Origin of the sequence: Nonomuraea fuscirosea (assembly GCF_035917475.1) — a bacterium.
Lineage (GTDB): Bacteria > Actinomycetota > Actinomycetes > Streptosporangiales > Streptosporangiaceae > Nonomuraea > Nonomuraea fuscirosea.
The window spans coordinates 4,596,120-5,052,721 of sequence record NZ_CP109074.1 but is presented as its reverse complement, the minus strand read 5'-3'; the positions used below and the strand labels follow the sequence as shown (position 1 = coordinate 5,052,721).

Here is a 456,602-nt window from a genome sequence, read left to right as displayed (position 1 = left end):
CGGTGCGAAGGCGACCGAGGAAGTCGTCCACGACCCCCGCCTCGGACGCCTGCTCGGATGGCGGGCCGCCACTGTGGCGCAGGATGCGGCGGGCCGGGACCGCCACGCCGGCCGTTGTGCCGGCTGTTACGCTGACCGTCGCGTCGGTCATGCCGGCGGTCGTGCTCACACCGGCTTCCGGCCGCACGGCGGCCTGGACGTCTCCCTGGCCTACTTCCGCGACTGCCGTCGGCCACACGGGCGGGCCGGCCTCCGGCGTCTCATCCTGCGGGTACCGGGCGGCGACCCGGCGCGCCTCGATCCCGACCGCGGGCAGGTGGTCGTCGCCATCGCCGGCGTCGCAGACGACCGCCGCCCGGGGCGTCGCAGGCCATGGCGCCGGCTGCTCGGCCGAGCGGGCGTTCGGCAGCACGCGCGGCACCGTACGTTCGAACAGTGCCGCCTCGCCCGGCGCTCGCGCGGTGGTGAGTGGCAGGGCGGCGAGACGACCGACGGGCACGAGGCCCACGCTCCGAACGGGCCCCATGGCGGCGACGACGCCGGCCACCAGGCCGTCCCACGTCCACCGCAGCACGCGCGCCACGGCCTGGTCCCACTCGGGCAGGCCGGCGGCCCGGTCGGTGAAGGCGGCGCGCAGCTCGTCGAGCACCCGGCTCACCTCGGCCGCGGTCACCTCCAGCGGCACAGGGACGACCACCCCCTCAGGGGTGACGATCAACGCGGCCCCGGCGGTCTCGGTGACGGCCCAGTACACCAGCGGGCCGCCCAGCCGTTGCGTCGCCGCGGCGATCTCGGGGAAGGATGCCCGGTCCGCGGGACGTCCCGCCGCCTCGGCGAGGAGCGTGGCGGAGGCCTGCTCCAGGTGCACGACGGCCCGTTCAGGATCGCCGGCCCGCGTGGCGGCCAGCGCCGCGACGGCGGCGGTGCCCTGCACGGCGAACCGCGCCCGCTCCTGGTCCGCCAGCCGCGGCCGGCGCGCCGTCAAGGCGCGCGCGGCGTCAAGGGAGAGCGCGAGCGCCTTCTCGCACTTGGCCCAGTCACCGAGCGCGAAGGCGATCTCTCCCAGCCGCTGCCCAGCGAACTGGCTGATGAACGGCTGCTCCGCGGCGAGAGCCTCGTCCCACAGGTCGCACGCGCGCTGCGCCTGCGCCAGGTCCCGCACCCGGATGCCCTCAGGCCCGATGGTCAGCTCCGCCCGCGCCGCGTAGTGCCCGGCCAGCGTGTACGCGATCCGCGCACGAGCCGTCGAGTCCTCCGACGCCCCCGCCAGGGCGCTCTCGTAGCACGCGACGGCCTCGTCCAGATCGTCCTGGGAACCGGTCATCTCGCCCCGCCCCATCAGCCACGACGCCAGGCCCGACCCGTAGATCACCCGGTCCCGCGACTCCCCGGACGCCAGCGACAGCGCCTCGCGGGCATGGCGTACGGCCTGGTCCACATCGGCCCTGGCCATGGCCGTGTTGCCGTCGGCCCGCATGGTCAGCGCCTTCGCGCCGTACAGGGTCGCGGCGATGCCGAGGGCTATGGCGCGGTCCGGCGACGGCGGCATGGAACGGAGCGCAGGAGCGATCGTGGCGATGCCTTCCACCAGGTCCCGCCGGGCGCCGGTGAGCTGGTAGCGCTGGTGCAGCGCGTGGGCGAGGTTGACGCGCAGAGCCCGGACGATGTCGAGGCGCTGGCCTTGCGCCAGCGCCTCCCTGGCCAGCGAGACGGCCAGGTCGAGATCGTCGCGGTCGCCGTCCAGCTCGAAGCGCTCGGTGACGGCCAGGCAGACCTGGTTGGCCAGGATCGCCAGGTCGGACGGGTTCGCGTGGTCGAGGGCCTGCGCCTGCTGGGCGGTGGCGATCGCCGCCTCCAGATGGAGGCGGTCGCCGTTGTGGCTGTAGCAGATGAAGGCGAGCGCCGCCTCGGCGGCGAGCTGGGAGGCCCACTCGGCGGAGCCCGCGGCCAGGCCGGCGCGTGCTCGCGTCAGCGCCGTACCGGCCTGGTCCAGGTGTTCCGCCCGGCCGTCGGCGTCGAACTGCGCCAGCCGTACGCGGGCCGCGGTGTACCACCAGGTCCAGGAATGAGAGGAGTCGTCGCCGTCGGGAATCAGGTCATCGACGATCCGGGCGGCCTCACCCAAGGGGTCGTCCGCGCCGGCCCCCGTGTCGTGGGCGGCCAGCAGGACCGAGGCGAGGTTCATCCTGGCGTCGGCGGTGATGGACGGATCCGGCCCGGTGACGGCGACGCGCAGGGTGCCGATGGCGCGAACCAGGTCCTCGGGGCGGCGGGCGAGGTTGTAGCGGTCGCTGTAGGCGGCGGCCAGGTTCACGTGCAGCATGGCCACCTCGCCGGCCTCCACGACGTCGGAGTTCATGGCGGGGGCCAGCACGTCGGCGTCGGCCACGATGGGTTCGAGCAGCTCGACGGCCTCGTCCAGGTGGTCGGCGCGCTCCCGCACGGTCCACGAGGTGAGCAACGCCCCGGCCAGGTTGACCAGGTCGGGAACCAGCGTCACCAGATCCCCGGCCCGCACACGGGCACGGCCTAGACGGATGGCCAGCTCAAGATCCTCCTCCGGCCCGCCGCGCAGCCGATACCGGCGGACCAGATCGACACTCAGGCAGACCCCGACCTGACGTCGCGCGGCGGCATCGAGAACCGAGCGGGCGTCGGACGTGGCGTCGGCGCAGGACATGGAACGGGTGTCGGATGCGGTGCCGGTTCTGGACGCGGTCTCGCGGCTGGTCGTGGTGTGGGCGTCGGTGTTGGACGGGGGATCGCCGCTCGCCGTGGCGTCGTGATCGGATGCGGGGTCGGTCGTGGCGTGGCCTTCGAACAGGACGTCGCCGTCGGGGGCGGCAGCCAGTAAGGCGCGGCCGAGGTCTACGGCCTCGTCCAGGAGGTCGTCGCGGCCGGCGTCGAGGCCCTGCTGCAGCAGGTCGTACAGGCGGACGAGCGCCCGGATCCGCTCCGCCGGGTCCAGGCCGGCTGCCTCCACCGCGGCCCGAGCCGACGCGAGCCGGTCGTCCGGCGGTACGGCAGGGGTGTCGGCCACGGTGAGAGTCTAAGATGGCGAGTCCCGGGCCGTCGGTTCCCGTTTCCCGGCCCGTCCCGACGTCGTCCTGACCGCGCCGTTCACCGTGAGGGCCGAACCATGAGCGCTCGCCGACCCGCCGCCCGCCTGGCCGACGTCTGGCCGCGGTTGCCCGGGCTCGCCGGGCCGGAGTGGCTGACCTTGCGCCCGCGGCTGCTCGCGGCGGTCGACGACGACGGGCCGGCCGGGCTGCCCGGGCTGCTCGCGGCCCATCCCGCGATCGCCGACCTGCTGGCCACCACGAACGCGTTCACCGACGCCGCCGAGTGGCAGCACCTGCACGGCCTTGATGGACGGTTCGAGCAGGTGATCGGCGCGGTCGTGTCGGCGCTGGACGGGCACGCGGACGAGCGGAAGGTCGTCGACACCGTGCTCGCCGCCGGCGTCGCCGCCGCGCTGGGGGAGGGCGCCGAGGTGTTCACCCGGGAGGAGTTGTTCGCCCCGCGGCCGAGCGCGTTCGGCGGGTCGGTCCCGCCCCTGCTCTCGTGGTCCGATCCGCTGCCGTGGCTGCGTGAGCTGCCCGACGACGTCGCGTGGGCCGCCGACGCGTGGCAGATCGCCGTCACCTGGCAGCCCGGCGTCCGGCTGGCGGTACGGCAGGACGAACGTGACGCCGAGCTCGTCGCGCTGCTCGCCTCCGGCACCGGCGTCGTATCCGTCGTGCACGAGGCCCAGGTGGCCGAGCCGAGGGAGATCCCCCGCTGGAGCTGGCCGCTGCGACTCACTGTGCCTGACGACCCGGTCGCCACGGAGACGGTTCGGGAGCTGCGGGCGGCGATCACGGACCGGGCCGAGCTGGTCACATCTACGACGGCGTCCGGCCGCTGGAACCGGACGTCGCTGTTGCTGCTCACCGGAGAGCCGTGGACACGACCGCTCATGAGCGAGGACCGGGAGCAGCCGGTCACCGGCGAGCAGGGGGAGCGACTCCTCACCGGCGAGCAACGGGGGCAGCCGCTTTTCGGTGATGACCAGGAGCGACTGCTCTCCGGTGAGGAGCGAGCGCGGCCGCTCGTCGGCGAGGTCAGCTCCCCTGTCCGCGCCACCGCCGTGGTCGCCCTGACCGGTGCTCCCTGGTCGCCGCAGGACCTGCGCGAGCTCGGCCGGCGGCACCGCGCCGCCGTCGCGGCGGCGCTCGACCCCGGGCCCCGGCCGCGGCAGTGGCTGGAGGCGTTGCTCGCGTTGCTGTCCCAGGACGCCCCGCTCGACGTCGCACTTCATCAGGCCGCCGGTGCCTGTGACGCCCCGGCGCCCCTCGTGGTGGCCGATCCCCGCTACCTCGACAGCACCCGCATCCGCCCCTTGCTGGCCGCCGCCCCGTACGAGACGCTTTCGCGGGACGACGCGTCCCGGGTCCGGCGCGCGCTCAGAGGCGGGCCCGGCGGCGATGCCGGCACCGTCGTCCACGGCACCGCCGCGGAGCTGCGGGCCGCTGCTCACCGCGGACGCCGGCTTTCCGCGCGCCACCTGCGTGCCGACGTCGTCGAGCACGATGGCGAGACGCCTGCCGAGAGGATCACCCCTGACAGCCCGTTCCACGTCAGGGTACGCATCGCGGCCGGTCAGGCCCGCCCCGACGAGCAGCCCTTCCCCTCCGACGCCCTGCCGCCGGGCCCGGTGCACCGCCTGACCGTCCTGGCCACGGACCTGGCGCCCCCGCCCGGCGGCGAGCGGGTCGTCCGGCACGCCGAGATCGATCTGCCCGCCGAGGGCTCCAGCGGCACCGCCGTGCTGACCTTCCAGGCGGGCCCGCCGGGCGCCGCCGTGGAGATCGCGATCATGGTGCTGCACAGGTCTCGGTTCCTGCAGACCGGCGTGCTGTCCGGCCGGGCAGGAGCGGCGGAGCCGCCCGAGTTCCGCGCCGACGCGGTGGTCCGCGCGAGCCTTGATGACCTCGACCTGGCCCGCGCGCACGATGCGGCGCTCTCCCACGGCACCGACAGCGCCGGGACCGAGACCGTCACGACCCAGGCGGGCGCGTACGTCCAGGTGCACGAACCGCTCAATCCCACCGAGACGGTGGAGACGCTCCTCAGCGGCCTCAGGCTGCTCGTCACCGACGCCTACCAGCCCGCCGGCTACCAGGATGAACGGTTCGCCGAGCTGCTGATCCGCCTTGCCCGCCTCGGCCGGCGGCTGCGCAAGAACCTGTTCCCCGAACGCGAATGGAACACCTCCGGCACCATCCAGGCGCTGCGCGCGGCCCGCAGCGTGTCGGTATTCTCGGCCAGGCCGGGCGCGTTCCTGCCGCTGGAGCTGGTCTACGACCGGCCGGTGGACTCCGGGCCCGGCCGCTCGCTGAGCCTGTGCCCCCATGCCCCCGCCCTGCTGGAGCGGCCCGGTTGCGCCGGCTGCCCGGAGCGGGAGCGGCCCGGCGTCGTGTGCCCGTTCGGCTTTTGGGGCGCCTCGAAGGTGATCGAACGGCACGTACGTTCCGACCTCGCCGACGCCCGCTACGCCGTCGGCATCAGTCCTGACGTCGACCGGCACGCGTGCGCGCTCGACCCGATCTGCGCGGCCGCCTCCGACCGGGCCGACCACAACGACGCCGCCGCCTGGAGCGCCGCCGCCGCCTCGCTCGAACGCGAGCTGCCCGGCGCCGTGCGCTTCGCGTCCTCATGGGAGAGCCTGGACGAGCTGGTACGCGATGCGCGGGCCGGCGGCGCGGCAACGGCGATGGTGCTGCTCGTGCCGCACTCCGAGGTGGACGGCGACGGCATCGGTGTGCTCAGCCTCGGAGACGAGGACAAGGTGGAGATCACCGACGGGCTGGAGTTCCTGTTCGCCGGTGACGGCGGCCCGGAACCGGTGGTCCTCGTCCTCGGCTGCACAACCGCGGGCGGGCCGACCCTCTTCTCCGACACCGCGGCCCTGCTGCTGCACGACGGCGCTCCGGGGGTCATCGCCACCCTGGTCCCCGTGCTGGGCCGGCACATCGTCCCGGTGGGTGTCCATCTCGTACGGGAGCTGCGCCTGGCGGCGGCCCGGCCAGGAGGGTCGTCGCTGGGCGAGGCCCTGCTGCGCGCCCGCAGACGGCTGCTGACGAGCGGCGACGCCTGCGTTCTGGCCCTAGCAGGCTTCGGCGACACCGACTGGGAGCTGAGGAGGCCGTCATGATCCGGGTGGAGGCCCTGCCGGCGGGTGAAGGCGATTGCCTGTGGGTGGAGTGGGACGACAGCGGGCGGCGCAGGCGCATGCTGATCGACGGTGGCACGCCGGCGGCACGGCAGGCGCTGACCGCCCGCTTCGCCCGCCAGCCGTCCGGCGAGCGCGATTTCGAGCTGGTGGTGTGCACCCACATCGACGACGACCACATCGGCGGGCTGCTCGACCTGCTGGACTCGCCCCCAGACGGCTTCACCACCCGTGACCTGTGGTTCAACGGTTACGACCAGCTGGTCCCGCCGGACCTGCTGGGCAAGCCCAGGGCCGAGCGGTTCGCCGCGCTGCTGGCCGCGACCGGGATCCCGTGGAACGCCGCAGCGGGGGGCCGCGCGATCGCCGTGCCGGCGAGTGACAGCCCGCCGCCGGTCTTCCGCCTGCCCGGGCTCACGCTGACCCTGCTGTCACCGACCTGGGAGCGGCTCGAACGGCTGCGTACGAACTGGGACAAATGGCGAGCGGAACAGCGGGCCCGGCAGGCACCCGAGCCGCCGGCCGACCTCCTGGGCAGCCGGGCCCGCATCCCCTGGCGGGAGCTCGCCCGCGACTACACGGCCGACACCAGCCCCGCCAATGGCGCCAGCATCGCCTTCTGCGCCGAGCACGCCGGCGGTGGCCGGGTGCTGTTCGGCGCCGACGCGCACGCCGAGGTGCTCGTCGAGTCGCTGCGCCGGCTGCGGCCCGGTGGCCGTCACCGGATCGACCTGTGCAAGGTGCCGCACCACGGCAGCGCCCACAACCTCAGCCCCGCCCTGCTCGCGGCGATCGAGTGCGACCAGTGGCTCATCGCCACCGACGGCTGGCGCCAAGTGCGGGGCAAGGAGGCCCGCTACCGGCCGGGTGAGGGCTGCCACCCCAGCCTGCCGACGATGGCCCGGCTCATCCTGGCCGCACCGCGCCCCACCTTCTGGTTCAACTACCGGGTGGCGAGCACCGAACGGTACGCCGACGCGTACCTCGCGCTCCAGCTGGGTTTCCGGGCCGAGCATCCTCCTCCCGGCAGCGCGGGGATCGCCGTCATGGTCGGCCCCGGCACGGTGACCAGGGCGGATCAGCCCAGGTGAACCAGGCCCGGCCAGACCACCACGTCGTGCTCGCCGGTCGCCTCGCGCTGCACGGCCGCCAACGCCGCCGCGGGATCCTCGCCCGCCGCCAGCCTCCGGTGATAGCGGCCCATGAAGGCGGCGGCCAGCTCGTCGTCGAGCGGCCACAGGGAGGCCACGACGGAACGGGCCCCGGCCGTCAGCAGCACCGTGCCGAGACCGATCACCTCGTCGGGCAGTTGGACGCCGCTCAGTCCCGTGTCGCACGCGCTCAGGACGAGGTGCGGCGAGCCGGGAAAACGCCGTTCGAGCAGCCGGGCCACCGTGACGCCTGCGCCGAGGCGGACGACGGAGTCGAGCGGCTGGTCGGGGTCCAGGTCGTAGTGGCAGATGAGATGTGCCAGATCCGCCGATCCCACCACGTCGATCCACCCGCCGTCTCCGCTAGCGGCGTCGTTTCCGCCGGTCGATCCGTCCGCGCCCGCGGTGCCGTCCCGCTCGGTGGCGGCGCCGCCGACGTGCGGCACCGTGCCCTGCGCGCGCAGGGCACGCCGGCCTGCCGGTACGGGCATACCGGGCATGTCGTCGTCGCCGGGCACCACGACCGGCCGTACGCCGGGATGGCACGCGGCCACCAGTTCGGCCTCCGCGAAGGCGTGCGGCAGGCGGCGGGAGCCGTGGCCCGGATCGCAGAGCAGCGCCACCCGCGGCGCCGCGGGCCACGGCTCTCGCGCGACCACCGCGCCGCTGCCCGGCAGAAGCCGTGGCACGGTACGCCACGACAACGGCCGTCCCCCTTCGGGCGCCGCCGTGGCCAGCGGCAGTGAGGCCAGCGGCAGTGAGGCCAGCCGTCCGATCGGCACGAGGCCGGCGGCCGGGAACCCGTCCAGCTCGGCCACGACCGGCTCCACAGCGCTCGTCCACACCCAGCCGAGCAGTTCGCGCACCGCGCCGGCCCACTCGTCCAGCACCGTCTCGCCCTCCTGGCGGGTGAAGACGGCACGCAGCGCGGCCAGCCGGTTCTCCACCTCCGTGGTGGTGAGCAACGGCAGGTCGGCCGGGACGACCCGCCCGTCCGGGCGTACGACGATCGCGAAGCCGCCCGCCAGCGTCGCCGCCCAGTACACCAGCGGCCCCGAGAGGGCCCGCGCGGCCGCGACGACGTCGTCGAACTCCACCCGCTCGGCCTGCCGGGCGGCGGCCCGCGCCAGCAGGGTCGCCGAGCCCTGTTCCAGACAGAGCACCGCGTCGTGCGGCGAGCCGGCCTGCAACGCGGACAGCGCCGCCGCCGCGGCCACCCCCTGCACGGGGAAGCGGGCCAACATCTGGTCGGCGGCCAGCGTGCGCCGCTCCGCCAGCGCGTCGGCGGCCCCCAGCGCCGCCCGGTAGCCGAGCGCGGCCCCCTCCCAGCTGCGCAGGGCGAAGGCAGCGTTCCCGAGCTGCTGACCGGCCTCGATGGTGACGAACGGCTCGTCGAGCAGGACGGCGTCGCGCCAGAGCCCCATGGCCGCGCGCAGGTCGGCCGCCCGCTCCTCGCCGAGCGTGATTCCCTCGGGGCCGGCGTGGTAGAGACCGGCGCGCTCGGCACGGCGGTACCCGAGCTGGTACGCCGCCCTGGCCCGCACGGCCGAGTCCGCTGGCGACGTGTGCCAGGCCTGCTCCAGCAGCTCGATCAGCGGCCCGAGCGCGACCTCGGCGCCGGTGGCCTCCGCCCGCGATCCGACCAGGTCGGCCTTGTTGAGCAGCGCCGCGGCCCGCTCCGACGAGGACGCGGGCGTCAGCTCGATCTCCTCCTCGACGCAGGCGATGGCCTCGTCGAAGTCCGCGGCCCGGCCGGACGCCAAGGCCTTGTCGCCGAGCAGCACCGCCAGGGTGTGCAGCGCCGTCGCCCGCTCCACGGCGCGGCGGGCGCGGGCGCGCACCCATCGCATCGTACGGATGCCGTCGTGCAGATCCTTGACCTGCCGGTACGACTCGTAACGGCGATGCAGGGCGTTGGCCAGGTTGGTCCGTACGCCCAGCTCCATGCTCAGCGGCAGCCGGTGCGCCAGGGCCTGGCGGGCCAGGTCGATCGCCCGGTCGACGTCCGCCCGGACGCCGTCCAGCGTGAACCGCTCGGTGAGCAGCAGGCAGATCTGGTTGACCAGGACGGCCTCGTCCTGCGCGTCCAGGGCCTGCGTGGCCAGGGCCTCCTCGGTCAGCTCGATCGCCTCGCCGAGCAGGGCCCGCTCGTGGTGGGCGAGATAGCGGCAGTACGCCACGGAGGAGGCGGTGCTCACCCAGGCCGCCCGCGCGTCCGGATGCGCGTCGAGCAGCGCGGTGATCGTCGCCTGCGCCTCCTCCAGCAGGCCCGCGTCGCCCTCATGCTGGTAGCGGTCGCGCAGGATGCGGACGAGCAGTTCCCGCCAGTGCGGCGAGGGGTGCGCGAGCGCCGCCCTGATGTGCCGCTCCGCCCGTACCAGATCCTCTCCGTCGCCGCTCTCCTCGTGGTAGCGCCGCGTCAGCGCGGCGGCGAGCGAGGCTTGCGCCCGCGCGGCGACGAGCGGATCGGGCGAGCGGGCGGCCGCCGCGAACGCCTCGACGGCCAGCCGGAGGTCGCCGGGTTCGCGGCGCAGGTCGTAGCGGTGCAGGTGGACGTTGCCCAGGGCGCCGTGGACGACGGCCCGCTCCTCCGGGGTGGCGGCCTGGCCGAGCGCCGTGTCCAGCGTCTGCCCGGCCTCGTCGAGATCGGGCACGGAACCGGTGCGCTCCGCCGAGACCAGCAGCGCGCCGGCCAGGTTGACCCGGGCCGCGCAGCCCCAGGCCGAGTCCGTACGCGCCGCCTCCGCGCGTCTCAGGCGGACCGCCTCGGCCAGGTCCGCGTCGTCGCCCAGCCGGGCGAACCGGGCGAGCAGCACACAGGATGCGAAGTCGGACACCAGCGCCCGGTCATCCGCGTCGAGGGCCAGGCCCAGCAGGAGGGCCGCCACGGGCAGGCTCTCCTCGCACAGCAGCGTGTGCTCCTCCTCGGGCAGCTCCCAGGCCTCCGCGTGCAGCAGCTCCACGAGCCCCAGGGCGGCGGGGACCCAGGCGCTCGCCGCCGGATCGGCGGCGAGCAGGCGGCGGACGTCGGCGACCGACGGTGTCGTCATACGCACTCCTCAGCTCACTCCCGGCCGGGCGCCCCGAGCTTCATGATGCCGTACGTCATGGCGACGCGCCGAAGCCTGGCCCGGCCGGTCGTCGCCTCACAGGCGCGCCGTGAACGTGTGGGTGCCCGCCCCCACCTCCCGCGGCTCCGCGCCCGGCAGCTCCACCAGCGCCGACGTGCCGGGCGGCACGGTGGCCTCGACGGTCAGCGTGCCGCCGTCCGTGGTCCAGGAGACCGCGGCCGGCCCGTACGGCGTGTCGAGCCGGGCCGAGGCGTGCGTCAGCCCGCCGCCGGGACGGGGCGCGATGCGCAGCCGCCGGTAGCCGGGCTCGGCCGGGGCCAGGCCGGCCACCGTGCGGTGCAGGAAGTCGGCCACGGCCCCTAGGGCGTAGTGGTTGAAGGAGGTCATCTCGCCCGGGTTGATCCGGCCGTCGGGCAGCATGCTGTCCCAGCGCTCCCAGACGGTGGTCGCGCCCATCGTCACCGGATACAGCCACGACGGGCACTCGCGCTGCGTGAGCAGGGCGTACGCGGTGTCGTACGCGCCGACCGAGCACAGGGCGTCGCAGACGAGCGGGGTGCCGACGAAACCGGTGCCGATGCGGTGGTCGTCGGCGGCGACCAGCTCGACCAGCCGACGCCCGGCCCGTTCCCGCTGCTCGGGCCCGTCGAGCAGGTCCAGGTGCAGGGCGAGGGCGTAGGCGGTCTGGGTGTCGCAGGCCAGCCGGCCCGACGGGGTGACGAACTCGCGGCGGAAGGCCGCCCGCACCTCGCCCGCGAGTGCCGCGTAGCGGGCGGCGTCGCCGGAGTGGCCGAGCAGCGCCGCCGCGTCGGCGAGGACGCGGGCCGACCAGGCGTGACAGGCGGTGGCGACGAGGGCGTGATCGGTACGCGCCCGGCCTGGGTGCTCAGGGGGAGCGGCGGGGTCGAGCCAGTCGCCGAACTGGAAGCCCTCGTCCCACAGATGGTCGTGGGTGAGGGCGGCGACCTGGTCCACCCACGCGGTCATGCTCGCGTACTGGGCGGCCAGCACGCCCAGGTCGCCGGTGCGCTCGTAGAGCACCCACGGGACGAGCACGGCCGCGTCACCCCAGGCGGCGGTGGGCGTGGGGGCGGACTTCAGCTCGACCCACGGCACGTAGGGCGGCACGGTGCCCGCCTGCGCCTGGTCGGCCGCCAGGTCGGCGAGCCACGACGTCAGCGGCCCCGCGCAGGCGTACAGGAACGCGGCGGTGGGGGCGAAGACCTGGATGTCGCCGGTCCAGCCGAGCCGCTCGTCGCGTTGCGGGCAGTCGGTGGGCAGGCCGACGTAGTTGCCGCGCATGCTCCACCGCACGTTGTCGTGCAGCCGGTTGAGCAGCGGGTCGGAACAGGTGAAGTCGCCGGCCGCGCGCATGTCGGTGTGGCAGACGACGGCCTCGATGGCGGCCTCGACGGCGGCCTCGACGGCGGCGGGATCCAGCTCGCCCGGCCAGTCGTCGATCTGGGCGTAGCGGAAGCCGTGCGTGGTGAAGCGCGGCTCGTAGGTCTCCGGGCCGGCGTCGCCGCGCAGCGTGTACCGGTCGAGGGCGGCGGCGCCGCGCAGCGGCCGCACCCCGAGCGCGCCGTCCTCCAGGACCTCGGCGTGGCGCAGCGTGATCGTGTGCCCGGCCGGTCCCTGGACGCGGACGCGCAGGCGGCCGGCGATGTTCTGGCCGAAGTCGAGGATCGTCTCGCCTGACGGGCCGGTCAGGATCGCGGCCGGGCGCAGCGTCTCCGTCCTGCGGATGGGCGGGCCGGTGGGGGCGGCGAGCAGGGCGGCGTCGTGGGGGAGCGGGTCGGCGGGCAGCCAGGAGGAGTCGTCGAAGCCGGGCTCCGACCAGCCGGCCGGGAGCAGGCGGGCGTCGTGGTGCTCGCCGTCGTACAGGCTCGCCGCGGTGACGGGGCCGCTCGCGCAGCGCCAGGAGCCGTCGGTGGTCACCACGTCGGTGCCGCCACCGGCGTAGGTGATCTCCAGCTGGGCGATGAGCGCCGTGCGGTCGCCGTAGACGCCGGTCCTGCCGCCGGCGAAGCCGATGCGGCCGCGATACCAGCCGTCGGCCAGGGTGGCGCCGAGCGCGTTGCCGCCCTCGCGCAGCAGGCCGGTCACGTCGTGGGTGCGGTAGAGCAGCCGGTGGCCGTAGCTGCTCCAGCCGGGCGCGAGCACGTCGTCGCCGACCACGCGGCCGTTGAGCTCGATCTCGTACGTGCCGTGCGCGCTCACGTACAGGCGGGCCCGCTCGACCGGGGCGCGGGCGGTGAACTCGCGGCGCAGCAGCGGCGCGGGCCCGTCGGGCGCGTCCAGCAGTTCCAGCGGCGGCGCGGCCGCGTCCGCCCGCCAGTCGGCCGGGTCCAGCAGGCCGGCCTCGGCGTAGGACCAGTCGCTCCACGCGCCGGCCGAGCCGTCGGCGCCGTGCACGCGCACCCGCGCGCCGCGCCGCTCGCGCGACCGCAGCGGCGTGCCCGGCCAGGGCACGAGCACCGAGTCCCGTGACTCGACCCGGCCGGTGGCGGTGCCGTCGCTCAGCTCGATCTCGTACGCCGCCTGCTGCCACCCGGGCAGGTCGGTGGTCACGGTCCAGGACAGACGGGGCGAGGCTTCGCCGATGCCGAGAAGGTCGTCGTGGTGTTCGAAGGCAGGCGTGCTGACGTGTAGCAAGGCGCTCCTTAGCCCTTGACGGCGCCGGCGGTCATACCGGCGACGATCTTGCGGTTGAAGAAGATGAACAGCAGCAGCGGCGGGATCGTGATGAGCACGATGTCCATGAACAGCAGGTTCCACTGGGTGTTGTACTGGCTCTGGAAGTTGTAGAGGGTGACCTGCACGGTGGCGTTCTCGTCGCCGGGCAGCAGGTAGAGCGGGTTGACGAAGTCGTTGAAGATGTTCACCGAGCTGACCAGGATGACGGTGATGGTGACCGGCCGCAGCAGCGGGAAGATGACGCGGAAGAACAGCCGGAAGCCGCCGCAGCCGTCGATCTGCGCGGCCTCGTCCAGCTCGCGCGGGATCGCCGCGATGAACGCCCGGAACAGCAGCATCGCGAACGACAGGTGGAAGGACACCTCGGCCAGGATCATCCCCGGCAGGGTCTTGAACAGGCCGAGCGCCTGCAGCAGCCAGATGGTCGGCACGACCGCCGGCGGGATGATCAGCCCCGACAGCACGAGGAAGCCGGCCAGCCTGGACACCCGGCCGGGACGGCGCTGCAGCACGAACGCGGCCATCGACGCGAAGACGACCAGCAGCGCCACGGAGGCGACCGTGATGACGGTGCTGTTGACGTAGGCGCGCAGCAGCACGTAGTCGCGCGCCTCGACCACGGCGACGAAGTTCGCCACGATCGGCCAGTTGGTCGGCCAGGCGAAGTCGAGGTCGGTGGCCTGCGTCTGGTCCTTGACCGCCGTCAGCAGCATGAACGCGAACGGAACCAGGAAGATCACGGTGGCCAGCACCAGCGTGACCGATTCCGCGCCGAGCCTGCGCACAGCCCTCATACGGCGACCTGCCTCTTGCCGAGGAAATGGTTGAGCGGCACGGCGATGACCGTGACGATGAGGAAGAGCAGCACGTTGCCCGCGGTCGACAGGCCGAAGAAACCGGCCTGATACTGCTTGTAGATGATCGAGGCGATGGTGTCGCTGGTGAAGCCGGGCCCGCCGCGGGTCATCGTCCAGATGAGGTCGAACGAGCGCAGCCCGCCGATGAACGACAGGATGATCACCGAGTACGTCGCCGGCCAGCTCAGCGGCAGCGTGATGTGCCGGAACCGGTGCCAGGCGCCGCCCCCGTCCACGGCCACGGCCTGGTAGTACTCCGTCGGGATCGACATGATGCCGGCGATGTAGATGACGGTGGCCAGCCCCACGCCCTTCCACACGTCCACCAGCGCCACCGACAACAGCGCCGTGGCGGCGTCGCCGAGCCAGTCGCGCCCGTCCACCCCCACCACCGCCAGCGCCTCGTTCACCAGGCCCGTGTCCGGCTTGAGGAGCATGCTGAAGGTGATGCCGACGGCGACCGTGGAGACCAGCGTCGGGAAGAACACCACCGAGCGCAGGAAGCCGCGCAGCCGCAGCCGCGAGGTGAGCAGCACGCCCAGCAGCAGCCCGAGCACGACCTTGAGCCCGCTGGTGAGCAGCGCGTAGAACAGGGTGTTGCCGAAGCCGATGCTGAGGTTCTGCTCGGCCAGGAAGTCGCGGAAGTTGTCCAGGCCGACGAACGTGCTGTCGAACAGCGTCCACCGGGTGAGCGCGAAGTAGAAGGCCATGGCCGTCGGCACCAGGAAGATGACCCCGAAGACGACGGCGGCGGGCAGGTACAGCGCGTACGGGTAGGCCGCGTCGCGCCGGCGGCGGGAGGCACGGCCGGGGCCGGGGGCCGGGCCGGGCCCCGTGCGGGGCCCGGCGTGCTGCCTGGTCACCACCCCGCGAGACCCAGCTGCTTGGCCTGCTTGTCCACGTCCTTGTCGTACTGGGCGGCCCCCTCGGCGGGCGGCGTCAGGCCGGAGCCGACCGCGACCGTGATCTGCTCCAGCGACGGGCCCTTGACCGGGGAGACGAACTCCAGCGCCGGGGCCGTGGCGCCCTCGTCGACGTAGGCCTGCAGGTCCTTCGCGGCCTGGATGGCGTCCTCGGGCAGCTCGGCGCCCTTGATCCGGTACGGCCCCGTCGGCGGGACGGCCGCGGTGACCGCCTCGGCGGCCGGCGGCGAGGCGACGAACGCCAGGAACTTCTTGGCCGCCGCCACGTTCTCGCTCGTCTTGGCGATGTAGACGGCGGCCGGCTCCCAGACGGTGGCGCCGTTGCGTGACGCGTCGGGGCCCGGGATGCCGAAGAAGCCGACGTCCGTGGCCGCCTGCGGCAGCGTGGCGATCACCGGCGGCAGGGCGGAGCTGAGCATCGCGTAGTGGGCGCCCTTGCCCTCGGCCAGCATCTTGACGCCCTGGTCGTTGGTCGCCGAGCCGAAGCCCTCGTTCAGGTAGCCCTTGGCGTGCACCTCGGCCAGGTGCTCGAACCCGGCCCGGGCGGCCGGGGTGCCGGCGAACTTGACCTTGTTGGCGGTGTAGTCGCGGGCGAAGGCCGGCACCGCCGCCCGCACGTTGAAGAAGTCGCCGAGCACGAACAGCTGCGAGGTCCAGCTGTCCTTGAACGTGCCGATCACGGGGGTGATCCCGGCCGCCTTGATCGTGTCGTTGTTGGCCATGAACTCGGCCCAGGTTTTGGGGATCTTCAGCTTCAGGCGTTCGTAGATCTTGCGGTTGTAGAGGATGCCGCCGCCGGTCAGCGTGCCGGCGGGCACGCCGTACGCCTTGCCGTCCTGGCTCACCACCGGCAGGTAGTCCTGCTGCACGCCGGCCAGCACCGGGTCGCCGGTGAGGTCGACCATGGTCTGCGCGGGGTTGAGCGCCTGGAGCAGCGAGCCCGAGTTGTACCAGAACACATCCGACATGTCGCCCGTCGACAGGCGGGTCTTGACGATGTTGTCGCCCTCGCTGCCTCCCGGCCGCGTCTCCGTCTCGATCTTGATCGTGGGATTGGCCCGCATGAAGGCGTCCGTGAGCGCCTTGGCGGTGGCGGTGGTGCCCATGCTGTTGTCGACGAGGAACTTCAGCGTGACCGAGCCGTCGGCGGCCGGCCCCGAACCGGCGCCCGAGCCGGAGCCGCACGAGGTCAGGGCCGCCGTCGTGAGAACGGCCAGGGCCGCTCCCGCCATGCGGTGCGAGGTCTTCACAACGCCCCTCCGGGTTCGTTGAAACGTTTTAACCGTCCCCCGATGGGAGTTAACGTAAGCGTTACCTGGCAGGGCGTCAAGACTCAGATGGGGAACGGTCCCCGATCGACATCCTTGTCATCCCGGCTTTGTGGACGGCTTTCCTCGGCTGGATGGGTAACGTTACCCACGCCTGATGGCCGTGCTGCGAGGCTCGTACAATCGAGCGGCGTCCGGTCGAACGAGAGGCGGCACATGGCCATACGGCAGCGCAGGGTGACGATCACCGATGTGGCCAGGCACGCCCAGGTGTCCACCACGGCGGTGTCGAAGGTGCTGCGCGACGCCTACGGCGTCAGCGAGGCGATGCGCGTCAAGGTACGGGCCGCCATCGACGATCTCGGCTACCGCCCGCACAACGCGGCCCGCGCCATGCGCGGGCGCACCTTCACCATCGGCGTGCTGCTGCCGCACATCAGGAACCCGTTCTTCGCCGACATCATCGACGGCCTGACGGACGAGATCTCCGCCGGCGGCTACCAGGCCATCATGGTGCAGAGCGGCGGCCGCGACCCCGCCGCCGAGCGGCGCGCGAGCGACGCGCTGGTGGACCGGCAGGTGGACGGCGTCTTCTGGGTCGCCCCCGCCTGCGCCAGGGCCCAGCTCGAACGACTGGCCGAGGACACCCCGCTCGTGGTGCTCGGCCGGCACGACCGCTCCTCCCGCTACGACTGCGTCCTCGACGACGACGAGGTCGGGGCCGAGCTGGCGGTCGAGCACCTCATCGGGCTCGGCCACCGCCGCATCGCGCACATCGCCGACTCCCTCGTGAGCCGCTCGACCGCCCTGCTGCAGACCATCAGGGCCGCCACGTACGAACGGGTGATGACCGAGCACGGCCTGGCCGGGCACATCGCCGTGGCCCGCACCTCCTACACCGAGGAGGGCGGCTACGCGGGCACCCGCGAACTGCTGTCCCGCGACCCGCGCCCCACCGCCATCTTCGCCGGCTCCGACCAGGCCGCCTTCGGCGCCCTCGCGGCCGTGCACGAGGCCGGCCTGACCGTGCCCGGCGACATCTCCGTGGCCGGATACGACAACGCCCGCGTGACCGGGCTCGCGCACATCGCGCTGACCAGCGTCGACCAGGACGGCGCGCTCATGGGCCGGACGGCGGGCCGGCTGCTGCTCGAACGCATCGGCGGGCGCACCGCCGCGGTGCGTTTCTCGGTCACCCCCACCCTCGTCACCCGCCGTTCCACGGCGCCCCCGGGGCCGGGATGATCACGTGGCCCCCGGGGGCGCACGCCGGACAAAGGGCCATATTCCTGCAAGTCCGTCGCCAAGATGTGGCAACGGCGGGTCTCGTCCCGGACACCGCTCCCTACGATTGAACCCATGACAGCTCCAACGGGTACGGCAGCGCAGGACGGATCGAGGTAGAGCGTGCGGAGCCGCGCTGACGAGCGGATCCGGCCGTACACGGCGGGGCTGGACGAGGCCTTGGCCCGGGTCGTCCGCGACACCACGGCGCACATCGGCGCTATCTACCTGCTCGGCCCGCGCGGCGACGCGACGGACGACGGGGAGCAGATCCTGCTGATGGAGGCGGAGATCGGCATGCCCGGCCAGATCGTCAAGCCGTGGACCAGGATCAGGACGAACGCGAGCGCGCCGGTGGCCGCGGCGGTCCGCCGGCGCCGGCTGATCTGGGTGCCCGACCGCCAGGAGATGGCCGCCAGGTTCCCCGGGGCGGCGCTGGCGCTGCCGTACCGGTTCGCGTGCGTCGCCGTTCCCCTGTGGGACGGGTCCCGGCTGTGGGGGGCGCTGGTCCTGCTCTGGCCGGCCTCGCGGCCGGCCGAGCTGACCGCCGTCGAGCGGAAGACCGTCGAGGCCGCCGCGCACAACATGGCCACCCTGCTGGCGCAGGCGGCCGACAGCGGGCACGCGCTGGAGCCCGCCGGCGAGCCGCGCGTGCTGCCGCAGGGGCGGGCCCTGATGCCGGAGCCGCACGCCGCCATGGCCGGCTACCTCGACCGGCTCAGGGGCGCCTGCGTCGCGCTCAACCTCGACGGCGTCATCACCTTCGCCGACGCGACCGCGGCCGCCCTGCTCGGCGCCGACGTGGCCGACCTGCGCGGGAAACCGCTGTGGGAGGTGGCCGCGTGGCTGAAGGACCCGGTCTTCGAGGACCGCTGCCGGGCCGCGGTGGTCAGCCAGGAGCTCACCTGGTGCACCGCCCGCCATCCCGACGGCCGCGAGCTGCGGTTCTGGCTCTATCCCGACCCGTCGGGCATCAGCCTGCGCATCACTCCCGCCGCGCAGGACGACCCGGCCAACGCCTACCCGCGCGATCCCTCCGCCGGCGCGGCGGGCATGCACCGGGTGGACGTCTACTACAACTTCCTGCACATGGTGGCGGGCCTGACCAGAGCCCTGAACGTCCGGGAGGCGGTCGACCTGATCGCCGACCACGTCATGCCGGTGTTCCGGGCCGCGGCCATGGCGATCGTGATCGCCGAGGGCGGCCGGATGCGGATCGTCGGCTCCCACGGCTACCCGGCCGACGTGCTCGACAGGTTCGACGGGCTGCCCCTGAACGCGCCCACGCCCGTGGCGCAGGTCCTGCGCACCGGCGAGCCGGTGTTCGCGGGCAGCTGGAGCGAGCTCGGCGAGCTCTATCCCGAGCTGACCCGCGACGATCCGATGCAGGCGTGGGCGCTCCTGCCGCTGGCCGTCTCCGACGACATCTTCGGCACCTGCGTGCTCGCCTTCGACCAGCCCCACCCCTTCACCGCCGAGCAGCGCGCCACGCTCACCGCCCTGGCCGGGATGATGGGCCCGGCGCTCGACCGCGCCCTCGTCTACGACACCAAGGACCGGCTCTCCCACACCCTGCAGACCTCCCTGCTGCCCGGCAGCCTGCCCGAGATCGCCGGGCTGGAGGTGGCCGCCCGCTACGTGCCGGCCACGCGGGGCGTCGGCGTCGGCGGCGACTTCTACGACCTCATCAAACTCGACGACACCACCGTCGCGGCCGTCATCGCGGACGTCCAGGGACACAACATGACCGCCGCCGCGCTCATGGGCCAGGTCCGCACGGCCATCCACGCCCACGCCGCGACCGGCGCCGGCCCCGGCGACGTGCTCATGCACACCAACCGCCTGCTCATCGACCTGCGCGCCGACCTGTTCACCAGCTGCCTGCTCGTCTACATCAACCTGCGGCTGCGCACGCTCTGCGCGGCCAACGCCGGGCACCTCCCGCCGCTGCTGCGCCCGCCGAGCATGCCCGCCGAGGTCATCGACGTGCCACCAGGCGTCCTGCTCGGCATCGACTTCGACGCCGACTATCCCACCGTGCAGACGCCGTTCCCGCCCGGCGCCGTGCTGGCCCTCTACACCGACGGCCTGGTCGAGTCGCCGGGGACCGACCTCGACGAGGCCATCGGCGGGCTCGCCGCGCACCTCACCCGCGCCTGCGACGAGCCCCTCGAACACCTCACCGACAGCCTGCTCGACCACGCGCCCCACACCAGGCACCGCGCCGACGACATCGCGCTCCTGCTGCTCCAGCACCGCGCGGCGTGCGGCTGACCGCCGCAAAACGTGCACGAAACGCAATGATGCGCGCTATGTATGTTCGGTACGCTTGCGCCTTCGCCGGACGGGCCGCCCGGAAGCGGCTCGCCCCCCGGCACCACGCCTCACAATCTATCGCACGATCAGCTAAGCCTCGTGTGTGTGTTCTATACGGCGGTCCGCCTGGCGGCGAATCGCCTTCCCCTGCCCTGCCCTAGCCGGCGTCGCGGGAGGGCCGGCGATGAGTTTCCGCCGCCGCGGACGTCGGTACGGGTGACACATCGGCCCAGCACACGGATGAGGACCTGAAAGTGGATCTCTTCGCCGGTATCCCCGTGACCGACTACGCGGCGGCGCAGCCCTGGTACGAGCGGTTCTTCGGGCGGCCGCCGTCGTTCCTGCCCAACGACATCGAGGCGGTGTGGGAGACGGCCGAGCACCGCTACGTCTACATCGTCCAGGACCCGCGGCGGGCGGGGAACGCCCTGGTGCTGCTGTACGTAGGCGACCTGGACGAGCGGGTCGCCGAGATCGCGGGGCGGGGGATCGGGCCCGCGGAGCGGGAGACGTTCGACGGGGGCGCGACCAAGGTGATCTACCGCGACCCCGACGGCAACGAGATCAGCCTGGGCGGCGGCCCTGCCTGACCCGTCGGGTCCGGCGGCGCTACGACGCGGCCAGTCCCGCGGCGCTCCGCCGCGGCCGGCTCGGCGAGGTCAGGGGTTCGGCCCGGCCGGGTGGCGGGGCGCGGTCAGCGGCAGCAGGACGTCGTCGACGACGGCGACGACGTCCTCCTCGCTCACGTGCCCCTTCTGCATCGTCTCGGTCAGGATCAGGCGCGGCCCGACGGACGCGATCAGCGGCGTCACCGCCGCCGGGTCCGCCTCGCCGCGCTCGGCGGCGGCGCGCAGCCGTCCGATGAGGATGTCCTGGTGGGGGACGATGACCAGGGTACGGACGGCGTCGTGCAGCTGCGGCGGGCGGCCCCGGTCGGTCAGCAGCGGGATGATGGCCCGGCCGCGCGGCTCGTCGAGCACCCGGGCCAGGCCGCCCAGCAGGGCGAGCAGGTCGCCGCGCAGAGTGCCGGTGTCGGGCACGGGGCTGTCGGCGAACCCCTCGACCGGATCGTTCATGGCGTCCAGCAGCAGCTCGGCGGGGCCCGGCCAGCGGCGGTAGAGCACCGACTTGCCGGTCCCCGCGCGGGGGGCGAGCTTGTCGAAGGCGAGCGCGTCGTACCCGTGCCGGGCCAGCTCCTCGAACGCGGCCCGGTAGATCGCCCTGGTCAGCGCCTCACCCCGCCTGCGGGTGGACCTGCCCGCCGAATCGGCGGCGGGGCGAGGTGGGGAGTCGGCGGAGTCGGCGGGATGCGGCAGCACGTCTCCGGTTATAGCCGACCCGGGCACGCGGCCGCGTTGGACATGCCAGCTCCACGGGGGCTAGCCTCACTCCATTAGAGGACAAATCTGTCCCTTATATGGAGGAGGGCTCCATCATGAACGCATTCGCCCTGGTCAACGCGCGGGTCTTCGACGGGTGGCGGCTGACGGAGCCGACCACCGTCGTCGTCGAGAACGGGCTCATCGCCTCCGGGGCGGCGCGCGGCGAGCGGATCGACGCCCGTGGGGCCGTCCTGCTGCCCGGGCTGATCGACGGCCACGTCCACGTCCGCGACGCCCGCAGCCGGGACGCGCTGGCCCGCCACGGGGTGACCACCGGCCTGGACATGGCCTCCTGGCCGCCGGAGCTGATCCCCTCGCTGCGCGGCGCCACGGGCACCGCCGATCTGCGCAGCGCCGGCCTGCCCGCCATCGGGCCCGATGGGTTGCACGCCCGCATGCTGGTCAAGGACCCCGAGGCCGTGGTCACCGACGCCCGCCAGGCCGAGGGCTGGGTCGCGGACCGGATCGCGGAGGGCGCGGACTACGTGAAGATCGTCATGGAGGAGCCCGGCGGAGGCGGCCCGGAGGCCGACGTGGCCAAGGCGATCGTGGACGCCGCCCACGCCCGAGGCCGGCGGGTGGTCGCGCACGCGGCCTCGGCCGGGGCGTACACGATGGCTCTCGACTCCGGCGCCGACGTCATCACCCACTGCCCGATCGGCGCCCCCGCCGACCCCGCCGACGTGACCCGCATGCGCACCGAGGAACGCGTGGCCGTCCCCACCCTGGTCATGATGAAGGCCGTGGCACGCTTCATCGGTGCCGGCGGTGCCGGCGGTGCGGGTGCTGCTCGCGGTGTCGGCGCCGCTGGTGGTGCTTCTGACGGCTTCGCCGGGAGTATGGCGACCGTGGCCGCTCTGCACGCGGCCGGGGTGCCCGTTCTGGCCGGGACCGACGCCAACGCGGAACCCGGCGCCCCCTTCCAGGTCGAGCACGGCGTGAGCCTGCACCAGGAGCTGCGACTGCTGGTCGAGGCCGGGCTGAGTCCCGCCGAGGCGTTGCGCGCGGCGACGTCCCTGCCCGCCCGGCACTTCTCCCTCGCCGACCGGGGCAGCGTCGAGCCCGGCCGCCGCGCCGACCTCCTCCTCGTCGACGGCGACCCGCTGGCCGACATCGCCGCGACCGGGTACGTCCTGCGCGTGTGGTGCGCCGGCGTCGAACACCTCCCCGCCTGAGCCGCCACCCGCCCCCGACCCGGTCACGGGGCCTCCCGGGACCTCCCGGGGCACGGAGTATACATAAGCAGGTGATATAAGTTGCTTATGGATGTCGAACCCCCTGCTCAGCCCGTGGACGAGCTGGAGCTGGCGGTCGGGCTGGCCCGGATCAGGACGATGATGCGCCTGCTCGACGTCCCCAGGGACCTGTCGATCACGGCGCTGTCCACCCTCGCGAGCCTGGAACGCCTGGGCCCGCGCCGGCTCACCGACCTGGCCGTCATGGAGGGCGTCACGCAGCCCGCGATGACCCAGCTCGTCTCCCGGCTCGAACGGGAGGCGCTGGCCGAGCGCCAGCCCGACCCCTCCGACCGGCGTGTCGTCGTGGTCGCCATCACCCCGCACGGCCGCGCCGAGCTGGCCCGCCGCCGCGCGGTCCAGGCCAAGCGGCTGGCCGAGCTGCTAGCGGAGCTGCCCGGGGAAGACCGGGCCGCCATCGCCGCCGCGCTGCCGGCCCTCGAACGGCTCACCGCCCGGGCCTTCGGCCTCGCCGGACCCGCCGACCCCGCTGTCCCCTCCCCTGAGGTGAGTGAATGACCAGCCCCGCTCCCAGCCCGTTCCGTCAGCCCAAAGCCGTCTGGGCGGTCGCGTTCGCGTGCGTGATCTCCTTCATGGGGATCGGCCTCGTCGACCCGATCCTGCCCGCGATCTCCGCCGACCTGCACGCCTCGCCCAGCCAGGTGACGCTGCTGTTCACGAGTTACCTGGTCGTCATGGCCGTCGCGATGCTGGTCACCGGCTGGGTGTCGAGCCGCATCGGCGCCAAGTGGACGCTGATCGCCGGGCTCGTGCTGATCGTCGTGTTCAGCGCGCTGGCCGGCACCTCCGACAGCGTCGGCGGCATCATCGGCTTCCGCGCGGGCTGGGGGCTGGGCAACGCCCTGTTCGTGGCGACCTCCCTGGCCGTCATCGTGGCCGCCGCCAGCGGCGGCTTCAGCGGCGCGATCATCCTGTACGAGGCCGCGCTCGGCCTGGGCATCGCCATCGGCCCGCTGCTCGGCGGCGCGCTCGGCCATATCAGCTGGCGCGGCCCCTTCTACGGCGTCGCCGTGCTGATGACCGTCGCCCTGCTCGCCACGGTCATGCTGGTCCGCCCGCAGCCGAAACCCGCGCGCAAGACCTCCCTGCTCGACCCGCTCAAGGCCCTGCGCCACCGCGGCCTGCTGATCATGAGCCTGACGGCCCTCTGCTACAACTGGGGCTTCTTCACCGTGCTCGGCTACGCGCCCTTCCCCATGGAGCTGGACGCCATCCAGCTGGGCCTCGTCTTCACCGGCTGGGGCCTGATGGTGGCGATCTTCTCGGTGGCCGGCGCGCCCTGGCTGCAGCGCCGGCTGGGCCTGGCCCGCACGCTCTACGGCAACCTCGCCCTGTTCGCGGTGGTCATCTTCGTCATCGCCGTCTTCGTCGACAACCGGCCGGTGCTGATCGCCGCCGTGATCGTGGCGGGCGTCTTCATCGGCGTGAACAACACGCTGACCACGCAGGCCGTGATGATGGTCGCGCCGGTGGAACGGCCGGTGGCCTCGGCGGCGTACGGGTTCGTGCGCTTCATCGGCGGCGGCCTGGCGCCGTTCGCGGCCGGGCAGCTCGCCGAGCACTTCAACGTGCACGTGCCCTTCGTCATCGGCGCCTGCGCGATCCTCGTCGGCATCGCCATCCTCGCCACCGGCCACCGCGACCTGGTGCGCGCCGAGAACAACCAGGCCCAGCTGGACGCCCACGCGGGCCGGGGCGAGCGCGACGCCGAGCTGTCCGAGGCCACCGAGGCCGCCACCGGCACCCCGAGCTGAGCCGGCCGCGGCGGCACCGATACCCCCGCGCTGAGCGGATCGCGCCCGCCGGGATCACCGTCGTGCGGCTCGTTCCTGGTTGGCGGGCTGTTCTCCGGCCGAGTAGGTTTCAATCCGAAACTCGGACAGATGTGAAGGAGAGCCCCCCTCGTCCCAGCGGGACCGGACGAGGGCGGGGCTCGCCACGGAGGAACAGCGCATGGCAGCACACGTCACCGCACTGACGTACTACCCGATCAAAGGATGCGCCGGAGTGACGGCGGAAGAGGTGACGCTCACGCCCGCCGGCCTCGCGCACGACCGCAGCTTCATGGTGGTCGACGAGGAGGGCGTCTTCATGAGCCAGCGCCGCGATCCGCGGATGGCGCTGATCCGCCCCGAGGCCGGCGACGGCGGCGCGCGGCTGCGGCTGCGGGCTCCCGGCATCGAGGACCTGGACCTCGACGTGGACGTGAGCGGCGCTCGGGAGCGCGTGGAGCTGTTCGGGACCCCCTATCTGGGCATCGACCAGGGCCCGGCGGCCGGGCGCTGGCTCACGCACGTGCTCGGGCAGCCGAGCAGGCTCGTCCGGGTGCCGCCCGAGCATCACCGGGTGACCAGCGGCAGGACGCCCGGCACCGCCGGATTCTCCGACAGCGGCGCCGTGCTCGTCGTCTCGTGCGCCAGCCTCGACCTGCTCAACCGCAGGCTGGCCGATCGCGGCGAGGACCCGCTGCCCGTCAGCCGTTTCCGTCCCAACATCGTCGTCGACGGCTGGGACGAGCCGCACACCGAGGACCGCGCGTACGCCGTCACGATCGGCGCGGCCGAGCTGGGCTACGCGAAGATCGCCATCCGCTGCGTGGTCACCACGATCGACCAGGAGAGCGGGACGAAGGCGGGCCACGAGCCGCTGCGCACCCTGGCCGGCTACCGCAGGGCCGCCAAGGGCGGTGTCGCCTTCGGGGCCAAGTACTCCGTGGTCACGACCGGCGCCGTCGCGGTCGGGGACACGGTCCGGGTCACCGCCTGGGGTGCGTCCGAGCTCTGAGCCACGGGCGCCCCGGCGCGCCGCACGCACCTTCGCATCGAAATAATGCGATATGTTGATGCGAAAGCAGGCGACTGAGGAGCGGCGCGATGAGCGGCATGCCCGGCATCGATCTCGGCACGTTCGGGATCTACACCTTCGACTTCGAGCACCAGCCGGCGGCGCTGGTGCGTGAGTCGGTCCAGGAGCTGGAGGAGCTGGGCTGGCCCGCGGTGTGGGTGCCCGAGCTGCTCGGCCGCGAGGCGCTGACGCACGCCGGCTACCTGCTCGCGTCCACCCGGGGGCTGCGCGTGGTCAACGGCGTCGCGCGGATCTGGTCGCGCGGGGCGCGGTGGACGTACGGCGCCGCGGCGCTGCTCGCCGACGCCTACCCGGACCGGCACGTGCTCGGGCTCGGGTTCGGCGGCCAGCCGCAGCCGGGCACCAAGCCGCTCGCGGCCATGGCCGGCTACCTCGACGAGATGGACGCGGTGGACCCGGTCAACCCGGCGCCACGGGCGCCGATGCGGCGCATCCTGGCCGCGTACGGGCCCAAGATGCTGGAGCTGGCCCGCGACCGGGCCGCCGGCGCGCAGACCTATCACGTCAACGTGGCGCACACCGAGCAGGCGCGGCGGATCCTCGGCCCGGAGCCCTTCCTCGCCGTCGAGCACCCTGTGCTGTTCGAGAGCGACCCGGCCAAGGCACGGGCGGTCGCGCGCGAGCACCTGCACCGTTACCTGTCCACGCCGTACAACCTGGCCAAGTTCCGCCGGCTGGGCTACTCGGAGGAGGAGATCTCCGGCGGCGGCGGTGACCGGCTCGTGGACGACTTCGTGTTCTGGGGCGATCTGGACACGATCGCGCGCAAGCTGCACGGGCATCTCGACGCGGGCGCCGACCACGTCACCGTGCAGGTGATCGGGGTGCGGCCGGGCGAGTCGGCGATGCCCTACTGGCGCCGGCTGGCCGGCGCGCTCCTGCCCCGACGCGCCGGCGGCTGACCCGGCGCCGCCTCCGCCAGCGCGGCGCCGAGCCGCAGGGCCGCCTCGACCGCGGACGGGATGTCGGCGATCGGGTAGACGACGTGCTGGATCGTCCGCTGGGCGTCGGCGATGAGGACGGCCCGCTTGAGCCGCAGGTTCTGCCCGGCGCGGAACGTGGGCAGCCGCAGGGCCGCGCACAGGGTCAGGTCCACGTCCGACAGCAAGGGGAACGGGAGGTCCTCGGCGTCGGCGAAGGCCTGCTGCTCGTCCGGGCGCTGGGTGCTCACGCCGCGCAGGGCCACGCCGGCCCGCGCGAAGTCGGCGGCCGAGGCGCGGAACAGGCGGTTCTCCAGGGTGCAGCCGGCCGCTCCCGGGATCGGCGGCCCGTCCTCCGGCGGGAGGCCGGGAGCGCCGGTGGCCGGATAGGTGAAGATCACGGTGACGGGCGCGCCGGCGGCCACGACGTCCCGTTCGCCCCCGCCGGTCGCGGGCAGGCTGAGGGGGTGCGGCACGGAGGTCCCGGTCAGCGCGCGCAGCCGGACGGCCTCCGGGCCGGTGGGGGAGGCGACGGCGGTGAGCGTGCCGTCGCCCAGGACGAAGCGGTCGGCCCAGTCCTGCAGCCCGATCAGCACCGGGGTCAGCGCCCGGCCGGCGTCGGTCAGGTGGTACTCGTACCGGATCGGCCGCCGCTGGTACGGGCGGCGCTCCAGCACGGCGTGATCGAGCAGGTGCCTGAGCCGCTCGGCCAGCACGCGCCGCGAGATGGCCAGCTCCGCCTGGAGGTCGTCGAAGCGGTGCCGGCCCCGGCTGACCTCCCGGACGATGAGCAGGCTCCACCACTCGCCGACCACCGCCGCGGCCTGCGCGATGGCGCAGACGGCGTCCAGCTCGCGCACCTCTCGTGCCACCGCTCGCCTCCTCGCCGTCCGCCGCGAGACCAGGCCAGTGTAGCGAGTGGGTTTCAGATGGGAATCCACCTGCCGCGGCGAACGGCGCGGGCGGGGCGGGTGACGGGAGCGGTGGCGGCCCGTGCCGCGGCTGGCCGCGGGTCCACCGGAGCCTGCTCGGCGCGGAGATCCTCATCGTCGCCACCCCGACCTGGGTGGGCCACCCGTCGTCGCCGGCGCAGCGGGTGATCGAACGCATGGACGCCATGTTGTCGGAGACCGACGACGACGAGCGGCCGGTGGCCTGCAACCGGGTCGCCGGGGTGCTGGTCACCGGCAACGAGGACGGGGCCCACCACGTGATCAGCGAGATCGCCGGCGCCCTCGGCGACATCGGGTACACGATCCCCGGGCAGCGTGGACGTACTGGCGTCTCGGCCCCGGCGCCGGGCCCGACTACCTGGACTCGGAGCAGGGGCGCGAGTGGTCGCACAGGAGCGGCCGCGCGATGGCGTCGAACCTGTACGCCGTGGCCGAGGCCCTGGCCGCCCGCCCGATCCCGGCGCCACCCCAGTGATCAGTGCAGGCCGCGGACGGTGCCGCCGTCCACCCGAAGCGTGGTGCCGGTGACGTAGTCGGCGAGCGGGCCGCTGAGGTAGAGCACCGCGGCGGCGATCTCCTCGGGACGGCCCAGCCGGCCGACGTCGTTCGGCGCCAGCTCCTCGATCGCGTGGCGTTCGATCTCCGGCCACGTCTCTCCCCAGCCGCGATCGGGCGCGAGGCCGGTGATGAACCGCCGGACGCCGTCGACCAGGATGGCGCCGGGGGAGACGGTGTTGGACGTCACCCCGGTCCCCTTCAGCTCGCGGGCCAGCGACACCGCGAGGTTGTGCCGGGCCGCCAGCGTGGCGCTGTAGTGCGGCAGCTCGGCGCCCGGCTGCAGGGCGAGCCCGCCGCCGATCTGGATGACCCGGCCCCAGCCGCGCTCCCGCATCCCGGGGACCACCCGCCGGATCATGCGGACCCCGGAGATGACGTTGACCTCGTACGCCTCGCGCCAGTCATCGGCCGTGGCGTCCCGCCACGAGCGGTGCGGGTAGGCGCCGGCGTTGTTGACCAGGATGTCGATCGGCCCCGCCGCCAGCGCGGCCCCGGCCACGGCGTCGGCGCCCGCGTCGGTGGCCAGGTCGCCGACGGCTGCCACGGCGCCGCCGCCGGCCGCCCTGATGGCGCCGGCGACGGACTCGGTACGGGCCAGGTCGCGGCCGTGCACGACGACCTCGGCCCCCTCGGCGGCCAGGGCGGTGGCGATGGCCGCACCGAGGCCGGAACTGGCCCCGGTGACCAGCGCCCGTCTGCCCGTCAGTTGCGCGTTCATGTCGTTCCTCGTGTCGTCACGCTCTTATCCACGTTTGCAGACTTACGACAAAAGTATACGAGTGTAGACATAGTGCCGCCGACGAGGCCGGGGTCGTGCGCACGACCGGGCTCAGGGGTTCTTGCCCATGGCCTTGCGGATGGTGTCGCGGACCCGGTCCATCATCGCGATCGGCGTGCCGACCAGCAGGTTCTTGGTGGCGGACTCGGTGCCGGGATGAGGATGGGTGGGCGCCATCGCCTCGGCCGCCTTGACGCCGGCGGCCATGCTGCGCCGCTGCGCCTCACTGGTGTGGGCGCGGAGCTGGGCGAACTCGTAGCGTTCCTCGCTGCGGGCGTGCGCCTCGACGGCGGCGCGCAGCATGAGCAGGTTCGGCATGAAATCGGGGGCATCGGGCCCGGCCTCGTCCATGCGGGACAGCAGCTCCTTGGCCTCGTTCTCCTCGGCGAGGCGGTCGTCGACCACGCCGTCCCCGCCGTCGATGGCGTGCCGGGCGAAGGGATGGACGATCTCCTCCTCGGCCGTCTCGTGCACGGCGAGCAGCCGTACCAGGCGGGTGAACGCCTCGCCGCGCTCGTCCGCGGGCGCCTGCTCGACCTCGTCGAACAGGTTCCTGATCATGCCGTGCTGGGTCTGCAGCAGGTCGATGACGTCCGTCTCGTCCATCGTCTCCGGGGCTGTTCTGGTCATATCCGTACCTCCTTGTTCGGGTACGCGGCGGCTACCCGGACAAGGGGCGGCCACGCCACGAACGAGGACCGGAGGCGTGATCCTTACCGAACGCGGAGCTTCCGGCGAGAGATCCGCACGCCGCCGCTCAGCCGGAGAAGCACTCGCGTGCCGTGGTGAGGCGCGCGGACATGTTGCGCTCCATCATCCGCAGCGCCGCCTCGCCCAGGTCGTCGTGGATGGCCGCGACACAGTCGGTCGGCACCGTGAGGTCGTATTTGCGCACGTACGCGTCCAGTGCGCTGTAGAGGACGCACTGCTCGGTCACCTGCCCGGCCAGCACGACCGTCCGCACCCCCAGCCGCGACAGCAGGTACTCGAGGGGCGTGCCGAAGAAGACGCTGTGCCGCACCTTGGGCAGGAACGCGCAGCCGGGCGGCGGCAGCACCGGCCGCACCAGGTCCGGCCGCCTGCCCTTCAGCGCCCGTTCCTCGATCTCGCGCCGATCGGCGGCGAAGTCGCCGTAGTTGTCGTTGACGTACACCAGCTCGACGTCGTCGCGCTCCTCGGCGGAGGCGATGAGCTCCGCCAGCGGGTCGACGATCGCCGCCGCCTTCTCCGCGAGCGGCTCGGCGTCCTGGTGGTCGTACGGGTTCAGCATGTCGATGACGACCAGGGCGAACGTAGTCATAGCCACTGTCCTGTCCAGCCGGTCGCCTTTTATCCCAGCTCAGGCATCGGGCCGGGGCCTCTATGAGCCGGAAAGAGCGGTCAGGTCGTGTCGCTCATGTGCACCCGCAGGCGCGGATGCCCGTCCGGATGGTCGACGGTGACCACGTCGCAGAGGCGCCGGATGATCCACAGCCCGAACCCGCGCACGGCGCTGGCCGGCGGATCGGACGGCGGCAGATGGTCGGCGGTCAGCGTGCCGCCGGGCTCGACGATCTCGACCCAGATGCCGTGGGCGTCCCTGCGGGCGGTGAGGACGCCGGAGCCGGTGCCGTGCTCCAGGATGTTGGCGGCGGCCTCGTTGATCGCGATGATCAGATCGTTCGCGCGCTCACCCGAGAACCCGGAGCTGAGGGCGAAGGCGTGCAGCCGCGACCGCAGCAGGGAGAGATCCGCGGTGATCGCGCATCGAAGCGGCACGCTGTCACCCCTAACCCTGCATCTCGGACGGTCAATTGTCGCGCTTCGCGGCAACAGTGTCACATGAGGGTCTTCGCCGGGGGTCATGGGGGTGGACACGCTCCAGGCCGGCGATCTTCCCAGGGGCCCGGAGGCGTTGCGATAATCGCGGCGTGACGGCGACGGCGGACGGACCGCCGGAGCCGGTCCGCGGGCAGTGTGTGTGGGCAGTGTGTGGGCAGGGCGAACGTCTCCCGTTCAGGTCAGGGCGGCGAGTGCTTCGTCGAGGTCGTCGTAGAGGGGCAGAACTTTGGCCAGGCCGGTGATCCACATGATTTTCGCGCGGCGGTAGTCGACGCCGATGAGGGCGAACTTGCCGCCTGCGGCCTGGCTGGCCTGCCAGTGGTGGATGATCAGGCCGAGGGCGCGGGAGTCCATGAAGACGGCGCCGGCGAGGTCGAGGATGATGGAGGTGCCGGCCTGGTCGAGGTGGTCGGCGAACTGCTGGCGGGTGGTGGCGTCCAGCACTCCCTCCACGGCGATCACGGCGATGTCGCCGGCCGTGGACGACGTCAGGCGCAGCGGTGCGGGGGCGGGAGTCTCGCCCGCGGGCATCATCACGACGTCATCGTACGTGTGGCCGGACGGATGCGCGGGCGCGCGGCACCGTCTTTCCTCCTCCGCCCTCCTCGCGTCCCGGCGACCACGATGGCTGTTTCAGGAAAAAGATTTCGGTAATATGGCTTCAGCTATTGTCTGATCCGACGCTCTCGCCGACAAGGAGGTCAGCAGTGGAACATGCGGGTCAGCCGCAGACGGGCAGGCCGTGGACGTTCCTGACCAACCATGCCCGGGTCCTCATCGAGATCACCAGGCATCCGAACGCGCGGCTCCGCGAGATCGCGGCCGTCACCGGCATCACCGAGCGCGCCGTCCAGGCCATCGTCACCGACCTGGAGAACGCCGGTTACATAACCCGCACACGCCTGGGCAGACGTACACACTACAGCGTCGACGCCAGCCGGCCCTTCCGCCACCCAGCCGACGCCGGCCGCGACATCGAAGGACTGATCGCCCTGTTCACCGAGCACGACGCCCCCGCAGCCAGCAGTCCTGAGAGAGAGCTCACCCCATGAACACCGCGGAGCTCCGCACCATCCTCGTCGTCGAGGACGACCCCGCCGACCAGGTCCTCATCCAGGAGGCCTTCGAAGAGCACGCGGAAACCCGGCGAACCCGCCCCAACCTGCTCCTGGCATGGGACGGGGAGCAGGCCCTCGACATCCTGTTCCGCCGCGGCGCGCACGCCGAGGCCACCCGCCCCGACCTGGTGATCCTGGACCTCAACCTGCCCAAGTACGACGGCCGCGCGGTCCTGGAGCAGATCAAGTCCGACCTCGAACTGCGCACCATCCCGGTCGTGGTCTTCAGCACCTCTTCGCAGGACGAGGACATCATCGGCACCTACCGGCTGCACGCCAACGCCTTCGTCACCAAGCCGACCGGCTTCGACGACTTCACCGCCGTCGTGCACCAGATCCAGGAGTTCTTCACCCGCACCGCCCGCCTTCCCGCCCCCGCAGCCTGACCCGGCCGCTCCCAACCCCGCCGGCCGCTCCCACCAGGGCCGGATTCGGCCCTTCCGACGCCGCGCCGAGGACTTTTGTCCGCTTTTGCCAGCGAACGTGCAGGTCATGCTGCCATCATGGGACCACGGTGCGTGATTGCGGGCAGGAGGGGCCGATGTTCACGCCTCTGCCAGACAGTCTCGCCGGCCACGGCGTGACCTGGCCGATCAGCCTCGACCTCGCGGCACTGCGAGATCTGGTGTGCCACCACGCACGGCAGGCCGGGCTCAGCCAGCAGCGTGCCGGAGATCTGGCGCTGGCGGCCAACGAGGCGGTCACCAACGTGCTGGACCACGCCGGCGGACGGGGCTGGGTGCGGATCTGGGCCGACGACGGCTTCCTCACCGTGGAGGTCGTCGACCTGGCGGGCCGGCTCGGCCCCGGCGCCCGCCTGGAGGAGCCGCCGCAGGCCGGCCCGCGCGGATACGGGCTGTGGGTCATGCGCCGCCTGTGCGACGAATTCGCCATCACCCAGCAGAGCGGCTCCTCCCGGGTACGGTTGCGCATGAGGCGTCCCACGACGCGAAGGAGCTGATCGTCACGATGGACGACCCGAGGAGATGGTCTGCGTCGTCAGCGTGTCCGTCGACGGCCGGGCCTGGATCGTCCAGGTCCACGGCTTCACGGACCGCCGGCCGAACGTGACGGACGCCCTCCCCGCCGTGGCCGGCTGACCTCAGCCTCTGGTGCCGGGGAACAGGCTCTCGCGCCAGGGAAAGCTGAGTTCGGTCGGCCGCACCGGGGAAGGCCGAAATCGGCCTTTCGCACCGGGAAAGGCCGGACACGCCGAGGCCGTGGGGCGCGGGCGGCCCCGCCCGCCGCCCCGCGGTGGCTCAGACGTTGAAGATGCTCACACCACCGGGTCCGACGAGCAGCCCGACAACGATGAGGACGATGCCCCACAGGATGTCGCGGCGGGCCAGCAGCACGTAGATGCCGGCGATGACGAGGATGACGGCGATGATCCAAAGAAGGGTAGCCATGCGCCTCGACTGCCCTCAGCGGAGGGTGGGAAACGGCCGCGCCCGGGACATCAGGTAACACTTCGGTTTCGCCCGGCCCGGATGTGCCCGGAATTGGACGTGTCCGGAACGGCACACGCTCTGCGGCGTAAATCTTGGAGTGGGACATGTGCCGACATATAGACTTCCGCCCTGCCCCCGAGTGCTGCTCGCACAGGAATGAGTGCCGATGCTGACCGAGTTCCTCCGCGACCAGTTCTTCACCACCGCGTGGTTCGGGTTGATGGCCTTCGTCTGGTTCGGCTGGTCGCAGGAGAGCCCCGACCGGCGCTGGCGGGTCTGGCTGGGGGCCGGTTCGGTCCTGGGCATCGGGATCGCCGTGGCGTTCGGGGTGCTGACCGCGACGAACTGGGACCAGCCGACCGCGCTGGACGGGAAGTACGCCTGGTTCGGCGTCCTGGTCGCGGCCGAGGTCGTCGCGGCGGGAGCCGGCTGCCTGCTGCTGTCGAGGCGCGGTGCGTCCCGGTGGATGGCCTGGTGGGTCGCGCTCGTCGTGGCGGCGCACTTCCTCCCCCTGGCGCTGCTGCTGAACGACCTCGGCGTGGCGGTCGTCGGGCTCGTCCAGCTGGCCGCGCTCGGCCTGGTGGCCCGGCCCCTGCGGGTCACCAGCACACCCAGCAGCCGCTCGGCCGGCCCGATCATGGGCGCGACCCTGCTGCTCAGCGCGGCGATCGGCGCCCTGATCGCCGTGTCGGGAGCCTGACGACCCCGCAACCGGCGTCCCGGGCGGTCGCGCCCGGTCAGCTCACCGCGGACGAGGGCGCGGACGAGGGCGGGGACGAGGGCGGGGACGAGGGCGGGGACGAGGGCGGGGACGGGTCGGCGTCGCCGGAGAGCAGGGCGCTCAGGCCGCCCCGGGCGTCCTCTATCACGATGGCCTCGGCCGCCGCCGAGTCGCCCGCGCGCAGCGCGCGGACCAGCGCGCGGTGGCTGGCGTAGCGGTCGAGACCGAAGTTCGGGTCCTCGGCGACGCGCTCCAGCCGCCGGGCCCGGCTCTCGGAGCGGGAGAACACCCGGGTCTGGTCGAGCAGGCGCACCAGGACCGGATTGTCGGCGCAGGCGCTGACCGCGTCGTTGAAGCGCTGCATCGTGTCGAGGAGCTGGGTGAGGTGCCTGGTCGTGGGGTCGCCGTCGCGATGGCGCTGCTTGATCAGGATGAGCAGGTCGTCGGCCTCGTCGAGGATGGCGTCGAGGTGGTCGAGCTGCTCGGCCGTCACGTGCCGGGCGGCGAACCTGGCCACCATCCCGCGCAGCGCGACCTCCACCTCGGCCAGCTCCTGCAGCGCGATGTCGCCGATGGTGGAGACCTTCACCGTGCGCGGGCCCGTGCGTTCGAGCAGGCCGTCCTGCTCCAGCCGCCGGATCGCCTCGCGCACCGGCGTCGGGCTCACCGCCAGCCGCTCGGCCAGCCCGCGCTCCGTCACCTTCTGGCCCGGCCTGAGCTCGCCCGTGACGATGGCGGCGCGTACCGACTGATAGGCCCGGTCGGCGAGGGTGTCGCTGCTGAGTGATCCGAGGGATTCGATGGCCACGGCCGTAGCATACCGCCCGCAATGGCAGAAGAATAAGCAACTCTTGACGGTGATGCTATAGCAAATATACGGTCACGGCGTCCCCACCGCCGATCCGGCCCCTCGTCCGAGAAAGAAGCGAAGCATGGACAACAGACCCGACTCCGTCCGGATCATGACGCCCGTCGGCATGCTCGGCGCAGGCTGGGACGAGGCCACGATCGAGCGCGGCCTGGCCCTCGGCGTGGACGTGATCACCGTGGACGGCGGGTCCACCGACTCGGGCCCGTACTATCTCGGCTCCGGAACGGCGAAGACCGCCGCGCAGGCCGTCGCCCGCGACCTGCGCAGCCTGCTGAAGGCGGCGGCCCGCGCGGACGCGCCGCTGATCATCGGCTCCTGCGGCACCAGTGGCACCGACAGCGGCGTCGACTGGGTCGCCGGCATGGTGAGCGAGATCATGGCGGAGGAGGGCCTGGACCTCAGGGTGGCGCGCATCTACAGCGAGCAGGACGCCGCCGGCCTCAAGGAGCACCTCGACGCGGGACGGATCCACCCGCTGCCGCCCCTGGGGGAGATCCGGGCCGAGACGCTGGAGGGCTGCACCCACATCGTCGGCATGATGGGTCACGAGCCGATCGTGCGGGCGCTGGAGGCGGGCGCCCAGGTCGTGCTCGCGGGGCGGGCCACCGACACGGCGGTGGCGGCGGCGTACCCGCTGATGAAGGGGATGCCGGCCGGGCCGAGCTGGCACGCCGCCAAGATCGTCGAGTGCGGCGGGCAGTGCACCGTCGACCCGCGCGCGGGCGGGGTGCACACCACGATCGACGCGGACGGGTTCACCATCGAGCCGCTCGACGCGGCCAACGCGTGCACGCCGTACACGGTCGCCGCCCACATGTTGTACGAGACGGTGGACCCGTTCGAGATGCGTGAGCCCGCGGGAACCCTCGACGTGCGCGAGGCCACCTACGTCGCCGTGGACGAGCGCACCGTGCGGGTCGAGGGATCGCGCTTCCACACCGCCGCCCAGCACACCGTCAAGCTGGAGGGCGCCCGGATCACCGGCTACGAGACGATCTCCTTCAGCGCGATCCGCGACGCGCTCGTCCTCGGCGACCTGGAGACCTGGGCGGACCTGCTGCGCACGCACCTGCGCCGGCGGGTGAGCCAGACGCTCGGGCTCGCGGACGACGACTACGCCTTCGACCTGCGCCTCTACGGCCACAACGCGGTGCTGGACGACCTGGAGTTCGAGACCGGGACGCCGCGCGAGGTGGCCGTGATGCTCCTCGTCAGCGCCCCCGACCAGGCCACCGCGACGGCGGTGGCCAAGGTCGCCAACCCGTTGATGCTGCACATGCCGGTGCCCAGCATGAACTACCTGCCCAGCCTGGCCTTCGCCTCCTCGCCGGCGGAGGTCGAGCGGGGCCCCGCCTACGAATTCGTGCTCAACCACGTCGTCGACACCATCACCCCGACCGCTATGTTCCGGATTGAACACGACAGCACAGACGGAGCACACCACCATGACTGACACACCCCCCGGATCGCCTCCGGTCACCGTCGGCGACCTCGCGCTGGAGGTCCGGTCCAAGAACGCCGGCCCCTTCTGGGTGACGATGGAGCTGTTCATGCGGGACGCGGACGGCTACCGCGTCGTGGCGGACGAGACGTTCATCGACGAGCACGTCATCGCCCGCCTCTACCGCGTCGACGCCGGCACGGTCCGGATGTTCCGCATCCCGTCGCTCAACGTCGTCAAGATCTCCTTCCCGCGGCCGGTCTCCCAGGGGTCGCTGCGCGACCGCGACATGCACGCGGGCCAGCACCACGTCCCCCTGGCCGCCCTCCCCGTCCCGGCGGGCGCCCCGAGCACCGCTGGAGCGGGCCGTGGCTGACGCGGACATCGTCGTCGTCGGGGCGGGCCTGGCCGGCCTGGTGGCCGCCGCCGAGGCGGCCGACGCCGGCCGGTCGGTCGTGCTGGTCGAGCAGGAGGGGGAGCGGTCGCTGGGCGGCCAGGCGTTCTGGAGCCTGGGCGGGCTGTTCCTGGTCGACAGCCCCGAGCAGCGCCGGATGGGCATCAGGGACTCGCGCGAGCTGGCCTGGCAGGACTGGCTCGGCAGCGCGCAGTTCGACCGGGAAGAGGACCGCTGGCCCCGGGCATGGGCGGAGGCGTACCTCGACTTCGCGGCGGGGGAGAAGCGGGCCTGGCTGCGCGCGATGGGGCACCGGATCTTCCCGCTGGTGGGCTGGGCCGAGCGCGGCGACGGCCGCGCCGAGGGTCACGGCAACTCGGTCCCGCGTTTCCACATCACCTGGGGGACGGGTCCCGGCGTGGTCGCGCCGTTCGAGCGCCGCGTACGCGCCCACGCCGAGTCGGGACGGATCCGCTTCGCCTTCCGCCACCGCGTGGACGACCTCATCGTCGAGGACGGCGCGGCCACCGGCGTCCGCGGGCAGGTGCTGGAGCCGGACGACGCGGAGCGGGGCCGCCCGACCTCGCGCGTCGCGGCCGGCGACTTCGAACTGCGCGCCCAGGCCGTCATCGTCACCAGCGGCGGCATCGGCGGGAACCACGACCTGGTCCGCAAGGCCTGGCCGGCCCGGCTGGGGGAGCCGCCCAGGACGATGGTCGCCGGGGTGCCGGCGTACGTGGACGGCCGGATGCTCGGCATCGCCGAGGCGGCCGGCGCGCGGGTCGTCAACCCGGACCGGATGTGGCACTACGTCGAGGGCCTGCGCAACTGGGACCCGATCTGGGACAACCACGGCATCCGCATCCTGCCCGGCCCCTCGTCGCTCTGGCTCGACGCCACCGGCGCACGCCTGCCCGCACCCTGCTTCCCCGGCTTCGACACGCTGAGCACCCTGCGGCACCTGCGGGGGACGGGCTACGACTACTCGTGGTTCGTGCTCACCCAGAAGATCATCGAGAAGGAGTTCGCACTCTCGGGGTCGGAGCAGAATCCCGACCTCACCGGCAAGGACGTCAAGCTCGTCCTGTCGCGGGTCAAGAGCGGGGCGCCGGGCCCGGTGGAGGCGTTCAAGCGGCACGGCGCCGACTTCGTCGTCGCCGACAGCCTGACCGAGCTGGTCGCGGGCATGAACAAGCTGGCCGATCCGGACGCTCCCGAGCTCGCCGAGCCGGCGCTGCGCGCGCTCATCGAGGCGCGTGACCGCGAGATCGACAACGCGTTCACCAAGGACGCGCAGCTGACCGCGATCAGGGGCGCGCGCAACTACCGCGGCGACCGGCTGAGCCGGGTGGCGGCCCCGCACAAGCTGCTCGACCCGAAGGCCGGGCCGCTGATCGCCGTGCGGCTGCACATCCTGTCGCGCAAGACGCTCGGCGGGCTCGAATCCGACCTCGACGGCCGCTGCCTGCGCGCCGACGGCAGTCCGCTGCCGGGCCTGTACGCCGCGGGCGAGGTCAACGGGTTCGGCGGCGGCGGGATGATGGGCTACAACGCCCTGGAGGGCACGTTCCTCGGCGGCTGCCTCTTCTCCGGCCGCGTGGCCGGCCGGGCCGCTGCCCAGGCGGTCGGCTGACCCGTCACCTGGCCCAGGCGGTCCGCCTGATTCGTCACCTGGCCCAAGCGGTCGGCTGACCCGTCACGCACTCGTTGCCGCGCACGTCACGGGCGCGGCGACGAGCGACCTGTCATGCCCGGATTTCACCCCGAAGATCCCATGGCAAAAGCCGTCTGCAACTATTGACAGTTTTGCCATAGCATTCACAAGATGGCGAGTGTCACAGTGAGCCGACCGTGATCCAGCCGCCGCACGGTCCGCCGCGTCCGGTCCCGGCGCCGTCGCCGTCGAAGAACCCGAGGAACATCATGAGAAGGACCGCATTCCTGCCCCTCGCGCTCGCCGCCGCCCTCACCTCGGCCTGCGGCAGCCCGGCCGGTGACGCCCCCGCCGCCGAGCCCACCGCCACGGCGGACGTCGGGAAGGCCTCCGCGGTCACCCCCGTCGACGACGCCACGCTCAAGGCGGCGCAGGCCGAGGGCGAGGTCCTGCTCTACACCAACAGCGAGGACCAGCAGATGGCGCCGCTGGTCAAAGCCTTCGAGCAGGCGTTCCCCGGCATCAAACTGCGCAGTCTCACCCTCGGCAACCAGGAGATGTTCCAGCGCTACGAGACCGAGGCCGCCTCCGGGGCGGCCTCGGCGGACGTGGTCATGAGCAGCGACGCGGTCGGCTGGCTGTCGTTCATCGCGAACGGCGACGTCGAGGACTACAAGGACCCGAACACGCCGAACCTGCCCGAGCACGCCGTGCTCGGCCCCGGCGTCTACTCCATGTCCGTGGACCCGGTCGTCGCGGTGTTCAACAAGGCGCTGGTCCCCGAGGCCACGCAGCCCGACACGATGGTGAAGCTGGCCGCGATGGCGCAGAAGCTGGACAAGAAGATCGCCACCACCGACATCAGCAACGTCATCCAGTACGGAGCCACCAGCGCCTACCTCGGCAAGTACGGCGAGGAAGGCTGGGCCACGCTGGAGAAGATCGGCCCCCACGCCGCGGTGGAGTCGAGCAACGGCCCCCTGGTGACCAAACTCGCCCAGGGCCAGTACGCCGCCGAGTTCTTCGTCTCCGGCACCGTCCGCGCGTTCATCACCGACGACGTCGCCAAGGTGGTCAACTACAGCTACCTCAAGGACGGCACGCCGCTGCTGCCGCGCGGCGTCGGGGTGACCGCCAAGGCGAAACACCCCAACGCGGCCAAGGTCTTCGTCAACTGGCTGCTGTCGGTCGCCGGGCAGGAGGCCGCCTGCCAGGGCGGGTTCACGCCCTACCGCGACGGCGTGACCTGCGACTTCGGCCTGCCGCAGGTCAAGGCCATCGTCGGTGAGGACAACCTGATCATCGGCACGTACGGCAAGCAGCTCGCCGACCAGCGCGACCAGATCATCGCCCGCTTCAACAAGGCCTTCGGCCGGTGACCGTCACGGCCGGCGCCAGGCCGGAGACGGCGGCCCCCGCGCAGGACCGGGGGCCCCGGCGCCCGTCCGTGCCGACGACCGCCAGTCACTACCTGATCTGGGCCCTGACCCTGCTCGTCGTCGTCGGCCCCGTGGTGCCGATCGTGCTGGCCTCGCTGTGGTCGACGCCGCTCTACCGCTCCGGCGGCGGGCTCACGCTCGGGAACTTCCGCGACCTGCTGACCGACCCGGCCTGGTGGACCGCGGTCGGCGACAGCGCCGCCTTCGCCGCCCTCACCACGGTCACGTCCGTGCTGCTGGGGGTGGGCGCGGCGGTGCTGCTGTCGAGGACCGACGTGCCGCTGCGCCGCCTCTTCGCCGCCTTCCTCATCCTGCCGATCATGCTCCCCGGCCTCGTGCTCATCGTCGGCTGGATGGCGATGTGGGCGCCGTCGGGGTACGTCAGCTCCTGGCTGGAGATCAACACGTTCCTCCGGTTCCCGGTCGACCTCTACACCTTGCCGGGCATGGTGCTGGTGGCGACCTCCGTGGCCGCGCCGACCGTGTTCCTCTTCTGCCGCACCACCGTGCTCGCCATCGACCCCGCCCTGGAGGACGCGGCACGCAGCGCCGGCGCGAGCCCCCTGCGGGCGCTGCTGACGGTGACCGTGCCGCTGCTGCGTCCCGCCGTGCTCAACTCGGCGCTGCTCGTCTTCGCGATCTCCTTCGAGGCGCTCGGCCTGCCGCTGATCCTGGGCTTCTCCAACAACATCAGGTTCGTCTCCACGTACCTGTACGACCATTGGATCAACGCCGCTCCGCCGAACCAGGGCCTGGTGTCGGCCGGCGCGGTCTTCCTCCTCCTCTGCGTCTCCGGGCTCCTCGTCCTGCGCAACCGGCTCGTCGGGGACGCCGCCCGGTACACGACCGTCACCGGCAAGGCCACCGCCACCCGGGTGGTGGGCCTCGGACCGGCCCGGTGGCTGCCGGCCGCCCTGCTCGCTGTCGTGCTGGCGGTCTTCGTCGTCGTGCCGCTGGCCGGGGTGGTGATGTCGGCCTTCACCACCATCCTCACCCCGTACGTCACCCCGTGGTCCGTGCTGACCACCGAGAACTTCCAGGCCATCGCCGAGCACCCCATCTGGTCGGAGTCGATCGTGAACAGCCTGCTCATCGCCGGCGCCGGCGGGCTGCTGACCACGGTGGCCATCGCGGTCGTCTCGGTGGTGGCCCACCGCTCCTCCTTCCGCTTCCGCGGCTCGCTGCAGCAGGCGGTGGTGTGGCCCAGGATGATGCCGGGGCTCGTCACGGGCATGGCGTTCTTCTGGTCGTTCGCCATCCTCGACCCGGGCGGCGCCGTCCGCGGCAGCCTGTGGGGGATCGGGCTCGCGTTCGCCGTGCGCAGCCTCGCGCTCGGCTACGGCGTGTTCTACCCGGCGCTGGCCGCGATCGGCGAGGACCTCGTCCGCGCCGCCCGCACGTCTGGGGCCACCTGGTGGCAGGCCGCGGTGAGCGTCGTGCTGCGCCTGTGCGCCCCGGCCATGGCCGCCTGCTTCGTGCTGCTGTTCGTCTCGATCCTGAACGACGCCGACCCCGCCGTCTTCCTGGTCACCGACCGGACGCCGGTCATGGGCCTGACCATGCTGCAACTCGCGGCGACGAGCACAGGCGGCGCGGTCGCCGCCTTCGGGGTGATCCAGATGGTCATCACCCTCGCGGTGCTCGGCGCCGGACGACTCTTCCTGGGGGTACGGGCCCATGCCTGATCTCACGCTGACCAAGGTGGCCAAGAGCTTCGGCGGCAACGCCGTCCTGCACGGGCTCAGTCTGCACGTACGGGACGGCGAGTTGTTCACGCTGCTCGGCCCCAGCGGCTGCGGCAAGTCCACGACGTTGTGGTCGATCGCCGGGCTGCACTCCCCCGACCGGGGCACCATCGCCTTCGGCGACCGGGTGGTGTTCGACGGCGGCCGGATCGACGTGACACCCGAGCGGCGCAACTGCGGCGTCGTGTTCCAGTCGTACGCGGTCTGGCCGCACCTGTCCGTGCACGACAACGTCGCGTACCCGCTCAAACTGCGCCGGGTGAAACGCCCGGTCAGGGCCGCCCGTGTCCGCGAGGTGCTCGAACTCGTGGAGCTGGGCCACCTGGAGCGACGCTACCCGCACGAGCTCAGCGGCGGGCAGCAGCAGCGCGTGGCGCTGGCCCGCGCGCTGGCAAACCCGCCCGACCTGCTGCTGCTGGACGAGCCGTTCTCCAACCTGGACGCCAAGCTGCGCGAACGGGCCAGGGAGTGGCTGCGCGCCCTGCAGCAGCGGATCGGCGTCACCACCGTCTTCGTCACGCACGACCAGGACGAGGCGCTGTCCATGAGCGACCGGGTGATGGTCATGGACCAGGGCCGGGTCCGGCAGGTCGGCACCCCGGAGGAGATCTATCACGAGCCCGCGGACGAGTTCGTCGCCGACTTCGTGGGCAGCGTGAACGTGCTCTCCGGCCGGGCGGTGCCGGGCGCGGACGGGACCGCGCAGGTGTCGCTCGACGGCCTGGGCCGCCCGCTCACGGTCCCTGCCGGTGCCGACCTCGCCGGCGACGTGCGGCTCGCCGTCCGTCCCGAGCGCATCGTGGTGCATCCGCCGGGCGGCGTACCGGCGGACGCGGTCAACGTGGTCACGGTCAAGGTGGCCTCGCGGGCCTTCCTCGGCGATCACTACCGGTACGTGGCGGAGCTGGGGGAGCGGGAGCTGGTGGTGCGGACGCTGACGCCGGTCGACCACGGATCCGAGCTGATCGTCGAGCTGCCGCCCGAGGCGATCCGGGTCTTCGGTCCCGCCTGACCCGGCCGCCCGCCTCGCCTGACCCGGCCACGGCGCCGGATCGGGCGTGTGCCGACCGGCCGCCGGGGGAGTGGAAAAGATCCACCCGTGTGTCGACATAGGATCTTTTCAACTCGTCTGCCCCCGACTGCCGGAAGGCCTTCATGACCCACCCCCTCAGTCGTCGGTCCGCCCTGCTCGGCGCCACGGCCGCGACCGGTCTCGCCCTCTGGGACCAGCCGGCGGGGGCCGCGGGGACCGGGACCTGGACAGGTACCGGGGCAGGGGCCGGCACGGGGGCCGACGCGGCGGCGTTCGACGCCGCGCGTGAGCGGTGGGTGAGCCTGCTGGCCGGGGCGACGTACGACCCCGCCTACGCCGACAAGACGCGGGCGGTCGAGGGCTCGGCCAAAGCCGTCCTGCGCAAGATGAAGCCCGACCCGGGCCGCCCCAGCCTCTGGCCGGACCTGCCCCTGAGCGACCCCCGTACGGGCGACTTCAACCGTTCCTACAACCGCATGCGCACCCTGGCGCTCGGCTGGGCCACGCCGGGCACCGCCATGCACGGCGACAGGCAGGTCGCCGAGACCGCCGTCAGGGCGCTCGACTTCCTGTACGAGCACGCCTACAACGAGCGACTCGACCGGCGGGGCAGCAACTGGTTCTGGTGGGAGATCGGCGTCCCCCGCGCGCTCACCGACACCTGCGCCCTGCTCTACGACGGCCTGCCCCGCGACCGCATCACCCGCTGGCTGCGCCCGCTGCGCCGCTGGTGCCCCGACCCCGAGCGGCGGGTCAGCCACCCCGGCGTGGTCGAGACCGGCGCCAACCGGGCCGGCAAGGCCATGGCGGTGGCCATGCGCGGGCTGCTCACCCATGACGAACGCCTGGTCAGGCGGGCCAGGGCCGCGGTCTCCGCGCTGCTGCGCCCGACCAGGGGGCCGGGCGACGGCCTCTACCGCGACGGGTCGTTCATCCAGCACGACGTGTACCCGTACACCGGCAGCTACGGCGTGGACTACCTGGAGAGCATGGCCAAGCTGATCGCGATGCTGGCGCGCTCACCCTGGGAGCTCACCGGCGTCGGCGGCGTCTACGACATCGTGGACCGCTCCTTCACGCCGTTCGTCTTCGACGGGCTGATGATGGACTGCGTCCGCGGCCGGCAGATCTCCGTGCAGGGCCACCGCGACTACCACTCGGGCCAGAAGACGATCGAGGCCGTCCTCACTCTGCTGGAGTCGGCGCCCGAGCGGTACGCCGCGCGCTGGCGGCCGCTGGTGAAAGGCTGGCTCACCCGCAACACGGCCGTCCCCTACGTCACGCTGGCGCCGCCGGCCAGCATCGCCAAGGCCGCGGCGCTGCTGGACGACCCGTCGGTGCCGGTCGGAGCGCGGACGACGGGCACGTACATGTTCGCCGACATGGACCGGGTCGTGCACCGCCGCCCCACCTGGGCGTACGCGATCGCGATGAGCTCGCAGCGGATCGGCGCGGCCGAGGCGATGAACCGGGAGAACCTGCACGGCTGGTACACCGGCGACGGCATGACCTACCTCTACACCGGCGACCTCACCCACTGGAACGACGACCTGTGGCCCACGATCGACCCCTACCGGCTGCCCGGCACGACCGTCGACCGCCGCCGGCGCGCCGATCTCACCCACGGCCACCGCCGCCTGCCGCCCACCCCGTGGGCGGGCGGCGTGGCCCTCGACGGCGAGTACGGCGTGGCCGCCATGCGGCTGATCGCCGGCGGCTCCTCGCTGCGGGCCAGAAAAGCCTGGTTCCTGCTCGACGACGCGGTGATCGCGCTCGGCGCCGGCATCACCGCCTCCGACGGCCGCCGCGTCGAGACCGTCGTCGAGAACCGCAACACCCACGACTGCCACCCTCCGCTGGACAAGGGCGACGACTGGGTGCACCTGCCGGGCGTGGCCGGATACGCGCTGCTCGACGGCCCCGGCCCGAAGGTGATCCGCGAGAAGCGCACGGGACGCTGGCGGGACATCGACAAGGGCGCCACCACCGGCGGCGACGGGACCCCCGTCACCCGCCACTACACCACGATCCTCCTCGACCACGGCGTCGACCCGCGCAAGGCGCGTTACGCCTACGCCGTCCTGCCCGGCGCCACCGCCGCGCAGACCGCCGGCTACCGCCTGCGGGTCAGGATCCTCGCCAACTCCGGCACGGCGCAGGCCATCTCCCGCGGCGACGTGCTCGCCGCCGTCTTCTGGCGCGCCGGGACCGTCGAGACCATGGACGGGCCGCTGCGCGCCGACGGCCCGTGCACGCTGCTGATCCGCCGCGACGACAAGCGGGTCCGGCTTGCGGTCGCCGACCCGTCGAGGACCGCCGACGAGGTGAAGATCACGCTGCCCTGGCCGGTGCGCTCGATCGAGCGGGGCGACCGCAGCGTGCGCAGGTCCAAGCGGGCGCTCAAGGTGGAGGTCGGCGGCAGCCGGGGGCACGCCCACACCGCGGTCGTACGCGTCTGACACGAGCGCTCCCCCTCGGGTCGTGTCCCGCTGAACGAGGCGGACCCCCTTCTTTTGTCCAAGCGACGCCCTGGACAATGCTTGGACAATTCTCCGACGTACATTCGTTGCCGCCGGACGAATGGCCGGGCATAGTCGGAATCGTCACCGCCGGATCGCGACCCGGGAGCGGTAGCCGATCGGCGGACATCTGGGGGGAATCACCCGGCCGGCGCCTTTCATTCGCTGCGCCGTACCGCGAAAGCCGGAAATGCCTTCCTTTCCCACGGACATTTCTCCCGAACGAAAGGACGCGACCATGACCGACAGAAAGCTGACCGCGGCCCTGGTGACCTGCGGCGCCGCCGCGGCGCTGCTGGGCGCACCCGCCTCCGCCACGGCCGCGACGGCGGGCACGACCACCACCGCGACAAGCCGCACCCAGGCGGTGGAGCGCGACAGCGTCCGCTGCATCAAGCCCAGCGGAAAGAAGACGAACTACTCGTGGTCGGACGGAAACTCGTCCACGACGGTCTACTTCAACAATCACTGCTCCCATCGCGTGTACGCCCAGCTGCATTTCAAGGGCCCGGCCGGAACGCGGAAGGAATGCCTTGCCACGAACGGCGGGACGAAAGGCAAGAAGAAATTCCACAAGGGGCTGGCCGAGAATCTCACGAACATCACCAGGGACTGCTGACCACGCGGGGGCCAGGACCCCCGCCTTCCGGTAAGGAGCCGGTTCGACATGAAGATGCACGTAGCCGCCATCGCGGTCTCCGCGGCGGCCATCTCCACACTTCTGCTCAGTACGGGGCCGGCCAGCGCGCACCCGTACGACGGGAAGGACCCGTACAAGAGCGGGTGCGCGAACAGCAAGGTCTTCACCGGCAAGAAGGCCTCACTCGAGAACGAGATCGGTGACAGCCTGGGCTCGATCCGGCTGTACTACTCGCGGCGCTGCGGCACCAACTGGGGCGAGGCCCAGGTGCCGAAGAACGCGACCGGCACGATCACGGTCTTCACCAGCTCCAGGAGGGTGTCGTTCACCTACCGCGCCGGCAACGGCGGGCACCACTGGGGCGACATGGTCTACGCGCCCAGCGGCGTCTGCGCCAAGGCGTCGGGCACCGTGGCCGCCGGCACCGGCCGGGTCAACCGGGGCAGCGGCACCACCGGCGCGGCCTGCGGCTGAGCTTCCTCAAACCGGGGCGGCGTGCCACGGCACGCCGCCCTTCGCGTGCGCTCATGTCATGTTTCGGTTGCGAATATGTCCGCCACCAGCGCGTACCAGCTCGTCGTGGAGCCGGTCTCCGGGGTGCCCGCCCACCAGCAGCGTTGCGAGGCGGAGAACGCCTCGGTCTCACCGTGCCGGCCGCGCGCGCGTACACGATGACGATCGGCTACGCGAACGGGACGGGCGCCACCGCCACCCAGGGGCTGGCCTGCAACGGCGGCGCGTGGGCCACGGTCGCCTACCCGCCGACGGCGGGCTGGGGCGGTTCGGCACGACGAGCGGCGATGACCACCGTGCCGGAGCCCCGCGCGGCGCGCGGCACGGTGGTCTCGCCGTGACGTCCGGGGTGGTCACCGCCGGCGTCAGTTGTTGAGCGCGCTGAACAGGGTCATTCCCGCGCTGACGATGAGGGCCAGCAGCACCACCCGGCGGAACCGGTCCGGGTCGATGCGGCTGAACACCGCGTCGCCGATGAAGTAGCCGAGCTGCACCACCGGCACCCCCACCAGCCCGATCCAGAGCGACTGGCTGTTCACCTGGCCGGCCACGGCGAAGCCGATCAGGCTGAACACGCTGGTGCCGGCGAACACCGCGGCGAGGGTGGCGCGGAACTTGCGCGGGTCGTAGCCCATGCCCTGGAAGGCGGCGACCATCGGCGGCCCGTTCGTGCCGGTGGACGTGGACAGCGCGCCGGACAGGAGACCGACCCCCACCAGCACGGGAACGTTGCCCGGCACCTTCACCCGGCGCCACACCATCAGGGTGCAGCCCAGGACGCCGACGCCGATGAGCGCGGTGAGGACCCGCTCGGACGTGGCCCCGTAGACCCACAGGCCCAGGGGCATGCCGAGCAGGATGCCGGCCATGGCGATCATGGCCACCTTCCATTCGGCGTGATGGCGCTGGCGTACGCCGATCGTGATGGTCATGGCCAGGGCGGACAGGGTGGTGGCGACGACCGCCGTGTGCGGGTCGACGGTGAGGGCGAGGAGGGGAGTGGCGACGAGGGCGTATCCGAATCCGGTCACCGCGTGCACCGTAGAGGCGAGCAGGATGATCACTGCGGCGACGAGCAGCGTGGTCACCTGCCACACTTTGCCATAAATCCAGGGAAATGATCCAGTATTCTCGGCAGAAAAATCGGCGATAATTACATCGGCAGGCGAAGGCCGTTCCTGAAATCGGGAACGGAGTCGCGGCGAATGGTCTCTACGTTGTTTTCCAGGATTTGTCAACGGGTGCGCCGAGGAGTGATTTGACGTGAACGCTCAGGAACCTGCGAATTACGTGGTCAGCCCGCCGCTCGACGGCGGCGAGGCGGTCGTCTTCGTCCCCGGGCTGGGCGGCCGGACGAAATTCGTCGACCGCTGGAACGAGCCCGGCCGGGGCCCCGTCATCCGCCGGGCCGTCTGGAGCGAGCCCATGAACGTGCCTGCCGTCGACGAGCGCGGCGCGGCCCTCGCGGCCCTCATCGACCGCGCGGACGCCTCCGACGTCGTGCTCGTCGGCCACAGCATGGGCGCGCTGGTCTGCCTGGAGGCGGCCGGGCGGCTGGACCGGCGGGTGCGTGGCGTCGTCGTCATGTGCCAATATCCACCGCACCGCACGCCCGTCTCGCCGCTCGCGGAACTGCCGGACCGGGCGCTGGCGGCGGAACTCGACGCGCCGCCGCACATCGCGGACACGGCGGCCCTGCCCGAATACGCCCGCCTCTGGCGCTCCGAATACCGCCTTCTCAATCGTTACCTGGAATCGGATCCGCGCCCGATGGTGAACGCGCCGATCGTCGCCGTCGGGGCCAAGGACGACGCCAGTTCGTGGAGCTCGGAAAACCTCGACGAGTGGCATTCTTACACGACGAAACGGCTCTCCGTCCATATGGTCGCGGGCGGCCATCAGATGGTCGAAGAGCTGCCTTCCGAGACGCTTCGAGAATGGCTCAGCACGTTTGCCGGCTGACCCTCCCGCGCGTCGATGACGTCGTTCTCCCCGGGCCTCCTCTCACCCGCTCAACCGGCGCAGTTCGGCGGCCAGCTCGGCCACCGTCGGATGGTCGAAGATCACCGCGATGCCCACGTCCACGGTGAAGGCCCGGCGGATCTCCTCGACCAGGCCGACGGCGGCGAAGGAGTCACCGCCCAGGTCGAAGAAGTTCTCGTCCAGGCCGACCTCCTCCAGGCCGAACTCGCCACACCACATCTCCACCAGCCTGTCCTCAACCGCCACCTGCCCCTGCGCCGCCCCGCCCGAGAGCCCTTGGGGCACGGCGGCCGGGGCACCGGCTGCGGTGGGCTGCGCATCGGCTGCGATGGGCTGTGTGCCGGTTGCGGTGGGCCGTGTATCGGCTGCAGCGGACCGCGTGCCGGCCGCGCTGGGCCGCGTGTCGACCGAGGCCGACGCTCCCGACACACTGCCCGGCCGCCCGCCTGACGCACCGGCTCCGCCCCGGTCACTCATGGCCGCGTTCTTCATCACGGCGTCGTGCCCCGGCATAGTGATAGCCACCTGCCGATGCCCGGGCCGGGCCAGAAGCCGCAGCAGCAGACCGATCCCGGTCGCGGGCGTGATCGCGTCACCAGGCGAAAGCTGCGGTCCGGCGGCGGCGTCCCGTCCGAGGCTGATGTCCGGCGTGATGGCGGCGCCTCGCTCCTCACGACGACTGTCAGAAGCGACCATGGATTCGTCGACGCGACGCATGGTGAAGCCCCTGACCTCGACGGCCACCTCGCCGTCAGCCGTCAGTACGTCGATGTCCGCCACGATCGTGTCGGGACCGCTCGGCCGCCGGCGGATGTGGCTGTACGCGCGGCCCGGGATCGGCCGGTGCACCACGATCGACTGGTAGGCGAACGGCGCGTGCGGCGGCTCCAGGTCGGGATCGCGCGCCAGCGACACCGCCGCGTCCAGCAGCGTGGGGTGCAGCGCATGCTCGCCGAGCTCATGATTGAAGGCGTCGGAAAAGGTGAGCGCGGCCAGCTTCGTGCCGGGATCGTCCCCTGACGTCCAGATCTCCTCACCCGGCCATCGCGGTCCGATGGTGAACAGCCGATTGGCCGGATCGTTCACGGGCGTGCGCCGGTCGGTCAGCGACGCGCGCAACCCGTCCAGGTCCACGGTGCCCGCCGTGGCATCCACCAGCCCGATCTCACCCGTCGTGTGCACGCGATGGTCGCCGGGCGAGCCGGGGGACGATGACAGCGGCGCGGTGCGTACGGTGAAGCGCCAGACATCCTCGTGCGGCTCGAAGCCGACCTCCAGCGAGACGGGCTCAGGAGTGGTGATCGGCTGCCGGAACACCATGTGACGCACCCGCTCGGGCCGCCCGTTCACGTTGTCGACCGCCTCACGGAACGCGCGCAGAACGAAGTCGACCTGGGCCGTGCCCGGCAGCACCGGGACTCCTTCCATGCGGTGCTCGTCGAGAATCGGATAACTCTCGGCCGACAACGAGACCGACCACCGACGCACAGCCACCCCGGCCTCCGGTCCCGAGCCTGGCGCTACCTCTGTAGCCACACTCGGGCCTGTCCCCGCGCTTTGCCCTGGGCGGCCGGTGCGCGGGTGTCGTTCCTGGCGGGCGGCCATGCCGACCTCGGTCCACGACGGCCAGTTGACGCTCACCGAGGCGCAGCCCGCCAGCGGCTGCCGGCGTACCACCGCGTCGAGGAAGGCGTTAGCGGCGGCGTAGTCGGCGCCGCCCACCAGGCCCCTGAGCGCGGCCCGGCTGGAGAACGCCACGAAGAAGTCGAGACCGGCCTGGTCCCGCAGCACCTCGATCAGCGCCAGCGTGCCGTGCACCTTCGGCGCCAGCGTCGCCATCATCTGCTCCCGCGTCCGGAACGGGATCATGCCGTCCCCCGCCACCCCGGCGAGATGGAACACCCCGTTGACGCCACCGAAGGAGTCCGACGCCCGGCCGATCACACGGCGCAACGCCTCCACATCGGCCACGTCGCACGCCTCGACCCGGCACTCGGCCCCGAGCCCGTTGATCTCAGCCAGCTCCGCCTCGTGCCCACCTGTACGGCGCCCCAGCAGCAGCAACCGCGGCCGCATTCCCGTCTCCGCCAGCCCACGCGCCACAGCCAGCCCCAGCCCGCCGAGCCCTCCGGTGATCACATACACACCCCCACGCCGCAACCCGACCGACCCCGCACCACCAGCGTCCGCACCGTTGGAAGCCGCGCCGTGCAGGGGCGCGGCCTCAGGAGCCGTGTCGTCGAGGGGGAGCGGCAGTTCTTCGGGGATCCAGCGTCGGTCGCCGCGCAGGGCGACGATCTCCGAGTGGTCGAAGCCGCGCAGTTCCGCGAGTAGCCTGTTGGCGCCCACCCCGTCCTGGACGTCGATGAGCTTGCAGCGGGAACGAGGGTTCTCCAGCATGTAGCTGCGCAGGAGGCCGAGCAGCATGGCCCGGACCGGGTGCACGCGCTCGCCGCCTGTCACGTCCGCCGACAGTTCGGTGATGACCAGGACATCGCGGCCGCGCTTGTCGGGTGCCCGCCGCGCCGCCTCCTGCAGCAGGTCCACGAACCGGTGGAATCCGGCGTCGAGCTGGTCGTCGATGGTGCTCAGGTCGGGTTCCGCCAGGGCACCGAGCTGGGTGGCGTCCACGACGAGCTCCGGGTAGCGGCGCGACTCCCTCAGCTCGTCCAACAGCCGGACGACGTCGTCCGAATGTCCCGGCCGGATCGTGAAGTCGTTTTCCGAGCCTCCGGGTCGGTCCATGGAGTCGGTCGCCGAGCTCGCGTACGCGGGGGCGTGCCGGACTCTTGTCGCGTCCCATCCGGCTCGGTCGAGTAAGGCGGTCAGTTCGGCCGCGCGGTGTGGGTCGTCAGGCAGGAACACCAGTGGGCGCGACCCGTTCCCGATGCCGGACCCATGGCGGCGGGCTGGTGCGGCCTCCACCCACGTGGGCAGCCGCAAGGCCGCCCCGCCCGCCTCGCGCGCGTGCGCCTCGCTCGTCTCGTGCGCGGACTGGCCGGTCGGCTGGTGTGCGGGTGCGCCGTTCGGCTGGTGCGCCGGCGTGCGGCCGGCCGGGCCGTGCGGGGCTTCCAGGTCGATCCAGTGCCGGTCGCGCTGGTACGGGTAACCGGGCAGGGGCACGCGTTCACGAGGACCCGACGCCGACAGGGGCGACCAGTTCACCTCCGCGCCCAGCGTCCACATCCGGCCCAGCGCGTACAGGAACGAGGCCCGTTCCGTAGCGTCCTTCGACGGCCCGGCCGGCAGGACCGGCACCACCAGATGACGCCCGGCCCGCACCTGGGGATGTGCCCGGGCCAGCGTGGCGAGCGACCGACCCGGGCCCATCTCGACCAGCACCCGGTCTCCATCGGACAGCACGGCGTCGAGCGCCCGCTCGAACGGGGCGGGCTCGTCGAGGAGCCGCAGCCAGAAGTCCGCGCTCCCCGCCTGCGCCGGCTCCACCAGGCCGCCGGCGGCGGTGGAGCAGATTTTCGCCCGGGGACGCCGTGGCCGGATGCCGTCGAAGGCCGTGCGGAACCGTTCGGCGGCGTCGTCCGTGGACGATCCGCCCGTCGCCTTGGCGCTGACCAGCCGTACCGCCTCCTGGAGGGTGAACACCCCGGCGAGCGTGGCGGCGGCGAACTCCCCGACGCCCAGGCCGAGCAGCACGTCGGGCTCGATGCCCAGCGCCTGCCAGAGCCGTCCCAGCGCGTACTCGACGCTGAAGACCGCCGCCTGCCTGACATCGGCGCCGTCCGGGACCGGCGGGTCCTGCGCGGGTTCCCGCGTCCCCTCCCAGAGCGGCCGCAGTGGTAGACCGTGGCCCTCGAAGAGATCTATGCACTCGTCCAGCGCCGCCCTGAACACCGGTTCCGTACGGCGAAGCTCCGCCGCCATGCCGGCGTGCCACGCCCTCTCGCCCGGAAACAGGAACACGGTGCTCCGCTCCGCCTGCTCCGGCGGGGTGACGATCCGCCTCCCCTCGTCGAGTACGGCGGCCGCCGCGTCGGCCAGGCTCTCCACCACCACCGCGCCCCGTACCGGATGCGGCGTGCGCCCCTCCCGCAGCGTGAACGCGACACCGGCGAGCGGCTCAGCGCTTCCCGCGAAGGCTCGGGCGAGCCGCTCCGGCCAGGCCGCGGCCGCCGCCGGCGTCCGCGCCGACCACACGATCAGCTCCGCCGGTTCACGACGCGTCGGTTCCGGACGGGCACCGGTGTGGCCGCCGCCTTGCCGGGTCCGCCCAGGGACAGCCGGGCGGGCCGGTGCCTCTTCGAGGATCGCATGCGCGTTCGTGCCGCCGATCCCGAACGAGCTGACCCCCGCCAGCCGCCGCCACCCGGCCGCCCGGGGCCAGGGCCGGAGCGTGTCGTTGACCAGGAACGGTGAGCTGTCGAGGTCGAGCAGCGGGTTCACCTCGTCCAGGTTGACGGTCGCCGGGATCCGCTCGTGGCTCAGCGACAGCGCGGTCTTGATCAACGATGTGATCCCCGCCGCATGCCCCAGATGCCCCACGTTGCCCTTGATCGAGCCGATGGGACACCGTTCGGCCCGCGACGCCGCCCGGGCGCCGAACGCCATCCGCAGCCCCGCGATCTCGATGGCGTCACCCAGCCGGGTCGCGGTGGCGTGCGCCTCCACGTACCCGATGTCCGCGGGCCCCACGCCGGCCAGTTCCATGGCCCGTACCACGACCTCCGCCTGCCGGTCGGCGCTGGGCGCGGTGAAGCCGACCTTGTGCGCGCCGTCGTTGTTGACCGCCACCGACCGGATCACCGCGGAGATCCGGTCGCCGTCGCCCAGGGCGTCGGCGAGCCGCTTGAGCACCACGACGCCGGCCCCGCTGCCGAAGACCGTGCCGGTGGCCGCCGCGGCGAAGGGCCGGCAGTGACCGTCCCGGCTGAGCGGGCCGTCCTGGGCCCACCGGTAGCCGTGACCGACGGGGAACTCGACGTCCGCGCCGCCGGCCAGCGCGACGTCACACTCGCGCAGCCGCAGCGCGTTCACGGCGAGGTGCACCGCCACCAGCGAGCTCGAACACGCGGTCTGCACGGTCAGGCTCGGGCCGTTCAGATTCAGCTTGTACGACACCAGCGTCGACGCGCTGTCGGGGTTGTTCCACATGCCGGCCCCCATGCCGGTCGCACTCCTGAGCGCCTCCAGGTTCGCGAGAATCCGGCCGATCCCGTACCGGTTCGCGGCGACCGACGAGAACACGCCCGCCCTGCCGAGCCGCGTCGCGTCATATCCGGCGTTCTCCACGGCGGCGTGCGCGGTCTCCAGGTAGAGCCGCAGCTGCGGATCGCACACGTCGGCCTCGCGCCGGGTCAGGCCGAAGAACCCGGCGTCGAACAGGTCGACGCCCTCCGGCTCCGCCACCGCCCGCACGTACGCCGGGTCGGCCAGCGCCTCCGGTGACACGCCCCTCGACCGCAGCTCGTCCTCGGCGGGGAAACGCACCGCCTCCTCGCCGGCCACGAGCAGCTCCCACAGTTGCCGGGTGCCGGCCGCCCCGGGGAAACGGCCGGCCATCCCGATGATCGCGATCGGCTCGACGAGGTCGCTCATGTCGTCCGTGCTCCAATCAGCTTGCCGCGTACAGGGAACGAGCCGTCGCGGAGACCAGGGCGCCCGCCACCGGCGAGGGACGCCTCAGGCCAGGTCGTCGTCCAGGGTCTCTCGTAAGTGATCGGCGAAGGCCCGCAGAGTGGGATATCGGAAGACCAGCACCGGAGAGATCTCCCTGCCCAGGCGGATGGAGACCTCGGACACGAAACGCATCAGGGACATCGAGGTGAAACCGGTCTCGAAGAAGCCGCCGTCAGGGTCGATCCCGGTCCGGCCGAGCACGGACCGCGCACTCTCGTCCAGCACCGCCCACAGCTTTCCGGCCTGGTCCTCGGCCGGCTCGTCACCCCACGCATCAGCCTGATCCCCGCCCAGCCCGCCGTCCCGCGCCTCGCCCAGCCCGCCGTCCCGCGCCCCGTTCCGGCCGCTGTCCGGGGCGCTGTCCGGGGCGCTGTCCTGCGGGGAGTCCCGCACCTCGATGCTCGACGGCAGGACCGCCGGGTCCAGCCGATCGCGGAGCACCGCCCGGATCTCCTCGCCGTCCACAGCCGCCCCTGGAGTCCGTACGACGGTCAGGCGCACGGTTCCGACACCCGCGCCGTCCTCGACGAACGTCGCCACCGAGCCGGCCACACCCGGGACCAGGGCGGCCGCGCCCTCGATCTCGTCCAGCTCCACCCGCGTGCCGTTGACCTGGACCTGCCGGTCCGCCCGCCGCAGGAAACACAGGTCGCCGTCCGGCAGCAGGCGGACGACGTCGCCCGTGTCGTACCAGCGCCGGCCGTCCTGGTCGGTGGTCAGCAGTGCGGCGCCGCCGGTGTAGCCGAGCGCGCACGCGGAGGACTCCACCTGCAACCGGCCCTCCAGATTCGCACCGCCGCTCACCCCGGGCTCCGGGACGATCCTGATCGTGGCGTGGCCGAGTGCGCGCCCGATGGGGACCGGGTCCTCGCCGGCGACCCTCTGACCAGGCGGAACCCGGTACATGCACACCACCTGCGGCGTCTCCGACGCGCCGTAACAGTTGACGACGGTGGCACGCGGCGCGAACCGGGCCGTCGCCCGCAGCGCCGCCGCCGTGAGCCGCGCCCCCACCGAGCAGACCAGCCGCAGACTCTGCACGGGACGCGGGGACGCGCCCGCCATGAGCTGGAGCAGGACCGGCGCGCCCTGGAGCACGGTGATGGAGTGCGCGGCGAGCCAGTCCGCCGCCAGCCGCGGATCGGCGGCCGCGCGCGGGCCGGGGACGAACAGCGTCGCACCCGTCACCCAGGGCGCGATCAGCTCCCGCAGGCTCGGGTCGTGGCCGGGCCTGCTGAGGAAGGCGACCCGGTCGGACTCGTCCATGGGCAGCTCTTCGAAGAACGCCGCGCAGGCGGCCGCGAAGGCCGCCCGTCCGACGACGATCCCCTTGGGCCGGCCCGTCGTCCCGGACGTGAAGAGCACATGACTGACGTCGTCCCCGACGTGGCCGCCGCCGTTCCCGGAGGCGTCCAGCGGTTCCAGGCCGGCGGCCGGGGCGGACGACGGCGCGAAGACCGCGGCTGCGCCGGTGGCCGCCAGTGCCCCGCGTACCCGTTCCCGGCCCCAGTCCCCGAGGATCGCCGGAACGGCTCCCGCGCCCCACAGCCCCAGGAGCCGCGCGACGAACGCCGGGCCGCGCTCGGCGGGCACGCCCACCACGCGGCGCTCCAGCCGGTGACGCCGTACGACCTCGCCGACGTCCGCGCCGAGCGCGGCGAGATCGCCGAAGGTGAGCCGGCGATCCTCGTGCACCAGCGCGACCCGGCCCGGGTCACGCGGCGCCCGCCCGAGCACGTCGAACAGTCCCAGCCCCGGGTCGCCGACTGCGGTGCCCTTGGGGGTGGTGTAGGTAACGGTGCCGATGGTGTCACGGGCGGGGCCGGTCGGCTGGTCCCGTCGGCTCACGCTGGCCTCCCTCGCGGGCACGACTCCCGCTCGTCCGATCGTTGTCGCGTCACAGCAGCTCGTCCCACACCGGGTGGAAGTACCTGGGGTGAGCGGCGCGGAGGTCGCGCCAGTGTTTCCTGCGGCTCTCCGCCGGCGCCGCTCCGGCCCGGTCGTCCCCCGGCTCGCCGGTCGCCGGCCATGCCACGTGCACCAGCGGGAGCACGGCGGAACCGCGCCGGGCCTTGCCCAGCTCCGCCCCCGCGCCGGTGACGACTTTGGACAGCCCCATGGCGTACGCGTGCCTGATGGGTTCGTAGATGGCCGCGTTGAAGTACACGAACGGGTCGGGCCCCTCGTCGTCCACCCGCCCGAAGTCCGTCACGTACAGCCGGTCGTGCCACCGGCACAGCACCCCGGCGCCGACGACCCGGCCGCGCACCCGGCACAGCACGGCCAGCGCCGCGGTGTCGCCCAGCGCGGACGCGTACGCCGAGAGCCGCCCCGTGACCGCGTCCACGCTGTAGGCCATCCCGTGCCTGGCCCGCACGTTCCCGATCATCGGCGCGATGGCCGGGACGGCCTCGCGCAGCGGGACGGTCTCGGCCGCGCAGACCTCGGCGAAGCGCCCGGTCTCCCTGCGGACGCTGGTACGCGTGTTGCGCGGCAGCGTCGCCAGGTAGTCCGCGAAGCACGTGCCGGGCAGCTCCAGCTCGGTCTGGGCGACGCCGGCCAGCCGGTGCCGGCCGCCGTCGCCCGTGACCGGCGCGAGGTCCCGCCACGCGGCGGCGTCGAGGAAGAGGAAGAAGGTGTACGGAAGCCCGCGCTCGGCCGCGACGGCGCCGGCGGCGTCCCTGAGCGCGCGCAGGACCACGGCCCTGGCCGGCCCCGTCAGGGTGGGGTCGAGGACGAGCCGGGTGCCGAAGCCGGCCCGGGACCCGGCCAGCAGCCCCAGCCGCCCGCCGGCCGGGCTCGCGGCCCGCAGCAGGTCCTGGAAGTGCAGCTCGGGCCAGTAGAGGTAGTCGCCGCGGCTGGGCAGCGAGTCGTAGAGGGGGAGCGCGCCGAGGATGCGGCAGTGCCCGGGCCGGCGGGCGATGAGGTACATGACGGGCGCCTCACCGGTCCGTTCGAGAGCCCGCAGCCACGCACGGCTCTGGAACAGGTCCTGAGGGTCGGCGACGTCGTCCCACGCGCGCCCGGCGACGTCGCTCAGCGAGAGAACGCGTTCGACCGTCACGGGCCCGGGCACTTCTGGCGTCATTTTGCGTATTTCCTGGTGCGTTATCCGAACAGGGTGGTCACGTGATCAACCAGCCCCGTGATGGAGCCATTCGAGCAGGTCCGGCTCGGCGAGGCCGGACACCCGGCGCTCGTAGTGCGCCCGATCCTCGTCGGTGAGGAACTGCTGCCATTCGCCGGACTTACCGCTGCGGAAAAAGCGTCTGCTGTCGCGGATGTAACCCAGTTGCTCATCGGGCGCGAGTTCGTCCGCGCGATCGCGCATCTGCTGGAACGTGGCGGCCTCGACGAGCCCGGGCCACCTGCTCTCGTCGATCTCGATGCCGAGCCGCCCGGCCAGCCGCCGCATCTGGCCGGCCAGGTCGCGGGACAGGTCGGCGTAGTGCAGCAGGACGACGTTCGGCTCCGTACGGCGGATCCAGGCGCGGCTCTGCGTCCAGATCAGCGCGCGCAGCGAGTCGAGGTTGGCGTGCGGCGGGTCGTCGTTGTCCACCCAGCGCATCAGGTACGTGCGTTCGTCGAGGAGGTCTCTGTCGTCATGGCCGTCGACCGGGGCGTCGTCCGCGCCGCCGCCGGGGTGGGCGGCCTGGTGGATCAGCCGGCGGATCACGTCGCGTTTGAGGTTCTTGCCGTGGCTGCGCAGGGAGATGGCCACGTCGCGCGGGTCGCGTCCCACTGTGATGTAGGTGACCTGGGGATCGATCGGGATGCCGTCGAGCGGGATGTGGGTCTTGATGAAACGGCGGTGCCGCTGCGCGGACAGGTGGTCCCAGACCTCCTGTTTTGGGCGTACGAGCATGTCGATCCACGGGGAGAGGCTCGACAGCTTGGCGGGCAGCCGGGGCGTCTGGAAGATGAGGAGTGCGCAGATCGTCTGGGTCCAGGTGGTGCCGCACTTCGCCGGAGAATTGATGACGATGTCGCCGGGACGGAATTCGAAACCGTCCCACCTGGAGCTGTCCTCCATCGGAGTGAGGTAACGAGCCAGTTGTGTCGTCACGAATGCGAGTTTAAACACAGTATGCGAGTTGAGAAAATACATCTTTGCCGGTATTTATTGCGGATCGCGGCCATCGCCCGGTTTTCTGGTGGCGAATAGTGAATTTACGGCATGCGTTATCGCCGAGGCGCTGAATTGCGCGCCTCGGCCGCCGTCACCGGCCGCTCATCCGCTGCGCAGGGAGTAGGCGGTCACCTCCTCGGGCAGCTGGGTGAGGCGTGACAGCGCGCCGGTCCCGATGTTCCAGCCGAGCAGCCTGTCCCCGCTTTCGACGATCACCGTGTCGTGCCCGTACCAGCCGCGCACGGCGCAGCCGGCCTTACCGCAGCGCGCGCCGGGCGGATCGCCCCAGGGCAGGAGCAGCGTCCTGACCACCCGTCCCGTGGCGGACTCGGCCACCACGACCACGTCCGCCCGGCCCCGACGGTCGTCGTGCGCGGGCGCGGACCTGGCCACGAGGCCGTCACGCTGCCACCCGTGGTCACCTGGGCCGCGCACGGGCATCCGGCCCTGGCCGGTGATGCCCCGCACGTCCAGCCGCAGCTCCCGGTCACCCTGCCGGATCAGCGTCCTGCGGCCCTGACCCGGCGAGACGATCCTGAGGTCGCCGTAGCCCGCGGCACTCGCGAACCCCTTGAACGGCTGCCGCACGGCTGCCCCCGTGGCCAGGTCGAGCAGGTAGTTCGCCGCCTGCTGCTCGACGAGCAGCCGATCCCCGCGCCACAGCACCGCCTGGTTGAACCCCGGCACCCGGTACCGCCTGGCCTGGCCGATCACCAGGTCGACGACCACCACCTCGTCCCGCTGCGGGAAGGCGGCCATCGTCCCGTCGGGGGCGAGCGAGTTGGGGACCAGCGCCGGGCTGGGGGAGCCGGTCGCGTCCACGGCCGCGTCCAGCTTCACGTCCAGCCGGACGCGGCCGCCGGCCTTCATCGCGTAGATCCGCCCGTCGCCGTACGCGGCCAGCGCCAGCACGGGCCCGGCGATCGAGGGCATGACGGGGACGCCGGCCCACCGCTCCGGCAGCGCGGTCGCCAGCGCCGGCAGCGCCGCCTCGCCGGCGGGCGGTGGGGCGACGTCCGCGGGGGGAGCGGACGGCGTCATGGGCACGGGCGTGCCGCCCGGATGGACGGCGACGCCGCGTTCGACCGGCTCCGGCGTCATGACGATCCCCGCCACGACGACCGCGGCGACCGTCGCCACCGCCGCGGCCGCCGTCAACCGGCGGCGGGCACGCCTCCGCGTGCCCAGCCGCCACAACTCTCCCGCGCTGGACGAACCCTCCGGCAGGGTCTCGGCGAGCTCGCCGAACAGCTCGCGCAACCGCTGGTCCGTCATATCAGCACCTCCTCCAGCTCGGGAGCGACCTCGCGCAGGCGCTTCAGCGCCGCGTGCGTCTGGCTCTTCACCGTCCCGTGGGAGACCCGCAGGATCGCGGCGACCTCCCCGACGGGCAGGTCCTCGTAGAAACGCAGCACGAGCACGGCCCGCTGCTTCACCGGCAGCCTGGCCAGCGCGCGGGCGAAGACCAGCTTCAGGTCCGACTCACCGGAGGTGTCCTGGTCCTGCTGTTCCGGCGGCTCCTCGTAGACGAACTCCCGCCGCCGGCGCCGCCTGGACGCGACGTCCCTGTACAAGGTGGTACGTACGTAGTTGACCGGATCTGTGTGCACCTTCGACCAGCGGCGCGCCAGTTTGATCAGGGCTTCCTGGAGTACGTCCTCGGCCAGATGCCGGTCACCGCTGATGAGGATGGCGGCACGCAGCAGCCGCGGGCGCCAGGCGGCGACGAAGGCCTCGAACGCCTCGGAATCCCTCATGTAGACAAGACGCTCCGGAGGGCGCGATCGGTTGGGGCCCGCGCCGAAATCCACCGAATCCGGCGTCACCGAGGCAACCCTGCCCTGCTATCGGGGCCCTGACCGCGGGGGGTGGAGCTGCGGGCGGCACCAGGACACGGAACCGGCCGCCGCCTACGCTGGAGGCCATGACCAAGACCGACGACGGAGACCGTCCCGCCCGCGTCGAGGACGTACACGAACTGGCCCTGTCCATGCCGCACGTGACCGTCTATCCCGGGACCGGCGACAACCCGGTCTACCAGGTGGGCGGAAAGTCGTTCGTGTTCTTCCGCAACCCGCGCCCGGACGCGGTGGACCCCGACACCGGCGAGCGCTACCCGGACGTGATCGTCTTCTGGGTCGAGTCCCAGGCGGACAAGCTGGCGCTGGTCCAGGACGAGACGTCGCCGTTCTTCACCACCCCGCACTTCGACGGTCACGCGTCGGTGCTGCTGCGCGCCGCCAGGATCGGTGAGCTCACCCGCGCCGAACTGGCCGAGGTGGTCCAGGACGCGTGGCTGTCGCGGGCCTCGGCCCGCAGGGCGGCCGACTGGCTCCGCGCCCACCCGCCCGCCCGGGGATGACGGCGGAGCACGCGAGGACGACCGTCCCTTACTCGAACAGGGACGGGTCTCCCGTGCCCCGGCGCAGGATCTCGGGCTCGTCCTGCGACAGATCGACCACGGTCGTCGGGGTCGCGCCGCACTCGCCGGCGTCGATGACGGCGTCCAGCGAGTGGTCCAGGGTCTCCTTGATCTCCCACCCCTGCGTCATGGGCTCCGCCTCGTCGGGCAGCAGCAGGGTGCTCGACAGCAGCGGCTCGCCCAGCTCCGCCAGCAGCGCCTGCGTCACGACGTGGTCGGGGATCCGGACGCCGACCGTCTTCTTCCTGGGATGCAGCAGGCGCCGGGGCACCTCCTTGGTCGCGGGCAGGATGAACGTGTAGCCGCCCGGGGTCGCCGTCTTGACCAGCCGGAACACCGCGTTGCTCACATGCACGAACTGCCCGAACTGGGCGAAGTCCCGGCAGACCAGGGTGAAGTGATGGTCGTCGCTCAGGCGGCGGATCTCCTTGATCCGGTCGATGCCCTCCTTGTTGCCCAGCCGGCACCCGAGGGCGTAGGACGAGTCCGTCGGGTACGCGATCAGCCCGTCGCCGCGCAACAGGTCGACGACCTGGCCGATCAGGCGGGGCTGGGGATTGTCCGGATGCAGATCGATGTACTTGGCCACACCTCGGATCTTAGAAGCGAACCCGCCATGGCCGGGCACGCGGGTCGCGTCTCCTCAGCGGGGGACCCCTCCGGCCACCCACCGCCCGATCTCCTCGCCGGCCCGATCGGCGACCGGATGCCCGGCGGGCCGGGTGACCAGGTCGCTGAGGGCGAACATGTCGAGCACGTGCCCCAGATAGGCCCAGTCGTCGTCAGGCGGCAGGTGCGCGCCGAACCCCTCCCGGAAACCCTCGGTGAAACCGGCCGGATAGTCGGCTCCGAACCGCAGCATGTTGGCGGCGTCGGCGTACGGGCAGCCGGAGAAGGAGAACTCCCAGTCGAGCACGGCGTCCACCCGCCAGCCGTCCGCCGCCCGCGTGACCAGGACGTTCTTGGGATTCATGTCGGCGTGCACGAGCATGGCCCACCCGTCCACGCGGGTGAGCGCCGGAGCGTGCGCCGCGCACAACCCGGCCCACGCCGCCCGTACCGCCGGATCGAGACGAGAGGCCGGCACCTTGCTCATGCAGGTCTCGGCGAACGCGGGCAGTTGCCCGGACCACGGCGGACCGGCGGCGACCGCGAGATCAGACCCACCGAAGAACCCCGGCCGATCAAACCCCGCACCCCCGATCCCCGCCACCACCCGCCCCACCTCAACCCCCAACGCCCGCAACTCACCCGCGTAGCGGCCGGGCTCGGGTCCGGACAACCCGACCTCGGGCCCGGACCCCACAATGCCGGGCCCGGACATCAGGACCTCGGGGTCGGCCAGCACGCTGCCGGGGTCGGCCAGCACGATGTCGAGCGGCGTGCCCGCCACGTGCTCCAGCACCATGGCCGGACGCCCGCCCGCCACGGACGGCAGGACGAGCAACACCTCAGGCACCGGCACGTGACGGCGGCCCGACTCCATGACCGCGGCCTCCACGGCGGGGTCGGGCCCACCGAGCCGAGAAACCACGGCACCTCCGCCGGCCAGCTCCAGCAGGGTCGTCTCGTGAGAGAACCCGCCGGCCAGCATCCGGGTAGCGACCACCTCGACGCCCAGCGCCGCCGCGATCGCTTTCATCTCTTCCGCCCGCATCCGCCCCAGTCTGGCACGTACGACCCCCGTACCGCCGAAGCCACCTTCCCCACCAGCCGTACGCCCCCCCGCACCACCGATCCCACCGGACCCACCGCCCTGCCAGCCCGGCCACCCCAGCGACCCGTCACACGCCCTTCCACAACCCGCCCTCCACGACCGGCGGGACGACTGACCGCATAACTGACCTCACGACTGACCTTTGCGATCGGCCGGACGACTGACTCCTACGGACTGACCGGCGCTTACACCCGTCAGTACTGACCAAGGCATGGGTGAGGGCTTACAACAATCGGTCGAGGAGGCTGGGAAGGGCCGCTCCGTGAGAAGATCAAGCTCATGACTGAACTGCCTGGCTCAGGCTGCCGCGACTCCCGCAGCCGCCCGATGGACACCGACCCCTCCGCGCCGTCCATGACGCGGCCGGTCAGGCTGGTGAGGGCGGGTACGGTCGAGTGCTGAGCATGCCCCGAACCCATGACGCCTCCACTCCCGGCACCACGCCGGAGGAAGCGCTCACCATGGCAGGCGGGCCAAGCGAGCAGTCAAAGCCGACCCCAGCGCAGCCGACCGGCTTCGATCCGGCCGGACAACTCGCCGAGGCAGGGCAGATGACCGGCCTCGGTTCGGCCGGGCAAGCGGCTGAACTTGGGCAAACAGGGCAGTCGGCCAAGCATGGCCAGGCTGGGCGAGCGGCCGGCCTTGGGCACGCAGCGCATGTGACCGGTCCAGGCCAAGAAGGGCAAGTGGCTGGGCCGGAGGAGGCCGGGCTTGGGTCGGCCGGACCGGCGGTGGCCGGGTGGAAGGCGGCAGGGCGGACGATGACCGGTGACGAGATCGCGGGCCACGAAGCGGAACAAACCGGTGCAGACGAGCCCGGCTCCGGAGGCCGCAAGCCCGAGTTCAGCGGGCAGGGGCCCGAGTTCGGAAGCCGCCGGCCCGATTCAAGTGGGTACAGGCCCGAATTGGGCGGTTACGGGACCGACCCCAGCGAGGTCGGGCCGGAGCGTGGGGTGACCGCGCCGGGGCTGGAGGTGACCGCTTCCGGGCTCGGCGTGACCGCGTCCAGACTCAACGCGGCCGGCCTCGGCGTATCCGGCCCCGGTGCCGCTGGGCTCGGTGCGGCAGGGCTCGATGCATCTAGAGCCGGTACGTCCGGACTTGGTGGGTCTGAGAGCGGTACGTCCAACCTTGCTGTGCCTGGAACTGGTGCGCCTGGAATCGGCGCCTCCGGACCAGGCATGCCAGGGCTCGTCGGTGCGGCTGGACTGGGTGCGTCCGGTCGTGGTGGGGCCGGGGCGGGGCTCGGGATGGGGTGGCCGGAAACGGGCGGTCAGCCGCGTGGCGCCGGATTAGCGGACGTCGAAGGACTGCGACCCCGGCGCGAACCCGGCGACGGAGGTCAGGTGCCCGGCGCCGATGTCGACCTGGTGGACGGGCTGCCCCCGGAGACCCGCCGCACCGCGATCGCCTGGCTGAGCGAGAACGTCTCCCTGGCCGCGCGGCAGACGCGACTGCAGGTGCTGGCCTCGTTCCTGCGCTGGCTGGGTGCCGCCGAGCCGGACGTCGAAGCGGCGGACGTCACCACGACCCACCTGGACGCCTACTGCGAGGCCGCGCTCGCCGGCGGCCTCACCGTCGGCGTGCGCCACCCCGGCAGGCCCCTCGCCCGGGCGACCGTGGCCAGGAAACGGGCGGTGCTGTCGTCGTTCTACACCTTCGCCTGGCGAACCGGCGCGGCGCGGCACGAATGGCCCCCGCGAACGGACGCGACCCGCGACCCCCGCCTGCTGAGCAAGGACGACCGGCGAAGGCTGCGTGAGGGCGCCGCCCGCCTGGCCGCCGGCGGCCGTACCGCCGAGGCCGTCGCCGTCGCGCTGCTGGACGCCACCGGTGCGACCGCCGCCGCCCTGGCCGGGCTGACCCTGCAGGACCTGCGGGCGGTCGCCTCGGGCGAGCCCGCCATCGTCACCATGCACGACGCACGGGGCGACCTCGTCGCCTTCCCGATCCCGACACCGGCCCGCCCCCTGCTGTGCGACCTGTCGTCGGAGCGGAAGGCGGGGGAGCCGCTGCTCACGCGCGCCGACGGCCGGCCCGTGGACGTGCGCTGGCTCAGGAACGCGCTCACCGACGCCGCCCTCGCCGGCGGCATCCCCCGGCGCCGCGCCGAACTGCTCGACCCTCACATGCTCCGCGCCACCACGGTGACCGAGTACCTACGCGACCGTACAACCTGACAAGGCGGGGGCACCGATACCCCCGCCACCTCACCCCGAACCCTCAACCCCCGCATCCCCGGACTCCTGGACCCCGGACTCCTGGACCCCGGATCCTCCAACCCCAGGTCCTCGAACCCCGGATCCTCCAACCCCGGGTCCCGGACTCCTGGGTCTCCGGGCTTTCCGGACCGGCTTGCGGAGCTCCCCGGTTACCTGGGTCGGGAGTGTTTGTGCGGGTGGGTGTCACACTTGTGGGGCGGCTCGGGTCAAGGCGGTGGAATCATTCGGACCCGCCGTTCCGGGGCACGTCACCGCGTCGGCGGGCGCCCCGGAAGGAGCGTCTGATGCTCACTGTCGTCGTCACCGTCCTGACCGCCCTCTGGGTCGGGTTCTCGGCCCTGTCCGTCTTCAGGCGTGCCCAGTGGGTCGTGGGGCCGCTGGCCGAGTACGGCGTCGCCCGTAGGTGGTGGCCGTGGCTGGGGGCCGCCAAGGCCGCGGGGGCGGCCGGGCTGGTGGTCGGTCTGGTCGTGCCCGTCATCGGGGTCGCGGCCGGGATCGGGCTGGTGCTGTACTTCACCGGAGCCGTGATCACCGTGCTCAGGGCGCGCTCGTACGCCCACGTCCCGTTCCCGCTGCTGTATCTCGCGCCGGTGGTGGCCGTGCTGGTGATGGGCCCGATCGCCTGAAGCCGTACGGAGAACTGGACGATCAACTACAACCTTTCGCCCCGTCCCGGCGTAGAGAACGGGCGAGAGGAGTCGAATTGAACGATCATGACGGCTTCCGTGAGTTCGTGCTCGTCCGCCAGCAAGCGCTGATGCGGACGGCGTACCTGCTCACGGGAGACGCGCACCTCGCCGAGGACCTGCTGCAGAGCGTGCTGGTCAAGGTGCTCGGGCGGTGGGGCAAGCTGTCCAAGGGCGGCGACCCGGTCGCGTACACGCGTAAGGCGCTGGTGAACCAGTACATCTCGTGGCGGCGCCGCCCCCGCGTCGAGTTGCCCAGCGCCTCGGTGCCGGAGCACGGCGTCTCGAGCGACGACAGGACGCTGGACCGGATCGTGCTGCGCGAGGCGCTGGCCCGGCTGGCCCCCAAGCAGCGCGCCGTGATCGTGCTGCGCTTCTGGGAGGACCTGACCGAGGCGCAGGCGGCCGACGTGCTCGGCTGCTCCGTCGGCAACGTCAAGAGCCAGACCCATCACGCGCTGGCCCGGCTCCGGACGATCGCCCCGGAGCTGGCGCACCTGCTGTCCGAGCACGAGATCGAGGAGGTGGCCCGGTGACGAGGCTGCGTGAGGCGCTGGGCGACATCGCCGCCGACGCCCCCATGGTGAACCTGGCGGACCTGGCGATCGCCGGGCACCGTCGCAGGAGGATGCGGACGGCTCTGGCCATGACGTCCGTGGTGGCGCTCGCGGTGGCGGGGGCGACGAGCGCGGCCCTGGTGGTGCCGTGGCACCGGCTGGCCGGCGGCGCCACGCCGCAGAACGCCGTGATGGTGCCCGAACTGCCCGGGGGCAAGGTCAGGGCGCTCAGCCACGCCTACCGGACGGAGTGCGCCGTCGACCGGACCACCCGCGAGGTGGACTGCGACTCCGCGGAGTGGCGGGTGGTCACCGCCGGCGGCAGGACGTACCGGGTGCCACAGGCGCTCGCCTTCACCGCGGAGCGGGTACACGTCCCCCTCGCGCTCAGCCGGGACGGCCGCAAGCTCGCCTACTACAGCGAAGAGGCGGCGGCCTACGTGGTGCGCGATCTCATGACCGGGCGTGAGGCGACCTCGCCGATCAAGGTCCGGCAGGAGGAGATCCAGGCCGGCGCCATCCTCGTGCTCTCCGACGACGGCCGCTACCTGGCCTTCGACCCGCTGGTCGGCAAGAAGCGCCCCACGACGCTGATCGATCTGCGCACCGGCAAGGCGAAGCGGCTGAACAGCCGGTACGAGCCGATCACCATCAAGGGGGGAGTGATCGAACTGGTCCGGTACGTCAAGACCGACCTGTGGCGCATGCCCGTCGAAGGCGGCGGGAAGCCGGTCCGCTTCACGGGGGCGTGGATCGGCTTCAGCGAGCCGCATCCGGACGGCCGCACGGTGGTCGCGATCGACCACGCGGACCACAGGAAGGGGGCACGCACCACGTTCGGCGTGCTCGACGCCCAGACCGGGCGGATCGTACGGAAGGTTCGGGTGACCGGGGTGCCGGCGAATACGACCATCGACGAGATGTCCGTGTGGCGGAGCTCGAAGCACGTCACGGTGGCGACCAGCACCGGGTCGGACCGGCGCCTCTACGAGGTGAACGTCACCACCGGCGAGGCCAAACTGCTGACCGACCTCGGCACCGAGGTCAGGGATCTGGCTCTCCCAGGCGCGGCATCGGGCAAGTGAGAAGTGACAAGTAGCAAGTAACAGGAACGTGGCGCCCACCGGGCTCGGCCACCGCAGCCCAGGCCCGTGCCGGTCACGCCCGGCGCCTGACCGACACGGGCCGACACGGGCCGATGCCGGACCGGGGCCGGACCGGTGCCGGGCTGGGCCGGCACCGGCCCAGCCGTCGATGGGTGTCGGTGATGTGGCTAGCTCAGGCGGGCGAGTTCCTCCGCGCTCAGCTCCAGAGCGGCGGCGCGGGCGGAGTCGACGATGGACTCCGGCCGGCTGGCGCCCGGGATCGGGATGACGACCGGGCTGCGGGCCAGCTCCCAGGCCAGGCAGACCTGCTGCGGCGAGACGCCGTGCGCCTGCGCGATCTCGGTGAAGGCGGCGTTGCGCTCGCGCAACTCGCCGGTGCGGCCGATGCCGCCGAGCGGCGACCACGGCAGGAAGGCCAGGCCGAGCTCCTCGCACACGTCGATCTCGGGCTCGCTGGAACGGAACCGCGGCGAGTACTCGTTCTGGACGCTCACCAGGCGCTCACCGAGGATGTCGTGGGCGAGCCTGATCTGCGCCGGATCGGCGTTCGAGATGCCGGCCATCTGGATCTTGCCGGCGTCGTGCAGGTCCTTCAGCGCGCCGATGGTCTCCTCGTACGGCACCTTCGGATCGGGCCGGTGGTGCTGGTAGAGCCCGATGCTGTCCACGCCGAGGGCCTTCAGCGACCGGTCGCAGGCCTCCCGCAGGTACGACGGGCGCCCGTCCACGTCCCAGCCGTCCGGCGTACGGGTGTGGCCGCCCTTGGTGGCGACGAGCACGGAGCCCGTGTCACCGCCCCAGCGCGCCAGCGCCCTGGACACCAGGCGCTCGTTGTGGCCGACGTCCTCGTGCGAGGGCGTGTAGGCGTCGGCCGTGTCGATCAAGGTGATGCCGGCGTCCAGGGCGGCGAGGATCGTCCGGATCGACTGCTCCTCGTCCGGCATGTGGCCGGCCACCGACATGGGCATGGCCCCGAGCCCGATGGCCCCGACCTGGCGGTTTCCGATGGCACGCGTTCTCATGGCGTTCTGCATGAGAACACCCTGTCGCCTGGAGCGCGCTCCAGGTCAAACAGGCCGCCGCCGAAAGCGACCGCGTGTCGCCGAAGAGGCGACTCGCCCGCACCGTATCGCTCAGGGCCGGCGCCGGCGGCGGCGTGCCGTCCGGGGGACGGCTCGCCCGTGCCGGGTCGCGCGGGTCAGGGGCGGCGGCCGACTCCCGCCAGGACGCCGCCCTTCGCCAGCCCCGGCGCCGGGTACGGGTCGTCGTCGCGCCACTCCTGGACCGGTACGACCCCCGGCTCCAGCAGCTCCAGCCCCGCGAAGTAACCGCGCATGGTCTCCCGGTCGCGCCAGGCGATCGTCCCCGCGCCCGAGCGCCGGTAGACGCCCCTGGCCTCGTCCATCTTGTCGGCCCGCCCCTCCTCGGGCTCGACGTAGCTGTGGGAGATCACCAGATGGCCGCCGGGCACCAGGGCCTCGCGCAGGGTGGCGACGATCGCGGCCACCTCGTCGTCGTCGGGGAAGAAGTGGAAGACGGCCGCCACGATGATCGCGACCGGCTGGGAGAGGTCGAGGTGGGCGGCGGCGGCCTTCAGGATGGCGTCGGGCCGGTGCAGGTCGCCCTCTACCACGGCGGTGTGCGGGTTGTCGGCGAGCAGGGCCTGGGCGTGCACGAGCACGATCGGGTCGTTGTCGACGTAGACCACCTTCGAGCCGGGCGCCTCCCGCTGCACCACCTGGTGCACGTTGTCCTGCGTGGGCAGGCCCGTGCCGATGTCGAGGAACTGCCGCACGCCCGAGCGGGCGATGTGGCGGACGGCGCGGACGAGGAAGCCGCGGTTGGCCAGGGCCATCTCCCGCACGTCGGCGCCGCTCTCGCGGGCTATGGCGACGATCTGCTCCGCCGCCACCCGGTCGGCGTGGAAGTTGTCCTTGCCGCCCAGGTAGTAGTCGTACATGCGCGCGACGCTGGGAACCGTCGGATCGACCCCTTGGGGAGCCCGCTCGTCCGGTAAGCCCTGCGCGTCCTGCTCCCGATCTCCGGCCATGTCCCCGCCTTCCTCGCCCTGATCGGATCATACGAGATAACTGGGCCCGTTGTGATCTTCGTCACCCGGCTTCTTCGCGCACCCAGCCGAGAACCCGCGCCGCCACCCCCGCGGCCGACTCGCCACCGCCCGTGCCGAAGACGTGGGGGATCAGCTCGCGCCCCTCGGCGGCGTCCGCCAGCGCCCCGCCGATCCACTCGGCCGGACCGCCCCGCGCCCGCAGCCTGCGTACCCGCTCGTCGTCCGGGCAGTCCAGCAACGCCCAGCGGGCCGGCTCCGCTTACCGCGCTCCCGGCGCGGCAGCAGGGTGGTCTTGCCCGCGCCCGGCGCGCCCGTGAGCAGGAACAGCGGCGCCAACGCGTGATCTTCCCTCAGAGGATGGTGGCGAACGGTTCTGTACCTACTAGTATGTACGGCATGGACACGAGGGAACGGCTCATCCAGAGCACCCGTGAGCTGCTGTGGGAGCGCGGCTACGTGGGCACGAGCCCGAAGGCGATCCAGGCGCGGGCCGGCGCCGGTCAGGGCAGCATGTACCACCACTTCCGCGGCAAGCCGGACCTGGCGCGCGCCGCGATCGAGCGCAGCGCCACGGAGCTGAGGGACAGGGCGCAGGCCGCGTTCACCGGCCCCGGCACCGCCCTGGAGCAGGTCGCCGCCTACCTGCGCCGCGAACGCGACGCGCTCAAGGGCTGCCCGGTCGGCCGTCTCACCCAGGACCCCGACGTGATGAAGGACCCCGAGCTGCGTGAGCCGATCGAGCGGACCTTCGCCTGGCTCACCGACCGGCTGACGGCCCTGCTGACCCGCGCCCGCGACGACGGCGACCTCGCCGCGGGCCTCGACCCGGAAGCCACGGCCGCGGCGCTGGTCGCGGTGGTGCAGGGCGGCTACGTGCTGGCCCGCGCCACCGGCTCGGCCGCCGGCTACGCCCAGGCCGTCGAGGGCGCCCTCGCCCTGCTCACCCGTCAAGGAGAGGACTGACATGCCCTTCGTCCGCATCGACGCGCTCAGGGCCGGCCCCGACCGGCTCGCCGCGCTCGGCCGCGCCGTGCACGACGCCCTGGCCGAGACCATCGGCATCCCGTACGACGACCGCTTCCAGGTCCTGACCAGCCACGACGGCACGAGCGGCACCCTGCGCTACGACGGCTTCCCCGGCATCAGGCGCGACGACGACCTCGTGTACGTGGCGATCACGCTCCGCTCAGGGCGCACCCCCGAGCAGAAGAAGGCCCTCTACCGGCGCATCGCCGAACTCGCCCGCGAGTACGCGGCGACCGAGCCGCGCAACGTGTTCGTCACCCTGACCGAGAACGAGCCGATCGACTGGTCGTTCGGGGACGGGATCGCGCAGTACGCCACGGACTGACGGGCCTCGCCGCTCAATCCGGCACGGGCGCGGCGTCGCGGCGGAACCGGGCCCTGACCAGGCCGATGACGGACGGCCCGCCCGCGAAGCACCACAGCGCGATCACCGGATCACAGATGGCGCAGCCGAACGACGACACCGCGGCGAAGGGCAGCAGCGGGCTGCCGTTCAGGTGGTGGATCACGTCCCACGCCGTGTGCAGCAGCCAGCCGACGCCGATCCAGGCCCAGCTCTCCAGCCCCCGGTAGGCGACGTAGCTCATCACGACCGGCAGCACGAACTCCCACGGGCCGAGCCCGCCCCCGCTCAGGTAGGCGGCGCCCGCCCCGGCCACGACGACGGCGTTGAGCGGGCGCCGGTGCCGCTCGGGGACCAGGGAGATCAGGGTGACGGCGACGACGCCGATGAGGATCGGCATGACGATGGACATGGGGCGTGATCATCCGTTTCTGGGTGGTCGCGGCAGGTGCGCAGGCAACGCTAGGCCGCCCGGCACCATCGCCCCAGTGGCTCGATCGACAACTTCCCACGGGATACCGCCAGTGCCCGCGGCCGGCGCGCGTGGGTGAGGGTGACTGCTCGCGACCGGCGCCGATCAGCTCAAGGAACGGCCCGCCGGCGACACGGGAGAGGGCTCGCCGGGTCATCTGTCGGCCCGCTCCTTGGGCGGCTCAGGAACCCGGCGTCTCGGTCGGCGTCTCGGTGGGGGTTTCGGTAGGCGGGTCGGTCGGAGGCGGTGTCGCGGTGTCCGACGGGATCGGTGTGGCGGTCGGCGTGGGGCACGGGGCCGGAGTCTGCCACGTCGGCACGACGCCCCTCCACCACTGCTTGGCCCGCTTCCACTCGCGGTCGTTCCACTCGCGCTTGTTCCACGGGTGCAGCCGCACGGGCCGCGACAGGTCGAGGACGTTCAGCGCCCTGGCCGTCGTGCCGTCCGTGGTGGCCGTCACCGACACCCAGCCGCCCTGCTCGATCTGGGTCTCCTGGTCACGGAGGCGCACCGGCCGGCGGGTGGACTCGTCGATCGCGTACGTCTGCTCGAACCCGTCCTGGCTGCGTACCGTGATGGAGTCCGTCGCGAGGGCGGACACCTGCCCGGTCTGGGCGAGCACCGTGATCGTGCCGCACCCGTCCTTCGTCGGGACGACGAACTCGCCGTGTATCGCGCCCAGGAAGCTCCAGGGGTTGACCGACGGCACCTCGGTCGCGGTGGGCGCCGGCGCCGGGGTCTCCGTCGGGACAGGGGTGTCCGTCGGCGTCTCGGTCGGGGTTTCCGTGGGGGTCTCGGTGATCGTCGGGGTCGGGGCCGGCGGCGTCAGGGTGGCCGCCGAGGCCGTCATGGTCACACCGAGCCCGCCCGCCGTGACGACCGCGACGGCGGCGACCTTGAGCAACTGCCGGGAGACGCGCCGTCTCGGGCGCGGTCGGTCGAACCTCATACGCGTCCTCCATGGGGATCGGAGTCATCTGTGCCCTCCACCCGGGGCGAACCGGCGCATGGCGACGCCGCCGCGGCGGTCCGCCGTGACGTGGAGGGAGGGGCTGAACTCGCGTCATTGTCGAAGGCGAACAGGCCGGACTACGGCGCCGGCACCACCCCACCGGGTACGGATGCCGGACGCGAACGCTAGCTCTGGTTGGACGTACGGCCGGACTCAGTAGGTTCCCGCCGTTTTCTCGGTAGTAGTCCGATTAGTCGGTACGCCCGCCGATCCGGAGATCCGGCATCAGCACGATCGAGGCCAGCGCCAGCAGCCCGCCCAGGCCGCCGACCCAGCTCAGGACCGTGGCCACACCCGCGGTGACCTGGACCGCGTCCGCGCCGCCGGCGGTGAGATGGTGGCCGAGCAGGGACTGGCCGCAGGCGAGGCTCACCGCGCCGCCGATCTGCTTGGTGAGCATGGACCCGGCGGTGGCGGCGCCGATGTCCGTACGGGGGACGCTGTTCTGGGCCACGATCGAGGCCCCGCCCATGGCCGGACCGGTGCCCAGGCCGACGAGCGCCAGGCAGCAGGCGATCAGTAAGGCGGGGGTGCCGGCGTTCAGGGTGAGGAAGGGCAGGCTGCCCGCGGTCAGCAGCGCCGCGCCCAGCAGCAGCGCGGGCCTGGGCCGCGCGGTGCGCAGGATGAAGGAGGCGGTCAGCCGGTTGGACAGCACCATCCCGCCCAGCATCGGCAGCAGGAGCAGCCCGGAGGCGGTCGCGGAGTAGCCGCGCACCTGCTGCAGGTACAGGACCAGGAAGACGCCCGCGGGCAGGCTCGCCGCCTGGAAGAAGAAGCCGGCCGCGATGATCGCGGCGTAGGCGCGGCGGCCGAACAGGCGCAGCGGCACGATCGGCACCTCGGCCCGCCGCTCGGCCACGGCCAGCCCGGCCAGCAGCACCGCGCCCAGCAGCAGGGGAGCGCCCACGGTGAGGTCGCTCCAGCTCCGCTCGCCGTGCCCCTTGAGGGTCAGCCCGAGCAGCACGAGGGACAACCCGCCGGTGAGCAGGGCGATGCCGGCCACGTCCAGCCGTCCGGAGACGGAGGCTGCCGGGCGGGTGCGGGGGAGCAGGGCGGCCAGCAGCGCCGCGGCGACCGCGCCCGCGGGCAGGTTGAGCAGGAACGCCCACCGCCAGCTCGCGTAGTCGGCCAGCACCCCGCCGGCCAGCGGGCCGCCCACCATGCCGGCGACGAGCATGACCGCCATGACGCTCTGCATGCGGACCATGCCTCCCATGCGGCTGGGCGGATACAGGTCGCGTACGACCGCCATGCCGACCGTGAGCAGCGCGCCCGCGCCCAGGCCCTGCACGGCGCGGGCGGCGATGAGCAGGGTGATGGAGGAGGCGAGGCCGCAGGCGAGCGACCCGGCCAGGAAGATCCCCAGGCCGGTGAGCAGCGGGCCGCGCCGCCCGCGCAGGTCGGAGAAGCGGCCGTAGAGCGGGACGGTGACGGTGGAGGTCAGCAGGTAGGCGGTGACCACCCAGACGTACCAGGTCTCGGCGCCGCCGAGCTGGGCGACGATCCTGGGCATCGCCGTGCCGGTCACGGTGCCGTCCAGCATGCTCAGGAAGACGCAGGTGAGGGTGGCCGCGGTGATCAGCCGGCGGTTGCGGGCGGGGAGCAGCTCGTACGGCGTCGGAGCGGCGGGCGGTGGCAGGCGCGGCGGGTTCGTCATATCGAGGACAGTACGGAGTGAGCACTCACTCCGTCAAGTCTGGAGTGAGTGATCACTCCGATAGGATGGGACGGTACGGGCCGATAAAGTTGCCGTGGCTCACCGCGAGGAAGGAAGGCGTGTCATGCCGACAGGAGTGGCCATGCGCGACGCGCGCCGGCAGCTGTTCGACGCCGCCGAACGGGTCCTGCTCCGCGACGGGCCCCGCGCCCTGACCAGCCGCGCCGTCACCACCGAGGCGGGCTGCGCCAAGGGGGTTCTGCACCGGCACTTCGCCGACTTCGACGAGTTCCTGGCCGAGCTGGTCCGCGAGCGCGTCGCCGGGGTCGAGCGGCAGGCGGGCGTCCTGCGCGCCGCCGCGGGCACCGGCACCGTGGCCGGCAACCTCGCGGGCGCGCTCATCGAATTGTTCGACGCGGTCGCGGTGGCCGTCGTCGGCCTGCTCGTCTTCCGCGACGACCTGCGTGCGCTGCTCCGTGTCACCGCGCCCGCCGGAGTCCCGATCCTCACCGAGGCGGCCGGCATGATCGCCGTCTATCTGGCCGAGGAGCGCGCCATGGGCCGCATCGCCGCCGACGCCGACGTCGACACGCTGGCGCTCATGCTGATCGGGTCCGGGCACCTGCTGTTCGCCGGGTGGCAGGGCGCCCCGCCGGACGCCGCCGAGGTGGACCGGCTCGTGTCCACGGCCCTCGCCGACGTCCTCCAGCGCCGCCTGCTGTGACGGCGCCCGCTGTGTGACGGCGCCCGCTGTGTGACGGCGCCCGCTGTGTGACGGCCGTACCGCGCCGCCTGCCGGTCTCAGGCGGTGATCTTGGTGAGGAAGGCGTCCAGGTTGGCGTGCAGACGGGCGATCTTGCCCTCCAGGGGCAGCGTCTCCTCCAGGTCGCCCCCGGACATCGACTCCTTCCTGCCCCGCAGGTACAACGAGCAGTCCAGGTCGTTGCAGAGGTACTGCCCGACGGTGTTGCCCAGCCGCCCCGCCTCACCCGTGCGCCGCGCCGACATCAGCACCACGCCGCCGCCGGTCCGCGTGGTCAGGCAGAGCGAGCACATGCTGCGCGAGGTGAAGCCGCGCCCGCCGCCGGACGTCACCCGCAACGCGATCCCGGTCAGGCGCTCGTCACGTTCGGCCACCAGGTAGGTGCGCTCGGGCGCGCCGGGATCGCGCCAGCCCAGGAAGTCGAGGTCGTCCCATGGCTGGTCGTCGAGATCCTTGGGCAGGCCGAGCCGCTTGGCCTCACCCTTGGAACAGTTGACGAAGGACGCACGGATGTCACGTTCGGTGATGGCTCTCATGAGTGGCGACGCTAGACAAGCTGGAACTATTATGCAAATGGATAAACTCTTTAGGTTTCTGGGGGGACACGCATGCCACGCGCGGGGGTGACCGTCGACCGCCTCACCGAGGTGGCGGCGGATCTGGCCGACGAGCTCGGCTTCGACAACGTGACGATCACGGCGCTGGCGCGCAGTTTCGGGGTCAAGGAGGGCAGCCTCTACTCCCACATCAGGAACATGCGCGACCTGCGGGTCAAGGTGGCGCTGTTCGCCCTGGCGGAGCTGGCCGACGAGGTGAGCGACGCGCTGGCCGGGCGTTCGGGCAAGGACGCGCTGGTGGCCTTCGCCGACGCCTACCGCGACTACGCCATGCGGCATCCGGGACGCTACGCCGCCACCCGTTTCCCGCTCGACCCGGAGACCGCGGCGGCCAGCGCGGGCGTCCGCCACGCCGAGATGACGCGGGCCATCCTGCGCGGCTACCGGGTGCCCGAATCAGACCAGATCGACGCGATCCGGCTGCTCGGCAGCACCTTCCACGGGTTCGTGAGCCTGGAGGCGTCCCAGTCCTTCAGCCATTCGAGCGGGATACGCGACACGGACAGCTCGTGGTCCGCGATCCTCGACGTCCTGCACGCCGCCCTGTCGAACTGGCCCGGCACAGCGTCCAGACCGGCGGCGTCCTGACCGGCGGCCTAGCCGGCGGCCGTGAGCGCGCTCTCGTAGCGGCTCGCCGTACGCGTGATCGCGGCGACGTAGTCGGGCCACAGGTGACGCTCCAGCCAGTGACCCATGCCCGGATAGACGTGCAGCTCGGAGCCGGGGATCGCCTCGGCCATGTCCGCGGAGGCGTGCCAGTGCAGCAGCGGGTCGTCGCGTCCGTGCACCAGCACCGTCGGCGCCTCGACCGCGCGCAGCCGTTCCAGCCGCTCGGGGGCGCGCATGAGCGCCGCCCACTGGCGGGCCATGCCGTCGGGGGCGTAACAACGGTCGTACGCCTCCGCGGCACGGTCGCGGGCCCACGCCACCTCCGACTCCGGATGGTCGGGACGTGCCTCCCGGTGGGCGGCCGCCGCGTACGCGATCACCTCGTCGCGGCCGTAGCGCGGCTGCACCGTCAGGCGCTCGGGGTGCTCGCCGTGCAGCACGTACCGCGGCGACCGCCCGGGGATCGAGTAGAACAGCGCGAGGCCGCGGACCCGCCGCGGATGCTCGATCGCCAGCGTCTGCGCGATCATCCCGCCCATCGACCGGCCCGCCACGTGGGCGCTCTCCAGGCCCAGCGCGTCGAGCACCCTGACCACGTCGTCCGCCATGTCCGACAGCCCGTAGCCGCCGTCGACGTCCTCGGGGCCGCCGAACTTCTGCGACAGCCCGACGTCGCGGTTGTCCAGCCGGATGAGGTGGAAACCCGCGTCGGAGAGGAGCGCGCAGAACTCCTCGTGCCAGCCGATGAGCTGCCCGCCGAAGCCCTCGATCAGCACCAGCGGCTCGCCGGACGGGTCTCCGGCCGTCTCGTAGTAGATCTCGACGTCGCTGGTGAAGGGCATGTGCGGCGCTCCCGGGGGTGTCGCGGGGGGATGCTCAGAGGCTACGAAGAGCGGGCGAGACGCGGCAATGTGCCGGAAGCCCAGAGAATCCGGCCGTACTGTGCCGGAAACCCAGCAGGTCGCCCGTCCTGGGCGAGTCTTCGCCGCCCGTACGATGGCCGGATGCTGATCCGAGAGGCCACCGAAGAGGACTGGGCGGCCGTGTGGCCGTTCTTCCGCAAGATCGTCGCCGCCGGCGAGACGTTCACCTATCCCGTCGGCATGGGCGCGGAGCAGGGCCATGACTGGTGGATGCTGCCGCCGCCCAACCGCACGGTCGTCGCCGTCGACGACGCCGGCGAGGTCCTGGGCACGGCCAAGATGAACAACAACCAGGCGGGCAACGGCGCCCACGTCGCGAGCGCCAGCTACATGGTCGATCCGGCCCGCACCGGCCGCGGCGTCGGGCGGGCGCTGTGCGCGTACACGCTGGACTGGGCACGGGCGGAGGGCTTTCGCGCCATGCAGTTCAACGGCGTCGTCGAGACGAACACGCACGCGGTGTCGCTCTACCGGTCGCTCGGCTTCGAGATCATCGGGACGGTGCCCGAGGGCTTCCGGCATCCGGAACGGGGATACGTGGGCCTGCACATCATGCACCGTCCGCTCTGACCCGGGCCCGCCGACCGCGCTGACCTGCCGGACGGGCGGGCGGCGGTGCGGGCGGACGGCGGCGCGGCCGGGCGCCCGCATGGACCGGCGGCCGCGCGGGAATAGCCCTCCCCGTGACCGCCACCCCAGCAACGATGTCCGTGGCCGAGGCCGGCCGCTCGCTGGCCGCGCCCGCCACCTACGCCGACGAGGCCCGCCTGCACGCCGCGCTCACGCTCCTGCGCACGCAGGCTCCCGTGCACCACGTCGAGGCTCCCGGCTACACGCCCTTCTGGGCCGTCACCCGGCACGCCGACATCATCGACATCGAACGCGACCACGCCCTGTGGCTCAACGCCCCGCGTCCCGTCCTGCGCACCGCCGCGCTCGACGCCGCGCTCGAAGCCCGCCGCGCCCGGGGCGGCGCCCTGGCGACCCTCGTGCACCTGGACGGCCGGCGCCACCGCGAGCTGCGCGCCGTCGCGGCCGACTGGTTCCGCCCCAAGGCGATGCGCGACCTGCGGGCGCGCGTGCGGGAGCTGGCCGAGCGGTACGTCGCCGTCATGGCCGGGCACGGCGGCGCCTGCGACTTCGCCCGCGACGTCGCCGCCCACTACCCGCTCTACGTCATCCTCTCGCTGCTCGGCCTGCCCGAGTCCGACTTCCCCCGCATGCTGCGGCTGACCCAGCAGCTGTTCGGCCAGGACGACGCCGACACCGGGCGCGGCTCGGGCACGCCCGTCGACCACACCTCGGTGCTGGAGGACCTGTTCGCCTACTTCCGCGACCTGACAGCCCGCCGCCGCGCCACCCCCACCGGCGACCTGGCCTCCGAGATCGCCAACGCCCGCGTCGACGGCCGCCGGCTGGACGACAACACCGCCGCCTCGTACTACATCATCATCGCCACCGCCGGCCACGACACCACCAGCTCCACCATCGCCGGCGGCCTGGACGCGCTCATCCGCCATCCGGCCGAGCTGCGCCGGCTGCGCGCGGACCCCGGCCTGCTGGCCCCGGCCGCCGAGGAGATGATCCGCTGGGTCAGCCCGGTCAAGTCGTTCATGCGCACGGCGTCCGCCGACACCCAAATCCGCGGCACGCCGATCCGCGAGGGGGAGTCGGTGCTGCTGGCCTACCCGTCGGCCAACCGGGACGAGGAGGTCTTTCCGGACCCCTTCCGCTTCGACGCCGGGCGCGACCCCAACCGGCACCTGGCGTTCGGCTCGGGCGTGCACTACTGCCTGGGCGCCGCGCTGGCCCGGATGGAGATCCAGGAGCTGTTCGCCGTTCTGCTGCCCCGCCTGGCCCGCGTCGAGCCGGACGGCGAGCCCGCGTGGACGGCGACCACGTTCGTGGGCGGGCTCAAACGGCTGCCGATCCGCTACTCGCTCTCCTGACGGCGGCCGCCGGTCGCGGCGGTCAGCTTGGCCGGGTTCATCATCCACAGCACCTGGTCGATGCCCTGCTCGGAGGCGTGCACGGTGACGACCGTGAACACCTCGCCGTCGCGGCTCAGCAGGGCCGAGGCCTGCCCGTTCGCCGTCCCCCACGTCACCTCGACCCCGGTCCAGAAGCGCGGCGCGAACGCCCTGATGTACTTCGCCACCCGCGTCGCGCCGACCACGGGAATGCGGCTGGCGCGCGCGGCGCCGCCGCCGTCGGAGTAGCTGACCACGTCCGCGGCGAAGAGCTGCTCCAGCGTGGCCAGGTCGCCGGCGCGGGCGGCGGCGACGAAGGCCGTCAGCAGCTTGCGCTGCGCGCCCGGGGTCACGGGGGCGCGGCGCTCGACGAGCACGCGTTTGCGGGCCCGGCTGACGAGCTGGCGCACCGCCGGCTCGCTGAGCCCCACGATCTCGGCGATCTGCGGGTAGGGGTAGTCGAACGCCTCCCGCAGCACGTACGCGGCCCGTTCCGTCGGCGAGAGCCGCTCCAGGAGCAGCAGCACCGCCAGGCTCAGCGCCTCGCCGCGCTCCGCGCCCAGATAGGGGTCGGCGCCGGTGTCGACCGGCTCGGGCAGCCACGGGCCGACATAGGTCTCGCGGCGCACACGCGCGGACTGCAGCTCGTTGATCGCGAGACGGGTGATCGTCGTGGCCAGGAACGCGGCCGGATTGTCCACCGTCGCGCGGTCGTAGGCCTGCCAGCGCATCCAGACCTCCTGCACCAGGTCCTCGGCCTCGGTGGCGCTGCCCAGCATCCGGTACGCGATCCCGAACAGGCGCCCGCGCACCTCCGCGAACACCTGCGCGGCCCGTTCGAGCTTCTCCGGATCGCCCGGCCCGTTGTCCGCCACCGCCATCGCCCCCTGTCGCCCCGGCGTCCATCTTCCCCGCCGGTCCCCTGATGAGCGGTGAGGCCGGGCCGGACGGCGAGTCCGTCCGTCCGGCGCTCTCCACCGCGTCCGGCGGGAGATCGACACCGAACGCATCATAGGCGTCGCGCTCGGCAGCCTCCGACACGCCTGCCTCGGACCCGGCTGCCCGGGGTCCGGTCAGCGCGGTTCGAGGGAGGCGGTGAGGCGGGAGACGAGCGTCGCGACCGCGGCACGCAGCTCCGGCCCGCCCTCGACGCGGAACGGGAAGGGGATCGTCGGCAGCCACTCCTGCGCGTACATCGCCGGATTGCTCGTGCTGCCGACCAGCACGCACCCCTCGCCCGGCGCGCCGCCCCGAGGTTCGAGCCGTCCCATGGGCGGCCGGATCCACGGCGCGACCTCCTCCTGCGGCGCGTCGAACACGACCCGCGTGGCGAACTCCCACCCGGTGCCCAGGTTCTCCTCCAGCGCCGCCACGGGGTCGAGGCCGTCAGGAGGCTCGAACGCCCGCGTCGTCCGCCGGACCTCGCGCACGCGGTCGACCCGGTACGTGCGCACGGCCCGCGCGTGGTGGGAATGGCAGAGCAGGTACCAGCGGCCGTGGCGGACGACGACCGCCCACGGGTCCACCTCCGCCTCCCACTCCCTGCCCGACTCGCTCCGGTAGGCGACCACCACCCGCCGCCGGTCCGCGCCGGCCGCCACGAGCGCGCTGGTGATGGCCGGATCCGGCCGGGCCGAGGACCGGTCGGGCGCCGCCGAGGCATGCTCGCGCAGCGCCGCCGCCTGCCGTCCGACGCTCTCCGGCAGCGCCCTGATGACCTTGCCGAGCGCTGCGCCGACGACGTCGCCCGCGTCGGTGGCGGCCGGTTGCCCGTCCAGCACCGCCATGACCAGGCCGAGCGCCTCCGGCTCGGTGAAGGCGACCGGAGGCAGCCGCGTGCCGCGCCCGAGCCGGTACCCGCCGTAGGGGCCGCGGGTGGACTCGACCGGGATGCCCGCCTCGCGCAGGATCCCGACGTAACGGCGCGCGGCCCGTTCGGTGACGTGCAGGTGCTCGGCGAGCTCACCGGCCGTCACGCCGGGGCGGTTCCTGAGGAGCTCCATCGTGCGCAGGGCCCGCGCGGTCGGGCTGAGGTCGGTCGGCACATCTGAAGGTTAGGAGGTCACGTCCAGAACAGGAAGCAGAACGTCCGGAACCGGTCCTAGCCTGGCGTGGCTACCGGGTCCCGCGGGCCTGCGCTCGCCGGGGCGTACCGAGGAGAAAGAACGGATCATGGACATTCTGCTGATCGGCGGCCTCTGGCTCGACGCCTCCACCTGGGACGACGTCGTCCCCGCCCTGGAGGCGCACGGCCACCGCGCCGTGCCGGTCGCCCTGCCGGGACAGGGGGACGGCTCCCGCTCGGCCACGCTCGGCGACCAGGTGGCGGCGGTGCTCGCGGCCGTGGACGCGGCGCGCGGCGAGGTCATGGTGGCGGGACACTCCGCCGCCTGCACCCTGGCCTGGCTGGCCGCCGACGCGCGCCCGGAACGGGTCGCCAAGGTCGCGCTCATCGGGGGTTTCCCGTCCGGCGACGGGGCGACGTACGCCGACTTCTTCGAGGTGGAGGACGGTGTCATGCCGTTCCCCGGCTGGGGCCCGTTCGAGGGCGCCGACTCCGCCGATCTCGACGAGGCGGCCAGGCGGGACTTCGCGAGCGCGGCCGTGCCGGTGCCCGAGGGGGTGGCGAAGGGTGTGGTGCGGCTGACGGACGAGCGGCGGTTCGGCGTGCCCGTGCTGGTCGTGTGCCCCGAGTTCAGCCCCGATGAGGCGCGCGGGTGGGTCGCCGCCGGTGACGTGCCTGAGCTGGCCAAGGCCGAGCGGGTCGAGTACGCGGACCTCGACTCCGGGCACTGGCCCATGCTCACCCGTCCGAGCGAGCTGGCCGGCCTGCTGGTCGCCGCCGCCAAGGCCTGACGCGTTCTCTTCGCCCGCCCGTCTGTTCCCTGGCGGACGTCAGGGGACGCGGCCGACGGCGCAGAGGATGTCGGCGCCGCCCGGGCCGGCCAGCGAGGGGTCGAGGGCTACCTCGGGACGCCAGTCGGTCGTCGACACCAGGCCGGGCTCCATCAGCTCCAGCCCCTCGAAGAAGCCGGCGATCTGCTCGCGCGTGCGCGGGGTCACGTTGCCCGCGGTGGTCCTGCGGTAGACGTCGTTGCCCTCGCCGACCACGTCGCTGCCCAGCTCGCCCGCGGTCACGTGCGAGATGATCAGGTGGCTGCCGGACGGGAGGGACTCGCGCACGGTGCGCACGATGGACTGGGCCTGGTCGTCGTCGGGGATGAAGTGCAGCACCGCGACCATGATCACCGTCAGGGGCTGCCGGAAGTCCAGGTGGCCGGTGACGTCGGGGTGGCCCAGGATGGCCTTGGGCTCGCGCATGTCGCCCTCGACCACGACGACGTCGTCGGTCTCCGCCAGCAGGGCGCGGGCGTGCACGAGCACGATCGGGTCGTTGTCGACGTAGACCACCCGCGAGCCGGGGGAGAACCTGGCCGCGACCTGGTGCACGTTGTCCTGGGTCGGCAGCCCGGTGCCGATGTCGAGGAACTGGTGGATGCCGCCTTCCGCGACCGCGCGTACGGCCCGGCCGAGGAACGCCCGGTTGGCCTGCGCGACCTCCTTCGCGTTGGGCGAGAGCTGGATGATCTGCGCGGCGGCCTCGCGGTCGGCGCGGAAGTTGTCCTTGCCACCCAGGAGATAGTCGTACATCCGAGCCACGCTCGGCACGGTCGCGTCCACGCCCGCAGGTGCCCGCTCCTGCTCCGTCATTCCTTCTCCTCAGTCACTCGGTAAAACGATCGTAGTAGGAGGATCGGGGGACGATGTGCGGGATTGCCGGAATCTACGACGTAAAGGCGCTGGCCGGTGGTGCGTAACTGAGCCGCCGCACAGCCGCGACGCTCACACGCTGCGCAGCACCGACACGACGATGCCGAGCACCACGGCCCGGTCGCCGTCGATGACGTCGTACGCGGGATTGCGCGGTTCGAGCAGGACGTGCCCGCCGCGCCGCCGGTAGACCTTCACGGTGGCCTCGTCGTCGATCATCGCCGCGACGATCTGACCCGAGTGGGCCTCGGGCTGCTGGCGTACCACGACGAGGTCGCCGTCGCAGATCGCGGCGTCGATCATCGAGTCGCCGCGGACGCGCAGGCCGAAGACGTTGCCGCGGCCGGTCAGGTCGCGGGGCAGGGTCAGGGCGCCGTCCAGGTGCTCGTCCGCGGCGATGGGGACGCCGGCCGCGATGTCGCCGACCACCGGCACGCTCACCAGGTCGCCGGACGTCCCCGCCGCCGGGCCGCGCAGGAACAGGCGGACGTCGATGGGCCGGGTCATCGACGCGCCCCTTCGCAGGAAGCCCTTGTCCTCCAGGTCTCTCAGGTGCTTCGACACCGACGACGGCGAGCGCAGCCCGACCGCCTGGCCGAGCTCGCGCGTGCTCGGGGAGTAGCCGTACCTGGTCACCCAGTCCTGAATGGCGGCCAGGATGCGCTGCTGGCGTGGCGGCAGGGCGGCGGCGTCGAGATGGTCGAACGGGTCGGCGTCGTAGGCGGTCACGGTTGAGATGGTAGAGGTGGTCCGGCGGGTCCGCCGTGAGCGCCGCCGACTGCCTGTCGGCGGGCGGTTGTATATTCCTTGCATGACTGCGGAAGACCTGGCCGACCTGGTCCGGCTGCGGCGGGTGCGTGATCTGATCGACCGCGACTACGCGCGGCCGCTCGACGTGGCGGCGATGGCCCGCCACGCGCTCATGTCGCCGGCGCACTTCTCGCGGCGGTTCCGCGCGGCCTACGGCGAGACCCCCTACAGCTATCTCATGACCCGCCGCATCGAGCGGGCGATGTCCCTGCTGCGCGCGGGCATGAGCGTGACCGACGCGTGCATGGCGGTGGGATGTACGTCGCTGGGCTCGTTCAGTTCACGGTTCACCGAGCTGGTGGGGGAGACGCCGAGCGCCTACCGCGCCCGCGAGCACCGCGCCGAGACGGCCATGCCCCCGTGCGTGGCGAAGGTGCGCACCCGCCCGGTCAGGCAAGCCGAGCTCCGGAGGGAGGCGGGACGCGAAGCCGCCGCTTAGCGTCGACCTCATGTCCATCGCACTGCAGTACTGTCACGTCACCGTCAACGACGTGGAGGAGTCGCTCGCCTTCTATCGCGACGGGCTCGGGCTCGACGTGACCAACGACGTCTCCTCGGGCGGGTTCCGCTGGGTCACCCTCGGCAGCCCGGCCCAGCCTGGCCTCGAGATCGTCCTGTCCGAGCCGCACGCCGGCCGGTCAGAAGCCGACGGCGACGCCTTGCGCGAGCTGCTCGCCAAGGGTGTCATGCCGATGCTCATCTTCCGTACCGACGACCTCGACGCGACCTTCGAGAAGGTGCGGGCGTGCGGCGCCGAGGTGCTGGAAGAGCCGGCCGACCAGCCGTGGGGTCCCCGCGACTGCGCCGTCCGCGACCCCTCCGGCACCATGATCCGCATCGCCCAGGAGCCGAAGGCGTAACCGCCCGCGCCGGGCGGCCTGGTTTGGCTGTCGTGGCGGGATCGCATTACGTTGCCGGGGTGGATCTCTTCTCGCGCTCCTGGGACGCGTTGCTCGCGGCGGTCGGCGAGCTTCGTGAGGAGGACTTCGCGCGGCCGTCCGGGTGCCGGGGATGGCTCGTCCGGGATCTGGTGTGTCACCTGGTCATCGACGCGCAGGACGTTCTGATCACGCTGGCCACCCCGGCCGAGGCGGAGCCGACCCGTGACGCTGTGACGTACTGGGAGATTTCGGATACGCCGCCGAGCGGTGACGATCCGCTGGACGCGCTCACCGTCCGGCTGGCCGCCGCGTACGAGGAGCCCCGGCTGCTCATGTTCCACCTCGACGACGTCGGGTCCGCCGCCGGCCGGGCCGCCCGTCTCGCCGATCCGGCGCTGCGGGTCGAAACGCGGGACGTGGTGCTCACGGCGGGCGACTACCTCGGCGCGTACGTGCTGGAGTGGACGCTGCATCACCTCGACCTCGGCGCGCACGTCCCGCACCTGCCTGGACCGCCGGCGGAGGGCGCGGCCCGTTCCCGCGAGATGCTGGAGAAGATCGCCGGGACGCCGTTCCCCGCGTCGTTCTCGGACGAGGACGCGCTGCTGGTCGGCACCGGACGGCGCGCCCCGACCGACGCGGAGCGGGCCGAGCTGGGCGACCTGGCCGGCAGGCTGCCGTTCGTGCTCGGATGACGTGCCGCGCCACCCTGACCGACGGGATGATCACATGACGGTGCGGAACGGCAAGCGGTGGAACCACAACATCCACTACCACCCGCGCATCCTGCGCGCGGTCCCCGACGGCGCGAAGAGCGCCCTCGACGTGGGCTGCGGCGAGGGCACGCTGGCCCGCGAGTTACGGCGGGTCGTGCCGCACGTCACCGGCATCGACCCCGACGCGGCCGTCCTCGGGCTGGCCCGCAGCACCATGCCCGGGGACCTGCCGCGCGAGCTGGCCGCCGTCGCCGCCAACGGGCTGCACCGGGCGACGAAGGAGCACTGGGAGCATCCGTCACCGACGGTGTGGCCGCCGCCGGTGACGTACCCGGAGATGCGGGCGCTGGCCGCCGAGGCCCTGCCCGGCTCCGCGTACCGCCGCCACCTCCTGTGGCGTTACAGCATCGTGTGGCGCAAGCCGCGGGACTGAACGGGTCCCCGTCAGAGCCAGACGGTGGCCAGCCAGGCGGCCACCACCGCGGCGGCCAGCAGGACGACGTTGAGCCCGATCAGCCGCGCTTCGCCCCGGCTCAGGTGCAGCGTGATGCCGCCGATCTGGAGCAGCACGAAACCGATCGCCGCGGCGAGGGCGAGCCACGGCGCGATCCCGGTCAGCGGCGGCAGGACGAGCCCGGCCGCGCCGAGCAGTTCCAGGGTGCCGATCCCGCGGACGTACGGCATCGGAACGGTGTCGACCCAGCCCATCATCGGCCGCAGCCGCTCCTTGTCCTGGGCGACCTTCTTGCCTCCGGAGTAGAGGTACATGAGGGCCAGGAGCGCGGCGACGACCCAATAGGAAATCTCCATGTAAGGCACACCTCGGGGGTTGCTGATGTGGCGTCGGCCACGACGGTTACCTCTGGTGGGGCAGCCCCATGATGCGTCACTATCGAAGGCCTTACAAAAGGCACACACGTGTGCGTTACCCACAAGAGGCTGTCGTGTCGGAGTACGAGCACACCTGCATGATCCGGGGAGACGGCGGCCGGACGCTCCGCGCCGTCCTCGACCGTATCTGCAACAAGTGGACGCTGCTGATCGTGGCCACCCTCGACCGGGGCAGCCTCCGCTTCACCGACCTGCACCAGCAGGTTCCCGGCATCTCCCAGCGCATGCTGACCCTGACCCTGCGCAACCTCGAACGCGACGGCCTGGTCTCCCGTACGGTGCACGCCGAGGTGCCGCCGCGGGTGGAGTACGCCCTGACGCCGACCGGCAAGAGCCTCATCCCGCCCGCGCTGGCGCTGGCCGGCTGGGCCATCGAGCACGTCTCGCACATGGAGGCCAGCCGGGCGGCGTACGAGGCCCGTACCTGAGTCAGGAGGTAGCGTGCCCGCCATGACATCACCGGGTGCGCGGTCATGACGGGCCGCGCCGGCGGAGGGGCGCCGCGAGAGCCGAAGGAGGGGACCGGTGCGCAGCAGTGAACTGGCCGCGCTGGCCGGCGTCACGATCAGGACCGTGCGGCACTACCTGCAGATCGGGCTGCTGGATGAGCCCGAGCGCTCGGTCAACGGCTACCGCGACTACGACGTACGCCATCTGGTCCGGTTGCTGCGGATCGGCCGCCTGACCGAGCTCGGCCTGCCGCTCGCCGAGCTGCCCCGCGTTCTGGACGATCCTCAGGTGGCCGAGGAGGTGCTGGACGAGCTGGACCGGCAGGCGGTCGCCGAGATCGAGCGGCTCACCAGCCGGCGGGCGGCCATCGCCCGGCTCCGCCACCAGGGCGCGACGCCCGACCTGCCGCCGGAGATGGCCGACTACGGATCCGTCATCGAGGCCGGCGTCGCCCCCGACGTGGCGCGCCACGAGTACGAGCAGCTCCTGCTGATCTCGCACCTGATCGGTGAGAACGAGACCGCCGCCCTCGCCGGCGCCATGGCCGAGCAGGCGCTCTTCACCCCGGCCACGGCGGACCTGGTCCGGCGCTTCGGCGAACTCGGCCCGGACACGCCGCAGGAGACCGTCGAGCGGCTGGCCGACGACATGGTGACGCGGTATCTGCCCCTGCTGCGGAACTGGCCCGACGTCGAGTTCGGCGCCGACGTCTCCTCGATGCTCGCCGCGTACGGGGAGCGCAACCTCAACGACCAGCAGCACCGCGTGAACCAGCTGTTCGTGGAGCGGGTGATGAGCCGGCTCACGTCGCCGTCGGATGAGAGGCCGCGATCCCGGTGAGGATGCTCCGCAAACCGGACGCGAACTGTTCGGCCGGGCTCAGATCGGCGGTCGCGGTGAGGGCGGCGACCCGGGGATAGGCGCCGCTTTCCATGATCTTGATCATGTACGGGGCCACGTCGGCGCGCCACTCGTCCTCGGTCTGGCCGGTGCGCTGCCGGGTCTGCTTCTCGGCGAGCTCACGCATGACCGCACCCCGTACGTAATCCCTGATCAGCCCGACGACCGAGCCGGCGGCGGCGACGTCCGCGGTCAGCGGGGCGGCCGCGGTCAGGGCGCGCTCCAGGCCGCGCAGCCAGTTGGGGCCGAGCGAGGGCCGGGTCGCCAGCAGCGGGGCGAGCCACGGGTGCCGCAGCCACAGCTCGCGCTCGTGGTGCGCGTACGCCTCCAGGTCGGCGCGCCAGTCGCCGGTCAGCGGCACCTGGTCGTCCTGCACCGCGTCGGCCATGAGGTCGAGCAGGTCGTCGCGGCTGTCCACGTAGCGGTAGAGCGATGTCGTGCCCGTCGACAGCTCGGCGGCGACGCGGCGCATCGACAGCGCGTCGAGCCCCTCGGCGTCGGCGATGGCGACGGACACGACGACGATGCGCTCCACGCTCAGGGCCTGCCTCTTCGGCCGGTACGGCTCACGCTCCCAGACAAGCGGCATGGACACGACTCTACCGGAGTGGATACAGTGTTCCCATGAACGGGCACACTGTATCCACTGATGTTCTGATCGCCGGTGGCGGATCCGTCGGGCTGATGCTCGCGGTGCTGCTGCGCCACCACGGCGTCAAACCCCTGGTCGTCGAGGAGAAACCCGAGCTGTCCCACCACCCCAGGGCCAACGGCATCGGGCTGCGCACGGTGGAGATCCTGCGCGAGGTCGGCTTGGCGGAAGCGGTCAACGAGGCCGCGATCGACCTGCGGGCGGGCAAGATCAAGGGGCGTACGCTGGCCGAGGCCGACTTCACCGAAGGCGTGGCGTGGAAGGCGAGAGGCGAGACCGAGTTCACCTACACCCCGGCCAGGATCCGCGGCACCTGCGCGCAGAACCGGTTCGACCGCGTACTGATCACCAAAGCCGGCGACGTGGAGTTCGGCGTGGCGCTCGACTCGTTCGAGCAGGACCCCGACGGCGTCACGGCCACCCTGTCCGACGGGCGGGTGGTGCGGGCGCGCTATCTCGTGGCGGCCGACGGCGTGCGCAGCCGGGTCCGGCATCTCCTCGGCCTCGGCGTCACCGGTCCCGGCGTGATGGGCAGGGAGACGACGAGCGTGCTGTTCCGCGCCGAGCTGCGGCCGGAGCAGCCGTTCGCGATGTGCAACATCGAGCATCCTGACGCGCCCGGCCTGCTGGTGACGGTCGACGGCGAACGCGAGTGGGTCTTCCTCACCACCCTCGACACCGAGCCGACCCCCGACCTCATCCGCACGGCGCTCGGCGACCCGTCGGTCGAGGTGGAGATCCGCAGCGTGCTGAGGTTCCGCGGGCGCGGTCAGGTGGCCGACCGCCTCTCCGCCGGGCGGGTCTTCCTGGTGGGCGACGCGGCGCACGCCATCCCGCCGCTGGGCGCGTTCGGGCTGAACACCGGCGTCGCCGACGCGCACAACCTGGCCTGGAAACTCGCGCACGTGCTGCGCGGCGAGGCCGGGCCCGAACTGCTGGAGACCTACCACGAGGAGCGCCACCCGGTGGCGCTGATGACGATGGAGCAGGCGCGCCTGCGGTTCAACGACCCGTCCCTGCACTGGGGGCAGGACATGGCGCGAGCGCGCGAGGCGGTGGGGGCGATGAACGCGCCGGTGGTGCACATGGGGTACCGGTACGGCGGAGCGGAGCTCCCCTCCACCGAGGACGTCGCCCTCGACTTCGACGGGTCGCCCGGGTCCCGCCTGCCGCACCTGTGGGTGGCCGACGGGGTGTCCACGCTGGACCTGGTCGGATCGCGGTGGTGCGTCGTCACGGCCGATCCTGGGGTGGAGGCCGATGTTCCGGTGCATGTCGTGGACGGCTGGCCGTACGGGACGGTGCTGGTCCGCCCTGACGGGTTCATCAGCCGTTCGTACGAGTGACGCGCCGGCGTCGCTCGTACGACTGACATCGTCTCGGGGTGGACTCGGGCCTGCCTCCGGGCGGACGCGGACGCACCTCCGGGCTGCCGCGGACCCGTCACCTTCTCGCGGGACCCGAGGCGATCGAGACGCGAGACGATCGAGACCAGGCGACCGAAACGTGAGGCGGCCGAGACGCGAGACGGCCGAAACGTGAGGCGATCGAGGCCCGGCGCTCAGCAGGCCGACTTGCTCAACAGGCCGAATTGCTCAGTGGGCCCGACATATCACCTCTCGCGGCGAAAAATCCGGTTTCGCGGGGACGGCGTCGGCTGCTAGAACGCTTTAATGACGGATCGTGGAATCGTGGTGGTCGGAGCCGGCATCGTCGGGGCGTCCCTGGCGTACCACCTGTCCGGAGGCGGCCGGCCCGTCACGCTGATCGACGCGGGCCTGCCCGCTTCGGGCGCCACCCGCGCCTCCTTCGCCTGGATCGGCCGGCCGGCCGTCAGCGACCTGCCCTCGGCGCCGCTGCGTTACCTCGCGCTGGAGGAGTACCGGCGGCTGGAGAAGGAGCTTCCCGAGCTGTCGATCCGCTGGACGGGCTCCATCACCTGGGACGGCTTCGACGGAACGGGGCCACGCATCGACGACGTCGGAGCGCTCGAACCGCACCTGCTCGACCCTCCGGCCGCGGCCGTCCACCACCCGGAGGACGCCGCGTTCGACCCGGTCGCGACGACCGAGCTGCTGGTCGCCGCCGCGCGTGACCGGGGCGTACGGGTGCTGACGGGAGTGCCGGCCACCGCCCTCGACCATCGCGCGGGCACGGTGAGCGGCGTCCGTACCACCGCCGGGCTCCTGCCCGCCGAGACCGTCGTCCTGGCCGCCGGCACCGGCACGGTCGCCCTGTGCTCCGGAATCGGCGTCCCCCTGCCCGTCGCACCGTCGCCCGCCGTACTCGTCCGGCTGAGTGCGGCGCCGGGCCTGGTCCGGACGATCGTCGCGACGTCGTCGCTGGAGGCCCGGCAACTCGACGACGGTACGGTGCTCATGCCCGTGGCGTACAACGGCGAGACCGACCAGGCGGCGCTCCTCGCCACCGCCCAGCGGGTCCGCAGCCGCTTCGCCGCCTCCTTCGCCGGAGCGGACGACACGAAGGTCCTCTCCGCCGAGATCGGCTGGCGGCCGATGCCCGCCGACGAGGAACCGATCATCGGCCGCCCCGCCGGCACACATGGCCTGTACGTCGCCGTCATGCACTCGGCGATCACCTTGGCCGCCGCAGCCGGCCGCCTGGCCGGCACCGAAATCCTCACCGGGGCACAGGCTCCCGAACTCGCCGGCTGCCGCCCGGACCGCTTCCACTGACCCCTCCGGCGACGACCCCGGCCGACCCTCGACACGTCCGCCGTTCTCCCCGATACGCCCGCCGATCCGTTCGCTGATACGTCCGCCGCTTCGTTCGTCGGTGCGGCCGCTGCTTCGTCTGCGGACCGTCGGTTCGTTCGTCGGTTTGTCGGCTGCTTCGTCCGCCGATTCGTTGTCTGATACGTCCGCCGTTTCGTTAGTCGGCGCGACCGTTGCTTCGTCCGTGGACCATCGGTTCGCCGGCTGCTTCGTCCGTGGATCGTCGGTTCGTCGGCCGATTCATGGGCTGATTCGTCCGCCGATTCGTTCGCCGGTTCGTTCGCCGGTTCGTTCGCCGACGGACAGCTTGTGTTGCCTGCCGCCTGACGCGCGTTGACTTGGACGCGACGTCATGGTTTTGGCTGTACCCAAGCCGACGCCGAGTCCGACGCGGGTTCGCCCCCGAGATCGACGCAGGGGCGTGCGGTTCGGGGAGGCGTACGACCTCGCCGTTCCGTCGCGAGCGCGCCGGCCGGCTGTCCGTGGCCGAGCAGCTCGGAACGGCCACGAGCCCACCGGACATGTCCGGACTCGTCAGGACTCGTCCCCGTCGGCCATCATCCTCCGGCAACAGGAGAAAACGCATGCCATATCGCAGGAAACCGGCTGCCGCCCTGGGCACCGCAGCGCTGACGCTGCTCCTCGGCGCCTACGCCACCCCGGCGTCCGGTCAGAGCACGCCGAACGGCCGGCAGGCCGTGGCTATGGACGGGCTCACCGTCCCAGCCATCGCCGCTCAGACCGGCCAAGTCAGTCAGGCTGCCCAAGTCGTCCAGACCGGCCAAGTCGGGCAGGCTGCGCAAGCCGCCCAGACCGGCCAAGTCAGTCAGGTCGGCCAGGCCAATATCGTCGGGCAAGTCGCTCTGGCCGGACGAGTCAGTCGGGCCAGCCAGGCTGGTGAAGTCGTTCAGTCCAGGCAGGCTGATCAAGGCGTGCAGTCCAGCCAAGCTGGTCGAGTCGTTCAGTCCAGGCAGGCCGGCCAGCGGGATGTGGCCCGGAGCGCTGGCCTGGCGCGGTTCTACCAACAGAAACTGGTCTTCAAGCCGTGCGATCCGCCCAAGCTGCCACCTGGAGCGCCGGTCGTGAAAACCGAGTGCGCGCGACTCAAGGTGCCGCTCGACTACCGGAAACCGAAGGGCCGGCAGGCGGAGATCGCGCTCCTGCGTGTGCCCGCGCGTGGCGGGGATCGGATCGGGTCGCTCGTGCTGAACCCCGGCGGTCCCGGCTTCCCCGGCACCACGCACGCCGCCCTGACCGCCGCCATATGGGCGAAATCGCCGATCACCGAGCGTTTCGACCTGGTCGGGTTCGACCCGCGCGGCGTCGGCGGCTCCAAGCCGGCGCTCGACTGCTACACCGACGCCCAGCGCGACCACGGCGCGAAGCTCTCTTCGACCCCGGCCGGCCTGGACGACTGGACCGAGCGGGAGACACGCCGGCTGGTCGAGCAGTGCGCCGCACGTTCCGGCGGCAAGCAGGTGATCGCGCGCGTCGGCACCCGCGACGTCGCCCGTGACATGGACGTGCTGCGCCAGGCCCTGGGCGACGCGAAGCTCTCCTTCGCGGGCACCAGTTACGGCACCCGGCTCGGCGCCGTGTACGCGGAGATGTTCCCGCGCAACGTCCGCGCGCTGGTGCTCGACGGGGCGATGGACCCGCTGGCGGGCACGTACGAGCGGCGCGTCCAGCAGGCCACCGGCCTGCAGCGTTCGTTCGAGCGCATGGCCGCGTCGTGCGCCACCCGGCCGGACTGCCCGCTCGGCACCGACCCGAAGCGCGCCACCGAGGCGTTCCAGCGACTCGTCCGGCCGCTGATCGACAAGCCGGCGCGGACGTCCGACGGGCGCGGGCTGACGTTCGAGCAGGCGGTCGAGGGGATGACGGCGGCGATGTACGGCCCGGCCGCCTGGCCCGCCGCGATCGCCGGCATGGCGGAACTCAAGGCCGGCAAGGGCGACACCCTGCAGAAACTGCGCGACGGCTACCACGAGCGTGGCGCCGACGGCCACTACAGCGGCTCGCTGGAGGCCACCCTGGTGATCAACTGCCTGGACGAGGAACGCCACACGCCGGAGCAGGAGACAGCGATGAACGGGGCATGGTTCAAGGCGGCCCCGTTCACCGACCACGGCCGTACGATCAAGCAGGCACGTGACGGCTGCGAGCACTGGCCCGTCAAGCCGACGCTCGGCTACCCGTACGCCACGAACATCAAGGGCCTGCCCGGAACACTGACGGTCTCCGTCACGAACGACCCCATCACGCCCCACCGGGGCGGCGTCAACCTGGCCAAGGCGCTGGGCGGCGGCCTGCTCACGGTCGAGGGCGACCAGCACGGCGCCCTCCTGGCCGGCAACGCCTGCGTGGGCAAGGTCGTGGCCAAGTACCTCATCGACCTCGAAGTCCCGGCCGCAGGGACCCGCTGCAAGCTCTGAACAAGCAACGCCCCGGACCGAAGCTCCGCCGGACAACACCACCCGCCCCTCAGCCGGGGCGCCTCACGGCTCCGTCCACACCAACGGCGAGACCGCACCCGGAGACGGAACCGGCGAGCCGGCGAGGGTCCGGCTCTGGCGTCGGGTGGGTTCAGTCGGGCTGGCGGCGGGTCTGTTCCAGCGTCGGTTGGGTCTGGCCGCACTGGCGGCGGGATCGGTCGCATCGGCGGCGGAACCGGCTGAGCAAGCGAGGGTTTGGCTCCGGCGTCGGTCGGGCTGGCGCTGGGTCTGGCTCCACCGTGGGCGAGGCCGGCGGTGGATCCGGCCTTAATCGGAGGTGGGATCTGCCGGATTGGTGGTGGGTCCGGTCGTACCAGTGAGGTGGGTTTCGGCGCTGCGGCGGAAGGCCGCCACCAGGCGGCTGCGGTCGCCGGCGCGGGTGGCCAGCACCACCTGGCTGGGCTCCACTCCCTCCAGCGGCACTGTGGTGAGGTCGGAACGCAGGCCGCTCACGACGGCGCCGCCCGGGACGATGAGCACGGCCTGCCCGCCGGCGACGAGTTCCAGCTTGTCCTCGTCCTGCTGGATGAGCGGACCGTCGGGAGCCGCGCTCCCGTCCGGCCGGGGGTCGGCGCGCCAGAAGGCGTTCCAGGCGGGGTCGAAGTCAGGTGCCCGGGGGATGGGCTCGTCGGCGATGTCGTCGAGGGTGACCGCCTCCTTGCCCGCCAGTCGGTGATCCGCGGGTACGAGCAGCACCCTGGGCTCGTCGTAGAGCACCGTGACGTGCAGCCCGTCGGTGGAGAACGGCAGGCGGGCGAGCGCCACGTCGACCCGGTGGTCGAGCAGCGCGGCGCGGGGCTCCTTGCAGTGCAGGTGGAGGATGCGCACCTCGGCGTCGGGATGCCGGTGGCGCAGGTCGCGCACCGCCGGGGCGACCGTCAGGTTGCCGATGTAGCCGACGACGATCCGGCTGGGCCGCGCGGCGGCCCGCGCGGACGCCGTGGCCCGCTCGGCGGAACGCAGCAGCGCGGCCGCGAGCGGCAGGAACACCTCTCCGGCCTCGGTGAGCCGGGTGCCCTGCGGGGTGCGGTCGAGCAGCCGGGCGCCCACCTGCTGTTCGAGACGGCCGATCTGCCGGCTCAGCGAGGACTGGGTGAGATGCAGGTCGGCGGCGGCCCGGCCGAAGTGCCGGTGCCCGGCGACGACGGTGAAGGCCCGCACCAGCCGCAGATCGAGGTCCTCAGGGGGCCGCGGCGCGTCGGGCATGAGATCAGCGTATCCCTGCCCGCCACCTTCTGCGGCTCCCGCTGGCTGCGGTGATGCACGAATCGGGATGCCCCTTGCGGAACGTTCATTGGACCGGAAGCACCATTCGGCCACAAGCTGGAAACACCAGCGGACACCGCCGGACGGCCCCCTCGGGCCGTCCTCTCCGCACGCGTCGAACAGGGCACGTCGTACGGGGTGCGTCGTACGGAGTGTGTCGTACGGGGCACGTCGTAACGGTGTGTCGAACGGGGCACGTCCAACGGGTGCGTCGAGCGGGGCACGTCGAACGAGGTACGTCCAACGGGGCACGTCGAACGGGGTGCGCCGAACGGAGTGCGTCCAACGGGGTGGGCCGAACGAGGTGCGTCCAACGGGATGCGTTTTTCGGGATGTGTTCAACGGCGGTGCGCTGGCCGGGACGTACACGCTGAGCAGTTCGGAGGATTTTCATGGGGAACAACGCTGTCGTCGACGCGGCCCGCCGGGCCCTGGGGCCGGTCGGCATCGCTCTGCCGGCCTCGCTCACCAGCCCGATCGACATTGACGGGCAGCGCGCGGCCGTCGTCCGGCTGGAATCCGTCGGCTACCGCACCGTCTGGACCAACGAGACCGTCGGCGGCAAGGACGCCCTCGTGCAACTCGCCGTGCTGCTGGCCGCCACCCGGCGGACGGTGTTCGGCACCGGCATCGCCAACGTCTGGGCCAGGGAGCCGGAGACCCTGCACGGCGCGGCCTCCGTGCTGGCTCAGGCCTATCCCGGCCGGTTCGTGCTGGGCATCGGCGGCGGCTACCCGCAGCAGGCCACCGCCACCGGGCGCGAATTCGGCAGCCCGCTGAGCAAGATGCGCGACTATCTCGACCGGATGGATGGACCCACCATGCCGCCCGCGCCGGACGCGCCGTACCCGCGGATCATCGCCGCGAACGGCCCGAAGATGCTCGCGCTGGCCGGCGAACTCGCCGACGGCGCCCTGCCCGCTGGGGGACCGCCCGCGTTCACCGCGCAGGCCCGGCAGGTGCTCGGCCCGGACAAGCTGCTCGTGGTCGGGCTCACCATGGTGCCCGACAGTGACCCGGCCCGGGCCAGGGAGGGCGCACGGGAGCGGGTGTCGGCCGGCCTCGCCCAGCCGTGGTTCGCGGCCGCCGTGGCCCGGCTCGGCTTCTCCGAGCAGGAGATCGCCGAGGTGAGCGATCGGCTGGTGGACACGATGATCGCGCACGGCGAACCGGCGGCGATCGCAGCCAAGGCAGGCGAGCACCTGGCCGCCGGCGCGGACCACGTGGCGCTCCTGCCACCGATCGGCACCGACTTCGCGACCGGCGTCGACCAGGCCGAATGGCTCGCCCCGGCCCTGCGCGACCTCCACTGACCGGCCCTGCCAATCGCGACACCGACATGCCCTACAACGCCGGCGCGACTCTGAGAACCCGGCGCCACGATCGGCGACATGGCTCGGCGGATTGGGTTCTGTGACGCTGGCGCGCTCGGAGTGGGCGGGCCAGGATGTCTCCGCCCGGCTCGTGGAGGGCTCACCCCGGCCGCTCGTCTACGGCGCGTTCCACCACGAAGGCGCCGTCGAACGGCTCCAACTGGTGCCTGCTGGGTCACCACACCGAGCTTGCTGGGTTACGGCGCCGGACCTGCTGGGTAACCACACCGGGCCTGCTAGGGCATCGTGCCGAGCTTGCCGGGTCATCGCGCCGTCATGTCGGCTCACCGCGGCGGACAGGTCCGGCTAACTGCGGCGTGCTGTCGCTGCCGCCCGCGCCCGCCCAGGCGCGGTGGTCGCCCAGGCGGGAGCGGTCTGGGCGACCACCGCCTGGGCGGGCGCCGTGTGGTCCGCGCCCGCCTGGACGGTGTGGGATCAGGCGGCGCGGCCTGCTTTGAGGCGGGCTGTGGTGTCGACGACGCGGCGGGCCTGGTGGCGGGCTGCCTGGAGGGTGACCTCGCTGGGCATCCCGTTCCCGGCCACGTGCGAGGTCCCGTACGGATTGCCCGTTTCGAACTGGACGGGATCGGTGTAGCCGGGTGGCACGATGACGCCGCCCCAGTGGTAGAACGTGTTCCCCAGCGCCAGGATGGTCGACTCGTGCCCGCCGTGGGCGGTGTTGGCGGCGGTGAAGGCCGAGTACACCTTGTCGGCGAGCTTGCCCTGGAACCACAGGGGCCCCGTGGTCTCGATGAAGGCCCTCAGCTGGCTGGCCGGGTTGCCGAAGCGGGTGGGCGTGCCGAACAGCACCGCGTCGGCCCAGAGCAGGTCGTCGTGACCGGCCTCGGCCACGTCCGCGGTCTCCCGCAGGTGCGCCGCCCACTCGGGGCTGGAGCCGACCGCCTCCGGCGGGGCCGACTCCGCGACCTTGCGCAGCCGTACGTTCGCACCGGCCTTCTCGGCGCCCTCGGCGACGGCCTGGGCCAGGGCGTGCACGCGACCTGTGGCACTGTAGTAGATGACCGCGACGTTCACGGGTTCCATGATGATGTGTCCTTCCTTCAGCGATTCCCGCCGGTACGACGACACAGCCCCGCGCGATGTGAGGTGACCCGCCGGCCTCACATTCCGGCGCGACGCGTCGTCGTACGAGGGTGAGAGAGAAGGAATCCGGCGACACCATGACCCATCCATCCGCACCACCGGACGACGGCCGGCCCGACCCGGACCTGAGCGCGCTCATGAGCGAGCGCCGCCAGCTGATCGGACTCGGCTACCGGTTGCTGGGCTCGCTGGCCGACGCCGAGGACGTCGTGCAGGAGACGTACGCCCGCTGGTACGCCATGTCGCCGCGGCAGCGGGAGGCCATCGACTCGCCGGCCGCCTGGCTGACCCGGGTGGCCGGCCGGATCTGTCTGGACGTGCTCGGCTCGGCCCGGGCGCGGCGCGAACGGTACGTGGGGGAGTGGATCCCCGAGCCGCTGCCCGACCACGGCGAACTGGTCGGCGGACGGCCCGGCGGCGTCCCGCCCGATCCGGCCGATCGGGTCACCCTCGACGAGTCGATCACCATGGCCTTCCTCGTCGTGCTCGAATCGATGACCCCGGCGGAACGGGTCGCGTTCGTGCTGCACGACGTCTTCGGCTACCCCTTCGCCGAGGTGGCCGAGATCGTCGGTCGCACTCCGGCCGCCTGCCGTCAGCTGGCCACCTCCGCCCGACGCCGCGTCCGCCACGCGCAGACCCCCGCGCCGCCCGCCGACCGGCACGCCGGCCTCGTCCGAGCCTTCAAGGAGGCATGGGAGAGCAAGGACATCGCCGCCCTCATCGGCGTGCTCGCCCCCGACGTCACGGCCACGGGCGACGGCGGCGGGCTCGTCACCGCGGCCCCGCATCCGGTCCGCGGCGCCGAGCCGGTCGCCCGCTTCTTCGCCGACCGGGCCGGCGCGCTGCCCGACCTGGTGATCTCGGAGTGCACGGTCAACGGCCGGCCGGGGCTGGTGGCCGAGCAGGACGGCCTCGCCGTGTCGGTGATGGCGTTCGACGTCGCCGACGACCGGATCACCCACATCTGGGCCGTGCTCAACCCGGACAAACTGCGGCCGTGGACGGCGAGCTGACGCACGTGCCACCGATCGGCGGATTGACGCGGGTGCCGCCGAGCGGCGGGTTGACGCGGGTGCCGCCGATCGGAGGGCTGATGCGGGCCGCCGATCCTCGCCGTCTCCCCGTCCTCTCCTCGGCGGGATCTCGGCGGGATCTCGGCGGGATCGCCGGCGGTCAGCGCAGGGGGTTCTCGCGCCGGTGGTCAGCGCACGCCGGACGACTCCTCCAGATAGGCCATCGCCCCCACCGGCTCCTCGGCGAAGAAGACCAGGTCGGTGAGGGGGCGCGGCAGGAAGCCCTCGTCCTCCATCCGCCGGAACTGCTGCTTGAGCCCGTCGTAGAAACCCGCCGTGTTCAGCAGCACGACCGGCTTGTCCGTGCGCCCGTGCTTCTTCAGCTCCAGGATCTCGGTGGCCTCGTCCAGCGTGCCCGTCCCGCCCACCATGATCACCACGGCGTCGGCCTTCTCCAGCAGCAGCCGCTTGCGCTCGCCGAGATCGGCCGCGATCACCATGTCGTCCACGCCGCGGCGCGCCTTGGCGGCCAGGAAGTCCACCGACACGCCCATCAGCAGCCCGCCCGCCGCGTGCACGCCGTCCGCCATCACCTTCATCAGGCCCACGTCCGAACCACCCCACACCAGCGTGTGCCCGCCCCTGCCGATCAGCTCGGCGAACTCGCGGGCGGGGCGGGTGTAGGTCTCGGACAGGTCGGCGGCGGAAAGGAAGACACAGATGTTCATGCGCTCCACCGTACGAGGTGCGTTCCCGGCCTGAGTAGGGCGTACCTACTCATGCCCTGACCGGGGTCGCCGCCTTATCACTGGAGGACGTTCATCCCCAGTCAAGGAGATCGCGGTGAATCGCACCCTCAGCCTTCTCGGCGCCGCCGGCGTCGTCGCCCTGGGCGTCCTGCCGGCCTTGAGCACGCCCGCCGTCGCGGCGCCCAACTGCGCCGCCGCGTCGGCGTACTACGACAGCGCCCCCACCAGCGCCAACCTCGCCATGCTCCAGCAGGCGGTGCACTGCCTGATCGACGCCGAGCGCGCCGCGGTCGGGCTCGGCCCGCTGACCGTCAACACCCCGCTCACCAACGCGGCGGTCTCGCACGCCGCTGCCGCCGCCTCGATCAAGTGGTGGGGGCCGGGCGCCGACTCGCACCGGAACCCGCAGACCGGCTCCACGCCGGGCAGCCGCATCACGGCCGCGGGCTACTGCCCGAACCCCGTCTCCTGGGCCTACGCCGAGACCACCTACACCGGCTGGGGCACCGGAGCGGGCACGCCGCGGGCCGCCGTGCGCTGGTGGGTGCACGTCAGCACGTACGGGCACCGGCAGATCGTGCTCAGCCCGACCCTGAAGGACCTCGGCGTGGGTGTCGCGGCCGGATCGGCGGACCCGGCGGGCGCGGGCTCGCCTGGCGGCGGCACGTACGTGGTCGACTTCGGCCGCTGCCAGCGCTGAGGACTTCGCCAGCGCTGAGGACTCCGCTGGCACCGACAGTTCGCCGACGCTGAGAACCCGGCCGGCGTAGATGATCCGGCCGGCGTTGATGATCCCGCCGGCCCGCGAGTCCGGGCCGGCGGAAAGCGGATGGCAAGCACGGCGCAAACCCCTGTCGCCTCGATGCAAGCGGTCCGAGTTACACATAGTGATGTCGCCACTACGAAAGGATCAATCCGATGTCGCGCTCCCGTGCCTTCCTCGGCCTCCTCACCGCTCTCGGAACGGCGGCCACGGCCGTCGCCGTCACCGCCGCTCCGGCAAGCGCCACGGCCTGTGACCCCGCCCTGATCGCGCCCGCCGGCAGCCTCGTCGGTGACCTGTGGCGCTCCAACGGCGGCGAGCGCAGCGTCTACGGCTGCCCGACCACCAAGGAGTACGGCTACGCCGGCAAGCGCGGCTCGTACCAGGCCTTCCGCAACGGCAAGATCGTCTGGTCGCCCAACCTGGGCGGCGGCACCCTGGTCCGCGCCTACTACGCGGGCGGCAAGGCCGTCTTCCGCTGGAGCGGTCTCGGCCGCGACTGGGACTTCTTCAACGTCCGCTGGAGCATCAACGGCGGCAAGGCCACGCAGGTGAAGGTCGGCAGGCTGACCCCGTGGAGCGGCGTGTACTCGGTGAACCCCAGCTGCCAGGACGGCGTCTGCATGACCTCCAACGGTCACGGCGGAGTCCTCAGGGCCGCCTTCATCGTGCAGGGCTGCGACCGCGGCACCTTCAGCTCCGACTGCGGCCCCTGGAGCATCGCCACCTCCGTCAAGGCCCCCTACTGATGACCCCCTCGGGCCCGCCCCTCCCGGGCCCGTCCGGTAAGAGCGCGAGCCAAGGACCGCCACCCGCCCGGGACCCTCACGTATCCCCCAGCAGCCCGACGTCGGACACCGGCCCGATGTGGCCGAGCTTGTCGGGGTTGGCCACCGAATGGATGGCCTGCACCACGCCGTCGGCGACGTCGAGCTCGACCACGGCCGCCACCCGTCCGTCCCCGTCGTACAGCACCGCGCCCGGCCGCCCGTTGACCCAGGCCAGCCGGGGCAGGACGCCGAGCTTCCTGGCCCGGCGCAGCCCCCCGACCAGCATCCGCGCGGCGCGCACCGACCCCGCCGCCGGGTTCCCGATCGACGGCGCCTTGCCGCCCCCGTCGCCGTGCAGCACCACGTCCGGCGCTAGCAGGCCGAGCAGCGCGTCCATGTCGCCGCCCGCGGCCGCCTCGAAGAACCTGCGGGCCAGTTCCTCGCCCGCAGCCCGCTGCGCGGGACCGCCGCGCACCTTGCGCCCGGCGGAGATGTGCTGCCTGGCGCGGGCGAAGATCTGGCGGCAGTTCACCTCGGTCTTGCCGGTGATCCTGGCCACGTCCTCGTAGCCGTACCCGAACACCTCGCGCAACATGAACACCGCCCGCTCCACCGGCGACAGCGACTCCAGCAGCACGAGGAACGCCATCGACAGCGAGTCGGCCAGCTCGGCGCGCTCGGCCGGCCCCTGGCCGTCGGCGGGCACGACGACCGGTTCTGGCAGCCAGTCACCCACGTACGTCTCCCGCCGCACCCGCGCCGACCGCAGATGATCGATGCCCAGCCGTGTCACCGCCGTCGTCAGGTACGCCTTCAGGTCCGCGATCACGGTGCCCGCCCGGCGCGCCCGGGTCAGGCCGAGGAACGCGTCCTGCACGATGTCCTCCGCGTCGCCCACCGACCCGGTCATCCCGTAGGCGATGGAGAACAGCAGCGGCCGGTACGCGGTCGTGCCCGTCTCGTCCGCCGGCTCGGGCAGGGGTTCCCGTGCGCCGGCCGGTCTACCGCCGCTCATCTCCATGGCCTTCTCGTTTCCGTACGACGTCAAGCAGGGTATCCGGGGCGGCGTTCACCAGGCGACGGGGCCGAGGCGGTCGATGAAGATCCCGCTCGGCCCGTCGGGGCCGAGGGTGGCGAGCTTGACGATCGGGTCGCTGCCCTCGGTGACCGTCAGCTGGCCGGTGTGATGGTTCATGTCGGTCGCGGTGTACTTGCGGTTCGCGACCTCTCCCGGGGTGAGCAGGTTGAACTTGATCTCCGGGAGGGCCTGGGCGTACCGGACGGTGATCATGTTCAGCGCCGCTTTGGACGAGCTGTAGGCGAGCTCGTGCATCTTCGAGACGGGCTGGTCGGGATCCGTCACGACAGCGAAGGAGCCGCCGCCGCTGGACACCATCACGACCCGCGGGTTGGCCGCCGCCCTGAGCAGGGGGAGGAACGCGTGCGTGACCCTGACCGGGCCGTACACGTTGGTGTCGTAGACGCCGTGCAGCTCGTCGGCCGTGGCGTCGGCGGGGGTGACCACGTTCCCCGGCGCGCCGGCGTTGTTGACCAGCACGTCCAGCCGGTCGGTGTGCTCGCGGACGCGCCGTACGGCCTCGGCCACGGACTCGTCCGAGGTCACGTCCAGCGGCACCATGACCACGTTCGCGCCGTCCGCGGCCAGTTTGGCGGCGGCCGTCCTGCCGCGCTCCTCGTCGCGCGAGCCGAGGAAGATCGTCCAGCCCAGCTCGCCGAGCCGCCTGGCCGTCTCGAGACCGAGTCCCTTGTTGCCGCCGGTGATCAGCGCCGTGGTGTGTTCTGTGGTCTGTTCGGTGTTCGTCATGCCCTCTAAGACGGGCTCCGCGTCCTGCTGTGACGCTGTGTGAGCGAGCTCACATGGGCGGGCGCGGCATGGCCGGCCGCCGGCAAGGTCATCGGATGTGGAACGCAGCTGACTTTACGTAGTGAATTCCCCGTCAAGCTAAGCGAAATAAGTGGATATATCCCTGTTTGATGCGATTTGCGGGGATATTGTCCTATTTGGAAAGTGGTAACCGGGGGGAGGACTACGATGGCTGGATCGAGCGGCTTCCACGAAGGAGGCGGCTGCGGGCGGCGCCGCTGGCGTCGTCGTCGTTGCCGCCGTCGCAGGCGCTGGTGGGGCGGCTGGGGCGGCCCTTGGGGCGGACCCTGGGACAGAGGCTGGGGCGGCGGCTGGAACTGGTGGTAAACCGGCCGGCCTGATGAGGCCGCGGGCCGCGGCGGTTTCCGCACCGCGTATGAAACCAGTCCCCGTTGGCGGTGCCTGACGGATTCCGCCGCGAGCCCGCACTCGCCCCGCGCGTCGTCACCAGAAGGAGTGTGGTGGAGAATTCACCGGACGCGCGGGGCGCGACGACGAGCGCAACGGATGACAACACGATCCACGCCGCGCTTCCGCCCGCCACGGGTGGCCGCAGAATCGCGTGGTCGGCGGTGCCCTGGCAGGTGGCCGCCGGAATAGAACGGCTGCTCGGCAGCAGGGTGACCGGCGCGGTCAGCCAGCCGGGAGGCTTCTCCGAGGGGCTGGCCGCGCGGGTGCGGCTGGCGGACGGGGGCCGCGCCTTCGTCAAGGCGGCCAGTTCCCGTACGGCGCCCGCGGTGGCGGGCTTCCACCGCAGGGAGATCGCGATCTCGCGGACGCTGCCCCGGACGGTGCCGGCGCCTCGGTTGCTGGACGCGTACGACGACGGCGACTGGGTGGCGCTGGTCTTCGAGGACATCCCCGGACGATTGCCCGCACAGCCGTGGCAGCCCGACGAACTGGAACACGTCCTGGCAGCCGTGACCGACCTGACCCAAGCCTTGACGCCGTCCCCGATGGACGAACGACTGCTCGGCCGGCCACGTTTGGGAGGCTGGACGACCCTGGCGAACGCCACCGCAACAGCCGCGACGAGCGCCGCCTCGGAACGGGCCGCCGCCGGGCGGGAAAAGCTTGCGGTGATCTCCCCGTGGGCGGCTCGGCATCTCGACGAGCTGGCCGCGCTGGAGGAACGCGGCGCGCCCGCCCTCACCGGCCGCACTCTCCTGCACGGCGACCTGTACCCGTTCAACATCATGTTGTACGGACGGCGCGTCTTCGTCGTCGATTGGCCGCACGCCTGGGTCGGCGCCGCGCACGGTGACCTGGTGACGCTGCTGTCGGGCGTGTCGCTCAGTGGCCTGGATCCGCAGCCCATCGCCGAGCGTCACCCGCTGATCCGCGGCCTGGACGCCGCTCAGATCGACGCGGTGCTGGTGGCGTACTCCGGCTTTCTCCTTCGCACCGCCACCTCGGCGGGACCGAAAACTGATCACCGCCTGGTGGACATGATGGTCGCCCTGGGTCTCGCCTCCCTGCGCTGGCTCAGAACCCGCCATGGGAGGAGCCTCCTCGGCTAAGGTCTCGGCGCATGGACGACTGGCTGACCGACACCCGGACCTCCTACGACACGGTCGCATCCAGTTACGCCGACCAGTTGCGCGGGGCGGTGGGTGAGCGGCCGTACGTTCGCGCGGCGCTGGCCCTGTTCGCCGACCTGGTCCGCGCCGCCGGGGACGGCCCGGTGGCCGACGTCGGGTGCGGGCCCGGGCACGTCACCGCCCAGCTGCGGGAGCTGGGCGCCGACGCGTTCGGCATCGACCTCTCGCCCGGCATGATCGACGTGGCCCGGCGCGACCACCCCGGCCTGCGGTTCGAGGTCGGGTCGATGACCGAGCTCGACCTCCCCGACGCCTCGCTCACCGGCCTGCTCGCGTTCTGGTCGCTGATCCACGTGCCCGACGCCGACATCCCCGCCGTCTTCGGGCACTTCCACCGGGTGCTGCGGCCGGGCGGGGTGCTGCTGGCGGGCTTTCACGTCGGTGACGGGTCGGTGCTGAAGACGAGCGGGTACGGCGGGCATCCGATGAAGGTGCACGTGCACCGGCGCCGCCCCGAGCGGGTGGCTGACCTGCTGCGCGACGCCGGGTTCACGGTGGAGGCGCAGCTGCTGGTCCACCTCGACGAGAAGGTCCCCGGGGCGATGCTGTTCGCGCGTCCCGGTCATGCCTGAGCCGGGACGCGTCACATTCCGGGGCGCTGGTTCGTCGGAGTGGTGAGACATCGTTGAGGGAGAAGGCAGATGACCCAGTCAGACAGCAACAGAGCGACGTTCCAGCGCTTTCACGAGGTCGTCAACGGCGGTGACGCGGAGCTCATCGCGAAGGCGATCGACGACCTCGTCCGGCCGGACGTGCTGTTCCACGCGCCGGTGCCGATGGGGACGACGGGCCCGCAGGCGATGAAACAGGTGTGGGAGGTGCTCCTTCGCGCGTTCCCCGACATCCGCGTCACGGTCGAGGACGTGATCGCCGAGGGTGACAAGGTCGTCTCCAGGAACACGGTCACCGGAACCCACCTGGGCGAGTTCAGGGGCATGGAGCCGACGGGCCGGTCCGTCACGTACGGCGAGATCTTCATCGCCCGCTTCGAGGACGGCAGGATCGCCGAGCTGTGGGGGGTCGTCGACGTCTTCTCCCAGTTGAAGCAGCTCGGCGCCATACCGGCCTGATAAGGCCGCGCGCCGCGAGCGATGCGGCGGTCAGCCCGCGGTGACGATCAGTTTGCCGTTCTTGGGGGTGCCGTGGCGTTCGAGCTCGGTGAGCACCGGGATCGCGTCGGCGAGCGGCACGGTACGGGCGATCGGAATCCGCAGCCCTCCCTGCGCGGCCAGGTGGGTCACCACGTCGAGGTCGTTCGTGCTGGGATTGGCGATCAGCACCTTGTACGGCCCGGGCAGGGCGCTGCGCGCGAACTTCACCGGCGTGGGGACGATGTCCAGGATGCGGCCGCCGGGCTTCAGCAGCAGCCGGGCCGCCGTGGCGGAGAGCGTGCCGGCGGTGTCGAAGACCAGGTCGAAGCGCCCTTCGAGCGGTGCGGGGTCGAAGCCGAACTCGACGGTCGGGTCGATACCGAGCTCGCGGGCCTCCTTCGCGGCGGTGGCCCGGCAGCTGCCGGGCCACCGAGGCGCCGGACATCAGCGCGATCTGGGCGGCGGCCCGGCCGACGCCGCCCAGGCAGCCGTTGATGAAGACGGTCTGCCCGGGTCGCAGTTTTCCCTTCCCGAGGATGGCCTGGTACGCGGTGACCCCGACGACCGGGAGTGCCGCGGCCTGCTCGTACGACAGCTCCGCCGGCTTCCGCACCACCGTCCGCTCCGAGGCGAGGACCAGCTCGGCGAACGCGCCCGCCCCTTTGAGACTCGTTCCGCCGAGCACCTCGTCGCCGGGCTTCAGCCTGGTGACGTCCGCGCCGACCGCCTCGACGACGCCCGCGAAGTCGTTGCCGACCCCGCGCGGGAAGGCGCGGCCGGTCATGAGGCGCATCTCGCCGTTGCGCATCTTCCAGTCCATCGCGTTGGCGGCCGCCGCCTTCACCCGGACGAGGACCTCGCCGCGGCCTGGTCGCGGCGGCTCGAAGTCCTCCAGCCGCAGGACCTCGGGGCCGCCGAAGCGGTGATATTGGATGCGCCGCACCGTGGGCATCCTCGTTCCGCTCGGGCTGCCGGTCATGGCGACCCCCTCCTTCTGTTGTCTCGATGCGACATCACTCTAACAGTGATGTCGCGTCGTGACATCAGCTGGTGCCGTGTGACATCGGACACGTCCGTCCGGGTCGGACCCGACCGCGATGCCGTGACCGGCGCGGATGTGGTGTCACGTCGCGTCATCAAGACGGGTATCTTGGCGCCCATGCCTCGGTGGGAGCACGGCAGCGAAGAGCGGCTGAAGCAGGCCGCCCTGGAGCTGTTCCAGGAGCAGGGGTTCGAGGACACCAGCGCGGTCCAGATCGCGGAACGCGCCCGCGTCACCACCCGGACCTTCTTCCGATACTTCCGGGACAAGGAGGAGGTCCTCTTCGCCGACGCCGACGCGCTCAAGGAGACGCTCGTCCACGACCTCCTCCAGGCCGCCGACGTCTCGGAGCCGCTCCGGGCGGTGACCCGGACCCTGGCCGGTTTCGACTGGGGACGGCTCGGCTCGCGAGAGAGCCAGCACCGGCGCAACGCGATGATCGCGGCCAACCCGCGCCTGCTGGAACGCGAGCTGGTGAAACAGCACCAGGTGGCCGCCGGGCTCGGCGACGCGCTCCGCCGGCGCGGGATCGACCCCGACGTGGCGGAGCTCGCGGCCGGCGCGGGGGTCCAGGTCTTCCGTACGGCCTACCAGCGGTGGCTGGCAGGCGACGACGACACCGACCTGACGACGGTGATCGAAACCGTGCTGTCCAGCCTCGCGGTGCTGGTGCCCGGAGCCCGGTCACAACCTCGCTGACGCCGGGCGGGTGCTTCGTACCAGTGTGATCACCATGGCGAGGCCCGCCCCCACGGCCACGACATGCTCGGCCAGCGCCAGCCAGCGGTACTCGGCCGGCTGGTAGACCCCGGGTGGCAGCAGCCAGAGCAGCTTCCACGCGCCCCACGCGAACAACGACCCCGACGCGACGAACCCCAGCGCCATGGGCAGCCACGACGGGGTCCGCGCGCCGCCCCGCCCGTTCAGCGCCCACAGGCTCCAGACGCCGCACACCGCGCACAGCGCGCTGTCGGCGAGGAGGAGCCTGGCGTCGGCGCCCTCCGTCCGCGGCGCCGACGGGTCGAGGCCGGCGGTTCCGCCCGCGGCCCAGTAGGTCCACAGCACGGCGAGCGCCGCGGGCGCCACCGTGGTCCACCGGGTACGGGCCCCCGCCCCGGCCCCGACGGCTGCCCGGTCGGCTGCCCCGTCGGATGCCCGGCCGGAAGCCCGGTCGGCTGCCCGGCCGGCGAAGGCCCACGGCCATCGATCGCGCAGGTAGAGCGGCAGGCCGACGACCAGCGCCAGCGCCATGCCGAGGAATCCGGCGCCGATGAACACCGTCTCCCAGGCGGGCAGGCCCGGCTCGCCCGCCGGCTCGGGCGTGCTCGGTGCCAGCAGGCTGCTGACGATCAGGTATGGGAGCATGGACACCAGGAAGCCACCCGAGATCCACACGACGGGAACCACCAGCCAGGCCGGCAACCGCATCCCCCACGGCTGCGCCAGCGCCAGCCCGAGCCCGATCCCGGCCAGGGCCATCACCACCGTGACCGCGTTGAGCAGTACCCAGTCGGCCGTGCCGTGCCGCACCGCCAGAGCGATCCAGACGACCTTGACCAGCAGGTAGAGGGACATCGCCCCGGCCGCGGCGTACCCGGCGGCGCGGCGTGGCAGCGTGGGGGCGCCGCTCGCGGCACGTACTCTCATGATCGCGAGTCTCGCGGCCACGGCCGGTCCCGCCATCCCCCGCACGCGCCAGGACGGTTCCCCCGCACGGGGGAGTGGCACTCACTCCCGCCCCGCGCGACCGCTCGTGCGCGGATGCTCCACGCCTCGCGCGACGTGCGCGGGTCGGTCACGCCTTGAGCAGTTGCTCGCTCAGTTCCCACAGGCGTCGCGCCGACGCGGGGTCTATGGCGTGCGGTGCGACGTCGGTCACGACCACCTGCTCGTCGCCGACGAGGGTGGTGACCGACGTCGTGTCGTTCAGCGGTGCGATGTCGCTGTTCTTCAGGTAGACCCCGCCGATCCCGGCGAGCTGCGGGCCGGCCGCCGCGAACACGATGGTGGCGGCCCCCTGCTGCGGGGTCTTCTTCTCCCGGTCGGGGTCGATGATCGGCCGGCCGGCGTCGTCGATGAGCCGCTGCGCCCGCAACTGGTCCTCGTCGAACAGGCCGGGGACGCTCTTCCGGCCGCCCCCGGCGGGCTCGGGCGACAGGTGGGCCAGGGTCGTGGCGACCACGATGCCCGGGTGCAGGGCGTAACCGCGGATCCCGTCGCCGGACCAGCGCCGGTCCAGTTCCACGGCGAAGAGCACGTTGGCGGTCTTGGACTGGCCGTACGCCATGTGACCCTCGAAGCCGGTGGTGAAGTGCGGGTCGTCCCAGCGGATGTCGCAGAGCCGGTGGGCGCCGGAGGACACGTTCACGACCCGGGCCCCGTGCGCGGCACGCAGCGCGGGCCGCAGGCCGAGGGCCAGCTGGAAGTGCCCGAGATGGTTGGTCGCGAACGTCGACTCGTAACCGCGCGCGTCCACGACCCGGCCGCCCGTACTGCCGCCGGCGTTGTTGATCAGGACGTGCAGCGGCCGGCCGGAATCGAGGTAGCGGGCGGCGAAGGCGTCGATCGAGGCCGGGTCGAGCAGGTCCAGCCGGTCGATCTCGACGCGTTCGATCCCCGCCAGCGCGGCGGCGGCGCGGCCGGGGTCGCGCGCCCCCACGGTGACGGACGCCCCCGCGCCGCTGAGCGCACGGGTGGTCTCCAGGCCGAGCCCGGCGCTCCCGCCGGTGATGACCACGTTCGTGCCGGACAGGTCGATGCCCTTGAGCACCTCGTCGGCCGTCGACGCGGCGGTGAATCCCGTACCGAGGGGATGTTGCCGATGAGTCATGAGATAGCCCTTCGTGTGGCGGCTGTCAGGCGGCGGCGCGCTCGGCGGCGGGCCGGCGGCGCAGGCCCGGCCGCAGGACGGCGGGCGTGTCGTAGGCCATGTCGAGCCGGCCGATGTCGGTGCCGGGCGGCACGATCTCGTCGATCCGGTCGAGGACGTCGTCGGTGAGCGTGACGTCGAGCCCGGCGAGCGAGCTGTCCAGGTGCTCCATGGTGCGCGGCCCGATGATCGCCGATGTGACGCCGGGGTGGGCGATGACGAAGGCCATGGCCAGGTGGTTCAGCGGCATCCCGGCCTCCTCGGCGAGTGGGATGAGCCGTTCGACGGCGTCCAGGCGGCGCTCGTCCTGCAGGTGCCGGAAGCCGAACTGGGCGCGATGCGCGGTGCTCTGCTGGTTCTTGCGGTAGCGGCCGGTGAGCAGGCCGCCGGCGAGCGGGCTCCAGACCAGGGTGCCCATGCCGAACTCCTGCACGGCGGGCAGGACCTCGCGCTCGATGCCGCGGTTGAGGATCGAGTACGGCGGCTGCTCGGTGCGCGGACGGAGGAGGCCGCGCCGTTCGGCGGTCCAGTGGGCCCGCACGATGTCGGAGGCCGGCATGGACGAGGTGCCGAAGGCCCGCACCTTGCCGGCCCGCACCAGGTCGGTGAGGGCCGACAGGGTCTCCTCCATGTCGGTGTCGGGGTCGGGCTGGTGGATCTGGTAGAGGTCGATGTAGTCGGTGCCCAGGCGGCGCAACGAGTCCTCCAGGGCGCGGATCAGCCAGCGGCGGGAGGCGCCCGACCGGTTGGGGACGAAGGCCGTGCCGCCGCGGGGGTTGAAGTTCACCGGGAAGCGGGCCTTGGTGGCCAGCACGACCTCGTCGCGGCGGCCTTTGAGCGCCTTGCCGACGATCTCCTCGGACTCGCCGTTCGAGTACATGTCGGCGGTGTCGACGAAGTTGATCCCCGCGTCCAGGGCCCGGTGGATGATCTTGATCGAGTCGTCGTGGTCGGGGTTGCCGACGCCACCGAACATCATCGCGCCGAGCGCGTAGGGGCTGACCTGGATGCCGGTTCCGCCGAGAGTGCGGTACTGCATGCGGATGTCTCCTGAGGTGAGAGGGAAATACCGGGCGGACCGCATGGATGCCGTACGCTGGAACCCGAAACGGAACGCCTCTCCGGAACTATACGGAATGCTGTTCCGCTTAAGCAAGTCCGAGGGAGAGACGTGACGGAGCACACCCCGGGCATGACGAAGAGCGGGCGCGCGTTTTCGCGCCCGCCGTGCGGCGTGGGAACTCGGGCGAGCCCGGTGTCAGCGGAAGTCGGAGATGCGCAGCACCGCCAGCATGTCCGAGGCCCGGGAACCGGTAGAGAAGGACGCCTCCGCGCCGACCCAGCCGCGGAAGGCGCCCGAGTCGTCGATGATCTGCATGAGCGGCTTGACGTGCGAGTTGCCCGTGTAGCAGAACTGGCCGCGCTCCATCGCCAGGCAGGTGCACCAGTGCCAGAGCGTGTCGCGGCGGTCGGTCTTGGAGATCATCGTCAGGTAGTACTGGATCGAGCTGACGTTGGCGCGCGTCCCGCCACCGTACTTGGGGCAGCCGCCCGACTTCTGGCACGCGCCGCGCGAGGACGGCTGCAGGTACGTCAGGCACGACGTGGTGGCGGCGCAGGCGCGGAAGGCGGAGTGGCCGAACGGCTGGTTACGTGAGCTGACCATCTTGCCGCTGGCCCAGCTCGTCAGGTCCTGCCGCAGCGAGCCGGGGAACGCCTTGACCGAGGTCATCGCGCGCCGGGTGCCGAGCGCGGCGTTGCTGCCGTAGCCGTACCCGTGCGTGGCCAGGGTGCTGCTCCTGAGGTCGAGGCGGGCCAGCTTGCCGTCCGGCGAGCGCCGCACGTTCCACTGCTCCGTCCACTTCTGGGCGATCTTCCACCGGATCGTGAGCACGTCGCCCGCCACGCTGTACGTGCCGGTACGGCTCTCGTCGGGAGCGCCGGTGAAGCCGCCGGCGGTCAGCACCTCGCAGGCCCGGGGCTTGGAGGCGACACCGCCGGCCTTGGTGGTGCAGCTCGGGTCGGGCCTGGTGCCGGTGCGCTGCCTGGCCTTCGGGTTGCGCTGCCACCACAGGTACAGGGAGGCGCTCACCGTGCCGTTCGCGGCGAAGCGGTAGCTGCCCAGCCGCAGCCAGTTCTGCCGCGACGAGGCCTTCAGATGCCCTTGCGAGACGACGAACGTGGACTTCCCGCCCGGCAACCCGGCCAGGGAGCCGGAGACGGACGCGGATGCGGCGGCCGGCGCGGGGATCGCGGCGGGGGCGGCGCCGGCCGGGACGGCGGGTGGCAGGGTGAGGGCGAGGACGAAGGAGAGGATCGCGGCTGCGGTACGCAAGAGCAGACTCCCGGGGGGCTGGCGGGCTGTGGCCGATCGTCAACGACACACCGTATTCGGTCCGGCCGGATATGTCACCGAAACCGCGGGGCCGATGACTCCCCGAGGGCTTGAACGCGCCCAGCCCGGCTGTTTAGTCTCCTTCTGACCGGAACGCCCGGATGCCGTCCGCGCACGCGTCCGGCGCCCGCACGGGAGGTACGGTGACACCGGACGCGAGCCCCGCCTTCGACCACATCCGCGCCGGCTACGACCCCGACCCCGCGCTGTCGATGTCGCTGCACGCCGACGCCTACACGGATCCGGCCTGGTTCGGCGTCGACCGGCGGGCGATCTTCGCCCGCACGTGGCAGTGGCTGTGCCACGGGGAACTGCTGCGGGAGGCGGGCGCCTACGTGACGGGCACGGTGGCCGGCCTGCCGATCGTGGCCGTCCGCGACGAGGCCGGCACGCTGCGGGCCTTCTACAACGTGTGCAAGCATCGGGCGCACGAGCTGCTGTCCGGCTCGGGGGTGCGGCGCAGCATCGTGTGCCCGTACCACGCCTGGAACTTCGACCTGACCGGCCGGTTGCGGCGGGCCAGGAACACCGGCGGCATGCCGGGCTTCGACGTCTCGGGCGTCTGCCTGGACCGGATCCAGGTCACCGAGTTCGGCGGCATGGTGTACGTCAACCTCGACGCTGAGGCGGCCCCGCTGGGCGCGCAGGCCGCGGGGCTGGAGGCGGAGATCACGGCGCGGGCGCCGGACGTGGCCAAGCTGACCCTCGCCCGGCGGCTCACCTACGACATCGCCTCCAACTGGAAGAACGTCGTGGACAACTTCCTGGAGTGCTACCACTGCCACGTGGCGCACAAGGACTTCGTCTCGCTGGTGGACATGAGCACCTACCGGGTCACCACGCACGGGATCTGGTCCAGCCACATGGCCCAGGCCGGACAGGCGGCGAACTCCGCCTACGACGTGTCGGGCGCGACGGTCACCGAGCACGCCGTGTGGTGGCTGTGGCCCAACACCTGCCTGCTGCGCTATCCGGGCCGCGGCAACTTCATGGTGCTGCAGATCATCCCCGACGGTCCTGCACGCACCCGCGAGACCTGGGACTTCTACCTGGAGACCGCGGAGCCGGACGCGGCCGAGCTGGACAGCATCCGCTACATCGACGAGGTGCTGCAGGTGGAGGACATCGCCCTGGTGGAGAGCGTGCAGCGCGGGATGCGCACCCCCGCCTTCACCCAGGGGAAGATCGTGTACGACCCCGGCGGCTCGGGCCTGTCCGAGCACGCCGTCCACCACTTCCACGGCCTCGTCCTGGACGCCTACGGGCGTGAACTCGGGCGGCCGTCCTGACCGACACGGGCCCACGACGGCCGAGGCGGGTCAGCCGGACGCCGGGGTGAGGTCAGCCGGACGCCGGCGGGGCCGCGAGCACGGCGACGGCCTCGACCTCGACGAGCTGGTCGCTGTAGCCGAGCACGGTCACGCCGAGCAGGGTGCTGGGCACGTCGTGCTCGCCCATGTACTCCCGATACACCTCCCAGGCCTTGACCAGGTCGCTCTGCTGGGAGGAGGCCACGTACACGGTGGTCTTGACGACGTCGGTCAGCGCCGCGCCCGCCTCCTCCAGCGCGGTCACCAGGTTGCGCATCACCTGGTGCGTCTGACCGGCGTAGTCGCCGACCGCGACGGTCTCGCCCTTGAGGTCGAGGGGGCAGGCCCCGGCCACCCAGATGGAGCGCACCGGCGCGTCGGCGACGGCGGCGTAGGCGTACTCGACCTCCGCGAGCCGCTCGTTCCTGATCAATGTGACGCCACTGCTCATATGCGCTCCATTCCGTCTCGTCCGAAGGCAGCCACAACCTAGCCGATGAGGCGGGGTTTCGGCCCTCCATTTTCGCGCTGGCCGCCGTACCGCCGATCGCCCGGTGATCACCTCTCGCGGATCATGATCCGGTCGGGCATACTGATGCCGCTTGACCATGATCACTGACTTGGGCGAGGGCTGTCGGTGGCGAGGCACCCGTGGGTGAAGTCCCGTACCGCCCCCTGACGCGGGACGAAGGACGGACATGTCCGAGCACGGCATCAACCGGCGCCGCCTGCTGACCTCGGCCGCCGCCGTCGGCGGCCTCACTCTGGGAATGGCGGCCGGTGCGCGGGCCGCCTCCGCCGAGGCGCGCGACGCCGCCAGGGCCCGGGCCGCCTCCCGCGCCGGCCGCGCCGCCGAGACCTGGGAGAACCTCATCGAGAAGTCGTCCTTCAACAGCTGGACGAACTTCACCAAGGAGTGGAACCTGCTCTACCCCTGGGACGGCGACCCCGACACCCACAACGGCGCCGCGCTGATGCAGGCGAGCCAGGTCTCGCTCTCCGGGGGCGTGCTGACCCTCACCGCGACCAGGCTGTCCGCGCCGGCGGGGGAGAGCGCGCACGCGCCCCACGCCCCGCTGTGGTACCGCTCCGGCGCGATCCACGCCAAGGAGCAGATCGTCGTCGACGACGAGTTCCCCGAGTACGACATCGAGGGCGAGTTCAGGACGCAGACCGGGCTGGGCGTCTGGCCGGCGTTCTGGACCACGGGGACCGAGCCGAACTGGCCGCCGGAGAGCGACATCCTGGAGTACGTGGGCGACTCGACCAACCTGTTCAACACCTGGAACAAGACCTCCAGCGGCGACCCGGGCGAGACCCAGGACGGCGACGCCTTCGTCACGCGGGCGCCGGTGCCCGTCGCGGACCCGTACCAGGCGTTCCGCAAGTACCGCGTCTGGCTGTACAAGGACGGCCCGGACGTGATGTGCGACTACTACCTCGGCACCACGGGCGGTCAGCTCGAATGGGTGGCGACGCACCGGGGCAAGGGCTGGGCCGGCGTCCCGCAGTACCTCATCATCAACCTCCAGATGGGCTCATGGGCGTCGGACCTGGACGGCCCCGACGACGAGGACTGGCCGGCACAGCCGGGCCCGGCGGGCGACACGTACTTCCATGCGCGCAATGTCTGGATGGGTCGTACGCGCATCTCCTGAGGTCCTGACCTGCGAGGAGGGTCCGGCGGACAGGCGGCTCAGGGCGCGAATACGGAGAAATAACGCGTCAGAGTGGTAAATGTCTGCCAGAGTTATCCTAGAGACATCTGTTTGGTCTCCTTCGTCCTCGGAACAGGCGACCCGCCGAACCGGTACGGCACCTCGCCACCGGTTCCGGGGGCACGGTCCATTCCGTGAGCCCGGGGCGGCGGCGCCTGACCGGGCCGCGTTCCGCCGCCGAAGACGTCGTGGACCATGTCGCCGGATGATCGAAAAGGACCCGTGAGTTACAGCAGCAACGGCCCGGAGCCGACCGGCCGCCCTCGGGACACCGGAGGGCGGGCCCGCGCGTCGGCTCGACCGGGGAGACGTCAGCGCCCGTCCGAGGGCGGCGCGCCCGGCGAGCCCTTCTCCGCCCATGCCGAGCGGCCGGCTCCCCAGCCGGGCGCTCCATCGGGCGTCCCGTCGGAAGCCCCACCCGACGCGCAGCCGGGTACGCGGCGGCGCAGGAGCGGTCGCAGGAGGCCGGGCGGGTCCGGCGGCGACGGTCCGGCTGGTCACGGTGCTCAGGGCGCTCAGGGTCCCGGTGGTCCAGGTGGCCGCGGTCCTGGTGGGCAGGGCCCTGGCGGTGGCGGCCCTGGCGGCGGTCCCGGCGGTGGTGGTCCCGGCGGTGAAGGTCCCGGTGGGCGGGACGAGCCGGCGGGGCGGCGCGGCTCGCGCCGCAGCGGCTGGAAGCGCTTCGTCCCCAGCTGGAAGATCGTGGTGGTCGGCGTCACCGTCCTGGTGGCGGGCCTGTTCGGCATGATCATGGTCGCGTACGCCAACACGCCGCTGCCCGACGAGACCCAGGACCAGGCCATCGAGCAGGGCAGCATCATCTACTACCGGGACGGCAAGACCGAGATCGCCCGCCTGGGCACGAAGCGCGAGATCGTCGACATCTCCCGGATCCCCCGGCACGTCCAGGACGCCTTCATCGCCGCGGAGAACCGTACGTTCCGGACAGACCCTGGCATCTCGGTGTCGGGCATCACGCGTGCGGTGTGGAGCACGGTGACCGGCCAGCAGGTCCAGGGCGGCTCGACGATCACGCAGGAGATGGCCCGCGGCTACTACGACGGCCTCAGCCAGGAGCGGACGATCCAGCGGAAGGTCAAGGAGATCTTCGTCGCCATCCGCGCGGGCAAGGAGATGTCCAAGGACGAGATCCTGGCCAACTACCTCAACACGATCTACTTCGGCCGCGGCGCGGACGGCATCCAGGCCGCCGCGCAGGCGTTCTTCGACCGGGACGTGGAGAAGCTGACTCCCGCCCAGGCCGCCTACCTGGCGGGCCGGATCCAGAGCCCGGACGCGTTCGACGCGGCGGAGGCGAAGAAGAACTTCGCGCCGACGAAGGAGCGGTTCGCGTACGTCATCGACGGCATGGGCGTCGTCGACCCGGCGAAGTACGGCTCGCTGCGCACCACGGCGAAGTTCCCCAAGCTCGCCAGGCCGGACAAGAAGGAGACGCTCAAGGGCATCAACGGCTACATGGTCGACATCGTCCAGCGCGAGCTGGAGCGGCGGGGGATCACCCGCGAGCGCCTGCGCGCCGAGGGGTACCGCGTGACGACGACGTTCGACAAGAGGTTGATGCGGGCCGCGAAGAAGACGGTCGAGAGCAACCTCGACGCCATCGGCGACAAGAACATCCGCGCGAACATGGCCGCCGTGGACCCGCGCAACGGCCGCGTGATCGCCTTCTACAGTGGCCGTGACTATCTCAAGAGCTTCACCAACAACGCCTTCGACGCCAACAAGCAGGCCGCGTCGGCGTTCAAGCCGTACGTGCTGGCCGCCTGGCTGGAGAGCGGCTACAGCCTCAAGAGCTTCGTGTCGGGCAAGGGCCCGGTCACGCTGCCGGGCACCAAGCCGATCCGCAACTCGCACGACGTCGGCGCGGCCGTGCAGATCGACAAGGCCACTGCCCAGTCGGTGAACACCGCGTTCGCCACGATGGCGCAGGAGGTCGGCCTGGAGGAGGTCGAGAAGATCGCCGAGGGCGCCGGGATCGACAAGAAGGACCTGGCCCTGGCCATCAAGGACCACGCCTACGGCATGTCCATCGGCGCCGGCCTGGTCACCCCGGTCGAGCAGGCCGCCGGGTACGGCATCTTCGCCAACGGCGGCGTCCATCACGACGCCCACGTGGTCATCTCGGTCAAGGCGTACACCGGCAAGACCGTCCTGCAGGAGGCCGGCAAGCCGGCCACGGTCATCAGCCCCGACACCGCCGCCGACGCCACGTACGCGATGCAGCAGGTGGTCAAGAACGGCACCGCGGCCGGCACGGCGCTGCCCGGCGGCCGGCCGATCGCCGGCAAGACCGGCACCAACAACGAGAACAAGGAAGCCTGGTTCGTCGGCTACGCCCCGCAACTGTCCGCGGCCGTCGGGATGTACAAAGAGGTCCCGCAGCGCAACCCGAAGACGAAGAAGATCCTCAAGGACGCCAACGGCTACCCGCTGCCCAAGGAGGTCTCCCTCGGGAACATCCAGGGTGCCGGCACGCCCACCAAGATCTGGCGCGACTTCATGACGCTCGCGATGGAGGGCAAGCCGGTCGAGCCGTTCCCCGCGCCCGCCTTCGCCGGCGAGCCGCACGACCTGGTGAACAAGCCGGAGCCCAAGCCGACCAAGGAACCGGACGAGCCCGGCGGCGACGACTTCGGCACCGATCCGGCCTGCCCCGGCGACCCCTCCTGCGGCGCCGGCGACCCGGGTGACGGCACCGTCGACGACGGCGGTGACGACGGCGGCGACACGGGCACGTCCGACGAGGACCCGCTCGGGGACGACGGCGACCCGACGCTGAACGACAACGGCGATTCCGGCAGTACGGGCGATTCCGGCGGGACCGGCGACTCGGGCGGCACCGGCGATTCCGGCGACACCGGGGACTCAGGCGGCACGGGCGGCACAGGCGACTCAGGCGGGACCGGCACGGCACCGACCTCCGGCCCCCAGGGCGGCTGAAGCCGCCCAGACGGCTGAGGCTGCCCAGGGTGGCTGAGGCTGTCCGGACACGGCGCGCGGAAAGATGACAGGAGGTGTCGGGTTTTCGGTCGAGCATGGACACCGACGCCCGGCCACCAGGGCCGGCCATGACTCGACGAGGACCTCGATGCACGAAACGCCGGAAGAGCTCAAGGAGCTGCAAGCCCTCCTCGACGCCTCTCTCGCCCGCTCCACCCCGCATCTCCGCTCGATCATCGGCGGCGCGAGCACTCTGACCGCCGAGCAGCTCACCCAGGTGCTCACCGGGATGCGGACCCTCGCCCTGTCCACCGTGACGGCGAAGGGCGAGCCGCGGATCAGCGGCGTGGACGGGCACTTCCTGCACGGGAGATGGCATTTCGGCACCGCGCGCGACGCGGCCAAGGCCCGCCATCTCGCGGCCAGGCCCGCCGCCAGCGCCGCGTACCTGCTCGGGGAGGACCTGGGCGTGTTCACCCACGGAGAGGCCGAGATCCTCAACCCCCGTGACGGCGAGCCGGCCGCGGACTGGCCGGACCTGCTCGCCTACTTCAAGGACCACTACGGCCAGGACGCCTTCGACTGGGAGAAGGACGTGGTCTACTTCCGGCTGCGTCCCCACTGGATGACCGTGTACGCCCCCGACTTCGGGAAACTCGTCTCCTGACCCGTCACGGGCGGCCGGCGCGGACCGCCTCGGGGCTCCGGCAGACGAGGCAGAAGCGGTAGAGGTCCACCCGGGTGAGCGTGCCGGCCGGGTTGTAGCGGCGCTTGCAGAAGGCCCGCCAGTTGCCGGTGGCCTCCAGCACCGCGCCCGCCGCCTGGCACTTGAGGCACGCGTTGGGGTTGTTGTACGACGAGTCGAAGTAGTAGTCGCGGGGGATGGAGCCGTCGCTGCAGGCGACCGCCAGCGCGACCGCAGCACTCGTACCCGTACTGGTGCTCGTACTCGCGCTGGCGGCGGCGCTTCCGCCGGTCAGCAGCGTGACGACCGTGCCGAGCACGGCGGCCGCGCCCAGCACGACGACCGGCCGGCGTCCCGTCGATCTTGTGAATGCCATGTCAGCCTCCTCCTGGTGGAATCCCGATTCTCGGTGGAGGCGACAAGGCAGGACAGGGCGGCAGCCGGGCATCGGCCGGACTTATCGCGATTCGCTGCCCCATCCCGGCCGGTCGGCCCCTAGCCTGCCGGGCATGCGCATGCTGCACCTCGGGCTGCGGGTCACCGACCTGGACCGCTCGCTCGCCTTCTACACCGCCGTCGGCTACGCCGAGCTTGGCCGGGTCCCGGAGACGGGGTTCGGCAGCCTGACCATGCTCAAGCTGCCCGGCGACCCGTACGTGAGCCTCGAACTCGTGCACGATCCCGCGAGGCCGGTCAAGGACACCGGCGCCGTCAACCACCTCGTCATCCAGGTGGACGACCTCCACGCCACGATCGCCGGCCTCGCGGCCAAGGGCGTCACGGCCGAGCCGCCGGCGGAGCTGGGCCCGGGGTTCTGGACGTCGTGGCTGACCGACCCCGACGGCTACCGGATCGAGCTGGTCCAGTGGCCGCCCGGCCATCCGCCCGGCATGACGGCGGCGGACTTCGCCTGACGACGCCCGAAGCCGCCGGCCAAGGCCCTCAGGTTGTCGCGTACAAAGGTGCCAGGTCGATGAAGATGCGGTAGTCCGAGATCAGGCCGTCGTCGCGGGTGCGCCAGATCGTCACGGCGGCGGCGCTGACGTCCTTGCCGTCGAGCCGGTGGTAGGTGACCTCGGTCTCGGCGATGCTGTCCGCACCGACCCGCCAGTGCCTGACGATCCGGTGCCGCAGGCCCCCGATGGTGGCGTAGAACGCGCGCAGCCCGTCGGCGACGGCCTCGCGGCCCACCAGCGGCTCGGCGTTGCCGAACACCATCGTGGCGTCCTCGGCCAGCAACTTCGCGAACGCGTCCGGGTCGAACGTGTCGACGGTCTGGAAAAGGTGGCGTACCTCGTCGTCGGACATGCCGATCATCCCCCTGCCGGTAAGGATCGTTGCCTCTACGATGAGCGCCGCCCGGCCGCCGGGCAAGCCATGAATTCGTGCCGGAAAGCGCCTGAACGGGCCTCTTCAAGATCGGTAGAGTGAGCGACTGCCCGCCTCGGACCGGCTCACCGCGAAGGGCACCACGGCACTGTGACGTGACGCGGGCCGTTCGCCGGTGTACACGTTCGTAACTGAGGCGAACTATACACTTGTAGAATGAGCGACCGACCCGCACCCGACCGGCGCAGACGCGACGCCGCCGCCACCCGGCAGGCCATCCTCGACGCGGCGGTCGCCGCCTTCACCCGGCACGGCTACGACGGGGTGGGGGTCCGCGACATCGCCGGGAACGCGGGGGTGACCGCGATGCTCATCAACCGCTACTTCGGGTCGAAGGAGCAACTGTTCGCCGAAGCGGTCGACGTCGCCTTCGCGCCGCGTACCGTCATCACCGGCACGGGCCGGGAACTGGCCGCGAGCACCGCGCGCACGCTGGTGTCACGGACGGCGCCGGCCGCCGAGGAGCTGGGTCCGTTCCTGCTCATGCTCCGGTCGGCCGCCAACCCGCGCGCGGCGGAGATCATGCGCGAGGCGATCGGCCGCCACGCCGGCCGCCACCTCACCGAGGAGCTGTCCGGCGCGGGGGCAGAGGTGCGGGCGGAGCTGATGCTGGCCGTGCAGGCGGGGGTGTGGCTGATGCGCCGCGTCATCGGCACCCCGGCCCTCGCCGAAGCCCACTCCGAAGACCTCGCCCAGCTCGTCACCACCCTCTTCCACTCCCTGAACCCGACCCCGGCCGGCACCGTCCCCCAGGCATGACCGGGCTCAGCCTGACGTCGCGCACCAGGCATGGCTGGTTTGGGACTGACGTCTCCTGCCGGGCGTGGCCGGGCTCGGATGGACGTCGTGCGCCGGACGCGGAGGGGGCGGACTGACGCCGTGTGCCGGGCATGGGCGGACGCGGGCCGGGGTCGCGTGCGGCCTGAACGGTGGGGTTGTCAGGCGGCGGTGATGCCGCCGTCGATCGCGAGGGCGGCGCCGGTGATGAAGCCGGCCTCGTCGCTGAGCAGGAACGCCACGAACGCCGCGACCTCCTCCGGCCGGCCGATCCGCCCGATCGGGTGCATCGCCGCGGCGATCCGCATCGACTCCTCCGGCGTCGGGCCCATGCCCGCCCGCAGCAGCGGGGTGTCGACGCCGCCGGTGACCAGGGCGTTGACCCGTACGCCGGCCGGGGCCGCGTCGAGCGCCGCCGAACGGGTGAGACCGATGACGCCGTGCTTGGCGGCGCTGTAGGAGGCCATCCCAGCCTGCCCGGTCACGCCCAGGATGGAGGCGTTGTTCACGATCGCGCCCCCGCCGCTCGCTCCCAGCGCCGGGATCTGGTGCTTCAGGCCGAAGAAGACGCTGTTGAGGTTGAGCGCGAGGTCCCCCTGCCAGGCGTCGCCGTCGATCTCGGTCACCGCCCCTGCCGCCGTGGCGGCCCCGACGTTGTTGAACACGCCGTCGAGCCGGCCGTACCGTTCGACCGTCTGCCGGACCAGCTCCGCCACCTGCCCTTCCTCGCGTACGTCGGTGGGGACGAAGGTGGCCTCCCGCCCGGCGAGCCGAAGGCCGGCCACCAGCGCCTCTCCCGCTTCCTTGCCACGGGCAGCCAGGACGACCTTGGCCCCCTCATCGGCGAGCCGCTCGGCAGCTGCGCGGCCCATGCCGGAGGTGGCGCCGGTGATCAGGATGACCTTGTCGGTGAAACGCGTGGACATGATGACTCCTCAGTGTTGTCGGGTGACGTCAATGGCCAGGCTCGGGCTCAGAAGATGAGCGCGATGACCGGGATCGGGGTTCAGAAGGTGAGGACGATGCGGCCGCGGACGCCGCCGGCTTCGAGTCGCCGGTGTGCTTCGGCCGCCTCGCTCGCCGGGAGGGTGGCCGCGACACGCGGGGTGAGCACGCCCTGCTCGGCGAGGTCGCGGATCTGGCGCAGTTTGTCCGTCCGGCCCGCGTATTCCGGGACGAACGGCGTCAGCACCGTGACCCGGCCGCCGGCGTTCGGCACCTGGCCGCCGGGCAGCTTCTCGTCACGGAAACGGGCGTAGGTTCCGCCGTCGCGGACGGCGTCGAGCAGACCAGTCCCGACGAGCGCGGTATCGGCGAGGGCGTCCACGCCGTCCGGATACAACGCCCGGATACGAGCGGCAACGCCCGATCCCCCTGGGGCGGGGTCCGTCGCGGGCAGGTCGCGAGCAGCGGCGTCTGTTCTGGTCCGGTCGCGAGGGACGACGTTCGTCGCGCCCAGCTCGCGGACCAGGGCCTCGTCGGCGGGGGCGGCGTCGGCGAGGACCGTCAGGCCCGCGTGTCCGCCGAGTTGCACCAGGTACCCGCCGAGAGCCCCGGCGGCCCCGATCACCGCCAGCACCGAGCCAGGAGCGAGGGCCAGCCGGTCGAGGGCCAGCAGGGCGGTGAGCCCGTTCATCGGCAGGGTCGCCGCCGCCACGTGGTCCAGGCCGGCGGGCGCGGGGACGACCCAGCCGGCCGGCAGCACGACGTGCTCGGCGTAGCCGCCGGCGGCCTGGCCGACCGGGATCACCATCGCCATCATCGGCTCGCCCACGGCGAGGCCGGTCTCGGTTCCCGGGCCGATCTCGTCGATCACGCCGGCGATGTCCATCCCGGGCACGTACGGGCCCGGCACGCCGGCGAGCACGTGAGCGTTAGCGCCGGAGCGCAGCAGCGTGTCCGATGGGTTAACGGCCGCCGCGTGCACCCGCACCCGGACCTCGCCGGGCCCGGCGTGCGGATCCGGCAGATCCATGACCCGAAGCACGTCCGGCCCGCCGAACTCGAAAAGGCCGATGGCTCGCATCATCGCAGCTCCCATACGGTTCTCTTTAGTTACCTGGTACGACATTCGTACCCTCGCACCAAGGGGCAAAAGCGACAAGAGAGCACTTTCAAGTGCGCAGGTATCACCGGGAGAACCGTTCCGGAACGGAACCAGGTACCGTCCGTATACTGGGGGCCATGGCGGAACCGCTCCCGATCCTGGCTGACGACGGCCTGTGCGAAGAAGGCCGCGACCTGATCCGCGGCGTGCTCGAACGCATCGGCGACAAGTGGTCGGTGATCGTCATCTGCCAGCTCGGCGACACCACCCTGCGCTTCAACGAGCTGCGCCGCATGAGCGCCCCCATCACGCAACGCATGCTCAGCGCGACCCTGCGCGGGCTGGAGCGGGACGGCCTGGTGACGCGGACCGTCCACGACACCAAACCCCCGAGGGTCGACTACGCGCTCACCCCGCGCGGAAGCAGCCTGCTCGAAGTCGTCCGCGCCCTGGCCGGCTGGGCGGAGCGCAACGCCACCGGCATCCTGGACTCCAGAACCGCCTTCGACGCCCGGTGACCCGAGGCGACCCGGACGGGTTGTCCGCAGGCCCCAGACGGGAAGGTGGGCCACTACGGGACCGCCATCGCGAACCCGCCGGACATCGGGCCCGGCGCGGGATGAATTCCGGCGGGTATCCCTAGGCGCTGATCGGCATGTCCCCGCGGTTTCGCGGTGGGAGCTCGTGGACAGGAACGACCGGATGGAGAACGTTCCTGCGGTCATGACGGCCGCGTACATCACCGGCCTCGGCCCGGCCGACCGGATCACGATCGGTGAGCTGCCGGTCCCGGCGCCGGGACCGACCGACGTGCTCGTCCGCACGGAAGCGCTGGCCGTCAACCAGGTCGACACGTTCGTCCGCTCGGGCGCCTACCGCACCCACACCCCGTTCCCGTTCGTCATCGGCCGTGACCTGGTCGGCACGGTCGCCGCGCACGGCGCCGGAGTCTCCGCGTTCCGTCCGGGGGAGCGGGTGTGGTGCAACAGCCTCGGCCACGACGGCCGGCAGGGGTCGTTCGCCGAGTACGCGGTGGTGCCCGCCGACAGGCTGTACCGGCTGCCGCCCGACGTGCCGCCGGACCTCGCCGTGAGCACCCTGCACACCGCCGCGACCGCCTGCGTCGGGCTGTTCCGCGAGGGCGGGCTCCGGGCCGGCCGGACCGTCCTCGTCAACGGGGCCGCCGGCGGTGTCGGCAGCGCCGTCGTCCAGGTCGCCGTGGCCGCGGGCGCGAAAGTCGTCGCCACCGCGTCCGCGCGGGACGCCGAATGGTGCCTGGCCCTCGGCGCGAGCGCCGTCGTCGACTACCGCGATCCGCACCTGGCCGAACGGGTCAGGGACGCGGCCCCGGACGGCGTGGACCTCGTCTGGGACAACTCCGGCGTCAACGACCTCGAGAGCACGCTGCCGCTGCTGGTCCAGGGCGGGCGCGTCCTCGTCATGGCGGGGCTGCGCTCGCGGCCGGTGCTGCCGGCGGGCGACCTCTACCCGCGTGACCTGAGCATCCGCGGCTTCGTCATCAGCAACGCCTCGATCGCCGACCTGCGGTCGGCCGCGACGACGATCAACGCCCTGCTCGCCGAAGGGCGGCTCCGGGTCCGGATCGGGGCGAGGCTGCCGCTGTCCGACGCCGCCGAGGCCCACCGCCTCCTGGAGCACCACGGCCCCGACCGGGTCAGGGGACGCGTCGTCGTCCTGCCGTGACGAAGCCGGCGGAAGGGCCTAGACCCGCTGGTCCGGTGGGAAGCCGGTCCAGCGGAGGCCGGCCGGCAGGTGGCCCATGTCGTTGTAGTACAGGACGGAGGCGGGGCGGTCGGGGCTGTAGCGGATGACGGTCAGGGCGGCGTTGGCGTGGTTGAGGCCGAGCCAGCGCCACTCCGGCGCGTCGAGCGCGGCACGGACGAGCCAGCCGATCAGGAAGTTGTGCGTCACGACCAGCTCGTGCCTGGTCCCCTCCGCCACCGGGCCGGTGAACGCGTCCATGGCCCGCGCGGCGAGCTCGTCGCCCCCGTCGGCGGGGAACTGCTCCAGGAAGGCCAGGTAACGGCCGGCGTGCTCCGGCGGCAGCTCGTCCGCGCCGGGACGGTACGGGACGTAGTCCCCGGCGGCCTCGGAAAGCCGCAGCGGCACGTCCGGCAGCTGCTTCCCGATCAGCGCGGCGGTCTCCGCGGCCCGGGGCAGTGGGCCGTGGTGGACGGCGGCGAGGGGGACGTCGCGCAGCCGCTCGCCGAGCAGCGTGGCCTGGCGGCGGCCGTTCTCGGTGAGACCGCTCTCGTCCGGCGTGGCCTCGCCGTGGCGGGTGAGATACAGGTAACGGGTCATGATTGCGTCATTGATAGCAGAAGTCCGGAATCGCTGTCATAGCGGCGGATGAGCGCGCCCGAAAAGCGTTGGCGTCGCCGTCGCCGCGCGGGCTAGCGTGGTCTCGGCCCCCGTGTCAGGAGGGCCGTGACCGGCGGATGGGAGATCCGGGATGACTGCTGAGCTCGTCGCACTCTGCTTCGACGCGAACGACCATGAGGATCTCGCCCGCTTCTGGGCCGGAATGCTGGGCTGGGAGGCGGCCGCCGACCCGCACGACGGCATCACGCTGCTGCCGGCCGACGACACCGGGTTCCGGATCCGGTTCGTGCCGTCCGAGGAGAAGAAGCTCGGCCCGAACCAGATGCACTTCGACCTGACCAGCACGTCCCTGGAGGATCAGGAGCGGAAGGTAGCGAGGGCGCTCGACCTCGGCGGCCGGCACATCGACGTCGGGCAGCGCCCCGACGAGGGCCATGTGGTGCTGGCCGACCCCGAGGGCAACGAGTTCTGCGTCCTCGGCCCGGACAACCAGTTCCTCGCCGACTGCGGCTATGTCGGGGCGCTCGCGAGCGACGGCACGCAGCGGGTCGGCTACTTCTGGAGCGAGGCGCTGGGCTGGCCGCTGGTCTGGGACCAGGACGAGGAGACCGCGATCCGCTCACCGCACGGCGGCCCCAAGATCACCTGGGGCGGTCCGCCGGTGGACCCGAAGCACGGCAAGAACCGGCTGCACTTCGACTTCGTCCCCGCCCCCGGCCAGGACCTTCAGGCCGCAGCCGACCGGCTCGTCGCCCTCGGGGCGACCCGCGTGGACATCGGTCAGGGCGAGGTCGCCTGGGTGGTCATGGCCGACCCCGACGGCAACGAGTTCTGCCTGTACGACCGCCCGCCGGCCTGACCGGCCGGACGCGGCGGCCCGCCGGGCCGTTCCGTCAGCTGGAGCAGCTCCGGGCCCCGGGGACCGGTGCCCTGCCGGGTGAACGCCTCGTATGGGCAGGCGGTCAGCTCGGGGTCGCGCGACTCCCACCCCTGCAGCCACTGGCGCAGGCGCGGGTTGTCCACCTTGAGCGAGCCGTCGGGCAGCAGCCGGCCGACGGTGTTGGCCGGCTCCGACAGCCCCACGGTGCACTTGCCGAGCCGCCCGTCCGCCCGGACCATCAGCGAATTCGCGCGGGCGGCGTAGCACACCTCCTCCGGCTGGAACAGGCTCGCACCCCGCCCGTCCGTCCGGATGATCTCCTCCAGCGCGGCGATCCTCGCGTCCTCGGCGTCGAGCACCTCCATGGACGCGTCGCCGGGGCCGCCGAGCCGCACCACTCGCTTGAGGAACACCAGGAACCGGGGATCGCCGAGGAACGTGTCCCGCACCCGGGTGAGGAACTCCGGCATCACCGCCAGGTTGCCCGGAGTGAGGTGGACCCGCAGCAGCACCCGCACGTCCGCCGAACCGTCGCGGATCGACGACAGGTTCCGCCAGATGCGCTCGAACGTACCCTGGCCGTCAGCCCGTACCCGCGTGTGGTCGTGGTGCTGGGCGGGCCCGTCCAGCGACACCTGGAACCTGCGGATGCCCAGCTCGGCCAGGCGGCGCGCGGCCGGGTCGTCGAGCAGGTAGCCGTTCGTGGTCATGTCGCTGTCGTAACCGAGGCCGGGCCTGCGCCGCCGGGCCTCGCTCGCGTGCGCGGCCACGTCCTCGACGATCGGCCGCGCCAGCATCGGCTCCCCGCCGAACCACGAGATCTGCAGGTGCGCCAGGTCGTCGCGGCGCCGGTCGATGAGGTTCTTCACGCCCTCGACGACCTCGGGACGCATCCGTCCGATGGCGAAGTCCTCGTAACAGTACGTGCACCGGAAGTTGCACTGCTCGGTGGGGAAGAGGATGAGATGGAGCCGGTCGCTGCGGAACGACGCGGCCATCTCCCGATCGAACGCGGAGACGCCCGCCGGCTCGCCCGCGCTCACTTGGGCGCGCAGCCCATCGAGCAGTTGCCGCCGAAGCAGTTGTTGGCGACATGCCCGGGATGTTCCGGATGCGGCGTCAGCTCCGCGTCACCGGCCAGGGCCTGCAGCGCCCGGGCGATCTCCGGATCGGCGATCGTGACCCGGCCCTCGTCGTCGACGCTCACGTCCTTCGCCCGGACGGGCACGGCTGATTCATCGGCCATCGTGCACTCCTGTGTCGTTCCCCGCCGGTCCTGCGCGACGGCTGCGGGGACGGCCGGGTGTGCGTGGTCCGATGGTGGTTGCCTGCGGCTTCGCCGAGCACGTACCCGAAGGGGTCTCCGGCGATAGCAAAGCCACCGCCAAATCGGCGCTCCTGGATAGATCCCGCCCGGCCGGGGTAGCGGGACGGCCGGCGCAGCGGCAGACGGGAGTCACGGATGAGCACCATGGCGGGAGACCGGAAGATGACGATCGTCGACGGATGCATGCCCGGCGACCAGCTCAGCCTGCTCAACGTCAGCGCGGGGATCGCCCGGGTCGAGCTGACGCTCTGCGCGGAGGGCGGGCAGCCGCTGGGGCCGATCCGGCTGGTCATCCCGCCGCAGCGCACCCGCTCCTCCGTCCTGGCCGACCTGGTCGGCGCCGGCGGTCCCGTGCGGGCGCTGCCGCACTCGGTCGTGGTCGTGTCGGACGCCCCCGTCCTCGTCCAGCCGCACCCGGCGGACCGCGATGCCCCGGAGACGGCACAGCAGACGGCACAGCAGACGGCACAGCAGCCGGCGGCCTGACCGCGTCGGCGGCTGAGGGCAGTCTGCAGCAGTTCTTCTGCACAAGGGTTTCGGCACACCACTAGGCTGGGCGGATGTCCACCGACCCGGTCATGCACACGCCTGCGGCGATGAAGGCGCTGGCCAGCCCGCTGCGGCGGGAGATCCTGCGCCAGTTGGCCAACCACGGCCCGGCCACCTCGACCACGCTGGCCAAGGCCATGGGTCAGAACACCGGGACCACCAGCTACCACCTGCGGCTGCTCGCCGACACCGGCTTCGTGACCGAGCTGCGCGAGCGGGCCAAGGGGCGGGAACGCTGGTGGGAGGTGGTCAAGGCCGACCGGCGGCTGCCGGCCCGCGCGGACATGACCGACGCCGAGCAGGACCTCGCCGTGCGGCTGGGCGACTCGCGGCTCGCCGAGGACCTGCGCCTGCTGTCGGCCTTCGTCCGCGACCGGGACGAGGACAGCGACTGGCAGCAGGGCTCGCGCTCCAGCACCTTCATGACCAAGGAGCGGCTGAAGGAGTTCCACGAGGAGTACCTGAAGCTGGTGCGCCGCTTCGGCTCCGACCGCGACAGCGCGCCCGAGGGCGCCCGGATGATCCTGCTGCGCTGGATGGGCTTCCCCGACCCCCGCGGCTCCTGACGACGAGCTGCCGGGTGCGGCGTAAGAGGCGCCGCACCCCCGCTACACCGGCCGGGTCCTCAGGGAGTCTGACGTCATGACTCTCGCATCGGGACGCGTACGCCGGTGTCCTGGGCGACCTCGGCGGCGTGGTCGTAGCCGGCGTCCACGTGCCGGATCACGCCCATGCCCGGGTCGTTGGTGAGCACCCGGCGGATCTTCTCCCCGGCCAGCGCGGTGCCGTCGGCCACGGTCACCTGGCCGGCGTGGATCGAGCGGCCGATGCCGACCCCGCCGCCGTGGTGGATCGACACCCAGGAGGCCCCCGAGGCCACGTTCACCATCGCGTTGAGCAGCGGCCAGTCGGCGATCGCGTCGGAGCCGTCCAGCATGCCCTCGGTCTCCCGGTACGGCGAGGCCACCGACCCGCAGTCCAGGTGGTCGCGGCCGATGACGATCGGAGCCCGCAGCTCACCGCTCGCCACCATGTCGTTGAACCGCTCGCCGGCCCTGTCGCGTTCGCCGTAGCCGAGCCAGCAGATCCGCGCGGGCAGGCCCTGGAAGTGCACCTTCTCGCCGGCCAGGCGGATCCAGCGGGCCAGCTGCTCGTTGCCGGGGAACAGCTCCAGGATCGCTCGGTCGGTGGCGGCGATGTCGGCCGGATCACCCGACAGGGCCGCCCACCGGAACGGGCCCTTGCCCTCGCAGAACAGCGGCCTGATGTACGCGGGCACGAACCCGGGGAAGGCGAAGGCGCGCTCGTACCCCGCCAGCTGAGCCTCGCCCCTGATGGAGTTGCCGTAGTCGAACACCTCCGCCCCCGCGTCCATGAATCCGACCATGGCCTCGACGTGCCGCGCCATCGACGCGCGGGCCCGCTCGGTGAAGCCGGCCGGGTCCTTGTCGCGCTCGAAGGTCATGTCCTCGAACGCCATCCCGGCGGGCAGGTACGCGAGCGGGTCGTGGGCGCTGGTCTGGTCGGTGACGACGTCGATCGGAGCGCCTTCGGCGAGCATGCGCGGCAGCACCTCGGCGGCGTTGCCGAGCAGGCCGATCGACAGCGGGCGCCGGGCGTCCCTGGCCTCGGTGGCCAGCCGCAGCGCGTGCGCCAGGTCGTCGGCGCGCACGTCGAGGTAGCCGTGGTCGAGGCGGCGCTGGATGCGGGACGGGTCGCACTCGACGCAGATCACCACGCCGCCGTTCATCGTGACGGCCAGGGGCTGGGCGCCGCCCATCCCGCCGAGCCCGGCGGTGAGCGTGATCGTCCCGGCCAGCGAGCCGCCGAACCTCTTGGCCGCGACAGCGGCGAACGTCTCGTACGTGCCCTGGAGGATGCCCTGCGTGCCGATGTAGATCCACGAACCGGCCGTCATCTGGCCGTACATGGTCAGCCCGGCGGCCTCGAGGCGCCGGAACTCCTCCCAGTTGGCCCAGTCGCCGACCAGGTTGGAGTTGGCGATCAGCACGCGCGGCGCCCACTCGTGGGTGGTCATGACGCCGACCGGCCGGCCCGACTGCACCAGCATCGTCTCGTCCGCCTTGAGCGTGCGCAGCGTGCGCTCGATCGCGTCGAACGAGCGCCAGTCGCGGGCGGCGCGTCCTGTGCCGCCGTAGACCACCAGCTCGTCGGGATGCTCGGCCACCTCGGGGTCGAGGTTGTTCTGCAGCATCCGCAGCGCGGCCTCCTGCTGCCAGCCGAGAGCCGTCAGCGTGCTGCCGCGGGCGGCTCGGACCGGGCGTGCGCCTTCCATGATGTTCGGTTCCTTTCGTCAGCGGGCCGGTGCGGCCTCGGCGGAGGGGTAGATCATCTCGGCGGGCGGGTTGGCGGTGCGCCTGGCCAAGGGGTAGTAGAGCGCGGCGGTCGCCACCAGCCCGACGATCCACGAGATGTCGGCGCCGCCGAGCAGCTCGGTGACGGGCCCGGTGTAGAGCTTCTGGGCCAGGAACGGGATCTGGATCAGCACGCCGAAGGCGTAGCAGACCAGCGCGGGCACGTTCCAGCGGCCGTAGCGGCCGGACGGGTCGTACAGGGCGGGGATGTCCACCCGCTCCTTGGAGATCCGGTAGTAGTCGGTGAGGTTGATGGCGCTCCACGGCGTGAACACCATGAGCAGCACCAGCACGAAGTTCTTGAAGTTGTTCAGGAAGTCGGCGCTGGCCATGATCGCCACCGCGACCGACACGGCCGTGAAGGCGACGATGTAGAGCGCGCGGGCCACCGGCGAGATGCGCGAGCGGCCGTTGAACGCGGTCACGGTCGTCAGCAGGCACATGAAGCCGCCGTAGGCGTTGAGCGTGTTGACGGTCAGCTTGCCGACCACGATCACGAGGTAGATGAGCAGCGCGACGGCCGCGGGCCCGGCCAGCTCGCCGACGAAACCGACCTGGTCGCCGACGAACGCGTCGCCGGAGACGGCCGCGATCAGCGCGCCCAGCGTCATCGCCCACTGCGAGCCGATCACGCTGCCCGCGAACGTGCTCCAGAACGTGGCCGACTCGGGGGTGCTGCGCGGCAGGTAGCGCGAGTAGTCGGCGACGTACGGGCCGAACGTCAGCTGCCAGGCCGCCCCGAGCCCCACGGCGAGCAGGAACGTCGGCGCCTCGAACGGCTTGACGCCGACGACCGCGCCCACGTCGTACGTGGTGAACACGGCGATCAGCAGGTAGCCGAGGCCGCACACGCCGACCACGGTCGCGATCCTGCCGACGGTGTGGATGAGCCGGTAGCCGGTCACCGCGACGATCACCGTCAGCGCGCCGAAGAGCAGGATGCCGGCGGTCGCGGGCACGTGCAGGATCCGCCCGAGCGCCTGGCCGGCCAGCACGCTGCCGGTCGCGGCGAAGCCCAGGTACATCAGCACGACGAGGACGAGCGGCACGACCGCGCCGAACACGCCGAACTGCGCCCGGCTGGAGATCATCTGGGGCAGGCCGAGCCGCGGGCCCTGGGCGGAGTGCAGCGCCATCACCACGCCGCCCAGCACGTTGCCGATGAGCAGCGCGACGATCGCCCAGAGGGCGTCGGCGCCGAAGACGACGGCGAGCGCGCCGTCCACGATCGCGGTGATCTGCATGTTGGCGCCGAACCAGAGGGTGAACTGGCTGCGCGGCGTGCCGTGCCGTTCGGCGTCGGGGATCACGTCGATCGTCCGGCGCTCCACGGCGGGGGCCGCGCCCGGGGGATGGTCGTGCTGCATGGCGGTCCGCCTCTCGCGCTTCTCGCGCCCTGGGGGATACAGGGGCTGGGGGAAATGTACAGTCCTGTATATACAGCTCGCTACCCTGCGGAGGAAGATAAACTTCCGGCCATCGGCCAGGAGAGCTCCTCCGTCCCGCCGTCCCCGAGCCCGTCCCGCCGTCCCCCGAGCCCTGAGGATCGCCAGGCCATGGTGCCCATCACGGTGGTCGAGTCCGAACTCGCCGCCCAGTTCCAGCAGGTCGGCCCCGCCTCCGCGCCCGCGTACGAACGGGTCAAGACGATCATCGCGACCGGCGTGCGGTCCGGGCGGTGGGCCCACGGCCAGCAGCTCCCGTCGGAGCACCAGCTCGTCGGCGCGCTCGGCCTGTCCCGCATGACGATCAACCGGGCGCTGCGCGAGCTGACCCACGAGGGCCTCGTCGTGCGGCGGGCGGGGGTGGGCACGTTCGTCGCCGCGCCCAAGGCCGCCTCGGCCCTGCTCCAGGTCAGGAACATCGCCGACGACGTACGGCGGCACGGCCACCGGCACCGCACCGAGGTCGTCTACGCACGCGAGGAGCCGTCGGGCGCGGCCGATCCCGAGCTCCGGGCGGCGGCCGGGCCGACCGTGTTCCGCACGCTCATCGTGCACTTCGAGGACGACACCCCCATCCAGCTGGAGGATCGCCTGGTCAACCCGGCCGGCGCGCCCCACTACCTGGAGCGCGACTTCACCCGGCAGACCCCCCACGCCTACTTGAACGAGGTGGCGCCGCTCACCCGTGGCGAGCACATCGTCGAGGCGGTGCTCGCCGACGCCGCCGAGCGCCGGCTGCTGCGCGTCGGCCGCCACGAGCCGTGCCTGCTCGTCCGCCGCCGCACCTGGTCCGGCGACGTGCTGGTGAGCTCGGCCCGTCTCCTCCATCCGGGCTCCCGCCACCGCCTCGAAGGCACCTTCGGCACCGACTGAGCACCCGCCGGGCGGTCAGGGCAGCATGGCCTCGATGAGGTCCGCGGCGCGCGCGGTGCCGCCCTCGGCCTGTGCTTCGGCCCGCAGCCGGGCCGAGCGGCGGGCGACCTCCGGGTCGGTGGTCAGCTCGATCAGCGCGGTCCGCAGCCGCTCGGCCGTGGCGTCCTCGGTGTCGATCCGGCGGGCGATGCCCAGCTCCACCAGCCGGTCGGCGTTCGTGAACTGCTCGGCGCCCTGCGGAACGGCGATCATCGGCACGCCCGCCAGCAGCCCTTCGCCGCACCCGCCCATCCCGGCATGGGTGACGAAGGCGTCGGCCTGCTCCAGGATGGCCCGCTGCGGCACCCAGGGGTGCACCTCGACGTTGGCCGGGATGCCGCCCAGGTCGCCCGCGTCGGTGTACTTCCCGATCTGCAGCACGACGTGCCAGCCGGGCAGGTCGCCGAAGGCCGCCAGGCACCGGCGGTAGAACTCCGGCCGGCGCGTGTACGCCGAGCCCAGCGAGATCAGCAGCACCTTGCCGGCGTCCGCCGGGCGGGTCCAGGAGTCCCCCTCGCCCGACAGGTCGAAACACGGGCCGACGAACGTCACCGTACTGGTGTCGACCTGGTCCGCGTACGGCTGCATCGCCCGGGAGATCAGGGCCAGGGCGCGCTCGGGCCGGCCGGAGAAGGCGTCCACGTCGAGGGTGGTCGCCCCGCAGCCGGCCAGCCAGTCCGCGAACCTCTTCCGGTAGTCGCCGGCGCCCGGCAGCTCCCACAACTGCGCGGCCACGTCCTGCTCGTACCCCTTCCAGGCCACGAACGTCGGGGACAACTGCAGCAGCGGGCGGCCCTGCCGCTCGGCGAGGGCGCGGGCGGCGTAGCCGGCGATGTCGTACAGGTAGAGGTCCGCGGGATCGTCGTCGTAGGCGGCGCGCAACTGCGGCAGGGCCTGGACGGCGTTGTCCAGGAACAGGCTCATCGCGGCGATCGGGTCGTCGGGCCAGAGGTTGTCCGCCACCGGCAGGGTGGAGGTGCAGGTGACCAGCTCGGCGCCGGTGCCGGTGATCAGCTCCGCGACCGCGGGGTCGTTGGCGTAGGTCACCCGGTGGCCGCGGGCCACCAGCTCGCGGATGATCTCCAAGCTGGGCAGGACGTGGCTGACGGCGGGGATGCCGACCATCGAGATGTGGGCACGACGACGTGACACGCGAATCACTCATTTCAGTACTCAAGGTGAAACGTCCATGCTGCACCAGCGCGGACGATCACGCGAAACGCCGGCCGCCGCGTCATGCGGGGTCCTCCGGGGCGCGCGAGCGCCGGATCAGGAAGACGGCGCACCCCACCAGCCCCCAGGCGGCCAGCACCAGGTACGGCAGCACCCGCTGATGGCCGCCGAAGTAGACCGCGGTGTGCTGGGCGTTGACCGAGGCCCCCGGCGGCAGCCAGCGCCCGATGGCCCCCAGCGGCGACGGCAGCAGCGGCCAGGACACCGCCCCGCCCGAGGACGGGTTGCCGAGCAGCACCATCAGCCCCCAGGTGGGCACCATCGCCCAGCGCCCGACGAGGGTGTGGAACATGGCGAACACCATCCCCGAGGCGAACATGGTCAGCGCCAGGATGAACCACGACTCCGGCAGCGGCAGGTTCAGCGCGCCGAGCCCCCAGTCCACGACGGCCACGATGGACAGCGCGCCGAGCGCCGCGTACGCCACGGTGAAGGCGATCTGCTGCCACGCCGACAGTCCCGCGGCGTTGGCGTGGAGCTGAACGGCTCCGATGAACCCGATGACGACCGCCGCGAGCGTGATGTAGAACAGCGCCAGCCCGCGCGGGTCGCCCCGCTGCAGCGGGTTGATGTCGCGCACCGTCAGCCGGACGCCGACCCGGGGCGCGACCTTCGGCGCCGCCTCGGTGAGCAGCAGCGCCACCGACGCGCCCGACGCGCTCGACACGTTCAGCGTGACGTCGTCGCCGCGCACCACGATGATCGCGAAGACGCGCTGCTCCTCGACCGCCTCCCAGGCCTGCTCGTAGGAGCGTTCGAAGGACAGGGCGAGGGAGGCGGCGAGCGCCCGCTCCAGGCCGGCGGCGAAGGCCTTGCCGCGCACGGTCTGATGGCTGACCCCGACCACGGCGACCGGTACGCGGTGCGGGGTCGGGTTGGCCATGGCGTAGGTGTAGGAACCGGCGAAGAGCCCGGCGCCGGCGGAGAGGATCAGCACGATCACGGTCGCGGGCAGGAACGGCGACTCCTTGAAGGCCTCCCATCGGCGGCTGATCCGGTCGTCCATGCGCACACGCTAGGCGCGGGACCACCGGGGCAGCCCGATGACACGCGTCCCTGCCGCAGGCTTGGTCTCGTGATGACGGACAGTTGTTTCATTCGATACCGTATCGAGTGAAAGGATGCTGGTAGGGTGGGTTCATGAGCGCCGACCTACCTTCCGCGGCACCGCCGCGGGCGACCGACCGGCCGGGTGACGCCTCGCCCTTCGCCCTCGGTCTGCTGCTGCGCCAGGCCCACTGGCGGGCGGCCGCGGTGATGACGGAGGCGCTGCGGCCGCTCGGCATCGAGCTGCGCCACTTCGCCGTGCTGATCGTGCTGTCCGATCGTGGGCCGACGGTGCAGCGGGACCTGGCGGCGGCGACGGGGTCGGACAAGGCCGGGATCATGCGGGTCGTGGACGACCTGGAGCGTAAGGGACTGGCCGTGCGCAAGGCCGTGCCGGGAGACCGGCGGGTGCGCGCGGTGGAGATCACGCCGAGCGGCGTCGAGCTGTTCGACGCGGCGCACGTCGCGGCGGAGCCGATGGCCGAGCGCCTGGTGGCGGGCCTCGGGCCCGGAGAGGCCGAGCAGTTGCGGGATCTGCTGACCAGGTTCGCCTATCCCGCGGACGGGTAGGCAGGAAGGATCCGCCGCCCGTCCCCCCGATGAATAGTGCATACCGTCACGGAAGTGCGGGGGAGATGATGATCATGGACGTCTACGAGGCCGTGACCAGCCGGCGGGCTGTGCGCGGATTCACCGGACGGCCTGTTTCGAGAGAGGTGCTGCAGCGGGTGCTGTCCGCCGCGGCCTGGGCGCCGTCCGGGTCGAACCTGCAGCCCTGGCACGTCTACGTGGTGACCGGCGAGCCGCTGGCCGAGATCAAGCGGCGGGCCGGCGCGCGGCTGGCCGCCGGCGAGCCGTGGGACGAGCGCGAGTACGAGATGTATCCGGCCGTGCTGAAGTCCCCGTACCAGGAGCGCCGGGCCGCCTTCGGCCGGGAGCGCTACAGCGCGCTCGGCGTCACCCGCGAGGACTGGGAGGCGCGCCAGCGCGCCGCCTCCGGCAACTGGCAGTGCTTCGGCGCGCCCGCCGCGCTCTTCTGCTACGTCGACCGCGGCCTCGGCCGGCCGCAGTGGTCCGATCTCGGCATGTACCTGCAGACCGTCATGCTGCTGCTGCGCGCCGAAGGGCTGCACAGCTGCCCGCAGATGGCGTGGTCGGTCTACCGGAAGACGGTCGCGGAGATCCTGCGGCCGCCGGAGGAGCTCATCCTGTTCTGCGGCATGTCGATCGGCTCCCAGGACGCCGCGGAGCAGTACATCCGCACGGGCCGGGCGCCGCTCGACGAGACGGTCACGTTCGTCGGAAGCCGATAGCGCCGTCCGCCTGCGTGCCCTCCGAGGCCAGGCGGGCGTGGTGGGCGAGCAGGCGGGCCAGGGCGGCCCGGCGCTCGCTCGCGTTCACGGTCGCCGCCGCCTGCGTGGCGTGCGCCCGGACGAGATGGTGGAAGCGGTAGTGGCCGGGTGCGGGCTCCTCGATGAGGTGCGCGTCGAGCAGCTGCTCCAGCAGCCGCTCGGTCCTGACGGGGTGGGTGTCCATGAGCGCGGCGGCGGCGCCGACGGCGTGGTCGGCGGCGGGATTCAGGCCGAGCAGCCGGTACGCCTGCCGCTGCGGCTCGTCGAGGTTCCGGTAGGACAGGTCGAGGGCCGCCGTGACGCTGCGCTGCCCGGCGCGCAACGGCTGGCGGGGGTCGCCGAGGCGGTCGAGCAGGTGGGTGAGGCGCCAGGTCGGGTGGGAGCGCAGGCGCGCGGCCGTCACCCTGATGGCCAGGGGCAGCCGGCCGCAGTGCTCGACCACGGCGGCCAGGAGGTGCCGGGGCGAGCCGGCCACCCGGCCCGCGCCGGCCGTGCGGGCGAACAGGGTGATCGCGTCGGCGGCGGGCAGCGGGTCCAGCGACAGGGCGTGGGTGACGTCCAGGCCGGACAGGCGGCGCCGGCTGGTGATCAGCACGTGGCAGCCGCCGCCGCCCGGCAGCAGCGGCCGGACTTGGGCCTCGCTGGCGGCGTCGTCCAGGACGACCAGGACCCGTCGCTCGGCCAGCAGGCTGCGGTAGAGCCCGGCACGGTCGTCCAGCCGCTCGGGGACGTGCTCGCCGGGCAGGCCCAGGGCGCGCAGCAGGCGGTCGAGAGCGTCGGCGGGGTCGAGCGGTGGGTCGTCCTGGCTGTGGGCGCGCAAATTCAGGAACAGCTGGCCGCCGGGGTGGTGCGGGGCCAGCAGGTGCGCGGCGCGCACGGCCAGGGCGGTCTTGCCGACGCCCGGCATGCCGTCGATCGCGCTGACCGTCATCGCGGCGTCACCAGTCACCGCAGCGGCACCGGTGATCGCGGCGTCACCAGTCACCGCAGCGGCACCGGTGATCGCCGCGACACCCGTCGCCGCGGCGTCACCCGTGACCGTGGCGGCACCCGTTCCGGCGGTGAGGGCGGTCAGTTCGTCCGCGCGTCCGACGAACGCCGGCACGCCGGCCGGGAGCTGCCTGGGCGGGATGGGCGGGGGCGGATCGCTCAGGTCATCCGGGGTGTCCACCGGTGACTGGGCGAGCATGGCCTGGTGCAGGCGGCGCAGCTCGGCGTTGGGGGTGATGCCGAGCTCGTCCTGCAGCAGCCGGAAGACGGTCCGGTAGGTCTCCAGCGCCTCGGCCTGCCGGCCGGTGCGGTAGAGGGCGGTCATGAGCTGGGCCCAGAGCCGCTCCCTGAAGGGATGCTCGGCGGTCAGGGCCTGCAACTCGGCGACGAGCGAGGCGTGCTCACCGAGGCCGGCGTCCAGCTCGATGCGGCGTTCGAGGGTGTGCACGTGCAGCTCGGCCAGGGGCGGGACGTCGATCTGCTGGAGCGTCTCCGAGGCGACGCCGGCGCACACGGGGCCGCGCCACAGGGCCAGCGCCTCGTGCAGGAGCCGCCGCTCCGTCAGCGGGTCCGCGGCCTGGCCGGCCTCATGGAGCAGGGCGCGGAAGCGGAGCAGGTCGAGCTGGTCGGTCCGCAGCCGGGCCAGGTAGCCGTCCGGCATGGTGACGATCACGTCCCTCAGATCCAGGGTCTGGCGCAGCCGTACGACGTACGTACGCAGGACCTTGCGCGGGTTGGCCGGAGCCCGGCGGCCCCACAGGCGCTCGGCGAGCAGGTCGGCCGGAACGACCTCGTTGGGGCGCAGCAGGAGAGTGGCGAGCAGGACACGTAGCTTGCCGACCGTGACAGGGACAGGAGTCCCGTCCTGGACCGCAGTCAGGGGACCCAGCACCGAGAACCGCACAGTGGTCACCGGCCTCGCTCCTCGCTCTCGTCTCCGCCTTCGGCCGCTTCCGGCACCTCCGTAGTGTGCGCCGGGCCGGAACGCGTGATCGAGGGCATGGAGCGGGCATTGCCCGGACATTGCGCCGCGCGACCCGCGCCCGCGTCCTGTGCCACATCGCCGCCACCCCCGGCCGCACCACCAGCGAACTCTCCCGGCGCACCGGCACCTCGCCGTCCTCGGCCAGCGCGCACGCCCAGGCCCTGCACCGGGCCGGCCTGATCACCAGCACCCGCCACGCCAACATGGTCATCCACCGGGCCACCGGCCTCGGCGCCGCCCTGATCCGGCCGGCCGCCGCCGGCCCTGGTGCCGGTGCGGCTTCTGCGGGAGAGTAGGGCAAAACGGATCATGAGGAGGCGGCAGTGCGGCTCGGATTCAGCCTTGGCACCCTCGGCCCCGTGGCGGCCACCCATGAAGCCCAGCTGACGCTGGCACGCGAGGCGGAGCGGCTCGGATACGACTCGGTGTGGGCCTCCGAGGGCTACGGGGTCGATCCGGCGACCACGCTGGCGTGGCTCGCGGCCGGCACCGAGCGGATCGGGCTGGGCACCGGCGTGATCCAGGTGACGGGCCGCACGGCGATCTCGGCGGCGATGGCCGCCACCACGATCGACCGGGTGTCCGGCGGACGGTTCCTGCTCGGGCTGGGCGCCTCGGGGCCGCAGGTGGCCGAGGGGTGGCACGGTCAGCGGTACGAGCGGCCACTGGCCCACCTGCGCGACTACGTGGCCGTGGTGCGGACGGCGCTGGACGGCCGGCCGGTCGAGCACGACGGTCCCGAGATCGTGCTGCCGCTGCCCGACAGCCGCGGCAAGGCGCTGAGCATGACGGTCGCACCCGTACGCAGGCCGCTGCCCGTCCACCTGGCGGCCATGGGGCCGAAGGCGGTGGCGCTGGCCGGGGAGATCGCCGACGGCTGGCTGCCGATCCACTTCCCGCCCGAGCACGTGGCCGAGACCATGGAACACCTGCGGGCCGGGGCGGCCCTGGCCGGGCGCGACGCGGCCCAGGTGGAGGTCTCGCCGATGGTCATGGCCATGGTGGATGACGACGCCGACTACGCGCGCGACCTGATCCGGCCGATGCTGGCGCTCTACCTGGGCGGCATGGGCACCCGGGGGGTCAACTTCTACAACCGGCTCGCCCACCGGCTCGGTTTCGGCCCGGCGGCGGCGCGGGTGCGGGACGCGTACTTCGACGGCGATCTCGGCGAGGCGATGGAGGAGGTGCCCGACGACCTGGTGGACGCCCTCGCCCTGTGCGGGACGCCCGCGCGGGTGCGCGAGCGGCTGGAGTCCTACCGCAAGGCGGGCGCGACCCGGGTGATCGTCGGACTGAACGCGCCCACCGTCGAGGACCGCGTCGAACAGCTCGGCTGGCTGGCCGAACTCAACGCCTGACCCCGTCGCAGCCCTGGTCGTCGCCTTCCCCGGCGGGCGGGCTTCGCCGGGCCGACCGGGCGAGCCGGTCGGCGAACGCCACGACGAGGTCGCGCAGCTCGTCCGGCCGTTCGATGAGGAACGGGAGGTCCATCGAGGCGAGCACGGCGGGCAGCCAGTCGAGCCGTTCAGCCCGCAACTCGACGCGGGCCCAGGGCACGACGTCCTGACCCGCGCCGCTCACCGGTGACGCTTCCGTCACGATCGCGATGCCGGCGGGGAGCCGGGTGCGGATCTGGTCCGCGCTGCCCTGGACCCGGAGCGTCACCTCGTGCCGGTACGGGGCGGTGGCGAGCCCGGTCAGGACCCGTTCGGCCGGGCCGGGCCCGCTGGGCGGGTCGAACGAGCCGGGCAGGGTCCGGGCGCCGGCGATGCGGTCCAGCCGGAACGTCCGGTCCTCGCCGATCGCCGGATCGGCGCCCGTCACGTACCACCGGCCCGAATGCGCGACGAGCCCGTACGGGTGCAGCGTGCGCTCGCTGCGCCGCCCGCCGGCGTCGGTGTACCGGATCGAGACCGGCCGGTGGTGGCTCACCGCGTCGGCGATCGCGAGCAGCACCGCGGTCTCCGGGACGCTCGGCTCACCGGCCGGCTCACTGGCCGGCTCACCGGCAGGGGCGGTGAAGGCGAGGGAGCCGAGCACGGCGTCGAGCCGGCGGCCGAGCCGCTCGGGCAGCACCCGCCTGATCTTCGCCGCGGCCGTCTCGCTCGCCGTGCCCGCGGCCGTCAGCAGACCGGTCCTGCGCCCCGCGACCAGGCCGAGCAGCACCGCGAGCGCCTCGTCGTCACTCAGCATGAGCGGAGGCAGGCGGTAACCGGGGCCGAGCCGGTAGCCGCCGTAGCGGCCGCGCACCGACTCCACGGGCACGTCGAGGTCGATGAGGTGGCCGGCGTACCGCCGTACCGTGCGCTCGTCCACGCCGAGCCGGTCGGCGAGTTCGGTCACGGTCCGCAGGCCACCCGACTGCAGGAGCTCCAGCAGGGTGAGCACGCGGGCGGTGGGTCGGGCCATAACGGAAAGTCTGCCGCAGATACCGGGCGGGTTTCGCCCGGTATCCGGCGTAGCGTGCGGTCGTACCTCAGGAACGACCAGGGAGAACCACCCGTGAACTTCGTCTCGATCCGCATCATCACCGGCGACGTCGCCCGCCTCGTCGGCTTCTACGAACGCGCCACCGGGGTGCAGGCGAGCTGGGCCAACGACGACTTCGCCGAGCTGCGCACCGCCTCGGCCACCCTCGCCATCGGCAGCACCCGCACCGTCCCGCTGTTCGCCCCCGGCTCGGCGGAGCCGGCGGCCAACCGCAGCGTCATCGTCGAGTTCCTGGTCGACGACGTGGACGGCGTCTACCAGAACCTGACCGACTTCGTGGCGGACTTCGTCAACGAGCCCACCACGATGCCCTGGGGCAACCGGGCGCTGCTGTTCCGCGACCCCGACGGCAACCTGGTGAACTTCTTCACCCCCGTCACCCCCGAGGCCGTCGAACGGTTCGCCCGCTGACCCAGCCCGCTGACCCAGCCCGCTGGCCCAGCCCGCTGACCCGCCAGGGCCGCTCAGGTGGCGGCCGGGGCCTGGGGCATCTCGCGCATCCGGGGGATCGGCGACAGCGCCAGCACGATCATCGGCACCACCGCGCCGATCACCGCCGCGGTCAGGACCACCGGCCACATGCCGACCGCCTCGCCGATCAGCCCGGCCACCAGCGCGCCGATCGGCGCGGGCACCAGCCCCATCGCCCAGATGGTGGCGATGACCCGGCCGACCAGCTCACGCGGTGTCGCCGACTGCAGCACGGTGATGTTGTTCACCACGAACACCTGCGTGCACAGCCCGACCAGCAGCTGCGAGAAGGCCAGCACGCCGATCGCCAGCCAGAGCGGCCCCCCGGCCAGCGGCACCAGGATGAGCGCGCTGTTGCCGATCACTGTGGACCAGAACATGGTGGGCCCGGGGCCCACCCCCTTCATCAGCCGCACCGACAGCCACGCGCCGGCCACGGCGCCGACGCCGCCGACCGCGAGCACGCCCCCGACCCAGCCGGCCGGCACGCCGGCGCCGTCGATCACGTACGGGATGTAGAGGGTCTGCAGGATGCCGATGTCGAAGAAGGAGTAGACGGCGCTGGCGATGGCCAGCGGGCGCACGACCGGGTGGGACATCACCCAGCCGAAGCCCGCCCGGATGGCGCCGATCATGCTGCCGCCGCTGTCGGGCGGCGGCGGGTCCTCCCGCTTGCGGATGGAGATCAGGAACGCCGCCGACAGCACATAGCTGACCGCGTCCACCAGGATGACCAGCGGCGCCGAGCGGGTCGCGATCAGGAACCCGGCCAGGCTCGGCCCGACCGCCTTGGAGACCGAGTCGCTGAGCTGCAGCTTGCTGTTGCCGTCACCGAGGTGCTCGGGGGCCACCAGCACCGGCAGGTACGACCGGTAGGCGATCTCGAACAGCACCCCGGCGACGCCCATCACGAACACGACCGCGTACAGCCACCACAGCGTCAGCAGGTCCATCACGAACAGCAGCGGCACCGTGGCCAGCATGAACGCCCGGATGACGTCGCTCCAGATGAGCACGGGCCGGCGGCGCATCCGGTCCACCCAGACGCCCACCACGAAGAACAGCACCATCGGCAGCCTGGACAGCGCGCCGAGCACGCCCATCTCCGCGACCGAGGCGTTCAGCCACAGGTAGGCGACGATCGGCATGGCGAGCACGGTCACCTGGGAGCCGACCAGCGACAGGCTCTCGCCGCTCCACAGCTTGAGGAAGTCGCGGTTCTTCCACAGCGTGGGCGGCTCCGCCGCGGCGGGGCCGGGCGTGGGGGGCTCAGTCGTCGGAGGTGAGGCCATGGTCGATGCTGCTCCTCAGTTCGGCGGCCGCGAGGGCGACCCGGGGTTCGTACATGACGGTGAAACGCTCGCCGTGGATGGGCGAGATGCGCAGGCGGCCGGTGACGACGTCCCGCCAGCCCATGTCGTCGGGCGGGACGCCCTCGGCGGCGGGCGAGTACAGCAGGACGTCGCCGTCGTACGGGGCGTGCCGGTAGTGGCCGACGGCGTGCGCGTTGGCGCGGAACACGTCCACGAAGCGGCGGGCCTGACGCAGGTCGGCGGTGTCGGGCTGCAGCGTGTCGGCCCTGGCCGCGGCGTCGATCACGGCCAGCAGTCGCTCGTCCGGGCTCATCCGGTGCAGGTCGTCCAGGTTCACCTGGACCTTGCCGCCGGCCAGGGCGTGGGTGAGCAGCACGGCGTCGTCCTCCAGCGAGGCGCGCAGCACCGGCTCGTTCGCGTCGGAGTAGAACAGGACGACGAGCGGCACCTCCTCGCCCAGCTCACGCAGCCGGCGGGCGGTCTCCAGGGCGATGTTGCCGCCGATGCAGTAACCGCCCAGCACGTACGGGCCGTGCGGGCGGACTTCGAGCAGGTGGGCGGTGTAGTCGTCCACCATCTCCGCCAGCGTGGCGTGCGGCCGCTCGCCGGGGGCCAGGCCGGCCGCCTGGACGGCGTACACGGGCTGGTCGGGGCCGAGGTGGCGGGTCAGCGGCAGATAGCGGAAGACCTGGCCGCCGAGCGCGTGGAACAGGAAGACGGGATCGCGGTCGCCGGTCGGCCGCAGCGGCACGATCCGGCGCGGCGCGCCGTCGTTGTCCTGCGGGCGGCGCAGCTCGGCGGCGAGCCCGGCGACGGTCGGCGACGTCAGCACCGACGACAGCGGCACGTCGCGGCCGAGCTCCTTGCGCAGCCGCATGGTGAGGCGCAGGGCCAGCAGGGAGTGGCCGCCGAGGGCGAAGAAGTCGTCGTGCACGCCGATGGCGTCCACGCCGAGCGTCTCCTCCCACAGGGTGGCCAGCCTGGCCTCGAACGGGTCGCGCGGCGGCAGGTACGGCGCGCGGCCGGCGTCGCCGGGGTCGGGCAGGGCGGCCCGGTCGAGCTTGCCGTTGGCGGTGACGGGCAACGCGTCCAGCGGCACCCAGGCGGCGGGGATCATGTACTCGGGCAGCCGCGTCCGCAGCGCCGCGGCCAGATCGGGCAGCCGACCGGCCGGGGCGGCGGGGCCGGCGGCGTCGGTGTTCGGCGTGTCGCTTCCGCCGCCGGCGTCGTTCGCGGTGCCGTTCGCGCTGCCGTTCGCGCTGCCGTTCTCGGGGACGACGTAGGCGACGAGGCGTTCGCCGCGCAGCACGACGACGGCGGCGCGCACGGAGGCTTCGGCGGTCAGCAGGGCCTCGATCTCGCCCAGCTCGACCCGCTGGCCGCGGATCTTGACCTGGAAGTCGGTCCTGCCGAGGTACTGGATCTCGCCGGTCGGGAGCCAGCGGGCCAGGTCGCCGGTGCGGTAGAGCCGGGCGCCGGGCGGCCCGTACGGGTCGGGCACGAACCGCTCGGCGGTGAGCCCGGGCCGGCTGACGTAACCGCGGGCCAGCTGGACGCCGCCCAGGCAGAGCTCGCCCGGGGTGCCGACGGGGACCCGCCGGCCGCCGGCGTCCAGGACCTCCAGGCGGGTGTTGGCCACGGGCCGGCCGATGGGCACGGAGGGCTCGCCCGGCTCGTAAGGGTGCCAGGTGACGTCCACGGCCGCCTCGGTCGGGCCGTACAGGTTGTGCAGCTCGGTGTGCGGAAGGCGGTCGTGGCAGCGGGCGGCCAGCTCGGCGCCCAGCGCCTCGCCCGAGCAGATGACGCGGCGCAGCGCCGGCAGGTCCGGCTCGTCGAGGAAGAGCTCCAGCATGGACGGGACGAAGTGCATGGTGGTGACGTCGTGGGCGGCGGCCAGGGCGGCCAGGCGGGCGCCGTCGCGGTGCGCGTCCGGCTCGGCGACGACCAACCCGGCACCGGTGATCAGCGGCCAGAACAGCTCCCACACCGACACGTCGAACGACAGCGGCGTCTTGTGCAGCACCCGCTCGTCCGGGGCGAGCCCGAACGCCTCCTGCATCCACAGCAGCCGGTTCACGATCGCCCGGTGCGACACGCCGACCCCCTTGGGCCGGCCGGTGGAACCGGAGGTGAAGATCACGTACGCCGGCGAATCGGGATGCACCCGCGCCGGGGAGCCGACGGCGGGATCCGGGGCGAGGCCGGTGGCGGCGACGGGATCCGCTGCGGGGCCGGTGCGGGGGAGGGCGGCGGGGTCCGGTTCGGGGCCGGTGAGGGAGAGGGCGACGCCGGCAGGGAGGACCGTCGTGCTCGCCGCGCCGGTCAGCACCGTGCGCGCCCGCGCGTCCTCGATCATGTACGCCAGCCGCTCCGCCGGCAGCCCCGGCTCAAGAGGCAGGTAGGCGGCCCCGGCCCCGAGCACCCCGAGCAGGGCGGGCAGCAGGTCGGGGCCGCGTTCGAGACAGACCCCGACCACGTCGCCCGGCCGGGTGCCGGCCGCCGTCAGCCGCGCGGCGACGGCCCCGGCCCACTCGGTCAGCTCGCGGTAGCTGAGCCAGGTCCCGTCGTAGCAGACGGCGGGCGCGGCGGGGGTCCGCGCGGCCTGCGCGGCGATCAGCTCGTGCAGGGCCGCGTCCGGGTAGGTCCTGGCGGTGGCGTTCCAGCCGTCGACCGCGGCGGCGTCGCGCTCCAAGTACGGGCCCTCGGACCGCGGATCGTCACCGGGGTCGGCGGCCTGGTGCAGCGCGACGAGATACAGCTCGCCGAACCGCGCGACCTGGCCGGCGCCGAACTGGGCCCGGTCGTACGTGAGCGTCAGGTCGAAGCCGCCGTGCTCGCGCGAGCGGCCGAACGCGGCGGCGAACGGCACGTCGGTCTGCTCGAAGAAGTCCTGATCGACGATCTCGACGCCGGGCAGGCCCCGGTAGACGTGGAAGTCGCGGAAGTCGAACAGCACGTCCAGCAGCGGCGAGCGGCCCGCGGCCCGCTGGATCTCGAACAGCGGATACCGCCGGTGCGGCAGCAGCGCCACCTCCGCCTCGAACACCTCGCGCACCAGCTCCGCCCAGGTGGGGGCGGTCACGGCCAGGCGCAGCGGCACGGTGTTGAGGAACAGGCCGAGCACCTCCTCGCCGGCCTCGCTCTCCGGCCTGCTGTGCGTGACCAGGCCGGTCATCACCTCGCTCTCGCCGGTGACCAGGGCGAGCACGCGCAGGTGGGCGGCCAGCAGCAGGGTCCGCAGCGGCACCGCCAGCCCTCTGGCCGCCGCGCCGAGCCGTTCCAGCAGCTCCGCCGGCAGCGGCAGCCGCAGCACCTCCGCCCCCGGCTCGCCGTGCGGCCCCGGCAGGCGGGGCAGCCGGGTGCCGGGCGCGTCGGCCATCCTGGCCTGCCAGAAGTCGCGCGTCTCCGGCGCGGCCACCGCGGCGCGTTCCGCCGCGACCAGCTCGCGGAAGGCCGCGCCCGGGCGGGTGAGCGGCACCGGTTCGTCGGTCAGGTGGCCGTGGTAGCGCTGTAACAGCTCGGTGACCAGGGCCGCCACGCTCCACCCGTCGAGGATCGCGTGGTGGAAGCTCAGGCTGAACGCGAACAGCTCACCCGGCAGCACGTGCACGTGCGCGCGGGCCAGCGGCGGCGACGCCCAGTCGAACGGCCGCCGCTTCTCCGCCTCCGACCACTCCGCGAGCCGGCGCCCGGCCGCCGGGTCGCCCGCGAGGTCCGTCACCTCCAAAGGCAGCGTCGCCGAGCGATGCACGAGCTGCAGCGGCTCGCTGAACCCGGTCAGATCGATCGAGGTGCGCAGCACGGGATGCCGGGCGGTCACCTCGGCCAGCGCCGCCTCGAACGCCCCCGCGTCGAACACGCCGCGCAGGGTGATCGTGGTCAAGTCGTGGTAGGTGGCCGCGTCCGGCTCGTACGCGCTGTGGTAGAGCATCCCGGCCTGCAGCGCGGCCAGAGGATAGGCGTCCTCCAGGCCACGTGCGGCTCCCGTCGTCACGGTCATTGGGCCTCGCCTTCCAGCAGTCGTGCCAGATCGTCGGGATTGAGCAGGCCGAACGGCGTCGGTGGCGCCTCGGGTGGTTCGGCCGCCGGGGCGGGCAGCAGCCGCTCGGCCAGTTCCCTGACCGTCTGGTGGCGGAAGAGCTGCTCCAGCCGTACCGCGTAACCGGCCTCGCGCAGGCGGGAGACCACCTTGAGGCTGCGGATGGAGTCGCCGCCGGCGGCGAAGAAGTTGTCGTGCGCCGACACCCGCTCCAGCCCCAGCACCCCGCGCCAGGCGGCGGCGACGGCCAGCTCGGCCGCCCCTTCCGGCTCGGCGTGCCCGGTGGCCGCGCGGGCGCGCGGGTCGGGCAGGGCGTTCCGGTCGAGCTTGCCGCTGCGGTTGAGGGGCAGCTCGGGGAGCACGGTCAGGGTGCTGGGGATCAGGTGCTCGGGGAGCGTGTCCCGCAACCTCCGCTCCCACGCTCCCGTCACGTCCGCGCCGGCCGCCGGAGCGTCGGTCGCTGCATCAATGGCCGCTTCGGGATCGGCCGCTTCGGGGCCGGACGGGACCACGTAGCCGGCCAGGCGGAGGCCGGCGCCGTCCTCGATGGCGCGGACGGCCGCGGCGCGGACGCCGGGCAGGGCCGCCAGGGCCGCCTCCACCTCGCCCGGCTCCACCCGCATGCCGCGGATCTTGACCTGGTGGTCGGAGCGGCCCAGGTACTCGATCTCGCCGTCCGGCCGCCACCGGGCCAGGTCGCCGGTGTCGTACAGCCGGCCGCCAGGAGGACCGTAGGGGTCGGGGACGAAACGCTCGGCCGTCAGCGCGGGACGGGACGCGTACCCCTGGGCGAGCTGCACGCCGCCGATCCACAGGTCGCCGGGCACGCCGACGGGGACGCGGTTCATCCTGGCGTCGAGGATCTCCAGGCGGGTGTTCGCGACCGGCCGGCCGATCGGGATCGCGGCCTCGCCGGGCCGGCACGCGTGCCACGACACGTCCACCGCCGCCTCGGTCGGCCCGTACAGGTTGTGCAGGCCCGCCCCTGGCAGGGCGGCGGCGAACCGGGCGGCCGGTTCCGCGCCGAGCGCCTCCCCGGAGCACACCACGGTGCGGAGCGCGCTCAGCCGTTCGCCCAGGCCGGGCTCGGACAGGAAGGCGTCCAGCATGGACGGGACGAAGTGCACGGTGGTGACCGACTCGCGTTCGAGCAGGTCGGCCAGGTAGGCGGGGTCGGCGTGTCCGCCGTGCCGGGCCACGACCAGCCCGGCCCCGGTCATCAGCGGCCAGAACAGCTCCCACACCGACACGTCGAACGAGAACGGCGTCTTGTGCAGGACCCGGTCGTCCCCGGTCAGCCGGAAGGCGTCCTGCATCCAGCGCAGCCGGTTCACGATCGCCCGATGCGAGACGCCGACTCCCTTGGGCCGGCCGGTCGAGCCGGAGGTGAAGATCACGTACGCGAGCGTGTCAGGGTGCGGCTCGACCCCGAGCGGCGCGTCATCCTCAGCGGCCACGGCCGCGGCGTCGCGATCGAGCAGCACCGTCGTCGGGCCGGGCAGGCGGGCGGCGAAAGGGTCGGTCGAGACGGCCAGGCGGGCGCCGGCGTCGGTCATCATGCCTGCCAGGCGCTCGGCCGGGTGGTCGGGTTCCAGGGGCAGGTAGGCCGCGCCCGTGGCGACGACGGCGTGCACGGCGATGACCAGGTCGGCGCCCCGTTCCAGGCACACCCCCACGACCTCGCCGGGCCCGGCTCCGAGCGTGCGCAGCCGTCTGGCCAGGTGGTTCACCCGGGCGCCGAACTCCGCGTAGGTGAGCCAGGCCCGGCTCCCGTCCGCGGCCTCGTGCCCCAGTGCGGGCGCGTCCGGCGTGCGGGCGATCTGCTCGGCCACCAGCGCGTGCAATGTGGCGGCGGGGACCGGCACGGTCGTGTCGCCGGCCCGCAGGATGACGTCCAGCTCGGCCGGGGTGAGCAGCGGCAGGTCGGCCACAGGCCGGTCCGGCTCGGCCGCCGCGGCCGCCAGCAGCGAGCGGAAGTGGTCGGCGAAGCGCTCCATCCGGTCGTGCTCGAACAGATCCCTCGCGTAGTGCAGCACCCCCGTGAGCGTGTCGCCGGACTCCTCGATCACCAGGTGCAGGTCCGCCTGCGTCACCCCCGGGTCGATGTCGAGGGTGCGCAGCGCGATCCCGGCCACCTCCGGCGGGGACGGCGGCACGTTCTGGTAGGCGAGCATCACCTGGAACAGCGGGTTGCGGGCCAGGTCGCGCTCCTCGGCCAGCTCCCGCACCAGCACCTCGAACGGCAGCTCGGCGTGGTCGTGCCCGTCCAGGACGCGTTCGCGGGTACGGGCCAGCAGCTCGGCGAAGGACGGCTCGCCGGACAGGTCGCCGCGCAGGACGAGCGTGTTGAGGAAGAGCCCGGCCATCTCCTCCACATCCGGGTGGGCCCGGCCGGACACCGGGGTGCCGACGGGGATGTCGGTGCCGCCCGTGTACCGGGCCAGCACCGCCTGGAACGCCGCCAGCAGCACCATGAACGGTGTCACCTGCCGTTCCCGGGCGAGCGCGCGCACCGCCGTCACGGTCGCGGCGTCGATGGGGAACGTCAGCCGCCGCCCCTCCATGGTCGCCGGCCCCTGCCGGTGCCGGTCCGCGGGCAGGTCCAGGGCGGGAGGCAGGCCGGCGAGGGCGTCCTTCCAGTACGCCAGGTCGTCCGTCCGCCCGGACACCCGGGCCCGGTGCCAGGCGGCGAAGTCCCGGTACCCGGTGGCGAGCGGGGGCAGCCCGGCCGGGGTGCCGGTGACCCGGGCCCGGTAGAGCTCCATGAGGTCGCGCAGCAGGATCGACAGGCTCCACCGGTCGGTGACGACGTGGTGCAGCGTGAGGTACAGGTCGTGCTCGGCGTCGCCGCGCCGCACCAGAACGGCCCTGACCAGCGGCCCGCCCGCCAGATCGAACCGGTGCCGAGCCTCCGCCGACCCCACGGCCGTTGCCGGGTCCGCGCGGGCCGGTTCGGTGTCCGCCGCGAGATTCGCCCCGGCCGGCGCCGCGGAGTCCGCGTCCGCCCGCACGGTCAGCCGTGGTCGGCGGGGGCCCTCCTGGAGGGCCGGCTCGCCGTCGTCGGTGACGATGACCAGGCGCAGGGCCTCGTGCCGATCCACCAGGTCGTCGAACGCGGCGCTCAGCGCGGTCACGTCGAGCGGCCCGGTCAGCCGTTCCGCCCAGGCCACGTTGTACGCCGGGTTGCCGGGGTCGAGCTGGTCGAGGAACCACAGCCGAGCCTGGGCGTGTGAGGGCCGCGCCGGCCCGTCCGGCAGGGGCGGGATGGGCCGCGCGGCCGCGCTGGGCAGGAGGGGCGCGAGGCCCGCGACGGTCGGGGTCGTGAAGCAGCGGCGCAGGGTCACCTCGGCCCCGTACGTCTCCCTGAGCCTGACCACCAGCCGCATGGCCAGCAGGGAGTGGCCGCCGAGGGCGAAGAAGTCGTCCTCGACCCCGAAGTCGTCCCGTTCGAGCAGCTCGGCCCAGACACCGTGCAGAACACGCTCGGCCGGGGTGCGCGGCGGCACCGGCACGGACGCTCCGGCGGCGGCGCGTGGCGGTGGCAGGGCGGCGCGGTCGAGCTTGCCGCTGGGCAGGACGGGCAGGTCGGTGACGGTGACGAAGGCGGCGGGGATCATCGCCTCCGGCAGCCGGGCGCGCAGGTGGGCGCGCAGGTCGCTCTCCTGGGCGGTGCCGATGGTGTACGCGACCAGGCCGCGCCCGCCGGGTGCGTCGTCGCGTACGGTCACGACCGCCCGCTCAACGGACGGGTGCTCGCCGAGCACGGCGGCGACCTCGTCCGGCTCGATCCGGACGCCGCGCACCTTCACCTGATGGTCGAGGCGGCCGAGGTATTCGAGGGTGCCGTCGGGATGCCACCGGGCCAGGTCGCCGGTGCGGTAGAGACGTCCGCCCGGCGGGCCGAACGGGTCGGGGACGAAGCGTTCGGCGGTCAGGGCGGCCCGGCCGTGGTAGCCGCGGGTGACGCCGGCCCCCCCGATCAGCAGCTCGCCGGGAACGCCCACCGGCACCGGACGCAGGTCGCCGTCCACCACGTAGACCGCCGTGTTGGCGACCGGCCGGCCGATCGAGCCGCCCCGGCCGTCGGTGACGTGCCGCCTGGTGGACCACACGGTGGTCTCCGTGGGCCCGTACAGGTCCCAGAGCTCGTCGGTGACGGCGAGCAGGCGGGCGGCGAGCGGGCCGGGCAGCGCCTCGCCCGTGCTGATCACGCGCGGCACCCGGTGCGCCAGCGCGGGCAGCAGCCCTTCGAGCACGGAGGGGGTGGCCTGGACGGTGCGCAGGTCACCGCTCCTGATGAGGTCGTGCACGCGTTCGACGGCGGAGGCGGAGGCGAGAACGACCGTGCCGCCGGTGACGAGCGGCCCGAAGATCTCGATCATCGCGATGTCGAACGACACCGACGTCAGGAACAGCGACCGCGCGCCGGCCGCCAGCCCCGGGCGTTCACGCACGTCGCAGAGCAGGCTGACCAGGCCACGATGCGGCACCACCACGCCCTTGGCCCGGCCGGTGGAGCCGGAGGTGTAGATCAGGTAGGCGGCCTGGTCCTGGTGGAAGGCGGGCTCAGACACGGGGCCGGCGGCGGTCGGGGGGTCGTCGAGCAGGAAGAGGCCGGCGTCCGCGGGCAGGCGCTCCTTGAGGGGGCCCACGGTGACGACCACGGTGGCGCCGGAGTCGGCGATGATCTGCCTCAGCCGCTCGGCCGGGTAGTCCGGGTCCAGGGGGACGTAGCAGCCGCCGGCCTTCAGCACGGCCAGCAGCGCCGCGATCAGGTCCGGCTGCCGGGGCACGCAGACGGCGACCCTGCTCTCCGCGCCGACCCCGAGGGCGCGCAGCCCGGCGGCCAGGTCGTTCGCGCGTGACTCCAGCGCGGCGTACGTCAGCGACGTGCCGTCCTGACCCTCGACGGCGATCACGCCGGGCGAGCGGGCGGCCTGCTCGGCGACCAGGTGGTGAATGCCGCGGGCCGGGTACGGCAGCGCGGTGTCGTTGCGGGCGCGCAGGGTGTCGCGCAGCTCGGCCGGGTCCATGAGCGGCAGCTCCGACAGCCGCAGCCCCGGGTCGGCGACGGCCGCTTCCAGCAGCGTGCGCAGGTGCGCGGCCAGCCGGTGCACCCGGTCGTCGTCGAACAGGTCGGTCGCGTGGTCCAGCACGCACAGCAGCGACCCGTCCGCGCGCTCCTCGACGATGAGGTCCAGGTCGAACATGGCGGTGCCGGGGCGCACGTCCAGGCGTTCCAGGCGCAGGCCGGGCAGGTCGGCGGGCAGGCCGGGGGTGTTCTGGTAGGCGAGCATGACCTGGAAGAGCGGGTTGCGGGACAGGTCCCGGCCGCTGGACAACTCCTCCACCAGCGTCTCGAACGGCAGCCCCGCGTGGTCGAACGCGGCCAGCGCCCGCTCCCTGGTACGGCGTACCAGCTCGGTGAAGGACGGATCGCCGGACAGGTCGCCGCGCAGCACCACGGTGTTGAGGAACAGGCCGACGGTCTGGTCCAGCGACGGGTGCGGGCGGGCCGACATCGGCGTGCCGATCGGGATGTCGTCCTGGCCGGTGTAGCGGGCGAGCAGCGCCTGGAGCGCGCCGGCCAGCACCATGAAGGGGGTGGCGCGCAGGCCGGCGGCCAGGTCGCGCAGCCCGGCGGCGAGGGCGCCGTCCAGCTCGAACAGCAGGCGGTGGCCCCGGTTCGACTGCATGGGCGGGCGCGGCCGGTCGGCGGGCAGGTCGAGCGTGTCGGGCAGGCCGTCGAGGGCCTTGCGCCAGTAGTCCAGGTCCCGCTCGGGCGACGGGCCCGCCTGCTGCCAGGCCACGTAGTCGGCGTACGCCACCGGCCGGTCGGGCGGCGGCTCGCCGGCGTAGAGCCGGAACAGGTCGCTGAACAGGATGGCCACCGACCAGCGGTCGGCCAGGATGTGGTGCAAAGTCAGGATCAGGCGGTGTTCGGCGGCCTCGTGCGGCCGGCGGTCCTCGACCGGTTCGGGCGTCACCCGGATCAGGCGGGCCCTGGTCAGGGGGCCGGTGGTCAGGTCGAAGGCGTAGCGGGCCTCCTCGCGGGCGGCGGCGTCGGCCTCGCCGGCGGTCATCGTCTCGATCCGCAGCGCGGGACGCACCCGGCCGGGAGCCTGGCGGGGCTCGCCGTCGCGGGTCTCGATCACGTACCCGAGGATCGGATGCCGCTCCACGAGCGCGTCGAAGGCGGCGGCCAGCGCGGCGGCGTCCAGGTCGCCCTCGATCCGGTACGCCCACGACAGGGTGTAGGCGGGATTGCCCGGATCGAGCTGGTCGACCACCCACAGGCGGCGCTGCGCGTCGGACAGCGCCCCGCCGTCCCCGGCCCGGCTCCCGGGGAGAGGCCCAGGTTCGGGTTCGGTCTTCCGCGCGGCCCGGGTGCGCGTGAGGCGGGCCTCCAGCGCGGCGCGTCGTTCCGGGCTGAGCCCGGCCAGTCGCGCGCGTACCCCGTTCGGGTCGCTCACCGCTCCTCCTCCAGCAGGTCCAGCAGGTCGGCATCGGTCAGTCCCTCTTCGAGCACCGCCAGCGCCTGCTCTTCGACGGTCGTGGCGTCGAAGCAGCGCCGCAGCGGCAGCTCGACGCCGAACTCGTCGTCGATCCGGCCGATCAGGCGGACCACCAGCAGCGAGTGGCCGCCGAGGGCGAAGAAGTCGTCGTTCACCCCGACGCGCTCCCGGCCGAGCAGCTCGGCCCAGATGCCGGCCAGGGTCTCCTCCATCGGGGTGCGCGGCGGCACGAAGGCGGCAGCCCGGTCACCGGCGCGCGGCGGCGGCAGGGCGGCGCGGTCGAGCTTGCCGCTGGGCAGGACGGGCAGGTCGGTGACGGTGACGAAGGCGGCGGGGATCATCGCCTCCGGCAGCCGGGCACGCAGATGGGCGCGCAGGGCGGCCTCCTCCGCGTCGCCCACGGTGTACGCGACCAGGCCGCGCCCGCCCGGGGCGTCGTCGCGTACGGTCACGACCGCCCTTCGCACGGACGGGTGCTCACCCAGGACGGCGGCGACCTCGTCCGGCTCGATCCGGACGCCGCGCACCTTCACCTGGTCGTCCAGCCGGCCCAGGCATTCGAGGGTGCCGTCGGGATGCCAGCGGGCCAGATCGCCGGTGCGGTAGAGACGTCCGCCCGGCGGCCCGAACGGGTCGGGGACGAACCGCTCCGCCGTCAGCGCCGCCCGGCCGTGATAGCCGCGGGTGACCCCGTCCCCGCCGATCAGCAGCTCGCCCGGCACGCCCACCGGCACCGGACGCAGACCGCCGTCCACCACGTACACCGTCGTGTTCGCCACCGGCCGGCCGATGCGCATCGTGGCGGGGGAGCCCGGCACCCGGTACGCGGTCGACCAGATCGTCGTTTCGGTGGGCCCGTAGAAGTTCCACAGCTCGTCGGTGACCGTGAGCATGCGGGCGGCGAGATCGAGGGGCAGCGGCTCGCCGCCGAGGATGGCGCGGGGCAGCCCGGCGGGCAGGTGCTCCAGCGCCACGCCCGCCACGGACGGGGTGAGCTGGACCAGGTCCGCGTCCTCCGCGGCTCGGCGGATCTCCTTCGGCGTACGGGCGGCGTCCTCGGGAGCGATCACGAGGGTGCCGCCGGACAGCAGCGGCGTGAAGATCTCCAGCGCCGCGATGTCGAACGAGAGCGAGGTCATGAACAGCGCGCTGCCGCCGCCCAGCCGCCGGATCACGTCGGTGACCAGGTTGACCACCCCGCGATGCGGCACCTGCACCCCCTTGGGGCGGCCGGTGGAGCCGGAGGTGTAGATCAGGTACGCCAGGTTGCCGGGCGTGACCAGCGGCGGCGGCCCCGGTTCACCGCGTATGCCGGAAACGGGCGCGTCGGCCAGGGGCACGTCGGAAACAGGCGCGTCCAGCAGCAGCTCAGCAGGACGCGTCTCAGGCAGCCGATCGAGGCAGGCCGACTCCGTGAGCAGCAGCTCCGCCCCCGAGTCGGCCAGCAGGTAGGCCAGCCGCTCCGCCGGATAAGCCACGTCCAGCGGCAGATAACAGCCGCCCGCCCTGAGCACCCCGAGCAGCGCGACGATCTGGTGCACGCCGCGCGGCAGGCACAGCGCCACGCACGACTCCGCCCCCACACCCCTGGCCGCCAGCCGCGCGGCCAGCGCCGCCGTACGGGCGTCGAGCTCGGCGTACGTGAGCTCCGCGCCGTCCTGCGCGCGCACCGCCACCGCGTCGGGCGTGCGCACCGCCTGCTCGGCGACGAGCTCGTGCAGGGTCCGCTCCGGGTAGGGGGCGGCGGTGTCGTTCCAGCCGGTCAGCAGCTCACGCCGCCGCTCGGAGGTCATCAGCGGCAGCTCCGGCAGCCGGATGCCCGGCTCCGCCGCGACGGCCTCCAGGATCAGCCGGTACGCGCCGGCCAGGCGGGCGATCGTGCCGGCGTCGAACAGGTCGGTGCTGTACTCCAGGTAGACGCCGGCGCCGTCGCCCGTCCTGACGACGTCCACGTTCAGGTCGAGCTGGGCGGTGCCGTTCGGGAACTGCCCGCGTGACGCCATCGGCAGCAGGTTGAACCCCACCTGGAAGAGCGGCGTGCGGCTGGTGTCGCGGACCGGCTGGAGCGCCTCGACCAGCCGGTCGAAGGGCACCTCGGCGTGGTCGAGCGCGTCGAGGACGCTCTCCCGCACCCGTTCCAGCAACTCGGTGAACGCCGGGTCGCCGCCCAGGTCCGTACGGAGTACCAGGGTGTTGATGAACACGCCCAGCAGCGGCTCGAACTCGGGCAGATCGCGCCCGGCCACCGGCGTGCCCACCGCCACGTCCTCGCGGCCCGCGTACCGGGACAGCAGCGCCTTCAGCCCGGCCAGCAGCACCATGAACAGCGTCGCGCCGTGCCGCCTGCCCAGCGCTTCCAGCTCGTCGACCAGGGCGGCGGGCAGCGCCAGATGATGCTCGGCCCCCGCGTGGCCGCGCACGGCCGGCCTGGGCCGGTCGGTGGGCAGCCCGAGGTCGGGCGGCAGGCCCGCCAGCCGCTCCCGCCAGTGGCCGAGCTGGGCGGCGAGCACCCCGCCGGCCAGGTGCTCGCGCTGCCAGGCGGCGTAGTCGGCGTACTGGACGGGCAGGTCGGGCAGCCGCGGCGGGCGGCCCTCGTCGAGCGCCTCGTTCAGCTCCCGCAACTCCTCGGCGAGGTTGACGCCCGAGCGGGCGTCGAACACGGCGTGGTGCACCACGAACACCAGCCGCTGCACCGCCCGGCCCTTCTCCCCGCAAGGCATCCGCACCAGGTGCGCCCGCCACAGCGGGGCCCGGTCCAGCGCGAACGGCTGCCGCGCCGTCGCCAGGGCCAGCTCGCGGAACTCCCGCTCGGCCTGCTCCGGCGGCAGCGCCCGCAGATCCGTCACAGGCAGGGTGACCGGCAGCTCGACCTGGACGACCTGGACGAGCCGCCCGTCCTCGATCGCCAGGGCGGTGCGCAGCGTCTCGTGCCGCCGGACCAGCTCGCCCAGCATCCGCTCGCACCGGCCCCCGTCACCGCTCTCGCCGCCGCTGTCGTCGCCGCTGTCGTCACCGCTGTCCGGCAGGTCCAGCACGGCGTTGACGTGGTACGCGGGCGCGCCGGGGTCCAGCCGGGCCAGGAACCACAGCCGTTCCTGGGCGAACGAGGCGGGAAAGACGTACGTGCCGGTCACCTACGCTCCTCTACTGCCGGGACATGGCCTCGCGCAGGCTGCGCGGGCGCATGTCGGTCCAGACCTGCTCGATGTGGTCGAGGCAGCTCTGCTTGGCCCCTTCGAACCCGGTCTCCCGCCAGCCCGCGGGCACGGGCCGGTCGGCGAACCAGATGGAGTACTGCTCCTCGTCGTTGACCACGACCTTGTACTGACCGTCCCGCATGTCAGCGCCTTTCCTCCCGGGGAAGCCGGGTGATCGTCGTTGCCTGTGCCTGTGGCTGCGCCGGGGCGTCCTGGCCGCGCAGCTCCTCCACCAGCGCGGCCATGCCGGCCACGGTGGGCACCTGGAAGAGGCTGCGCATCGGCAGCCGGACGCCGACCTTCTTCCTGATCAGGGCGATCAGCTGGACCGCCACCAGCGAGTTGCCGCCCAGCTCGAAGAAGTCCTGCTCGACGCTGACCCGGCGGGCGCCGAGCACCTCGCCCCACAGACCGGCGAGCACGCCCTCCAGGTCGTTGCGCGGGGCGACGTGGTCCTCGTCGTCCGGGTCGGCCTGCCCGGCGGCGGTGGCCGCGGCCAGGTCGCCGGCCACGGTGTCCTGGGTCAGCTCACGCACACCGGCCACGAACTCGGGCAGCGCGGTGGCGTTCACCACGACCTGGACGCCCAGGTCGGCGGCGAGCAGGCGGCGGAAGGCCTCGGCGCCGTCCGCGGGCGCGATGCCGCGCCTGGCCCCGTCGAGGTCGAGGGCGACGCCCGCGGTCGCGGACTCCTCCTTCACCACCACCTCCTCCGCGCTCTGCCTGGCCTCCTCGCCGACGGTGCGGGTCATCGCCTCCCGGTCGATGCGCCGCAGCACGAAGTCGGAGATGCTCACCACCGGCTCGCCGGCGTCGTCGTACAGGACGAGGTCGGCGGCCAGCACCTCGCCGCCGCCGGTGTCGCGCAGGCGGGCGTGACTCCACAGCGTGGCGGGCAGCGGAGCGCGCACGGTGACGCGGCCGTAGCCGAGCGGCAGGTAGCTGTGCTCGCCCGAGACGGCGATGAACGCGGTCGCCTCGTCCAGCAGCGCCGGATGCAGCGGCAGCGCGCCCAGCTCGGCGGCCACCAGCGGCCCCGCCTCCAGCTGGGCCAGCTGCTCGTCCTGGCCGAGCCGCACGTCGCGCAGGCTGCTCCACCGGGGTCCGAACGTGACCAGCCCGGACGCCGACGCGAACAGGTCGGCCCGGCCGCCGCCGTGCACGCAGCGGCCCCGCGCTCCGGCCAGCCCGCCGGCGGGGTCGCCCGCGCCCGTCTCCGCGAGCACCCAGGCCGCCGAGCCGCGGGCGTGCTGGGCCGGCTCGCCGCCGGTGACGCTGACCACCTCGAAGTCCACGCCGTCGCCCGCCGGGGTGAGCAGCACCCGCACCTCGGCGCTCGCCCCCTCGGCGACCGGCAGCGGCGCGACGAAGGCGACGTCGCGCAGCTCGATCACGTGCTCGGGACCCGGGCGCGGCACCGCCGCCTCGAACGCGGCGCGAGCGGTCTCCAGGTAGCCGGTGCCGGGCAGCACCGGCACCCCGGCCACCCGGTGCTCGTCCAGCACCCAGTGCGTCGCGGGCGACAGGGTCGCGGCGTACCAGGGGCGGCGGCCGGCGCTCTCGTGCCGGTGGCTGAGCACGGGGTGCTCCAGCCGGGTCACCCGGTCGCCGCGCTGCAGGGCGCGGAAGGCCACCGGGGCGGCGACCTCGGCGGCCATGCCGACCTCCAGCCACGCCCCCCAGTTCACCGACAGGACCCGGCCCGGCCAGACGTGCGCGTACGCGTCCATGAAGGCGTTGGCGCCGCAATAGTCGACCTGGCCGAACCCGCCCGCGACGGCGGTCACCGAGGAGCAGAGCAGCACGAAGTCGAGCGGCAGGTCCCCGAACACCTCGCGCAGCGCCAGCGTGCCGGCGATCTTGGGGGCCATGACGTCGTCGGCCGCGCGGCGCTCCTTGACCTCGGCCATGCCGCCGCCGGGGACCCCGGCCGCGTGCAGGACGCCGTCCACCCGGCCGAACCGGGCCAGCGCCTCCTCCCTGGCCCGGCGCAGCGAGCCTGGGTCGGTCACGTCGGCGGACAGCACGATCACCTCGGCGCCCGCCCGCTCCATCCGGCGCACGGCCGCCACGGCCCGCCGCACCCGTTCCGGGGCGCCGTCGAGCGTGTCCCACTCGTCCCTGGGCGGCAGGCCGGTGCGTCCGAGCAGGACCAGCCTGGCCTGGGCGCGCTGGGCGAGATCCTCGGCCAGGGTGAGGCCGATGCCGCCGAGGCCGCCGGTGATGACGTACACGCCGTGCCGGCGCAGCGGGTCGTCCTGCGGCGGCAGCGGCACCGGCTCGAAGCCGCGCACCCATCGGCGGCCGGCGCGCAGCGCGACGGGCGACGGCGGCACGCCCTCGTCCGGCTCCTCCGGCTCGGTGGCCAGCTCGGCCAGCACCCGGTCCAGGGAGGGGCCGGGCTGGTACGGGCCGGGCTCCAGGTCGAGGTGGCGGGCGGTCAGCCAGCGGGCCTCCAGCGGGACCACGCCGGTGAAGCCGGCGACCGTGGCGTGCTCGGGCCGGTGCACGTCCTGCCCGGTCACGCCCTGCGTGCCGGCGGTCACGACGTCGAGCCGCACCCCCGACTCCCGCTCGGCGCCGGCCAGCGCCTGCACCAGGGCCAGCAGGCTGTGGAAGCCGACCTCCTGGGCGGTCGTGGCCTCCTCGGCCGTGGTCGCCGGGTCGCCGTCCAGCGCCCAGGCGTGGATGACGCGCTCCGGCACGCCGGTCGCGGCCAGCAGCGCCTCGTAGTCGTCGCGGGCGGCCGGGCGGACGGTGATCGTGCCGTCGGGCGCGGTCCCGTACGCGCTGCCCGGGACCACCCGGACGGCGTCGGCCCCCGCCGCGCGCAGCCCGTCCAGCAGCGGCTCGGCGGCGGGCCCGGCGAACACCAGGCAGCGCACGCCGGCCAGCGCGGACCGGCCGGCCGGGGTGACGGGCGCCTGCCGCCAGGCGGGCACCGAGAACCATTCGTCCAGCGGCAGCGCGCCCGCGCGCGGCGGCCGGGTGAAGACGAGCTCGGGGTCGAAGCCGGTGTGCACCCAGTGCTCGGCCCGCTCGTACGGGTAGGCGGGCAGCGGGACCCGGCGGGCCGGCTCGGCCAGCGCCTCGGTGTCCAGCGGCACGCCGGCCGTCCACAGGGCCCCGGCCGTCGCGTACAGGACCTCCAGGTCGGCCTTGCCGTCGGCGGGGCCCGGCAGGCTGGCCAGCGGGCGCGGCGCGGTCCTCGGCAACTGGGTCCTGGCCAGGCCGGCGAGCTGCCGTCCAGGGCCGCACTCCACCAGCCGCCACTCGCCCTCGGCGGCCAGCGTCGCCACGCAGTCGCCGAACCGGACCGCCTCACGCAGGTGGCGGGTCCAGTAGGCGGGGTCCACGGCCTGCTCGGCGGTGATCCAGCCGCCGGTGACGTTGGACAGGAACGGCAGGCTCGGCGCGTGCCTGGCCACCGCGGCGACGGCCGCGTGGAAGTCGCCCAGGATCGGGTCCATCATCGCCGAGTGGAAGGCGTGCGAGGTGCGCAGCGCGGTGTGCTGGACGCCGCTCTCGCTGAGCCGGGCCGCGTAGGCGGCGATCAGCTCGCCGGGGCCGGCGACCACGCAGGTGCCCGGGCCGTTCACGGTGGCGATCGACAGCCCCTCCGGCAGGTCGGCGCGCACCTCCTCGTGGTCGCGGCGCAGGGCCAGCATCGCGCCGGGCGGCATGCTCTGCATCAGCCGGCCCCTGGCGGCCACCAGGCGCAGCGCGTCGGGCAGGGAGAAGACGCCCGCGACGGTCGCGGCCACGTACTCGCCGATGCTGTGCCCGATCATCGCGGCCGGCTCCACGCCCCACGAGCGCCACAGGCGGGCCAGCGCCCACTCCACCGTGAACAGAGCCGGCTGGGTGAGCGCCGTCTGCCGCAGCCGCTCGTCGGCCGCCTCCCGCTCCTCCTCGGACGGGAAGAGCAGGGTGCGCAGGTCCAGACCCAGCTCCTCGCGCAGGATCGCGGCGCACTCGTCGACCGCGGCGGCGAAGACCGGCTCGGTGCGGTAGAGCTCCGCGCCCATGCCCGCGTACTGCGCGCCCTGGCCGGAGAAGAGCCAGGCCACCTTGGGCGTGCCCGCCTTGCCCTTGACCAGCCGGCGCGAGGTGGTCAGCGCCGCGACCGCGTCGGCCGCGTCGGCGGCCACCACGGCGGCCCGGTGCGCGTACGTGCGCCGGCCCGTCCGCAGCGTGTGCGCCACGTCCGCCAGATCGGCCTCGCCGCCCTCCAGGTGCCCGGCCAGCCGGGACACGGCGGCGTCCAGCGCCGACGAGGTCCGGGCCGACAGCAGCAGCAGGTGCGCGTCGCGCGGCTGGGCGGTGGGCAGCGGCGCGGGCGGCGCCTGCTCGACCAGCACGTGCGCGTTGGTGCCGCCGATGCCGAACGAGCTGACGCCCGCACGGCGCGGGAAGCCGTTCGTCTCCCACTTGGTCAGCGACGAGACGACTTTGAACGGGTTCGTACCGAAGTCGATGCGCGGGTTGGGCGACTCGTAGTTGAGGCTCGGCGGGATCATGCCGTGCTCCACCGCGAGCACGGTCTTGATGAACCCCGCGATGCCGGCCGCCGGGCCGAGGTGGCCGATGTTGGTCTTGACCGAGCCGAGGCCGCACCAGCCCGCCTCGTCCGTGCCCGCGCTCAGCACGCTGGACAGGGCCGCCACCTCGATCGGGTCGCCCAGCGAGGTGCCGGTGCCGTGCGCCTCGACGTAGGTGACGGTGCGCGGGTCGATCTGGGCGACGCCCAGCGCCTGCGAGACCGCCGCCGCCTGACCCTCGGCGCTCGGCGCGGAGAAGCCCATCTTGGTGGCGCCGTCGTTGTTGATCGCGTTGCCGATCACCACCGCTCGGATGTGGTCGCCGTCGGCGACGGCGTCCGACAGCCGCTTCAGCACGGCCATGCCGCCGCCCCCGCCCCAGATCGTGCCGGCCGCCGAGGCGTCGAACGCGCGGCAGTGCCCGTCGGGGGAGTAGATGCCGTCCTGGTGGTACTGGTACCCCCACTCGGCGGGCAGCTCCAGCGAGGCGCCGCCGGTCAGCGCCATGTCGCACTCGCCGGTGCGCAGCGCCTCGCACGCCACGTGCAGGGCGACGAGCGAGGAGGAGCAGGCGGTGTGCAGGGTCAGGCTGGGGCCGCGCAGATCGAGCTTGTACGACACCATCGTGGCCAGGTAGTCGGGATGGTTGCCGGTGTAGACGGCGAGGTTCCCCACCGACGCGAACACCTTCTTGTTCGGCCGGATGTACAGCCATTGGTACTCGTCCGACCCGATCGCCCCGTAGACCCCGATCTCGCCGGCGTAGCGCGCGGGATCGTAACCGGCGTCGTCCAGCGCGGTGCTGGCCAGCTCCAGGAACATCCGCTGCTGCGGATCGCGCAACTCCGCCTCACGCGGCGACATGCCGAAGAAGGCCGCGTCGAGAGCGCCGTAGCCGTCCGCGATCGAGCACGCGGGGACGAACGTCGGATCGTCCAGCAGATAATCCGGCACACCGAGCGCCTCCTGCTCCTCCCGCGTGTAGAAGCGCACCGACTCCACGCCCCCGACCAGGTTGCGCCAGAAGGCCGGCACGTCCTCGGCGCCGGGCAGACGGCAGGCCAGGCCGACGACCGCGATCGGCTCGACCCCGGACCCCTCTTCCTCGTGGTTCAGCGCAGCGGTCATTCCTTACTCTCCCGTCTGGCCCGGTGAGGCCGAGTTGAGGGTCGTGCCCGGCGCGCCGCGACCCGCCGGGCGGCGCGCTCCGATCCGGCGGTGCGCCGCTCGCCGTCGAGGTGCGCCGCGAGCGTCCGTACGGTGGGGAAGCGGAACAGGTCCACGATCGGCACCTCGCGCCCGAGCGCGGCGGCCAGGCGGGCCTGGACCTGAGCGGTGGCGAGCGAGTGCCCGCCGATCTCGAAGAAGTTCGCGTCGGCGGAGACCCGCGGCAGGCCGAGCACCTCCCGCCACACCCCCGCTACCAGGCGTTCCGTCGTGGTGGACGGCTCCTGCCCCGGCCCGGCCGCGGCCCGCCGCGGCGGTGGCGGCAGCGCGGCCCGGTCCACCTTGCCGTTCGGCGTCAGCGGCAGCGCGGGAAGGAGCACCAGCTCGGCGGGGACGGCGTAGTCGGGCAGGCGGGCCGCGAGATGACGGCGCAGCTCGCCCGCCTGGACGGCCGCGCTCTCCGGCACCGCGTACGCGTGCAGCACCCGGCCACCTGGCTGCTCGGCGGCCCGCACGGCGGCGGCCAGCACGCCCGGGTGCGCGGCCAGGGTCGCCTCGACCTCGCCGAGCTCGACCCGGTGACCCCGGATCTTCACCTGCCCATCCGCCCGCCCGGCCGGCACCACCCGTCCGTCGGGGTCGTACCGTCCCAGGTCACCGGTGCGGTAACGGCCCGTTACGCCGCCTGTCTCGTCGGTCGGCTCGCGGGTGAAGCGCCGCCGGGTGAGCTCGTCGTCCAGGTACGCCTCCGCCAGGCGCCGGCTCCTGACCACCACCTCGCCCAGTTCCCCCACCGCCGCGGGGGAGCCGCCGGCGTCGAGCACGAGCAGCTCCGCCCCGTCCACGCCGCGGCCGAGCGGGACCGGGTCGCCGGTGGCCGGCACCGGGCCGGTGATCTCGCAGACGGCCTGCGCCTGCGGGGTCTCGGTGGTGCCGTAGGTGTTGACCAGCCGGGCCTTCGGCGCCACCGCCGCGAACCTGGCCGCCTCCGCGTAGGTCAGCCGGTCTCCGCCGAACAGCACCAGCCGCAGGTCAGGCAGCTCCACCCCGGCGGCGGCGATCAGCGTGGCCAATTGCGGGGTCAGATGCGCCACCGTGACGGCCCGCTCACGCAGCCACGCCGCCAGCCGGGCCGGATCCCGCACCCGCTCCTGGTCCGGCACGTGCAGCGTCGCGCCCAGGGTCAGCGGGGTGAACACGTCCCGCAGCAGCGGGTCGTGCGCCAGCCCCGCCAGCAGCGCGAACCGGTCGTCCACGGTCAGCCCGAACTCGGCCGCGTACCAGCTCAGAAAGCGGGCCAGCGGGCGCTCCGCGGCCCGCACCGGCTTCGGCTCACCGGTGGTGCCGGAGGTGAACGACAGATACCCGCGCCGCCCGACCGCCACCGGGAACGCCGTGCCCCCGTCGGGCCCGGCCAGAACCGGCTGTCCGGCTGGTCCGGTGCGTGCGGCGGGTTCCGGGAGCGGGTCCGGCTGGGGGAGCCAGGACAGTTCGGCGGGAACGGGCACGCCGGGGCAGGCGATCAGCGCGCGGGCACCGGCCGAGCGGGCCTGGGCAGCCAGGCGGGCGGCCGGCAAGGCGGAGTCGAGCACGGCCCAGCGGGCCCCGGCACCCAGGACGCCGAGCATCAGGGCGGGTAACTCGCACGTGCGGGCCGCCAGGATCGCCACCGCGTCACCCGGACGCACCGCCGCGGACACGGCCGCACCGGTCGCCCTCGCGAGCCGCACCAGCTCCGCATAACTCAGCCCGCCACCTTCCCCGGCAACCGCCACACGCTCGCCCCGACGCAGCCCGCCACCCTCTCCGGCAACCGCCACGCGCTCGCCGCCGGTCATCGCCGCCCGCTCGCCGCCGGGCGCCGCCGTCCGCTCATCGCCGGTCCGTGCGGGAGCGGCGTGGGCGAGGACGCGTTCCACCACGCCGGGGCCGTCCCAGGTGGGCAGTGGGGTGGTCCCGTCGGGGAGGCTCGATCGGCGGGGGCGCAGGGACGCCTGCATGACCGGTCGTTCGGGGGTGGTGACCAGGTCGCCGAGGATCTGGAGGTAGCCGGCCAGCAGTTCTTCGATCCGCTCCGCCCGGAACAGCCGTGGGTTGTAGACGGCCTGCAGCACGTACCGGCCGTCCCGTTCCCCGACGTACAGGGTCAGGTCGAACAGCGCGCCAGGCAGCCCGGGCGGCAGCGGGACGGCGGTGACGCCGGGCAGGTCCAGGCGCGGCTCGGTGAAGTCGTACATGTTGAACAGCACCTGCACCAGCGGGTTCCTGGACAGGTCGCGGCCGGGGCCGAGCCGGTCGACCAGCCGTTCCAGGTGCACGTCCAGATGCGCCAGCGCGCCGGACAGCGTCTCCTGGCAGCGCGTCACGTGCGCCTCGAAGCTCCCGGCGTCCTCGACGCGCAGCCGTACCGGCAGCACCTGCACCAGGCAGCCGGTCAGCGGATGGAAGGACGGGTCGCGGCGATCGGCGACCGGCGCCCCGACGATCAGGTCGTGCTGCCCGGTCAGCCGCCGCAGTACCTGCCCGAACGCCGCCAGCATCACCGCGTACGGCGTCCCGCCCAGCCGCGCGGCCAGCGCCCGGACCCCGTCGCTGACGGAGGCGCCGGCCTCGGCGGTGGCGCCGGCCCCCTCGAACGTCTGCACGGCCGGGCGCGGATGGTCGCGGGGCAGGTCGAGCACGCTGGGCGCGCCCTCCAGATGGTCCCGCCACCACTCCAGGCTCGCCTCCTGGTCCCGCCCGTCGAGGAAGGCCACGTACCCGCCGAACGACGTGCGCAGCGGCGGGAGCGCCGCCCGGCGGTAGGCTCGCCCGAGGTCGTCGTAGAGCACCCGCTGCGACCAGCCGTCGAACACCAGGTGGTGCGCCGTGACGGCGAGCACGTGCTCCCCGTCGCCGACCCGCAGCAGCCGGGCCCGCCACAGCGGTCCCGCCGCCAGGTCGAAGGGGAGCCGGGCCTCGGCCTCCAGCCGCTCGCCCACCTGCTCCTCGCGTACGTCCTCCACCGGCAGCGGCACCGGGCCGGGCGGCGAGACGGCGACGGACGGCACCCCGTCCGACTGCGGGACCCGCCAGCGCAGCACCTCGTGCCGTTCGGCCACCACCGCGAGCGCGGCGCGCAGGGCTTCGACGTCCAGCGGCCCTGACAGGCGCTGCGCCATCGCGATGTTGTGCGCGGGAGTGCCGGGCGCCAGCCGTTCCACGAACCACATCCGCCGCTGCACCGCCGACAGCGCTGTCGAGGGCGCGACCGGCGGCTCGTCCCGCACCGGCGGGGCGAGGTCGGCCAGGCGGGCGATGCCGGTCACGGTACGGCCCGCGAGCACGTCGCCGACCCCGATCTCCTTGCCCAGCCCGGTGCGCAGCAGCGCGCTCAGGCGCATGGCGACCAGGGAGTGGCCGCCGCAGGCCAGGAAGTCGTCATCCGGTCCCGGCTCGCCGGTGCCGAACGCCTCCGCCCAGGCGGCCGCGACGCCGCGTTCCGTCTCGTTCGCGGCCTGCCGTCGTGGGCGCTCCTGCTGAGGCGCGGCGCGGCGGGCGCGCAGGGCGGTTATGTCGACTTTGCCGGCCGCCGTCAGCGGCAGCACGGGCAGCCGGACCACCCGGGTGGGCACCATGTACGCGGGCATGCTCTCCAGGCAGTGGGCCCGCACGCCGTCGATGCCGGGCGCGTCCTCCGGAGTCAGGTAGGCGGTCAGCTCCTTCAGCCCGGCCGGGCCGTCGGCCACGTCCGCGACCGCCTGCCGCACCCCGGGCAGCGCGCGCAGCACCGCCTCCACCTCGCCGATCTCGACCCGCTGGCCCTGTACCTTGACCTGCCGGTCCAGCCGCCCGATGAAGCCGATGCGGCCGTCGTCCTCCAGCACGACCTGGTCGCCCGTGCGGTACATGCGCGCCCCCGGCTCGCCGTACGGGTCGGGCACGAACCGCTCCGCCGACAATCCCGGCCGGTCCAGGTAGCCGCGCGCCAGTTGCGGGCCGCCGATGCACAGCTCTCCCGGCGTGCCGGGCGGGCAGGGGCGGAGCAGGTCGTCCAGGATGTACGCGCGGCAGCCGGGCAGCGCGAACCCGATCGGCAGCGGCCGGTCCCAGACGCCCTCCAGTTCGGTGCCGACGACGCACACCGTGGTCTCGGTGGGCCCGTACCAGTTGTGGAAGCGCCGCCCGCCCGTCGCCCAGCGCGCCACCTGCTCGGGCCCGGCCGGCTCGCCCGCCGTGAGCAGGTCGCGCAGCCACGGCAGCCGGTCCGGCTCCAGCAGGGGGAGCAGAGCCGGCGGGATCGTCCCCCAGGTCACCTGGTGCCGCTCCAGGAAACGCTGGAGCAGCACGGGATCGACCCTGGCCTCGTCGGGGACGAACATCACCGACCCGCCCCGGGCCAGCGGGGCGAACACGTCCAGCACCGACACGTCGAACCCGAGCGCGGCGAACCCGATGGACCGGCATCCGGCGTCCAGCCCGAACACCTCACCCGCCATCCTCACGAACGCCACCGCCGAGGCGTGACTCACCACGACCCCCTTGGGCCGCCCGGTCGAGCCCGAGGTGTACAGCACATAGGCGGCCGCACCCACCGGCGGTCCCGGCTCGGGCGCTGTGGCGGGTGTCGGTTCGGCGGTCGGGCGGGGCGGGGTTTCGAGGCGGATGGGCAGGCCGGTGAGCAGTTCGGTGCCCGTCTCGTCCGCGACGACCGTGGTGATGCCGGCGTCCTCGATGATCCCGGCGAGCCGCAGGCGCGGGTGCGAGGGGTCCAGCGGCACGTACGCGCCCCCGGACATGAGCACGCCGAGCACGCACACCAGCAGGTCGGGCGTACGGCGATGGCAGATGCCGATCCGGACCTCGGGCCCCGCCCCGAGGCCGCGCAGCCGGTGGGCCAGCTCCGCCGCCGCCGTGACCAGCTCGCGGTAGGTCAGGCCGTGATCCCCCTGCAGCACGGCCGTCGCGTCGGGCGTGCGACCGGCCTGCGCCAGGACGAGGTCATGAAGAAGCGCCCTCTTGGTCACCCTGTGTCCCCCCCGTTACCCTGCCTGCTCCGCTGCCGGCATGTCGAATCTCAGCCGCACCCTGTCGTGCGGTACGGCCACCGCTCCCAGCGCCTCGCCCCGTGAGGTGGGCAGCGGCAGGTGCACGACCTGCCACCGGGCCAGCCGGTCCAGCCCCGGATCGCCCCTCGGATCACCCGGATCGCACTGGGCCCGCCAGGGGCCGGGGTCGGCCAGGTCGGGGAAGCCGACGCGGGTGGGATCGGCGCCGCGGCCGTCGGCGGCCATCAGCGCCCGCTTCGCCGTGACGGCACGCAGTGCCAGCCACCCCCGGTCCTCCTCGGCGGCGTCCTCGATCTGCTCGCGCTCGTCGTCGCTCAGCTCGTCCCGGCTCACCTTGTCCAGCCCGCCGTCCGGCCCGACCTCCAGTCCGCCGTCCAGTCCGAAGGCGTCAAGCGCGCGCAGCAGCGACACCCCGATCCCGCCCCCGTCCGCGGCGCCCACCAAGGTCAGCCCGTCGGCGTGGCTCGTGCCGGTCGCGGCCCGACCGGCATAGCGGCGCAGGACCTCGGCATGGCCGTCGGCCGGGCCCAGCCAGAGGTGAAGTTCGTCCGGCTCAGGCAGAAGGTGCCCGTCCTGTTGCGGCAAGGCATGTCCGTCCGGCTCGGCCCGGTCGTGCTCGTCCGCTTCTCGCCGGGCGTGCCCGTTCGATGAAGGCAGGGCGTGCACGTTCGTCAGGTCGGTGGCGATGAGTTCGGCCAGTTCGGCCGGGCGGTCCTTGACGAACAGGTGGCCGCCGCGCAGCGTGCGCAGGCGGAAGCCGGCGGTGGTGTGGCGGGCCCAGCCGAGCATGTCGGCCGCCCCGACCTCCCCGTCGTCCAGCCCGGTGAAGGCCACGATGGGGCAGTCGATCGCGGGCTCGGGCACGAAGGAGTAGTTCTTGATCCAGGTGAAGTCCGAGCGCAGCACGGGCATCATCAGTTCCCGCAGCTCCGGCAAGTCCCGCAACTCCGGCAGCGCGCCCGATCTGCGGACGAGCTGGTCGATGAAGGCGTCGTCGGGCAGGTCCACGGCGGCGGCCAGCGGCACCCGGCGATCCGGCGGATGCGCCCCGCCGACGTAGAGCCGCGACGGGCCGCGCAGGCCGCGCCGGCGCAGCTCCCTGACCACCTCGAAGGCCAGCCGGGCGCCCATGCTGTGGCCGTACAGGGCGTACGGCTCATCAGTGGCGGGCGCCACCTCGTCGGCGATCTCGGCGATCGTGAAAGCGGGCGGCTCGGCGATGCGGCTCTCCCGGCCGGGAAGCTGAACGGGGACCACGGTGAGTCCGGGGACGGCGGGAAGAGCGGAGAGCGCGCGCAGGAGCCCGGTGTAGGCGCCGGCTCCTCCTCCCGCGTACGGCAGGCAGAACAGGGTGCGGGCGGTGCCGGGATCCATGGGGTGCGGACCCTGCGCCGCCGCGGCTAGCTGGCCGCTAATCGCCCAGCACCTCCCCGCGGGGAGCGACCGTCCGCGACACGCACGGGCCGGATGAGAAGGTCGAAGGGATGATTCGTCGCTGAATACTGAGGTCGTCAACCGCCATGTTACGGCGCTCCTGGACAATGCCTCGAAACAACATCGAAATAGGGAGCATACGAACTGTCCTGACATAGCGTGTGATCTCACGCCGTTGCACGACATTAACTCTTATATCGATGTTGCTGGGTGGAGTCAACGGTGCGATTGGCGGTTCTCGGTATCTGACGGAGGTCAAGGGAATTGAACCCTGACGGCCTCTTGCAGCGCCGGACACCCGATGATAGATGGGCGGTCGGCAGCGTGGCCGTAACCGGGATTCGGGCAACCGAAACCAGCGTGTGGTGGTTCGGCCCGTTGTTTCGCGGGTTTTGTCCATGTTTGTACGTTCGTCGGCAACCGCCCCAGGGGTAGGGCAGTCGCTGCCGAAGTACGGCGCCGCCTGCTGTCGTTCCTTGACAACGACTCGAAACAGGCCCAGAGCAGTGGAGTTAGGGTCTTCTACGGCCGGCCCGCCGCGTGTGGTCGTCCACTCGGCTCTGGACGGCTTTGTCGGCTCGGCTGTCAAGTTGCGGTGAAACTCTTCACATATCGGACAGACCGATTGTCCTGTCTCCCTAACCCGCGCTCGGGTCACCCCGAAACTCCGGCTCGACGTGCGAGGTTGAGGGCATGTGCGGGCCCGCTCGGGTGCCCGTCAGGGGATTATCCGCTTATTCATCCGGAAAAGAATTGCTTAACTCATTTCCTGATGACCCTGCCGGGAGAATGCGCGGAAGAGAAAGAACGCGTGGCGGATCGCGGTACGGGAAATGCGGCGTACCCGTTGAACGGCCCGGATGCCTGCGCCGGATCAGCCGCCCGTGGAAAGGCGTAAGTCGCGCACGCGGTTCCACCGCTGCGCCGTCACGATCTCGGCGGTCAGGTTCTGCTGGTCGTACACGATCGACCACCGGGTGTGGTACTGGGCGACCCGCTCGAGCAACTTCATCGCGTCCGTGCCCTCGCCCTCGGCGAGCAGCCGGTAACGGCGGTCGGTCAGCTTGGCGGCCCGGTCGGCGCCGGTCATCGTGATGTTGGTGAGGTAGCGGTCGTCGATGACGTTCATCCGGCCGCCGGCGTACTCGACGACCGCCGACCTGCCCTCCCGGTCCGCGATCAGATAGTGGAGCTGCGGGCCGCCGGTGAAGTCGAGGTCGTAGCGGCGCATCAGCTCGATCGCCTCGGGCACGGTCGCGGCCCGGTCGAGCATCAGCCGGATGATCCGCACCCCGCTCACGACGGCGCGGCCGGGCGTGCGCGCGGGCAGCTCCGCATCGGGCGCCTGGGCCAGGCCGACGGCGAGCCCCTTCTCGTTCATGCCGTCGAACGGGGTCAGCACCGCGTGCGCCAGCCGCCGCCGGTCCTGGGCGGCGCTCAGATCGGGCTTCGTCCCCGGCGGGAACAGGTAGGAGACGTCGGCCACCGAGAGCGAGGCGTAGCCGTCCGGCGGGTCGGAGTGGATGACCATGGCCGGGTTGGGATCCCAGTCGAAGTTCCGGCCGAACTCGCCGGGGCGGTGGAACAGCGAGCACGCCCAGCCGTCACCGCGCCTGGCCAGCTCGGCGTCCGTGAGCGGCGCCTCGGCGTCGTAGGCGCCGTGGTAGGTCATCTCGTACAGCGGCATGTCGTCCAGCCGGCGCAGGCTCGCCGACGTGCGGGCGATCTGGTCGTCCGTCTGCCTGAGCAGCCCGTTGGGCGACGCCGAGGTGGGGGAGGACGCCGGTGGCGGCGCGGCGGACGGCCCGCACGCCGCGAGCGCCGCCAGGGTCAGAGCCGACAACACCGCCACGGCAGGGGTCCGCATGACAGTAGTCTGCCTGTCCGGCCCCCACGCTGTCACCCCGCCCGAGCGCGGGAACGCCACGCGCCCCGCCACCCGTCCGGCCGTCCGCCACCGGTGGCCGTGCGAGTCCGGGGACGCGATCAGGCGTCGAAGACGGCGAGGCGCCGACAGCGGGGCCTTTGGGCGGTCAGCGGTGGTGGAGCGCTGGGCGGTCGGTGGTGGTGGGCCGCTGGGCGGTCGAGGTGATGGGCCGCTGGGGGTCAGCGGTGGCGGGCCGCCAGGGGTTCCCACCAAGCGCGGTTGTCGCGATACCAGGCCACCGTCTCCGCCAGGCCGGTGGTGAAGTCCTTGGCCGGCCGGTAGCCCAGCTCGGCGGTGATCTTGCTGTGGTCCAGGGAGTAGCGGAGGTCGTGGCCCTTGCGGTCCTCCACGTACGCGACCATGTCCCAGTCGTGCCCGCACGCCTCCAGCAGCAGCCCGGTCAGCTCCGCGTTGGTCAGCTCCCGGCCGCCGCCGATGTGGTAGACCTCGCCGGGCCGCCCGCCGAGCCGCACCAGTTCGATGCCCGCCACATGGTCGTCGATGTGCAGCCAGTCGCGCACATTGGCGCCCGTCCCGTACAGCGGCACCGGAATCCCGTCCAGCAGATTCGTGATGAAAAGCGGGATCAATTTCTCCGGGTAATGATGATGACCGTAGTTGTTGGAACAGCGGGTGATCCGCACGTCCAGCCCGTGCGTACGGTGGAAGGACAGCGCCAGCAGATCGGCGGCGGCCTTGGTGGCCGAGTAAGGCGAATTCGGCCGCAGCGGCTCCGACTCCCGCCATGAGCCAGCCGCGATGGAGCCGTACACCTCGTCCGTGGAGATATGCACGAACGTGCGGATGCCCTGCCGTACGGCGGCGTCCAGAAGGCTGAACGTTCCGGTGACATTGGTGCGGACGAATTCGCCCGCGGCCGCGATCGACCGGTCGACGTGCGATTCGGCGGCGAAGTGCACGATCTGGTCGTGCTCGGCGGCGAGGTCGTCGACCAGGCCGGGGTCGCAGATGTCGCCCTTGACGAAGGTGAAGCGCGGATGGTCGCTCACCTCGTCGAGGTTGGCCGGGTTGCCCGCGTAGGTGAGGGAGTCGAGCACCGTCACCTGCCCCGCCGCGCCGGCGGCGAGCACCGTGCGGGCGTAGTGGGAGCCGATGAACCCGGCGCCACCGGTCACGAGCACTCTCATGGCTGCCTCCTTTCGCTCGATTTTCCGGGGCCCGCGGCCGTGGCGGAAGACGCGGCGAATGAAATAGGGGGCGGCCCGAGAATGGGCCGCCAGGATAGGGGGGAGGCGGGGTTGCCGCCGGACATGGACGGGGTCAGGCTTGCCGATAATGTGTTCACAGGCGAAAGGATTTTCCGGTGAAAGGCATTGTTCTGGCCGGCGGGCACGGCACGCGCCTGTATCCGGTGACACTCGGCATATCCAAACAACTGCTGCCGATCAATGACAAGCCGATGATTTACTATCCGCTGTCGGTGCTGATGCTGGCGGGCATCAGGGAGATCCTGGTGATCTCCACGCCCGCCGATCTGCCCAACCTGCGCCGCCTGCTGGGCGACGGCGGGCATCTCGGCCTCGACATCGGCTACGCCCGGCAGGACGAGCCGGTCGGCCTGGCCGACGCGTTCGTCATCGGCGCCGACCACATCGGGGACGACTCCGTCGCCCTGGTGCTGGGCGACAACGTCTTTCACGGCAACGCCTTCTACGACCTGCTCCAGCGCAACGTCCAGAACGTGGATGGCTGCGTGCTGTTCGGCTACCCCGTCTCCGACCCGCACCGGTACGGCGTCGCCGAGACCGACGCGCAGGGCCGGCTCGTCTCCCTGGAGGAGAAGCCCGCCCGCCCCCGCTCCGACCGCGCGGTCGTGGGCCTCTACCTGTACGACAACGACGTCGTTGACATCGCCAAGAACCTCAGCCCCTCGGCCAGGGGCGAGCTGGAGATCACCGACGTCAACCGCGTCTACCTGGAACGAGGCAAGGCGCGGCTGGTGGACCTGGGGCGGGGATTCGCGTGGATGGACGCAGGGACGCCCGAGTCGATGCTGCAGGCCAGCCAGTACGTGCAGACGCTGGAGAAGCGGCAGGGGGTGCGGATCGCCTGCGTGGAGGAGGTCGCCCTGCGGATGGGCTTCATCGACCCGGCCGCGTGCCACCGGCTGGGGGAGAAGCTGGCCCCCTCCGACTACGGCAAGTACGTCCGCGCGGTGGCGGTGGAGCTCGGACACCGCCCCGGCTGAGCTCGGTTCAGCAGGTGGCCTTGGCGCCCGTCACGCCGGCTCGTCCGGCCACGCGGGCCCGGCCGTCCACGCCGGCCCGTCCCTCCACGCCGGCCCGTCCCTCCACGCCGGCCCGTCCCTCCACGCCGGCTCGTCCGGCAACGCCGGCCCGGCTGTCCACGCCGGCCCGGCCGTCCACGAAGACCTCCAGGCCGTCGAGGAGCCGCCCCAGGCTGAACTCGAACCAGGCGTTGATGTCGGCCACGTCCTCCTGCTCCTCGAACAGGCGGGTCAGCATCGGGAACTGGCCCGAGTCGAGCAGCTCCCTGATGGCGGGCGACTTGTCGTTGCGCCACTGCTGGGTGGTGCGGCCGGTGCGCCGTTTCGTCTCCAGCTCGTTGACCAGCAGCAGCGCGGCTCCCTGCACCTGGGCGCCGACCGCGATCGCCACCCAGTGCATGGTCACGGCGTCGAGCCCGAGCCCGTCCATGGCCCGCATCAGCCGCTCGACGTCGGCCAGCACGTTGGGCCCGACCGGCGGCTGCGGGGTGGCCACGATCCGCAGGACCCACGGATGCCGGGAATAGATCCCCCACTCGCGCCGGGCGGCGAACTCCAACCGGGTGCGCCAGCCCGCGTCCACGGGCACGGCGCCGCCGTTCTCGTCGTGGACCGCGTGCACGGCGTCCACCATCAGGTCGATCAGCGCGTCCTTGCCGGAGACGAACCGGTAGAGCGACATCGTGGCGAGTCCGAGCTGCGTCGCGATCCGGCGCATGGAGACGGCGTCGAGGCCCTCGCGGTCGGCGATCTCGATGGCGGCCCGCACGATCTGCTGCACGCTCATGCCCTCGGGCGGCCGGGCGGGCGGGGTGCGCGGCGGCAGCTCCCCGTTGACGGCGGAGCGCGGCGGAGCGCCCTTCCTGACGGCCGCCCGCGCCCGGTAAGCACGGGCCTGGCACGAGCGGGAGCAATATCGGGGCCGCCGCCCGCGGGGTGGGGCGTCGATGGGCTTACTACATTGCGCGCAGGTCAGCATGGCGTCCTCCGGTCACGAATTCTAACACAGGAGGTGTGTGACGAAAGCGTTCCGGCTCCGTGACGTAATGATGTGACGCGGTGCCTCTGTACGACTACAGGATCACAATCTACCGTGGTGTCAAGGTCCACTCCCGATAGTGTCGGCCGAGTGGCAGCCAGGAACGGGTACGCTGTATACCGTTAATGATGTACGCCGTACATAGGAGCGCCAACGTGAACGGAGCCCCACCCAAGGCCGGGCGGAGGGAATGGCTTGGGCTGGCCGTCCTGGTCCTGCCCGTGCTCCTCGTCTCCATCACCGTGACCGTCCTCTACTTCGCCGTGCCCTTCCTCAGCGTCGACCTGCGGCCGAGCGGCACGGAGCTGCTGTGGATCGTGGACATCTACGCCTTCCTGCTGGCCGGCCTGCTCATCGCCATGGGGTCCCTCGGCGACCGGATCGGCCGCAGGAAGCTGCTCCTGTGGGGCGCGGCGGCGTTCGGGCTGACCTCGGCCGCGGCCGCCTACGCGCCCAGCGCCGAACTGCTCATCGTCGCCCGCGCCCTGCAGGGAGCGGCCGCGGCCACGCTCATGCCGCCCACGCTGGCGCTGATCCGCAACATGTTCCACGACCCGGCCCAGCGACGGACCGCCGTCGCGCTCTGGGCGGCGAGCTTCGCGGGCGGGAGCGTGCTCGGCCCGATCGTCGGCGGCTGGCTGCTCGAACAGGCGTGGTGGGGCGTCGTGTTCCTGATGAACGTGCCGATCATGCTGCTGCTCCTCGCGCTCGGGCCGCTGCTGCTGCCGGAGTACCGCGATCCCCGGCCCGGCCGGTTCGACCTGTGGAGCGCGGTCATGTCGCTGGCCGCCGTGCTTCCCGTCGTGTACGCGATCAAGCAACTGGCCGGAGGAGGCGCGGGGCTGGAGGTCGCCGGGGCCATGGCTCTGGGCCTGCTCTTCGGGCTCGGATTCGTCCGGCGCCAACGCCGGCTGGCCAGCCCGATGCTCGACCTGAGCCTCTTCCGCGACCGCGGGTTCGGCGTCTCCCTGCTGACCGACACCCTGGCGATCTTCGCCCTGGTCGGCGTGTTCTACTTCGTCTCCCAGTACCTGCAGATGGTGCTCGGGCTGCGGCCTTTCGTGGCCGGTCTGCTCACCCTGCCCGCCGCCGGCATGGCGCTGGTCGGCGCGCTGGTGGGGGCGGCGCTGGTGTCCAGATTCCGGCCGGGGCCGACCATCGCGGCGGGCATGCTCGTCGCCTGCGCCGGCTTCGTCGCGCTCGCCCAGGTCGGTCCCGGCAGCGGCGACGCCATCCTCATCACCGGGCTGGCGCTGCTCGGCGGCGGCATCGGCGTCGTCCAGGCGCTCGCCTCCGATCTGGTGGTGGCCGTGGCCCCGCCCGAGCGGGCCGGCTCCGCGTCGGCCGTGCTGGAGGCGGCCACCGAGCTGGGCGGGGCCCTGGGCGTGGCGGTGCTGGGCAGCATGGGGCTGGCGGTGTACCGCTCGGCGTTCGTCGCGCCCGAAGGGCTGGCGCCCGAGGTGGCGCGGGTCGCGGGGGAGACGCTCGGCGGCGCCGCCGGCGTGGCCGTGGACTTGCCGCGCCACCTGGCCGACGCCGTGCTCGGCTCCGCCCGCGCCGCCTTCACCGAGGGCATGCAGCTCTCGGCGGCGGTGGCCGCGGGCATGCTCGGCGCGGCTGCGCTGCTGACCGCCGTCACCCTGCGGCGGCTGGAGGCCGGCGTGGTGTCCGGCGAGGACGGCGGGCGCGTGCACCCATGACATCGAACGGAACCCGCAGCCGGGAAGCCGCGATCCCCCCAACCCGCGACCGGAACCCGCGGCTCGCCACCCGCGACAGGGATTCCGCGATCCTGGACCGGCCGGATTTCCGCTCGTCGCCGCGTGGAAATGCGCGGGGGGCAATTCCACACACTTCCGAGCGGAAATCCGGGCCGGTGGCACCAGGACGCCCTTGTCAAGGATGGCGGGGGGTCGTCAGCGCATCTGCAGGCGGCGGAACTGGTCGGGCAGGTCCCTGCGGCCCTTCACGTCCAGCTTCCGGTAGATGCGGGTGAGATGCTGCTCGACCGTGCTGACCGTGATGTAGATCTTCTTGGAGATCTCCCTGTTCGTGTACCCCAGGGCCGCCAGCGACGCCACCCGCTGCTCGGCGTCGCTCAGCAGGCTCAGCGACTCCTCCTCCCCGCTCCCGGCCGGCTCCTCCACCGGGCCGACCGCCTTGCGCAGCGGCTCCGCCTGGACCTCGCCGGCTATTTTGTCCGCCTGCCGGCCCACCAGCCGCGCCTTGTTCGACTCGCCCAGCTCGTTCAGCGCGTGGGTCAGGTCCACCAGCGCGTACGTCAGCTCCAGCCTGTCCCCGCCGGCCTGGAGCAGGTCCACAGCCTCCCGCAACAGCGCGGGCCGCTGCGGCAGGTCGCTGGCCGCGGCCAGCACCCGGCGCGACATGCCCCTGATGCGCGGCGACTCCTCGCCCGGCAGCGCGTACGAGTGCCCGAGCACCGCACGGGCCTTGCCGCGCTGGCCCAGCCGCAGCAGCGCCGTCGCCACGCCGTGCCGCCACGGCACCAGCCCCGGCGTGTCCAGTCCCCACGACCGCATCAGGCTCCCGCAGGTCGTGAAGTCGCGCAGGGCGGCCTGCGCCTGGCCGGTGGCCAGGTAGTGGTGCGCCCTGGCCTGGAGATAGTGCAGGCCGAACCGGGTCTGCAGCAGCCCCTCCGGCAGCGGGCGGCGCAGGTACTGCGCGGCCTCGTCGAAGCGGCCCATCTCGGTGGAGGCCCTGATCTGCGCCGCCAGCGACAGGCCGACGAAGACGCCGAGCCCGCGTGGCGGCAGCGGGGACAGGGAGGCGTGGGCGTACTTCTCGGCGGCGATCAGGTCACCCTGCCGGATCGCGATGGCCGACCTGACGGCGGCCAGCAGCGTGCTCCAGGTGGGGGAGCGGCGGAGCACCGCCTCCTCGTACAGGCGGTCGCACCAGGGCTCGGCGCGGTCGGCCTGGTCGGAGTAGATCAGCGCCGACAGCGCCGCCTCCATCGTGTCGAGGTTCGCGTCGTCGAGCGTGACCGACTGCAGGGTCCGTACGGCGCCGTCCAGAGTGGCCTCCTCCGGCCCGTCACGCAGCACGGCGGCCAGCAGGCTGGGCCCCTGCGCGGGCCAGACACCCCACGAGCCCGGCCTGCGTCCGCCTTCACCGAGCCCGTCACTCTGCCTCTCACCGCGTCCTCCACTTCGTCCACCGCTCTGACTTCCACTGGGTATCCCGCCACGCCCGTCATGGGGCCTCTCGCCGCGAGCCCGGCCCCGGCGCCCGATGCGAAGCCCGGCGGGGGCCTCACCGCGGGTCTCACCCGGCGCGCCGCCCGGGGCCTCGCTCCCGACTTCGGGAAAGGTGGTGGCCAGCCAGTCCTCGGTGGCCGTGAGCCGCTGCGCCGCCTCGTCGTCGGCCGGATCGCGCAGCCCGCGCAGCGTGTCGCCCGCGGCCTCCAGCGCGCCGTGCCAGAGCTGGTAGCGCAGCAGGGTCGTGGTGTCGTCGAAGGACAGCCGGCCCTCCCGCGCCGCCTCGGCCAGCGGGCCGAGATGCTGCCTGACCACGGCGGGGTTGAACCGCCACTCCGCCCGCGCCAGCGCGGCCACGAGCCTGGTGCGCTCCTCGTCGTCGGCGCACACCTCGATCGCCAGCTTCAGGCACCGTACCGCGAACTCCGGCTGGTCGCCGGGCAGCGCCTGGTCGGCGGCCACCCGCAGCTCTGCCAGCGCCCACGGCTCGCCGGCCCAGCCGGACTCCAGCAGGTGCCGGGCCACGGCGGACGGCACCGCGCCTTCGGCGTGCAGCAGCCGCGCGGCGCCCGCGTGCATCGAGGTGCGCTCCTCCTCGCTCATCCCGTCGAGCACGGCCGTGCGTACGGCGGCGTGCCGGAAGCCGCCCGACTCCAGCAGCCCGATCCCGCGCAGCACGCCCATGGCCTGCCGTACCACGACGGGGCTGAGCCCGAGCAGTTCGGGCAGCAGCTGGGCGGGCGCCGCCTCTCCCAGGAGCGCCAGCCCCCTGGCGGTCCGGAGCACCGTCGGGTCGCCCCGGTGCAGCACCGCGCGGACCGAGCGGGCGAACGCGTAGCCCACCAGCAGTTCGCCCGCGTTCTCGCCGGCGGTCACGTAGTCCTCGATCAATGCTTTGACCAGAAGGGGATTGCCTCCCGTGACCGCGTGACTCGGCGGGCCGAGCACGTGCGCCGCCGGCCCGCCCGCCCGCTGCTCCCACATGCGCCGCACCCCATCGGGCGGCAGCAGGCCGAGCCTGACGCGCTGGTAGTGCGGGTGCCGGGTGAGCGCGATCTCCACCATCGGCTCCATCCCGTGGGTGTCCTCGGTCGTGGTCACCACCAGGAACACGTTGCTGCTCTTCAGCCGCTGGACGAAGTGGAGCAGCAGGTGCCAGGACGGCGGATCGACGTGCTCCACGTCGTCCACCGTGATCAGCAGCGGCGCGCCGTCCGAGAGTTCGAGCACCGCCGACCACAACCGCTGCGTCATGTGCAGCCAAGCCCGGTCGTCGGTGGCGGGCGGCTCGGCGCGCGCCCGGTCGAACGTCATGCTCTCGATCAGCTCGGCCGCCTGCGAGGCCAGTTCCATCGGCAGGGCGGCGCTGTGGAATAGCTGGCTGATCACCCCCAGTGATAAATTGCGGTCGGTACGTGAACAGGTCGCGCTCAGCCATGTGGCGCCCGCTTTGACCGCATCCTGGCCGAAGGCGTAAACGAGCTCAGTTTTGCCCGCGGCAGTGGGCCCAGTGATGGCGACGACACGGCCGCCGGCCTGCGCAGTCAGGTTCAGCTGGCTATTCAGCAGGGACAATTCGCTGGTACGGTCGATCAGTAACATCAGGCTCCCCGGTTGCCTGTGCGTGGCTCAGGTGCAGCGTCGATCCACCCTGTCCCGCACACAGTTACAGTCGCAAATCCGTCTAGACCTCAACATTCTGTACCTATTCCCGCTAACTAAGCAATGCCTTAGTTATTCATCACGCGATGGCCGTAATTCATCATTTCATCACGCCGTACGAGGTCGCATCGTGTGTTTTACCCGGCTAGCGGCGGCCCCCTATCGGAACCGCGCGAACTAGGGGTTTGCGGCCCCGGGCCGCGTCCTCGAATATTAAATAATCGCGCTATCTGAAGTAAGGATGTTATTGGCCTCATGGACGACGACACGACACCCGGCGACTGGATCCGGCGCTTCGCGCGGCGGCCGGGAGACGGACCCGTGCTGCTGTGCCTGCCGCACGCGGGCGGCTCGGCCGGCTTCTTCATGCCCGTCGCGCGCCTGGCCGGCGAGTGGGCCGAGGTGCTGTCCGTGCAATATCCGGGCCGGCAGGACCGGCGGCTCGAACCGTGCGTGGACCGGGTGACCGACATGGCGGACCTGATCGCCGCCGAGGTCGGCCCGTGGACGCGCCGGCCGCTGATCCTTTTCGGGCACAGCATGGGCGCGGTGGTGGCCTACGAGCTGGCGCGGCGCCTGGAGCGGTCCGGCGTCGTCCCGGCCGGCGTGTTCGTGTCCGGCCGGCCGGCGCCCTCGTTCGTGCGTGATCGCGGGCTGCACCGCAAGCCCGACGCCGACCTGCTCGCCGAGGTGCGCGCGCTCGGCGGCACGGCCTCCGTGCTGCTCCAGGACGAGGAGTTCATGCGCGCCGCGCTGCCCGCGATCAGGGCCGACTACCGGGCCGTCGAGACCTACCGGCACGCCGACGGGCCGGCGCTGGGCTGCCCGGTGATCGCGCTGACGGGCGAGGACGACCCCAGGGCCCCGGTCGCGGACGTGGCGGCCTGGCGCGCGCACACCACCGGAGCGTTCCGCCTGCACACCTTCCCCGGCGGCCACTTCTACCTGACCGATCACCTGCCCGGGATCGCCTCCCTGATCCGCGAGCACGCCGCCACGACCGTCCCGTCCTGACCGTCCACCCGCTCGTCCACCCGCTCGTCCACCCGCTCGTCCACCCGCTCGGCCGTCCGCTCGGCCGTCCGCCGGGTCGGCCGCCTGCGGGGCCGCACGGTCAGTCGTCCCTGGGGTGCAGCGCGCGGCGGAGGGCGGCGATCATGTCGGCGTTCATCCGCCGTGTCAGGGCCACGTCCGCGATGATCGCCGCCCCGTGGAACGCGCCGGGATAGAGGTGCAGCTCGGTCGGCACGCCGTCCTGCACGAGCCGCTGCGCGTACGCGATGCCCTCGTCGCGCAGCGGGTCGAACTCGCACACCGCCACGAACGCGGGCGGCAGCCCGCTCAGGTCGGCGGCTCTGATGGGCGCCGCGTACGGCGGCGCGATCCCGTCACCGCCGAGGTAGTAGCGCCAGCTCAGCACGGCGTCGGGGCGGTTCCACATCGGCGTGTCGGTGAAGGCCCGCATCGAGGGTGTGGCCAGCCGGTCGTCGGTCACGGGCACGTCCAGGAACTGGAACCGCAGCGGCGGACCGCCCCGGTCGCGGGTGAGCAGCGCCAGCGCGGTGGCCAGGTTGCCGCCCGCGCTGTCACCGGCGGCGGCGATCCGGTCCGGGTCCACGCCCAGCTCCCCGGCCGCGCCCGCCAGCCACTCCAGGGTGGCGTAGGTGTCGTCGAGCGCCGCCGGGTACGGATGTTCCGGCGCCAGCCGGTAGTCCACCGCCACCACGACCGCCGGGACCAGGTCGGCCAGCCGCAGGCACCGTACGCCGAAGTAGTCGAGCTCGCCCGAGACGAAGCCGCCGCCGTGCAGGTAGACGATCGCGGGCAGCGGCCCCTCCGCCCGCGGCCGGAAGACCCGCACCGGCACCCCGCCGGCCGCACCGCCGGCCGCACCGCCGGCCGCACCGCCGGCCGCACCGCCGGGCGTCTCACGGGGAGCCTCGCCGTGCGGCCCGCCAGACGTCTCAAGAGGCGAGCCGCCGGGCACCCGCCGGTCCTCGACCGTCACCTCGCGCCGCGGCGTGTAGGCCGGCAGCCGCCGCTCGATCTCGGCGAGCAGACCCGGATCGGGCGGCGGGCCGTCCCGCCTGATCACCTCGCTCAACGGCACGGACGGGATCAGCTCGGCGTAGGGGACCAGCTCCGGATCGAAGGCGTACGGCAAGAATCTCTCCTCGTCAGGTGTAGGCGTGGAACCCGCGGCCCGTCTTCCTGCCGAGCAGGCCGCCCTCGACCATGCGCAACAGGATCGGCGGCGGCGCGAGCTGCGGCTGCTTGAGCTCCTGGTACAGGGCCGAGGCGATGGAGGTGACGGTGTCGAGCCCGATCAGGTCGGCCAGCCGCAGCGGCCCCACCGGATGACCGCAGCCCAGCGTCATGCCCTTGTCGACCATCTCGGCGTCGGCGAAGCCCGACTCGACGAGCCGCATGGCCGACAGCAGGTACGGGATCAGCAGCGTGTTGATCAGGAAGCCGGCCCGGTCCTGCGACTCGATCACCTCCTTGCCCAGCACCCCGGAGACGAACGCGGCGGCCCGCTCGCGGGTGTGCTCGGCCGTCAGCAACGAGGCGACCAGCTCGACCAGCGGCAGCAGCGGGACCGGGCTGAAGAAGTGCACCCCGATCACCCGCTCGGGCCGGCTGGTGGCCCTGGCCATGCGGATGATCGGGATGGAGGAGGTGTTGGAGGCCAGGACGGCCAGCGGATCCTCGATGATCTTGTCGAGCTCGCCGAACACGTGCAGCTTCAGCGCCTCGTCCTCGGGGACCGCCTCGACCACGAGCTCCCTGTCGGCCAGCTGGTGCAGGTCCGTGGTGAACGAGACGCGGGCCAGCGCCGCGTCCCGCGCCTCCATGGTGATCGCCCCCTTGCGCACGCCCTGGCCGAGCGAGCGGGTCACCCGCTCCAGCCCGCGCCCGCCCGCGGCGGGGGACTGGACGGCCACGCGGACGTCGAGGCCCGCGCGGGCGCACACGTCGGCGATGCCGGCTCCCATGAGCCCGCAGCCGACCACGCCGATCTTCTCCGGCTGTTTCATCGTTCCTCCTCCTGCGCCGCCCACCGCAGCAGGCCCGCCCCGATCGCCATCCCGCCGCCGAACCCGGCCAGCAGCACCAGATCCCCGTGCCGCACCATTCCGGCCCTGTTCGCCTCGTCCAGGGTCACCGCCACCGAGGCGCTGCCCACGTTCCCGTACCGGTCGACCGTGCGGGGCATGAGCGCGCCTCCCAGCCCCGCACGCTCGGCCAGCTCCGTCACCAGGACGCCGTTGGCCTGGTGGGGGATGAACACGTCCACGTCGGAGAGGCTGTGCCCGTGCCGGGCGGCCAGGGCCGCCAGCGCCGGCGGCACCCGCTCGAGGACGAACTCCTTGACCTGGCGGCCCTCCATCCGGAAGAAGCCGTCCTCCACCCTGATCAGCCCCTGCCGGGAGCCGTCCGAGGCCAGCTCGAAGCCGAGGAAGCCGGACGGCGCCGATCCAGGGGCCGATCCAGGGGCCGATCCAGGGGCCGATCCAGGGGCCGGCCCAGGGACCGGCCCGACCACCGCGGCGCCCGCCCCGTCGCCGAACAGCACGGCCGTGCGCCGGTCGGAGAAGTCCAGGATGCGCGAGTACACGTCCGCGGCCACCACCAGCACCGGCCGGCCGCTCTCGGCCACCAGGTCTTTGGCCACCGCCAGCCCGTACACGAAGCCGCTGCACACGGCGTTGACGTCGAAGCAGGCCGCGCCGGTCGCGCCGACCGCGTGCTGCACGGTGACCGAGACGGGCGGCTGCGGGGTGTCGGCCGTGGAGGTGGAGACGATGACGTGGCCCAGCTCGGCCGGGTCGATCCGGTCCAGGGCCCGCTCCGCGGCGCGCACGGCCAGGTCGGCGGTGCTCTCGCCGGCCGCCGCGAAACGGCGGGACGAGATGCGCGTCCTGGCGAGGATCCACTCCGGTGTGACACCCGCCGCCGCGGCCAGCTCCTCGTTGCCCACCTCTTCCTTGGGCAGGTAGGAGCCGGTGGCGACGATTCCCACGGCACGCACGTTGTCGCTCCCGCCTCAGCCGCGCAGGGCGTGCAGACGATCCTCGCCGACGCGGGCGCGGAAACCGGGATCGGTCACGCCCATGCCCGGCTCGGGAGCCAGGCAGAGCACGCCGACCTTGCCCTGATGCTCGTTCAGCTGCACCAGCCTGGCCGCCTCGGCGACGTCCTCCAGCGGGTACTGCGTGGCCAGCGTCGGCACCAGCACGCCCTTGGCGAACAGCCGCAGGCACTCCCACGTCTCCTGGAGGTTGCCCGCGTGGCTGCCGACGATCCGCTTGAGGTTCATCCACAGGTAACGGTTGTCGTACTCGTGGGCGAAGCCGGTGCTCGATCCGCACGTGACGACCGCGCCGCCACGGCGGACCACGAACGTCGAGATGCCGAACGTGTCGCGGCCCACGTAGTCGAAGACCACGTGCGGATCCTCGCCCGTCGCCGCTCTGATGGCCCGGCCCAGCCGCTTGCCCGCCGCGATCGTCTCGCCCGGCGTGGCCGGCGCCCGGCCGCCCAGCCCGATCTCGTTGCGGTCGATCACGACGTCGCAGCCGAGCCGGCGCAGCAGCGCCGCCTTGCGCTCCGAGCCGACCACGCCGATCGGGACGCCGCCCGCCGCCTTGACCATCTGCACCGCGTACGCGCCGAGCCCGCCCGCCGCGCCCCAGATCAGCACCAGATCGCCCAGCTTGATCGGCGTGCCCCGCTGACTGATCAGCATCCGGTACGCGGTGACCGCGCACAACGTTATGGACGCGGCCTCCTCCCAGGTCAGGTGGGCCGGCTTGGGCGCGAGCTGGCTGGCCCGCGCGACCGTGTAGTGGGCGAGCCCGCCGAAGTTCGTCTCGAAGCCCCACACCCGCTGCTCGGCGCCCATCATGCCGTCGCCGTGCGTGGCCGGCTCCTGGTCGTCCACGTACGACGGGCTGATGACCACGTGGTCACCGGGACGCCAGCGGCGCACGCCGTCGCCGACCCGGACGATCACGCCGGCGCCGTCGGAGCCGAGCACGTGGTACGGCAGGTCGTGGCGCCGGGCGTATCCGCCGGTGGCGGCGAAGCGTTCGAGGAAGCCGAAGGTCGGCAGCGGCTCGAACATCGCCGACCACACCGTGTTGTAGTTGATCGAGCTGGCCATCACCGCGACCAGCACCTCGTCCGGGGCCAGCGCCGGCATCGGCACGCTGCCCACACGCAGCGACTTGCGCACGTCCTTGTCGTCGCCGTCGTTCATGCCGTCGAACATGTGCACGTCCTCGACCCGCAGGTGGGCGGCGAGATAGTCGCCGGGCACCGGGGCCGCGGCCAGTTCGTCCGGGCTCGCACCGCTCAGCACGGCTTCGGTCAGGGCATCCATGACGCTTCGTCCTTCCGGTTCGCTTCCGGCGGGTTCACTTCCGGCGGGTTCGCTCCCGGGCCGGTTCGCCTCCGGCCGGTTCACTGCCGGTTCACAGCGGGATGTTGGCGTGCGGGCCCCGCCTGGAGGGCGCCGCGGCCAGCGCCGCGGACAGTTCACGCCGGGTCGCGGTGTGGTCGATGATCTGGTCGACGACGCCCAGGGACCGCGCCCTGTCCACGCCGCCGCTCTCGCGGTCGAGCCGCTCGGCCAGGATCCGGTGCAACGCGGGGCGCTCCGCCTCGGGCGCCCTGGCCAGCTCCTTGCGGTGCACGATGCCGGCCGCGGCCTCGGCGCTCATCACCCCGATGCTGGTGCCGGGCCAGGCGAAGACGCGGGTGGCGCCGAGCGAGCGGGAGTTCATCGCGATGTACGCACCCCCGTACGCCTTGCGCGTCACCAGCGTCACGCGCGGTACCTCGGCGGCGGCGAAGGCGTGCAGCAGCTTGGCGCCCCGCCTGATCACGCCGTCCCACTCCTGCCGCACGCCCGGCAGGTAGCCGGGCACGTCGGCGAGGACGACGAGCGGCACGCCCAGCGCATCGCACATCCGGACGAAGCGGGCGGCCTTCTCGGCGCTGAGCGAGTCGAGGCAGCCGCCCTTGCGCAGCGGGTTGTTGGCGACGACGCCGACCGCGCCGCCGGTGAGCCGGCCGAGGCCGATCACGATGTTCGGCGCCCAGCGCGGCTGCAGCTCGACGAACGGCTGCCCGGGATCGAGGATCGCCCTGACCAGCGGCCGCACGTCGTAGGCGCGGCGGGGACTCTCCGGCAGCAGATCGGCCAGCCCGTCGCAGTCGCCCGCGGTGCGAGGGGAGAACAACGAGGGGCCGGCCAGCAGATCGGTGAGCTGGCGAGCGGTGGCGTAGGCGGCCTCCTCGGTCGTGGTGACCACGTGGGCGACCCCGGACTTGACGCCGTGCGCGGCGGGGCCACCGAGCTCCTCCATGTCGATCTCCTCGCCGGTGACCTTGCGGACCACGTCGGGTCCCGTCACGAACATCCGTGCGGACTCCGCCATGATCACCACGTCGGTGAGCGCCGGGCCGTAGGCGGCGGCACCGGCGGCCGGGCCCAGGATGACGCTGATCTGCGGCACCCGGCCCGACGCCCGCGTGATGGCGGTGAACACCCGCCCCACGCCGTCCATCGACTCCACGCCGTCGGCCAGCCGCGCGCCGCCCGAGTGCCACAACCCGAGCACCGGGCTGCCCTCGCGGGCCGCCCGGTCGATGGCCGCCACGATCCGGTCGCAACCGCCGGAGCCGAGCGCGCCGCCCATGACGGCCGCGTCGGTGCAGAAGGCGAGCACGGAACGGCCGCCGATCCTGCCCCGCGCGGTCGCCACGCCGGTGGCGTCGCTCTCGGTCAGGTACGTCACCGAGCCCGGGTCGAGCAGCCGGGACAGGCGGACGGCGGGCGCGCGGCCATCCAGCCGGGAATTTTCAGCAATGACCGTCAACGCCGTCATCCGTTCGTCGCGGAGAGGTAAAGGCAAATGCACGCTAACCGCGGGGCGGTGACCGGACCAACCCCTTACCACCCCTATCCCGACACCGGTGTCAGCGTTATCCGCCGGGCCGCGGCTGACTCCACGGCGGCCCGGCCGTAAACGAGCGGGAAATACTCGCCGCGCTGCCACGACGCGGCCAGGTCGCGATAATGCGGGTCGCGCGGGTCACCGGACTGCCCGGGGGCGTTGATCGCGATCGAATTATCCCAGGCGCCCACGTCCAGCACCATTCTGAAAGACGCCCCCGAAACGTGCCGGAAATCGCCGGGAAGGTAGGTCGAGGCGTTCACCGTGTACGCCGACCCGCCGCGCGGGAACGGCCCCACGTCGTCGCCGGCGGCGGAGGTGAACGTCGTGCTCTGCAGGTCGCCCCACCGCCAGGCGGCCGGGTCCGGGCCGAGCCGGGCGGCCACGTCGTCGTAGGCGGCGGACAGGGTGCGCACGATCAGCGCCTCGTGGCCGCCGCGCGCCAGCTCCTCCAGCATCGTGCGCAGGTCGAAGAAGGGCACCTCCGGCGGCAGCCCCGCCTCCGCGACGAACCCGGGGCCGAGGTGGCGGGTCAGCCACGTCTCGAACAGGGCGGCGGGCCCGGAGTCCACCGCGCACACCCCGTCGAACCCCCTGAGCACCACCAGCGCCCGCGCCGCCGACGGGTCCTTCGTGGTCAGGTCGCGCAGCAGCGCCACCAGCGATCTGGCCGGCAGGGACACCACGTCGTTCTGCAGCCGGGCCGAGCTCCGCACGTCGGCGCGCCGGTCGGCGGAGAGCACCGCGTCGATCCGCTGACGCCGGAACGGCTGATCCCACTCGTACCCGACGACCGGCGAGCCGGGCGGCAGGTTGTACTCGTTGGCCGTGGCCACGAACCCGGCCGGCGGATCGAGCAGGCGGGGCAGCTCGCGGCCGTCGCGGAAACCGGCCCACTCGTAGCGGCCGTCGCCGGGCACCGGCAGCAGGCCGTCGTAGCCGGCCCGCTTGGGGGCCAGGCCGCCGGGCACCCAGCCGACGTGGCCGCGGGCGTCGGCGTACACCTGGTTCTCCGGCGGGCCGCCCCAGGTGCGCATGGCCTCGGTGAAGCCGCCGAAGTCGCGGGCGCGCAGGTAACGCATCGAACCGAAGTAGGGCGCGGTGCCGGGCTCCAGCCACGCGGTGCGCAGCGCGTACGCCAGGCCGCGCTCCGGGTCGGTCGCGATGACCGGCCCGTGCCGGGTGAACGTCAGCTTCGCGGGCTGCCCGGCGATCTGCTCGGTGACCTCGCGGAACGGCTCCCACCCGCCCTTGTACGCGTACGAGCCGCCCTTGGTCCGGTAGACGTACAGGTCCTCCTGGTCCATCCCGAAGACGGTCAGGCCGAACGCGATCGTGCCGTTGTGCCCGATCGAGACGCCGGGCAGCGCCGGCTCGCCCGCGCCGATGACGTCCAGCCCGGGGGCCGACAGGTGGGTGAGATACCGCAGCGCCGGCGCGGTGAGCGACCGGTGCGGATCGGAGGCCAGCACCGGCCGGCCCGTCGCGGTGCGGCCGGGCGAGACCGCCCACGCGTTGCTGCCCCCCGAACTGGTACCCGGCACCGCCCGCGGCTCGGCGACCAGCCCGTTCCCCTCGACCCTGACGCCCTGTGTGCCGAGCAGGTAGACGCGCAGCACGTCGGCGGGGATCGCGCACGGGTCGAGCCCGCGCGGCACGCGCGTCTCGTGCGCGGGCTGGAGCCGCCACAACCTGCGGTCGGCCTCGATGCCCGCCTTGCACACGACGGCGGCGCGCAGCACCTCGGTGGTCAGGTTCATCGCCAGGCCGTGACTGCGGACGCGCACCACGTCCTCGGGCCGCCACCGGGACGGGCGGTAGCCGAGGCGGGTGAACTCGGGCGGCATCGCCTCCGGGTTCTCCTCCAGGTGCGCGACATAGGCGTTGATCCCCGCGGTGAAGGCGGCCGCGGCCTGCCGCGCGCCGGGGCCGTAGGCCGCCCACTCGCGGGCCATGTCGCCCCGGTAGAGGAACAGGCGGGCGGCGCGGTCGCGCTCGGCGTGCTCGGGACCGAACACCTCCGACAGCAGCCCGAGCCCGCGCCGCCGCCACAGGTCGAGCTGGAACAGCCGGTCCCGCGCGGCGTTGAAACCCTGCGCCAGGAAAAGGTCCTGATCGTTGCCCGCGTAAATGTGCGGAACTCCCCAGCGGTCCACGATTATCTCCGCGGGCGCGCGTAATCCGGGCACCTGGAATCGTTTCTCCGGAATGAAGTGCAGCGGTACGGCCAGCAGTATGACGGCCAGCAGAATTCTCCCCATGACAGGCATCAAACGGGCGCCGGGGAAGCCGGTCAACGGCATTACCCCCGTTTAGGGGAGCGGCCGCACGATAAGGGTTGGTAGGGGGTTGTTCGGCGGCTCGCGCGCGGCCGACCATGAAACGTCAGCCAGGCCCTTCGAAAGGTCACACCAATGCAGTTGCACCGACTGGACGTGGACGGCGCCTTCCTGGCGGAGCCGGTGATCTACCCCGACGACCGAGGCCACTTCCTGGAGCTGTTCAGCCAGCCCGCCTTCCAGCGGGACGTCGGCCATGAGCTGAACGTGGCGCAGGTCAACTGCTCGCTGTCCCGGCGGGGCACGATCAGGGGCCTGCACGCGGTGGCGCTGCCCAGCCAGGCCCGATATGTCACCTGCCCGCAGGGCGGCATCATCGACATCGTCGTGGACATCCGGCTGGGCTCCCCCACGTACGGCGAGTACGTCGCCGCCGAGCTGACCGAGCACAACCGGCGCGCGCTCTACCTGGCCGAGGGCCTCGCGCACGGCTTCGCCCCGCTCACCGACGAGGCGACCGTCGTCTACCTGTGCTCCAGCACCTGGGCGCCGGGCCGCGAGGTGCAGATCAACGCGCTCGACCCCGAGCTGAACCTGCCCTGGCCCGTCACGCCCGAGCCGCTGATGTCGGACAAGGACCGCGCCGCCCCCACGCTGCGGGAGGCGGCCGAGCGCGGCCTGCTGCCCGCCTACGCCGACTGCCAGGAGCTGTACGCCCGCCTCGACGGCCTCGCCGTGGGCGGTGACCGGCGATGATCCCGCTGTTCAAGGTCGCCATGTCGGCCGAGGCCCCGGCGGCGGCCGCCGAGGTGCTCGGCAGCGGCATGGTCGGCCAGGGTCCCAAGGTCGAGGCGTTCGAACGGGCACTGGCCGCGCGCGTCGGCAACCCGCGCGTCGTCACCGTCAACAGCGGCACCGCCGGCCTGACCCTGGCCCTGCGCCTGGTCACCGGCCACCGGCCGGCGAGCGGCGGCGAGGTGCTGTCCACGCCGCTCACCATGGAGGCCACCAACTGGGCGATCCTGGCCAACGGCCTGCGCATCAAGTGGGTGGACGTCGACCCGGCCACGCTCAACATCGACCTCGACGACCTGGCCAGGAAGATCACCCCCAGCACGCGCGCCATCGTGGTCGTGCACTTCGCCGGCTACCCCGTGGACCTGGCCAGGCTGGAGGCCGTGCTCGACCGGGCCGAGGCGCTGCACGGGTTCCGGCCGCCGGTCGTCGAGGACTGCGCCCACGCCTGGGGCGCCTCCTACGACGGCACGCCGATCGGCGCGCACGGCAACGTCTCCGTCTTCAGCTTCCAGGCCATCAAGCACCTGACCTGCGGCGACGGCGGCGCGCTGGCCCTGCCGACGGCGGAGCTGCACCGGCGCGCCGGGCTGCTGCGCTGGTTCGGCATCGAACGCTCCGCCGACCGGCTGACCAACCCGCCCGACGTCGCCGAGTGGGGCTACAAGTTCCACATGAACGACATCAACGCCGCCGTCGGCCTGGCCAACCTGGGCACGGCCGAGCGGGCGCTGGCCAGGCAGCGGGAGAACGCCGCCTTCTACGACGCCGAACTGGCGGGCGTGCCGGGCGTCGAGCTCACCGAACGGGCCGGCGACCGTACGCACTCGTTCTGGATCTATCCGATGAAGGTCGAGAACCGGGCCGGGTTCGTCAAGCGCATGAACGAGGCCGGAATCATGGCGAGCAACGTGCACGAGCGCAACGACAAGCACTCCGTGGTGCGCGGGTTCGCCGCCGACCTGCCCGGCCTCGACGCCGTCGCCCCGCGCGTCGTGTGCGTCCCGGTGGGGTGGTGGGTGAGCGACGAGCAGCGCCGGCACATCGCCGACACGGTCAAGCGGGGCTGGTGAACGATGTCCCGCGCTCCTTCCGCCAAGGGTCACCTGCCGTTCGGGCCGTACCGGACGTGGTACCGGCGCACCGGCGAGCTGCCCGGCGCCGGTCCCGCCGTCGTCGCGCTGCACGGCGGCCCCGGCAGCACCCACGACTACCTCGTCAGCCTGGCCGCGCTGGCCGGCCACGGCTATCCCGTGATCCACTACGACCAGCTCGGCAACGGCGGCTCCACCCACCTGCCCGACGCGCCCCCCGGCTTCTGGACGCCGCGGCTGTTCCTCGATGAGCTGGACAACCTGCTCGACCGGCTCGGGTTGCGTGACGGCTACGTGGTGGTCGGGCAGTCGTGGGGCGGGATGCTGGGCGCCGCCCACGCCGCCGCCCGGCCGCCGGGCCTGCGCGGGCTGGTGATCGCCAACGCCCCCGCGTCGTACCCGCTATGGCTGAAGGAGATGGCGGTGCTGCGCGGCCGGCTGCCGCCCGGCGTGGACGACGTGCTGCGCGCGCACGAGGAGGCAGGCACCACCGACTCGCGCGAGTACTTCGACGCCATGATGATCTTCTACAACCGGCACGTCTGCCGGCTGACCCCCTGGCCTGGGGAGTTCCAGGCCACCTTCATGGAGATCTACAACGATCCGACCGTCTACTACGCGATGAACGGGCCCAGCGAGTTCCACGTGATCGGGTCGCTGCGCGACTGGGGCGTGGAAGATCTGGTCGCCGACATCGACGTGCCCACCCTGCTCATCTCGGGGCGGCACGACGAGGCCACCCCGGCGACCGTGCGGCCGTACGTCGAGCTCATCCCCGACGTGCGGTGGGAGATCTTCGAGAACTCCAGCCACACCCCCCACCTGGAGGAGCCGGAGCGTTTCACGCGGGTCCTGCTCGATTTTCTGAAGGAGTGCGGATGAGCGGCGGCACCGCTTTCGTCTTCCCCGGCATGGGGCCCACGGACGCCGGGGAGGCGGCCGCCTTCCTGGAACGCGACCCCGTGGCGCGGGAGCTGTTCGGCCGTGCCTCCGACACGGTCGGCTACCCCGTGGCCGAACGGCACGCCGCGGCGGACGACGACTACAGCGAGGCCGCGCAGGTGGCGTTCCTGGTGAACTGCCTGGCGCTGGCCTCCTGGGCCGAACGCGAGCTCGGCCTCACGCCCGAGCTGTGCGTGGGGCCCAGCTTCGGCGGGAAGGCCGCCGCCGCGTACGCGCAGGTGCTCGGCTTCGAGCAGGCCGTGCGCATGACGGCCGAGATCGCCCGGCACACGCGGGAGTACTTCGCCGGCGCCCACCCCGGCGTCGTCACCCACTCCTTCGTCCGCGTGCCGGGACCCGCGCAGGCGGAGATCATGCACGACCTGGAGCGGCGCGGCATCTGGCACGAGCTGTCGTGCCGCGTGGACCACGACTTCGTCATGCTGTCGCTGCCCGGCACCGAGCTGGAGTGGCTGGACGCGCGGATCCGCACGGCCGGCGGCCTGTCGCTCTACACGATGCGCCCGCCCATGCACGCCGCCGCGTTCGCGCCGCTGCGCCGCACGGTCGAGCGGGAGGTCCTTTCGGGGCTGGAGTTCGCCGACCCCAAGCTGCCGGTGCTGGACGACGCCGGTGGCGCGGCGCTCACCACGGGGGAGCAGGTGCGCACGCTGCTGCTGGACGCCTTCGTCCGGGCGCCGTCCTGGCCGTCGGCGGTCGAGTCGATGCTGCGGCGCGGCGTGACCCGGCTCTGCGTGACGGGCCAGGACAGCCTGTTCGGCCGGGTGCCGGTCACCACACGGAACTTCACCGTGGTCGCCGTGAACCCGAGATCGGCCCTGCGGGGCCGGTTCTGAGCGGCCGGTGCTGAGAAGACCCGGTGTTCAAGGGACGTCGGCGGAGCCGTATCGGCCCCGCCCGCGCTCAGCCCGCCAGGGACAGCGCTCGCCACAGCGTGGCGGGCGTCCCGAACGTCTCCCGCGTCAGCGCCTCGGCGGCAAGGCGCACGCCGTAGGCCTGCTCCAGGGACGTCAGCAGCTCGACAATGGCCATCGAGTCGAGGCCGGCGTCCGTCAGATCGGTGTCGGCCCGCAGTTCTTCGCCGGGCCCGAGAAAAGGAAGTGCGCCACGGACGAGCGTCTCGAATTTCTCGTCCCAGGGAGAAGTCATGGTTTCCTCGCTTTCGGTAGGACTCACGTAATCGACGGTATAGGCGGAGCCCGGAGATGTCCATCGCGAAAATCACCGAATCCCTTTATTCGATATTCAGGAAGGGGCTCGCGAAGAATCCCGGCGGGCTCGCTTTCACGGTCGGCGGCGACAGCGCCACGTACGCCGGGACGGACGCGGCGGCACTGCGGCTGGCGGGCGGCCTGACCGGGCGCGGGCACACCGCCGTGGGCGTGCTGGCCCCACGGGGCCGGACGGCCTACGTGGGCATCCTGGCCGGGCTGTACGCGGGGCTGACCGTCGTGCCGCTCAACCCCGCCTTCCCCCGGGCGCGCACGCTGGCGATGGCGCGGGCGGCCGGCGTGTCCGTGCTGGTCGCCGACGGGCCCGCGGACGAGCTGGGCCTGCCCGTGGCGGCCGAAGGGCCCTCGCTGGCGGAGCCGGTGCCCGTACGGGCGGAGGACGTGGCGTACGTGCTGTTCACCTCCGGCTCCACCGGCACGCCCAAAGCGGTGCCGATCACCCATGGCAACCTGAGCTCCTACTTCGCTTGGGCGGAGCGGCGCTTCGGCTTCGCGCCCGACGACGTCTTCTCGCACACGTTCGACCTGACCTTCGACTGCGCCATGTTCGACCTGTTCTGCGCGTGGGGCGCGGGCGCGCACGTGCGCGACGTGCCCCCGCACGCCTACCGCGACCTGCCCGGACACCTCGCCGCCCACGGCGTCACCGTCTGGTTCTCCACGCCCGGCGCGATCGGCGCCGTCCGCAGGGCCGGCGGCCTGACCCCCGGCTCGATGCCGGGCCTGCGCTGGAGTCTGTTCGCGGGAGAGGCGCTGAAGTGCGCCGACGCCGAAGCCTGGCAGGCCGCCGCGCCCGCCGCCACGCTGGAGAACCTCTACGGCCCGACCGAGCTGACCATCACGATCAGCGCGCACCGCTGGACATCCGGCTCGCCCGCCCTCGGCGTGAACGGACTGGCCCCCATCGGCGCCGTCAACGACGGCCACGACCACCTCCTCCTCGACGACCGCGGCCGGCCCGCCGGCGTCGAGGGCGAGCTGTGGATCACCGGCCCTCAGCTCACCCCCGGCTACCTCGACCCGGCGCACGGCCACGGCCGCTTCGTCGAACGCGACGGCCGCACCTGGTACAACACCGGCGACCGGGCCCGCAGGACGGCGAACGGCGAACTGGTCTACCTCGGCCGGGCCGACGCCCAGGTGCAGGTGCGCGGCTGGCGCGTGGAGACCGCCGAGATCGACCACGCCGTACGCGGCCTGCGCGGCGTCGAGGACGCGGTCACCGTCGGCGTCGACAACGGGGCCACCGCCGAACTCGTGGTCTTCTACACCGGTCTTCAGCTGCCCCCAGCTGAAATGGCGCGTGGATTGCGCGAGACGCTTCCCGACGGGATCGTTCCCCGGCATTATCGTCATTTCGCCGCGTTGCCTCTGAACAGCAACAGGAAAACGGACCGGGCTTATCTGAGGGATTTGGCCGGAGCCATGCTAAGGGGCGAGGCATAAGGCTTAGGGGGCTATTAGGGGTGTGGCCGGACAGGCGCCGGGACTACTTTCTCGAAGGGATGAGAGAAGCCGCCCGCGAGGTCCAGACAAGAGATCCGGACGTGGGACCCAGACCTGGATGGAGGAATGCCCATGGCCACGACGCCGTCCCTCCGCTCGGGCCTCGTCCACGACCTGCTGGACGAGGCCGCCGCCCGCCGCCCGCTGGGCCGGGCGGTGCGTGATGCCCGGGGTGCGCTGACGTACCAGGAGGTGGCCGGCCTCAGCGACGCCGTCGCCGGATGGCTGATCGCCGGAGGGGTGCGGCCGGGCGACCGGGTGCTCGTCAGGACCCGCAACCGGCGCGAACTCGTCCCCCTCCTGTACGGCATCTGGCGCGCCGGCGCCGCCGCGGTGCCGATCAACCCCGGCATGAAGCCGTTCCACCTCCGCTCGGTCCTCGCGGACGCCGAACCAGCGCTGCTGATCACCGACGACGGCCGGCTGACCGCCACGAGTGCCGTCCACACGGCCACGCCCGGCGGGAGCGCCCGCCCTGGGACCACGCTCGACGGGAGCGCGGGTCCAGGGGACCCGCTCGACGGGAGCGCCGTCCCCGTCGTCTCGCTGGACGAGCTCTGGCCGGACGTCGAGGTCCTGGCCGGCCTGGCCGCCAAGCCAGAGCCGGTGAAGGTCGGGCCCGACGACGTGGCGCTGCTCATCTACACCTCCGGCAGCACCGCGGCCCCGAAGGGCGTGGTGTGCCCGCACGCGCGGGTGTCCTTCGCGGCCTCCGCGATCAACGCGGTGCTCGGCTACCGCCCCGACGACGTGGTCTACTGCCGGCTGCCGCTCTCCTTCGACTACGGCCTCTACCAGATCATGCTGGCCGCGCTCGGCGGCGCGGAGCTCGTGCTCGCCGACGACGAGCCCGACCTCGGCCTGCTCAAGGCCATCGAGGAATGCGGCGCCACCGTGGTGCCCATCGTGCCGTCCCTGGGCGCCATGATCGCCTCCCTCGCCGGGCGCGGCGCGCACGACCCCGGCGCCGTACGCATGTTCACCAACACCGGCGCCGCCCTGCCCGAGACCACCATCCGCGGCCTGCGCGCCGGCTTCCCCGGCGCCGCGGTCGTGCGCATGTACGGCATCACCGAGTGCAAGCGCGTCACCATCATGGACCCGGACCTCGGCGACGAGCGGCCGGGCTCGTCCGGGCGGGCGCTGCCCGGCACCACCGTCGTCGTCCTCGGCGCGGACGGCCGCCCCACGCCCCCCGGCGTCAGCGGCGAGATCGTCGTCGCCGGACCGAACGTCATGGCCGGCTACTGGCGCGCGCCCGAGCTCACCGCCGCCGTCTACCGCCCCGACCCCGAGACGGGCGAGACCCGCCTGCACACCGGCGACCACGGCCACCTCGACGAGGACGGCTACCTGTACTTCGAGGGCCGCCGCGACGACATGTTCAAGCGCCGCGGCACCCGCATGAGCACCATCGAGATCGAGGCCGCCGCCATGGACGTGCCCGGCGTGCGCGCCGCCGCCGCCCTGCCGCCCGGCGACGACCACGACCTGGTGATCTTCGTCGAGAGCGACCTCCGGCCGCAGGACGTGCTGCGAGGCCTGCGCGAACGACTCGAACCCGCCAAGACCCCCGCCGCCTGCCACGTCCTGCCCGCCTTCCCGCTGACGCTCAACGGCAAGAACGAGCGCCGGCGCCTGGCCCAGCTGCTGAAGGAAACCCTCCGATGAGCCGTTCGATCAGCCGCGACGACCTCGCGGCCCGCTTCGGAAGCCCCCTCTACGTCTACGACCTGGACCGGGTCGCCGCCGCCCATGACGACCTCATGGCGGCGCTGCCCGACGGGGTCACCCGCTACTTCTCGCTCAAGGCCAACCCCCACCCCGAGATCGGCCGTACTCTGCGCGAACGCGGCGCGCGTGCCGAGATCAGCTCGACGGGGGAGCTCGACGCGGCGTTCGCGGCCGGGTTCGACGCCTCGGAGATCCTCTACACGGGTCCTGGCAAGACCCACGACGAGCTCGCCGTCGCCCTCGACGCCGGGGTCCGCACCTTCTCCGTCGAGTCGCCATCTGACCTGCGGCACATCGGCGCCGCCGCCACCGTACGCGGCGTGGTCGCCGACTGCCTGCTGCGCATCAACAGTGTCGAGTCCGGCGGCACCACCAGCATCAGGATGACCGGCGCGCCCTCCCAGTTCGGCATCGACAGCGAGACGCTGCCCGCGCTCATGCCCGAGCTCCGCGCCGTGCCCGGCACCCGGCTGGCCGGGGTGCACCTGTTCTCGCTCAGCAACGCCAAGGACGAGAGCAGCCTCATCGCCGAGTTCCGCCACACCGCCGCCACCGCCGCCCGGCTGCGGAAGGAGACCGGCATGCCCATCGGCCTGCTGGACCTGGGCGGCGGCTTCGCGGCGCCGTACCTCGCCCACGGTGAGCGCACCGTCTACTCCGGGCTGCGGGCCGCGCTGGAGGAGGTGCTCGACGAGCACTTCCCCGGCTGGCGCGACGGGGAGCCGCGGGTGGCCGTCGAGTCCGGCCGCTACCTGGTCGGCGACTGTGGCGAGCTCGTCTGCACCGTGGTGAACGTCAAGGAGAGCCGCGGCCGGCGGTTCGTCATCCTCGACGCCGGCATCAACGTGCTCGGAGGCATGTCCGGGCTCGGCCGCCTGCTGCCCATCACCGTCGGGGTCGACGCCGGCCCGGGCGAACAGGGCGGATCGGGCGAGCCGGTGGAGCCCGCCACGCTCGCCGGCCCCCTCTGCACCCCCGGCGACATCCTCGGCCGGAACGTGGACGTCCCCCGCCTGCGCCCCGGCGACGTCGTGACGATCCCGAACGCCGGCGCGTACGGGATGACCGCCAGCCTGGTCATGTTCCTCGGCCGGCCCGCTCCCGCCGAGGTCGTCGTCCACGGCGGCGAGGTCGTGTCGATCTCCCGCGTCGAGTTCCACCGCAAGTACGAGTAGCGCCCCTTCGGGCCACCCGCCAGACCCACGCGCACGTACGCATGAGCGAGCGACGGAGTACGGAAAAGTGAGCGAGCAGCGTAGCTTCCTGGTCAAGCTGGTACGAGACGTCACCGCCGGCATCCTGCGGACCACGCACCCGGACCCGCCGGACACGGTGGACCCCGCCCGCGGCTTCCGCGAGCTCGGCCTGGACTCGCTCGGCGCGGTGGAGCTGCACGACCGGCTCGCCGAGGCCGTCGGCGCCGACCTGCCCATGACGCTCGCGTTCGACCACCCCACGCCGCAGGCCGTGGCCGACTACCTGCACGCCCACCTGTACGGTGACGCCGCCGGCCACGACGAGGTCAGGGCCGCCTCCGCCGCCGCCTCCGACGAGCCCTTGGCCATCATCGGCATCGGCTGCCGCTACCCCGGCGGCGTCACCACGCCCGACGAGCTATGGCGGTTCGTGGCCGAGGGCCGCGAGAGCGTCACCGGCTTTCCTGTCAACCGCGGCTGGGACCTGGAACGGCTGTTCGACGACAACCCCGAGACGCCCAACACCTCCTACCTGCGCAAGGCGCACTTCCTGCACGACGCCGACGCGTTCGACCCCGCCTTCTTCGGCATCAACCCGCGCGAGGCCCTGGCCATGGACCCGCAGCAGCGGATCGTCCTGGAGACCGCCTGGGAAGCGCTCGAACACGCCGGCATCGACCCGGCCACCCTCCGGGGCAGCGGCACCGGCGTCTTCATCGGCGCCGAACCGCAGGACTACGGACCCCGCCTGGACAAGGCGCCCGCCGACGTCGAGGGCTACCTCGTCACCGGCAACGCCACCAGCGTCGTCTCCGGCCGCGTCGCCTACACCTTCGGCCTGGAGGGTCCCACCTTCACCGTCGACACCGCCTGCTCGGCCTCCCTCGTCGCCCTCCACCTGGCCTGCCGTTCCCTCCGCGACGGCGAGACCGACCTCGCCCTGACCGGCGGCGTCACCGTCATGTCCACCCCCGGCACGTTCACCGCGTTCAGCCGCCAGCGGGTCATGTCGCGCGACGGCCGGTGCAAGGCGTTCGCCGCCGCCGCCGACGGGGCCGCCTTCTCCGAGGGCGCCGGCATCCTCGCCGTCGAACGCCTCTCCGACGCGCTGCGCCACGGCCACCCCGTGCTCGCCGTGATCCGCGGCTCGGCCATCAACCAGGACGGGGCCAGCAGCGGGCTCACCGCGCCCAACGGGCCGTCGCAGGAGCGGGTGATCCGCCAGGCCCTGGCCAACGCCGGACTCACACCCGACCAGGTGGACGCGGTGGAGGCGCACGGGACCGGCACCAAGCTGGGCGACCCGATCGAGGCGCACGCCCTGCTCGCCACGTACGGCCGCGACCGCAGCGGGCGCGGCCCGCTCCGCCTCGGCTCCGTCAAGTCCAACCTCGGCCACACCCAGGCCGCCGCCGGCGTCGCCGGGGTCATCAAGATGGTGATGGCCATGCGGCACTCGACGCTGCCGCGCACCCTGCACGTGGACGAGCCCTCGCCGTACGTGGACTGGTCGTCGGGCGGGGTCGAACTGCTGCTGGAGAACACGCCGTGGCCCGCGAACGGACTGCCCAGACGGGCCGGCGTGTCGTCCTTCGGCGTCTCGGGCACCAACGCCCACGTCGTCATCGAGGAACCTCCCACGGTCGTGGGCCCTTCCGCGTCTGGGACGGGCTCCGCGTCCGGGGATGGATCCGAGGCGGTCACCGTTCACGGAACGGCCGGTGGGCGTACCGCGTCGGTGCTCTACGGCGACGGCACGCCTGACGTGCTGCCGTTCGCCGTGTCGGGCAGAACCGAGGCGGCACTACGCGCACAGGCGGCCGCCCTGGCGAACCACCTCTCCGAACGCCTCACCGACCACCCCGACCGACAGCCCTCCGAGACCGAGTCCTCCGAGACCGAGTCCTCCGAGACCGAGTCCTCCACGACCGAGTCCTCCACGACCGAGCCCTCCACGACCGAGTCCTCCGTGGTCCTGCCCGACGTGGCCCGATCGCTGCTCACCACCCGTACCCCGTGGGAGCACCGCGCCGTCGTCATCGCCGGGGGAGGGGAGCCCGGCGCACTGGCGTCCGCGCTCACGGCCCTGGCCGAGGGGGAGCCCGCGCCCAACCTCGTTCTCGGCACCGCCCACGGCGGCACGGAAGCCCGGGCGCAGGCGGTGTTCATCTTCCCCGGCCAGGGCTCCCAGTGGCCCGGCATGGCCGCAGAACTCCTGGAGACCAGCCCCGTCTTCGCCGCCCGCATGACCGAGGTGGCCGCCGAGATCGACCAGCACGTCGACTGGCATGTCCTCGAAGCCCTGCACGATCCCGCCGCCCTGGACCGGCTGGAGGTGGTGCAGCCGGTGCTGTTCGCGGTGATGGTGTCGCTGGCCGCCCTGTGGGAGTCGATGGGCGTGCGACCGTCCGCCGTCGTGGGTCACTCCCAGGGCGAGGTGGCCGCCGCGTACGTGGCCGGCGGCCTGTCGCTGGAGGATGCCGTACGCGTGATCGTGCTGCGCAGCCGCCTGTTCGCCGAGACGCTCGTCGGCAAGGGCGCCATCGCCGCCATCGCGCTGCCCGCGTCCGACCTGGAACGGCGCCTGACCGCCTGGGACGGCCGCCTGTCGGTGGGCGCGCGGAACGGCCCCTCCCACTCCACCGTCGTCGGCGACGAGGCGGCGCTGGCAGAACTGGTGGCCCAGTGCGAGGCGGAGGGGATCAGGGCCAGGCACCTCGCCAGCACCGTCGCCTCCCACAGCGACCAGGTGGACCCGCTGCACGACCGCCTGCTCGACCTGCTGGCACCCATCCGCCCGCGCACCGGCCACGTGCCCTTCTACTCGACGGTCACCGGCGACGTGCTGGACACGGCCGAGCTGACCCCCGAGTACTGGTTCGGCAACGCCCGCCGTCCCGTCGCCTTCCACGACGTCGTCACCGCGTTGCTGCGGGACGGGCGCGGGGCGTTCATCGAGTGCAGCGCGCACCCTGTGCTCGTCATGAGCGTCCGCGACACCATCGAGGTCGCCGGCGCGGACGCCTACGCCACCGGAACGCTGCGCCGCGACGAGGGCGGGCCCGCGCGCTTCCTCACCTCGGCGGCCGAGGCGTACGCGAACGGCGTCCCCGCCGACCTGACCGCCGCCGTCGGCGACGCCTCGCCGCACCGGGCTCCGCTGCCCACGTACGCGTTCCAGCGGCGCCGCTTCTGGCTCGACGCCTCGGCGGGAGGCGAGGACGTCACCGCCGCCGGGCTGTCAGCGGCGGGACACCCGCTGCTGGGCGCGGCCGTGGTGCTCGCCGAGTCCGGCGGGATCGTGCTGACCGGCCGGTTGGCCCTGCACACGCAGGGGTGGCTGGCCGACCACGCCGCCGCGGGCACGGTGCTGCTGCCCGGCACCGCGTTCGTCGAACTGGCCATCGCGGCCGGCGACCACGTCGGCTGCGGTCACCTGGCCGAGCTGACCCTGGAGGCCCCGCTGCCGCTGCCGGAGCGCGGCGCCGTGCAGGTGCAGATCGCCGTCGGCCCCGAGACGGACGGCGCCCGTACGATCACCGTGCACTCCAGGATCGGCGAAGGCCCCTGGACCCGCCACGCGAGCGGACTGCTCACCCCGCACGGCGCCGCCACCGGCCTCGCCCCCACCGGCCCCGACTCTGCCGCTCTCGACCCCGCCGGTGCCGGTTCCGCCGGCGTCGACCTCACCGCCTGGCCGCCTCCGGGTGCGACCCCCGTCCCGGTGGACGGCCTGTACGAGCGGCTCGCCGCGGCCGGCTACGGGTACGGCCCGACGTTCCAGGGAGTGAAGGCCGCATGGCTGCGCGACGGCGAGGTGTTCGCCGAGGTCGCGCTCCCCGAAGGCGCCGGCGCCGACCGCTACGGCCTGCACCCCGCGCTCCTGGACGCCGCCCTGCACGCCGAAGCCCTCCTCGGCGACGACGAGCAGGGCGTCAGCCTGCCCTTCGCCTGGACCGGCGTCACCCTGCACGCCTCCGGCGCGGCCGCGGCCCGCGTCCGCCTGCGCCGCACGGGCCGCGACACCGTCCAGCTGGTCGCGGCCGACCCCGCGGGGGCGCCGCTGATCACGGTCGAGTCCCTCGTCTCGCGGCCGGTCTCGGCGGGCGGGCTCGCGCCGGCCCGCCACGACTCCCTGTACCGGGTCGAGTGGAGCGCCCTGCCGGACCTCCCCGCCCCGGCCGGCCGCCCCGCCGCCGCCCTGGGCACCGGCGCGGACGCTCTCGTACGGCAGGGCCTGGCCGCTCGCACCTACACGGGCCTGGCCGGCCTGATCGCCGCCGACCAACTCCCCAGCACGGTCTTCGTCACCTTGCGCGACCCCGGAACCAGCGCTCACACGTCTGCAGCCACGCTGCCACCTGGCTCACCGGCCACGCTGCCCGCCTCCGCGACCGCGCTCCGGCCTGAGCTTCCGGCCGCGCTGCCGCCTGTGTCCGCGACCGGGCCGTCGTCAGCGCCTCCTGCCGGCCACCTCGTCGAGGCCGCCGTCGAATCCCCGGCACCCTCCCTGGCGGCGTACCAGGAGGGGAACGTCGCCCGGCTCGGTGGTGAGGTCGCGGAGGAGGCTCTGGCGCTCGTGCAGGCGTGGCTGGCCGAGGAACGGCTGGCCGGCACGCGGCTCGTCATCGTCACGCGGGGCGCCGTGCCCGCCGGGACGGACGGCGACGTTCCCGACCTGGCCGCCGCGCCCGCGTGGGGCCTGATCAGGTCCGCCCAGTCCGAGCATCCGGGCCGGTTCGCGCTGCTCGACCTCGACCCCGCCGGCAGCGCCGTGCCCGCCGGCGCGGTGCTCTCGGCGCTGGCCGACGGTGAATCGCAGCTCGCCGTACGCCCCGCACTCGACGGCACGGGCGCACTCCTCGCCCCCAGGCTGGCCCGCGCCGCCACCACGCCGACCCTCGTCCCTCCGGCGGGGACGGCGGAATGGCGCCTGGACGCCCCCGCCAAGGGCAGCCTCTCCGCCCTGTCGCTGGTCCCCGTCCCCACCCGCTCCCTGGAGGAGGGCGAGGTCCGGGTCGCCGTCCGGGCCGCAGGACTGAACTTCCGCGACCTGGTGGTCGTGCTCGGCATGGTCCCCGAGAACGACGAGCCGATCGGCGGCGAGATCGCCGGGGTGGTGACCGAGGTGGGTCCTGGCGTGACGGGCCTGACCGTGGGCGATCGGGTCCTCGGTCTGATGGACGGCGCGTTCGGCCCCTCAGGGGTCACCGACCAGCGCCTGCTCGCCCCCGTGCCCGAGGGGTGGTCGTTCGCGGAGGCGGCGGCGGTGCCGGTGGCGTTCCTGACCGCGTACTACGGGCTGGTGGACCTGGCCGATCTCCGGCCGGGGGAGAGGGTGCTGATCCACGCGGCGGCGGGCGGCGTGGGGATGGCGGCGGTGCAGATCGCCCGTCATCTGGGAGCGGAGGTCTACGGCACCGCCGGCCCGGCCAAGTGGCCCGCCACCGGCCTGGACGACGACCACCTGGCCAGCTCCCGCACCCTGGAGTTCGCCGGCCGCTTCCCGAAGATGGACGTCGTCCTGAACTCCCTGGCCGGAGACTTCACCGACGCCTCACTCAACCTCCTCAAGCCCGGCGGCCGCTTCCTGGAGCTCGGCAAGACCGACATCAGGACCGGCACCGGCGTCGACTACCTGCTCTACTCCCTCATGGAAGCCGGACCCGACCGGCTCGGCACGATGTTGTCCGAGGTCCTGGCGCTGTTCCGGGACGGGGTGATGGAGCGGTTGCCGGTGCGGGTGTGGGATGTCCGGCGGGCCCCGGAGGCGTTCCGGCTGATGCAGCGGGCGGGGCATGTGGGCAAGATCGTGTTGCGGATGCCGCCGGTGCTGGATCCGGAACGCCCGGTCCTGGTGACAGGCGGGACGGGGACGCTCGGCGGCCTGGTGGCCCGGCATCTGATCTCGGCGTACGGAATGCGGCATCTCGTGCTGGTGAGCCGCCAGGGTGAGGAGGCCGCAGGTGCGCGGGAGCTTCGCGCCGAGCTGGCCGGGCTGGGTGCCGAGGTGGAGATCGTGGCCTGTGACGTGGCCGACCGCCGGGCGCTGGCAGAGGTGATGCGGGGCCGTTCGTGGTCGGCGGTGGTGCACTGCGCGGGCGCGCTCGACGACGGTGTGATCGAGTCCCTGACCCCGGAACGCTTGCACAAGGTGCTGGCCTCGAAGGCCGTCGCCGCCTGGAACCTGCACGAGCTGGCCGGCGACGTGGACGCCTTCATCCTCTACTCCTCAGCGGCAGGCGTACTCGGCGACGCGGGACAGGCCAACTACGCCGCCGCCAACGTCTTCCTCGACGCCCTCGCCGCCCACCGCAAGGCCCGCGGCCTGCCCGCGCAGTCCCTCGCCTGGGGCTTCTGGGAGCAGCGCAGCGCCATGAGCGCCCATCTCGGCGACGCCGACGTGGCCCGGATGGAACGCTCGGGCGCCCGCGGCCTGTCCTCCGGCGAAGGACTCGCCCTGCTCGACGCCGCCATGACCATCGACGAGGCACTGCTGCTGCCCATCCACCTCGACCTGCCGCGCGCCGCCGACGCGCCCCGGCTGCTCGACGGCCTGGTCCGCCGGCCGGCCCGCCGCGGCGCCGCCGCCGGCGCGGCGCCGGGCGGAGCCGCCGCCGCGCTGGAACGTCAGCTCGCCGCGCTGCCGGAGCCCGAACGCGACGAACTGCTGCTCAAACTCGTCAAGGCGCAGGTCGCCGTCGTGCTCGGTCACTCGGGTACGGATTCCGTCTCGGCGCAGCGGGTGTTCACCGAGATCGGGTTCGACTCGCTCACCGCCATCGAACTGCGCAACAAGCTGAACGCCGCCACCGGGCTGCGGCTGCCGTCCACCCTGGTCTTCGACTATCCGACGCCACTCGCGCTGGCCGGCCACCTCAAGGAACGCCTGCTCGGCGCGGCCCCGGCCGCCGCATCCAGCACGCCCGCCACGGCCCAGACCGACGAGCCGATCGCGATCGTCGGCATGGCCTGCCGGCTCCCTGGCGGCGCGAACACGCCCGAGGCGCTGTGGCGCATGCTGATGGACGAGGGCGAAGGCATCTCACCGTTCCCCGCCGACCGGGGCTGGGACCTGGAGCGCCTGTTCGACGCCGACCCGGGCAAGCGGGGCACCAGCTACGTCAAGCACGCCGGCTGGCTGCACGACGCCGGAGACTTCGACGCCGAGTTCTTCGGCATGAGCCCGCGCGAGGCGCTGGCCACGGATCCGCAGCAGCGGCTCATGCTCGAAGTGGCCTGGGAGACGCTGGAACGCGCGGGCATCGACCCCGCCGGCCTCAAGGGCAGCGACACCGGCGTCTTCATCGGCGCCACGGCCACCGGCTACGCCACCGGCCCCGGCCGGCTGCCGGAGGACGTCGAGGGTTACCTGGTCACCGGCACCTCCATCTCGGTCGCCTCAGGACGCATCTCCTACACCCTCGGCCTGCAAGGCCCCGCCGTGACCGTCGACACGGCCTGCTCGTCGTCGTTGGTGGCGTTGCACCTGGCGTGCGAGGCGTTGCGGCGCGGTGAGTGCTCGTCGGCTCTGGCGGGTGGGGTGACGGTGTTGTCCACGCCCGAGGTGTTCGTGGAGTTCTCGCGGCAGCGTGGGCTGGCGGGTGACGGACGGATCAAGGCGTTCGCGGAGGCTGCTGACGGGACGGTCTTCTCAGAGGGCGCGGGCATGGTCCTGGTCGAGCCGTTGTCGCGGGCGCGAAAGCTGGGGCATCCGGTCCTGGCGGTGGTTCGCGGTTCGGCGGTGAACCAGGACGGCGCCTCCAACGGGCTCACGGCCCCCTCGGGCGTGGCCCAGCGCCGCGTACTCGACCGGGCGCTGGAAGCGGCCCGCCTCACCCCCGCCGACGTGGACGTGGTCGAAGGCCACGGCACCGGCACGATGCTGGGCGACCCGATCGAGGTGCAGGCGTTGCTGGGCGTGTACGGGCAGGGGCGTCAGGTGCCGCTCTGGCTCGGCTCGGTCAAGTCGAACTTCGGCCACACGCAGGCCGCGGCCGGTGTGGCCGGTGTGATCAAGATGGTGCTGGCCCTGGAACACGGCGTCATCCCGGCCACCCTGCACGTGGACGAGCCCACCACCCACGTCGACTGGTCCCAGGGTGACGTACGGCTGGCCGACCACACGGCGGACTGGCCGGAGCTGGGCCGGCCGCGCCGGGCCGGCGTGTCGTCGTTCGGCATCAGCGGCACCAACGCCCACGTCATCCTGGAACAGGCCCCCGCTCCAGAGCCCGCCGCCCAGAGGGCCGCCTCGGAGTCCGCTTTCTTGGAGTCCGCCGAACCGCTCGCCTTCCCGGTGCCGGTGGTACTGTCCGGCCGGGGCGAGCCGGGTCTCGCGGCTGTCACCGAGCAGCTGCGCGCGACGCTGTCGGACGCCACGCTGTCCGTCGCGTCACCCGCCGACGTCGGCTACTCGCTCGCCGTCAGCCGCGCGGCCCTGGAACGCCGTGCCGTGATCCTGGCCGCTGATCGTGGGGAGCTGGTGTCGGCTCCGCCGGTGGCGGTGGAGTCGGTGGTGGAGGGGAAGACCGGCTGGTTGTTCGCGGGGCAGGGGAGTCAGCGGCTGGGGATGGGCCGGGAGCTGGCTGAGGTGTTCCCGGTGTTCCGGGACGTGTTCGAGGAGGTGCTGGCGGGGTTCGGTGATGGGTTGGTGCGTGAGGTGATCTGGTCGGATCCGGGCCGGGTGGATCAGACGCGGTTCGCGCAGGCGGGGTTGTTCGCGGTGGAGGTGGCGTCCGCACGGCTGCTGGAGTCGTGGGGGATGTCGGCGGACGTGCTGCTGGGGCACTCGATCGGCGAAGTAGCAGCGGCGCATATCGCTGGAGTGTTGTCACTGCAGGATGCCTGTTCCTTGGTCGCGGCTCGGGGCCGGCTGATGCAGGAGCTTCCCGCCGGTGGGGTGATGGTTCAGGTGTCCGCCGGTCTGGAGGCGGTACGGCCGCTGCTGGGCGCGGGGGTGGAGCTCGCTGCGGTCAACGGCCCGGCGGCGCTGGTGCTGTCCGGCCGCGAGCCCGAGGTGCAGGCCGCTGCCGATCGACTCACCGAGCAAGGAGTGCGGTGCCGTCGTCTGTCGGTGAGCCATGCCTTCCACTCGGCGCTGATGGAGCCGATGCTGGACGAGTTCCGCGCCGTGGCCGAGACGCTGACCTTCCACACACCCCGTATCCCGGTGATCTCCAACCTGGACGGTGAGCCGGCTGGGGAGCGGATGGCCGATCCGGAGTACTGGGTGGCGCAGGTGCGGCAGACGGTTCGCTTCGCCGACGGGATCGCAGCGCTGGAACAGGCCGGAGTGGTGACCTGTCTGGAGCTGGGCCCTGGCCGGGTGCTGTCCGGGCTGGGTCCGCAGATCTCCGGCGACAAGGTCGCATATATCCCGACTTCGGGCCGCCGTGACGATTCCCAGGCGCGCGCGTTGGTGGCGGCGGTCGGTCGGGCTTACGCTCGGGGCACGGACGTGGACTGGGAAGCCTTCTACGCCCCCTTCTACCCGAAGCGCATCGATCTCCCGACCTATCCGTTCCAGCACCGCCGCTACTGGCTGACCCCCGAGCCCACCGACACCGGCGACGTCCTCGGCCTCGGCCAGATGGCCGGCGGCCACGCGCTGACCGGCGCGCTGGTCCCCGTTCCAGACCGGAACGAACTCCTGCTCACCGGCCAGGTGTCACTGAAGACCCATCCCTGGCTGGCCGATCACGCCATCATGGGCACGGCGCTGCTGCCCGGGACCGCGTTCGTCGACCTGGCCCTGCACGCCGGTGCCCGAGCAGGCAGCCCGGCTTTGCGGGAACTGACTCTGCACGCGCCACTTCCCGTCACCCACGAGGGCACGGCCCTGCACGTGTCGGTGGCGGCACCCGGCGAGGACGGCAACCGTTCCCTGGCCGTCCATTCCCGCACCGGTGAGGACGTCTGGACCCGCCACGCGACAGGAATCCTGACCGCAGAAGCCGCACGGCCAACCCCGATCGGCTCCTGGCCACCACCCGAAGCGTCCCCCATCGACCTGGACGGCTTCTACGACCGCCTGGCCGAACAAGGCGTCGCCTACGGCCCCACCTTCCGAGGCGTGACAAGAGCATGGGCCACCCCTGACGGCACCCTCTACACCGAAGTGGATCTCCCCGAGCAAGACGGAGACGGCTTCGGCATCCACCCGGCACTCCTGGACGCCGCCCTGCACGCCATCGACCTCGCCAACCCGAGCACCGATGCCGTCGAGCTGCCGTTCGCCTGGACCGACGTCACCCTGCACGCCACCGGCGCCACCCGGGCCAGAGTGCGCGTGACCACCACCGACGGCGTGACCAGCGTGCTCCTGGCCGACAGCACCGGCGCACCCTTGGCCGAGGTCGGCGGGCTCACCATGCGACCGGTCGCCGGCGCCCCCATGACGGCGCTGCCCACAGCCCCCCGCGACGGCCTCTACCAGGTGACCTGGACCGCGACCCCGCACTCCGCGGAGCCGTCCGCCACCGGCGCGGTGGCCGCGGAAGCCGGCTGGCTGCGGGAGGCGCTCACCGCCGCCGGAGTCACGGTGACGGACGGCCTGGCACACGACCAGACGATCCTGCTCGCCGCACCCCCGCCCACCTACCAGGCCGACGGGGCGCACGCAGGGCCGCCGCACTTCGCTCCGGGTGACGACACGCGGTCCGAGCCGCCGTACACCGACTCGGGTGACAACGCGCGGCCCGAGCTGCCGTACACAGACCCGGGAGATGAGACGCCGACCGCGCCGCATGCCGTGCTCGGCGCGCTCAGAGACCGGCTGGCCGACGAGCACGCGGCCACCACACGCCTGGCCGTCGTGACCAGCCGCGCCGTGGCCGCGCGGCCGGAGGACCCCGCGCCCGACCCGGAGCAGGCGGCGGTCGCCGGCCTCGTCCGCGCCGCCCAGGCGGAGAACCCTGGCCGCGTCCTGCTCATCGACGTGGACGGCAGCGACGCCTCCTACCGCGCGCTCCCGTCCGTCCTCGCGGGAACCGAGCCCGAGCCGGCCGAGCCCGAGCTGGCCCTGCGCGACGGCGTCGCCCTGGCCCCCAGGCTGGCCAAGGCGGAACCGCCGCCCCTCACCGCGACCGCCCCGTGGCGAGTGGACGTGCGGGAGGCGGGCACCATCGACCACCTGATCGCCACCCCGATCGAGAAGAGCCCGCTCGGCCCCGGCGAGGTACGGGTCACGATGCGCGCCTGCGGTCTCAACTTCCGCGACGTGCTGATCGCGCTCGGCATGTACCCGGGCGATGCCGAACTGGGCAGTGAGGGCGCGGGCGTCGTGGCCGAGGTCGGCCCAGGTGTGACGGGGCTGGCCGTGGGCGACCGGGTGATGGGCCTGTTCGACCACGCGCTCGGCACGCACGCCGTCGCCGACCGGCGGCACCTCGTCCCGATCCCGGAGGGCTGGTCGTTCGCCACCGCCGCCTCCGTCCCCGCCGTCTTCGCCACGGCCTGGTACGGGCTGGTGGACCTGGCCGATCTCCGGCCGGGGGAGAGGGTGCTGATCCACGCGGCGGCGGGCGGCGTGGGGATGGCGGCGGTGCAGATCGCCCGTCATCTGGGCGCGGAGGTGTACGGCACCGCCGGCCCGGCCAAGTGGCCCGCCACCGGCCTGGACGAAGACCACCTGGCCAGCTCCCGCACCCTGGAGTTCGCCGGCCGCTTCCCGAAGATGGACGTCGTCCTCAACTCCCTGGCCGGAGACTTCACCGACGCCTCACTCACCCTCCTCCAACCACACGGCCGCTTCATCGAAATGGGCAAAACCGACCTCCGCCCCGACACCCCCGGCTACACCCCCTTCGACCTGGACGAGGCCGGCCCCGCCAGGAGCGCCGAGATCCTGGCCACCCTGCTCGGCCTCTTCCGCACGGGAGCGCTCACCCCCCTCCCCGTCCGCGCCTGGGACCTACGCCGAGCCCCCGAGGCGTTCCGGCACATGCAGCAGGCCCGGCACATCGGCAAGGTCGTCCTCACCGTCCCGGCCCCGCTCGACCCGGACGGCACCGTCCTGATCAGCGGCGGCACCGGCGGGCTGGGCGCGCTGACCGCCAGGCACCTGGCCGGCGCGCACGGCATGCGGCGGCTGCTGCTGGTCAGCAGGCGGGGCGAGGACGCGCCGGGCGCGGCCGGGCTGCGGGCGGAGCTGACCGGCCTGGGCGCGTCCGTGGAGATCGCCGCCGCCGACATCGGCGACCGCAAGGCGCTGGCCGACCTCGTCGCGGGCCGCGAGCTCACCGCCGTCGTGCACACGGCCGGCGTCGTGGACGACGGCGTGATCGGCGCGCTCACCCCCGACCGGCTGGACGCCGTGTGGCGGCCCAAGGCGGAGGCCGCCGCGCACCTGCACGAGCTGACCCGCGAGCACGACCTGGCGGCGTTCGTGCTGTTCTCCTCCTGCGCCGGCACGTTCGACGGCGCGGGCCAGGCCAACTACGCCGCCGCCAACGCCTACCTGGACGCCTTGGCCGCACACCGCACCGCCACGGGAGCGCCCGCCACCTCGATCGCCTGGGGCATGTGGGCGCCGGAGACCGGCGGCATGACGGCCAGGCTCGACGAGGCCGACCTGCGCCGGGTGCGCCGCGACGGCCTGCGGCCCATGCCGCCGGAGCAGGGGCTCGCCCTGCTCGACGCCGCACTCGGCCTGGCCGCCCCGGCCGTCGTCGCCGCGCCGCTGGACCTCGCCGCCGTGCGCGACCGGCAGGACGGACCGCCCGCCATGCTGCGCGGCCTCGTCAGCGGCCTCCTCGGCGGCCTCCTCGGTGGCGGGGTTCGCAAGGCGGCCAACGACGCGGGCGAGCCCGCCGAGTCGCTCACCGAACGCCTGCGCGCCCTGCCCGGCGCGGCACGTACGCGGATGCTGCTCGACCTCGTCAGGACGCACACGGCGAGCGTGCTCGGCCACGCGAGCATGGAAGAAGTCGACCCGCGGCGCGGGTTCACCGACCTGGGCTTCGACTCGCTCACCGCGGTCGAGCTGCGCAACCGGCTCAGTACGCTGACCGGCGCCCGGCTGTCGGCCACGCTCGTCTTCGACCATCCGACCCCGGAGGCCGTGGCCGCCCATATCAGGACCGAGCTGATCGGCGAGGAGCCCCCGCTGGAGGCCGAACTGGCCGAGCTCGAACGCGCCATGGCCGAAGCGGCGCCCGCCCCGGCCGACCGGGAACGGATCGCCGCCCGGCTCCGTGACCTGGCCGCCGCCTGGGCGGGCACGAACGGCGACGACCTCTCCCAGGCCACCGCCGACGAGCTCTACAGCATTATTGACAACAACTCATAAACGAAGTAATGCCAGCAGGTCATTACTTCGGAGGATATGCGAAATGGTCCTGCCGTTCGATTGCGGACGATGCCTCACATCATACGATCGGCCTATGCGTAACGATGGGGAGGCTATCGTCCGACTCGAATCGGTGACCAAGAACTACGGCCCGAAGAAAGCCCTCGACGGCGTAACGCTGCGCTGCCTGAAAAATAATTTCACCGTGATCCTCGGGCCGCCCGGGGCGGGCAAGACCACGCTGCTGAGGTGCGCGGCCGGCCTCGACCGGCCCACCTCCGGCACCGTGGCCGTCGCGGGCGAGAACCTCACCTCCCTCGACGAGGCCGCGCTCGACGTGCTGCGGCGCGAGCGCGTCTCGTACGTGTTCTCCTCCCGCAACCTGCTGCCCTCGCTGACCGTCGCCGAGAACCTGACGCTGCCGCTCCGCCTGGCCAGGAGGTCGGCCCCCCCGTCGCTGGTCATCGGCCTCATCCGGCGGGCCGGCCTGTCGGAGCACCTCGACAGCATGCCCGCCGACCTGGGCCGCGGCCGGCAGCAGATGGTCGCCGTCGCCCGCGCCATGATCACCAGCCCGGCGGTGATCCTGGCCGACGACCCGGCCCGCGGACTCGACCCGCGCAGTGCGGGCGAACTGCTCGGCCTGCTGGCCTCATACGTGCACGACCACGCCGGCAACGTCGTGCTGGCCAGCCACGACCCCATGGCCGCCGCCTACGCCGACCGCGCCGTGCTGCTGAGATCCGGCCGGGTGGAGCGGGAGATGAGCTTCCCCGAGGGCAAGGCGGCCCTGGAACGAGCCGTCCACCTGGCGGTTTGGGAAGCGAGAGACCCGTTCTGATGTGGCTGCTGATCCTGCGCAACCTCCGCCACCGCAGGAACGCCTTCGCCTCCGCGTTCGTCGCGATGGCGGTGGCCGCGGTCGTCGTGTCGGCCTGCGCCGCGCTCGCCGCCTCCGGCGCGCGGGCCGCCGTGCCGCCGCACCGGCTGGCCGGCGCGCCCGTCGTGGTGCTCGGCGACCAGTCGTTCGTCCCGCCGGGAGCCGACCGCGACGACCCCGTGTGGCTGCCGGAGAAGGTCCGCCTGCCCGTCTCCGTTGCGGACACCCTGCGCGGCGTACGGGGCGTGGCCACGGTCATCGAGGACCTCGCCTTCCCGGCCGAGCTGGCCGGCGCCGCCGCCACCGGGCACGACTGGGCCGGGGCCGGGCTGGTCCCGTACCCGCTGAAGAGCGGCGCCGCCCCCACCGGCCCCGGCCAGATCGTGCTCGACGCCGGCCTCGCCGCGCGCGCCGGCCTCGCGCCCGGCGGACAGGCCCAGGTCGAGGTGCACGGCGTCACCGAGCGCTACACCGTGACCGGCCTGGCCACGTCCCACTCCGGCCGGCCCGCCGCACGCCCCGCGATCTTCTTCTCCGCCGCCGACGCCCGCCGCCTGGCCGGCCACCCCGGCACCGCCGACGCCCTCGCCGTGCTGCCCGCGCCCGGCGTGCGGGTCGCCGACCTCGAACGCCGGATCGCCGCGGCGCTGCGCGGCACCCGCGCCGTCACGCTGACGGGCGACGAGCGCGGCCTGGCCGAGTTCCCCAGAGGCCGCGAGCGCGCCGGCGACCTGGCCGTGGTCGCCGCCGCGATCGGCGCCATGACCCTGCTCGCCATGACGCCGGTCGTCGCCGGGGTGGTCGGCTCGATGGCCGCGCGCCGCCGCCCCGAACTGCTGGCCATGCGCGCCATGGGGGTGCCGCGTGCCCGCGTCCGGCTCATGATGCTCGGCGAGATCGCCGTCCTGTCCGCCGCAGCCACGCTGGCCGGCTCGCTCGCCGGGCCGCACCTGGCGTACTGGCTGTTCGAACGGATGGCCGCCGTCGGCGCGGTGCCCGCCCAGCTCGTCTTCGACCCGGCGCCGCTCGCGCTGGGCGCCGCCGCCCTGTCCTGCCTGGCCGGCGGCCTGATCGGCGCCTGCATCCCGGCCCACCGCGCCGGCCGGGCCAGGCGGAGCGAGGACGCGGCCCGACGCTGGTCCCCGATGGCCAAGATCTGCCTGGCCGGAGCGGGCGCGCTGAGCGTCGTCGTCGCCCTGCTCGTCCGCGCCCCGCACGCCGGCGTCGCGGGCCTGGCCGTGGCCGTGCTGGCGCTGGCCGGCGCGCTGACCCTGGGCCGGCTGACCGGCGTGATCGGCAGAGCGCTGGCCGGCCCCGTACGCGCGCTCTCCGCCAGGACCGGCGACCTCGCCCTGCTCAACCTGCGCGGCGGCCGGGCCGGGCGGGCCTCACTGCCGATCATGCTGGCCACCTGCCTGGCCACCACCAACATCTTCCTCCAGGCCGGTGAGACCGACGCCGCCACCCGCGCCTTCGACGAGCACCTGCGGGCCGACGCCGTCATGGAGACCGCCACCGGCGGCATCGCGCCCGCCGCGCTCGCCCGGATCGCGAACCTGCCGGGCGTGAGCGCCGGCGGGCTCGTCACCAGCACCGCCTACCTGGCCGGCGACGGCGGGCGGAGCGAAGCGGGCCGGCCCGCGCACGGCGTCACGAACCCGTCCGGCCTGACCGCGTTCCCCGTGTCGGCCGGATCGCCGGCCGAGCTCGGCGCGCACGGCGTCGCCCTGGGGGAGGAGGAGGCGCGCCGCGCCGGCGCGGCGCTCGGCGACACGATCACCGTGTGGCTCGGCGACGGCACCCCCGTACGCGTCCGAGTGGTGGCCCTGCTGGCCCTGGAGCCCGGCGCGGAGTTCCTGCTCCTGCCCGCCGCGCTGCTCGCTCCGCACACCACGGCCACGCTGCCGGCCCGCGTCCTGATCCGCGGCGGCCCCGGCGTGGACGCGCGCCGGGCCGCCGAGGAGAGCGGGCTGCATCCGGCGGGCACCGCCGACTCGGCCGAGCACCTGCTGCGCGGCTGGGTCGACTACCTGATCACCGCTGTGATCATGGTGTTCACCGCCATCGCCGTCGCCGCCGCGCAGGGCAGCGCCGCCGCCCGGCGCGGCAGGGAGTTCGGGGTGCACCGGGCCGGCGGCGCCACCCGCGCCCAGGTGATGCGCATGCTCGGCGTCGAGGCTCTGCTGGTGGCCGCGATCGGGGTCGTGCTGGGGACCGTCGGGGTCGTCCCCGTGCTGATCCCCTACTCGGTCGTGGTCAGCGGCCTGCCCCTGCCCTCCGGCTCTGCCTGGTTCTACCTGGCCGTCGTGGCCTCCGGCACCGTGTCCGCGCTGGTGGCCACCCTCTATCACGCCTGGTGCACAGGGGGACGAGAGGGGTGGCTTAGGGGTCGGAGGCCGGGCCGCGGCTAGGTAATTTCCGGGTGAACGGAAATGCGGCCTGGAGGAATGGTAAATGCGGGTCCTGCTCACCCAGCACGCGGCGACCGCCCATCTGAATCTGATGGTCCCCATTGCGTGGGCGTTGAAATCGGCCGGGCACGACGTCGTGCTCGCCGGTCAGCCTGACATCGCCGGCGCAATTCGCGAGACCGGAATCACCGGGGTGTCGGTCGGGAAAATGTCCGCGGTGGCGGAGCGGCTCGCCATGATGCCGCCCGAGGAACACATTTACGGCTCCGGATACGACCTGGCCGAGGAACGCCCGGAAATCCTCACCTACGCGTACGTCCGCGACTGCCTGGCCGCCTGGGCCTCGCCCCTCGCCTTCGACCTCATCACCGACGAGAGCATGTACGACGACCTCGTCGCCTTCTGCCGCGCCTGGCGGCCCGACCTGGTCATCTGGGACTCCATCACGTTCCCCGGCGCGGTGGCCGCCCGCGCCTGCGGCGCCGCCCACGTCAGGACCACGTTCGGCCGCGACCACTGGGCGCGGATGCGCGACCTGTTCCTGCGGCTGCGCGGCGACCGCGACGAGGACCCCGTGGCCGACTGGCTGACGGCCAAGCTCGCCCGGTACGGGGCCGGCTACCACGAGGACGTCGTCCTCGGCCAGGCCACCATCGACAGCCTGCCGGGCTGGTCGCGCTTCCCCCTGGAGCGCGGGCCCGCGTACCTGCCGGCCCGCTACGTCCCGCACAACGGCCCCGCCGTCATCCCGCCCTGGCTCGTGCCGCCGCCGCGGCGGCGCCGGGTCTGCTTCACCCTCGGCGTCAGCGGCGGCGAGATGTGGGGCGGCCAGGGCAGCATCGGGGTGGCCGACCTGTTCGACGCGGTCGCCGACCTCGACGTCGAGGTGGTCGCCACCATCGAGCCCGGCGGCCTGCCCGACGGGCGCAAGGCCCCCGACAACGTCAGGCTGGCCGGATTCGTCCCCCTGCAGCCGCTGCTGGCGACGTGCGCCGCGATCGTGCACCACGGCGGCACCGGCACCACCTGCACCGCGCTGGCCGCCGGCGTGCCGCAGCTCATCGTCCCCGCCGCCCTGTACGACGAGCGCGGCCTCGCCCTCGCCCTGGCCCGCCAGGGCGCCTGCGTGAGCGTCCAGCCCGCCGAGCTCACCCCCGAGAGGCTGCGCGCGGGCCTGCTGCGCCTGCTCGACGAGCCCTCCTACGCCGATCGCGCCGCCGCGCTCCGCGACGACGCCGCGACCGCGCCGTCCCCCGCCGACCTCGTCCGCGACCTTGAGGACCTGGTCGCCCGCCACCAGAGGTGACGTCCATGGAAAACGAGGCCAAGCTCCTCGACTACCTCCGCCGCGCGACCACCGACCTGCGCGAGGCCCGCCGACGGCTCGACGAGTACGCAGAACCCATCGCCGTCGTCGGCATGGCCTGCCGCTTCCCCGGCGGGGCCGACACCCCCGAGGCACTGTGGCGGCTGCTGGAGTCGGGCACGGACGCCGTCACCGGCTTCCCCTCCGACCGCGGCTGGGACACCGCGAACCTGTACGACCCCGACCCGGACGCCCCCGGCAGGAGCTACACCCGACACGGCGGCTTCCTGCACGACGCCGCCTGGTTCGACGCCGCGTTCTTCGGCATCAGCCCGCGCGAGGCCGTCGCCATGGACCCGCAGCAGCGGCTGCTCCTGGAGACGTCGTGGGAGGCGTTCGAGGCCGCCGGCATCGACCCCGCCGCCGCCAGGGGCAGCGCCACCGGCGTGTACGCGGGCGTCATCTACCACGACTACGGCACCCGCGTCTCCGCCAGGGAGGACGTCGCCGGCTACCTCAGCAACGGCAGCGACGGGGCCGTCGCCACCGGCCGCGTCGCGTACGTCATGGGCCTCGAAGGCCCGGCGATCACCGTGGACACCGCCTGCTCCTCCTCCCTGGTGGCCCTGCATCTCGGCGTGCAGGCGCTGCGCCGCGGCGAGTGCGCCCTCGCCCTGGCCGGCGGCGTCACCGTCATGTCCACGCCCGCCACGTTCGTCGAGTTCAGCAGGCAGCGCGGCCTGTCGCCGGACGGCCGCTGCAAGACGTTCTCCGCCGACGCCGACGGCACCGGCTGGGCCGAGGGCGCCGGCATGCTGCTGCTGGAGAAGCTCTCCGACGCCCGCCGCAACGGCCGCCGCATCCTCGGCGTCATCCGCGGCAGCGCCGCCAACCAGGACGGCGCCAGCAGCGGCCTCACCGCGCCGAACGGGCCCGCCCAGCAGAAGGTCATCCGCCAGGCGCTGGCCGACGCCGGGCTCACCCCCGCCGACATCGACGCTGTGGAGGCGCACGGCACCGGCACCACGCTCGGCGACCCCATCGAGGCCCAGGCCCTCACAGCCGTGTACGGCTCCGCTCGGGACGGGGGCGCGCCGCTGCGGCTCGGCTCGATCAAGTCGAACCTCGGGCACACGCAGGCGGCGGCCGGGGTGGCGGGCGTGATGAAGATGCTGCTCGCCCTGCGGCACGGCACCCTGCCCAGGACTCTGCACGTCAGCGAGCCGACACCCGAGGTCGACTGGTCCGGCGGCGGGGTCGTACTGGCCACCGCGAACGAACCGTGGCCCGCCGCACCCGGCCGGATCCGCCGCGCCGGCGTCTCAGCCTTCGGCGTCAGCGGCACCAACGCCCACATCATCCTGGAAGAACCCCCGCCCCCGGAACCCGCCGACCCGACCCCCGCGGACGGCGGTGCTCGGGAGGCGGCCGTCCGGGAGCAGACGGTGCTGGCCTGGCCGGTGTCCGGGCGCACACCCCAGGCGCTCGCCGCGCAGGCCGCCAAGCTCGCCGACCACCTGGAAGCCGTGCCCGACCTGCCACCCGACGCGGTGGCGCGGACGCTGGCCGGCGCCAGGACCCGGTTCGAACAGCGCGCCGTCGTGATCGGCCACGATCGAGCCGAACTGCTGACCGGCCTGAGAGCCGTCGCCACCGCCGACCCCGGCACCGCGCCCAGTGCCGCGGTCGGCGTCGCCGCCATCGATCCGCGGGTCGTCTTCGCCTTCCCCGGGCAGACGTCCGTGACCCCCGGCGGGCTGCGCGAGCTGCTGGACACCGCGCCCGCCTTCGCCGCCCGCGTCCAGGAGTGCGAGGCCGCGCTCGCCCCCTACGTCGGGTGGAAGCTCACCGACCTGCTACGCGGCGACCCGGGCGCGCCCGCCCCGGTCAGCATGGACGTCGTCCAGCCGGCCTCCTGGGCGATCATGGTCGCGCTGGCCGAGCTGTGGCGCTCGTACGGCGTCGAACCCGATGCCGTGGTCGGCCACTCGCAGGGTGAGATCGCCGCCGCCGTCGTCTCTGGAGCCCTCTCCCTGGAGGACGGCGCCAAGGTCGTGGCCCTGCGCAGCCGCCTGATCACCGAGCTCCTGGCCGGGACCGGCGGCATGATGGCCGTCAGCCTCCCGGAGACAGAGGCAGCCGAGCAGCTCGAACCCTGGGCCGGCCGCGTCTGGATCGGCGCCGTCAACGCACCCGGCGCCGTCGTCGTCACCGGCGAACCCGGGGCGCTCGACGAGCTCCAGGACCGGCTCAAGGCCCAGAACGTCCGCACCAACCGGATCCAGCCGCTCGACTACGCCTCCCACTGCCCCCTCGTCGAACCGCTGCGCGACCGGCTGGCAGACCTCCTGTCCGGCCTGAGCCCGCGAACGGCGCCCACCCCGTTCTGCTCGACCGTCACCGGCGAGCCGATCGACACCCGCCGCCTCGACGCGACCTACTGGTACACCAACCTGCGCTCCCCGGTGCTGTTCAGGCAGGCCGTCGAGCACCTGGCCGGCACGGGGCACGGCCTGTTCGTGGAGGTCACCGCGCACCCCGTCCTCACGTACGCGGTCGAGGGGAGCGCGGAGGGCGCCACCGTCCTCGGCACGCTGCGCCGCGACGAGGGCACCCTGGCCAAGTTCGCGCTGTCGGCGGCGGAGGCGCAGGTGCACGGGGCCGCCGTGGACTGGTCCCCGCTGCTCGGGGAGGGCCCGTCGGCGCCGCTGCCCACGTACGCGTTCCAGCGAGAGCACTACTGGCTCGACGGCGAGGACCGGCCGAACGTGGAGTCGGCGGGCCTGACCGAGGCCGGCCACCCGCTGCTCGGCGCCGCCGTGCAGGTGGCCGGGACCGGCGACCTGATCCTGACCGGCCGCCTGTCGCTGTCGTCGCACCCCTGGCTGGCCGACCACGCCGTGTCCGGCCGCGTCGTCCTGCCCGGCACCGCGTACGTGGAGCTGGCCGCGTACGCCGGCGGGCGTACCGGTCACGGCCGCGTCGAGGAGCTGACCCTCCGTGCGCCGCTGACGCTTCCTGCCGAGGCCGCCGTGAACCTCCAGGTCGTGCTCGGCGCGCCCACGGACGACGCCACCCGCACCATCGCCGTGTACGCCCGCCACGACGACGCCACCGCCGAGACCCCCTGGACCTGCCACGCCACCGGCACCCTGACCCCCCACGAGCCCCCCGCCCCCTTCACCACCGCACCCACCGCCGAGCCCACCACCGCGCCTGCCGCCGGGTCCTCAGGTGGGGACATCGCCGGGTTCGACGCGGGGCCCGACCTCGCGGTCTGGCCTCCGCCGGGTGCGGAGGCGGTGGATCTGGCGGGCTTCTACGAAGGGCTCGCCGGGCACGGCCTGGAGTACGGTCCTCACTTCCAGGGCGTCATCGCGGCCTGGCTGCTGGACGGCGCCGCGTACGCGGAGGTCGCCCTGCCCGACGGCGCGGGCGCGGCGGGCTACGGTCTGCACCCCGCGCTGCTCGACGCCGCCCTGCACGTGGAGGCGCTGCTGCTGTCCGGCACTCCCGGCCTGCCCTTCTCCTGGTCGGGCGTACGCCTCCAGCCGACGGAGACCACCCGGCTGCGGGTACGGCTGTCCAGGTCCGCGTCCGGCGAGCTGCACGTGCGGCTGGCCGACGCCGACGGGCGCCCCGTGGCCTCGGTGGACTCACTCGTCTCCCGCCCCGCGGACGGCCCGAACCTGGACCACCTCTACCGCCTGGACTGGATCCCGTCCCCCCACCAAGGCCACCGCCCCCGCCGCACCAGGATCACCGGCTACGCCCCTACGGCAGCCCTCCTGTCCGCAGCGGGGCTCGGCACGCACGTCCCCCAGCCGGTGACGGCGGATGCCGGCGGTAGCGCGGAGGTCGAGCTCCTAGCGCTGCCCTCCGAGCGGGACGTGTCGGCGGCGGCCCGTGCCGCGCTCGACGCCGTCGCGGCCAGGCTGGCCGGCGACGCCCCCGGTCTGCTGGTGCTGGTCACCACCGGCGCGGACGAGGACCCAGCGGCCGCGGCCGTTCACGGCCTGGTACGCGGCGCGCAGGCCGAGCACCCAGGCCGCTTCGCCCTCCTGGACCTCGACCCCGCCGGAGGTGACGTGCCGGCCGCCGCCGTGCTGGCCGCTCTGGAGGAGGAGCCGGAGGTCGCCGTACGGAACGGCGCGGTCGTGCTGCCCCGGCTGGCCCGCGCCGCCACCACCCGCGCCCTGCTGCCGCCCGCCGGTAACTGGCGCCTCGACGCCCCCGAGCCCGGCACCCTGGACACCCTCGCCCTGGTGCCCGTCCAGGACCGGCCGCTGGAGGAGGGCGAGGTCCGCGTCGCCGTCCAGGCCGCAGGACTGAACTTCCGCGACCTCGTCGTGGCCCTCGGCATGGTGCCGGAACGCGGCACGCCGATGGGCGGCGAGGGCTCCGGGGTGGTGAGCGAGGTGGGTCCTGGCGTGACGGGCCTGGCCGTGGGCGATCGGGTCCTCGGTCTGATGGACGGCGCGTTCGGCCCCTCCGTCATCACCGACCACCGCCTGCTCGCACCGATCCCCGACGGCTGGTCCTACGTGGACGCGGCCTCCGTCGCAGGCGTCTTCGCCACGGCCTGGTACGGGCTGGTGGACCTGGCCGATCTCCGGCCGGGGGAGAAGGTGCTGATCCACGCGGCGGCGGGCGGCGTGGGGATGGCGGCGGTGCAGATCGCCCGTCATCTGGGCGCGGAGGTGTACGGCACCGCCGGCCCGGCCAAGTGGCCCGCCACCGGCCTGGACGGCGACCACCTGGCCAGCTCCCGCACCCTGGAGTTCGCCGGCCGCTTCCCGAAGATGGACGTCGTCCTCAACTCCCTGGCCGGAGACTTCACCGACGCCTCACTCACCCTCCTCAAACCCGGCGGCCGCTTCATCGAAATGGGCAAAACCGACCTCCGCCCAGACACCCCCGGCTACACCGCCTTCGACCTGATCACCGTGCCCCCCGACCGCCTCCAGGCCATCCTCGCCGAGGTCCTGGCGCTGTTCCGGGACGGGGCGATGGAGCGGTTGCCGGTGCGGGTGTGGGATGTCCGGCGGGCCCCGGAGGCGTTCCGGCTGATGCAGCGGGCGGGGCATGTGGGCAAGATCGTGTTGCGGATGCCGCCGGTGCTGGATCCGGGGCGCCCGGTCCTGGTGACAGGCGGGACGGGAACGCTCGGCGGCCTGGTGGCCCGGCACCTGATCTCGGCGTACGGAATGCGGCATCTCGTGCTGGTGAGCCGCCAGGGTGAGGAGGCCGCAGGTGCGCGGGAGCTTCGCGCCGAGCTGGCCGGGCTGGGTGCCGAGGTGGAGATCGTGGCCTGTGACGTGGCCGACCGCCGGGCGCTGGCAGAGGTGATGCGGGGCCGTTCGTGGTCGGCGGTGGTGCACTGTGCGGGCGCGCTGGACGACGGTGTGATCGAGTCCCTGACCCCGGAACGCTTGCACAAGGTGCTGGCCTCGAAGGCCGTCGCCGCCTGGAACCTGCACGAGCTGGCCGGCGACGTGGACGCCTTCATCCTCTACTCCTCAGCCGCCTCCCTCCTCTCCCCAGCGGGCCAGGCCGCCTACTCGGCCGCCAACGCGGCACTGGACGCCCTCGCCGCCCACCGCCACGCCCGCGGCCTGCCCGCGCAGTCCCTCGCCTGGGGACTGTGGGAGGAGCGCAGCGGCATGACCGCCCACCTGGGAGAGCTCGAGATCGACCGCATCGGCCGCTCCGGTCTCGGCACGCTCACCACCGACAAGGCACTCGCCCTGTTCGACGCCGCCTGGCACGTGGCCGAGCCGTTCCTCGTGGCCACCCCGCTCGACCTGGCCGCCTACCGTTCAGGGCCCGGCCCGCTGCCCACCCTGCTCGCGGGCCTCGTCACCGCCCGCGCCACCCGCGCCGCCACCGCCTCCTCCGCCGTACGCGACCTCACCGCGATGAGCGAGGCGGACCTCATCCGGCTCGTGTGCGAGCAGGCCGCCGGAGTGCTCGGGCACGCGGGCCCCGACGCGGTGCGGCCGGACCGGGCGTTCAACGAGATCGGGTTCGACTCGCTCACCGGCGTGGACCTGCGCAACCGGCTCAACGCCGCCACCGGGCTGCGGTTGCCGTCCACCCTGGTCTTCGACCACCCCACACCGCGCCTGCTCGCGGCCCGCCTGCTCGCGGAGCTCGCCCCGGAGACGCCGGCGGACCCGGCGCAGGACGTACTGGACGAGGTCGACCGCCTGGAGTCGGCCCTGGCCGCGGTGCCCGGCGACGACGCCGCCCGCGTGATCGCGCGGCTGCGGATCCTGCTGCGCCGGTGGAGCGACTCCCGCGAGGACGACGCGGACGACGTACAGGAGTTCGACCCGGACAACGACGAGGAGCTGTTCGGCATCCTCGACGACGAGCTCGGCATCCAACCATGAGGCAGGACAGCATGGCCAACGACGACAAGCTCCGCGACTACCTCAAGCGCGCGACCGCCGACCTGCGCCGCGCCAACCGCCGGCTGCGCGATTGGGAGGACAGGGCGCACGAGCCGATCGCCATCGTGTCCATGAGCTGCCGCCTGCCCGGCGGCGTGCGCGGCCCCGAGGACCTGTGGCGGGTGCTGGAGTCGGAGCGGTCGGTCATCACGCCGTTCCCCGCCGACCGGGGCTGGGACCTGGAGCGCCTGTCCGACCCCGACCCCGACGCCACCGGAACCACGTACGTCACCCGAGGCGGCTTCGTCGAGGACGTCGCAGACTTCGACGCCGAGTTCTTCGGCATGAGCCCGCGCGAGGCGCTCGCCTCCGACCCGCAGCAGCGGCTGCTGCTGGAGAGCGCGTGGGAGCTGTTCGAGCGGGCCGGCATCCGGCCCCGCACGCTGCGCGGCAGCGACACGGGCGTCTTCATCGGCGCGGCCGCCAGCGGCTACGGCCTCGGCGCAGCACCCGCCGGGGTCGAGGGTCACCTGCTCACCGGCGCGTCCACGGCCGTCATGTCCGGACGGCTGGCGTACGCGTTCGGCCTGCGAGGCCCCGCCGTGACCGTCGACACGGCCTGCTCGTCGTCGTTGGTGGCGTTGCACCTGGCGTGCGAGGCGTTGCGGCGCGGTGAGTGCTCGCTGGCGTTGGCGGGTGGGGTGACGGTGTTGTCGACGCCTGAGGTGTTCGTGGAGTTCTCCCGGCAGCGTGGGCTGGCGGGGGATGGGCGGATCAAGGCGTTCGCGGAGGCTGCTGACGGGACGGTCTTCTCAGAGGGCGCGGGCATGGTCCTGGTCGAGCCGTTGTCGCGGGCTCGGGAGCTGGGGCATCGGGTCCTGGCGGTGGTTCGCGGTTCGGCGGTGAACCAGGACGGCGCCTCCAACGGGCTGACCGCCCCCTCCCAGGTGGCGCAGCGGGACGTGCTGACCGGCGCGCTGGCCAAGGCCCGGCTGAGCGCGAGCGAGGTGGACGTGGTCGAAGGCCACGGCACCGGCACGATGCTGGGGGACCCGATCGAGGTGCAGGCGTTGCTGGGCGTGTACGGGCAGGGGCGTCAGGTGCCGCTCTGGCTCGGCTCGGTCAAGTCGAACATCGGTCACACGCAGGCCGCCGCCGGCGTGGCCGGTGTGATCAAGATGGTGCTGGCGCTCCGGCACGGCGTCATCCCCGCGACGCTGGGCATCGACGAGCCCACCACCCACGTGGACTGGACGCGGGGCGACATCCGGCTGCCCGAACACGCCGTGGAATGGCCCCAGCTCGACCGGCCGCGCCGGGCGGGCGTGTCGTCCTTCGGCATCAGCGGCACCAACGCCCACATCATCCTGGAACAGGCACCCGTCGAGACGCCTGCTGAGCAGCCGCAGCCGGTAGGGGACGCGCTCGTGCCGGTGGTGCTGTCCGCTCGCAGCGAGTCCGGTCTCGCGGCCGTCGCCGAGCACCTGCGCGCGGCGCTGTCGGACGGGACGCTGCACGACGCGACACCTGCCGACGTGGGCTATTCGCTGGTGACCAGCCGGGACGCGCTGGAACGGCGCGGGGTGCTGGTGGCCGCTGATCGTGCGGAGTTGGTGTCGGCTCCGTTGGTGGTGGAGTCGGTGGTGGAGGGGAAGACGGGGTGGTTGTTCGCTGGTCAGGGGAGTCAGCGGCTGGGGATGGGGCGGGAGCTGGCGGGGGTGTTTCCGGAGTTTCGGGAGGTGTTCGAGGAGGTGTTGGCGGGGTTTGGTGATGGCTTGGTGCGTGAGGTGATCTGGTCGGATCCTTCGCGGGTGGATCAGACGCGTTTCGCGCAGTGCGGGTTGTTCGCGGTGGAAGTAGCTTCCGCGCGGCTGCTGGAGTCGTGGGGCATGACGGCGGATGTGTTGCTGGGGCATTCGATCGGTGAGGTGGCGGCGGCGCATGTGGCGGGGGTGTTGTCGTTGCGGGATGCGTGTGCGCTGGTGGCGGCGCGGGGCCGGTTGATGCAGGCGCTTCCTGCGGGGGGTGCGATGGTGCAGGTTTCGGCTGGTCTGGAGGTGGTGCGTCCGCTGCTGGGTGCGGGGGTGGAGCTCGCGGCGGTCAACGGGCCGTCCGCGCTGGTGTTGTCCGGCCGCGAACCCGATGTGCTGGCCGCTGCCGATCGGCTTGCCGGGCAGGGGGTGCGGTGTCGTCGGTTGCCGGTGAGTCATGCGTTCCATTCGGCGCTGATGGAGCCGATGCTGGATGAGTTCCGGGCGGTGGTTGAGAGGTTGTCCTTCCAGGCGCCGCGTATTGCGGTGGTCTCCAACCTGGACGGGGCTCTGGCCGGGGAGCGGATGGCTGATCCGGGGTACTGGGTGGCACAGGTGCGGCAGACCGTCCGGTTCGCCGATGGGATCTCGGCGTTGGAGCGGGCCGGGGTCGTGACGTGTCTGGAGTTGGGTCCGGGCCGGGTGTTGTCGGGGCTGGGGTCGCAGATCACGGGCGACAAGATCGGCTATGTTCCGACTTCGGGCCGTCGTGATGATTCTCAGGCGCGCGCGTTCGTGGCTGCGGTGGGGCGGGCGTTCGCGCGGGGTGCGGAGGTGGACTGGGAAGCCTTCTATGCTCCCTTGCGGCCCAGGCGGGTTGATCTGCCGACCTATCCGTTCCAGCACCGTCGTTACTGGCTGACCCCGGAGCCCACCGGCACGGGCGACGTCGTCGGCCTCGGACAAGTGGCCGGCGGCCACGCGCTGACCGGAGCGCTGGTCCCCGTTCCGGACCGGGACGAGCTCCTGCTCACCGGTCAGGTGTCGCTGAAGAGTTATCCGTGGCTGGCCGATCACGCGATCATGGGGACGGCGTTGCTGCCGGGGACCGCGTTCGTCGATCTGGCGTTGCATGCCGGCGTCCAGGCGGGCTGCCCGACCTTGCGGGAGCTGACCTTGCACGCCCCGCTGCCTGTCACGCACGAGGGCACGGCCTTGCACGTGTCGGTGGCGGCACCGGACGAGGACGGCGACCGTTCGCTGACCATTCATTCCCGCGCGGGCGATGACGTCTGGACCCGCCACGCGTCCGGAGTCCTGACCACCGAGGCCGCACCGGCAAGGTCGATCGGGTCCTGGCCACCGCCCGACGCGTCACCCGTCGACCTGGACGGCTTCTATGACCGGCTGGCGGAACAAGGCGTCGCCTACGGCTCTGCCTTCCGAGGCGTGACGAAAGCGTGGACCGCCTCCGACGGCAGCGTCTACGCCGAAGTCACCCTGCCCGGCCAGGACGGAGACGGTTTCGGCATCCACCCGGCGCTCCTGGACGCCGCCCTGCACGCCATCGACCTCGCCAACCCCGATACCGGCGCCGTCGAGCTGCCGTTCGCCTGGACCGATGTCACCCTGCACGCCACCGGCGCCACCAGACTCCTCGTCCACCTCACCCCCGGCCCTCACGCCGTCAACATCGAGGCGGCGGACGAGGCGGGCAACCCCGTGGTGTCGATCGGCTCACTGGCCCTGCGCGAAGTGTCGGCCGACCAGCTCACCCGGCGTCCCACCTCCCTCTACCACCTCGAATGGGTTCCCGTGCTCCCCGCCCAGCCCGGCGGCGGGCGGCACCGCTGGATCGCCGCCGGCGACGGCATCCCCGCCGACCCGGCCGAGAACGAGACGCTCCTCGTCCGAGTGGACGGCGACCTGCCACGGGCGCTCGCCCTGCTCCAGAGCTGGATCGCCGCGGACCGCCCGCAGGGCGCCAGGCTGGCCGTCGTCACCGGCGACACCGCCGATCCGGACATCGCCGCCGTCTGGGGCCTGGTCAGATCGGCCCAGGCCGAGCACCCCGGCCTGTTCCTCCTGGCCGAGCACGACGGGCCCGACGCCGGCCTCAGCGCCGACCTCGGCGATCACCTCGACGCCGAACCGCTGCTGGCCGCGTTCGCCGCAGAAGAGCAGCAGATCCGCGTCCGCGAGGGCAAGGTGCAGGCGGCCCGGCTCGGCCGCGTGCCCGCCGCGCTCACCCCGCCGGCCGACGGGTGGCGGGTGGACAGCGAGGACAAGGGCAGCCTCGAGCGCCTCACCGCCGTACCCGCACCCGAAGCCGCCGCGCCGCTGGTGGACGGCCAGGTACGGATCGCGGTCCGCGCGGCGGGCGTCAACTTCCGCGACGTGCTCAACGCCCTCGGCATGTACCCGGGAGAGGCCGGCCCCATGGGCCTGGAGGGCGCCGGCGTCGTCGCCGAGGTCGGCCCCGGCGTGGCCGGCGTGGCCGTGGGCGAGCGGGTGATGGGCATGTTCGACGGCGGCGCGTTCGGCCCGCTGGCGGTCACCGATCACCGCCAGCTCGCCCCCGTGCCCGAGGGGTGGTCGTTCGCGGAGGCGGCGGCGGTGCCGGTGGCGTTCCTGACCGCGTACTACGGGCTGGTGGACCTGGCCAGGCTTCAGCCGGGGGAGAAGGTGCTGATCCACGCGGCGGCGGGCGGCGTGGGGATGGCGGCGGTGCAGATCGCCCGTCATCTGGGCGCGGAGGTGTACGGCACCGCCGGCCCGGCCAAGTGGCCCGCCACCGGCCTGGACGAGGATCATCTGGCCAGCTCCCGCACCCTGGAGTTCGCCGGCCGCTTCCCGAAGATGGACGTCGTCCTCAACTCCCTGGCCGGAGACTTCACCGACGCCTCACTCAACCTCCTCAAGCCCGGCGGCCGCTTCATCGAAATGGGCAAAACCGACCTCCGCCCAGACACCCCCGGCTACACCCCCTTCGACCTCGGCGAAGCCGGACCGGTCAGGATCGGCGAGATGCTCCGTCACCTGCTGGAACTGTTCGCCGAAGGACGCCTGCACCACCACCCGCGCACCTGCTGGGACGTCCGGCAGGCCAAGGACGCCTTCCGGCACATGCAACAGGCCCGGCACATCGGCAAGGTCGTCCTCACCGTCCCGGCCCCGCTCGACCCCGACGGCACCGTCCTGATCACCGGCGGCACCGGCGGACTCGGCGGCGCCGTGGCCAGGCACCTGGCCCGTACGCACGGCGTCCGGCGGCTGCTGCTCACCAGCCGCTCAGGACCCGACGCGCCGGGCGCGCAGAAGTTGCTCGCCGAGCTGTCGGAGCTGGGCGCCGACGCCGAGATCGCCGCCGCTGACGCCGCCGACCGCGAGGCGCTGGCCGACCTCCTGGACGGCCGCGAACTCACCGCCGTCGTGCACTGCGCGGGCGTACTCGACGACGGCGTGATCGCCGCGCTCACCCCCGACCGCCTCGACCGCGTCCTGCGCCCCAAGGCCACCGCCGCGCGGCACCTCTACGAGCTCACCCGCGACCACGACCTGCGCGCCTTCGTCCTCTTCTCGTCCCTGGCCGGCACGGCGGGCAGCACCGGCCAGGGCAACTACGCCGCGGCCAACGCCTACCTCGACGCGTTCGCCCGCCGCCACCACGCCGCCGGGCTGCCCGTGCGCTCCATGGCCTGGGGGCCGTGGGCGGGCGGCATGCTCGACGGGCTCACCGAGAACGAGCTGGCCATGATGGCGCGCGAAGGGCTCGTACCGCTGACCGTCCAGGACGGGCTCGCCCTCCTCGACGCCGCACTCGCCCGGCCCGAGCCCGTGCTCGTGCCGGCCACGTTCGACGTCAAGGCGCTGGCCGCGCGCGGCGACGCGCTGCCGCCGCTGCTGCGCGGCCTGCCGCCCGGACGCCGCACCCGCAAGGCCGCCGCCGCCCGCCGCGACCAGGCCGGGCTCGCGGACCGGCTGGCCGCACTGGGCGAGGCGGAACGCCGCACGCTCGTCCACGACCTGGTGCTCGGCCAGGTCGCCGTGGTGCTCGGGCACGGCTCGGCCGAGGAGGTGGCCGCGGACCAGACGTTCGAACACCTCGGCGTCGACTCGCTGACCGCCGTCGAACTGCGCAACGGGCTCAGCGCGGCCACCGGCCGGCAACTGCCGTCCACGCTCGTCTTCGACCACGCGACCCCCGCCGCCCTGGCCGAACACCTGCTGGGCGAGCTGGCGCCCGACGCGCCCAAGAGCGAGCAGGTGCTGCGCGAACTGGACCGGGTCGCCGTCCTGCTGGCCGGGCTCGACGCCGACGAGGAGACCCGATCCATCGTCACGGACCGGCTCGACGGACTGCTCACCCGCTGGCGCGGCGAACGGCCCGCCGCCACGGGAACCGGCGCCGGCATCGAGACCGCCAGCGCCGACGAGCTGCTCGCGCTGATCGACAAAGGGCTCTGAACCTCTCGGAAGGTGAGACGACGTGGCGGATGAACAGCGGCTCCTCGACTACCTCAGGCGGGTCACCGCCGACCTCCAGGGCGCCAGGCAGCGGCTGCGCGAGATCGAGCAGGAGAGCCGCGAGCCCATCGCGATCGTGGCGATGAGCTGCCGCTTCCCCGGCGGCGTACAGGACCCTGAGGGGTTGTGGCAGCTCGTCGCGGAGGGGCGGCACGCCATCGGCGCGTTCCCCGAGGACCGCGGCTGGCACCTCGACGCCCTGTACGACCCGGACGGCCGCGCCCCCGGCACCAGCTACACCAGGGAAGGCGGCTTCGTGCACGGCGCGGGCGACTTCGACGCCGGCTTCTTCGGCATCTCGCCGCGCGAGGCGCTGGCCGCCGACCCGCAGCAGCGCATGCTCCTGGAGGTGGCGCACGAGACGTTCGAACGCGCCGGGCTCGACATGGCCGCGCTCAAGGGCGGCCAGGTCGGCGTGTTCGTCGGCGCCTTCGACAGCGGGTACGGCGCCGCCGCCGGCGCCGAGGCCGAGGGTCACCTGCTCACCGGCAACGCCACGTCGGTCATCTCCGGCCGGATCTCGTACGTGTTCGGGCTCAAGGGCCCGGCCATCACCGTCGACACCGCCTGCTCCTCCTCACTCGTGGCGATCCATCTGGCCTGCGAGTCGCTGCGCCGTGGCGAGAGCACGATGGCGCTGGCCGGCGGCGTGACCGTGATGTCCACGCCGGACGTGTTCGTCGAGTTCAGCCGCCAGCGCGGGCTGTCGGCCGACGGCCTGTGCAAGGCGTTCTCCGACGACGCCGACGGCACCGGCTGGGGCGAGGGCGCCGGCCTGGTGCTGCTGGAGCGCCTCTCCGACGCCCGCCGGCACGGCCACCCCGTGCTGGCGCTGGTCAGTGGCACGGCGGTCAACCAGGACGGCGCCAGCAACGGCCTGTCGGCGCCCAGCGGCGTGTCCCAGCAGCGGGTCATCCGTCGCGCCCTGACCAACGCCGGGCTCGGCCCCGCCGACGTGGACCTGGTGGAGGCGCACGGGACCGGCACGACGCTCGGCGACCCGATCGAGGCGCACGCGGTGCTGGCCACGTACGGGCAGGACCGGCCCGAGGACCGGCCGCTCTGGCTCGGCTCGATCAAGTCCAACATCGGCCACACCCAGGCGGCGGCCGGCATCGCCGGGATCATCAAGACCGTCCTCGCGCTGCGCGCCGGGGTACTGCCGCCCACGCTGCACGTCAGCGCGCCGTCGTCACACGTGGACTGGTCGGCGGGGCACGTACGCCTGCTCACCGAGGCCCGGCCGTGGCCCGGCCTGGACCGGCCGCGCCGGGCGGGCGTCTCCTCGTTCGGCGTCAGCGGCACCAACGCCCACATCATCCTCGAACACCCCGTCCCCACCACCCAGGACGGACCCACGACCGGATCCGCTACCGGACCCGTGACTGGATCCGCGACTGGATCCGCGACTGGATCCGTGACCGGACCCGCGCCCGGATCCACGAACGGGCACGCCGGCGAGGTCACGGACGGGCGTTCCACCGGGCACCTCGGCGGGGTCGTAGCCGGGCCCGCCGAGGGGGACGCGGACGAGCTCATGACGGGGCCTGTCGTGTGGATGTTGTCGGGCAAGACCGAGCAGGCGCTGCGCGACCAGGCCGGGCGGCTGGCCGAACACCTCGATCGGCACCCCGGACTCTCTCCCGCCGACGTCGCCCGCACCCTGGCGATCAGAACCCCGTACCGGCACCGCGCCGCCCTCATCGGCCCGGAACCACCCGGCCCCGCGACCGGCCCCGCGACCGGCCCCGCGACCGGCCCCGCGACCGGCCCCGCGACCGGACCCGCGACCGGACCCGCGACCGGACCCGCGACCGGACCCGCGACCGGCCCCGCGACCGGACCCGCGACCGGACCCGCGACCGGCCTCTCGACCGGCCTCGCGACCGGCCTCCCGACCAGCCTTCCCAGCGACCTGCTCGCCGGCCTGCGGACGCTCGCCGAGGGCGGTGAGGCCGGTGTGCGCGGGGTCGCCGAGCCGCGCGGCAAGATCGCGCTCGTCTTCCCCGGCCAGGGATCCCAGTGGACCGGCATGGCCGCCGACCTGCTCGACCGGTCGCCGGCCTTCGCCGAGCGGTTCAAGGCCTGCTCGCGGGCGCTGGAGCCGTACGTGGAGTGGGGCAAGGTCGAGGACGTGCTGGGCGATGAGGAGGCGCTGCGCCGGGTCGACATCGTGCAGCCCGCGCTGTGGGCGGTCATGGTGGCCCTGGCCGGCCTGTGGCGCTCGTACGGCGTGCGGCCCGATGCGGTCGTCGGCCACTCACAGGGCGAGATCGCCGCCGCGGTCGTCGCCGGAGCCCTGTCCCTGGAGGACGGCGCCCGCGTGGCGGCGCTGCGCAGCAAGGCCATCCGCGACGTGCTGGCCGGGCGCGGCGGCATGGTGTCGGTCGCCCTGCCCGCGGCGGAGCTGTCCTCCAGACTCGGCGACCTCTCGCTCGCCGTCGTGAACGGCGCCCGCTCGGCCGTGGTGTCCGGCCCGCCCGAGGCGCTGGACCGGCTCGTCGCCGACCTCACCGCCGACGGCGTCAGGGCCAGGCATGTGCCCGTCGACTACGCCTCCCACTCGGCCCAGGTGGAGGAGCTGCGCGAACGACTGCTGCGCGAGCTCGCCCCCATCCGGCCGCGCGCCACCACCCTGCCGATGCTCTCCACCGTGACGGGCCAGTGGTGCGACGGCGCCGCTCTGGACGCCGCCTACTGGTACGAGAACCTGCGCCGGACCGTACGCTTCCACGACGCCGTCACGACGCTGGCCGGGCAGGGGTACGGCGTGTTCGTCGAGTCCAGCCCTCATCCCGTGCTCACGGGCAGCATCCAGGAGACGCTGCACGAGCTGGGCCAGGACACCGCCGTGGTCACCGGCACCCTGCGCCGCGACGAAGGCGGCCCCCTCCGCGCCCTGACCTCCGCCGCCACCCTCCACACCAACGGCATCCCCACCACCCTCCCACCCACGGGTTCCACCAACGGCCCGACGAGCGGGCTCGCCGGCGGATCCGCCACCCACCCCTCCACCGGCTCCGCCACCGGGCGGGTCGGCGGCCGTCTGGTGGATCTGCCGACGTATGCGTTCCAGCACACCCGCTACTGGCTCACCCCCGCCAAGCCGCAGACGGCGGCCGAGGGGCCGGGTGACGCGGACTTCTGGGCCGCCGCCGAGCGGGGCGATCCCGAGGTCGCCCTTGAGCCGGAGATCGTCGGCAAGGTGCTGCCGGCCCTGACCGACTGGCGGCAACGTCGGCGCGAGGCGGACGTGCTCGGCTCATGGCGTTACCGGACGTCCTGGCGCCTCCTCCAGGACCGGCCGGTCACACCGCTCACCGGGCACTGGCTCGTCATCGTCCCCACCGGCGAGGCATCCGGCCTCGGCGCCAGGCTGGCCGCGACCATGCGCGAACGCGGCGCCACCGTAACCGTCGCGAACACCTCTGGCGAGCACACCCCGGCCGGACCCACTTCTGCTGAGCCCACCTCAGCCGGGCCCACCTCAGCCGGGCCCACCTCAGCCGGGCCCACCTCAGCCGGGCCCACCTCAGCCGAGCCCGCCATGGACGCGCCCGCCCCTGCCGAGCCGACTCCGGACGCGACGGCCGAGCCCGTCCCCGTCGCACTCTCGGACGCGGTGCGCGAGGGCGTCTTCGATGGGGTGTTGTCGCTGGTCGCCATGGACGACCGGCCGCACCCAGCGCATCCCGTGCTCGCCCGTGGCACCGTCGCCACGCTCGCCGTCGCCCAGGCGCTCGCGGACGCCGGCGTCACCGCTCCTGTCTGGGCCGTCACCGGCGGCGCCGTCGCCACCGAACGGCCCGGCGAGGTGACGGCGCCGTACCAGGCCGCCGTCTGGGGACTCGGCACCGTGCTGGCCCTCGATCACCCCGCCACCTGGGGCGGCCTGATCGACCTGCCCGCCGACCCCACCGCCGCCGACCTCGCCGTCCTGGTCACCGCCCTCACCGGCGACGAGGACCAGCTCGCGCTCAGGGACGGCAAGGCGTACGGCCGGCGCCTGATCCGCGCCGGCACCATGGCTCATGCGGGCGACGCCGGTCGCTCCAGCGGCACAGGCTCGGCTGGCGACGCCCGGCACCCGCACGACACAGGCCCGGCGGACGACACCCGGCACTCCCGCAACACCAGCCCGGCGGACGACACCCGGCACCTCCACGGCCCAGGCCAGGCCGGAGCCGCCTGGCGGCCTCACGGTACGGTCGTCGTCACGGGTGGCACCGGTGGTGTCGGCGCTCATGTGGCGCGCCGCCTCGCCGAGAGCGGTGCCGGGCACATCGTGCTCCTGGGCCGACGCGGCCGAGCCGCGCCCGGGGCCACCGAGCTGGAGGCCGAGCTGACCGAACGGGGCGCTCGCGTCACGATCATCGCCTGCGACGTCGCCGACCGCACCGCCCTGGCCGCCGCGCTCGACGGGCCGGCGCCCACCGCGGTGTTCCACGCCGCCGGCGTCGTCCACGACAGCGCCGCGCTCGCCGACCTCACCCCGCGCGCGCTCGCCGCCGTGGCCGAGGCCAAGGTCATGGGTGCGGCCAACCTCGACGCCCTGTTCCCCGGCGACGCCCTCGAACGGTTCGTGCTGTTCTCCTCGGGCGCGGCCGTCTGGGGCCAAGCCGGGCAGGCGGCGTACGCGGCGGCCAACGCCGTGCTGGACGCGCTCGCCGACGCCCGCCGCGCCAGAGGTGGCCACGCGCTGTCGATCGCCTGGGGCGCCTGGGACGGCGGCGGCATGGCGGACGGCGAGATCGGCGCGTGGCTGCGCCGCCTCGGCCTGCGCGGCATGGACCCGAGCCGGGCCGCGTCCGTGCTCGAAGGCGCGCTGGAGAACGACGAGACGCGCCTGGTGGTGGCCGACATCGACTGGGCCAGGTTCGCCCCCGCCTACACGCTGGCCAGGCCCCGCCCCCTGCTGCGCGCGCTGCCCGAGGTCCAGGAGATCCTCACCGCGGAAGCCGGGGACGACGGCCGCGACGGGGACCCCGGGCTCGCCGCGCTGCCCGAGGAGGAGCGGCTGCCCAAGCTGCGCGACCTCGTCAGGACCCACGCGGCCAGGATCCTCGGCCACGCGGATCCCGAGGCGCTCGGCGCCGGTCAGAACTTCCTGGAGGCCGGCTTCGACTCGCTCACCTCCGTGGAGCTGCGCAACGCCCTGAGCAAGGCCATCGGCCTGCGCCTGCCGACCGCCGTCGTCTTCGACCACCCCAGCCCGTCCGCGCTGGCCGCACACCTGTCCGGCCGGCTCGGGCGGACGGGGGAGCAGGGCGGGCTCAGCACGCTGCTGCGCAAGGCCATGCGCGACCATCGCGTCCACGAGAGCCTGGTGCTGCTCGAAGCCGCCGCCGGCCTGCGCGACTCGTTCGGCTCGCCCGCCGACCTGCCCGCGCTCCCGGCCGCGCTCAAGCTGGCGGAGGGCCCCGCCGGACTGCCGCTGTTCTGCATGAGCACCCCCATGGCGCTCGGCGGCGCGGCCCAGTTCGCCCGGCTCGGCGCCGCCTTCCGCGGCATCAGGGACCTGTACGCGCTGCCGGTGCACGGCTACGCCGAGGACGAGGGACTGCCGGCCGACGTAGCGGCCGCCGTCGCCCTGTGGGCCGAGATCGTGGCCGCCTCCGTCCCGCCCGGCGGCCCGTACGCGCTGCTCGGCTACTGCGCCGGCGGCAACTTCGCGCACAAGGTCGCCACCCTCCTGGAGCGGCGCGGCCTGCCGCCCGCGGGGCTCGTGCTGCTGGACACCTTCCTGCCGGACGACGCCCTCATCGACGACCTGGGCGAGGACATGATGCGGGGCATGTTCGACCGGGAGGAGCGGTTCGGCCCGTTCTCGGACGCCCGGCTGTCCGCCATGGGCCGCTACTACCGGCTCTTCAGGGAGACCACGCTGGAGGAGGTGGCGGCGCCGATCCTGTTCATCACCCCGGACACGCCGCTGTCACAGCCCGCTCCCGAACGGTGGCGTTCGTCGTGGCCGGCCGCCCAGTGCGCCAAGGAGGTCAAGGGCGATCACTTCACCATGCTGGAGGAGATGGCCCCGTCCATGACGGAGGCGATCGAGGGATGGCTGGCCACCCTCGACCGCTGAGGGGAATTCGCGCCGGGCAAGATCGCGCACCCGGCGAAACGATGGGTTACTCTCGTTTGTGAGGGGACGCGGTCTTACGGGAGGCGGTCGACGAAGTCCGTCCGGGGCCGGTTCCGCACGGGAGATGACATGAGCGAACCTGTGACGTTGCCCCTGCACATGCGGCGCGACGTGTTCGATCCCGACCCCGAGCTGTCGGCGGCGCGCGACGAGGAGGGCGTGCGGCGGGTGACCACCCCGTTCGGCGTCGACGCCTGGCTCGTCAGCCGCTACGCCGACGTCCGCGAGGTGCTCGGTGACGCCGCGCGCTTCAGCAACGCCCAGAACATGGCGTTCCGGATGGGCGCCGCCGCGCAGTACAGCGAGGAGCAGCTCAACCGGCTGCGGGCGGGCAACCTGCTGGCCTTCGACCCGCCCGAGCACACCCGGCTGCGCCGCTTCCTGACGCCGGAGTTCACCATGCGCCGGATGCGCCGCCTGGAGCCGCGCATCCACGAGATCGTCCAGGAACACCTCGACGCGATGGAGCGCGCGGGCTCGCCGGCCGACCTGGTCACCGCCTTCGCCCTGCCGATCCCCTCGCTGGTCATCTGCGAGCTGCTCGGCGTGCCGTACGCGGACCGGGAGGGGTTCCAGCGGCGTACCGGCAAGGTGCTGGACATCTCGCTCCCGGTCGCGGAGCGGACGGCGGCGAACCTGGAACAGCGCGCCTACATGGGCGAGCTCGTCGCCCGCGCCAAGGCGGAGCCGGGCGACGACATGCTCGGCATGCTCGTCCGCGAGCACGGCGACGACCTGTCCACCGACGAGCTGGTGGGCATCGCCGCGCTGCTGCTGCTGGCCGGCCACGAGACCACCTCCAACATGCTCGGGCTCGGCACCCTGGCCCTGCTGCGTCACCCCGACCAGCTCGACCTGCTCAGGAAGGACCCCGAGCGGATCGGCGCCACGGTGGAGGAACTGCTGCGCTGGCTCAGCATCGTGCACTCCGGCACCGGCAAGGTCACCATGACCGACGTCGAGCTGTCCGGCGTCCGCATCCCGGCCGGCGAGCTGGTGATGTGCGCGCTGCCCGCGGCCAACCGCGACCCGGCCTACATCTCCGAGCCCGACCGCCTCGACATCACCCGCGGCGACCTCGGCCACGTCGCCTTCGGCCACGGCGTGCACCACTGCCTGGGCGCGCCGCTGGCCAGGATGGAGATGCGGATCGCCTTCCCGGCACTGTTCGAGCGCTTCCCCGAGCTGCGCGAGACCGGCACCTCGCCCGAGTTCCGCGCGTTCAACGTCGTCTACGGCCTGACCTCCTTCGAAGTCGCCTGGTGACCGTGCCGGAACAGCGGCAGCGGGCCGACGCGGTACGCAACGCCGACAGGATCGTCCGGGCCGCGATCGAGATCTTCCGCGAACGCGGCCCGGACGCCTCGCTCGACGAGATCGCCCGGCGGGCGGGCATCGGCAGCGCCACCGTCTACCGGCGCTTCGGCGACCGTGACGGCGTGATCAGAGCGGCCTTCCTGACCTACTTCGCCGAGGAGATCGAGCCGCTGGCGCTGAGCGCCCGCGGCGAGGCCGAGGCCGACGCCGGGGCCGCGCTGGCCGGGGCGCTGGCGGGAGCGGTCGACACGCTGGCCGCCCACCAGGGGCTGGTGATGGCGGTCAAGCAGTCGCGGGCGCTGAGCGTCGACATCGCGGAGCGTTTCATGGGGCCGCTCAGCACCGTCCTGACCCGCGCCCAGGAGGCGGGCAAGGTGCGGGACGACGTGTCCGTACGGGACCTGGCGGCGATCGTCATCATGGCGCTGGCCACCGCCCATCCGGGCGACCCCGGCCAGCACGACCCGCGCCGCTACCTGGCCCTGCTGCTGTCGAGCCTGCGGCCGTCCGCCGACCGCCTGCCCGCGCCGTCCGGGCAGCACTTCCTCGACCGCGCCTCCGGAGGCTGCTCGAAGACGTGACGACGGGCCCCTGCCCGGCCTACCCCTGAGGCTCCTCGGCCGGGCAGCGGGCGTCCGGGGCGGGCACGGTCAGCGAGATCAGGTAGGCGTCCATGACGGCCGTCACGCACCCGGTCATGCCGTAGACGCCGTGGCCCCACCCCTCGTACGTGAGCAGCGTGGCCTTGCCGCCGAGCTGGCGGGCCACGTTCGCCGACCACCCGTACGGCGTCTCGGGGTCGTGCAGCGAAGTGGCGACCAGCAGTGGCGCGTCGCCCGTGTACCGCAGCCGATGCGGCGGGTTGCCGGGCAGGCGGCCCTGGCAGATCGGCATGTCGCCCATCGGCATCGGGTTGTAGCGCAGGTCGGGAGCCACCGCGTTCGCGGCGCGCAGCACGTCTGCGTACTCGGCGTAGTCCCGTAGCGACAGGTCGAAGTCCTCGCAGAGGATCGCGGTCGGGAGCTCGGCGAACTCCCCGTACGCCCGCCCGTCGCCCGGCGGATCCGGCAGGTCCCCCGGCACCGGCCCGCCGGCCAGGGCGAGCAGCGTCGCGGCCTGCCGCCGCCAGGCGGGCGCCTCGTTGAGCACCACGCCCAGCCAGAGCAGGTCGTGGGCGCGCACCGTGCGGCCGAACAGGCCGGGCCAGGACAGCTCGCCGCGCTCCGCCCGCTCCAGCAGCCCCCGCCACAGCGCCCGTACGTCCCGCCCGCGCAGCACGCAGCCGGCGTCCCGCTCGCACCAGGCGACGAACTCGTCGAAACCGTCCTGGACCGCGGCCGCCTCGCTCACCTGGAACTCCTTGACGGTCAGGCTGTGGTCCATGTTGCCGTCCAGCACCATGGCCCTGACCCGGCCGGGGAACAGCTCGGCGTACATCTGCTGGGCGAGCGTGCCGTAGGAGACGCCGTACGAGGTCAGCCGCTCCTCGCCGAGCGCGGCGCGGACGGCGTCCATGTCGCGCGCCACGTCGGCCGCGTCGAGATGGTCGTACAGGGGGCCGGTGAGCTCTCGGCAGCCGGCGTGCAGCCTCTTGCCGTACGCGACCCAGGCGCGGAAGGCGGCCTCGCTCGTGATGACCGGGTCGGGCATCTCGTTGTAGACCGAGGCCGGGCAGGTCACCGAGCCGCTGCGGGCGACGCCCCGGGGGTCGTGGCCGACGATGTCGAACCGCCGCCGGATCTCCTCGCTGAAGCCGGACGGGTTGCGCAGGATGTCGTCCACGCCGGAGTTGCCGGGCCCGCCGGGGTTGGCCAGCAGGGACCCGATCCGGGCGGCGGGGTCGGTGGCCCTGCGCCGGGCCAGCGCCAGCCGGACGGCAGGGCCGTTCGGCTTGGACCAGTCGATCGGCACGGCCAGCGTGCCGCAGTCGACGTCGGGCTCCCGCTCGCACGGCCGCCAGGTGATCCCGCGCCCGCCGACCGCGTCCGTGACGTCCGGCCCGGTCACGAACGCCCGCGCCACGTACGCCGCCGGGGCGGTCAGCAGGCCGGCCGTCAGCATGAGGGCGGTGGCGATCAGGGTGACTCTTCGTGGCACGCCGCTCCCGCCGTCGATCGGCCGCCGGAGCTGCTCACACGGCACCCGCCCGGTCCCGCCGCGCCTCAACGCCTTCCTGGATCATGACCAAGGAATCCTACCGGCGGGCCGGGGGAGTGCGGCGACCGCGCCGGTCGCGCGGGCGCCGCGAAGCGGTCAGCCGATCGACCTCCAGAAGGCGCACTTGTGGTCGGCGCCGTAACCGATGGGCTTGACGGCGTCCGGCACCAGGCCGAGCACGGGTCCCTTCCCGGTGAAGCGGGACCAGCGCGGCGCACCCTGCCCGTTGGGGTCGCCGGTCCTGGCGAAGGCGGCCCAGTAGCCGACCATTTGAGCGCCGAGCCGCTGCTGCGGCGGCGCCTTGAGGGCGTAGCGGCCACCCAGGTCGAACACTGACGGCAGGTCGGTGGCGTGGGTCGCGCCCAGGGGGAAGCCGGGGACCTCGACGCCGTTGATGTCAGGCGCGTCGCGGTCGCCGAACTCGAAGGCGTAGACGGGGTTGCGGCGGGCGAGCAGCCGGTCGCCCTCCAGCGCGGGGCAGGCCCAGGACCGGTCGGTGATCACGGTCGCCCACGCCAGCGCCGGTGACGCGTACGCGGAGAGCGGATAGCGGGCCGCCACCGCGTCCGCCCGGTCGCCGAACGCGTTCTTCAGCAGCTCGGGATAGCGCTCGGCGGTGAACTTCTGGCCGGCCATGATCGCGCCGGCGACGAAGGAGCGCATCTCGTCGCGGGCGCCGCCGGAGATCACCGGCACGCGGTGGAACGTTCCCTTGCGCAGCGCGTCGGCGGGGTGGACCGGCAGCAGCGGGGTGCCGTACGTGAGATGGTCGGCGAACGCCTGCGTGTGCGGCACGAGCTCGGCGGCGGGGAGTGCGCGCAGGCAGTCGAGGGTCTCCTCGGCAGAGCCCTTGTCGCACTTCAGCTCGGCGGCGAGTGCGGCACCGTCCTTGCGCGTGGTCGCCAGGGACGCGTACGGCGTGTGCCCGGGAGCGGTGGGGAACAGCCCGCCGTCGGGCCAGTCGATCAGGCACGACCCGGACGAGATGATCGCCCTGTCGAACAGGCCGGCCGCGGCGGGGCTGGTCAGCAGCGCGCACGTGCTCATGCCGCCGGCGGATTGACCGGCGACCGTGACGTTGCGCGGGTCGCCGCCGAGCGCGGCGGCGTTGCGCCGCGTCCAGCGCAGCGCGGCGATCTGGTCGGCCATGGCGAACGTGCCCGAGCCCGCCAGCCCCTCGTGGCCGAAGTAGCCGAACACGCCGAGCCGGTAGTTCACCGTCACCACGATGACACGGCCCTGCGTGGCCAGCCGCTTGGCGTCGTACTGGCTGCCGGCCCCGGTGGTGAACCCGCCGCCGTGGAACCAGACCAGCACGGGCAGCCGCTTGCCGCCGGTGTCACGCGGCATGGTGACGTTGACGGACAGGCAGTCCTCGGAGGTGGGCGGCACGCCGGGGAACTGGGCCTGGGGGCACGCGGCGCCGGGCTTGGTGGCGTCGGCCACCCCGGACCACGGCTCGGCGGTCTCGGGCGGCGCCCAGCGCAGGCGGCCGACCGGTGGCTGCGCGTAACGGACGCCGGAGAACGTACGGACCGCGCCCTGGTCGAGGCCGCGGACCCGGCCCGAGGGCAGGCGCACGACCGGCGAGCCGGTCACCTGCTCGGATGCGCTGGGCGGAGGCGGGGAGACGGGCGGTCCCGTCGTCTGAGCGGGCGTGGCCGTGCCGGCCATGAGCAGGGCGAGGGCGGAGTACACCAGGTGGTGCACGGTGAGCATGAGAACGTCTCTCCTGTCGTAGGGGTTGACCGCCCGGTCACGTGTCCGCGCGAGTGGCCCGCTCGAACAGCGTCACCAGCTCCCGGGCGTAAGCCTGCAGATCGAGCGTCGCGTCGCCGGCGAGCAGGAAGTTCGGCCCCTCGACCGAACGCTGCACGCTCGTCGCCATCACCCGGACGTCGAAGTCGCGGAACTCGCCCGACTCCTGGCCCCAGCGCAGGATCCGCTCCAGCGGCGACACGGCGGTGCGCTCCTTCGGCTCGTCGTAGTCGATGCAGCCGTTGACGAAGATGTCGAGCAACGCCTTCATCTGCGCCGGGTGCGTCGCTGAGAACTCGACGTTCCCCTCGATGTAGGCGCGAAGGGCGGCCGACGCCGTCTTGTGCCCTTCGAGGCGCTGGGTCATGAACGCGGTGATCTCGCCGTAGATCTGCAGCACGGCCTGCTCGAAGAGCTCGGCCTTGCCGGCGAAGTGGTACGAGATCAGGCCCGTGCTGGACAGGCCCGCGCGCTTGGCGATCTGGGCGAACGAGGTACGGGTGTACCCCAGTTCGGCGATCGTCTCGATCGCGGCGGCCACGATCTGCGCCCGGCGCCCGACCTCCGTGAAGGTCCGGCCGGGCTCACGCGGCGGCTCATTTGCTGGCATGAGCAAACAATAGCTCACCCAAGCAAATCGTAGGTCACCGGGCGCCGGTTTCGGCGTTCTCCCACGTGCGCAGGTACGACTCAGCGCCCGCCGCCATATCGCGCACCAGGTCGGGGCCGGCCAGCAGGCGCATGTCCTCGATCCAGTCCGGGACCAGGCCGTAGTTGGCCACGCCGTCCACGTTCACGTCCCACGTGCGCTGCCCGGTCCGCAACCGGTCCAGCACCTGGGAGCCGTCGTGGGAGGTGAACGGGTACGTCACCGGGTTCGCCGCGTTGCCGGGACGCGGGGCGGGCAGCCGGCCCAGGCCGTTGACGTCCAGGCCGTAGCCGTACCCCGGCACCTGGTACTGCTGCCGCAGCGGCACCGTGCGCCGCCACTCCGCGACGAAGTGCTCGGCGTCGTGGCCGTACTGCGTGACCATGCCGCCGAGGGCGTAGATGCGCGCCAGGAACGCCGGGTCGGACCAGCTGTGCGAGGAGACCACGCCCGGATAACCCGCCGCCTCCAGCAGGTCGAGCGTGCGGTCGGCGGCCTTGACGCTCATGTGGTCGACCTCGACGAGCATGCCGCGCCGCATCATGCCGCGCACCATGTACTCGCCCAGCGCGGTCAGCCCCCGGGTGTTGCAGTGCGGCGCCGGGGGATAGAGCGGCAGGGAGACGCCCGGGGGCAGTAGCCGCGCGATCTGCGCGGGCAGCACGCCGGCCGGGTCGATGGTGTTGTCGTGCTCGGGCCCGGTGCAGGTGCGGGCCTGCCAGAACGAGCCGGTGCCGAGCAGGTTGCCGACGTTGACCACGGCGCCCTGGGTGCCGGAGTCGAAGCGGACGCCGCACAGCGCGTTGTCGTACTTGTGGCAGACGAACATGCTGCGCACGCCGAGCGCGCGCATCTCGTCGAGGCCGCGGTCGATCTGGGCCCGCGTGCACGCGGGGATCCCGAGGATCTGGCGGCAGCCGAACGGCTCGGAGGTCTCGACGCCGAGCACGACGGCGAGCTTGCCCGCCCCGATCACCCGCCGGGCCTCGGCCGGATCGGCCACGATGCGGAACCAGCCCAGACCGGGCCCGCCGGCCTCGGCGTCGATGTGGTCCTGCAGCTCGCGGGCGCGCTGGGCCTGCCGCCTGATGGCGGCCATCTCGTCGCAGGCGTACCGGCGCAGCGGGTAGATGGCGCACAACTGCCGGTTGGCCACCAGATGGTTGACCAGCACCCGCAGCCCGCCCCGCCAGGCCCGCTCGACCCAGGTGTGGTACGCCTGCTGGTGGGTCAGCGAGTCGTGCGCCGGCCAGTCGCGGAAGGTCGGCCAGCCCACCGGGTCGTGGGTGCCGGAGGGCGAGCCGGTGTGGGTGAAGTTCTCGAACCAGGCCAGTTCGCCGTTGGGGTAGTGGTCGGGGCAGTCGGTCAGGGCCGCCGCGATGCCGGCGGGGTCGTACGGCTTGCCGCACATGAGCCTGCCGCCGAAGGCCTCGTACGAGAACAGGTGACTGTGACCGTCCACGAAACCGCTCACCGGGGCATTCGCGGGGGCGGCGGTCTGTGCGGCGGCGGGTGGCGCGATCAGCACGCTGGACAGCAGCAGGACGGCCGCGGCCGCCCTTCGGGTGAGGTGGAGGAGCACGGGACGACCTCCCAGCCTGCGGTACCGGGGTTGCCGCCAGCATCCACCGCCCGGCACTCCGCATCAAGACCGAACATGAGCCGATCTCACCTCAGCGGCCCGCCTTCAGGTGAAGCTCAGGGCGGAAGCTCATCTCGGCGCCGAAGAAGCCGCGCCGAGGCCGCCCGTGGGTAGAGTCTCGCCTTGTGGAGGTCTACCTGCTGATCCTCGGCGATCACCTGCCGGATCCACGCACCGGCCACGCGCCCTCCGAGCCCGAGCGCGTCCGCGCCATGGTCGACCAGGCCGTGGTGGCGGAGGAGTCCGGCTTCACCGGCGTGGCCATCGGCGAGCACCACTTCACCCGCTACATCGTCTCCGCGCCCGAACTCCTGCTCGCCACCATCGCGGCCCGCACCACCACCCTGCGCCTGTCCACCGGCGTCACCCTGCTGGCCCACCACGATCCCGTCCGCGTCGCCGAAGAGCTGGCCACCCTCGACGTGCTGTCCGGCGGGCGGGCCGAGCTCATCGTGGCCCGCGGCGTGTCCAAGGAGACCGACGTCGCCTTCGGCATCGCTCCCGCCGACCTGCGGCCGCGCCTGCACGAATACCTGCGCCTGCTGCTGCGGCTGCTGCGGGAGGAGGACGTCACCTGGCGCGGCACGTTCCGCAGCCCGCTGGAGGGCGTGACCACCACGCCGCGCCCGGTCCAGCGCCCGCACCCCACCCTGTGGGTCGGCAGCGGCTCGGCGGCCTCCGCCGACCTCGCCGCCGAGCTGGGGCTGCCGCTCATGCTGCCCAGCACCCTGCGCGACCCCGGCGTCTACCTGGACGTGGTGGCCGGCTACCGGCGGCACGCCCCCGGCCGGGTCGCGCTGCCCAGCCACGTGTTCGTCGCCGAGGACGACGCGCGCGAACGCTGGCGGCCCTACCTCCAGGCGTACGCCACGTTCGCCAGCCCGTGGCGTGGCGACGGCCGGGAGATCGACATCGACGCGCTGATGGAGGGCGCGGCGATCTGCGGCGGCCCCAGCGAGGTGGCCGACCGGCTCAACGCCCAGCAGAAGCTGCTCGGGCTCGACGCGCACCTGGTGCTGATCGACATCGGCGGCCTGCCCCCTGACGAGGTGCTCGCCGCGATCCGGCTGTTCGGCGAGAAGGTCATCCCCCAGCTCACCGGCTGACACCACACGTCGGGCCCCGGCCGGTCACGACCAGGTGACCGGCAGCGAGCGCACGCCGAAGATCAGCATCTCGTCCCGTACCGGCACCTGCCCGGCCGGCACCGCCAGCCGCAGGCCCGGCAGGCGGGAGATCAGCTCGCCCAGCCCGATCCGCAGCTCGATCCTGGCCAGCTGCTGGCCGAGGCACTGGTGCACCCCGTGCCCGAAGGCCAGGTGCGGGACGCGCGGGCGGCGCAGGTCGAGCACGTCGGGATCGGGCCACTGCCGCGGGTCCCGGTTGGCCTCCGGCGTGGCGATCACGACGGTCGCGCCGGCCGGCAGCTCCACCCCGCCCAGCGTCACCGGCTCGGTGGTGACCCGGCTGACGCCGAGCTGGATGATCGACAGGTAGCGCAGCAGCTCCTCCACCGCGCCCTCGATCAGGCCGGGGTCGGCGCGCAGCTCCGCGAGCCGATCCGGGTGCTCCAGCAGCGCGAACGTGCTCAGGCTCAGCATGTTCGCGGTGGTCTCGTGGCCCGCGTTGAGCAGGCCGAGCGCGACGTCGGTCAGCTGCCTGTCCGTCAGGGGCGGGTCGGTGTCGTGGACGAGCCCGGACAGCAGGTCGTCGGCGGGTTCGGCGCGCTTGAGCGCGACGAGGCGGCCCATGAACGCGTACAGCCCGGCCCGTGCCGTGCCCTGCTCCTCCGGGGTCGCGCTCGCGTCGAGCGCCACCGCCGTGCGCTCCTGGAACTCCGCGCGGTCGGCGTAGTCCACGCCCAGCAGCTCGCAGATGACCAGCGACGGCAGCGGCAACGCGAACGCCGGCACCAGGTCGGCCTCCGGGCCCCCCGCCCGCATCGCCTCGATGTGCTCGACCGCGATCTCCCTGACCCGCGCCTCCAGCTGCCGCATCCGCCGCACCGTGAACTGGCCCGTCAGCGGCCGCCGCAGCCGGGTGTGCTCGGGCGGGTCCATGAACACGAAGATCCCGTCTTCACGCTCCGCCGTCTCCTGCCCGGCCGGCCCCGCCGGCCTGGGCGAGGTCGCGTCTTGGTGACGCAGCTTGTCGGCGCTGAAACGCGCGTCCGACAGCACCGTACGGGCCTCGTCGAACCCCGTCACCAGCCAGGCCCGCGCGCCGTTGAGCAGATCCACCGGCCGGATCGCCCCCTGCCCGCGCAGGCCCGGCGGCGGGTCGAACGGACAGCGCCCTCGCTCCACCAGGTCCGTCGGCAGGATCCGCCGCATCGCCATGGTGCTCACGCTCGCCGAGCTGTCGGCTGCCATCAGCATGCCCTGCTTTCCCGAAATAAAGTACGCGACTGTATCTAACGCTGGTCACCGTAGATCACCGCGATAAGATACGCAAGTGAATCTCAAGCCCGCCCGCCCGCCGTCCGAAGGCTCGTCACGGGACGGGGGCGCGACGCGCCGGCGCGGGGCCAAGCTGGAGGACGCCATCCTCGACGCCGCGTGGGACGTGCTGACCGAGCACGGCTACCACGGCTTCACCTACGAGGCGATCGCCGCCCGCGCCGGCACCAGCCGTCCCGTGCTCTACCGTCGCTGGCCCCGGCGCCAGGACCTGCTGCTGGCCACGCTCGCCAAGTTCTGGCGGCTGATCGACGTGCCCGACACCGGCAGCCTGCGCGAGGACGCGATCGGCTTCCTGCGCAACGCCGACGCCGACCGCGCGGGCATGATCACGCTGATGAGCGTGCACCTGGAGGAGTACTTCCGCGACACCGGAACGAGCCTCGGCGACCTGCGCGACACCCTGCTCCCGCCGGGCCTGCCGAGCGCCTTCGAGGCGATCGTCGCCCGCGCGGTCGAACGCGGCGACCTGCCGGACGCGCCGCGCTCGCCCCGGATGCTGAACCTGCCGCTCGACCTGCTGCGCCACGATCTGCTCCTGACGATGCGCCCGGTGCCGGACGAGACGATCACCGAGATCGTGGACGAGATCTGGCTCCCCCTGCTCGGCCAGGCGCCCCCGCCCCGTTCGTCATGACCGGCTCGGGCGGGCCGCGCCGCCCGCCGAGCCGGCCCCGGCGACGGCCGGCGGCTTCCGGCGGCCGAGGCCGAGGACGAATCTGGTGAGGCCCCAGCGCCGCACGATCTCATAGGTGATCAGGCTCAGCGCGAACGACACGGTCATGATCATCACGTACGGCAGGGGCCCGGCGTCGGCGTGCCGCAGAACGTGGAAGCCCGTGGCGACCAGGAACGTCTGATGCAGGACGTACAGGGGGAAGGCCGCCTCGTTGCAGTACGCCACCGCCTTCGACCCGCCGTTGAGGTACCGCCTGCCGTACCCGAGCATGGCCAGCAACGCCGTCCAGCAGGCGAGGTCGCGCACGGCCGTGGCCGGCGGGCTCTCCTGGCCGCCGAGCAGAAGAACCCCCGCGGCCCCGCATACCGCCAGCGCCAGGAACAACGGCCGCCGCCGCTCGACCATGTCCATGATCGAGTCGTCGGTGGCGACGAGGAAGCCCAGCATGAAGTAGGCCGCGAAGACGAAGATGTTCTTCCCACCCACCTCCGGCAGGTACGACAGCGCGGTCAGCGGCGCGACGGGCAGCAGGGCGAGCAGGGGCCGCCGCAGCCACCCCGGCGTGTATCCCCGCCTGGCCAGAGCCAGCATCGGCTGGACGAGCGCGGCCGAGATGAGGAAGAGGAACAGGATGAACCACAGGTGCGCCGGCGAGATCCCGCCCGCGTATTCCGACCAGGAGGAGAAGTCGGTGAAGTACCGCCACAGAAAGCCGGCGTAGGAGCCCTCGTAGCCGCGATGGAACCGCAGGGCGTAGTACGCCTGCGGAGGCACGACCACCAGCACGCCGAACAGCAGCGGCACCAGCAGCCTGGACACCCGCTCGCTGACGTAGCGGCCCGCCGACCTGCGCTTGAGCGCGTGGAAGCTGGCCGAGCCGGCCAGCAGGAACAGCAACGGCATGAACCAGTAGGACAGCTGCACCAGCACGGTGGAGAAGGTGTTCACCTCGCCCTTGACGTAGAACGAGGCATCGCCGTTGAACACCCGCGCCGTGTGGTACGGGAACAGGAACAGGATGCCCAGGTTGCGCAACCAGTCGATGTAGTTCTGGCGCCCACCGCCTCGCCCGGACGTCGTTGTCGTCGTCGTCAAAAGGTCCTCCGCAACCGAAAGGTGATCAAGTCTCGCCACACGATACCGAAAGTATTGAGTACTTTCGGTATGCTAGGTGTCGTGAACGGCGATGAGCAGAGGAATCCGGCCCGGCGCCTGCCGCGCGAGGAGGTGCGCCGCCGGCTGCTGGCCGAGGCGGCGCGGGTGTTCGCCGAACGCGGCTACGCCGACGCCCGTATCGAGGACATCGCGGCCGGCGCCGGCTTCACCAAGGGGGCCGTCTACTCGAACTTCGGTGGCAAGCAGGAACTGTTCGGCGCCATCCTCGGCGACGGCGCCGCGAGCGAACTGGCCGCCGTGCGGGAGGAGATCCGTGACCTCGACGACCTGCCCGCGATGATCGCCCGAGTGGCGTCGCTGGTCACCCGGCACATCGTGCAGGACAGCGGCGACGGCCACCTCGGCCTGGAGTTCGCGGCCCGCGCGGCCAGAGACGAGCAGACCAGGCAGGTGCTCACCCCGATGCGCCGGGCTCAGCGCGAAGGAGCGGCCCGCTCGATCGCCGACGTCGCCGAGCGGACCGGCGTCCGCCCCGCCGTCGATCTGGACCAGGCCGCGCTCATCCTGCACTGTCTGACCAACGGCCTGGTCAACGAGCACATCGCCGATCCCGAGGCGGTCGACGCCGAGACTGTCGAACGGGCGTTGACCACCGTGCTGACCTGCCTGCTGCCCCTTCCCCCGAGCGACGACCCGCCACGCTCCTGACCGTTCCCGGCGAACGAGTCTCGCGGATCTCCTTGTTCGAGGGGCCGAGGCACGCGCTCAGGCCAGCCCGGGGAAGCGCTCGACGGGGAACGTCTCCACCTGCGGGCTGCGCTGCTGCACGAGCACGCCGCCGTCCACCACGAGCGTGGCGCCGGTGACGTAGGCGGACTCGTCCCCGGCGAGGAAGAGGGCCGGTCCGACCAGGTCCTCCGCCACCCCGCCCCGCCCGAGCGGCACCGTCTCGTCGCGCAGCCGCCGGGCCTCCGGCTCGAAGTGGGCCGGCCTGGTCGCGATCAGCCCGGGCACGAGCGCGTTGACGCGGATACCGTACGGGCCGAGATCGAGCGCCATCGACCGGGTGAGTCCCTCCACGCCACCCTTGGAGGCGTCATAGGCGGCCATGCCCCGGTGCGCCCGGGTGGCCCCGCCGCTGGACATGTTGATGATGCTGCCCGACCGCCGGGGCGCCATCACGGCGGCGGCGCGGCGGCCGCACAGGTACTGGCTCTTGAGGTTGGTGTCCAGGAAGTGGTCCCACCACCGCTCGTCGGATTCCAGGAAGTGCCGCTGGACGGTCACGTCGCCGGCGTTGTTGACCAGGATGTCGAGGGTGCCGTGGGCGGAGAGCGTGGCGTCGAAGAGCCGGTCCACGTCCGCCGCGCGGCCGACGTCCGCGCCGAAGCCGACGGCCGAGCCGCCCGCCGAGCCGCCCGCCGCGGCGACCTCGGCGGCGGCCTTCTCCGCGGCGGCGCCGTCGAGGTCCGCGATGACGACGGCGGCCCCCTCGGCGGCGAACCCGCCGGCGATGGCGCGGCCGATCCCGTGCGCGGCGCCGGTGACGATCGCCACCCGGCCCGCGAGCCGGCCCGTTCCGCCACTCATGCGACCTCGCCCTCCGTCACGGTGAAGTGGGCGACCGTCCGCTCGAAGTCCGTCAGGACCGCGCGGGCCGCCGGCTCCACGACCGCGTGATCGAGATCGTCACCGGCGAAGGCGCGGATCGTCTCCAGCGACTCCCAGTGCGTGATCACCTGGATCTCCACCAGCCCTCCCGACTCCCGCGTGAGCAGGTAGGCCGCGCGGCAGCCGCCCTGCCGGCGCAGCTCGGGCAGGACGGCGCCGTCGAAGTGCTCGGCGTAGCGGCGCGCGCCCTCAGGGGTGGCGGACGCCTTCCAGGCTCTGGCGATCATCGACGCTCCTTCTCGCTGGTCAGATCACGAACTTCTCGGGACGTACGGCGCCCGCGCGGAACCGTCCGGCGGTGAACGGGGACAGGTCCAGGCTCACGGGCAGGCCGAGCACCCGTTGCGCCAGATGCTCGCCGACGGCCGGCGACTGCTGGAAGCCGTGGCCGGAGAACCCGGTCGCGTAGTGGAAACCGTCCACCGGGCCGGAGCCGATCATCGCGTTGGAGTCCGGGCTCATGTCGTAGTAGCCCCACCACGACGACTCGATCGGCAGCCCGGCCAGCACGGGCAGCCGCCTGACCGCTGGCTCGCCGAGGTCTTCGAGCTCGCGCTGACGGCCGCCGAAGACCATCCCCGGGCCCTCGCGGTGGAAGTAGAACCCCGACGCGAAGTCCACGGTGAGCGGGGCCGAGCCGGGGACGCCGCCGTCGCGGCCGGTGTAGTGGATCGCGCGGGCCTCGCCGCGTACGGGGAGCTCCATCCCGATGCCGCGGGCGAGCCCGGCCGAGTGCACCCCGGCGGCGCAGACCACGGTGGGGGCCGCGATCGGCCCGCCGTCGGTGTCGACCCCGGTGATCCGGCCGTCCTCGGCGCGGACGGCGGTGACCGCGCGCCCGGTCTCGACGCGGACGCCGAGCCGCCGCGCCGCCGTCGCGTACCCCTGCACCACCGCCTCCGGCGTCGCGTACCCCTCGCTCGGGCAGAACGTGGCCCCCACGAGGTCGTCCGTGGCCAGCTGCGGGACGAACTCGCGCACCGCCGCCACGTCCACCAGCTCGCTGGGGATGCCGAGGCTCTGCTGCACGCCTACCGCCCGGCGGAAGGCGTCGAGGTCGGCGGCTGAGCTGAGCAGGAACAGGTAACCCACCTGTTTGAAGCCGATCGGGACGCCGGTGAGCTCCTCGAAGCGCAGGAACTCCGCCAGCGAGCGGCGGACGAGCAGGGAGTTGAGCGCGTCGGCGTGCTGCAGCCGGATCCCACCGGCGGCCTTGCCGGTCGAGCCCGAGCCCAGCGCGTCCGCTTCGAGCAGGACGACGTCCGTGCAGCCGGCCGCGGCGAGATGGTAGGCCGTACTGGTCCCGACACAACCGCCACCGATGACCACGACCTCGGCTGTCCGCATCCGGCCCTCCTCATCGGATCCGAAAAGGCATGATCGAGCCTAGATCGGCGGCATCACGGCTGTAAAGCGGGAACTCTTGGATCCGAGAAGTCAGAATAGTGACAGCACTCGCGCGGCGACCGGGCCGGGGGGAGGAGAGCCGTAGGCTTGGCCCCGATCGGGGGCGATCACGACCATGGAAGGGGAGCCGCGCGTGACGGCAGACCGGTTGCGGACGGACACCGGCGGCGATCCGGCGGCCACCACGAAGGCCGACCAGATCGCGCAGGCCATCGAGGAAATGATCATCGCCGGCCGCCTCGCTCCCGGCACGGTGCTGCGTCAGGACGAGCTGTCACACCGCTTCGGCGTCAGCCGCACCCCGATCAGGGAGGCGCTGCGGCAGCTCGCGGCCATGGGCCTGGTGTCCTTCACGCCCAACCGAGGCGTACGGGTGCGCGCGCTCGACCGCGACGAATGGGCGCAGACGTTCCTGGCCAGAGCCGCCCTGGAGGGCGCCGCCGCCGAACTGGCCGCCCAGCGCATGACGGACGCGCGCCTGGCCGAACTGGACGCGGCGAACGCGGAGTTCGGCCGGCAGACGGCGCTCCTGCGCGATCCCGGGGTGCCGGCGGCCGAGCGGGAGCGCGCCTCGTTCGCCTGGATCGCCGCCAACGAGGACTTCCACACCACGATCATCAGAGCCGCGGGCGCGCCCCTGTTCGAGCGGCTGATCGCCGGGTTGCGGCGGGTCTTCTCCGGCGAGGCCCTGTGGGCGCCCGGCTCACCCGCTGACCGCCTCTACGAGACCAACGTGCGCCAGCACGAGGCGATCCGCCACGCCCTCGCCGTACGCAACGGCCCGGCCGCCCGCATCCTGGTCCAGGACCACATCATGGACTCCTGGCGACTCCTGCAAGCAGTCCTGGACGAGCCACCCGTCTGACGCCTCCCGCCGGAGAAGCACGTCAAACGGAAGAGATGCGGATCAGACGGGCGAAACGCAGACCGTCAGCTCCCGGTGCGCACGGTTGGCGTCGATGAGCAGGTCGAGCGCTTCGCGAGCCTGCCCGAGCTCCCGCATGTGCCGGTCGATCCGATCGCGCTCCTGGACCAGCCGCTCGAACGCCTCGTCGCTGGTCTTCTCACTGGGCGACTCGACGCACGGCAGCACCTCGGCGATCGTCCGGCTGGACAGCCCGGCCGCGTAGAGACGCTGGATGAACCGTACCCGCTCGACCTCCTTGTCGGTGTAGCGGCGCTGCCCGCTGGCACTGCGCGTGCTGCTCAGCAGACCCTGCTCCTCGTAGTACCGCAGAGACCGCACACTCACCCCGGCCTGCGACGCCAGCTCACCGATCCGCATCGCCCGTCCCTTCCAGAGGGGATCCCCGTCAGACATTCGCGTCTGACGTCAATGTCAGGATCCAGCCTAACCGCCGCTGTCGCCGGCGTCGGTCCGCGCCGAGCTGTCGCGCTGGGGTCCTCTCTGAGACAGGCGGTCACGCAGGGATGCGACGATCTGGAGCTGATGGTCGAGCAGTTCGCCGTGACCGGCACGGGCGGGCTGGAGGTGCTGCTCCTGCACGCCGGGCCCGGCTCACGTTCCGCCCGCGCACTGGAGACGCTGGGCGAGCGCCCTCTTCCGTGAGCGACGCCGGCCCGATGACGCGCGTCACTCCCGGGCGGTGGTCAGGCGCTGGCCGCGGCTCGCCAGCGGTCGAGGATGGCCGCGTCGTCGGTGTCGCCGCGCCAGGCCGCCTCTTCCGGGACGGCGAACGGCAGCCAGTCTCCGTAGTCGGGGGCGCCGGGGGTGATGTCGCGGGTGCAGTCGACGCGGGTGCCGTCGGGCAGGGTGATCGGCTCGATGACGCGAAGAACTCCGCCGGTCAGCATGAGGGCGGTCATGAGGGGCGTCCCTTCCGTCTCGCACGTCACCTTTCCCCGCTCAGCATAGCGCGGGCCCGCGAACGCGGGGGAGTGGCGGGCCATCAGCCGATCCCGTACCGGCCGGCCAGCCAGGTGTAGGCCTGCTGGGCGGCGTGCTCGTCGCCGAACAGGCCGATCAGCCGGCGGGCCCGGCGGGTGAGCACGCAGGCGAAGGCCTCGGCGAAGAGTTCGGCGGCGTCCTCGCGGTAGGGCGGCGGCAGGTGGCGGGCGCGTACGGCGTGCAGCCCGGCCCAGGTGTCGCCCCGCGACGGCATGCCGTCCAGGTGGTCGGTGGCGTGGCCGAGTTCGTGGCCGGCCACGCTGACGGAGGGGGAGGGCGTGCTGCCCACGCCGATGCGGCGCCGGTGCGGGTCGTAGACGCCGGCGCTGCGCTCCCAGCCGCCCTGCTGGACCGGCAGGGGCACCCCGCGCAGCGCCTCGAAGCCGGGCAGGTCCGGTACGGCGCCGGGCCCGACGACGATCCCGCCGTCGAGGTGGGTGGCCAGGCGGGTGCCCAGCGGGCGCGGCACCGCGCTGAACGTCATGATCGCCAGCAGGACGGCGGCCGGCGGGAAGGTGCCGGGGAACCAGGCGCGGGTCAGGCGGTGTTCGAGCGCGCCGACGTGCAGCCAGCCCGGCCGTCCTCTGCTCTGGCTGGGCACACCCGTCTCCCTGATGAGTCGCTGGGACGGCGGCCGGGCCGGCTCTGTCCGCCGCCCGGTCGCATGACGTAAATCTACAAAGTAAAGGCGCTCGATTTCTACGATTTGCCCTTTTTCGCCCCTCAAAAGACCACTCATTTCGTCGACGGCTCCGGATGATCATCTCAATCGGCGAGACCGGTCGCGACGTGAACGCGGCCGGCGGGGGAGCGGCGGGCTTCGCGGGGTGGTGCGGCTCGTGGGTGAGGGACCCGTCACCCCCTTGCCACCTTACTTTACGCGCTCATCAAGTTACGTTCGGTGAGCAAGCTTCGGGGGTTCCGGGGCGGAGGCGAAGGTGAGGTGGCGGGTGCGTCTGACCCCGCACGAACAGGAACGGCTGATGATCCACGTGGCCGCGGACGTGGCCCGCAAGCGGATGGAACGCGGGGTTCTGCTCAATTACCCCGAGGCGGTCGCGATCCTGACGGCGTACGTCCTGGAGGGCGCGCGCGACGGCGTGTCGGTGGCGAAGCTGATGGAGATGCCGGCACCGGTGCTCAAGGGTTCGCAGGTGATGGACGGGGTGGCGGAGATGATCCGCGACCTGCAGATCGAGGCGACCTTTCCCGACGGCACGAAGATGGTCACGTTGCGTGATCCGATTCCGGCGACGACGAGGGAGGCGGGGCGGGTTCGTCCGGGGCGGGTGGATCATCCGGTCGACGCGGGGCCGGTGGCGTTCAACGTGGGTCGTGAGGTGACGACGGTGCGGGTCACCAATACCGATGATCGTCCCGTTCAGGTGGGTTCGCACTTTCACTTCTTCGAGGTGAACGCGGTGCTTCTCATCGAGCCTGGTCGTGATGCCGCGTATGGCAGGCGGCTGCATGTCCCGGCCGGCAGTTCCGTGCGTTTCGAGCCGAATTGTCCGCTCGACGTGCAGCTGGTGCCGCTGGAGGGCCGCCGGGTCGTCGAGGGCCTGAACGGGAAGGTCGGGGGTGAGCTGGATGCTTGACGAGACGGCGCCCGAGCTGCCGGTGCCGGTCGACGAACGGCATCTGCCGCTGAGCCGGGAGCGCTACGCCGACCGGTTCGGCCCGACGACCGGGGATCGGATCCGGCTGGCGGACACCGATCTGCGGATCGAGGTCACCGAGGACTGGTGCGGTGGTCCTGGCCGCAGCGGGAACGAGGCCATCTTCGGCGGGGGGAAGGTGATCAGGGAGTCGATGGGGCAGTCGTGCGCGCCGCGTGATCCGGCGCGGTTCGGTGCTCCGCTGCCGCCGGACACGGTCATCACCGGTGCGGTGGTGCTGGATCACTGGGGCGTGGTGAAGGCGGACGTGGCCGTTCGTGACGGCCGGATCGTGGCGCTGGGCAAGGCGTACAACGACGAGACGATGGATCGGCTGCATGACGGGCATGCGGTGGCGACGGATTTCGTGATCGGCCCGGAGACGGAGGTGATCTCGGGGAACGGCAAGATCCTCACGGCGGGCGGGGTGGACACGCATGTGCACTTCATCTGTCCTGAGCAGGTGAGCGAGGCGCTGGCCTCGGGGGTGACGACGCTGATCGGCGGGGGCACGGGTCCGGCGGAGGGCAGTACGGCGACGACGGTGACGCCGGGGTCCTGGCATGTGGCGCGGTTGTTCGAGGCGCTGGACGCCTTCCCGGTCAACGTGGGGTTGCTGGGCAAGGGCAGCACGATGTCCGTGGAGTCGCTGTTCAACCAGGTGGAGGGGGGTGTGCTGGGGCTCAAGATCCATGAGGACTGGGGTGCGACTCCGGCGGTGCTGCGGCGGTGCCTGGAGGTGTGCCGGGCGACGGGGGTGCAGCTGGCGCTGCACGCCGATTCCCTGAACGAGGCCGGGACCGTGAGCGACACGATCGCGGCCATCGGTGATGATCCGATTCACGTCTTCCATGTGGAGGGCGCGGGTGGTGGTCATGCTCCTGACATGATCAGGATGGCGGGGGTGGCGAACGTGCTGCCGGCTTCGACGAATCCGACGCGGCCGTTCACCGTGAACACGGTGCCCGAGCACATCGACATGGTGATGATCTGTCATCATCTGAATCCGCTGGTGGAGGAGGATCAGCGGTTCGCCGAGTCGCGGATCCGGCCGGCCACGATGGCGGCGGAGGATGTGCTGCACGATCTGGGGGCGATCTCGATCATGTCGTCGGACGCGCAGGCGATGGGCCGGATCGGTGAGATGATCATGCGGACGTGGCAGACCGCGCATGTGATGAAGGCGCGGCGCGGTCCGCTGGAGGGTGACTCGGGGCGGGCCGACAACCTTCGGGCGCGCCGCTATGTCGCGAAGTACACGATCAATCCAGCGATCGCGCACGGCATCGATCACGAGGTGGGGTCGGTGGAGGTGGGCCGGCTCGCCGACCTGGTGTTGTGGGAGCCGAAGTTCTTCGGGGTCAGGCCGCATCGGGTGATCAAGGGCGGGCAGATCGCCTACGCGCAGGTCGGGGACGCCAGTGCCTCCATCACCACGCCGCAGCCGGTGCTGCCGCGCCCGGTGTGGGGCGCCGTGGGCCGCGCGCCCGCGGCGAACTCGGTCAACTTCGTGACGGGGGCCGCGATCGCGGCCGGTCTGCCGGAGCGGGTGGGGGCGGGTAAGCGGTTCGCCGCCATCCGTGACACGCGCAAGGTGTTCAAGAAGGACATGCGGCACAACGACGCCGTTCCGCGGATCGAGGTCGATCCGGACACGTACGAGGTGGTGATCGACGGGGAGGCCGTCGATCACCGGCAGTACGCCACCGTGTTGCCGATGGCGCAGCGGTACTTCCTGTTCTGACTGTTCCGAGCGTGGCTGCCGCGGGGGAGGGGTGCGCCTGATGAGTCGTGCCGCGTTGCTGATGCTGGCCGATGGCCGTTTTCCGGCCGGTGGGCACGCTCATTCGGGTGGCGCCGAGGCGGCGGTGGCGGCCGGGCGGGTGCGCGACGTGGTGGGCCTGCGGGAGTTCTGTCGTGGCCGGTTGCGCACGAGCGGGCTGGTCGCGGCGGGTCTGGCCGCGGCGGCGGCGGCCGGTGCCGATCCGCTCGTGCTGGAGGAGGCGGCGGACGCCCGTACTCCCGCGCCCGCGCTGCGGCGGGTGGCGCGCGTGCTGGGGCGGCAGTTGCTGCGGGCCGTCCGGGTGACATGGCCGTCGGCCGAGCTGGACGCCCTGGCCGTGGCGCGGCCGGGTGGCGCGCACCAGTGCGTGGTGCTCGGGGTGGCCGGCCGGTCGGCGGGGCTGAGTCCGCTGGACGTCGCTCATGTGGCGGCGTACGAGAGCGTCAGCGGGCCGGCCGCGGCGACGGTGCGGCTGCTCGGTCTCGATCCGTTCGAGGCGGCCGGGGTGCTGGCCGGGCTGGCCGCCGAGGTCGATCAGGTCGCGGGCCGGGCCGCCGGCGCCGCGCGGCGGGTGCGGGCCGAGGGGGTGGCGGTGCTGCCCGCCGTCTCCGCGCCGCTGCTGGACATCGCGGCCGAGCGGCATGCCGTCCGGCGGGTGCGGTTGTTCGCCTCGTGATCTGCGCCGTGCTGCCGGGTTTTGCTCTTCGACGAGATGACGGGAGTGTCATGCATCTGCACCATGACAGGGCCGAGGATGGTTCTCCGGGCGATGGTGGTCGCCGGGCGCTGCGGGTGGGGTTGGGCGGGCCGGTCGGTTCCGGGAAGACCGCGACGGTCGCCGGCCTGTGCCGGGCGCTGCGGGCGCGGTGGTCGATCGCGGTGGTCACCAACGACATCTACACCTGTGAGGACGCGGAGTTCCTGCTGCGTGAGGCCGTGCTGCCGGCGGAGCGGATCAGGGCGGTGGAGACGGGCGCCTGCCCGCACACGGCGATCCGCGATGACATCTCGGCGAATCTGGAGGCGGTGGAGGAACTGGAGGAGCGGCTGGGGCCGCTGGATCTGATCCTCATCGAGTCGGGTGGTGACAATCTGACGGCGACCTTCTCCAGGGGGCTGGTCGACGCGCAGATCTTCGTCATCGACGTCGCCGGTGGCGATGACATCCCGCGTAAGGGGGGCCCTGGTGTGACGGCCTCCGATCTGCTCGTCATCAACAAGACGGATCTGGCGCCGTACGTGGGGGCGGATCTGGAGGTGATGGCGCGTGACGCGGCGGCGGCGCGGGGCGGGTTGCCGGTCGCCTTCACCGCGCTCAAGGGCGAGGACGGGGTCAGGCCGGTGGCGGACTGGGTGCTGGGACTGCTGGCCGCCCGCTCGTCCGCTCCGGCATGACCGTCGCGGGCGAGGCCGGGACGGGGGTGCGGGCGACGGCCCGGATCAGGGCGGTCCGTGCGGGTGCGGACACCGTGTTCGCCGTCCTGCACGGTGCGGGGCCGTTCGATCTGCGCCGTAATCGCGCGTACGGGAGGCAGGCGCGGTTGTGCGTGCTCGGCGCGATGTGCGCTCCGCTGGGCGGTGACCGGCTGCGGATCGAGGCGGTCGTCGAGCGGGAGGCGCGGCTGCGGGTGACGACCGCGGGCGCGACCATCGCGCTGCGGGGTCCCACGCGCGGGCCCGCCACCTATGACGTGCGGCTGGTGGTGGGAGAGCGGGGGAGCCTGGACTGGCTGCCCGAGCCGGTGATCTCGGCGGCCGGCAGCCATCTGCGTCAGAGCTGTGTGGCGGACGTGGCGGACACCGCGCGGCTGGTCCTGCGGGAGGAGCAGGTTCTCGGCCGGGCGGGGGAGGGGCCGGGCCGGTTGTCGTCGCGCTTGACGGTCCGGTGCGGCGGGCGGTTGCTGCTGGATCAGCAGTCCGGTTACGGGCCGGACGTGCCCGGCTGGGACGGTCCCGCGGTGCTGGCCGGCCATCGGGCGGCGGGTCAGCTGCTGATCGTCGATCCGGCGTTCGCCGCCGGGCCGGCGCAGGTGCGCTCGTTCGGCGATGAGCCGGCGGGCGGGCTGGCCGTGCTGGTTCCGCTGGCCGGGCCGGCCGTCCTGGTCACCGCGGTGGCGCCGGACTCGCTGCGGTTGCGGCGGCTGCTCGACGAGGCCGGTCGCGTCGGCGGGCAGACACCTGGCATGAGTTGAGCGTTCCAGGGTGCTCGTCACTCTCCGTGCATATACGTTTCCCCAATGGAGTTGTTCACCCCGACGCTGGACTGGAGTTCCGAGGTCTGGGCATCGCTGGTGTGGATCGCCACGGCGTGGGCGATCGCGGCGGTGTGCACGCTGGCGGTCCTGGTGCTGGTCGGGCTCTTCACGACGTGGGGCAGGCAGTTCTGGCGCATCACCGGCGGTTACTTCACCGGTCGCGGGAGCGTCAGGGTGTGGCTCTGGCTGGCCGTCCTGTTGCTGTCGGTGGTCGCCGGGGTCCGGCTGGACGTGCTGTTCAGCTATCAGGGCAATGACATGTTGTCCAGCCTTCAGGTGGCGGTGCAGGGCATGGCCGTGCACGAGCAGGCGGTGAAGGCGTCCGGGGAGCGCGGGTTCTGGACCTCCTTGGCGATCTTCTGCGTCCTGGCGGCGATACACATCGCCCGGTTGCTGCTGGATCTGTTCCTGTTGCAGCGGTTCGTGCTGGCCTGGCGGGTGTGGCTGACCGACCGGCTGACGGGGGACTGGCTGGAGGGCAGGGCGTACTACCGGTCGCGGTTCATCGACGACACGATCGACAATCCGGATCAGCGGATCCAGTCTGACATCGACCTGGTCACCGCCGGGTACGGGCCGCTGCCGAACCTGCCGAGCAACGGGGGGACGGCCAACACGCTGCTGTTCGGGGGGATCTCCGCGGTGACGTCGATGGTGTCGTTCACGGCGATCCTGTGGAATCTGTCGGGCACGCTGTCGATCTTCGGGCTGGACATTCCCCGGGCGATGTTCTGGATCGGCCTGGTCTACGTCATCATCGCGACGGCGGTGGCGTTCTGGATCGGGCGGCCGATCATCTGGCTGGCCTTCCGCAACGAGAAGTTCAACGCGGCGTTCCGGTACGCGCTGGTGCGGCTGCGGGACGCGGCGGAGGCGGTGGCGTTCTACCGTGGCGAGGTGGCCGAGCGTTCGGGGTTGCGGCGGTTGTTCGCGCCTGTGGTGAGCAACTACAAGCGGTATCTGAACCGGACGATCGGCTTCAACGGCTGGAATTACGCGATCAGTCAGAGCATCGTGCCGTTGCCGTATCTGCTGCAGGCGCCGCGGTTGTTCGCGGGGGAGCTGCGGCTGGGGGATCTGACGCAGTCGGCGTCGGCGTTCAACTCGATCCAGGGCGGGCTGTCGTTCTTCCGTAACGCCTATGACGCGTTCGCCGGGTACCGGGCGGCGATCATCCGGTTGCACGGTCTGGTCGTGGCGGATGAGGAGGCGCGGGCGCTGCCGGAGGTGACGACGCTGCCGTGTGCCGACGGGACGGTGGCGCTGAAGGACGTCGAGGTGCGCACCCCTGACGGGCGGCAGCTGATCAAGCCGCTGGATCTGCGGCTGGAGGTGGGGGACACGCTGGTGGTGACGGGGCCGTCCGGCAGCGGCAAGACGACGTTGCTGCGGAGCCTGGCCGAGTTGTGGCCGTTCACCAGCGGCACGCTGACGCGGCCGTGCGGGCCGGAGGAGACGATGTTCCTGTCGCAGTTGCCGTACGTGCCGCTGGGCGATCTGCGTGCGGTGGTCTCCTATCCGGGCAATCCGGACGCCTTCGGCGACGAGATGCTGCGCGGGACGCTGGAGAAGGTGGCGCTGCCGCATCTGGTGGACCGGCTGGACGAGGTGCAGGACTGGGCGAAGGTGCTGTCGCCGGGGGAGCAGCAGCGGATCGCGTTCGCGCGGATCCTGCTGACGCGGCCGAAGGTGGTGTTCCTGGACGAGTCCACGTCGGCGCTGGACGAGGGGCTGGAGTTCGAGCTGTATCGGCTGGTGCGGACGGAGTTGCCGGACACCATCGTGGTCAGCGTCAGTCACCGTTCGACGGTCGAGCAGCATCACACGCACGAGCTGGAGCTGCTCGGGCGGGGTGAGTGGCGGTTCGGGCCGCTGGGGGACGGCGCGCAGGAGCCGGCTCCCGCGTGACGGGCCCTGGCGTGTCGGGGTCGTCGTCCGGTACGAGTGGTGCATGACGTACGAGGTTCGTCCCGTCGCGGTCGTGGAGTCGTCCCTGGCGGATCCGGCGGTGGCGCCGAAGCAGGGGGTGGAGGGTGCGCCCGAGGCCTGGCTGCGGTTCGATCCGGCGGTGGCCGGTGGGATCGGTGATCTGGCGGCGGGTGACGAGGTGTTCGTGCTGACCTGGTTGCATCTCGCCGACCGGTCCGTGCTCGCCGTGCATCCGCGCGACGACGCGCGCAATCCACTGACGGGGGTGTTCAGCACCCGTTCCGCCGACCGGCCGAACCCGATCGGGCTGCACCGCGTGCGGGTGGTGGCGGTCGACGGGCTGCGGGTGCGGGTGGCCGGTCTGGAGGCCGTGGACGGCACGCCGGTCGTCGATGTGAAGCCGGTGCTGGACGCGGCGCGCTGAGCCCCGGTCCCTCAGGGCCCCTGGTCGATGAAGGCGGTGACGCCTTCGTACGCGGCCTGCGCGGCCTGGTCGGGGGAGCCGGGGCCCTGGGTGACGCCGTCGAGCGTGACGAACTGGAGCAGGGCGATCCTCATCGTGCCGCGCTCTCGGCGAGGGCGGCCAGCTGGGCGGTGACGGTGCCCCAGCCGTCGGCGAAGCCGAGCTTGTCGTGGTGGGCGCGCGACTCCGGGTCGCCGTGGCGGACCAGGACGCGGTAGTCGGTGCCGTCGGGGTGGTCGGCGAACATGATCATGGCGGTCATGGCGACCGGGGCGGGGCCGGCGGGGCGCCAGTCGCTGGTGATCGCGTTGGTGAAGACGATCCGTTCGAGCTCGTCCACGGCGAGGAAGCAGGCGTCGAGGTGCGGGACGAACTCCGTGCCGCCCTCGCTCATGCGGGTCACGAAGGCGCCTCCGGGCCTGGGGTCCAGGCGGTCGACCCGGCAGGTGAGCGGGGCGGGGATCCACCACCGTTCCAGCCGGGCGGGGTCGGTCCAGGCGTTCCAGACGGTCGCGCGCGGGGCGCGGATGACGCGCTCAAGAGCGAGGTCGAGGTCGGGGTTCACGGCGTGTTCTCCTGCGGGTCGGTGACGAATCGTTCGAGGCGGTCGGTGTGGTCCTGCCAGAGGCGGCGCTGTTCTTCGAGCCAGTCGTGCAGGAGGGTGAGGCGGTCGCGGTTGAGCACGCAGGTGCGGACGCGGCCGGACTTCGTGGTGTGGATGAGGCCGTTGGCCTCGAGGGTGCGGACGTGCTTCATGAACGAGGGGAGGGTCATCGGGAACTCGCGGGCGAGGTCGCCGACGCTCGTGGGCCCGTGGCCGAGGCGGCGCACGACGGCGCGCCGGGTGGGGTCGGCGAGGGCGACGAAGACGCCGTCCAGCTGCGCCGAATAGTGTGCCATGCGGCTAAGTGTTGCGGATGGGCGATGGTTAGCGCAAGGGCTAAGTGTTGGTCGCGGCCGTGCCACGCGTCGTCGCCGGGCCGTGCTGCCGGGCTGAGCCGGTGAGCTGCGGTGGTGCCTGATGGCGGCCGCGGGCGCTTGCGTAGGGTGGGCGGCGTGAGCGAGACAGTGAACGTGCGGCGTGTCGGCGTCATCGGGGTCGGGGAGATCGGCCGGGCCATCGTGACGGGCCTGTGCGAGGGAGACGGTGATCCGCCCGAGGTGTTCCTGTCGCCCCGCGGTGCCCGTACGGCCGCCGAGTTGTCCGGGCTTTATGACAGCGTGCGGGTGTGCGCCGGCAACCAGGAGGTGGTGGACCGGTCCGAGCTGGTGATCATCGCCGTGCGTCCGCGTGACCGGCACGAGGCGCTGGCGGGACTGCGCGTCGACGACGGCACGATCGTGGTGAACCTGATGGCCGGGGTCGGTGACGACGAGCTGCGCCGGATCCTCGGCACCGGTGCTCCGCTGGTGCGGGCCATCCCGTTGCCCGCCGTCCGTGAACGCGACTCCGTCACGGTGACGTGCCCGGCCCATCCCGCGGTGGAGGCCCTCTTCGCGCGCCTGGGCGGGACCCTGCCGGTCGAGGACGAGGCCGCGTTCAACGTGTTCTCCGCCCTGACGGGGACGCTGACCACCCATTTCGGATATCTGGCCGCGCTCACGTCGTGGGCCGTCGGTCACGGCGTCCCGGCCGAGGTGGCCTCCCGTTATGTGCGCGGCCTGTTCCAGGGCGTCGGGCGTGCGCTGGGTGATGAGAGCCGGTCGCTGCAGCAGCTGGCCGCCGACCACGAGACCCCGAACGGGAGCAACGAACGCGTGCGCACCACCTGGTTCTCCCCGGCCAACAGCGCGGCTCTGGACCGGGTCCTCGACGACCTGCTCGCCGGCCTCTCCCGGCCGGCGGACGGATCCGGCGAGGCTGCGGACGGTCAGGAGAAGCGCCGGCCCTCGTCGCGCCGGTAGGCCCAGGCGGCGGCGGCCGCCATGGCGGCGGTCCAGACGGCCAGCATGACGAGCGACAGCGCGCTCGGCCGGGCATCGGCGATCGCCCACCAGATCAGCTCGGCCGCGCCCCTGGTCGGCACGTACGAGGACACGTCCTGCACGAACCGCGGCAGGACCTGGGGCGGAAGCAGCAGCCCGCCGAGGACGGCCATCGGGAAGAACAGCAGCTGCGACACCGCCATGGCCGCCTTGGAGGCCAGCCTGAAGCCGACGAACAGCCCCATCAGCATGAACGGCACCACGCCCGCGACCAGCGCGCCGAACCCGAGCAGCAGCCGGGCGGGGGTGATCGCCGCCTCCGTGAACAGCGCCGCCACCACCAGCACGGGGATCACCGAGATGAGCATCACGGCGAGCGTGGCGAGGATCCGCCCGGCGAAACGCGGCAGCGGGCCGGCGGGCAGGGTGCGCAGGTACGGGTTCCACGGCAGCTCGCGCTCCTGCGCGACCGAGTTGCCCAGGCCGATGAGCGCGGCCGACATGGCGCCGAAGAACATCAGCGAGCCCGTCGCCGTGGTCGCGGCCACCGGATCGCGGCCCGCGAACGGCACCACGAACGCCACCATCGAGATGGCCGGGAAGAACGCGCTGGCCAGGATGGCGATCGGCACCCTGATCTGCTCGATCAGCAGGTAGCGGGTGTGGGCGAGGACCAGGCTGGGCATCGAGGTCTCCTTCGGGGCGGGGGCGGGGTGGGTTCGCGCGCTCCGGTTCGGGGCGGGGACCGGGCTAGGCATGCGCGGCCGGTTTCGCGGTGAGGGCGAGGAAGGCCTCCTCCAGGGTGGCCGGTCTGATCTCCAGGCCGGAGAACGGCGACCCGCTGCGTACCAGCGCCACGACCAGCCGATCGGGATCGCTCACGACCAGGTCGAACCGGTCGCCCGCGCGTTCCGCGGCGAGCACGCCCGGCAACTCGGGCAGCCGGTCGGCGACGAGGGAGACGCGCCGGGTGCCGACCATGCCGCGCACGGCCCCCACGGTGTCGTCGGCCAGCACGCGGCCGGAGCCGACGACCAGGACCCGCTCGGCCAGCGCCTCGATCTCCTCCAGGTAGTGGCTGGTCAGCAGCACGGTGCCGCCCTCCTCGTGGAAGGACCTGATGCCGTCCCACAGCGCCCGCCTGGCCTCGACGTCCAGGCCGGTGGTCGGCTCGTCGAGGAACACCAGCCGCGGCCGGCCGGCGAACGCCAGCGCCACCGCCAGCCGCCGCCGCTGCCCGCCGGACAGGCCGCCGACCTGCCGCCTGGCCAGGTCACCGAGCCCGAACCTGGCCAGCAGCTCCGGCGTCCCGACCCGGTCGGGGAAGTGCGCGGAGACGAAGCCGGTGATCTCACCGACGCGCAGCGACTCGGGCAGCCCGGTCTCCTGGGGCGTCACGCCGATGCCGCGCCGCCTGACCGGGTCCAGCGGCGAGCCGCCGAACAGCTCGACCGTGCCGGACGTGGGCCGGCGCAGCCCGGCGAACAGGTTGATCAGGGTGGACTTGCCGGCGCCGTTCGGGCCGAGCAGGCCGACCAGCTCGCCCGCCCGGAGGTCGAGCGAGACGTGGTCGAGCGCGAGCACGTCGCCGTAGCGGCGGGTGGCGTCGATCGCTCTGGCGAGGACTGTCATGTCAGCTCTCCTGTCGGGGGTGCTGGGGGCCGGTCTTCCGGGTACGGGGATCGTTCAGCGCCGGGTCAGTCCCAGGACGACGACGGAGCCGACGACCAGGTGCATCAGGAGCAGCACCAGCGTCGCGGCCGAGCCGGTGGCGCTGCCGAGCGGGCCGGTCAGGGACAGGGCGAGCACGGCCAGGGCGGTGATCGTCCAGATCCGGCCGGCCTTGGCGGTGACGCGTTCGAGCACGGCGAGCAGCGCCCAGCCGGCCAGCCCGGCGGCCAGGCTGGCGAGCACGACCGCCACCGGCCCGACCGGCTGCGGGCCGGCGCCCATCCGCACGGTCAGGTCGATCCCGCCCACCGGAACCGCCAGCACCCAGACGGCCACCGCGGCCACGGCCGCGCCCATCACGGCGAACAGCCGCCGGACGCGCGACCGGGCGGGCGACTTCGCGGAGGACCGGGGGGAGGTCTGGGCGGGCGACTGTGCGGGCGACTGGGCGGAGGATCGGGCGGGCGCTTGGGCGGAAGGCTGGTCGGAGGATCGGGCAGGGGCCTGAGCGGAGGTCTGGGCGGAGGATTGGGCGGAGGATTGGGCGGGCGATGGAGTGGAGGGCCGGGTGGGAGTCTGGGCGGAGGGCCGGATGGGGGACTGGGTGGAGGTGTGGGCGGGAGTGTTCCGGGGGTGCGGGGTGGTGTTCATGCCGCCAAGCCTCGCCCGCCGCCCCGGCCCGCCACATCGGGCGCACGGTCGCGCCGTGTCCTTCCCGGGTGGGGTACGCCTCCGACTTTGGTAGGTGATGGGCCCGCCGTACCGGCGGTTAGCCTGGGCCGATGAGCCAGAGCCGACGCCCGCACCCCTTCGCCGTGGCAGGCGTGATCCTCGGCATCGGCGCGCTGACCGCCGTGTCCCTGTGGGGGCAGGCGGGCCGGACCAGCTGGGGGCTGGACGTGGCGGTCGCGGTGGTGAGCCTGGCCGCGGCGGTGGCCCAGCTGTGGTGGCCGGTCCATGGCACGCTGGTCGCGACCGTGCTGGCCACGCTGTCCCCGGTGGCGACGCCGGCGGCGACGATGGGGGCGCTGCAGGTGTCGTTGCGCCGGCGTTTCCCGGTCGCCGCCGCGGTGACCGCCGCGGGCATGGCGGCTCACCTGGTGCAGGGGTGGTGGCGGCCCAACTCCGGCATCTCCCTGTCGTGGTGGCTGCTGCTCATCTGCGCCGCGTACGGCGCGCTGCTCGGCTGGGGCTCACTGGCCCGCTCCCGCCGCGCCCTGCTCATCTCCCTGAGCGAACGCGCCCGCCGCGCCGAGGCCGAGCAGGGCCGGCGGGTGGCCGAGGCGCGCATGGCCGAACGGCGTCGGCTGGCCAGGGAGATGCACGACGTGCTGGCCCACCGGCTGTCCCTGGTCGCCACGCACGCGGGAGCGCTGGAATACCGTCCGGACTCATCCCCCGACCGGCTCGCCGCCGCCGCGGGTGTGGTCCGCGCGGGCGTGCACCAGGCGCTGGAGGAGCTGCGCCAGGTGATCGGCCTGCTCCGCGAGCAGGACGACGAGCCCGACGGGCTCGCCCCCCGGCCGGGCCTGGCCGACCTGCCCGACCTGATCGCCGACGCCCGCCGGGCGGGCCAGCCGGTACGACTGGACGAGCGGGCCGCCGACGCCGCCGCCCTGCCGCCGGCCCTGTCCATGACCGCCTACCGGGTCGTCCAGGAAGGGCTGACGAACGCCCGCAAACACGCCCCCGGCGAACAGGTCGAGGTGACGCTGAGCGGCGCGCCCGGCGGCACCCTGCTGATCGACGTGCGCAACCCGGCGCCCCCCGCGGACGCCGCCCCCGTCGTGCCCGGCAGCGGGCTCGGCCTGGTCGGGCTCACCGAGCGGGTCCGGCTGGCCGGCGGGCAGCTCGACCACCACCACACCGGGGGTGAGTTCCGGCTGCTGGCCCGGCTACCATGGCCCGGGTGATCCGCGTGCTCCTGGTCGACGACGACGCCCTGGTCCGCGCCGGGCTGTCGATGATGCTCGACGGCACCGGCGGCATCACCGTCGTCGCCGAGGCGGCCGACGGCCAGGAGGCCGTCACGGCCACCGACGCCCACGCCCCCGACGTCGTCCTGATGGACCTGCGCATGCCGCGCGTGGACGGCATCACCGCGACCCGCCGGCTGCGCGCCCGCGCCCGGCCGCCCGAGGTGATTGTGCTGACCACGTTCGACACCGACGAGAACGTGCTGCACGCGCTCCGCGCCGGCGCCGCCGGGTTCCTGCTCAAGGACACCTCGCCGGCGCAGATCGTGGAGGCGGTCACCCGGGTCGCTGCGGGCGATCCGATCCTGTCGCCGCGTATCACCCGGCGGCTGATGGAGCGCACCGTCGCCCAGGCCGGCGCCTACGAGCGCGCCCGCGCCGCCCTGGCCACCCTCACCCCGCGCGAGCACGAGGTGGCCCTGGCCATCGGCCAGGGCCGGACGAACGCCGACATCGCCGCCGATCTGACCATGGGCGTCACGACCGTCAAGGCCCACGTCTCCAGCATCCTGACCAAGCTCGCCCTGGACAACCGCACCCAGATCGCCCTCCTGGCCCACGACGCCGGCCTCACATGAAGCCAACCTCACCCGATGCCTGAGCCCGACGCCTGAGCCCGACGCCTGAGCCCGACGCCGGGCTCCCTTTACGCCGGCGCCTCAGCCTCCGACGGGCGGGCCGGCCGCCTCGCCGGTGACGGCCTCGTCCTGCCGCCGCAGGATCTCCCCGAAGTCCTCCAGGTCGTCGTAGTTGCTGAGGACGACACCGGCCCAGCCCGAGCCCAGCCAGACGGTCCAGCTGGCCGAGATGCCGCCGCTGCCGCCGCCGCGGTTGAACTCCCACTCGCCGCCGCTGATGCGGACCGGGCCCGCGTACGAGCCGAAGGACGGGGCGCCGAGCCGGTCGCCGGGGCCGGGCAGTTTGGCGCCGGTGTAGAGGTCGGCGTAGGGCCGCTCCAGCACGGTGCCGCGGCTCAGCGCGTGCGCGAAGCGGGCCAGGTCCGGCGCGGTGGCGAAGACGTTGCTGACGAAGGCGCGGCCCGGGTTCTCGCCCGGTCCCTGCCGGCTCATGCTGTCCTTGTCCAGGCTGCGGACGCCGTCGATCCGGCCGCCGTCCGGCTGGCGCATGTAGGGGTGGGCGATGCGCTCGTCGGTGAGCCACCGGGTCCTGGTGTAGTACGCCGAGCCGCGCATGCCGGCGCGGGCGAAGACGTGCTCGTGCATGTGGTCCCAGAACGTCGTGCCGGTCACGGCCTCCACGATCTGCGCGGCGATGGCGTTGGCGGCGCCGCCGCCGGCGGTGTGTGCGTTGTTGGCGTCGTTCGAGCCGGGGGCCGCCACCAGCGTCGCCTGCCTGGCCCACTGCCGGTGGTAGTCCTGGACCTCCTTCCGGCTGGTGAAGACGCGGTGCACGTCGGGCGCCGGGGCGTCGATCCCGGAGGTGCCGCTGAGCAGGTGGTGCAGGGTCACCTGCGCGGCCAGGTCGGTGGCGAGGCCGTCCAGGTGGGTGCCCACCGGGTCCGACAGCTTCACCTTGCCGCGCTGCACCAGTTGCAGGACGGCCACGGGCAGGAACGGCATGCCCGCCGAGGAGAGGTTGAACGCCACGTCGGCGTGATTGCGGATCCCTCGTTCCTTGTCGGCCATGCCGTACGCGCGCGACAACACCGTCCGGCCCCGGTGCGACAGCAGCACCACGCCGGAGAACCGGTCACGTGCGGCCAGATCCGCCACGAACCGGTCGTAGGCCCCGCCGGGCCGGGTGTCCGGCGGGATCCGGTCCAGCCGGGACGGCCCCGCCGCGGCGGCGGCGTCACCCCCGAGCACGGCCAGCGGCGCGCCGGCCGCCACCGCGCCGGCGGCCAGCCCGCCCCATCCGAGCAGCCGCCGCCGTCCGACGTCGCGTCCCGGATCAGCGTTCATGCCCTTGCCTTCCCGGAGCGAGGCGGGAGGCGAGTGTTCGCAGGGGGACGCGATGATCGCGTGCGCTGTTGGTCATGGCTGCGATGTTGTCCGGCGAATGTCATCGGCTCGTCCGCATGACGCGATCGTTCGTCGACGAACCGGCCGGACCCGCGCGGGCCGGTCGCGGCCGTCTGGAGCGCGGACGCGAGGGTAGGGGCATCGGCCATGAGGAAGACGCGTGCCACCACCCTGCTCGCCACCGGCCTGGCCACCGCGGCCACCGCCGCCGTCGGCGGCCTGGCCACCACGTCGGGTTCCGCCTGGTACCGGCGGCTCAGCAAACCCTCCTGGCAGCCGCCCGCCCAGGCGTTCCCGCTGGTGTGGACGACCCTGTACGGGCTGATCGCCTACGGCGGCGCCAGGGCGCTGTCGCGCGAGGACGAGGAACGCCGCGGCGCGCTCGGCCGGGTGCTGGCGGTCAACCTGGCGCTGAACGCGGCCTGGCCCGCGCTGTTCTTCAAGGCCCGCTCGCCGCGCCTGGCCCTGGCCGAGATCGTGGTGCTCAACGCCTCCAACCTGGCCCTGGTACGCCGGGCCGGGCGGGCCGACCGGGCGGCGGGGGCGATGCTGGTGCCGTACGCGGCCTGGACCGCCTTCGCCACCGCGCTCAACGCCTCCATCGCCCGCCGCAACCCCGGCCACTGACCGGCCACCAGCCCGCTGACCGGCCACCAGCCCGCTGACCGGGCACCAGCCCGCTGACCGGCCCGCGCTCGGACCGCAGGCGGCCGGACGACCGGCCGGCGGGCCGATCGTCCGGGCGAGGAGTCAGCCGGAGGAACGTTCCGAGGCCGCCTGGCGGATCTGGACGGCGCGGACCCGCTCGACGTCGAGCTTGGTCGTGCGGTCGAAGCGGTAGATGCCGTTCTCCTCCTGGAACACGTCGGTCAGCTGCGTGTAGCAGTAGCCGAACATGCCCGGATCGTCCAGCAACGCGTCGGTCAGGCCGGCGAAGCGGGCGTGGAACTCCTCCTCGCTGCGCACCCGCTGCCCGTAGCCCCAGGAGGTCACCCGGGCGGTGTCCTGCGCGGTGCCGGCCAGCTCGGGGTTCCACCAGATGCCGCCGTACTCGCTGACGAAGTACGGCTGGCCGCGGTAGGGGACGGAGATCTCCTGCCCGGACTCGTCGTTGACGTACGGCTCGTCCTTGGCCAGGCCGCTGAGCTGCCCGGCGAACTCGGCCGGCTCCTGCTCGTAGTTGTGGGAGTCGTAGACGTCGGTCTCGGGGACGCGGTGGCTGTAGCCGGAGGCGTCGACGACCGGCCGGGTGGGGTCGGTGAGCTTGGTGGCCAGGAACATGCCGCGGGTGACGTCGTCGAGCTGGGTGAGGCGGTCGTGGATGGGCTGGCGGGTCTCGTTGAGCGGGCACCAGCCGATGATCGACGGGTGGGAGACGTCGCGTTCGAGGACCTCCAGCCACTGGGTGAGGAAGGAGGCGGTGGGCAGCTGCTCGCGGCCGTCGTGCGCGCCCCAGTCGCCGAACTCGCCCCACACCAGGTAGCCGAGCCGGTCGGCGTGGTAGAGGAAGCGCTCCTCGAACACCTTCTGGTGCAGGCGGGCGCCGTTGAAGCCGGCCGCCACCGACAGCTCGATGTCGCGCAGCAGCGCGGCGTCGCTGGGCGCGGTCATGAGCCCGTCGGGGTAGTAGCCCTGGTCCAGCACCAGGCGCTGGAAGACGGGACGGCCGTTGATGAGCACGCGCTTGCCGTCGATCGCGATCGAGCGCAGCCCGGCGTAGCTGTCCACGGCGTCGGTGACGGCGCCGGAGGCGTCGAGCAGCTCGACCTTCACCTCGTACAGGAAGCCCTCGCCGGGCTCCCACAGCCGCACCCGCGCGGCCGGCAGTTCCAGGCGCAGCGACGGCGCGAGGTCCACGTCGGCGAGGACGGTCGCGGTGGCGACGGCGCCCTCGCCGTCGGAGACGGTGACGCGGACCGAGTCGCCGGGGCGGTTGCCGGACAGCGGGGTGACGACGGTGAAGGAGGAGCCGGCGACGTCGGGGGTGATCCGCGGGCGGCGCAGATGCACGTCGGGGACCGGCTCCAGCCACACCGTCTGCCAGATGCCGGTGGTGCGGGTGTAGAGGCACTCGTAGTTGTGGTACCTGGCCGACTGCTTGCCGCGCGCCTGCGGGCCGTGCCGCGAGTCACGGGCGCGGACCACGATCGTGGCCTGCTCGCCGGGGCGGGCCGCCGCCGACAGGTCGGCGGTGAAGGGGGAGAAACCGCCGCGGTGGCGGGCCACCTCGACGCCGTTCACCCAGACCGTCGCGTCGTGGTCCACGGCGCCGAAGTGCAGCAGCGTCCTGCGGCCCGCCCACGCGGCCGGGATCGTCACCGTGCGGCGGTACCACACCGCGTCCATGAAGTCGGTGTGCCCGAGCCCGGACAGCTCCGACTCCGGCGCGAAGGGCACGGTGATGCTGCCGGTGAGCTCGCGTTCGCGCAGGCCGCGCTCCAGGCCGGAGTCCGCGGCGTCGATCTCGAACTGCCAGGGGCCGTTGAGGTTGAGCCAGTCGGGGCGGACCATCTGCGGGCGGGGATATTCCGGGCGTGGCACGTCAGGGGAAACGGCGCTCATCAGACAACCTAACAATTCGTATATCGGGGTAAGTCAAGTCCTTTTGCTACGTAGCAGAGTGTGCCACACTCCCTCCAACCGGAGCCAACATCCGGCTACCCACCGCTGTGCGGGCCGCCGGATCCTCTGCAAGGAACCACAAATGAGCAAGTCGCCCAATATCCGGCTCTCTCGCCGTAGGGTGCTGCAAGCCGCAGGCCTCTCGGCGCTGCTGGCCGGTTGCGGCACGGGGCCCGCGAGCCGAAGTTCGCAGGAGATCACGTTCTGGCATCTGCTCACCGGCGGCGACGGCGAGCGCATGAACGCGATCGTCACCAAGGCCGACGCGGACCTGCCGGACGCCCATATCAAGCAGATCGTCCTGGCCTGGGGCGCCCCCTACTACACCAAGCTCGCCATGTCCGCCGCCGGCGGCCGGGCGCCCGACCTGGGCGTCCTGCACATGTCGCGCCTGGCCGGGTACGCGCCCGGCGGCCTGCTGGACCCCTGGGACCTGAACCGGCTGGCCCGCTACGGCATCACGGAGCAGTCGTTCACCGCCCCGGCCTGGAAGAGCTCCATGGTCGGCGGGAAGACCTTCGCGCTGGCCCTGGACTCGCACACGTTCGTGGCGTTCTTCAACACCGAGCTGGCCGAGAAGGCCGGGCTGCTCGAATCCGGCGGGAAACTGCCGGAGATCAAGAGCCTGGACGACATGAAGAAGCTCGGCCGGGAGTTCAAGCAGGTCACCGGCAAGCCGTACGGCCTGGCCTACGGCTTCCTCGGCGACGGCGCCCAGCTGTGGCGGCTGTTCTGGACCTTCTACACCCAGCACGGCGCCACCTTCGACCTGACCGGCGACAAGTTCGGCTACGACGCCGAGGCGTTCGAGGAGTCGGTCGAGACGATGCGCAGCCTGGTCGACGGCGACGTGGCCTCCAAGAGCGCCGACTACGCCACCGCCAGCTCCTCCTTCCTCAACGGGGACTCCGGCCTGGTCTTCTCCGGCGTCTGGGAGCTGCCGCAGTACCAGGACGCGAAGGTGCCGCTGGGCGCCATGCCGATCCCGAACATGTTCGGCACCGGCGTCAACGCCAACTGGGGCGACTCGCACACGTTCGTGCTGCCGCACCAGGACAATCCGGACGAGCGCCGGCGTGAGCTGGCCTACCAGGCGGTGGCCGGCATCCTGAAGAACTCGCTGCCCTGGGGCCACGCCGGGCACACCCCCGCCTACCAGCCCGTCGTCGACAGCGCGGAGTTCAAGGCGCTGCAGCCGAACCGGGACTACGCGGTCACCGCGACGTACCTGCACTACGACCCGCCGTCCTCCTTCACCGGGGCGGCCTCCAGCTTCATGACCCAGTTCGGCAGCATCGTGCAGAACGTGCTGATCGGCCAGACGGCGGTGAAGGACGCCGTCGCCTCCTTCGCCGAGAGAGTCAACGTCCTCATGTCCAAGGCGGTGCAGCGATGACGTCGGCCACCATCAGCAAGCCGGGCTCCGTGCGGAAGACGGCCACGATCCGCCCGAAGGTGACCAGGAGCCGGGGCGGGCTGCTGTACGTGCTGCCGTTCTTCGTCGCCTTCACGCTCTTCCTGCTGTGGCCCCTGGTGTACGGGCTCTGGATGAGTTTCACCGACCGTGACCTCGCGGCCGGCGCCGAGCCGCGGGTGGTCGGGCTGGCCAACTACGCCGAGGCGCTCACCGACCCGATGGTGTGGACCACGTTCGGCAACACCGTGCTGTTCACCGTGATGACCACGATCCCGCTGGTCGTGCTGGCTCTGGCGGCGGCGTTGCTGGTCAACATGGGGCTGCCGGGGCAGTGGGTGTGGCGGATGGCGTTCTTCCTGCCGTACCTGCTGGCCTCCACCGTGGTCAGCCTGTTCTGGGAGTGGATCTACAACCCTGAGCTCGGCCTGATCAACGCGGTGCTCGGCGTGTTCGGCATCGAGGGGCAGGCCTGGCTGCAGGACCCCGACTTCGCCATGGCGGCCATCGCGGTGGCCACCACCTGGTGGACGCTCGGCTTCAACTTCCTGCTCTACCTGGCCGCGCTGCAGAACATCCCCGCCACGGTCTACGAGGCCGCCGCGATCGACGGGGCGGGCAAGTGGCGGCAGCTGTTCTCGGTCACGCTGCCGCTGCTGCGCAACATCACCATGCTCATCCTCGTGCTGCAGGTGCTGGCCTCGCTCAAGGTGTTCGACCAGATCTACCAGATGACGGCCGGCGGCCCCGACGACTCCACCCGGTCGATCCTGATGTACGTCTACGACACCGGCTTCACCGGCTACCGGCTCGGCTACGCCTCGGCGATCTCGTACGTCTTCTTCGCCATCATCCTGATTCTGTCGCTGCTGCAGCTGCGGTTCGCCCGGAGGTCCGACCAGTCATGAGAACCAGCTACGCCGGGCGTGCCGTGGCTTTCACGGTGCTGGCCCTGTTCAGCCTGCTGATGCTGGCGCCGTTCCTGTGGGCGGTGAACACCTCGTTCAAGACCGAGGCGGACGCCGGCGCGAACCCCGTGACGATCGTGCCCGCGGGCGGCTACACCTGGGACATCTACGCGAACCTGTTCCGGCTGGGCAGCATCCCCACCTGGATGGTCAACAGCGTCCTCGTGGCCGCCGCGGTCACGCTCATCACGCTGGTCATCTCCACGCTGGCCGGGTACGCGTTCTCGCGGCTGGACTTCACCGGGCGCAGGACTCTGCTGGGCCTCACCGTCGCCTCGATCATGATCCCCGGGACGATCTTCATCGTGCCGCTCTTCGACGAGATGCTCGCCTTCAACATGGTGGACACCTACTGGGGGATCATCCTGCCGCAGGTGGTCGCGCCGGTGATGGTGTTCATCCTCAAGCGGTTCTTCGACAGCATCCCGCGTGAGCTGGAGGAGGCCGCGCGGGTGGACGGGGCCGGGTCGCTGCGCATCTTCCTGCGGATCGTGCTGCCGCTGTCGCGGCCGATCATCGCGGCGGTGGCGATCTTCACGTTCGTGGGCGCGTGGAACAACTTCCTGTGGCCGTTCATCGTGACGAACGACCCCGACCTGATGACGCTGCCGGTCGGGCTGGAGACGGTCTCCACCGGCTTCGGCGTCGTCTTCGCCGAGAACATGGCCAAGTCGGTGCTGGCCGCGCTGCCGCTGATCGTGGTGTTCCTGTTCTTCCAGCGTCAGATCATCAAGGGCATCGCGACGACCGGCCTCGGCGGCCAGTGACAGTGACGTGATGAGGCCCTGAGGCCCTGAGGCCCGCTCGCCTGGCCGCACCGGCCGGCCGGGCGGGCCTCACTGGCTCGACTCGCGTATCCGCAGATGGAAGTCGACCGTGAGGTGCGGCTCGCGCCCGCTCGGCTTGCCGGTGATCTGCTCGTGCAGCATCGCGACCGCGTGCGCGGCCATCGCCTCCAGGTCGGGGGAGACGGAGGTCAGCGACGGCGTGGAGTAGCGGGCCTCCTCCACGTCGTCGAACCCCACCAGCGCGACCTCCTGCGGCACGAGGACGCCGCGCTCGCGCAGCGCCCGCAGCGCGCCGAGGGCGAGGGAGTCGTTCATCGCGAAGATGGCGTCAGGCAGCGGACGCCCTGAGTCAATGTGCTCCTCGATCGCCTGCCGGCCGCGCGCCCGGCTCCAGTCGGCCGCGACCATCAGGGCCTCGTCGGCCGGCAGCCCCGCCTCGGCCAGGCCGGCCAGGAAACCGCTCAGCCGCATCCGCGCCGTCTCACTGCCGTGAGGGCCGTGGCCGAGCAGCATCAGCCGCCGCCGGCCCGAGCCGGCCAGATGACGGACCACCGCCAGGGAGGCCTCCCGGTTGGGGATGGCGACGTGGTGCACGCCCTCCAGCACGTGGTCGCCCATGAGCACGAGCGGGTAGCCGGACCGGCGGCGGCGCCCGTCCTGCGGCCGCAGCGACAGCGCCATCATGATCGCGCCGTCGGTCAGCTGGTTGCGGCCGCCCGACAGGACCTGCAGCTCGCGCTCCCGGTCGGAGTCGGTCACCTCGATCAGCACCCGGTGGCCGAGCGCCTCGGCCTCGCGCACGACCAGGCCCGCGAGGTCGGCGAAGATGCGCGCCCTGAAGTCGGGGACGACGAACGCGATGAGCCCCGTACGGGAGCGCCGCAGGCTGCGGGCGGCCGCGTTGGGCACGTACCCGAGCTCCTCCATGGCCTCCAGCACCCGCCGGCGCGTCTCGGGGCGGACGTAGGCGTAGTCGTTGACGACGTTGGACACCGTGCGCTGGGAGACGCCGGCCGCGCGGGCGACGTCGTGCATGCTCACGGCCATGACGGCACGCCCCCCGCCGCGCCCTTTCCGGCGCGGCCGGCGGCGCCCGCCGGCGCGGGCCGCCCCGCCGCGCGGTCGTCACCGGAGTCACCGGGCCCGGCGGCGGCCAGGTGGAAGATCACCACTTCATGGTACTGGCGGGCCGCCGGAGCCCGCCTCCGATTAAACGGCCGCCCCCGGCTACCGGCCGCCCACCAGGGCGCCGCCGTCACCGTCTCCGTTCGGCCCGTCTCCGTTCGGCCCGTCTCCGTTCGGCCCGTCTCCGTTCGGCCCGTCTCCGTTCGGCCCGTCTCCGTTCGGCTCGCCGGCGCGGCGCAGCTCCTCGTCCAGGATGGGCGCGCCCTCGGTCACCGTGTGGATGCCGATGACGCTGACGATGGCGAGCACCTCCATGATCTCCTCCGCGGTGGCGCCGAGGCCGAGGGCGTTGCGCATGTGCAGCTTCAGCCCCGGCTCGTACAGGTGCGTGGCGGAGGCGTCGAAGGCGATGTAGATGAGCTCCTTGACCTTCGGCTCCAGCACGCCGGTCGTCCAGGGCACGCCGGAGAAGTCCAGGTAGGCCTCGAACAGGTCCGGGTCCAGCTCCAGCAGGCCGTCCCAGAAGGTGTGCCAGTAGCCGCGCCGGCGGGTGAAGCCGGCCTTCAGCTCTTGCCTGCGCTCGTCGAGCGGGGCCGGGCCGTCGCGCAGCCCCTCCTCCTCCAGCACCTCCAGCAGCAGCGGCACGCCGATGTTGCAGGCGTGGATGCCGAGGGTGGCGGTCAGCTGCAGCACCTCCATGATCTCCGCGGCGCTCGCGCCGTAGCCGAGGGCGGCGCGGACGTGCTGGCGGATGCCGGGGGTGTAGAGGTGGGTGGCCGCGGCGTCCATCGCGATGTAGACGAACTCCTTGACCTTGGCCGGCAGGCGGTCCCGGTTCCAGGGCACCGCCGACAGGCGCAGGTAGGACTCCAGGAAGCCGGGGTCGAGCCGCAGCATGCTCTCCCACGCCTCGCCCCAGGTGCCGCGCACCCGGACGAACTCGTCCTTGATCTCCTGCTGCCGGGTGGTGAGCGTCATGTCGTGTGTTCTCCTCGCATCGTCGGCCCGCTCGTCGGAGCGCTCGGCCCGCTCGTCGGTTGTCCGGCGTGAGCTGTCCGGCGTCAGTTGTCCGGATTCAGCTGTCCGGCGTCCAGGCGCCCGCGCCGCCGCCGCGGGTCACCGTGTTGACCATGAACGCCCCGCCGTCGGCGGACACGACCTCGCCCGTCACGTACGCGGCGTCGTCGCCGAGCAGGAAGGCGACCACTCCGGCGATCTCCTCGGGCGTGCCCAACCGCCGCATGGGGACGGTGCCGCCGCGCCGCTCCATCGACCTGGCCCGCGAGGCGTCGTCGGAGGAGGCGAACAGCCCGGTCGGGATCAGGCCGGGGGCGACCGCGTTCACCCGCACGCCGCGCGGCCCTCCGTACATGGCGGCGCCGCGCACCAGCCCGAGCACGCCGTGCTTGGAGGTCTGGTACGGCACCTGGTCGTCGGCCCCGCGCAGCGAGGAGATCGAGGCGGTGACGACCACGGCGCCGCCGCTGTCCTGCTCGCGGTAGCGGCGGAAGGCGGCCCGCAGCCCGAGGAAGACCCCGCGCAGGTTGACCGCGATCACGTGGTCGAAGTCGGCCGCGTCGACGTCCGGCAGCGGCGCCAGGGTGCCGAGCACGCCGGCGTTCAGGTGGTGCAGGTCGATCCGGCCGAAGCGGGTCAGCGCCGCCTCGACGTAGGCGTCCACGCCCTTCTCGGTGGAGACGTCGGCGTGCACCGCGAGGGCCGGGCCCGGCAGCGAGGCGGTGACGGCGTCGGCGGAGTCGCCGTCGGCGTCCACGACGACGACGTGCGCGCCGTCGCCCGACAGCCGCCGGGCGCTGGCGGCGCCGATCCCGCTGCCGCCGCCGGTCACCACCGCGACCCGGGGGCCGGAGCCGGGCGGAGAGGGGGGAGGGGTGTGCTCAGCCAACGCGCACCACCTGTTCACCGGCGCCCGGCAGCAGGGGGAAGCGGGTCATCACGTCGGCGTCGTGCCCGGCCACCAGGGCGCTGCCGGGCGCCTGGGTCATCTCGCGCAGCAGGTCGTAGGCGCGGTAGGTGCCGGTGAGGTCGGTGAGGTAGGTGAACGGGCGGTCCAGCTCCACCTCCTCGTAGAAGTGCACGGCGTCGGAGGCGAGCACGGCCTGGCCGGACTCGGTCGCGACCTGGACGACGACCTGCCCCGGCGTGTGGCCGCCGACGGGGATCACCTCGATGCCGGGCGCGATCTGCGTGGCGCCGTCGACCAGGGTGGCGCGGCCCTCGTCGCGCACCTGACGCAGGTGCGCCAGCTCCTCCGGCTCGGTGGTGTAGGAGAACTGGCGGCGGCCGGCGTACGGGCCGGTCCAGAACTCGAACTCGGCCCTGGCCAGGATCACCTCGGAGGAGGGGAAGGCGTGCAGGTTGCCGATGTGGTCGTAGTGGGCGTGGGTGACGATCACCTGGGGGGAGTCCTCGGGCAGCACGCCCAGGGCGGCCAGGGCCTCGACCGGGGCCGACAGGTCCTCACGCGGCGCGCGGTGGCCCTTGGAGGCGGCGCTGTAGCCGGTGTCGACGATCACCGTGCGCTGCTCGTTGCGCGCCACCCAGAGGTAGAAGTCCATGTCGATGGGGGTGTCGGGCTCGCCGTACAGGTGGTGGTTGAGGAACGTCTGGGCGCGGGAGGTGGCGCGAGTGGCGTAGCGGATCGCCAGCACCTCGTACGTCGCGGGGCCGCTCATCGGTTCACCAGCCCGGAGGCGTTGGCGCCGAGCATGCGGCGGATGTCGGCCTCGGGCAGCCCGGCGTCCAGCAGGCCGCGCGCGCCCCGGCGGAACAGGGTGACGGGCAGCGGGTTGTTGCGCTGGCCCGAGTCCGACGACAGCACGGTCCGCTCGGGGCCGACGGCCTTGATGAAGGCGAGCAGCTCGTCGAGTTCGCGGCGGCGCTCGGGCCGGCCGAAGTACATGACCAGGCAGTGCTCGATGTGGGCGCCCTGCCTGGACCACTCGGCGGCCTGCTCGACGGAGGCCCCGACGACGAAGCAGGGGTGGTTGACCAGGATCCGCTCGATGCCGGCGCCGCGCGCGGCGGCGATCAGCTTGGTGGTCTCCTCGACGCCCAGGTGCCCGCAGGTGAGGATCGCCTGCTCGGCCGCGATGATCGACAGGATGTCGTGCACCTCGGGCAGCACCTCGCCGTCGTCGCCGAGGATGCCGAGCACCTCGTTCTGGCGCAGCTCCACCACCGGGGTGGGAAAGCCGGTGTCGTGGCCGCGGTGGTGGTCGATGTGCGCCGCCGAGGACAGGGTGGGGAACCAGACGATCCGCCCGCCCATGCGCAGCGCCAGCTCGACGGCGTACGGGTTCAGGCCGCCGACGCTCTGGTTGAGCGCGATGCCGCCGCGCACCTCCACCGGCAGGTCGTCCAGGCCGGCCGGGCCGAGCGCCAGGATGTCGGTGACCATGCTGTGGTGGTGCGACTTGGCCACGATCACCTCGAACCCGGCGCCGGACGCGTCCCTGGCGGCGTCCAGCAGGGTCATGCGCCGGGGGAACGGGCTCGGCCCCGGGTGCTGGTGCAGGTCGACGCCGCCGACGAGCAGCGCGTCGGCCTCGGCGTCAGGGGTGGCGCGGTCGCCGTCGAGCTCGGGGTCGAGTAGTTCTGAGGGGGCGTGGGTCATGCGTTCTCCTTGATCGTGCGGGGGTCGGGGGCGGCGGAGGCGGGGGCCGCCTCGTCCGGCGGGGTGACCAGCACCTGGTGGGCGGGGTCCCAGTAGGCGGTCACGCGGCCGCCGGCTCTGATGCCGTCGGTGGCGTCGGGGGGCAGCACGGCGCTGCCCGTGCTGCCGTCGCCGTAGTCGAGTTCGGCGCGCTGGTGTGTGCCCTGGAAGGACAGCGTGGTCACGGTCGCCGCGATGCTGTTGGCGCCGTCCGGCACCTCGCCGGGGGTGGCGGCCAGGCGCAGGCGTTCGGGGCGGACGATGAGGTCGCGGCCCGCGGGCGTGCCGTCGGCGTCGGGCACGGCCCACTTGTGGCCCGCCCACTCGTACACGCCGCCGGGCCGCAGCCGGCCGGGGAAGAGGTTGGACTCGCCGAGGAAGCGCGCCACGAACCGGGTGCCGGGGTCGCGGTAGAGGTCGGCGGGGGTGCCGATGCGTTCCACCCGGCCGGCGTTGAAGACCGCGATGCGGTCCGACAGCGACATGGCCTCGTCCTGGTCGTGCGTGACGAACACGAACGTCAGCTTCAGCTCCTGGTGCAGGCGCTTGATCTCCTGCTGCAGGCTCTGGCGCAGCTTGCGGTCCAGCGCGCTGAGCGGCTCGTCGAGCAGCAGCACGCTGGGGGAGAAGACGACGGCCCTGGCCAGGGCGACGCGCTGCTGCTGGCCGCCGGACAGCTCGTCGGGCCGGCGGCCGCCCATGCCCTCCAGGTCCACCAGCCGCAGCGTCTCCTCCACCCGCCTGGCCGTCTCCGCCTTCGGCACCTTGCGCTCGCGCAGGGGGAAGGCGACGTTCTGGGCGACCGTCAGGTGCGGGAAGAGCGCGTAGTTCTGGAACACCATGCCGAACTCGCGCCGGTGCGGAGGCAGCGGCGCGATGTCGCGGCCGCCCAGCTTGATGGAGCCCGACGTGATGTCGGTGAAGCCGGCGATCATGTTGAGCGTGGTGGTCTTGCCCGAGCCGCTCGGCCCGAGCAGGGTGATGAACTCGCCGGGGGCGATGTCGATGCTGACGTGGTCCACCACGAGGGGGCCGGAGCCGTACCTCTTGCACAGGTCCGCCAGCTCGATCCGGCCGCCGCCGGCCGTCGTTGCGCTCATCGTTGCCTACCTGCCTTTCCTCGGCGCGCGCCGATCACCTGCGCCAGCAGGATGGGAACGCTGACCAGCACCACCATCAGGCTCGACGCCGCCGAGATGGTGGGGTCGATCTGCACGGTCACGCTGTTGAACATCTGGACGGGAAGAGTGAGCGCGGACGGCGACTGCAGGAACAGCGCGATCACCACCTCGTCGAAGGAGGAGATGAACGCCAGGACCGCGCCGGACAGCACGCCGGGCAGCGCCAGCGGAAGAGTGATCTTCCGGAAGACGGAGAACGGGTTGGCGCCGAGGCTGCCGCCCGCCTTCTGCAGCGCCGGGTCCATGCCCTGCAGCCGCGCCGTCACCGCGATCACCACGAACGGCAGCGCCATCGCGGTGTGGGCCAGCGCGATGCCGGTCAGGGTGCCGCTGAGGCCGAGCCGCAGGAACGCCGAGAAGATCACCAGCGCGATGAGGATGTGCGGGATGATGATCGGCGACAGCAGGAGCCCGGTGGCCAGGCCCCGCGCCCGCGGGCCGAGCCGCTGCAGGCCCAGCGCGGCGGCGGTGCCCAGCGTGGTGGCCAGCAGCGTCGTCAGCAGCCCCACCTGGAGGGAGTTGACGATGGACGTGCTCCACTCCGGCGCGGTGAACAGCCGCTCGTACCACTCCAGGGACCAGCCCTCGGGCGGGAACCTGAACGTCTTGGACGCCGAGAAGCTCATGGGGATGACGACCAGCGTCGGCACCGTCAGGAACAGCCCGATGAGCACGGACACGATCTTGAGCCAGGGGCGCGCGTTCATCGGCCGCCACCTCCCGCCATGACGTGGGCCGCGCCGCTGGCCGCGCCGGAGCCGGCCAGCCGCCTGCTGACTCCCAGCGAGATCAGCGTCACGACCAGGATGAAGACGCCCAGCGCGCCGGCGCCGCCGAAGTCGAGCAGCTCCCTGGTGCGGACCGCGATGACCTGCGCGATGAGCGCGCCCTGCGGCGAGCCGAGCAGCGCGGGTGTGACGTAGAAGCCGAGCGCCAGCACGAAGACGAGCGAGGCGCCGGAGACGATGCCCGGCAGCGACAGCGGCAGGTACACCTTGCGGAAGGACGACAGCCGGCTCGCGCCCAGGCTCTGCCCGGCCAGCAGCAGCCGGCGGTCGATCTGCTGCATGACGCTGTACATCGGCAGCACCATGAACGGCAGCAGCACCTGGATCATCGACACGGCCACGCCGGTCGTGGTGCCGAGCAGCCTGACGCCGTTCAGCCCGACCAGGGAGAGCAGGCCCTGCACCACCCCGCCGTCCTGCATCAGCACCATCCACGCGAAGTTGCGCGCAAGCATGCTGGTCCAGAACGGCACCAGGACGACCGTCACCATGACGGCCCGCGTGGTCGGCGAGGCCAGCGTCATCATGTACGCGTACGGGTAGGCCAGCAGCACGCTGGCCACGGTGACGATCAGGGCGACCAGCAGTGTGCGGCCCAGCACGCGCAGCGTGTAGCCGTCGGTGAACAGCGACAGGTAGTTGCCCACTCCAGGCTCGGGGTCGGTGAAGCTGCGCATGACGATGTCGAGCAGCGGCAGCACGAAGAAGACGCCGAGCGCCACCAGGGCGGGCAGGAGCAGGAACAGGGCGGCCGCCCGGCGGCGCGCCGCCGGGCGCGGGCGGGCGGGGGCCCGCCCGGCCGGGACCGCGGGTCCGGCGGTCTCAGGAGGTGCGGTGGGAGCCGGCATGACGGTTTCCTAGCTGACCTTCCAGCTCGTCCAGCGCTTGGTGACCATGTCGGTGTTCTTGATCCACCACGGCTTGTCCTGCTCCAGCAGGGTGCCGCGGTCGGGCAGGAACGCGTTGAACGTCTTCTGCACGTCGCTGTAGCCGATCTTGCTGATGTCGACGTCGGCGCGGGCGGGCGCGGTGCCGGTCAGCTCGGCGTACGCCTCGGCCTGGGCCGGCTCGGTGATGAAGGCGAGCGCCTTCTGCGCCAGCGCCTTGTTGGGCGAGCCCTTGGGGATCACCAGGGCGCCGATGTCGGTGGTGGTGAAGTCCCAGACCGGCTTGAGGTTGGCGCCGCTCTGGGAGGTGACGATGGTGCGCGCGGTGACGGTGAGGACCATCGAGCCCTGGCGGTCCACCATCATCTGCTGCACGGCGCCGTAGCTGGGCGCGAACACCAGGGAGGACTTGATGGTGTCGAGCTTGCGCAGCGCGCGCTCCAGGTCGAGCGGGTAGACCTGGTCGGGCGCCACGCCGTCGGCCACGAGCGCGGCTTCGAGCAGGCCGGACTTGGGGTAGTCCTGGACGATCCGCTTGCCCGGGAAGCGCTTGACGTCGAAGAAGTCGGCGATCTTGGTGGGCTGCTCGCCCTTGAAGAGGTCGGCGTTGTAGCTGAAGACGTTGGCGTAGCGGTAGGTCGGCACGAAGCAGTCGTGGGTCGTGCCGGGCGGGAACTTGCCGCGGTCCAGCGCCGGGTCGTCCAGCTTCTCGTACTGCTGCCCGCAGTAGGCGCCGGCGTAGATCCAGCTCATGTTGGCCAGGTCCCACGTGGTCCTGCCCGCCGCGACCATGGCCTTGACCTGGGAGGCGTCGGCGGGGCTGACGTTGGCGAACGTCGTGCCCGTCTTGGCGGTGAACGGCTCCTGCAGCGCCTTCTTCTCATCCTCCTGGAACTGGCCGCCCGTACTGGCCCAGGTGAGGCTCTTGGACGCGCCGGCCGTGGAGTCGGCGCCGGAGCCGCAGGCCGCCGTGGCGGCCACCAGCGTGGCGGTGGCGAGCAGGGGGCGAAGATATCTGTGCCTCATGTGATGTGCCTTTCTTGAGGGGGGAGCCGTGACGGCCGGGGGATGTCGCGGCTCCCGGTTCCACCCCCGTCACTACCGCCGCCGGGCTGAGGCCGGTCGGGGTGCGGAGAGCGGTCGATCACTCTCCCGCGCGCTCGAACGAGGCGCGTAATGCCTGGTTGATCGCCTGCGCGCCCTCGCGCAGGGTCATCACCACGTCGCTGTCGTCCTCCTCGGGGACGAGCTGGGTCACGCCGATCACCGCGATGGCGGCCACGACGCGGTCGGCCGCGTCCCTGACGGGGACCGCCACGGCGCGGACGCCTTCGGAGGCGCTGGAGCGGATGGCGACGCCCGTCCTGCGGACCTCCTCCAGGTTGTCGGCCTCCAGCGAGAGGTCCACCGCCTCCTTGCGGAAGTGGTAGAAGGACTGGTCGTGGAAGGCGCGGAACACGCAGTCCTGCGCCGTTCCCCGCCTCAGGGTGCTGCCGTTCCTTATCGAGACGTGGGCCGTGCGGCTGCTGTCCTCGTGGACCTGGGCCACGACCGCCTGGCGGCCGTTCCAGATCGTCAGCACGGCGGTGTGCCGGACTCTCAAACTGATCTGCTCCAGGATCGGGCGGGCCACGTTCACGACCCCCAGCCGCGACAGCGCCATCGTGCCGAGCTCGGCCAGCAGCGGCCCGAACTCGTAGCGGTTGCGGTCACGGCGCTGGAGCAGGCCGTGGTTCTCCATCGAGGCCAGGTAACGGTGCGCCGTGGATTTGCCCACTCCGAGCTCCTGCGCGGCCGACACCAGGTCGATGGTCCCTGCCTCGCCCAGCAGCCGCAGCAGCTGGACGACGCGAGCGACGACCTGAAGGTCTCCGCTGGGGATCTCGGGGGTGTTGGTGCTCACGTGCGGTCCTCCCGCCTGTAGTCCGGATCTGGCGCGTCCCGCATTGCGGAGCTTGCGTTCACGCATCCGGTACGCCGGACTGTAGAACACGCCCTACCGGGGCCGTCAAGGTTTCTAGGGTATTTCGACTACGAGAAAAGTCCGTGTTCAGAACCGGACTCTTGACGCACAGCACCCGAAAGCCTACCGTCGCCTCATCCCGCTTAACAGAACTCACATCCCGCAATGAGGGACAGGAGGATCCATGCGTATGCTCCAACGGCTACGCGACACGGACACGTGCCTCGTCGGCACCTGGGTCAAGATCCCCGCGCTGGAGACGATCGAGCTTCTGGCCCGGGCCGGCTTCGACTTCGTGGTCGCCGACATGGAGCACAGCCCCATGACCCTGGAGTCGACCTACCGCGCGATCGTCGTCGCCCAGGGGCTCGGGATGCACGCCCTCGTCCGCGTCCCCGACGCGGGCGGCGGCCACCTGCAGCGCGTCCTCGACGCGGGAGCCGACGGCATCCTCGTCCCGCATGTGACCGGTCCGGCCGACGCCGGGCGCGCCATGTCCGGCATGCTCTTCCCCCCGCGCGGCGACCGGGGCCTCGGCACCACCTCCCGCGCCGGCACCTGGGGGCTCGACGCCACCGCCGACTACGTCCGGCGCGGCGACGAGGAGACCCTGCGCATCCCGCAACTCGAAGACCTCAGCGCGCTGGAGCAGGCCGAGGAGATCCTCGACACTCCGGGACTCAACGCCGCCTTCCTCGGCATGGGCGACCTGACCATGTCCACCGGGCTCAGCGCCACCGACCCGCTCCTCCAGCGGCACTCCGACAACCTGCTGAAGGCCGCCCGCGCCAGGAACATCCCGCTCGGCACCGCCTGCCGGGGCGCCGCCGCCGCCCGCGAGGCGGCCGGGCGCGGCTTCTCCTTCGTGATGATCGGCAACGACGCGGGCATCTTCGGCTCCGCCGCCGCCGAGCTCCGCCGCGCCGCCGGCTCACTGCCCCGCATCTGACGGCCGCACCCCCTCGGCCCGTCCCTGAGGCGTTCCTTTCCGACGTACGCGTCACGCCCCCACGAGAGGACCAGCAATGCCCTACGACCCGACCGACGCCCGCTCGGCACTGCCGACGGCGACCGCGCGGAAGCCGGCCGGCGCGCCCACGCCCGCGAGCCACGTCAAGTGGTACGACCTGCCGCCCACCACGACGGACGGCGACACCCGCACCTGGTACGGCCGCAGCCAGCACCTGATCATCGGCTACACCGACCTCGTCACCCCGACCGGCTTCACCGTCCCGGCCACGCACGCCGACGAATGCGCCGTCCTCATGCCCGACCCCGGCACCTCCGCCACCGTCACGATCGACGGCAAGGCGACCGAGATCGGCGGCCAGACGCTCACCTTCATCCCGCCGGGCGCCGCCGACGTGCGCCTGTCCGGCACCGGCCGCGTCGTCACCCTCTTCACCGCCCGCTCCGGCGTGGCCCCCGGCCGGGCCGCCAACGAGGACGCCTACGCCGAGCCCCGCCCCGGCATCGCCCCGCTGGTCAACTGGCCGGACCCGGTCGGCGGATTCCGGCTGCGCACCTACGACCTGGACGTGCCCGGCTTGGCCGACCCGCCGTTCCGCATCTTCCGGTGCACCTCGTTCATGGTGAACTTCACCCACCCGCGCACCGGGCCGCGCGACACCAGGCGCATGTCGCCGCACACCCACGACGACTTCGAGCAGTGCTCGCTCATCATCGACGGCACCTACACCCACCACCTGCGCTACGCCTGGACCACCGACCTGAGCCAGTGGCTCGACGACGAGCACGAGCAGTGCGGCAGCCCGTCGCTCACCATCATCCCGCCCCCCGCCGAGCACACCAGCCAGGCCACCTCGGACGGCGTCAACCACCTGATCGACATCTTCTCCCCGCCACGCGCGGACTTCTCCCGCATGGACGGCTGGGTGCTGAACGCCGCCGACTACCCGATGCCCGAGGACGAGGCCACCGTATGAGCAGGATCGCCCCCATAGGCCCCGACGAGCTCGACGCCCGGCAGTGGCGCATCTACGACGCCCTGGTCAACGGCCGGCGCGCGAGCCGGCCCAGGCCGTTCCCCATCGTGGACGAGCAGGGCGCGCTGACCGGGCCGTGCAACGCCTGGCTGCTCAACTCCGCCATCGGCAGCGCGTTCGAGCAGCTCGGCGCGGCCGTCCGGTTCGAGATCTCGCTGACCGCCCGCGAGCGCGAGATCACCATCCTCAGCGTCGCCCAGCACCGCGACAGCCCCTACGAGCTGTACGCCCACCGGCTGGCCGGCCCCGCGGCGGGACTGTCGGAGCAGCAGGTCGAGGCGCTGTGCGCGGGCGAGGACCCCGGCTTCGCCGACGAGCGCGAACGCGTCGTGCTGGACACCGCCCGCCTCCTGCTGCGCACGGGCGCCCTCGACGACGCCGCCTACCAGCGGGCCGTCGAAACCCTCGGCACGCCCGGCCTGTTCGAGGTCACGGTGATCGTCGGCTGGTACAACCACCTGGCCACACAGCTGGCCGTGTTCGACGTCCGGCCGCCGGCCGAGACCGCCTGAACGGAAGCGAGGGAACAACGCGTGCCCGGAGGAACGCCCAGCGAGGTCGCGATCATCGGTGGCGGCTTCGGCGGCATCGCCGCGGCCGTCAAGCTCCAGCGGGCCGGGATCAACGACTTCACCGTCTTCGAACAGTCGCCCGCCCCCGGCGGCACCTGGTGGGACAACCGCTACCCCGGCTGCGAGGTGGACATCCCCTCACACGCCTACAGCTTCTCCTTCATGCCCTATGACTGGCCGCGCACCCACGCCACCCAGCCGGAGCTGCAGGAGTACGCCGAGGCCGTGGTCGACCGCTTCGGGCTGCGCTCCCGGTTCCGCTTCGGCGTCACGATCAGGTCGGTCGCCTGGGACGAGAGCGCCGCGCTGTACGTGGTCACCACCGATGACGGCGAGCAGCACCGGTTCCGCTTCGTGATCAGCGCCGTCGGGCTGCTGAACGTGCCCCGCTACCCGTCCTGGCCCGGCCTGGACGAGTTCGGCGGCGTCTCCTTCCACACCGCTCGCTGGGACGCCGGCGTGGAGCTGACCGGCAAGCGCGTCGCCATCGTCGGCACCGGCTCCACCGCGGTGCAGATCGTGCCCGCCATCGCCCCGGACGTCGAGCGGCTGGAGGTCTTCCAGCGCGAGCCCGGCTGGGTCGAGCCCAAGGGCGAGCGGGCCTTCACCCCCGCGGAACGGGCCCGCTTCCGGCGGCTGCCCGGCTGGCGCCGCCTCTACCGGCTCAAGCTCTTCCACACCTCGATGCGGCGCTTCAAGGCCTACGACGCCAAGGGCCGCGAACAACGCAGGATGCGCGAGCTGTGCCTGCGCTACATCGAGACCGCCGTCCACGACCCGGCCGTCCGCGCGGCCGTCACCCCCTCCTACCCCTGGGGCTGCAAGCGCCCCATCTACGCCAGCGGCTTCTACCCGGCGCTCAACCGGCCCAACGTCGACCTGGTGCCGCACGCCGTCACCAAGGTCACCGAGAAGGGAGTGGTCGACGACCAGGGCGTCGAGCACCCGGTGGACGTGCTCATCCTCAGCACCGGCTTCCAGCCCACCCGCTTCCTGTCCGGCTTCACCGTCACCGGCCGGCGCGGCGTGGAGATCCAGGAGTTCTGGGGCGAGCGCCCCCGCGCCTTCCTCGGCGTGACCGTCCCCGGCTTCCCCAACTTCTTCATCATGTACGGCCCCAACACCAACGGCGGCTTCTCCATCATCGCCCAGCTCGAACGCCAGGCCGAGATCGCCGTCCGCGCCATCCGCCGGGCCCGCCGCGCCGGCGCCGCCCGGGTCGACACCCGCGAGCGCACCCTGGACCGCTACGTGCGCTGGGTGGACCGCCAGCTCGCCGGCCACGCCTCGGCCATGGACGCCGGCTGCAACAACTACTACCACTCACCCTCGGGCGCGAACGTCACCCAGTGGCCCCGCACCCACTTCGTCTACTACCTGCTGTGCCGCACGCTGCCGGCATTCGGCCTGGTCCACCAGGGCCGGCGCACGGCACCCGGAAGGACATCATGACCAGCAGATTCGACGGCGCCGTCGCCGTCGTCACCGGGGCCGCCTCCGGCATCGGCGCGGCCACCGCCGAGCTGCTGTCGCGCGAAGGCGCGTCGGTCGTCGTGGTGGACGTCGAGCTGGAAGGGGCCGAGCGGGTCGCCGACGGCCTCCCGGGCCCGGCGCTCGCCGTCAAGGCCGACGTGTCCGACCCCGGCGAGACCGACGCCTACCTGGCCGCCGCCGTCGCCCGCTTCGGCCGGGTCGACCTGCACCACCTCAACGCCGGCATCGTCGGCACCTTCGACCGGCTGCCCGAGATCCGCGTCGCCGACTTCGACCGGGTCGTGGCGGTCAACCTGCGCGGCGCCTTCCTCGGCGTGCGCGCCGCCTTCCGCCAGTACGCCGAGCAGGGCGGCGGCGGGGCCATCGTGCTCACCGCCTCCATCGCCGGCCTGCGCGGCAGCCACGACCTGCTGCCGTACGAGTCGTCCAAGCACGGCGTGCTCGGCGTGATGCGCGGCGCCGCCATGTACGGCGGCCCGCAGGGCGTGCGGGTCAACGCCGTGGCCCCCGGGCTCGTCCCCACCGGGCTGTTCACCGGCGCGGCGGGCAAGCCGGGCGCCGGCGACGACATCAGGCGGCGCGGCACCACCGTCCCGCAGCGGCGCACCGGCACGCCGGAGGAGGTCGCCGCCGCGGTGGCCTTCCTGCTCAGCTCCGAGGCCTCCTACATCAACGGCGAGGTGCTGTCCGTGGACGGCGGCTCGGCCTGGGTCAACACCGTCCGCCCCGGCGGCGGCGCCGGCGCGTGGGACCCGTCCGCCGTGGACGAGGCCGCCCGCGTCATCACCGTGAAGGAGAACGGCTCATGATCGGCTTCGTCGGCCTGGGGAACATGGGCGGCCGCATCGCCCGCCGCCTCACCGCCGCCGGGCACTCCGTCCTCGGCCACGACCCCGCGCCCGGCGCGGCGGAGAAGGCGGGCGCGACCCCCGCCGCCACCGTCGCCGAGGTGGGCCGCGACGCCGAGCTGATCCTGCTGTCGCTGCCCGACAGCAAGGTCGTGGAGTCGGTGGTGCTCGGCGACGACGGCCTGCTCGCCCACGCCAGGAAGGGGCAGGTCATCGTCGACCTGAGCACCGCCGCCCCCGGCTCCACCCGCCGCCTGGCCGGCCTGCTGGCCGCGGAAGGAGCCCGCCTCATCGACGCCGGCGTCTCCGGCGGCGCCGCCGCGGCCGAACGCGGCACCCTCACGATCATGGCCGGCGGCGAGCGGGAGGAGATCGAGCGGATCACCCCGATCCTGGAGACGTTCGCCCAGAAGATCTTCCACATGGGCGGCCCCGGCACCGGGCACTCCGCCAAACTGCTCAACAACTTCCTCAACGCGGTCAGCCTGGCCGCCACCAGCGAGGTCATGATCGCCGGGCGCAAGGCGGGGCTCGACCCGCACACCCTGCTCGACGTGCTCAACTCCTCCAGCGGCGCCAACTGGGCCACCGCCAACCGCTTCCCGAGCATCGTCGAGGGCGACTACCTGGAGGGCGGCCTGACCTCCACCCTCATGACCAAGGACATCGTCCTGTACGTCGACCACCTGCGCGCGCTCGGCGTCCCCTCGCTCAACGCGGCCGGACCGCTGGCCAGCTTCGGCCTGGCCGCCAACCTCGGCTACGCCGACCAGATCAGCAACCGCGTGGTCGACGCCCTCGGCGACGTCGCCGGCGGCGTCCGCGTCCACGACCACCAGGAGGACTGACGTGAAGATCGTCAGAGGACGCGCCGCGGACGCCGCCACCTCACTCCGATCCGACACCTTCACCGGCACCGTGTGGGCCGACCCGGTCCTGCCCGCCACCGACGGCACCACCATCAACGTCGTCACCTTCGCCCCCGGCGCCAGAACCCACTGGCACGAGCACACCGGCGGCCAGATCCTCCAGGTCCTGGCCGGCCAGGGCTGGGTGTGCGCCGAGGGCGGGCCCGCCCGCCGCCTGCTGCCCGGCGACACCGTCTGGGTGCCGCCGGGCGAGCGCCACTGGCACGGCGCGAGCGAGACCACCCTGATGACGCACACCGCCATCTCCATCGGCCCCACCCGCTGGCACGACGAGGTCGCCGCGGGTGACTACGCCCGCGCCCACAATGTTGAGGAGTCCGCATGACCGACACCGACGGCAAGGCCCAGGACCGCTTCGAGGCCGGCCTCGCCATGCGCAAGGCGGTGCTGGGCGCGGCCCACGTCGAGCGCTCGCTCGCCGCGGTGAGCGACTTCAGCCGGCCCGTGCAGGAACTGGTCACCGAGTACTGCTGGGGCGCCGTCTGGACCAGGGAGGGCCTGGACCGGCGTACCCGCAGCCTGCTCAACCTGGCCATGCTCACCGCGCTCAACCGCGGGCACGAGCTGTCGGTGCACGTACGCGGCGCGGTCGCCAACGGCGTCACGGAGGCGGAGATCCAGGAGGCGCTGCTGCAGACGGCGATCTACGCCGGCGTGCCCGCGGCGCTGGAGGCGTTCCGCATCGCCGAGCGCACGCTCGGGGAGCTGCGCGCGGATGGGGTGACGATCCCCTGAACGGCACCCCGCTCAAGCCCGGCGCCACGATCGGGTTCGTCGGCCTGGGCAACATGGGCCTGCCCATGGTCCGCAGGCTCCTCGCGGCCGGCTACCGGATCAGAGCCTACGACCGGGCCCGCGCCTCCGTGGACGCCCTCGCCGGCCACCTGGCCGCGTCCGACCTGGATGGTGGGATCGCCGCCGACGCCGCCGCCACCGCGCGAGGGGCCGACGCCGTCGTCCTCATGCTGCCCGACTCCGACGTCGTGGAGGCCGTCATGCACGACGACGGCCTCCTGGCGGCGGCCGCGCCGGGCACGGTCGTCGTCGACATGGGCTCCTCGCGCCCGCTGAGCACCCGCGCGCTCGCCGGGCGGGCCGCCGCCAGAGGGGTGGGCCTGGTGGACGCGCCCGTCTCCGGCGGCGTCAAAGGCGCCGTGGACGGCACCCTCACCGTCATGGCGGGCGGCGAGCCCGGCGACTTCGACCGGGTGCGCCCGATCCTGGAGACGGTCGGCCGCCGGGTGCTGCACCTCGGCCCGGCCGGCGCGGGACACGCCCTCAAGGCGCTGAACAACCTCATGTCGGCCACCCACCTGCTGCTCACCAGCGAGGCCATGCTCGCCGGCCAGCGCTTCGGCCTCGACCCGGCGGTCATGCTGGAGGCCGTCAACGGCTCCAGCGGCCGCAGCGGCTCCACCGAACGCAAATGGCCGGACTACGTGCTGCCCGGGACGTTCGACTCCGGGTTCGGCCTGCGGCTGATGCTCAAGGACATGCGCATCGCGGTCGACCTGGCCGAGGCCACCGGCGTCGAGCCCCGGCTGGGCCGCGCGGCGACCGACCTGTGGGCCGACGCCGCCGACCACCTGCCACCCGCCGCCGACCACACCGAGCTCGTCACCCGGCTACGGCAACTCCTGGAGGACCACCGGGACTGACCACGAGGCCGCCCTCCGACGAGATGAGGGCGGCCTTCCTCGCCCACTCAGGCCAGGACACAGTGGGTACCGGTGAAGATCGTCGGCATGCACTTGTTGCAGTGCACGCACAACGACCGGGTCGCGGGATCGGCCCGCAGCCGGTTGACCAGGTCGGGCTCGCGCAGCAGCGCGCGGGCCATGGCCACGAACTCGAAGCCCTCGGCCATGGCCAGATCCATCGTGGCGCGCTGGCTGATGCCGCCCAGCAGGATCAGCGGCAGCTTGAGCGCGGCCCTGAACCGGCGGGCGCTGTCGAGGAGGTAGGCCTCCTGGTAGGGGTAGGCGCGGATGAACCGGCCGCCGGTGAGCCTGACGCCCAGACGCATCGGCTGCTTGAACGTGGCCGCGAACTCGCGCAGCGGAGCCTCGCCGCGGAAGAGGTACATCGGGTTCAGCAGGGAGCTGCCGCAGGTGAGTTCGAGGGCGTCCAGGCTGCCGTCCCGTTCGAGCCACCGCGCCACCTCAAGGCTCTCCTCGATCCCCAGGCCGCCGCGTACGCCGTCGTCCATGTTCAGCTTGGCCAGCACGGCGACGCGGTCACCGACGGCGTCGCGGACGGCGCGGGCCGCGCCGAGCGCGACCTTGGCCCGGTTGGCCAGCGAGCCGCCGTAGGCGTCGCGGCGCCTGTTGAGCCTGGGGCTGAGGAACGAGCTGGCGAAGTAGTTGTGCCCGAGATGGATCTCCACGGCGTCGAACCCCGCCCGTACGGCGAGCTCGGCGGCGGTGGCGTGCGCGGCGGTGATCCGCTCGATGTCGGCGACGGTGGCCCGGCGGGTCATGGCCATGGCCTGAGGATTCACCCGGGCGGACGGCGCCAGCGCGGGCAGCCGGGTGGACCTGCTGTTGGCGACGGGCCCCGCGTGCCCGAGCTGAGCGGAGACGGCCGCGCCCTCCGCGTGCACGGCGTCGGTGAGGCGGCGCAGGCCGGGCAGGGCTTCCTGCCGCATCCAGAGCTGGTGGCGCTGGGTACGGCCCTCCGGGGCGACGGCGCAGTACGCGACGGTGGTCATGGCGGCGCTGCCGGCGGCGTGGGCGCGGTGGAAGGCGATGAGGTCGTCGCCGACGAGGGCGTTCCTGGCCATGCCTTCGAAGGTGGCGGCCTTGATGATGCGGTTGCGCAGCGTGAGGGGGCCGAGCCGGGCCTGCTGGAACACATCCATGCTCGGGATCCTGTTCCGCCTCCCGCCGCCGGTCAATCGACGATCTCTGGGCGGCCGGCGGCTGGACGGGCGTGTCTGTGATGGCCGCTCTCCCATCATGTGATGAAACGATGACAAGACGGTCGAGGCCACCGTTCGTCTGGTTGCTTGATGGCCATGCATTCGACGAGCAAGTTCTCCAGGATCGCCCGCGGCCGCGCCCGATCGGCCGGCGCCGCCGCCCTGACCGTCGCGCTGGCCGTCCCGCTGGCGGCCTGCGGCGCGCAGGCGGGCGGCCAGGACGGATCGACCGCATCCGCCGCATCGCACGACAAGCCCGCGAAGGCGACCGGCGTCAGGGTGCTGTGGATGGGCGACTCCATCGCGGGCGCGCAGGCTCCCGCCCTGGAGGCCGCGCTGGAGGCCGGAGGCGTGGAATTCATGAACGCCACGTCCGACGGCGGCGGCAACGTCGTCGCCGGTGACCACCCGGTGACGAAGATGGGGGCCAAGAGCACCTGGAAGACGCTCCAGAAGCACCTCACGTCGTTCCGGCCGACCGTGGTCGCCTACCAGATCACCACCTACGACTGGGGGACCGGACGCCAGCAACTGACCGCCTATCGCAAGCTTGCCAGGACGGCCAAGGACGGCGGAGCCCGCCTCGTGCTCGTGCCCGCGCCACCGTTCAAGATCGACGACTTCTTCCGTCCGCACGCGGCCGCGATCAAGAGCGCTCCCAAGATGGCGGCCAGGGCCGCCGAGGCCGAGAACGCCCGCTACCTGGACGCCTCCCAGCTGTGGGGGAACGACTACTCCGCCGAACGGGCACAGCGCGCCAAGGACGGCATCCACTCCTGCCAGCAGGGCTCAGCGGCCTTCGCCACCTGGTTCACCAAGCAACTGGGAGCACTGACCGACTTCACCCCAGCCGCCCCCGCCACCTGGGCCACCGGCTCATGGACCGGCGACGAACGATACGTCAAACTCGGCTGCGCCTGATGACGCCCCCATCCCCATCCCCCTCCCCAACTCCGTCCCCGTCCCCGACCCCGGCTCCACCTCGGGCCTCGATCCCACCTCCACCTCAAGCTTCACTCACGCACTCCCCGGTAGCTCCGCGTGCGCACATCGGGGCGCTTGACGGGCTGCGTGGGCTCGCCGTCACGGCCGTCCTGCTCTTCCATGCCGGGCACCTGAGCGGCGGCTTCCTCGGTGTCGACCTGTTCTTCGTCCTCTCGGGGTTCCTGATCACGGGGCTGCTGCTGGCAGAGCTCGACCGGCGCGGACGCCTCGACCTGGCGGCCTTCTGGGGGCGCAGGGCCCGTCGGCTGCTGCCCGCTCTGGCTGTCCTCGTTCCGGCCACATTGCTGCTGGCCTGGGCGTTCGCCACGTCCGGCATGCTGCGCTCGGCCTTGACGGACGCGCCGTGGGTGGCCGCGCAACTGGTGAACTGGCACTACATCGGCGAGCAGGTCGGATATTGGAACGCCGCAGGCACCCATCTCTTCGCCCATCTGTGGAGCATCGGCGTCGAGTGGCAGTTCTACCTGCTCTGGCCCCTGGTCGTGGCGCTGGCCGGCCGGGGGCCCGGCGGGCACCGGCGGGTGGCCGTGGTCGCGTTCGCCGGCGCGCTCGTCTCGGTGACGCTCATGGCCTGGCTGGGGACCGCGGTGGACACGACCCGCGCCTACGAGGGCACCGACACCCGCGCCTTCTCCCTGCTCCTCGGCGCCGCAGCCGCCACCGCACCCGTCAAGGCCGCCCTCGCGGGCCTGTCGCGCGCGGTCGTGAACCTGCTCTGCGCCCTGCTCCTGTGCGGGCTGTCGGCGTCGTGGCTGCTGGCGGCGGAGGAGAAGGCTCCCGGCCTGTTCCAGGGCGGGATGTTCGCCCACTCCCTGGCCGGCGCCGTACTGATCGCCCTGCTGGCCCGTACACCGGACGGCCTGGCCGGCCGGGTGATCGGCAGCGCGGTGCCGCGCCGCCTGGGGGAAGTGTCCTACGGCCTCTACCTGTGGCACTGGCCCGTCTACCTGCTGCTGCCCCGGCCGCTGGCCGGTCTCGACGGCTGGGCCTGGACGTCGGTCGCGGCCGGGCTGTCGTTGCTGGCTGCGGTAGTGTCGAAGGCCGCCGTGGAGAACCCGGTACGACTGCGCGCCCGCTGGGCCACCGGGCGTCGCGGATGGGCGGCGCTGGCGCTCGCGGGAGCACTCGCGGTGGGAGTGTGGGCGGCACTGCCGCGCCCGGATCTCGGCGCGGGAACGGTTGACGTGAGCAGGCTCGACCACCTGTAGCCGGAGAGAGGGCATGCCGAACAGAAGACTCACCCCCACGCCCACACGCACCGCGTCCACATCGGGAGCGCAAGAAACTGGGGAACCGTTGGACGTGCCGAGCACGGCAGGGGTGCCGGGTGCGTCGGGTACGTCGGACGCGCCAGGGCCGGTAGGAGCGTCGGCGGTGTCGAGGACGGTGCGGGCGCCTGGACAGGTGACAGGCCGGCGGCGCTGTCGGGGAGGCGTCGGCCGGGCGATCGCCGCCGTGATCGCGGGGGCTGCGGCGGCAGGTCGGCGTCACCGTCGAGAAGGTGCCCGGCGCCTGATCGCCGTCGTGAACACCGCCCTCATCGCGGTGGCGGTGTCGGCCGGGTGCGGGATCAGCGACACCGAGGCGCTGCCCGCCGGTCAGCCGGTCCGCGGTGGCCTGACCGCCGACAGCGGCAGCCTGCTGCGGGTGTACTTCGTGACGCCGCAGGGCACGTGGCCGGTGTCCAGACCGGCGGCGGCGGGCGATCGGCTGCAGCAGGCGATGGACGCGCTGCTGTCCGGCCCCACGGCGGAGGAACGGGCCCGCGGGCTGGACACCAAGCTCCCCACGGCGGACCGCGAGCTCCGCGCCACAGCGCGCCGGGACGGGGTCGAGCTGCACCTGCCCTGGCTGGTACGGGACCTGCCGCACGTGGCCGTCAGCCAACTGGTGTGCACCGCCGCCGCCGTCCCCGGCGTGGGCGAAGACGCGGTAGTCCGGGTGTTCGAGCCCGGCATGGGCAACACCCCTTGGCTGGTCGAATGCGACGGCAACGGATCCGCCAAGCCCTCCGCCCAGAAGGGCAGCACGAACAAACCGACCGGTGAAGGAAGCGGTTCGTTGGGCCGGGGAGGTGTTCTGTGACGCGCGTACTGGTCATTGAGGACGATCCGGCTGTGCGCCGTGGAGTGAGTGTGGGGCTGCGGCACCGAGGGCATGAGACCGTGCTCGTGGCGACCGGTGAGGAGGGGCTGGCCGAGTTGGTCGCCAGCGCCCCGGAGGTGGTGCTGCTCGATCTGATGCTGCCCGGCATGAGCGGCCTGGAGACGTGCCGCCGCATCCGCGCGTTCAGTCAGGTGCCCATCGTGATCCTGTCCGCGCGTGACGACGACGTGGACGTCGTCGTCGGGCTGGAGGCGGGCGCCGACGACTACGTGGTCAAGCCGGCCAGCGCCGAGGTCATCGAGGCGCGGATGCGCGCGGTGCTGCGCAGGACCGGCCACGCGGGCCCCACGGGACAGCCACGCGGCCAGTACGGTGACCTGCTCGTGGACCGGATCGCCCTGCGCGTGCTCAAGCACGGCGAACAGGTGGCCATGGCGCCGACCGAGCTGAAACTGCTGCTGTTCCTGTCGGCCGCCCCCGAACAGACCTTCAGCCGCCAGCAACTGCTCGAACAGGTCTGGGAGCACAGCTTCCACGGCGACTACCGGCTGGTCGACGCGTGTGTGATGCGGTTGCGGGCCAAGATCGAGGACGATCCGCGCAGTCCCCGCTACGTGCAGACGGTGCGGGGCTTCGGCTACCGGTTCGGCCCGCTGTGAAGCGGCTGCGCGGTCTGCGGGCCCAGCTGGTGCTGGTGTTCCTGCTGGTCTCGGTGCTGAGCGCGCTGACGGGCGCCATGTTCACCTTCCGTCAGGGCCGCGACGCGATCGTGGACGGCGTACAGGCGGACGCCCTGCGTGAGCTGCGCGGCCACCTCGCCTTCAGGGCGCCCGACCTGCCCGCCGACCCCGCGCGGGCCGATCTGCGTACGCTGGCGGTGCAGCTCGACCTCGCCGGGTCCGGGCGGGGCTGGCGTACCGCGCTGTCCTACCGTGGCGGATCCCTCGTCACGGCGGGGCCGCAGGCGCCGCCGCTGCCCGCGTCGCTACGCGCCCGCGCCGCCACGGCGACCACCGCGCTCGCCCAGCGGTTCCACCGGGACGGGACGCCCTGGCTGGCCGTGGCCCTCCCGGTCACCGCCACCAACGCTGACGGTCCCGCCGCCACCGACGCTGACGACGGCGACACCGCACGCCCGGACGACCCGCCGCCGCTGGTCGTCTACGCCTCGTTCTCGCTGGCCTCCCAGCAGCGGGACGTGGAGGCCCTGGCCACCGCCGTCCGCGCCGGAGCCCTGCCCGTCGCGCTGGTCTCCGTCGTCGCGGCGCTGCTGGCCGCCGGCAGGCTGCTGCGGCCGGTCCGGCGGTTGCGGGCGGCCGCCGAGCAGGTGGCGGGCGGCGCGCTGGACACCCGGGTCACCGTCTCGGGCGATGACGAGCTGGCCGACCTCGGCCGTACGTTCAACGTCATGTCGGCGACGCTCCAGGCGGACGCCGCCGCGCTGCGGGACATGGAGGCGCGGGCGCGCCGCTTCGCCGCCGACGTCTCCCACGAGTTGCGCACGCCGCTGGCGGCCATGGCCGCCGTGACCGGGGTGCTCGACGCCGACGCCGGCTCCGGCCGCCTCGACCCCCTGACCGCCGAGGCGCTGCGGCTGGTGGCCGACGAGACGCGGTCGCTCACCCGGCTGGTCGAGGACCTGATCGAGGTGTCCCGCTTCGACGCCGGCGCGGCCGTGCTGAACCTCGACGAGGTCGACCTGCGCGAGCTGGTCGTCAAGACGCTCGCGGTACGGCACTGGCAGGACCGGGTAGGCGCCGAGGTCCCCGCGGGGCTGCGGGCCCGCCTCGACCCGCGCCGGGTCGACGTCATCCTCGCCAACCTGGTCGGCAACGCGCTACGACACGGCGGCACCCAGGCGAATGCGCCGCGGCACGAAGCCACCCAGGCGTCGGTGCTCGTCCGGGTCACGGCCGACGCCGATCGGGTCGCCGTCATCGTCTCCGACGACGGCCCCGGCATCCCCGCCGCCCTGCTGCCGCACGTCTTCGACCGCTTCACCAAGGGCGACGCGGCCCGTACCAGGAGCGAGGGCAGCGGCCTGGGGCTGGCCATCGCCGCCGAGAACGCCCGCCTGCACGGCGGCACCCTCACCGCCGCCAACGCGCCAGGCGGCGGAGCCGTCCTCACCCTCGTGCTGCCCCGCAACCCGCTCTCATGAGCGGAGCCGTCCTCACCCTGTCCAGGAACGCGCCCTCATGACTCGTCGAGCACCTGGGCCAGCAGTTCCCTGTTGACGGTGCCGGTCCAGGTGAGCTCGCCCTTCTCCAGGCGTTCGACCAGCCGCCTGACCCAGGCCAGCTCGGTCTCGCTCAGCGTCCGCTGATAGTCGAGCTCGATCACCAGCACCTCGGGCAGCCCCTCGTCCTCCAGGGCCTTGAGATGACCGTTCAGACCGGCGAGCGTCCCTTCGAGCGCCGCCGCGCGGCCGCGCAGCGCCTTCAGCGCGTCGGCCACCGGCAGGACGCCGATGAGGGAGATGGCCGCGGTGAACGTACGGCGCTCAGGCCCCGGGTCCTGCAGCAGCGTCCGGAGCCTGGTGGACAGCTCACGGCGGCCTTCGTCGGTGATCTCGTAGACCGTGCGCTCCGGCCGGCGGCCTTCCCTGGTGGTCTCGACGGGCGCGATGAGGTCCTCGCCGGCCAGCTTCTCGACCGCGTGGTAGAGGCTCCTGGGCAGCCCGGTCACGTAGTCCTTGTGCGTGTCGACGATGAAGCGGTGCAGCTCGTAGGGGTGGCTGTTCCGGATGGAGAGCATGGCCAGCACCGTCAGGCCGACCAGATCAGGACGCCGCGCCACGTTTCCCCCTGCCTCTTCGTAGTGCACCACGCACTATAGCGAGCGCACTCCATCAAGCCGTACGCTATAGTGCAACTTGCCATATAGAAGGAGGCACTACATGAAGCTCCTGGTCATCGGCGCGACCGGCAGAACCGGCAAGCACGTCCTCACCCAAGGCGTCGAGCGCGGGCACGAGATCACCGCCTTCGCCCGCCGCCCCGAACTGCTCACCGGCCACACCGGCCTGGCGGACGTGCGCAGGGGAGACGCGCACGACCTCGACGCCGTACGCGAGGCCGTCCAGGGACAGGACGCCGTCGTCGCCGCGGTCGGCGGCAGCCGGATCGCGAGCACCCTCATCACCGCCATGCGGGAGAGCGGCGTACGGCGGGTGGTGATGACCAGCAGCCGCTCGGTGCCCGCCACCCGCCCCCGCCTCGCGGTCACCCTCGCCTGGCTCTTCTTCCGGGCCGCGTACGTGGACCTCGCCCGCGCCGAGGGCATGCTCCAGGCCAGCCTGCTCGACTGGAGCATCGCCCGCGGCACCATGCTCAACGACAAGCCACCGGCCGGGCGCGTGCACATCGACTTCGAGGCCGACGCCACGGGCGGGGCGATGCAACTCTCCCGCGCCGACTACGCCATGGCCCTGCTCGACACCGTCGAGAACCCCGCCCTGATCGGCCAGGCCCTGGGCATCTGCGGCCCGAAATAGTTGCATTTGTGGTGGACAATCCTTTGCCCGGCATGATCACAATATGGCGCTGCTCGCTCCCTCCTCCGCGGGAATCCCCTCGGCAGGAACCCCTCTCGGCAGGAAAGGCCGGACGTGATCAGACGACGTATCACCGGGCTGCTGGCTCCGCTCGCGATCTTCCTCAGCACCGGCGTCCCGGGCGTGGCGGCGCACGACGGGGCCGGTGGGCCCACGCATCCCGGGCCGGTCTACGCGACGGTGACCGACAAGAGCGGGAAGTTGTCCCTGCAGACGTTCGGGCGTCCCGACGGCAAGGACATGGTGTTCCGGATCTCCGGCTCGGTGTACGCCAACGTCGAGGGCAACGCCCTGGACCCGGCGCTGCGCCACGGCCAGAAGCTGTTCAACATCGAGGGGTACAACATCCGGCGCCTCTACCGGGTCCCCGACACCAACCAGCTCTACCAGCTCTCCAGGGAGATCGTCTTCTACACCGACCCGGCCGATCCGCGGCGGGTGCTGCGGGAGTGGAAGAACCCGATCGACGGCAGGACGTACCCGGTCGTGCCGATCAACAACGACCTGGTCAACTTCGGGCCGTTCCCGATCAGCTCCTCGTACGCGGGCCCGCCGCTGCAGCAACTGCACGACGAGACCGTGTGGACGAGCGACATCCCCGTGCGCGCCGACCTGGGCGCCACGCTCGGCGAGCGGTTCGGCCTGGCCGGTGGCGTGTACGCGGCGCAGGAGATGTTCGACTTCTCCGTCGACGAACGCGAGGTCGCCGTCCGCACCGGGCCCGGCGTCCCGCCCGGCGCGATGAAGACGAAGATCAGCTGGGCCAGGACCAGCCCGTGGGCGCCGTTCATGTGCCTGGCCGAGAGCGACGTACGCGGCCAGCTGACCTACCACGCGCGCAGCTGGTCGCTGGATTCGTACAAGCAGGTCGAGCCGTGGCTGCGGGCCGAGGTCGAGGCGAACCACCCGCTCTACAAGGCCGCCCCCGCCGAGCCGGGGCCGAGCGAGAACTCCTGGACGTCGTTCTACAACAAGCAGCTCGGCAAGGGGGCCACCACCTGGACACAGTGGTGCGCCGGCCATGGCCGGGCCTGAGCGCGGCTGAACGGCTCGGCGACCGGCTGAGGGGCGGTCAGGGTACGGGGTGCGGTGTGCTGTGCGGCCGGGCGGCCATCAGCTGGTCGATGAGGGCCAGCAGCACATCGCGCCCCTGCCTCCGCTCCCGGGCGTCGAAGAGCAGCAGCGGCACCTGCGGATCGAGGTCGAGCGCCGCCCTGATCTCCTCCGGCGTCCGGTCGCGGACGCCGTGGAAACAGTTGACGCCGACGACGAACGGGATCCCGCGCCCCTCGAAGAAGTCGATGGAGGCGAAGCTGACCTCCAGCCGCCGGGTGTCGACCACCACCACCGCCCCCAGCGCGCCGTTGACGAGATCGTTCCACATGAACCAGAACCGTTCCTGGCCCGGCGTGCCGAACAGGTAGAGCACGAGCCCGCTGCCGATCGAGATGCGGCCGAAGTCGAGCGCCACGGTGGTGGTGGATTTGCCGCTCAGGTCCTCCAGGTCGTCGACGCCGACGCTGGCATGGGTCAGGTACTCCTCCGTACGCAGCGGGGCGACCTCGCTCACCGCGCCCACCATGGTCGTCTTCCCGACGCCGAACCCGCCGGCGACCAGGATCTTCACCGCCAGGGGAGCGTCGTCCCCCTGGTCAGAGTTCACGTAGCCCATCCCTTACTGCCTTGAGGATCGCCATGTCGGGCCCGGTGCCCGCCCACGCGTACGCCGGCTGCCTGGCCCATAACTGACCCGTGTCGATCAGGTCACCGATGAGGATCTTGGCCACCGACACCGGAAGGTCCAGCGCGGAGGCGATCTCCGCCACCGCCTGGGGACGCGCGCACAGCGTCAGGATCGTGCGGTGCTCCGGCTGCAGCTTGCGCCGGCCGCGCCCCTGCTCCACGGCGGCCTCGGGCACCGCCGACATCACCGTGATCAGCGTCAGGTCGCCCCGCTCGGACGTGGTCCGGCCGCCGGTGATCGTGTAAGGACGGACAAGGGGTTCGTCCGCGTCGTCGTCGGCGAACCCGTCCGTCCAGTGTTTCATCCGTGACCCCTGGCTTCGCGGCCGTGCCGGGTGCGCGGGTCGGTGCCCAGCTTCTGGCCGACCTGCTGGATCAGGGTGTGCATCGCGACGCTCATGAGCTCGGCGTCCACCTCCTGGGAGGCGAGCACGGCCAGATGCGACCCCTGGCCCGCGGCGATGATGAACAGCCACAGATCGGCCATCTCGATGATGACCTGGTGGACCGGTCCGCCGCCGAAGAGCTGCCCGACGCCGTGCGCCAGGCTCTGCTGGCCGGTGGCGATGGCGGCCAGGCGTTCGGCGTTGGCGCGTTCGAGGCCCCGCGACCGGCTGATCACGAGGCCGTCGTCGGACAGCACGATGGCGTGCCGCGTGCCCGCGACCCGATCGACCAGGCCGTCCAGCAGCCAGTCCAGGTCTACGTTGGTGGCGGTGGTGCGCTGCGTCATGATCGGTCTTTCGTCGTGGGCGGACTGGGGTCGGGGGACGCGCTCGGCCGGTCATCGGCGGTGTCGTCACCGGTACGGCGCTTGCGCGACTGCCGCTGGAAGGCGCCGATCGTGGCGCCGGACCGGACGGGTCGATCGGGCTGGTCGCGGCTGGGCTGTTCGCGGGCGGCCCGGCCGTTCTGGGCCGCCCCCGCCGGGGGTCTGAGCTCGGCGGCCAGGCTGGCCTGGCGTACCCGCTGGGGGAGCGGCGGACGGCCCGCGGGAGCCGCCGCAGGGGCGGAGGAAGGGGCAGGGGAGCCGGCGCCCCCGACAGGGTCCTCGGCACCGGTGCCGGCACCAGCCCCCTCACCGGCGCCGGCTCCGTTGAGCTCGATGACGCCGGTGTCGGCTTCGGCGGCGGTGCCGGCGTGAGCACCCCTCCTGGTGGAGGTGGCGGTGCCGGACGCCGGTGTGCGTGCGCCGCCACGGGTCGGCGACCGTCCGTCCGAACGGCCCCCAGAAGAGGCAACCGTAGAGCCGACCGAACGGCCCTCCGAAGAGCCGTCCGACCGGCGGGCGTCGGCCGTGCCCGCCTGGGACCGCGCCCGCGAGCCCCCCGCCTCCCGGCCCTCCTCCTCCGGTACGGCGGCGGGCGGCCGGCGAACCACCAGCGATTCGGGCACGAGCACGATGACCCGGGTGCCACCGAAGGCCGAAGGCCGCAGCTCCACCTGGAGATCCAGGTTCGCGGCCAGCCGCGCGACCACGTACAGCCCGAGGCGCACGTCGTCGGCGTGGGTCATGACGTCGAGCCGCGGCGGCGCCTGGAGCAGCGCGTTGAAGGAGGCGTACCGCTCGGGCTCCATGCCCAGGCCGCGGTCCTCGATCTCGACGGCGATGCCCCGGCTGACCGGCGCGGCCCGCACCTCCACCGGAGTCAGCGGTTTGGAGAACGTGGTGGCGTTCTCCATCAGCTCCGCCAGCACGTGGATCACCGGCCCCACCGCGCGCTCGGCGATCCAGGACTCGCCCTCGACGTCGATCGAGACGCGGCGGTAGTCCTGGACCTCGCTCTGCGCGGCGCGCAGCACGTCGAGCAGCCGTACGGGCCTGCGCCAGCGGCGCTGCGGCTGCCCGCCGCCGAGGATGACCAGGTTCTCCTCGTAGCGGCGCAGCCGGGCGGTGAGGTGGTCGAGATCGAACAGCCCCTCCAGCACCTCGGGGTCCTCGTGCCTGCGCTCCAGCTCGTCCAGCTTCTTCAGCTGCAGGCCGATGAGGATCTGGGTGCGGCGGGCGATGCGCTGGAGCATGCGCTGGAAGCCGCGGTGCTGTTCGGCCTGCCTGATCGCGGTACGGACGGCGCTGCGGCGGGCCAGGTTGAGCGCCTGCCCGAGTTCGCCGAGTTCGTCGCCGGTGGGCTCGATCTTGCGGACTTCGGCGTCCACGTCGACGTCCTCGCCGCGTTCGAGCCTGGCGACCACGTCGGGCAGCCGCTCGCGCAGCTCCTGGGCGTCCTGGCGCAGGTGCAGGATGCGCCGCCGGAGCACGGAGGTCAGCCGCCAGCTCGCGAAGACGACCAGGCCGAGGGCGAGCAGGCCGACGGTGGAGACGCTGACGAAGACCGTGAAGATCATGTCGGCGTGGGCGTGACCGACCGCGGAGACGTGCTGTCTGCGCAGCTCGACGAGCTCGCGCAGCTGCGCGGTCACCGTCTGCACGGACGAACGCCAGGCGGCGGCGTCCTCGCGGAACCTGACCTGGTCGCTCGCGGCGCCGGCGGCGGTGGACAGCCGCCCCTCCACGGCGGTCATGGTCTGCCACGCCTGGCCTTCGGCGATCTTCGCGTGCCGGGTCTCGCCGCCGGTGAGCGCGGGCAGCACCCGGGCGCGCAGCAGGTGGTTCCTGGTGCCGGCGGCCTCGGTGACGAAGCCGTACTCGATCCTCGTCAGCCGCCCGCTCTCCCAGCCGCGGGCCAGGACGGCGTCCTCGCGCCCCACCATGTCGATGATCCAGAACAGGTCGACGAGGGCCTGCGCCTCGGTGTTCAGCCGGCCCTCGTCGGTGTTGCTGAGCGCGGTCAGCACGCCGAGGCCGGACACCAGGACGCCGCTGTAGTAGTTGAACGTCTGCGTGGCGCCGGCCGTCCCGGCGTCCACCGCCTTGCGCTGCTGCTCGAGCAGGCTGAGGGAGCCGACGGTGCGGGAGATCGCGTCGGCCAGCCCGCGCTGCCCATCGGTGAGGTCGGCGCCGGCCAGGGGACGGAACGCCCGTACGGCCCGGTCGGTGGCCCGGCGCTGGACGGCGAGCCTGTCACGGGCGGCGGCGCGCGGGGCGGCCTGCGCCTGCGCGGTGAACCGGCGCTCCTGGTCGAGCGCGAAGAACAGCTCGGCCACGGGCCGGCCGACCGTCGTGTCGGCCAGCGCCAGCTGCGCCTTCTCCGCCTGCCACTGCGTGAACAGCTGGTTCATGCCGGACGCCAGCAGCGGCGTGAACGTCACGCTCGGCACGATCACGACGGTGAGCAGCACCGTACGTAATCGCAGCCGGCGGACGGCCGGGCGCTTCGGCCCGCCGCCGGCGGATCCGGGAGGCGTGCCCCCGTCACCGGGCGCCTTCGACCGCCGCCGTCCGCCCCTGCCCCATCCAGCCATGTGCCGGGTACTCTCCTCGCCGTTCGGTTGATCCAAGATCCCAAGATCGCCGTACTGGCGATTGGTGCCCGATCGTAGCCATACCGCAGTAGCGCCGAAAGTCCCGCCACACAAGTGCACGTCCGTCCCGTTCGGCGTTTTCTGTCGCCACCGCGCTGAGCTGCGGTTCGCCGTCCACGCCGCGCGGACGAGACCCCGCCCCGTCAGGCGTCGGACGAGCCGGTGAGAGCGCTGCCGGCCTGCCACTCCTGCCACGTCTTGGCCCACGGCGTCGGCCCGTTGCCGAAGCGGAGCCTGCGCGAGGTCCCCTTGACCTTGATGATGTCGCCACGCTGGGTGAAGTTGTAGAACCAGCGGGCGTTGTCGGAGCCGGCGTTCACGCATCCGTGGCTGACGTTGCTATGCCCCTGCGAGGCGACGGACCAGGGCGCGGCGTGGAAGAACATGCCGCTGTACGTCATCCGCACGTTCCACTTGGTGTGATGGAGATATTCGCCGGGGATGCCGACGGTGGCCGAGTCCATGAGGAAGTCGGCCGCCTTCTCCTGGGCGATCATGGTGCCGGACCAGCTCTCGTAGCCCGGCTTGCCCAGGCTGACCGGGATGGTCTTGACGACCTCGCCGTTCTTGCGGACGACCGCCCGGTGTGCCTTGTTGCGGATCGTGGTGATGTGCTCGGGGCCGACGCTGAAGTTCACCGTACGGTCCCTGGTCCCCCACATGTTCCGCCCGATCCGCAGCCCGGCCAGGTGGGCGACCACGGTGACCCGCTCGCCCGCCGGCCAGTACTCGCGCGGCCGGAACTGGACCTCGGTGTCGCTCACCCAGCTCCACCCGCCCTCGACCGGCTGCGACATCCGCACGGTCAGCGACCGCTCGACCGCGGCCCGGTCCTTCTGCGTGGTGACCGGGTCCGACAGCAGCAGCTGGATCGGCATGCCGACGCCGACCTTCTCGCCTTCGAGCGGCGACATGCCGCTCTTCAGCACCCGCTTCGGCTTCAGCGTGGTGAACGCGGCCCGCTTCGCCGCCACCTGCCGGCCGTCGGGGCTGGTGGCCTGCGCGCTCACCGTGTACGCCGTGGCCGGCTTCAGCGGCCATCGGGGACGCCAGGTGCCGTCCATGCCCATGCTGCCCTCGATCTGGTGCCCGGCGGCGTCGGCCAGGGTGAGGCTGGTGACTCTGCCGCCGGTGACCTTGATGGCGATCCCGGTGTCCGGCGGGACCTGCTTCGTGCCGTCGACCGGTGTGATCGACAGGACCGGCGGCGGCGTCGGCGCCGCCGGGCCCTCCTGCTGCGCGCCGCCGGGCATCCCCGGCGCGCATCCGGCGGTCAGCACCACCGCCGCCGTGAGCGTACTGACGAGTAGGGTGCCGCTGCTCCGCATCACCGCTAGCTCCATTTCCCCGATAGATAGGCATATTTCGGACTAGGTGGTCCATTGGGGAGACGAAGAGCGTTATGCCCGTCACTGTGAGTAATCATGCGGAGAAATTCGGCCGGTCCGTGCGGCGGCGGGCAGCCGGGCGTGTCGAACCGTCGCGGGCTCAGCCGCGGGTCAGATTCTGCAGGCCGACCACGCGCAGCAGTTCGAGCCGCTCGTACGACCCGCTGCCCGGACGGGCGGTGTAGACGATCAGCCGCTGGTCGTGCTCCGGGTTCAGCAGCACCTCGCAGTCCAGCTCCAGCAGGCCGACGACCGGGTGCAGGAAGCGCTTGACGTCGCTGCGGCGGACGGCGACGCGATGGTCGTCCCACAGCGCCGAGAACTCCTCGCTGCGGGCGCGGAGCCGGCGTACGAGCCCCGCCAGCCGCGCGTCGTCAGGGCGGCGGGCCAGCGCGGCCCGCAGATCCGCCACCGCCACCTGGGCGGCGTGGTCGTGCTCCTCGGGCGGGTAGAGCTCCCTGGCCGAGGGGTCGGTGAAGTAGCGCCAGGTGATGTTGCGCTCCGCCTCGGGGAGTGCGGACACGTCACCGTGCAGCGCCCTGGCCATCGCGTTGCGCGCGAGCACGTCGCCGCGGTCGTTGACCACCTGGGCGGGAATGTCGGTCAGCCGGTCGAGGACGAGCAGCAGCCCGGGGCGGACGTGCTCCGTGGTCGGCCGGTCGCGCGGGGGCTCCTCACCGGCCAGGTGGAAGAGATGGTCCCGTTCGTCACCGGTCAGCCGCAGCGCGCGGGCGACGGCGGCGAGCATCTGGCGGGAGGGGCGCGAGCCCCTGGCCTGCTCCAGCCGCGTGTAGTGGTCGGCGGACATGCCCGCCAGCTGTGCCACCTCCTCGCGGCGCAGGCCGGGCGTACGGCGCCGCGCGCCCTGCGACAGCCCTACGTCGGCGGGCGTGATCCGGGCCCGGCAACGGCGCAGGAAGTCGGCCAGTTCCGTTCTGTCCACACTCCTACCCTGCCTCCTGACGCCGGGCGTAACCAGGGACGGCCCGTCCCCGGATAAGGACGTCTCTACCGCCGCCGCCCGTACCTCCGCAGACTGGGAGACGGCCCGGCCGGCCACCGGCGAAGCGCCGCATCGGCCCTTCGCGACCCTCTCAGAACAGGACGATCTTCCATGCGTTACCGCACACTCGGCCGCACCGGCATCAAGGTCAGCCCCTACGGGCTCGGCGCGCTCATGTACGCCCCGTCGATCGGCAATCCCGATCCCGAGGACTCGGCCCGCATCATCAACAAGGCGCTCGACGCGGGCATCAACCTCATCGACACCGCCGACGCCTACCACGGCTCGGAGGAGGTCGTCGGCAGGGCGATCGAGGGGCGGCGGGACGACGTCGTGCTGGCGACCAAGGTGAGCCGCCCGATGGGCGACGACCCCAACCACCAGGGCGCCTCGCGGCGCTGGATCGTCACCGCGGTCGAGAACTCGCTGCGCCGCCTGCGGACCGACCACATCGACCTCTACCAGATCCACCGGCCCGACCCCGACACCGACATGGAGGAGACGCTCTCCGCGCTGTCCGACCTGATCCGCGGCGGGAAGGTCCGGGCGATCGGGACCTCCAACATGCCGGCGTCCGGCATCGTCGAGGCCCAGTGGACGGCCGAGCGACGCGGCCTGGCCCGTTTCCACACCGAGCAGCCGCCGTACTCGCTGCTCAACCGCGGCGTCGAACGCGAGATCCTGCCGGTCGCCCAGCGCTACGGCATGGGCACGCTGGTGTGGGGCCCGCTCGCGCAAGGGCTCCTCTCGGGACGCGTCCGCAAGGGCGGCCCGAACGAGCTGCGCCGCGCCGGCCTGTTCAGCCACCTCAACGACGAGCGCAGGATCGACGCCGTCGAGCGGCTCGTCTCGCTGGCCGGGGAGGCCGGCCTGCCGCTGCCCCGCCTCGCCCTGGCGTTCACCATCGCCCACCCCGGCGTGACCGGCGCGCTCGTCGGGGCGCGCACGATGAGCCACCTCGACGACCTGCTCGCCGGCCTCGACGTGACGCTCGGCGACGATCTCCTCGACCGGATCGACGAGATCGTCCCGCCCGGCGCCGACGTCGGCGCGCTCGACCAGGCGTACGTGCCGCCGGCGATCGAGCGGACGGATCAGCGCCGCCGCCCCGTCACCGAGCGCTCCGCCGCCTGACGCCTCCCGTCCGCGCGCGGAGTCCTCCGGCCCCCGTCCGGGCAGGCGATCAAGACAGAGAGCAGGACACGCCCTTGGGATTGAACGCCTCACCGCCGGTCGTCTGGATTTTCTCCAGCTTCGGTTTGCTGGAGAAATGTGAATACGTCTTCTTGGTGATCGTGTAGCGTTTCTTGATTCCCTGCGCGTAAGCCCGGTAGACCTGGCTGCTCTTGGTGGCCGGCGGGGAGGTGCATTGCGCCGTGACCGTGACCGAGGCGCTCTTGCTCCAGCCCAGCTGGCCGGCGACGAATCCGCGCGAAGCGCCGAGGCCGAGGTCGAAGGAGCGGGTGACCGAGCGGGACTTCGAGATCGTGCAGGTGCCGCCCTTTCCGGGCGAACAGGTGGCCAGCACCGGGCTGCGTTTGACCGCGGCCGTGTGGGTGCTGGTCACCTTGAGGCTGTAGACGTAGGTGTAGGTCGGGCCGATCGGGTCCGCGGACGCGGCCGGTGCGGCGCAGACTCCGGCGACCAGGGGAAGCAGGGCGCCGGCGATCGGGACCGCCCATCGTCGGATGCGGGTCATGCGCGTTCCTCTCTGCCGTGAAGGGTTGCGGGACGCACGCTAGTGACGGCCGGTATGCCGCCGGTATGCCCGTGTGCAGGGCGCCCGCCCCCGGCCGGCCGTCGAATCGGTCTCCGTTTAAGGCGCTTAGAGGCGTGCCCATAAGAGTTTCGTGGGGATATTTCGGAAATGGGCGAGATGGGGTTTCTATTGAAGACAAGCGCCCCAAGAGGTGTGATAACGAAGTGGGCATGACATCCGGCGAGGCGGGTGCGTAAGGTTTGCGAGTGTTCCTATATGTGGCTGCGGAGATAGTCGTGTCGTCAGGGAAGCCAGGCACAGCGTTGCCGTCGCTCCGGCCTCGGCCGGCTCCTTTCCGGGGGCTCCGGCAAGCGAATTCCGAATATTTTTCATATTGCTGTGCCGCGAAAGACACGCGCGGACGGCGGGACACCATTCCGCACGCGGCCCTCACCGCCCTCTCGCCGCGCCCGGCCTGGCCCGCGGCGCCGAACAAGGACTGTCGTGATCACAACTGATTTCGCGGTGGCGACCCTCTTAGGAGCCGTCCTCGCCCTCTCCGTCGTCCTGGGCGCCGTCGTCGCGCTCGCGGTACGCGCCCGCGCGCCACGCACCCCCGCCCCCGCCCCCGCGAGACCGGCGGAAAGGACCCCCGGCACCGGCCCGGACACCGGCCCGGTGAAAGCGGTCCAGGCGCCGGTCAAGACCGGCGGCCAGCAGGCCGAACGCGCGGCGCTGCAGAAGTCGCTGCAGGAGGCGCGCCGGCAGGCCGAGACGAACCGGCAGTGGTACGCCGCCGCGATCGAGGAGTCCGGTCACCTGCTCCAGCGACTCCAGGCGGTGGCCGACGAGCAGGCCCGCGGCCACGCCGGCGTGAGGGTCCCGGCGCTGCTCCACCCGGGCTTCAAGGACAGCCTGCTGGCCCAGCACCACCAGAGCGCCATCGACCTGCTCGGCGAGACCATCAGGGCCACTCGCGACGACATCGACCGCTCGGCCCGCACCGGCGTGCGCGGCATGGCCGACGAGGTGCAGATGTACCTCGCCCGGCTGCAGATGAAGATCGACGAGGCGTTCCAGGACTTCCCCACCCAGACCCCGTTCCATCAGACGCTGGTCGACCTCGACGCGCTGACCACCTGGAGCCTGCACGCCGTGCAGCGGCTGCGCGTGCTGACCGGCTCCTGGCCCGGCATGCAGCGCGCGGACTGCACGTTGCGCGAGATCGTCGAGGGGGCCCGCGGGCGGATCAGCGCCTACAACCGGGTCGACCACACCTACCTGCCCGACGTCGGCGAGCAGTACGTCGAGGGCCGCGTCGTCGAGCCGATCACCATCGCGCTGACCGAGCTGCTCAGCAACGCCGCCACCTACTCCAGCGACCGCGTCAGCGTCTACGTCACCGCGGTCCCCGCCGGGCTGCGGATCGTGGTGGAGGACGCCGGCTACGGCATGAACGCCTTCCAGCTGGCCGAGGCCGAGCGGCAGCTGTCGGCGCGGGCGGACCTCGACGTGGCCGGGCTGGCCGACGAGCGCAAGCTCGGCTTCGCCGTCATCGGCCGCCTGGCGCACGACTACGGCTTCCGGGTCGACGTCAGCGCCCCCTCTGGCAGCGGCGGGGTGAAGGCGGTGTGCCTGATCCCGAGCAGCGTCATCAACCCCGCCCCGGCCGGGCAGAGACCGGCGGCCGGCGAACGCCGCGGGGACGAGACCCCCACCGCGCCGCAGCCGCCGGCCCTCGCCACGGCCGTCCCCGCCCCCACGCCCGTCATGGCCACCACGCCGCAGGGCCTGCCCAAACGCGAACGACGCCAGGAGCCCGCCACGCCCCGGCCCGCCGTCGCCACCCAGGAAGCCCTCACCGACACCCGCTCTCCCGAAGAGGCGGCGGCCGGCCTGGAGACGCTCCGCCGGGCGTTCACCACGGGCCTGACCGCCGAGGCCGCCGATCCTGAAGGAAACGCACAGGCATGATCATGCAACAGCCCACCGCCGACAGCACCGACATGAGCTGGGCCCTCAACCGGCTGTGCGAGGAGCCGGGGGTGCTCAACGCGCTGCTGTTCACCTCCGACGGGCTGGTGATGGCCCATTCGCACGGGCTCGACCGCGACGACGCCGACCGTACGGCGGCGACCCTGGCCGGGCTCAACTCGCTGCAGCGCGACCTGGGCGGCTTCTGCCGCACCCAGGGGCGGCAGCACGCGCCCGGCCCGCTGCGCTTCATGGTCAGCGACCTCAAGACGGTCACGCTGCTGCTGTTCGTCGCCACGGAACGCACCGGCGTCGGCGTGTCCGTCCGGGGCGAGTCGGCGAGCCACGAGGTCTCGGTGGCCATCCAGGCCACGCTGAAGATGATCAACGGGCTGCGGCCCGTCCTCGGCGCACGCGAACGTGGCGACACGACATGACCCGATCCCGGCACCGGCGCGCGGGCATGGTGCGCTCCCACACCGCCACCGGCGGCGACCTCACCCCGGCGCGGCAGGGCCTGGACGCCGCCACGCTCCTGCTCGCCGACGCCGGGCAACCGGTGACCGGGCTGGCGGCCCAGCCGCGCCGGGTGATGGAGCTCTGCCTGCCGGGAGTGCTGTCGGTCTCGGAGGTCGCCGCGCACCTGCACCTGCCGGGCCCCGTCGTGCGCGTCATCGTCTCCCGGCTGCTCGACAGCGGCCACCTGTCGGCCCGCGCCCCCTTCGTCCCGACGGCCTCGTCCCCGCACAGCGCGGAGGTGCTGCGGAAAGTGCTGGTGGCCCTTGAAAAGCTCTGACCGCTACGTCCCGGCCCGGGCCCAGTCCGTCAAGGTCCTGGTGCTCGGCCCGTTCGCCGTCGGCAAGACCACGTTCGTCAGGACCGTCTCCGAGATCAGGCCGCTGTCCACCGAGGAGCGGATGACCAGGGCGGGCGAGCTCGTCGACGAGCTCGACGAGCTGTCCGACAAGGACACCACCACGGTCGCGATGGACTTCGGCCGCCTGACCCTGAGCGAGGAGATCGTCCTCTACCTGTTCGGCGCGCCCGGCCAGCCGCGCTTCCACGGCATGGTCCGCTCCCTCATGCAGGGTGCCCTGGGCGGGCTGGTGCTGGTCGACACCCGCCGCATCGCCGACAGCTTCGACGCGATCGACCTGCTCGAAGAGGCGCGGCTGCCGTACACGGTGGCCGTCAACCACTTCTCCGGCTCGCCCCGCTACAGCGACGCGCACCTGCGCGACAGCCTCAGCATGGACGACGAGCAGCCGCTGGTGAGCCTCGACGCCCGCGAGATCGGATCGGCCAAGCACGGCCTGATCGCGCTCGTCCGCCACATCCTCTACCGTCCCCGTCACCTGGAGCACAGCCCATGACCTCGTACGTGACCCCGCCCGCCGCGCGGGTGGCCCCGCCCCGGATGTTCGGGCCGGAGTTCGCCGCCCGCCCGCAGGACGTCTACCAGGCGCTGCGGGCCGCCGGTCCCGTCGCGTGGGCGGAGATCGCCGAAGGGGTGCACGCCCTGGTCGTCACCGGCCACCGCGCCGCCATCGACCTGCTCACCGACACCGAGACCTACAGCAAGGACAGCCGGCTGTGGGAGGACCTGGCGGCCGGCCGGGTCCCGCAGGACAGCCCGGTGCTGGCGCTGATGGCCTTCCGCCCCAGCCTGCTGTACGCCGACGGAGAGCGCCACGCCCGGCTCCGGCAGGCCATGGACGACTGCCTGGCGCGCGTCAGCCAGCCCGGACTGCACGACCTCACCCGCGCCCACGCGTTGCGCCTCATCGCCGGCTTCGCCCAGCAGGGCCACGCCGAGCTGATGGGCCAGTACGCCGACATGCTGCCGCTGCTCGTCTTCACCGACCTGCTCGGCTGCCCGCCGGAGCTGACCGGCCGCATGGTCACCGCCTGCCAGGGCATGATCAGCGCCGGCCCGGCGGCCGGGCAGGCCGCGGCCGACCTGGCGCAGGCCCTGGCCGAGATCATCGCGATGAAGAACCGGAGCCCCGGCCGCGACTGCACCTCCTGGATGCTGGCCCACCCGGCCCGGCTCTCGCACGAGGAGATCCTGCACCAGCTCGTCGTCCTGGTCGGCGCCGGCACCATCCCCACCGCCGCGTGGATCGCCTCCGGGCTGCGGCTGCTGCTGTCGGACGACGACTACGCCGGCGACCTGACCGGCGGCGCGATCACCGTGCGCCGCGCCCTGGAACAGGTCCTGTGGGTGCGCTCGCCCATGGCGAACTTCTCCGTCCACTACGCCCGCACGGCCACCACCCTGCACGGCGTGCCCATCCCGGCCGGCGTGCCCATCCTGATCAGCCACGCCGCCACCGGCGCCGATCCGGCGCTGCCACCCGATCTCGGCTACGACAACCGCTCCCATCTGGCCTGGTCGGCCGGGCCGCACCGGTGCCCGGCCGACAGCCAGGCCGCCATCATCGCCCAGAGCGCCATCGAGACCCTGCTCGACCGGCTCTGGGACGTCCAGCTCGCCGACGCGGAGGTCGTCAACCGCCCAGGTCCCTTCCACCAGTGCCCCGCCCGGCTCGCCGTCCACTTCCGGCCGCAGCCGGCCCATGCCTTCGCCGCCCCCACCGCCCCCACAGGAGGTACGCGCGATGAGCCAACCGATGACCCTCGACACCACCGGCGGTCACCTGTTTGAACAGGTCGACCACCTGCGCGCCGGCGGCCCCGCCGTGCGCGTCCGCCTGCCCGGAGACCTCGTCGCCTGGTCGGTGAGCCGCGGCGAGGTGGTCAGAACGCTCCTGACCCATCCCGACGTCTCCAAGAACGCCCGCACCTCCTGGCCCGACTACCGGCCCTACGCCATCGGCTGGCTGACCGCCTGGGTGGACGTGACCAGCATGTTCACCGTCGACGGCGACGACCACAAACGCCTCAAGGACCTGGTCGGCAAGGCGTTCACCCCCCGCCGCATCCAGGAGATGCGGCCCGCGGTCGAGGCGGTCGTCACCGGACTGCTCGACGACCTCGACCGCGAACCACCCGGCCGGCCGGTCGACCTGCGCTCCCGCTTCAGCTACCGGGTCCCCACCCAGGTCATCTGCGACTTCATGGGCGTGCCCGCCGGCCAGCGCCCCGAGATGCTGCGCACCATCGACGCCGTACTCGACACCACCCTGTCCGCCGATGAGGCGACCGCCGTGCAGCGCGACATGTACGCGGCCATGCACCGGCTGATCGAGCACAAGCGCACCACCCCCGGCGCCGACCTGACCAGCATCCTGCTGGCCGCCCACGAGACCGGCGCCGACCGGCTCAGCCCCGACGAACTCGTCAGCACCCTGATCCTCATGATCGGCGCCGGCAGCGAGACCGCCGTGTCCCTCATCGACCACGCCGTCGTCGCCATGCTCACCCACCCCGGCCAGCTCGCCGCCGTCCAGGCCGCCCCCGGCCGCTGGGACGACGTCATCGAGGAGACCCTGCGCCACAGCCCGCCGCTCATGCACCTGCCGCTGCGCTACGCCACCGCCGACCTCGACCTCGGCGACGGCGTGACCATCGGCAAGGGCGAGCTCATCCTGATCGCCTTCGGCGCCCACGGCCGCGACCCGCTCGCCAACCCCGACCCCGGCCGGTTCGACATCGACCGCGCCGACCGGCAGCACCTGGCCTTCGGCCACGGCATCCACTTCTGCCTCGGCGCGCCCCTGGCCCGGCTGGAGGCCGCCGTCGCCCTGCCCGCCCTCTTCGACCGCTTCCCCGGCCTGCGCCTGGCCGGGCTCGCGGGAGCGCTGCGTCCGCAGCCCTCGTTCATCGCCAACGACTACCGCGAACTGCCCGTCCTGCTCCAACCCGCCTGACGGGCTCGCCACCGGCCGCGGTGTCCCGCGGCCGGTGGCGGCCGGCGAGCGGGCTCAGCGGAGCTCGCCCGTGATGATCCACAGATGGCCGAACGGATCACGGACGCGGCCGGACCGCTTGCCGTACGGCCGGTTCTCGATCGGCACGAGCACCTCGGCGCCGTGGGCGGTCATGCGTTCGCCGACCGCGTCCGGATCCTCGACCTCGACCTCCAGCAGGACCGCTGAGCCGCCGAGATCGTCAGGCGACAGCCATCCCCAGGCGGAGACGGCGGGTGAGACCTGGAAGGACGCCCCGCCGACGCGGTGATCGATCATGCTGGGCCGGCCGTCGTCGCCCGGGGGAGCGCTGAACACCCGCTCGGCGCCGAGGGCGACCTGGTAGAACGCCGACGCGCGCTCGGGGTCGGGCACGATGAGACGGGGAGAGAGCCGCATGTCAGAAGTCATGAGTCCATCGTCGGCCGGACGCGAGCGGGGGTATTGAAGATTTGGGAACGGGACCTGAAGACCCGCCTCGGAACGGGACCGCCCGGGTCTTCCGCGCATGACCGCTCGCCTCGGAGGGGGATCGCTCGGGTCTTGCGCGCATGACCCTCTCAGGCGGTGGGGCCGGTCAGGCCCTCCGTGCGTAGCCACTCGGCCGGCGTGCACCCGGCCATCGCCCGCCATTCGCGGGTGAGATGCGCCTGGTCGGCGAATCCCGCCGCCGCGGCCACATCCGCCAGGCCGGCCCTCCCGTCGCGGGCGGCGGCCACGAGCCGGCCACGCACCGCCTCGAACCGGAGCAGCCGCTGGTACTCCTTCGGCGTCACCCCCAGCGCGCAGCGGACCGTGCCGCTCAGGTGCCGCCTGGAGCACCCGAGCAGCCGGGCCGCCTCCTGCACCCGGGCGGTCCCCGACAACGCGGCCAGCGTGGCCGGCAACTCCCGGCCGCCGGTGTCCCTCTCGTGCCGGTCCAGCCGGGCGAGCAGGGCTTCTTCGACCAGGGCCCGGCGCCGCGGCCAGGACCGGCAGTCCGCCAGCCGCTCCGGCAGGTCCGCCATCGCCGGGGCCACGTCGGCGAGCTCGGCGAGCTGTCCGGACAGCGCCGACGCCGGGACCCCCAGCAGCATGGCCGCGGCCGGCGGGCTGAGCGTCAGCCACACGCCGCGCGTGCCGCCCCGCTGCGTCAGCTCGGCCGGGTCGAGGTGCAGCCCGGCGACCACGGCCTGGAACCGTTGCGCCGAGCCCTGCCGCCCGAGCCAGCCGATCTCCAGGGAGTCGGCCTCGGGGATCGTGATCGAGATCGTGGTGGAGGGCAGCCCGCGATGGACGCCGCCCGGGCCGAGGTCGTAGGCGCTCAGTGCCGCCACGAACGGGGCCAGGGCCGCGGACCTGCGATGAGCGGGCACGACGGTCACGTGTCCACCCTACGGCGGCCCGGCGACGCGACCAACGCCCGTCCGGTGACGCGATGTCCGATGATGCGACCGACGTCCGCTCGGCGACGCGATCGACGCTGGCCCGGGTTCTCAGGCGGTGGGGCCGGAGGGTGGGAAGAGGGCGGTGACGGCGCGGACGACGGCGGCGCGGCGGGCGGCCGGGGAGTGGTCGGCGATGGCGGCGATGGCGACCTGGTCGCTCCAGGTCTCGGCGATCTGGCAGACCAGGGCCATGATGTCGGCCGGGGCCCAGGAGGCGTCGAGGAGGCCGTCCTGCTGCGCGCGCCGGATCCGGTCCACCTTGACGGCGAGGGCGTCGCGGTAGGCGTCCGGCTCGGCGGGGGAGCGATCGGCGGGAGGCAGTTCGAGGCGGCCCCAGGCGATGAACCGGTGCCGGCCGGGGTTGGCGGTGAAGTAGTCGAACAGCTGGCCGGCGTAGGAGGGCAGGTCGGCCGGATCCAGGTGGATCGCGTCGGCCGCCGCCGCCAGCTCGGCCGAGGCCACGTGCGCGTACAGGGCCTCCTTGTTGCGGAAGTAGGCGTAGACGCGTTCCTTGCTGGTACGGGCGGCCTTGGCGATCCGGTCCACCCGGGCGCCGGCGATCCCGAACTGGGCGAACTCCGCTCGCGCGGCGGCGACGACGCGGTCGCGGGTGGAGTCGGTTCTGGCCATGCCCCAACCTTAGTGATCCGGCGCGTCAGCGCCCGGAGCGCAGGGACTCGAGCTCCGCCGCCCGGCGCAGGTCCTTCGGCCGGCCGAGGGCGCGGCGCATCAGGATCAGGTCGTCGAGACCGGCGTAACCGACCTCCAGGCCGTCCGGCCCGGCCGCGGTGACCGCGCGGTCGAGGACCTCCCGCACGCGCAGCCCGCCCCACGGGAGCGCCGGGGTGCAGCAGTCGCCGCCGGCTCCGGTCGCGGTGAACTGCACCTTGGGCCTGAGGAAGGACTCCGGCCGGGTCGCCACGGGCTCGCCCCGCTCGTCGCTCAGCCGCGCGCCGACGGAGGCGAAGGCGGCCGCCAGGGCCGGGGCGTGCTCAGGGACGCCGTCCCAGAGCAGATCGAGGTCGCCGGTCAGCTCGGCGGATCCGTGCATGATGCCGGCCACCTGCCCGATCACCACGGCGCGGACGCCGTGCCGCTGGAGGGCTCCGAGCAGGGGGAACGGGTCGAAGCCGACGGCGCCGTCCGTGCCGATCGTGCCGACGTCGTCGTCGGCGTCCTCGTGGCCGAGGCCGGTGCCCGCCCGCTGCCCGGCCAGCTCACGGGTCCGCCGGGCGGCGGCGCGAAGTCGTCGTATCGGTTCGTCGCTCATCTGGCCCTTGCTCCACCGCGCCGGAAAGCCGGGCCTGCCCGGCCGAACGATCTTATCGCCGCCGGGTGCCCGGGACGGACGCCGGGCGAAGGGGAGTAGGGTGGAGAAGTCCATACCGAACCGTTTGGTTTGCTCTGGAGGAACTCAGCATGCGACAGCGCACTCTCGGCCGTCAGGGCCTGGCCGTCTCGGCGATCGGCTACGGGTCCATGGGCCTGACGATGGCCTACGGCCCCGGTGACGAGCAGGCCGGCATCGCCGCCATCCGGCGCGCGTACGACCTGGGCGTCACCTTCTTCGACACCGCCGAGCTGTACGGCCTCGGCACCGGCTCCAACGAGACCCTGGTCGGCAAGGCGGTCAAGGACTTCCGCGACGACGTCGTCCTGGCCACGAAGTTCGGCTTCGACCTGTCCGACCCCGCGCGGATCGGCTTCGGGCTCGACAGCCGCCCCGAGCACATCCGCGAGGTCACCGACAACAGCCTGCGCTACCTGGGCGTCGACCACATCGACGTGCTCTACCAGCACCGGGTCGACCCCGACGTGCCGATCGAGGACGTCGCGGGCACCGTCAAGGAGCTGATCGAGGCGGGCAAGGTGAAGTACTTCGGCCTGTCGGAGGCCGGTCCCCAGACGATCCGCAGGGCGCACGCCGTCCAGCCGGTATCCGTCCTGCAGACCGAGTACTCCCTGTTCGAGCGGGAGGTCGAGGAGCTGTTCCCGGTGCTGCGCGAGCTGGGGATCGGGTTCGTCGCCTACTCGCCGCTCGGCCGCGGCTTCATCACCGGCACGGCCAAGCCCGCCGGCTCCTACGACGCCACCGACATGCGCAACACCGACCCCCGCTGGCAGCCGGGCAACTTCGAGCAGAACCTGGCGGCCGTGGAGCGGCTGAGCGAGCTGGCCGCGTCGAAGGGCGCGACCGTCGCCCAGCTCGCCCTGGCCTGGGTCCTGGCGCAGGGTGAGGACATCGTGCCGATCCCCGGCACCCGCAGCCCGCGGCGGATGGAGGAGAACGCCGGCGCCGCCGAGCTCACCCTCGGCCCCGCAGACCTGGACGCGATCGCCGAGATCCTGCCCACCGGTGGATTCGGCGCCCGTTACGTGGCCCAGGTCCTGCCCAGCTGGACCTGACCCCGGCGCAGGTCCGGCGCAGGTCCACGCCCGGCGGGCCGGAGCCGGTCCAGGTTTCGCCCGCTTGGACCGACCCGGCCCAGGTCCTATCCGCCTGGACCCGGCCCCCCGCCCAGGTCCGCTCCCGGCGGCCGGGCGTGGGCCCGGCCGCCGGGTCCGACGGTGTCCGCGGCTCAGGCCGCCCTGAGCGGGCGCAGGGCCGAGCCCCAGGACAGGACCTGGTCGAGGACCACGTTCAGCCGGTCCTCGTGGGCGGCGGCGGGCTGGAAGCCGTCCGCGAAGTCGGTGTGGATCGACAGCCCGACCTGGTTCGACACGGTGGCCACGCTGAGCAGGCCGAGGACGTGCCGCAGGTGCGAGATCGCCCGGGGCGCGCCGTCCACGCCGTAGCCGACGAACCCGGCCGCCTTGTTGGTCCACTCCGAGTACAGGAAGTCGAGCGCGTTCTTGAGCGCTCCGGGGTAGGAGTTGTTGTACTCCGGGGTCACGATGACGAACGCGTCCAGCGACGCCACCTTGGCCGACCAGCGCTTGGTGCGCTCGTACTGGTAGTTGCCCGTGGCGGGGTGCTCGGGCTCGTCCAGGTTGCCCAGGTCGAAGTCCTTCAGATCGACGATCTCGTACTCGGCGTCGCCGCGCTTGACGGCCAGCTCGTGGACCCAGCGCGCCACCGCCTCGCCGTTGCGGCCGGGACGGGTGCTGCCCAGGATGATGCCTATTCTCAGCATGTCAATACTCCTCATTCGGCTGTGCGGAAACCACCGTACGGAGAAGCGCTGAGATACTGAATGCGCTGCTGTCCAACTTTCATACGCGATCGTCTCTGTGGTTAGACTCCCCGTATGGATGTGCTCAGCGACGTGGTGGCCTTCATGCGGGGCGGGCGGCCCACCTCCACCCGCTTCTCCTGGCGGGCGCCCTGGGGGACGTGGTTCCGCACGGCAGACGGGTCCGCGAGTTTCATGCTGGTGCTACGCGGATCCTGCTGGTTCGTCCCGCCGGACGGTGAGCCCGTTCCGCTGAGCGTCGGCGACGTGGTGTTCCTGCCGCACGGCGACTCGTTCGGGCTGACCGACGATCCTGCCAGAACGCTGGCCGAGGCGGACTGCGGGGCCCATCACGAGCTGTTCGGCTCGGCCGGGACGGACGGCGCCGGGCCCGAGACGGTCGTCCTGGCCGGCGGCTACCGGCTCGACCCCGCCCGGAGCCACCCCATCCTGAGCTCGCTGCCCAGCGTGATCCACCTTCCCGCGACGCTCGGCAGCCATTCCGGGCTGCGGGCCGCCGTCGAGCTGCTGGCCGCCGAGATCGACAACCCCCGTTCCGGCGCCGACGTGGTGGTGTCGTCGCTGCTGGAGATGTTGCAGCTGTACGTGCTGCGGGCCTACTTCGAGACCCAGGACGAGCCGTGCACGCTGTCCGGCTGGGCCGCCGCGCTGGCCGACCCCGGGATCGGCCGCGCGCTCGACGCCGTCCACCGCGACCCGGCCCGCCACTGGACGGTCGAGGAACTCGGCGTCCGCGCGGGCATGTCGCGGGCCGGCTTCGCCCGCCGCTTCGCGGCGCTGGTCGGGCAGCCGCCGCTGACCTACCTGACCTGGTGGCGGCTGATGAACGGGGCCCGCCTGCTGCGCGACTCGGACGCGTCGGTGGCGGAGGTGGCCGAGCGGATGGGCTACGCGTCGGAGTTCGCCTTCGGCAACGCCTTCAAACGGCAGTTCGGCGTACCACCCGGCCGCTACCGCCGCCGGCCCGCGGTGGCCTGAGCCGTCTCGCCCGCATCGGCCGACGCCACGGCCCGCGCGTGAGCCGGCGCTGCGGCCAGCCGTCTCGTCAGGTGGTGGAGCGGCGGGCGCGGTGGCGGCGTACCGCGTCCCGGTTGGCGCACGGGTGGGAGCAGTACCGCTGCCGCGCGGTGCGCGAGGTGTCCGCGAAGATCGCCACGCAGCCGTCGGCGGCGCACCGCCCGAGCCGGTCCATGCCCCGGCCGGTGAGATGCAGCGCCGTGCCCACGGCGATCAGCGCGAACAGCACCGCGCCGAGCGGCTGGGAGTGGTCGCGGTAGTGCAGGTGCCAGCCGTGCGCGTGGTCGGTCAGCCGCGGATAGGCGGCCGACCGGGCCAGCATCTCGTTGACCAGCCCGGCCCGCTCGTGTTCGTCGGCGGCGTCGACGACCTTCGTCCAGGCGGCGATGACGTCGAGGGTCCGGTCGAGATCCGCCGCTTCGACCGGACGTTCCAGCGCCAGACCGGCCGCGCGGCAGCGAGCGGCCAGTTCGGCGGCGCTCGCCGGTGGCCGGTTCGCCAGCTCGGCGGCGAAGTTCACCACGTCCGCGCCGTAAGGGTTGAGCTGCACAAGCTCATTACAACAGCCTGTACGTCATGCCACGAACCGCAACAGAACACGACATCCCGGAACTCGTCCGCCTCCGGGCCCTGCTCTTCGACGACCTCGGCGGCGACTTCTTCAATCCCGCGAACGCCGGTGACGACTGGCGCGACGCGCTCGCCCGGGTGTTCGAGCGGAAACTGGCCGAACCCGAGTGCCGGATCCTGGTCGTGGACGGCGGGCCCGGCCTGGCCGCCTGCGGCATCGGCACGATCGAGCAGTGGTTCCCCGGCCCGCACTCGCGTAACGGCCGGATCGGCCACGTCATCGGCATGGTCACCGACCCGTCGCACCGGCGGCGCGGGCACGGGCGGGCGATCATGCTCGGCCTGCTCGGCTGGTTCCGCGAACGCGACGCCGTACGCGTTGACCTCACCGCCTCGCGCGAGGCCGAACCGCTCTACCGGAGCCTCGGCTTCACCGGCCACCCCGACCCCCTGCTCTGCTGGAAGCCGTGACGACGCCGCTGGTCGCCGTGACGTCGTCGCGCCGGGTCCGGCGGTCGGAGACGATGGGCCTCGCGGAATGTCCTTGACGCGAGGAAGGTTCAACTCTCTATGAAGAAGATCGGTTTCCTGAGCTTCGGGCATTGGTCGTCGTCGCCGTACTCGGAGGCCCGCAGCGCGTCCGACACCCTGTTGCAGTCGATCGAGCTCGCGGTCGCGGCCGAGGAGCTCGGGGCCGACGGCGCCTACTTCCGCGTGCACCACTTCGCCCAGCAGCTGGCGAGCCCGTTCCCGCTGCTCGCGGCCGTCGGCGCGCGGACGAGCAGGATCGAGATCGGCACCGGCGTCATCGACATGCGCTACGAGAACCCCCTCTACATGGCCGAGGACGCCGGCGCGGCCGACCTCATCGCGGGCGGGCGGCTCCAGCTCGGCATCAGCCGCGGATCACCCGAGCAGGTGATCGACGGCTGGCGCTACTTCGGCTACGAGCCCGCGGAGGGGGAGACCGAGGCGGACATGGCGCGCAAGCACGCGGAGGTCTTCCTCAAGGTGCTCGACGGCGAGGGCTTCGCCCAGCCGAACCCGCGGCCGATGTTCCCCAACCCGCCCGGGCTGCTGCGCCTCGAACCCCACTCGGAGGGGCTGCGCCGGCGCATCTGGTGGGGTTCCAGCTCGAACGCCACCGCGCAGTGGGCCGCCGGGCTGGGCATGCACCTGATGAGTTCCACGCTCAAGGACGACGAGAACGGCAAGCCGTTCCACGTGCAGCAGGCCGAGCAGATCGCGGCCTACCGGGAGGCGTGGAAGGAGGCCGGCCACGAGGACGAGCCGCGCGTGTCGGTGAGCCGCTCGATCATGCCGATCGTCAACGAGACCGACCGCGCGTACTTCGGTCACGAGCGGGCCAGCACGGACCAGGTCGGCTTCATCGACGCCACCACCAGGGCCGTCTTCGGGCGTACGTACGCCGCCGAGCCCGACGTGCTGGTCAAGGAGCTGGCCGCCGACGAGGCCATCGCCGCGGCCGACACGCTGCTGCTGACGGTGCCCAGTCAGCTCGGCGTGGACTACAACGCCCACCTGCTCTCCTCGGTCCTGACCCACGTCGCCCCCGCGCTCGGCTGGCGCTGACGCCGCCCGCCGGAACGAGCCCGCGCCGTCCGCGTGCCGGCCGTGCCGGCCCGGCGGTCGCGTGCGTCAGTCGGTCCACTTGGGCGGGCGCTTGCCCAGGAACGCCGCCATGCCCTCGCGCGCCGCGGCGGACTGCGACGACTCGGCCATGACCTTGGTGGCCAGCCGGTACGCGTCCGCCCGCGGCAGCGGCAGCTGCTGGTGCAGGGTGCGCTTGCCGAGCGCCTTCGAGGCGCGGCTGCCCCTGGTGGCCCGCCCGAGCAGGTCGGCGACGGCGTCGTCGAGCTCCGCGGCGGGCACGACCCGGTTGACCAGCCCCCAGTCGAGCGCCTGCGCGGCGGTGATGGTGTCGCCGGTGTACGCCATCTCGGCCGCCCGCTTGCGGCCGATGTCGCGCGCGATGGCGACCATGGGGGTGTGGCAGAACCAGCCCCCCTTGCCGCCGGGCGCGGCGAACCCGGCTGAGTCGGCGGCGACGGCGAGATCGCAGGTGGCGACCAGCTGGCAGCCCGCCGCGGTGGCCAGGCCGTGCACCCGCGCCACGACGGGCTGCGGCACCGACTCGATCAGCTCCATGAGCTGGAGACAGGTGTCCAGGATGGCACTCACCCCGTCCAGGTCGGCCTCGGCGACGTCGGCGAAGTCGTGACCGGCGCTGAAGACCGGGCCCGCCCCCGCCAGGATGATCCCTGAGGCGTCGCTGTCGCCGGCGGCGCCGAACGCCTCGATCAGCTCCCGCAGGTGGGCCAGCGACAGAGCGTTGCGCCGCTGCGGCCGGTTCATCGTGATCGTCACGAAGTCGGCGTCGCGGGTGAGCAGTACATGTTCCAGGTTCACGGTCGGGCTCCCGAAGATCGCGCAGACACGTGACCGCGATCGGCCACGGAGGCATTCTTCCCGCCTGGGCGCCGTCCTTGTCAGCCCGCGGCCCGGGGTTTTCCCTTCGCCGTCGGCGCCGCGCCGGGCACCCGGCGTTCGCCCGGAATTTCCCGGGGGATCAGCCGGTGCGGGACGGATCGGCCGGATAGACGCCGAGGATCTTCACGTCCGTGGTGAAGAAGGCCAGCTCCTCCAGCGCGTTCTTCAGCCCGGGATCGTCCGGGTGCCCGTCCACCTCGGCGAGGAACTGGGTGGCGGTGAAGTGGCCGCCCACCATGTAGCTCTCCAGCTTGGTCATGTTGATGCCGTTGGTCGCGAACCCGCCGAGTGCCTTGTAGAGCGCGGCCGGCAGGTTGCGGACGTTGAAGACGAACGAGGTGACCACCGGGCCGTGCCCGCGAGGGGCCTGGACGAAGTCCCTGCTGAGCACCACGAACCGGGTGGTGTTGTGCTCCTCGTCCTCGACGTCGCGGGCCAGGGTGCGCAGGCCGTAGATCTCCGCCGCGAGCGGCGGCGCGATCGCCGCCTGGGTCGGGTCGTCCGCCTCGGCCACCTCCCGCGCGGCCCCGGCGGTGTCACCGGCGATCACGGGCACCAGGTCGTGCTCGCGGATGATCCGGCGGCACTGGCCGAGGGCGTGGACGTGGCTGTGCACGGCCTTGATCGTGTCCAGGGTCGCGCCCGGCGGCGCCATCAGGTGGAACTGGATGCGCAGGAAGTGCTCGCCGATGATGTGCAGGTCCGAGGTCGGCAGGAAGTGGTGGATGTCGGCGACCCGGCCGGCGATCGAGTTGTCGATCGGGATCATCGCCAGCTCGGCCCGCCCGCTCTCCACCACGGCGAACACGTCCTCGAAGGACGCGCACGGTACCGCGTGCCAGTCGGGGTAGTGGCGCTTGCACACCATGTGGGAGTTGGAGCCGGGCTCGCCCTGGTAGGCGATACGTCGTGCGGTCACCTCAGCAAGTTTCCCATGCACCCGGGCCTGAACCGGCCATCGCTCGCCCAGTTGCCTTCTCATTATCGAGAATGATAACGTCCGATATGTGAGTTTTTCCATCGAGCAGTGGGCGGAGCTGGCGCTTCACCCCGTGCGCATCCGGATCCTGTCCGCCACGGCGGGCGCCCGCCGTACGGCGTCGGACCTGGCGGGCCTGCTGCCCGACGTGCCGCAGGCCACGCTCTACCGGCAGATCTCCACCCTGGCCAAGGCCGGGCTGCTGGTCGTGGTGGAGGAGCGGAAGGTCGGCGGTGCGAAGGAGCGCGTCTACGCGCTGCCCGAGGAAGGGCTGACCCCGAGCCCCCAGGCGCTGGCCGCCGCGTCGAGGGAGGAGCACGCGCGTTACTTCACTGCGTTCGTCTCCACCCTGCTGTCGGAGTTCTCGCGCTACCTGGCCGGAGAGCACGTCGATCTGGCGGCCGACGGAGCCGGCTACCAGCAGCTGGTGCTGCACCTGGACGAGGAGGAGTTCCTGCGCTTCGCGCAGGGCTTCGCCGAGCTGGTGCGCCCCCTGCTGGCGAACGAACCGGGAGGGCGGCGGACGCCTCGTCTGCTGGCGACGGTCCTCCTCCCGCTGAGGAAAGGATGACAGCCATGGCCACGGTCATGATCAACGACAGTCTGATCGCCATCGAGTTCGGCCCGTGGGAGCGGATGTTCGCCGGCCGGTCCCGGCACGTCGTTCCCGCGCACGCGGTACGGCAGGCGCTCGTCACCCCCCGGCCCCTGAGCGTCGCCCGCGGCGTGAGAAAGGGCCTCGCGGTGTCGGGGCACGCCAAGATCGGCGTCTGGGGGCTGTTCGGCGGCCCCCGCCAGCTGGTGGCGGCCACCCGCGACCAGCCCGGCGTGCACCTGATCCTGGATCGCGCGCGCTCAGGCGGCGAGTTCGACGAGATCGTCCTCTCGGTGCCGGACGCCGACCGGCTGGTCGCCGCCATCCGGCGGGCGGCCGGGTGACCGGCATCGAGGTACGTGACCTGACCATGGCCTACAGCCGGATCACCGCCGTCGACCAGCTGAGCCTCACCGTCCGGCCCGGCGCCGTGACCGCCTTCCTCGGTTCGGCGGCGCCGGCGAGACCACGACGATGCGCATGATGATCGGCCACGTGGCGCCCACCTCAGGCGGCGAGACCGTCGGCGGGCGCCGCTGCCGGGACGTCCCGCACCCGACCGGCGTGGTCGGGGCGGGCTTCGACGCCGCCTCTTTCCGTCCGCGCCACTCGGCCTTGGACACCTGCGCGTCTACGCCGCCATGGGCGGACACCCCCGCGCCCGCAGGGCCTGGCCTGGCTGCGCGCGCTCGCCGACGGGAGGCGCACCGTCCTGATCTCCAGTCATGTGCTCACGAGATGCGGGAGATCGCCGACGACGTGCAGGCTGGCGTCGGCGGGCACCTAGGCCGTGCCGTCGACCGTCCTGTCGTCGATCCGCACGCCGCCCGCGGCTGCGGCCGTCACGGTCAGGGCCCCGGCGTCGGCACCCCGCTCACGGAGCGCTCCGCAGGACTCGGCGGGCGGCCCAGACGGTGCGTTCGGTGCGGAGCGCGAAGTCGTCACGGCGCAGGATGCTGTGCGGGCCGCCGGTGTCGAGCAGCCCGTCGAGCGCGGCGAGGTCGTCGGCAGGAAGCGCCTGTGCGGCGGCGCCGCGAAACCGGCGCAGCGCGCTGAGCGCGTAGCGGCCGATCGCCTCGTCGCCGGAGCCGTCGAGGTGCACCGTGACGGTGCGTTCGCCGTCGAGGGCGAACCCGGCGGCGGTCAGCATCGGCCCCCAGTCGGCGCCGCGGTGGGGCAGACGCCCGGAGTGGACGTGTTCGGCCGCGGCGTGACAGCGCTCCTCCAGGCCGGGCCGCTCTTCTGGGGCGTCGGCGGGCAGGAAGCGGGGGAAGCGGGCCAGTTCGACGACGGCGAACAGGCCGCCGGGCGCGAGCAGGTCGTGGACCCGGCGCAGGACGCGGGCGGGGTCGGCCATGTGGTGCATCGAGGCCGACGCCCAGACCAGATCGGGCGTGCCGAGCTCCGGCCAGTCGGGGTCGTCGAGGTCGGCCCGCACGATGTCCAGGCGGTCGTCCACCTTGCGGGCGCACGCCTTCTCGCGCAGGCGCCGCAGGTGCTCGGGCGAGGTGTCGACGGCGGTGAGGCGCGCTTCGGGGAAGCGGTCGAGCAGGGCGAAGGTGCCCGCTCCTGTGCCGCAGCCCACGTCCACGATGTGACGTGGATCGGCGGCCAGGGGCAGCCACCCGGTGATGGCGGCGAGGTGCTCGGCGAGGACCTCCGCGTCCAGGTCGAGGATCTCCTCCTGGCTGTGGCCGCCGTGGTCGTGGGTGGGATGCGGATGCGTGTGCGTCATGACGCCACAGTACGGTGGCCATGCGCGTAAAGCATGATTCCTTTCGCTATACGCAAGACGATGACCGCCGCCTTTGCCGGACGCGCAAGCCGTGCCGTCAGTCCGGGGTGCCGGAGCCGTCGTCGTCGCGCTGGTGGCCGCGGCGCGCGTCGCGGTCGAAGATGCCCAGGACCTCGCACGGGCCGCGCTCGGCGCCGAGGGCGTGCGGCATCATCGTCGGGAACTCGGCGGCCTGGTTCGCCTCCAGGCGGAAGCGGCGGTGGCCGAGCATGAGGACGGCCGTGCCGGACAGGACGACGAGCCATTCGCGGCCCGGGTGGGCGCGCATCCGGGCTGGATTGTCGGGCGGCGGGTCGGTGATGCGCTGACGCATCACGGTCATGCCGGGGTCGGCCTTGATCGGCCAGCGCATCTGGCCGTGGGCGCCGTCGATCATCGGGCTGGTGACCACGTCGTCCGTGGCCGTCTCGACCAGCTGGTCGAGGGAGGTGTCCAGGGCGCGGGCGAGGGTGACGAGCTGATCCAGCGCGAGGCGGCGCCGGCCGTTCTCGATGCGGCTCAGTGAGGACTGGCTGAGCCTGGCCCGGTTGGCCAACTCCTCCAGCGACCAGCCCTGCGCGACCCGCAGGGCGCGGATGCGTTTGCGTACGAGGCTGTCCAGGTCTTCATCTTCTTGCTTCATAGGCAACATCCTATGCCCGTGCCGCAAGCCGGGGTTACCGTCTTCCGCAGACGGCCCGGATCCGCTGGGCCCTCGCCTTCCGACTCGCCCTTTCAGAGAGGACTTCATGAGCACCGACCAGCCCGTACCGGGGGAGAACGACGGGGGAGCGCCGGACGCGCGTCAGCTGCGCACGGTCCTGATCGCCGTCTGTGTCGCGTTGATGGCGGTCATCGCCTCGGTGACCGGCCTGAACGTCGCCCAGGCGGACATGGCCGTCGAGTTCGGCGCGTCCCAGACCACCATCCTGTGGATCATCAACGTCTACACCCTCACCCTGGCCGCCCTGCTGCTTCCGCTCGGCGCGATCGGCGACCGGCTGGGCCGCAAGCCCATGCTGATCACCGGTCTGATCGTCTTCGGGGTCGCCGGCGTGCTGGCGGGCCTGGCCCCGTCCGCCGGAGTCATGATCGCCGCTCGCGTGCTCAGCGGGGCGGGCGCCGCGATGATCATGCCGATCACCCTCGCCGTGATCACCTCGACGTTCCCCGCCGAGCGGCGCGGCAAGGCGATCGGCGTGTGGACCGGCGTGGCCGGAGGCGGCGGCATCATCGGCATGTTCCTGTCCGCCCTGCTCGTGGACGTGGCGCACTGGCGGTGGCTGTTCCTGCTGCCGGTCGCCCTCGTCGTCGTCTCGCTCGGCATGATGCGATCCGTGCCCGACTCCCGCGAGCACTCGGGGCACCCCTTCGACACCGTCGGCGCGCTGGCCTCCGTCGTCGCCGTGGTGGGTCTCATCTTCGTGCTCCAGGAAGGCCCGGAGCGCGGCTGGAGCGACCCGGTCACCCTGGCCGCCCTCGTCGCCGGTCTGGCGGCGCTGATCTTCTTCGTGGCCTGGGAACTGCGCCGCCCGGACGTGGCCCTCCTGGACGTACGTCTCTTCCGCGAGCGCGGCCTGAGCGGCGGCTCCCTCACCCTGCTGGTGGTCTTCGGCGTCCAGGCGGGCGTCTTCGTGGTCCTCTTCCCGTTCCTGCAGGCCGTGCTCGGCTGGTCGGGGCTGCTGTCCACGCTGGCGATGATGCCCATGGCCGTGCTGATGATGCTGACCTCCGGCCTGGCGCCCCACCTGGCCGCGCGCGTCGGCGCCCGCGCCACCATGGCGGCGGGGATCGCCCTGTTCGGCGCCGGTCTGGCCCTCATGGCCGGCATCGTCTCGGTCGAGGGCGGCTACCTGTCCATCCTGCCCGGCATGCTCGCCATGGGCATCGGCATGGGGCTGGCGATGACTCCCTCCACCGAGGCCATCACCGGTTCCCTGCCGAGGGAGAAGCAGGGGGTCGCCTCCGCGCTCAACGACATCACCCGCGAATTCGGCACCGCGCTCGGCGTCGCCCTGCTCGGGGCGCTCCTGGCGAACGGCTACCGCGCCGCCGTCGACGACCGGCTGACCGGCATCCCCCAGGGCCTGGCGGACATCGCCCGCCAGGGCGTCGCCAACGCCGTCGAGGTCGCGGGCACCGCCGGGCCCCACGCGCGGGCGCTGGCCGAGGCGGCCCGGCGATCCTTCGTCGACGGCTGGCAGCAGGCCATGTGGGCCGGCGTCGTGGTCATGGGCGTCCTGTTCGTCTACGCCGTCGTCCGCGGACCGTCGAACAGGCCCCCCGCGTCGGCGGGCCAGGAGAAGACATCCGGCGACGACCGGCACCCCCAGTTGTCCGCGTAGGTCATCCGGATCGTTCGCCCGCGATCAGCGCCTTCACGTCCGCGGCCGTCACCGGTCTGCCCCCGATGCCCCAGTCGCCGCTCTTGACCTCCTCGACGATGACGAGAGTGAGGGAGCGCAGGTTCTCGCCCTCGATGGCGACCATCGCGTCGGTCAGCTTCTCCACCATGTCGGCCTTCTGCGCGTCGCTGAACACGCCCTCGATGACCTTCACGTTGACGAGTGGCATGGGGTCCCCCTCCCCGTGGGTGCGGCGCACCGCCGCTCAGCGGACCTGCCCCTGCCTGAACTGGACAAACGCCGCTTGATAGAAATCTACAACGTAAAGGCGTCTGGCTATTGCAAGTCCCTCTCGACCGCCCAGAACCATAACTTTCCTCAACGAGACCGCACCTCGGATTGGTTCTAAGCTGACGGAGGTGACGGCATCGTCGGCGGGCGCGCGGACGCAGGAGCAGGTGCGGCAGCGGAACCTGAGCGAGGTGCTGCGGCGCGTCCATCGCGACGGCATGGTGTCGAGGGCCGCGCTCGGCCGTTGGACGGGGCTCAACCGCAGCACCATCATGGACCTGACCGCCGAGCTGGCGGCGGCCGGGCTGGTCCGGGAGGGTATGCCGGTCGGGCGGGGGCAGGCGGGCCGGCCGTCCATCGTGGTGATGCCCGAGCAGGGCACGCTGTACGGGCTCGCGTTCGACGTCGCGGTGGATCGGCTGGTGGCGGCGCGGGTCGGGTTGGGCGGCCGGGTGCTGGAGCGGCGTGAGGCGGTGCGGGCCCGCGCCGGGGTGGATCTGGGGGATGTCGTCGGTGTGCTGGCCGCGTTCGGCCGGGAACTGGTGGCCGGGGCCGGTCCTGACGCGTTGTGCGTGGGTGTGGGGGCGTCGTACTGCGGGATGATCAGGCGGGCCGACGGCATGGTCCGGTACGGGCCGCAGCTGGGGTGGGTGGATCAGGCGTTCGGCGCGGAGCTGGCGGCCGGGCTCGGCCTGGGGCTCGCGGTCGAGGTGGGCAACGAGGCGCATCTGGGGGCGATCGCGGAGCACGTACGCGGAGTGGGTTCCGACGTCGGCGATCTGATCTACCTGCACGGGGACGTCGGAGTGGGCGGGGGGATCATCGTCGGCGGTGAGCTGCTGGATGGTGACGGCGGTTACGGGTGCGAGCTCGGGCACATGCTGGTGAATCCGTTCGACGGGCGGCCCTGTCTGTGCGGCTCGCGTGGGTGCCTGGAGGCGGAGGTGGGGGAGGAGGCTTTGCTGGAGTACGCGGGGCGGTCCGGTGAGCTGGTGGGCCGGGAGGGCATCCGGGCCGTCGTCGGTCTCGCCGGGGCGGGTGACGATCGTGCGCGGGACGCTGTGGACCGGGTGGGTGATTGGCTGGGTGTCGGGGTGGTGAATCTCATCAACCTGTTCAACCCGGCGCTGGTGGTGTTCGGGGGCATGCTGCGTGATGTGTATCCCGGGGTGGCGGCGTGTGTGCGGGCGCGGATCGATGCGCATGTGCTGCCGGTGTCGCGGGAGCGGGTGCGACTGGCGGTGACGGCGCTGGGCGATGACACGACGCTCGCGGGGGCCGCGGAGCTCGCCTTCGCCCGTTTGCTGGATGATCCCCTCAGGACGTTGGCGGCTCTGCGCAGACCGGTGCCCTCTAGGGTGCGGGGGTGACGAGTCCGGTCCGGTAGGCGATGACGACGAGCTGGGCGCGGTCGCGTGCGCCCAGTTTGGTCATGGCGCGGCTGACGTGCGTGCGGGCGGTGGCCGGGCTGAGGAACAGTTCGGCGCCGATCTCCTGGTTGCTGAGTCCGTGGCCGACGAGGGTGAGTACTTCGCGTTCGCGTTCGGTGAGCACGGCGAGCTGGTGCTGTGCGGCTTGGGCGATTCTGCGCTGGGTGGCGAACTGGCTGATGAGGCGCCGGGTGATCCGGGGGGCGAGCAGTGCTTCTCCGGCGGCGATCACTCTGACGGCGTGCAGGAGTTCGGCCGGCCCTGCGTCCTTGAGGAGGAATCCGCTGGCGCCGGCCTGCAGGGCGTCGAAGACGTACTCGTCGGTGTCGTAGGTGGTGAGGATGAGGACCCGGACCTGCTCCAGCCCGGGAATGGCGGCGATCTGGGCGGTGGCCTGGATGCCGTCCAGCTTGGGCATGCGGATGTCCATGAGGACGAGGTCGGGGCGGGTGGCGCGGGCCAGTTCGACGGCTTGGGCGCCGTTGACGGCCTCTCCCACGACGGTGATGTCGTCCTCGAGGTCGAGCAGGACCTTGAATCCTGAGCGTACGAGGCCTTCGTCGTCGGCGAGCAGCACCTTGATCGGAGAGCCGGTCATCGGTGGGTCCCGGTGAGGGGGAGTCGTGCTCTGACCTGGAATCCGCCGTCGGGCAGCGGTCCGGCGTCGAGTTCGCCGCCCAGGAGCCGGCAGCGTTCGCGCATGCCGAGGATGCCGCGGCCGGAGGGTGTGGTGCCGTCGGGTCGCGGGGCCGGGGTGGTGCGGCCTTCGTCGGTGATGCTGATCTCGACGGCTTCGGTGCCGGGGTTCAGGGTCACGGTGACGCGGGTGGGGCCGGCGTGGCGGACCACGTTGGTGATGGATTCCTGCACGATGCGGTAGGCGGCGTTGCTGACCGTGCTGGGCAGCGGCGCCGGGGGCTGGGTGATGTCGATGGTGCAGTCGAGTCCGGCCTCGCGGGCTTTGGTGGCCAGTTCGTCGATCTGTTCCAGTCTGGGGTACGGCGCGCGCGGGTCGTCGTCGCCGGTGTCGTCGTCGCGGAGGACGCCGAGGATGGCGCGCATCTCCCGCAGCGCGCGGGAGCTGGTCTGCTCGATGGCGCGGAGTGCTTCGCGGGCCAGGTCCGGGCGTTTGCCGAGGACGTGTGCGGTGACGCCGGACTGGACGTTGATGATCGCTATGGCGTGGGCGACGGTGTCGTGGACCTCGCGGGCGATGCGCAGCCGTTCGGCGTCGACGCGTGCTCGTGCCTCCTCCTCGCGCGTGCGTTCGGCGAGTTCGGCGCGTCGCTGTGCTTCGGCCGCGATGACGTGCCGGGAGCGGATGGATTCGCCCAGGGCCGCGCTCATGACGGAGGCGCCGATGCGGAAGTAGACCCAGCCGATGGCGGCGCGTGGCTCGATGTCGGCCGCGGCGGTCAGCCAGGCGGCGGCGAGGATGAGGGTGCCGGCGCCGGCGATGACGAGGGAGCGGCGTCCGTCACCGTAGGCGGCGACGGTGTAGAGGGCGACGAAGAGCGCGAGCCAGCCGGGGCCGTCCGGGAAGCCGAGGGTGTAGTACGCCAGGCTGACGAGTGCGGTGACGGCGAAGACCGGCACCGGCCAGCGGCGGCGGACGGCGATGACCGCTCCGCTCGCGATCAGCAGGATGTAGCCGAGGTTGCCGAGGTCGGTGAGGGGGCGCTCGATCTGTTCGCCGGTGTTGCGCACGATCGTGCCCTGGACCTGCATCACGGTGATGAAGAGCGCGAGCAGGGTCTCCTGCGCCGGCACCGGCAGGCGCAACGTGACGGCGCGGTCTTTCATGCGTCGATCCTACGGTTTCCCGCAGGTGGGCATCCTGCGTCCGGAGGCGTGATGGGCGTACGACAGGGGGCGTACCGAGGGGCGGGTCGTCTACGTGGAACTGCGTAGAGGCCGCCGTCGGCCGGCGGAGGCGCGGCGGCGTCGGCGGCGCGACGATCGGTGGTGTGCGGCCCTCGCTGGTCTGCCGGCGCCCGTCGGCGGGGTCGTGGCCGAGTGGCCGTGCTGGTCGTGGGCGCCTGTCGTTCTCCTGAGAGGATCATCATGTCTGTCCGTGTTCTGTTGCTGTCCGCTGTGGCCGACCTGTCCGGGATGGCGGGGGCCGCCGGGCAGGAGGTGGCTCATGTGCCGGCGGAGCCCGTCGGGGCCTACGCCCTGACCGCCGGGCGGTTGTGGTCCGTGGTGGGTGCGCTGGTGGGGCTGGCCGGCGTCGTGATCGGCGGGCTGGCTCTGGCCCGTTCCGCCCGCCGGGCCGGTGACGGCGGGAGGAGGGGAGCCGTCGCGGCGTTGGTGGCGGGGCTGGCCGGGGCGGGCGTCGGCGGGCTGGTCGTGGCGGCCGCGGATGGGGGTCCCGGCACGGGTTACGGGATCGTCGGGGGTTACGTGGCGCTGGCGGTCGGGCTGGTCGCCGTGGTGCTCGGCGGGCTGGTGGTGGCACGCTCGCGCCGCACCGCCTGACCCGTACGCCGCGGCGTCTCGATCCGGGCGTGCTCAGCGGGCCCGTTCGACGCGGGCTTCGTCCCAGACCGGATCGTCGCTCTCGTAGACGGTTCCGTCGGCGCCGAAGATGAGGAAGCGGTCGAAGTCGGCGGCGAACCAGCGGTCATGGGTGACGGCCAGCACGGTGCCGGCGAAGGACGTGAGGCCCTGTTGCAGGGCTTCGGCGCCGGCCAGGTCGAGGTTGTCGGTGGGTTCGTCGAGCAGCAGCAGCGTGGCGCCCGACAGTTCCAGCAGCAGGATCTGCAGCCGCGCCTGCTGCCCGCCGGACAGGGTCTCGAACCGTTGCTGAGCGGCTGGGGCGAGCTCGTAGCGGGCGAGCGCGGCCATGGCTTCGTTCAGGGTGCGGGCGTGGCCGGTCGTCACCAGTTCGGCGGGGGTGTGGCCGTGCAGGTCGGGCCTGGTGTGGGTCTGCACGAAGTGTCCGGGGGCGACCCGGGCGCCCAGCCGGACGGAACCGGTGTGCGGGACGGAGGGGAGCGCGCCGTCCGCCGCTTCGGCCAGCAGCCGGAGGAAGTGGGATTTGCCCGAGCCGTTGGAGCCGAGGACGCCCACGCGTTCGCCGTACCAGATCTCGGTGTCGAACGGCCGCATCAGGCCGGTGAGTCCGAGTGCTTGGCAGATGACTGCACGTTTGCCGGTGCGGCCGCCGCGCAGCCGCATCCGGACGTTCTGCCGTCGGGGCGGGCGTTCCGGCGGGCCCGCCTCCTCGAAGCGGGCCAGCCGGGTACGGGCGGCACGGTAGGCGGAGGAGAGGGCGTCGTTGCCGGCCGCTGTCTGGCGGAGGGTCTGCACCAGGCGTCTGAGCCTGGCGTGTTCCTCGTCCCAGCGGCGGCGGAGTTCTTCCATCCGGTCGATGCGGTTCTGGCGGCCCTGGGCGTAGGTGGCGAAGCCGGCGCCGTGGACCCAGGCGCCGCGGGCTTCGACGGTCACGATGCGGTCGGTGGCGTTGGCCAGCAGTTGCCGGTCGTGGGAGACGAGCAGCACGGTCTTGGAGGTGGCGCTCAGTTGCTCTTCCAGCCATTGCTTGGCGGGCACGTCCAGGTAGTTGTCCGGTTCGTCCAGCAGGAGGACCTGGTCAGGTCCGCGCAGCAGGGCCTCCAGGACGACGCGCTTCTGCTCGCCGCCTGACAGGGTGCCGACCGGGCGTTGCCTGACCGCGTCGTACGGCAGGCCCAGGGCGGCTGTCGCGCAGGTGTCCCACACCACCTCCATGTCGTAGCCGCCGGCGTCGGCGTAGTCGCTGATCGCCTGCGCGTAGGCCAGTTGCGTCGTCTCGTCGTCGTGTGCGGCGAGCGCCGACTCCGCCCGTCGGAGGTGCGCGGCGGTGGTGCGGACCGGGCCGGGGGCGACGGACAGCAGCAGATCGTGCAGGGTCCGGTCGTCCCGTACGCTGCCGATGAACTGCCGCATCACCCCCAGCCCGCCGGAGCAGGCCACCCGGCCGTCGTCCGGTCGCAGATCGCCGGCGATCAGCCGCAGCAGGGTCGTCTTGCCCGCCCCGTTCGGCCCCACCAGCCCGGCCTTGACGCCGTCGCCGATGCGGAACGAGACCTCGTGCAGCAGCAGGCGCCCGTCCGGCAGCACGTAGGTGAGCCGGTCGACCTCGACATGTCCCGCCACCGCGCTCCTCGTCTGGACCGTTGCTCTATCGTCTGGACCATTGATCCGGTGCTCGATCACCATACTAGACTGGGCGGGGCGACGACGAGGAGGACGAATTGGCGGGGAGACGCTCAGGGTCGGCCGGAGACGTGTGGTTGCGAGCGCCCGCGCGGGAGGCGCGTGCGGCGCCGCCGCTCAGCCGCGACCGGATCGTGGCCGAGGCCATCGCCCTCCTGGACGAGGAGGGCGCCGACCGGCTGACCATGCGACGGCTCGCCGAGCGCCTCGGCACCGGCTCCACGACCCTCTACTGGCACGTGAAGACCAAGGACGACGTCCTCGACCTCGCCTTGGACGCGATCTTCGCAGCGGTGCAGATCCCGGGCGAAGGCGGCGGGGGTGACTGGCGTGCCGGCATCACCGCGCTGATCGGCGGATGGCACGCCGTCCTGCTGGCGCATCCCTGGTCGGCGGCGCTGCTCGGCCGTCCGATGCTGGGCCCCAACGTGCTCGCCCGCAGCGAGTTCCTGTACGGCACCCTCGTGGCGGCCGGGGTCACCGAACCGCACCTGACCGCCGCGGCGTACGGATTGTCCAACTACGTCATCGGTTCCGCGCTCATGCAGGCGACCTGGACAGCCCGGGAGCAGGGCGCGCGACAAGCCGCCCGGGAGCACTTCCGCGCCGATCAGGACCGCTATCCCGCCCTCGCCACCCACGGCCCCCTCGCGAAGGACGGCGACTGGGAAACCAGCTTCACCATCGGCCTCACCTGGCTCCTCGACGGCATCCAGGCCGGCGCAGCCGAGGAGGCATCCACGGAGTCGTAGCTCAGGCCCGCCCGCATGCGGCCGAGGACGCCGCGGTGGAGGCGTTACCGCTGGGCTGCCGGGGTCTCCTCGTCCGGCGGGCCTGCGGTTCGCCGGGGCTGCCGGACGATCTCCGGGGTACGTCCCGCGAGATTCCGGGAGATCGTTCGCCGGACGATGCAACGTCTTCGCCCTTTCGGCCGTCTGGGACGTGACGACTGAAGGGACGACAAGTGGACGACGAGCCCGGCTTCGACGACTTCGTCGCAGAGCGGACCGAAGCGCTGCTCCGCTACGGATACGTCCTGACCGGAAACCCGCATGACGCCGCCGACCTGGTCCAGGAGGCTCTCATCCGGCTGTGCGGCGCCTGGCCGAGGGTGAGGCACAAGGACAGCCCGCACAGCTACGTCCGGACCACGATGGCGCGGTTGCACATCAGCGTCTGGCGGCGGCGCCGGCGTGAACATCTCACCGGGGCCCCGCCGGACCGGGTTCATCGCGAGGTCTTTCCCTCCGAGGAGGAGCAGGGCCTGTGGCGGGAACTGGCCGCGCTGCCGCGCAGGCAGCGGGCCGTGCTGGTGCTGCGCTATTACGAGCAGCTCAGCGACGCCGAGATCGCCAAGGTGCTCGGCATCTCCGCCGGAACCGTGCGCAGCCAGGCCTTCCGTGGCCTGGACAAGCTGCGTTCCTCCCTCTTGTCCTCGATGGAGACCCACGGGAGCATGCGATGACCGATCTTGAAGAGAAGCTGAGCCGGGTCCTGTCCGGAGCGGCGCACGGCGCGCCGCAGGCGCCGGACGGGCTGCTGGCGACGGTCAAGACGCGCCATCGCCGGCGGCGGGCCAGGAACACCGCGGTGACCGCGGCCGCGGCCGTGATCCTGGTGGCGGGCGGGGTCGGCGTGGTGGTGAACGGTCTGGGCGTGGCGGGCGAGCCGCATCCCGCGGTGAGCGCGACCGGGGAGGCCGGGCCGCCGGTGAAGAAGGTGCCGCCGCCGGTCTGGAAGGTGTGGCCGCAGGCCGTGCACAAGATCCCGGCCAGGCTGCCCGACGGCCGCGCGTACTATCCGCAGCTGCTCCTCGACGATCGCACGCTGCTGGTCATGACGGGTGTCGGTGACGGGAAGCGCCAGTACCTGTGGAGCTACGACCTGGGCACCGGCCGGCCCAGGAGGATCGCCGAGATCCCCCCGACGAAGGGCTCGGCGATCTTCGCGGACGGCGTCGCCGCCGGTGGCGGCCACATCGTCTGGTGGGCGTCGTACAAGGAGAAGGGCGGCCCGCGGGTCGCCCGGATCTGGACGGTGCCGGCGGCCGGGGGCCGGCCCCGGCGGGTGACCGACGTGCCTCTCGGGAACGTCATGAAGGAGGGGCACATCCGCGAGCTGGCGGTGACGGGCTCGGACGTGGTGTTCGCCTACGAGAAGGGCGGCGTGTACCGGGTTCCCCTGAGCGGAGGTTCGCCGCGGCCGGTGCAGGGCGCCGAGCGGCACCACATCCTGAGCTGGCCGTGGGTGGGCGTTCACCGCGGGAAGGCGATCTTCCGTGAGGTGCTCGACGTCGAGACCGGCGAGCGGAACGAGGCCGCGGTCAAGGCGGGGGAGGAGGTCAGGTGCGGCGTCGAACGGTGCTGGGGGATCGACGTGCGCTACAAGACCGTCAAGGTCGACAACCGTGACTCCTCCGGCGAGAAGATCACATGCGGTGATCGCCCGTGCCCGAAGACGGTGCGATCCCGTACCGTGTTGCGGGGGTTTGTCCGCGATCGGGACGGCTCCCATGAGCGCGACCTGCCCAAGGACTTCCAGGAGAGCAACGAAGCCGGCCTGGAGCGCTTCTTCCAGACCTCGTTGCTGGGACCGGGAGACCAGCTCTTCGCGGCGCTCTACGACGCTGTCACCGGCAGAACCGCCGATCTCGGCATACGTCCGGACGCGACGGGGGGCACGGCGATGCCCGACAGTGGCTCCGACCGGCTGCTGGCCTACAAGGTCGGGAACGAGATGTACGTCCTGGACCTGGCCACGATCAAGTAGAGGCGCCCCGGCCCTGAGCCCGGCCTCGATGAAGGGCCGGGCTCATCGGGCGGCACTCGCGGCGGCCGGTCCGTCCCGCTCCTGGGACAGCACGGCGGACGTGCCGGCGATGAACACCCGCAGGCCGTGTTCGAAGGCCTCGCCGCCGATGGTCCCGCCGCCCTCGCGCACGGCGGCCGCCAGCACGGCCGGCGCCTCGTCCACGGACCGCGGCGCGGCCGGAGCCTCGTCGAGGGACTCCGGCGCGGCCGCCGCCTGCTCCCGCAGCACAAATCCGTTCACGTAGGAGGTCAGGGCCGCGATGGTGTGCAGCGCCAGCGCCGGGGTGAAGCCCCGCTCGACCATGGCCGCCAGCTCCCGCTCGAACAGGGCCACGGTCTCGTGGCTCAGCGAGCGCGCGTGGGCGACCACGCGCGCGCCGTCTCGCCGGGCCAGCAGCGCGGCGCGGTAGGCCCGGGCGCGGCGCGGGAGCCAGTCCTGCCAGGTCTCGTCGTCCTGGGGCGGGCCCATCCCCGGAACGCGGCAGATCGCGTCGGCCATCCCATCGAGAAGTTCCTGTTTGGTACGGATGTGCCAATACAGCGCAGGGGAGCGCACGCCGAGCTTCGCGGCCAGCCGGCGCACCGTGAGCCCCTCCAGCCCCACCTCGTCCAGCAGGCGGAGCGCGGTGTCGATCAGCACCTGCTTGGTCAGGCCTGGCCTCTTGTCGCTGGGCATGCGGGCAGCTTAGCATTGCTAAGGTCGGTCCTTAGCGATGCTAAGCGGGAGGCGTGATGCGGACCTACGACGAGGGGCGGGGACGGCCGATCGTGCTGGTCCATCCGGGCCTGTCCGACGGGAGGCGATGCGGGAAGGTGGCCGCGATCCTCGCCTCCCGCTACCGGGTGCTGCGCCTGGACCGCCTGCAGTACCGGCCGGATCGCGGCGCGCCCGTGCGGGTGGAGCAGGAGGCCGAAGAGGTGCTGCGGCTGGCCCGCTCGGCCGGAGAGCCGGTGGTGCTCTACGGTCACTCCTCCGGCGGGGTGGTCGCGCTGGAGGCGTTGGCGGCCTCACCGGCGTCGTTCGCCGGCGCCGTGATCTTCGAACCGCCCGCGGTGATCGGGCCGCCGCTGTCGGGAGAGGGCGGCGAGGTGCTGCGGCGGGCCCGCGCGGCGGTGGCGTCGGGCAGCCCGGGCAAGGGGTTGGCGATCTTCATGCGCGACACCGTGGAACTGCCGGACCCGCAGGCGAGGCTCGCCGGCGCGATCACCGCTCTCATCCCGCGCTACCGCCGCCTCATCCCCAGGCAGCTCGACGACCTGGAGGCGCTGGACCGGCTCGGAGTGCGCCTCGACGCCTACGCCACGATCAAGCTCCCGATGGTGCTGCTCGGCGGCGAGCACAGCCCGGCGCACCTGGCCGAGCGGCTGGACGCGCTCCAGCGCGTGCTGCCGCACGCCGAGCGGGTGGTGCTGCCGGGAGCCGACCACGGGGCCGACCTCAAGCGGCCCGCCGAGGTCGCGCGCGTCATCCGGGAGCTGGCCGAGAAGGTGTTCGCCGGCTGAGACGATGTGGCCGGAACGTTCTTGTCCAGGTCCGCCCACGCTCACGCGGACGCCTTGGAGCGCCCCGGCCGTCTTGATCACACCCTTGAAGCGCCGGCCGGCGTGATCACATCGCCGCGCCGGCGCTCGCCTTCGCGGAAGGCTCGGCGATCCACGTACAGCCGCTGGCCGGATGCGCGGAGGTCAGGATGAGCGCGTCGAGACGGTCACGGGTGAGGGTCAGCGCGGCGATCTCGGCGTCGATGCGATCACGCTCGGCCCTCAGCCGGGCCCGCGACTCCGGGGTGGTGGCCCTGGCCTCGACGTAGGGCAGCAGCTCGGCGATGGTCCGGCTGGACAGGCCGGCCGCGTGCAACATCCGGATCAGCCGCACCCGGTCGATCGCGGACTCGCGATAGTGGCGCTGCCCGGAGCCGCTCCGGTGCGCCTCCAGCAGCCCCTGCTCCTCGTAGTAGCGCAGGGACCGGACGCTGACGCCCGATCTCTCGGCCAGCTCTCCGATACGCACCATGACCTCCGTCACCACACCCGCTCCTGGCGTCAGCTCCCCACGGTATCCGGCGGGCGGGCCGGCGGAGCACCCGCGCCGATCATCGGCTCGGGAGGGCGGTGACGCTGGTCAGGCGCTTGAGCGCGGCCGGGACGATCCAGTAGTACACCCAGGTGCCGCGCCGCCGGCCGTCGATCAGCCCGGCCTCGCGCAGCACCTTCTACGCCAAGCTCTTCGGCGCCGAACCGGCCAAGCGCCGTCCCGGCTACGCCAACTCGTGCTGCCCGTGAGGGGCCCGGATGTCGTCCGTACCCCTTGATCGCGCAGGATGGCGGGGGAGAGGCGATCGCCGTCGAAGGGGAGAACGAGCCGAGATGGACGTGTACGAAGCCGTGGACAGCCGCCGGGCGGTGCGGGCGTTCAGCGACGAGCCGGTCCCCAGGGACGTGCTCGAACGGGTGCTCGCCGCCGCGACGCGGGCCCCGTCGAGCGGGAACCTCCAGCCCTGGCACCTCTACGTCGTGACCGGCGAGCCGCTGGCGGAGCTGAAACGGCGGGCGACGGCCAGGGCACTGGCGGGAGACCCGGGCGATGAGCGGGAATATCCGATGTATCCGGCCGAACTGACCTCGCCTTACCGGGACCGTTTCTCCGCCGCGGCCGCCCAGCGGTACCAGGCGCTGGGGATCCGGCGCGACGCCCCCGACCGGCCCGTCAGGATCGCGGCGCTGAACTCGGAGGCGTTCGGAGCGCCCGTCGTCCTGTTCTGCTACCTGGACCGGACGATGGGCCCCGGGCAGTGGGCGGACGCGGGCATGTACCTGCAGACGGTCATGCTGCTGCTGCGGGCGGAAGGGGTGCACAGCTGCCCGCAGGTGATGTGGACCATGTTCCGCAGGACCGTCAGCGAGATCGCCGGCGCCGATGACGACCTCGTCCTGCTCTGCGGCGTCGCGGTGGGGTACGAGCGGGAAGGCGCGGTACGCCTGCGCACCGGCCGGGCGGAGATGACGGAAACGGTGCGCTTCATCGGCACGTGACGCCGGACCGCCGCTCACGCGCCACCGCTCACGCCTGAGCCGGTCACTCCGCCGCTCGTCACTCCGCCGCTCGTCACGCCGGTCCCGAGCAGCGCTTTGAGGTCGCCGTAGAACGCGGGCCGCGCCGTGACCTGGAAGGGCACGAGGTTCAGCAGCACGCTCCTGGCGCCCTGGCGGTGCAGGCAGACGTGGACGGGCGCCCGGCCGGGATGGGCGAGCAGGATCTGCTTCAGTTCCCGCACGACCCGCGGGTTCAGCTGCGTCTCCTGCACCGAGAGCACCACGGGTGGAGGGGCGTCACCCTGGGAGACGTCCAGGATCGCGATCTCCTCCCCGTAGACGCTCATCGTCTCCTCGCGGACGTTGACCCGGCCGCGGACGGAGATGACGCGGTCCTCGGCCAGCGCCGCGCCGTAGAGGGCGTAGGTCTTGGGGAAGACGAGGCACTCCACGGAGGCGTCGTGGTCCTCAAGAGTGACGATCGCCCACGGGCTGCCCTGTTTGGTGACCTTGCGCTGCAGGCCGGAGACGATGCCGCTGATCCGGGTCACGCCGTCCTGACGTCCCGAGGCGAGCAGGTCGGCGATGGTGGTGTCGCGGTGGGCGGACAGGACGCCTTCCGCGCCGTCGAGCGGGTGGCTGGAGACGTAGAGGCCGAGCATCTCGCGTTCGAAGGCGAGCAGGACGGCCTTGTCCCACTCGCCCCGCGGGATCGCGACCGAGAAGGCGCCGCGCTGACCGGGCTCGCCGAACAGCGAGTCCTGGCCGTGCGCCTCGTTCCGCTTGACGTCGATGACCGCGTCCACGGCGGTTTCGTGCACGGCGACCAGGGCCTTCCTGTGGTGGCCCAGGCTGTCGAAGGCGCCCGCCTTGGCCAGCGACTCGACCACCCGCTTGTTGCACACGACCGCCGGCACCTTGGCCAGGAAGTCGTTGAAGTCGGTGTACGCGCCGCGGGCCTCGCGGGTGGCGACGATCGCCTCCACGACGCCCGCGCCCACGTTCCGCACCGCGCCCAGGCCGAAGCGGATCTCCGACCCGACGGCGGTGAAGTCCAGCCGGCTGGCGTTGACGTCGGGAGGCAGCACCTTGATGCCCAGGCGCCGGCAGTCCGACAGGTAGACGGCCATCTTGTCCTTGTCGTCGCCGACGGAGGTGAGCAGCGCGGCCAGGTACTCGCACGGATGGTTGGCCTTGAGGTAGGCCGTCCAGTAGGAGACCAGGCCGTACCCGGCGGTGTGCGACTTGTTGAAGCCGTACCCGCTGAACGGGACCAGGACGTCCCAGACCGCCTTGACGGCCTCCGCCGAGAAGCCGCGCCCGCGCATGCCCGCCGCGAAGCGGTCCCATTCGGCGTCCAGGACCTCCTTCTTCTTCTTGCCCATGGCCCTTCGCAGCATGTCGGCGGCGCCGAGGGAGTAGCCGGCCAGCTGCTGGGCGATGGCCATCACCTGCTCCTGGAAGACCACCAGGTGGTAGGTGTCGCCGAGGATGGGCTCCAGCGCCTCCGCCAGCTCGGGGTGGATCGGCTCGACCGGTTGCCTGCCGGTCTTGCGCAGCGCGTAGTTGGTGTGCGCGTTCATCTCCATCGGGCCGGGCCGGTACAGCGCGTTCACCGCGGCGATGTCGGTGAACGTGGTCGGCCGCATCAGCTTCAGCAGCACCCGCATGCCGCCGCTGTCCAGCTGGAAGACGCCGAGCGTGTCGCCGCGCGCCAGCAGCTCGTACGTCGCCGCGTCGTCGAGCGGGATCTCCAGGACGTCGATGGCGATGCCCTTGTTGGCGCGGACGTTCGTGACGGCGTCGCCGATGACGGTGAGGTTGCGCAGGCCGAGGAAGTCCATCTTCAGCAGGCCCATGTCCTCGGCCTGGGTGAAGGGGAAGCCGGTGATGACGGGTCCGTCCGCCTTGGGCTTGGAAAGCGGGATCACGTCGATGAGCGGCTCGCGGGAAAGGATCACGCCGGCGGCGTGGATGCCGGTGCCCCGGGTGAGGCCCTCGATGCCGGTGGCGGTGTCGATCACCGTCTTGACGTCCGGGTCCTGCTCGTACATCTGGCGCAGCTCGGTGGCCTCGCCGTGGCGGGGATGGCCGGTGTCATGAATGGCGGCCAGCGGGATCTCCTTGCCTCCGTCCGCCGCGGGGAAGGCCTTGGTGATGCGGTCGCCCAGCGCGTACGGCAGGCCGAGCACCCGGCAGGAGTCCTTGATGGCGGCCTTGGCCTTGATGGTGCCGAACGTGACGATCTGGCAGACCCGGTCGTCGCCGTACCTGCGGGTGACGTAGTCGATCATCTCGTCCCGTCGGCGGTCGTCGAAGTCGAGGTCGACGTCCGGCATGGAGATGCGCTCGGGGTTGAGGAAGCGTTCGAAGATGAGCTGGTGCTCGATCGGGTCCAGCTGGGTGATGCCGGTGCAGTAGGCGACGATCGACCCCGTCGCCGAGCCACGGCCCGGGCCCAGGCCGATGCCCTGCTCGCGGGCGTACCGGCAGATGTCGGCGACCACCAGGAAGTAGCCGGGGAAGCCCATCATGTCGATCACCGACAGCTCGTAGTCGATGCGGTCCAGCACCTCCTGCGCCGGCCGCCCGCCGTAGCGGCGGCCGGCCCCCTCCAGGGTCTCCTTCCGCAGCCAGCTCGACTCGCTCTCCCCTTCCGGTACGGGGAAGCGCGGCGTCAGGTCGCGGTGCGCGAACACCGCCCCGTAGTCGCCGACCCGCTCGGCGACCAGCAGGGTGTTGTCGCAGGCGCCCGGCACCTCGGCGTCCCACGACGCGCGCATCTCCGCGGCGGACTTGACGTAGTAGCCGCTGCCGCCGAACCGGAAGCGGTCGGCGTCGGCCAGTCGTTTGCCGGTGCCGACGCACAGCAACGCGTCGTGGGCCTGGGCCTGGCTCTTCGTCACGTAGTGGGAGTCGTTGGTGGCCAGCGGCGGCAGGTCGAGCTCCTTGGCCAGCTTGAGCAAGTCGTCGCGGACCCGGCGCTCGATGGCCAGGCCGTGGTCCATCAGCTCCAGGAAGTAGTTGCCCGGGCCGAAGATGTCGCGGTAGCGGGCGGCGGCCGCGACGGCCTCGTCGTACTGGCCGAGGCGGAGCCTGGTCTGCACCTCGCCGGACGGGCAGCCGGTGGTGGCGATGATGCCCTGGTGGTGCTCGGCGAGCAATTCATCATCCATGCGCGGATATTTCTGGACATGGCCTTCGAGCCAGGCGCGGGACTGCAGCCGGAAGAGATTCCGCAGACCCTGTTCGCCGGCCGCCCACATCGTCATGTGCGTGTACAGGCCACGCCCGGAGACGTCCCCGCCCGCGCCGGTGCCGTCGTCGGAGCGGCGCAACGAGAGGTCGTCGCTGTAGTACACCGGCTTGCGATGGTGCCTGGAGGCGGGGGCGACGTACGCCTCGATGCCGATGATCGGCTTGATCCCCGCCTTGCGCGCCGTCTGGTGGAACTCGTACGCCCCGTACACGTTGCCGTGGTCGCTCATCGCCACGGCAGGCATGCCCTGCCGCGCCACCTCCGCCATCAGCGGGCCGACCTTGGCGGCGCCGTCGAGCATGCTGTATTCGGTGTGCACGTGGAGGTGCACGAAGGATCCCACCGGAAACCACGCCCTCGGTTGTAGGTCGGCCGCGAACCCGAGCATTCGACCCGAGATCAGACGTGGTTGTCCAACAATCGACACACCGGCAATCCACAACCAGAAGTTGTCCTGCTTCGTCCTGTCAGCGGTGGCGCAGCTCCGCGAGCAGCAGGTTCGAGTCGTCCCCTTTCAGGTTCGCGCCGTTGGTCACGTAGGCCCGGTCGCCCCGGACGACGACGGCCGTGGTCCCCTGCATGCCGTCTCCGGCGTCCAGCAGGGTCTCCCGCGTGCCGTCCTGGTTCACCCGGACGAGCTTGTCGGCCTGGTTGATCGCGGCGAGGATCTCGGTGCCGTGGCCGGTGAAGTCGAAGTCGTCGATGCCTGCCAGCCCCATGGCCCGGACCTCGGCGCGGCCGGAGCCGCCGTCTTCGGCCACGGAGATGCGGACGATGGTGCCGCGGTCGGAGTTGCTCGCCCACACGGCGCCGTCGTGGATCTTCAGGCCGTTGGCGCCGAAGAAGGACGTAGGAGCCAGGGCCGGGTCGGCCGACCACACGGAGGCCTTGCCGTGGCGCAGCGGGGCCTGCCAGATGCGCCCGCCGGCGGAGTCGGTGACCAGGAAGCGGTCCCGTTCGCCGTCGATGACCAGCGCGTTCGGCATGGTGTCGGCGGGCAGTGGCACGACGAGCCGGGGCCCGCCGGAGCGGCGGAGCTGCCAGATGCCGGTCAGCCCGCCCCGGCCGGCGGAGTAGAGGAAGTACACGGAGCCGGCGCCGGACCGGGCGACGCCGGTGACGACGGGGGTTCCGACGACCGGGGTGGTGCCGCCGCCGCCCGGAGGCAGCGGCATGGTGACGAGCGGCCGGACGGTGCCGTCACGCGTGACCCGCACCACCTGGCGGGCGGGGATCATGCCGACGATCGCGCCGCCGCCGGGCTCGGGGGCGATGCTCTCGGCGGCCTGGCCCGCGGCCCGGTCGAAACGGGCGAGGACACGTACGTCCCCCAGGCCAGTGCGGGCGGGAAGCGTGGCCGCGGCCGGCGTCTCGGCGCCGGCGAGGAGCAGGACGGTCAGGCCGATCATGGCGGCGCACCGCCGTGACCTGGTGGATCGGCGCAGGAGCATGGTCATCCTTCCGGACGCGTGGCGAGGGTCCCGGGCACGAGCAGAGTCCCGACGGACTGTATTGCCCAGTACAGAAAGGACTACCACAGACTGTATCGGGGAGTACAGAAGCTCTGTACTCTGGGCTGCAGAACAGGGGAGAGGGCTCATGGGACACATACCGACCACCACGCGGGGCCGCGCCACCCGGGAGCGCATCCTCAAGGCGGCGGCGGAGCTCATCCAGCGGCGCGGCGTCGCGGCGGTGACGCTGGACGACGTCGAACGCGCCGCCGAGGTCGGCCGCAGCCAGCTCTATCACTACTTCGACGACCGGGACGACCTCATCAGGTCCGTCATCGGCTCCACCGTGGACACGGTCCTGGCCGCGCAGGAGCCGCTGCTGCTGAAGGTCGACTCGCTGGCCGCCATCGACCGCTGGTTCGACGAGATCGTGGCCAACGGGACCCGGCAGGACGCGGTGGGCGGCTGCGCGATCGGCTCGCTGGCCAGCCAGCTCAGCGGCCGCGACGACCTCACCCGGCAGGCGTTCGTGGACGCCTTCGCGCGCTGGGAGGCGCCCCTCATCGCGGGCCTGCGCCGGATGCAGGAGGCAGGCGAACTGCGCCAGGACGCGGACGTGACGGAACTGGCCGACCTCACCATGGCCGCGATCCAGGGCGGCCTCCTGCTGGCCCAGGTCCGCCGCGCACCGGACCAGCTCCGCCACGCCCTGCGCGGCGCGCGGGCGGCACTGAAGGATGAGCTCACCTCTCCCCGGTGAACGATCGCCAGGGCGCGGACATACCCCCGCTATACCGCCGGTCTTTAGCGTTCTTCGCGGCGCTCCGGTCACGGGCGGAGCGCCGCGACGTTCCCGTTCACTGACAAGGATCGAATCATGCGGAAGTTCTCATCCTCGAAGGCGCTCGCCACTGTCGTCGGGGTCTCTGCCGCCTTCGCCGTACTGGCGCCGGCCACCGCCGCCACGGCCGCCGCCACCACCGGCTCGTCGAGTGTCTCCTCGGCCGGCTGCAAGGAGAAGTGGAGCAAGCTCAACACGAAGGACGGCTTCGTCAGTTACGTCCTCAAGCTCTGCACCAACGGCTACGGTGAGGCGCGTGGCAGCGTGACGGACACCAAGAGCGACACCTGGACGGCCGTGGTCGAGGTCTCCTTCAAGAAGAAGAACGGCGACGAGATCTACGGCGGGTACAAGGAGGCCGGCCGGAAGAAGGGCCACAAGAGCTTCAAGTGGTCCACGACCCGCACCAACCTCGACCGGATCACGATCAGGGCCAAGCGCTGCCTCCCGGGCACGATCGTGTGCAACAACACCAAGACCTACACGCTCTACCCCTGATCGCGAGGCACGACGGCCGTGCCGCCGCGGTGAACACCGGAGCCGCCGCGGCGGCAGCCGCCCCTGCGGCTCGAACGCTCCAGCCGGCCAGGGAGCGGTCCAGCACCTTGGCGAGTGCCTCGATCTCGTCTGAAGACTCGACAATGGCAACGATCGTTCAGTTTTCTGTCATCAATGTCAACCCCTGATCGCCTTCTGACCATCTGGGAGGGTGTGCAGAAAACGCGTGATCCACCGACTCGGGCGGTCGGCTCAGTGCGGAACTATGACAGTGCGGTGACGAACACTTCCTCAACTGTGGTCAATATACTCGTCTGGTGAATGACCGTGAGCTGTCCGAGGCAGGGGACGTCGACTTTCCGCGCTTCCAGGTGGGCGCGCCCCCGCAGCACCTGATCACCACGCTACTCGGCGACTACTGGATCAGCCGCCCCGAGCGGCTGCCGTCCGCGGCCCTGGTGCGGCTGACCGAGGAGTTCGGGGTCTCCGCCGTCGCGGCGCGGGCCGCGCTCAGCCGCCTGGCCAAACGGAACCTGCTGGAGTCGTCGAAGACCGGGCGGCGCACCTCCTACCGGCTGACGGACCGCGCCGCCGCCGTGATGCTGGAGGGCAGGCAGCGGATCATGTCCTTCGGCCTGGAGCGCGGCGCCTGGGACCGCACCTGGGTGATGGCCGCGTTCTCCGTCTCCGAGGAGCAGCGCGACCTGCGTCACGCGCTGCGCGCGCGGCTGCGCTGGCTCGGCTTCGCCCCGCTCTACGACGGGCTGTGGGTCTCGCCCACGGCCGACGCCGGCGGCGCGGCGGCGGTGCTCACCGAGCTCGAGGTCCCCATGGCCACGGTCTTCCGCGCCGAGGCCCTGGACCTTCCGGGCATGCGCGCCCCGCAGGAGGCCTGGGACTTCGACCGGCTCCGGCGTACCTACGAGGAGTTCGTGACCCGGTACGCGCCGCTCCTGGACCGCGTCCGCAGGGGCACGGTCGGCGCGTCCGAGGCGCTGGTGGCGCGCTCGGGGATCATGGACACCTGGCGGACCTTCCCCAACCACGACCCCGACCTGCCGGCGGAGCTGCTGCCCGCCGACTGGCCGCGCGCCGCGGCCAGGGACCTGTTCGTGGAGATCTACGACACTCTCGGGCCGCTCGCCGAGTTCCGGGTCAAGCAGATCGTCGCGGATTTCGAGCCGGCGCTGGCCGGGCTGGTCGCCCACCACCGCACCGGCTCCACCCTCACGCTCACCTGACCGCCGCCCCCCGCGTCTGCGCCGCACCGCCGGCCCTTGACAGGTGTGCACCCTAAGGTGTGACACTTGCCTCAACGACCGCAAGAACAACTGCATCGTTAGTCGGTCGCGGAAGGACCACCATGAGATTCCCCAGGACCATTCTCGCGGGTGTGGCGGTTTCGACTCTCGCCGGCGCCGCGGCGTGCGGCGGAGACACCGGAGGAAGCCAGCGGCCGGCCGGCGCGACAGCCCTGTACGACGCCCTGCCGGACGGCATCAAGGAAACGGGCGTCATCCGATTTGCCGGGGATTCCCACCCGCCCTACCGGATCGTCGGCAACGACGGCAAGACCGTCACCGGCATCGACAAGGAGCTGCAGGACGCCCTCGGCAAGGCACTCGGAGTCCACACCGAGATCTCGATCGTCAACGGCCTGCCCGCGGCGCTGTCCGGCATGCTCGCCTCCCGGTACGACGCCTTCAACGGGCCGGTCAAGGACACCGCCGAGCGCGAGAAGCAGTTCGACGCGATCGTGTGGATGGTCACCCGCACCTCCTACCTGATCCCCAAGGCCGGCTCCGCGGCCGTCAAGAGCTCGGCCGACCTGTGCGGCAAGCGCGTCGCCGGCACCGCGGGCAGCATCGTGGAGGACCAGGTCAAGCGCCTGACCGAGTGGTGCGCCAAGCAGGGGAAGGCGGGCATCGACTTCGTCGGCCTGGCCGACACGAACGGCACCATCCTCGCCGCCAAGTCCGGCCGCGCCGACGCGGCCGGCATGACCGAGAGCGCGGCCCTCGACGTGCTGGGCAAGGAGAAGGACGCCTTCACCTACGTCACGCAGACCGACGAGCAGGGCGCCGGCGTCGACCAGCTGGCCATGCTCGTGCCCAAGTCCGGCGGCCTCGGCCCGGTCATGCTCGACGCGTTCAAGGAGATCTTCGCCAGCGGCGAGTACAAGAAGATCATGGACAAGTACGGGCTCCAGAACGTGGCGGTGGAGGAGCCCAGGATGAACACCGCGGCGACGCCGTGAGCGCCCCGCCCCACGTCGTGGACGTCGCCTCGGCCCGCCCCCGCGTCCGCCCGCTGCGCTGGGCCGCCGGAGCCCTGCTGCTCGTGCTCGTCGCGCAGTTCGCCTGGTTCCTCCTCACCAACCCGCGGTTCGAATGGCCGGTGGCCGGCAGATACCTGTTCGACCCGAACATCCTGCGCGGCCTCGGCATGTCGCTGCTGCTCACCGTCATCGGGATGGTGCTGGGCAGCGCGCTCGGGGTGCTCCTCGCGGCGGGCAGGCTGAGCGGCTTCGCGCCGATGGCCTGGGCCTGCGGCGTCTACGTCGCGGTCTTCCGCGGCGTCCCGCCCCTGGTCCAGCTCATCTTCTGGTTCAACCTCGGCTACCTGCTGCCGCGCATATCGCTGGGCGTGCCGTTCGGCCCGACCTTCGTCTCGTGGCCGACCAACTCCGTGATCAGCTCGCTGACCGCCGCCGTCATCGGGCTCACCCTGCACGAGGCCGCGTACATGGCCGAGATCGTCAGGGCCGGCATCCTGGCCGTGGACGGCGGGCAGCGCGACGCGGCCCGCGCGATGGGCTTCACCGCCGGGCAGAGCTTCGTCAAGGTCGTGCTCCCGCAGGCGATGCGGGTGATCGTCCCGCCCACCGGCAGCCAGTTCATCAGCCTGCTCAAGGGCACCTCCCTGGTCAGCGTGATCGCGATGGCCGACCTGCTGTACGCGGTGCAGGTGATCTACAACAGGACCTACGAGATAGTGCCGCTGCTGATCGTGGCCTGCGCCTGGTACCTGGCGGTGGTCACCGTGCTGTCGCTCGGCCAGCGGCGCCTGGAGCGGCACTTCGGAAAGGGGCAGCGGTGAGCGGCACGCCCGTCCTGCGCGTCCGTGGCGTGCGCAAGCGGTTCGGTGACCACCAGGCCCTCGACGGCGTGGACCTGGACGTGCACGAGGGCGAGGTGGTCACCGTCATCGGCCCGTCCGGATCGGGCAAGTCCACCCTGGTCCGCTGCGTCCACCAGCTGGAGGACATCGACGGCGGGGCCATGTACCTCGACGGGGAGCTGCTCGGCTACGAACTGCAGCGGGGCCACCTGCGTCCCCTGCCGGACCGCCGGGCGGCCGCCCAGCGCGGCCGCATGGGCATGGTCTTCCAGCAGTTCAACCTGTTCACGCACTGGAGCGTGCTGCGCAACGTCGTCGAGGCGCAGGTCGCGGTGCACGGCCGCCGGCCGGAGGAGGCGCGCGAGGAGGCGCTGCGGCTGCTGGAACGGGTGGGGCTGGCCGGCAAGGCGGACGCCCACCCCCGGATGCTCTCCGGCGGCCAGCAGCAGCGCGTCGCCATCGCCAGGGCCCTGGCCACCAATCCGCGGATCATGTTGTTCGACGAGCCCACCAGCGCCCTGGACCCCGAGCTGGTGGACGAGGTGCTGAGCGTCGTGCTCGACCTGGCCCGCGGCGGCATGACCATGATCATCGTGACGCACGAGATGAGCTTCGCCCGCGAGGTGGCCGATCGCTGCGTCTTCATGGAGGAGGGCCGGGTGGCCGCGACCGGCACCCCCGAGGAGATCTTCGACGACCCCGCCTCGCCCCGCCTGCGCGCCTTCCTGTCGCGCTTCTCCGGCCAGGCCGGAAAGACCCCTGTAGAGGAGAGCACGTCGTGAGTCTCACGGTGATGGCCGTCGGCGACCTGGTCGTCGACGAGCCCGATCCCGCGTCCTTCTTCGACCCCACCCGGGAGACGCTGGGCCGGGGCGGCGTGGTGATCGGCCACGTGGAGGTGCCGCACAGCACGTCCACCGCCCAGGTCAGCACCGACGTCCCCGCGCCGCCCGCCGACCCCGCCGCGCTCCGCGCGGTCGCCGACGCCGGCTTCCACGTGGTGACGCTCGCGGGCAACCACGTCTACGACGCCGGCGACCAGGGCGTGGCCGACACGATCACGTACGCGGCCGAGGCCGGGATGGCCACCGCGGGCGCCGGCGTGACGCTCGCCGAGGCCCGCCGGCCTGCGATCGTGACCCGCGACGGGCTGCGGGTCGGCGTGCTGAGCTACAACTGCGTCGGCCCCCGCGAGTCGTGGGCGACCAGCCGCAAGCCGGGCTGCGCGTACGTCAAGGTGCTCACCCACTACGAACTCGACCACGCCAGCCCCGGCGGGCCGCCCGCCGTCTACACCTTCGCCGACCCCGAGTCCCTGGAGCGGATGGCCGCGGACGTGGCGGCCCTGGCCGCCGAGGCCGACGTCGTGCTGGTGTCGCTGCACAAGGGCGTCGGGCACACGCCCGCCGTCCTGGCGATGTACGAGCGGCCCGTGGCCCACGCCGCCGTGGACGCCGGCGCGCACGCCGTGTTCGCCCACCACGCCCACATCATGCGAGGCGTCGAGATGTACCGCGGCCGGCCGATCTACCACGGGCTGGGCAACTTCGTCACCGTCACCCACGCGCTGACGCCCGCGGCGGGCGACGAGGACGAACGGGCCGCGTGGGCGCGCCGCAGGGTGGAACTGTACGGCTTCGCCCCGGACCCGGACATGCCGTACTACCCCTTCCACCCCGAGAGCCGCAACACCGCCATCGCGCTGTGCCGCTTCGACCGCGACGGCCTGGTCACGGCCGGGCTCGTGCCCTGCTGGATCGACGACGCCGGCCGCCCGGTGCCGCTCGGGAACGACGAGGAGGGACGGCGGGTCGTGTCCTACATCGAGCAGATCACCCGGCGGGCCGGGCTGCGGACGGAGTTCCGCTGGGAGGGGGAGGAGGTGGTGCTGGGTGGCTGAGCGCCCGCTCGCCGGCCGCACGGTGATCGACCTGACCACCGCGCTGTCGGGACCGTACGCGACCCTGCTGCTCGCCGGGCTCGGCGCCCGCGTGATCAAGGTGGAGAACCCGCTGACCGGCGGCGACAGCTCCCGCAACAACGCCCCTTACCTCGGCGCCGGCGGGCTGACGCCGGCCCGCCGCGAGGACGACGACATGTCCGTGTCGATGCTCCTGCGCGGCCGCGGCAAGCAGAGCGTCACCCTCAACCTGAAGCACCCCAAGGCCCGCGACGTCCTGGCCGGGCTGGTCCGGGTGTCGGACATCATGATCGACAACTACAGCGCGGGGGTCATGGAGCGGCTCGGCATCGGCCACGACTGGGCCGGCGCGATCAACCCGCGCATCGTGTGCACCTCGATCAGCGGTTTCGGCGCGCAGGGCGGCCCCGGCTCCGGCAAGGCGATGGACACCATCATCCAGGCGCTCAGCGGCGTGATGATGACCGCGGGCGCGCCCGGCGAGCCGCCGGTCCGCTTCGGGCTGCCGGTGGGCGACCTGGTCGCGCCGCTGTACGCGGTGATCGGCACGCTCGCCGCGGTCCTGCGGGCCGACGCGACCGGCCGGGGCCAGCACGTGGACGTGTCCATGCTCGGGGCGCTCACCTCGCTGGTGGCGTGCGAGCCGTTCGACGCCTACGAGAAGCTGGGCCTGCCCATGCGCACGGGGACGACCGTGCCCCGGCTGGCGCCGTTCGGCACGTTCCCGGCCGCGGACGGCTGGTTCGCGCTGTGCGGCCCCACCGACGCCTTCGCCCGCGGCCTGTTCGCCGCGATGGGACGCGACGACCTGGCCGCGGACCCCCGCTTCGCCTCCCGGGACGCGCGCGTGGCCAACGCGGGTGAACTGCACGAGCTCGTGGGCTCGTGGGCGGCGGACCTCCCGCTCGCGTCGGTCCTCGGCCTGCTGACCCGGCACGGCGTGCCCGCCGCCGAGGTGCGCGAGCCCGGCGACGCCGTACGCGACCCGCTCGTGCTGGAGCGCGAGGAGGTCGTGCCGCTGGCGCATCCGCGCCACGGCCACCGCGCGGACCTGTACGGGAGCGGGGTGCCGATCCGCTTCTCCGCCTCGGAGACGGCGTTCGACCGGCCCGCGCCCGGCCTCGGCGAGCACAACACCGAGGTCTACGGCGGGCTGCTCGGCTACTCCGACGACGAGCTCAAGGCACTGGCCGGGGAAGGAGTGATCTGACGTGCCCACGGCACTGGCCGCGCTGGAGGAGGCCCACGCCCGGCGCGGCGCACCCGCGGGGAACCGGCCGGACGGCCGGGCTCCGGTCGTCGGCTACGTCGGGAGCGACCTGCCGGTCGAGCTGCTCACCGCCGCCGGGGTGCACGCCCTCCGCCTGACGGGCGACCCAGGATCCGGCTCCGCGCCCGGCGACCGGTACCTGGGCCGCGGGGTGGACCCGGCGGCCCGATCGGTGCTCACCCGGCTGCTCGACGGGTCCTTCGGCGAGCTGGATCGCGTCGTGGTCTCGCACGACTGCGAGGCGTCCCTGCGCCTGTTCTACGCGCTGCGCGAGCTGGGCCGGGTGGAGCCGGGCGCGGGACTGCCCGAGGCGTACCTGGTGGACCTCCGGCACCTGCCGCACCGCACGACCACCCGGTACAACCGACGCCGGCTCGGCGAGTTCGCCGCCAGACTGGAGACCTGGACCGGCCGCGCCCTCGACCTGGCCGGCGCGGTGGCGGCGCACGACGAGCGGCGCCGGCTGCTGGCCGCCGCCGCCGAGCTGCGCAGGACCGTGCCCGCCCGGCTCACCGGGCGGCAGTTCCTCGCGGTCGTCAACGCGGCCCTGCCCGTGGCCGAGCACGTCGCGCTGCTGCGCCGGCTGCTGGCCGAGGCGGGACGGCTGGAGGAGCACCCCGGGCGGCGGGTCTTCCTGAGCGGCAGCGACCACGACACGCCGCACGTGTACGAGGCCGTCGAGTCCGAGGGCCAGGTGATCGTCGGCGAGGACCACTCCTTCGGCGACCTCGCCGTGACCGGGCCGGTCGGCGCGGGCGGCCTCGACGCGCTGGCCGAACACCATCACCGCGGCGGCCCGGCCGCGCACCGGGCCACGGCGGGCGAGCGCGCCGCGTACGCGGCGGCGGCCGTGCGGCGGTGCCGGGCCGAGCTCTTCGTCGCCTACTGCCGGGCCGGGGACGAGGCGCCGGCCTGGGACTTCCCCGCGCAGCGCGCGGCGCTGGACATCCCCGCCGTGCTGCTGGAACGCCAGGAGTACGGCCGCGTCGACCTGGCCGTCCTGCGGAAGGAACACCCATGTCCGATGTGAGAACGCCCGGCAGCACCTCCCGGGGGGTGAAGTCGCTGGCCACGGCGGCCGAGGCGGGCGCCCACCAGCGCGAGTGGTTCGCCGACCTGCGCCGCCGGGTCGCCGCCGGCGAGCCGTTCGCCCTGCTCAACGCGGACGTCCCGCACGAGATCTTCCGCACGATGGACATCCCGTACGCGGTCGGCCAGTGGTGGGCGTCGCTGGTGGCCGCCAAGCAGCGCTCCGGGCACTACCTGGAGCTGGTCCGGCGGCGCGGCTACCCCGACTACTCCGAGCAGTACAACGCGGTCACCCTCGGCGCGGCGTTCGACCCGGAGCCGGAGGCCGGCCCGTGGGGCGGCCTGCCCAGGCCGGACATCATCGTCGGCGACGCCTCCGGCGACGTCACCCGCAAGATCTTCGACCTCTGGGGTCGTGAGCCCGGCGTCACCTTCTACCCCCTGGAGAGCGCGGCCGAGAACGAGGTCCCCGTCAACTGGTGGGAGCTCATGCCGCACCGGTGGGAGGAGGCCGTCGGCCCGGCCCGGCTGGATCTGCTCACCGCCGAGCTGGAGAACCTGGTCAGGTTCCTGGAGACCACCACCGGCAGGCGCTTCAGCGAGACCCGTTTCCGTGAGGTGCTGGCCCTGGTCAACGAGCAGGAGGAGTGGAACAGGAAGGCGCGCGACCTCATCGCCCGCGCCCGGCCCGCACCGCTCGGCGTCGTCGACAGCATCCCCAGCGTCATGCTCCCGCAGTGGCACCGCGGCACCGAGTGGGCCAGGGACATCGCCAGGCGCTTCTACGAGGAGGTGCGCGAACGCGTCGACTCGGGTCACGCCGCGTGCCCGGGGGAGCGGGCCCGGCTGATGTGGATCGGCCGCGGCCTCTGGTACGACATGGGCTTCTACCAGCGCTTCCAGGAGGAGTACGGCGCGGTGTTCGTCTGGTCGATGTACCTCGCCGTCGCCGCCGACGGATACATCCGCTACGGCGACGACCCCATGAGGGCGCTGGCGGCGCGGTTCGCGGCCTTCAGCGACCAGCTCTACACCCCGCCGTGGTCGAGCGAGTGGTACGTCAAGGAGGCTCGCCTGCACGGCATCGACGGCGTGGTCCACCTGGTCTCCGACGACCCCCGGGGCAGCTACTTCACCGCCAGGGCGCTGGAGGCGGCCGGGTTCCCGGTGATCGAGATCCACGCCGACAACGTGGACACCCGCACCTTCGGCGACGACGTGGCCGCACAGGTCGGCCGGTGGCTGGAGGACGTGGTCCTGACCTGACCGGCGTCGCCCGCGGGGCACGTCACAGCCCGAGCGCCGGAAGCCCGGCATGTTGGGCACATCATTGACGGTCGTCACAAAACTGCCTTATGTTCGCGTCATCCGCCATACATCTCAGGGGGAATCACATGGATCTGTCCGGCAAAGTCGCCGTGGTCACCGGTGCGGGCCGCGGGCTCGGCCGCGCGTACGCCGAGGCGCTGGCCGCGGCCGGAGCGGCGGTGATCGTCAACGACGTGGACGCCGAAGCGGCCTCGCGGGCCGCCGCGGCCATCACCGGCGCCGGCGGCCGGGCACACGGCGTCGCCGGCCCGGTCGGATCGGCCGAGGTGGCCGACCGGCTGGTCGCCGCCGCGGTCGAGGAGTACGGCCGGCTGGACGTGATGGTCACCAACGCCGGCATCCTGCGCGACCGAGTCCTGTGGAAGATGACGGACGACGACTTCGACGCGGTGATCGACGTGCACCTGCGCGGCACGTTCACCTGCGCGCGGGCCGCGGCGATCCGGATGCGCGAGCAGGGGAGCGGCGGCCGGCTGATCCTGATCTCCTCACCGGCGGGCCAGCGCGGGAACTTCGGCCAGACCAACTACGCCGCCGCCAAGGCCGGCATCGTGGCGATGGCCAGGACCTGGGCGATGGAACTGGCCAGGGCGGACATCACCGTGAACGCCGTCGTGCCGGTGGCGGCCACGGAGATGACCAGGACCATCCCCGCGTTCGCGCCGATCATCGAGGAGTCCGAGCGCACCGGACGGCCGTTCCCCGCCTGGCTGCGCAGGGACGAGGGGCTGGGCACCGTCGAGGACGTGGCGGGGCTCGTCGTCTTCCTCGCCTCGGACGCCTCCGCCGGGGTGAGCGGCCAGGCGATCGGCATCGGCGGCGACCGCCTCGCCCTGTGGTCGCACCCCGCCGAGAAGGCCGTCGCCTTCGCCGACGGCGGATGGTCGGCCGACGCCGTCGCCGCCTCCTGGCGGTCGGGCGTCGGCGCCGAGCCGGAGACGTACGGCATCCCCGCCCCCCAGGTCCCCGCCCAGAACGGCCAGGAAGCCTGACATGACGGCCATGAACGTCGCCGGCCTGGTCGCGATCGACGTGCACACCCACGCCGAGATCTCCAAGGACGGCCACGGCTCGCTCAGCCCGGAGCTGTTCGGCGCCTCCGAGGACTACTTCAAGGCCCACGGGCACCGGCAGCCGGCCATTCCGGAGATGGCCGCGTACTACCGGGAACGGAACATGGCCGCGGTGGTGTTCACCGTGGACGCCGAGCACGCCACCGGGCACCCGCGCATCTCCAACGAGGAGGTCGCGCAGAGCTGCGCCGAGCACGCCGACGTGCTGATCCCGTTCGCCAGCGTCGACCCGTGGAAGGGCCGGGCGGGCGCGCGCGAGGCGCGGCGGCTGGTCGCCGAACACGGCGTGCGCGGCTTCAAGTTCCATCCGAGCATCCAGGGCATCGCCCCCAACGACCCGGTGGCCTACCCGCTGTACGAGGCGATCGAGGAACTGGGCGTCCCGGCGCTGTTCCACACCGGGCAGACCGGCATCGGGGCCGGCGTTCCCGGCGGGGGCGGCATCCGGCTCAAGTACGGCAATCCGATGCTGGTGGACGACGTGGCCGTGGACTTCCCCGAGCTGCGGATCATCCTGGCCCATCCGTCGTTCCCGTGGCAGGACGAGGCGCTCGCGGTGGCCACCCACAAGCCGTACGTGTACATCGACCTGTCGGGCTGGTCGCCGAAGTACTTCCCGCCGCAGCTCGTGCGCTACGCCAACACGCTGCTCAAGGACAAGGTGCTCTTCGGCTCCGACTACCCCGTGATCACCCCGGACCGCTGGCTCGGCGACTTCGCCAAGCTCGACATCAAGCCCGAGGTCCGCCCGAAGATTCTGAAGGACAACGCCGTACGCCTGCTCGGGCTCGGCACCCAGGAGAGGACGGCACCGGCATGACCACCACCGCGCGAGGGCTCGACGAGATCAGGGCGCTGAGCGGCAAGGACCTCGGCCACACCGGCTGGCACGAGATCACCCAGGACCGGGTGAACACCTTCGCCGACGCCACCGACGACCACCAGTGGATCCACGTCGACCCCGGCAGAGCCGCGGCCGGGCCGTTCGGCGGCACGATCGCGCACGGCTACCTGACCCTGGCCCTGATCATCCCGCTGTTCAACGAACTGCTGGACATCCAGGACGTGAAGATGAGCATCAACTACGGCCTGGACAAGGTGCGCTTCCCCGCCCCGGTCAAGGTGGGCGCCAGGATCCGCCTGGCCGGCGTCGTCGCCTCGGTCGAGGACGTCCCCGGCGACGGCGTCCAGATGCACCTCGACTTCACCGTCGAGATCGAAGGGTCGGGCAAGCCGGCCTGCGTGGCCCGCGCCCTCCTGCGGCACTACGCCTGACGCCGCTCGTACGGAGTGCCGGGTCCCCCCGCCGACAGGAGAGCGAACACCGATGCGCAACGCCGGACTGGGCGGCTGGCCCGCCCGCCGGGCACGGATGACCCCGGACCGGACCGCCTTCGTCATGGCGGACCGGTCCATCACCTACGCGGAGGTCCACGAGCGGACCACCCGGCTGGCGTCGCGGCTGCGCGCGTCGGGGGTGGAGGCCGGTGACCGGGTCGCCTACCTCGGCCGCAACCACGTCGCCTTCGTCGAGACGATGTTCGCCGCGCACCTGCTCGGGGCGATCTTCGTGCCGCTGAACTTCCGCCTGGCCGCGCCCGAGATCGGGTACATGCTGGACCACTCGGGCGCCACGGTGCTGATCTACGCGCCCGAGTGCGCCGAGACGGTCCGGGCCCTGCCGGTCCCTCCGCCGCACCTCGTCGCGGTCGGCGCCCCGGCGCGGGGGGAGAGCCACTACGAGACCTGGCTCGCGGCGGGCGACCCCACCCCGATCGACGCGCCCGTGTGCCTGGACGACCCGGCGCTCATCCTCTACACCTCGGGAACGACCGGGCGGCCCAAGGGCGCGCTGCTCACCCACGCCAACCTCGTGTGGAACTGCTTCAACCTGCTCCTCGGCGTCGACGTCACCAGCGAGGAGGTGACGCTGATCAGCGCGCCGCTGTTCCACGTCGCGGCCCTGAACCAGACCCTGCTGCCGACCTTCCTCAAGGGCGGCCGCTCGGTGATCATGCCGTCGTGGGACGTGGACGAGTGCTACGACCTCATCGGTGAGCACCGGGTCACCTGGATGTTCGGGGTCACCACGATGTTCGCCGCGTTCGCCCGCTCGCCCCGCTGGGCCGAGGCGGACCTGTCGTCGCTGCGCCATCTCATGGCCGGGGGCGCGGCGGTCCCCGTCGCGCTGATCCGCGCGTACCAGGAGCGGGGCCTGGTGTTCTGCCAGGGGTACGGGCTCACCGAGACCGCTCCCGGCGCCACCTTCCTCGACGCCGGTCAGAGCGCGCGCAAGGCGGGCTCGGCGGGTGTGCCGGTGTTCTTCGCCGATGTCCGGGTCGTCCGGCCCGACGGCACGGACGCGGCGGCGGGACAGCCGGGCGAGGTCCTCATCCAGGGACCGAACGTGACCCCCGGCTACTGGCGCGACCCCGAGGCGAGCGCCGCCGCGTTCGCCGAGGGCGGCTGGTTCCGCTCCGGCGACGTCGCCGCCCTGGACGAGGACGGCCATCTGCACGTCATCGACCGGCTCAAGGACATGTACATCTCGGGCGGGGAGAACGTCTACCCGGCCGAGGTCGAGGCCGTGATCTTCGAGCATCCGGCCGTCGCCGAGGCCGCCGTGCTCGGGGTGCCCGACGCCACCTGGGGCGAGGCCGGCCGCGCGTTCGTGGTCGCGCGCCCCGGCGCGAACCTCACCGCCGAGGAGTTGCGCGCCTTCCTCCGCCCCCGCCTGGCCACGTACAAGATCCCGAGGTACGTCGACATCACGGACGACCTGCCGAAGACGGGCTCAGGCAAGATCCAGAAACCCCGGCTGCGCCGCCTCCCACTCCCCGACGCCGGCTGAGCCGCCTCTCATCGCTCCTTCCCGTACGCCCGGAGGAACGCCCGCACCCCCTCGACGATGAGCGGCCGGACCCGGGCGTCCCCCGCGGCGTTCGCGGAGCCGAGCCGGCTGATGGCGACCCCGAAGGTCAGCGCGATGAAGTGGTCGGCGGCGAGCCTCGGGTCGGCGATGTCGAGCAGCCCGGCCCTGGCCAGGGCGGCGAGCCGCTCCCCGACGGCCTCGTCGGGGGCGTTGGCCATCGCGCGGTCGTCCCGGGGCGGCAGGTGGTCGGACTCGGTCTGGCCCAGCCGTTGCAGCGTGGCGTAATCGGCTGAGTTGAGCATGTCGGTGGCGATCCTCATGGAGAACGTGACGAGCGCGTCCTCCAGCTCGCCGGCCTCGGTGAGGTCGGTGAGCGTCTCGTCGAGGGTGCGCTGGATCGTGGCGATCAGCGACCGGCCGATGTTCTCGACGACGGTGCGCAGCAGGGTCCGCTTGTCACCGAAGTAGTCGTAGACCGTCCGGGTCGACACCTTCGCCCGGGCGGCGATCGCGTCGATGCTCGACCGGTCGAAGCCGTTGGCGAGGAACAGCTCCTGGGCCGCGGCGAGGATGGCGGCCCGTTTCTTCGCGGATCCCTCACGCAGCGTCTTCGTAGGCGGCATGGACAGAATCCTAGCGGAACTACACTGGGCGTTGTAATTAACTACAGTACATGTTGTAGTGTAATTTTCGCGGCGGCGAGGACCGCGCCGCACCCTGTTCCGAGCACGTCCCCCACCAGCAGGTCTGGGCCGCGAGCGCCGCCCGGTCACCAGGAAAGGACGTCCATGACCACCACCCTGGCTCCACCGGTCGGCATCGGGAAGGCCGCCGTCGGCGCCCTGTGCCTGCTGGCCATCGCCACCGGCGCCCTGGAGTCGGTGCTGACGCCGACGCTCCCGCTGCTGCAACGCGAGCTGGCGTTAAGCCCGGCCCAAGGGGCGCTGCTCAGCACCGCGCTGCTCATCAGCGGCGCCCTCCTGCTGCCCGTCTCGGGCACCCTCGGCGACCGCTACGGCGGAAGGCGGGTCATGACCCGGCTGATGATCGTGGTGCTGGCCGGCGGCCTGGTGTCGTCGCTGGCGCCCAACCTGCCGGTGCTGCTGACCGGCCAGATCCTGCAGGGCGCGATGGTGGGCGCGCTGCCGCTCTCGTTCATCCTCGTACGCAAGCACCTCCCTCCCGGATCGGCCCACACGGCGATCGGGGTGGTCAGCGGCATGTTCGTGGGCGGCAACCTGGTGGGCTCGATGATCGCCGGGCCCATCGCGGAAGGCCTGTCGCGGCACTGGATGTTCGCGATACCGACGCTCGCCATCGCCGTGGGCACCGTGCTCGTGCACCGGCTGATCCCGGACGACCCGCCCGCCCGGTCGGACGCCAGGATCGACTGGCCCGGCCTGGTTCTCCTGAGCGGCGCCCTGCTGACGCTCATGCTGGTGCTCCCGATGGTGCCCGAGGCCGGCAGCCGGCCGCTCGAGTTCGGCGCCCTCGTCATGCTCCTGGCCGGCCTCGTGATCGGCTGGATCCGGGTCGAACGCCGCTCGGCAGCGCCGATGGTCGACCTGCGCCTGCTCGCGCGGCCGGGCATGTGGAGCTCGTACGCGATCACGTTCGCCGTCTGCCTCGGCACCGCGGCGTCCATGTACCTCGTCCCGCAGCTGTTCGCGGTGCCCGCCGACGCCTACGGATTCGGCGCCAGCGCCAGCGACATGGGCCTGTACCTGCTGCCCAGTGCCGTCGCGGCGGCGGTCAGCGGTCCGATCGCCGGGTTCGCGGCGCGGCGGTTCGGCGCGCGCACGGCGGTCGCCGCCGGCATCGCCGGCACCGTGGCCACGCTGGCGGCCCTGGCGCTGCTGCACGGCGAGGTCTGGCACCTCGTCCTCGGCAAGGTGCTGATCTCCCTGGCCAGCGGCATCTGCGTCACGGCGGTGGTCGTCAAGACCGCCACCACCGGCGACGGCGGCGACACCGGCACCGCCACCAGCCTGATCCTGGTGACCCGCGTGATCGGCTTCACCGCGGGCGCGCAGCTCGGCGGCATCCTGCTCACCGCCATGACCCCCTCCGGGGCGAACATCCCGGACGAATCGGCTTTCGTCATCGGCTTCGGCATCGCGAGTGCTGTCACGGCACTGGCGCTGCTCGCCGTCCGCACCCTCAACAAAGGAGAAGAACAATGACGAACATCCACGCCACACGGAAGCGCGAGGTCCTGGTGTCGGGGGCCAGCGTCGCGGGGCTCGCCCTCGCGTACTGGCTGAACCGCCACGGATTCGCCGTCACGGTGGTGGAGAAGGCGGCCACCGTCCGCAACGGCGGCTATCCCATCGACGTGCGCGGCACCGCGCTCGACGTGGTCGAGCGCATGGGCATCCTGCCGCGCCTGCGCGACGCGCACGTCGACCTGCGCCGGATGACCTTCCTGGACGAGGACGGCGGCCAGGTGGCCTCGGTCCGCCCCGGCACCGTCACCGGCGACACCGAGGGCCGAGACCTCGAAGTGCGGCGCGGTGACCTGAGCGAGGCCCTGCACGCGACGGTCCGCGACGACGCGGAGTTCCTGTTCGGCGACTCCATCGACGTTCTCGATCAGTCCGGCGACCGGGTCGACGTCACCTTCCGCGGCGGCGCCCGGCGCACGTTCGACCTGGTCTTCGGCGCGGACGGGACGCACTCGCGCACCCGGGAGCGGCTGTTCGGCCCCGAGCACCTGTTCGACCGGTACCTCGGCTACTGCTTCGCCGTGTTCACCATGCGCAACACGTTCGGGCTCTCCCGCGAGCTCGTCATGTGGAACACCCCCGGCCGGGCCGCGGCGCTCTACGCCACCGGGGACGACGACGACCAGGTGCACGCCTTCCTGAACTTCGCCCGTCCGCAGCGGCCGTTCGACGAGTTCCCCACCCCCGAGGCGCAGCAGGACCTGGTCGCGTCGGTGTTCGCCGGCGCGGGCTGGGAGGTTCCCGGCATGCTGGCCGCCATGCGCGAGGCGGACGACCTGTTCTTCGACACGGTCGCCCAGATCCGCCTGCCCCGCTGGTCCAGCGGCCGGGTCGCGCTGGTGGGCGACGCCGCGTACGCGCCCTCGTTCCTCACCGGGCAGGGCACCAGCCTCGCGCTCGTCGGCGCGTACATGCTGGCCGGTTCGCTGGCGAACCAGGACCACGCCGCGGGCTTCGCCGCGTACGAACGCGACACGCGCGCGTTCGTCACCCAGAACCAGAACCTGGTCGACGAGGGCGGCGCCACCCTCTTCCCGACCACCGCCGAGGCGCTGGAGCAGCGCAACGACCGGCTGCGCGGGCTCACCACCCTGCGGGGCGCGGAGGCCGTGTCGGCCCACTCGGCCCTCACGCTGCCGGACTTCATGTCCCTGACCTGAGCGCCGGCCCGCCTGCGGGCGGCGGAGCAGTCCTCGCTCCATGGCCTTCACCACGGCGTGCGTACGGTCGTTGACCTCCAGCTTGGCGAACAGCCGCAGCAGATAGGTCGTCACCGTGGCCGCCGCGATGACGAGCCGGCTGCCGATCTCGGCGTTGGTGAGGCCGTCGGCCACCGCGTTGAGCACGTCGAGCTCGCGCGGCGTCAGCGCCGCCTGGGCGGGCCGCCGCATCCTGGCGATCAGCTTCGATCGTCCGGTCGTACCCGCCGTCCACCGTTCGACGTACAACCTCCAGGCAGACGGCACCATCGGCTGGCGGATCCGGCCGCTTCGCAGCTAACCGAGCCGCTCCAAAGCCCTCCCGACCGCTCGCATGAACGTACCGGGCGGATTTCGCGGCCCCTCGTCCTTCAACAGAAATACCCACATCAACGCGAACAGCCTGCGGCACTCCAGCAGCCTGCGCTCCTCAGCGGAGTCGACCTCGAAACCCACCTCGCTCCCGCCGCCGTGCACCCAGCACGACACGTGCTCGGCCATCTCCGCCACCTCGGTCGCGCGATCGCTGCGCCCCGACTCCTCGAAATCGACGATCCTGACCCGCCCGCCGTCCCACAGGAAGTTCGCCGTATTGCCATCACCGGCCCCGAACACCGGCCGAACTCCGCGCTCACCCGGCTCCCACCCGCCCAGCCACCGAGCGCCCTCTCTGACGGCCTGATCCGCGAGCGCGTTCTTCGGCTGCCACCGCCCGGCCCACGCGAGCAGTTGATCCCTGATCCGCTCCACCGGCCACAACCGCCCCGGCACCTGGTCGAGCACCCGTCGCGGCACAGCGCCGTGCAGCCGATCCACCGCCTCCACCAGCTCCTGCTCCGGTACGACAGGCAGCAGGAAGATCGGTGTGCCCTCGACGCGCGACATCACCACCAGATCGGCCCCGTACTCCACAGGCGAGGGCGCGAGCCCAGGCGCGTGCTCCGCCAGCAACCGCAGCGCCCGCCATTCCCGCTCCGCGCCCCCAGGCTTGCCGTCAATGAAGCGCTTGCGCACCAGCTCGCCGTCGATCCGCACATCGTGGGTCTGCATGAGCGCATATTGAACCAGCCACGGACCACGCCACGATCCGGGCCGGGTGCCGCTGTCCACGGGGGCCTGCCACCGGAAAGCGGCAGGCCCCCGGCCGGACGCTAGACCATGCCCTTCTTTATGCGAGAAAGAAGGTTCTCGTAGTCGGCTTCCGTCACGATGAGCATGCCCGCGCCTTTGGAATCGCCTATCGCAACCCGCCCGTCCGCCGCCGCGACCTTTACGCACTCGCCATTGGTCCCGCAGTAAGAGCTCGTGCGCCAGTCATTGAACGCAGGGCTGGTGGAGCTGTTCATTGGTTCCTTTACTTGGTGCTGTTGAATGATCTATTTCCATGTTCGCCTGCGCTCCTCGATGAAGTGGATCGTGTCCTGAGGGCTTAATGCAGCTTCCGACAAAAACCTGAATACCATGAAATGACGGTGTGCCCTCATTTCGTCGGCATCAAGTTGTCCACCAGCGTCGTCCTCCTGGTAGAGGACGTCGGGGTGCAGTTCGCCGAGGCCTTCGAGTTCCGGAAACCTCAGCAGGATGAAATTCGACATGTAGCCTCCGGGGAGGCCCTGCCTGTTGAGCAGTATCTGGATATGGAGATTGGGCCGCTCGGCCAGCTCTGCGATGTGTCGGAGCTGGGCCTTCATAATGGCGTCGTCGCCGATCCGGCGCGCCAGCACCGATTCGTCCATGACGACATTATGTTTGGTAGAAGGGTCGTTGATGAATCGCTGCTGGCGGGCCATGCGAATCTCCACCCGCCGGCGGACCTGCCGGGGTGTCAGCTGAGCGATGTGCGGGACGTCGATGAGTGCCTGAGAATAGTCCTCCGTCTGCAGCAGCCCCGATATCACCAGTGACTGCCATTCCCATCGTTCCTCCGACCCGCTCTCGAAGCCGAGATACTCCCGGTAGGGGATGGGGATCGCCTCGGCGTACGGCTCCCACCACTCCGGAGCTGACGCCTTGGGCACCAGGTCGAGCAGAAGAGTGCGGGTGGGCTCAGGCATCTCATAGAGATCGAGCAGCGACTCCACGTCCTTGGGGTTGAGGATGAGCTGGCCGGTTTCCAGCCGCGAGAACCGCGATGTCGACCAGCCGAGGGTTTTCGCCGCCTGAGGGCCGGTGAGGCCGACCGCGTCACGCCGCTTGCGGAGCTCGCTCAGGATGCGGCTGCGGAACACGGCAGGGCTACCTTGCGCCACCGGGACCTCCCCTCCGAGCTATCGGACGATCATGCTGCACCAGAAGTCGTACCCTAGGAAGCCTCACCGGGAAGTATCAACTATGTACCGCTGGGATTCCTGACACTGTTCCCGGCGGGAATCCCGCTGTGCTTCCCAGCGCCATACCCTGAGGGTAGCCCACCGGGCATCACAATCAAGGAAGGATGGGGGACACGGCGCCGTGTCGGAGGAAGAAAACCGCCTGGCCGGTGGCGTCATCCCATCCCCGCAGCTCGGTTTCGAGCGCCAGTCGGGCCCACTGCCGTGCCTTTGATCCTGCGCCGCGTCCATGCACCTGGGACGTCCGTGCTGCACTGCCAAGCGCAAGGCGGGTTCCGCGTTCCCGGCTTCCTTGTCGCTTGCGTGTTGAGTCGCGTGGCGAAGGGAGAGGACCAAACCATGGTCCATGCTGTACGGGTTCTGCACTGGCTGGTTCACGCGATGGAGACGGCCTTCATCGCCGGACTGATCGCGTACTGTTTCACCCGGGAACTTGGGGCGGAGCCGCTGGCGGCGTTCGCCGCGGCAGGCGGGGCCTTCATGGCGGTCTCCATGGCGTTCGCCGCCTACCTCACGGCAACGGGCGCGATCAGGGCACCGGACCCGCCCGTCAAGAGTGACGGAAGTTCCGGCACGGGCAACTGAAGCGATCACCGCGTTCACGCTCGGAGTCCTGCTGCCGCGTGTGAACGCGAGCCTCTCGCGCCGCGGCGGATGACCACGAGCTCACGGTCTGCGTAGATGATGTCCAGGTCGCGGCGATATGGCGGGCTGGGCCGGCAGTTGAGGAGTGGACGACCGACCTTCGTCGATCGAAATCTACATTGTAAAGGCGCACGGTATCAGCAATCAGCCGGCACACATCTCGGCCAGATCGCGCCCTACCCGCGCGCCCACATCAGCCGCTTCGGCGCGTACGCCACAGACGAACTACGTCAGCGGCCCGGATCCGTTCGATCCCCAGCGGCGGCTGGCGCTGGCGCGTGGGATTCCGTCACGACAAGACGTTGAATGTCGAAAGACGTCGATCCAACCTCATTGGCTGGAACCGGCGGCCGCCGGGCGGCAGCCTGCCACCCATGATTGCTCGTGACATCGACCGGATCGACCACTCCGTCCTCTACACCACCGACATGGACGCCACCGCGACGGCCTACGAGGCGCTGGGCTTCACGCTCAGCCCGCTGTCCATGCACATGGGCTCCGACCGCCCCGGCGGCGAGCGAAGGCCGATGGGTGCCGGCAACCGGTGTGCCCTGTTCGGCCGCACCTACCTGGAATTGCTCGGCCTGTACGGGGACGGCTCGGTCGACCCCTGGAACATCCGCCCGCTCATCGCCCGGTACGAGGGCCTGCACGGGTACTCCTTCGGCTGTACCGACGTCGAAACCGCCGAAAAGCGCCTGCGAGCGGCCGGCTTGTCCTCCTCTGGTGTGCTGCCGCTGCAGCGGGATGTGGACACCCCTGACGGTGTCCAGAGCGCCCGCTTTCAGGCGGTCCACCTCGACCGGGCGCTCACCCCCGAAGGGCTGATCCACGCCGCGTACCACCTGACCCCTGAACTGATCCACCAGCCGCGCTACCTGGAGCACGCCAACGGCGCCACCGGCCTGTACAGTGTGCTGCTCGTGGTGGACGAGGCCGAGTTGGAGCCCACCGTCGCCCGCTACGCCCTCATCCTGGACACCGAACCGGTGACCGAGGGACCAGTGCACGTGCTGCCGCTGCCGCTGGGCCGGGTGGAGGTCGTCGCGGTGTCCGCCTTCCGCGCGATGATGCCCGGCGAGCCGGTGCCCGCGTTGCCGTACATGGCGGGGCAGGCCGTGTCGGTACGGGACGTCCAGGCGGCCCGCGACCTGGTGGAGGGCAACGGGTTCACCACGGGCGACATGCCCGGCGGGTTCTTCGTCGGGGCCGCCCAGGCCCGCGGCGCCGCGCTGGCCTTCCTGGAGATGTGACCGGTGACCGACCTGATCCAAGCACCCGCCGGGACGCTGCGCGGCGTCCCCGCGGGCGGCGCGGTCACCGCCTTCTTCGGCATCCCCTATGCTCGCGCCGAGCGGTTCGCCGCACCGCGGCCGACGCGGTGGAACGGCGTGCTGGATGCCGTCCAACCGGGCCTGGCGGCCCCGCAGCCGCGCAGGTCCCGGCTCGAACGCGCCCTCGGCCCCGGCAGCGAACTTCGCCAGGGTGAGGACTGCCTGTCACTCAATGCGTGGGCACCTGGCGGCAGCAGGTTGCCGGTCCTGGTGTGGCTGCACGGTGGCGGCTTCCTGACCGGTTCCGGCGCCCAAGCCTGGTACGACGGCGCGCTGCTGGCCGAACGCGGCCGGATGGTGGTCGTCACCGTCAACTACCGGCTGGGAGCCCTGGGCTACCTGTACCTGACGCCGCAGTTCGCCCCGGCCAACCTCGGGCTGCTCGACCAGATCGCCGCCCTGCGCTGGGTGAGGGAGAACATTTCGGCGTTCGGCGGTGACCCGGCTCGCGTCACGCTGGCCGGCCAGTCCGCCGGCGCGCTGTCCGCACTGGCCCTGCCCGGCCATTCCGCGGGCCGTGACCTGTTCCGGCAAGTCGTCCTGCAAAGCACACCGGCCGGCGTACAGCCGTACAGCATCGGCGAGGCCGCCGAGATCGGCCAGATCTTCCTGGACGTCCTCAATCTGCGCTCGGGTGACGCCGAACGGCTGCGCACCCTACCGCTCGCCGACCTGCTCGCCGGCCAGGAGCAGATCGCCCGCCGCGTCGCGCAGCCCACGGGGGTGAGGCCGCCCTTCCAACTGGTCGCCGCCGACGGCGTGCCGGCCGACCTGACCACCGATCTCCAGGAGGAGGTGCCCATGCTGATCGGCACCACCCAGGACGAGGCTCGGGCCTTCTTCCCCCAAGCTGAGGCCGAGCTCACCGCGCGGCTGTTCCGCGACGGCAGCATGCGCCTGGCCGGGCGAGCCCGCTCGGCCCACATCTACCAGTTCGACTGGTCACCGCCAGGCAGCCCCTTCGGTGCCTGCCACTGCATCGAACTGCCGTTCGTCTTCGGCAATCTGCCCGCCTGGCATGCCTCCCCGATGCTGGCCGGCGCCGAACCTGCGCAGCTTGAGCAACTCGTGGCGCACGTGCAGGACGCCTGGACGGCTTTCGTCCACGACGGCTCGCCCGGCTGGCCCGCCTTCCCTCACGTCGAGCACATCACGCTAACCTGACCACGGTGATCGCCCCTGTCCTGGACGAGCTCGATCGCGCCATCGTCCACGCCCTGCACGTGGACGGACGCGCCCCCTTCAGCCGTATCGCGTCGGCGCTGAAGGTGTCCGACCAGACAGTGGCACGCCGCTACCACAGGCTCCGCTCCGCAGGGCTGCTGCAGGTGATCGGTCAGGTCCAGGCGCGACGGCTGGGCTGGTCGGAGTGGTTCGTCCGGATCCAGGTCGTACCCGACGCGGCCGTTCCCATCGCCGAGGCGCTGGCCCGCCGAGCGGACACTTCCTGGGTCAGCCTCACCTCCGGCGGCACCCAGATCGTCTGCGTGGTGCGGGCACGCAGCTTCCGCGAGCGCGATGCGCTGCTGCTGGGCCAGTTGCCTCGCACACCGCGGGTGGTCGGGGTGACGGCGCACTGCCTGCTGCGGGTCTTCGCCGGCGGCCCCACCGGCTGGCAGGGCAGAGCCGACTCGCTGACGTGCGAGCAGATCGCCGCGCTCGCCCCGCAGCACGCACCAGGGGCTCAGCGTGAGCGGGTCGTCCTGGACGAAGGCGATGAGCATCTGCTGGGGGTCCTGGCTCGGGACGGTCGCGCCGGATATCCGGAGTTGGCCCGTGCCGTCGGCTGGTCTCCGGCAACGGCCAAGCGCAGGCTGGACCATCTGCGCGACTGCGGCGTGCTGTTCTTCGACGTGGACATCGACCCTCTGCTCCTGGGCTTCGAGATGATCGCGATCCTCTGGCTGACCGTCGAGCCCTCCGCCCTGCGCCGCACGGCCCAGGCGGTGGCCACGCATCCCGAGGTCGCCTTCGCCGCCGCCACCACCGGCCCGACCAACCTGCTGATGTTCGTCGCCTGCCGCGACGCCGACGCGCTGTACGGCTACCTCGAGGGCGGCATCGGCAGCCTGCCGGGAGTACGGCACATCGAAAGTGCCCCGGTCATCGGAGACAGCAAACGAGCCGGCACAGCCAGACCAGGAACGTAGCCGGCGGCACGGGCCCACCGAACGTCGCTATCGACGGCTCCGAACGGCCCAGGTGAGGAAAGGACGGAGCTGGGTGTGTCCGTGCTCGATGTTCTCCGCGAACCAGGCGTCGATGTCGCTCTGGTGGCAGGAGTCGAGCGTGCGGTCGCGCTTGTCGAGCCAGCAGAGGAAGTCGGTCGCGTATTTGATCTGCTCGGCAGCGCTGCGGCGAACGCTCGGCGTGATGTGACTGTCCTCGGCTCGGGCCCGGAGAGCGGGAAGAACGTGCCAGGTCGCGAAGAGCCGGATCGTCTTGACATGCTCGGCATCGGTGATGCCGGCCAAATGACCGGGAACCAGCGTTGGAAGGAGCCCCGCGCCGGTCGTGTGACCGCCAAGTCGATGACCGCAGGCTCGCGGGCCGCCCGTCCGATGGCCATCACCACGCCGTCGTCTTTCAACTGACAGAACGCCTGCGCGACGACCTCTGCTCCCGCGCGGGCGGAGAGTTGATCACCGAAGCGGCCGACGACGCCGGACGCCTCGGTGATCACGAAGTGTTTCGGACCAGCGCCTGGCCCTCGGCCAGGGCAGGTAGCGCGCTGGTGACCAGCTCGAAGGTCTCGGTGCCGGGCTCGCCGCCGCGACGGACGAGGACCCTACCGCCCCCGGTCTAGGGCGTCGCGTCGGCGGGCGAGAGTGAGGCTGGTCAGGGTCGTGATCGCCATGGCGCCGATGCCGGCCAGCGCCGCGGTGGTGTAGGCGCTGTCGTCGGGGAAGAGGTGGCCGGGACTGGTGCCCGTGGTGAGGATCAGGCCGCCGATGGCGCTGCCCAGGGAGTACCCGACGCTGCGGACGACGTAGTTGAAGCTCATGGCGCTCGACGTCTCGCTCTTGGGGGTGACGGCCAGGATGACGCCGGGCATCGCGGCCGAGAAGCCGCCGACGCCGAAGCCGAGCACGCCCATCGCCGCGAACAGTTCGGCCAGGTCCGACCGGGCCACCGCGAACAGGGCGAATCCGCCGCCGACCACGACGGCGCTGCCGGCCAGCAGCAGGGGGTCGGAGATTCGCGTCCTGACCCGCGGCGTGAGCTTGCCGGCGACGAAACCCAGCACCGAGAACGGGATGAGGACCAGCCCGGCGACGAAGGTCGTCAGTCCGAAGCCGTAGCCGGCCCCGTGCGGCGTCTGCGCGTACCGGGTGATGAGCGTGAGCAGGAGGTACATGCCGATCCCGCCGACGAACATGGCGAGGTTCGCCCCGGCGACCGCCGGGTGCCGCACCGCCCGCACATCGACCAGAGGCGTCGTACTGCGCAGCTCGATGACGAACCAGACGCAGAGCAGCGCCACCGCGACGGCGGCGAGGCCGGCCGCCACGGCGGGATGCCGGCTCCACAGATCCCGTTCGCCGGCGAGGAGCAACACCAGGAGCAGGGCAGCGGCCAGGACGACCGCGCCCGTCACGTCCACGCGGGCGGAGCGGCCTTCGGGTGCTTCGGGTACGGAGCGCCACGCGGTCAGGAGTGCGGCGGCGGTGACGACCAGGCCGAGCCCGTAGGCGGCCCGTAGCCCGCCGAGCTCGGCGAGCAGTGCGGCCAGCGGGTAGCCGACGCCGGCCCCGATGATCGAGACCACCGAGATCAGGGCGATCACGGACGAGCCGCGCTCCTCGGGGAGGTGGTCCCGGGCCACGCCCATCATCAGCGCGGTCAGCCCGAGCCCGACACCCTGGGCCGCCCTGCCCGCCAGCAGCCACGCGAACGGCAGCGGCAGCACGGTGAGCGCGCTGCCGGCGACGACGACCGCCAGCGTGATGAGGATCGTGGCGCGCCGGTGCGGTCCTGCTCCGAGCCGGCCCAGGACCGGCGTGGCCACGGCGCCGCTGAGCAGCGCGACGGTCAGCGTCCACTGCGCGGTGCCGAGCGAGACGTGCAACGAGGTCGCCACGCTGGTGATGAGCGGCGTCCCGAGGCTGGCGACCGCCGCCACGACCAAAGCGATGAACACCAGGACGGGGACCAGCAGCCGCGCCTCGGAACGCGCCACCGGGAGCGCCTTCCCCCGCGACTCCGCCGACCGGCTGCCGGTCACTGCTTCGGCCCTTCGCGGTCCTGGCCTTCGAGCTCCGCCAGATGCCGCAGCGCCGGAAGGGCCGCCACCAGAGCCTCCACCTCATCGCCGCTCAGCTTGCCGATCAACCGCTCGAACGCCTGGACGCCCGCCTGATGCCGAGTCCGGACATAGGAGGCGCCGGCCTCGGTCAGGCACACCAGCGTGACCCGCTTGTCGGACGCGTCGCCCCGCCGCTCGACCAGGCCGGACTCCTCCATCACCCGGACCAGGACGGTCATCGCGGGCTGGGTGACGCCCTCGGCCGCGGCCAGATCGGTGATGCGGCGCGGGCCGGTCCGGTCCAGGGTGGCCAGGGTGGCGGCGGAGGTCAGGCTCATGTCCCGGGGTAGACGTCTCACGGCCCTGGTGGCAAGGCCGTAGAGGGCTGTCCCGATGGCGGCGGACGCGCCAGGAGCGGCGTCTTGTCGGCTCATGCCAGAAGCATAGCATTTTTATATTTATAGTTTATGGAAGTGTTTCCGCGGCCCCGGCCTCAGCTTGGAAATCTACATTGTAAAGGCGCTGGGTTGGCGCAATAAACCTCACATGCACTCCAAAAGGCATGGGCTACGCCCATGCGCCCACCACAAGCGCGATGCCGGGCCGACTCGATCCATGTAAAGCACACTTGACATAGGGACGAGCGCCTCCTACCGTGTCAAGTGTACTTGACATCTCGCTGGTGGGAGGGCCATTCGTGCAAGCACACAACGCGACCGGGGGCTATCGGGAGTCGGCCAGGGTGTCCGTTCGGCTCGTGCTCTGGACGTTCGCCTGGGCGGCGACCCTGGCCTTGTCGAAGTTCGGGCCCGGGCTCGCGTGGGGCTCGGGGCAGCCGGTGGCGAGCTGGGCCGCGGTCGCCGTCAATCTGGTCGTCGGCGTCGGATGGATCGTCGCGTTCGCGCGGTTCTTCCGGGGGATCGATGAGCTGCAGCGGAAGATCGTGCAGGATGCGCTGGTGGTCGCTCTCGGGGTGGGGTGGGTCGGCGGGTTCTCGTACGTCGTCGCGGACGCCTCCGGTCTCGTCGCCTATGACGTGGATATCGCGGTGTTCCCCGCGCTTCTGGGGGCCGTCTACATGGTCTCCTTCGTCGCGGGCAAGATCAGGTACCGATGAAGAATCGCATTACGGAGCTGCGGGCCGAGCGTGGCTGGACGCAGGCTGAGCTGGCTCAGCGGGTCAGTGTGTCGAGACAGACGATCAATGCCATCGAGACGGGGAAGTTCGATCCGAGTCTTCCTGTCGCTTTCCGTCTCGCCCGGGTGTTCGCGCTGAGGATCGAGGAGGTTTTTCTCGATGATCAGTGAGGTGGGGGCGGTGTGTTGACGGGGTGGGTGCGGCGTGTTGTGATCCACACATGCGTATTTCGTACTCATTTAGTAGGAAATGAGGTGGTTATGCGGTTATTTCAGCGTGCCACCGCGGTTGTCGCGCTTCTGGTGAGCGCGACGGGTGTCCAGGTGGTGCAGGGCGGGCCGGCGCAGGCGGCTCTGCCCACCGCCGCCGTCGCGCTCGGCGACAGTTTCGTCAGCGGCGAGGGCGCGGGGAATTACCAGCCCGTCGTCGACGACTCCGGTACGGCGCAGGGTTTCCCCGGCTGGTCGGCGGCCAACAGCAACGCCTACTTCTGTCACCGCTCTGCGAACGCCTCGGTGTTCGCGGCGTCGCTCCCGGGTATTCAGCAGCGTTTCAATCTCGCGTGCTCCGGTGCTCAGCCCGCCGACATCGCCGCTCCCGCGAGTGCCCGGCCCGAGGGCCGCACCGTCGCTTCGCAGCTCGATCAGTTGCGGGCGGTCGCGCAGTCGTACGACATCGATGTCGTGCTGGTCGGTCTCGGCTCGAACAACACGCAGTTCACGTTCGGTGATGTGGCCACGTTGTGTGCCAACCGGTTCATCGCGGACGCCTGGACGGGGTGGTGGGAGTTCTGGGCTTATCTGAAGGGTGAGGTGCCGCAGCGGCCCTGCACCGCGTCGGATCTGGCCACCGGGGCCGAGGTCGCCGCCGCCACCGTTGAGACGACGGCGGCTTTGCGGCAGATTCTGGACACTCTCGACCAGGTTGACGCCGATGGCAGTCATCAGGTGATTCTGCAGACGTACACCAATCCGTTGCCGCCTGAACTCGCCTCGCAGTATCACGAAGAGGACAACCGTTCCGACACTCGTGACAAGTTCCGTGCTCTGGGCGCTGAGCGGTATGCGGCGGGGTGCCCGATTCACCGGGCGAGTCTGGCGCCTGGGCAGGTGTTCTCGGAGAGTCTCGGCTCGTTGGTCAAGAATGCGCGGGCGACGCTGGCGGCCGAGCGTCCGGCGGCGGACGTGCGGGTGCTGGATGTTCAGCGGGCTTTCGACGGGGCCAGGCTGTGTGAGAATCCCGGCAGTCCGGGTGGTGCGCTGGCGACGCCGGTCCGGGTGCAGGACGGGCCGTCCGGGACGTTCATCACGAGTTTGTCCGGCTGGGACAAGATCGGTATCCAGCGGGCGGCGAACACGTGTGTCACCTATTTCCAGACCTGCCAGGAGTCGTGGCATCCCAATGCGGCGGGTCACTCGGTGCTCGGGCAGTGCCTTGCGGGCGCTGTCGCGGCGGCGCCGCGGTCGGTCGTGACGTGTGCCCGTAACGCGAACGGCTCGCTCACCGTCTCCTGAGGTCTCCTCGGCTGCGCGTCCGGCTGTCTGGGGCCGGGCGCGTCGCGGGTATCAGGCGGTGGTGTCGTCGTACGCGGTGGCGGCGGATTTGGCCCGCCAAGGGGTCACATCCTGGTGGATCCGGTCGAGTTTGACCTGTAGCCGTTCGAGCGTGTCGGGTCCGAGGTAGAGGTGTCCGGGCAGTTCGTCCTGGCAGGTGACCTCGTAGATGAGGGCGGCGCTTTTGGCCGGGTCGCCGATCTGGGTGTGGTTGGCGGTGCCGGCCCAGTCCAGGGTGATGTGGGCGGGGGTTCCGTCGTAGGCGTCGATGCGGTGTTCGGCGGTGGACAGGGAGCTGGTGTCGAGGAAGTCGGTGCGCAGTACGCCGGGTTCGACGACCATGCACTGGATGCCGAACGGTGCCAGTTCGGCCGACAGTGCTTCGCTGAGGCCGGCGACGGCGAATTTGGAGGCGGCGTACATGCTCACGCCTGGTTCGCCCTCGAAGCCGGCCCGGGAGCCGATGTTGACGATCTTCCCGTGGCCGGCGGCGCGCATGCCTGGCAGGACGGCGCGGATGAGGTTGGTGAGGGCGAAGACGTTGAGGTCGAACAGGGAGCGCGTCTCGGTGTCGGTGATCTCTTCCAGTGCGCCGAGCAGGCCGCGGCCGGCGTTGTTGACGAGGACGTCGATGGTGCCGAAGTGCTGGACGGCGGTTTCGACGGCTTGGGTGATCTGCTCGTCGCGGGTGACGTCGAGCCGGACGCCGAGGACCTGGCTGGATTGCTGGAGGTCGTCGGGCAGGCGGGCGGGGTCGCGGATCGCCGCCACCACGGTGTCGCCGTGTGCGACGGCGGTGCGGGCGATGTGCAGGCCGAGGCCTCGGGAGGCGCCGGTGATGAACCAGGTGGACATGTGCGGAGCTCCTTCGCGCTGGTGGGCGGGCCGGGACGGTCGCGTCCCGGTGCTTTCCGTCTCCTGCCCGGATTCCGCTGAACCAGCCCTGAGCTGCGGAAACAGGCTGCGGAAACAGGCTGCGGAACGGTTCAAGCGGAACGGTTCCAAGGGCGCGGGGGTCACGGCTCCCGGAGATCTTCAGCATCGTCGAGCGGCGGGCTGTCACCCGTTGCGGCGGATCATGACGTTGACGACCTTCTCCGAGGTGTAGGAGAGCAGTTCTTCGAGGCATTCCTCCTTGGCGCCGACGCCGGAGGCTTTGACGCCGCCGTACGGGACGTTGGGGAAGTGGGCGCCGGAGCCGTTGACCCAGGTGTAGCCGGCTTCCATCGCCTCGGCGACGCGGAAGGCGCGGTCGAGGTCGTTGGTCCAGACGGCTCCGGTGAGGCCGTAGCGGACGCCGTTGGCGATCCGGATCGCCTCCTCCTCGGTGTGGAAGCGCAGGACGGACAGGACGGGCCCGAAGATCTCCTCCTGGGCGACGCGGGAGGTGGGGGTGACGTCGGCCAGGACGGTCGGGGCCACGAAGGCGGCCGGTCCGGTGGGTTGTGGTGGGGTGCCGCCGCGGACGAGACGCGCGCCGTCGTCGATGGCGATCTTGATGTGGTCGAGGGCCTTGGCCTGGGCGCGGCGGTCGACCATGGTGCCCTGGGTGGTGGCGGGGTCGAGCGGGTCGCCGACGCGGATTTCGTCGACTGCCCGGGCGACCTCGGCGAGGACTTCGTCGTACACGCTGTCGTGGATCAGCAGTCGTGAGGTGGAGCCGCAGGACTGGCCGGCCCACATGAAGTTCATGCCGGCGACGGCGCTGCGCGCGGCTTCGGTGACGGGGGCGTCGTCGAAGACGATCATGGCGTTCTTGCCGCCGAGTTCCAGGGTGACGTGTTTGACGCCGGATTCGGCGGCGGCGCGCTGGATGGCGCGGCCGGTGGGTTCGGAGCCGATGAATCCGATGCGGCGGACGGCGGGGTGGCGGACGAGCCGGTCGGGGACCGCGGGCCCGTCGCCGGTGACGATGTTGAGCACGCCCGGTGGGAGGAGGTCGCGGGCCAGTTCGCCGAGCCGCAGGGTGGACAGCGGTCCTGCCTCGGGTGGTTTGATGACGCACGGGTTTCCGGCGATGAGGGGTGCGGCGACGCGGCAGGCGAACATCAGCGGGTGGTTGAACGGGAAGATCTTCGCCACCACGCCGACCGGTTCGCGCAGGGTCAGGTGGAGGGCGCCGGAGCCCGGGATGGTCTGGCCTTTCAGTTCCAGGGCGAGTCCGGCGTACATGCGCATCTGCTCGACGGCGATCCGGACGTCGGTGCGGGCGTTGACGATGGGGGAGCCGACGTCGAGGGTGTCCAGGAGGGCGAGTTCCTCGGCGTGGTGCTCGACGGTGTCGGCGAGGGCGAGGATGTGGCGGGCGCGTTCGGCGATCGGGGTGGCGCGCCAGCCGGTGCGGGCGTGTTCGGCGGCTTCGGCCGCGGCGTCCACGTCGGCTGGTCGGGCGTCGGGGACGGTGGCGAGCGTGTCGCCGGTGCAGGGGTCGGTGGTGGTGAACGTGGCTCCGCCCGAGGCGGGGGTCAGGCGGCCGCCGATCAGCAGGTGGAAGGGGCGTCGGAGTACGTCGTCGATCTCGTGGCGGCGTTCCTGGCGGGCTGTGGTGAGGTGTTGTGTGGTCATCGGGGGCCGTCCTGGGTGATCTGGTTGCGCCAGACGTCCCAGGCGCGGCGGGCCTGCGCGCCGACGGACTGGTCGGCGGCTTTTGCCTCGCCGGCGCTGAGGTAGCGCGGGGTGCCCAGGGTCAGGGCCTGGAGTTGGATGCGGGCGTTCACCTCGGTGTAGACGGCGCGGTAGACCACTTCCATGAGGGAGGCGCCGGCGGTGACCGAGCCGTGGCCGCGCATCAGGGCGACGGAGCCGCCGGCGAGGGTGGTGGCGAGGGAGGCGCCGAGTTCGGGTGAGGTGATGAGGAGGTCGCTGGCGTCGCCGGCGTGGTCGCTGATCTCGTAGACGGGTGTGCGTTCGGCGGCGAGGAACCCGGCCATGTGGACGACCGGCCGTAGTGGGGTGTCGCTGAGGCCGAACGGGATGACCGACGGTGAGTGGCTGTGCACGACGGCGAGCACGTCCGGCCGGCGCCGGTAGATCTCGGCGTGGATGAATCGTTCGAGGTAGGGCGGGCGGGGGTCGTCGATCTGCCCGTCGAGGTGGTGGACGAGCAGGTCGGATGGGGTGACGGAGCCCGGTGCGAGGTTGCGGGACAGCAGGAAGGTGCCGGCGCCGGGCGCGGTTCTGGCGCTGACGTGGCCGAAGGCGTCGAGGACTCCCTCGCGGACCAGGATGCGGTTGGCGGCGGCGAGTGCGTCGGGCAGGTCGGCGCCGGCCGGGTGCGGGTGGGTCATCGGTTCCTTTCAGCCTTGTCGGCTTGGTCTTCGCGGGTGAGTGCGGCGGCCATCGCGGGGGCGTAGCCGGTTTTGACGACCACGTCGACGACGACGGTGGCGCCGGCGCGGGCGTCGTGGACGGCGGTGCGCAGCGTGTCGGCGAGTTGTTCCTGGCCGGTGATGGGGCCGTAGCCGACGGCGCCCTGGGCGCGGGCGAGCCCGGCCAGGTCGGGGGCGGGGTCGGCGATGCGCTGGCCGACCCATTTGCGGCTGACGTCGCGGTCGCGGACGAGGGCCACCTTCTCCTGGTGGACTTCGTCGTTGAAGTAGGAGCGGTTGTTGGCGACGACGATGAGGGCGGGCACGTGCTGGTTGACGGCGGTCCAGATGGCCTGGACGCCCATGAGGTAGTCGCCGTCGCCGAGTACGGCGACGGGCAGTCGTCCGGTGCCGCGCAGGGCGAGGGCGGCGCCGACGGTCATGCCGGGGCCTGAGCCGATTCCGCCGCCGCCGTCGTAGCCGAGGTAGTCGAGCGGGTGCTCGAAGTCCCAGCTGTCTCCGTCCCATCCGAGGGGGAGGCGGATGAGGGTGGTGTCGAGGCCGGTCAGTGCCGAGCGCAGGGTGGCGGCGAGGCGGGGCAGGTCTATGGGTCCGGTTTTCGTGGCCGGTACGGGTGCCGGGCGTGGGGTCCATGGGGTACGGGGGGCGGGCGGGAGGTGGGTGAGCAGGTCGGCCACGGCCGTGTCGGGTTCGGCGGGGAGCCAGACGTCGGTGGGGGCGCGGCCCTGGTGGTCCTTGCTCCAGCCGTTGGCCAGCAGCGGTTCCAGGGTCGCGGAGACGACGGCGGCGGAGCCGGGCACTTCGGCCTGCGCCAGTGTGCCGGCGAGGTCGATCCAGCCGAGGGCCAGGATGGCGTCGGCGTCGCGCAGGGCGTGCCGGGCGGGTTCGCCGAGGAAGAAGCCGGGGGCGGGGACGTGGGCGGGGTGGCGGGTGGGGAAGGTGGAGCCGGCTTTCAGGTCGGTGATGACGCGGGCGCCGAGTGCTTCCGCCAGTTTGATCCGGTTTGTCCAGGCGGTGTCGTCGCGCCGGCCGGGGCCGAGGAGGACGACGGGTGAGGTGGCCCGGGCCAGGATGGCCGCGGCCCTGGCGATCGAGTCCGCCGAGGCGGTCGGCTGGTCGGCGGCGCGGCCGTGGGTGATTCTGGGTGGTGCGGGCGGGTTGGTGAGCTGCTGCTCCTGGACGGCGCTGTCCAGGACGACGTACGTGGGCGCGGTCGGCGCGGTGCGGGTGATGTCCCAGGCGCGGGCGAGGGATTCCAGCGACGCGGGGACCGAGGTCGGGGTGTCGTCCCATTTGACGAAGTTGCGGACGAGCGCGGGCTGGTCGGCGGCGGTGTGGATCCAGTCGATCCACGGCCGGCGTTCGGCGGCGTCGAGCGGGCCGGTGGCGCCGATGACGAGCATGGGGACGCGGTCGCACCAGGCGTTGTAGAGCGCCATGGTGGCGTGCATGAGGCCGACGTTGCTGTGCAGCGCCACGGCCATCGGCTCGCCGGTCACCTTGGCCCAGCCATGGGCGATGGCGACGGCGTGCTCCTCGTGCAGGCAGAGCAGCAGGTGCGGGCCGGCGTCGCCGGCGTAGTTGACGAGGCTGTCGTGCAGGCCACGGAAGCTGGCGCCCGGATTGAGGGCGATGTAGGGGATGCCGGCGTGCTGGAGCAGGTCGACGACGGCGTCGCTGCCCCATTGGGGGGTGCGGCCGGTCGGTGGGGCGGGGTGCGCGGGTACGTCGTCGGTGGTGGTCATCGATCGCCTTTCAGATCGGTCCGGGAGGCTTGCGCAGCGGTCCTGGAAGCTTTTCGGAGCAGGCCGGGAAGCTTTCAGAGCAGGCCGGGAAGGACGAAGGCCATGGTCAGGACCGGCGCGGTCACCACCATGAGGGCGCCCCATGACAGGAAGCCGCGGTAGGTGTAGTCGCGGTCCTCGGCGTCGGCGTTGGACAGCACGACCGCGCCGATCGTCGAGAACGGGGTGGAGTCGACGACCGTGGCGCTGATCGCCACCGCGATCGCCATCCCGGTCACCGAGATCTGGCCGCTGAGCAGGAACGGCATCGCGAGCGGGATGAGGACGGCGATGATGCCGGCGCTGGAGGCGAAGGCCGAGACGACCGCGCCGATCAGGCAGATGAGGAACGCGGTGGCGAGCGGTGAGCCGAGGCTGTTGGCGGCGTCGCCGACGAACTTGATGGTGCCGATCTCGTTCAGCAGCCCGACGTAGGTGACGACGCCGCAGATGAGCAGGACGACGTCCCAGGCGATGCGCTTGGCGGCGCCGGCCGAGCTCTTCGGCGCGACCACCATGAGGATCACCGCCGCGGACAGGGCCAGGATGCCGAGGTCGACCTTGCCGACCATGGCGATCACGCCGACGACCACGATGACGGCGAGGGTCAGGCCCTTGATCCGGTCGAAACCCAGAGGTTGCGGGCTGGGCGGGCCGGCCGCCGCCTCGGATCCCGCCGCGGACGTCCGCGCCGCCCCGCCCGAAGTCCCGCCCGAGGTCCCGGCCGAAGTCCCGGCCGAAGTCCCGGCCGAAGTCTCGCCCGGCTCGGTCGCGATCGTGGCCGCGCCGACGGTGGCGACGGCCGGCTGCCCGACGGCCGGGAAGGCGAGGGCGGGGGTGCCGCGTTCGGCGCGCCACAGCTGCAGGCCGCCGAACAAGCAGTAGATGACGACGCCGAGCAGCACGTTGTAGCCGATGTTGGCCAGGAACAGCGCGATGGGGGACGGGTCGAGCCCGCCCCGTTCGAGAGTGGAGTTGACGGTGGCGCCGAGCAGGTTGACGGGTGAGAAGTTGCCGCAGCAGGCGCCGTGCAGGATCATCAGGCCCGCCAGCCTGGGGCTGATCCCGTGTTTCTTGGCCAGCCGCATCCCGATCGGGGCGACCAGCCCGACGACGACGGGGGCGAGCGCGCCCAGGCTGGTGACGACTCCGGCGATGAGGAACAGCAGCCACGGCATCACCGACGCACGGCCGCGTACGGAGCGGCTGAGGACGTCGACGACCCATTCGATGGTGCCGTTGACGGCCGCGATGCCGAACAGGAACGTGACCCCGATCAGCAGCACGAACAGGTCGGCGGGGAACGCGGCGTACAGCTCGTCGACGCCTTTTCCGGTGACGAGCAGGACCATGGCGCCGCCGCCGACGAGGGCGACGGCGCCGAGGTTGATGCCGCGCAGTGCGCCGAGGAGGAACGCGAGTGCGAGCACCGCGATGGCGAGCAGATGGACTTGCATGACGTGAATCCGTTCATCACGGCTGGTTGAGGATTCCAGCCTTCGGGACTTCGCCCCCCGACGGCCGGGCCGCTCCCGCGGCGTGAGCTCGGCGGATGTCTCGCGTCCAGCGGTCGTCCGGCCCGGTCACTGGACTGTAGGCGCCGGTGCAGTCTGCTGTCGATACTGTCTGTTCTGCACAGCAGAAAGTTTCCGCGGTATTTCGGGCGCGGCACCGTGATGAGGAGATGGCGGGGCGGCGAACCGGCGAGGATGACCGCGCTGACATCCGCAAGGTCACCGGGTTCCGCGCGTGCGGGGTGGACGATGCCGAGAAGGCGGCCGAGTGGCTGGCCGGAAACGTCTGTAAGGCCGAACGGCGCCATGATCGGGTGCGGATGGCGCTCTTGAACCATGTGGGGGTTCCAGTAGCAATCGCGGAAAATCCAACGGACATGGATCTGACCTGCATGGATGGGCTTTGGGTCCGCCGTCCCATGATCGTCTCTCAAGGAGTTCCCGCAGGTCGGCAGCAACACCGTCGGATTCTGCTCCGTTGCTACCGGGACCCCGTCCTGCACGGCGAGGACGACCAGGTCATCAGGCTCAAGGCCGGACGGGCCACCGCGGCAGCCATCACCGGCGCACGCCTGGTCACCTATCCCGGCATGGGCCATGACCTGCTCAGGCAACTCTGGCCATCCATGCTCGAGCAGATCCGGGCCCTTGCCTTCACACATTGATAGATCATCTTGCGTCCCAAGCAAGAAGATCATCAGGAGTCCCGTTACAGGGTTGACGAGTGGGCGCTTGCCCACTCAAAATGGGCGCGCGGTCACTCTATCGCCGCGACGAAGGGAGAGCGTCTCCATGGAGACTTCACACATGACGGATGTCGTCATCGTCGGCGCAGGGCCAGTGGGGCTCACGTTGGCGTGCGACCTCGCCCGCCGCGACGTCCGCGTGCGGATCATCGATCGTGCCCCCGCGTATCCAGTCGGAACGCGGGCCCGCGGCATCCGGGCCCGCACGCAAGAGGTGTTCGACGACCTCGGCGTGCGTGGCCGCCTGGCTGAACACGCCGAACCACCTCTTCCCACGCGCTTCTACGATGCGCAGGGGAACGTGGTGCGCGAGGCGGTGATGTACGACGCTCCCCCCGTGCCGGGCGCGCCCTATCCGGGCAGCCTCATGGTGGGGCAGCAGTTCACCGAAGCGGCCCTGCGCGAGAAGCTGGCATCGCTCGGCACCCGGGTGGAACTCGGCGGCGAACTGGTAGAACTCGCACAGGACCGCGACCAGGTCACGGCATCCGTCCGATTCGACGGGCAACACCAGAATATCCGGGCGCGCTACCTCATCGGATGCGACGGCGGCGGCAGCACCGTGCGTAAGCAGGTCGGGATCGACTTCCTCGGGGAGACGTGGGAGCAGCAGCGGATGCTGTTCGGCAATCTCTGCGTCGACGGACTGGACGCCTCGGTCGCGCACATGTGGGCAACCGGCCCCGGCGGCGGCATGCTGACTCTGGCCCCCATGCCGAGAAGCGGAACCTGGTTCTTCACCGCGCCGCTGCCGCCGGACGACGGCCAGGGGACCTCCCCGGTCTCGGTGGAGACCTTCGCCGACATCTTCTCGCAGCGAGTCGGGATGTCCGGGGTGCGCTTCCACGATGCGGTCTACCTTTCGGTGTACCAAGTCAACATCCGTATGGTGGACCGCTATCGGGACGGCCGCGTCTTCCTGGCGGGAGACGCCGCCCACGTGCACACGCCTGCCGGCGGCCAGGGCATGAACACGGGCGTACAAGACGCCTACAACCTCGGTTGGAAGCTCGCGCACGTCCTGCGCGGAGCGCCCGAACCGCTGCTGGACACCTATGAGGAGGAGCGTCTGCCGATCGCCGAGCACGTGCTGGCCTCGACCACCGCTCGGGGCAGGTTCTGGAGCAGCGACGACTCCGCACGCGTGTCAGAGCGCATCGTCGGCGCGTTCCAAGGCCGGGACCCGTTCAGCGACGTCAGCCAGCTGAGCATCACCTACCGAGGCAGCAGCCTGGCCCGCGACTTGGATGAAGCGATCGGCATCCGTGCCGGCGATCGCGCCCCGGACGCCCACTGCATCGAGCCAGCGAGCGACGAGCAGGTGAGGCTGTTCGATCTGTTCCACGGCACGCACTTCACGCTGCTCGTCTTCGGTCTCAAGCCCGCACCCCAGGTGAGCGAGGGCCGACGCGGCGAGGTGCACACGCATCGCATTCTTCCCCCAGGACTCCCCGACAGCGACAGCGAAAGCGCACTCATCGACTCAGCCGGAGAGGCGCACGATCTCTATGGGGTCGACGGCGACGGTCTCGTGCTGATCCGTCCTGACGGCTACGTCGCGCTCACGGGAGGCAGCTGGGATGACCAATCCGTGGCCGACTACCTCGAACGAGTGACCGGCGATCGAGCGCACCGCTTCGAACGTGTGGCCGCGGCCGCGAGGTCTGCGTCGACCACGTCGCGGACGGATCGGTGCCGTGACCAATCGACTCCGGCACTTCGTGCGTCTTCAGGAATGCATCCGGCAGACTGAGACCAAGATCGCCATGAGTCCTACGGCGGTTCCTGCGGCAGACGTGATGAATGGGCGGCAGCGGCAGTAAAGTGACCATGCGCCCACGCCGAATAGGCACACGCCCATTCGTCAATTGCTCGCAGGAGGACTCATGCCGACGGGTGTAGCCCTACGCGATGCACGGGCGCGGCTGTTCGCCGCCGCCGAGCGGGTTTTGACGGACACGGATGCCCGCACGCTTGCCATGACCCTGATCGGCACCGGTCACATGCTGTTCGCCGGAGAACTCGGCGCGCGGGCTCCCATCCTCTCCAGTCTGTTGGGTTGTGCCAGACGGTGGAGTTGTATATGGAGTTCTCCAGCGAAAGTAGCTCTGACGTAGGTGAGCTCGCATCGAGTGTTTTGTGCAGCTTTTCGGCTCGAACTGATACTTTTCGGATGAACTCTTCAACCTTTTCTGGTTCAACCAGATCGAGTAGGGCGGTAAGCCCGCCAAGAAACTGTAGACACTTCCCGAGGCGGCCCCACCAGAAGAGCGTTAGCGGCCCCCATGGCGTGTTCGATCCCAGTGGGCCGGACGTCCACTTTGATACCAATTCTCCTAGGTCGGCCCAGGCGGCCAAGGCGAACAGGACCACTAGTGCAAGGATCGCTAACAGCTACCTCATGTGGACATTATGAAATGTCGAGGCGGACTTGGTGCGCCTTCTGGGGGCGGGCGGTAATGGGGGTCCCAGTAGCAACGGAGCAGAATCCAACGGTGTTGCTGCTGACCTGCGGGAACTCCTTGAGAGACACGATCATGGGACGGCGGACCCAAAGACCATCCATGCAGGTCAGATCCATGTCCGTTGGATTTTCCGCGATTGCTACTGGGACCCCATGTGAAGGAGGGGCTGATCGAGCCGCCGTTCCTTGCGACCTCAAGCGATGAAGCGGTGCTGTCACCGCGCTCTTGGCTCAGGAAGTCGCGAGCAACAAGGCCATGGTCGTTCCGGTGACCACGGCCAGCGCCACGGGTGCCACGGCGTGGGAGCGGTGGCGCCGGTGCGTGAAGTCGCGGGCGCGGAGGTGGAATCCCACTGCGCCGATCAGGAGCAGCGTGAGGCCCGCCGCGGCCGTGATGGCGAGCGGCCTGAGCCAGAGGCCGGCCGCGAGTCCGAGGGCGCCGGCGACCTCCAGGGTGCCGATCGATCGGGTCATCGTCGAGCCGACGCCGAGTCTGAGCAGGTTGGCCGTCACGGGATCCCGTAACAGGACCTTCTGGGCGCCGGCGAGCAGGAAGACGAGAGCGACCAGAGTGCTCAGCGTGTTGGCGGCGAACGACATGGTGTGACCTTTCGCGGAAGGAGAACGAACATTCGTTTTGTATGAGACAGGCAGTGAAGTTGTCAAGTACGAATGTTCGTTCTACGTTGTGATGCCATGGCACGCATGCCCAAGGAGCATCTCGAAGCCCGCCGCCGCCAGATCCTGGACGCCGCGCGGCGCTGCTTCCTTCGCAATGGTTTCCACGCCACGTCCATGCAGGACGTGCTGGCCGAGGCCGAGTTGTCGGCCGGGGCCGTCTATCGCTACTTCAAGAGCAAGGACGACATCATCGCGGCGACCGCCGCCGAGGCTCTGGCCGAGGTCGCGTCGGCGTTCGAGGCGGACGACGGCACGCGGCCGCCAGATCTGGACAACATCGTCGATCTCGTCCTGGGGGTTGAGCGCCCACCGCTGTCCGGCTCGCAGGAGTCGGCTCAGTTGCTGGTCCAGGTCTGGTCGGAGGCGTTGCGATCGCCGTCGTTGTGCACGGCGCTGAAAGAGGTCATGGCAGAGGCACGCGGCGTGGTCGGCGGGCTCGTGGCGCGGCATCAGCGGCGCGGGCTGCTACCTGCAGACATCCCCGCCGAGCATGTGGCCGATGTCCTGATGGCCCTGGTCGACGGGTTCCTGGTGCGCCGCGCCGTATACGGTCACGCGGATTCGGCGGCCTTCAGGAACGGCATGCGCGCCCTGATGTCGGCACCCGCGCAAGCCGCCCGGTAGAGATCATGCGCTCTTGACGGAGCTCGGCGGTTCATGCTCTCCTAAAAAGAACGATCATTCGTTCTAAGAAGGTGCATTCATGACGACGAAAGCGGACGTTCTCATCGTCGGCGCGGGCCCGACCGGCCTCGTCCTGGCCATCGACCTGGCCCGGCGGGGGGTGATCCCGCGCGTCATCGACGCCGGGCGTGCGGACCACCGGGAGAGTCGAGCGGTGTCGATCGTGGCGAGATCGCTGGAAATGCTGGACGATCTCGGATTGGCCCAAGCCGCCATCGAACGAGGCGTCCCGCTGCACACGCTGAACTTCTACCAGGGCACGACGGTCCTGGCCGAGATGGACGTGACGGCCGTGGACTCCCCGTTTCCGCTGGACCTGTGCATCCCGCAATGGCAGACGGTCGCGCTGCTGCGCGAGCGCGCCGAGGAACTCGGAGTCACCATCGAATGGGGCACCCGCCTGGTCGGGCAGCAGGCCGGCGAGCACAGCGTCAGCGTGGAGCTCGGCCACGAGGACGGCCGCGGCGAACGGTGCGAGACCGGGTGGCTGATCGGCGCTGACGGCGCCCACAGCGCCGTGCGTGAGACGGCGGGCATCACCCGGGACAGAGCCGACCTGAAGCGGGGATTCATCCTGGGCGACGTCGCCGTGGACTGGCCGCTCACGCGCGACCGCTTCCACGTCTACTTCGGCAAGTCCGGCCTCGTGGCGGTCTTCCCCATGGTCGGGGGCTACTGGCGCATCCTGGCCAGCACGCCGGACGACCGGCCGCCGCAGATGCCAGGGCTGGACGACTTCGCCGCCTACGTCGCCGAACGCACGCCCCTGGACTCCGGCGTACGCGATCTGCAGTGGAGTTCGTCGTTCGTGGCCCGCGAGAGCCTGGCCGACCGGCTTCGCCAGGGCCGGATCCTCCTGGCCGGTGACGCCGCGCACAGCCACAGCCCGGTGGGCGGCCAGGGCATGAACACGGGCATGCAGGACGCCTACAACCTGGGCTGGAAACTCGCGCTCGTCGTCACCGGCCGCGCCGAGGAGTCCCTCCTGGACAGCTACCAGGCCGAACGCCTGCCCATCGTCAAGGCCGTGGTCGACGCGACTTCGACCACCACGAAGGTCGCCACCGGCAGCACACTGGTCGCCCGCAGGGCCAGGCGGCACGCTCTCCACCTGTTCGGCCGGCTCAATCCGGTGCAGCAGCGGCTGTCGAACGCCTTCGGCGAGCACCTCGTCCACTATCGCGACAGTGACCTCGTCTTCGAACGCTGGCACGGGTCGCCGGCCAGGGCATGGAGCGACGTCGCCCGTACCGGACCGGAAGCCGGCGAGCTGGTCCGAGACGTCTACGTGGAAACCCGTGAAGGGCCGGTGGCGCTCCGGCACATCCTCCGGACGCCGGGTCACCACCTCGTCCTGTTCGCGGCGGACACGACGGACTCCGCCACCCTGGCCGCCTGGCAGTCCTCCGCACACAAGGCGATGGCCGGGCACGGCGAGGTCCATGTCATCACCCGCGGCCACCTGCCGCACGACCCCATGGACGGAGTCTTCGCCGACCTGCACGGAGTCTTCGCCGACCTGCGCAGCGAGGCGCACAACCGCTACGGCGTGCGCCGCCCCAGCCTGTACCTGATCCGCCCGGACAAGTACGTGGGCTTCCGCGGCGACAGCGTCGACTTCGCACCCGTGAGCGACTACTTCCGCGCCCTGGGCGCCCGCCCGTGACACCGCCCGTCAAGAAGAGGAGCTGGACAACCCCGTGACGCAAGAACCGACCGTCCCCACAAGCCTGGCCGGAATCGGCGCGACCGCCTTGGGCGTGGCTCTCCTGCGCGCCCAGGAGAGCAGCCGGCCGGACCGGCTGTTCGACGACCCCTACGCACGGCACTTCCTGCAGGCCGTCGATCCGGCGTTCAGCCCTTGGGCGGCCGTGGCCTCTCCGGCGACCGCACGTTTCCTGCAGCTCATGGCCGAGCAGGTCGCCGTCCGCACCCAGTTCCTCGATCGCGCGCTCCTGGATGCCGCCGAAGGAGGATGCGAGCAGGTGGTCCTGCTGGCGTGCGGCATGGATGCCCGCGCGTTCAGACTCGCCTGGCCGCCCGGCACCAAGGTCTTCGAGCTGGACTTCGCCGACGTGCTCGCATTCAAGGCGGCCGTGCTCGACCGCCACGGCGCGAGCGCCACGTGCCACCGCGTCGAGGTCGCCACCGACCTGCGCCACGACTGGCCGCGCGCGCTGACGGAGGCCGGCTTCAACCCGGAACGACCGGCCGCCTGGCTGGCCGAGGGCATCCTGTACGCGCTTCCGCCCGAAGCCGCCGACCTGCTCCTCGACCGGATCACCACCCTCTCCGCCCCGGCAAGCATGCTCGCCCTGGATCACATGAAGGACTCCGAGCTGCTCCGTAGTGCCCGCGCGGGCATCTCCGCCGAGCTCGTCGGCCTGTGGCGCGGCGGCCCCACCGAGCACCTCGATGCCTGGCTTACCCGCCGCGGCTGGCAGCCCGCCGTGACGGACATCGCCGAGGCCGCGGCCGCCTGCGAACGCCCGATTCCACCCGCCTTCGATCCCGCCCACGCCGCCGCCGGCCGCGGCTGGCTGGCCACGGCACACTTCCCGAAACCTCGCTGACAGGCCCTCGACGTGCCGACCATCGAGACCGAGCTCGCCGCCTGCGTCGACACCGCTCGTCACCCGGGACGCCGGCCGGATGCGCCGGGCCCGCGTCCGGCCAGGCGGGCGGCGGCGGCGTGCAGGAGCTGGACGTGGGCCTTCTCCAGGGCCGGGCTCCACCGGGAGTCCGGCGCGGCGATGCTCAGCCCGCCGAGCAGATCGCCGACGGGATCGACGACGGCGACGCCGACCGAGCAGACGCCCAGCTCCACCTCGCCCCGGTTGCGGGCGTAGCCGCGGCTGCGCGTCCTGGCCAGCTCGCGCAGGAGGGTGTCGTGGCCGGCGGCGTCCTGGTCGCCGGGCTGGGCGGGCGCGCCGTAGCGGGCGCTCACCCACGCGTCGCCTTCGGCGGCGAGCATGGCGCGGCCGATGCTGGTGTCGCGGGCGGGCATGGTCCGGCCCCGCCGGCCGCTGACCCTGAGCGCGCGGGTGCTCTCCACGACGTCGATGTAGCGCACGTCGGTGCCGTCGAGGACGGCGAAGTGCGCCGTCTCGCCGCTCTCCCCGGCCAGGCGGGCGAGGGTCGGGCGGATCTCCCGGGCGACGTCGAAGCGGACGCCGGTGTCGCGGCGCAGGTCGAGCAGGTACGGGCCGGCCCGGTAGCTGCGGGTGCGCGGATCCTGCACCGCGAACCCGCGGTAGACGAACATGGCGAGCAGGCGGTGGGCGGTGGACTGACCGACGTCGAGCCGCGCCCTGACCTCCGAGAGCTTCACCTCCGGGCTCTCGGCGAGCATCTGGATCAGGCTGAGCGTCCGGTCCACCGATGCGATGGGATACGGCGGCGCGGGCCGTTCCCTGTCCGCTCCCGTCATGGGCACGAACGCTACCGGCCCGGCGAACAGGGGCGCAAACGTGCCTCAGCGCCGGGCGGGTGTCACGGACGACAGCCGGATCACCGGGTACATCGGCGGTTCCTCCCCGGGGACGAGCGCGGTCGGCCCGTAGATCCAGTCGGTGAAGGTGTAGTCGCGCGGGTCGCGGGCGCGCAGGATCGTGTTGCGCCGCAGCCGCCGTTCGCCGTCGAGGTGCCACAGGTCGCCCCACGCGCGCGCGGTGAGCACCACGCGGCGGCAGTGCTCCGGCCGTACGGCCTCGTACGCGGCCAGCGCGGCGGCCCAGCCGACCCCGCCCCGGCCGTCCCGCTGCCGGGCGACGTGCTCGGCGAGCACCCAGCCGTCCTCGATCGCCATGATCGCGCCCTGCGCCATGTACTGCAGCGGCGGGTGCGCCGCGTCGCCCAGCAGCACGATGCGGCCGTGCACCCAGGTCATGATCGGGTCGCGGTCGTACATGCGCCACCAGCGGTCCCGCCACATCAGCGGGATGCCGGAACGCACGATGGGGGAGGTGGCGGCGAACGCCGCGTCCAGTTCGTCGGGTGTGCCCCAGTCCTCCTCTCCGGCCAGCGCCTTCCGGGAGCGGAAGACGGCGACCTGGTTGAGCATGTCGCCGCCGCGCAGCCCGTAACGCACGAAGTGGCAGCCGGGCCCGACGTACACCACGACCTCGGACAGGTCGACGTCCTGGCCCCGTGTCTCGCTCATCGGCACGGTGGCGCGGTAGGCGACGTAGGCGGAGCTGACCGGCTCGTCGTCCACGAGCAGTTTGCGCGCCACCGAGTGCAGGCCGTCGGCGGCGATCACGACCGGCGCCCGCATGACGCGGCCGTCGGCCAGCTCCACCTGCGCGGCCTGCGCCTCGCCGGGTGCGGCGGTGTTGGCGTAGCCGGCGACCCGGTGGTCGGTCAGCAGCTCCACGCCTGCCCGCCGGCAGGCGCGCAGGAACAGCCCGTGCAGGTCGCTGCGGTGGATCACCATGTACGGGGAGCCGTAGGCGCGTTCGAGGTCGGTCAGGTCGAGCCGGGTGAGCTCGCTGCCGTCCAGGGCGTCGCGCATGACCATGCCTGTCGGCAGCAGGCCGAGGGACTTGGCCTCGTCGAGCAGGCCGTACTCGGCCAGGATCCGGGTGCAGTTGGGCGCGATCTGGATGCCCGCGCCGACCTCGCCGAACTCCTTGGCCTGCTCCAGCACGCGGACCTTGAGCCCCTTGCGGGTCAGGGCGTAGGCCGTGGACAGGCCGCCGATGCCGCCGCCGACGATCAGGACGTCCACTCCCGCACCGGCCTCGCCGCCGGTCCCGCCGCGGGCTCCGCTGCCGGTCACGCCGGCGCTCACAGCCACGCCCCCAGGTCGGGCGCGCCGGCCAGCCGGTGCGGGCGTCCGGTCAGCCAGGCGGCGCGTTCGGCCAGGGGGCCCTCGACGGCCGGGACGCCGCCGCGCTTGGCGGCGGCGTCGGCGCACAGCGCTTCGAGGAAGGCGGGCGGCAGGTCGGCGAAGGTGACGCCGAGGCCGAGATCGACGGTGTGCACGTAGACCTCGCGGGCACGCAGCCACGGCACCTCGGTGGCCGGCACGGTGCGGCCCTGCGCGGTGACGACCTCGGCCGCCCACTGCCGCCCGGTCAGCGCCGCCGACGCCTCGGCCAGGGCGGCGGCGGAGCGGCGCAGCCAGGTTTCGAGATCGGCGGCCGGCATCCGCAGCCCGCGCTCGATCCCGGCGGCACGCTCCTCGGGGCTCGCGTACATCGGGGTGCGCTCGCCGGTGGCCGCCCAGTGCACGAGGTTGCCGAGCGCGCCGGCGTTGGCGGCGACGTGGGCGAGCACGTGCCCACGAGTCCAGCCCGGCAGCAGGCTGGGCCGCCCGTACTGCGCGTGCTCCAGCCCGGCCACGGCGTCGAGCAGCAGTTTCGTGCCGTCGTCGGCCCAGCGCCGGGCGTCGGCGAAACTCCGGCTCACGGCCGCACCACCCGGTTGACGCAGGCGCCGACGCCCTCGACCTCCGTCACGACGCTCTCCCCTCCGGTGAGGTACACCTTCGGGTCGCGGGCGTGGCCGACGCCGGCGGGGGTGCCGGTGGCGATCAGGTCGCCGGGGTTGAGCCGCACGACGGTGGAGACGTAGCGCACGAGGTGCACGGGGTCGAAGAGCAGCGTGGCGGTGTCGTCCTGCTGCATGACGCGGCCGTCGACGGTGGTGCGCACGGTCAGCGCCGGGCGGACGCCGCCGGGCAGCTCGTCGGGGGTCACCAGGTACGGGCCCACCGGGGTGCAGGAGTCCCAGATCTTGCCCTGGGTCCACTCGACGGTGCGGAACTGCCAGTCGCGTACCGACACGTCGTTCATGACGGTGAATCCGGCGATGGCCGCGGCGGCCTCCTGCTCGCCGGCGCGCCGCACCGGCCGGCCGATCACCACGGCCAGCTCGACCTCCCAGTCGAGCGCGTCGGTCTCGGGCGGCTTGACGATGTCGTCGCGCGCGCCGATCAGGCTGTCGGCGAACTTGGGGAACAGCGTCGGGTACGCCGGCAGCTCGCGGCCCATCTCCTTGATGTGGCCGGTGTAGTTGTGGCCGACGCAGATCACCTTCGACGGGCGCGGTACCACGGGCGCGAAGTCCGCGCGCTCGGCGTCGTACGCCGGGCCGCTCGCGGTGGCGGCGGCCCGCTCCCAGTCCGCGTGGTCCAGGAAGGCGCCGAGATCCTCCGCGCCGAGGTCGACCAGCGTGCCGTCCTCCAGCTTCACGGCGCGGGTGCCGCCGGGCGTGCGGATGGTGGCCAGCCTCATCAGGCGTTCCCCCTCTGGGTCCGGTCGAGCCGCAGCGCCTCGAAGACGGGCGCGTCGCAGAAGCGGAACAGGTCCAGCCCGCCGGAGTCCGAGTCGGTGGCACCGGCCTCCGACCTGGCGGAGAACGACTCCCATGACGGCACCACGAACAGGTCGCCGCGGGTGACCGACCAGGTCGTGTCGCCGACGGTGACCGTACCGGAGCCGTTGAACACCTGGTAGACGCTGGAGCCGGTCTCCCGGACCGGGGCGGTCTCGGCGCCGCGCGTGATGCGGTGCATCTCGGCGCGGATGGTGGACAGCACGTCGCCGCCCGTCGCCGGGTTGGTGAAGCGGACCGCGGCGTGGCCCGGCTCGACCGTCCCGCCGTGCCCCTCGGCCTCGAGGGCGAGCTGGTCGGCGAGCGCGGCGTCGGTGAACTCCCACTTGTAGGCCAGCAGCGGCGAGTCCCCATTGGGGGCCGAGGTCGCCGTGAGCGGCCGCAGGCCGGGGTGGCCCCACAGGCGTTCGGAACGGCTGCGCCGCGGCGTGGTGCGTTCGGCGGGGGACAGCTCGTCGCGGCCGTACTCGAAGAACTGCGCCTCGGTGACGTACTGGAAGGGGATGTCCAGGCCGTCGAGCCAGGCCATGGGCTCGGTGGTGGCGTTGTGGTGGGCGTGCCAGTTCCAGCCCGCCTGCGGCAGGAAGTCGCCCCGGTTCATCGGCACGGGGTCGCCGTCGACCACGGTCCACACGCCCGAGCCCTCGACCACGAACCGGAAGGCGTGCTGGGTGTGGCGGTGCTCGGGGGCGTCCTCGCCGGGCATCAGGTACTGGATCGCGGCCCACAACGTCGGCGTGGCGAACGGGCGGCCGCCCAGCGACGGGTTGGCCAGCGCGATCGCGCGGCGCTCACCGCCGCGGCCGACCGGCACGAGCTCGCCGGCGCGGGCCGCGAGCTTGAGGAGGCTGTCCCAGTGCCACAGGTGCGGCACCGCGCGCGAGCGCGGATGGGCCGGCATCAGGTCGCCGATCTCCGTCCACAACGGGACCAGCAGTTCCTGCTCGAATCCGCGGTAGAGCTCGTGCAGGGCGGGCGTGACGTCGGGCTGGTCGGGGGCCGGGACGGCCTGGAGCCGGACCGGGGTTCGTGTCGTGCTCATGTGTGAGAGAGTGCTGGACATACCGCCACAAAGAACAACACATTCTTCTGTGCAGAACGGGAGGTGCGGTGGACAAGCCGCTGAAGACTCCGCCGGCGTACGCGGTCGCCAGCGTCGACCACGCGCTGCGGATCGCGACGATGCTGCAGCTCGAAGGGGCGCTGACGGTCTCGGAGGCGGCCGGCCGCCTGGGCGTGGCCCGCTCGACGGCGCACCGGCTGCTGCAGATGCTCGTCTACCGCGACTTCGCCCTGCAGGACGAACGGCACCGCTATCACGCCGGCCCCGTGCTCCAGCTGGCCGAGCACTCGCGCTCGCGCACCTCGCAGCTGCGCGCGACCGCCCTGCCGCACCTGCGCCGCCTGGTCGACGCCGTCAAGGAGTCGGCCAACCTCACCATCCGCACCGGCGACACGGCCCGGTTCATCGCCAGCGTCGAGTGCGACCAGGCGCTGCGCGTCGGCAACCGCGAGGGCATGGTCTTCCCCGCCCACCAGACCACGGCCGGCCTGCTGCTGCTCGCCGAGCTCGCCGCCGACGAGGTCGAAGCCGTCTACGCTCCGGACCGGTACGCCGAGCAGCCGTCCGCCCGCCCCGACCTGACGCGGCTCAAGGGCGAGCTGACCCGGATCAGGCGGGCCGGGTTCGTGGTCAACCAGGGCCGTTCCGAGCACGGGGTCGTCGCCGTCGGCGTACCCGTGCGCGACGACCAGGGGGTCGCGGTGGCGGGCCTGTCCGTCTCGATGCCGAGCGTCCGCTACCAGCACACCGAGCTGCCCGCCCTCGTGGCGACGCTCCAGGCCGCCGCCCGCCGGCTGGAGGCGGACCTGGCGATGGCCACGGCCAGCTGACGGTTGATCAGGTGGATGGGCTGACCGGTTTTCCTTCCGCGTGACAATGACAGCGAGCGTCTGCCCGGGGTGATGCACCGCGCAGCAGGAGCAGACGGACATGACAAGGTCGTCTTCGGCGAGAGCCGGAGCGGCCGCGCGGAAGGCGTCGGCGTCGACCTCGTGGTACGGCTCCACGGTGAAGGCGATGAGCTTCTTGCCGCGATAGCAGCCGCGTAGGTGATCCACCATGCCCCGCCCCGGTGCGGCCCTTCGAGGGAGCAGAGTCCCGGCTCCTCCTCACGATGGCGGCGGCGGTGCAGGGCGCCGCGGGGATGACGTAGGCGAGTTGCCCAGGGCCAGCGGGGTGACATCGTCGCCCCGCGTGGGGGCAAACTCCCATCGATGGCAGAGTCGGTGGCGTGGTAGACGGTGTGCCGGCCTTCGGTGGCCACGCGAGCGGCGGCGTGGATGCGGATGAGCTTGCGCTGGTCGTCTCGCACGCCGCCGCCTTCACCAACGTGTCGGCCGGCCTGCGGCCGATCCACAGCCGGCCCTGGCGCCCGGAGATTCGCGTGTTGCGGTACCACCGTTCGAGTCGATCACGACCACGCCACCCGGCCGATTGCCAGATGGTCCAGAAACTTCGCCTTCGATCACGGCTGCCGCCGGTCGTACAGCACCGCGCATCCGGCCGCGGCGGACGGCGACGCCGGCCGACGCGCCCATACCTGCAGTTCGAAGCCCCGCTCACCTATCGCCTCGGCCATGGGCCCGCCCTGGTCACCGAGCCGATGAAAGCGACTTTCCTGAAGCTCCTCATGTGCCTGCCTCCTTCGTGATCGCCGTCGCGTCTCATGGCTGCGCGCAGCGCAGGATGTTGGTGCCGAGGCCCCACAAGCGCTCGGCGTTCGCGGTGTTGAGTGCATAGACCGCCACCCCGGGCACGCCCAGTTCCGTGGGCCGTGAGGTGACCTGCGGGGCTTCGTTGACGTCTTCGAAGTAGCGGCCGCCGACGCCTTCGACCAGGGGGGAGGCGGCGAGGAAGACGGAGGTGGCCGCGCCCTGTTCGATGGTCTTGCGGTAGGGCTCGGGGGTCTTCAGCCCGCCGGTGTGCCGTTGGAGGTTGGTGGCGATCGCCCCGGGGTGCAGCGCGTTCGCCCTGATACCCTCGCCTGACCAGCGCCGGTCCGCCTCGACGGCCAGGAGAACTTCGGCGGTCTTGGACTGGCCGTAGGCGCCCAGCGCGTCGTAGGGGCGGAAGCGGTAGTCGAGGTCGTCGAAGACGACCGGGGAGAACAGGTGGCCGCTGGAGGACACGGTCACCATGCGCGCACCGCCGGCGACGGCGAGTGCGCTGCGCAGGCCCAGGGCCAGGGCGAAGTGTCCCAGGTAGTTGGTGGCGAACTGCTCTTCGTGGCCACCGGTGCCCCGCTCCAGTTCGGGGAGCATCATGATCCCGGCATTGTTGATCAGGATGTGCAGGGGGCCGGCCCAGTCAGCGGTGAACGCGTTCACCGAGTCCAGGTCCGCCACGTCCACCCGCGCGACGTGGATCGCGTCGTTGCCGGTCTTGGTACGCAGGTCGGCTGCGACCTGTTCTCCGGCGTCGGGACGCCGGACCGCGAGGGTGACGTCGGCGCCGGCGGACGCCAGCGCACGGGCGGTCTCCACGCCGATGCCGGACGTGGCGCCAGTGATCACGGCGCGCTTGCCGGAGAGGTCGACACCGTCGATCACCTCCGAAGCGGTCGAGCGGCGGTCGAAGGGACTACGGAAGAGCTCAGACATGGGCGTTCCTCGGTCGGGATGCAAGTACGGAAGCACGGCTGAACCGGCAAGTGATCAGTACGGACGAGCGCGCCAAAGTCACCACGTCCGCCGGCCCGGCCACCGCGTTCAGCCGTTGGACGTGTCGTGGCATAGCGCCGGACGCGCTGTGGTTCCGCTCAGGACAGGGTCTGGGTGGATCCGGTCCGGGAGGCCCGTTCGATCACGTCGACGAGCCGGTGCCGTGCGAGTGCGTGGTCGAAGCCGGGGACTGTGTGGGTGCCTTCGCGCAGGTCCTTGGCGAGGAACGCGTAGATCTGGGCGATGTTCTGCGGTGGCCCGGTCAGGGTCCTGGGGGCGGGATCGAAGTGTCGGTCCGGCACGGTGATCTCGGTGACGGTGGTGTCGCCGCCCCGGCCGCCTTTCAGCGTGAGGTCGGCCACCTGCAGGTTGCCGTTGAGCCCCGGCGCGGTCAGGACGAGGTCGCCTTCGGTGCCGTTGATCTCCCAGCGCAGGTTGTCGCCGCGTGAGAAGCCGCCCCGGTAGAAGACGGAGACAGCGGCGCCGCCGCTCAGCGTGCCGATGATGGACACCTGGTCGGCCACGGTCATCGGAATCGTGATCCCTTCGTCGGCAAGCCGTACTTCCTTGCGGCCTCTGACCAGCTTGGCCGAGACGTCGGCGAAGTCGCCGAGCGCGAAGTTCATCGCCTCCAGGGCGTGCATGGCCGAAGCGGTCAATGGTGTGGCACCGGTGGCGGCGTCGAAGAAGTAGGCGTGGGCACGGTCGGTTTCGGGTCCCCAGGCGATGCCCGAGCCGACCAGCGTCGTGCCGAGCACCTCACCGACGTAGCCGTCGGCGATCAGGTCGTGTGCGTGCCGTACGACCGGTGAGAAGCGGCTCTGCAGTCCGATCACCGTACGCACGCCCGCGGCCTTGGCACGGGCACTCAGGTCGGCCGCCTGGTCGGAGCCGGTGCCCAGTGGCCATTCGCTGTAGACCATCTTCCCCGCCTCCAGAGCCGCGGAGACAAGTGCGTGATGGTGGGCCACTTTCACCGCGACCACCACCAGGTCGACACCTGGGTCGGCGATCAGGTCCGCGTGGTTGTCGAATGCCGCCGGGACGTCGAATTCCTTCGCGGCGATCTTGGCGGACTCCTGGCGCGACGTGCTGATCGCGCGCAGCTCGTAGTCCGGCAGGGTCTTCAGGGCCGGAACATGACTGATGGATGCCCATCCTCCGATGCTTGCCCCGATGATGCCGACGCCGATCTTCTTCATGTGCTGCTCCAAAGGGATGAGGTGGGCCGCCGCTGGCGGTCCGGTCTGGTGAAAGGAACACCGACGTACGGTCGGCAGCGGTGACTCAGAACTCGAGGCCCAGCCGTCCTCGGATGCCGCCGCCGTGGCGGACTGCCGCCGTCCCGGGGCCCCGTTGAGTGTGCCGTCGGCCGGCCCGTCCACACCCTCGGGCACGACCTCACGCGCACGCGCGGCGACGGTGTCGCCCCTGGGCACCACGATGTCCGCGCCCAAGGCCCGGACGAGTTCCTCATCGGCCGGTGAGGCGTCGGCCACGACCCGCAACCCGTCGGCCTTCGCCAACTGGACCATGTAGCCTCCGAACGCTCCGGCCGCACCGGTGACCGCGATGGTCTGGCCGGGTGACAGGTCCAGCAGGTCGAGGGTCAGGCGGGCGGTGAGACCGTTCAGCGGCAGTGTCGCGGCCTCGGCGTGACTCGTGTCGGCCGGCGCCCTGGTCACCGATGAGGCGGGAAGAACCACCTGCCCGGCGTAGGATCCGCCGCTGGGGCGGTTCGGCAGGCCATGGCGATCACCCGGTCGCCGATCCGGTGCACACATCGGGAAGGCCGCCTTCGAACAGATCGATCCGCAGGCGGGTCAGGGTCATGGTCTGGATGCGCCAGCGGCCGTCGACCCGCCGGTACCGCTCGTGGTAATGCCCGTAACCGCGCATTCCCTGAGGTGCTTCACCGTTCGCCGGGAAAGCGATGGAGTCCTGCATGGCCCAGACCCCCGGTGGCGGTGTCAGAGCTGGTGATCTCGATCTCGGGCATGTGCCCGGCGTGCACGGTCACAGCGTCGCCGAGCCATCCGCGGGTGACGGAGACGAACGCGTCAGGCGTTCTGGTGACACCTCCGACTTCCAGTCGCGCGTCGGATGTGAACACCTCACGCCAGGCGTCCCAGTCCTTGGTATCGACGTGCCGGAGGTAGCGCGCCTTGAGTTGCTTGATCTCTTCGACGTCCGACAGGCGTCGGAGCGTGTCGTTGTCCACGCTGTCTCCTGAGCAGGTCATCGCCCGCAGGCGGCCGACGTCACCGTCCGGGCTTACTCTAAAATCTTGATTGATCATTACAGAATTAGGGCATGAAACTTCAGTCAAGGCAGCCCAGAGCCACCTCCGCAACGGCCATCAGGGACCGGCGGTCGGGATTGATGGCACCCGTGACGCGCAGACCGTGAATGGTCATCATGAGGAACCGTGCCAGGTCTCTCGCGTCGCGCGTGCCGGCCAATTGGCCGTCCATCTGGGCCTCGCCGATCATCTCGGCCAGTGCGTCCTCCAGCGAAGAGGTCGTCGAGCGCACGCGTACGGCCACCTCGGGATCGTGGGGCAGTCGCTCTATCGCGGCGCTGACGATCAAACACGCCTGGCGGCTGCCATCGCGCACGATCTCGTCCACCAAGCTGACCAGGATCTCGCGAATCAACTCCCGTGCCGGGGTTCCGCTACGCGTGATCTCGATCAGCGGGAGCGCGTACTGCTCCCGGTAGCGGTCCATCGCCGCCAGGTACAAGCCTTCCTTGCTTTCGAACGCCGCATACAGCGACCCCCGCCCAACCCCCGTGGCATCGACCAGGTCCTGCACCGAGGTTCCCTCGTACCCCGTGCGACGGAAGGCGGACATCGCCGCTTCCACCGCAGCCTCGGTGTCGAACTCCCTGACTCGCGCCATGTGGGCACCGTACTTTATCTGGAACGTCCGGTCAAGTTTGGATTCGGTTGCACCCGACGACACCGGTCGCCCACTTGCCGCGCGTCTTCAGGTCGGAGCCACGTGAGGAGGATGGGCCACCGGGTGCCTGGAGGCGGGTCAGGTCTGCGAATCGCGTGGCCGGATGCCGTCGCGTCGAGAAACCAAGATGTGTTTCATGCTCCACTCTAGACACAATCATGGCCAGCGACTGACTCATCGCCGGATAGCATGCATTGAAGATCAATATGTGACTCAACCCACTAGGTGACACCATGTCTACTTCCTGGGACCTCAAACACCGACTGACCGATGCGGTCAACGCTCACGACCTCGAGAGACTGCTCGACTGCCACAGCGCGGACGCCGTCTACGTCACACCATCGGACACAGGGGAAGGGCATGAGCAGATCGCCTGGCTCTAGGAACAAGACTTCAAGACATTCCCAGACTTTCGTTTGACGCCATGGTTTGAGCTCGCTGACTGCGATAACCCGGCCGTCACGGAATGGACATATACCGGCACCCATACGGGACCTTTGCTTCTGCCAGATGGGCGGCGGATGGAAGGAACGGGCCGCCGCATCACTCTGCGCGCAATATGCGCTGCCCATGTCGAGAACGGAAAAATCATCACGCACCGCGAATACTACGATCAGCCAGAGCTGTACAGCCAGCTCGGCTTCTGTCCGGTGGAGCTCCATGCGGCACGTACGCAGCGCGTTGAAGCGGAAGATCAAGGCGCCAGAGGTTGTCGCATCTCGATTCCAGAAGCGCGCTTGCCGGGAGTACGGCGTGACCGGCGCGTAAAGGCTCGACGTAGCGGCGGATGGCGCGATATCCCAAGGCGCGGAGTTCGGCATAGGGCTGGCCGGCTCGGCGGCAGATGCGTCCTCGGGCATCGCGACGAGACCCGAGGCGCGCGGTGACGTACCCGGCGTAGCCACCGAGCCCAGACACGTCCCCCTGACCATAGGTGCGGGCCGGTGCGAGGTCGCCGCTCACACCTGGCTCGGCTCGGCCGCAGGGCTCAAAGGAGGAGTACGTCATGACAGCGACCATGCGGGCGATCGTCCAGCGCGCCTACGGTGGGCCGGAGGTGCTGCAGCTCGCTGAGGTTTCCCGGCCCGAGCCGATTGTCACCGAGGTGCTGGTACGGGTACATGCCGCCGGGGTCAACCCGATCGACGCCAAGACCCGCGCCGGCGGCGGCTTCGCCCCCCAAGTGGGTGAGCCGCCGTTCATCCCCGGCTGGGATCTGTCGGGTGTGGTGGAGGAGATCGGCTACGGCGTGACCCGCTTCCAGCCGGGCGAGGAGGTGTACGGCATGCCGAACTTCCCGCGCCGGGCCGGCACGTACGCCGAGTTCGTCGCGGTGCGCTCGCGCCAGGTCGCCCGCAAACCCGCGAGCCTGTCGCACGTGGAGGCGGCGGCGCTGCCGCTGGCGGGGCTGACCGCCTGGCAGTCCCTGGTCGACACCGCCCAGGTGGGGCCCGGTACGCGCGTGCTGATCCACGCGGCGGCGGGCGGCGTTGGCCATCTGGCGGTGCAGATCGCCAAGGCGCGGGGCGCGTACGTGATCGGCACCGCCGGCTCCGCCAAGCACGACTTCCTGCGCTCACTGGGAGCCGATGAGGTGATCGACTACACGGCTGTCGCGTTCGAGGATGTTGTCGAGCCCGTGGACGTGGTGCTCGACCTGGTCGGTGGCGAGACCCGCCGCCGTTCGCTGGAGGTGCTGGCTGAAGGGGGACTGCTCATCCCGCTGCCGCGCGGGCTGGACGTCTCGCAGGAGGCGGCGGAGCGCGGCCTGCGGGTGGCGCCCGTCATCGTCGAGCCCGACTACCGCGGCTTGGAGCACCTGGCCGAGCTGGCCGGCTCCGGAAGGCTGAAGGTCTGCGTGTCCCGGGAACTGCCACTGGCACAGGCCGCCGAGGCGCACCGGTACATCGACGGCGGGGGCGCCACCGGCAAGAACGTCCTCACGGTGATCGCCCTGAGCTGATCGCGGGGACGGCACCATTGCGCGTGCCGAAATCTCATTTTTTTCTCAGCCTCCGGTTCCCGCCACGTTCCTTCAGGACCAGGCGGAGGATCCAGAACCCGGCGGCGATCACCAGCATGCCGGACACGACCAGCGTCAGCTGCACCGCGCCGGTGGCGAACATCAGCAGCGCCGCCGAGAGGCTGGCCCCGCTGAAGTCGCGGTTGCCGAACATCGCCAAGGGCAGCATCGGTGCCGGGAACGCGACTCCCACACCGCGAACGCGACCAGCGCGAGCACCGCGACAGCGAGCGCCGCGGCCACCGACGCCGACCATCCGGCGTGCGGCAGCGAGATGGTCGCCCAGACCAGCGTGGCCATCGCGGTGATGGACAATGCCACACCTAGCGGGTCGGAAGGCCGCGCGGGCCCCCGTGACTCCGACACGATCGCGTAGGCCGCCAAGATCCCGATCACCGCGAGCGGCACGTTGATGAGGAACACCGCCGACCAGCGAAAGTGCTGCAGCAGCAGCCCGCCCAGGACGGGGCCCGCCACGAGGCCGACCATGCCGACCACCGACCAGGCGGCCATCGCCCTGCGCCGCTCGCTCTCGTCGAAGACGGCGATGAGGATCGACTTGGTGCTGGGCATCGCGAACGCGGCTCCCAAGCCCATGAGCGCGCGGCAGGCGACCAGGTGCCAGGGTTGTTCGGCGAGTGCCGCCAAGACCGACGCCGTGCCCAGGATGGTCAGGCCCATGATGAGGAAGCGGCGGCGGCCGGAACGGTCCGACAGGCTGCCCGCGGTGATCAGGAACCCGGCGAAGACGAGGATGTAGGCGTCGAGGATCCACTGGACATCGGCCGGGGTGGATCCCAGATCCCGCATCAGGGAGGGGACGGCAAGGTTGCGGATCATGTTGTCGACACTGATCACGAGCAGGACCGCGCACAGGACACCGAGGATCCACCAGCGGCGCGGGTGCGGCATGAGGAGCTCCGTTCAAGGAGTTTCGGGGCGACCCGAGCAGCACGCCCCGGCAACCGGTGCCCGCAGCACCCCGGCTCTCCGATGTGAGCGGACTGGAAGGAGCCGGGGCGATGCTGGGGCGGTCGAGGTCAGGCGGTCTTGGGCGTGCAGCGCATGCTGACGTACACGCAGGGAGTGCCGTTGGTCAGAGTGGAGAACACCACGGGGATGTAGTCGTCGCCGAAAGGCCCGCCGGAGGCGGCGAACACCGTCTGCGACACCGGCGTCAGGTCCGCCTCCAGCGGTGGGGAGAAGTCCTTCATGCCGTCCACGAACTCATACCGGATGCGTGCGGCTCCGTCGTCCTGTTGGGTGATGGTGGTGAGGACGCCCTCGCGCTTGTAGGCGCCCACCAGCTTCGTCATGTCCACCGGGGGCGGGGTCGCCGCCGGGGCGAAGGGGGGCGGCATGCGCACCCCGGCCAGCTCGGCCATTAGTTCGGCGAGCAGGTCGGCGTACAGTCGGCTGAAGTCGCCGCCGTTGGCCAGCAAGACGACGGCCACGCCCGCGTGCGGGATGACGCGCAGGTAGGAGTGCTGGGTGACGGCGCTGCCGTCGTGGCCGTAGCCGGGAATGCCATTCCAGTCGTGCAGGGTCCACCCCAGGCCCCAGCCGTCGGCCGACATCGACCACCTGTCCGGGCTGTCGACCTCGCGGCGCTGCATCGCGGCGACGGCGTCGGCGGACAGGACGCGGGTGCCGTCGGCGGCGAGGCCGCCGTCCAGGTGCATCTTGGCGAACCGGGCGACATCGCCGGCCGAGACGATGACCCTGCCGTACGGGCCGGCCGAGCGCGGCATCAGGTCCCAGACCGGCGCCGGATCGGGGTCCTGGCCGGGTTCGCCCAGATGGCCCATCGCCACCCGGAAGCGCAGCGCCTCCTCCGGCAGCGTCACCGAGTGCTCCAGCCCGAGCGGGGTGAAGAGCAGGTCTTTGAGCGCCTGATCCCAGGTCCTGCCGGTCAGCACCTCGATGACGCGGCCCAGCACGACGTAGCCGAGGCTGCCGTAGGAGATCGCCGTTCCGGGCGGGCAGTCCAGCGCCACCTCCCTGGCCGCCTGGACGTACTTGGCCAGGCAGTCGTCACCACGCCCACCGTCGAAGTTGAAGTCGTTGGTCACCCCGCCGGTGTGCGACAGCAGCTGCCGGATCGTGATCGTCTCGGTGGCCTGCGGGTCGGGAGTGGCGAACTCCGGCAGCACGCTGACCACCGGCGCGTCCAGGTCCAGGGCACCGGAGTCGACCAGCCGCATCACCAGCGTGGCGGTGTAGGCCTTGGCCAGCGAGCCGGCCAGGAACACCGAGTCGGTCGTCACCTCCACCCCTGTGCCCCGGTGGAGCACGCCGCTGGCCAGTTCGTGAATGTTTCCACCGCTCAGCACGGCCAGGGAAGCTCCCGGCACGTGATGGGCGGCGCGCAGCTCATCGAGCCTGGCCTGCCAGCGGTCCACATCGAATCGTGGTGAAGACATGAAGAGATTCCCTCCGAATCCTCGCGCCGTACAGTGTTCGGCGCGCCGCACACTGTACGGTCACCGTACGCTATTTGCAAAGCCGTACATCGTGCGGAGAGGCGGCCGTGAGACACGAGGAGAGCGCATGCCAGCCGACGAGCAGCCGTTCCCATCGGTGTGGACCCGTGCGCAGCGGCAGCGGCGGGAGCAGCCGGCGCTGAGCCGGGAGCAGATCGTGGCCGCGGCGCTTCAGCTGCTGGACACCGAGGGCATCGACGCCCTGAGCATGCGCAAACTCGGTGCCCTCCTGAACGCCGGGGCCACCTCGATGTACACCCATGTGGCCAACAAGGACGAGCTGATCGAACTCGTCGTGGACGAGGTCTACGGCGAGGTCCAGGCGCCGGGCACCGGCGACGCGGCAGGCTGGCGAGCGGCCATCACCGGCTGCGCCCACAGCATGCGCTCAACACTCCTGCGCCACCCCTGGATCGTCTCCATGCTCGGCGAGGCGGGCCTGGCCTACCTGGGACCGAACATGCTGCGACTGACCGAGGCCATGCTCGCCGTGTTCGAAGAGGCGGGCTTCTCACTCGAAGCGGCAGACCAGGCCATGAACACCGTCGTGGCCTACGTCATCGGGATCTCGACCAGCGAGGCCGCGTGGCTGACCACGCTCGCCCGCAGCGGCCAAACCGAGCAGAAGTGGGCCGGCCGCCTGTGGCCGGCCGCCGAACAAGCCGTCCAGGCCTACCCGCGGCTGCGGAAGCTCTACGCCGCCCAGCGCCGCCAGAACCCGGGCGGCACCCGCGACGACGACTTCGACACCGGGCTCGACTGCGTCCTCCACGGTCTGGTCGCCCGCCTCGCCGACTGAGACCGCCGCCATGCGGAAACCGGGCGAGGACGTGCCCGCATTTCAGCCGGCGAGTTCGGCGCCCGGGGCTGCTTCATCGGCTGCCGGAGCACCGGCGCGGATCCGGCCGTGATCGCGAAGTGCCGCCGGAGTACTGATCAGCCGGCTTGCGTGGAATCGACGGTCAGGTCGTCTGCGGTCACGACGTTCCTTCTCCGCCGCACAGGGAACGGTCCGCGAAGGTGATCGCCGCCGCGACACGTGAGAGCGTTCGACTGGCGAGCCAGAGCGTCATCGCTGACCGCCCCCTGGCTCGGGGTTCGCTTCGGGTTCGGTCGGCGCGACGAGTTTGATCGGGCCGGAAGGTGCGCGGTGTTGTTCTGGATCGAACGCCGTGACTGGCCTCTCGACGGGAACAAGTTCCGCCTCTTGTACTTCTACGTCATCACGGGTCTCGTCGTAATCGGAGTCCGCGACAGCCGATTCACCGCCCAGATCGGTCGGCGGCGCGGCTCCAGAAGACTCGGTGCCATCGTATTTCCTCTGTCTATTCGGATTGAAGCCAGGTGAACTCCGGACGGATGCCCCGTTCGATGAGAGCCTGGCCGGCAGATCTCAGATCGAACATCGCCGACACGTCCGGCTCGGTGCCCGGCGTCGTCCAGCACGACTCCAGGCTGGTCATCAGGCTGGTCAGAGTGCGCCGGAACTCCAGCGACAGCTCCGGCTCCGCCGTCGAGGGTTCGAAGTGGTGCACCTCAGGCAGGGTGATGGGCGCCCCGCTGAAGCTCCACTCATCGCCGACCTTGATCAGCCGCTTCTGCACGAACAGTTCCTTGAACAGGTAGTAGTGCGCGTGGCTCGTCCCCTCGCCGGTGGGTGAGCTCGGCGAGTCGGGAACGCCTTCGCCTTCGCGCTTGATCCGATCGATCGTCGCGATCGCGTCGGCGACGGTCCTGATCGGCTGCGCGAAAGGGACCTCCACGGCGAGCGCGGCCGGATCGATCTCCGGCTCTGTCTGCCGGAACGTTTCGATGATCGTGTCGTAGAAGGCGCCGATGGTCGCGGGCGCCTCTTCCACGCGGGCGACAGGGGGGAAGTCCGGGTACTCGATCTGCATGAACACCGCGATCTGGTCCTTGACCAGCGGCTTGAGGTCGACGGGGAGCTCTTGAGGGATGCCGCCGGGCAACTCATTTGTCGGGTAGGCGGGCAGGAAGTCCGCGTGGGCCACCGACGGCGTGCCACCGACCGCCGCCAGCAGGTTCCCCGCCAGCGCGAAGTGGTTCATCTCCTGGATCACCACCCGGTGCACGACGGCCCTGGTGCGGTGCGGATCGTTCTTGACCGACCACTCGGCGCACAGGTACGGCGGGATCGTGGCGAACTCCAGCCGCATCGCGAGTTGCAACGCGCCTTTGAGATCGTCCGGCGAGAGTATTCGCGCCTCTACATACTCCCTGAGCGTCTTCATGGGAGGAGTCCACGTAGTCGCCGGCTTCATCGCACACCGCACTTCCAGGCTCACCGGGGCCGCGAGATTTCGCCGGTGTCGGCGCCCGCCCCGCTTCTCACAACGTCAATGGGTTTTCCCCGTCTGTCGGTGCTCTCACGTCATCATTGTTTTGTCGATACTTGGGAATACAGGGCGCGTCGTCGGCGTCACAGATGTCCCCGCCTGATGCGAGCCGCACATTGGTGATTCCTGACCGATGACCACGCAAGACCTTGAACACCCTCCTGGTTGTCCATGACGAGGTCGGGTAGTTCGCAACCGATGCAACATCTGCTGACGAACACACAGGGGCGAAGATGGCCGAGGACCGCGGATATCTGGAGACGCTGAGATCGATAGCCGAAATGGCGAGGTCGGTGGAAGCCGACGAATCTCCGGAGATGACCGAGGGGATCGTCGTGTCGCATAACGGCGTGGCGCCCGGTTCCTGCATACTCAAAAGGCTTCCTGCGCGACTTCTGGTAAAGGCCGCGGAAACCGCGATCCAGGTCAACCCGCTCAACGCCCACCACCTGCTGGGAATGGACGGCATGGCGAGCACCGGAAAAACGGTGCCCTCGCCCCAGCGCATCTCGGTGGTCCGGCAGAAATACTGGGGACCCTCCGCACGGCAGCTGCCGGTCAGCTTCATGGAGAACACGCCGCTCGACCTGAAAGACCGCATCATCGCGCACCTGAACGCCTGGGCGCAGACTTCGTGCGTGTCGTTCGTGCGGACGAACGGCGTCGGTGTCGTGCGGATCTCCCGTGGTCCCGGCGGCTACTACTCGTATCTCGGGACGGACGTCCTGCTGATCCCGCAGGGGCAGCAGACGATGAATCTCGAGGGATTCACGATGCAGACCAGCGAGGCCGAATTCCGGCGCGTGGTCAGGCACGAGGCCGGGCACACCCTGGGCTTCCCGCACGAGCACATGCGAGCGGGTCTGGTGGCCCGGATCGACCGCGACAAGGCCTACGTCTGGTTCTGGGAGAACTACGGCTGGGACCCGCTGACGGTCGACCAGCAGGTGCTCACACCGCTGGACGAGGCGTCCTTGTTCGGCACGCCCGTCGACCAGACCTCGATCATGTGCTACCAGCTTCCTGGGTCGATCACCAAGGACGGTCAGCCCATCCCGGGCGGGCTGGACATCAACACCACCGACTACCTGTTCGCCGGATCCATCTACCCGAAGCTGGCTCTGCAGATGCCGCCCGGCACGGCCGCCGACTGGGATGAGAGGGACGATGTCCTGGCTCCGGACGTGCAGGCGGGGCTGCTCCAGACAGTAGGCTCCGCGCCGGTCGGAGTGTGAGCCGCAACGATCCGGGGGGTGCACGTGCCACGGCGGCGCTCCGAAAGGGAGGAGCGCCGCCGTGGCACGCGTGATCGAGCTTAGGCCCGCGGAGGAGGCCCCGGAGTCGCTGACCCTGCGGGCCGGGGACCTGCTGATGGTCTGGGCGACGGGTGGCCGGATCCGCTCCGGCACGGACTCGCTCGACCTGCTCGGACCCTTCCTGATCGGGGTGCTCGGAATCGACGGACAGGTCCACGTGCCGGAGGGCCCGCCCAGCATGGTGGCCCTCCTGGCGCGCCGCCCCGGCCGGGCGGAGGTCGAGTTCGCCCTCGGCCACCCCTGGCCGGCGATCCGGTGGACGGCGATGACGTTCGTGGTCGAGTGAGGTCCCTCGCTCGATGGGTGCGGGTCAGCGGCAGCCCTGGGTGGTCACCAGGGTCCTCGGCCCCTCGCCCTGGGGCGGGCGCGGCCGGGGACGGGAGAGTGGGCGGACGGCGGGGGCGAGCGGGGGCAGCAGGAGGACGACGGCGGTGATGACGGCGAAGGCGGCCGGGTAGGAGAGGCTGCCTGCGACCCAGCCCGTGACGGCCGGCGCGGCCAGCCCGGACGACCCCCGCCACCAACGCCACGCCGACCGCAGCCACCACCACCGAGACAGGCTTCACGCCTCCACCGTGACATGAATCGAGGCCCGCAAGGGTCGAGGGTCGGTCATGGTGGGCGGCCGCTGCAGCGCATCCAGCACCGGGGGCTGCTGTGGGCCGGCGTGGTCTGGTCTCACGTCGCGGGTAGGTACACCAGAGGCACCCTTACGTCTCCGGCGATCTTGACTGGGTGCGAACGCGCAGGTGAGGAGACCCTCTCCGAGGGGATGGCCCCGGTGCGGGGGACGTGACACCGGGCTTGGTAAACCGCACATGCCTGACGATATCCAGGGGTTGTCAGCCATGTAGGTCATGTAAGCCGAGTGCGCCGCGTCAGCCAGGTCGAGACCGTGCTCAACGTCGTCGGACTCGGGCGGGTCATGCAGAGCGGTTCGCCGGGCTGGCCGGGGTCCTGCTGAACGATCCCCTGATGTTCGGCTGCCGCTACACGCAGCTCACCGACGTCTTCCAGGAGCAGAACGGGATCTACGGCTTCGACCGTACGAGCAAGCTGGACGTGTCCCGGATCCGCGCGGCCCAGCTCCGCCCCGCCGCCACCGCAGCCGCCACGGGGGCGGCGACGGGGGCGGCCACCGAGGAAGCACATGGCTAGATCGCCAGACCCGAGTTGATCTCGGCGAGCACCTGGGTCGCCTTCGTGTAGCGGACGAGGTTGTCCAGCGTGGGCGGCTGCGCGAGGGTGGCCTGGGCGTGGCGGACGGCCTCGCCCACCGTCCGCACCCCCAGGGCCCGCGCGGTGAGGCCGTCCACGGCGGTGCCGGCGTTGATCCGGCGGCCTGCCAGGTTGAGCGTGGTGGCCAGCAGTTCGGCCCGCAGTGTGCGCGGCTGCGTCAGCGGCAGGGTGAGGACGGCGGTGGACTCCCGCAGGGAGAGCGCGCCGTTCGCGGCCGAGCCGTCGGCGCCGTCGAAGCGGTCGTCGGTGGCCTGGACGCGGGCGAGCGCCTCGGCGGTGCGCAGGTCGGCCCGCAGCGCCCAGAACGTGACCAGCCCGGGGTCGCGGCTGGGGGAGACGGTCGTGATCCGCGTTTCCGCCGTCGCGGCGGCTGGGCTGGTGGGGCACGGGCCGGAGCCGTCGGCGCTCAGCGAGACCGGCACGGTGACCGTCGCCGCGTCCAGGAGCAGCAGGCTCGGCCGCGCGGTGAAGGCGATCGTGCCGGTCCCCGTGCCGGCGGGCAGCGTGCCGATGGCCCAGCGCAGCGTGGTGGTGCCGTCGGTGTTCCTGCTCACGGAGCCGGGGCGGGGCCCGGCGCCCTGGTCGAGCGCGGCGCTGTAGGAGAGGCCGGCGGGCAGCGTGGCGGTGAGCGTGGCGCCGGAGGCCGCGGCCCCGCCGGTGTTGCGGTAGGTCAGGGTGTAGGCGGCGGCCTCGCCGGCGTTGACGGTGGCGGGCGCGGTGGCCGCCACGCCGATCACCGGCCGGTGCACCGTGGTGGACACCCCGGCGGTGTTGTCGGACAGGGTGCCGGTCTCGGCGTATCCGCGCTCGTTGGTCCCCGACACGGCCGCCTTGTTCGTCAGGACCGTCCCGTCCGTGGTCGCACAGGGGATGTCGTAGGTGAACGTCTCCCGCGCGGAGCCGCCCGCCGGCACGTCGGACGTCGTGCGGTGGACGACGTCGCCGCCGGGCATCGTGTCGTCGATCTTCACCGCCGTGGCGGTGGCGGGTCCCTTGTTGTCCACGGCCACGGTGTAGGTGAGCCGGTCGCCGGGGGAGGCGTCCTGCCTGTCCACGGTCTTGGCGGCGGTGAGGTCGATCGGCGGGTTGAGACTCGCAGCGGCCTCGGCGGTGATCTCGGCGCTGCCCAGGCCGAGCACGCCCTTGTGCGCGCCGTCCTCGAACCAGGGGCTCTCGCGGAAGTTGAGGTTCAGGTGGTCCCAGTCGTTCCAGGAGGTGAGGGTCTGCTTGGGGGAGACGGGGCAGGACCTGGTGTCGGGGCCCATGATGATGTGGTTGACGTCCCCGGACTGGCTTGTCGCGCTGGTGCCGTCGCCATTCCAGTCGACCGGCTTGTTGGCCGGCGTGGTCAGCGCGACTCCGGGTTTCCCGGCCACCACCGTCCCGTACACGACCGTCGCGCTACCCGCTCCCGGCAGGGCGTCGCCCACCTCGTCGAGACCTTGGTCCTCGTTCATGGAGGCGCGCTCCTGGGGCTGGTAGTCCAGGGGGCGGGACGCGGTGGACGCCGTGGGGAACTGGTAGGAGTAGTTCATGACGCTCAGGTAGTTCGGCTTGCAGTTGACGCTGTCCAGGCCGCCGTGCTGCAGCCCGAGCGTGTGGCCGAGCTCGTGCATGAACGTGCCCGCCTCCGCCGCGGTCTGGCCGCCGTTGGCGGTGATCCGCGTGTTGTCCCACGCGCCGAGCGAGATGACGAAGTCGTTGCCGCCCGGCAGGGCGACGCGGGCCAGGTGGGCCAGGTCGACGTGCTGCTGGGTGTCGTCGCCCGCCTCGGCCTGGCCCGACGTGGTGCCGAGGCCGGTCAGCCCGTGCACCGACACGGCGTAGCGGAACGCCAGCCGCTTGGCGCCCAGGATGTTCTCGCAGTTGCGTGAGATCCGGTCGAGCACGTCGCCGAAGTTCCCGTCGCAGGCGATGGCGGGGTCGCCGAACTTGACATCGTCGAAGTCGTCCCAGCTACCGGGGCTCTTGGTGTCGAACGTGATCCGCTCCGCCTCGCCGGCCCGCTCCCCGGTATAGACGTGCAGGGTGATGCCGTGCGCCGCGAAGGCGGTCACCACCTGGCTGATGGCGTTCGGGTCGAACTCCCTGGAGCGCCGGCAGTACGACGCCAGGCAGAACATCGCGTCCAGCTCGACGAAGATGTCCTTCTTGTTCGGGTCGGCGCTGTACGGGGGCTGGTTCAGCGCGAGATCGACCGTGCCGTCCTGGTCGTAGTCGATGCCGTTGATCTCCCAGTCGTCCAGCAGCCCGTCCTGGTCGGTGTCACGGCCGGTGTGCACCTTCAGTTTGGTAGAGCAGGTGCCGATCGTCGTGTCGCCCGACAGCGTCGAGGTGATGTCGATCCGCAGGCCGCTCGCGTCACCGAGGCCCTCCGCGTACGCCGGCGGCAGGTCGAACTCCCCCTGCACCAGCCCCGTCTCGGCGGATAACAACTGCCGGTAGAACGGCCTGGCGTGCCAGTAGTGGAACCCGGCCTCCACCGTGGCGGTGAACCAGCCGCTCTCCTGACTGTCGTTGAGGAAGGTGATACGGGCACGGGGCCGCTCGCCCTCCGCGAGCGACAGGGGCGAGGTCCCGAGGAACTCGCACTCACCGTGCACAGGCACCGCGCCGTCGGCGTGCCCCGCGGGGGCGCCGAGCAGGGCGGCGACGACGAATAAGACGAGCGGCACGATCACGCGGCGGATAAGCATGGGCCGAGTGTCGGCGCCTGCGCTCGTGCCGTCATGAGTAACCCGTACTCATCCTGTTCCGGTGGCGGCCACAACCTGGCCGCCACCCCTGCGACGGTGGTTCCACAGCCGGGCACCAATGAAGGGGCCGAACATGTCCCTCCACTCCGTCACTCATCTGAACTTCCGGGGCAAGGCGAGGGCCCGTCGCGGCGAGCACTGCTCACCCGATCTGGTGCGGGCCCTGATGCGCGAGCAGGGTCTCATCCTTGCCCAGGTGAGGGCAATCCGGTCGGCCACCACCGTCCAGCGCGACCACCGTGGCATCCCTGACCTGGTCGGTCGTGATCTCGACGCCCGAGTGTCCGGGCCTCAAACTGGTCGGCGACATCGCCTATGTCCGCACGTGGGAGGGCTTCCTCTACCTGGCCATGGTGATCGACTGCCACAGCAGGGCGGTGCCGGGCTGGGCGATGGTCGACCACTACCGCACCGAACTGGCCAAGGACGCGATCCGGATGGCCGCCGGCACCGGCCTGCTCGCGCCCGGCGCCGTGTTCCACACTGACCGCGGCTCGAACTAGGGGTGCCGTCAACCGATGTGCCATGGGCCGCCAAACCTCGAAGATCCCTAGCCTGACCTTCTGCAATGCCCAAGCGTCTGGCGCGGATCTCTGGGTATGGAACGTCCGCCGCTTGGCACGGATGAGCTAAAACCGATTATGGAGACCTGGCCCGGTATGCGAACCTGGCGCCGGCGATGACCTGGCCGGTCCGCTGGGACATCATCGCCGCCAACTACGACCAGGTCGTCAAGTACGCCACCGCGATCCGTACCCGCACCGCCTCCACCGACGCCATCTTGTCGCGCTTCACCCGTACCGCCTCGCACCCGGCCTACCAGGCGATGCTGGAGATCGGCCGGGCGGCGCGCACCACGTTCGTCGCCCGCTACTTATACGACCGCGACCTGCAGCGAATGATCGAGGAAGGGCTGAACGTGGTCGAGGCGTGGAACCGCACGAACTCGGTGATCTGCTACGGCCGCGGCGGCGAGATCTCCACCAACCGGCGCGACAAGGTGGAGATGACGACCCTGTGTCTTCGAATCTTGCAAGCCTTGCTCGTCATGGTGAATGTCCTGATGCTTCAAGACGTCCTCGCCGACCCCGAGTGGGCCGCGCTGCTCACCCCGGTCGACCGGCGCGGCCTGACCCCGCTGTTCTGGTTGCACGTCCTCCCGCACGGTGAGGTTCGTCTGGACCTGAGCGCCCGGCTGGGTATCGGTTCCTTCGCCACCCTGGGAGCAGGTGCATGATCCTGCCCGGCCGGAGACGACGGGACGCCGGCAGCGCCACGGATCGGCCAACCGCCCCACGGGAATGGTCGGCGGTCGAACGGCGCCTGTGGCGCGGGTAACCGCCAAGATCGGCGGACTATTGAATCTGAGGTGGGCGAAGATCACCCCGGTGGGTCGGATCGCGATCGACGCCGAAGACGCCACCATCGCAGCGATCGGAGCGCGCGGGCTGCGATGTGAGGGCTGCTGGTATCTCAACTCGACCGTGACCGGCGGCATCTTCCTCGACGAGGCACAGATCGTCGGCGACCACGCCTTCATGCAGGCCCCCCAGATGACCACCGGCAACGGCGGCTTCTACGCTCGTAACGGCTTCCGCTGCGAAGGCACGGTCAATCTCGCGTTCTCCACCGTGGGCGGCCCGATCGTCTTCGACAACGCGGCCCTGATCAGCACCGGGGGCAAGGCGTTCACCGGGATCGGGATCCGGCTGACGGGCGATCTGCGCGCCTCACCCGGCGCCGTCTTCGAAGGCACCGTCGACCTGGCGGGGGCAGAAATCTCCGGTGCCGTCGAACTGAGCGAAAGCCGCTTGACCGCCTCCGGACCGGAGGGCGCGTTGCGGCTGACCCGTACAGTCGTCCAAGTGGCCTGACCATGCGCTCGGCACAATGGTCCGGTCCCGTGGACCTGACCATGGCCCGGATCGCCGGTGGGGTGGACCTGACGTCCACCGAACTCCACGACCACGGCTCGCTCACCGCCGTCGGGGCGAGCATCTCAGGCGACCTGGACCTGCGCGGCAGCGTGCTGTCCGGCCGCATGGACGCGAGCTCGGCCATGCTCCAGGGCGATCTCCACTTCGACGGCACCGTGCTCGGCCACGAGGACGGGACATCCCTGCGCGCTCGTGGGATGACTGCGCGCCGCCTGAACTTCCGCCCGGCCGGGTCGAGCTGGACCACGGCACTGTCACGGTCCTGGCCGACCGCGGGGCGTCGTGGCCCACTCGCAGCGGCCACGTCTCGCTTGATCAGTTCGCCTACCAGTCGCTGGTCAGTGACATGACCGTCCAGGAACGCCTCGCCTGGCTCGCCGTCGGCACCCCCATGCCGAGTCCGGCCCCTACAACCAGCTCGCCGCCTGCCTGCGAGCCGCCGGTCTGGAGCGCGAAGCCGGCCGGGTGCTGCGCGAGAAGCTCCGCCGCACCGCACGCGCGCGCGGCCGGATCTGGCAGGCATGGGGTTTGACGAGCATCCGGCCTGGGACCCGTTCATCTACTGCCTGGACCTGCTGGTGCTGTTGATCAGCCTGGGCCACGACACCACCTGGGACCCTACCGGCTGGTCCAAGATCGTCTCCCTGATACTGATCACCGCTGGGTGGGTCCTCGTGACCACCGTGGCGGCCGCAGCGGCCCGAGCCCTTTGCGCTCGCCGGGGGTGTAGGTGACGACGTACCCGGTGTGCGGCATCGCGGCGGCGGCCGCGATGGTGGCCGGCAGCCCCGGCACGCCGCGGCAACCCTCCACAGCCCCCACAGCCGCATCAATCCCCAAAGCCATCAACTGATCTGATTGAAACTTCTGACCCACATGTCCCTTCCAGGTGGAGGTGGCGGCCGGGACAGGTTCTGACCTCCGGCACGACACGTTGGTCTGAACGCTTTCGAGCAGAGTTGTTCAGGTCTATCTGCCGACGAGAGGAACTCAACGTCTGGGGTGGATCGGCATGATCACCTACTTTCGTACCGCTGCTTTATAAACAGTGGTATGGCAACCATCGCCTTCTTCGCCCCCATCGGGGCCGGCCACATCAACCCCACGCTCGGCCTGGCCGCCGAGCTGGTGACGCGCGGGCACCGCGTCACCTACGCCACCACCGAGGCGAACGCGGCGCGGGTGGCCGAGACCGGCGCCGAGATCGTCCCCTGGACCTCCACCTGGGACTCGCTCTCCCTGGACGACGTGCCACAGATGCACGGCAAGGAGCTCGTCCGGGCCATGGGCCTGTTGCTGGAGGAGACCCTGGCCGCACTGCCCCAGCTCGACCGCGGCCAGCACCCTGACCTGGTCGTCCACGACGGCCCGCTGTGCTGGTGGGGCCGGATTCTGGCGGCCCGCTGGCGGGTGCCAGCGATCGAGACCTGGCCGAACCTGGTAAGCAACGAACACTGGTCGATGCACCGTGAGTACACCACTCTCAACCCCATGAGCTTCCGCTTTCTGCGCGTGGCCCTGCGCCTTGGCCGCCTGCTGCGCGCCGAGGGGCTGGGCAACCTGCAGGCGTTTCTGCGGGGCGACCGGGCCGCGATACGGCTGATACTGCTGCCCAGGGCGTTCCAGTACGCAGGGGAGACGTTCGGCGACGGCTTCGCCTTCGTCGGGCCGGGCCTGACCGGGCGCGCCTTCCAGGGTGAGTGGGAGCCGCCCCGCGACGGGCTGCCGGTGATGCTGGTGTCGCTGGGTACCGGGTACAACAACCGGCCCGATTTCTACCGCACCGTGCTGCAGGCGGCCCAGGGCCGGCCATGGCACGTGGTCATGGCCGTCGGCGGCGCCGATCCCTCCGCGCTTGGGCAGATCCCGCCCAACGTGGAGGTGCACCGGCATGTCCCGCAGCTGGCCGTGCTGCGGCACGCGCGGGCGTTCGTCACCCACGCGGGGATGGGCAGCACGATGGAGAGCCTGCACTTCGGCGTGCCGATGGTGGCGGTGCCGCAGATGGCCGAGCAGCGGGCCAACGCCGACCGCATCGCCGAGCTCGGCCTCGGCCGGGCACTCGCGCCCGCGGCGGTCACGGCCGCCGCACTGTGGCAGGCGGTCGAGGAGGTGGCAGACGACCCGCACGTACGTGAGCGGCTGCGCTGGATGCAGGGCGAGCTGACCGCGGCGGGCGGGGCGCGGGCGGCGGCCGACGAGGTGGAGAAGGTGATCGCTGAGCGTTCCGTGCCACCAAGATCGGAACCGAAGGCGGAATCCGACAACTCAACGTGAACACCGACACGAGCACCGACAACAACAGGCGAACACCGACAACTTCAACTGCAACCGACACCACTGTCCGGTCTGAACAAAGGCTTCCGGAGTGCAAGGTGGCGAGGCGCATGCGTTGGCGGGCGTAGGGGCCGGGCCTGGGCAAGTAGGTGTCCATGACCGGGGCCATGGTCCAATTGTGGTAGGTGAGGGCGTTGGCCGCGAGGCGGCGCATGGCGAAGATCACGCTGATTTGTGGTGGCTGTCGATACTGCGCTTGTTGGTCTTGGCGGTGCCGTCCGAGCTGAGGCGCCGACGGTCGGGAAGACTTTGGCCGGGGGCATGGGGGGTCGGGCGGCGTGGTGGTCGGCCCAGAGATGGACGGGGTGGCTGGAGTTTTCGAGGTGGTCCTCCTCGATGACGAGCCGCCGTCCGAACTCCACGGTGAATTCCCAACGGTCGTCGGTGTCGGCGTCACCGAAGGGAAAGGTGGCCTTGGTTCGCCAGAAGGGTGAGGCGAGCAGGCCCGCGAGCCACTCCTCCGTGCGCTGCCTCGCCGCGTCGTCGATCAGGTCATCCTCTGCAAGGGCGACGGACAAGTGGGGAAGGACTGTGGCAGAGCTGTGACGGGTCAGTGTGGCGTCGGTGATCAGGGTGTACAGGCCGGAGGGGTGGGCGCGTTCGGGAGAGGGCCCCTCTGCGTGATTCGCTGTCTCAGCTCAACGCGCCGGATCTCGGGGTGAACGGCATCGATCGCGAGGCGGCCACCGCCTCGAAGCCGTAGCGGAGCATCTCCTGCTCGTAGAGCTTCTTGGCCGGGCCGAGCGGGACCCGTCCGGCCGCGACCTCGGCCAAGACCGTGGTGAGCAGACGCGCATCCCGTAGGGCGGTGTTGGCTCCGTCGCCGCGGCCCGGCGTCATCGTGTGGATCGCGTCGCCGAGGAGCGTGACGTGCGGGTCGTGCCAGAGCTGGACTGGCAGGGCGCTGTGCAACTGGATGGGGAAGGTGGTGCTGGCCTCGGCGACGATGCGACGGACGGCCGGATGCCAGTCCTCTATGGCGCCGTCAGCCGGGGTGATCGTCCAGGTGAAGTAGTCGCCGGGGCGGCAGGTGGCGATGGCCATGGAGGTGCCGGCCGGGTCGGTGATCCGGTTGAAGGTGTCGACGAGGACATCCGGCACCCAGTCGAGGGTGCTGAAGGGCGTCACGCCGTACAGAGCGCTGCCCAGGTCTTCGAAGGCAGCCTCGGGAAGCACCTGGGCGCGGATCGTGGATCGGGTGCCGTCGGCGCCGACGATCAGGTCTCCCGTCGCGGTGCTGCCGTCGGCGAAGGAGACCGTGTTGCCGGACAAGCCGACGCACTGCTTGCCGAACCGCACGTCGAGTCCGGTCGTCAACAGATCGCGCAGCCGTTGCCTGCTGATGCCGAAGTGCCCTTCGATCGCCGGTATGGGCTTGCTGAACTTCGGATTGAGCAAGTGGTCGGTGAAGACGAGTCGGACGGCGGGTGCGATGGCGCCGGCGCGTATCTCGTTGAATAGCTCATCGGGGAGGCATTCGCGCAACGCCTGGCTGCCGTCCTGCTTGACCGACAGGCGCCACCCCTGATTCTGGTCGTACCCGTGCTCGTAGACGGTGGCAGGGATGCCGGCCCGGTTGAGTCCCTGTGCCAGGCAAAGCCCTCCGATTCCCGCACCTATGATCACAATATTCATGCTTGGACAGTAACTGTCATGACAGCTAATGTCTAGGCATGCTTGGAGAGGGAGTTCCGTCCTTGATTCCGCAGCTGGCCCGCGAACTCCGCGCGCGAGTGGAGACGTCCCTGGCGCCCCTGGGCCTGACCGCGCAACAGGGCGCGGTACTCATGCGCGTGGCGCTGGGGGAGAACGCCCCGCACCAGTTGGCCGCGCTCGTCGGCACCGACACGGCGGGCATGACACGGCTGCTCGACCGACTGGCGGCCAAGGGACTGATACGGCGAAGTCCGCATCCGTCAGACCGTCGAGCACAGATCGTCGAGATCACCGATGAGGGCAAGGACCTACTGCCCCGCGTCTTTCCCGTCTTCGGGCAGGCGGGAGAGCGGCTGATGGCCGGGTTCTCGGCGGATGAGCAGAAACTGGCCACCGAGCTGCTGCGGCGCATGCTCACCAACCTGCACCGCGAGTAAGCGCCACTGCCATCAACTTGACGCGGGCCACTGTCACCGACTTGTCGTTCCCACTGTCACGAACCTGGCGCTCAACAGTCGCCACGCTGAGCATCCTTCAGGAGCCCGACACACCTAATCCGAACGTGACACAGTCACCGGAAACCTAGGTCCGGAACTGGAAGAGATCACCAGTACTGGACAACCACATATGTCATCCTTTGAATCAAGGTCAAGAGAAGAACCCAGGTATGGCTGCCGCCATACGAGGGGTCAAAGCCCAAGGTCAGAGCCTGCTGTCCCGTCCGGGTGAACCTTGCATCGTCCGGAACTACCTTGCCACCGGCCGCGCGACCTCCGGAGCAACCCTGCATCACGAGCAATGAGGAGGGACCTCATGGGACGAATCATCACATGAGGTCCCAAGGGCTCGCGATCTGCGTGTACATGCTGCGCTGGAGGGAACCTGTACGGCCCGATCGAGATCCGCCACGATGGCCACATGTCAGAGACCGTGGGAGAGACGGGCGACCATTTGGGGTCCAGTCAAGGTGAGCCCAAAAGTCGCAATACATGATCGTTAAGTGGCTTCTATCCTGGTCTGTGGCCTGCTGCTGACCCGTCGGAGCTGCTGGGGTGGCTGAGCGGCCAGGCGCGATGATCATCCAATGGACGTGGTGGGCGTGGGGTCGGGCGATAAGACGTTGTTCAACCGGCTCAAGCAGTCCGCCAAGCGCGCCACCTGGTCGCATTTCCGTAAACAGATGGCACACCTGGAGTGGATGGACAGCCTCGGCGACACAGGGGTGTGGCTGGAGGGGGTGGCCACAGGGAAGATCGCGGACTTCGCCGGGGAGGCGGCCGCCGGCGAAGCCGGGGTGCTGAAGGACTACGCGCCGGCCAAGCGCGTGGCGGTGCTGGTGGACGAGCCACCCTACAAGCACGGCAACCTCGCGTACGGCCTGCACACCCTGCCTCTCAACCTGGTAGGACGCAGCACCCCGACACCGCCCGCCAGCCAAGCGCTCGGAGACGGCGCCTTCTCGCGAGCCCTCGTCGTGCTGGGCGTGGGTCAGGAGGGAGACCCTTGCGGGTGAACGGGAGCGCAAGCTCACCATCTTGCGATGATATGGGTGTATTGGGCTATCATCGCCATATGGCGATCGATCTTGATGGCGGCCGGTGCGTCAGCACCGACATCGCCGCCGGCGTCTCCCCGGCCGCGGCACTGTTCCACTCCCTGGCCGATGAGACCCGGCTGCGCATCGTGGCCCGGCTGGCCCGCGGCGAGGCCCGCGTGGTGGACCTGACCGGCGAACTGGGCCTGGCCCAGTCCACGATCTCCAAGCACCTGGCCTGCCTGCGCGACTGCGGCCTGGTCGACTACCGCGCGCAGGGCCGCCAGTCCTTCTACTCGCTGACCCGGCCCGAGCTGATGGACCTCCTCGCCTCCGCCGAACACCTGCTCGCCGCCACCGGCCATGCCGCGGTGCTGCGTCCCGTCCACCGCACCCCACAGTCCGGACTCGACCACGACCTCGCCCAGCTCGACGGCGCCTCCGCCGGGGCGAAGAACGCGGCGAGGGAGGCGACATGACGACCGCGCTGAACCCACCCGTCCCGGACCGGCGCGCCGTGCTGCGGCGCCGGATCCGGCTGCTGGTCGCGGCCACCATCACCTACAACGTGCTCGAAGCCGCGGTCGCCATCACCGCCGGCACGGTCGCCTCGTCCGCCGCGCTCATCGGCTTCGGCCTGGACTCCATCGTCGAGGTGGCCTCCGCCGCAGCGGTGGCCTGGCAGTTCGCCGCCGCCGACCACGAGCAGCGGGAACGGGCCGCGCTGCGTGTCATCGCGATCTCGTTCTTCGCCTTGGCCGCCTACGTCACCTTCGACGCCGTCCGCGCGCTGCTCGGCGCCGGGGAGGCCGAGCACTCCACTTCCGGCCTGATCCTGGCCGCGCTGTCGCTGGTCATCATGCCGTTCCTGTCGCATGCGCAGCGCAGCGCCGGCCGCGAGCTCGGCTCGGCTTCGGCGGTGGCCGACTCCAAGCAGACCCTGCTCTGCACCTACCTGTCGGCGGTGCTCCTCGCCGGCCTGGCGCTCAACAGCCTCTTCGGCTGGTCCTGGGCCGACCCGATCGCCGCGCTGGCCATCGCCGCCGTCGCGGTCAAGGAAGGCCGCGAAGCGTGGCGGGGTGACACCTGCTGCCTCACCCCGATCACCGCTCCCTCCGCCGCTGCCGAGGGAGGGGACGAGGGATGCGGGACCTGCGCCCCCGGCTGTTCCTGCTGCTCACCGTCCGGAAGCTGAGCTGCGTGATGGTGTGGCGTCATGACGCGCCACCGACGCTGACCTCAACTCTGTTTGAGCTCCTAGCGTGAATCCGCAACTCCTTGTCGAACGCTCAGGACGATCACCTGATCATCGCCGATCTCGTGATGCCGGGCTCCGGGGTGCCTGGGATCCCGGCATCACGGCGCAGCACCACGAGCACGGCCCGCAGAGGCCCTGGCTCGCCATCGATCACGCGGGCTCGCAGACGCAGAGCTGAAGCCGCGCGTCCCCCGCGAACGGCCGCCCCGACCAGTCACCGAACCGCTCCACGAGCCGCAGGCCGCCGAGTGACAAAAGCAGCGGCAACTCCTGCGGGAAGATGCTCCTGACCTCGAGCGGCGCGACGACGAAGTCGGGCTCGGCGGACGTCGACAGGTGCCACGTCCCGCGGGTGACCTGCGCGGACGCGTCGTAGACATCGGTGACGTCGACGTTGATCTCGCCACGGTCGGGATCCATGAACGTCTCCCGCCTACGCCGCACGCCATCGGCCGCGGCCAGCAGGCGCACGCTCGGGTTGAACACGTCGAAGACGAACCGCGCTCCAGGCGCCAGATGCCGTCGGACCGACCGGAAGCAGCTCACCAGATCCTCGGCCTCGTGCAGATGCAGCAGGGAATTGGCGGTGATGAACACGAAGTCGAAGGTGCGGCCCAGATCGAAGGCCCGCATGTCGCCTTGCGTCCATTGCACCGCCACCCCGCGCTCATCGGCCTTGCGCCGGGCCTCGGCCAGCATGTCCGGCGAGAGGTCCAGGCCGGCGCACGGATGCCCGTCGGACGCGATGGGGATCAGCTTGTTCCCGGTGCCGCACCCGAGCTCCAGCACGCGCCCGCCCTGCCGATCGGCTTCGGCCCGATAGAAGCCGACCGCGGGCCCGCCGCCCGGGAACATCAGGTCGTACAGCCTGGCGTGCGAATAGAACACCTCACTCATCAAGCGCCACCTCCTTCGCGACTCAGCCATGGTGGTCCGCTGATTGAAGCGCGTCCACCACGGCCGCGCCAACAGCTTTACCGTCCTCGGCAGTCAAGGACACGCCGACGCTGCTCCAGAGCCGGGCCCGACAGCGAAATCAGGTCCCTCTTCCGGCCGACATCCCTAAGATCCGCCGTGCACGACGGACCACCTGTACTCCGCCGCACAAGCCGCCCCCTTCACGAAAAGCGTGAAAGAGGAACGCCATATCGTGGGCAGGCGGCTCGACCGGCAGGCCGCGGACGATCTCACCGCCGAGGTGTTCCTGGCCGCGTTCAGGAAACGCGAGACGTTCGACCCCGGGCGTGGCCGGGTCCGGCCCTGGCTGTACGGCTTGGCGAGCAACGTCATCGCCGTGCACCGGCGGGCGGAGGCCCGGCGGCTGGCCGCGCTGCAGCGCGGCGCCGGCACCGACCACGACCGGGAGCCCGGCCACGAGGATCGCGTGGTCACCCGCGTGGACGCCGGGAGCGCGCAGGGGCGGCTCGCGGCCGGACTGCGTGCGCTGCCCGACGGCGACAGGGACGTGCTGCTGCTGAGCGCGCTGGGCGAGCTGAGCCACGAAGAGGTGGCGCAGGCGCTCGACATCCCGTACGGCACCGTCGGCTCCCGCCTGAACCGGGTGCGCAGAAAGCTTTGTACCGCCCTGGGCGGCGTCAATCCGTTGCATGGAGGCTCTGATGGATGATTACCCGGCGGTGCGGGACCTGCTGCCCGCGCCGTCGCTGCCGCCCGAGGTCGAGCGGGCCGGGCGCGACCGGCTGGCCGCCGCCTTCGCCCAGGAGCGGGTACGGCGCGGCCGCAGGTCCGCCAGGTGGAGTGCGCTGGCGCTCGGCCTGGCCGGGGCCGCCGCCGCGGCGATCGTGATCGCGAACGTCGCGCCCGCCGGCGTGCCCGTCCCCCAAGGCGCGGTCGCGCAGGCGGACGGCAAGCGATTCCTGCTGGTCGTAGCCGCCTCGGTGGCCGCCGTGCCCGACGAGGGCGCGTGGTGGGGCAGCACGGAGGTCCAGGGCCGGCAGTTCCACGAGCCCGGCGGCCGGTACGTCCTGCGGGAGAGCGAGTCGGTCGAGACCTGGATCCCCGCGGACCCCGCAGGGCTCACCTGGTATCGCCAGACCCCCCCACGGGATCAAGCCCGCCACCCCACCCGCCCGGGCAAGGGCTCCCTGCACGCGCAGGAGGAGCCGCGCGGATTCCGGCTGGGCGAGAAGAACGTCACCTATGACCAGCTCCAGGCGCTGCCGACGGATCCCGAGGCACTCAGGAAGCGGCTGGCCGCCGAGGTGAACGCCTGGATCGACGAAGCCGCGGAAGAGGCCAGGACCACCGCCCCCAAGGCGATGAAGAACGACTGGCTGGTCAACTTCGACCGTTATGTCGCCGCGCGGGCGGTCGAGCTCCTGACCAGGCGCGAGCTGACCCCCGCCGCAGCCCCGGCCTTTCCGCCGGGGCTGCGGCCCTTCGCCGCGATAGGCGATCATGTGCCCTATGTCCACCCCCGCGGAAGCACCCGACTTAACCTCATCCGGACGATCGCGGCTCGCCCGCAGGGCCGGCTGCCTGGCCTGGCTGCTGCTGCCGTTCGTGCTGCTCTGGGCGCTGGTCAAGCTGCCCGGGTGGATCAACGACTTCGAGCTCGCCCGCATGGCGGACCGCGTCGTGGAGCATCCGCGGCTGCCCGGGACGACCTCTGGGGAGTTCGGTCCGCAGGTGAAGGTGAGGGGCGGCGATTCCGGCGACTGCTGGTACACCATCCGCTTCACCCTCGACGTTGACCTGCCGGTGGAGCAGGTGCTGAACCACTACCGCCAGGCGAAGATCGAGGACCCCGACGGACAGCGCGGCGACTACGAGGTCTCGGCCTGGGCCCTGGTGGACGAGCCCGGCGGCGAGACCACGGAGGACTCTGCCCCAGGCACCCTGATCATCGACCTGAACGGCACGTTGAACGGCGGGCTGGACCCGCGCTGCCTGTGAGTGCCGGACGCATAAGCCGACGGTTTCCGGTTCAGGAGGCCGTGGGCCCGACCGGCACTGACTCACGCCTCATGTGGCCGGCAGGCGTCGGCGATGGCGCCGGGGTCCCAGTAGAAGGGGCGGCATTCGAGCATGCGCCCGTTCCTGACGGTGATCAGTTGCACGATCAACGTGTCGACCTCCTGCCCGGTGGCACGCGCGCGAAAGCGCACCCGGTTCCGCACGACCACGATCTCGGGCATTCCCCCAAGGCCAGGTAGTTAAGGCTTCTGTGGTGCCGTCAAGGGCGTGGGTTCTCAGGACATGAGGACGGAGATCCAGTAGAACGGTGATCTTCCACAACCAGCCGTCGAAGAACTGGATCTCCGTTGATTGCCGAGTATGCCAGCTCTGCTGTTTCCCGCGCTGTCGAGACGGACTCTTCGTCCCGCTCGGCAGCCGGGCGATTGTTCGCTCCCGGGCATTTGGGTGAGCTGACCGGGCTCGTGCCGTTCGAGCTCGTCGATGCGGTCCTTGATGAGACACGCAGCGTGCAGCGTCGTCTGCGCGCGCTGCCCTCGCGTGTCGGGGTCTACTTCCTGCTGGCGATGTGCCTGTTCCCCGAGGTCGGCTACCTGCTGGTCTGGCAGAAACTGACGGCCTCGCTGACCGCCCTGCCTGTCGTGACCCCCACCGCCAAAGCCCTGCGAGACCTGCGCCGCAGAGTCGGCGGCGCACCGATGCAGCGCCTGTTCGAAGTGCTGAGCGGACCATTGGCCCAGCGCACGACGCCCGGAGCACGGTTCGGGGCCTACCGCACCGTCTCCTTCGACGGCTGCAGCTCGCTCAAGGCCCCCGACACCATCCGTAACCGGGCCTGGCTGGGCAGCCCCGGCCACGGCGGCTACCCACTGCTGGAACTGATGACGCTCGCAGAGACCGGAACGCGGGCCCTGATCGGCGCGGTCTTCGGCCCCACCAGCGAAGGCGAGACCGGCTATGCCCGGCGCCTGCTGCACCTGCTGACGCCCGACATGCTCGTGTTATGGGACAAGGGCTTCGACAGCAACGCCTTCCTCGCCCAGGTCAGCGCCACCGGCGCCCAGGTGCTCGGCCGGCTGCGCAGCAACCGGCGCACCCCCGTCCTGGCCACCCTCACCGACGGCTCCTACCTCTCGATGCTCGGTAACCTGAAGATCCGCATCATCGAGGCCCGCGTGACCGTGACCTGCACCGACGGCACCACCTTCACCGGCACCTACCGTCTGGCCACCACCTTGACCGACGCCCGCCGCTACCCGGCCGCCGCCCTGATCAAGCTCTACCACCAGCGATGGGAACACGAGTCGGCCTACTACGCACTCCGCCACACCATCATGCAAGGACGGATCCTGCGCTCAGGCGACCCCGCCGGCCTGGAACAGGAGATGTGGTCGGTGCTCACGCTCTACCAGCTCCTACGCACGACGATGGTCGACGCCGCCGAGTCCCGGCCCGGGACCGACCCCGACCGCTGCGGCTTCTCCACCGCCCTGCACGCGGCCCGCGACCTGGTGATCCGGCCCGGCGACAACCCAGGCACCACCACCGGCCTGGTCGGAACCATCGGACGCCGTGTCCTGGCCGCGCTGCTGCCACCCCGCCGCCCGCGTGTCAGCACCCGCAAGGTCAAATCACCCATCTCCCGCTACAACGAACGCCTCGACGACGGCAGACCCGACCACAGCCGCACCATCACCGACCTCGACATCACCCTCCTGCCACCCCCGCCCACGTTGCCCACCGCGTCCCGAGACGAGCGGCCCATCGCCCCGGCCGACCGCCGCAGACAACAACAAGTCCTGGCCCTCCTCCACCAAGACCCCAACCGCTCCTGGAGGGCCCGCGACATCGCCCATCACCTCGGCGATGTCGCCCTGAACACCATGTATCGGCAGCTGTCGCGCTGGGCCGACAGCCAGCTCATCCGCAAAATCCGGCCGGGTGTCTACACTGCCGGGCCGCTCGCCCCGGCGCTCTTGCCAGCAGCCCAGAAACCTTAACTACCTGGCCTTGGGCATTCCCCCTTGAACGAGGACACCTCGGAGACTGGATCTTGAGATCCAGGGGAAGAGATGTCACTGATGGTGATGAAGAACTACCCGCCCGAGTTCAAGGCCGACGCGGTGGCGTTGGTGTTGTCGAGGCCGGACCGGACGATCACGTCGATCGCGAGGGACCTCGGAGTCAGCCGCGAGACGCTGCGAGTCTGGGTGCGCGCCGCGCAGGCCAGGGGCGAAGGCGGACAACGTGGAGCCGGCGCGGCCCCGGCAGGTAAGGCCGCGTCGGGCGGGCACGTACCCTCGGACGACGTGCTAGAAGAGGAGAACAAGCAGCTCAAGGCGCGGATCCGGGAGCTGGAGCAAGAGCGGGACATCCTGCGCAAGGCGGCCAAGCTTTTCGCGGGCGAGACGAACTGGTGAACCGCTTCCAGTTCGTTGAGGATCACAAGGCGCTCTACGGGGTGAAGCGGTTGTGCCGGGTGCTGCAGGTGTCTCGCTCGGGCTTCTACCGGTGGCTCAAGGGCGCTGTGGCACGGCTGGCCCGCCGCCAGGCCGACGCGCAATTGGCCGAGCGGATGCAGCGAATCCACGCCGAGCACGACGGCACCTACGGCTCGCCCCGGATGACGGCCGAGCTGCGCGCAGCAGGGATGAAGGTCAACCACAAGCGGGTGGAACGGGTGATGCGCGAGCACGGCATCGCCGGGCTACGGCTGCGCAAGAAGATCCGCACCACCATCCCGGAGCCGGACGCGGCCCCGGTGCCGGACGTGATCCAGCGCGACTTCACCGCCGCGCAGCCGAACACCCGCTACGTCGGCGACATCACGTATCTGCCCGTCGGCGGCGGCCGTTTCCTGTACTTGGCCACGGTCGTGGATCTGTATTCGCGCCGGCTGGCAGGCTGGTCGATCGCCGGCCACATGCGCACCGAGCTCGTCATCGACGCGCTGCAGGCAGCCGCGCATACCCGGGGCGGCCGCCTGGACGGCGCGGTTTTTCACAGCGACAACGGGGCGCAGTACTGTTCGCGGGAGTTCGCCCGGGCCTGCCGCCAGCTCGGCGTCACCCGCTCGCGCGGCGCGGTCGGCACCAGCGCCGACAACGCGCTGGCCGAGTCCTTCAATGCCACCCTCAAACGCGAGACGTTGCAGGGTGCGCACCACTGGCCCGACGCCCGGACCGCCCGCCTGGCCGTGTTCCGCTGGATCACCCGCTACAACACGGTCCGACGGCACTCCCGCCTCGGCCAACTCAGCCCGATCGCCTACGAGATGATGGCAGATAGTCTGGGGCCTGCCGCCTGAAATTGGTGTTCGCGTTCATGGGGGAAGCCCCCTCCTCGTCACCCCAGTGTTCCTGCTCCAGGAGCTCCATCGACTCCCAGGCCTCACTGAACCGGGCCAGAAATCGCTCCATGCCGTCGTGACCGCGCCAGGTACCGGTGCCGGTGAAGGGCAGCCCGGGCGCTTGATGCAAGATCACCTCTGGATCCAGGTAGGCAGCGACCTGGTCGTAGCTCGCCGCACCGAATCCACCTGCGGCCACGTACGCGGCCTCAGCCTGGTAGAACTTCCGCATCACCGCCCAAGCGTCATCCGGCGACCGCTCATCCGCCCTCGCTCCGGCCTGATCCTCGGTCATGTCCGCTGTGCTCATGACGCCAGCATCGCCGACCGGGACGGGTCTCCACTCGCGGCGATCAGACCTCGAACGTGGGTTCCCACAGCGCGCAGCGGCTTCCCCCGTGAGGCTCAGCGCATCCCCCCGAGGGCGTGATCGGCCCCGCGAACCTCGTTCCTCATGCGCCCTCTCAGCAGGAGCAGACCGGTGACGGAGAGCGTGCAGATGAGGGTGAGGAGCTGGAGGCCGTAGGAGATGTCCTGGGTGGGCAGCAGCATGTTGCCGGTGTGGAGCCCGACGTGCACGCCGACCGCCATCCACACCGTCCCCGTACGTGCCCGCGCCGCCCCGCAGGCGAAGCCGAGCGCGATCGCCTGGACCACGTAGAGCAGGCGTTCGGCGAGAGTGTCCGCCGCGCTCTGCGAGATGATGTGCAACGCGCCGAACACCACGGACGTCACCAGCAGCACGGCCCTCGGCGACAACCGGTCCGCCAGCGTGTCGAACAGGTGCCCCCGCCACAGCAGCTCTTCCGGGAACGCCTGGCCGAGCAGGGCCAAGGCGATCGCGAGCGGCAGATAGGGCAGCTGAGGGCCGATTCGGTCCCACGGCACCCAGGTGGCCACGCCGAGCGTCACCGACACCACGCTGGAGGCGGCCACCGCGGCCCCGCCTGCCAGGAGGCCCGCCAGAAGGTGCGGCACCGCCTGCCGCGATCGCGCGAGTCCCACATCGCGCCACGGGCGGCGGTGGAGGAAGCGGCGGACCAGATAGATCAGCGCGAGCGAGGCCAGCGTGATGCCGGCCGTGCCGAGCGGCCGGTAGAGGGGGTGGCCGGGGTCCAGCAGCAGGGTCACGGGTGCGGAGCCGCCGATCACCTGGCCGAACATGACGGCGACCGCGATCAGGACGGCCCAGACGGGGTGGGTGATTCTCATGGCGGCCACGCTAGGAAGCCCGAGGGTGGCCGCGCATCGGACCGTGGATTGATTCCGGCATGACCAGGGTCATGGGTCGCCAGGAGGATCCCTCCGCCGGCGCGGATCACTACGCTCGGAGGCATGCTGCTGTCACGCCCGCTCTGGCTGCGCGACGCCGACCGGCCTGTCCTGTTCAGCGTCGTGTTCTGGACGATGCTCGCGGCCACGGCGATCGCGCACGTGTCCCACCGGGAGACGGGCGGCATGGCCGTGGCGTTCGGCGTCAACCTGGCCGTCGTGACCGCGTTGTGGCTCGTGCTGCCGTGGCGGCGCGACGGCGGATGGCGGCGGCACGTGGCGGTGGTGTTCCTGCTCGCGACGCTCACGCTGGGGCCCGCGGGCTCGGCGGAGGTGCACCAGCTCCTGACGCTCATCGCCATCGCCAACATCGCCTTCGTCCACGGCATGCGGGCCGCCTTCTTCATCATCGGGTGGACGAGCGCCGCCCTGTTCGTCTCCGTCGTGATGTGGTTCGGGCGCGGGGTGACCGACGCCGTCGCGCAGACGGCCGTGTTCGTCGTGTTCTCCGCGTTCGTGCTCGGCATGACGTCGGCGGTGCTGGAGGCGCGCAGCGCGCGGGCGGACGCGCAGCGGCTGCTGGCCCGCGTCAGGGAGCTCACGGTGGCCCAGGAGCGGGCGCGGATGGGCGCGGAGATGCACGACTCCATCGGCCACCACCTGACGGTGATCAAGATGAGCCTGGAGAACGCCGAACGTTTCCGCACCCGCAGTCCCGAGGCCGCCTGGGACGACGTGCGGCAGGCGAAGGGGCTGACCGTGGAGGCGCTGGCCGACGCCCGCCGATGGGTCCGCGCGCTGCGCCCGCTCGCGCTGGAGGGCCGTGTCGGCAGCGCGGCGCTGGAGCGGCTGGCGGCGTCGTTCGACGGTACGGGGCTGGCGGTGTCGTTCGAGGTGGTGGGCGGTGAGGTGCCCCTGGAGCCCGACGTGGAGCTGGTGCTCTACCGCGTCCTGCAAGAAGGGCTGACCAACGCCGTCCGGCACGCCGGCGCCCGCCACGTACGCGGCAGGCTGGCCTTCGACGGCGGACACGTGCAGCTGGTGATCACCGACGACGGCAGGGGCCGCGACGACGGCGCGGCCGGCGGCTTCGGGCTGCGCTCACTGGCCGAACGCGCCCGCGCCGTGGGCGGCACCCTCATCGCGGGCGACCGGCGGGGCGGCGGCTTCGAAGTACGCGCGGAGCTCCCCGTACGGGCGGGGGTGGCGTCATGAGGACGGTCAGGGTCCTGCTGGTCGACGACCAGGAGCTGATCCGGCAGGGGCTGCGCAGGATGCTGGAGATCGAGGACGGCATCGAGGTGGTCGGCGAGGCGTCCGACGGCGAGCAGGCTCTGCGCGTGACGGGGGAGTGCCGGCCGGACGTGGCGCTGGTGGACGCGAGGATGCCCAGGATGGACGGCGTCGAGCTCATCGCACGGCTGTCGGTCCTTCACCCCGGGGTCGCCGCGATCGTGCTCAGCACCTTCGACGAGGACGACTACATCTTCGGTGCGCTGCGCGGCGGAGCCGTCGGCTACCTGCTCAAGGACTGCACCCCGGAGCAACTGGTCGACGCCATCCACCGGGCGGGGCGCGGAGAGACGGTGCTGGCCTCTCCCGTCGCCGAACGCCTGGTCGCCGAGCTCCGGCGGGCTCCCGCCACGCCGAGCCCGGAGCGAGACCCCGGGCGTCTGTCCAGCAGGGAGTACGAGGTGGCCAGGATGGTCGCCGCAGGTGCCACGAACCGGGAGATCGCGGCTCGGCTGCTCATCAGTGAGGGCACGGTGCGGAACCATGTGTCCGCCCTGCTGCGCAAGTTCGGCGTCCGCGACCGGACCCGCCTCGCCCTGCGCCTTCACGGCCTGCCCGCCTCCGGCAAAGAGATCATCACGTAGCCGGGCACGGCCTGCCGGCTCCTCAGCGGCCTCTCCATCATCACTGTCAGCCGACGCCTTCGATGATGCGGAAGTCGCGCTCGTAGCCGTCGGGGAGGGCCACCAGCGCCTTCTGGTATTCCTCGCTTTCGTACGCCGCGACGGCCCGTTCGAAGCTGTCGAACTCGATCAGGACGACGCGTTGCGTGATCCCGGCCTCATGGGCGACGACCCGACCGCCACGGGACGGGATCCGGGACAGGACGCGCCCGCCCCCAGCCTGAACGGCCAGGCCGGCCAGCTTGTCGTAGGTGGTCAGCCGCTCAGGGTCGGAGATGTCGGGATAGACACTGACCCAGTAGCCCTTGGCCATGGAAACCTCCTGTGCTGGGCCGGACACGTCCGGCTTCGGATTGACACTCAGATCGATCCGGGCGACCGGTGGTGCGGCCGGATAAAGCGTCATATGCGCAGGTTAGAGGGTGATGTGCGGCCGAGGGAAAGACCGGTTCGGGCTAGACTCAGAACGGATCGTTATCAATCGGCGGGGAGGGCACGTGGCCCCGGATACGGTGAGCCTGCGCTACTTCCTGGTGCTGGCGCAGGAGTTGAACTTCACCCGCGCGGCCGCACGGATCGGTATCGCGCAGCCCGCACTCAGCGCCCGGATGCGCCGGTTGGAGGCGGAACTCGGTACGGCCCTGCTGGTCCGCAACACGCGGAGCGTCGTGCTGACCACGGCCGGTGCGGCGCTGGCGGAGTCCGCGCCGCCCGCGCTTGCGGCACTGGACCGGGCGTGGGACACCGCCCGGAGCGCGGCGGCCGGCGAACTGGGCACGCTGCGCATCGGCTACAGCCTCAGCGCCGGGGCCGAGACCGTACCGGCCCTGGTGGACAGGCTGATGCGCGGCCACAGCGGACTCGAGGTCGGCGCGGTCCCGATGGCGACACCGGAGATCACCCCCGCGGTCGCCGACGGCCGCATCGACGCCGGGATCACCCGCGGTGAACAGCCGGGCCGTGGCGTGCGCCGGTTCCCACTGCGGCGGATGCGCGTCGGGGTCCAGCTGGCGCAGCATCATCCGCTGGCCGGACACCCGGAGATCGAGATCGCCGACGCGGCCGCGTACCCGCTGCGGCTCCCGGACCGTGCGGCCAACCCCGTGATCCACGATCAGCTGGCCGCACTGTTCCGAGACGTCCGGCCAGAGGCTCGATTCCGTACGCCCGCGGTCTCTTTCGACATGTCTCAGCGGGACCTGCGCGACGGGGTCACCCTCGCCCCGGCCGGGGAAGCCGCGGTCACGACGCAACCGGCCGGTCTCACCTGGCGACCGCTGCGGGGCGCGCCCAGCCTGACCATCCACCTGGTCCTCCCACGCGAGCAGTCGCCGCTGCACCGCCGCATCCGTACCGTCGCCAAGACATTGGCGTACGAGCTGCACTGGCTGCCGGACTGACGCGCACCGGATCAGCGACCGGGCGCGTGCCTCGCCCAGAAGGACACGAGCGCGTCGGCCGCCTGGTCGGAAGCCCCGAACATCCACCAATGGGCCGCTCCGGTGAGGGTGGCGACGTCGGCGCCGACACGTCCGGCCATCTCGAACGTGTCCTCGGGATTCGTGTACGGATCCTCCGGCGTGTGCAGCATCAGCCCCGGCCGGCGCGGCGCCCGGACCAGCTGTTCGCCGAGCTCGCTCATGGCCGGCTGCTTCGCCGACCGGTAGAGCTTCAGCATCGCCTCACCCATGACCTTGTCGAAGCCCTCCGCGGCGCTCTGGCCGAACCGTGCCGGGATCTTGCGGTTCGCGACGAAGTCCGCACCCGTCCAGGTGAGCATTTCGGCGACCCGCTTCTCGCCTTCCCCCGGGGTCTGCCACGTGCGGGCCGCCGCATGCCACTCGTAGCGGGGATGGAGCATGCCGCCGCAGTCGGCCGCCCAGGTCCGCAGCAGATCAGGGCGCTCGGCCGCCACCGCGTAGGTGTGACAGGCGCCCCAATCGTGCCCGACGAGGTCGACCGGCGCCCCGATCTCCTCGATCCGGCCGATCAGCCAGTCGCGATATTCCAGCCTGGTGCAGCCGAACCCTTCGGGAATCGGGGCGCCGTAACCGGGAGGCGACAGCAGGACGATGTCGTCGACGCCGCGCCGCGCCAGTTCCGGCAGGAACTCGTCCCACACCGCCGTGGTCTCAGGATTGCCGTGCACGAGTACCGTCGTCACCGTTGCTCCCGGATGCGGATATCCGTGTGCGAGTGCTGGATGAACGCGACGGTGGCGTGCGCATCGCCGGGAGGACGCCCATGGCGCGGAACTCCGGCCCGTGGGCGTGCTCCGGGCCGGGGGGAACCTCAATCGTCCAGGACCCGTACGTCCTCAGCAGCGAGCATACGCCGCTGACCAGCGCAGACGTCCGCGAGGGGTGGCAAGCCTCCATGTGGTCGCAGCCGTCGGCCCGCTACGACGTCGACCAGTACTACCTGCGGGCCCGGGCAAGGTGTGCCGATAGCCCGTTCATTCGGGCAAGTTGGCTTCGGCCCAAGCGGACAGTTCGCGCAGAGCGGGCAGTAGTGCCTGGCCTTTCTCCGTGAGCTGGTAGCTGACCGTGACCGGCGGCCCGGCGTCGACCGTTCGCTCGACGAGTCCCGCCGCGGACAGCTCGGCCAGCCGCTCGGAGAGCACCGAGTCATGGATCTTGCCGACGGCGCGGCGCAACTCGGCGAAGCCGGCCGGGCCGTCGAGCAAGGTCGCCAGGATCATGCCGTTCCAGCGCTTGCCCAGGAACGAGAAGGCGCGGACGAGTGCGGCGCTGCACGCGCGCTCCTGGTGCTGGGAATCACTCACCTCGATCACTCCTCGAGCTTACCCGGTGTGCTACCTTTCCAAGGGACTCGTAAAAAACGAGTAACTTCGAAAAAATGAATGGAGACGTCGTCATGGCTCTCGTCACTGGTATCGCCTCCGCTCTGCTCGCGCTCGTGCTGCTCGTCTCGGCGTACGGCAAGCTGCGTCACGCGCCCGATCAGGTGCGGACCCTGACCCGGGTCGGCGTGACGCAGCGGCTCATCCCGGTGCTGGCGGCGCTGGAGATGGCGGGGGCGCTCGGCCTGCTGGCCGGACTGTTCTGGACACCGATCGGCATCGCCGCGGCGACCGGCGTCGTCGCCTACTTCATCGGCGCGGTCGGTTCCCACCTGCGTGTCAAGGACTTCGACGTCACCGCGCCCGCCGTGCTGCTGCTCGCCGGCGGCGCCGTCCTCACCCTGTCCATCGCCACCCTCTGACCAGGCGACTCATCCACTTCACAGCAAAGGAGCAACCATGACCGCGACCATCGCCCGCCCGCCGTACGACCCGGAACTGGCGCGAACACTCGACGCGCTCAAAGACATGCTGCCCGTCACGGTCACCGCGGCCATGATCCCAGCGCTACGCACGATGGCCGCGGGCCGGTCCACGGCCGAGCTGGCCATCGGTGATCGGCCCATCGAGCACCAGACCATGGTCATCGACGGCTACGACGGCGCCCAGATCGAGGTGTCGGTACTGCGGCGCCGCGACCACACCACCGCCACGGCCGGTGTCTACTACGTGCACGGCGGCGGCATGATGTTCGGCAACCGTTTCACCGATCTGGGCCAGCTGGCTGGCTGGGTCGAGGAGTTCGACGTCGTCGGGGTGAGCGTCGAATACCGGCTCGCCCCCGAGTTCCCCGACCCCTACCCGGTGGAAGACTCCTATGCCGGCCTGACCTGGATGGCCGCACACGCCGACGAGCTGGGCATCGACCCGGATCGCATCATCGTCGCCGGAGCCAGCGCCGGCGGAGGCATAGCGGCCGGCACGGTCCTGCTCGCCCGGGACCGGCAGGGGCCGCCGGTCCTCGGCCAGATGCTGTTCTACCCCATGCTCGACGACCGCGACGCCACGACCTCGACCCACCAGTACGAGGGCATCGGCATCTGGGATCGCGGCAGCAACCTCACCGGATGGACCGCACTGCTCGGCGAGCGCCGCGGCACCGACGACGTCTCCATCTACGCCGCCCCGGCCCGCGCCGAGCACCTGGGCGGCCTGCCGGTCACCTATCTCGACTGCGGCTCGGCCGAAATCTTCCGAGACGAGGACGTCGCGTACGCCTCCGCACTGTGGGCAGCCGGCGTCCAAGCCGAACTGCACGTCTGGCCGGGCGGTTTCCACACCTTCGACACCATGGCGCCCGATGCGGCGCTCACCGCCCGCATGCTCGACGCACGCCTCACCTGGCTACGCCGGCTGCTCACCACCACCGAGGAGATGGCATGACGTTCACCCCGCTTCCCATTCCCGGCCAGGACGACCCGCGCTGGACCCGCAAAGACGCCATCTTCGTCCCGCGCGGCGGCGGCGTCACCAAGTGGGTGATCGGAGACACGACCACCGTCAAGATCAGCGGAAAGCAGACCGGGGGCGCACTGGGCGTACTCGAAAGCTCCGTCCCGCCCGGCGGCGGCGCGATCGCCCATTCCCACGGACGCGAGGAGGAGGCGTTCTACGTCCTCGACGGTGACTTCTCCTTCATCAACGGCGACGAAGCCATCGCCGCCGGCCCCGGAGACTTCCTCTTCGTCCCCCGCGGCAACCGCCACGGCTTCACCAACACCGGAAGGCTGCCCGGCCGGCTGCTCACCTTCATGCTCCCCGCCGGTCACGAACAATTCTGGCTCGACAACGGCGTCGATCCCACACCCGGCGAACCCGCACCGATCTGGGGCCCCGAAGAACTCGCCGCCCTCGTCCCCGAACTGGCCAAACACCAGGTCACCCTGATGCCCGACCCCCACCCATGAGCCGTTCCGGCGCCTTCCACGAGACGGCCGGGGTAGCCGCTGCGCGTTCCGGCAGCTGTTTCCGCGAGCAGGGCGGCAACCGCCTGATCACCGGCCGCCTCAGATGGGGGCGTCGCTGGGGCGCGCCTGCTCACCGGCCGTCAGCCGCTCGGCTTTCGCGCACAGGGCCGCAATGAGCACGAGCCTCGCTGTCCCGGCGCGACGACGCCCGTCAGACCTGGGCTCCGACGACCTCAAGCAGCCGCAGCCGCTCGGCGGTCTCGCTGCCCTCCGCCACGGTGAAGGTCATGATCCGCAGATCGGTGCCGAGCGCCGCGAGGATGTCGCAGTCGAGGGTCAGCTCACCGACGCTCGCGTGCCGGACCGTCTTGGTCAGGGACTCGTGCACCGCGCGGGCCGGTCGCCAGCGCTCCAACTGGGCCGACAGTGCCCGGTCCAGGCCGGTGACGTGCAGGGTCTTGAGCAGCAGCAGGCTTCCGGCATGGGAGAGCAGCCCGGTGCCGTCGGCAGAGGCGGTGATGGTGCGGTGGGAGGCGATGGTCTTCACGTGGAAAGCGCTTGTCGATCTGGCGGACAGGACTCTAGACCAGCCCCATCCTCCCAGCTCAGACGCGCTTTTCTTATGTGACCGATCAACCCGCGCGCAATTCACCGCAAAAGCCCGAGGCTAATCATCGCGGCCAGGCAAGCCGATCACGCGTGGGGCGCCGGGTAACAGCCGGCTCTCTAGCGGCACCACGCATTGACGGCCTTCACGATCTTCTGTGCTCGACTCTGGCTAACGTCGGTGCCTTCGCGCTCGAACCGGAAGCGCACCCGTTTCTCCACTAGTCCCGGCTCGCCGTCGTCGACACCCTCCAGGATGTCCAAACACGTGTTGATGCCGTAGTGCACCGCGCTTTCTTGATCGACTATGAGCTGCGGATCGATGGCACTCAACGTCGCCAGGAAAACGGCACGCTCTCTGGCCGAGATCCGTTCCGGCTCGGCTGCGTCCGAAGGGACGCTGGGCATGTCACTCGCCTCCGGCGTGCCGGTCGTCGGTGACCAGGGGGCCCAGCCTCCCATCAGAGCGATGCCGAAAGCGAGTATCAAGGCGAGAGCCCCGCCAAACACACCTAACGCCATCCTGGAACGATCTTCTTGCATGCGCGGCAGGTGGCACATCATGCCTCATGCTCGCACCAACCGGAGCGAACGCCGACAATTCCATGTGTGCGCGATCGGCGAAGATTCGACCGATGCCGCCCAGGCTGAAGCCACTCACACCGTCGGCGGATGGGTGATCTTGCTGTGGGGGCTCTAATCCTCACGTGAAGAGTGCCTTCTGAACTGGCATGGACAGGACTCTCGACAAGCTCATCCTTCCAGCTCAAACGTGCTTTTTTGTGCAAACGATCAAGCCGGCGCTCTGGTGGCGTTCAGCCGCATCTCCTGGCTTACGAACGGGCGTTGAGCTCCTGGGCGGCTTCGCGCAGGCTGGGTCACCCGCGAGCGCCGTCCAGCAAACCGGTCGGCGCGTGCCGAGGCCGCCTCGCTCCGGTGCGGGAGCATGCCTCAATGCAGGTCAGCGAAATCCGAACCCTCGCGAAGGTACCGTAGGGCCCGCCTCTCGAGCCGCACGGCAGGTGCATTGGGACGGGCACCGAGTGGTCCGGCTCCACGATCGACCAGATCATCCGAGAATGGATGCCCAGCGGAGGCGCACGAAGCGCTCTATGCGGCCCGACCCGTTTTCCGCTGGAGACGCAGTGCCGCATCCCCACTGCGGCGATCCGCGCACCCCGCGCAGGGAACTGCACCGCTGGCACTTCCTCGGCGTCGAGATCTGCCGGCGGTGCCGGCGGCGGGCAGGGTCGATTTGGCCGCCCCCGGGTAACCCTGGGTAAGGCTGAAGCCTGCCACCCAAAGCAGTCACATACAGTCACATGGTCGTACGCGCGCTCCACAGTTCGGGGAAGACGGTCTGGTCCTCACCGCTGCGCAGCCAGTCGACAGCGGGCGTGTGGTAGTAGCCCGGCTTGTCGCCGAAGGTGCGCATGGTCACCGTCAGGTGTGCTTGCGTCCATCGATGGAAGCGATCGGCGACCTGGGTCAGCGCCTCGCCGAGGTCCCGAAGGTCAGTGAAGGATTTGTCGTGGTAGACCTGCACCCAAGCGGCCTCCACCTGAGGTTGTGCGACATACGGCTCGGCGAAGTCGCGGTGGACGGCCGAGTCCGGCACCGGCAGCCCTCTGCGCTGCAGTAGAGCCAGCACCTCGTCATAGAGGCTGGGCGCGCTGAGAGCCTCCTGCAGCCCTTGGTGGATCAGAGGCGTGGACCGGTGTGGCTCCAGCATCTCCGGGGACTTCTGTCCCAGCAGGAACACCAGGTGGCGGTACATGTAGGAGTGGACCGAGGAGGCCTCGCCCTTGCCGAGCTGGCCCTTGATGGGGTTCCAGTCCGCGGGTGTCATGTCCTCGTAGCTCTCCCAGGTGGCCTCGAGGGCACGCAGATGGCCCACGGTACGGCTCAGTGTGCGCAGGACCGCGGGCACATCATCAGCGCGGACTTCGCGTCGCGCTCTGCCGAGCTCGTGGCAGAGCAAGCCGAAGTACAGCTCCATCACCTGGGAACTGATCAGGAAAGCCATCTCATAGGCGGTTTCCGTCATCGGGTGCTGCAAGGTGTGCAGCTGCCGAACCTGGAAGATATCGATGTAGCGGGTGGTCCCGCTGATCTCGCCGGAGGTGGCGGTTTCCGGGCGTAGATCGCGCCATGATTGGGTGAGCATGGTATCCCTCCCTCTCCGAGGAGCACGGGTACCCGTCTGCTGTCACGGAAGGGGCAGACCTTTACGGTTCGGCCGGTTCACTAAATTCTACGTCCGGAACCGAAGAGCCCTGCCTGGTTCATCGCGGCCGGCGCCATCGGCCTGAGCCTGCGCCAGCTCCCCGCAGGCGGCCTCGGGCACAGGGGCCCGCACGCGCGTGTGTGCATCAACGCTCAGCCCACAGGACGGCGGATCGGACACCCGATCTCGCCCCTCGACACCAGTGGCCCCAGGCCCTCGGGGTCCCTCACCTGCGACGATTACCTATTGTCATACATTGAGGACTAAAAGCATGGAACATGTGCTGGGCCTGTTGCGAGACCGCCGCGTGCCAGCCCGGACCGCCAGGGGGACAGTAGAAGGGGGAGCACACCATGTCGATCGCTCGTCGCGACGTGCTCAAACTGGGCGGTGCGGCCCTGATGGCCGGCGGCGTGGCCAAGACGATCTCCGCCTTGGATCCCACCGCGACCGCGTCCGACTTCGCCTTGCTGGATAGGCTGACAGGCAGGCCCGATTACACGCTGCGTATCGGAACCGGGCTCGTCGAGCTCGCGCCCGACACGATCATCTCCACCACGACCTACAACGGCCAGTTTCCCGGGCCGCTGATCCGCTTCACCGAGGGCCGCCCCGTCGTGGTGGACGTGCACAACGACACCGACACCCCTGAGCAGCTGCACTGGCATGGTCAGATCGTTCCCGTCGATGTGGACGGGTCCGCGGAGGAGGGCACCCCCTACATCCCGGCCCACGGCATGCGGCGCCTGTCGTTCACTCCAGGACCAGCGGGGTTCCGCTTCTACCACACCCACGTGGTGCCCCGTAGCGATCTGTCCAAGGGCCAGTACACCGGCGAAGTAGGCCCCGTCTACATTGAACCCAGGAACGAGCCCGGCGCCTACGACCAGGAAGTCTTCCTGACGTTGAAGGAATTTCTTCCTGTCTTCAGCCAAGGCGGGGACATGGCCCAGGACTTCCTGGCCGGTTCGATGGTGCCGGCGCTGCGGCAGCGGGGCGAGAAGGCGATGGCCGCCTCTCTGCGGCGGGGGATGCCGCACGGCTATGAGGTCGGCTACAGCGCCTTCAGCATCAACGGCCGCAAGCTGGGCCACGGCGAACCGATCAAGGTCAAGGCCGGGCAACGCGTGCTGTTCCACGTCCTGAACGGCAGCGCCACCGAGATCCGCAGCCTGGCCCTGCCCGGCCACACCTTCCGCATCGTCGCGCTGGACGGTAACCCGGTCTCACGACAGGCCGAGGTGCCGGTGTTGTGGATCGGCACCGCCGAACGCGTGTCCGCGCTGGTGGAGATGAACCATCCCGGCGTGTGGGTGCTGGGCGACCTGGCCGACGACGACCGCAAAAACGGCATGGGCACGGTGGTGCAGTACGCCGGCCGCAGCGGTACTCCGCAATGGAGCACGCCCGCCAAGTTCACCTGGGACTACCGCGCCTTCGCCCGGTCCGGCCCGCCGACCGCGCGGCCCGACCATGTCATGGACTTCCTGATCGACAAGCGCAACGCCGCCGACCAGGGATTCAACCTCTGGACCCTGAACGGCAAAGCGTTCGACATGCACACCAACGAGCCGATCCTGCGGGTCCAGCGCGGCAAGCGCTACCGGTTGCGCTTCCGCAACGCCACCGACGACATCCACCCTCTCCACCTGCACCGCCACAGCTTCGACGTCACTCACATCGCCGGCACACCCGTCCACGGCCTGCTCAAGGATGTGGTCATGCTCGGCGGCTACCAGAGCCTCGATTTCGACTTCACCGCCGACCAGCCGGGGCTGTCGTTGTTCCACTGCCACCAGCAGATCCACATGGACTACGGATTCATGTTCCTGCTGCGCTGCACTTGACAACGACGCCGCCGGCGGCAGGTCATTGACCCGCCCGGAGAACTGCGGGTGGCCGAGCAGGATCAGATCAGCTCGATCGGACGGCTGGCGGCTTGACCCCGACCATGACCGGAAACGGGCTCAAGCCGCTGCCCATCGGCGGGCAATGGATCGCACCGCCGACGCGCGAGACCGGCGTGCCGCGGCGCCGATCCGGCCTCGCTGTAGTCCGGGGGAAATTCCAACGGATTTGCCTGACCTGCGGCGATACACGGGCCTGGACGGCAGCCATGAGGCGTCTACGGTGGGATCATGGGCGACGACGAGCCGAGGTTTCGGCTACGGCCAAGGGCGGCGGCCGCTGTGGAGCGAGCGCGATCGCGATGCCGAGCGAATCCGGGACGCACTGCGTGCTGCCGGGCTGATGGAGTTCAGCGACGGCCGGGCCGGGTTCGTGGTGGAGGGCGGGGGCGCGGAGCGGCCCTTCCTGGTGGCTTTCGCCGGGCCCGCGAGCGGTGCCGGGGACCAGGTTGTCGCGTACGCGGCAGCGTTGAGGGCGGCAGGAATGCGGGGCGAGCCCGACTCCGATGATGAGCAGACCCTGCTGGTGTGGCCGGCCTGATGAGCGTCGGCCGCCATGGTGTGGTGCGGTCAGCGGGGGCGGCGCCGCTGGATGGGGTCGGCTTCGGCGGTGATGCGGGCGGCGGTTTCGTCGCTGAGCCGGACATAGTGGCCGAGGCTGGCCAGGTGCTGGTGGCGGGACTTGGCCTGAAGTTCGGGAGCGGTACGGCCGGCTTGGGCCAGGTGCTGGAGCGCGGAGTGCCGCAGCTGGTGCAGCGACCAGCCGGCCCCCGTGCGGGTCGAGCGCGGCGGAGGCCTGCTTGAACAGGTACTCGGCGTCCCGCGGGCGTCACGGGAGCCGGGCTCAGGGTGGGGTCAGCGGTGGGTGATCCACCAGATGGATCGGGGCGGTGGCCAGAGCCGCTGACCAGCATCAAGGCGCACCGCCGAGCACGAAAGGAGTGACCGTGCCACCCCCACGGCCAAACGAAAAGGATGATCAGGTGGAAACGCCGCGAAGACGAGTAGTTCACCCAACTCGACCAAGACCTGAGCCATCGAGGTCGGTGATCACGAAACGGGCGGCCGTTGCCCCACCGCGTCGGCAACAACGGCGCGATCCGCTCCCACGTCTGGTCCGACAACACCTGATCACGGGTCACGCGCCCAGCTCAGCGCCTCACCGGGGGAGTACGCCCCAGTTGACGGCGCAGCCATGCCACTCGAGCCGCGTGGCGTCCTGCGAGAGCACGGCATGGGGAACCACGACGTCGAACCCGTGGAACCCGCCGGGCCAGACGTGCAGTTCGACGTTGCCGCCCGCCTGCCACATGCGGCTGGCGTAGGCGACGTCCTCGTCCCGGAACGTTTCGGCCGACCCGACGTCGACGAACGTGGAGGGCAGGCCGGAGAGGTTTGCGGCGCGGGAAGACGCGGCGTACGAAGGCACGTCCGGTCCTCCGCGAACGCCGTCGCCGAGGAGCGCGTTCCACCCGGTCTCGTTCGAGGAGCTGTCCCAGATGCCGAGGCCGCGCATCTGCTGAGCGGAGGGCGAATCGTTGCGGTCGTCCAGCATCGGCGACAGGAGCAGCTGGGCCAGGATGGCCGGGCCGTTGCGGTCGCGTGCCATCAGGGTGACAGCCGCCGCGAGGCCGCCGCCGGCGCTCGCACCGCCGATGACGATGCGCTCAGGGTCGATGTTGAGCTCGTGGGCGTGATCCGACACCCACACCAGGCCCGCGTAGCAGTCCTCGACGGGACCGGGGTGGGGTGTCTCGGGTGCGAGCCGGTACTCGACCGAGACCACCGCCATGCCCATCGGTTCGGCCAGGTTCAGCATCTCGACCAGGCCGAACCGGTTGTCTCCGACGATCATGCCGCCTCCGTGGACGTGGTAGATCGCCGGAGCCGGGGTCGCCGCGTGCTTCGGGAGACAGATCAGCAGCGAGATGTCCGGGTCCCCGTCCGGCCCTGGCACCGCCCGCTCCTGCACGCTGTAGGCGCCACCGCGCGAGAGGATCTCGTCGGTCGGGGTCTCCACCCCGGGGACGGGCTTGCGCATCTCGACGATGTTGTCCGAACGGTACGCGTCGGGAGGGCGCAGGCCGGTCAGCAACTCAACGACAGGAGCGAGCTCCGGATCGAAGGGTGGTGGCGGTCCGACCGGCTGGGTGGAGGACCGGTCCGTGACGTGCGCAGTCATATGTTCTCCTCGCGGCAAGAGACCGGATGTCTGCCTGCCCCAGGTCATAGGTGATCGATATGTGTCAGGTGGTGGATGCGGCCCGCCAACTGGCGGGCCGAGCTGAGCGTTCGAGTTCTGCTTGCGCAGGAGGGGTTCGGCAGCCGGATCGAACCGTTAGCGAGTGGCTGCTCGGAACCGCCTCCTGGCTCAGACGGTCGGAACAGTCCCGCCGTCGATCACGTACTCGGCGCCCACGATCGCCGAGGCGCGGTCCGACACCAGGAACCCGACCAGGTCCGCGATTTCCTCGGTGTTCGCGAATCGCCCCAGGGGTACTCCTCCCAGGGAGTCGTAGATGGTCTGCTTGGCCGCTTCACGCGTGAGTCCGTTGCCCTCAGCGATCCGGTCCACGAATCGTTCGTAGGCTTCGGTCTCGATCCCGCCGGGGCTGATCGCGTTTACCCGCACGCCGCGCGGCGCGAGCTCGTTGGCAAGTCCCTTGCTGTACGTGCGCAGAGCAGCCTTCGCTGCCGCGTACGCCAGGGACGCGTCGTACTGGGGTAGTTCACGCTGGATCGAGGTGAAGTGCAGCACCACGCCCGCCCCAGACTCGATCACCGCCGGGAGAAGAGCTCGATCGAGCCGCACCGCTCCCAGGAAGTTGAGGTTCAACTCGGTGAGCCACTGGTCATCGGTGATGACCGCGAACCCACCGGCCGGCGTCGACGCACCTCCGACGACGTGCACCAGGATGTCGAGTGCGCCGCCTGCCTCACCGATTCGAGCGGCCACGGCATCGGTGCCCTCGATCGTCGTCACGTCCGCTTCGAAGAATCGGTCGGGGTGCTCGTACCCGTCGGGCATCGTTCGCGCCGTCACGTATACGTCGGCACCCATTTCTCGGAGCCTCTCCACGACGGCCTTGCCTGAGCCCTTCGAACCGCCCGTGACCAGCGCCCGGCGACCGTCGAGACGATCGCGATCTGAACTAGACATTTCTCTCTCCACTGAAGATCGACGTAGCGCGGATTCGGTCAGGCCGTGTGGTTGGCGATAACGAGTTCGGCGACGAGGCCATCCCGCAACGCGAACCGGTAGTCGAGTTCGGCGACGCCACCCGGGAAGGTGCCCTCGAGCCGCACGGTCACCACCCAGTGGGCGTCATCGACGCGGCGAGCGCCGATCTGTTCGGTTGTGTACTCGAACTCGGACCCGGCGTCCCGCAGGAACGCGTGGACCTCCTCTCGGCCGCGGAAGGTCTCGCCCTGGTCGACGACCACCGCGTCCTCGGTGAGGAACGACGAGGCGGTGTCGGCGTCATGGACGACGTGGGCGGCGAAGAACTCGCGCACGGTGGTCGGGAGCAGATCGGACGGAAGATCGGTGCTCTGTGTCATGAGCTCACCGTGCGACCTCACGGTGCGGGAGGGTCAAGCCGTGGACTCTCCCCCTGGGAGAGGGTCCAGAATGTGGGGGTGCTGAGCATCGGGGAGTTCTCGCGGCTGACCCACTTGAGCGTGCGGACACTGCGTCGGTATCACGAGGCGGCCCTGCTGGAACCCGCCGTGGTGGACGAGATCACCGGTTACCGCTACTACGGCGTCGACCAGATCCCGACCGCGCAGGTCATCCACCGGCTCCGCGAACTCGACGTCCCCCTGAACGATGTTCAGCGAATCCTGCGGACCCCCGACCCCGGTGTCCGGGCGGCCCTGGTCGCGGACCACCTGCAACGCCTCGAGAACGAGCTCGACCGCACCAGGGCCGCAGTCGTGTCGCTGCGGCGCCTGCTCCGGCCCGACCCCGCGCCGATCGACGTCGAGCTGCGTGCGCAGCCCGCCCAGACCGTCGCGGCGGTGGAGGCCGTAGTCAGAGGTCGCGACGTCGCAACCTGGTACGCAGGCGCGATGGCCGAACTGGAGGCGGCCGTCGGCGCCGCCGCGACCGGACCGCCGGGCGGCTGCTACGACAACGCCCTCTTCGAACAAGAGCGCGGTCACGCGCTCGTCTACCTACCGACCGCTGCGCCACCTCGCACCGGACGCGTGCACCCCGCAACTCTCCCGGCCGCGGAACTGGCCGTCACCACCCACGTCGGCGAGCACGACGGCATCGAGGTCACCTACGGCGCACTCGGGACCTGGGTGGTGGAGAACGCGATGTCGGTGGCCGGGCCGGTGCGGGAGGTCTACGTCGTCGGCCCTCGTGACACAAGCGATCCCGCAGCGTGGCGCACCGAGATCGGCTGGCCGGTCTTTCGCGTCACCTGAAGCGAACAGTTGCGGGACTGCGTTGTGATTGACGTCCGTTCACGTACAAGATCACCGCGCCGGGGGCCTCCCGGGGGATGATGGGCGCGGACCCGGCGGCCTCGCGGCCGGTCCGATTCCTGGAACCGGCCCCCAGCACGGAGCGCTCATGATCGGTCTCGTCATCGACCCGGACGGCATCTCGCGGACGGTCGAGCTGCCGCGCGATCCGGCCGACCGCGCCGCGATGATCGCCACGCTGACCGGCACGAACACGGGCGGCCAGGCCGTCCGGGTGGCCATCGAGCTTGCCCGCTGTCCGCCTTCGTCGCGAGCTCGTACGCCGCCACCTCCTCGACGAACGGCCCAAGCCATTCACCCAGCAGCGGGCCACCCGTGCTGAGCACCTCCTCGAGGAGACGCTCAAGCACCGCCTGACCGGTCTCCTCTCCCGACCTGCAGAAGAAGCTGAGCTGGTAGGTCACCGCGACCACCCCCGAACCCTCGTTACCAATCGGACCTCATGTACGTGATAACGACGCTTATCACGGGCCAGAAATGACGGGTACACGCCAAGATCCATCGCGGCGCGCAGGACCGTGAGCCGGCCGGACGGGAGGGGCTGGTGTTCATGCACGTCAGCGTGCCGCCGCCGGGGCCCTGCCCGCGTCCGGGAGATTACTCAGGTGCGGTACTCATTTAGGCGCGGTGCCGTCCTGCCGCCGCGGACGGCCGACGGCGACCCAGATGGCGATCTGGGCGCGGTTGGTGAAGCCGAGTTTGCCCAGGATGTGCTGGACGTGGTTCTCCACTTCCGCTCGCGCTCACTTCGAGCTGAGGGCGGTCGTGGAGGTCCTGCGGACAAGGGGCTGACGGCGGCCGGGGATGGACGGGTGCGTCACTCCACTTGTCCGCGCCGCGCGTCTAGGGGAGCGTCGGAAGGTGTGAGGCAGTCCCAGCTTTCCCCGATCAGCCGCATGGTGGTGGCCGTCGTCGCCGGGATCGTGCTGGTTCCGGAGGTGCTGCGTGCGGTGACACCCAGTGCGGATTCGCTGTCGGTGTCGCGGGCGGCGCTGTTCACCATCCCTCTCGCGCTGGGCGTGCGGACCGTGCGCGCCGATTGGCGGTTTTGGCCGCGGCTGTCCCCGTACGTGCTGGCGGCTCCCGTGGCCCTGTGCCTGTGGCTGCTGCGGGGACCGCTGGACGCGGCCGCGGCCACGCAGGTGACCGCCGTGCTGGGGGCGGGGGTGGCGGTCCTGGCCGGGTTCCGGCTTGTCGTGGAGGTGCCCATCGCGCTCGTGCTGGTCGGGGGCCTGTTCAGTCCGGATGACTCCATCTTCCGCACGTTCGCCGAACCCTCCTTGTACGCGGCGATGGCCGGGATGGCGGCGTACCTGCTGACGTTCGGCGCCGAATCCTGGGTTCCCAGCCTCCTGACGGACGGCCGGTGGCGGAGCGGCCTGTGGCTGGCGCGGCTGGTCGCGGCGCCCGGTCCGCTGGCGGATCCAGACCTGCGCTGGTCGGCGTACTCGACGTTGGCGCTGGTCCATCAGTCGCTGAACCGTCCCGATCGGGCCGTGCGGCTGCGGCGCCGGCTCGCGCGGCTGGCGCGATGGCGTCGCGACACCGACGCGCGCTGGAGGGCGCTGTACGACCAGGCCGTGGCCGAGCGGCGAGCCGGGCACTTGGAACGGGCGCTGCGGCTGCTCGAGCAGGCCCGCGAGGCCAGTGGTGACGTGCCGGGAACGCCTCTGGAACGGCAGCTGAACAAGATCGACCTGCTGGGCGTGGAGTACAACGTCCACCTCGGCCTCGGCGACATCGACGCGGCGGTGGCGACGCGGAAGACGGCACTCGGGCTGATCGTCGCCGCATACCGCCTCCTGCCCGTGAACGACTTGCCAGCCCGGATGAAGATGCATCGGCGTATCCAGGAGGAGCACGCTGAGACCCTGCGCACGCTGGGCGATCTCTACTCCGATCACCTCCTGGACTACGCGCAGGCGGCGGAGCTGTACCGAAAGGCGGTGAAACTGGCCGACGACCTGGACGATCCCTTCATACGCTTCCCGCTGCACCACAGCGTCGCCACGCTGTACGCGCGGCAGGAGCGCCACGAGGAGGCGGGGGAGGAGTTTCGCCAGGCGCTGGCGCTGGCCGAGTCGGGGCGGCTCGGCGGCCCCGCCACGCCCTCAGCCGCCAGCGCCAGGACGCTGACCCTGAACGGCTTGGCCAACACCGCCCGGCAGAGGGGCGACCTCGACGAGGCGATCCGCCGGTACGAGGAGGCGTTGAGTGTCGCCCGCGCCACTCCGGGCTGGAACGTCCCGCCCGCCACCTTCCTCGGCGCGGGCGCCGCCTACCTGGAACGCGGCGACACGGCCCGTGCCATCGAACTCCTGGGCAAGGCGCTCGACGGCGGCCACAGTGAGTCGCAGATCCGCATCACCCATCTGGATCTCGGCAAGGCGTACGAGCAGGCGGGCCGGCCCGAGATCGCCTACGGCCACTACCGGCGCAGCATCGAGATGCTGGAGCGCTCGCGCGCCAGCCTGAAGGCGGAACAGGACCAGCTCCACTTCTACGGGTGGGAGCCTCGGGTGGAGGTGTACGAGCGGATGGTCGCCACCTGTCTCTCCCTGGGCCGCACCGTGGAGGCGTACGACTACGTCGAACGGGCCAAGGCCCGCGCGATGCTGGAGGCGCTGGGCGCTCACTCGGTCAAGAGATGAACCTCGTCGATGGCGCCTCCCCTGGCCAGCAGCGGGATCAGCCCGGCCAGCCCGGCGAACCGTACGCGGGCGCGAAGCTGGAAGCGCGCCCGCACCGGCCGGCCCTCCGGCGCCGACACCAGCAACCGCAGCTCGCGGTCGGCGTGCAGGTAGCGCTCGCTGAGCGCGAGGAAGTCCCAGTAACCCCGGGTGAACCCGGTGCCCGACGAGAGGATGCGGGGAAAGTAGACCGTCTGGCTGCTGGAGTATTCGGGCTTGGCCTCGGCGCTCAGCGCCTTGGCGGCGATCTCGAACTTCAGCCCGACCCCCACGGTGGTCTTGAGCTCGACGGGTTGATCCGCCATGACCTCCCGCGGCGCCATGTCCTTGATCACCGCGTCCGGGGTCGGGGTGAGGTCCACCATCAGCCGCGACCAGACGAACCGGCACTGCGGATGCGAGTGGACCACGCACTTCAGCGGAACGTCGCACACGGTGTCCGAGACCCGGCTCGTCTCGCCCCGGGACAGGGCGATGCGGTTCTCCCGCAGCAGCAGCCGGATGTCGCGGTCCCCGATGATCCGATCGGCGGCGTCGGCGTCCCGCTCCGCGGCCAGGCCCTCGTCGTCCACCTCGAGCGGGGTGTCGGCGATCAAGTGCATGGGGAATTCCTACACCCAGGCGCCCACGAGGGTAAAGGGGGCCCAGTAGTACGGCGAGGTCCAGCGCGGGTCCGCCTTGGTGTCTACGATGGCCTGGCGCAACGCGTCCGCCTTGTCGAGCCGGGACAGATGCTCGTAGAAGCGCCGCATCAGGTGGGCCGTCGAGGCGTCGGCAACTCGCCATCGGCTGACCACGAGACTCGCCGCCCCGGCCAGGAGGAACGCCCGGGTGAGACCGACCAGCTCGTCTCCGGGGTGGCGGGTGTTGACGCCGGTCTCACATCCGCTCAAGGTCACCAGCCAGGCCGACATGTCGCCTATGTCGCGAGCGGTCAGCATCTCGCCTCCGGCCAGTTCAAGACCGGAGGCGAGAGCGTCCGTCTCGTCGAAGCGCGCGTGCCCGGCGAAGTGCACGATGTCGGCGCGCGACACCGCATCGGCGAACGCCTGCCGCGTGACCCGCTCACCCACCTCAGCGGTGGCTCCGAGCCGGGCCGCCACGGCGGCGGCCTCCGCCCGGGCCTCCGGGAGATCACCGCGCGGATCCCCGAACACTGCCGCCGAGCCGCGTCTGCTGCGGGCCCGGTGACGTTCACCGATGGCGTGCAGAACGGACGCGCTGGGCGCGTAGCAGACAGGGTTCCTGTCGATGAGATGGCCGCCGTCCACGCGCAGCGCGTGCAGGGGAAGGTAGTGCAGCAGGCCGTGGGGCACCAGAACCACCAGGTCGCCCGGTTCGCTCCACCGGGCCAGCGGCTCGATCAGCCGGTCGTGGGCGTACCAGAGCTCCTCCAGTCCCATCGAGACCAGCTCCCGTACGCCGCCCGCGTGCCCGAAGGTCGTGACCACGAATCGCCGCAGGTCTTCCCGGACCAGGGGCAGCCGCACGATCTCGGGCTCAGCGAGCTCCGCCGCCACGCGGAACAGGACGACCTCGTCGCTCACGGTGAAGAACTCGACCATGACCGTCCGGCGCCCGGACGCCGACAGCAACGCCCGGACATCCTCATAGGCCAGCGGAGCGCCGTTCTCGGAAGGCATGCCGCAATCGTCGCACGGGCGTTGCCGCCGCTCTTCGGGACGCCCGTGCCCGCCACAGTGCCGTCCCCGCGCCCACGAGCAGGAGCGCGACCCCGATGAACGCCGTGGCGCTGGCCTTGACCGCGCCGGTGAGCAGCGATCCAGCAACCCGGAGCAGCTCATCCCAGCACGCGGTCCGTGAGCATGGTGATCAGGCCGCTGCGTCCTGCCACCTGCTGGAGAAGCTCGTGGCGGGGCATGGGCGTGTCCTCGCCCCAGACGTCCACCGCGCAGGTCCGGCGCGGGATCTCGACGGCGTTGCCGGGCAGGCGCCGGGTGACGAACACGGATGTCATGACGGCGGAAACAAAGGCCCCGTCCCGGGCGTGCAGGCCAGTCCGCGCATCCGTGCACACGACTTCGAAAAGTGACAACCGGCTTGCGGCCTCGATCATGCTGGAGCGCCTGTCGGCCCCCGCACCGGACGCGCCGGTGCCGGTCCTGCTCCCCGCCGTCACCTGGGATCCTCTCGCGGAGGGATTGAAGACCTGGATCGAACGTCAGCTCCGCGAGAACTACCCCGGCCCGGGCTCGCTGACGATCGACGATGTCCTGCCCGTGGTCGACGGTGTCGACGAACTGAACCCGAAACGACGAGAGCGGGCCCTCGCGTGCCTGAACGCGGCGATCGGCCAAGGACACAGGCTCGTCCTCACTTGCCGGTCCCAGGAGTACGCGGAGGCGAACGCCTTCCCGGCGGGCTTCGACGTACTCGAACTCGAGCCGCTCAGCGTCTGCCAGGTCGCCTCGTTCCTCCGCGATCACCTACCGGCGTCTGCTCTCCCCCTTTGGGAGCCGATTTTCGAGACCCTGCGGGACGACCCTAATGGCGAGTTCGCGGCGATGTGCTCGTCACCGTTCATGTTGACGATGCTGCTGAGGGCCTACGGGCCCGGAGGCATGGGCAGGGACCCGGCAGAGCTCCTGGCGCCAGCGCAGGGGGAAGCACACGCCACCGCACTGATCAGCGGTTATGTCTTCTCCTTGGGGCGGTCGAGCTCCTATCCCGCCGAGCGTCTGACCGCGTGGCTCGGCTCTGTGGCCGCCCACCTCGATCGTCTCGGCACCAGCGGCTTCGCCTGGTGGCGGCTCGACCTGGTGTTGCGGCCCGCGACGCGCCTGGCCGCGGTGGGCGTGCTGTGGCTCGCCCACCTGGCAGTGGCCTTTGTGATGACCGGCGCGTCTGTGGTGGATCTGCTGGTGCCCGCCTCGGCCACCGCCGTCGTGCTGGCCCGGGGAACGCTGATCACACCACGCTCGCCGGCGCCCAGGCGGTTGTACTCGGCGCGGAGTTTCGCCGGGAGCATGCGGAGCCAGGCGTGGCGCGCGCTGCTGACCGTCGTGGTGTCCGCGCGGGCCTCTTGGGGGTTCACGCCGGGATGGCGGGTGATGGCGACGGCCGTGATGGGCATCATCACCGTCATGACAGACTCCCCCGCAGTGATCGCCCGCGCGCAGCTCTACACGCTGGCACGAGAGCTCCCCCACGGTGACGAGAACGGATTTGACGCCGAACTCAACGGCGTACCGTCGCCACATGTCCAACCCTATGTATGAAAGTTCATCCGGAGCAGAAATCGCCTGTATGGTCAACACGAGCCAGATCGCTTTCGTCGGGACGGCCCGTCATCCATGGAGTCGCTGGCGCGCTCGCGAGCGATCCTCCCTTGTGAGAGCCGTGGCCAAGCTCGACGGAAGGTTCCCGACCCCACGCGACACGCCCCTCACCACGCCCGCCGCCCGCAAAGGGCTACGCCTGGCCCGTTTCGGCCTCGTGCTCACCCTTGCCCTGATCGGCACGGTCCTGCTCAGCGCCGGCGTGTTCACCAGCGCCCTGTGGTTGCTCGGCTTCCCAGCCCTGACACCGAGCGCAAGCGGCATCTCCCTGGCTCGGCTGCTGGACCCGCTGAAGCTGTCCTTAGCCGTGGTGGCCGGCGTCGGCGGCGTTATCGCCTTGGTCGTGGCTTATCGTAGGCAGAAGGTCATCGAAGCCGCCGAGCACCGCCAGCAAGCCGCCGAACAGCGCGCCGATGGGGCCCATCAGCGCGAGGCCACCAAGCTGTTCAACGAGCGCTTCGCCACAGCCGCCCCTATGCTCGGCCACGACGCCCCCGCTGTACGGCTGGCCGGCGTGCAAGCCCTCGCGGGCCTGGCTGATGACGCCCCGACCCGCGAACTGCGCCAGATGGTGATTGACGTGCTGTGCTCCTACCTGCGCCTACCGTACAAATCGAACCCGGGCGAGGACAGCGACGCTGACGAGCGACTGTCGTTCGCCAGGCTGCGCGAGGTGCGCCACACCATCATCCGTATCATCACCGCCCATCTCCGCGACAGTGCCTCGAGGTCTTGGCAGGGTACGATTTCGACTTCACCCGCGTGGTCTTCGACGGCGGGTACTTCATCAGAGCGACGTTCTCCGGCGGCACGGTCAAATTCTCCAGCGCGGTGTTCTCCTCCGGTGAGGTCTACTTTGGCGGCGCGACATTTTCCGGGGGGAACGTCGACTTCGGCGGCGCGACGTTCTCCGGCGGCAGGGTCAGCTTCCGCAGGGTTCGCGACTGGTCTTGTCCTCCCATACTGCCGAAGCCGGTGCTGGCCGGGGTGCTGCTGCCCGAGCAGGAACCGAACCCAGTGGAGGCCGAGCTGAAACACCCAGAGTCCAGAGAGCCTGTCGACGGGGTAGCGGGGTGACAGGCGCTTTCGACTGGTCGAAGGCGAAGGCGAGGGCGATGGCTTGCTTGGTCCAGCCGAGGCTGAGGTACAGCCGGGTGAGGTTTCCGTCCAGCCTGGCGTAACGCGCGCGCCACAAGCCGGGATTGCGCTGGGCCGCGGCCGCGTACAGCCGCCGCGCCTGGCGCAGCTGCAGCAGCGCCTCCCCTGTGCGGCCTGTCCGCCGTTGCAACCAGCCGAGATCTTCAAGTGCGCCGGCCAGGAACCCTGGTCCTTGCTAGGCGTCCGAGCCAGGTCCTCCCTGTGCAGGGTGATGGGTGGTTGAGGTCGTGTTCGGCCTCCTCCAGCCGCCCCAGATAGATCCGCACTCGCCCTCGCGCGTCCAGCGCATCGGCGAGGCAGGCGCGGATCCGGTCGGGAGTGCGCATCATCTCCTGCTCCAGCACGGTGACGGCACGGTCCAGGTCGTGTTCGCAGGCGGGGTCTCCGAGCAGCCGTCGTGCCCGGCCGCACAGTTTCAGGGCGCGGCCGCGAAGCATACGGGAGGAAGCCGAGGCGTCCGTGAGCCGATGCTCGGCCAGGGCGAGCGCCTCGGTGGCGCTTGCGAGAGCCACCGTTATCTTGGGTTTTCAAGCGTTCTCGCTGGTCAGCTGCTTGAAGGACTGTCAGGCACGTAAGGCAAGTAGGCTGCTCGCGTTTGCCGCGCAGGTGGATCGCTGAGGCAGAGGGCTGGAGGTCTCGGGAAACGATCGACTGGCTGGCTCGGGAAGAGAAGATCCCACCACTCGCCGCACGAAGCGGAACGTGGCTTCAACTCGTCCGTGAGGCCCCACCCTCCGTACTCGCGCAGGCTCTCGGTGTTCATCCGACCACGGCCATGCGGTATGCCAAGCTCGCGGGTGCGGCCTTTCTCAGCCATCCCCGGCCAGGCGATATCCATGGATGACCAGAAAACACCAGCTGAAACGCCTTTGCGTGCTGGCCGGGCGAGCTGTGATCATGCAGTCGTGAACGACGCCAGCGCGCTATTCCGTGAACTCCGTCGGTCTTTGGAGGCTTGATCATGTCGTCCGATTCCGTGGAAGCCGTACTGGTCATCGTCGACCGGGACGGCGCCGTGCTGTGCGACACGGCCAGCGGCATTCCGGCGCTGCCGCGGATGCGGTTCGACGTCAGGTTGCCGCCGATGGACAGCGAGTTGACCGATCGCGTGCGCTGCGAATTCGGGCTGATCACTGTGGTCCTGGAGCCATTGGACTTCACGACAGTGGTCCTGCTGGCGTTGGGCGGAGCGCGGCCGGTCTGCGCCGATGGGTTCGCGTGGCACGGTCATGATGCGGTGAGCGGGCAGAGCCTGGTCCTCGACCGCCGGGCGGCGCGATCCCGGCCACTCGCCTCCGACTGGTTCAGGCCGGGCTGGTTCGAGCGAGCCGAGTCCTACATCGACGGGGAGATCAAGGCTGCCGGTCGCGGGCGGCTCGGTCCTAGCCGTCAGATCAAGCACTGGAGCATGTCCGCCGTGCTCCGCACGCCGACTGACCGGGGTGACCTGTTTCTGAAAGCGGTCCTGCCGAGGCTGGCGCACGAACCGGATATCACTCGATACCTGGCGTCATTGCGCATCGCGCCGTTCGCCACCATCACCGCGATCTCACCCGATGACCGCTGGTGGCTCGCCGAGGACTTCGGCGGTGTGGACGGCTGGGCGGTCTCCACAGAGCAGCGTCGCGCGTGTCTGATGCAGCTAGTCATGGTGCAGAGGGAGACCATCGGCCGCGGGGACGAGTTGATCGCCGTGGGGTGCGTCCCGCTCACGCCGGCCTCGCTGGCTGACGGCGTGCGGTCAATCCTGGCCCGCGACGACATCTGGCGGGCGCCCAAGCTTCCGAAGAACCTGGATCGGGCGCTGAGCGGTGAGGAGGCCGACCGGCTGCAGGCGCTGACCCCGTACCTGGTCGAGTGCGCCGAGCGCCTGGACGAGGCGGCCATCCCGGCGACGATCGTCCACCGCGATTTCCACCTGGGCAATGTGGTCGTGCGCGACGACGAGATCCTGTTGCACGACTGGAGCTTCGCCACTCTCACGGACCCGTTGTTCGATCTGGCCTCATGGCTACTCGACGCGTCCGAGCCGGACGCCGCAAGCTACCTCGACGCCTACTTCGACGCCTGGGCCGACACCGTCACTCCGGAACGGATGCGGAGCGCATGGCGCGTGGCAAAGCCGCTCGCCGCGGTGGTGGAGATGATGAAGCTGATCGAGCTGGCCGACATCGTGGGACCGGACCACGATTTCAATTGGCTACCGATGACCTACGGCTGGGGGCGGCGGCTGCTGAACGCGGCCACCGACCCCGACCTGACCATCCACGGTTGGCGAAAGTAGGGCTCATCGCGGGTGCCAAACTGGCGACCTCGCGTAATCAAGTGTCGCGTGTTCGCGCCCTCTGGAACTGCAATGGTCACACGGCGTAGTAGCCAGCGGATGAGCGAGGCCACGGGACGTCAGGCCGGACGGCGTCTGCTTCCTTCCGGTGTGAAGGTGAAGGTGTCCTTGAACGCTTCCCTGCCGAAGCGGAGGGCCAAGAGGACGGGTTCGTCATAGATGGAGCGCCAGATCTTGTCGGTTTCGTCGGGGCCCCCGTTCCAGAGGTGAAAGAAGATGATCGGTTCCGTCGCTTGTTCGGTCAGGTAGGCGAGTGTCTTGCCGAAGCGGGGGTTGGTGCCGCCGAGAAGAATGGAAGGTGGGCCGAACTCCTCTTGCACGTCGGTGAGGGTGCGGTCGTGAGCAGCCCAAGTGGTGAGTTTGCGGCGCAGGGACGCGTGATCTTCTTCCGTCAGGGTTCGGTCGGCCTGTAGCCACCCGGCATCGTGGGCGAGCTCGGCATAGATCGAGGCGACGCCGTCGTCGCAGGGACGAGGCAGGACGGCGGCGAGCGCTCCGGTCACGCCGAGGGAGTTGATGGCGCCCCGCACTTCCAGGGACTGCAATGCCTGCGCCCACTCCGTCTCCTGGTGTTCGGCGTAGGCCAGGTGATCGAACAGGAGGCGCAGGGCTGTCTCGCCGCCGAACATGCCGGGTCGGCGAAGCGCCTGGTTGAGATGGTCTTTGAGGTAGGTGCGAATCTCGGCCGCCGAGCGTGGCCCGGGAAGGGTCGTCATGATGCTCATTCCATGTCGCTGTGGTCAGGTGTGGGGGTGTTCGTCGACTGGGGCGTATCGGCTCCAGGGACTTCCGGCTTCGGTCGCGACGCGGCTGGTCTGTTCGTCGCTGTAGCCGAGCATCCGGGCGATCACCGCAGCTGGCGCCTGGAGGACGAGTTGGCGAAGTGCGGCGGTCCTGCCGCTGAGTATGGGGATCTGGTGATCGCGAAGGCGTCGTTCGATGGCGTCGGGCGTCCTGGGCTGTCCGCCGCGGCGGCCGGGGAAGAGCCAGCGGGAGTTTTGGTTGGTGGCCGTGGTCAGGTTGAGACGCTGGTCAAGATGGCGAAGTAGCAACTCGGCGAACGGCTCTGGCAGTGGGGTCGGTGGATCGCCGAGGCAAAGGTTGATCTGGCCGTCGTGATAGCGGACGTCGTCAAGGGTCAGGCGCAAGATCCGGGTCAGTGGCTGGGAGTAGAGCAGCACCAGGGTGGCCGCGACCCGGGTGAGCAGGGGATCTCCTCGTCGGTGAGGAGGCGGCGGAGCACGGCCAGGCGCTGGTGCTGGCTGATGGGCGCGGGGTTGGTGGTGGGCTGGTGCGGAAGGGTCATCCGGGACATGAGCTTGGCGCGCATGGCCCATCGCAGGAAGGCGTGCGTGCGCCGGCGGGCGGTGTAGGCGCCGGCATACCAGGCGTCGATGTCGGCCTGGCCGCAGTTCGGCAGTTCACGATCGCGCTGGCTCAGCCAGCTCAGGAACGCGATGGCCTGCCTGACCTCGATCCGGACCGAGTCGGTTTGCTTGCCGGTCACCGGCCCGCGTTCGGCGAAGCGCCGGAGTCGATGCAGCACGTGCCAGGTGGCGAACCTGGTGGTGACCTGCCGGTGGTCAGGATCGCTGACTGCGGTGAGGGCGTCGCGAAGCCATCGCTGGAACAGGATGAGGTGCCGGTCGGCGCGGGGCAGAACGCCGTGCAGCATCAGTAGGTCTCGCAGGTAGGTCACCGAGCGCCAGGGCGACATCTCATCCAACGTCTCGTGGGTGATGGGCGTTGCCGGGTCGGCCAGTGTCCGGAGCATTTGGTGAACGTGCAGGCGGTGGATCCACTGGATGCCCGCCCTGGGGTTGGTCATCGTGCGAAAGCCCTCGAAGAAGGGCAGCAGTTCGGGCCGGATGGCGCCGTCCCCGTTGTCCAGGACGGCCCGCAGGTCGGCGGTGAGGGCGCACGGACCGCAAAGTCCGCGCCGGTATCTCCATCCTTCCGTCCCGCAATTGTCGCAGGCCAGCGGCGGAATGTTCATGCCTCAGGACGGAGGCGGGCGCGGGTGGGGCGCCTGGCGTTGAGGTTGACCGGGCCGTCGTCTGTGGCGGTCTTGCGGACGACGGCGTTCTCGGCCTTGGTAGCGATCAGCTCGGCTGGGGTGCAGGTGAAGATGTCGCAGAGCGCGGCGAGCACGGGCAGTGAAAGCCGTTCCGGAACGCCGGTGGCCAGCCGGTGCACCTGGGACACCGACAGGTCGATGCCCCGTTCGGCCAGCAACGGGACTAGGTCGCTGATGGTGAAAATGCCGTGGGTGGCCATGACTTCGCGCAGCCGCCATTGGTAGCTGACTTGGCGTTTCATCGGGATCTCCTAGGAGGTTCGAGGGCGGCGGCCAAGGTCTCGTCCAGGGCCTGACGCAGGGTGCGGGTGCGGAAGTCAGAGGAGACACAGGTGTAGAGAGATGTGGTGCTGGCGTGCTCGTGGCCGCACTGGAACTGGACGAACAGCGGGTCGCGGCCGGCCTCGATGAGGTGGGTGACGTAGGAGCGTCTCAGCCCATGGAAGTCGAGGCCGGCATCGAGGCCGAGTGCGTCGCGGTAGGCGGCGAAGCGGGAGTTGATGCGCTGCAGTCCGATCCTGGCACCGCGTTCGGACGGCCAGAGCGCCGAGCTGCCAGGAGGCGCCAACTGCGACCGGAACTCGGTGACCCACTCGTCCAGGACGTCCGCCGTCCAGGGCCAGACGGTGGCGACGCTGCGCCGTTTGGGCGGCGAGCCCTTCTTGGCCTTGCCATAGCGGATGTGAACCAGGCCGTAGTCGCCGAACTCAGGCGCGTGCGGGTTGCGGCCGAAGTCGGCAACATCCAGCATGCGGGTCTCGTTGCGTCGCAGGCCATAGCTATAGGCGATCTTGAACAAGGTGGCGTCCCGGAAGGCAGGTAGCCACCCCTTGCGGCCGCGATCACGCGCTCTGGTCACCTGCTCATCGGCGTAGTCGAAGAAATTCTGCAGCTCCTCGAGGGTGAAGGCCCGCTTCTCGGGCCGGGATTCGGACTCTTGGACATGCGTCGCAGAGTTGCCCTCGTGCACGATCTGGATCGGATACGTACCGAAGCGCTCCTCGCAGACCGCCGCCCAGCCATAGGCGGGATCGACGACGTACTGGCAGAAGGAACGCAACGCGTCCTGGTAGGAGCGCAGGGTGGAATGCGCGCAGCCGTGCACCGAGCGCAGGTCACCGAACCATGCGTCAGCGTGCTGGGCGGTCCACTGCCACGGGAAGTCCTCGGCATGCCGGAGAAAAGAGCGGAGGCGGCCGATGCGCTTGTCGATCGTCGAGAGCCCAGATTCGGCCAGCTGTTGATTGCGCCAGCCATCCACCATCGCCTCGAACACCTGCTCTTGGGGGTGCAGCAACGCCACCCCATCGACCAACTGCAGGCGTGCGGTTCCCGGAAGTCCGTCGCTTGTGCTCGGCACGTTACGCTCCGTCGTTCGCGTTGGATGCGAAATATTTGCATCCAACGCGAACGGTTGTCTCGCACCCCAGGCCACCGCCTCAACCTGTACTGTCTCTCCGCTCCCAAGCGGTGCACAGACGGATAGAGTGCAGAGTGCCGAAAGCATGCACGCAGCAGGTCCTCTATCAAGTCGAGTCGCCGGGACACGAGGTGCCGTCAGTTCGCATCTGATGCGATAGGCGGCGCTCCCGAGATACGGGGAAAGCCGGCTATGAGTCGATCTTGAGAACCTCGGAGCACGTCCACACGAGTCTGGGGCGGGGTACTCGATACCTGGCGCCCGGTTCTCCGTAACGGTGGTACGCGATCTCGGAAGTCGTCTCTCGCCGACAGTAGGAGTTCGGCTCTAGTTTCCAAGTTCAGTCTCGCGCACTGTGTTCGGTCGGCTACAGTTTGGCCAGTTCTGCTGATCGGGGCTGATGGGACTGCTGTGCCCCGATGGCGTCGATCGACAAAACCGCCTATCCGCGGTTCAAGCGGACCATCTCCGAGCGGGAGCTGCGCGAGGCGTACTCGCCGAGTTTGGCGGAGATGGACTGGGCGCGGGAGATGACCGACAGCGACGAGAGTCGGCTGTCGCTGACGGTGTGGCTGAAGTGCTGTCAGCGCCTGGGACGCTTCCCGCGGCTGGCCGAGATCCCGGCCCCGGTGGTCGAGCACGTACGGAACGAGCTGGGCCTGCCTGAACAGATCGGCATGACGGACGTGGCCGAGCGGACGGGACGCAACCACAAGTCGCTGGTGCGAGCCCGGCTGGGGCTGGATGGCGATCAGACCAATGCGCGCAAGCTGGCCGAGCAGGCGATCCGGCAGGCGGCCAAGACCAAGGACCACCCGGCCGACCTGATCAACGTGGCGCTGGAGGAGCTGGCCAAGAACAGCTGTGAGTTCCCGGCGTTCTCCACCCTGGATGACCTGGCCACCTCTGTGCGCGCGGAGGTCAACGGCGCCATCTTCACCCTGGCCTACGGCCGGATGAGCTTCGATGACCACGCGCGGCTGCTGGGGGCGTTGAAGGTGGATCCGGCTACCGGCCGCAGCGGACATGACCGGGCCAAGAAGAGCGCGCCACGGGCCACGGTGACCAAGCTGCGCCTGCAACTGGACCATCTGGCCTGGCTGGATGGCATGGCCGGGGCCAGCGACGGCTGGCTCCAGGGGGTGCCTGCCTCCAAGATCGCCCATTTCGCGGCTGAGGCCCGGGCGCTGGATGCCTCCGAGATGCGTGACTCCGCCGAGGTCAAGCGGAGCGTGCCTGCTGCACCAGGCGCGGGTACGGGCCCGCGACGAGCTGGTAACCATGCTGTGCAAGCGGATGAACACCATGCACAACAAGGCCCGCGAACTGCTGGAGACCATCCGCGCCGAGCAGTGCCAACGTAACGAGCGCATGCTGGCGGTGCTCGGCGACCTGCTGGACGCGGTCAATGAGGTCGACATGGCGGCCCGGAACGCGCCGAACCCGTGGACGGCGGTGCGGCGCCGGCACGAGACCGGCCGGGCGGTGCTGGCGACGATCGAGACCAACGGCGGCCTGTCCGGCCTGGTGGCCGAGCACGAGGCGCTGGCCGCCTTCCACGGTGATAACTACCTGCCGCTGCTGGATCGCTTCTACCGCTCCCACCGGGCTCTGCTGCTGCGCCTGGCCGGCGTGCTGGTGCTGGAGCCGGCCAGTACCGACCGCAGGCAACTGTAGGCGCTGGAGTTCGTACGCGCCAACGCCACCCACACCAGCGAGCTCATCAGCGATGAGTACACGGCCGAGGAGGAGGTCGTCGATGAGACGACCGGCGAGATCTCCACAGTGACGGTGCGCAAGCACGTGGACGTCTCGTTCGCGCCGGAGGCCTGGCAGAAGGTGATCGCCGACAAGCGCCGCCCGGCAAGCTGGTGCGCCGACACTTCGAAATCTGCGTCTTCTCCTGCCTGGCCGACGAGCTGGTGCGCGGCGATGTGGCGGCGGTCGGCTCCGAAGCCTACGCCAACTGGCAGGCCCAGCTGCTGAGCTGGGAGGACTGCCTGCCGCACCTGGCCACCTACTGCGCCGAGGTCGGCCTGCCCGCCACCGCCTCGGAGTTCGTGACGCAGCTGAAGACCCGCATGAAGGACGTGGCCGCGGCCGTGGACGCGGGCTACCCGGACAACGCCGACCTGCTCATCGACGAGCAGGGCCGGCCCTCGCTCAAGGCTCGCAAGTCCGCCGGGCACAGCGCCGAGGCGCTCAAGCTGGCCACGGCCGTCAAAGACCGGCTGCCAGAACGCTCCCTGCTGGAGATTCTGACCCGGACCACCCGGCACCTGCGCTGGTTCCGGCACTTCGGGCCGCTGTCGGGATCGGAGGCCAAGCTGGCCGACCCGCTGGACATGTCGCTGGTACTCAACCAACTGCGCGCAGAGGGCCAGGCGGTGCATCGCGCCGACGTGGCCATCATGTCCCCTTACCAGGAAGACAACGTGCGCCGTTTCGGCGACTACATCTATGATCTGGACTCGCCACTGGAGGACATGGAGGTCAACCTCGATTTCCGCGAGGAAGCCGAGGCGGCGTGAGCGCCGGAAGTGGTGAGCGGCGGGGCCGGCCTTCGAGGCTGAAGGCGGGGCGGTAGGCGGCTTCTGGGCGGCACCCAGGTCTCGCACCCGCCCGGCGTCCGCCCGCAGGGGGGAGCCTGTACCTGACGGATGTACCCTCACCAGAGCGCTGGTGGCTCGTTTCGGCGGGCTGCAATCTGATCGGCATGACGACAGAAACCTTTCGAGAGGTCGCGAGGCTAGGGCTTCGAGGCTGGCTCATCCTCCTCACCTTGTGCGGCGCGACCTTCATGACCGGCCTGGACTACTCGATCATCACGGTGGCGCTGCCGGAGATCGGCCGGGAGCTGGGCTTCTCCAGCGCGCCGGCGCTGCAGTGGGTGGCCACCGCGTGCCTGCTGCCGACGGCCGCGTTGATGCCGCTGTTCGGACGGGCGTCCGACATGGTCGGCAGGCGCCGGTTGTTCATCGCCGGAGTGGCGAGCTTCACCGTGTTCTCCCTGCTGGCCGGGCTGGCGCCTAGCCCGGGGCTGCTGCTGGCGGCACGCGCCGGGCAAGGCGTCGCGGCGGCCATGATCGGCCCGACCGCGCTCGCGCTGATGACCGGCGCGTTCCCCGAGGGACCGCAGCGCACCAGGGCCCTGGGGGTCAACGGCGCTCTGCTGTCGCTGGGGTTCGTCATCGGGACGATCGGCGGCGGGCTGATTACCAGCGGGCTGAACTGGCGCTGGACCATGCTCCTGCTGTTCGGCATCGGCGTCCTGGTCATGCTCGGCGCGATAGCGGTGGTTCGTGAGACGATCGCCCGCAGCCGCGCCAGGCTCGACGTCCCCGGTGCGCTGCTGGCCAGCGGCGGGCTGTTCGCCCTGGTCTACGGCATCTCCACGGGCGGCCAGGCAGGCTGGGGCAGCGTGCCGACCCTCGCGACGCTGCTGGCTGCGGTGCTTCTGCTCGGCACGTTCCTGGTCGTCGAGGCGCGGCATGCGGCCCCTCTCGTCCCGCTGCGCCTCCTGCGGCGTACGACCGTCAAATGGGGCATGACGGTGGGGCTGGTCACCTTCGGGATGTGCGGTGGGGCGACCCTGCTGCTCAGCATCCACATGCAGGACGTCCTGGGGTACTCGCCGCTGCAGACCGGGCTGGGTTTCCTGGGCGAGGGCCTCGCGGCCCTGATCGCCGGGACCTTCGTGGCCCGGCTGATCAGCTCGCGGGGCACGGTGACGACTATCGTGACCGGCCTGACCGTGCAGGCGATTGGTACCGCCGCGATGATGTTCCTGCCCCCTGAGGGCGGCCTGGTCCTGCTGCTGGCGACCTCGGCCACGATGGGCTTCGGGCACGTCCTGACGGTGGTGGCGGCCATCACCACGATCACCTCCGGCCTGAACGAGGCCGACCAGGGCGTCGCGGGGAGCCTGGCCCAGATGCCCACATTCGTCGGCGCCATCGGCGTGGCCGGGCTCACCGCGATCGTCGCCGCCCGTACCGAAGCGCTCGCCCCGGCCACCACCAAGGCGCTGGCCACCCTCGGCGGACTGCACACCGCCTTCCTGGTGGCCGGTGCGGTCGCGCTGCTCGGCGCCGTCGCCAGCGGCGTTCTCCTCCGCCGGGCCAGCACCGGTCAGCCAGCCGAGCCTTCCCTGGCCGCCTGACCGAACAAGCACCTCACCAGAAACCCGCCCGGACTCACGTCCGGACAAGCTCGAAAAGGACATACGCATGAACTCGACCTCCCGACGCATCGCCACGGCACTGACCGGCGCCTTTCTGGCCCTCTCGATGGCGACGGCCGCATCCGCGCAGGCGCCCCTCGATACCGCGTATCACGCGGCTGCGGCGAGCCGCCACAGCGTCTGGACCAGCGGCTGGTCGGCCGCGCCGCAACGCCCGATCTCGGTGTTCACGCCGAACTGGTCTCAGGCAGGCTTCTCCCACTAGACCGTGCGGCAGGTCGTAGGGGTTACCGCGGGCGGGAGCGCGGTACGCATCCGGCTGTCCAACCTCTACGGCCAGGCACCGTTGCAGGTGGCAGGTGCGACGATTGCCCGCGCTGGTGAGGGCGCGGCCGTACGTCCCGGCTCCCTGCGGCCGCTGATGTTTGACCACTCCCCCACGGCGACCATCCCAGCCGGCGCCGAACGAGTCAGCGACGCGGCCGCCCTTCGGGTCAAGCCGGGGGAAGCAGTGACCGTCACCCTCTACCTGGCGGCCAGGACAGGCCCGGCCACTTTCCACTCCCAGTCCTCCGCCACCAGCTACCGCGCGACCGGCGATCACCGGGCCGACCAGGGCTCGGCCGCGTTGATCGAGTCCACCCGATCGTGGTACTACCTGTCGCGGGTCGACGTGCTCGCCGACCGCCCTGCCCGGCAGGACGGGGTGGTCGCCATCGGCGACTCGATCACCGACGGATACAACTCCACCACCGACGCCAACAACCGCTACCCCGACGAACTAGCCGAACGCCTGGCGGCCGCCGGCCGGCCCCGCCCCGTGCTCAACGCGGGTATCAGCGGAGACCGGGTCCTCAACGACTCGGCCTGGTACGGCGACAGCATCGCCACCCGGTTCGACCGCGACGCCCTCGACCAGCCCGGCGTGCGGACGGTGATCGTATTGGGCGGCATTAACGACATCCGCTTCAGCGAGGCCACCGGCGATCCCACCGCCGTACCCAACCCCATGTGTCAGCCGCTCAGCTCATCGCCGCCCATCGCCATCTCATCCAGCGTGCGCACGCCCGCGGCCTCAAGGTGATCGGCGCTACCCTGTTGCCGACCAAGGGCGACGAGCTCACCACAGCGGCAAGCGAGACGGTCCGCGACACGCTCAACCACTGGATCCGCACATCCGGCGAGTACGACGCGGTGGTCGACTTCGACCGCGCCATGGCCGCGCCCACCGACTCCGACCGGCTCAACCCCGCCTACGACAGGGGCGACCACCTGCACCCCAACGATGCCGGCTACCGCCGCATGGCCGAGGCCTTTGACCTCGACACGTTGTGAACAAGCCGGTGCCCTTGGCGCGGAGCGGACGATCCCGCACCTGGCCAAGGGCACCCTCGTCATCTATCCGGCGGCGACAGTGACCGAGTCGGCCAGCCGCCGCAACCGTCCCTCCGACGGCGAGCCTGCCTCGGCCTGGAACACCGTCACTCCCTGCCCTTCATCGTCGGGCGTTCGCAAGAACTCAGCGGTAAGCGTCATGACCCCCACGTCCGGATGCCGGTAGTCGCGCGAGATGGACGCGCAATTGTTCACCGGATGCTCGGTCCACAGGGCACGGAACTCCGGGCTGAGCGCCAGCAGCTCCTCGATCAGAGCGATCAGCCCCGCATCCCCGGGGAATCGGCTCAGCGACCCCTCCAGATAGGCGATGTCATCGCGGGCCTTCTGCTCCCAGTCAACGTAAAGCCGCCGCGAGAACTCCCACTCAAGAAAGTCGACGCGGACGAAGTTCGGCTTCTCACCACCCTCGAACGGCCAGTGCGGAGCCAGCAGGGCGTGCGCCAAACGGTTCCACGCCAGGAT

At 71.8% G+C, this 456,602-nt stretch carries 412 protein-coding genes and 5 pseudogenes (2 of these 417 cut by a window edge); 221 read left to right on the top strand and 196 right to left on the bottom strand.

The window, feature by feature from the left end; genetic code table 11:
• Positions 1-3,040 carry the 5' portion of a CHAT domain-containing protein gene (locus tag OIE67_RS23190; protein ID WP_326643669.1) on the bottom strand. 404 nt of this gene lie to the left of the window's left edge, so the window shows 3,040 of its 3,444 coding nt (coding positions 1-3,040); the start codon lies at positions 3,038-3,040; its stop codon lies off the left edge, out of view.
• 99 nt (positions 3,041-3,139) lie between these two features.
• Between OIE67_RS23190 and OIE67_RS23185 the strand changes: the two genes are divergently transcribed.
• Entirely contained in the window at positions 3,140-6,196 is a 3,057-nt protein-coding gene (locus OIE67_RS23185) for a hypothetical protein (RefSeq protein WP_326643667.1), read from the top strand.
• A complete protein-coding gene (locus tag OIE67_RS23180) occupies positions 6,193-7,305 on the top strand; it encodes a ComEC/Rec2 family competence protein (RefSeq protein WP_326643665.1) in 1,113 nt (370 codons plus the stop codon). Before OIE67_RS23185 ends, OIE67_RS23180 begins: the two co-directional genes overlap by 4 nt.
• Here the strand turns inward: OIE67_RS23180 and OIE67_RS23175 are convergent.
• The 5 genes from OIE67_RS23175 to OIE67_RS23155 form a co-directional block, all read right to left on the bottom strand.
• Positions 7,293-10,415, bottom strand: coding sequence for a CHAT domain-containing protein (locus OIE67_RS23175; RefSeq protein ID WP_326643663.1), 3,123 nt, complete (start codon positions 10,413-10,415; stop codon positions 7,293-7,295). The genes OIE67_RS23180 and OIE67_RS23175 overlap by 13 nt on opposite strands.
• Before the next feature lie 96 nt (positions 10,416-10,511).
• Positions 10,512-13,091 (bottom strand): glycoside hydrolase family 78 protein, encoded by a 2,580-nt coding sequence (locus tag OIE67_RS23170; RefSeq protein ID WP_326643660.1) that lies wholly within the window; start codon positions 13,089-13,091, stop codon positions 10,512-10,514.
• 8 nt (positions 13,092-13,099) lie between these two features.
• Positions 13,100-13,927: a carbohydrate ABC transporter permease gene (locus tag OIE67_RS23165; RefSeq protein WP_326643658.1), complete on the bottom strand. Its 828-nt coding sequence runs from the start codon at positions 13,925-13,927 to the stop codon at positions 13,100-13,102.
• The gene (locus OIE67_RS23160) at positions 13,924-14,853 is read right to left on the bottom strand and encodes a carbohydrate ABC transporter permease (RefSeq protein WP_326643656.1); all 930 of its coding nucleotides are present in this window, start codon (positions 14,851-14,853) and stop codon (positions 13,924-13,926) included. Before OIE67_RS23160 ends, OIE67_RS23165 begins: the two co-directional genes overlap by 4 nt.
• Positions 14,850-16,163, bottom strand: a complete 1,314-nt coding sequence (locus OIE67_RS23155; protein WP_326643654.1) for an ABC transporter substrate-binding protein — start codon at positions 16,161-16,163, stop codon at positions 14,850-14,852. The genes OIE67_RS23160 and OIE67_RS23155 overlap by 4 nt, the downstream gene beginning before the upstream one ends.
• A gap of 234 nt (positions 16,164-16,397) precedes the next feature.
• Here OIE67_RS23155 and OIE67_RS23150 point away from each other — a divergent pair, with 234 nt between their 5' ends.
• The 3 genes from OIE67_RS23150 to OIE67_RS23140 all read left to right on the top strand — a co-directional run bounded on the left by OIE67_RS23150 (position 16,398) and on the right by OIE67_RS23140 (position 20,371).
• Positions 16,398-17,426, top strand: a complete 1,029-nt coding sequence (locus OIE67_RS23150) for a LacI family DNA-binding transcriptional regulator (RefSeq protein ID WP_326643652.1) — start codon at positions 16,398-16,400, stop codon at positions 17,424-17,426.
• 162 nt (positions 17,427-17,588) lie between these two features.
• Positions 17,589-19,739 (top strand): SpoIIE family protein phosphatase, encoded by a 2,151-nt coding sequence (locus OIE67_RS23145; RefSeq protein WP_326643650.1) that lies wholly within the window; start codon positions 17,589-17,591, stop codon positions 19,737-19,739.
• 296 nt (positions 19,740-20,035) lie between these two features.
• Positions 20,036-20,371 (top strand): VOC family protein, encoded by a 336-nt coding sequence (locus tag OIE67_RS23140; RefSeq protein ID WP_326643648.1) that lies wholly within the window; start codon positions 20,036-20,038, stop codon positions 20,369-20,371.
• Positions 20,372-20,440: 69 nt separating this feature from the next.
• Here the strand turns inward: OIE67_RS23140 and OIE67_RS23135 are convergent, their stop codons facing one another.
• Positions 20,441-21,100, bottom strand: a complete 660-nt coding sequence (locus OIE67_RS23135; RefSeq protein ID WP_326643646.1) for a TetR/AcrR family transcriptional regulator — start codon at positions 21,098-21,100, stop codon at positions 20,441-20,443.
• A gap of 116 nt (positions 21,101-21,216) precedes the next feature.
• On the opposite strand from OIE67_RS23135, the gene OIE67_RS23130 reads away from it, so the two are divergent.
• The 5 genes from OIE67_RS23130 (at position 21,217) to OIE67_RS23110 (ending at position 26,186) form a co-directional block, all read left to right on the top strand.
• On the top strand, positions 21,217-22,338 hold the full coding sequence (locus OIE67_RS23130; RefSeq protein WP_326643644.1) for an amidohydrolase family protein: 1,122 nt from the start codon (positions 21,217-21,219) through the stop codon (positions 22,336-22,338).
• Positions 22,339-22,425: 87 nt separating this feature from the next.
• Positions 22,426-22,917, top strand: coding sequence for a MarR family winged helix-turn-helix transcriptional regulator (locus OIE67_RS23125; protein ID WP_181307276.1), 492 nt, complete (start codon positions 22,426-22,428; stop codon positions 22,915-22,917).
• Positions 22,914-24,173, top strand: coding sequence for an MFS transporter (locus tag OIE67_RS23120; protein WP_326643642.1), 1,260 nt, complete (start codon positions 22,914-22,916; stop codon positions 24,171-24,173). Before OIE67_RS23125 ends, OIE67_RS23120 begins: the two co-directional genes overlap by 4 nt.
• 199 nt (positions 24,174-24,372) lie before the next feature.
• Entirely contained in the window at positions 24,373-25,203 is an 831-nt protein-coding gene (locus tag OIE67_RS23115) for an MOSC domain-containing protein (protein WP_326643640.1), read from the top strand.
• 89 nt (positions 25,204-25,292) lie between these two features.
• Positions 25,293-26,186, top strand: a complete 894-nt coding sequence (locus OIE67_RS23110) for a TIGR03620 family F420-dependent LLM class oxidoreductase (RefSeq protein WP_326643637.1) — start codon at positions 25,293-25,295, stop codon at positions 26,184-26,186.
• On the opposite strand, the gene OIE67_RS23105 is transcribed toward OIE67_RS23110, so the two are convergent.
• From OIE67_RS23105 to OIE67_RS23080, 6 genes are all read right to left on the bottom strand, one after another.
• A complete protein-coding gene (locus OIE67_RS23105) occupies positions 26,135-27,076 on the bottom strand; it encodes a winged helix-turn-helix transcriptional regulator (RefSeq protein ID WP_326643635.1) in 942 nt (313 codons plus the stop codon). The genes OIE67_RS23110 and OIE67_RS23105 overlap by 52 nt on opposite strands.
• A 556-nt stretch (positions 27,077-27,632) precedes the next feature.
• Complete coding sequence (locus OIE67_RS23100; RefSeq protein WP_326643633.1) at positions 27,633-28,433, bottom strand: SDR family NAD(P)-dependent oxidoreductase; 801 nt, start codon at positions 28,431-28,433, stop codon at positions 27,633-27,635.
• 111 nt (positions 28,434-28,544) lie between these two features.
• A complete protein-coding gene (locus tag OIE67_RS23095; protein WP_326643631.1) occupies positions 28,545-29,123 on the bottom strand; it encodes a hemerythrin domain-containing protein in 579 nt (192 codons plus the stop codon).
• Between the two features lie 127 nt (positions 29,124-29,250).
• Positions 29,251-29,793 (bottom strand): cysteine hydrolase family protein, encoded by a 543-nt coding sequence (locus OIE67_RS23090; protein ID WP_106237782.1) that lies wholly within the window; start codon positions 29,791-29,793, stop codon positions 29,251-29,253.
• Between the two features lie 80 nt (positions 29,794-29,873).
• On the bottom strand, positions 29,874-30,251 hold the full coding sequence (locus tag OIE67_RS23085; RefSeq protein WP_181307278.1) for an ATP-binding protein: 378 nt from the start codon (positions 30,249-30,251) through the stop codon (positions 29,874-29,876).
• A 237-nt stretch (positions 30,252-30,488) separates the two neighbouring features.
• Positions 30,489-30,848, bottom strand: coding sequence for an STAS domain-containing protein (locus OIE67_RS23080; RefSeq protein WP_245955789.1), 360 nt, complete (start codon positions 30,846-30,848; stop codon positions 30,489-30,491).
• A 173-nt stretch (positions 30,849-31,021) separates the two neighbouring features.
• Between OIE67_RS23080 and OIE67_RS23075 the strand changes: the two genes are divergently transcribed.
• From OIE67_RS23075 to OIE67_RS23065, 3 genes are all read left to right on the top strand, one after another.
• Positions 31,022-31,366, top strand: coding sequence for a helix-turn-helix transcriptional regulator (locus OIE67_RS23075; RefSeq protein WP_326643627.1), 345 nt, complete (start codon positions 31,022-31,024; stop codon positions 31,364-31,366).
• Positions 31,363-31,818 (top strand): response regulator, encoded by a 456-nt coding sequence (locus OIE67_RS23070; protein WP_106237790.1) that lies wholly within the window; start codon positions 31,363-31,365, stop codon positions 31,816-31,818. The genes OIE67_RS23075 and OIE67_RS23070 overlap by 4 nt, the downstream gene beginning before the upstream one ends.
• A gap of 155 nt (positions 31,819-31,973) precedes the next feature.
• On the top strand, positions 31,974-32,393 hold the full coding sequence (locus OIE67_RS23065) for an ATP-binding protein (RefSeq protein ID WP_326643624.1): 420 nt from the start codon (positions 31,974-31,976) through the stop codon (positions 32,391-32,393).
• A gap of 298 nt (positions 32,394-32,691) precedes the next feature.
• Here OIE67_RS23065 and OIE67_RS23060 read toward each other — a convergent pair whose 3' ends face one another.
• Positions 32,692-32,841 carry a GPGG-motif small membrane protein gene (locus tag OIE67_RS23060; protein WP_181307280.1) on the bottom strand — a complete coding sequence of 50 codons (150 nt, stop codon included), beginning with the start codon at positions 32,839-32,841 and terminating at the stop codon, positions 32,692-32,694.
• Positions 32,842-33,049: 208 nt separating this feature from the next.
• Between OIE67_RS23060 and OIE67_RS23055 the strand changes: the two genes are divergently transcribed.
• Positions 33,050-33,583, top strand: coding sequence for a hypothetical protein (locus tag OIE67_RS23055; protein WP_326643621.1), 534 nt, complete (start codon positions 33,050-33,052; stop codon positions 33,581-33,583).
• 37 nt (positions 33,584-33,620) lie between these two features.
• On the opposite strand, the gene OIE67_RS23050 is transcribed toward OIE67_RS23055, so the two are convergent.
• Positions 33,621-34,412, bottom strand: a complete 792-nt coding sequence (locus tag OIE67_RS23050) for a GntR family transcriptional regulator (RefSeq protein WP_326643620.1) — start codon at positions 34,410-34,412, stop codon at positions 33,621-33,623.
• Positions 34,413-34,536: 124 nt separating this feature from the next.
• Here OIE67_RS23050 and OIE67_RS23045 point away from each other — a divergent pair, with 124 nt between their 5' ends.
• From OIE67_RS23045 to OIE67_RS23000, 10 genes are all read left to right on the top strand, one after another.
• On the top strand, positions 34,537-35,928 hold the full coding sequence (locus OIE67_RS23045) for an acyclic terpene utilization AtuA family protein (RefSeq protein WP_326643618.1): 1,392 nt from the start codon (positions 34,537-34,539) through the stop codon (positions 35,926-35,928).
• The gene (locus OIE67_RS23040; protein WP_326643616.1) at positions 35,921-36,292 is read left to right on the top strand and encodes a DUF4387 domain-containing protein; all 372 of its coding nucleotides are present in this window, start codon (positions 35,921-35,923) and stop codon (positions 36,290-36,292) included. The genes OIE67_RS23045 and OIE67_RS23040 overlap by 8 nt, the downstream gene beginning before the upstream one ends.
• Positions 36,285-37,943 carry an FAD-binding dehydrogenase gene (locus OIE67_RS23035; RefSeq protein WP_326643614.1) on the top strand — a complete coding sequence of 553 codons (1,659 nt, stop codon included), beginning with the start codon at positions 36,285-36,287 and terminating at the stop codon, positions 37,941-37,943. Before OIE67_RS23040 ends, OIE67_RS23035 begins: the two co-directional genes overlap by 8 nt.
• A gap of 290 nt (positions 37,944-38,233) precedes the next feature.
• A complete protein-coding gene (locus tag OIE67_RS23030) occupies positions 38,234-39,343 on the top strand; it encodes an ABC transporter substrate-binding protein (protein ID WP_326643612.1) in 1,110 nt (369 codons plus the stop codon).
• Complete coding sequence (locus OIE67_RS23025; protein WP_326643609.1) at positions 39,340-41,088, top strand: ABC transporter permease; 1,749 nt, start codon at positions 39,340-39,342, stop codon at positions 41,086-41,088. The genes OIE67_RS23030 and OIE67_RS23025 overlap by 4 nt, the downstream gene beginning before the upstream one ends.
• Positions 41,081-42,160, top strand: coding sequence for an ABC transporter ATP-binding protein (locus OIE67_RS23020; RefSeq protein ID WP_326643607.1), 1,080 nt, complete (start codon positions 41,081-41,083; stop codon positions 42,158-42,160). The genes OIE67_RS23025 and OIE67_RS23020 overlap by 8 nt, the downstream gene beginning before the upstream one ends.
• 143 nt (positions 42,161-42,303) lie before the next feature.
• Positions 42,304-44,640 carry a polysaccharide lyase 8 family protein gene (locus OIE67_RS23015; protein WP_326643605.1) on the top strand — a complete coding sequence of 779 codons (2,337 nt, stop codon included), beginning with the start codon at positions 42,304-42,306 and terminating at the stop codon, positions 44,638-44,640.
• A 298-nt stretch (positions 44,641-44,938) separates the two neighbouring features.
• On the top strand, positions 44,939-45,319 hold the full coding sequence (locus OIE67_RS23010; protein ID WP_326643603.1) for a hypothetical protein: 381 nt from the start codon (positions 44,939-44,941) through the stop codon (positions 45,317-45,319).
• Between the two features lie 48 nt (positions 45,320-45,367).
• Positions 45,368-45,814 (top strand): DUF2690 domain-containing protein, encoded by a 447-nt coding sequence (locus OIE67_RS23005; RefSeq protein ID WP_106237819.1) that lies wholly within the window; start codon positions 45,368-45,370, stop codon positions 45,812-45,814.
• 173 nt (positions 45,815-45,987) lie between these two features.
• Positions 45,988-46,194 carry a carbohydrate-binding protein gene (locus tag OIE67_RS23000; RefSeq protein ID WP_326643600.1) on the top strand — a complete coding sequence of 69 codons (207 nt, stop codon included), beginning with the start codon at positions 45,988-45,990 and terminating at the stop codon, positions 46,192-46,194.
• A 24-nt stretch (positions 46,195-46,218) separates the two neighbouring features.
• Here OIE67_RS23000 and OIE67_RS22995 read toward each other — a convergent pair whose 3' ends face one another.
• The gene (locus OIE67_RS22995; protein ID WP_326643598.1) at positions 46,219-46,941 is read right to left on the bottom strand and encodes a sulfite exporter TauE/SafE family protein; all 723 of its coding nucleotides are present in this window, start codon (positions 46,939-46,941) and stop codon (positions 46,219-46,221) included.
• Positions 46,942-47,116: 175 nt separating this feature from the next.
• Between OIE67_RS22995 and OIE67_RS22990 the strand changes: the two genes are divergently transcribed.
• Positions 47,117-47,815 carry a thioesterase II family protein gene (locus tag OIE67_RS22990; protein ID WP_326643597.1) on the top strand — a complete coding sequence of 233 codons (699 nt, stop codon included), beginning with the start codon at positions 47,117-47,119 and terminating at the stop codon, positions 47,813-47,815.
• Positions 47,816-47,857: 42 nt separating this feature from the next.
• Here the strand turns inward: OIE67_RS22990 and OIE67_RS22985 are convergent, their stop codons facing one another.
• From OIE67_RS22985 to OIE67_RS22960, 6 genes are all read right to left on the bottom strand, one after another.
• The gene (locus tag OIE67_RS22985) at positions 47,858-53,389 is read right to left on the bottom strand and encodes an SDR family NAD(P)-dependent oxidoreductase (protein WP_326643595.1); all 5,532 of its coding nucleotides are present in this window, start codon (positions 53,387-53,389) and stop codon (positions 47,858-47,860) included.
• 84 nt (positions 53,390-53,473) lie between these two features.
• Entirely contained in the window at positions 53,474-55,318 is a 1,845-nt protein-coding gene (locus OIE67_RS22980; protein WP_326643593.1) for an AMP-binding protein, read from the bottom strand.
• Between the two features lie 49 nt (positions 55,319-55,367).
• Complete coding sequence (locus OIE67_RS22975; RefSeq protein WP_326643590.1) at positions 55,368-56,558, bottom strand: peptidogalycan biosysnthesis protein; 1,191 nt, start codon at positions 56,556-56,558, stop codon at positions 55,368-55,370.
• 45 nt (positions 56,559-56,603) lie between these two features.
• Positions 56,604-57,536, bottom strand: coding sequence for a sulfotransferase domain-containing protein (locus tag OIE67_RS22970; protein ID WP_326643588.1), 933 nt, complete (start codon positions 57,534-57,536; stop codon positions 56,604-56,606).
• A gap of 165 nt (positions 57,537-57,701) precedes the next feature.
• Positions 57,702-58,874, bottom strand: a complete 1,173-nt coding sequence (locus OIE67_RS22965) for a hypothetical protein (RefSeq protein WP_326643587.1) — start codon at positions 58,872-58,874, stop codon at positions 57,702-57,704.
• Positions 58,871-59,356: a SigE family RNA polymerase sigma factor gene (locus tag OIE67_RS22960; RefSeq protein WP_326643585.1), complete on the bottom strand. Its 486-nt coding sequence runs from the start codon at positions 59,354-59,356 to the stop codon at positions 58,871-58,873. Before OIE67_RS22960 ends, OIE67_RS22965 begins: the two co-directional genes overlap by 4 nt.
• A 167-nt stretch (positions 59,357-59,523) precedes the next feature.
• Between OIE67_RS22960 and OIE67_RS22955 the strand changes: the two genes are divergently transcribed.
• Complete coding sequence (locus OIE67_RS22955; protein WP_326643583.1) at positions 59,524-59,961, top strand: MmcQ/YjbR family DNA-binding protein; 438 nt, start codon at positions 59,524-59,526, stop codon at positions 59,959-59,961.
• A 28-nt stretch (positions 59,962-59,989) separates the two neighbouring features.
• Here the strand turns inward: OIE67_RS22955 and OIE67_RS22950 are convergent, their stop codons facing one another.
• Both OIE67_RS22950 and OIE67_RS22945 read right to left on the bottom strand, forming a co-directional pair.
• Positions 59,990-60,610: an L-threonylcarbamoyladenylate synthase gene (locus OIE67_RS22950; RefSeq protein ID WP_326643581.1), complete on the bottom strand. Its 621-nt coding sequence runs from the start codon at positions 60,608-60,610 to the stop codon at positions 59,990-59,992.
• Positions 60,611-60,664: 54 nt separating this feature from the next.
• The gene (locus OIE67_RS22945) at positions 60,665-61,678 is read right to left on the bottom strand and encodes a phosphotransferase family protein (RefSeq protein ID WP_326643579.1); all 1,014 of its coding nucleotides are present in this window, start codon (positions 61,676-61,678) and stop codon (positions 60,665-60,667) included.
• Positions 61,679-62,017: 339 nt separating this feature from the next.
• Between OIE67_RS22945 and OIE67_RS22940 the strand changes: the two genes are divergently transcribed.
• The 5 genes from OIE67_RS22940 (at position 62,018) to OIE67_RS22920 (ending at position 66,288) form a co-directional block, all read left to right on the top strand.
• On the top strand, positions 62,018-62,140 hold the full coding sequence (locus tag OIE67_RS22940) for a hypothetical protein (RefSeq protein WP_281262587.1): 123 nt from the start codon (positions 62,018-62,020) through the stop codon (positions 62,138-62,140).
• Between the two features lie 944 nt (positions 62,141-63,084).
• On the top strand, positions 63,085-63,918 hold the full coding sequence (locus OIE67_RS22935; RefSeq protein WP_326643575.1) for a hypothetical protein: 834 nt from the start codon (positions 63,085-63,087) through the stop codon (positions 63,916-63,918).
• 326 nt (positions 63,919-64,244) lie between these two features.
• On the top strand, positions 64,245-64,586 hold the full coding sequence (locus OIE67_RS22930) for a DoxX family protein (RefSeq protein ID WP_326643573.1): 342 nt from the start codon (positions 64,245-64,247) through the stop codon (positions 64,584-64,586).
• A gap of 77 nt (positions 64,587-64,663) precedes the next feature.
• Positions 64,664-65,182 carry a SigE family RNA polymerase sigma factor gene (locus OIE67_RS22925; protein ID WP_326643571.1) on the top strand — a complete coding sequence of 173 codons (519 nt, stop codon included), beginning with the start codon at positions 64,664-64,666 and terminating at the stop codon, positions 65,180-65,182.
• Positions 65,179-66,288, top strand: a complete 1,110-nt coding sequence (locus OIE67_RS22920) for a TolB-like translocation protein (protein ID WP_326643569.1) — start codon at positions 65,179-65,181, stop codon at positions 66,286-66,288. The genes OIE67_RS22925 and OIE67_RS22920 overlap by 4 nt, the downstream gene beginning before the upstream one ends.
• A 188-nt stretch (positions 66,289-66,476) precedes the next feature.
• Here OIE67_RS22920 and OIE67_RS22915 read toward each other — a convergent pair whose 3' ends face one another.
• From OIE67_RS22915 to OIE67_RS22905, 3 genes are all read right to left on the bottom strand, one after another.
• Positions 66,477-67,331: an aldo/keto reductase gene (locus OIE67_RS22915; protein WP_326643567.1), complete on the bottom strand. Its 855-nt coding sequence runs from the start codon at positions 67,329-67,331 to the stop codon at positions 66,477-66,479.
• Between the two features lie 176 nt (positions 67,332-67,507).
• Positions 67,508-68,359 (bottom strand): SAM-dependent methyltransferase, encoded by an 852-nt coding sequence (locus OIE67_RS22910; RefSeq protein WP_326643565.1) that lies wholly within the window; start codon positions 68,357-68,359, stop codon positions 67,508-67,510.
• Positions 68,360-68,420: 61 nt separating this feature from the next.
• Positions 68,421-68,618, bottom strand: a complete 198-nt coding sequence (locus OIE67_RS22905; protein WP_326643563.1) for a hypothetical protein — start codon at positions 68,616-68,618, stop codon at positions 68,421-68,423.
• 158 nt (positions 68,619-68,776) lie between these two features.
• Here OIE67_RS22905 and OIE67_RS22900 point away from each other — a divergent pair, with 158 nt between their 5' ends.
• Both OIE67_RS22900 and OIE67_RS22895 read left to right on the top strand, forming a co-directional pair.
• Positions 68,777-69,343 (top strand): TetR/AcrR family transcriptional regulator, encoded by a 567-nt coding sequence (locus OIE67_RS22900; RefSeq protein WP_326643561.1) that lies wholly within the window; start codon positions 68,777-68,779, stop codon positions 69,341-69,343.
• Position 69,344: 1 nt separating this feature from the next.
• On the top strand, positions 69,345-69,731 hold the full coding sequence (locus tag OIE67_RS22895; RefSeq protein WP_326643559.1) for a tautomerase family protein: 387 nt from the start codon (positions 69,345-69,347) through the stop codon (positions 69,729-69,731).
• A gap of 13 nt (positions 69,732-69,744) precedes the next feature.
• Here the strand turns inward: OIE67_RS22895 and OIE67_RS22890 are convergent, their stop codons facing one another.
• The 3 genes from OIE67_RS22890 to OIE67_RS22880 form a co-directional block, all read right to left on the bottom strand.
• A complete protein-coding gene (locus tag OIE67_RS22890; protein ID WP_326643557.1) occupies positions 69,745-70,161 on the bottom strand; it encodes a DUF6010 family protein in 417 nt (138 codons plus the stop codon).
• A 241-nt stretch (positions 70,162-70,402) separates the two neighbouring features.
• Positions 70,403-71,170: a hypothetical protein gene (locus tag OIE67_RS22885; RefSeq protein WP_326643555.1), complete on the bottom strand. Its 768-nt coding sequence runs from the start codon at positions 71,168-71,170 to the stop codon at positions 70,403-70,405.
• 253 nt (positions 71,171-71,423) lie between these two features.
• On the bottom strand, positions 71,424-72,890 hold the full coding sequence (locus tag OIE67_RS22880; RefSeq protein ID WP_326643553.1) for an MFS transporter: 1,467 nt from the start codon (positions 72,888-72,890) through the stop codon (positions 71,424-71,426).
• 124 nt (positions 72,891-73,014) lie between these two features.
• Between OIE67_RS22880 and OIE67_RS22875 the strand changes: the two genes are divergently transcribed.
• Positions 73,015-73,614, top strand: a complete 600-nt coding sequence (locus OIE67_RS22875; protein ID WP_326643551.1) for a TetR/AcrR family transcriptional regulator — start codon at positions 73,015-73,017, stop codon at positions 73,612-73,614.
• A gap of 77 nt (positions 73,615-73,691) precedes the next feature.
• On the opposite strand, the gene OIE67_RS22870 is transcribed toward OIE67_RS22875, so the two are convergent.
• Positions 73,692-74,189, bottom strand: a complete 498-nt coding sequence (locus tag OIE67_RS22870; RefSeq protein ID WP_326643549.1) for an FBP domain-containing protein — start codon at positions 74,187-74,189, stop codon at positions 73,692-73,694.
• Between the two features lie 72 nt (positions 74,190-74,261).
• Between OIE67_RS22870 and OIE67_RS22865 the strand changes: the two genes are divergently transcribed.
• The gene (locus OIE67_RS22865; protein ID WP_106237875.1) at positions 74,262-74,858 is read left to right on the top strand and encodes a TetR/AcrR family transcriptional regulator; all 597 of its coding nucleotides are present in this window, start codon (positions 74,262-74,264) and stop codon (positions 74,856-74,858) included.
• Between the two features lie 8 nt (positions 74,859-74,866).
• Here the strand turns inward: OIE67_RS22865 and OIE67_RS22860 are convergent, their stop codons facing one another.
• The gene (locus OIE67_RS22860; RefSeq protein WP_326643546.1) at positions 74,867-75,721 is read right to left on the bottom strand and encodes an alpha/beta fold hydrolase; all 855 of its coding nucleotides are present in this window, start codon (positions 75,719-75,721) and stop codon (positions 74,867-74,869) included.
• A 162-nt stretch (positions 75,722-75,883) separates the two neighbouring features.
• Between OIE67_RS22860 and OIE67_RS22855 the strand changes: the two genes are divergently transcribed.
• Both OIE67_RS22855 and OIE67_RS22850 read left to right on the top strand, forming a co-directional pair.
• Positions 75,884-76,372 (top strand): GNAT family N-acetyltransferase, encoded by a 489-nt coding sequence (locus tag OIE67_RS22855; RefSeq protein ID WP_326643544.1) that lies wholly within the window; start codon positions 75,884-75,886, stop codon positions 76,370-76,372.
• A gap of 134 nt (positions 76,373-76,506) precedes the next feature.
• The gene (locus OIE67_RS22850) at positions 76,507-77,751 is read left to right on the top strand and encodes a cytochrome P450 (protein WP_326643542.1); all 1,245 of its coding nucleotides are present in this window, start codon (positions 76,507-76,509) and stop codon (positions 77,749-77,751) included.
• Here OIE67_RS22850 and OIE67_RS22845 read toward each other — a convergent pair.
• Together OIE67_RS22845 and OIE67_RS22840 are read right to left on the bottom strand one after the other, a co-directional pair.
• Positions 77,736-78,653: an RNA polymerase sigma-70 factor gene (locus OIE67_RS22845; RefSeq protein WP_326643541.1), complete on the bottom strand. Its 918-nt coding sequence runs from the start codon at positions 78,651-78,653 to the stop codon at positions 77,736-77,738. The genes OIE67_RS22850 and OIE67_RS22845 overlap by 16 nt on opposite strands.
• Positions 78,654-78,845: 192 nt before the next feature.
• The gene (locus OIE67_RS22840; protein ID WP_106237885.1) at positions 78,846-79,817 is read right to left on the bottom strand and encodes a helix-turn-helix transcriptional regulator; all 972 of its coding nucleotides are present in this window, start codon (positions 79,815-79,817) and stop codon (positions 78,846-78,848) included.
• 127 nt (positions 79,818-79,944) lie between these two features.
• Here OIE67_RS22840 and OIE67_RS22835 point away from each other — a divergent pair, with 127 nt between their 5' ends.
• The gene (locus tag OIE67_RS22835; protein WP_326643537.1) at positions 79,945-80,628 is read left to right on the top strand and encodes an alpha/beta fold hydrolase; all 684 of its coding nucleotides are present in this window, start codon (positions 79,945-79,947) and stop codon (positions 80,626-80,628) included.
• A 39-nt stretch (positions 80,629-80,667) separates the two neighbouring features.
• Here OIE67_RS22835 and OIE67_RS22830 read toward each other — a convergent pair whose 3' ends face one another.
• Positions 80,668-81,483, bottom strand: a complete 816-nt coding sequence (locus OIE67_RS22830) for an SAM-dependent methyltransferase (RefSeq protein WP_326643535.1) — start codon at positions 81,481-81,483, stop codon at positions 80,668-80,670.
• A gap of 132 nt (positions 81,484-81,615) precedes the next feature.
• Positions 81,616-82,272 carry a transcriptional repressor LexA gene (lexA, locus tag OIE67_RS22825; protein WP_326643533.1) on the bottom strand — a complete coding sequence of 219 codons (657 nt, stop codon included), beginning with the start codon at positions 82,270-82,272 and terminating at the stop codon, positions 81,616-81,618.
• 82 nt (positions 82,273-82,354) lie between these two features.
• Here lexA and OIE67_RS22820 point away from each other — a divergent pair, with 82 nt between their 5' ends.
• Genes OIE67_RS22820 through OIE67_RS22805 form a run of 4 tightly spaced genes read left to right on the top strand, consistent with a single transcriptional unit; the run spans position 82,355 to position 84,383 of the window.
• On the top strand, positions 82,355-82,792 hold the full coding sequence (locus tag OIE67_RS22820) for a helix-turn-helix transcriptional regulator (RefSeq protein WP_326643531.1): 438 nt from the start codon (positions 82,355-82,357) through the stop codon (positions 82,790-82,792).
• Positions 82,793-82,802: 10 nt separating this feature from the next.
• The gene (locus OIE67_RS22815; protein WP_106237896.1) at positions 82,803-83,213 is read left to right on the top strand and encodes a VOC family protein; all 411 of its coding nucleotides are present in this window, start codon (positions 82,803-82,805) and stop codon (positions 83,211-83,213) included.
• 59 nt (positions 83,214-83,272) lie between these two features.
• Positions 83,273-83,929, top strand: a complete 657-nt coding sequence (locus OIE67_RS22810; protein ID WP_326643528.1) for a maleylpyruvate isomerase N-terminal domain-containing protein — start codon at positions 83,273-83,275, stop codon at positions 83,927-83,929.
• Between the two features lie 34 nt (positions 83,930-83,963).
• Entirely contained in the window at positions 83,964-84,383 is a 420-nt protein-coding gene (locus OIE67_RS22805) for a methyltransferase domain-containing protein (protein ID WP_326643526.1), read from the top strand.
• Between the two features lie 11 nt (positions 84,384-84,394).
• On the opposite strand, the gene OIE67_RS22800 is transcribed toward OIE67_RS22805, so the two are convergent.
• On the bottom strand, positions 84,395-84,760 hold the full coding sequence (locus OIE67_RS22800; protein WP_326643524.1) for a DoxX family protein: 366 nt from the start codon (positions 84,758-84,760) through the stop codon (positions 84,395-84,397).
• A 134-nt stretch (positions 84,761-84,894) separates the two neighbouring features.
• Here OIE67_RS22800 and OIE67_RS22795 point away from each other — a divergent pair, with 134 nt between their 5' ends.
• Together OIE67_RS22795 and OIE67_RS22790 are read left to right on the top strand one after the other, a co-directional pair.
• Entirely contained in the window at positions 84,895-85,269 is a 375-nt protein-coding gene (locus OIE67_RS22795) for a winged helix-turn-helix transcriptional regulator (protein ID WP_106237907.1), read from the top strand.
• Positions 85,270-85,366: 97 nt separating this feature from the next.
• Positions 85,367-86,131 carry a MerR family transcriptional regulator gene (locus OIE67_RS22790; RefSeq protein WP_326643522.1) on the top strand — a complete coding sequence of 255 codons (765 nt, stop codon included), beginning with the start codon at positions 85,367-85,369 and terminating at the stop codon, positions 86,129-86,131.
• Here OIE67_RS22790 and OIE67_RS22785 read toward each other — a convergent pair.
• A complete protein-coding gene (locus OIE67_RS22785) occupies positions 86,094-86,780 on the bottom strand; it encodes a TetR/AcrR family transcriptional regulator (protein ID WP_326643520.1) in 687 nt (228 codons plus the stop codon). The two genes, OIE67_RS22790 and OIE67_RS22785, sit on opposite strands and share 38 nt — an antisense overlap.
• 35 nt (positions 86,781-86,815) lie before the next feature.
• Here OIE67_RS22785 and OIE67_RS22780 point away from each other — a divergent pair, with 35 nt between their 5' ends.
• Entirely contained in the window at positions 86,816-88,189 is a 1,374-nt protein-coding gene (locus OIE67_RS22780; protein ID WP_326643518.1) for an FAD-dependent monooxygenase, read from the top strand.
• A gap of 327 nt (positions 88,190-88,516) precedes the next feature.
• Positions 88,517-89,539, top strand: coding sequence for an NAD(P)/FAD-dependent oxidoreductase (locus OIE67_RS22775; RefSeq protein ID WP_326643516.1), 1,023 nt, complete (start codon positions 88,517-88,519; stop codon positions 89,537-89,539).
• A 596-nt stretch (positions 89,540-90,135) separates the two neighbouring features.
• On the opposite strand, the gene OIE67_RS22770 is transcribed toward OIE67_RS22775, so the two are convergent.
• Positions 90,136-90,507, bottom strand: coding sequence for a hypothetical protein (locus OIE67_RS22770; RefSeq protein ID WP_326643514.1), 372 nt, complete (start codon positions 90,505-90,507; stop codon positions 90,136-90,138).
• Positions 90,508-90,660: 153 nt separating this feature from the next.
• Here OIE67_RS22770 and OIE67_RS22765 point away from each other — a divergent pair, with 153 nt between their 5' ends.
• Positions 90,661-92,013 carry an alpha/beta hydrolase gene (locus tag OIE67_RS22765; RefSeq protein ID WP_326643512.1) on the top strand — a complete coding sequence of 451 codons (1,353 nt, stop codon included), beginning with the start codon at positions 90,661-90,663 and terminating at the stop codon, positions 92,011-92,013.
• Positions 92,014-92,340: 327 nt separating this feature from the next.
• On the opposite strand, the gene OIE67_RS22760 is transcribed toward OIE67_RS22765, so the two are convergent.
• Entirely contained in the window at positions 92,341-93,279 is a 939-nt protein-coding gene (locus tag OIE67_RS22760; protein WP_326643510.1) for a LysR family transcriptional regulator, read from the bottom strand.
• A gap of 452 nt (positions 93,280-93,731) precedes the next feature.
• Between OIE67_RS22760 and OIE67_RS22755 the strand changes: the two genes are divergently transcribed.
• Entirely contained in the window at positions 93,732-94,652 is a 921-nt protein-coding gene (locus tag OIE67_RS22755) for a TIGR03620 family F420-dependent LLM class oxidoreductase (RefSeq protein WP_326643508.1), read from the top strand.
• Positions 94,653-95,147: 495 nt separating this feature from the next.
• Here OIE67_RS22755 and wrbA read toward each other — a convergent pair whose 3' ends face one another.
• Positions 95,148-95,756 carry an NAD(P)H:quinone oxidoreductase gene (wrbA, locus tag OIE67_RS22750; RefSeq protein ID WP_326643505.1) on the bottom strand — a complete coding sequence of 203 codons (609 nt, stop codon included), beginning with the start codon at positions 95,754-95,756 and terminating at the stop codon, positions 95,148-95,150.
• Between the two features lie 137 nt (positions 95,757-95,893).
• On the opposite strand from wrbA, the gene sigJ (OIE67_RS22745) reads away from it, so the two are divergent.
• Complete coding sequence (sigJ, locus tag OIE67_RS22745) at positions 95,894-96,832, top strand: RNA polymerase sigma factor SigJ (protein WP_326643503.1); 939 nt, start codon at positions 95,894-95,896, stop codon at positions 96,830-96,832.
• Positions 96,833-97,020: 188 nt separating this feature from the next.
• Here sigJ (OIE67_RS22745) and OIE67_RS22740 read toward each other — a convergent pair whose 3' ends face one another.
• Positions 97,021-97,560, bottom strand: coding sequence for an LOG family protein (locus tag OIE67_RS22740; RefSeq protein WP_326643501.1), 540 nt, complete (start codon positions 97,558-97,560; stop codon positions 97,021-97,023).
• Positions 97,561-97,675: 115 nt separating this feature from the next.
• Here OIE67_RS22740 and OIE67_RS22735 point away from each other — a divergent pair, with 115 nt between their 5' ends.
• Complete coding sequence (locus OIE67_RS22735) at positions 97,676-98,281, top strand: CAP domain-containing protein (RefSeq protein ID WP_326643499.1); 606 nt, start codon at positions 97,676-97,678, stop codon at positions 98,279-98,281.
• A gap of 218 nt (positions 98,282-98,499) precedes the next feature.
• Positions 98,500-99,093: an LGFP repeat-containing protein gene (locus OIE67_RS22730; protein WP_326643497.1), complete on the top strand. Its 594-nt coding sequence runs from the start codon at positions 98,500-98,502 to the stop codon at positions 99,091-99,093.
• A 76-nt stretch (positions 99,094-99,169) separates the two neighbouring features.
• Here the strand turns inward: OIE67_RS22730 and sigJ (OIE67_RS22725) are convergent, their stop codons facing one another.
• Positions 99,170-100,162, bottom strand: a complete 993-nt coding sequence (gene sigJ / locus OIE67_RS22725) for an RNA polymerase sigma factor SigJ (protein WP_326643495.1) — start codon at positions 100,160-100,162, stop codon at positions 99,170-99,172.
• A gap of 21 nt (positions 100,163-100,183) precedes the next feature.
• Complete coding sequence (locus tag OIE67_RS22720; RefSeq protein WP_326643493.1) at positions 100,184-100,939, bottom strand: SDR family NAD(P)-dependent oxidoreductase; 756 nt, start codon at positions 100,937-100,939, stop codon at positions 100,184-100,186.
• 521 nt (positions 100,940-101,460) lie between these two features.
• Here OIE67_RS22720 and OIE67_RS22715 point away from each other — a divergent pair.
• From OIE67_RS22715 to OIE67_RS22705, 3 genes are all read left to right on the top strand, one after another.
• Positions 101,461-102,519, top strand: coding sequence for an aminoglycoside phosphotransferase family protein (locus OIE67_RS22715; RefSeq protein WP_326643491.1), 1,059 nt, complete (start codon positions 101,461-101,463; stop codon positions 102,517-102,519).
• 11 nt (positions 102,520-102,530) lie between these two features.
• A complete protein-coding gene (locus OIE67_RS22710) occupies positions 102,531-103,172 on the top strand; it encodes a class I SAM-dependent DNA methyltransferase (RefSeq protein WP_326643489.1) in 642 nt (213 codons plus the stop codon).
• Positions 103,173-103,241: 69 nt separating this feature from the next.
• Positions 103,242-103,670 carry an ester cyclase gene (locus OIE67_RS22705; protein WP_326643486.1) on the top strand — a complete coding sequence of 143 codons (429 nt, stop codon included), beginning with the start codon at positions 103,242-103,244 and terminating at the stop codon, positions 103,668-103,670.
• A 30-nt stretch (positions 103,671-103,700) separates the two neighbouring features.
• Here the strand turns inward: OIE67_RS22705 and OIE67_RS22700 are convergent, their stop codons facing one another.
• Positions 103,701-104,069 (bottom strand): zinc-binding dehydrogenase, encoded by a 369-nt coding sequence (locus OIE67_RS22700; RefSeq protein ID WP_326645436.1) that lies wholly within the window; start codon positions 104,067-104,069, stop codon positions 103,701-103,703.
• Positions 104,070-104,352: 283 nt separating this feature from the next.
• Positions 104,353-104,499: pseudogene (locus OIE67_RS55525) on the bottom strand (alcohol dehydrogenase catalytic domain-containing protein); the annotation flags it as partial.
• A gap of 351 nt (positions 104,500-104,850) precedes the next feature.
• Between OIE67_RS55525 and OIE67_RS22690 the strand changes: the two are divergent.
• Positions 104,851-105,432, top strand: a complete 582-nt coding sequence (locus tag OIE67_RS22690; RefSeq protein ID WP_326643482.1) for a TetR family transcriptional regulator — start codon at positions 104,851-104,853, stop codon at positions 105,430-105,432.
• Here the strand turns inward: OIE67_RS22690 and OIE67_RS22685 are convergent.
• The 4 genes from OIE67_RS22685 to OIE67_RS22670 form a co-directional block, all read right to left on the bottom strand.
• Positions 105,418-106,380, bottom strand: coding sequence for a hypothetical protein (locus OIE67_RS22685; RefSeq protein WP_326643480.1), 963 nt, complete (start codon positions 106,378-106,380; stop codon positions 105,418-105,420). The genes OIE67_RS22690 and OIE67_RS22685 overlap by 15 nt on opposite strands.
• A gap of 148 nt (positions 106,381-106,528) precedes the next feature.
• Positions 106,529-107,563: an SDR family NAD(P)-dependent oxidoreductase gene (locus OIE67_RS22680; protein WP_326643478.1), complete on the bottom strand. Its 1,035-nt coding sequence runs from the start codon at positions 107,561-107,563 to the stop codon at positions 106,529-106,531.
• Positions 107,564-107,588: 25 nt separating this feature from the next.
• Positions 107,589-108,641, bottom strand: coding sequence for an aldo/keto reductase (locus tag OIE67_RS22675; protein ID WP_326643476.1), 1,053 nt, complete (start codon positions 108,639-108,641; stop codon positions 107,589-107,591).
• Between the two features lie 219 nt (positions 108,642-108,860).
• Positions 108,861-109,937 carry a hypothetical protein gene (locus OIE67_RS22670; protein WP_326643474.1) on the bottom strand — a complete coding sequence of 359 codons (1,077 nt, stop codon included), beginning with the start codon at positions 109,935-109,937 and terminating at the stop codon, positions 108,861-108,863.
• A 203-nt stretch (positions 109,938-110,140) separates the two neighbouring features.
• On the opposite strand from OIE67_RS22670, the gene OIE67_RS22665 reads away from it, so the two are divergent.
• On the top strand, positions 110,141-111,286 hold the full coding sequence (locus OIE67_RS22665) for an aromatic ring-hydroxylating oxygenase subunit alpha (protein WP_326643472.1): 1,146 nt from the start codon (positions 110,141-110,143) through the stop codon (positions 111,284-111,286).
• A 52-nt stretch (positions 111,287-111,338) separates the two neighbouring features.
• On the opposite strand, the gene OIE67_RS22660 is transcribed toward OIE67_RS22665, so the two are convergent.
• On the bottom strand, positions 111,339-111,758 hold the full coding sequence (locus OIE67_RS22660) for a RidA family protein (protein WP_326643470.1): 420 nt from the start codon (positions 111,756-111,758) through the stop codon (positions 111,339-111,341).
• Positions 111,759-112,005: 247 nt separating this feature from the next.
• Between OIE67_RS22660 and OIE67_RS22655 the strand changes: the two genes are divergently transcribed.
• From OIE67_RS22655 to OIE67_RS22645, 3 genes are all read left to right on the top strand, one after another.
• Positions 112,006-112,965 (top strand): glycoside hydrolase family 16 protein, encoded by a 960-nt coding sequence (locus OIE67_RS22655; protein ID WP_326643468.1) that lies wholly within the window; start codon positions 112,006-112,008, stop codon positions 112,963-112,965.
• Positions 112,966-113,724: 759 nt separating this feature from the next.
• On the top strand, positions 113,725-115,983 hold the full coding sequence (locus OIE67_RS22650) for a transglycosylase domain-containing protein (RefSeq protein WP_326643466.1): 2,259 nt from the start codon (positions 113,725-113,727) through the stop codon (positions 115,981-115,983).
• Between the two features lie 148 nt (positions 115,984-116,131).
• Complete coding sequence (locus OIE67_RS22645) at positions 116,132-116,650, top strand: pyridoxamine 5'-phosphate oxidase family protein (RefSeq protein ID WP_326643464.1); 519 nt, start codon at positions 116,132-116,134, stop codon at positions 116,648-116,650.
• 4 nt (positions 116,651-116,654) lie between these two features.
• Here OIE67_RS22645 and OIE67_RS22640 read toward each other — a convergent pair whose 3' ends face one another.
• Entirely contained in the window at positions 116,655-117,044 is a 390-nt protein-coding gene (locus OIE67_RS22640; RefSeq protein WP_326643462.1) for a hypothetical protein, read from the bottom strand.
• A 133-nt stretch (positions 117,045-117,177) separates the two neighbouring features.
• Here OIE67_RS22640 and OIE67_RS22635 point away from each other — a divergent pair, with 133 nt between their 5' ends.
• Positions 117,178-117,582, top strand: a complete 405-nt coding sequence (locus tag OIE67_RS22635) for a VOC family protein (protein WP_326643460.1) — start codon at positions 117,178-117,180, stop codon at positions 117,580-117,582.
• Between the two features lie 28 nt (positions 117,583-117,610).
• Here the strand turns inward: OIE67_RS22635 and OIE67_RS22630 are convergent, their stop codons facing one another.
• Entirely contained in the window at positions 117,611-117,976 is a 366-nt protein-coding gene (locus OIE67_RS22630) for a nuclear transport factor 2 family protein (protein ID WP_326643458.1), read from the bottom strand.
• Positions 117,977-118,213: 237 nt separating this feature from the next.
• Here OIE67_RS22630 and OIE67_RS22625 point away from each other — a divergent pair, with 237 nt between their 5' ends.
• A complete protein-coding gene (locus tag OIE67_RS22625) occupies positions 118,214-118,816 on the top strand; it encodes a TetR/AcrR family transcriptional regulator (RefSeq protein WP_326643456.1) in 603 nt (200 codons plus the stop codon).
• A gap of 179 nt (positions 118,817-118,995) precedes the next feature.
• Here OIE67_RS22625 and OIE67_RS22620 read toward each other — a convergent pair whose 3' ends face one another.
• Complete coding sequence (locus OIE67_RS22620; protein ID WP_326643454.1) at positions 118,996-119,760, bottom strand: SDR family NAD(P)-dependent oxidoreductase; 765 nt, start codon at positions 119,758-119,760, stop codon at positions 118,996-118,998.
• A gap of 80 nt (positions 119,761-119,840) precedes the next feature.
• The gene (locus OIE67_RS22615; protein WP_326643452.1) at positions 119,841-120,863 is read right to left on the bottom strand and encodes a quinone oxidoreductase family protein; all 1,023 of its coding nucleotides are present in this window, start codon (positions 120,861-120,863) and stop codon (positions 119,841-119,843) included.
• Positions 120,864-121,018: 155 nt separating this feature from the next.
• On the opposite strand from OIE67_RS22615, the gene OIE67_RS22610 reads away from it, so the two are divergent.
• A complete protein-coding gene (locus tag OIE67_RS22610) occupies positions 121,019-121,399 on the top strand; it encodes a winged helix-turn-helix transcriptional regulator (protein WP_106237981.1) in 381 nt (126 codons plus the stop codon).
• Between the two features lie 184 nt (positions 121,400-121,583).
• A complete protein-coding gene (locus OIE67_RS22605) occupies positions 121,584-122,585 on the top strand; it encodes an NADPH:quinone reductase (protein ID WP_326643449.1) in 1,002 nt (333 codons plus the stop codon).
• Positions 122,586-122,603: 18 nt separating this feature from the next.
• Here the strand turns inward: OIE67_RS22605 and OIE67_RS22600 are convergent, their stop codons facing one another.
• Complete coding sequence (locus OIE67_RS22600) at positions 122,604-123,203, bottom strand: histidine phosphatase family protein (RefSeq protein ID WP_326643447.1); 600 nt, start codon at positions 123,201-123,203, stop codon at positions 122,604-122,606.
• Between the two features lie 151 nt (positions 123,204-123,354).
• On the opposite strand from OIE67_RS22600, the gene OIE67_RS22595 reads away from it, so the two are divergent.
• Complete coding sequence (locus tag OIE67_RS22595) at positions 123,355-124,083, top strand: VOC family protein (RefSeq protein ID WP_326643445.1); 729 nt, start codon at positions 123,355-123,357, stop codon at positions 124,081-124,083.
• On the opposite strand, the gene OIE67_RS22590 is transcribed toward OIE67_RS22595, so the two are convergent.
• Together OIE67_RS22590 and OIE67_RS22585 are read right to left on the bottom strand one after the other, a co-directional pair.
• A complete protein-coding gene (locus OIE67_RS22590; RefSeq protein ID WP_326643443.1) occupies positions 124,005-125,147 on the bottom strand; it encodes a radical SAM protein in 1,143 nt (380 codons plus the stop codon). The two genes, OIE67_RS22595 and OIE67_RS22590, sit on opposite strands and share 79 nt — an antisense overlap.
• On the bottom strand, positions 125,144-125,350 hold the full coding sequence (locus OIE67_RS22585) for a hypothetical protein (RefSeq protein ID WP_326643441.1): 207 nt from the start codon (positions 125,348-125,350) through the stop codon (positions 125,144-125,146). Before OIE67_RS22585 ends, OIE67_RS22590 begins: the two co-directional genes overlap by 4 nt.
• A 216-nt stretch (positions 125,351-125,566) precedes the next feature.
• Here OIE67_RS22585 and OIE67_RS22580 point away from each other — a divergent pair, with 216 nt between their 5' ends.
• Both OIE67_RS22580 and OIE67_RS22575 read left to right on the top strand, forming a co-directional pair.
• The gene (locus OIE67_RS22580; protein ID WP_326643439.1) at positions 125,567-125,917 is read left to right on the top strand and encodes a sensory rhodopsin transducer; all 351 of its coding nucleotides are present in this window, start codon (positions 125,567-125,569) and stop codon (positions 125,915-125,917) included.
• A gap of 74 nt (positions 125,918-125,991) precedes the next feature.
• Positions 125,992-126,546, top strand: coding sequence for an ArsR/SmtB family transcription factor (locus OIE67_RS22575; RefSeq protein ID WP_219911746.1), 555 nt, complete (start codon positions 125,992-125,994; stop codon positions 126,544-126,546).
• 74 nt (positions 126,547-126,620) lie between these two features.
• Here OIE67_RS22575 and hutU read toward each other — a convergent pair whose 3' ends face one another.
• Positions 126,621-128,276: a urocanate hydratase gene (hutU, locus tag OIE67_RS22570; RefSeq protein ID WP_326643435.1), complete on the bottom strand. Its 1,656-nt coding sequence runs from the start codon at positions 128,274-128,276 to the stop codon at positions 126,621-126,623.
• A gap of 18 nt (positions 128,277-128,294) precedes the next feature.
• The gene (locus OIE67_RS22565; protein ID WP_326643433.1) at positions 128,295-129,722 is read right to left on the bottom strand and encodes a purine-cytosine permease family protein; all 1,428 of its coding nucleotides are present in this window, start codon (positions 129,720-129,722) and stop codon (positions 128,295-128,297) included.
• A 189-nt stretch (positions 129,723-129,911) separates the two neighbouring features.
• Here OIE67_RS22565 and hutC point away from each other — a divergent pair, with 189 nt between their 5' ends.
• Positions 129,912-130,673: a histidine utilization repressor gene (gene hutC, locus OIE67_RS22560; RefSeq protein ID WP_326643431.1), complete on the top strand. Its 762-nt coding sequence runs from the start codon at positions 129,912-129,914 to the stop codon at positions 130,671-130,673.
• Between the two features lie 15 nt (positions 130,674-130,688).
• Here the strand turns inward: hutC and OIE67_RS22555 are convergent, their stop codons facing one another.
• Positions 130,689-131,837 (bottom strand): macrolide family glycosyltransferase, encoded by a 1,149-nt coding sequence (locus tag OIE67_RS22555; RefSeq protein ID WP_326645433.1) that lies wholly within the window; start codon positions 131,835-131,837, stop codon positions 130,689-130,691.
• Between the two features lie 109 nt (positions 131,838-131,946).
• On the bottom strand, positions 131,947-132,951 hold the full coding sequence (locus tag OIE67_RS22550) for an ABC transporter permease (RefSeq protein WP_326643429.1): 1,005 nt from the start codon (positions 132,949-132,951) through the stop codon (positions 131,947-131,949).
• Between the two features lie 134 nt (positions 132,952-133,085).
• Here OIE67_RS22550 and OIE67_RS22545 point away from each other — a divergent pair, with 134 nt between their 5' ends.
• Together OIE67_RS22545 and OIE67_RS22540 are read left to right on the top strand one after the other, a co-directional pair.
• The gene (locus tag OIE67_RS22545; protein WP_326643427.1) at positions 133,086-133,562 is read left to right on the top strand and encodes a MarR family winged helix-turn-helix transcriptional regulator; all 477 of its coding nucleotides are present in this window, start codon (positions 133,086-133,088) and stop codon (positions 133,560-133,562) included.
• Positions 133,563-133,636: 74 nt separating this feature from the next.
• Positions 133,637-134,305 carry a nitroreductase gene (locus OIE67_RS22540; protein ID WP_326643426.1) on the top strand — a complete coding sequence of 223 codons (669 nt, stop codon included), beginning with the start codon at positions 133,637-133,639 and terminating at the stop codon, positions 134,303-134,305.
• Here OIE67_RS22540 and OIE67_RS22535 read toward each other — a convergent pair.
• A complete protein-coding gene (locus tag OIE67_RS22535) occupies positions 134,283-136,247 on the bottom strand; it encodes an AfsR/SARP family transcriptional regulator (RefSeq protein ID WP_326643423.1) in 1,965 nt (654 codons plus the stop codon). The genes OIE67_RS22540 and OIE67_RS22535 overlap by 23 nt on opposite strands.
• A gap of 110 nt (positions 136,248-136,357) precedes the next feature.
• On the opposite strand from OIE67_RS22535, the gene OIE67_RS22530 reads away from it, so the two are divergent.
• Entirely contained in the window at positions 136,358-136,615 is a 258-nt protein-coding gene (locus OIE67_RS22530) for an ArsR/SmtB family transcription factor (protein ID WP_326643421.1), read from the top strand.
• A gap of 27 nt (positions 136,616-136,642) precedes the next feature.
• The gene (locus OIE67_RS22525; RefSeq protein ID WP_326643419.1) at positions 136,643-137,680 is read left to right on the top strand and encodes an LLM class flavin-dependent oxidoreductase; all 1,038 of its coding nucleotides are present in this window, start codon (positions 136,643-136,645) and stop codon (positions 137,678-137,680) included.
• Here OIE67_RS22525 and OIE67_RS22520 read toward each other — a convergent pair.
• Positions 137,670-138,731, bottom strand: coding sequence for a helix-turn-helix transcriptional regulator (locus OIE67_RS22520; protein WP_326643417.1), 1,062 nt, complete (start codon positions 138,729-138,731; stop codon positions 137,670-137,672). The two genes, OIE67_RS22525 and OIE67_RS22520, sit on opposite strands and share 11 nt — an antisense overlap.
• A 93-nt stretch (positions 138,732-138,824) precedes the next feature.
• On the opposite strand from OIE67_RS22520, the gene OIE67_RS22515 reads away from it, so the two are divergent.
• Entirely contained in the window at positions 138,825-139,223 is a 399-nt protein-coding gene (locus tag OIE67_RS22515; protein WP_326643415.1) for a VOC family protein, read from the top strand.
• A gap of 53 nt (positions 139,224-139,276) precedes the next feature.
• On the opposite strand, the gene OIE67_RS22510 is transcribed toward OIE67_RS22515, so the two are convergent.
• The 10 genes from OIE67_RS22510 to rfbB form a co-directional block, all read right to left on the bottom strand.
• On the bottom strand, positions 139,277-140,575 hold the full coding sequence (locus tag OIE67_RS22510; RefSeq protein WP_326643413.1) for an MFS transporter: 1,299 nt from the start codon (positions 140,573-140,575) through the stop codon (positions 139,277-139,279).
• Positions 140,553-144,596: an amino acid adenylation domain-containing protein gene (locus tag OIE67_RS22505; protein WP_326643411.1), complete on the bottom strand. Its 4,044-nt coding sequence runs from the start codon at positions 144,594-144,596 to the stop codon at positions 140,553-140,555. Before OIE67_RS22505 ends, OIE67_RS22510 begins: the two co-directional genes overlap by 23 nt.
• Positions 144,593-151,108, bottom strand: coding sequence for a non-ribosomal peptide synthetase (locus OIE67_RS22500; protein ID WP_326643408.1), 6,516 nt, complete (start codon positions 151,106-151,108; stop codon positions 144,593-144,595). Before OIE67_RS22500 ends, OIE67_RS22505 begins: the two co-directional genes overlap by 4 nt.
• Positions 151,105-154,284 carry an amino acid adenylation domain-containing protein gene (locus tag OIE67_RS22495; RefSeq protein WP_326643406.1) on the bottom strand — a complete coding sequence of 1,060 codons (3,180 nt, stop codon included), beginning with the start codon at positions 154,282-154,284 and terminating at the stop codon, positions 151,105-151,107. The genes OIE67_RS22500 and OIE67_RS22495 overlap by 4 nt, the downstream gene beginning before the upstream one ends.
• A gap of 10 nt (positions 154,285-154,294) precedes the next feature.
• The gene (locus OIE67_RS22490) at positions 154,295-154,489 is read right to left on the bottom strand and encodes an MbtH family protein (RefSeq protein ID WP_106238025.1); all 195 of its coding nucleotides are present in this window, start codon (positions 154,487-154,489) and stop codon (positions 154,295-154,297) included.
• Between the two features lies 1 nt (position 154,490).
• Positions 154,491-160,016 carry a type I polyketide synthase gene (locus OIE67_RS22485; RefSeq protein WP_326643404.1) on the bottom strand — a complete coding sequence of 1,842 codons (5,526 nt, stop codon included), beginning with the start codon at positions 160,014-160,016 and terminating at the stop codon, positions 154,491-154,493.
• On the bottom strand, positions 160,013-165,061 hold the full coding sequence (locus OIE67_RS22480; protein ID WP_326643402.1) for a non-ribosomal peptide synthetase: 5,049 nt from the start codon (positions 165,059-165,061) through the stop codon (positions 160,013-160,015). The genes OIE67_RS22485 and OIE67_RS22480 overlap by 4 nt, the downstream gene beginning before the upstream one ends.
• A gap of 15 nt (positions 165,062-165,076) precedes the next feature.
• Positions 165,077-166,477 carry a thioesterase domain-containing protein gene (locus OIE67_RS22475; RefSeq protein WP_326643400.1) on the bottom strand — a complete coding sequence of 467 codons (1,401 nt, stop codon included), beginning with the start codon at positions 166,475-166,477 and terminating at the stop codon, positions 165,077-165,079.
• A gap of 934 nt (positions 166,478-167,411) precedes the next feature.
• On the bottom strand, positions 167,412-168,404 hold the full coding sequence (locus tag OIE67_RS22470; protein ID WP_326643398.1) for a linear amide C-N hydrolase: 993 nt from the start codon (positions 168,402-168,404) through the stop codon (positions 167,412-167,414).
• 239 nt (positions 168,405-168,643) lie between these two features.
• Positions 168,644-169,612: a dTDP-glucose 4,6-dehydratase gene (rfbB, locus tag OIE67_RS22465; RefSeq protein WP_326643396.1), complete on the bottom strand. Its 969-nt coding sequence runs from the start codon at positions 169,610-169,612 to the stop codon at positions 168,644-168,646.
• Positions 169,613-169,788: 176 nt separating this feature from the next.
• Here rfbB and rfbA point away from each other — a divergent pair, with 176 nt between their 5' ends.
• Entirely contained in the window at positions 169,789-170,673 is an 885-nt protein-coding gene (gene rfbA / locus OIE67_RS22460) for a glucose-1-phosphate thymidylyltransferase RfbA (RefSeq protein WP_326643394.1), read from the top strand.
• A 7-nt stretch (positions 170,674-170,680) separates the two neighbouring features.
• On the opposite strand, the gene OIE67_RS22455 is transcribed toward rfbA, so the two are convergent.
• Complete coding sequence (locus OIE67_RS22455) at positions 170,681-171,499, bottom strand: TetR/AcrR family transcriptional regulator (protein ID WP_326643392.1); 819 nt, start codon at positions 171,497-171,499, stop codon at positions 170,681-170,683.
• Positions 171,500-171,906: 407 nt separating this feature from the next.
• Here OIE67_RS22455 and OIE67_RS22450 point away from each other — a divergent pair, with 407 nt between their 5' ends.
• Positions 171,907-173,451, top strand: a complete 1,545-nt coding sequence (locus tag OIE67_RS22450) for an MFS transporter (protein WP_326643390.1) — start codon at positions 171,907-171,909, stop codon at positions 173,449-173,451.
• 216 nt (positions 173,452-173,667) lie between these two features.
• Here the strand turns inward: OIE67_RS22450 and OIE67_RS22445 are convergent, their stop codons facing one another.
• A complete protein-coding gene (locus OIE67_RS22445; protein ID WP_326643388.1) occupies positions 173,668-176,571 on the bottom strand; it encodes a helix-turn-helix transcriptional regulator in 2,904 nt (967 codons plus the stop codon).
• A 315-nt stretch (positions 176,572-176,886) separates the two neighbouring features.
• Between OIE67_RS22445 and OIE67_RS22440 the strand changes: the two genes are divergently transcribed.
• The gene (locus OIE67_RS22440) at positions 176,887-177,645 is read left to right on the top strand and encodes a thioesterase II family protein (protein ID WP_326643386.1); all 759 of its coding nucleotides are present in this window, start codon (positions 176,887-176,889) and stop codon (positions 177,643-177,645) included.
• Here the strand turns inward: OIE67_RS22440 and OIE67_RS22435 are convergent.
• The 7 genes from OIE67_RS22435 to OIE67_RS22405 all read right to left on the bottom strand — a co-directional run bounded on the left by OIE67_RS22435 (position 177,585) and on the right by OIE67_RS22405 (position 185,857).
• Positions 177,585-177,743: a hypothetical protein gene (locus tag OIE67_RS22435; RefSeq protein ID WP_326643384.1), complete on the bottom strand. Its 159-nt coding sequence runs from the start codon at positions 177,741-177,743 to the stop codon at positions 177,585-177,587. The genes OIE67_RS22440 and OIE67_RS22435 overlap by 61 nt on opposite strands.
• 2 nt (positions 177,744-177,745) lie before the next feature.
• Positions 177,746-178,795, bottom strand: coding sequence for an alpha/beta hydrolase (locus OIE67_RS22430; protein ID WP_326643382.1), 1,050 nt, complete (start codon positions 178,793-178,795; stop codon positions 177,746-177,748).
• Between the two features lie 13 nt (positions 178,796-178,808).
• Positions 178,809-179,669: a 3-hydroxybutyryl-CoA dehydrogenase gene (locus OIE67_RS22425; protein WP_326643380.1), complete on the bottom strand. Its 861-nt coding sequence runs from the start codon at positions 179,667-179,669 to the stop codon at positions 178,809-178,811.
• A complete protein-coding gene (locus OIE67_RS22420) occupies positions 179,666-180,664 on the bottom strand; it encodes a 3-oxoacyl-ACP synthase III family protein (RefSeq protein ID WP_326643378.1) in 999 nt (332 codons plus the stop codon). Before OIE67_RS22420 ends, OIE67_RS22425 begins: the two co-directional genes overlap by 4 nt.
• Positions 180,665-180,679: 15 nt before the next feature.
• On the bottom strand, positions 180,680-182,017 hold the full coding sequence (gene ccrA, locus OIE67_RS22415) for a crotonyl-CoA carboxylase/reductase (RefSeq protein WP_326643376.1): 1,338 nt from the start codon (positions 182,015-182,017) through the stop codon (positions 180,680-180,682).
• Between the two features lie 91 nt (positions 182,018-182,108).
• Positions 182,109-183,527: an acyl-CoA carboxylase subunit beta gene (locus tag OIE67_RS22410; RefSeq protein ID WP_407674876.1), complete on the bottom strand. Its 1,419-nt coding sequence runs from the start codon at positions 183,525-183,527 to the stop codon at positions 182,109-182,111.
• Positions 183,528-183,601: 74 nt separating this feature from the next.
• Positions 183,602-185,857, bottom strand: a complete 2,256-nt coding sequence (locus OIE67_RS22405; RefSeq protein WP_326643372.1) for a penicillin acylase family protein — start codon at positions 185,855-185,857, stop codon at positions 183,602-183,604.
• A gap of 153 nt (positions 185,858-186,010) precedes the next feature.
• Here OIE67_RS22405 and rfbC point away from each other — a divergent pair, with 153 nt between their 5' ends.
• The 4 genes from rfbC to OIE67_RS22385 are packed head-to-tail and all read left to right on the top strand — an operon-like array spanning position 186,011 to position 189,563.
• On the top strand, positions 186,011-186,631 hold the full coding sequence (rfbC, locus tag OIE67_RS22400; RefSeq protein WP_326643370.1) for a dTDP-4-dehydrorhamnose 3,5-epimerase: 621 nt from the start codon (positions 186,011-186,013) through the stop codon (positions 186,629-186,631).
• Positions 186,628-187,743, top strand: coding sequence for a DegT/DnrJ/EryC1/StrS family aminotransferase (locus OIE67_RS22395; RefSeq protein ID WP_326643368.1), 1,116 nt, complete (start codon positions 186,628-186,630; stop codon positions 187,741-187,743). Before rfbC ends, OIE67_RS22395 begins: the two co-directional genes overlap by 4 nt.
• A 3-nt stretch (positions 187,744-187,746) precedes the next feature.
• Positions 187,747-188,646, top strand: a complete 900-nt coding sequence (locus tag OIE67_RS22390) for a proline iminopeptidase-family hydrolase (RefSeq protein WP_326643366.1) — start codon at positions 187,747-187,749, stop codon at positions 188,644-188,646.
• Positions 188,643-189,563 (top strand): ACP S-malonyltransferase, encoded by a 921-nt coding sequence (locus tag OIE67_RS22385; RefSeq protein WP_326643364.1) that lies wholly within the window; start codon positions 188,643-188,645, stop codon positions 189,561-189,563. The genes OIE67_RS22390 and OIE67_RS22385 overlap by 4 nt, the downstream gene beginning before the upstream one ends.
• A 67-nt stretch (positions 189,564-189,630) precedes the next feature.
• Here OIE67_RS22385 and OIE67_RS22380 read toward each other — a convergent pair whose 3' ends face one another.
• Positions 189,631-189,903, bottom strand: a complete 273-nt coding sequence (locus OIE67_RS22380; protein ID WP_326643362.1) for an acyl carrier protein — start codon at positions 189,901-189,903, stop codon at positions 189,631-189,633.
• A 29-nt stretch (positions 189,904-189,932) separates the two neighbouring features.
• Here OIE67_RS22380 and OIE67_RS22375 point away from each other — a divergent pair, with 29 nt between their 5' ends.
• The 13 genes and pseudogenes from OIE67_RS22375 (at position 189,933) to OIE67_RS22320 (ending at position 232,999) form a co-directional block, all read left to right on the top strand.
• On the top strand, positions 189,933-191,405 hold the full coding sequence (locus OIE67_RS22375; RefSeq protein ID WP_326643360.1) for an AMP-binding protein: 1,473 nt from the start codon (positions 189,933-189,935) through the stop codon (positions 191,403-191,405).
• A 132-nt stretch (positions 191,406-191,537) separates the two neighbouring features.
• Complete coding sequence (locus OIE67_RS22370) at positions 191,538-193,136, top strand: AMP-binding protein (RefSeq protein WP_326643358.1); 1,599 nt, start codon at positions 191,538-191,540, stop codon at positions 193,134-193,136.
• Positions 193,133-194,374: a type III PLP-dependent enzyme domain-containing protein gene (locus OIE67_RS22365; RefSeq protein WP_326643356.1), complete on the top strand. Its 1,242-nt coding sequence runs from the start codon at positions 193,133-193,135 to the stop codon at positions 194,372-194,374. The genes OIE67_RS22370 and OIE67_RS22365 overlap by 4 nt, the downstream gene beginning before the upstream one ends.
• A 67-nt stretch (positions 194,375-194,441) precedes the next feature.
• Positions 194,442-207,686: an SDR family NAD(P)-dependent oxidoreductase gene (locus OIE67_RS22360; protein WP_326643354.1), complete on the top strand. Its 13,245-nt coding sequence runs from the start codon at positions 194,442-194,444 to the stop codon at positions 207,684-207,686.
• 133 nt (positions 207,687-207,819) lie between these two features.
• A complete protein-coding gene (locus tag OIE67_RS22355; protein WP_326643352.1) occupies positions 207,820-208,527 on the top strand; it encodes an ABC transporter ATP-binding protein in 708 nt (235 codons plus the stop codon).
• A complete protein-coding gene (locus tag OIE67_RS22350) occupies positions 208,527-210,977 on the top strand; it encodes an FtsX-like permease family protein (RefSeq protein ID WP_326643350.1) in 2,451 nt (816 codons plus the stop codon). The genes OIE67_RS22355 and OIE67_RS22350 overlap by 1 nt, the downstream gene beginning before the upstream one ends.
• A 43-nt stretch (positions 210,978-211,020) precedes the next feature.
• Entirely contained in the window at positions 211,021-212,283 is a 1,263-nt protein-coding gene (locus OIE67_RS22345; protein ID WP_326643348.1) for an activator-dependent family glycosyltransferase, read from the top strand.
• A 5-nt stretch (positions 212,284-212,288) separates the two neighbouring features.
• Complete coding sequence (locus OIE67_RS22340; protein ID WP_326643346.1) at positions 212,289-218,678, top strand: SDR family NAD(P)-dependent oxidoreductase; 6,390 nt, start codon at positions 212,289-212,291, stop codon at positions 218,676-218,678.
• Complete coding sequence (locus OIE67_RS22335; protein WP_326643344.1) at positions 218,675-224,896, top strand: type I polyketide synthase; 6,222 nt, start codon at positions 218,675-218,677, stop codon at positions 224,894-224,896. Before OIE67_RS22340 ends, OIE67_RS22335 begins: the two co-directional genes overlap by 4 nt.
• Positions 224,897-224,918: 22 nt before the next feature.
• Positions 224,919-228,191, top strand: a pseudogene (locus OIE67_RS55520) (beta-ketoacyl synthase N-terminal-like domain-containing protein); the annotation flags it as partial.
• Between the two features lie 312 nt (positions 228,192-228,503).
• Positions 228,504-231,041, top strand: coding sequence for a type I polyketide synthase (locus tag OIE67_RS55515; RefSeq protein WP_407674906.1), 2,538 nt, complete (start codon positions 228,504-228,506; stop codon positions 231,039-231,041).
• 129 nt (positions 231,042-231,170) lie between these two features.
• Positions 231,171-232,367, top strand: a complete 1,197-nt coding sequence (locus OIE67_RS22325) for a cytochrome P450 (protein ID WP_326643340.1) — start codon at positions 231,171-231,173, stop codon at positions 232,365-232,367.
• The gene (locus OIE67_RS22320; protein ID WP_326643339.1) at positions 232,364-232,999 is read left to right on the top strand and encodes a TetR/AcrR family transcriptional regulator; all 636 of its coding nucleotides are present in this window, start codon (positions 232,364-232,366) and stop codon (positions 232,997-232,999) included. Before OIE67_RS22325 ends, OIE67_RS22320 begins: the two co-directional genes overlap by 4 nt.
• A 19-nt stretch (positions 233,000-233,018) precedes the next feature.
• Here the strand turns inward: OIE67_RS22320 and OIE67_RS22315 are convergent, their stop codons facing one another.
• The 4 genes from OIE67_RS22315 to OIE67_RS22300 form a co-directional block, all read right to left on the bottom strand.
• Positions 233,019-234,515, bottom strand: coding sequence for an alpha/beta fold hydrolase (locus OIE67_RS22315; RefSeq protein WP_326643337.1), 1,497 nt, complete (start codon positions 234,513-234,515; stop codon positions 233,019-233,021).
• A 156-nt stretch (positions 234,516-234,671) separates the two neighbouring features.
• Positions 234,672-236,294 carry a carboxylesterase/lipase family protein gene (locus tag OIE67_RS22310; protein ID WP_326643335.1) on the bottom strand — a complete coding sequence of 541 codons (1,623 nt, stop codon included), beginning with the start codon at positions 236,292-236,294 and terminating at the stop codon, positions 234,672-234,674.
• A 37-nt stretch (positions 236,295-236,331) separates the two neighbouring features.
• Positions 236,332-236,943 (bottom strand): TetR family transcriptional regulator, encoded by a 612-nt coding sequence (locus OIE67_RS22305; protein ID WP_326643333.1) that lies wholly within the window; start codon positions 236,941-236,943, stop codon positions 236,332-236,334.
• A gap of 34 nt (positions 236,944-236,977) precedes the next feature.
• The gene (locus OIE67_RS22300) at positions 236,978-238,564 is read right to left on the bottom strand and encodes a Coagulation factor 5/8 type domain-containing protein (protein WP_326643331.1); all 1,587 of its coding nucleotides are present in this window, start codon (positions 238,562-238,564) and stop codon (positions 236,978-236,980) included.
• Positions 238,565-238,749: 185 nt separating this feature from the next.
• Here OIE67_RS22300 and OIE67_RS22295 point away from each other — a divergent pair, with 185 nt between their 5' ends.
• Positions 238,750-239,730 carry an LLM class flavin-dependent oxidoreductase gene (locus OIE67_RS22295; RefSeq protein ID WP_326643329.1) on the top strand — a complete coding sequence of 327 codons (981 nt, stop codon included), beginning with the start codon at positions 238,750-238,752 and terminating at the stop codon, positions 239,728-239,730.
• A gap of 24 nt (positions 239,731-239,754) precedes the next feature.
• Here OIE67_RS22295 and OIE67_RS22290 read toward each other — a convergent pair whose 3' ends face one another.
• Entirely contained in the window at positions 239,755-240,996 is a 1,242-nt protein-coding gene (locus OIE67_RS22290) for a cytochrome P450 (protein WP_326643327.1), read from the bottom strand.
• A gap of 82 nt (positions 240,997-241,078) precedes the next feature.
• Between OIE67_RS22290 and OIE67_RS22285 the strand changes: the two genes are divergently transcribed.
• On the top strand, positions 241,079-241,720 hold the full coding sequence (locus OIE67_RS22285) for a TetR/AcrR family transcriptional regulator (protein ID WP_326643325.1): 642 nt from the start codon (positions 241,079-241,081) through the stop codon (positions 241,718-241,720).
• On the opposite strand, the gene OIE67_RS22280 is transcribed toward OIE67_RS22285, so the two are convergent.
• Positions 241,715-242,857 carry an acyltransferase family protein gene (locus tag OIE67_RS22280; RefSeq protein ID WP_326643323.1) on the bottom strand — a complete coding sequence of 381 codons (1,143 nt, stop codon included), beginning with the start codon at positions 242,855-242,857 and terminating at the stop codon, positions 241,715-241,717. The genes OIE67_RS22285 and OIE67_RS22280 overlap by 6 nt on opposite strands.
• Before the next feature lie 81 nt (positions 242,858-242,938).
• Between OIE67_RS22280 and OIE67_RS22275 the strand changes: the two genes are divergently transcribed.
• The gene (locus OIE67_RS22275; protein WP_326643321.1) at positions 242,939-243,586 is read left to right on the top strand and encodes a TetR/AcrR family transcriptional regulator; all 648 of its coding nucleotides are present in this window, start codon (positions 242,939-242,941) and stop codon (positions 243,584-243,586) included.
• Positions 243,587-243,643: 57 nt separating this feature from the next.
• Here the strand turns inward: OIE67_RS22275 and OIE67_RS22270 are convergent, their stop codons facing one another.
• From OIE67_RS22270 to OIE67_RS22260, 3 genes are read right to left on the bottom strand one after another with little or no spacing between them, the layout of a single operon-like run.
• Positions 243,644-244,468, bottom strand: coding sequence for an SDR family NAD(P)-dependent oxidoreductase (locus OIE67_RS22270; protein ID WP_326643319.1), 825 nt, complete (start codon positions 244,466-244,468; stop codon positions 243,644-243,646).
• Positions 244,465-244,776: a hypothetical protein gene (locus tag OIE67_RS22265; RefSeq protein ID WP_326643317.1), complete on the bottom strand. Its 312-nt coding sequence runs from the start codon at positions 244,774-244,776 to the stop codon at positions 244,465-244,467. Before OIE67_RS22265 ends, OIE67_RS22270 begins: the two co-directional genes overlap by 4 nt.
• A gap of 19 nt (positions 244,777-244,795) precedes the next feature.
• Positions 244,796-245,896 (bottom strand): NAD(P)/FAD-dependent oxidoreductase, encoded by a 1,101-nt coding sequence (locus OIE67_RS22260; RefSeq protein ID WP_326643315.1) that lies wholly within the window; start codon positions 245,894-245,896, stop codon positions 244,796-244,798.
• 193 nt (positions 245,897-246,089) lie between these two features.
• On the opposite strand from OIE67_RS22260, the gene OIE67_RS22255 reads away from it, so the two are divergent.
• A complete protein-coding gene (locus tag OIE67_RS22255; protein WP_326643313.1) occupies positions 246,090-246,821 on the top strand; it encodes a GntR family transcriptional regulator in 732 nt (243 codons plus the stop codon).
• A 42-nt stretch (positions 246,822-246,863) separates the two neighbouring features.
• Here OIE67_RS22255 and OIE67_RS22250 read toward each other — a convergent pair whose 3' ends face one another.
• The 3 genes from OIE67_RS22250 to OIE67_RS22240 form a co-directional block, all read right to left on the bottom strand.
• Positions 246,864-247,241: a MerR family transcriptional regulator gene (locus OIE67_RS22250; RefSeq protein ID WP_326643311.1), complete on the bottom strand. Its 378-nt coding sequence runs from the start codon at positions 247,239-247,241 to the stop codon at positions 246,864-246,866.
• 326 nt (positions 247,242-247,567) lie between these two features.
• Complete coding sequence (locus OIE67_RS22245) at positions 247,568-247,783, bottom strand: hypothetical protein (protein WP_106238071.1); 216 nt, start codon at positions 247,781-247,783, stop codon at positions 247,568-247,570.
• An 83-nt stretch (positions 247,784-247,866) separates the two neighbouring features.
• Complete coding sequence (locus OIE67_RS22240) at positions 247,867-248,466, bottom strand: hypothetical protein (RefSeq protein WP_326643308.1); 600 nt, start codon at positions 248,464-248,466, stop codon at positions 247,867-247,869.
• A 349-nt stretch (positions 248,467-248,815) separates the two neighbouring features.
• Between OIE67_RS22240 and OIE67_RS22235 the strand changes: the two genes are divergently transcribed.
• From OIE67_RS22235 to tsaA, 7 genes are read left to right on the top strand one after another with little or no spacing between them, the layout of a single operon-like run.
• Positions 248,816-249,463: an urease subunit gamma gene (locus tag OIE67_RS22235; RefSeq protein ID WP_106238075.1), complete on the top strand. Its 648-nt coding sequence runs from the start codon at positions 248,816-248,818 to the stop codon at positions 249,461-249,463.
• On the top strand, positions 249,456-251,267 hold the full coding sequence (locus OIE67_RS22230; protein ID WP_326643306.1) for an urease subunit alpha: 1,812 nt from the start codon (positions 249,456-249,458) through the stop codon (positions 251,265-251,267). Before OIE67_RS22235 ends, OIE67_RS22230 begins: the two co-directional genes overlap by 8 nt.
• Before the next feature lie 40 nt (positions 251,268-251,307).
• The gene (locus OIE67_RS22225) at positions 251,308-251,982 is read left to right on the top strand and encodes an urease accessory protein UreF (RefSeq protein ID WP_326643304.1); all 675 of its coding nucleotides are present in this window, start codon (positions 251,308-251,310) and stop codon (positions 251,980-251,982) included.
• Positions 251,983-252,032: 50 nt separating this feature from the next.
• Positions 252,033-252,701: an urease accessory protein UreG gene (ureG, locus tag OIE67_RS22220; protein WP_326643302.1), complete on the top strand. Its 669-nt coding sequence runs from the start codon at positions 252,033-252,035 to the stop codon at positions 252,699-252,701.
• Positions 252,698-253,498: an urease accessory protein UreD gene (locus tag OIE67_RS22215; RefSeq protein WP_326643300.1), complete on the top strand. Its 801-nt coding sequence runs from the start codon at positions 252,698-252,700 to the stop codon at positions 253,496-253,498. Before ureG ends, OIE67_RS22215 begins: the two co-directional genes overlap by 4 nt.
• 45 nt (positions 253,499-253,543) lie before the next feature.
• Entirely contained in the window at positions 253,544-255,469 is a 1,926-nt protein-coding gene (locus tag OIE67_RS22210) for an ABC transporter ATP-binding protein/permease (protein ID WP_326643296.1), read from the top strand.
• Between the two features lie 43 nt (positions 255,470-255,512).
• Entirely contained in the window at positions 255,513-255,914 is a 402-nt protein-coding gene (tsaA, locus tag OIE67_RS22205) for a tRNA (N6-threonylcarbamoyladenosine(37)-N6)-methyltransferase TrmO (protein WP_326643292.1), read from the top strand.
• Positions 255,915-255,925: 11 nt separating this feature from the next.
• Here tsaA and OIE67_RS22200 read toward each other — a convergent pair whose 3' ends face one another.
• The 3 genes from OIE67_RS22200 to OIE67_RS22190 are packed head-to-tail and all read right to left on the bottom strand — an operon-like array spanning position 255,926 to position 256,853.
• On the bottom strand, positions 255,926-256,048 hold the full coding sequence (locus OIE67_RS22200) for a hypothetical protein (RefSeq protein ID WP_326643291.1): 123 nt from the start codon (positions 256,046-256,048) through the stop codon (positions 255,926-255,928).
• Positions 256,045-256,518 (bottom strand): SRPBCC domain-containing protein, encoded by a 474-nt coding sequence (locus tag OIE67_RS22195; RefSeq protein ID WP_326643289.1) that lies wholly within the window; start codon positions 256,516-256,518, stop codon positions 256,045-256,047. The genes OIE67_RS22200 and OIE67_RS22195 overlap by 4 nt, the downstream gene beginning before the upstream one ends.
• Entirely contained in the window at positions 256,515-256,853 is a 339-nt protein-coding gene (locus OIE67_RS22190; RefSeq protein ID WP_106238093.1) for an ArsR/SmtB family transcription factor, read from the bottom strand. Before OIE67_RS22190 ends, OIE67_RS22195 begins: the two co-directional genes overlap by 4 nt.
• 156 nt (positions 256,854-257,009) lie before the next feature.
• On the opposite strand from OIE67_RS22190, the gene OIE67_RS22185 reads away from it, so the two are divergent.
• A complete protein-coding gene (locus tag OIE67_RS22185; RefSeq protein WP_326643286.1) occupies positions 257,010-257,858 on the top strand; it encodes an NAD(P)-binding domain-containing protein in 849 nt (282 codons plus the stop codon).
• Here the strand turns inward: OIE67_RS22185 and OIE67_RS22180 are convergent.
• The 3 genes from OIE67_RS22180 to OIE67_RS22170 all read right to left on the bottom strand — a co-directional run bounded on the left by OIE67_RS22180 (position 257,825) and on the right by OIE67_RS22170 (position 260,201).
• A complete protein-coding gene (locus OIE67_RS22180) occupies positions 257,825-258,565 on the bottom strand; it encodes an ABC transporter permease (RefSeq protein ID WP_326643284.1) in 741 nt (246 codons plus the stop codon). The two genes, OIE67_RS22185 and OIE67_RS22180, sit on opposite strands and share 34 nt — an antisense overlap.
• 64 nt (positions 258,566-258,629) lie before the next feature.
• Complete coding sequence (locus OIE67_RS22175) at positions 258,630-259,511, bottom strand: ABC transporter ATP-binding protein (RefSeq protein ID WP_326643282.1); 882 nt, start codon at positions 259,509-259,511, stop codon at positions 258,630-258,632.
• 54 nt (positions 259,512-259,565) lie between these two features.
• On the bottom strand, positions 259,566-260,201 hold the full coding sequence (locus tag OIE67_RS22170; RefSeq protein ID WP_326643280.1) for a DUF6069 family protein: 636 nt from the start codon (positions 260,199-260,201) through the stop codon (positions 259,566-259,568).
• A 131-nt stretch (positions 260,202-260,332) separates the two neighbouring features.
• Between OIE67_RS22170 and OIE67_RS22165 the strand changes: the two genes are divergently transcribed.
• Positions 260,333-261,463, top strand: a complete 1,131-nt coding sequence (locus OIE67_RS22165; RefSeq protein WP_326643278.1) for a sensor histidine kinase — start codon at positions 260,333-260,335, stop codon at positions 261,461-261,463.
• Complete coding sequence (locus OIE67_RS22160) at positions 261,451-262,104, top strand: response regulator transcription factor (protein ID WP_326643277.1); 654 nt, start codon at positions 261,451-261,453, stop codon at positions 262,102-262,104. Before OIE67_RS22165 ends, OIE67_RS22160 begins: the two co-directional genes overlap by 13 nt.
• An 81-nt stretch (positions 262,105-262,185) precedes the next feature.
• Here the strand turns inward: OIE67_RS22160 and OIE67_RS22155 are convergent, their stop codons facing one another.
• Entirely contained in the window at positions 262,186-263,448 is a 1,263-nt protein-coding gene (locus tag OIE67_RS22155) for a serine hydrolase domain-containing protein (RefSeq protein WP_326643275.1), read from the bottom strand.
• A 207-nt stretch (positions 263,449-263,655) separates the two neighbouring features.
• Between OIE67_RS22155 and OIE67_RS22150 the strand changes: the two genes are divergently transcribed.
• The gene (locus OIE67_RS22150) at positions 263,656-264,135 is read left to right on the top strand and encodes a TspO/MBR family protein (protein WP_326643273.1); all 480 of its coding nucleotides are present in this window, start codon (positions 263,656-263,658) and stop codon (positions 264,133-264,135) included.
• A gap of 123 nt (positions 264,136-264,258) precedes the next feature.
• Here the strand turns inward: OIE67_RS22150 and OIE67_RS22145 are convergent, their stop codons facing one another.
• On the bottom strand, positions 264,259-266,070 hold the full coding sequence (locus OIE67_RS22145) for a glycoside hydrolase family 2 protein (RefSeq protein ID WP_326643271.1): 1,812 nt from the start codon (positions 266,068-266,070) through the stop codon (positions 264,259-264,261).
• Positions 266,071-266,212: 142 nt separating this feature from the next.
• Here OIE67_RS22145 and OIE67_RS22140 point away from each other — a divergent pair, with 142 nt between their 5' ends.
• Genes OIE67_RS22140 through OIE67_RS22130 form a run of 3 tightly spaced genes read left to right on the top strand, consistent with a single transcriptional unit; the run spans position 266,213 to position 269,279 of the window.
• On the top strand, positions 266,213-267,526 hold the full coding sequence (locus OIE67_RS22140; protein WP_326643268.1) for an extracellular solute-binding protein: 1,314 nt from the start codon (positions 266,213-266,215) through the stop codon (positions 267,524-267,526).
• Positions 267,523-268,452 (top strand): carbohydrate ABC transporter permease, encoded by a 930-nt coding sequence (locus OIE67_RS22135; protein WP_326643267.1) that lies wholly within the window; start codon positions 267,523-267,525, stop codon positions 268,450-268,452. Before OIE67_RS22140 ends, OIE67_RS22135 begins: the two co-directional genes overlap by 4 nt.
• Positions 268,449-269,279 carry a carbohydrate ABC transporter permease gene (locus OIE67_RS22130; RefSeq protein WP_106238119.1) on the top strand — a complete coding sequence of 277 codons (831 nt, stop codon included), beginning with the start codon at positions 268,449-268,451 and terminating at the stop codon, positions 269,277-269,279. The genes OIE67_RS22135 and OIE67_RS22130 overlap by 4 nt, the downstream gene beginning before the upstream one ends.
• A gap of 69 nt (positions 269,280-269,348) precedes the next feature.
• Here OIE67_RS22130 and OIE67_RS22125 read toward each other — a convergent pair whose 3' ends face one another.
• Complete coding sequence (locus OIE67_RS22125; RefSeq protein ID WP_326645431.1) at positions 269,349-270,335, bottom strand: LacI family DNA-binding transcriptional regulator; 987 nt, start codon at positions 270,333-270,335, stop codon at positions 269,349-269,351.
• 2 nt (positions 270,336-270,337) lie between these two features.
• Positions 270,338-270,469: a hypothetical protein gene (locus OIE67_RS22120; protein WP_326643263.1), complete on the bottom strand. Its 132-nt coding sequence runs from the start codon at positions 270,467-270,469 to the stop codon at positions 270,338-270,340.
• A gap of 6 nt (positions 270,470-270,475) precedes the next feature.
• Here OIE67_RS22120 and OIE67_RS55510 point away from each other — a divergent pair, with 6 nt between their 5' ends.
• Positions 270,476-270,715 (top strand): pentapeptide repeat-containing protein, encoded by a 240-nt coding sequence (locus tag OIE67_RS55510; protein WP_407674905.1) that lies wholly within the window; start codon positions 270,476-270,478, stop codon positions 270,713-270,715.
• A 7-nt stretch (positions 270,716-270,722) separates the two neighbouring features.
• Here the strand turns inward: OIE67_RS55510 and OIE67_RS22115 are convergent.
• From OIE67_RS22115 to OIE67_RS22075, 9 genes and pseudogenes are all read right to left on the bottom strand, one after another.
• Positions 270,723-271,322: pseudogene (locus OIE67_RS22115) on the bottom strand (carboxymuconolactone decarboxylase family protein); the annotation flags it as partial.
• Positions 271,323-271,500: 178 nt separating this feature from the next.
• The gene (locus tag OIE67_RS22110; protein WP_326643259.1) at positions 271,501-272,331 is read right to left on the bottom strand and encodes an SDR family NAD(P)-dependent oxidoreductase; all 831 of its coding nucleotides are present in this window, start codon (positions 272,329-272,331) and stop codon (positions 271,501-271,503) included.
• Positions 272,324-273,121: an N-acyl homoserine lactonase family protein gene (locus OIE67_RS22105; protein ID WP_326643257.1), complete on the bottom strand. Its 798-nt coding sequence runs from the start codon at positions 273,119-273,121 to the stop codon at positions 272,324-272,326. The genes OIE67_RS22110 and OIE67_RS22105 overlap by 8 nt, the downstream gene beginning before the upstream one ends.
• The gene (locus OIE67_RS22100; RefSeq protein WP_326643255.1) at positions 273,118-274,062 is read right to left on the bottom strand and encodes a DUF6282 family protein; all 945 of its coding nucleotides are present in this window, start codon (positions 274,060-274,062) and stop codon (positions 273,118-273,120) included. Before OIE67_RS22100 ends, OIE67_RS22105 begins: the two co-directional genes overlap by 4 nt.
• Positions 274,059-275,201: an ABC transporter ATP-binding protein gene (locus OIE67_RS22095; RefSeq protein WP_326643253.1), complete on the bottom strand. Its 1,143-nt coding sequence runs from the start codon at positions 275,199-275,201 to the stop codon at positions 274,059-274,061. Before OIE67_RS22095 ends, OIE67_RS22100 begins: the two co-directional genes overlap by 4 nt.
• Positions 275,198-275,989, bottom strand: coding sequence for an ABC transporter permease (locus OIE67_RS22090; RefSeq protein ID WP_326643251.1), 792 nt, complete (start codon positions 275,987-275,989; stop codon positions 275,198-275,200). The genes OIE67_RS22095 and OIE67_RS22090 overlap by 4 nt, the downstream gene beginning before the upstream one ends.
• Complete coding sequence (locus OIE67_RS22085) at positions 275,986-276,918, bottom strand: ABC transporter permease (RefSeq protein ID WP_326643249.1); 933 nt, start codon at positions 276,916-276,918, stop codon at positions 275,986-275,988. The genes OIE67_RS22090 and OIE67_RS22085 overlap by 4 nt, the downstream gene beginning before the upstream one ends.
• A gap of 9 nt (positions 276,919-276,927) precedes the next feature.
• Positions 276,928-277,983 (bottom strand): extracellular solute-binding protein, encoded by a 1,056-nt coding sequence (locus OIE67_RS22080; protein ID WP_326643247.1) that lies wholly within the window; start codon positions 277,981-277,983, stop codon positions 276,928-276,930.
• Positions 277,984-278,101: 118 nt separating this feature from the next.
• Complete coding sequence (locus tag OIE67_RS22075; RefSeq protein WP_326643245.1) at positions 278,102-278,860, bottom strand: IclR family transcriptional regulator; 759 nt, start codon at positions 278,858-278,860, stop codon at positions 278,102-278,104.
• A gap of 244 nt (positions 278,861-279,104) precedes the next feature.
• Here OIE67_RS22075 and OIE67_RS22070 point away from each other — a divergent pair, with 244 nt between their 5' ends.
• The 9 genes from OIE67_RS22070 (at position 279,105) to OIE67_RS22030 (ending at position 286,427) form a co-directional block, all read left to right on the top strand.
• On the top strand, positions 279,105-279,869 hold the full coding sequence (locus OIE67_RS22070; protein ID WP_326643243.1) for an HpcH/HpaI aldolase family protein: 765 nt from the start codon (positions 279,105-279,107) through the stop codon (positions 279,867-279,869).
• Between the two features lie 76 nt (positions 279,870-279,945).
• Positions 279,946-280,866: a cupin domain-containing protein gene (locus OIE67_RS22065; RefSeq protein ID WP_326643241.1), complete on the top strand. Its 921-nt coding sequence runs from the start codon at positions 279,946-279,948 to the stop codon at positions 280,864-280,866.
• A complete protein-coding gene (locus OIE67_RS22060) occupies positions 280,863-281,438 on the top strand; it encodes a carboxymuconolactone decarboxylase family protein (protein ID WP_326643239.1) in 576 nt (191 codons plus the stop codon). The genes OIE67_RS22065 and OIE67_RS22060 overlap by 4 nt, the downstream gene beginning before the upstream one ends.
• Before the next feature lie 21 nt (positions 281,439-281,459).
• Positions 281,460-282,950 (top strand): flavin-containing monooxygenase, encoded by a 1,491-nt coding sequence (locus OIE67_RS22055; protein ID WP_326643237.1) that lies wholly within the window; start codon positions 281,460-281,462, stop codon positions 282,948-282,950.
• Positions 282,947-283,801, top strand: coding sequence for an SDR family NAD(P)-dependent oxidoreductase (locus tag OIE67_RS22050; RefSeq protein ID WP_326643235.1), 855 nt, complete (start codon positions 282,947-282,949; stop codon positions 283,799-283,801). Before OIE67_RS22055 ends, OIE67_RS22050 begins: the two co-directional genes overlap by 4 nt.
• Positions 283,798-284,688 (top strand): NAD(P)-dependent oxidoreductase, encoded by an 891-nt coding sequence (locus OIE67_RS22045; protein ID WP_326643233.1) that lies wholly within the window; start codon positions 283,798-283,800, stop codon positions 284,686-284,688. The genes OIE67_RS22050 and OIE67_RS22045 overlap by 4 nt, the downstream gene beginning before the upstream one ends.
• A 1-nt stretch (position 284,689) precedes the next feature.
• Complete coding sequence (locus OIE67_RS22040) at positions 284,690-285,094, top strand: cupin domain-containing protein (RefSeq protein ID WP_326643231.1); 405 nt, start codon at positions 284,690-284,692, stop codon at positions 285,092-285,094.
• Positions 285,091-285,504, top strand: a complete 414-nt coding sequence (pcaC, locus tag OIE67_RS22035) for a 4-carboxymuconolactone decarboxylase (protein WP_326643229.1) — start codon at positions 285,091-285,093, stop codon at positions 285,502-285,504. Before OIE67_RS22040 ends, pcaC begins: the two co-directional genes overlap by 4 nt.
• Entirely contained in the window at positions 285,501-286,427 is a 927-nt protein-coding gene (locus OIE67_RS22030) for an NAD(P)-dependent oxidoreductase (RefSeq protein WP_326645429.1), read from the top strand. Before pcaC ends, OIE67_RS22030 begins: the two co-directional genes overlap by 4 nt.
• Positions 286,428-286,474: 47 nt before the next feature.
• Here the strand turns inward: OIE67_RS22030 and OIE67_RS22025 are convergent, their stop codons facing one another.
• Positions 286,475-287,629, bottom strand: a complete 1,155-nt coding sequence (locus OIE67_RS22025) for an NADH:flavin oxidoreductase (protein ID WP_326643227.1) — start codon at positions 287,627-287,629, stop codon at positions 286,475-286,477.
• A 156-nt stretch (positions 287,630-287,785) separates the two neighbouring features.
• On the opposite strand from OIE67_RS22025, the gene OIE67_RS22020 reads away from it, so the two are divergent.
• The 5 genes from OIE67_RS22020 (at position 287,786) to OIE67_RS22000 (ending at position 292,961) form a co-directional block, all read left to right on the top strand.
• Positions 287,786-288,610 carry an SGNH hydrolase domain-containing protein gene (locus OIE67_RS22020; RefSeq protein ID WP_326643225.1) on the top strand — a complete coding sequence of 275 codons (825 nt, stop codon included), beginning with the start codon at positions 287,786-287,788 and terminating at the stop codon, positions 288,608-288,610.
• Complete coding sequence (locus OIE67_RS22015; protein WP_326643223.1) at positions 288,610-289,902, top strand: acyltransferase family protein; 1,293 nt, start codon at positions 288,610-288,612, stop codon at positions 289,900-289,902. The genes OIE67_RS22020 and OIE67_RS22015 overlap by 1 nt, the downstream gene beginning before the upstream one ends.
• A gap of 316 nt (positions 289,903-290,218) precedes the next feature.
• The gene (locus OIE67_RS22010) at positions 290,219-290,779 is read left to right on the top strand and encodes a GerMN domain-containing protein (RefSeq protein ID WP_326643221.1); all 561 of its coding nucleotides are present in this window, start codon (positions 290,219-290,221) and stop codon (positions 290,777-290,779) included.
• The gene (locus tag OIE67_RS22005) at positions 290,776-291,459 is read left to right on the top strand and encodes a response regulator transcription factor (protein WP_326643220.1); all 684 of its coding nucleotides are present in this window, start codon (positions 290,776-290,778) and stop codon (positions 291,457-291,459) included. Before OIE67_RS22010 ends, OIE67_RS22005 begins: the two co-directional genes overlap by 4 nt.
• Positions 291,456-292,961 (top strand): HAMP domain-containing sensor histidine kinase, encoded by a 1,506-nt coding sequence (locus OIE67_RS22000; protein ID WP_326643218.1) that lies wholly within the window; start codon positions 291,456-291,458, stop codon positions 292,959-292,961. Before OIE67_RS22005 ends, OIE67_RS22000 begins: the two co-directional genes overlap by 4 nt.
• Before the next feature lie 35 nt (positions 292,962-292,996).
• On the opposite strand, the gene OIE67_RS21995 is transcribed toward OIE67_RS22000, so the two are convergent.
• A complete protein-coding gene (locus tag OIE67_RS21995; RefSeq protein ID WP_326643216.1) occupies positions 292,997-293,629 on the bottom strand; it encodes a PadR family transcriptional regulator in 633 nt (210 codons plus the stop codon).
• Positions 293,630-293,699: 70 nt separating this feature from the next.
• Here OIE67_RS21995 and OIE67_RS21990 point away from each other — a divergent pair, with 70 nt between their 5' ends.
• Complete coding sequence (locus tag OIE67_RS21990) at positions 293,700-294,296, top strand: NAD(P)-dependent oxidoreductase (protein WP_326643214.1); 597 nt, start codon at positions 293,700-293,702, stop codon at positions 294,294-294,296.
• Between the two features lie 114 nt (positions 294,297-294,410).
• Positions 294,411-295,391 carry a DUF1838 family protein gene (locus tag OIE67_RS21985; protein WP_326643212.1) on the top strand — a complete coding sequence of 327 codons (981 nt, stop codon included), beginning with the start codon at positions 294,411-294,413 and terminating at the stop codon, positions 295,389-295,391.
• Positions 295,392-295,428: 37 nt separating this feature from the next.
• Here OIE67_RS21985 and OIE67_RS21980 read toward each other — a convergent pair whose 3' ends face one another.
• The 6 genes from OIE67_RS21980 to OIE67_RS21955 all read right to left on the bottom strand — a co-directional run bounded on the left by OIE67_RS21980 (position 295,429) and on the right by OIE67_RS21955 (position 301,853).
• Positions 295,429-296,028, bottom strand: a complete 600-nt coding sequence (locus tag OIE67_RS21980) for a GTP-binding protein (RefSeq protein WP_326643210.1) — start codon at positions 296,026-296,028, stop codon at positions 295,429-295,431.
• Positions 296,009-296,404 carry a DUF742 domain-containing protein gene (locus OIE67_RS21975; RefSeq protein ID WP_326643208.1) on the bottom strand — a complete coding sequence of 132 codons (396 nt, stop codon included), beginning with the start codon at positions 296,402-296,404 and terminating at the stop codon, positions 296,009-296,011. The genes OIE67_RS21980 and OIE67_RS21975 overlap by 20 nt, the downstream gene beginning before the upstream one ends.
• Positions 296,401-296,832: a roadblock/LC7 domain-containing protein gene (locus OIE67_RS21970; protein WP_326643206.1), complete on the bottom strand. Its 432-nt coding sequence runs from the start codon at positions 296,830-296,832 to the stop codon at positions 296,401-296,403. The genes OIE67_RS21975 and OIE67_RS21970 overlap by 4 nt, the downstream gene beginning before the upstream one ends.
• Positions 296,829-299,462: a sensor histidine kinase gene (locus OIE67_RS21965; RefSeq protein ID WP_326643204.1), complete on the bottom strand. Its 2,634-nt coding sequence runs from the start codon at positions 299,460-299,462 to the stop codon at positions 296,829-296,831. Before OIE67_RS21965 ends, OIE67_RS21970 begins: the two co-directional genes overlap by 4 nt.
• Positions 299,463-299,665: 203 nt before the next feature.
• Positions 299,666-300,850, bottom strand: a complete 1,185-nt coding sequence (locus OIE67_RS21960) for a L,D-transpeptidase (RefSeq protein ID WP_326645427.1) — start codon at positions 300,848-300,850, stop codon at positions 299,666-299,668.
• Between the two features lie 160 nt (positions 300,851-301,010).
• Entirely contained in the window at positions 301,011-301,853 is an 843-nt protein-coding gene (locus tag OIE67_RS21955; protein WP_326643202.1) for a helix-turn-helix transcriptional regulator, read from the bottom strand.
• Positions 301,854-302,024: 171 nt separating this feature from the next.
• Between OIE67_RS21955 and OIE67_RS21950 the strand changes: the two genes are divergently transcribed.
• On the top strand, positions 302,025-303,047 hold the full coding sequence (locus OIE67_RS21950; protein WP_326643200.1) for an aldo/keto reductase: 1,023 nt from the start codon (positions 302,025-302,027) through the stop codon (positions 303,045-303,047).
• Between the two features lie 49 nt (positions 303,048-303,096).
• Here the strand turns inward: OIE67_RS21950 and OIE67_RS21945 are convergent, their stop codons facing one another.
• A complete protein-coding gene (locus OIE67_RS21945) occupies positions 303,097-303,612 on the bottom strand; it encodes a hypothetical protein (protein ID WP_326643198.1) in 516 nt (171 codons plus the stop codon).
• Between the two features lie 504 nt (positions 303,613-304,116).
• Between OIE67_RS21945 and OIE67_RS21940 the strand changes: the two genes are divergently transcribed.
• Genes OIE67_RS21940 through OIE67_RS21915 form a run of 6 tightly spaced genes read left to right on the top strand, consistent with a single transcriptional unit; the run spans position 304,117 to position 309,419 of the window.
• Positions 304,117-305,586 (top strand): histidine kinase, encoded by a 1,470-nt coding sequence (locus OIE67_RS21940; protein ID WP_326643196.1) that lies wholly within the window; start codon positions 304,117-304,119, stop codon positions 305,584-305,586.
• Complete coding sequence (locus OIE67_RS21935) at positions 305,583-306,023, top strand: roadblock/LC7 domain-containing protein (protein ID WP_106248765.1); 441 nt, start codon at positions 305,583-305,585, stop codon at positions 306,021-306,023. The genes OIE67_RS21940 and OIE67_RS21935 overlap by 4 nt, the downstream gene beginning before the upstream one ends.
• A complete protein-coding gene (locus OIE67_RS21930) occupies positions 306,020-306,382 on the top strand; it encodes a DUF742 domain-containing protein (protein WP_326643193.1) in 363 nt (120 codons plus the stop codon). Before OIE67_RS21935 ends, OIE67_RS21930 begins: the two co-directional genes overlap by 4 nt.
• The gene (locus OIE67_RS21925) at positions 306,369-306,959 is read left to right on the top strand and encodes a GTP-binding protein (protein ID WP_326643191.1); all 591 of its coding nucleotides are present in this window, start codon (positions 306,369-306,371) and stop codon (positions 306,957-306,959) included. Before OIE67_RS21930 ends, OIE67_RS21925 begins: the two co-directional genes overlap by 14 nt.
• Positions 306,956-308,254, top strand: a complete 1,299-nt coding sequence (locus OIE67_RS21920; protein WP_181308327.1) for a cytochrome P450 family protein — start codon at positions 306,956-306,958, stop codon at positions 308,252-308,254. The genes OIE67_RS21925 and OIE67_RS21920 overlap by 4 nt, the downstream gene beginning before the upstream one ends.
• The gene (locus OIE67_RS21915; RefSeq protein ID WP_326643188.1) at positions 308,208-309,419 is read left to right on the top strand and encodes a cytochrome P450 family protein; all 1,212 of its coding nucleotides are present in this window, start codon (positions 308,208-308,210) and stop codon (positions 309,417-309,419) included. The genes OIE67_RS21920 and OIE67_RS21915 overlap by 47 nt, the downstream gene beginning before the upstream one ends.
• 54 nt (positions 309,420-309,473) lie before the next feature.
• On the opposite strand, the gene OIE67_RS21910 is transcribed toward OIE67_RS21915, so the two are convergent.
• The 4 genes from OIE67_RS21910 to OIE67_RS21895 all read right to left on the bottom strand — a co-directional run bounded on the left by OIE67_RS21910 (position 309,474) and on the right by OIE67_RS21895 (position 312,155).
• The gene (locus OIE67_RS21910) at positions 309,474-309,869 is read right to left on the bottom strand and encodes a VOC family protein (protein ID WP_326643186.1); all 396 of its coding nucleotides are present in this window, start codon (positions 309,867-309,869) and stop codon (positions 309,474-309,476) included.
• Positions 309,870-310,018: 149 nt separating this feature from the next.
• Positions 310,019-310,822, bottom strand: a complete 804-nt coding sequence (locus OIE67_RS21905) for a helix-turn-helix domain-containing protein (protein WP_326643185.1) — start codon at positions 310,820-310,822, stop codon at positions 310,019-310,021.
• 111 nt (positions 310,823-310,933) lie between these two features.
• The gene (locus OIE67_RS21900; protein WP_326643183.1) at positions 310,934-311,515 is read right to left on the bottom strand and encodes a TetR family transcriptional regulator; all 582 of its coding nucleotides are present in this window, start codon (positions 311,513-311,515) and stop codon (positions 310,934-310,936) included.
• Positions 311,516-311,540: 25 nt separating this feature from the next.
• On the bottom strand, positions 311,541-312,155 hold the full coding sequence (locus OIE67_RS21895) for a hypothetical protein (protein ID WP_326643181.1): 615 nt from the start codon (positions 312,153-312,155) through the stop codon (positions 311,541-311,543).
• Positions 312,156-312,304: 149 nt separating this feature from the next.
• Here OIE67_RS21895 and OIE67_RS21890 point away from each other — a divergent pair, with 149 nt between their 5' ends.
• Complete coding sequence (locus OIE67_RS21890) at positions 312,305-313,291, top strand: aldo/keto reductase (RefSeq protein WP_326643179.1); 987 nt, start codon at positions 312,305-312,307, stop codon at positions 313,289-313,291.
• Between the two features lie 173 nt (positions 313,292-313,464).
• Here OIE67_RS21890 and OIE67_RS21885 read toward each other — a convergent pair whose 3' ends face one another.
• Entirely contained in the window at positions 313,465-314,019 is a 555-nt protein-coding gene (locus tag OIE67_RS21885) for an NADPH-dependent FMN reductase (RefSeq protein ID WP_106248751.1), read from the bottom strand.
• A gap of 114 nt (positions 314,020-314,133) precedes the next feature.
• Between OIE67_RS21885 and OIE67_RS21880 the strand changes: the two genes are divergently transcribed.
• The gene (locus tag OIE67_RS21880) at positions 314,134-315,057 is read left to right on the top strand and encodes an AraC family transcriptional regulator (RefSeq protein WP_326643177.1); all 924 of its coding nucleotides are present in this window, start codon (positions 314,134-314,136) and stop codon (positions 315,055-315,057) included.
• A gap of 67 nt (positions 315,058-315,124) precedes the next feature.
• Here OIE67_RS21880 and OIE67_RS21875 read toward each other — a convergent pair whose 3' ends face one another.
• Complete coding sequence (locus OIE67_RS21875; protein ID WP_326643175.1) at positions 315,125-315,646, bottom strand: CGNR zinc finger domain-containing protein; 522 nt, start codon at positions 315,644-315,646, stop codon at positions 315,125-315,127.
• A gap of 26 nt (positions 315,647-315,672) precedes the next feature.
• On the opposite strand from OIE67_RS21875, the gene OIE67_RS21870 reads away from it, so the two are divergent.
• Complete coding sequence (locus OIE67_RS21870; protein WP_326643173.1) at positions 315,673-316,137, top strand: GNAT family N-acetyltransferase; 465 nt, start codon at positions 315,673-315,675, stop codon at positions 316,135-316,137.
• A 99-nt stretch (positions 316,138-316,236) separates the two neighbouring features.
• Positions 316,237-317,259 carry an LLM class flavin-dependent oxidoreductase gene (locus tag OIE67_RS21865; protein WP_326643170.1) on the top strand — a complete coding sequence of 341 codons (1,023 nt, stop codon included), beginning with the start codon at positions 316,237-316,239 and terminating at the stop codon, positions 317,257-317,259.
• A 66-nt stretch (positions 317,260-317,325) separates the two neighbouring features.
• Here OIE67_RS21865 and OIE67_RS21860 read toward each other — a convergent pair whose 3' ends face one another.
• Positions 317,326-318,096 (bottom strand): enoyl-CoA hydratase-related protein, encoded by a 771-nt coding sequence (locus tag OIE67_RS21860; protein WP_245956331.1) that lies wholly within the window; start codon positions 318,094-318,096, stop codon positions 317,326-317,328.
• 160 nt (positions 318,097-318,256) lie between these two features.
• Positions 318,257-319,096 carry a prephenate dehydratase gene (locus OIE67_RS21855; protein WP_106248743.1) on the bottom strand — a complete coding sequence of 280 codons (840 nt, stop codon included), beginning with the start codon at positions 319,094-319,096 and terminating at the stop codon, positions 318,257-318,259.
• Between the two features lie 88 nt (positions 319,097-319,184).
• Here OIE67_RS21855 and OIE67_RS21850 point away from each other — a divergent pair, with 88 nt between their 5' ends.
• The 3 genes from OIE67_RS21850 to OIE67_RS21840 are packed head-to-tail and all read left to right on the top strand — an operon-like array spanning position 319,185 to position 320,235.
• Positions 319,185-319,727, top strand: coding sequence for a helix-turn-helix domain-containing protein (locus tag OIE67_RS21850; protein ID WP_326643167.1), 543 nt, complete (start codon positions 319,185-319,187; stop codon positions 319,725-319,727).
• A 5-nt stretch (positions 319,728-319,732) separates the two neighbouring features.
• Positions 319,733-320,095 (top strand): hypothetical protein, encoded by a 363-nt coding sequence (locus OIE67_RS21845; RefSeq protein ID WP_326643165.1) that lies wholly within the window; start codon positions 319,733-319,735, stop codon positions 320,093-320,095.
• Positions 320,092-320,235 carry a hypothetical protein gene (locus tag OIE67_RS21840; RefSeq protein ID WP_326643163.1) on the top strand — a complete coding sequence of 48 codons (144 nt, stop codon included), beginning with the start codon at positions 320,092-320,094 and terminating at the stop codon, positions 320,233-320,235. The genes OIE67_RS21845 and OIE67_RS21840 overlap by 4 nt, the downstream gene beginning before the upstream one ends.
• A 390-nt stretch (positions 320,236-320,625) precedes the next feature.
• On the opposite strand, the gene OIE67_RS21835 is transcribed toward OIE67_RS21840, so the two are convergent.
• Positions 320,626-321,486 carry a class I SAM-dependent methyltransferase gene (locus OIE67_RS21835; protein WP_326643161.1) on the bottom strand — a complete coding sequence of 287 codons (861 nt, stop codon included), beginning with the start codon at positions 321,484-321,486 and terminating at the stop codon, positions 320,626-320,628.
• Between the two features lie 97 nt (positions 321,487-321,583).
• On the bottom strand, positions 321,584-322,168 hold the full coding sequence (locus OIE67_RS21830) for a helix-turn-helix domain-containing protein (RefSeq protein WP_326643159.1): 585 nt from the start codon (positions 322,166-322,168) through the stop codon (positions 321,584-321,586).
• Positions 322,169-322,274: 106 nt separating this feature from the next.
• Between OIE67_RS21830 and OIE67_RS21825 the strand changes: the two genes are divergently transcribed.
• On the top strand, positions 322,275-323,870 hold the full coding sequence (locus OIE67_RS21825) for an MFS transporter (protein WP_326643157.1): 1,596 nt from the start codon (positions 322,275-322,277) through the stop codon (positions 323,868-323,870).
• Position 323,871: 1 nt separating this feature from the next.
• Here OIE67_RS21825 and OIE67_RS21820 read toward each other — a convergent pair whose 3' ends face one another.
• Entirely contained in the window at positions 323,872-324,099 is a 228-nt protein-coding gene (locus OIE67_RS21820; protein WP_326643156.1) for a tautomerase family protein, read from the bottom strand.
• A gap of 190 nt (positions 324,100-324,289) precedes the next feature.
• Here OIE67_RS21820 and OIE67_RS21815 point away from each other — a divergent pair, with 190 nt between their 5' ends.
• Entirely contained in the window at positions 324,290-325,531 is a 1,242-nt protein-coding gene (locus tag OIE67_RS21815) for an ROK family protein (RefSeq protein ID WP_407674875.1), read from the top strand.
• Here the strand turns inward: OIE67_RS21815 and OIE67_RS21810 are convergent.
• Both OIE67_RS21810 and OIE67_RS21805 read right to left on the bottom strand, forming a co-directional pair.
• Positions 325,515-326,189 carry a response regulator transcription factor gene (locus tag OIE67_RS21810; protein ID WP_326643154.1) on the bottom strand — a complete coding sequence of 225 codons (675 nt, stop codon included), beginning with the start codon at positions 326,187-326,189 and terminating at the stop codon, positions 325,515-325,517. The two genes, OIE67_RS21815 and OIE67_RS21810, sit on opposite strands and share 17 nt — an antisense overlap.
• On the bottom strand, positions 326,186-327,394 hold the full coding sequence (locus OIE67_RS21805; protein ID WP_326643152.1) for a sensor histidine kinase: 1,209 nt from the start codon (positions 327,392-327,394) through the stop codon (positions 326,186-326,188). The genes OIE67_RS21810 and OIE67_RS21805 overlap by 4 nt, the downstream gene beginning before the upstream one ends.
• A gap of 261 nt (positions 327,395-327,655) precedes the next feature.
• Between OIE67_RS21805 and OIE67_RS21800 the strand changes: the two genes are divergently transcribed.
• Complete coding sequence (locus OIE67_RS21800; RefSeq protein WP_326643150.1) at positions 327,656-328,069, top strand: DUF6223 family protein; 414 nt, start codon at positions 327,656-327,658, stop codon at positions 328,067-328,069.
• 33 nt (positions 328,070-328,102) lie between these two features.
• Here OIE67_RS21800 and OIE67_RS21795 read toward each other — a convergent pair whose 3' ends face one another.
• On the bottom strand, positions 328,103-329,731 hold the full coding sequence (locus tag OIE67_RS21795; RefSeq protein WP_326643148.1) for an ABC-F family ATP-binding cassette domain-containing protein: 1,629 nt from the start codon (positions 329,729-329,731) through the stop codon (positions 328,103-328,105).
• A 98-nt stretch (positions 329,732-329,829) separates the two neighbouring features.
• Here OIE67_RS21795 and OIE67_RS21790 point away from each other — a divergent pair, with 98 nt between their 5' ends.
• The 3 genes from OIE67_RS21790 to OIE67_RS21780 all read left to right on the top strand — a co-directional run bounded on the left by OIE67_RS21790 (position 329,830) and on the right by OIE67_RS21780 (position 332,560).
• Complete coding sequence (locus OIE67_RS21790) at positions 329,830-330,543, top strand: TetR/AcrR family transcriptional regulator (protein ID WP_326643146.1); 714 nt, start codon at positions 329,830-329,832, stop codon at positions 330,541-330,543.
• A gap of 212 nt (positions 330,544-330,755) precedes the next feature.
• On the top strand, positions 330,756-331,256 hold the full coding sequence (locus tag OIE67_RS21785) for a SigE family RNA polymerase sigma factor (RefSeq protein ID WP_326643144.1): 501 nt from the start codon (positions 330,756-330,758) through the stop codon (positions 331,254-331,256).
• Entirely contained in the window at positions 331,253-332,560 is a 1,308-nt protein-coding gene (locus tag OIE67_RS21780) for a TolB family protein (protein WP_326643142.1), read from the top strand. Before OIE67_RS21785 ends, OIE67_RS21780 begins: the two co-directional genes overlap by 4 nt.
• A 42-nt stretch (positions 332,561-332,602) precedes the next feature.
• On the opposite strand, the gene OIE67_RS21775 is transcribed toward OIE67_RS21780, so the two are convergent.
• Positions 332,603-333,277, bottom strand: coding sequence for a TetR/AcrR family transcriptional regulator C-terminal domain-containing protein (locus tag OIE67_RS21775; protein WP_326643141.1), 675 nt, complete (start codon positions 333,275-333,277; stop codon positions 332,603-332,605).
• A gap of 56 nt (positions 333,278-333,333) precedes the next feature.
• On the opposite strand from OIE67_RS21775, the gene OIE67_RS21770 reads away from it, so the two are divergent.
• Positions 333,334-334,104, top strand: coding sequence for an alpha/beta fold hydrolase (locus tag OIE67_RS21770; RefSeq protein ID WP_326643138.1), 771 nt, complete (start codon positions 333,334-333,336; stop codon positions 334,102-334,104).
• Positions 334,105-334,210: 106 nt separating this feature from the next.
• Here the strand turns inward: OIE67_RS21770 and OIE67_RS21765 are convergent, their stop codons facing one another.
• Complete coding sequence (locus tag OIE67_RS21765; RefSeq protein ID WP_407674874.1) at positions 334,211-334,615, bottom strand: MerR family transcriptional regulator; 405 nt, start codon at positions 334,613-334,615, stop codon at positions 334,211-334,213.
• Positions 334,616-334,968: 353 nt separating this feature from the next.
• Between OIE67_RS21765 and OIE67_RS21760 the strand changes: the two genes are divergently transcribed.
• A complete protein-coding gene (locus tag OIE67_RS21760; RefSeq protein WP_326643136.1) occupies positions 334,969-335,634 on the top strand; it encodes a nitroreductase in 666 nt (221 codons plus the stop codon).
• Between the two features lie 14 nt (positions 335,635-335,648).
• Here the strand turns inward: OIE67_RS21760 and dnaE are convergent, their stop codons facing one another.
• A complete protein-coding gene (gene dnaE, locus OIE67_RS21755; RefSeq protein ID WP_326643134.1) occupies positions 335,649-339,281 on the bottom strand; it encodes a DNA polymerase III subunit alpha in 3,633 nt (1,210 codons plus the stop codon).
• A gap of 79 nt (positions 339,282-339,360) precedes the next feature.
• Complete coding sequence (locus tag OIE67_RS21750) at positions 339,361-340,344, bottom strand: hypothetical protein (RefSeq protein WP_326643133.1); 984 nt, start codon at positions 340,342-340,344, stop codon at positions 339,361-339,363.
• 148 nt (positions 340,345-340,492) lie between these two features.
• On the opposite strand from OIE67_RS21750, the gene OIE67_RS21745 reads away from it, so the two are divergent.
• The 14 genes from OIE67_RS21745 (at position 340,493) to OIE67_RS21680 (ending at position 354,279) form a co-directional block, all read left to right on the top strand.
• Positions 340,493-341,107, top strand: coding sequence for a TetR/AcrR family transcriptional regulator (locus OIE67_RS21745; protein WP_326643130.1), 615 nt, complete (start codon positions 340,493-340,495; stop codon positions 341,105-341,107).
• A 117-nt stretch (positions 341,108-341,224) separates the two neighbouring features.
• Positions 341,225-341,686: a hypothetical protein gene (locus OIE67_RS21740; protein ID WP_326643128.1), complete on the top strand. Its 462-nt coding sequence runs from the start codon at positions 341,225-341,227 to the stop codon at positions 341,684-341,686.
• A gap of 317 nt (positions 341,687-342,003) precedes the next feature.
• On the top strand, positions 342,004-342,927 hold the full coding sequence (locus OIE67_RS21735; protein ID WP_326643126.1) for a PaaX family transcriptional regulator: 924 nt from the start codon (positions 342,004-342,006) through the stop codon (positions 342,925-342,927).
• Between the two features lie 152 nt (positions 342,928-343,079).
• Complete coding sequence (locus tag OIE67_RS21730; protein WP_326643124.1) at positions 343,080-343,943, top strand: transporter substrate-binding domain-containing protein; 864 nt, start codon at positions 343,080-343,082, stop codon at positions 343,941-343,943.
• Complete coding sequence (locus tag OIE67_RS21725) at positions 343,940-344,785, top strand: amino acid ABC transporter permease (protein WP_326643122.1); 846 nt, start codon at positions 343,940-343,942, stop codon at positions 344,783-344,785. The genes OIE67_RS21730 and OIE67_RS21725 overlap by 4 nt, the downstream gene beginning before the upstream one ends.
• On the top strand, positions 344,782-345,588 hold the full coding sequence (locus OIE67_RS21720) for an amino acid ABC transporter ATP-binding protein (RefSeq protein WP_326643120.1): 807 nt from the start codon (positions 344,782-344,784) through the stop codon (positions 345,586-345,588). Before OIE67_RS21725 ends, OIE67_RS21720 begins: the two co-directional genes overlap by 4 nt.
• Entirely contained in the window at positions 345,585-346,706 is a 1,122-nt protein-coding gene (locus OIE67_RS21715; RefSeq protein WP_326643118.1) for a CapA family protein, read from the top strand. Before OIE67_RS21720 ends, OIE67_RS21715 begins: the two co-directional genes overlap by 4 nt.
• Positions 346,699-347,937: a CaiB/BaiF CoA transferase family protein gene (locus OIE67_RS21710; RefSeq protein WP_326643116.1), complete on the top strand. Its 1,239-nt coding sequence runs from the start codon at positions 346,699-346,701 to the stop codon at positions 347,935-347,937. The genes OIE67_RS21715 and OIE67_RS21710 overlap by 8 nt, the downstream gene beginning before the upstream one ends.
• A 1-nt stretch (position 347,938) precedes the next feature.
• Positions 347,939-349,027 (top strand): 2-hydroxyacyl-CoA dehydratase family protein, encoded by a 1,089-nt coding sequence (locus OIE67_RS21705; RefSeq protein WP_326643114.1) that lies wholly within the window; start codon positions 347,939-347,941, stop codon positions 349,025-349,027.
• Positions 349,015-350,292, top strand: coding sequence for a 2-hydroxyacyl-CoA dehydratase family protein (locus OIE67_RS21700; RefSeq protein WP_326643112.1), 1,278 nt, complete (start codon positions 349,015-349,017; stop codon positions 350,290-350,292). Before OIE67_RS21705 ends, OIE67_RS21700 begins: the two co-directional genes overlap by 13 nt.
• A gap of 128 nt (positions 350,293-350,420) precedes the next feature.
• Positions 350,421-351,347 carry an SDR family NAD(P)-dependent oxidoreductase gene (locus OIE67_RS21695; protein ID WP_326643110.1) on the top strand — a complete coding sequence of 309 codons (927 nt, stop codon included), beginning with the start codon at positions 350,421-350,423 and terminating at the stop codon, positions 351,345-351,347.
• 10 nt (positions 351,348-351,357) lie between these two features.
• A complete protein-coding gene (locus OIE67_RS21690) occupies positions 351,358-352,248 on the top strand; it encodes an amidohydrolase family protein (protein ID WP_326645421.1) in 891 nt (296 codons plus the stop codon).
• Positions 352,245-352,703, top strand: a complete 459-nt coding sequence (locus OIE67_RS21685) for a MaoC family dehydratase (RefSeq protein WP_326643107.1) — start codon at positions 352,245-352,247, stop codon at positions 352,701-352,703. Before OIE67_RS21690 ends, OIE67_RS21685 begins: the two co-directional genes overlap by 4 nt.
• A gap of 52 nt (positions 352,704-352,755) precedes the next feature.
• Complete coding sequence (locus OIE67_RS21680; protein WP_326643106.1) at positions 352,756-354,279, top strand: acyl-CoA synthetase; 1,524 nt, start codon at positions 352,756-352,758, stop codon at positions 354,277-354,279.
• A gap of 8 nt (positions 354,280-354,287) precedes the next feature.
• On the opposite strand, the gene OIE67_RS21675 is transcribed toward OIE67_RS21680, so the two are convergent.
• Positions 354,288-354,923, bottom strand: a complete 636-nt coding sequence (locus OIE67_RS21675; RefSeq protein WP_326643104.1) for a TetR/AcrR family transcriptional regulator — start codon at positions 354,921-354,923, stop codon at positions 354,288-354,290.
• Between the two features lie 165 nt (positions 354,924-355,088).
• Here OIE67_RS21675 and OIE67_RS21670 point away from each other — a divergent pair, with 165 nt between their 5' ends.
• A complete protein-coding gene (locus tag OIE67_RS21670) occupies positions 355,089-356,483 on the top strand; it encodes an MFS transporter (protein WP_326643102.1) in 1,395 nt (464 codons plus the stop codon).
• Positions 356,480-357,685 carry an FAD-dependent monooxygenase gene (locus OIE67_RS21665; protein WP_326643100.1) on the top strand — a complete coding sequence of 402 codons (1,206 nt, stop codon included), beginning with the start codon at positions 356,480-356,482 and terminating at the stop codon, positions 357,683-357,685. Before OIE67_RS21670 ends, OIE67_RS21665 begins: the two co-directional genes overlap by 4 nt.
• A gap of 102 nt (positions 357,686-357,787) precedes the next feature.
• Here OIE67_RS21665 and OIE67_RS21660 read toward each other — a convergent pair.
• From OIE67_RS21660 to OIE67_RS21645, 4 genes and pseudogenes are all read right to left on the bottom strand, one after another.
• Positions 357,788-357,916, bottom strand: a pseudogene (locus tag OIE67_RS21660) (LuxR C-terminal-related transcriptional regulator); the annotation flags it as partial.
• A 105-nt stretch (positions 357,917-358,021) separates the two neighbouring features.
• Complete coding sequence (locus tag OIE67_RS21655; protein ID WP_326643098.1) at positions 358,022-358,774, bottom strand: phosphotransferase family protein; 753 nt, start codon at positions 358,772-358,774, stop codon at positions 358,022-358,024.
• A gap of 101 nt (positions 358,775-358,875) precedes the next feature.
• The gene (locus OIE67_RS21650) at positions 358,876-359,070 is read right to left on the bottom strand and encodes a DUF397 domain-containing protein (RefSeq protein ID WP_326643096.1); all 195 of its coding nucleotides are present in this window, start codon (positions 359,068-359,070) and stop codon (positions 358,876-358,878) included.
• Positions 359,071-359,100: 30 nt separating this feature from the next.
• Positions 359,101-359,952 carry a helix-turn-helix domain-containing protein gene (locus OIE67_RS21645; RefSeq protein ID WP_326643093.1) on the bottom strand — a complete coding sequence of 284 codons (852 nt, stop codon included), beginning with the start codon at positions 359,950-359,952 and terminating at the stop codon, positions 359,101-359,103.
• A gap of 441 nt (positions 359,953-360,393) precedes the next feature.
• On the opposite strand from OIE67_RS21645, the gene OIE67_RS21640 reads away from it, so the two are divergent.
• The 5 genes from OIE67_RS21640 to OIE67_RS21620 all read left to right on the top strand — a co-directional run bounded on the left by OIE67_RS21640 (position 360,394) and on the right by OIE67_RS21620 (position 364,627).
• On the top strand, positions 360,394-360,639 hold the full coding sequence (locus tag OIE67_RS21640) for a hypothetical protein (protein ID WP_326643091.1): 246 nt from the start codon (positions 360,394-360,396) through the stop codon (positions 360,637-360,639).
• Positions 360,640-361,073: 434 nt separating this feature from the next.
• Positions 361,074-361,952 (top strand): VOC family protein, encoded by an 879-nt coding sequence (locus OIE67_RS21635; RefSeq protein WP_326643089.1) that lies wholly within the window; start codon positions 361,074-361,076, stop codon positions 361,950-361,952.
• A gap of 3 nt (positions 361,953-361,955) precedes the next feature.
• The gene (locus OIE67_RS21630; RefSeq protein ID WP_326643087.1) at positions 361,956-363,197 is read left to right on the top strand and encodes a carboxylesterase/lipase family protein; all 1,242 of its coding nucleotides are present in this window, start codon (positions 361,956-361,958) and stop codon (positions 363,195-363,197) included.
• A 5-nt stretch (positions 363,198-363,202) separates the two neighbouring features.
• On the top strand, positions 363,203-364,183 hold the full coding sequence (locus OIE67_RS21625) for an Lrp/AsnC family transcriptional regulator (protein WP_326643084.1): 981 nt from the start codon (positions 363,203-363,205) through the stop codon (positions 364,181-364,183).
• Positions 364,184-364,258: 75 nt separating this feature from the next.
• Positions 364,259-364,627 carry a hypothetical protein gene (locus OIE67_RS21620; protein ID WP_326643082.1) on the top strand — a complete coding sequence of 123 codons (369 nt, stop codon included), beginning with the start codon at positions 364,259-364,261 and terminating at the stop codon, positions 364,625-364,627.
• A gap of 194 nt (positions 364,628-364,821) precedes the next feature.
• Here the strand turns inward: OIE67_RS21620 and OIE67_RS21615 are convergent, their stop codons facing one another.
• Positions 364,822-366,213 carry an MFS transporter gene (locus OIE67_RS21615; RefSeq protein ID WP_326643080.1) on the bottom strand — a complete coding sequence of 464 codons (1,392 nt, stop codon included), beginning with the start codon at positions 366,211-366,213 and terminating at the stop codon, positions 364,822-364,824.
• Positions 366,214-366,254: 41 nt separating this feature from the next.
• Positions 366,255-366,713, bottom strand: a complete 459-nt coding sequence (locus tag OIE67_RS21610) for a MarR family winged helix-turn-helix transcriptional regulator (RefSeq protein ID WP_326643078.1) — start codon at positions 366,711-366,713, stop codon at positions 366,255-366,257.
• Between the two features lie 323 nt (positions 366,714-367,036).
• Here OIE67_RS21610 and OIE67_RS21605 point away from each other — a divergent pair, with 323 nt between their 5' ends.
• The 3 genes from OIE67_RS21605 (at position 367,037) to OIE67_RS21595 (ending at position 368,931) form a co-directional block, all read left to right on the top strand.
• Complete coding sequence (locus OIE67_RS21605) at positions 367,037-367,396, top strand: hypothetical protein (RefSeq protein ID WP_326643076.1); 360 nt, start codon at positions 367,037-367,039, stop codon at positions 367,394-367,396.
• Complete coding sequence (locus OIE67_RS21600) at positions 367,393-367,587, top strand: helix-turn-helix transcriptional regulator (protein ID WP_326643074.1); 195 nt, start codon at positions 367,393-367,395, stop codon at positions 367,585-367,587. The genes OIE67_RS21605 and OIE67_RS21600 overlap by 4 nt, the downstream gene beginning before the upstream one ends.
• Before the next feature lie 90 nt (positions 367,588-367,677).
• The gene (locus OIE67_RS21595; protein WP_326643072.1) at positions 367,678-368,931 is read left to right on the top strand and encodes an SGNH/GDSL hydrolase family protein; all 1,254 of its coding nucleotides are present in this window, start codon (positions 367,678-367,680) and stop codon (positions 368,929-368,931) included.
• Positions 368,932-368,982: 51 nt separating this feature from the next.
• Here OIE67_RS21595 and OIE67_RS21590 read toward each other — a convergent pair whose 3' ends face one another.
• The 5 genes from OIE67_RS21590 to OIE67_RS21570 form a co-directional block, all read right to left on the bottom strand.
• Positions 368,983-369,825: an SDR family oxidoreductase gene (locus tag OIE67_RS21590; protein ID WP_326643070.1), complete on the bottom strand. Its 843-nt coding sequence runs from the start codon at positions 369,823-369,825 to the stop codon at positions 368,983-368,985.
• A gap of 204 nt (positions 369,826-370,029) precedes the next feature.
• Positions 370,030-371,535, bottom strand: a complete 1,506-nt coding sequence (locus OIE67_RS21585; protein WP_326643068.1) for an aldehyde dehydrogenase family protein — start codon at positions 371,533-371,535, stop codon at positions 370,030-370,032.
• Positions 371,532-372,257 (bottom strand): class II aldolase/adducin family protein, encoded by a 726-nt coding sequence (locus OIE67_RS21580; RefSeq protein ID WP_326643066.1) that lies wholly within the window; start codon positions 372,255-372,257, stop codon positions 371,532-371,534. The genes OIE67_RS21585 and OIE67_RS21580 overlap by 4 nt, the downstream gene beginning before the upstream one ends.
• Positions 372,254-374,044 carry a thiamine pyrophosphate-binding protein gene (locus OIE67_RS21575; RefSeq protein WP_326643064.1) on the bottom strand — a complete coding sequence of 597 codons (1,791 nt, stop codon included), beginning with the start codon at positions 374,042-374,044 and terminating at the stop codon, positions 372,254-372,256. The genes OIE67_RS21580 and OIE67_RS21575 overlap by 4 nt, the downstream gene beginning before the upstream one ends.
• 74 nt (positions 374,045-374,118) lie before the next feature.
• Positions 374,119-375,540 (bottom strand): SLC13 family permease, encoded by a 1,422-nt coding sequence (locus tag OIE67_RS21570; RefSeq protein WP_326643062.1) that lies wholly within the window; start codon positions 375,538-375,540, stop codon positions 374,119-374,121.
• Positions 375,541-375,686: 146 nt separating this feature from the next.
• On the opposite strand from OIE67_RS21570, the gene OIE67_RS21565 reads away from it, so the two are divergent.
• Both OIE67_RS21565 and OIE67_RS21560 read left to right on the top strand, forming a co-directional pair.
• On the top strand, positions 375,687-376,262 hold the full coding sequence (locus OIE67_RS21565) for an alpha/beta fold hydrolase (RefSeq protein WP_326643060.1): 576 nt from the start codon (positions 375,687-375,689) through the stop codon (positions 376,260-376,262).
• Positions 376,195-378,096, top strand: a complete 1,902-nt coding sequence (locus tag OIE67_RS21560; protein WP_326643058.1) for an FAD-dependent monooxygenase — start codon at positions 376,195-376,197, stop codon at positions 378,094-378,096. The genes OIE67_RS21565 and OIE67_RS21560 overlap by 68 nt, the downstream gene beginning before the upstream one ends.
• A gap of 942 nt (positions 378,097-379,038) precedes the next feature.
• Here OIE67_RS21560 and OIE67_RS21555 read toward each other — a convergent pair.
• Positions 379,039-379,407 carry a DoxX family protein gene (locus tag OIE67_RS21555; protein WP_326643056.1) on the bottom strand — a complete coding sequence of 123 codons (369 nt, stop codon included), beginning with the start codon at positions 379,405-379,407 and terminating at the stop codon, positions 379,039-379,041.
• Positions 379,408-379,503: 96 nt separating this feature from the next.
• On the opposite strand from OIE67_RS21555, the gene OIE67_RS21550 reads away from it, so the two are divergent.
• The 3 genes from OIE67_RS21550 to OIE67_RS21540 all read left to right on the top strand — a co-directional run bounded on the left by OIE67_RS21550 (position 379,504) and on the right by OIE67_RS21540 (position 382,745).
• Positions 379,504-380,112, top strand: coding sequence for a TetR/AcrR family transcriptional regulator (locus tag OIE67_RS21550; RefSeq protein ID WP_326643054.1), 609 nt, complete (start codon positions 379,504-379,506; stop codon positions 380,110-380,112).
• Between the two features lie 79 nt (positions 380,113-380,191).
• Positions 380,192-381,838: an FAD-dependent monooxygenase gene (locus tag OIE67_RS21545; protein ID WP_326643052.1), complete on the top strand. Its 1,647-nt coding sequence runs from the start codon at positions 380,192-380,194 to the stop codon at positions 381,836-381,838.
• Positions 381,839-381,872: 34 nt separating this feature from the next.
• Positions 381,873-382,745: an SAM-dependent methyltransferase gene (locus OIE67_RS21540; RefSeq protein WP_326643050.1), complete on the top strand. Its 873-nt coding sequence runs from the start codon at positions 381,873-381,875 to the stop codon at positions 382,743-382,745.
• Between the two features lie 59 nt (positions 382,746-382,804).
• Here the strand turns inward: OIE67_RS21540 and OIE67_RS21535 are convergent, their stop codons facing one another.
• Genes OIE67_RS21535 through OIE67_RS21515 form a run of 5 tightly spaced genes read right to left on the bottom strand, consistent with a single transcriptional unit; the run spans position 382,805 to position 387,553 of the window.
• Positions 382,805-383,602, bottom strand: a complete 798-nt coding sequence (locus OIE67_RS21535) for an IclR family transcriptional regulator (RefSeq protein ID WP_326643048.1) — start codon at positions 383,600-383,602, stop codon at positions 382,805-382,807.
• A gap of 45 nt (positions 383,603-383,647) precedes the next feature.
• Entirely contained in the window at positions 383,648-384,970 is a 1,323-nt protein-coding gene (locus OIE67_RS21530; RefSeq protein ID WP_326643046.1) for an FAD-dependent oxidoreductase, read from the bottom strand.
• Positions 384,961-385,584, bottom strand: coding sequence for a maleylpyruvate isomerase family mycothiol-dependent enzyme (locus tag OIE67_RS21525; protein WP_326643044.1), 624 nt, complete (start codon positions 385,582-385,584; stop codon positions 384,961-384,963). The genes OIE67_RS21530 and OIE67_RS21525 overlap by 10 nt, the downstream gene beginning before the upstream one ends.
• A complete protein-coding gene (locus tag OIE67_RS21520) occupies positions 385,581-386,411 on the bottom strand; it encodes a fumarylacetoacetate hydrolase family protein (RefSeq protein WP_326643042.1) in 831 nt (276 codons plus the stop codon). Before OIE67_RS21520 ends, OIE67_RS21525 begins: the two co-directional genes overlap by 4 nt.
• Positions 386,411-387,553 (bottom strand): cupin domain-containing protein, encoded by a 1,143-nt coding sequence (locus tag OIE67_RS21515; RefSeq protein WP_326643040.1) that lies wholly within the window; start codon positions 387,551-387,553, stop codon positions 386,411-386,413. Before OIE67_RS21515 ends, OIE67_RS21520 begins: the two co-directional genes overlap by 1 nt.
• A gap of 68 nt (positions 387,554-387,621) precedes the next feature.
• On the opposite strand from OIE67_RS21515, the gene OIE67_RS21510 reads away from it, so the two are divergent.
• Positions 387,622-388,404 (top strand): IclR family transcriptional regulator, encoded by a 783-nt coding sequence (locus OIE67_RS21510; RefSeq protein ID WP_326643038.1) that lies wholly within the window; start codon positions 387,622-387,624, stop codon positions 388,402-388,404.
• A gap of 401 nt (positions 388,405-388,805) precedes the next feature.
• Entirely contained in the window at positions 388,806-389,225 is a 420-nt protein-coding gene (locus tag OIE67_RS21505) for a hypothetical protein (RefSeq protein WP_326643035.1), read from the top strand.
• A gap of 13 nt (positions 389,226-389,238) precedes the next feature.
• Here the strand turns inward: OIE67_RS21505 and OIE67_RS21500 are convergent, their stop codons facing one another.
• From OIE67_RS21500 to OIE67_RS21480, 5 genes are all read right to left on the bottom strand, one after another.
• Positions 389,239-390,174, bottom strand: coding sequence for an SDR family NAD(P)-dependent oxidoreductase (locus tag OIE67_RS21500; RefSeq protein WP_326643033.1), 936 nt, complete (start codon positions 390,172-390,174; stop codon positions 389,239-389,241).
• Positions 390,175-390,332: 158 nt separating this feature from the next.
• Complete coding sequence (locus tag OIE67_RS21495) at positions 390,333-391,919, bottom strand: Gfo/Idh/MocA family oxidoreductase (RefSeq protein ID WP_326643031.1); 1,587 nt, start codon at positions 391,917-391,919, stop codon at positions 390,333-390,335.
• A 70-nt stretch (positions 391,920-391,989) separates the two neighbouring features.
• Positions 391,990-392,181, bottom strand: a complete 192-nt coding sequence (locus OIE67_RS21490; protein WP_326643029.1) for a nuclear transport factor 2 family protein — start codon at positions 392,179-392,181, stop codon at positions 391,990-391,992.
• Positions 392,147-392,455 (bottom strand): nuclear transport factor 2 family protein, encoded by a 309-nt coding sequence (locus tag OIE67_RS21485; RefSeq protein WP_326643027.1) that lies wholly within the window; start codon positions 392,453-392,455, stop codon positions 392,147-392,149. The genes OIE67_RS21490 and OIE67_RS21485 overlap by 35 nt, the downstream gene beginning before the upstream one ends.
• 100 nt (positions 392,456-392,555) lie before the next feature.
• On the bottom strand, positions 392,556-393,137 hold the full coding sequence (locus tag OIE67_RS21480) for a TetR/AcrR family transcriptional regulator (RefSeq protein WP_326643025.1): 582 nt from the start codon (positions 393,135-393,137) through the stop codon (positions 392,556-392,558).
• Between the two features lie 455 nt (positions 393,138-393,592).
• On the opposite strand from OIE67_RS21480, the pseudogene OIE67_RS21475 reads away from it, so the two are divergent.
• Positions 393,593-394,084: pseudogene (locus OIE67_RS21475) on the top strand (ester cyclase); the annotation flags it as partial.
• Between the two features lie 119 nt (positions 394,085-394,203).
• A complete protein-coding gene (locus tag OIE67_RS21470) occupies positions 394,204-395,160 on the top strand; it encodes an NADP-dependent oxidoreductase (protein WP_326643022.1) in 957 nt (318 codons plus the stop codon).
• 34 nt (positions 395,161-395,194) lie between these two features.
• On the opposite strand, the gene OIE67_RS21465 is transcribed toward OIE67_RS21470, so the two are convergent.
• The 3 genes from OIE67_RS21465 to OIE67_RS21455 all read right to left on the bottom strand — a co-directional run bounded on the left by OIE67_RS21465 (position 395,195) and on the right by OIE67_RS21455 (position 397,643).
• Positions 395,195-395,374 carry a hypothetical protein gene (locus OIE67_RS21465; protein WP_326643020.1) on the bottom strand — a complete coding sequence of 60 codons (180 nt, stop codon included), beginning with the start codon at positions 395,372-395,374 and terminating at the stop codon, positions 395,195-395,197.
• The gene (locus OIE67_RS21460; protein WP_326643018.1) at positions 395,323-396,132 is read right to left on the bottom strand and encodes an MFS transporter; all 810 of its coding nucleotides are present in this window, start codon (positions 396,130-396,132) and stop codon (positions 395,323-395,325) included. The genes OIE67_RS21465 and OIE67_RS21460 overlap by 52 nt, the downstream gene beginning before the upstream one ends.
• Before the next feature lie 128 nt (positions 396,133-396,260).
• On the bottom strand, positions 396,261-397,643 hold the full coding sequence (locus tag OIE67_RS21455; RefSeq protein ID WP_326643016.1) for a serine hydrolase domain-containing protein: 1,383 nt from the start codon (positions 397,641-397,643) through the stop codon (positions 396,261-396,263).
• Between the two features lie 127 nt (positions 397,644-397,770).
• On the opposite strand from OIE67_RS21455, the gene OIE67_RS21450 reads away from it, so the two are divergent.
• Positions 397,771-398,502: a TetR/AcrR family transcriptional regulator gene (locus OIE67_RS21450; RefSeq protein WP_326643013.1), complete on the top strand. Its 732-nt coding sequence runs from the start codon at positions 397,771-397,773 to the stop codon at positions 398,500-398,502.
• A gap of 526 nt (positions 398,503-399,028) precedes the next feature.
• Here OIE67_RS21450 and OIE67_RS21445 read toward each other — a convergent pair.
• A complete protein-coding gene (locus OIE67_RS21445; RefSeq protein ID WP_326643012.1) occupies positions 399,029-399,955 on the bottom strand; it encodes a ferritin-like domain-containing protein in 927 nt (308 codons plus the stop codon).
• Positions 399,956-400,293: 338 nt separating this feature from the next.
• Between OIE67_RS21445 and OIE67_RS21440 the strand changes: the two genes are divergently transcribed.
• The 3 genes from OIE67_RS21440 to OIE67_RS21430 all read left to right on the top strand — a co-directional run bounded on the left by OIE67_RS21440 (position 400,294) and on the right by OIE67_RS21430 (position 402,534).
• Positions 400,294-401,295, top strand: coding sequence for a M12 family metallopeptidase (locus tag OIE67_RS21440; RefSeq protein ID WP_326643009.1), 1,002 nt, complete (start codon positions 400,294-400,296; stop codon positions 401,293-401,295).
• A 61-nt stretch (positions 401,296-401,356) separates the two neighbouring features.
• Positions 401,357-401,662, top strand: a complete 306-nt coding sequence (locus tag OIE67_RS21435) for a hypothetical protein (protein WP_326643007.1) — start codon at positions 401,357-401,359, stop codon at positions 401,660-401,662.
• Positions 401,663-402,351: 689 nt separating this feature from the next.
• On the top strand, positions 402,352-402,534 hold the full coding sequence (locus tag OIE67_RS21430; RefSeq protein ID WP_326643006.1) for a hypothetical protein: 183 nt from the start codon (positions 402,352-402,354) through the stop codon (positions 402,532-402,534).
• Here the strand turns inward: OIE67_RS21430 and OIE67_RS21425 are convergent.
• On the bottom strand, positions 402,531-405,311 hold the full coding sequence (locus tag OIE67_RS21425; protein WP_326643004.1) for a DUF7507 domain-containing protein: 2,781 nt from the start codon (positions 405,309-405,311) through the stop codon (positions 402,531-402,533). The genes OIE67_RS21430 and OIE67_RS21425 overlap by 4 nt on opposite strands.
• A 299-nt stretch (positions 405,312-405,610) precedes the next feature.
• Here OIE67_RS21425 and OIE67_RS21420 point away from each other — a divergent pair, with 299 nt between their 5' ends.
• The 4 genes from OIE67_RS21420 (at position 405,611) to OIE67_RS21405 (ending at position 407,658) form a co-directional block, all read left to right on the top strand.
• On the top strand, positions 405,611-405,874 hold the full coding sequence (locus OIE67_RS21420) for a DDE-type integrase/transposase/recombinase (protein WP_407674873.1): 264 nt from the start codon (positions 405,611-405,613) through the stop codon (positions 405,872-405,874).
• 146 nt (positions 405,875-406,020) lie between these two features.
• Positions 406,021-406,608 (top strand): Tn3 family transposase, encoded by a 588-nt coding sequence (locus OIE67_RS21415; protein WP_326645419.1) that lies wholly within the window; start codon positions 406,021-406,023, stop codon positions 406,606-406,608.
• Positions 406,601-407,245: a hypothetical protein gene (locus OIE67_RS21410; protein ID WP_326643002.1), complete on the top strand. Its 645-nt coding sequence runs from the start codon at positions 406,601-406,603 to the stop codon at positions 407,243-407,245. Before OIE67_RS21415 ends, OIE67_RS21410 begins: the two co-directional genes overlap by 8 nt.
• Before the next feature lie 29 nt (positions 407,246-407,274).
• Positions 407,275-407,658, top strand: a complete 384-nt coding sequence (locus OIE67_RS21405) for a hypothetical protein (RefSeq protein ID WP_326643000.1) — start codon at positions 407,275-407,277, stop codon at positions 407,656-407,658.
• A 304-nt stretch (positions 407,659-407,962) separates the two neighbouring features.
• Here the strand turns inward: OIE67_RS21405 and OIE67_RS21400 are convergent, their stop codons facing one another.
• On the bottom strand, positions 407,963-408,103 hold the full coding sequence (locus OIE67_RS21400) for a hypothetical protein (RefSeq protein WP_326642997.1): 141 nt from the start codon (positions 408,101-408,103) through the stop codon (positions 407,963-407,965).
• A gap of 258 nt (positions 408,104-408,361) precedes the next feature.
• Between OIE67_RS21400 and OIE67_RS21395 the strand changes: the two genes are divergently transcribed.
• Positions 408,362-409,585, top strand: coding sequence for a macrolide family glycosyltransferase (locus OIE67_RS21395; RefSeq protein WP_326642995.1), 1,224 nt, complete (start codon positions 408,362-408,364; stop codon positions 409,583-409,585).
• Positions 409,586-410,278: 693 nt separating this feature from the next.
• On the opposite strand, the gene OIE67_RS21390 is transcribed toward OIE67_RS21395, so the two are convergent.
• Complete coding sequence (locus OIE67_RS21390) at positions 410,279-411,280, bottom strand: FAD-dependent oxidoreductase (RefSeq protein ID WP_326642993.1); 1,002 nt, start codon at positions 411,278-411,280, stop codon at positions 410,279-410,281.
• A 62-nt stretch (positions 411,281-411,342) separates the two neighbouring features.
• Here OIE67_RS21390 and OIE67_RS21385 point away from each other — a divergent pair, with 62 nt between their 5' ends.
• The 4 genes from OIE67_RS21385 to OIE67_RS21370 all read left to right on the top strand — a co-directional run bounded on the left by OIE67_RS21385 (position 411,343) and on the right by OIE67_RS21370 (position 414,030).
• Positions 411,343-411,738, top strand: a complete 396-nt coding sequence (locus OIE67_RS21385; protein WP_326642991.1) for a MarR family winged helix-turn-helix transcriptional regulator — start codon at positions 411,343-411,345, stop codon at positions 411,736-411,738.
• 647 nt (positions 411,739-412,385) lie between these two features.
• Positions 412,386-412,814 (top strand): hypothetical protein, encoded by a 429-nt coding sequence (locus tag OIE67_RS21380; protein ID WP_326642989.1) that lies wholly within the window; start codon positions 412,386-412,388, stop codon positions 412,812-412,814.
• Positions 412,815-412,873: 59 nt separating this feature from the next.
• Complete coding sequence (locus tag OIE67_RS21375) at positions 412,874-413,314, top strand: ArsR/SmtB family transcription factor (RefSeq protein WP_326642987.1); 441 nt, start codon at positions 412,874-412,876, stop codon at positions 413,312-413,314.
• Entirely contained in the window at positions 413,311-414,030 is a 720-nt protein-coding gene (locus OIE67_RS21370; RefSeq protein ID WP_326642985.1) for a cation transporter, read from the top strand. Before OIE67_RS21375 ends, OIE67_RS21370 begins: the two co-directional genes overlap by 4 nt.
• 213 nt (positions 414,031-414,243) lie before the next feature.
• Here OIE67_RS21370 and OIE67_RS21365 read toward each other — a convergent pair whose 3' ends face one another.
• Positions 414,244-415,062, bottom strand: a complete 819-nt coding sequence (locus OIE67_RS21365; RefSeq protein ID WP_326642983.1) for a class I SAM-dependent methyltransferase — start codon at positions 415,060-415,062, stop codon at positions 414,244-414,246.
• Between the two features lie 181 nt (positions 415,063-415,243).
• Between OIE67_RS21365 and OIE67_RS21360 the strand changes: the two genes are divergently transcribed.
• From OIE67_RS21360 to OIE67_RS21350, 3 genes are read left to right on the top strand one after another with little or no spacing between them, the layout of a single operon-like run.
• Positions 415,244-415,720, top strand: a complete 477-nt coding sequence (locus OIE67_RS21360) for an RNA polymerase sigma factor (RefSeq protein WP_326642981.1) — start codon at positions 415,244-415,246, stop codon at positions 415,718-415,720.
• The gene (locus OIE67_RS21355) at positions 415,713-416,807 is read left to right on the top strand and encodes a hypothetical protein (RefSeq protein ID WP_326642979.1); all 1,095 of its coding nucleotides are present in this window, start codon (positions 415,713-415,715) and stop codon (positions 416,805-416,807) included. Before OIE67_RS21360 ends, OIE67_RS21355 begins: the two co-directional genes overlap by 8 nt.
• Positions 416,749-417,009, top strand: a complete 261-nt coding sequence (locus OIE67_RS21350; protein ID WP_326642977.1) for a hypothetical protein — start codon at positions 416,749-416,751, stop codon at positions 417,007-417,009. The genes OIE67_RS21355 and OIE67_RS21350 overlap by 59 nt, the downstream gene beginning before the upstream one ends.
• Positions 417,010-417,071: 62 nt before the next feature.
• Here OIE67_RS21350 and OIE67_RS21345 read toward each other — a convergent pair whose 3' ends face one another.
• Positions 417,072-417,251, bottom strand: a complete 180-nt coding sequence (locus tag OIE67_RS21345; protein ID WP_326642976.1) for a nuclear transport factor 2-like protein — start codon at positions 417,249-417,251, stop codon at positions 417,072-417,074.
• 126 nt (positions 417,252-417,377) lie between these two features.
• Between OIE67_RS21345 and OIE67_RS21340 the strand changes: the two genes are divergently transcribed.
• Together OIE67_RS21340 and OIE67_RS21335 are read left to right on the top strand one after the other, a co-directional pair.
• On the top strand, positions 417,378-419,030 hold the full coding sequence (locus OIE67_RS21340) for an IS4 family transposase (protein ID WP_326628174.1): 1,653 nt from the start codon (positions 417,378-417,380) through the stop codon (positions 419,028-419,030).
• Between the two features lie 81 nt (positions 419,031-419,111).
• Positions 419,112-420,337, top strand: a protein-coding gene (locus OIE67_RS21335) for an IS3 family transposase (protein ID WP_326645367.1) whose coding sequence is annotated in 2 segments (ribosomal slippage) — positions 419,112-419,424 and positions 419,424-420,337 — 1,227 coding nt in all. Because the reading frame shifts where the segments join, the coding sequence is not laid out codon by codon here.
• Here the strand turns inward: OIE67_RS21335 and OIE67_RS21330 are convergent.
• Together OIE67_RS21330 and OIE67_RS21325 are read right to left on the bottom strand one after the other, a co-directional pair.
• A complete protein-coding gene (locus OIE67_RS21330; RefSeq protein ID WP_326642974.1) occupies positions 420,285-420,689 on the bottom strand; it encodes a nuclear transport factor 2-like protein in 405 nt (134 codons plus the stop codon). The genes OIE67_RS21335 and OIE67_RS21330 overlap by 53 nt on opposite strands.
• A gap of 95 nt (positions 420,690-420,784) precedes the next feature.
• A complete protein-coding gene (locus OIE67_RS21325; protein ID WP_326642972.1) occupies positions 420,785-421,591 on the bottom strand; it encodes a CPBP family intramembrane glutamic endopeptidase in 807 nt (268 codons plus the stop codon).
• Positions 421,592-421,714: 123 nt separating this feature from the next.
• Here OIE67_RS21325 and OIE67_RS21320 point away from each other — a divergent pair, with 123 nt between their 5' ends.
• Positions 421,715-422,866 (top strand): sensor histidine kinase, encoded by a 1,152-nt coding sequence (locus OIE67_RS21320; protein ID WP_326642971.1) that lies wholly within the window; start codon positions 421,715-421,717, stop codon positions 422,864-422,866.
• A complete protein-coding gene (locus OIE67_RS21315; RefSeq protein WP_326642969.1) occupies positions 422,863-423,528 on the top strand; it encodes a response regulator transcription factor in 666 nt (221 codons plus the stop codon). Before OIE67_RS21320 ends, OIE67_RS21315 begins: the two co-directional genes overlap by 4 nt.
• A gap of 46 nt (positions 423,529-423,574) precedes the next feature.
• Here OIE67_RS21315 and OIE67_RS21310 read toward each other — a convergent pair whose 3' ends face one another.
• On the bottom strand, positions 423,575-423,973 hold the full coding sequence (locus OIE67_RS21310) for a DUF1330 domain-containing protein (protein ID WP_326642967.1): 399 nt from the start codon (positions 423,971-423,973) through the stop codon (positions 423,575-423,577).
• A gap of 91 nt (positions 423,974-424,064) precedes the next feature.
• Here OIE67_RS21310 and OIE67_RS21305 point away from each other — a divergent pair, with 91 nt between their 5' ends.
• On the top strand, positions 424,065-424,967 hold the full coding sequence (locus OIE67_RS21305) for a LysR family transcriptional regulator (protein ID WP_326642965.1): 903 nt from the start codon (positions 424,065-424,067) through the stop codon (positions 424,965-424,967).
• A gap of 11 nt (positions 424,968-424,978) precedes the next feature.
• On the opposite strand, the gene OIE67_RS21300 is transcribed toward OIE67_RS21305, so the two are convergent.
• Together OIE67_RS21300 and OIE67_RS21295 are read right to left on the bottom strand one after the other, a co-directional pair.
• Entirely contained in the window at positions 424,979-425,731 is a 753-nt protein-coding gene (locus tag OIE67_RS21300; protein WP_326642963.1) for an alpha/beta fold hydrolase, read from the bottom strand.
• A gap of 291 nt (positions 425,732-426,022) precedes the next feature.
• Positions 426,023-426,352, bottom strand: a complete 330-nt coding sequence (locus OIE67_RS21295) for a winged helix-turn-helix transcriptional regulator (protein WP_326642961.1) — start codon at positions 426,350-426,352, stop codon at positions 426,023-426,025.
• A gap of 92 nt (positions 426,353-426,444) precedes the next feature.
• On the opposite strand from OIE67_RS21295, the gene OIE67_RS21290 reads away from it, so the two are divergent.
• Genes OIE67_RS21290 through OIE67_RS21280 form a run of 3 tightly spaced genes read left to right on the top strand, consistent with a single transcriptional unit; the run spans position 426,445 to position 428,337 of the window.
• Positions 426,445-426,792, top strand: coding sequence for a DoxX family protein (locus tag OIE67_RS21290; protein WP_326642959.1), 348 nt, complete (start codon positions 426,445-426,447; stop codon positions 426,790-426,792).
• Between the two features lie 37 nt (positions 426,793-426,829).
• Entirely contained in the window at positions 426,830-427,813 is a 984-nt protein-coding gene (locus tag OIE67_RS21285) for an alpha/beta hydrolase (RefSeq protein WP_326642957.1), read from the top strand.
• On the top strand, positions 427,810-428,337 hold the full coding sequence (locus tag OIE67_RS21280; protein WP_326642955.1) for a cupin domain-containing protein: 528 nt from the start codon (positions 427,810-427,812) through the stop codon (positions 428,335-428,337). Before OIE67_RS21285 ends, OIE67_RS21280 begins: the two co-directional genes overlap by 4 nt.
• Positions 428,338-428,548: 211 nt before the next feature.
• Here the strand turns inward: OIE67_RS21280 and OIE67_RS21275 are convergent, their stop codons facing one another.
• The 3 genes from OIE67_RS21275 to OIE67_RS21265 all read right to left on the bottom strand — a co-directional run bounded on the left by OIE67_RS21275 (position 428,549) and on the right by OIE67_RS21265 (position 431,110).
• Positions 428,549-428,884, bottom strand: coding sequence for an MmyB family transcriptional regulator (locus OIE67_RS21275; protein ID WP_326642953.1), 336 nt, complete (start codon positions 428,882-428,884; stop codon positions 428,549-428,551).
• A gap of 179 nt (positions 428,885-429,063) precedes the next feature.
• Positions 429,064-429,507 carry a hypothetical protein gene (locus OIE67_RS21270; RefSeq protein ID WP_326642951.1) on the bottom strand — a complete coding sequence of 148 codons (444 nt, stop codon included), beginning with the start codon at positions 429,505-429,507 and terminating at the stop codon, positions 429,064-429,066.
• Positions 429,508-430,261: 754 nt separating this feature from the next.
• Entirely contained in the window at positions 430,262-431,110 is an 849-nt protein-coding gene (locus tag OIE67_RS21265; RefSeq protein WP_326642949.1) for a tryptophan 2,3-dioxygenase, read from the bottom strand.
• A 413-nt stretch (positions 431,111-431,523) separates the two neighbouring features.
• On the opposite strand from OIE67_RS21265, the gene OIE67_RS21260 reads away from it, so the two are divergent.
• On the top strand, positions 431,524-433,017 hold the full coding sequence (locus OIE67_RS21260; RefSeq protein WP_326642947.1) for a multicopper oxidase family protein: 1,494 nt from the start codon (positions 431,524-431,526) through the stop codon (positions 433,015-433,017).
• A 145-nt stretch (positions 433,018-433,162) separates the two neighbouring features.
• On the top strand, positions 433,163-433,618 hold the full coding sequence (locus OIE67_RS21255; protein ID WP_326642945.1) for a hypothetical protein: 456 nt from the start codon (positions 433,163-433,165) through the stop codon (positions 433,616-433,618).
• Positions 433,619-434,236: 618 nt separating this feature from the next.
• Here the strand turns inward: OIE67_RS21255 and OIE67_RS21250 are convergent.
• From OIE67_RS21250 to OIE67_RS21240, 3 genes are all read right to left on the bottom strand, one after another.
• A complete protein-coding gene (locus OIE67_RS21250) occupies positions 434,237-435,259 on the bottom strand; it encodes an alpha/beta hydrolase (RefSeq protein ID WP_326642943.1) in 1,023 nt (340 codons plus the stop codon).
• 189 nt (positions 435,260-435,448) lie between these two features.
• A complete protein-coding gene (locus OIE67_RS21245) occupies positions 435,449-436,237 on the bottom strand; it encodes an SDR family oxidoreductase (RefSeq protein WP_326642941.1) in 789 nt (262 codons plus the stop codon).
• Positions 436,238-436,275: 38 nt separating this feature from the next.
• Positions 436,276-436,638, bottom strand: coding sequence for a nuclear transport factor 2 family protein (locus OIE67_RS21240; RefSeq protein ID WP_326642939.1), 363 nt, complete (start codon positions 436,636-436,638; stop codon positions 436,276-436,278).
• Positions 436,639-436,716: 78 nt separating this feature from the next.
• Between OIE67_RS21240 and OIE67_RS21235 the strand changes: the two genes are divergently transcribed.
• From OIE67_RS21235 to OIE67_RS21225, 3 genes are all read left to right on the top strand, one after another.
• The gene (locus tag OIE67_RS21235) at positions 436,717-437,511 is read left to right on the top strand and encodes a MerR family transcriptional regulator (protein ID WP_326642937.1); all 795 of its coding nucleotides are present in this window, start codon (positions 436,717-436,719) and stop codon (positions 437,509-437,511) included.
• Positions 437,512-437,659: 148 nt separating this feature from the next.
• Positions 437,660-437,893, top strand: coding sequence for a hypothetical protein (locus tag OIE67_RS21230; protein ID WP_326642935.1), 234 nt, complete (start codon positions 437,660-437,662; stop codon positions 437,891-437,893).
• Positions 437,894-438,434: 541 nt separating this feature from the next.
• Complete coding sequence (locus OIE67_RS21225) at positions 438,435-440,222, top strand: tetratricopeptide repeat protein (RefSeq protein WP_326642933.1); 1,788 nt, start codon at positions 438,435-438,437, stop codon at positions 440,220-440,222.
• On the opposite strand, the gene OIE67_RS21220 is transcribed toward OIE67_RS21225, so the two are convergent.
• The 3 genes from OIE67_RS21220 to OIE67_RS21210 all read right to left on the bottom strand — a co-directional run bounded on the left by OIE67_RS21220 (position 440,204) and on the right by OIE67_RS21210 (position 442,338).
• On the bottom strand, positions 440,204-440,863 hold the full coding sequence (locus OIE67_RS21220; RefSeq protein WP_326642931.1) for a hypothetical protein: 660 nt from the start codon (positions 440,861-440,863) through the stop codon (positions 440,204-440,206). The genes OIE67_RS21225 and OIE67_RS21220 overlap by 19 nt on opposite strands.
• Positions 440,864-440,872: 9 nt before the next feature.
• A complete protein-coding gene (locus OIE67_RS21215) occupies positions 440,873-441,904 on the bottom strand; it encodes a CHAT domain-containing protein (RefSeq protein ID WP_326642929.1) in 1,032 nt (343 codons plus the stop codon).
• A 158-nt stretch (positions 441,905-442,062) separates the two neighbouring features.
• Positions 442,063-442,338 (bottom strand): hypothetical protein, encoded by a 276-nt coding sequence (locus OIE67_RS21210; protein ID WP_326642927.1) that lies wholly within the window; start codon positions 442,336-442,338, stop codon positions 442,063-442,065.
• On the opposite strand from OIE67_RS21210, the gene OIE67_RS21205 reads away from it, so the two are divergent.
• Positions 442,337-443,500, top strand: coding sequence for a hypothetical protein (locus tag OIE67_RS21205; protein WP_326642925.1), 1,164 nt, complete (start codon positions 442,337-442,339; stop codon positions 443,498-443,500). The two genes, OIE67_RS21210 and OIE67_RS21205, sit on opposite strands and share 2 nt — an antisense overlap.
• Before the next feature lie 361 nt (positions 443,501-443,861).
• Here OIE67_RS21205 and OIE67_RS21200 read toward each other — a convergent pair whose 3' ends face one another.
• Positions 443,862-444,047 carry a hypothetical protein gene (locus OIE67_RS21200; RefSeq protein ID WP_326642923.1) on the bottom strand — a complete coding sequence of 62 codons (186 nt, stop codon included), beginning with the start codon at positions 444,045-444,047 and terminating at the stop codon, positions 443,862-443,864.
• A gap of 275 nt (positions 444,048-444,322) precedes the next feature.
• On the opposite strand from OIE67_RS21200, the gene OIE67_RS21195 reads away from it, so the two are divergent.
• Complete coding sequence (locus tag OIE67_RS21195) at positions 444,323-444,637, top strand: pentapeptide repeat-containing protein (RefSeq protein ID WP_326642920.1); 315 nt, start codon at positions 444,323-444,325, stop codon at positions 444,635-444,637.
• Positions 444,638-444,861: 224 nt separating this feature from the next.
• On the opposite strand, the gene OIE67_RS21190 is transcribed toward OIE67_RS21195, so the two are convergent.
• Entirely contained in the window at positions 444,862-445,230 is a 369-nt protein-coding gene (locus tag OIE67_RS21190) for a hypothetical protein (protein WP_326642918.1), read from the bottom strand.
• Positions 445,231-445,694: 464 nt separating this feature from the next.
• On the opposite strand from OIE67_RS21190, the gene OIE67_RS21185 reads away from it, so the two are divergent.
• Positions 445,695-447,002 carry an aminoglycoside phosphotransferase family protein gene (locus tag OIE67_RS21185; protein ID WP_326642917.1) on the top strand — a complete coding sequence of 436 codons (1,308 nt, stop codon included), beginning with the start codon at positions 445,695-445,697 and terminating at the stop codon, positions 447,000-447,002.
• Between the two features lie 119 nt (positions 447,003-447,121).
• On the opposite strand, the gene OIE67_RS21180 is transcribed toward OIE67_RS21185, so the two are convergent.
• From OIE67_RS21180 to OIE67_RS21160, 5 genes are read right to left on the bottom strand one after another with little or no spacing between them, the layout of a single operon-like run.
• Entirely contained in the window at positions 447,122-447,778 is a 657-nt protein-coding gene (locus tag OIE67_RS21180) for a hypothetical protein (protein ID WP_326642914.1), read from the bottom strand.
• Positions 447,779-447,802: 24 nt separating this feature from the next.
• Positions 447,803-448,243 (bottom strand): hypothetical protein, encoded by a 441-nt coding sequence (locus tag OIE67_RS21175; RefSeq protein WP_326642912.1) that lies wholly within the window; start codon positions 448,241-448,243, stop codon positions 447,803-447,805.
• Complete coding sequence (locus OIE67_RS21170) at positions 448,219-449,058, bottom strand: hypothetical protein (protein ID WP_326642910.1); 840 nt, start codon at positions 449,056-449,058, stop codon at positions 448,219-448,221. Before OIE67_RS21170 ends, OIE67_RS21175 begins: the two co-directional genes overlap by 25 nt.
• Complete coding sequence (locus tag OIE67_RS21165) at positions 449,055-449,381, bottom strand: helix-turn-helix domain-containing protein (protein ID WP_326642908.1); 327 nt, start codon at positions 449,379-449,381, stop codon at positions 449,055-449,057. The genes OIE67_RS21170 and OIE67_RS21165 overlap by 4 nt, the downstream gene beginning before the upstream one ends.
• Positions 449,378-450,499, bottom strand: coding sequence for a tyrosine-type recombinase/integrase (locus OIE67_RS21160; RefSeq protein WP_326642905.1), 1,122 nt, complete (start codon positions 450,497-450,499; stop codon positions 449,378-449,380). Before OIE67_RS21160 ends, OIE67_RS21165 begins: the two co-directional genes overlap by 4 nt.
• A gap of 479 nt (positions 450,500-450,978) precedes the next feature.
• On the opposite strand from OIE67_RS21160, the gene OIE67_RS21155 reads away from it, so the two are divergent.
• The 7 genes from OIE67_RS21155 to OIE67_RS21125 all read left to right on the top strand — a co-directional run bounded on the left by OIE67_RS21155 (position 450,979) and on the right by OIE67_RS21125 (position 456,077).
• The gene (locus tag OIE67_RS21155; RefSeq protein ID WP_326642903.1) at positions 450,979-451,923 is read left to right on the top strand and encodes a DUF4158 domain-containing protein; all 945 of its coding nucleotides are present in this window, start codon (positions 450,979-450,981) and stop codon (positions 451,921-451,923) included.
• A complete protein-coding gene (locus OIE67_RS21150) occupies positions 451,856-452,236 on the top strand; it encodes a hypothetical protein (protein WP_326642901.1) in 381 nt (126 codons plus the stop codon). The genes OIE67_RS21155 and OIE67_RS21150 overlap by 68 nt, the downstream gene beginning before the upstream one ends.
• A gap of 194 nt (positions 452,237-452,430) precedes the next feature.
• Complete coding sequence (locus OIE67_RS21145) at positions 452,431-453,090, top strand: hypothetical protein (RefSeq protein WP_326642899.1); 660 nt, start codon at positions 452,431-452,433, stop codon at positions 453,088-453,090.
• Positions 453,091-453,341: 251 nt separating this feature from the next.
• Positions 453,342-454,721, top strand: coding sequence for an MFS transporter (locus OIE67_RS21140; protein WP_326642897.1), 1,380 nt, complete (start codon positions 453,342-453,344; stop codon positions 454,719-454,721).
• 67 nt (positions 454,722-454,788) lie between these two features.
• Positions 454,789-455,007: a hypothetical protein gene (locus tag OIE67_RS21135; RefSeq protein WP_326642896.1), complete on the top strand. Its 219-nt coding sequence runs from the start codon at positions 454,789-454,791 to the stop codon at positions 455,005-455,007.
• Between the two features lie 3 nt (positions 455,008-455,010).
• Complete coding sequence (locus OIE67_RS21130) at positions 455,011-455,826, top strand: GDSL-type esterase/lipase family protein (protein ID WP_326642895.1); 816 nt, start codon at positions 455,011-455,013, stop codon at positions 455,824-455,826.
• Complete coding sequence (locus OIE67_RS21125; protein WP_326642893.1) at positions 455,754-456,077, top strand: GDSL-type esterase/lipase family protein; 324 nt, start codon at positions 455,754-455,756, stop codon at positions 456,075-456,077. Before OIE67_RS21130 ends, OIE67_RS21125 begins: the two co-directional genes overlap by 73 nt.
• A 63-nt stretch (positions 456,078-456,140) precedes the next feature.
• On the opposite strand, the gene OIE67_RS21120 is transcribed toward OIE67_RS21125, so the two are convergent.
• Positions 456,141-456,602 carry the 3' portion of a helix-turn-helix transcriptional regulator gene (locus OIE67_RS21120; protein WP_326642891.1) on the bottom strand. The gene runs 384 nt beyond the window's last position, so the window shows 462 of its 846 coding nt (coding positions 385-846); its start codon lies off the right edge, out of view — the gene reads right to left on this strand; it ends in the stop codon at positions 456,141-456,143.

Excerpts from the sequence above, each read along its gene's own strand:
- OIE67_RS23185 (WP_326643667.1), top strand. The coding sequence starts at position 3,140 with ATGAGCGCTCGCCGACCCGCCGCCCGCCTGGCCGACGTCTGGCCGCGG.
- OIE67_RS23180 (WP_326643665.1), top strand. The coding sequence starts at position 6,193 with ATGATCCGGGTGGAGGCCCTGCCGGCGGGTGAAGGCGATTGCCTGTGG.
- OIE67_RS23175 (WP_326643663.1), bottom strand. The coding sequence starts at position 10,415 with ATGACGACACCGTCGGTCGCCGACGTCCGCCGCCTGCTCGCCGCCGAT.
- OIE67_RS23165 (WP_326643658.1), bottom strand. The coding sequence starts at position 13,927 with ATGAGGGCTGTGCGCAGGCTCGGCGCGGAATCGGTCACGCTGGTGCTG.
- OIE67_RS23150 (WP_326643652.1), top strand. The coding sequence starts at position 16,398 with ATGGCCATACGGCAGCGCAGGGTGACGATCACCGATGTGGCCAGGCAC.
- OIE67_RS23130 (WP_326643644.1), top strand. The coding sequence starts at position 21,217 with ATGAACGCATTCGCCCTGGTCAACGCGCGGGTCTTCGACGGGTGGCGG.
- OIE67_RS23125 (WP_181307276.1), top strand. The coding sequence starts at position 22,426 with ATGGATGTCGAACCCCCTGCTCAGCCCGTGGACGAGCTGGAGCTGGCG.
- OIE67_RS23120 (WP_326643642.1), top strand. The coding sequence starts at position 22,914 with ATGACCAGCCCCGCTCCCAGCCCGTTCCGTCAGCCCAAAGCCGTCTGG.
- OIE67_RS23115 (WP_326643640.1), top strand. The coding sequence starts at position 24,373 with ATGGCAGCACACGTCACCGCACTGACGTACTACCCGATCAAAGGATGC.
- OIE67_RS23110 (WP_326643637.1), top strand. The coding sequence starts at position 25,293 with ATGAGCGGCATGCCCGGCATCGATCTCGGCACGTTCGGGATCTACACC.
- OIE67_RS23100 (WP_326643633.1), bottom strand. The coding sequence starts at position 28,433 with ATGAACGCGCAACTGACGGGCAGACGGGCGCTGGTCACCGGGGCCAGT.
- OIE67_RS23095 (WP_326643631.1), bottom strand. The coding sequence starts at position 29,123 with ATGACCAGAACAGCCCCGGAGACGATGGACGAGACGGACGTCATCGAC.
- OIE67_RS23090 (WP_106237782.1), bottom strand. The coding sequence starts at position 29,793 with ATGACTACGTTCGCCCTGGTCGTCATCGACATGCTGAACCCGTACGAC.
- OIE67_RS23080 (WP_245955789.1), bottom strand. The coding sequence starts at position 30,848 with ATGATGCCCGCGGGCGAGACTCCCGCCCCCGCACCGCTGCGCCTGACG.
- OIE67_RS23070 (WP_106237790.1), top strand. The coding sequence starts at position 31,363 with ATGAACACCGCGGAGCTCCGCACCATCCTCGTCGTCGAGGACGACCCC.
- OIE67_RS23065 (WP_326643624.1), top strand. The coding sequence starts at position 31,974 with ATGTTCACGCCTCTGCCAGACAGTCTCGCCGGCCACGGCGTGACCTGG.
- OIE67_RS23060 (WP_181307280.1), bottom strand. The coding sequence starts at position 32,841 with ATGGCTACCCTTCTTTGGATCATCGCCGTCATCCTCGTCATCGCCGGC.
- OIE67_RS23055 (WP_326643621.1), top strand. The coding sequence starts at position 33,050 with ATGCTGACCGAGTTCCTCCGCGACCAGTTCTTCACCACCGCGTGGTTC.
- OIE67_RS23045 (WP_326643618.1), top strand. The coding sequence starts at position 34,537 with ATGGACAACAGACCCGACTCCGTCCGGATCATGACGCCCGTCGGCATG.
- OIE67_RS23040 (WP_326643616.1), top strand. The coding sequence starts at position 35,921 with ATGACTGACACACCCCCCGGATCGCCTCCGGTCACCGTCGGCGACCTC.
- OIE67_RS23030 (WP_326643612.1), top strand. The coding sequence starts at position 38,234 with ATGAGAAGGACCGCATTCCTGCCCCTCGCGCTCGCCGCCGCCCTCACC.
- OIE67_RS23020 (WP_326643607.1), top strand. The coding sequence starts at position 41,081 with ATGCCTGATCTCACGCTGACCAAGGTGGCCAAGAGCTTCGGCGGCAAC.
- OIE67_RS23015 (WP_326643605.1), top strand. The coding sequence starts at position 42,304 with ATGACCCACCCCCTCAGTCGTCGGTCCGCCCTGCTCGGCGCCACGGCC.
- OIE67_RS23010 (WP_326643603.1), top strand. The coding sequence starts at position 44,939 with ATGACCGACAGAAAGCTGACCGCGGCCCTGGTGACCTGCGGCGCCGCC.
- OIE67_RS23005 (WP_106237819.1), top strand. The coding sequence starts at position 45,368 with ATGAAGATGCACGTAGCCGCCATCGCGGTCTCCGCGGCGGCCATCTCC.
- OIE67_RS22985 (WP_326643595.1), bottom strand. The coding sequence starts at position 53,389 with ATGAGCGACCTCGTCGAGCCGATCGCGATCATCGGGATGGCCGGCCGT.
- OIE67_RS22975 (WP_326643590.1), bottom strand. The coding sequence starts at position 56,558 with ATGACGCCAGAAGTGCCCGGGCCCGTGACGGTCGAACGCGTTCTCTCG.
- OIE67_RS22965 (WP_326643587.1), bottom strand. The coding sequence starts at position 58,874 with ATGACGGACCAGCGGTTGCGCGAGCTGTTCGGCGAGCTCGCCGAGACC.
- OIE67_RS22960 (WP_326643585.1), bottom strand. The coding sequence starts at position 59,356 with ATGAGGGATTCCGAGGCGTTCGAGGCCTTCGTCGCCGCCTGGCGCCCG.
- OIE67_RS22955 (WP_326643583.1), top strand. The coding sequence starts at position 59,524 with ATGACCAAGACCGACGACGGAGACCGTCCCGCCCGCGTCGAGGACGTA.
- OIE67_RS22945 (WP_326643579.1), bottom strand. The coding sequence starts at position 61,678 with ATGCGGGCGGAAGAGATGAAAGCGATCGCGGCGGCGCTGGGCGTCGAG.
- OIE67_RS22940 (WP_281262587.1), top strand. The coding sequence starts at position 62,018 with ATGACTGAACTGCCTGGCTCAGGCTGCCGCGACTCCCGCAGCCGCCCG.
- OIE67_RS22930 (WP_326643573.1), top strand. The coding sequence starts at position 64,245 with ATGCTCACTGTCGTCGTCACCGTCCTGACCGCCCTCTGGGTCGGGTTC.
- OIE67_RS22915 (WP_326643567.1), bottom strand. The coding sequence starts at position 67,331 with ATGAGAACGCGTGCCATCGGAAACCGCCAGGTCGGGGCCATCGGGCTC.
- OIE67_RS22910 (WP_326643565.1), bottom strand. The coding sequence starts at position 68,359 with ATGGCCGGAGATCGGGAGCAGGACGCGCAGGGCTTACCGGACGAGCGG.
- OIE67_RS22900 (WP_326643561.1), top strand. The coding sequence starts at position 68,777 with ATGGACACGAGGGAACGGCTCATCCAGAGCACCCGTGAGCTGCTGTGG.
- OIE67_RS22895 (WP_326643559.1), top strand. The coding sequence starts at position 69,345 with ATGCCCTTCGTCCGCATCGACGCGCTCAGGGCCGGCCCCGACCGGCTC.
- OIE67_RS22890 (WP_326643557.1), bottom strand. The coding sequence starts at position 70,161 with ATGTCCATCGTCATGCCGATCCTCATCGGCGTCGTCGCCGTCACCCTG.
- OIE67_RS22885 (WP_326643555.1), bottom strand. The coding sequence starts at position 71,170 with ATGAGGTTCGACCGACCGCGCCCGAGACGGCGCGTCTCCCGGCAGTTG.
- OIE67_RS22880 (WP_326643553.1), bottom strand. The coding sequence starts at position 72,890 with ATGACGAACCCGCCGCGCCTGCCACCGCCCGCCGCTCCGACGCCGTAC.
- OIE67_RS22875 (WP_326643551.1), top strand. The coding sequence starts at position 73,015 with ATGCCGACAGGAGTGGCCATGCGCGACGCGCGCCGGCAGCTGTTCGAC.
- OIE67_RS22870 (WP_326643549.1), bottom strand. The coding sequence starts at position 74,189 with ATGAGAGCCATCACCGAACGTGACATCCGTGCGTCCTTCGTCAACTGT.
- OIE67_RS22865 (WP_106237875.1), top strand. The coding sequence starts at position 74,262 with ATGCCACGCGCGGGGGTGACCGTCGACCGCCTCACCGAGGTGGCGGCG.
- OIE67_RS22860 (WP_326643546.1), bottom strand. The coding sequence starts at position 75,721 with ATGCCCTTCACCAGCGACGTCGAGATCTACTACGAGACGGCCGGAGAC.
- OIE67_RS22855 (WP_326643544.1), top strand. The coding sequence starts at position 75,884 with ATGCTGATCCGAGAGGCCACCGAAGAGGACTGGGCGGCCGTGTGGCCG.
- OIE67_RS22850 (WP_326643542.1), top strand. The coding sequence starts at position 76,507 with ATGTCCGTGGCCGAGGCCGGCCGCTCGCTGGCCGCGCCCGCCACCTAC.
- OIE67_RS22845 (WP_326643541.1), bottom strand. The coding sequence starts at position 78,653 with ATGGCGGTGGCGGACAACGGGCCGGGCGATCCGGAGAAGCTCGAACGG.
- OIE67_RS22835 (WP_326643537.1), top strand. The coding sequence starts at position 79,945 with ATGGACATTCTGCTGATCGGCGGCCTCTGGCTCGACGCCTCCACCTGG.
- OIE67_RS22830 (WP_326643535.1), bottom strand. The coding sequence starts at position 81,483 with ATGACGGAGCAGGAGCGGGCACCTGCGGGCGTGGACGCGACCGTGCCG.
- OIE67_RS22820 (WP_326643531.1), top strand. The coding sequence starts at position 82,355 with ATGACTGCGGAAGACCTGGCCGACCTGGTCCGGCTGCGGCGGGTGCGT.
- OIE67_RS22815 (WP_106237896.1), top strand. The coding sequence starts at position 82,803 with ATGTCCATCGCACTGCAGTACTGTCACGTCACCGTCAACGACGTGGAG.
- OIE67_RS22805 (WP_326643526.1), top strand. The coding sequence starts at position 83,964 with ATGACGGTGCGGAACGGCAAGCGGTGGAACCACAACATCCACTACCAC.
- OIE67_RS22800 (WP_326643524.1), bottom strand. The coding sequence starts at position 84,760 with ATGGAGATTTCCTATTGGGTCGTCGCCGCGCTCCTGGCCCTCATGTAC.
- OIE67_RS22785 (WP_326643520.1), bottom strand. The coding sequence starts at position 86,780 with ATGCCGCTTGTCTGGGAGCGTGAGCCGTACCGGCCGAAGAGGCAGGCC.
- OIE67_RS22780 (WP_326643518.1), top strand. The coding sequence starts at position 86,816 with ATGAACGGGCACACTGTATCCACTGATGTTCTGATCGCCGGTGGCGGA.
- OIE67_RS22775 (WP_326643516.1), top strand. The coding sequence starts at position 88,517 with ATGACGGATCGTGGAATCGTGGTGGTCGGAGCCGGCATCGTCGGGGCG.
- OIE67_RS22760 (WP_326643510.1), bottom strand. The coding sequence starts at position 93,279 with ATGCCCGACGCGCCGCGGCCCCCTGAGGACCTCGATCTGCGGCTGGTG.
- OIE67_RS22755 (WP_326643508.1), top strand. The coding sequence starts at position 93,732 with ATGGGGAACAACGCTGTCGTCGACGCGGCCCGCCGGGCCCTGGGGCCG.
- wrbA (WP_326643505.1), bottom strand. The coding sequence starts at position 95,756 with ATGGAACCCGTGAACGTCGCGGTCATCTACTACAGTGCCACAGGTCGC.
- sigJ (WP_326643503.1), top strand. The coding sequence starts at position 95,894 with ATGACCCATCCATCCGCACCACCGGACGACGGCCGGCCCGACCCGGAC.
- OIE67_RS22740 (WP_326643501.1), bottom strand. The coding sequence starts at position 97,560 with ATGAACATCTGTGTCTTCCTTTCCGCCGCCGACCTGTCCGAGACCTAC.
- OIE67_RS22730 (WP_326643497.1), top strand. The coding sequence starts at position 98,500 with ATGTCGCGCTCCCGTGCCTTCCTCGGCCTCCTCACCGCTCTCGGAACG.
- OIE67_RS22720 (WP_326643493.1), bottom strand. The coding sequence starts at position 100,939 with ATGACGAACACCGAACAGACCACAGAACACACCACGGCGCTGATCACC.
- OIE67_RS22710 (WP_326643489.1), top strand. The coding sequence starts at position 102,531 with ATGGACGACTGGCTGACCGACACCCGGACCTCCTACGACACGGTCGCA.
- OIE67_RS22705 (WP_326643486.1), top strand. The coding sequence starts at position 103,242 with ATGACCCAGTCAGACAGCAACAGAGCGACGTTCCAGCGCTTTCACGAG.
- OIE67_RS22690 (WP_326643482.1), top strand. The coding sequence starts at position 104,851 with ATGCCTCGGTGGGAGCACGGCAGCGAAGAGCGGCTGAAGCAGGCCGCC.
- OIE67_RS22685 (WP_326643480.1), bottom strand. The coding sequence starts at position 106,380 with ATGAGAGTACGTGCCGCGAGCGGCGCCCCCACGCTGCCACGCCGCGCC.
- OIE67_RS22680 (WP_326643478.1), bottom strand. The coding sequence starts at position 107,563 with ATGACTCATCGGCAACATCCCCTCGGTACGGGATTCACCGCCGCGTCG.
- OIE67_RS22675 (WP_326643476.1), bottom strand. The coding sequence starts at position 108,641 with ATGCAGTACCGCACTCTCGGCGGAACCGGCATCCAGGTCAGCCCCTAC.
- OIE67_RS22660 (WP_326643470.1), bottom strand. The coding sequence starts at position 111,758 with ATGAGCAGTGGCGTCACATTGATCAGGAACGAGCGGCTCGCGGAGGTC.
- OIE67_RS22655 (WP_326643468.1), top strand. The coding sequence starts at position 112,006 with ATGTCCGAGCACGGCATCAACCGGCGCCGCCTGCTGACCTCGGCCGCC.
- OIE67_RS22645 (WP_326643464.1), top strand. The coding sequence starts at position 116,132 with ATGCACGAAACGCCGGAAGAGCTCAAGGAGCTGCAAGCCCTCCTCGAC.
- OIE67_RS22640 (WP_326643462.1), bottom strand. The coding sequence starts at position 117,044 with ATGGCATTCACAAGATCGACGGGACGCCGGCCGGTCGTCGTGCTGGGC.
- OIE67_RS22635 (WP_326643460.1), top strand. The coding sequence starts at position 117,178 with ATGCGCATGCTGCACCTCGGGCTGCGGGTCACCGACCTGGACCGCTCG.
- OIE67_RS22630 (WP_326643458.1), bottom strand. The coding sequence starts at position 117,976 with ATGTCCGACGACGAGGTACGCCACCTTTTCCAGACCGTCGACACGTTC.
- OIE67_RS22625 (WP_326643456.1), top strand. The coding sequence starts at position 118,214 with ATGAGCGACCGACCCGCACCCGACCGGCGCAGACGCGACGCCGCCGCC.
- OIE67_RS22620 (WP_326643454.1), bottom strand. The coding sequence starts at position 119,760 with ATGTCCACGCGTTTCACCGACAAGGTCATCCTGATCACCGGCGCCACC.
- OIE67_RS22615 (WP_326643452.1), bottom strand. The coding sequence starts at position 120,863 with ATGATGCGAGCCATCGGCCTTTTCGAGTTCGGCGGGCCGGACGTGCTT.
- OIE67_RS22610 (WP_106237981.1), top strand. The coding sequence starts at position 121,019 with ATGGCGGAACCGCTCCCGATCCTGGCTGACGACGGCCTGTGCGAAGAA.
- OIE67_RS22605 (WP_326643449.1), top strand. The coding sequence starts at position 121,584 with ATGGAGAACGTTCCTGCGGTCATGACGGCCGCGTACATCACCGGCCTC.
- OIE67_RS22600 (WP_326643447.1), bottom strand. The coding sequence starts at position 123,203 with ATGACCCGTTACCTGTATCTCACCCGCCACGGCGAGGCCACGCCGGAC.
- OIE67_RS22595 (WP_326643445.1), top strand. The coding sequence starts at position 123,355 with ATGACTGCTGAGCTCGTCGCACTCTGCTTCGACGCGAACGACCATGAG.
- OIE67_RS22585 (WP_326643441.1), bottom strand. The coding sequence starts at position 125,350 with ATGGCCGATGAATCAGCCGTGCCCGTCCGGGCGAAGGACGTGAGCGTC.
- OIE67_RS22580 (WP_326643439.1), top strand. The coding sequence starts at position 125,567 with ATGAGCACCATGGCGGGAGACCGGAAGATGACGATCGTCGACGGATGC.
- OIE67_RS22575 (WP_219911746.1), top strand. The coding sequence starts at position 125,992 with ATGTCCACCGACCCGGTCATGCACACGCCTGCGGCGATGAAGGCGCTG.
- hutU (WP_326643435.1), bottom strand. The coding sequence starts at position 128,276 with ATGGAAGGCGCACGCCCGGTCCGAGCCGCCCGCGGCAGCACGCTGACG.
- OIE67_RS22565 (WP_326643433.1), bottom strand. The coding sequence starts at position 129,722 with ATGCAGCACGACCATCCCCCGGGCGCGGCCCCCGCCGTGGAGCGCCGG.
- hutC (WP_326643431.1), top strand. The coding sequence starts at position 129,912 with ATGGTGCCCATCACGGTGGTCGAGTCCGAACTCGCCGCCCAGTTCCAG.
- OIE67_RS22555 (WP_326645433.1), bottom strand. The coding sequence starts at position 131,837 with ATGGTCGGCATCCCCGCCGTCAGCCACGTCCTGCCCAGCTTGGAGATC.
- OIE67_RS22550 (WP_326643429.1), bottom strand. The coding sequence starts at position 132,951 with ATGGACGACCGGATCAGCCGCCGATGGGAGGCCTTCAAGGAGTCGCCG.
- OIE67_RS22545 (WP_326643427.1), top strand. The coding sequence starts at position 133,086 with ATGAGCGCCGACCTACCTTCCGCGGCACCGCCGCGGGCGACCGACCGG.
- OIE67_RS22540 (WP_326643426.1), top strand. The coding sequence starts at position 133,637 with ATGGACGTCTACGAGGCCGTGACCAGCCGGCGGGCTGTGCGCGGATTC.
- OIE67_RS22520 (WP_326643417.1), bottom strand. The coding sequence starts at position 138,731 with ATGGCCCGACCCACCGCCCGCGTGCTCACCCTGCTGGAGCTCCTGCAG.
- OIE67_RS22510 (WP_326643413.1), bottom strand. The coding sequence starts at position 140,575 with ATGGCCTCACCTCCGACGACTGAGCCCCCCACGCCCGGCCCCGCCGCG.
- OIE67_RS22505 (WP_326643411.1), bottom strand. The coding sequence starts at position 144,596 with ATGACCGTGACGACGGGAGCCGCACGTGGCCTGGAGGACGCCTATCCT.
- OIE67_RS22490 (WP_106238025.1), bottom strand. The coding sequence starts at position 154,489 with ATGCGGGACGGTCAGTACAAGGTCGTGGTCAACGACGAGGAGCAGTAC.
- OIE67_RS22485 (WP_326643404.1), bottom strand. The coding sequence starts at position 160,016 with ATGACCGCTGCGCTGAACCACGAGGAAGAGGGGTCCGGGGTCGAGCCG.
- OIE67_RS22475 (WP_326643400.1), bottom strand. The coding sequence starts at position 166,477 with ATGGATCCCGGCACCGCCCGCACCCTGTTCTGCCTGCCGTACGCGGGA.
- OIE67_RS22470 (WP_326643398.1), bottom strand. The coding sequence starts at position 168,404 with ATGCGGACCCCTGCCGTGGCGGTGTTGTCGGCTCTGACCCTGGCGGCG.
- rfbB (WP_326643396.1), bottom strand. The coding sequence starts at position 169,612 with ATGAGAGTGCTCGTGACCGGTGGCGCCGGGTTCATCGGCTCCCACTAC.
- OIE67_RS22455 (WP_326643392.1), bottom strand. The coding sequence starts at position 171,499 with ATGAGCGTGCAGCAGATCGTGCGGGCCGCCATCGAGATCGCCGACCGC.
- OIE67_RS22445 (WP_326643388.1), bottom strand. The coding sequence starts at position 176,571 with ATGTTACTGATCGACCGTACCAGCGAATTGTCCCTGCTGAATAGCCAG.
- OIE67_RS22440 (WP_326643386.1), top strand. The coding sequence starts at position 176,887 with ATGGACGACGACACGACACCCGGCGACTGGATCCGGCGCTTCGCGCGG.
- OIE67_RS22425 (WP_326643380.1), bottom strand. The coding sequence starts at position 179,669 with ATGAAACAGCCGGAGAAGATCGGCGTGGTCGGCTGCGGGCTCATGGGA.
- ccrA (WP_326643376.1), bottom strand. The coding sequence starts at position 182,017 with ATGGATGCCCTGACCGAAGCCGTGCTGAGCGGTGCGAGCCCGGACGAA.
- OIE67_RS22410 (WP_407674876.1), bottom strand. The coding sequence starts at position 183,527 with ATGACGGCGTTGACGGTCATTGCTGAAAATTCCCGGCTGGATGGCCGC.
- OIE67_RS22405 (WP_326643372.1), bottom strand. The coding sequence starts at position 185,857 with ATGGGGAGAATTCTGCTGGCCGTCATACTGCTGGCCGTACCGCTGCAC.
- rfbC (WP_326643370.1), top strand. The coding sequence starts at position 186,011 with ATGCAGTTGCACCGACTGGACGTGGACGGCGCCTTCCTGGCGGAGCCG.
- OIE67_RS22395 (WP_326643368.1), top strand. The coding sequence starts at position 186,628 with ATGATCCCGCTGTTCAAGGTCGCCATGTCGGCCGAGGCCCCGGCGGCG.
- OIE67_RS22390 (WP_326643366.1), top strand. The coding sequence starts at position 187,747 with ATGTCCCGCGCTCCTTCCGCCAAGGGTCACCTGCCGTTCGGGCCGTAC.
- OIE67_RS22385 (WP_326643364.1), top strand. The coding sequence starts at position 188,643 with ATGAGCGGCGGCACCGCTTTCGTCTTCCCCGGCATGGGGCCCACGGAC.
- OIE67_RS22375 (WP_326643360.1), top strand. The coding sequence starts at position 189,933 with ATGTCCATCGCGAAAATCACCGAATCCCTTTATTCGATATTCAGGAAG.
- OIE67_RS22370 (WP_326643358.1), top strand. The coding sequence starts at position 191,538 with ATGGCCACGACGCCGTCCCTCCGCTCGGGCCTCGTCCACGACCTGCTG.
- OIE67_RS22365 (WP_326643356.1), top strand. The coding sequence starts at position 193,133 with ATGAGCCGTTCGATCAGCCGCGACGACCTCGCGGCCCGCTTCGGAAGC.
- OIE67_RS22350 (WP_326643350.1), top strand. The coding sequence starts at position 208,527 with ATGTGGCTGCTGATCCTGCGCAACCTCCGCCACCGCAGGAACGCCTTC.
- OIE67_RS22345 (WP_326643348.1), top strand. The coding sequence starts at position 211,021 with ATGCGGGTCCTGCTCACCCAGCACGCGGCGACCGCCCATCTGAATCTG.
- OIE67_RS22340 (WP_326643346.1), top strand. The coding sequence starts at position 212,289 with ATGGAAAACGAGGCCAAGCTCCTCGACTACCTCCGCCGCGCGACCACC.
- OIE67_RS22335 (WP_326643344.1), top strand. The coding sequence starts at position 218,675 with ATGAGGCAGGACAGCATGGCCAACGACGACAAGCTCCGCGACTACCTC.
- OIE67_RS55515 (WP_407674906.1), top strand. The coding sequence starts at position 228,504 with ATGGACGCGCCCGCCCCTGCCGAGCCGACTCCGGACGCGACGGCCGAG.
- OIE67_RS22325 (WP_326643340.1), top strand. The coding sequence starts at position 231,171 with ATGAGCGAACCTGTGACGTTGCCCCTGCACATGCGGCGCGACGTGTTC.
- OIE67_RS22310 (WP_326643335.1), bottom strand. The coding sequence starts at position 236,294 with ATGCTCACCGTGCACCACCTGGTGTACTCCGCCCTCGCCCTGCTCATG.
- OIE67_RS22305 (WP_326643333.1), bottom strand. The coding sequence starts at position 236,943 with ATGCCAGCAAATGAGCCGCCGCGTGAGCCCGGCCGGACCTTCACGGAG.
- OIE67_RS22290 (WP_326643327.1), bottom strand. The coding sequence starts at position 240,996 with ATGGCAGCCGACAGCTCGGCGAGCGTGAGCACCATGGCGATGCGGCGG.
- OIE67_RS22270 (WP_326643319.1), bottom strand. The coding sequence starts at position 244,468 with ATGAGTGGCGGAACGGGCCGGCTCGCGGGCCGGGTGGCGATCGTCACC.
- OIE67_RS22265 (WP_326643317.1), bottom strand. The coding sequence starts at position 244,776 with ATGATCGCCAGAGCCTGGAAGGCGTCCGCCACCCCTGAGGGCGCGCGC.
- OIE67_RS22260 (WP_326643315.1), bottom strand. The coding sequence starts at position 245,896 with ATGCGGACAGCCGAGGTCGTGGTCATCGGTGGCGGTTGTGTCGGGACC.
- OIE67_RS22250 (WP_326643311.1), bottom strand. The coding sequence starts at position 247,241 with ATGCGGATCGGTGAGCTGGCGTCGCAGGCCGGGGTGAGTGTGCGGTCT.
- OIE67_RS22245 (WP_106238071.1), bottom strand. The coding sequence starts at position 247,783 with ATGACCGCCCTCATGCTGACCGGCGGAGTTCTTCGCGTCATCGAGCCG.
- OIE67_RS22230 (WP_326643306.1), top strand. The coding sequence starts at position 249,456 with ATGCTTGACGAGACGGCGCCCGAGCTGCCGGTGCCGGTCGACGAACGG.
- OIE67_RS22225 (WP_326643304.1), top strand. The coding sequence starts at position 251,308 with ATGAGTCGTGCCGCGTTGCTGATGCTGGCCGATGGCCGTTTTCCGGCC.
- ureG (WP_326643302.1), top strand. The coding sequence starts at position 252,033 with ATGCATCTGCACCATGACAGGGCCGAGGATGGTTCTCCGGGCGATGGT.
- OIE67_RS22215 (WP_326643300.1), top strand. The coding sequence starts at position 252,698 with ATGACCGTCGCGGGCGAGGCCGGGACGGGGGTGCGGGCGACGGCCCGG.
- OIE67_RS22210 (WP_326643296.1), top strand. The coding sequence starts at position 253,544 with ATGGAGTTGTTCACCCCGACGCTGGACTGGAGTTCCGAGGTCTGGGCA.
- tsaA (WP_326643292.1), top strand. The coding sequence starts at position 255,513 with ATGACGTACGAGGTTCGTCCCGTCGCGGTCGTGGAGTCGTCCCTGGCG.
- OIE67_RS22200 (WP_326643291.1), bottom strand. The coding sequence starts at position 256,048 with ATGAGGATCGCCCTGCTCCAGTTCGTCACGCTCGACGGCGTCACCCAG.
- OIE67_RS22190 (WP_106238093.1), bottom strand. The coding sequence starts at position 256,853 with ATGGCACACTATTCGGCGCAGCTGGACGGCGTCTTCGTCGCCCTCGCC.
- OIE67_RS22180 (WP_326643284.1), bottom strand. The coding sequence starts at position 258,565 with ATGCCCAGCCTGGTCCTCGCCCACACCCGCTACCTGCTGATCGAGCAG.
- OIE67_RS22175 (WP_326643282.1), bottom strand. The coding sequence starts at position 259,511 with ATGACAGTCCTCGCCAGAGCGATCGACGCCACCCGCCGCTACGGCGAC.
- OIE67_RS22170 (WP_326643280.1), bottom strand. The coding sequence starts at position 260,201 with ATGAACACCACCCCGCACCCCCGGAACACTCCCGCCCACACCTCCACC.
- OIE67_RS22165 (WP_326643278.1), top strand. The coding sequence starts at position 260,333 with ATGAGCCAGAGCCGACGCCCGCACCCCTTCGCCGTGGCAGGCGTGATC.
- OIE67_RS22160 (WP_326643277.1), top strand. The coding sequence starts at position 261,451 with ATGGCCCGGGTGATCCGCGTGCTCCTGGTCGACGACGACGCCCTGGTC.
- OIE67_RS22155 (WP_326643275.1), bottom strand. The coding sequence starts at position 263,448 with ATGAACGCTGATCCGGGACGCGACGTCGGACGGCGGCGGCTGCTCGGA.
- OIE67_RS22150 (WP_326643273.1), top strand. The coding sequence starts at position 263,656 with ATGAGGAAGACGCGTGCCACCACCCTGCTCGCCACCGGCCTGGCCACC.
- OIE67_RS22145 (WP_326643271.1), bottom strand. The coding sequence starts at position 266,070 with ATGAGCGCCGTTTCCCCTGACGTGCCACGCCCGGAATATCCCCGCCCG.
- OIE67_RS22140 (WP_326643268.1), top strand. The coding sequence starts at position 266,213 with ATGAGCAAGTCGCCCAATATCCGGCTCTCTCGCCGTAGGGTGCTGCAA.
- OIE67_RS22135 (WP_326643267.1), top strand. The coding sequence starts at position 267,523 with ATGACGTCGGCCACCATCAGCAAGCCGGGCTCCGTGCGGAAGACGGCC.
- OIE67_RS22130 (WP_106238119.1), top strand. The coding sequence starts at position 268,449 with ATGAGAACCAGCTACGCCGGGCGTGCCGTGGCTTTCACGGTGCTGGCC.
- OIE67_RS22125 (WP_326645431.1), bottom strand. The coding sequence starts at position 270,335 with ATGCACGACGTCGCCCGCGCGGCCGGCGTCTCCCAGCGCACGGTGTCC.
- OIE67_RS55510 (WP_407674905.1), top strand. The coding sequence starts at position 270,476 with ATGGTACTGGCGGGCCGCCGGAGCCCGCCTCCGATTAAACGGCCGCCC.
- OIE67_RS22105 (WP_326643257.1), bottom strand. The coding sequence starts at position 273,121 with ATGAGCGGCCCCGCGACGTACGAGGTGCTGGCGATCCGCTACGCCACT.
- OIE67_RS22100 (WP_326643255.1), bottom strand. The coding sequence starts at position 274,062 with ATGACCCACGCCCCCTCAGAACTACTCGACCCCGAGCTCGACGGCGAC.
- OIE67_RS22095 (WP_326643253.1), bottom strand. The coding sequence starts at position 275,201 with ATGAGCGCAACGACGGCCGGCGGCGGCCGGATCGAGCTGGCGGACCTG.
- OIE67_RS22090 (WP_326643251.1), bottom strand. The coding sequence starts at position 275,989 with ATGAACGCGCGCCCCTGGCTCAAGATCGTGTCCGTGCTCATCGGGCTG.
- OIE67_RS22085 (WP_326643249.1), bottom strand. The coding sequence starts at position 276,918 with ATGCCGGCTCCCACCGCACCTCCTGAGACCGCCGGACCCGCGGTCCCG.
- OIE67_RS22080 (WP_326643247.1), bottom strand. The coding sequence starts at position 277,983 with ATGAGGCACAGATATCTTCGCCCCCTGCTCGCCACCGCCACGCTGGTG.
- OIE67_RS22070 (WP_326643243.1), top strand. The coding sequence starts at position 279,105 with ATGCGTATGCTCCAACGGCTACGCGACACGGACACGTGCCTCGTCGGC.
- OIE67_RS22065 (WP_326643241.1), top strand. The coding sequence starts at position 279,946 with ATGCCCTACGACCCGACCGACGCCCGCTCGGCACTGCCGACGGCGACC.
- OIE67_RS22060 (WP_326643239.1), top strand. The coding sequence starts at position 280,863 with ATGAGCAGGATCGCCCCCATAGGCCCCGACGAGCTCGACGCCCGGCAG.
- OIE67_RS22050 (WP_326643235.1), top strand. The coding sequence starts at position 282,947 with ATGACCAGCAGATTCGACGGCGCCGTCGCCGTCGTCACCGGGGCCGCC.
- OIE67_RS22045 (WP_326643233.1), top strand. The coding sequence starts at position 283,798 with ATGATCGGCTTCGTCGGCCTGGGGAACATGGGCGGCCGCATCGCCCGC.
- pcaC (WP_326643229.1), top strand. The coding sequence starts at position 285,091 with ATGACCGACACCGACGGCAAGGCCCAGGACCGCTTCGAGGCCGGCCTC.
- OIE67_RS22025 (WP_326643227.1), bottom strand. The coding sequence starts at position 287,629 with ATGGATGTGTTCCAGCAGGCCCGGCTCGGCCCCCTCACGCTGCGCAAC.
- OIE67_RS22020 (WP_326643225.1), top strand. The coding sequence starts at position 287,786 with ATGCATTCGACGAGCAAGTTCTCCAGGATCGCCCGCGGCCGCGCCCGA.
- OIE67_RS22015 (WP_326643223.1), top strand. The coding sequence starts at position 288,610 with ATGACGCCCCCATCCCCATCCCCCTCCCCAACTCCGTCCCCGTCCCCG.
- OIE67_RS21990 (WP_326643214.1), top strand. The coding sequence starts at position 293,700 with ATGAAGCTCCTGGTCATCGGCGCGACCGGCAGAACCGGCAAGCACGTC.
- OIE67_RS21980 (WP_326643210.1), bottom strand. The coding sequence starts at position 296,028 with ATGGGCTACGTGAACTCTGACCAGGGGGACGACGCTCCCCTGGCGGTG.
- OIE67_RS21975 (WP_326643208.1), bottom strand. The coding sequence starts at position 296,404 with ATGAAACACTGGACGGACGGGTTCGCCGACGACGACGCGGACGAACCC.
- OIE67_RS21970 (WP_326643206.1), bottom strand. The coding sequence starts at position 296,832 with ATGACGCAGCGCACCACCGCCACCAACGTAGACCTGGACTGGCTGCTG.
- OIE67_RS21965 (WP_326643204.1), bottom strand. The coding sequence starts at position 299,462 with ATGGCTGGATGGGGCAGGGGCGGACGGCGGCGGTCGAAGGCGCCCGGT.
- OIE67_RS21960 (WP_326645427.1), bottom strand. The coding sequence starts at position 300,850 with ATGCGGAGCAGCGGCACCCTACTCGTCAGTACGCTCACGGCGGCGGTG.
- OIE67_RS21950 (WP_326643200.1), top strand. The coding sequence starts at position 302,025 with ATGCGTTACCGCACACTCGGCCGCACCGGCATCAAGGTCAGCCCCTAC.
- OIE67_RS21945 (WP_326643198.1), bottom strand. The coding sequence starts at position 303,612 with ATGACCCGCATCCGACGATGGGCGGTCCCGATCGCCGGCGCCCTGCTT.
- OIE67_RS21935 (WP_106248765.1), top strand. The coding sequence starts at position 305,583 with ATGATCATGCAACAGCCCACCGCCGACAGCACCGACATGAGCTGGGCC.
- OIE67_RS21930 (WP_326643193.1), top strand. The coding sequence starts at position 306,020 with ATGACCCGATCCCGGCACCGGCGCGCGGGCATGGTGCGCTCCCACACC.
- OIE67_RS21920 (WP_181308327.1), top strand. The coding sequence starts at position 306,956 with ATGACCTCGTACGTGACCCCGCCCGCCGCGCGGGTGGCCCCGCCCCGG.
- OIE67_RS21915 (WP_326643188.1), top strand. The coding sequence starts at position 308,208 with ATGAGCCAACCGATGACCCTCGACACCACCGGCGGTCACCTGTTTGAA.
- OIE67_RS21910 (WP_326643186.1), bottom strand. The coding sequence starts at position 309,869 with ATGACTTCTGACATGCGGCTCTCTCCCCGTCTCATCGTGCCCGACCCC.
- OIE67_RS21900 (WP_326643183.1), bottom strand. The coding sequence starts at position 311,515 with ATGGCCAGAACCGACTCCACCCGCGACCGCGTCGTCGCCGCCGCGCGA.
- OIE67_RS21895 (WP_326643181.1), bottom strand. The coding sequence starts at position 312,155 with ATGAGCGACGAACCGATACGACGACTTCGCGCCGCCGCCCGGCGGACC.
- OIE67_RS21890 (WP_326643179.1), top strand. The coding sequence starts at position 312,305 with ATGCGACAGCGCACTCTCGGCCGTCAGGGCCTGGCCGTCTCGGCGATC.
- OIE67_RS21885 (WP_106248751.1), bottom strand. The coding sequence starts at position 314,019 with ATGCTGAGAATAGGCATCATCCTGGGCAGCACCCGTCCCGGCCGCAAC.
- OIE67_RS21880 (WP_326643177.1), top strand. The coding sequence starts at position 314,134 with ATGGATGTGCTCAGCGACGTGGTGGCCTTCATGCGGGGCGGGCGGCCC.
- OIE67_RS21870 (WP_326643173.1), top strand. The coding sequence starts at position 315,673 with ATGCCACGAACCGCAACAGAACACGACATCCCGGAACTCGTCCGCCTC.
- OIE67_RS21865 (WP_326643170.1), top strand. The coding sequence starts at position 316,237 with ATGAAGAAGATCGGTTTCCTGAGCTTCGGGCATTGGTCGTCGTCGCCG.
- OIE67_RS21845 (WP_326643165.1), top strand. The coding sequence starts at position 319,733 with ATGGCCACGGTCATGATCAACGACAGTCTGATCGCCATCGAGTTCGGC.
- OIE67_RS21835 (WP_326643161.1), bottom strand. The coding sequence starts at position 321,486 with ATGACGCACACGCATCCGCATCCCACCCACGACCACGGCGGCCACAGC.
- OIE67_RS21830 (WP_326643159.1), bottom strand. The coding sequence starts at position 322,168 with ATGAAGCAAGAAGATGAAGACCTGGACAGCCTCGTACGCAAACGCATC.
- OIE67_RS21825 (WP_326643157.1), top strand. The coding sequence starts at position 322,275 with ATGAGCACCGACCAGCCCGTACCGGGGGAGAACGACGGGGGAGCGCCG.
- OIE67_RS21820 (WP_326643156.1), bottom strand. The coding sequence starts at position 324,099 with ATGCCACTCGTCAACGTGAAGGTCATCGAGGGCGTGTTCAGCGACGCG.
- OIE67_RS21810 (WP_326643154.1), bottom strand. The coding sequence starts at position 326,189 with ATGACCGGCTCTCCGATCAAGGTGCTGCTCGCCGACGACGAAGGCCTC.
- OIE67_RS21805 (WP_326643152.1), bottom strand. The coding sequence starts at position 327,394 with ATGAAAGACCGCGCCGTCACGTTGCGCCTGCCGGTGCCGGCGCAGGAG.
- OIE67_RS21800 (WP_326643150.1), top strand. The coding sequence starts at position 327,656 with ATGTCTGTCCGTGTTCTGTTGCTGTCCGCTGTGGCCGACCTGTCCGGG.
- OIE67_RS21780 (WP_326643142.1), top strand. The coding sequence starts at position 331,253 with ATGACCGATCTTGAAGAGAAGCTGAGCCGGGTCCTGTCCGGAGCGGCG.
- OIE67_RS21775 (WP_326643141.1), bottom strand. The coding sequence starts at position 333,277 with ATGCCCAGCGACAAGAGGCCAGGCCTGACCAAGCAGGTGCTGATCGAC.
- OIE67_RS21770 (WP_326643138.1), top strand. The coding sequence starts at position 333,334 with ATGCGGACCTACGACGAGGGGCGGGGACGGCCGATCGTGCTGGTCCAT.
- OIE67_RS21765 (WP_407674874.1), bottom strand. The coding sequence starts at position 334,615 with ATGGTGCGTATCGGAGAGCTGGCCGAGAGATCGGGCGTCAGCGTCCGG.
- OIE67_RS21760 (WP_326643136.1), top strand. The coding sequence starts at position 334,969 with ATGGACGTGTACGAAGCCGTGGACAGCCGCCGGGCGGTGCGGGCGTTC.
- dnaE (WP_326643134.1), bottom strand. The coding sequence starts at position 339,281 with ATGCTCGGGTTCGCGGCCGACCTACAACCGAGGGCGTGGTTTCCGGTG.
- OIE67_RS21750 (WP_326643133.1), bottom strand. The coding sequence starts at position 340,344 with ATGCTCCTGCGCCGATCCACCAGGTCACGGCGGTGCGCCGCCATGATC.
- OIE67_RS21745 (WP_326643130.1), top strand. The coding sequence starts at position 340,493 with ATGGGACACATACCGACCACCACGCGGGGCCGCGCCACCCGGGAGCGC.
- OIE67_RS21740 (WP_326643128.1), top strand. The coding sequence starts at position 341,225 with ATGCGGAAGTTCTCATCCTCGAAGGCGCTCGCCACTGTCGTCGGGGTC.
- OIE67_RS21700 (WP_326643112.1), top strand. The coding sequence starts at position 349,015 with ATGTCCGATGTGAGAACGCCCGGCAGCACCTCCCGGGGGGTGAAGTCG.
- OIE67_RS21695 (WP_326643110.1), top strand. The coding sequence starts at position 350,421 with ATGGATCTGTCCGGCAAAGTCGCCGTGGTCACCGGTGCGGGCCGCGGG.
- OIE67_RS21690 (WP_326645421.1), top strand. The coding sequence starts at position 351,358 with ATGAACGTCGCCGGCCTGGTCGCGATCGACGTGCACACCCACGCCGAG.
- OIE67_RS21685 (WP_326643107.1), top strand. The coding sequence starts at position 352,245 with ATGACCACCACCGCGCGAGGGCTCGACGAGATCAGGGCGCTGAGCGGC.
- OIE67_RS21680 (WP_326643106.1), top strand. The coding sequence starts at position 352,756 with ATGCGCAACGCCGGACTGGGCGGCTGGCCCGCCCGCCGGGCACGGATG.
- OIE67_RS21675 (WP_326643104.1), bottom strand. The coding sequence starts at position 354,923 with ATGCCGCCTACGAAGACGCTGCGTGAGGGATCCGCGAAGAAACGGGCC.
- OIE67_RS21670 (WP_326643102.1), top strand. The coding sequence starts at position 355,089 with ATGACCACCACCCTGGCTCCACCGGTCGGCATCGGGAAGGCCGCCGTC.
- OIE67_RS21665 (WP_326643100.1), top strand. The coding sequence starts at position 356,480 with ATGACGAACATCCACGCCACACGGAAGCGCGAGGTCCTGGTGTCGGGG.
- OIE67_RS21655 (WP_326643098.1), bottom strand. The coding sequence starts at position 358,774 with ATGCAGACCCACGATGTGCGGATCGACGGCGAGCTGGTGCGCAAGCGC.
- OIE67_RS21650 (WP_326643096.1), bottom strand. The coding sequence starts at position 359,070 with ATGAACAGCTCCACCAGCCCTGCGTTCAATGACTGGCGCACGAGCTCT.
- OIE67_RS21640 (WP_326643091.1), top strand. The coding sequence starts at position 360,394 with ATGGTCCATGCTGTACGGGTTCTGCACTGGCTGGTTCACGCGATGGAG.
- OIE67_RS21635 (WP_326643089.1), top strand. The coding sequence starts at position 361,074 with ATGATTGCTCGTGACATCGACCGGATCGACCACTCCGTCCTCTACACC.
- OIE67_RS21610 (WP_326643078.1), bottom strand. The coding sequence starts at position 366,713 with ATGAGCCGACAAGACGCCGCTCCTGGCGCGTCCGCCGCCATCGGGACA.
- OIE67_RS21600 (WP_326643074.1), top strand. The coding sequence starts at position 367,393 with ATGAAGAATCGCATTACGGAGCTGCGGGCCGAGCGTGGCTGGACGCAG.
- OIE67_RS21595 (WP_326643072.1), top strand. The coding sequence starts at position 367,678 with ATGCGGTTATTTCAGCGTGCCACCGCGGTTGTCGCGCTTCTGGTGAGC.
- OIE67_RS21590 (WP_326643070.1), bottom strand. The coding sequence starts at position 369,825 with ATGTCCACCTGGTTCATCACCGGCGCCTCCCGAGGCCTCGGCCTGCAC.
- OIE67_RS21585 (WP_326643068.1), bottom strand. The coding sequence starts at position 371,535 with ATGACCACACAACACCTCACCACAGCCCGCCAGGAACGCCGCCACGAG.
- OIE67_RS21580 (WP_326643066.1), bottom strand. The coding sequence starts at position 372,257 with ATGACCCACCCGCACCCGGCCGGCGCCGACCTGCCCGACGCACTCGCC.
- OIE67_RS21575 (WP_326643064.1), bottom strand. The coding sequence starts at position 374,044 with ATGACCACCACCGACGACGTACCCGCGCACCCCGCCCCACCGACCGGC.
- OIE67_RS21570 (WP_326643062.1), bottom strand. The coding sequence starts at position 375,540 with ATGCAAGTCCATCTGCTCGCCATCGCGGTGCTCGCACTCGCGTTCCTC.
- OIE67_RS21560 (WP_326643058.1), top strand. The coding sequence starts at position 376,195 with ATGACCTGCTCAGGCAACTCTGGCCATCCATGCTCGAGCAGATCCGGG.
- OIE67_RS21555 (WP_326643056.1), bottom strand. The coding sequence starts at position 379,407 with ATGTCGTTCGCCGCCAACACGCTGAGCACTCTGGTCGCTCTCGTCTTC.
- OIE67_RS21550 (WP_326643054.1), top strand. The coding sequence starts at position 379,504 with ATGGCACGCATGCCCAAGGAGCATCTCGAAGCCCGCCGCCGCCAGATC.
- OIE67_RS21545 (WP_326643052.1), top strand. The coding sequence starts at position 380,192 with ATGACGACGAAAGCGGACGTTCTCATCGTCGGCGCGGGCCCGACCGGC.
- OIE67_RS21535 (WP_326643048.1), bottom strand. The coding sequence starts at position 383,602 with ATGACGGGAGCGGACAGGGAACGGCCCGCGCCGCCGTATCCCATCGCA.
- OIE67_RS21520 (WP_326643042.1), bottom strand. The coding sequence starts at position 386,411 with ATGAGGCTGGCCACCATCCGCACGCCCGGCGGCACCCGCGCCGTGAAG.
- OIE67_RS21515 (WP_326643040.1), bottom strand. The coding sequence starts at position 387,553 with ATGAGCACGACACGAACCCCGGTCCGGCTCCAGGCCGTCCCGGCCCCC.
- OIE67_RS21500 (WP_326643033.1), bottom strand. The coding sequence starts at position 390,174 with ATGTCTGAGCTCTTCCGTAGTCCCTTCGACCGCCGCTCGACCGCTTCG.
- OIE67_RS21490 (WP_326643029.1), bottom strand. The coding sequence starts at position 392,181 with ATGCAGGACTCCATCGCTTTCCCGGCGAACGGTGAAGCACCTCAGGGA.
- OIE67_RS21480 (WP_326643025.1), bottom strand. The coding sequence starts at position 393,137 with ATGGCGCGAGTCAGGGAGTTCGACACCGAGGCTGCGGTGGAAGCGGCG.
- OIE67_RS21470 (WP_326643022.1), top strand. The coding sequence starts at position 394,204 with ATGACAGCGACCATGCGGGCGATCGTCCAGCGCGCCTACGGTGGGCCG.
- OIE67_RS21465 (WP_326643020.1), bottom strand. The coding sequence starts at position 395,374 with ATGTTCGGCAACCGCGACTTCAGCGGGGCCAGCCTCTCGGCGGCGCTG.
- OIE67_RS21460 (WP_326643018.1), bottom strand. The coding sequence starts at position 396,132 with ATGCCGCACCCGCGCCGCTGGTGGATCCTCGGTGTCCTGTGCGCGGTC.
- OIE67_RS21455 (WP_326643016.1), bottom strand. The coding sequence starts at position 397,643 with ATGTCTTCACCACGATTCGATGTGGACCGCTGGCAGGCCAGGCTCGAT.
- OIE67_RS21450 (WP_326643013.1), top strand. The coding sequence starts at position 397,771 with ATGCCAGCCGACGAGCAGCCGTTCCCATCGGTGTGGACCCGTGCGCAG.
- OIE67_RS21445 (WP_326643012.1), bottom strand. The coding sequence starts at position 399,955 with ATGAAGACGCTCAGGGAGTATGTAGAGGCGCGAATACTCTCGCCGGAC.
- OIE67_RS21440 (WP_326643009.1), top strand. The coding sequence starts at position 400,294 with ATGGCCGAGGACCGCGGATATCTGGAGACGCTGAGATCGATAGCCGAA.
- OIE67_RS21430 (WP_326643006.1), top strand. The coding sequence starts at position 402,352 with ATGTTCGGCTGCCGCTACACGCAGCTCACCGACGTCTTCCAGGAGCAG.
- OIE67_RS21425 (WP_326643004.1), bottom strand. The coding sequence starts at position 405,311 with ATGCTTATCCGCCGCGTGATCGTGCCGCTCGTCTTATTCGTCGTCGCC.
- OIE67_RS21395 (WP_326642995.1), top strand. The coding sequence starts at position 408,362 with ATGGCAACCATCGCCTTCTTCGCCCCCATCGGGGCCGGCCACATCAAC.
- OIE67_RS21390 (WP_326642993.1), bottom strand. The coding sequence starts at position 411,280 with ATGAATATTGTGATCATAGGTGCGGGAATCGGAGGGCTTTGCCTGGCA.
- OIE67_RS21380 (WP_326642989.1), top strand. The coding sequence starts at position 412,386 with ATGGACGTGGTGGGCGTGGGGTCGGGCGATAAGACGTTGTTCAACCGG.
- OIE67_RS21375 (WP_326642987.1), top strand. The coding sequence starts at position 412,874 with ATGGCGATCGATCTTGATGGCGGCCGGTGCGTCAGCACCGACATCGCC.
- OIE67_RS21370 (WP_326642985.1), top strand. The coding sequence starts at position 413,311 with ATGACGACCGCGCTGAACCCACCCGTCCCGGACCGGCGCGCCGTGCTG.
- OIE67_RS21355 (WP_326642979.1), top strand. The coding sequence starts at position 415,713 with ATGGATGATTACCCGGCGGTGCGGGACCTGCTGCCCGCGCCGTCGCTG.
- OIE67_RS21345 (WP_326642976.1), bottom strand. The coding sequence starts at position 417,251 with ATGCCCGAGATCGTGGTCGTGCGGAACCGGGTGCGCTTTCGCGCGCGT.
- OIE67_RS21330 (WP_326642974.1), bottom strand. The coding sequence starts at position 420,689 with ATGAGCACAGCGGACATGACCGAGGATCAGGCCGGAGCGAGGGCGGAT.
- OIE67_RS21325 (WP_326642972.1), bottom strand. The coding sequence starts at position 421,591 with ATGAGAATCACCCACCCCGTCTGGGCCGTCCTGATCGCGGTCGCCGTC.
- OIE67_RS21320 (WP_326642971.1), top strand. The coding sequence starts at position 421,715 with ATGCTGCTGTCACGCCCGCTCTGGCTGCGCGACGCCGACCGGCCTGTC.
- OIE67_RS21315 (WP_326642969.1), top strand. The coding sequence starts at position 422,863 with ATGAGGACGGTCAGGGTCCTGCTGGTCGACGACCAGGAGCTGATCCGG.
- OIE67_RS21310 (WP_326642967.1), bottom strand. The coding sequence starts at position 423,973 with ATGACGCTTTATCCGGCCGCACCACCGGTCGCCCGGATCGATCTGAGT.
- OIE67_RS21290 (WP_326642959.1), top strand. The coding sequence starts at position 426,445 with ATGGCTCTCGTCACTGGTATCGCCTCCGCTCTGCTCGCGCTCGTGCTG.
- OIE67_RS21285 (WP_326642957.1), top strand. The coding sequence starts at position 426,830 with ATGACCGCGACCATCGCCCGCCCGCCGTACGACCCGGAACTGGCGCGA.
- OIE67_RS21280 (WP_326642955.1), top strand. The coding sequence starts at position 427,810 with ATGACGTTCACCCCGCTTCCCATTCCCGGCCAGGACGACCCGCGCTGG.
- OIE67_RS21270 (WP_326642951.1), bottom strand. The coding sequence starts at position 429,507 with ATGATGTGCCACCTGCCGCGCATGCAAGAAGATCGTTCCAGGATGGCG.
- OIE67_RS21265 (WP_326642949.1), bottom strand. The coding sequence starts at position 431,110 with ATGCTCACCCAATCATGGCGCGATCTACGCCCGGAAACCGCCACCTCC.
- OIE67_RS21260 (WP_326642947.1), top strand. The coding sequence starts at position 431,524 with ATGTCGATCGCTCGTCGCGACGTGCTCAAACTGGGCGGTGCGGCCCTG.
- OIE67_RS21255 (WP_326642945.1), top strand. The coding sequence starts at position 433,163 with ATGGATCGCACCGCCGACGCGCGAGACCGGCGTGCCGCGGCGCCGATC.
- OIE67_RS21250 (WP_326642943.1), bottom strand. The coding sequence starts at position 435,259 with ATGACTGCGCACGTCACGGACCGGTCCTCCACCCAGCCGGTCGGACCG.
- OIE67_RS21245 (WP_326642941.1), bottom strand. The coding sequence starts at position 436,237 with ATGTCTAGTTCAGATCGCGATCGTCTCGACGGTCGCCGGGCGCTGGTC.
- OIE67_RS21240 (WP_326642939.1), bottom strand. The coding sequence starts at position 436,638 with ATGACACAGAGCACCGATCTTCCGTCCGATCTGCTCCCGACCACCGTG.
- OIE67_RS21230 (WP_326642935.1), top strand. The coding sequence starts at position 437,660 with ATGATCGGTCTCGTCATCGACCCGGACGGCATCTCGCGGACGGTCGAG.
- OIE67_RS21220 (WP_326642931.1), bottom strand. The coding sequence starts at position 440,863 with ATGCACTTGATCGCCGACACCCCGCTCGAGGTGGACGACGAGGGCCTG.
- OIE67_RS21215 (WP_326642929.1), bottom strand. The coding sequence starts at position 441,904 with ATGCCTTCCGAGAACGGCGCTCCGCTGGCCTATGAGGATGTCCGGGCG.
- OIE67_RS21205 (WP_326642925.1), top strand. The coding sequence starts at position 442,337 with ATGCTGGAGCGCCTGTCGGCCCCCGCACCGGACGCGCCGGTGCCGGTC.
- OIE67_RS21210 (WP_326642927.1), bottom strand. The coding sequence starts at position 442,338 with ATGATCGAGGCCGCAAGCCGGTTGTCACTTTTCGAAGTCGTGTGCACG.
- OIE67_RS21180 (WP_326642914.1), bottom strand. The coding sequence starts at position 447,778 with ATGACGACCCTTCCCGGGCCACGCTCGGCGGCCGAGATTCGCACCTAC.
- OIE67_RS21170 (WP_326642910.1), bottom strand. The coding sequence starts at position 449,058 with ATGAACATTCCGCCGCTGGCCTGCGACAATTGCGGGACGGAAGGATGG.
- OIE67_RS21165 (WP_326642908.1), bottom strand. The coding sequence starts at position 449,381 with ATGAAACGCCAAGTCAGCTACCAATGGCGGCTGCGCGAAGTCATGGCC.
- OIE67_RS21155 (WP_326642903.1), top strand. The coding sequence starts at position 450,979 with ATGGCGTCGATCGACAAAACCGCCTATCCGCGGTTCAAGCGGACCATC.
- OIE67_RS21150 (WP_326642901.1), top strand. The coding sequence starts at position 451,856 with ATGAACACCATGCACAACAAGGCCCGCGAACTGCTGGAGACCATCCGC.
- OIE67_RS21135 (WP_326642896.1), top strand. The coding sequence starts at position 454,789 with ATGAACTCGACCTCCCGACGCATCGCCACGGCACTGACCGGCGCCTTT.